The following is a 336,051-nucleotide window of genomic DNA, read 5'->3' as shown; positions in this document are numbered from 1 at the left end:
TGTCTCCGGAACCTTCCGCGATCCCGCTTCCCGTTCCGCCCCCTCCAGCGTTCCCGCCTTCGGTGAAGCGGTATTTACGAAGGAGAGAGGGGGAGGGCAAGAGGGAATTTCGACCTTGCAAGAGACTTTCTTGCAAGACCATGTTTCTGAACTAAAATCTGGGGTCTCGCCCTTCTTGCCGGAATGAGTGCCGCTGGCCCCTCACCCGGTTCCAGGGCGGATCCCCTGCTTCATCCTAACCCGATTCCGCCGTTCCGCACGCTCCTCTTGCTGTTTCGGGTCCGGGAATCGTCTCCTTGCCCATGATCCAGGCAGTTTCCCCTGTGCCGGTAACGCACGGATGAAGAATCGGTGGCATGGCGGAAAGGAAAAAGGCGCGACCCTTGCAGGTCGCGCCTTTTGGAAATGCATGTCGCCGGGATCAGCGCTTCGAGAACTGGAAGCTGCGGCGAGCCTTGGCCCTGCCGTATTTCTTCCGTTCGACGACGCGCGAGTCGCGGGTCAGGAAGCCGGCGGCCTTCAATGCGGCGCGCAGGCTGGGTTCGTGCAGTTGCAGCGCCTGGCTGATGCCATGCTTCACGGCGCCTGCCTGACCCGACAGACCGCCGCCGCTGACGGTGGCCATGACATCGTACTGGCCAGCAACACCGGCGATGTCGAAGGGCTGGCGCAGGATCATCTGCAGGACGGGGCGGGCGAAGTATTGCGTATAATCCACATACTCGCCCTTGTTGTTGCGGATGAGGAACTTGCCGGAACCGGCCTTCACCCAGACGCGGGCAACGGCATCCTTGCGCTTGCCGGTCGCATAGGAACGACCCTGGCTGTCGCGCTGCGCTTCGCGGCGGACGGGGGCTTCGGCCACGGCGGCGGCACTGCCCGACACGACGGATTTCAGATCGTCGAGGCTTTTGATGTCTTCGGCCATAATCACGCGCTCCGGGTGTTCTTGGCGTTCAGGACCTTGACGTCCAGAACTTCGGGCTGCTGCGCTTCATGCGGATGCTCGGCACCGGCATAGACGCGCAGATGGGTCATCTGCTGCTTGCCCAGCTTGTTGCGGCTGATCATGCGCTCGACGGCCTTGATCACCACGCGCTCGGGATGGGCGCCTTCCAGGACCTGGCGCGCGGTGCGGTGCTTGATGCCGCCCGGATGGCCGGTGTGCCAGTAGTATTTCTTGTCATCGCGCTTGTTGCCCGTCATCTGCACCTTGTCGGCGTTGATGATGATGACGTTGTCACCCATGTCCATGTGGGGGGTGAAGGTCGGCTTGTGCTTGCCGCGCAGGCGATTGGCGACGATCGTGGCGAGGCGGCCCAGAACGACACCCTCGGCGTCGATCAGGATCCACTTCTTCTCGATCTCCGCCGGTTTCGCGGTATAGGTTTTCATCTTTCGTCCCTTCAGGGTCGCAAAATTTCGAGATGGCGGTATATCGAAGATCGCGGCACGCGCGTCAAGCGCAACTGCGGTGTTTAAATCAAGTAACATCAAGGTGTTGAGATTTAGGTATTAAAATACCACATCATAATGCGCTGTTTTGCGGTCGTTTCGGGGGAATCGAATAGGTCATCGAACAACGCGCCGCCGGCTCGTCTTCCCCGTCGGAAAAGATCAGGGCCTCGACCACCGCCAGGCTGCGGCCCAGCTTGAGGATGCGGCACTCCGCCAGAAGGTCGCGCCCCGCAGCGGGTTTCCGCATGAAATCGACCGTGGCATTGGTGGTCACCGCAAGCGCCACCGGCCCGATCCTCGACAGGATCGCGCAATAGATGGCGACGTCGGCCAAAGCGAAGATCGACGGCCCGCCAACGGTGCCGCCCGGACGCAAATGCCGGTCATTGACCCGCAAGCGCGCGACCAGCCGGCCCGGGCCGACGGATTCGACACGGTGATCCTCGGCCACCTGCGGGAAGTCCCGTTCCAGAAAGGCGTTCAGCGCCTGCGCGTCCATGACGATATCCATGCTTTCCCCTGTGCTTGCCGCGGCATAGGGTTTCGACAAAGAGGGAGAGAGATCAAGATGGCAGAGCTGATCGAACGGCAGGACAGCGGCGCGATCGCGCGGTTGGTGTTGAACAGTCCTGGCAACTACAACGCCCTGTCTGCCGAAATGATCGCGGCGCTGACGGGGGAACTGGACCGGATCGGGGGCGATGACGAAGTCCGCGTGGTCGTTCTGGCAGCCAGCGGCAAGGCCTTTTGCGCGGGCCACGACCTGCGGCAGATGCAGGCTGCGCGCGGGGATGAGGATGGCGGGGCCGCAGCCTTCGCGGATCTGTTCGACCGCTGCGCCCGGATGATGCAGATGATCCCCGCCTTGCCCCAGCCGGTCATCGCCGAGGTCCAGGGCATCGCCACCGCCGCAGGATGCCAGCTGGTCGCGTCCTGCGACATGGCGGTCGCGGCGGAAGGGGCGCGTTTCGGGGTCAACGGCATCAATATCGGCCTGTTCTGCTCGACCCCGATGGTCGCCCTGACCCGCGCAGTCCCGCCCAAGGCCGCCTTCGAGATGCTGACGACGGGCGAATTCATCGATGCGGCCCGCGCCAGGGAGCTGGGTCTGGTCAACCGCGTCGTGGCGGCCGGTTCCTTGACCGAGACGACGATGGGCATGGCCGCGACCATCGCCGCGAAGCTTCCTGCCGCTGTCCGCCTGGGCAAGCGCGCCTTTCACGACCAGTTGCGGCTTGGCCTCGCAGAAGCCTATGCGGCGTCCGGTGCGGCGATGTGCCAGAACATCCTGCTGCCCGACACGGCCGAGGGGATGACGGCCTTCCTGGAAAAGCGGCCGCCAAGTTGGTCCTGACGACCATCTTCTGTGAGCAAATATCCTCGGGGGAGTCGCGAAGCGACGGGGGCTGAAAGCCCCCTGCCCCGCAGCCCTCAGCGCAGCGCCAAAGCCTTCACCAGGTCGGTGAAATGCTCACCGCGCTTTTCGAAGTTCGGATACTGGTCGAAGCTGGCGGCAGCGGGGGCCAGCAGCACCGTATCCCCCGGCTGGGCTTCGGAGGCCGCGTGGGCCACGGCGGCTTCCATGGTTTCAGCGATTTCGTAAGGGGTCTGGCCGATTTCCAGCGCGAAATCGCGAGCGGAATGGCCGATCAGGTAGGCCTTGGCCACGCGGCCCAGATGGGGTGCCAGGTCAGCGATCCCGCCCTCCTTGCCCAGGCCACCGGCGATCCAGCGGATCCGGTCGAAGGCCTGCAACGCCTTGGCTGCCGCATCGACATTGGTGGCCTTGGAATCGTTGACGTAACGCACGCCGTCGATTTCCGCGACGATCTGGCTGCGATGCGGCAGGCCGGCGAAGCTGTGGAAGGCCGACTCGATTTCTCGAGGCGCAAGGCCAATGGCTCGGCAGGCCGCGTATGCGGCGCAGGCATTCTGATGGTTATGTGCGCCAGGCAGGCCGCGAATCTCTCGCAGGTCGATGGACGCCGCCTGCCGCCCTTTGCGGTATTCGCACAGAAAGCCCTTGCGCGCGAAGACGGACCAGGCCCCTCCGTCCAGCTTTTGTCCCGATGAGACGCGGATCACCCTGTCATCGGCCGGACCCATCGACAGCTGGTTTGCCAGATACAGGCCCTCGATTTCGTCAATGCCGATCACCGCACGGTCGGGACCGCCTTCCGCGAACAGGCGCCGCTTGCCCGCGAAATAGCCGCCAGGGCCGCCATGGCGATCCAAGTGGTCGGGCGACAGGTTGGTGAAGACCGCGACATCGGGCGTCAGCGCGCGGGCCAGTTCGGTCTGATAGCTGGACAGTTCCAGCACCACGACCTCTCCGTCGATGGCTGGTTCCAGGGACAGCACGCCCGTGCCGATATTGCCGCCCATCTGCGTGGGACGGCCCGATTGGTCGAGGATATGGTGGATCAGCGCGGTCGTGGTCGATTTGCCGTTCGACCCGGTGACGGCGATCACGCGGGGGGCGCGGTCGAAGCCCTCCCAGTCGGCCGTGGCATAGCTGCGGAAGAACAGGCCGATGTCGTTGTCCACCGGGACGCCCAGGGCATAGGCCTTGGCGATCACCGGATGCGGTTTCGGGTAAAGATGCGGGATGCCGGGGCTGGTGATCAGCGCGGCGACCCCCGCCCAGGCATCGTCCCGCGTCAGGTCGGCGATGGTCAGGCCATCGGCTGCGGCGGCTTCCCTCGTGTCATTGCCGTCGTCCCAGGCAATCACTGTCGCGCCGCCGGCCGCCAGGGCCGCAGCCGTCGCCTTGCCGGATCGGCCCAGGCCCAGAACGGCGATGGTTTGTCCTTCGACACCTTGGACAGGAATCATCAGCACGGCCTTTCAAACCAAGCCGGGGGCTGTCTGCCCCCGGACCCCCGAGGATATTTATGCCAGAATGAAGATCAGCGAAGCTTCAGCGTCGCAAGCCCGATCAGCGCCAGCACCAGGGCGATGATCCAGAAGCGGATGACGATCTGCGCCTCGCCCCAGCCTTTCTTTTCGAAATGGTGGTGGATCGGCGCCATCAGGAAGACGCGGCGGCCTGTGCGCTTGAAATAGGCGACCTGGATGATGACCGACAGCGCCTCGACCACGAAGAGGCCACCGACGATGGCCAGCACGATCTCGTGCTTGGTCACCACCGCGATGGCGCCAAGCGCGCCACCCAGGGCCAGCGATCCCGTGTCGCCCATGAAGACGGCGGCGGGCGGCGCATTATACCACAGGAAGCCAAGCCCGCCGCCGATCAACGCCGAGACGAAGATCAGGATCTCGCCCGTGCCGGGAACGTGGTGGACGCCCAGGTATTCGGTGAAGTCCACCCGGCCCACGGTATAGGCGATGACGCCCAGCGTGCCTGCGGCGATCATCACCGGCATGATCGCTAGCCCGTCCAGGCCGTCGGTCAGGTTCACCGCATTGGCCGATCCCACGATCACCAGCATCCCGAAGGGGATGAAGGCCAGCGACAGGTTCACCAGCACATCCTTGAAGACCGGCAGCGCCAGTTGCCCCGTCAAGCCTGCCGGGTGCAGCCACATGGCCCAGGCCGCCGCGACGAAGGCCAGCGCCAGACCCAGCAACATCCGCACCCGGCCCGACACACCCTTGGTGTTCTGCTTGCTGACCTTGGCATAATCGTCGGCAAAGCCGATCGCGGCATAGCCCGCCGTGACCAGCAGCACGATCCAGACATAGCCGTTGTCCAGCCGCGCCCAGAGCAGCGTGGAAAAGAACAGCGCCGACAGGATCAGGATGCCGCCCATCGTGGGGGTGCCAGCCTTGACGAAATGGCCTTCGGGGCCGTCATCGCGGATCGGCTGGCCCTTCTTCTGCACCCGGCGCAGATAGTTGATCAGCGGACGGCCGAAGATGAAGCCGAAGATCAGCGCCGTGAAGAAGGCCGCGCCTGCCCGGAAGGTGATATAGCGAAACAGGTTGAAGAGGTCGCCCCCTTCGGAAAGGCCGCTCAGCCAATAGAGCATCGGTTATTCTTTCGTATCAAGTGCAGGCGTCTGCGCCGTTTTCCGCAGGGCGTCAACGACGGTCGAGATCTTCGAGGACTTGGACCCCTTCACCAGCACGATATCGCCGGGCGCGACCAGATCGGTCACCCGCGCCGCCAGTTCTGCGGCGTCTTGCGCCCAAAGGCCGCGCTTGGCGGGGGGCAGCGCCTCGTGCAGGTGGCGCATCCGGGGGCCCGCGCTGTGGACCAGATCCACCTTGGCCATCGCAGGATCGTCGGCCATGCCGCGATGCATGGCGATCTCGCCGCTGCCCAGTTCCAGCATGTCGCCCAGGATCGCGACTCGGCGTCCGCCTTCCAGCCCCACCAGCGTGGCAAGCCCCGCCGAAAGCGAGGTCGGGTTGGCGTTATAGGCATCGTCGATCAGTCGGATGCCCGACAGATCCTCGACCGCGCCGCGCCCTTTCGGGGGCTGCCAGTCGCCCAGACGCTTGGCGGCTTCCTTCAGGTCCGCGCCGGCGGCCCCAAGTGCTGCCAGAACGCCCACCGCGTTCAGCGCGAAATGGCTGCCAGTGGTCTGCAGGGTGAAGTCCAAGGTCTCGCCACCGATCCGGGCGCGGCATTTCAAGGCGCCGTCTTCGGTCCTGGCCTGCACCAACTTCGCCTGCCCGTCGAGGCCAAAGCCCATGACCAGGGCGCCGGCGGCATCCGCGCAGTCGCGCAGGATTTGCGTGACCGGCAGATCCTCGGGCAGGATGGCGTGGCCGATGGGTTCCAGGCCTTCGAAGATGGAGCCCTTTTCGCGCGCGATCCCCTCGATGGCGCCGAAGGCCTCCAGATGGGCGGCGGCGACGGTGGTGATCATCGCCACATGCGGACGGGCGAGGCGCGACAGGGGCGCGATCTCTCCGGGGTGGTTCATGCCGATCTCGACGATGGCGAAATCGGTGTGGCGGGGCATCCGCGCCAGGGTCAGCGGCACGCCCCAGTGGTTGTTGTAGCTGGCCTCGGCCGCGTGGATGCGTCCCTGCCCGGTCAGCGCGACCCGCGCCATGTCCTTGGTCGAGGTCTTGCCGACCGAGCCGGTGATCGCCACGACCTTGCCGGTCATGCGCCTGCGCCCGGCGCGGCCCAGCCCTTCCAACGCCGCCAGCACGTCCGGCACGACCAGAAGCGGCGCGTTCGCCGCCACGCCATCGGGGATCCGGCTGACCAGGGCCGCCGCCGCGCCCTTGTCCAGCGCCTGGGCCACGAAGTCATGGCCGTCGCGCAAGTCCTTCAGCGCCACGAACAGATCGCCCGGGCGGATGGTCCGCGTGTCGATGGAAACGCCCGTCGCCGCCCAATCGCCCTGCGCCCGCCCGCCCGTCGCGGCGGCGGCTTCCTCGGCTGTCCAAAGGCTCATATCTTGCCGTCCAGTGCTGCAACCGCGACGGATGCCTGTTCGGCATCGTCGAAGGGGTAAACGTCGTTGCCGATGATCTGGCCGGTCTCGTGGCCCTTGCCGCAGATCAACAGCGCATCGCCCGGCAGCAGCGCATCGACGCCGCGCAGGATCGCCTCGGCCCGGTCGCCGACCTCGGTGGCGTCGGGTCCGGCGCCTTCCATCACGGCGGCGCGGATCGCGGCCGGATCCTCGGTCCGGGGGTTGTCGTCGGTGACGATGACCACATCGGCGAACTGGCGCGCGGCCTCGCCCATCAGGGGGCGCTTGCCCCGGTCGCGGTCGCCGCCCGCCCCGATGATGCAGACGATGCGGCCCATGACATGGGGGCGCAGCGATTGCAGCGCGGCCACCACGGCGCCGGGCTTGTGGGCGTAATCGACAAAGACCGTGGCCCCGTTCTCGCGCTGCGCGACAAGCTGCATCCGGCCCCGCACGGTGTGCAGTTCGGGCAGCGCGCGCAAGATGGCCTCGGCCGAATCGCCTGCGGCCAGCACCAGGCCCATCGCCGCCAGCACGTTTTCCGCCTGGAAGCCGCCGATCAGCGGCAGTCGCACCAGATGCGGCTGGCCCATCAGCGAGAACCGCAGATCCTGCCCCGTCGCGTCGTAGCGCTGGCCCAGGATCCGCAGCATGGCGTTTTCACCCGTGCCGACCGTCGTCACGGCCAGTCCGCGATCGGTGGCGATGTCCAGCATCTGCCGCCCGCGTTCGCCGTCGATGTTGATGACCGCCGCCGCGCCGTCTTCCAGGATGTGGTTGAACAGCAGCGCCTTGGCCGCGAAATATTCGTCGAAGCCCGCGTGGTAATCCAGGTGGTCCTGGCTGAAGTTCGTGAAGGCCCCGGCCTCGACCCGCACGCCGTCCAGGCGGCGCTGATCCAAGCCGTGGCTGGACGCCTCCATCGCGGCATGGGTGACGCCCGCCTCGGCGGCCTCGGCCAGGATGCGGTGCAGGGTCAGAGGGTCGGGCGTGGTATGGGCCAGCTTGGCCTGATAGTCGCCCTGCACGCCCATCGTGCCCAGGCTGATCGCCTTGTGGCCCCCATGCTGCCAGATCTGGCGGGTGAAGCTTGCGACGCTGGTCTTGCCCGAGGTGCCGGTGACGGCCACCACATGGTCGGGCTGCGCTTCGAACCACAGGGCGGCGGCACCGGCCAAGGCGGCGCGCGGATCCTCGGCAACGATGATCGCGCCATTCCAGCCCGACAGCGCCTGGGCCGCCATCTCGGCGCCGGCGCGGTCGGTCAGCACGGCGCCCGCCTCCATCCGCAGGGCATAGGGGATGAATTCCGCGCCATGAAGCGCCGATCCCGGCAGGGCCGCGAACAGGTGGCCGGGCTTCACGGTGCGGCTGTCCAGCGACAGCCCGGTGATGGCCGGGTCGCGCCCGTCCCTTGCCCGCAGCCCCAGCTGCGACAGCGTCTTCGTGCCTTGCCCCACAGTCCTACCCGTCATTGATTTGCGACGACCTTTAGCTCATCGCCGGGTTGCGATTCAACACGGGGGGCGAAGCGCGGCTCGAAGACCGGCAGGTTTTCGTCGGTCGCGGGTTCCAACCCGACCAGCGGCGCCAGGCGGCGGATCATCGCGCCTGCCACCGGTGCGGCGGTGGTGCCCGCCGTGCGCGTCTCGCCGCCCGGCCCGGTGACCGAGGGTTCGTCAAGCGCCACGATCAGCACATATTTCGGATCGCTTGCCGGAAAGACCGAGGCAAAGTTCGCAACCACCTTGTTGTCGTAATAGCCGCCCGAGGGGCGCGGCTTGTCGGCCGTGCCGGTCTTGCCCGCAACCTCGTATCCCTCGACCTCTGCCTGCCTGGCGGTACCGCGCGTCACGACCTGTCGCAGCATGTCCACGGCACGGTCGGCGGCGCGTTCCGACAGGATCTGTTCGCCCTGCGGCCGGGTGCGTCCATGGATCAGGGTGGGCGTCACCTTGCGACCGCCATTGGCAACCGTGGCATAGGCCGCGGCCAGGTGCAGCGGGCTGGCGGCAAGGCCGTGGCCAAAGGATACCGTAGCGGCCGTCACGGCGGGCCAGCGGCTGGGCACAAGCGGCTTGCCGGTCGGCGCCTCGACCATTTCGATCGGCAGGGGGTCGAAGAAGCCCAGCTTCTGCAGGAAATCCTTTTGCCGGTCCACGCCGATCATCTGCGCGATGCGAACCGTGCCCACGTTCGAGGATTTGACGATCACGTCCGTGGCCGACAGTTGCGGGCCATAGTTGGAAAAGTCGCTGATCCGGTATTTCCCGATGCGCATCGGCGTGGTGGTGTTGATGCCGCTGTTGGGGTTGATGATCTGCAGATCCAGCGCCTGTGCGACAGGAAAGATCTTGAAGGTCGATCCCAGTTCGTATTGCCCCTGAACGGCGCGGTTGAACAGCGGGCTGTCGGACGGGTCGCCCTTCAGCAGCGGACGCGGCCGGTCGTTTGGGTCGAAGTCGGGCAGGCTGGCCATCGCCAGGATCTCGCCCGACTGGATCTCCATCAGGATGCCGGTGGCGCCCTTGGCGCTCATCACCTCCATGCCGGATGCCAGGACCTGTTCCATGGCCGACTGCACCGACAGGTCGATGGACAGTTGCAGCGGCGCCCCGTCGTTGGCCGGATCGCGCAGCCAGCCGTCGAAGGCCTTTTCCACGCCCGCAACGCCCAGAACCTCGGCGCTGCTGACGCCCTCGTTGCCGAAGCCGGATCCGCCCAGGATGTGGCTGGCGATGTGGCCGTTGGGATAAACGCGCATCTCGCGCGGGCCGAACAGCAGGCCGGGTTCGCCGATGTCATGGACCGCCTGCATCTGTTCGGGCGACATCTTGCGCTTGATCCACATGAACTTGCGGCTGCCCGTGAAATCCTGGGTCAGCTTCGCCGCGTCCAGGTCGGGAAAGATGCGGGCCAGTTCGTTGGCCGCGCCGACCGGATCGACCATCTGGTGCGGATGGGCATAAAGCGAATGGGTCAGCAGGTTCGTGGCCAGCACGCGGCCGTGCCGGTCGGTGATGTCGGCACGCTGCGACACGATCCGCGCGGACATGACCTCGCTTTGCGGCTCGATCGGATCGCTGGAGGCCAGGGTGCCCATGCGCACGCCCACGACCCCGAAGGCCAGGACGAAACAGCTTGCCATCAGCGCCAGCCGACCTTCGGCGCGGCGGCGAGCCTTGTCCTGGGCCGCCTCGTGCCGCAGGCGACGGTTTTCGGCCTCGATGTCGTCGGGGTTCTCGCCCCGGTCGCGCGCGCGGAGGATCTTGGCCAGAGGACGCAGGGGGATGCGGATCATGACGGTCACTCCTGGGGGGCGGCTTCTGCCGGTTCGGGGGGTTCGGGCGGCGCAGGCGGCTTGGGATAGTCGATATGGCCCAGACCCACCGTCTGCCCGGCCTCGCGCGGGATCAGTTGCAGGCGGTCGAAGTTCAGGTCCACAAGTTCGCGCAGGCGCTCGGGCCGGTTGAGATAGGCCCATTCGGCGCGCAGGACGCCCAGATCCTCCCGCAGTCCGGCGATTTCCCGCTGGATCTGGCTCATCTCTCCGATGGCGGCCTGGGTGCGATAATTCTCGCGATAGGCCCAGAAGGCCAGGCCCATCACCAGAAGCACACAGGCCAGATAGGTCAGGGGACGCATCAATGCCCCCCTTTCGGCAGGCGCGGCATGGCCAGGGCGTCCGCTTCGACGGATCCTGCGGGGGCATCGGTGCGGATCGCCACGCGCAGCAGGGCGGACCGGGCACGCGGATTCGCGGCCTCCTCCTCGGGGTCGGGGCCGATGGCGCGACGGAAGGGCATGGTGAAGGCCGGGGGCGCGGTTTCCTGCACGGGCGCATAGCGGCTGCCCCCGCCCGCGCTGTTCGACCGCGCCTGCATGAAGCGCTTGACGATCCGGTCCTCCAGCGAATGGAAGCTGACCACGGCCAGCTTGCCGCCGGGCTTCAAGGCGCGTTCGGCCGCGGACAGGCCATCGACCAGTTGCCGGAATTCGTCGTTCACCCAGATGCGGATCGCCTGGAAGCTGCGGGTGGCAGGGTGGCTTTGGCCGGGCTTGGGGCGGGGCAGGCAGGACGCCACGACCTCGGCCAGATGGGCCGTGCGGGTCAGCGGGCGTGCGGCGACGATGGCGCGGGCAATGCGGCGGGCGGCCCGTTCCTCGCCATAGTGATACAGCACGTCGGCGATCACGGCTTCCTCGGCCGTGTTCAGCAGATCGGCGGCGGATGGCCCGGCCTGTTCCATCCGCATGTCCAGCGGCCCGTCGCGCAGGAAGGAAAAACCCCGTTCCGCCAGATCAAGCTGCATCGAGCTGACGCCCAGATCCAGCACCACGCCGTCCAGCGATTCGCCTGCAAGTTGATCGAGATCGGAAAACGTTCCCTCAACCAGCCGCAGCCGGTCGCCGTATTCGCCGGCCCAGCTTGCCGCCATGTCGAAGACCAGCGGATCGCGATCCACGCCGATTACCCGGTCCGCCCCGGCTTCCAGCAGCCCGCGGGAATAGCCCCCTGCCCCGAAGGTGCCGTCCAGCCAGACCCCGGATACGGGTGCCACCGCGCGAAGCAGCGGCGCAAGAAGAACGGGCACATGCGATTCGGCCATTGCCTAACCCTCGTCTGCCTGATCGAGGAAGGACCGCGGATCGAATTCCGGGCCGTGCTGGGTGGTGAAATCCTCCAGCGCGGTGACATCCTTGGGCCGGGAATCAGGATGATAAACCTGGATATAGTCGCCGCGCGATTCGAAGATCGTCTCGGAACCCTCGGTAAAGCCAAGTTTCTCGCGCAGTTTCTGCGGCAGCACCAGACGGCCTTCCTTGTCGATTTCCAGATCGGTGGACTGGCCGTTCATCAGCATTTCCAGCCAGCGGCGCTGCGGGGAACCGCGCGTCAGCTTGTCGATCTGCTGGTCGATCTCCTCGATGGCCTCGATCGTGTAAAGCTCGATCCAGTTCCACCAGTCGGGGCCATAGACGGCCACCAATTGCGTGCGTCCGGTATTGGCGGTGGCGAAGCCGGGATCGCCGGCATCGAATACGCGGCGCAGCCGGGCGGGAACGGACATCCGTCCCTTGCCATCGACCTTGACGGATTCAGTGCCTCTGAACTTCCGCGCCACTCTGGCCCTGCCTCACTGTCCGTTCTTCCGGTTGCCCGAAAGAGAAAGGGCGGACCGGGCTGCTGCCACTGCCCGATCCGCCGCCCTCGTTCCCACGTCGCGACCCCGTTTTGGGGTCCGTCCTTGTCATGCGCCACCTGGGGGAGGTGCTGCTCGCGCATGCGGACGGCTTTGTTGGAAAACGGACGCCTGTATGAAAGCCTGCTTCGCCCTTGGGGTCTTGATCGCCCCTTTACTGCCCGTTTTCGTGATCTGGTTGTGGCATGGGAATTCATGGGAAGCAATGGAATTCTGCGCCCTGTGAGGAAGCCAAAACGCGAACGGCGGATTGTCGCAGACCTGTGGCAAAACAGAAACGAATCTGTTGCGGCCCAACACCTTGGGCGACGTTTCCCGATTCTCCTCTAGATATAGGCACCTAACATTTGTTGTCTGCGCTAATGATGGCTAGGTCCTTCTGTTTCCACACAAAAAGCTGTTGCCACTTATCCACAGAAAAGAACAAAGAGCCTGTTCGCCGTTCACAAACCATCACGCCAGCGTGAGCAGTGGGGGAAATGGCCAGTTTGCTGGCCATTCCCGTGCATTCCCAGGGTGACCCGTCAGGCGACCCCGTCCTGGATCAGCCGCTGGGCCAGACGGCCATAGGCCTGGGCGGTTGCACCTTCTCCCATTGCCACGGGGCGTCCCGAATCGCCTGCCAGACGCACCTCCAGTTCCAGGGGCAGTTCCCCCAGAAACGGCAGGCCCAGTTCCCGCGCCTCGGAGGCCACGCCGCCATGACCGAACAAGTGCGCCTCGTGACCGCAGTTCGGGCAGACATAGGTGGACATGTTCTCCACAAGGCCCAGGACCGGTGCCTTCAGCTTGTTGAACATGTCGATGGCGCGTCGCGCATCCAGCAGCGCCACGTCCTGCGGCGTGGACACGATGACGGCCCCGGTCACGGCGGCCTTCTGGCACAGGCTCAGCTGCACGTCGCCGGTGCCGGGCGGCAGGTCGATCAGCAGCACGTCCAGCTCGCCCCAGTTCACCTGCTGCAACATCTGCTGCATGGCGCCCATCAGCATGGGTCCGCGCCAGACCACGGCCTCGCCCTCCTTCAGCATCAGGCCGATGGACATCATCGTGACGCCATGCGCGTGCAGGGGTTCGATGTGCTGGCCGTCGGGACTGGCCGGCCGACCCGACACCCCCATCATGCGCGGCTGCGAGGGACCATAGATATCGGCGTCCAGCAGCCCCACCCGGCGTCCCGCGCGTGCCAATGCCACCGCCAGGTTCGAGGTGACGGTGGATTTGCCCACTCCGCCCTTGCCGGATCCGATGGCGACGATGTTCCTGACGCCGGGAATCGGCTGTGGCCCGGCCTGCCCAGTCGGATGGCGCCCGATCTGCAAGGACGGCGCCGCGCCCGACGAACGGACCGGTTGTCCCTGCGGCTTGCCCGCAGGGGCGGTCATGACGATCTGGACACGCCCGATCCCGGGCAGCGCCTCCAATCGGCGCTTCGCCTCGGCCTCCACGGGCGCAAGGCTGCGCGCGACGCCCGCATCCGCCACCTCAAGCACGAATCGGACAGTGTCGCCCTCGACCGTAAAAGCCCGCACCAGATCCGCTTTTTCCAGGGTCCGGCCATCCGGCAGAACGATATCAGAGATTTCCCTAAGGGCAGTTTCGCGGTTCACGGACATGTCAAGGACCTTTTGATTGGTTTACGGCAACATGGTTCAGTCGGCCCCTGGCATCAACCACCCGCCGCAATATGCGGCATCTTGACCGCCGCACCCCGAAAGCCGCCGGTTTTTGCAGCGCGGCGTGATCGCTAACGATCAAGAACTGTCACCTTCCTGACACAATTCTTAACAGGATCTCCAAGGGATGACCTTGCAGTCATGCGAATGCTGCATGGCAGCAATCCGAAAGGAGTCATTGTGCAAGCGCAGCATTAGCGCCATCTTGGGGACATCGAAAGGCGCCGGGCCAATCCGGGCAAGGCGCAGATGCTGAACGAAGGAATACATCATGGCTGCCGTCGCCCAAACCCACAACGCCGCTGCCGCTTCCGGCCTGATCGGCCGTTTGATGGTTGCGATCCAGCACATGCAGGAAAACCGCGCCCGCCGTGCGATCTATCGCCAGACGGTTCGCGAACTGAACGTGCTGACCAACCGTGACCTGGCCGATCTGGGCATCAACCGCGCGATGATCGGTCGCCTGGCCCATGAAGCGGCCTGGGGCACGAAATAAGATACCCTTTCCGCTTCCCCTCCTCCTCCCTGGGACGCGGGAACTGGCGGCATCCTCTCTCCTCCTCCCCTGAGGATGCCGCCCCAAAGACAGCGCTGGAACCCATCTCCTCCCTCGGGGTTCAGCGACAGGCGGCGGCCCTCTCTCCTCCCAATCGGGGCCGCCGCAAAAATCACATAGCCGCCTTGTTCTGCGGCACCGGAATACGGCCCGCCCCCTCCTCCTCCGATACGGGGCGCGTGCTGTCTGCGGCGAAGCCCCTCCTCCTCCCGGCTGAGCCGCACCCTACATAGCCGCCCTGATCGCGGCACCCGAACGCGACGGACCCCTCCTCCCATTGGTCCGGTCGTTGGCGGCAATGGCCTTCTCCTCCCTCCCGGCCTTGCCGCACCCCATGCGCGGCCCTCCCTCCTCCCTGGGCCAGCGTTACGGCGGCGCCCCTCCTCCTCCCTGGGCGCCGCCGCTTTCATAGCCGCCCTGATCGCGGCACCCGAATGCGACGGACCCCCTCCTCCCAATTGGTCCGGTCATTGGCGGCAAAGGCCCTCTCCTCCTCCCTGGCCTTGCCGCACCCCAAACGCGGCCCCTCCCTCCTCCCTGGGCCAGCGTTCCGCGGCGGCGCCCCTCCTCCTCCCTGGGCGCCGCCGCTTTTCGTTTCAGACCCAGGAACTGCGCCCCAAGGGCCGCGTTGTCGCGGCACAGCCATGGGGATCGGCATGACCAAATTCCGCGTCGGATCGAAGGTCGAATGGGACTGGGGCAAGGGCACCGCCAGCGGCAAGACCGCCCAATCCTTCACCGAACCGGTCGAGCGGACCATCAAGGGCAGCAAGATCAAGCGCAACGCCGAGCCGGACAATCCCGCCTATCTGATCGAACAGGACGACGGCGACCGGGTGCTGAAAAGCCATTCCGAACTGCGCAAGGCGACATAGCCCTTTTCCCGTCGGACGGCGCGGGCTAAGGGCCGGTCATGCTCAGCTATCAACACGCCTATCACGCGGGCAACCTGGCCGACTTGCACAAGCACGCGCTGCTGGCGACGGCATTGGATTACCTGACGCGCAAGGACAAGCCGCTGTCCTATCTGGAAACCCACGCCGGACGCGGGCTTTACCGGCTGGACGGCGCCGAGGCCACGAAGACCGGAGAGGCGCGTGCGGGTATCCAGCGGGCCGAAGCCGAAGGATGGCTGCCGCCGGGACATCCGCTGCTGGACGCCTTGGCCCAGATCCGCCGCAGTCATGGCCCGCAGGCCTATCCCGGGTCGCCGCTGATCGCCGCGCATTTCCTGCGCCGGGGCGATTCCGCGCATCTGGCGGAACTGCACCCTGCCGAACACGAGGCGCTGATGCATGTGGCGGGCTTTGCCACCTTGCACCGGCAGGACGGCTTCCAGATGGCGCAGGCTGTCTGCCCGCCGACCCCCCGGCGGGGCCTGATCCTGATCGACCCCAGTTACGAGGTGAAGGCGGATTATGCCGCCATTCCCCGCCAGATCGGTTTGATCGCGCGCAAATGGAATGTGGGCGTGATCGCCCTGTGGTATCCGATCCTGACCGATGCCCGCCATGTCCCGATGCTGACCGCGCTGATGACAGCTTACCCCGACGCGCTGCGGTCCGAGGTGTCGTTCCCGCCTGCCCGTGCCGGCCATTCGATGGTCGGATCGGGCCTGTGGGTCCTGAACCCGCCGTTCGGGCTGGACGAAGAAGCCGCCCGAATCGAAGACATCTTCCGCCGGAACGCCTGATCGGGGGATTCCCCTGCCCTGCGCCCTGTGGCATGATCCCGCAGCAAACCCAGAACGGCCCGTCCATGTCGCAGCGTCTTTCCATCAGCGCCACCGTGCTTCTGGCCTTGGCCGTCGCCCTGGGCCTCTATTTCGCCTTCGCCGCCGTGCAAGGTCCATCGGGCATCCTGCGCCGCATCCAGATCGAGGCTGAAACCGTGGAACTTCAGGCGGAACGCGACAAGCTGAAGTCCCAGGTGCAGGAAATGCAGAACCTGACGCGGCGCATGTCCGACGAATACCTGGATCTCGATCTGCTGGACGAACGCGCCCGAGAGGTGCTGGGCCTGATCCGCGCTGACGAGGTGATCCTGCGCTGACGCCGCGTCATTCTGCGGCGTCGTTCGCGGATTGCACCCGTTTTCCCGATACGCTACGGATAGTTTAACGCTGAACTATTCTGACCGCGCTTTGAGGAGGACCCCCCGCATGGCCAGGAAGCCTGCCCCCGCAACCGAGACAGCGGCCACCGATGTGCCGTCGAATGTCTCTCGCGACGAGCTGCTGCAATATTACCGCGACATGCTGCTGATCCGCCGTTTCGAGGAAAAGGCAGGCCAGTTGTATGGCATGGGCCTGATCGGCGGCTTCTGCCACCTGTATATCGGGCAGGAAGCGGTCGTCGTGGGGCTGGAAGCGGCCACCAAGGAAGGCGACAAGCGCATCACCTCCTATCGCGACCACGGCCACATGCTGGCCTGCGGCATGTCCGCGCGGGGCGTGATGGCCGAACTGACCGGGCGCGAGGGGGGCTACTCCAAGGGCAAGGGCGGCTCGATGCACATGTTCAGCCGCGAGAAGCATTTCTATGGCGGGCACGGCATTGTCGCCGCGCAGGTGCCGCTGGGCGCGGGCCTGGCTTTTGCCGACAAGTATCTGGGCAATGACAACGTGACCTTCGCCTATTTCGGCGACGGCGCCGCCAACCAGGGCCAGGTCTACGAGACCTACAACATGGCCGTGCTGTGGGACCTGCCGGTCATCTTCGTGATCGAGAACAACCAGTATGCGATGGGCACCTCGATGAAGCGGTCCACGCGTTCGACCACGCTGTTCGGGCGGGGCGAGGCTTTCGGCATCCCCGGCGAACAGGTGGACGGCATGGACGTGCTGGCCGTCAAGGCCGCGGGCGAAAAGGCCGTGGCGCACTGCCGCGCGGGCAAGGGGCCCTATATCCTGGAAGTCATGACCTACCGTTACCGCGGCCATTCCATGTCCGACCCGGCGAAATACCGCACGCGCGAGGAAGTGCAGAAGATGCGCGACGAACGCGACGCCATCGAGCATGTCCGCGAACTGCTGCTGCAGGGCAAGCACGCGTCCGAGGATGACCTGAAGGCCATCGACAAGGACATCAAGGACATCGTGAACGATTCGGCGGAATTCGCAAAGGAAAGCCCCGAGCCCGCGCTCGAGGAACTCTGGACCGACATCTATGCCGAAGACCTGCCCCAGGGCAGCGCCGAAGAACACGCCTGAGGGAGGGTTGAACGAATGGCTACTGAAATCCTGATGCCCGCCCTGTCGCCGACCATGGAGGAAGGCACGCTGGCGAAATGGCTGAAGCAGGAGGGCGACGCCGTGAAGGCGGGCGACATCATCGCCGAGATCGAGACCGACAAGGCCACGATGGAGTTCGAGGCCGTGGATGAAGGCATCTTGGGCAAGATCCTGATCGCCGAAGGCTCTCAGGGTGTGAAGGTGAACACCCCCATCGCCGTGCTGGTCGAGGAAGGCGAATCCGCCGACGACGTGAAGACCGAGGCACCCAAGACTGAGGCTGCGCCCGCCGAGGCGAAATCCGAAGCCCCTGCCGCGTCGGCTGTCGAGCAGGTCAAGACGCCCGAACCCGACCGCAGCCCCGACTGGCCTGAGGGCACCAAGATGAAGACCATGACCGTGCGGGAAGCCCTGCGCGAGGCCATGGCCGAGGAGATGGAGCGCGACGAGACCGTCTTCCTGATGGGCGAGGAAGTGGGCGAATACCAGGGCGCATACAAGATCAGCCAAGGCCTGCTGGACCGCTTCGGCCCGCGCCGCGTCGTCGATACCCCGATCAGCGAGATCGGCTTTGCAGGCATCGGCACCGGCGCGGCCCTTGCCGGCCTTCGTCCCATCGTCGAGTTCATGACCTTCAACTTCGCCATGCAGGCGATGGACCACATCATCAACTCGGCCGCCAAGACGCTGTATATGTCGGGGGGCCAGATGGGCTGTCCCATCGTCTTCCGCGGCCCCAACGGCGCCGCCGCCCGCGTAGCCGCCCAGCACAGCCAGGATTATGCCGCCTGGTATGCGGCGATCCCCGGCCTGAAGGTGGTGATGCCCTATTCGGCAGCCGACGCGAAAGGCCTGATGAAGCAGGCCATCCGCGACCCGAACCCGGTGATCTTCCTGGAAAACGAGATCCTCTATGGCCGGTCCTTCGAAGTCCCGGATCTGCCGGACTTCACCATCCCCTTCGGCAAGGCCCGCATCGCGCGCACCGGCAAGGACGTGACGATCATCAGCTTCGGCATCGGCATGGCCCATGCGCTGGAAGCCGCCGACAAGCTGGCCCAGGACGGGATCGAGGCCGAGGTGATCGACCTGCGCACCCTGCGCCCCATCGACTATGGCACCATCATCGAATCGGTGAAGAAGACCAACCGCTGCGTCACGGTCGAGGAAGGCTTCCCCGTGGGGTCCATCGGCAACCACTTGTCGGCCTATATCATGGAAAACGCCTTCGATTACCTGGACGCGCCCGTGATCAACTGCACCGGCAAGGACGTGCCCATGCCCTATGCCGCCAACCTGGAAAAGCACGCGCTGATCACGCCCGCCGAGGTTGTCGAAGCCGTGAAAAAAGTCACCTACCGCTAAGGGGAACGCGTCATGCCGACAGAAATCCTGATGCCCGCGCTCTCCCCGACGATGGAGGAAGGCACCCTGGCCAAATGGCTGGTCAAGGAAGGCGACACCGTGAAATCCGGCGACATCATCGCCGAGATCGAGACCGACAAGGCCACTATGGAATTCGAGGCCGTCGATGAAGGCACCATCGGCAAGCTGCTGGTGGCCGAAGGCAGCGCGGGGGTGAAGGTCAACACCCCCATCGCCGTACTGCTGGAGGAAGGCGAGGATGCCTCGGCCGCCGCTTCGGCGCCCGCCAAGGCTGCGCCCGCGACCGCGGTGCCCGCAGCCGAGGAAAAGGCTGCCGCCGAAAAAGGCTATGGCGGCCCCATCGGCGCGCCCGTGGCCGGTGACGCCGGTGCATCGAAAGCTGCGCCCGCCAAGGCCGATGGCGGAAACCGCATCTTCGCATCGCCCCTTGCCCGCCGTATCGCCGCCGAAAAGGGCATCGACCTTTCCGGCATCACCGGCACCGGCCCTCGTGGCCGCATCGTCAAGGCCGATGTCGAAGGCGCCAAGCCCAGCGCGGCCAAGCCCGCCGCAAGCCCCACTGGCGCACCGGCAGCCGCCGCCCCTGCCCCCGCCGCCGCGCAGGCGCCGAAAGGCCCCTCGGCCGATGCGATCCTCAAGATGTATGCGGATCGCGAGACCGAGGAGGTGCAGCTTGACGGCATGCGCCGCACCATCGCCGCGCGCTTGTCCGAGGCCAAGCAGACCATCCCGCATTTCTATCTGCGCCGGTCGGCCAAGCTGGACGCGCTGATGGAATTCCGCGCCATGCTGAACAAGCAGCTTGAATCGCGCGGCGTGAAGCTGTCGGTCAACGACTTCGTCATCAAGGCCTCCGCCCTGGCCCTGCAACAGGTGCCCGATGCCAATGCCGTCTGGGCGGGCGACCGCATCCTGAAGCTGAAGCCGTCCGACGTCGCGGTGGCCGTTGCCATCGAGGGTGGGCTGTTCACCCCGGTCCTGAAGGACGCGCATCAGAAGACGCTTTCCGCCCTGTCTGCGGAAATGAAGGACCTCGCCAGCCGCGCCAAGTCGAAGAAGCTCGCCCCCCACGAATACCAGGGCGGCAGCTTCGCGATCTCGAATCTCGGCATGTTCGGGATCGAGAACTTCGACGCGGTCATCAACCCGCCGCACGGCGCGATCCTCGCCGTCGGCGCGGGCATCCAGACCCCCGTCGTGGAAAAGGGAGAGGTCGTGGTCCGCAACGTCATGTCCATGACGCTGTCCGTCGATCACCGGGTCATCGACGGCGCCCTTGGCGCGCAGCTTCTGGAAGCCATCGTCACCCATCTGGAAAACCCGATGGGGATGCTGGCCTGAGACAGTTCAGGAAAAACGGAAGGGGCGCCTCGGAAGCGCCCCATCTTTCTTCTGTGCATAAATATCCTCGGGGGGTCCGGGGGGCGAAGCGCCCCCGGCCACCGCGGGACGCAATCAGCGCAGCGCGTCCTCGATGGCACCGACAAAGGCGTCCAGGTCGTCCGGCTTGCGGCTGGTGATGATGCCGCCGTCCACCACCACCTTCTCGTCCACCACCTCGGCGCCGGCATTCTTCATGTCGGTGCGGATCGATTCATAGCTGGTCAGGCGCTTGCCCTTGGCCAGCCCCGCCTCGGCCAGAAGCCAGGGGGCATGGCAGATCGCGGCGACCGGCTTTTCCGCATCGGCAAAGCTGCGGATCAGGGCGATGGCCGACTGGTCCGTGCGCAGGTTGTCCGGGTTGATGACGCCGCCGGGCAGGACCAGGATGTCGTATTCCCCCGCGCCGACATCCGCGATCGCCTTGTCGGCGGTCACCGGCTTGCCCCAGTCGTCCTTGTCCCAGGCCTTGATCTCGCCCGCCTTCGGGGCGGCGATATCGACCTGATGGCCCGCATCCTTCAGCTTTTCCAGCGGCACGAACAGTTCCGACTGCTCGAACCCGTCCGATGCCATGATCAGAACCTTTGCCATGAACGGCCTCCTTTCGTGTCAGCCCACCCAATGCAAGGTCCGGTGCGAAGTTCCCTTACTCCGCCGGTTGACGGGGCCGGTTGACGCCGACGCGCCGGGCGATCCAGCCGGTCAAACGCCCCTGCCCCCCATGGATCAGGGAAAACAGCGCGGGCACGAACAGCAGCGACAGGACGGTGGACAACAGCAGCCCGCCGATTACCGCAATGGCCATAGGCGCGCGGAACTCGCCCCCCTCGCCCGTCGCCAGGGCGGACGGGATCATCCCCGCGCTCATGGCGATGGTGGTCATGACGATGGGGCGGGCGCGCTTGTGGACCGCGTCCAGGATCGCGTCCTTCTTGGCCACCCCGCGCTCGATGGCCGTCAGCGCGAATTCCACCAGCATGATCGAGTTCTTGGTGACGATCCCCATCAGCATCAGGAAGCCGATCACCACCGCCATGCTGATCGAATGACCCGTCACGAACAGCGCCAGGATCGCGCCGCCAATGGCAAGCGGCAGCGACAGCAGGATCGACACCGGCGTGATGAAGTTATGGAACAACAGCACCAGCACGACATAGACCAGCAGCACCCCCGCCCCCATCGCCGTGCCGAAGGCCCCGAAGACCTCGCCCATGATCTCGGCATCGCCCGAGGGTTGGATGCGGGTGCCGGGGGGCAGTTCGATCCGGGCCTGCAACTCGGCGACCTGGGCGCTGACGGGGCCCAGCAACTGCCCGTCGGCCAGATTGGCGCTGACCGTGGTCTGGAACTGCCGGTCATAGCGCCCGATCTCGGTTGCGCCGGCCGACAGGGTGACGTCGGCCACGGCCCCCAGCGGCACCTGCCCGGCCGAGGAATTGACCCGCAGGTTCTGCACCGTCACCAGGTCGGCCCGGGCGTCGGCGTTCAGGCGCACGACGATGGGGATCTGTTCGTCGCCCGCGTTGAACTTGGCCAGGTTCGCCTCGACATCGCCCAGCGTCGCCACGCGCAGCGTCGTCGCCATGTCGCTGGCCGAGACGCCAAGCTGCGCCGCCACATCCGCGCGCGGCGTGATCTGGATCTCGGGCCGTTGCAGGCGGGCCGTGGTCGTCACGTTCTCAAGCGAGGGAAGCTCTGCCATCGCCGTTGCCAGCCGTTCGGCCGCCAGGGCCGCGCCGTCTTCGGTGGTGCCAAGGACATTGATGGTCAGGTCGTTCTGGCCGTTCTCGTTCTGGAAGTTGATGCGCATGTCGGCGGTGCCGGACAGGCGCTGCTTCAGCTCCTCCTCCAGCACGAATTGCGACCGTTCTCGCGTTTCCTTCTTGCCATAGTTGATCATCACCCGCGCCTCGGTCACGTCGGACCCGTCGCTATAGACGAAGACCGACTGCACCTCGGGCACCTCGTCGATCTGCGCCGACAGGCGGCGGGCGGCGTCCTCGGTGTCGTTGATGGTCGCGCCGGGGGGCAGTTCGACCTGGATCTGGCTGCGGCCGATGTCGGATGCCGGGATGAACTCGGTCGGCAGCAGGGTCGCGGAATAGATGGATCCCGCGAAGATCCCCACCCCGGTCAGCAGCGTCAGCCCGCGATGGCGCATGGTCCAGCCGACGACGCGCATCAGGGCGCGCATCACGAAGCCATCGCTTGCCTCGGTGCCGTGGACGGTGCCGCGCATCAGATAGGCGGCCATCATCGGCGTGATGATCCGCGCCACCAGCAGCGAAAACAGGACCGAGACCGCGACCGTCAGCCCGAACTGCTTGAAATACTGCCCCGGAATCCCGCCCATGAAGCTGACCGGCGCAAAGACCGCGACGATGGAAAAGCTGATCGCGATCACCGTCAGGCCGATCTCGTTGGCGGCTTCCTCGCTGGCCTCGTATGGGGGCACGCCCATGCCGATATGGCGGACGATGTTCTCGATCTCGACGATGGCGTCATCGACCAGGATGCCGGTGACCAGCGTGATGCCCAGCAGGCTGATGCCGTTCAGCGTGAAGCCCAGCCAGTGCATCACGAAAAAGGTCGGGATGATCGACAGAGGCAGCGCCACGGCTGCGACAAGGGTGGCGCGCCAGTTGCGCAGGAACAGGAAAACCACGATCACCGCCAAGGCCGCGCCTTCGTACAGCGTGTGCATCGCGCTTTTGTAGCTGGCCTCGGTATAGGTGGTCGCGTCGTCGATCAGGCTGATGCGGACATTGGGATAGCGGTCGGCGATCTGCGCCAGCCGTTCCTTGGCCGCGTTCCCCGCCCCCAGATCCGAGGCGCCTGTGGTGCGATAGATGCCGAAGGCCACGACCGGCTGGCCGTCCAGCAGGGCGAAGCTGCGTTCCTCGGCCGGGCCGTCGATCACCTGGCCCAACTGGTCCAGCCGGATCGTGCGCCCCTCCGCGATGCTGATCGGCGCCCCGGCAAGCTGTTCGACGCTGTCCGCCGCGCCCAGGGTGCGGATCGAGTATTCGCGCCCCGCCAGATCGCCGCGCCCGCCGCCCAGGTCGATGTTGCGGGCGCGAAGCTGGTTCGAGACATCCGCCGCCGTCAGCCCGTGGGCCAACAGCCGGTCGGGATCCAGCTCGACCTTGATCTCTCGCGCGGCGCCGCCGATGCGGCTGGTCTTGCCGACACCGTCCACGATGGACAACTCGCGCCCGATCACGTCGTCCACGAACTTCGACAAGGATTCAAGCGACTGGGCCGGGTCGCTGACCGCATAGGTCAGGATCGGCATCCCCGTGACGTCCAGCCGCTGCACCAATGGTTCGTTGATGCTTTCGGGCAATTGCTGGCGGACGTTCGACACCGCGTCCTTGATGTCGTTGACGGCCCGGTCGCTGTTCGTTTCCAGCTCGAACTCGACCACGATCACGGCGGCGCTGTCCGTCGCGGTCGAGGTGATGTGGCGCACACCGGTCACGGATGCGATGCTGTCCTCGACCGGCTGCAGAACCTGGCTGGTCAGTTCGGACGGCGCGGCGCCGGGCTGGTTGATGGTGACCTGCACCAAGGGCAGGTCGATGTTGGGCATTGCCGTGACCGGCAGGCGGTTGAAGCTGTAAAGCCCGACGATCAACAGGACCAGGAAGATCGCGACGGGCGGGACTGGATGGCGGATCGACAGGGTCGCGAAGTTCATGGCCGGTCCCCTTCGGCGGCCACCGGGCGGACCTGGTCGCCGGTGCGGAAGAAGGCGCCGGACCGGGCGATCACCTGTTCGCCTTGCGCCAGTCCCTCGATGATTTCGCGCCGCCCATCCCACAGCAGGCCCGCGCGGATGGGACGGGTTTCGACCATGCTGTCCTTGACGACCTGCACACGTTCGCCGCTGTCATCCGCCAGAACCGCCGAGGCCGGAACCGTCACCGCCTGCCGTCGGTCGGTGATGACCCAGCCGCTGGCAAACTGGCCGATGCGGATGGCCGTGCCGTCATCCAGCGCGATCCGCATGATCCCCAGCCGCGTCACCGGATCGACCGATGCCGGGACCAGCCTCACCGTCCCGGCTACCGTCCCCACGCCCGCCACGGTGATTTCGGCCGGGTCGCCTACCTTCAGGCGGCCAAGCGCGGTTTCGATCACCTCGGCCGACATCTCGACCGCGCCATCCGCCAGCAGGACGAACAGCGCATCCCCGCCCCCGCCGGCCAGGGCGCCCAGTTCCGCGTTGCGCGTCACCACCACTCCGGCCACGGGCGCGGTGATGGTGGCCCGCTCAAGGTTCAATTCGGCAATCCGCCGCGAAGCCTCGGCCTGGGCCAGGGCGGCACGGGCGACGGCCAGCCCATCGGCCGCCGATGCCGCCTGGGCGCGGGCATTCGCCTCGGCGGCGATGGCGTCATCCAGGGCGGATTGGGATGCGGTGCCCCCTTGACGCAACTGGCGCACCCGTTCCAGGATCGACTGCGCTTGCGTCAGCAGGGCATCGGCGCTGTCGATGGTGCTTTGCGCCTGCCCCACGCTGGCTTCGGCCCGCAGATATTCCGCGCGCGCCTGTTCCAGTTGCGCCGACAGCGTGTCGGTGGACAGCCGGGCCAGAACCTGGCCCTTGGTCACGCTGTCGCCCGCCTCGACCAGGATTTCGGTGATTTCCGGCCCGGATACCTGGGGAAAGACCTGCACCAGTTGCCGCGCGACGATGCTGCCCGATACCGGCACGCGGGCCTGAACCTCGGCCTGCGAGGCGGCTTCGACGGTCACGGCGGGTGCGACACGCGCCGGTGCCTCGGATGCGGTTGCGGCCTCGTTGGCCGATGCGGACAGCGGCAAGGCCATTGCAAGAAAAAAGGCGAAAGCAACGCGCATGAGACAGACTGCCATGATGATCTGCCGGCAAGATAGGTGTTCATCAGGCCGGCAACAACGCGCCTGCGCGATGCTGCCTAGAAGTTGACCGTGACGCCGGGCAGGTTCAGTTCCGCAAACAGGTCGCGCAGTTCCTGCCGCGCGGCGATGTTGGACATCGACAACTGTTCGGTGCCGATGTCCTTCAGGTCCAGCAGCGTCAGCCCGCGCGGGAAAAGTTCGCGGAAGATGACGCGTTCCGAAAACCCCGGCGCCACGCGGAACCCGATGCGCTTGGACAGCGTCTGCAACGCCCCGCCGACCTTGCGCTTGTTGTGCATCTGCTGCGTGCCAAGGCGGTTGCGCAGCACCAGCCAGTCGATCGGTCCCGCCCCCGCCTGGGCCCGCATCTGCCGCGCCGCCCAGACCATTTCCGCATAGATCGAGGGGCCGAGGATCTTGCCCTCGGGCGACAGGCGCGCCAGCAGGTCGAAATCGACGAAGCTGTCGTTCATCGGCGTGATCAGCGTGTCGGCAAGGGTATGGGCCATCTGGCTCAGCTTCGTGTGCGAACCGGGACAGTCCAGCAGGATGAAATCGCAGGACTTCTCCAATTCGGTTAGGGCGGGCGTCAGCGGGTCGCCGCCCTCGCCCATGGTGCCGATCACGGGCATGGGCAGATCCAGCCCCTCGCGCTGCAGGAAATGGGCGCGGTTTTCCAGGTAACGGGCAAAGCTGCGCTGGCGCACGTCCAGATCCAGTCCCCCGACACGGTGGCCCATTCGGACAAGCGCCGTCGCCACATGCATCGAGGTGGTGGACTTGCCCGAACCACCCTTTTCGTTGCCCACAACGATGATATGCGCCACGAAGCCGCCCCTTGTCGGTCCCTTGTCGCGCGGACCCTAGCGGGGCGGCCCTGCGAAGGAAAGGATCCTGGACAGAACGCCGCCCGGCTGATGCCACAATGCCGCGCCTGCCCTTATCGTCATGTTCCGACGGGCGAAACAATCACGACCATCATGGTAGATTTTTCTTGCAGGAAAGGGCCGCTTCTGTCCTAATGTCCTCAAGCCAAGCACGGGAAAGGGAGAACCCGCCATGACCCCGAATTTCATCACCGGCCTTGCCCTGTCCGTCCCCACCGCCGTTGTCAGCCCCGCCGCGCTTTGGCAGGACGATCTTCCGGCGCATCGCCGGGCATCGGATTACGCCACCATCGCCATCGGTGCGCGCCAGCAGGCTCAGGGACCGATCGTCCGCCGCCTGCGCGACGGCCGCGTCAGCATCGAGGCAGGGGGCCGCGTCCTGACAGGACACGCGGTCGCGCCAAGGCCCGCCCCCGGCCTTTGGGCGCGCATCAGCGCAGCGATGTCCTGACGGCAGGCTCGTCGGTCTTCAACAGCAAGGCCAGGGCACCCACCGTGGCCAGGATGCCGGGCAGCATCACGGCGCCGGGCATTCCCTGTCCCAGTGCGGCTTCCAGCCCGATTACCCACAGCGGCGTCAGATAGGTATAGGCCATGACCTTTGCGGCGGGCAGGCGCATCGCCGCGTATTGAACCAGCAGCGTGGTGAAGGCGCTGGCGAAGACAGCGACATAGAAGATCGTGATCCAGACGATCGCGGGAAGCTGTCCCCAGTCCGTCGAGACCAGCGCGTCCCAGCCCCACACCGCGGTCAGGATGCCGCCCGCCACCAATGTCCCAAGACTGGAAATCAGCGGCCCTTCGTTCCGGCTGAGCCTGCGGACCAGGGCCGCGTAAAGGGCGTGCAACGCGCAACCGATGAAATAGATCGCCTCGCCCCGGCCGATTTCCAGCCGCATCAGTGCCGCCGAGTCGCCGCGAAAGATCACCCACAGCGCCCCTGCCCCGCCCAGCGCCAGGGCAAGCGCAAGATGCCCAGTCATCCGCTGGTTCAGCAGAAGCCAGCCAAACCCCGCCGCCATGATCGGCGTCAGCGTGAAGACCGCGCTTGCCGCGACAGCGGGGGCGGTCTTCAACCCTTCGAACATCAGGACGAAATACCCGGCAAAGGCGCCGCCCAGCAGAAGGTAACGCCACGGCGCCTCGATCAGGGCGCGCGGGCGGCCCCGCCCCGGTATCGCCAGTGTGATTCCCGCCAGCACACCGGCGGCGATGACGAAGCGCGCGACCGTGATCGCCGCTGGGTCGATCAGGTTCGCAGCCCTGACGCCCAGGGAAAACGATCCCGCGACCAGCGCCGAGAACAGCAGCATGGCCGCATGGCCGCGCAGGGCCTCGGTGCGGTTCACGCGCGGCCCAGCATGTAGAATTCGTCGTTGGCGCGGAAATCGCCTGCATTGGCCATGCGGTTCGACATGCCGAAAAAGGCCGCGATGGCGCCGATGTCCCAGATTTCGTCGGCGTCGAAGCCGGCGTCGCGCAACGCCTGGTGGTCGGAATCGCCGATCTGGTGGGCCGCGACCGTCACCTTTTCGGCATAGGCCAGCATCGCCCGCTGCCGGTCGGTCAGATCCGCCTTGCGCCAGTTGATCGCCACCTGGTCGGCGATCAGCGGGTTCTTGGCGCGGATGCGCAGGATCGCGCCATGGGCCACCACGCAATACTGGCAGTTGTTGATGCCGCTGACCGCGACCACGATCATTTCCCGTTCCGCCTTGGTCAGGCCGATGTCCTTGTCCATCAGCGCCTGGTGATAGGCGAAGAAGGCGCGGAATTCGTCGGGACGGTGCGCCAGGGCCAGGAAGACATTGGGCACGAAGCCCGACTTCTCGGCCACCTTGGCGATGGCGTCCTGCATGTCCTGCGGCAGGGTTTCAAGGTCGGGCACGGCAAAGCGGCTGATGGGATGGGTCATGGGGTTCCTCCGATGCGGCCACCTTGGCCTGCGGCTTGCAGGCTGTGAAGGGGTCATGCGTCGCGCAGCGCCGCCACGGCCGCTTGCACCTTGGGCGTGCGGTGCAGATCGACATGCGTGACCAGCCACAGCCGCGATTCCCATTCGGGCAGGGCCATCACCTCGACCAGTCCCTCGGCGCGGGACGGCGACAGGGGGCCAATCGCAAGGCCCGCGCGGATCACGGCTTCGCGTGCGGATTCGTCATTGGCGGTGATGACGATCTGCCGCGGGTCCACACGGTCCTGCAACCAGCGCATCAGCGGCGCATTGCGGGCCTGCGGACCCATCAGGGCCAGGCGATGCCCGTCGATCCCCGCCACCTCTCCGTGCAAAGCGACATAGGCAGGGGCGGCATAGACCGGATGGCGCAGCGTGCCCATCGGACGGACGACATAGTCCGGTTCCGTCGGCTGGCTGCCCGCGCGGATCGCGACATGCGCTTCGCCCGCGTCCAGACGGAACAGGCGCACGTCGGTCAGATAGTTCACCCTCAATCCCGGATGCTGGCGCATCAGGCGGATCAGTCGAGGCATGACCACATCGGCCAGTTCGGGAAGCGAGGTCACGACCAGTTCCCCCTCGATCCGGTCACCTCCGCCCGCGATCTGCGCGGTCAACTGGGCAAAGCGTTCATCCGCGTCGCCCGCGACCTTCAGCATCGCCTGTCCCGCCTCGGTCAGGGCATAGCCCCGGGGATGCCGCTGGAACAGCTTGACGCCAAGCTGTGCTTCCAGCCCGTCGATGCGGCGGATGACGGTGGCGTGGTGGACACCCAGGGCCTCGGCCGCGCCGCTGACGGTGCCGCTGCGCGCCACGGCCAGCGCAATGCGAAGATCGTCCCAACTGTCAATCGTCATGTGCATCTCCGCACAGATATTGCGCGTTTATCACCATTTCCCCCGTTCGAGCCTAGCCCTAAATCAACATCAGCGCACCATTCCTGAACCTGAACGGACATTCCGATGAACATCCTGCATATCGACAGCGCCATCACGGGCGACGCCTCGGTCTCGCGCAAGCTGACGGCCGACATCGTCGCCAAGCTGACCGCATCCAACCCGGACGCGACGGTGACCCATCGCGACCTGAACGACGGCGTTCCGGCCATCGACAGCGCCTGGTTCGAAGCCGTCCGCATGGCCCCCGAAAGCCCGACGCCCGAGCAACAGCGCCTGATCGCGATCTCGGACGCCTACCTGGCCGAGGTCCAGGCCGCCGACGTTCTGGTGATCGGGCTGCCGGTCTATAACTTCAACCTGCCCGCGCAGTTGAAGAACTGGCTGGACCAGATCGCGCGCGCCGGAAAATCCTTCCGCTATACCGCCGAAGGCCCCGAAGGCCTGCTGACGGGCAAGCGCGCCATCATCGCCTATAGCGCGGCGGGCACGCCCATGGGGTCGGACCTGGACCATGCCTCGGGCTATATCCGCTTCATGCTGGGCTTCCTGGGCATCACCGACGTGGACTTCGTTGCGGCCGACCGGCTGGCGATGGACCGCGAAGCTGGCCTGGCCCGCGCGCAGGACGCACTGGAAAAGCTGGCGGCCTGAATTTTCCCTTGTAACAAGTATCACGGCCTGCGTTGACTCGCGGGCCGTTTTTTCGTATCAGCCCCCAGATTCCCGGAAGGATTGACCTTCCGGTCCCCGTCTGTCGCGGGGATCGCCCTCCGTCAGCGCGTTGCGCCCACGGGGGCAAACCTGTTTTGGACCGAAGGAGGCCCGGCGATGTTCGAGAACCTTTCCGACCGTTTGGGCGGCGTCTTCGACCGGCTGACCAAGCAGGGGGCGCTGACGGAAGACGACGTCACCGCCGCCATGCGCGAAGTCCGCGTGGCCCTGCTGGAAGCCGACGTCTCGCTGCCGGTGGCGCGCAACTTCGTCAAGGCGGTCACGCAGAAGGCCACCGGGTCCGCCGTCACCAAGTCGATCACGCCAGGCCAGCAGGTCGTCAAGATCGTCCATGACGAACTGATCAAGGTTTTGCAGGGCGAGGATGCGCCCGACGCCCTGCGTATCGACAACCCGCCCGCGCCGATCCTGATGGTCGGGTTGCAGGGTTCGGGCAAGACCACCACCACGGCCAAGCTGGCCCTGCGCCTGAAGGAACGCGAAAAGAAGCGCGTGCTGATGGCGTCGCTGGACACCAACCGTCCCGCCGCGATGGAGCAACTGGCAATCCTGGGCAGCCAGATCGGCGTCGATACCCTGCCCATCGTGCCGGGCCAGACTGCCCCGCAGATCGCCAGCCGCGCAAAACAGCAGGCCGCGCTTGGCGGCTATGACGTGGTGATGCTGGACACCGCCGGCCGCCTCCATATCGACCAGACGCTGATGGACGAGGTTCAGGCCGTCCGCGACATCGCCCAGCCGCGCGAAACGCTGCTGGTCGTCGATGGGTTGACCGGCCAGGACGCGGTGAACGTCGCGACAGAATTCGACCAGAAGGTCGGCGTATCCGGCGTCGTGCTGACCCGGATGGACGGCGACGGGCGCGGCGGTGCCGCGCTGTCGATGCGCGCCATTACCGGCAAGCCGATCCGCTTCGTGGGCCTGGGCGAAAAGATGGACGCCCTGGAAACCTTCGACGCGCAGCGCGTCGCGGGCCGGATCCTCGGCATGGGCGACATCGTGGCCCTGGTGGAAAAGGCCCAGCAGGTGCTGGAGGTCGAGCAGGCCGAGCGCATGATGAAGCGCTTCCAGAAGGGTCTGTTCAACATGAACGACCTGAAAGGCCAGCTTGAACAGATGCAGAAGATGGGCGGGATGCAGTCCATCATGGGCATGATGCCCGGCATGGCCAAGATGGCCAAGCAGGCCGAGGCCGCGGGCATGGACGACAAGGCCATCGCCCGGCAGATCGCGCTCATCAATTCGATGACGAAGAAGGAACGCGCCAATCCCGACATGCTGCAGGCCAGCCGCAAGAAGCGGATCGCGGCCGGTGCGGGGATGGAGGTGTCGGAACTCAACAAGCTTCTGAAGATGCAGAAGCAGATGGCCGACACGATGAAGAAGCTGGGCAAGATGGGCAAGGGCGGGATGCTGAAGCAGGCCATGCGTGCCATGACCGGCAAGGGCGGCGGCCTGCCCGACCTGGAAAACTTCGATCCGGCGAAAATGGCCGAGGCGCAGAAGATGCTGCAGGATCCGCGCGGCCTTGGCGGCCAACTGGGCAAGGCAGGCCTTCCCGGCGGGCTGTCCGGCATGTTCGGGAAGAAGTGATGGACGACCATACCGATCCCGCCGCCCGCGCCGCGGCCCTGTTGCGCGACCACCGCGCCAGCATCGACCGGCTGGACGCAATCCTGGTCTATACGCTGGCCGAACGCTTCAAGCACACCCAATCCGTCGGCCGCCTCAAGGCCGAACACGATCTTCCGCCGTCCGATCCAGCGCGTGAAGCGCAGCAGATCGAACGGCTGGAACGCCTCGCGCGCGAGGCCGACCTCGACCCGGAATTCGCGCGCAAATTCCTCAACTTCGTGATCGCCGAAGTGATCCGGCATCACGAAACCTTTCAATCCTGACGGCGGGATCCCCGCCAAACCCGCCATTACTTACAAGGAGAAACCCAATGGCAACGAAAATCCGTCTGGCCCGTGGCGGCAGCAAGAAGCGCCCGCATTACGCCATCGTCGTGTCCGATTCGCGCATGCCGCGCGACGGCCGCTTCCTGGAAAAGCTGGGCACCTACAACCCGCTGCTGGCCAAGGACAGCGAAGACCGCATCAAGCTGGACGTGGATCGCGCCAAGCATTGGCTGGACCACGGCGCCCAGCCGACCGACCGCGTGGCCCGCTTCCTGGAAGCCGCCGGCGTGCGTGAGAAATCGACCCGCGCCAACCTGAAAAAGGGCGAGCCCGGCAAGAAAGCCACCGCCCGCGCCGCCGAAAAGGCCGCGAAAGCCGCCGCTCCGGCCGAAGCCGAGTGATCCGATCGGGCGGGGGCAAACCCCGCCCTTTCCCGGTGAAAGGGGCCGTATGTCACAAGACCGCATCTGCGTGGGCGCGATTGCCGGGGCCTTTGGGGTCCAGGGCGAAGTGCGGCTGAAAAGCTTCTGCGCCGAACCTTCGGACATTGCGAAATACACCCCCCTGACGACCGAGGATGGCAAGCGCAGCTTCACCATCCGGCTGACGCGCCCCGTCACCGGCGGCCTTGGCGCGCGCCTGTCGGGCGTCGCCACGCGCGAGGATGCCGAGGCGCTGAAGGGCGTCACACTCTGGGCGCCGCGAGCCGCCCTGCCCTCGCTGCCCGACGACGAATTCTATCACGCCGACCTGATCGGGCTGGAGGTCGTCGATACCGGCGGCGCCGTTCTGGGCCGGGTGCGCGCGATCTTCGACCATGGCGCGGGCGACATCCTGGAAGTTGTGGGCGGCAAGGACGTGCTGCTGCTGCCCTTCACCCGCGCTGTGGTGCCGACCGTGGACCTGACGGCGCGCCGCATCGTGGCCGATCCCCCCGCCAGCGATGAGTGACGCCCCGAAATCCCACGGCCGCCTGTCCGTCACCCCCAGCCTGCGCCCGCGCGAGTTGATGGCGGAACCGCAGGTGCAGGGTGCCTGGACCGCCAGCATCGTCACCCTGTTCCCCGAGGCCTTTCCCGGCATCCTGGGCCTGTCGCTGACCGGCAAGGCGCTGGCCCAGGGATTGTGGAACCTGCGCACCATTCCCCTGCGGGACTTCGGCACCGGCCGTCACCGCAATGTCGATGACACGCCGGCGGGCGGTGGCGCGGGCATGGTGATCCGCGCCGACGTGATGGACGCCGCCCTGCGCGAGGCCCGCCAGGGCCCGCCGCGCCCGGTGATCTACATGTCGCCGCGCGGCAAGTCGCTGACCCAGGCCCGCGCCCGCGACCTGGCCCAGGGCAACGGTGTCACGCTGATCTGCGGCCGGTTCGAGGGCGTGGACCAGCGCGTTCTTGACGCCCACGGCATCGAGGAAATCAGCATCGGCGACTATGTCCTGACCGGAGGAGAGATCGCCGCTCAGGTCTTGATCGACGCGACGGTCCGGCTTATACCGCGCGTGCTGGGGAATCACGACTCTCTGGCCGAGGAATCCTTTTCCATCGGCAACAGGGGGCTGCTCGAGGCCCCCCAGTTCACGAAGCCCGCCCAATGGGAAGGCCGCGAGATACCCGAGGTTCTGCTGTCGGGCAATCACGCGGCCATTCATCGTTGGAGGGCCGGTGAAGCCGAAAGGCTGACAAAGGAACGCCGCCCCGACCTGTGGCGGGCATACGAGGAAACCCGTATGGACCCGGCAAAGGACCGACAGCTCTCGGGCGCATCAGACCAATCGCGGGGCTACCGCGAGCATGACAAGGAACCCAGGCGATGAACCTGATCGCAGAACTCGAAGCCGAGCAGATCGCACAGCTCGGCAAGACCATCCCGGATTTCAAGGCCGGCGACACCGTGCGCGTCGGCTACAAGGTGACGGAAGGCACGCGTTCGCGCGTCCAGATGTATGAAGGCGTCTGCATTTCCCGCAAGGGCGGCAGCACCATCAGCGCCAGCTTCACCGTGCGCAAGATCAGCTTCGGCGAAGGCGTGGAACGCGTGTTCCCGCTGTATTCGACCAACGTCGACTCGATCGAAGTCGTGCGCCGCGGCAAGGTCCGCCGCGCCAAGCTGTACTACCTGCGCGACCGTCGCGGCAAATCGGCCCGGATCGTCGAGAAAACCAACTATCGTCCGCTGTCCGACGCGAAAGCCTGAGGATCCTTCCGATGAAAAAAGACATCCACCCCGACTACCACACCATCGAGATCAAGATGACCGATGGCACCACCTACCAGACGCGCTCGACCTGGGGCGCGGAAGGCCAGACCATGACGCTGGACATCGACCCCACCGTGCACCCGGCCTGGACCGGCGGTTCGGCCAAGCTGATGGACACCGGCGGCCGCGTGTCGAAGTTCAAGTCGAAATACGCAGGCCTGGGCTTCTGATCGCCCTGCTCTACGAAATTGCAAAACGCCGCCCCGACCGGGCGGCGTTTTCATTTTGTGCCTCGCGGTCATCTTCTGTGTGAAAATATCCCGCAGGGGGTCCGGGGGACGCGAAGTCCCCCGGCGCTCGCGGGACGCAGTCACGCCGCCTCGACGCTGGGCTCCACCAGCGCCACGATGTCCATCATGATCGTGTTCAACTGGAAGTCCTTGGGCGTATAGACCCGCGCCACGCCCATGGCCCGCAGGCGTGCCGCATCCTCGTCGGGGATGATCCCGCCGACGATCACCGGAACATGGACCATCCCCGCCGCGCGGATGCGGGCCATCACGTCCTCGATCAGCGGCAGGTGGCTGCCGGACAGGATCGACAGGCCAATGACATGGGCGTCTTCCTCGGCCGCGCAGGCCACGATCTGCTCGGGCGTCAGGCGGATGCCTTCATAGGTGATGTCCATGCCGCAGTCGCGGGCGCGAAAGGCGATCTGCTCGGCGCCGTTGGAATGGCCGTCAAGGCCCGGCTTGCCCACCACGAATTTCAGCCGCCGCCCCAGGCGCGCGCTGACGGCATCCACGGCATCGCGGATCTCCTCCAGCCCCTCGGTGCGGTTGGACGGGCTTGATGACACGCCGGTCGGGCCGCGATATTCGCCATGGACCTGCCGCATGATGCCCGCCCATTCGCCTGTCGTGGCCCCTGCCTTGGCCGCGGCGATGGACCAGGGCATCACGTTCTCGCCCCGCCTTGCCGCGTCGCGCAACGCGCCCAGCGCAAGCTGCACCGCGCCTTCGTCCCGCGCCCGCCGCCAGGCCTGCAACCGCGCGATCTGATCCTGTTCCACCGCCGGATCGACCACCATGATCCCGCCATCGCCCGCCGTCAGGGGCGAGTCCTCTCCCCCCTGCCAGCGGTTGACCCCCACAACGACGGTTTCGTTCGTCTCGATCCGACCCAGACGTTCGGCATTCGATTCGACCAGCCGCGCCTTCATGTAGTCGATGGCCGCGATCGCCCCGCCCATGTCGTCCAGCAGGCGCAATTCGTCCCTTGCGCCCGCCTTCAACTCCTCGACCTTGGCGGCGATGACCGGGTTGCCGTCGAACAGGTCGCCATATTCCAGCAGGTCGGTTTCATAGGCCAGGATCTGCTGCATCCGCAGCGACCATTGCTGGTCCCAGGGACGGGGCAGGCCCAGCGCCTCGTTCCAGGCTGGAAGCTGGACGGCCCGCGCCCGCGCGTTCTTCGACAGCGTGACGGCCAGCATCTCCAGCAGGATGCGATACACGTTGTTTTCCGGCTGCTGTTCCGTCAGCCCAAGGCTGTTGACCTGCACGCCATAGCGGAAGCGGCGGTATTTTTCTTCGGCGATGCCATAGCGGTCGCGCGTGATCTCGTCCCACAATTCCGTAAACGCCCGCATCTTGCACATCTCGGTGACGAAGCGGATGCCCGCATTCACGAAGAAGCTGATGCGGCCCACCATCTCGGGGAAGCTCTCGGCCGGAACCTTGCCCTTCAGGTCGTCCAGCACGGCAATGGCGGTCGCCAGGGCATAGGCCAGTTCCTGCTGCGGCGTCGCGCCGGCTTCCTGCAGGTGATAGGAACAGACGTTCATCGGGTTCCACTTGGGCAGGTGTTCCCGCGTATAGGCGGCCACGTCCGTGATCATCGCCAGGGACGGCTTGGGCGGGCAGATATAGGTGCCGCGCGACAGGTATTCCTTGATCAGGTCGTTCTGGACGGTGCCCTGCAAGGCCGCGATATCCGCGCCCTGCTCCTCGGCCACCGCGATATACAGCGACAGCAGCCAGGGGGCGGTGGCGTTGATCGTCATCGAGGTGTTCATCTGCTCCAGCGGGATGCCCTCGAACAGCGCCCGCATGTCGCCCAGATGGCAGATCGGCACGCCGACCTTGCCCACCTCGCCCCGCGCCAGCACATGGTCGCTGTCATAACCGGTCTGCGTCGGCAGGTCGAAGGCCACCGATAGGCCGGTCTGCCCCTTGGCCAGGTTGGTGCGGTAAAGCGCATTCGACTTGGCGGCCGTGGAATGGCCCGCATAGGTGCGGAACAGCCAGGGTTTGTCCTTCTGGGCCATGCTTCGCCTCGCAACAATATTTCTGCTGAACAACCGTTACCGAAACAAATATGCGCCGTCAATTCGCCGCATCGCGGCAAAAAATGCAACTTTAGGACATTTTATTACGTTGTCGGCATGTCAGTTGTTGCAATCTTGCGCGACGATCCGTTAGCACTGGCGACAGAAGGCGGCGATTCTGCGCCGCAGCAGATGACAGGAGACATTGATGGCCCTCGACTCCCCCTCTTCGATCGCGCCTTACGATGCGCCCGTGAAGGATCTGTATGACATCGGCGAGATGCCGCCCCTGGGCCATGTGCCCGCCAAAATGCACGCCTGGGCGATCCGGCGCGAACGCCAGGGCGAGCCCGACCAGGCCATGCAGCTTGAGGTCGTGGACACGCCCAGCATCGACAGCAACGAGGTGCTGGTCCTGGTGATGGCGGCGGGCGTCAACTACAACGGCATCTGGGCGGGCCTGGGCGTGCCGATCAGCATGTTCGACGTCCACAAGCAGCCCTATCACATCGCGGGGTCCGATGCCTCGGGGATCGTCTGGGCGGTGGGCGACAAGGTCCGCCGCTGGAAGGTCGGCGACGAGGTCGTGATCCACTGCAACCAGGACGACGGCGACGACGAGGAATGCAACGGCGGCGACCCGATGTATTCGCCCACCCAGCGCATCTGGGGATACGAGACGCCGGACGGCAGCTTCGCCCAGTTCACCCGCGTCCAGTCCCAGCAGCTGATGCCCCGCCCCAAGCACCTGACATGGGAGGAATCGGCCTGCTATACCCTGACGCTGGCCACCGCCTACCGGATGCTGTTCGGGCACGAGCCGCATGAACTCAAGCCGGGCATGAACGTGCTGGTCTGGGGCGCGTCGGGGGGACTTGGATCCTATGCGATCCAGTTGATCAACGCGGCGGGCGGCAATGCCATCGGCGTCATCAGCGAAGAAGACAAGCGCGACTTCGTGATGGGCCTGGGTGCCAAGGGCGTCATCAACCGCAAGGAATTCAACTGCTGGGGCCAGTTGCCCACCGTGAACACGCCGGAATACAAGGAGTGGTTCAACGAGGTCCGCAAGTTCGGCAAGGCCATCTGGGACATCACCGGCAAGGGCAACAACGTCGATATCGTCTTCGAACATCCGGGCGAGGCGACCTTCCCCGTCAGCACCTTCGTCTGCAAGAAGGGCGGCATGGTGGTGATCTGCGCGGGCACCACGGGCTTCAACTGCACCTTCGACGTGCGTTACCTGTGGATGCACCAGAAGCGCATCCAGGGATCGCACTTCGCCCACCTCAAGCAGGCGTCGGCGGCCAACAAGCTGATGCTGGAACGCCGCCTGGACCCCTGCATGTCCGAGGTCTTTCCCTGGGCCGAAATCCCGCAGGCCCACATGAAGATGTACAAGAACCAGCACAAGCCGGGCAACATGTCCGTGCTGGTCCAGGCGCCCACCACCGGCCTTCGCACCTTCGAGGATGCGCTGGAAGTCCGGCGCAGCCTCTAGCCTGACCGTGAAGGACGGGACGGGGCCGCGATCCATGCGGCCCCTTTTCCATTGGCGCTTCCCTCGGCCGTCAGATTTCGGCCTTGCGCCGATCGACGGTGCGGCACTGCCATTCCTGAACGGTTTCCCTGGGATGGCTTTCGATCCATTGGGCCATGACCTGCTGACCGTGGACCATGCAGGCCATCAGGTTCGTCTCGACAAAGATCAGGCTGCGGTTCTGGCACCGCGCAGGGTCTTCCGACAGGCAGCTTACAAAGAACAACTCGATCATTACATCACCATTCCATTTCCCGATGCGCGTTTCGGGCCATAAGAATGGGACATGATTCTCATCCAGGCGTGATTGCGCCGTGAAAGAAGAACATCGTTCTGAAACTTCTTGGTATTCGCCGGGGAATGAGCCGAATCGCCGTCCGGCTTCCCGATTCCCGATCAGATCGCCGTATCCGTTTCGTCGGCCTGGCTGCATTTCCAGGATTTCACCTGATCGTTCGGATGGGCCTGAACCCAGCGCGCCAGTTCATTCTGGCTTTGCAGCATGCAGGTCTGGAGGCCGTTTCTTTCCTCGAACAGCAGGCGGTGTTCGGTGCAGCGCTGCGGTTCGTTGATCAGGCAGGTGACAAAGAACAGTTCGATCATCGCGCGTTCCCCTTGATGATCCCCTATACACGCCGCCCGAGCCGGAAAAGTTGCGCCCGGCAGGCAAGATTGCGCATCAAGCACGCAATTTGCCCAAATCTTTCGCGGAATCCCATTCAACTTGCCGAAGATGACGGCTAACAGGCTTTCGGCAAGAAAAAGGGAAGACCAATGGTCCAGATCGACGACAAGCTGACCCCCATCTATGACGAGGTCGTCCGACGCAACGCCGGCGAGGCCGAGTTTCACCAGGCCGTGCGAGAGGTGCTGGAAAGCCTGGGCCGGGTGGTGGCAAAGCATCCCCAATACCTCGACCGCGCGCTGATCGAGCGGATCTGCGAACCAGAACGGCAGATCATCTTTCGCGTGCCCTGGACCGACGACCAGAACCGCGTGCAGATCAACCGGGGCTTCCGCGTCCAGTTCAATTCGGCCATGGGGCCCTACAAGGGCGGGTTGCGCTTCCACCCGTCGGTGAATGTCGGGATCATCAAGTTCCTGGGCTTCGAGCAGACCTTCAAGAACGCCCTGACCGGCCTTCCCATCGGCGGCGGCAAGGGCGGGTCGGACTTCGACCCCAAGGGCCGGTCCGATGCCGAAGTGATGCGCTTCTGCCAGTCCTTCATGACCGAGCTTTACCGCCATCTGGGCGAATACACCGACGTCCCGGCCGGAGACATCGGCGTCGGCGCGCGCGAGATCGGCTATATGTTCGGCCAGTACAAGCGCCTGACCAACCGTTACGAGGCGGGCGTGCTGACCGGCAAGGGCCTGTTCTATGGCGGCTCGCTGGCCCGCAAGGAAGCCACCGGCTATGGCAACACCTATTTCACCCGCGCCATGCTGCAGACCAAGGGCGAGGATTTCGACGGCAAGACCGTGGTCGTGTCCGGTTCGGGCAACGTCGCCATCTACACGATCGAGAAGGTGCAGTCCTATGGCGGCAAGGTCATCGCCTGTTCGGACAGCAGCGGCTATGTCGTGGATGAAGGCGGCATCGACCTGGCGCTGTTGAAGGAAATCAAGGAGGTTCGGCGCGGCCGCATGTCCGATTACCTGCGCCTGAAGGGGGCGGGCAACGGCGTCTATTTCGTCAAGTCGGGCGATGGGGTGATCTGGGACGTGCCCTGCCAGGTCGCCATGCCTTCGGCCACGCAGAACGAACTGACCGGCAAGGATGCCAAGAAGCTGATCCGCAACGGCGTCATGGCGGTCGGCGAAGGCGCCAACATGCCTTCGACCCCCGAGGCGATCCGCGCCTTCCACGATGCAGGCGTCGCCTTCGGCCCCGGCAAGGCCGCCAATGCGGGGGGCGTCGCCACCTCGGCGCTTGAGATGCAGCAGAACGCCTCGCGCGACCGCTGGAGCTTCGAGAAGACCGAGGCCAAGCTGGCCGAGATCATGCGCGACATCCATGACGCCTGCTACAGCACGGCCGAGGAATACGGCGCGCCGGGCGACTATGTGATCGGGGCCAACATCGCGGGCTTCGTGCGCGTGGCCGAACCGATGCTGGCCTTTGGCGTGATCTGATCCTGACGCTGCGGGGCCGCCGACAAGGCGGCTTCGCTTTTCGGGCGGGGCGGGATAAGACGCCGGTCATGAACGCCCCCGCCCCCACCCTGTCCCCCGACCAGGCCGACGCCTGGGATGCCCTGACCGAGGCCTTCGGCGCATCGGGCATCGACCTGATCGCCGAGGAACTGCAGCCCCCACAGCCCGGCAAGGGTCGCGTGATGGCGGTCATCGGCAAGGCCGGGTCCGGCAAGACGCTGCTTCTGTCGCAGATCACCAAGGCCCTGCGCGACGCGGGGGTCGAGGTCGTCAGCGGCGATTACGAGGGCCGCCGCCGCAAGGACCGGCGCAGCGTGGCGATCCTGGCGCCGACGAACAAGGCGGCCTTCGTCTTGCGGATGCGCGGCGTGCCTGCGACGACGATCCACCGCATCCTTTACACCCCTGTCTATGACCCGGAGTACGAAAAGCTGGCCGAATGGCTGACCGGCACCGGCGACCGCCCCGCCGTCGAGGGGATGACCGACGCCGCGCTTGACCGGGCCAAGGCCTTCTATGACCAGCACACCTCCATTCCCGGCGCCCTTGCGGCGGCGGGCCTGCGGGGGTCGGATTTCATCCGCGGCTGGAAACGGCGCGAGGATGCCCTGGATGTCGGCCTGATCGACGAGGCGTCGATGCTGGACGAAAAGCAGTTCGAGGATCTGCGAGAGATCTTCCCCCTGCTGGTGCTGTTCGGCGATCCCGCGCAGTTGGCACCCGTGGGCCAGTCAGGCGAGATGGTGTTCGAGAAGCTGGCCCCGTCCCAGCGCCTGATCCTGAACCGCATCCATCGCCAGGCCGACGACAGCCCGATCCTGGATCTGGCCCATGCGCTTGCCGATGACGGCCTGACCTTCGAAAGCTTCGAAAGCATGATCCGCGCGGCCGCCCGCAAGGACGACCGGGTGGTCTGGGCGGAACGGGTGGAAAGCGACCTGATGGCCCGCAGCCCGGTGCTGGTCTGGCGGAACGCCACGCGGATCCGGCTGATCCATGCCTTCCGGGCGGCCTATGGCGCGCCGGGCGATGCGCTGTTGCCGGGCGAGCCGCTGATCTGCGACGGGATCGAACTGCCGGTGAAGCACCGCAAGAAGCGCATCGACCTGGAAGCGCGGGGGCTGATCAAGGGGGCGCAGGTCGTCTATCTGGGGCCGGGCCGCAAGCCCGGCTTCTCGCGCCTGCATGTGATCGGGGCCGAGGATCCGCGCCTGTCGGCCGCCAGCATCGTCAAGATCGAACTGCCGGACGAGGAAGAACCCTTCATCCCCTATGCCGCCCGCATGGGCGCGACCTTCCTGCATGGCGCGGCGGTGACGATCCACAAGTCGCAGGGCAGCCAGTGGCCCGACGTGCAGGTCTTCGGTCCCGACATCAGCGCCGCCGCCTGGTCGAACCGGACCGAGGCCGGGATCCCCCTGTGGAAGCGGCTGGCCTATGTCGCGATCACGCGGGCGCAGGAACGGCTGCTCTGGGTGACGAAGGCCCGGCTGGCCCGTCCGACCGCGCCATTGAACACCCAGGACCTGGACGCGCCGGTCGCCGATCTTGCCTTGGCGTCCGAGGAAGACTGAAGCGCCGGGGGTTTCACACCCCCGGACCCCCGTGGGATATTGAGGCCAGAATGAACCTCAGCGCGCGGCCTTGCGATGATCCAGGCGTTCGATGGCCAGGCGCAGCGCCTCGATCAGGGCCTCCTTGGGTATGCCGGTTTCCTGCGACAGCCGCATGATGCCGAAATGCACGCGGGCCAGTTCCTGGTAATACCGGGTGAAGGTATAGTTGATCGACGCGCCCACCACGGCCCCGAAGATCGGCGCGGCCTGGGCTGCCAGCTTCTGGCCCATGGACACCGACAGGCGCGGCGCGACCTTGCTGATAAGCCCCTGCACCGTCTGACCCGTGACCGACATGCGCGCGGCCAGCAAGCCCAGGTCGGTCGAATCATCCTCGGCCATCGGACCTGCGGCGGCGAAGATGCGCAGGCATTCCATCCGCACCTCGTCGCTGTCGGGATCGAGCCCGTGTTCCACCGCGATGTCCAGCATCGCCCGCAGCAGCAGCGTGATCGTGAAGGGCAGTTCGACCATGGCGCCCGCGAAGCCGCCCACGCCCCCCGCCGCGCCGCTGACGGTTGATGCCATGCGGTTGAACCAATCCCCCCGGTCGCGCACCATCCGGCGCGAGGTCGTGGCCGCCGTGAAGGCCCGGTTCAGGGCGGCGCGGGTGATCCGGTCCATGCGGCTGCGCACGAAGCCGGGCAGTTTCTCGATCAACCCCTCGGCGCTGTTGCCGACGACGGTCATCAGTTCCATTCCCAGACCGCCCGCATCCAGGTATCGCCGCGCCAGGCGGTCCACCTGGGCGTGGACGGACGGGTCATTGATCGGCGGAAGCACCAGTTGCGGATTTGTCGCCATCGCTATCCTCTCGAAGAACCTGCGGGTCCGGGGTCTGGACCGTGACGCAGGCCGAATCGTTGTCGGGGCTGCCCGTGTATTGCGCCAGCATCTCCATCACGCCCGGCGAGGTTTCACGCATGACCGGCCCCGCGACCCCAACCCAGGCGCCGGGCGAGAGTTCCAGCCCCAGCACGCGGTCGGGGTTGGTCGGCGGCGGCATTTCCACGTCATCCAGCCGCGAAAAGCCGAAGCGGCTGTAATAGGGCGCATCGCCCACCAGCAGGACCCTGCCCCACCCCAGGTGACGCGCCCGCCTCAGGCTGTCGCGCATCAGCATGCCGCCAAGCCCTTCGCCCTGGGCGGTGGGGTGAACCGCGATCGGTCCCAGCAGCAGCACCGGCTTGCGCGCGACGCGAACCGGCCAGAAGCGGATCGCAGCCTGCAGGATACCGTCGGCGCGCAGCACAAGGCACAGGTCGGCGACCTTGGGCACGCCGTCGCGCAGGCGGTATGACGACAGGGCGGTGCGGCCCGGCGCGAAGCACAGGTCGTAAAGGGCCTCGACCTCGGCTTCGTCGGCGGCGGTTTCGGGGCAGATTTCGTACATCGCGCCTCCTGTCGGGTCTGGGGGTGCCTTAGCACGGGCTTGCAGGTGATGAAACATCCGGGCCATTGCGGCGGGGCGCGGCAGATGGCAGGTTGTCGGCGCAGAAATCACAGGAGGCCCGCGATGTTCTACCGCCCCGAAAACGGCCACGGGCTGCCCCATAACCCCTTCAACGCCCTGATCGCCCCCCGTCCCATCGGCTGGATTTCCACGCGGGGATCCCAAGGCGACAACCTGGCGCCCTATTCCTTCTTCAACGCGGTGGCCTATGTCCCGCCCCAGGTGATGTTCGCGTCCACCAGCGCCAAGCCGGATCGCAAGGGCACCAAGGACAGCGTGGCGCAGATCATCGAAACCGGCGTCTTCTGCGTCAACATCGCCACCGGCGACCTGCGCGACCAGGTGAACGCGTCCTCGGCCCCACTGGCCGCAGGGATCAGCGAATTCGACGCGGCGGGGATCGCGGCCGCGGAATGCGAGACCATCGCATGCCCGCGCGTCGCGGGCGCCGCCGCCGCGCTGGAATGCCGCATGACCCGCGTGGTGCCACTGGCGGGCGAGGCGAATTACGTCGTCTTCGGCGTGGTCACGGGCGTGCATATCCGCGACGATTGCGTGGTGAACGGCCGTTTCGACCCGCGTCCTGCGGGCGGCTGGATTGCGCGGCTGGGATACAGGGATTACGCAGCCGTCACCGACCTGTTCGAAATGGAACGCCCTGCATGAGCCTGAACGTCAAGGACTATATCCGCACCATCGTGGACTTTCCCCATGAAGGGATCATGTTCCGCGACGTGACCACGCTGTTTGCCGATGCGCGCGGCTTTCGCATCGCGGTCGATCAGTTGCTGGCCCCCTATGCGGGCGCGCGGATCGACAAGGTCGTGGGACTGGAGGCGCGCGGCTTCATTCTGGGCGGCGCGGTGGCGCACCAGTTGTCCACGGGCTTCGTGCCGATCCGCAAGAAGGGCAAGCTGCCGGGCACCGTGATCTCCCAAGCCTATCAGCTGGAATATGGCGAGGCTGTGGTCGAGGTCCATGACGACGCCCTGCAACCGGGCGAACGCGTTCTGATCGTGGACGACCTTCTGGCCACCGGCGGCACGGCGGCGGCGGGGATTTCGCTGTGCGAAAGGCTGGGCGCCAAGGTCGTGGGCTGCGCCTTCGTGATCGACCTGCCGGATCTGGGCGGGCGCAAGCTGCTGGAAGGTCTGGGGCACGAGGTTCATGCCCTGACAGCCTTCGAGGGCGATTGACCCGTAGGGTGCGTGATTTCACGCACCTTGCCTGCGACGGTTCGTGCAAGCACGCACCCTACGCCAGGATCACCCCCGGATTCATGATCCCCGCAGGATCCAGCGCGTCCTTGATCGCGCGCATCGCCCCAAGGCGCGCGGGATCGCCCCATTCGGCCAGTTCCGCGGCCTTCAGCCGTCCCACCCCGTGTTCGGCGGAAAAGGATCCCCCGCGCGCCACCACCATCTGGTGAACCGCGCGCGACAGGGACCGGCGGATGTCGTCATAGGCGTCGCGGGTCTTTCCCTGAACCGGGAACAGGTTGAAATGCAGGTTGCCGTCGCCCAGGTGGCCGAAGCAGTTGATGCGCAGATCCGCCATCTCCGCCAGCATGGCGCTGGCGTCGCGAATGAAGCGGGCGATTTCCGACAAGGGCAGGCTGATGTCGTGGCTGGCGATGGCGCCGACATGGCGGTTCGCCTCGGGGATGGTTTCGCGGATCGCCCAAAGATCGGCGGTCTGCTGGCCGGACTGGGCGATCACGCCGTCGCTGACCAAGCCGGCCTCGGCCGCGTCGGTGAACAGCCCTTCAAGCGCCTCGTCGGCCGACAGGCCGGCAGGCAGGCCCACCTCGATCAGGACCAGCCAGTCGGGGCGGTCCGCGAAAGGCTGGCGCAGGTCGGGAACGGCCGCGTCCAGAAAGCGCAACCCTTGGCCCGAGATCAGCTCGAACGCGGTCACGCCCCCGGCCATGCGGGCTTGGGCCAGCGACAGCAGCGTCAAGGCGGCCTCGGGCGATTCCACGACAAGCATGGCAACGCCGACCTCGGCCGGCACGGGGGCCAGCACCAGGGATGCGGCGGTGATGATGCCCAGCGTCCCTTCCGCGCCGATCAGCAGGTCGCGGATGTCGTATCCGGTGTTGTCCTTGCGCAACCGCTTGAGGTCATGCATGACCTGGCCCTGCGGCAAGACCGCCTCGACCCCTAGGCACAGGGCGCGGGCATTGCCGTATCGCAGCACGTTCACGCCGCCCGCATTGGTGCCCAGCATCCCGCCGATCTGCGCGGTGCCTTGAGACGCCAGCGCCAGGGGGAACTGCCGCTCGACGCGGGCTGCAGCCTCGCGGACCTGTTGCAGGGTGGCGCCCGCCTCGGCCACGATGACGCCCTCCTCGGGATAGGTCGCGCGGATGACGTTCATGCGTTCCAGCGACAGCAGCAAGGGCACGGCGCCTTCGACCATCACCTGCCCGCCCACAAGGCCGGTGCCGCCGCCGCGCGGAACGATGGGCACGCGCGCATCGGCGCAGGCGCGGACGATGGCCGCGACCTCATCCACCGTGCGGGGGGCGGCGATCAGCCCGGCCCGCCCGCGATAGCGGCCGCGCGGTTCCTCCAGATAGGCGGGCGCGGTTTCCCTCAGCACGCCCTGGGGAAGCAATCGCCCAAGCGCGTCGGTGGCGTCGTTCAGCATGATCTTGTCCTATCGGGCGTCGGTCCGGCCCCGCCGGTCGCTGCGCAGGTTGGCGTAAAGCACATGATTCCGCCACCGCCCGTCGATCTGCAGATAGCTTTGCGCGACGCCTTCATACTTGAAGCCCGACTTTTCCAGAACCCCGCGCGAGGCGGCGTTCTCCGGCAGGCAGGCGGCCTCGACCCGGCTCAGGTCCATGGCGGTGAAAGCATGATGCACCAAGAGGCCGATCGCCTCGCGCATATAGCCCTGGCGGGCGAAGGGCTGACCGATCCAATAGCCGATGGTGCCCGATTGCGCCGGGCCGCGGCGGATGTTGTCCAGCGTGATCGCCCCCAGCAACACGCCGTCCCGGCGGACCAGGAACAAGGGCAGCGCCGTGCCCCCGCGCGCGGCCCGCGCCGCCCAATAGACGCGGTTCACAAAGCTTTTGCGCGACAGGTGGTCGGGCGACCAGACGGGCTCCCAAGGCGTCAGGAAATCCCGGCTGGACTGCCGCAGGGATGTCCAGGCGTGGAAATCCCCATGGGCAGGCAGGCGCAGCACGATCCGCTCGGTTTCCAACCTGACGGGCCGCGGTCGCAGGAACATCAGGCGGCAAGCCTTTCGGCCAGGGTTTCCAGGTCGGGGGCGGCCTTGACGGGGCCATAGAGCGCCAGGGCCGGACGGGCTTGGCCGATCAGGCCTTCGGCATGGGCGCGAACCTCGGCCACTGTCACTGCCGCAATGCGGTCGGCGACCTCGGCCGCGTCGGGCACCCGGCCCCAGATCGCCAGGGTCCGCGCCATGCGCTCGGCCTGGGCCGAGGGGCTTTCCAGCGACATCAGCAGGCTGGCGCGCAACTGCGCCTTGGCGCGGGCGACCTCGGCCTCGGACATGTCGGCGGCGGCGCGCTTCATCTCGTCGATGGTCAGGGTGGACAGGTCGGCCAGATCCTCGGCCCCCGTGCCGGCATAGATGGTCAGCATCCCGGTGTCGTCGTGAAAGCCCGACTGCGCGAAGATCGTATAGCACAGGCCCCGTTCCTCGCGGATCTTCTGGAACAGGCGCGAGGACATGCCGCCCCCTAGCGCCGAGGAGAAGATCTGCGCGGCATAGAAATCGGGCGCAAGATAGCCCGGCCCTTCCAGGGCCAGGGCGAAATGCGCCTGTTCCAGCTTCTTGACCTTGCGCGTTTCCAGTCCCTGCCAGCGTGCGGCCTCTCGGGGCGCCTGGGTGACCGGGGCAAGATGCCCGAAGGCGCGTTCGGCCAGCCGCACGATGCGGTCGTGATCGACCGCGCCGGCGGCCGCCACGATCATCTGGCCGGGGCCATAGTTTTCCGCGACAAAGCCCGCCAGGTCGGCGCGGCCGAAGCTGCTGACCCGTTCGGCCGGGCCAAGGATGGTGCGGCCCATCGGCTGGTTGGGATAGGCGGCCTCTTGCAGCCAGTCGAAGATGATGTCGTCGGGCGTGTCCATCGACTGCCCGATTTCCTGCAGGATCACGCCGCGCTCGACCTCGATCTCGCGCTCGTCGAAGATCGGGTTCAGCACGATGTCGGACATGACGTCGAAGGCCAGGTCCACATCGTCTTCCAGCACCCGGACGTAATAGGCCGTCGCATCGCGCGAGGTATAGGCGTTGATATAGCCGCCCACATCCTCGATCGCCTCGGCGATCTGCAGGGCGGTGCGGGTCGCCGTGCCCTTGAAGGCCATGTGTTCCAGGAAATGCGCGATCCCGTTCTGTTCGGGCCGTTCGTTGCGCCCGCCCGCATTGACCCAGACGCCAAGCGCCGTGGAATGCAGCCCCGGCATCAGGCGCGTGGCGATGCGCAAGCCGTTGGAAAGGGTCGTTACCTGCAGATGGGCGTCTTTGTTCACTGGGTTCTCCGGTCAAGGATCAGCGATTTAAGCGCCTCGACGTCGTTTTCAACCCGCGTCACACGCTCGGGCAGGTCGAACAGGGTCGCCATATGCGGCGGCAGCGGGGGGCGCAGGCCGATGGCCTGTTCCACCGCGTCGGGGAACTTGGCGGGATGGGCAGTAGCCAGCGTCACCATCGGCACGCCGGGTTCGATGTGCTGGCGCGCCACCGCCACGCCCACGGCGCTGTGGGGGCACAGGACCTCGCCCGTTTCGGCGCGGATGGTGCGGATCATGGCGATGGTCTCGTCCTCGGACACGCGGCCCGACAGGTATTGTTCGCGCAGGGCCTGCAAGGCGCCCTGGCTGATGGTGAAGCCGCCCGCCTTCAATTCGTCCATCAGTTGCGAAATCGCCGCCGCGTCGCCGCCATAGGCCAGATAAAGCGCGCGTTCGAAGTTCGAGCTGACCTGGATGTCCATCGACGGGCTGATCGAAGGCTCGACCGTGCCGACGCGGTATTCGCCCGTGGTCAGCGCGCGGTGCAGGATGTCGTTCTGGTTCGTCGCCACGATCAGGCGGCGGATCGGCAGGCCCATGGCCCGTGCGACCGACCCCGCGAAGATGTCGCCGAAATTGCCGGTGGGAACGGTAAAGTCCGTCTCGCGCATCCCCAGGCTGGCGGTTGCGGTAAAGTAATAGACGATCTGCGCCACCACGCGCGCCCAGTTGATGCTGTTGACGCCCGCCAAGCCCACGTTGTCGCGGAAGGCATGGTCGTTGAACAGATCCTTCAGCCGCGCCTGGCAGTCGTCGAAATGGCCGGTCACGGCAAGCGCATGGACATTGGCGGCGTCGGGCGTGGTCATCTGGCGGCGCTGCACCTCGCTGACGCGGCCATGGGGGAACATGATGAAGACATCGACATTGTCGATGCCCTTGAAGGCCTCGATGGCCGCCGATCCGGTATCGCCCGAGGTCGCGCCGACGATGGTGATCCGCTGGCCCGACCGCTTCAACGCAATCTCGAACAGTTGCGCGATCAACTGCATGGCGAAGTCCTTGAAGGCCAGGGTCGGGCCGTGGAACAGTTCCAGCAGGTGATGGCCGGGGGCCAACTGGCGCAGGGGGGCCTTGGCGGTGTGTTCGATGCGCCCATAGGCGCGGTCGATGGCGCCGCGCAGTTCCGCGTCGGTGAAGCTGTCGCCGGTAAAGGGACGGATGACGCGGAAGGCCACTTCCTCATAGGGCAACCCGTCCAGGTCGTTCAGGCCGCCAAAGGCCGGAATCGTCTCGGGCAGGTACAGCCCGCCGTCGCGGGCCAGTCCCGACAGCATGGCCCCTTCGAAGTTCAGCACCGGGGCCTGACCCCGCGTCGAGACGTAGCGCATCCGTATTCCCTCAGTATTTCCGCTGCCTGATACGCCAGATCAGGCCGACTGTCATCCCTGCCCAGGTCGCCGCGATCAGGAACCACTGGACGGCATAGGACAGGTGGTTGTTGGGGATCCCCTCGACCGCGACGGGGATCGGTTCGACCCCTTGGGCGTCGCCTTCGACGAAGCTTGCGACGACCAGCACGGGTTCCGTATCCAGCACCTCGGCCATGGCGGGCACGTCGCGGGCGAACCAGATGTTTTCCTCCAGGTTCGGATCAGGGGTGGCGTCGCCCTTTTCGTCCGGCCAATGCAGGTTGCCGCGCACGGAAAGTCGGGTCGGGGGGCGTTCGACATGGCGCAGTTCCTGCGGGACAAAGCCGCGGTCCAGCATGATCGCCCGCCCGTCATCGGTGATGAAGCGCGACACGACCTGGTATCCGCCGCCCTGTTCGCGGGTGTGGGACAGCACGTCGATCTCGGCCCCGGTGGTGCCGCTGACGGTGACCGGCAGGTATTTCATCGACGGGTCGATCACCTCCGGCAGGGGCACGGGATCGGCGTCGATCCCGGCCTCGATGTTGGCGATCACGCCTTCCTTCCACTCCATCCGGCGCAACTGCCACAGGCCAAGCTGGATCAGGATCGCGCAGCCGACGATGCCGAGGATCAGGGGAAACAGGATGCGGCGCATGAAGGGAAAGCCATCAAAGAAAAACGCGCGGGGTCGGCCCCGCGCGTCGCGTTTCGGAAAGGGCGGGGATCAGCTGCCCCAGATATAGATCACGGCGAACAGGAACAGCCAGACCACGTCGACGAAGTGCCAATACCAGGCAGCAGCCTCGAACCCGATGTGCTTTTCCTGGTCCATCTGGCCGTTCAGCATCCGGAACAGGCAGACCGCCAGGAAGATCGTGCCGATGATGACGTGGAAGCCGTGGAAGCCGGTCGCCAGATAGAAGGCGCTGGCATAGGACGTGTCGGCCAGGCCGAAGGCCGCATGGCTGTATTCATAGCCCTGCAGGAACGTGAAGATCACGCCCAGGACCACCGCGACGATCAAGCCGTTGATGGTCGTCTTGCGGTCGTTGTCGTGGACAAGCGCGTGGTGCGCCCAGGTCACGGCCACGCCTGACAACAGCAGGATCAGCGTGTTGATGAAGGGCAGATGCCAGGGATCGAAGGTCACGATGCCTTCGGGCGGCCAGACGCCGTCCTTGATCGGGCTTTCCGGCCCCATCGGATACATCGCGTTCTTGATGAAGTTCCAGAACCACGCGACGAAGAACATCAATTCCGAGATGATGAACAGGATGAAGCCGTATTGCAGGCCGATCCGCACCACGGGGGTATGATCCCCGGCCTGGCTTTCGCGGATCACGTCGGCCCACCAGCTGTACATCACATACAGCACGCCGACGAGGCCGATCAGGAACAGCCAGGGACCGTTGACGGGAATTCCCAGCAGGCTGACTTCGTCCGCATGCATCCAGCCCACCGCGCCATAAAGCATCAGGAAGGCCGAGATGGCAGCGACGAAGGGCCAGATCGACGGCGGAAGGATATGGTAATCGTGGTTCTTTGCGTGCGCCATGAGCTGTCCCCGTCGGCTCCTCAAGTATTCAATTGACGTTATCGGCCGGCTCGGCGTCAAGCGCCGCCTGCTTCGGCTCGGTCCGGTGGAAGGTATAGGACAGGGTGATGTCCCTGATCCAGCTTGCATCGCGGTCCTTGAGAAGGTCCGGGTCCACATAGAAGCTGACCGGCATCTCGATCCGTTCGCCCGGCTGCAAGGTCTGCTCGGTGAAGCAGAAGCACTCGATCTTGCTGAAGTAATAGCCCGACACTTCCGGCGCGACGTTGTAGCTGGCGGTGCCGGTGATCGGCACGTCGGAATTGTTGATCGCCTCGTAGAAGGCAAGGCCGTTCTCGCCCAGCTTGATCTCCATGCTGGTCTGCATGGGCCGGAAGGTCCATTCCATGTTCTTGTCGACATTGGCGTCGAAGCGGACGCGCACGACCTCGTCCAGCACCTGGTCGGGGGCCGCGACCGCGACCTGCGTGGTGCCGCCAAAGCCGGTGACGCGGCAGAACCAGTCATAGAAGGGAACGGCGGCCCAGGCCAGGGCGCCCATGGTGATGACGACGCCCACCAGCCAGGTGACGGTCTTCTTTTCAGGGGACATGCGGCTCATGGGCGGGGCTCCTCGACCGGCAGTTCTGACACGCGAGGCTGGTGATCGAAAGCCTCCATCATGTCGCCCTGCTGCACCTTGACCACGGTCAGTCCGAAGACCAGGGCGACAAAGGCCACCAGCACCAGCCCCAGTCCGACATTGCGGGACCGGCGGCGCTTGTGGATCTCATGTTCTGCGCTCAGCGGCATTACCAGCCCCCCACCCAGTTCTGCACCAGAAGGGCCGTGAAATGCAGGAACAGGTAATAAAGCGACAGCTTGAAGACCCGCTTTTCTACAGCATAGCCATCGGCGACGGCCGTTTCCTCGGATCGGCGCAGGATCTGCCAGCCGCCATGGATGAACAGCGCGTTCAGCACGACCGAGGCCGCCAGATAGACCGGCCCGCCGACCTGGGTCAGCCCCAGCCAGATCGCAAAGGGCGCCAGCACCAGCGTATAGGCGAAGATGTGGCGCCGCGTGGCCGGGCGACCATGGGTCACCGTCAGCATCGGTACCTTGGCCTCGTGATAGTCGGACTTCATGAACAGCGCGAGCGCCCAGAAATGCGGCGGCGTCCAGAAGAAGACCAGCGCGAACATCAGAAGCGATTCGATGCTGATCCCGCCCGTGGCGCAGGCCCAGCCGATCATCGGCGGGAATGCCCCCGCCGCGCCACCGATCACGATGTTCTGCGGCGTCCAGCGCTTCAGCCAGATCGTATAGACCACGGCATAGAAGAAGATCGTGAAGGCCAGAAAGCCCGCCGCGAACCAGTTCGCCGCCAGCCCCAGCATCATCACCGCAAAGCCCGCAAGGATCAGGCCCAGCGACAGCGCCGCGCCCCCGTCGATCCGGCCTGCCGGGATGGGGCGGCTCTGGGTGCGCCGCATCACCGCGTCGATGTCGGCGTCATACCACATGTTCAGCGCGCCCGATGCGCCGCCGCCAAGCGCGATGAACAGGACCGAGCAGAAGGCGATGAAGGGATGCACATCCACCGGCGCGACCCACAGGCCGACAAAGGCCGTGAAGACGACCAGCGACATCACCCGCGGCTTCAGCAGCGCGACGAAATCGCGGAACTCGGCCTCGGGGGCGCCTTCATAGGTGTTGATGTCGGTCATGTCGTCTTCGGTCTGGCTTCTGTCGCTGGTTGGGCCGACGCTCAGTCGGCCTTGGCCACCTGAACATCGGCAGCGGTGGTTTCCACGGCTGCGGTTGCAGGCGCGCCTTCCAGCGTGCCGCCTTGTTCGGCGACCCACTGGGCATAGACTTCGGGGCTGACCGCCTTCACGACGATCGGCATATAGGCATGGTTGATGCCGCACAGTTCATAGCAGTTACCGAAATAGACGCCTTCCTGTTCGACATTGAACCAAGCCTGCGCAATGCGGCCCGGAACGGCGTCCTGCTTGACGGCGAAGGCGGGGACCGACCAGGAATGGATCACGTCATTGGCCGTCACCTGCAGCAGCACGGTCTGGCCCACGGGCACGACCACGGCGGTGTCGGTGGCCAGCAGGTATTCATCCTCGGAATAGCCGTAGTCCGCCAGCTCTTCCTTGGTCAGCATGATCGAATCGAAGCTGACACCGTTTTCGGGATATTCATAGGACCAGTACCACTGGTTCCCGGTTGCCTTGATCACGACATCCGGGTCGGCCGGCATTTCCTGGCTGCGGAACAGCGCGGGCAACGAAAACGCGCCGATCATCACCAGGATCAGCACGGGAACCAGCGTCCAGGCGATTTCCAGCGGCGTGTTGTGCGTGAACTTGGCCGGGACCGGGTTCGACCGCTTGTTATAGCGCAGGATCACGACCAGCAGCAGCGTGCAGACCAGGACCGTGATCACGGTGATGATGATCAGCACGAAGTGGTCCAGCCATTGCTGATCGCGGGCCAGTTCGGTCGCCGCCGGCTGGAAGTTCACGCCGCGCGGCTCGGGCTTGCCGATCACGGGCAGTTCACCCAACACGTCCTGCGCAAAGGCCGACCCGGCTACCATTCCCGCCGTCGCAAGCCCGGAAGCTGCCGCGACTGTCCGGCGAATCATCGCTATTGCCATCATCCCATCCCGTTATCCTGGCGCGGCCGCGCGACCGCAGGTCGCCCAAAGGCGGCCCTTTTCCTTTAACAATCCCCGTTCTATGACCATATCTCGACCCCACGGGCAAGTGATACATAAGCCTGCCTGCGCAAATTACCGGCATTGGGCCGCCAGAAGGATGAACCCCGTCATGAGCCGAACCCCCTTCGACCCCTTCGCGACCCACCTGGACCGCGACCGCGCCCTGGCGATCCTGCGCGAGGCCACGGCCGGGGCCGAGGATGGCGAACTGTTCCTTGAACATACGGTGTCGGAATCGCTGGTCTTCGACGACGGGCGGCTGCGCAATTCGGGCTATACCGCCGAACAGGGCTTCGGATTGCGCGCCGTGCGCGGCGAGGTGACGGGCTATGCCCACTCGACCGAGATTTCCGAACCCGCCCTGCGCCGCGCGGCGGAAACCGCGCGCCTGGCAGTGGGCCAGGGCGGCGGCGTGATGGCGCCTGCCGCGCCCATGCAGGTCCAGCCGCTTTACATGGCCGCCGACCCGGCCGAGGGGATTCCTTTCGCCCAACGCATTGAGCTTTTGCGCCAAATTGATGATTACGCCCGTTCCCGCGATCCTCGCGTGGTGCAGGTGACCGTTTCCCTGGCCTCGTCCCTGCAGCAGGTGGCGATCCTGCGGCCCGAAGGGGGATTGGTGACCGATATCCGCCCCATGGCGCGGCTGAATGTCAGCGTGATCGTGGAAAACAACGACCGGCGCGAATCCGGCGGCCATGGCGGCGGCGGGCGGATCCCGCTGGCAGGGCTGATGGACCCCGCCCATTGGCAACCCGCCGTGGACGAGGCGCTGCGCATCGCCCTGGTCAACCTGCGTTCGGTCCCCGCGCCTGCCGGGGTGATGGATGTCGTGCTTGGCCCCGGCTGGCCCGGCATCCTTCTGCACGAGGCCGTGGGCCACGGGCTGGAAGGCGATTTCAACCGCAAGAAGGCCTCGGCCTTTGCGGGACTGATGGGACAACGTGTCGCAGCCCCCGGTGTGACGGTGGTGGACGACGGCACCATCCCCGAGCGCCGCGGCAGCATCGGCGTCGATGACGAAGGGATGCCCCCTGCCCGCAACGTGCTGATCGAGGACGGGATCCTGGTGGGCTACATGCAGGACCGCCAGAACGCCCGGCTGATGGGGGTGGAGCCCACCGGCAACGGCCGGCGGCAAAGCTTCTCGCACGCGCCGATGCCCCGGATGACCAACACCTATATGCCCGGCGGCGAGGCGGATCCGGCCGCGATCCTGGCGGAACTGCGCGACGGCATCTATGCGGTGGGCTTCGGCGGCGGCCAGGTGGACATCACCAACGGCAAGTTCGTGTTTTCCTGCACCGAGGCTTACCGCGTCAGGGACGGCGTGGTGGGCGACCCGATCCGGGGCGCCACGCTGATCGGCGATGGGGCGACCGCGCTGCAGCAGGTGCGCGGCATCGGCAACGACATGGCCTTGGATCCGGGCATCGGCAATTGCGGCAAGCAGGGCCAATGGGTGCCGGTGGGCGTGGGCCAGCCGACGCTGCTGATCGGCGGGCTGACGGTGGGCGGGTCGGCGGCCTAGGGGACGCTAACCAGTTGTTAACCGCTGCGGCGTAATGCTGATTCCCGGACAAGGGCCGGAGGCAGCATGGATACCGGACATCTTCCTTTTGATACGCGCGGCGCGCAGGACGACGACCTGTCGGTGCTGCGCCTGATCCGGTCCCGCCGGGTGGGTCCGGCGACCTATCACCGGCTGGTGGCCGAACACGGCAGCGCTCGGGCGGCGCTGGATGCCCTGCCCGAGATCGCGGCGGCGGCGGGCATCGCCGGGTACGAAATCTGCCCCGAAGGCGTTGCGGCTGCCGAACTGGCTGCGGGCCGCAAATGCGGTGCCCGGCTGGTTCGCTGCGATTCGCCCCTTTATCCTTCCGCGCTGCGCGAGATTGATGGCGCACCGCCTGTCCTGTGGCTTCGCGGCGATCCCTCCTGGCTGTCCAGAAAGCCGGTGGCCGTGATCGGGGCGCGCAACGCGTCTTCGCTGGGCCTGCGCATGGCGCGCGGCATGGCGGCGGGCTTGGGCGAAGCGGGGCATACCGTCGTCGCGGGCCTGGCGCGGGGCATCGACACCGCCGCCCACAACGCAGCCCTTCCCACAGGCACCATCGCGGTGATGGCGGGTGGCGTCGATGTGATCTATCCGGCGGAAAACGTCATCCTGGCCGCGCAGATCGCCGAAAAAGGCGCGCTTGTCTCTGAACAGCCGCCCGGCACCGAACCGCAGGCGCGCCATTTCCCGACCCGCAACCGCATCGTGTCGGGCCTGTCGCTGGCCGTGGTGGTGATCGAGGCCGCGCATCGGTCCGGCACGCTGATCACGGCCAAGAACGCGCTGGATCAGGGACGAGAGGTGATGGCGGTGCCCGGCCATCCGATGGATGCCCGCGCGGGCGGCTGCAACCAGTTGATCCGCGACGGCGCCCTGCTGGTGCGCAATTCGGCCGATGTCTGCGCGGCGCTTGGCCAGGAACCAGAGCTTGCCGGAATGGCCGAGGCACCTGCTATCCCCGCCTCGCGTCCCGAACCCGCCGATCCGGCGCAGATCGAGGCGCGGATCCTGTCCCGCCTGGGCCCCTCGCCCTCGGATGAAAACGACGTGATCCGCGACCTGGGCCTGCCGGCCGCAACGGCAAGCGCGGCGATCCTGTCGCTGGAATTGCAGGGCCGGCTGCTGCGGGTGCCGGGCGGGCGGCTGGCACTTGGCTGACGGGCGCACACGCGGCGGATGATTTCGGCAGGTTGACACTGGCAGGCCCCCGACCCATGTTCCCGGCCCATCGCAAGGTCCCCTGAGGTAAGAATGCCCGTCGTCGTCGTGGAATCCCCGGCCAAGGCCAAGACCATCGAAAAATACCTCGGCGGCGATTATCGCGTGCTGGCCTCGTTCGGCCATGTCCGCGACCTGCCGCCCAAGGACGGCAGCGTCGATCCGAACGACGATTTCGCCATGAAATGGGAGGTCGCGGCAGACAGCCGCAAGCACCTCAAGGCGATCAAGGACGCGCTGAAGGACGACCAGACCCTGATCCTGGCGACCGACCCCGACCGCGAGGGCGAGGCGATTTCCTGGCACCTGCTGGAGGCGCTGTCACCGGCGCTGAAGAAGGGTGCGGCGGTCAACCGCGTCACCTTCAACGCCATCACCAAGACCGCTGTGACCGAGGCGATGGCGAACCCGCGCCAGATCGACCAGCCGCTGGTCGATGCCTATCTGGCGCGCCGCGCCCTGGATTACCTGGTGGGCTTCAACCTGTCCCCGGTCCTGTGGCGCAAGCTGCCGGGCGCGAAGTCGGCGGGCCGGGTGCAGTCTGTCTGCCTGCGCCTGATCGTGGACCGGGAAATGGAGATCGAGGCCTTCAAGGCCCGCGAATACTGGTCGGTCCATGCCCGCCTGGCGACACCGGGCGGCGCGGAATACGACGCCACGCTGGTGTCGCTGGCGGGCGCGAAGCTGGACCGCTTCGACCTGCCGACCGCGGAAAAGGCCGCGATGGCCGTCAGCGCGGTGGCCAGCCGCGACCTGCGCGTGACCAGCGTCGCCGCCAAGCCCGCGACGCGCAATCCCTGGCCGCCCTTCATGACCTCGACCCTGCAGCAGGAAGCATCCCGCAAGCTGGGCATGGGCGCCAAGGCCTGCATGTCGGCGGCCCAGCGTCTGTATGAGGCGGGGCTGATCACCTATATGCGGACCGACGGCATCGACATGGCGCCCGAGGCGGTCCATGCCGCCCGCGACGCGATCCGCGCCAAGTTCGGCGACAAATACGTCCCCGCCAGCCCGCGGATGTACAAGAACAAGGCCAAGAACGCGCAGGAAGCGCATGAATGTATCCGCCCCACCGACATGATGCTGTCGCCCGACAGGCTGAAGGTCACGGCGGACGACCAGCGCAAGCTTTATGACCTGATCTGGAAGCGCACCATCGCCAGCCAGATGGAAGCCGCCCGCATGGAACGCACCACGGTCGAGATCGCCAGCCCGGACAACCAGGTCGGCCTGCGCGCCACAGGCCAGGTCATCCTGTTCGACGGCTTTTTGCGCGTCTATGACCAGGGCCGCGACGACGACGACGGCGAGGACAGCGCCCGCCTGCCCGCGATCCAGCAGGGCGAGACGGCCACGTTGGTCGGCAAGGCGTTTGACGCCGAATTCGCCAAGGCCCGCGAAAAGGACGACCCCGCGCCCGCCGCCCCTGCGGGTCAGCGCGCCGCGTCCGGCCTGCTGCTGAACGACACCGCCGCCGTGGCCGCACGCCAGCATTTCACCCAGCCGCCCCCCCGCTATACCGAGGCAACGCTGGTCAAGCGGATGGAGGAACTGGGCATCGGCCGGCCCTCGACCTATGCCAGCATCGTCACCACGATCCAGGACCGCGAATATGTCCGCAAGGACAAGAACCGCCTGATCCCCGAGGACAAGGGCCGCCTGGTCACGATCTTCCTGACCAAGTATTTCCCGCGTTACGTCAGCTATGACTTCACGGCGGATCTGGAAAACGAACTGGACGAAATCAGCGCGGGCGACCTGGTCTGGCGCGAGGTTCTTGGCCGGTTCTGGAAGGATTTTTCAAAGGCGCTGGAAGGCACGTCTGAACTGCGCATCACCGAGGTTCTGGACGCCATCGACGAGGCGCTGGCCCCGCATCTTTATCCGCCGCGCGCGGATGGCGGCGATCCGCGCGTCTGCCCGGTTTGCGGCGCGGGACGGCTGAACCTGAAGACGGCGCGGTCGGGCGGGGCCTTCATCGGCTGCACGAATTATCCCGAATGCCGCTATACCCGCCCGATCTCCGCCCCCGACGGAGAGGAAGCCGTGGGCGACCGCATCCTGGGCGAGGATAACGGCGATCCGATCAGCCTCAAGACCGGGCGCTTCGGCCCCTATGTCCAGCGGGGCGAGGCGACCGAGGACAATCCCAAGCCTGCCCGCGCATCCATCCCCAAGGGCTGGAATCCGGCGACGCTGGATCTGGAAAAGGCCGTGCAGCTTCTGTCGCTGCCGCGTCCGGTGGGCAACCACCCCGAGGATGGCGAACTGATCGAGGCCGGGATCGGCCGGTTTGGTCCCTATGTGAAGCATGGCTCGAAATACGCGAACCTGCTGGACGTGGACGAGGTCTTCACCATCGGCATGAACCGCGCGGTCGAGGTTCTGGCGGCCAAGCAAACGCGCGGCCGCGCCGCTGCCGCCGCGCCGCTGCGCGAGTTGGGGGATCATCCCGACGGCGGCGCGATCCAGGTGATGAACGGGCGCTATGGTCCTTATGTGAAGTGGGAAAAGGTGAACGCCACCCTGCCCCGCGATGTTGCGCCCGAGGAGCTGACGGTCGAGCAGGCGCTTGAACTGATCGCCGCCAAGGCCGGCAAGTCGCCCGCCAAGAAAAAGGCCGCGCCCAAGGCCAAGGCCGCTGCGAAAAAGCCCGCCGCCAAGAAGGCCCCCACTCAAAAGTCCTCCGCCAAAAAGGCCGCCAAGGGCTAGAGTTCGTCCGCGATCCCGGCGGCTTCCGCCAGGAAGCGCTGACGGACGCTGGCCGCATGGGGGTTCGCCTTCAGGATCGTCGCCAGCAGTTCGGGAGAGTCGTCCTGGACCATGGCGGCGGCTTCCGCCAGCATCGCGAAGCTGCGGGTCGCCATGTCCCGCGGCAGGGGACCCAGCCGCGACAGGCTGCGCGCGATCAGATGCGTGAGGCCCTGGACCACCGCCATGTCCCGGTCGTGCTGGTCGGGGGTGGTGGGGATCACCTGCAAGCCCCTGGCCTTCAGAAAGGCTGCCAGCCGGCGGTCTCCCCGGCCACGCAGCGGGCACCAGGCGATGCGATGGCCCGCGATGCCGCCCGCCGCGCTGGCCGGACCGAACAGCGGGTGACTGGCGACGATCCCCACATGATCCGGCAGCAGGTCCAGCATCAGCCGCGCGGGTTCGACCTTGATCGACGACACGTCAATCACCGTCGACCCCGGCCGCAGATGCGGGGCGATGGCGCGCAGGACGGCTTCAAGCTGCGGCAGGGGCACGGCCAGCACCACGATGTCGGCGCGGGCCGCCTGCGCGGGATCGACCTGCGGCAGGTCGTTCGGCCGGACGCAGGGATCGCAGACGGACAGCGCCAGATGCGGGCGCAGATGCCGCGCGATCAGCTGGCCGAAGGCGCCAAAGCCGATGATGGACAGGGTTTCGGGACGCATGGGACGGACCTTCCGGGCTTGCGCAAGGCCGTTGTGATCTTTCCCGTCAACCGCACCCCGCGCGGTTGACATGACGCTGCCCCCGCTATGTCAGCGGGCGGTAATAGTTGGCGAAGGCAGCGTTGCGGGCGTTCATCCCCGTTTGATGGCGGCGGGCACCGCCGATGTCAACCATGCTGCACCGCCGCATTGACTTGGCCTGACGCGCAAGCGACAAATCCGCAGCGGTTCAATTTGGGGAGGGACAATGAAAAAGGTCTATGCCACGGCAAGCGAGGCCCTGGAGGGCTTGCTGCATGACGGGATGTTCATCGCGGCGGGCGGCTTTGGCCTCTGCGGCATCCCCGAACTGCTGATCGCGGCCATCCGGGACGCGGGCACCAAGGATCTGACGGTCGCGTCCAACAACTGCGGCGTCGATGACTTCGGACTGGGGATCCTGCTGCAGACGCGCCAGATCAAGAAGATGATCAGCAGCTATGTCGGCGAAAATGCCGAATTCATGCGCCAGTATCTGTCGGGCGAGCTGGAGTTGGAGTTCAACCCGCAAGGGACGCTGGCCGAACGGATGCGCGCGGGCGGCTGCGGCATCCCCGGCTTCTATACCAAGACGGGCGTGGGCACCGTCATCGCCGAGGGCAAGGAGGTCAAGACCTTCGACGGCGAGGATTACATCCTGGAACGCGGCATCGTGGCGGATCTGTCCATCGTCAAGGCCTGGAAGGCCGACGACACCGGCAACCTGGTGTTCCGCAAGACGGCGCGCAACTTCAACCCGCCGGCGGCGATGTGCGGCAAGGTCTGCGTGGCCGAGGTGGAGGAGATCGTCCCGCGCGGCAGCCTGGATCCCGACATGATCCACCTGCCCGGCATCTATGTCCACCGCATCGTGCAGGGCCAGCACGAGAAGCGCATCGAGCAGCGCACCACCCGCAAGAAGGAGACCGCGTAATGGCTTGGGATCGCAACCAGATGGCCGCGCGGGCGGCGCAGGAACTGGAAGACGGGATGTATGTGAACCTCGGGATCGGCATCCCGACGCTGGTCGCGAACTATGTGGGCGACAAGGACATCACGCTGCAGTCCGAAAACGGGATGCTGGGCATGGGCCCCTTTCCGTTCGAGGGCGAGGAAGACCCCGACCTGATCAACGCGGGCAAGCAGACCATCACCGAACTGAACCGCACCGCCTATTTCGACAGCGCCACCAGCTTCGGCATGATCCGGGGCGGCAAGATCGCCGCCGCCATCCTGGGCGCGATGGAAGTGGCCGAGAACGGCGATCTGGCCAACTGGATGATCCCCGGCAAGCTGGTCAAGGGCATGGGCGGCGCGATGGACCTGGTCGCGGGCGTGGGCCGGGTGATCGTGGTCATGGATCACACCAACAAGGCGGGCGAGTCCAAGGTCCTGCGCGAATGCACCCTGCCCCTGACCGGCAAGGGCGTGGTGGACCGCATCATCACCAACCTGGGCGTGCTGGACGTGGTCGAGGGCGGGCTGAAGATCGTCGAGACCGCCGAGGGCGTGACCGAAGAGGAACTGCGCGCCGCGACGGAAGCCACCATCGTCGGGTGACGCCCCGCGCAGGCTGGAAAAGGTGGCGGGGGGCCTTGCCCCCCGTCGCCGTTTCGGCGACTCCCCCCAGGATATTTGGACACAGAAGATGACGGGCATGACCGCAGACCAGATTGCCGCACTATTCACCCGCGCCGACGGGACATTTCTTTGTGCCCGCTGGGGACGGCCGGTGGCGCCCGTCATCTTTGGCCTGGCGGACGATAGTCTGGACATCTTTCGCGGCGCGATCCGGGCGGGCTTTGCCCATGCGCGCCATCCGCTGGCGGATACGGACCCTGACATGGGGGCGAACCTGATGCTGTTCTTCGTCCGCGACTGGTCCGACCTGAGGGACATTCCCGATCTTGACCGACTGACCGATGCGCCGGACCTGCCTGCCCGTCTGGCGCGGGCGGATGCGGACCAGTATCGGATGTTCCGCTTTGACGCCGATGGCGGCATCCGCGCCTGCCTGGGCTTCCTGCGCATGTCGGGGCCACTGGCCGACAGCCACCCTGCGCAACTGGCCGAGGCGCTGTTCATGCGCTGCGCGCTGACATTCGCGCGCGACATCACCCCCTCGGCAGACATCGCAGGGGTGATCCGCGCGGCCTATGATCCGGTTCTGCCGGTTGCGGCCACCGATCCTGCCCATGCGTTGCGGCTTGCGGCCCGTTTGGGGGGCGCATGATGCACAGCCTTGCCGTCCGCGTCTATTACGAGGACACCGACCTTGCCGGGATCGTCTATTACGCGAACTATCTGAAGTTCATCGAGCGGGGCCGGTCGGAATGGCTGCGTGCGCTTGGCGTTGACCAGCTGCGGCTGAAGACCGACAGCGGCCATGTCTTCGCCGTCCGCCGGATCGAGGCGGATTATCTGCGGCCTGCCCATTTCGACGACCTTCTGGCGGTGGAAACCACGCTGGACCAGATGACCGCCGCGCGGATCGTCGTCAGCCAGACCGTCAGGCGCGAGGGCGACCCGCTGTTCACGGCCAGGGTCACGCTGGCCTGCCTGGACGCCCAGGGCCGCCCGGTCAGGCTGCCGAAAGGTCTGGCGGAGACCTTGGCGTCAGGGTGAGGCGATTGGGTCGCACTGTCCGAAGGTGACGCCATTGTGTTGCATCAAGGGGCTGCAACCTTTGCCGGGAAGGCGCTAGAAGGCCTGAAAACCGACCGGAACACCGGCCGGGTCCGTGATGGATCACGACGAAAAGGCAGTGACGATGGAACCGATCCAGGCCGCGCAGGCAATTGATTTCTCGCTGATGGCGCTGTTTGCGCGCGCCTCGCTGACGGTGCAGGTGGTGATGGTGATGCTGATCGTCGCCTCGGTCTGGGCCTGGGCGATCATCATCCAGAAGTTCCTGGCCTTCGCCAAGGCCCGCAAGGAGGCCGCCCGCTTCGATCGCGCCTTCTGGTCCGGGGAACCGCTGGACGACCTTTACGACCGGCTGGGCGACCGCCCCTCGGGGGCGTCGGAACGCATCTTCGCGGCAGGGATGACCGAATGGCGCCGCAGCCATCGCGACGACGGCGCGCTGATCCCCGGGGGTCCTGCGCGCATCGACCGCGCCATGAACGTCGCCATCCAGCGAGAGGAGTCGCGCCTGTTCCGCGGCCTGTCCTTCCTGGCGACCGTGGGCTCTACCGCGCCCTTCATCGGCCTGTTCGGCACCGTCTGGGGCATCAAGACCGCCTTCGAGGGCATCGCCATGTCCCAGGACACCAGCCTGGCCGTGGTGGCCCCCGGCATCGCCGAGGCGCTGCTGGCGACCGCCCTGGGGCTGCTGGCCGCGATCCCGGCCGTCGTCTTCTACAACAAGCTGTCGGGCGACGCGGAACGCGTGACCGGCAACTGGGAGGCCTTTGCCGATGAATTCTCGACCCTGCTGTCGCGCCAGATGGACGAGGCATAGATGTCGGGCGCCGTCGTCAAGCGGGTCAGCCGCAAGGGCCGGGGCAGGCGCCGCAACGCGCCGATGGCGGAAATCAACGTCACCCCCTTCGTGGACGTGATGCTGGTGCTGCTGGTGATCTTCATGGTGGCGGCACCCCTGATGACGGCGGGCGTGCCGCTGAACCTGCCCCAGACCGCCGCGACCGCCGTTCCCACCGAGCCGGAAGAACCGCTGGTCATTTCGATCCCCGCCAATGGCGACGTGGTGCTGATGGACGCGCCCGTGGCGCAGGACCAGATCGTCACCCGCCTGCGCGAGATCCTGGCCCAGCGGCAAAGCCAGCGGGTCTTCCTGCGCGCCGATGGGGCGATCCCCTATGCCCGCGTGGTGCAGGTCATGGGCGCGCTGAATGCGGCCGGCCTTTCCGATATCGTGCTGGTGACGGATACCGGCGGGCCCAGGATGGACGGCTGACGCCATGGAGGACCGCGAGGATCGCATCGGCTGGTGGGTTTCGGGATCGGCGCATACCGCGCTGATCCTCTGGGCGATCCTGGGCGGGGTGTTCTTCCGCCCGCAACCGTCCACGCCGCTGCGCACGACCGAGGTGGCGACCATGAGCGGGGCCGAGTTCGAGGCCCTGGCCGCCGCATCGCGTGGCGCGGGGCCGGTCGGGCGCGAGGCCACGGCGGTGGCGACGATGCCCGCGCCTGCGATGGATCAGGATGCCGCGCAGGCACCCGCCGAGGCCAGCATCCCCGATGCCGAGGATGCGGCGCAGGATCTGGCCCAGCCCGACGGATCCGAGGCACGTCCCGACCTGTCCGATTTCGACCGGCCGGATCCTGTGGCCGTGGCGACCGATCTGGGCGCGCCCGCCGACAACCAGACTGCCGACGATGCCGCCCCTTTGCCGCCCGCCGATGGCGGCGTGCCGGCGGCCGGTGCGCAGCCCTCCCGGCCCGAGGCGCCCCCGGCCGATGCGTCCGCTGCGCCTCGGTCGGAACTGGCGCTTGACCGATCCGCCCTGCCCCGGCTGCGACCCGAAGGTCTGGTCGAACGCCGCAATGCGCGACTGGCGCAGCAAGAGGCCGAGCGACAGGCAGCCGCCGAGGCAGCCCGCGCGGCCGAGGAAGCGGCCCAGGCTGCCGCAGCCGCAGCCGCCGCCGAAGCGGAAGAACGCCGCCTGACCGCCGAGCGCGAGGCCGCCGAGGAGGCGCGCCGGGCCGAAGCCGAGCGGGCCGAGGAGGCCGAGCAAGAACGACAGGCAGCCGAGGAGCGCCGCCAAGCCGCCGAACGCAGGGCGGCTGCGGAACGGGCAGAGCGCGAGGCACAGGAACAACGCGAAGCCGAGGCCCGCGCAGAGGAGGAACGGCGCGAGGCGGAGGCAGAACGCCGGGCCGAGGAAGAACGCCGCGCCGCTGCCGCCCGCGAAGCGGAGGAACAGGAAGCCGAGCGCCGGGCCGAAGAGGAACGCCGGGCCGAGGCAGAACGTCGGGCTGAAGAAGAACGGCAGGCAGAGCGCCAGGCCGAGGCAGAGCGAAGGGCCGAGGAAGCCCGCGAAGCAGAACGCCTTGCCGAGGAAGCCCGCCAAGCCGAAGAAGAGCGCCGCGCCGCTGCAGAGGCCGCCGAACGCGAAGCCGAGGAACGTCGTCTTGCCGCGGAACGCGAGGCGGAAGAACGCCGCGCCGCTGCAGCCCGTGCCGCCGAGGAACAGGCCGCAGCCGAGGCAGCCCGCCAGCAGGCGCTGGAAGATGCGCTGCGCGAGGCACAGGATGGCAGCGCCGGTGCGGGCGGGACGGACACCGCCTCGACCGGGGATACGGCAGGTGGCAACAGCCAGATGATCGACGGGGGATCCGGCGCATCCGCCGTGCAGGATCCGCTGGCGGCGGCCCTGGCGGGGGCGATGTCGGGTTCCCCTGCCCCGGCAGATGCCGGTGGCACGCAGGGCGGCCTTGCGGAACCCATGCAACTTGCGCCGTCGGCCATCCGGCCCACGCCGCTTGACGACATCGACATGTCCAGCCTGTCCCAGGCCCAGCCCTTGTCGCAGGCAGAACGGGATGCCTTCCGCACCGCGCTGCGCCAGTGCTGGAACGAAGGCGCGCTGTCGGTCGAGGCGTCGGGCATGTCGGTCTCGGTGGCTTTCAGCATGACCGCCGATGCCCGGCCGATCGAGGCAAGCCTGCGGATTTCCGATTATCACGGCGGGTCCGAGGCCGGTGCCCGGCACGCCTTCGAGGTGGCGCGGCGGGCGATCATGATGTGCGGCGGCGCGGGCTTTCCCCTGCCCTTCGACAAATACAGCCGTTGGCGCGATGTGGTGGTCGAGTTTCGCCCAGACGGAATCGGGTTTGACTGAGGCCGGACCGGCCCTGTCGCAAGGATGATGAGGATATGATGCTTCGATCGCTGACTTTGGCCTTCTCGATGGCCCTTGCCGCTTCGCTGCCCGCCCTGGCGCAGGATGGTCCGCTGAAGATCGAGATCACCGATGGTGTGACCGAACCCATGGCCATCGCCATTCCCGCCTTTCACGGCGACGCCGCCGTGGCGCAGCAGATCCGCGACGTGGTGGCCGCCGATCTGACCGGCACCGGCCTGTTCCGCGAAATCTCCCGCGATGCCCAGGTCGCCCGTCCCGGCAGCTTCGGCGAGGCGATCGCCTATGAGGATTGGCGCGCGGTCAACGCCCAGGCGCTGGTTTCGGCCGAGGTGACGCAGGGGGGCGACGCGATCAGCGTCAAGTTCCGGCTGTATGACGTCTATGCCGGCCAGGCGCAGGGCGACGGGATGCAGTTCGATGCCCGCGCGACCGACTGGCGCCGGGCCGCGCACAAGATCGCCGACCAGATCTATGCCCGCCTGACGGGGGAACAGCCCTATTTCGACAGCCGCGTGGCATTCGTGCAGGAAACCGGGCCGAAGGACGCGCGGATCAAGCGCATCGGCGTGATGGACTATGACGGCCAGAACATCCTGTGGATGACCGACAGCGCGTCGCTGGTGCTGGCGCCGCAGTTTTCGCGCGACGGGCGGCGGCTGGCCTATACCAGCTTCGACAGCGGCTTTCCCCAGATCCGCGTGCTGGACATCGCCACGGTGTCGTCGCGCCCCCTGACGCAGGACGCGAACAGCATGGCATTCTCGCCGCGCTTCAGCCCGGACGGGCGCTGGATCGTCTATTCGCGCGAACAGGGCGGCAATACCGACATCTGGCTGATGGATGCCGCATCGGGGGCGCAGCGGCCGCTGGTCCAGTCGCCCGCCATCGACACCGCGCCCAGCTTCAGCCCGGACGGGCAGCGGATCGTGTTCGAATCCGACCGTTCGGGCAATCCGCAGCTGTATGTGGTGGGGATAAACGGGGGCGAGCCCTCGCGGATCAGCTTTGGCGACGGGCGTTACGGATCGCCTGCCTGGTCGCCCAAGGGGGACCTGATCGCCTTTACCAAGCAGGTGGGCAACCAGTTCCACATCGCCACCATGCGCACCGACGGATCGGGCGAAAAGACCCTGACCGGATCTTTCCTTGACGAGTCCCCGACCTGGGCGCCCAATGGTCGCGTCGTCATGTTCACGCGGGTCGCGCCTGGGGGGAACGGCCAGCCCAAGCTGCATTCGGTGGACATCACCGGGCGCAATATGCGACCGCTGAGCCTTGACTTTGCTGCCTCGGATCCCTCTTGGGGTCCCTTGATGCCCTGAAGCCCCGCGCCATAAGGATGACCCGATGATCGCCTGGAAAAAGCCTGCCGCCGCCGCCCTGCTGCTGACCCTTGCCGCCTGCGCGCAGCCCGCGCCCCCGGTGACGCAGACTGTCATGGACCCTTACGCCAATGCGGCGGGCGGCGCGCTGTATCAGGGCGATCTGGCGGGCGGCACCCTTGGGGCCGAGGCCACGCCCCAGTATTTCAACAACACTGTCGGGAACACGGTGCTGTTCGCCGCGAACCAGACAGCCCTGACGTCCGAGGCGCGCACGATCCTGGCGCGGCAGGCGCAGTGGCTGAACACGCATACGGGCTTCAACGCCGTCGTCCAGGGCCATGCCGAGGAAACCGGCACGCGCGAATACAACCTTGCCCTTGGCGCGCGACGCGCCGGGGCGGTCCAGGAATACCTGATCGCCCAAGGTGTCAGCCCCGACCGGGTCCGCACGCTGAGCTTCGGCAAGGAACGCCCGCGCGAGGTCTGCTCGGACGAGGCCTGCTATGCCCAGAACCGCCGGGCGGTGACGGTGGTCAGCGCGACGGGGGCGGGATCGTGATCACCCGCGCCATCGCCGCGGCCCTTCTGGCGGCGTCGCTGGCCTGGCCTGCGATGGCCCAGGAACCGACGCTGGCCGACCTGCGGGCCGACCTGAACGATCTGCGCGCGCAGGTGCAGACGCTGCGGGGCGAGTTGGTCGCATCGGGCGCGGCCGGTTTCCAGGCGGCAGGGGGCGACGCCGCCATCGACCGCATGAATGCGATGGAACAGCGGCTGGCCCGCCTGACCGACCGGACCGAACAACTGGGGAACCGCATCGACCGGATCACCGCCGATGCCAGCCGCCGCATCGCCGACCTGGAATTCCGCCTGTGCGAGATGGACGAGGGTTGCGACCTGTCGGCCCTGACCATGCAGGATCTGGGCCGCACCGGCATTCCGGTGCCGAACCTGGGTCCGGCAGCGCCCCAGGCCCAGCAAGGCAAACCTGCCGGAGCCGGCGAGAAGGCCGATTTCGATGCCGCCCAGCAGGTCATGGCCAGCGGTGATTTCCGCAGGGCGGCCGAGATGTTCGGGGCCGTGGCGGAATCCCATGCCGGCGGGGCGCTGACGGCCGAGGCCTTGTTCCTGCGCGGCGCGGCGCTTGACAGCGCGGGCGATGCCAAGGGCGCGGCTGCCGCCTGGCTGGAAGGGTTCGCCGCCGATCCCGACGGACCGCGCGCCGCTGAAAGCCTGCTGGGCATCGCGCGGGTGATCGAGGCCGAGGGGGACGCGACGGCGGCCTGCCTTTATCTGGCCGAAATCCCGGCGCGCTTTCCCGGCAGCCCCTTTGCCGCCGAGGCCGAAACCCGGCTCAGCCGCCTGGCCTGCGGAGCCAACGACCTGGGCGTCCCGCCGCCCGCATCTGACCCCGAGGCCGAGGCCGATCTGGCCGAGCATCAATAGCCGCCCATGACCCTGCCCCCCGCCGATCCGGCCCTTCGCGTGCATGCCGCCCTGGACCGGCTGGCGGGGGACATGCCAGCCATCGGCGTCGCGGTGTCGGGCGGCGGCGATTCCGTGGCCTTGATGCACATGATCGCCGACTGGGGCCGGGGCCGCAGGATCATGGTCGCCACCGTCGATCACGGCATTCGCCCCGAAAGCGCGGCCGAGGCGCGGCAGGTCGGCCGCGCCGCCCGTGCGCTTGGCCTGTCCCATGCCACGCTGGTCTGGCAGCGCGGGACGGAAACCGGAAACCTGATGGCCAATGCCCGCGATGCCCGGCTGCGCCTGTTGTCCGGCTGGGCGCAGCGCAACGACCTGCCTGCCATCGCCCTTGGCCATACGGCGGACGATCAGGCCGAAACCCTGCTGATGCGGCTGGGCCGGGGATCGGGGATCGACGGGCTGGCCTCGATGGCGGAATGGCGCGATGCCTTCGGCAGCCGCTGGCTGCGCCCGATGCTGGGGGCGGGCCGCCAGGATTTGCGGGACTGGCTGCGGATGCGGAACATTCCCTGGCTGGACGATCCCAGCAACGACAACGAGGACTTCGACCGCATCCGCGTCCGGCGTGCCATCTCGGCCATGGGCCTGGACATCGCCGCCCTTGCCCGCGCCGCGAATCACATCCAGGAGGCGCGCGACGCCCTGTCCCATTACGCGGCCCATGCCGCGCGGGATGCCGAGGCATATAACGGCAGCCTGACCCTGCCCCGCCGCGCCTATGGCGATGCGCCTTCGGAAATTCGCCGCCGCCTGATTGTGGCCGCCTGCCGCTGGATCACCGGCGCGGATTATCCGCCGCGCCGCAACACGGTCCTGCACGCCCTGAACGCCATCGCGACCGGGCACCGCGTCACGCTTGACGGCGCGCTGATCGAACCGGCGGGCGATCGGATCCGGCTGTTCCGCGAAGCAGCCGCCGCCTTGCGCGCCCCCGATACCCAGGACGGCATCTGGGATAATCGCTGGCATGTCAGCGGCTTGAAGCCCGGCCAGCATGTCGCGGCGCTTGGCATGGGTGAAGTCGCGCGGGTCAAATGGCGCCTGTCGGGCCTTGCCCGGGACGAGGCCGCCGCCACCCCCGCCATCTGGGAAGGCGACCGCCTGATCGCCGCCCCCCTGATCCGCCCGACCGCGCCCTATGACGTGCGGCCGGTGCGTGTTGCGTCACATTTCCGCAGGCTTGTCATGGCGCATTGAACCTGCGCCGATAATCCCTATTTTCAAGCCAAACCGCTTTCTGCCGGAGGTCCGATATTGGGCAACGCACGCAACCTGGCCTTCTGGGTCGTTCTTTTCCTGATGATCCTGGCGCTGTTCAATCTGTTCAGCGACGGGGCCACGACCATGAACAGCCGGCAGATCAGCTATTCCGATTTCATCCAGCGCGTCGATAACGACCAGGTGTCCGCCGTCACCATAGACGGCGAGGAACTGGCGATCATCGGCACCGACGGCAACCAGTATTCCACCGTCCGTCCCCAGGGCGAGGATATCGCGGACCGCCTGATCGCCAAGAATGTCGATGTGAAGGTGACGCGCCAGCAGCAGTCGGGCTTCATGTCCCTGCTGGGGGTCTGGCTGCCCTTCATCCTGCTGATCGGGGTCTGGATCTTCTTCATGAACCGGATGCAGGGCGGCGGCAAAGGCGGCGCGATGGGCTTTGGCAAGTCGCGCGCCAAGCTGCTGACCGAAAAGCATGGCCGCGTGACCTTCGACGACGTGGCCGGCATCGACGAAGCCAAGGAAGAACTGGAAGAAATCGTCGAATTCCTGCGCAACCCGCAGAAGTTCAGCCGCCTGGGCGGCAAGATCCCGAAAGGCGCCCTGCTGGTCGGCCCTCCGGGAACGGGTAAAACCCTGCTGGCCCGCGCCATCGCCGGCGAGGCTGGCGTGCCCTTCTTCACCATTTCGGGTTCGGACTTCGTGGAAATGTTCGTGGGCGTCGGCGCGTCCCGCGTCCGCGACATGTTCGAGCAGGCCAAGAAATCCGCCCCCTGCATCGTCTTCATCGACGAGATCGACGCCGTCGGCCGCGCGCGCGGCGTGGGCATCGGCGGCGGCAATGACGAACGCGAACAGACGCTGAACCAGCTTCTGGTGGAAATGGACGGGTTCGAGGCCAACGAGGGCATCATCATCGTCGCCGCCACCAACCGGCGCGACGTGCTGGACCCCGCCCTGCTGCGCCCCGGCCGCTTCGACCGCCAGATCCACGTCCCCAACCCCGACATCAAGGGGCGCGAGAAGATCCTGTCCGTCCATGCCCGCAAGGTGCCGGTCGGCCCCGACGTGGACCTGCGAATCATCGCCCGCGGCACGCCCGGCTTCTCGGGCGCCGACCTGATGAACCTTGTGAACGAGGCCGCGCTGATGGCCGCCCGCATCGGCCGCCGCTTCGTCAGCATGGAAGATTTCGAGAATGCCAAGGACAAGGTCATGCTGGGCGTGGAACGCCGCAGCATGGTCCTGACGCCCGAGCAGAAGGAAAAGACCGCCTATCACGAGGCGGGCCATGCCGTCGTCGGGTTGTCGTTGCCGAAATGCGATCCGGTGTACAAGGCCACGATCATCCCGCGCGGCGGCGCCTTGGGCATGGTAGTGTCCTTGCCGGAAATGGACCGCCTGAACTTCCACAAGGACGAGGCCAAGCAGAAGCTGGCCATGACCATGGCCGGCAAGGCCGCCGAGATCATCAAATATGGCGAGGAAGGCGTGTCGAACGGCCCTGCCGGCGACATCCAGCAGGCCAGCCAGCTTGCCCGCGCGATGGTGATGCGCTGGGGCATGTCCGACAAGGTCGGCAACATCGACTATGCCGAGGCGCATGAGGGCTATAACGGCTCGACCGGGGGCTTCTCGATCTCGGCCGCGACCAAGGAGTTGATCGAGCAGGAAGTTCGCGACCTGATCGAGGAAGGCTATCAGGAAGCGCGCCGCATCCTGATCGAGAAGGAAGCCGAATTCGAGCGCATGGCCCAGGGCCTGCTGGAATACGAGACCCTGACCGGCGAGGAGATCGGCAAGGTGCTGCGCGGCGAACCCCTTGGCGGGGACGACGACACGCCGGGCAGCCTGATCCCCTCGGTCACGGCGATCCCCAAGACGGGCAAGCCTGCCACGGGCGGCGATCCTGCCCCCGCCTGAACCGACAAGCCCCGGCCATCGCGCCGGGGTTTTTCTTTGGCCTTGCACCCCGGTGCGGTCCGGTGCATCCCCCTGCCAGCGAATTGGAGGGTCCGATGCGGATCGAGGACATCCCGGACATGGCGACGCTGCGCGCCCGTATCGACGAACTGGACGAACAGCTTGTGGGTCTTCTGGCGCAGCGTCACGCCCTGATTGCCCAGGCGGCCCGGATCAAGGAACGGATCGGCCTGCCCGCCCGGATTGATGACCGGGTCGAGGAAGTGGTCGCAAATGCCGGCCGTCACGCCGCATCGCGCGGCCTGGATCCCGCGCTGATCGAGAATATCTGGCGACAACTGGTCGAAGCCGCCATCGCGCAGGAAGACCGCCATCTGAACGGAGACCGCCCGTGACAGCAACGACGCCCATCTCAGCCACCCTGATCGACGGCAAGGCCTTCGCCGCCGACCTGCGCGCCCGCATCGCCACGCAGGTCCGGTCGATGAAGGACAACGGCATCACGCCGGGACTGGCCGTGGTGCTGGTGGGCGAGGATCCGGCAAGCCAGGTTTATGTGAAGTCCAAGGGGCGGATGACGCGCGAGGTCGGCATGAACTCGTACGAACACCGCCTGCCCGCCGAGACGTCGCAGGACGACCTGCTGGCCCTGATCGGGCGGCTGAATGACGATCCGGACGTCAATGGCATCCTGGTCCAGCTTCCCCTGCCCCCGCACATGGACGAGGCGGCGGTCATCAACGCCATCGACCCTGCCAAGGACGTGGATGGCTTTCACATCCTGAATGTCGGGCGGCTGGCAACCGGGCAAAAGGCCATGGTGCCCTGCACGCCGCTGGGCTGCCTGATGCTGCTGCGCGATCGGCTGGGCAGCCTGTCAGGCAAGAATGCCCTGGTGATCGGGCGCAGCAACATCGTCGGCAAGCCGATGGCTCAGCTTCTGCTGCGCGACAGCGCGACGGTGACGGTCGCCCATTCGCGGACCGCCAACCTGCCCGATCTGTGCCGCCAGGCCGATATCGTCGTGGCAGCCGTGGGGCGGGCGAACTTTGTCCAGGGCGACTGGATCAAGCCGGGCGCGACGGTGATCGACGTGGGCATCAACCGCGGCGATGACGGGCTTGTCGGCGATGTGGATTTCGATGCGGCGGCGCGCGTGGCCGGTGCGATCACCCCGGTTCCGGGCGGCGTCGGCCCCATGACCATCGCCTGCCTTCTGGCCAATACCCTGACCGCCACGGCCCGCGCCAATGGCCTGCCCGACCCCCAGGGCCTGACACCGTGACACCAGCCGCTGCATCTTCTGTGTGAAAATATCCCGGGGGAGTCGCGCAGGGCGCGACGGGGGCAGCGCCCCCTGTGCCGCATCAGCCGTCGAACAGCGTCCCCTGCTGCGCCGGCACCGGCGCCGCAAGCCCCAGATGCCGCCAAGCGCCCGAGGTCAGCTGCCGCCCCCGCGGCGTGCGCGCGATAAGGCCCTGCTGCAGCAGATAGGGCTCGATCACCTCCTCGATCGCGTCGCGGCTTTCGGACAAGGCGGCCGACAGGGTTTCCACGCCCACCGGGCCGCCGCCGTAATGGTCGGCCATCTGCAGAAGATAGCGCCGGTCGGCGCCGTCCAGCCCCATGTCGTCCACGCCCAAGCGTGTCAGCGCGGTATCGGCGATCTCGCGGGTCAGGCGTCCATTGCCCTCGACCAGGGCAAAGTCCACCACGCGGCGCAGCAGGCGACCGGCGATCCGTGGCGTGCCGCGCGCGCGGCGGGCGATCTCGCGCGTGCCCTCGGGGTCGGCGTCGATGCCCATCAACCGCGCCCCCCGCTGAACGATCAAGTCCAGTTCGGGGATCGTATAGAATTCCAGCCGCGTCGGGATGCCGAAACGGTCGCGCAGGGGCGTGGTCAGCAGGCCTAGCCGCGTCGTCGCCCCCACCAGCGTGAAGGGCTGCAACTCGATCCGCACGGTGCGCGCGGCGGGACCCTCGCCGATCACCAGGTCCAGTTCGAAATCCTCCATCGCGGGATAAAGGATCTCCTCGACCGCCGGGTTCATGCGGTGGATCTCGTCGATGAACAGCACGTCGCGGGCTTCCAGGTTGGTCAGGATCGCGGCTAGATCCCCCGCCCGCGCCAGCACCGGACCCGAGGTCATGCGGAAGTTCACGCCCAGTTCGCGGGCCATGATCTGCGCCAGCGTGGTCTTGCCCAAGCCAGGCGGGCCGAAGAACAGCGTGTGGTCCATCGCCTTGCCGCGCATCCGGGCGCTTTCGATGAAGACGCGCAGGTTGGCGCGCGCCTCGGCCTGGCCCACGAATTCGGACAGCATCTGCGGGCGCAGGGCGCGGTCCTCGGAATCGCTGTCCATCGGTTCGGGGCGCAGGGTGGGATCGGGCTGGATCATCCGCGCCCCCAGGGGCCATCGTCGCGCCGCCCGCCGCTGCGCGGAATGGGCGAGGCACGTTCGGCCATGGCCGGGCGCCCCTCCATCGCCGCAAGGCGGGCGATCCGATCCTCGGTCGCGGGATGGGTGGCGAACAGGCGGTCCATGCGTAGCCCGCCCAGCGGGTTGACGATGAACATGGACGCAGCCGCCGGGTTCTTTTCCGCCGGGATGTTCAGCGTGCGCCCCGCCAGTTGAGAGATCTTCGCAAGGGCCGAGGCCAAGGCACGCGGCTGCCCGCAGATCTGCGCGCCGGTCGCGTCGGCCTCGAATTCCCGCGCGCGGGAAATCGCCATCTGCACCATCATGGCGGCCATGGGGGCAAAGATCATCGCCAGGATCGCCCCAAGCCCGCCGCCCCGGTCGTCGCGCCCGCCGGTGAACAGCATCATGTTGCCCATCATCGCGATGGCCCCGGCCATGGTCGCCGTCACGGTCATGGTCAGGGTGTCGCGATGCTTGATATGAGCCAGTTCATGCGCGATCACGCCGGCGATCTCGTCGCGCGACAGGGAACGGACCAGCCCCTGCGTCACGGCCACGGCGGCGTTTTCCGGGTTGCGGCCGGTGGCAAAGGCATTGGGCTGTTCGGTGGGCAGCAGATAAAGCCTGGGCATCGGCAGGTCGGCGCGCCGCGCCAACTCGGCAGTCATGGCATAAAGATCGCCGCCCTGCTGGGGCGACAGTTCCACCGCGCCCTGCTGGCGCAGGACCATCTTGTCGCTGTTCCACCAGGAAAAGACGTTCATGCCACCGGCCAGCAGCAGCGCGACCACCGCGCCGCCCTGTCCGCCCAGCATCCAGCCCAGCACCATGACCAGGGCGGTCATGGCGGCCATCAGGATGAAGACCTTGGCGTTCCCGTGCATTGGCGTCCCCTATTCCTTCGGCGCCAGCAGGCGCAGCGCCGTGCGGATCAACGCAGGGGTCTGGAGGTTCGGTTCCCGCGCTTGCGCCTCGGCCACGGCCTGCGCAGCCTCGCTGGCAGCATAGCCCAGATTGGTCAGCGCCGACAGCGCGTCCGAGGTCGCGCGCGCGGCCAGCATGGCGTCCGATGGGGCCGCAGGTGCGGCGACGGCGGCGGGTTCGGGAACAGATCCGCCTGTATCGGCTTCGACCAGCGGAACGCCCATGTCCACCGTCAGGGTCGCCCCAAGCGCCATGACCGAGGGCGCCTTGTCCTTGAGTTCAAGCACCACCCGCTGCGCCAGCTTCGGTCCGACGCCATTGGCCTTGCGGACGGACGCCCAGTCGCCCAGGGCGATCGCGCGGCCCAGCCCTTCGGCCCCCAGCGTGCCCAGGATCGCCAGCGACACCTTGGCGCCGACACCCTGCACACTGGTCAGCAGGCGGTGCCATTCCTTTTCCAGCATGGAGGGAAAGCCGAACAGTTGCAGCAGATCCTCGCGCACCATCAGGTCGGTATAAAGCGCGACCGCCTGCCCCACCGGCGGCAGGCTGGCGGCGGTGCGTTCGCTGACATGGACGATATAGCCCACGCCCCGCACGTCGATCAGGACGTGGTCGCGGGCGCGGTGCAGGATGATCCCGGCGATGCGGCCGATCATGCGGACCGTTCCACGATGCGCAGGCTGCGGCCCTGCAGGTGGCGGGCGTGGCAGATCGCGATGGCCAACGCGTCGGCCGCGTCCGCGCTGTCGAATGTGACGCCGGGAAGCTGGACCTTGACCATGTGCTGCACCTGTTCCTTGCCCGCGTGGCCCACGCCCACCACGGTCTTCTTCACGGCATTGGGGGCGTATTCGCCGATCGCCAGCCCGGCTTCCGCCGGGGCCAGCAGGGCGATGCCGCGCGCCTGGCCCAGCTTCAGCGTGCCGACCGCGTCCTTGTTGACGAAGGTCTGTTCGACCGCTGCGGCATCCGGTGCATGGGCCGCGATCACCGCCGTCAGGCCGCGATAAAGCTGCAACAGCCGCACGCCCAGGTCGCCCGCGTCGGTCTGGATCACGCCATTGGCCACATGGCGCAGGCGCGATCCGTCAACCGCGATCACGCCCCAACCCATGTTTCTCAGCCCCGGATCAATGCCCAGAACGCGCATGAACTGCCCTTTCGGTTTTCCGCAGGCCTAGCACGAAACGCGAACATTTGCCTAGGGCCAAAGCTATTCCTCGACCACGTCCAGAACGCCCGGCACCGCGCGCAGGGCCTGCCGGGCGGGGGTGGTCAGGGGCGCGTCGTTCGCCACCTCGATCTCGATCACCTCGTCGCCTTCGCGGATGCGCAGCAACACGGGGCCGCGCGACCGGGCGGGCACGGTGATCTCGGTGCGGATGCGGGCCAATGTCTCGGCCAGGCGGGCGATGGTGTCGCTGCCCTGCATTTCGACCGCCAAGCAGCCCGCGCCGGCATCGGCCACGACATCTTCCAGCGGCGCGACCGAGTTCGCCAGCATCTTGACCCCGTCGCCCGAGGGTTCGACCTTGACCTGCAAGACCACGTTCTGCCCCGGCTCCAGCCGGTCGCGGGAGGCGGTCAGCAGGTCGGAAAACACCGTCACCTCGTACAGCCCGGTCGGGTCGGACAGGCTGACAAAGGCGTATGGTGTGCCCTTGGCCGACTTGCGTTCCATCCGCGCGGCGACGGTGCCCGCGATGCTGGCGACCAGGGGCCCGCCCAAGGCCTCCTGGCTGATCTCGGCCAGGGTCATGACCTTCTTGCGCTTGAGCGCGGGCAGATAATCGTCCAGCGGGTGGCCCGACAGATAGAAGCCCACGGCCTTGTGTTCCTCGGCCAGCTTCTCGGTCGGCAGCCAGACCCCGGTGATGGGCGGGCGCGGCGGCGGCAGATCCTCGCCCCCGCCGAACAGCGATGTCTGGCTTGAGGCCGCCTGGTCCTGCACCGCCGCCGACCAGGCGCACAGCGCGTCCAGCCCCTTGACTACCCGGGCGCGGTTGTCGTCCAGCACATCGAAGGCCCCGGCGCGGGCCAGCATCTCCAACGGGCGCTTGCCCACGCGCTTCATGTCCACGCGGCGGGCGAAATCGTGGATGTCGCGAAAGGGCGTGTCGCCCCGCGCGTCCTGGATCAGCTTCATCGCCTCCACGCCCACGCCCTTCAGCGCGCCCAGGGCATAGTGGATGCGGCCTTCGCGGACGCTGAAGGTGGGGGCCGACCGGTTCACGCAGGGCGGCACGATCGTGATGCCCATGCGGTCGCATTCGCGTTTGTAGATCGCCAGCTTGTCGGTCAGGTGGATGTCGCAGTTCATCACCGCGGCCATGAATTCGACCGGGTGGTTCGCCTTGAGCCAAGCGGTCTGATAGCTGACCACGGCATAGGCCGCCGCGTGCGACTTGTTGAAGCCATAGTTTGCGAACTTCTCCAGCAGGTCGAAGACCTCGCCCGCCTTCTTGGCGTCCACGCCGTTCGCCACCGCCCCATCGACGAATTTCGGGCGTTCCTTGGCCATCTCGGAGGCGATCTTCTTGCCCATGGCGCGGCGCAACAGGTCCGCGCCGCCCAGCGAATATCCCGCCATGACCTGCGCGATCTGCATCACCTGTTCCTGATAGACGATGATGCCCTGGGTTTCCGCCAGGATCGGGTCGATGGAGGGGTGCAGCGATTCCAGTTCGCGCAGCCCGTTCTTGACCTCGCAATAGGTCGGGATGTTCTCCATCGGGCCGGGACGATACAGCGCGACAAGCGCCACGATATCCTCGATGCAGGTGGGCTTCATGCGCCGCAGCGCGTCCATCATGCCGCTGGATTCCACCTGGAACACCGCGACCGTCTTGGCGCTGGCGAACAGGTCATAGGTGGCCTTGTCGTCCAGCGGGATCAGGTTGATCTGGTTCTCCGTCCCGGGCGCCGGATCGTAAAGCTTGCGCCCGTCCGCCGCGACATGCAGCGGGCGCCCGCCGCCGTTGATCAGGTCCACCGCGTTCTGGATCACCGTCAGCGTCTTGAGGCCAAGGAAGTCGAACTTCACCAGCCCGGCCTGTTCCACCCATTTCATGTTGAACTGCGTGGCCGGCATGTCGGATGCCGGATCGCGATACAGCGGCACCAACTGGTCCAGCGGCCGGTCGCCGATCACCACGCCCGCCGCATGGGTGGACGCGTTGCGGTAAAGCCCTTCAAGCTGCTCGGCATAGTCCAGCAGGCGCTTGACGACCTCCTCCTTGGCGGCCTCGCGCAGGCGGGGCTCGTCGGCGCGGGCCTTGGCGATGCTGACGGGCTTGACGCCTTCGACCGGGATCATCTTGGACAGGCGGTCCACCTGGCCGAAGGGCATCTGCAACACGCGGCCCACGTCGCGCACGGCGGCCTTGGACAGAAGCGCGCCGAAGGTGATGATCTGGCCCACCTTCTCGGCCCCGTATTTGTTCTGGACATAGCGGATCACTTCCTCGCGCCGGTCCATGCAGAAGTCGATGTCGAAATCCGGCATCGAGACGCGTTCGGGGTTCAGGAACCGTTCGAACAGCAGGTTGTAGCGCAGCGGATCCAGGTCGGTGATGGTCAGCGCATAGGCCACAAGGCTGCCCGCGCCCGATCCCCGGCCCGGCCCCACGGGAATGTCGTGGTCCTTGGCCCAGCCGATGAAGTCGGCCACGATCAGGAAATAGCCGGGAAAGCCCATCTGCTCGATGATGCCCAGCTCGAACTCCAGCCGCTGGTGGTATTCCTCGACGCTGACGGCGTGGGGGATGACGGCCAGCCGACGCTCCAGCCCCTCGCGAGCCTGGCGGCGCAACTCGCTGACCTCGTCGTCGGCGAAGCGCGGCAGGATCGGGGCGTGCTTTTTGACCGCGAAGGCGCAGCGGCGGGCGATCTCGACGGTGTTTTCCAGCGCCTCGGGCAGGTCGGCGAACAGCACGGCCATTTCCTCGGCCGTCTTGAAGTAATGCTGTGGCGTCAGGCGGCGGCGGGGTTGCGATTGGTCCACATAGGCCTTTTCCGCGATGCAGATCAGCGCGTCATGGGCCTCGAACATCGAGGCCTTCGGGAAATACACGTCGTTCGTCGCGACCAGTGGCAGGGATTTCGCATAGGCCAGGTCGATCAGCCCAGCCTCGGACGCGGCCTCGGCGGGCATCAGCTGCCCGTTCTCGCCCGGATGGCGCTGCAATTCGACGTAAAGCCGGGTCGGAAAGGCCGCCGCCAGGCGGTCGGCCAGGGCATCGGCCTTGTCGCGCTGTCCTTGCGCGATCAGGCAGCCCAGCGGCCCGGTCGCCCCCCCGGTCAGGCAGATCAGGCCTTCGGCATGTTTGCACAGTTCATCGACCGTGACATGGGGCAGCGCGCCGCCGTCGCGCAGGTAAAGACAGGTGGACAGCGCCATCAGGTTCAGCCAGCCCGCCTGGTTCTGCGCCAGCAGCACGACCGGCCCCGTCGCCCCGTCCAGCAGGGTGATCTGGCAGCCGATGATGGGCTGCACGCCCTTGTCCATCGCCTTCACGCTGAATTCCAGCGCGGCGAACATCGCGTTGGTGTCGGTAAGCGCCACGGCGGGCATCCCCGCGTCTGCGGCCAGCCCGGGCAGCTTGCCCACGGGGATGGCGCCCTCCAGCAAGGAATGCTCGGAATGTGTGCGGAGATGGATGAATCGGGGGGTTTTTGCGGGCATGGTCAGACATCTATCGCAACCTGCCGAAACAGCGCAATTGCCCTGGGCGTCACTTGCGCGATAAGCATGGGTAAGGATTTGACCAAGGGGACAAAGTTTGACCGACGCGGCAGTTTTCCAGGCCAGGGGGATTGGCAAATCCTATCCCGGTGTCCGCGCCAATGACGATGTGTCCTTCACCGTCGCGCCGGGCGAAATCCATGCCCTGCTGGGCGAGAACGGCGCGGGCAAATCCACGCTTGTGAAGATGATCTATGGCCTTGTCCGCCCGGACGAGGGGGACATGGTCCTGAACGGCCAGCCGCACCAGCCCGCCGACCCTCGGGCCGCACGCGCGGCAGGCGTGGCAATGGTGTTCCAGCATTTTTCGCTGTTCGATGCGCTGACGGTGGCCGAAAACATCGCCCTGGGGATGGAGAACCCGCCGCCCCGGCGCGAACTCTCCGCCCGGATCGCGCAGGTCAGCCAGGATTTCGGCCTGCCCCTGAACCCCGCCCGCCGCGTCGTCACCCTGTCGGCGGGCGAACGCCAGCGGGTCGAGATCATCCGCTGCCTGTTGCAGAACCCGCGCCTGCTGATCATGGACGAACCCACCAGCGTCCTGACCCCGCAAGAGGCCGAACTGCTGTTCGCGACCCTGCGCAAGCTGGCGGGCCACGGGACCGCGATCCTCTATATCAGCCACAAGCTGGAAGAAATCCGCACCCATTGCGACCGCGCCACGATCCTGCGCCATGGCCGGGTGGTGGACAGTTGCGACCCGCGCGAACATTCCGCCCGGACCCTGGCCGCGATGATGGTGGGCGGGGAAATGCGTCCCATCGACCGCAGCGGACGCCAGGCGGGCGAGGTTCTGCTGCAAGTCAAGGGCCTGTCCCTGCCTGCCCCCACGGCGGAAGGGACGGCCCTGAAATCCGTCGCCCTGACCCTGCGCGCGGGCGAGATCCTGGGCATCGGCGGCGTCGCCGGGAACGGCCAGGACGAATTGCTGGCCGCTCTGTCGGGCGAGACGCGCAGCGCCCCCGGCTCGATCCTGTTGGAAGGGGCCGACATGTCGCGCCTTGGCCCCGAGGCACGGCGCACGGCGGGATTGCTGGCCGCGCCTGAGGATCGGCTGGGCCATGCCGCCGTTCCCGATTTCAGCCTGACCGACAATACGTTGCTGACGGCGGGCGCGCGCAAGCAGTTGGTCCGCAAGGGCCTGATCGACCGCTCCGCCGCCCGTGCCTTCGCCGAAGCAGTCATCCGCGCCTTCGACGTGCGCACCCCCGGCCCCGGCACCGCCGCCAAGGCGCTGTCGGGTGGCAACCTGCAGAAATTCGTCATCGGGCGCGAGGTGATGCAGGCCCCCCGCGTGCTGGTGGTGAACCAGCCCACCTGGGGCGTCGATGCAGGCGCTGCCGCCGCCGTACGCCAGTCGCTGCTGGATCTGGCGGGCCAGGGCGCGGGCGTGATCGTGATTTCCCAGGACCTGGACGAGATTTTGGAACTTTCCGACCGTTTCTGCGCGCTGAACGAAGGCCGCCTTTCCGCCCCCGTCCCGACCGATGGGCTGACCCTTGACCAGATCGGCCTGATGCTGGGCGGCGCGCATGGGATGGAGGTGGCCCACCTATGATCCGCCTTGTTCCCCGCACCGAAGCCTCGGCCTTCTGGCAGATCGCGACCCCGGTCATGGCGGTGGCGGCCACCATGCTGGCGGGCGGGCTGTTGTTCGCGATCATGGGCTATGACCCCGTCTCCGCGATCCGCACCATCTTCTGGGATCCGCTGTTCGGTCCCGCCGCCGGCTATTCCCGCCCGCAGCTGCTGGTCAAGGCCGCGCCGCTGATCCTGATCGCCTCGGGCCTTGCCGTGGGCTTTCGCGCGGGCATCTGGAACATCGGGGCCGAAGGGCAATACATCATCGGCGCCATCACAGGCGCCGCCGTGGCCCTTGCCGCCTATCCCGCATCCGAGATGTGGATCTTTCCCGCCATGGTGATCGCGGGCGCCCTTGGCGGTTGGGCCTGGGGCATGATCCCCGCCCTGCTGCGCAACTGGTTCGGCGCGTCCGAGATCCTGGTGTCGCTGATGCTGGTCTATGTCGCGCAGCGCATCGCCGCCTGGATGGCCTTCGGCCCGATGAAGAACCCCGAGGGCTTCGGGATGCCCGGATCGCGCAACCTGCAACAATATCCCGCCGCCTCGAACCCGGAACTGATCGCCGGAACCGGCGCGCATTGGGGCGTGGTCGCGGCGGTGATCACGGTGCTGGCGATCTGGTTCCTGATGTCGCGCCATATCCGGGGCTTCCATATCCGCGCCGCAGGCACCGCCCCCCGCGCCGCGCGCTTTGCTGGCGTGAAGCCCCAGACGCTGGTGGCCTTCTGCCTGGGCCTGTCAGGCGCGCTTGCCGGCATGGCGGGCCTGTTCGAGGTCGCGGGCCCGGCGGGCCAGATCACCGACAAGGTCGGCGTGGGCTATGGCTTCACCGCGATCATCGTGGCCTTCCTGGGCCGTTTGCATCCGGTGGGCATCCTGCTGGCGGGGCTGCTTCTGGCGCTGACCTATATCGGCGGGGAACTGGCGCAACTGACGCTGAACCTGCCCGCCGCCACCGTGCAGGTCTTCCAGGGGATGCTGCTGTTCTTCCTGCTGGGCTTCGACCTGCTGACCCGTTACCGCATCACCAGAAGGGTCACGGCATGATCGACCCCATAGCCCTGTTCCTGCTGCTTCTGTCGGCCTCGACCCCGATCCTGTTCGCGGCCTTGGGCGAACTGGTTGTCGAACGCGCGGGCGTCCTGAACCTGGGCGTCGAAGGGATGATGATCGTGGGCGCCCTGTCGGGCTTTGCCACCGCCTATTACAGTGGCAACGCCTTCCTGGGCTTTGCCGTGGCGGCCCTGGCGGGGGCATTGGTCGCCCTGCCCTTCGCGATCCTGACCCAGTTCCTGATGTCGAACCAGGTCGCCTCGGGCCTCGCGCTGACGCTGTTCGGGCTGGGCTTGGCCGCGCTGTTCGGCAAGCCGGTCGAGGGCGTGAAGGCGCCCAGCATGGCCGCCGGACCACTGGGCCTGAACTGGATCGTCTGGCTGGGCCTGGCGATGGTGCCCGCGATCTGGTGGTTCCTCAACCGCTCGCGCACGGGCCTGATCCTGCGTGGCGTGGGCGAAAACCACGACGCGGCCCATGCCCTTGGCTATGACGTGCGGCGCGTCCGCATCGCAGCCATCGCCTTTGGCGGGGCCATGGCCGGCATCGGCGGGGCCTTCATCTCGGTCGCGACCGTGTTGCAATGGACCGAAGGCATGACTGCGGGCGCAGGCTGGATCGCGCTTGCCATCGTGGTCTTTTCCAACTGGACGGCGGTCGGCGTGCTGGCGGGCGCATGGCTGTTCGGCGGCGTCACGGTGCTGCAACTGCGCCTGCAGGCGGCGGGCGTGCGGGTGCCGGTGCAACTGCTGTCCATGGCGCCCTATCTGGCGACGATCATCGTGCTGGTCGCCATCTCGGCCCGGCAAAAGTTCAGCCGCCGCGCGGGCGGCGCGGCCCCCGGATCGCTGGGGCAGGATTTCCACGCCCTGCGCTGACCGCGCCGGGCCAATCAGAGAGAGGGACACATGAACCGCAGACAGCTTATCGCCAGCGTCGCCGCCATGACGACGATCAGCCTCGCCCTGCCCGCCTGGGCCCAGGACGAGCCGCTGAAGGTCGGCTTCATCTATGTCGGCCCGGTCAGCGACGGCGGCTGGACCTATCAGCACGACCAGGGCCGCCTTGCGGTCGAGGAGGAATTCGGCGACCGGGTCGAAACCACCTATCTGGAAAGCGTCCCCGAAGGCGTCGATGCCGAACGCGCGCTGACCCAGTTGGCCTTGGCGGGCAACGACGTGATCTATGCCACCAGCTTCGGCTATATGGACGCGGTCATCAACGTCGCAGCCAAGTTCCCCGACGTGAAGTTCGAACACAACACCGGCTACAAGCGCGCCGACAACGTGGGCACCTATGACGGCCGCTTCTACGAAGGCCGCGCCGTCACCGGCACCATCGCCGGCCGCATGACCCAGTCGAACAAGATCGGCTATATCGCGACCTTCCCCATCCCCGAGGTGATCCAGGGCATCAACTCGGCCTATATCCATGCCAAGAAGGTGAACCCGGATGTCGAGATGCGGGTGGTCTGGGCCTATACCTGGTTCGACCCCGCCAAAGAGGCCGACGCCGCCAACGCCCTGATGGCCGAGGGCGTGGACGTGATCCTGCAACACACCAACTCGACCGCGCCGCTGGCGCAGTTGCAGCAGCAGGGCAAGATCGGCTTCGGCCAGGCCAGCGACATGGCCTCCTTCGCGCCCACGCCGCGCGTGTCCTCGGTCTATAACAACTGGGGGGCGCATTACGTCAAAAGCGTTGGCCGCATCCTGGACGGCACCTGGCAGCCCGAAGCCGTCTGGGGCGGCATCGGCGACGGCATCGTCGCCATCGGCGAGATCACAGAGGCCGTCCCCGCCGAGGTGAAGGCCGAGGCCGAGGCCCTGCGCGACAAGATCGCGGCGGGCGAATACCATCCCTTCACGGGCCCGCTGAACAAGGCCGACGGCTCCGCCTGGCTGGCCGAAGGCCAGACGGCCACGGACGAGGAACTGTCGGGCATGAACTTCTTCGTGGAAGGCATCAACGCCGAACTGCCGCAATAAGAAGGAACGGGGGGCCAGCCCCCCGAACCCCCCGGGATATTTCAGCCAAGGCAAACAGGATGACGCCCCGCTTCCGCAAGGAAACGGGGCGCTTTGCCTTGGACGGTCATCGGCGTCCCCGCCTGTACCGTGAGACGGTCATAGCAGGCAAAGGTTAAGAAAACCTTTCGCCTCTTTGCCTTGGCGAAAATATCCTGCGGGGGAGTTGCGCGTCAGCGCGGCGGGGGCGCAAAGCCCCCTTTCTTATCCCATGCGTTCGCTGACATAGCTGCCGGGCGAGGGCGGGAAGACCACGGTCTTTTCGCCGTTCAGGAAAACCCGCCCGTGGATATGGGCGTGGACGGCGCGGGCCAGGACCTGCGCCTCGACATCGCGGCCCAGCGATACGTAATCGCCCGGCGACTGGGCGTGTGTGACGCGGACGGTGTCCTGTTCGATGATCGGGCCTTCGTCCAGGTCGGCGGTGACGTAATGGCTGGTCGCGCCGATCAGCTTGACCCCGCGCTCATAGGCCTGCTTGTAGGGGTTGGCGCCCTTGAAGGAGGGCAGGAAGGAATGGTGGATGTTGATGATCCGGCCCGACATGGCCTGGCACATCTGATCCGACAGAACCTGCATGTAGCGTGCCAGCACGATCAGTTCCGCGCCGGTGTCGCGGACGATGCGCATCTGTTCGGCCTCGGCCTGGGCCTTGTTTTCGTGGGTCACCTTGATGCAGTAATAGGGCAGGTCGTGGTTCACCACGACCTTCTGGTAATCCATGTGGTTGGAAATCACCGCCACGATGTCGATGGGCAGCGCGCCGATCCGCCAGCGATACAGCAGGTCGTTCAGGCAATGCCCGAAGCGGCTGACCATGATGATGACCTTCTTCTTCACCGCATCATCGCTGAAATCCGCCTCCATCCCGAAGCGTTCGGCGATGGGGGTGATGCCCTGCTGCAACTGCCCCAGCGTGGCTTGGCCTTCGGACCGGAAGCTGACGCGCATGAAGAAGCGGCCGGTCTCGGTGTCGTCGAACTGCGCGCTGTCGGTGATGTTGCAGTCATGGCCCGCCAGATAGCCGGAAATCGCGGCCACGATCCCGCGGGTCGAGGCACAGGTCACGCGCAGGGTATAGCTTTTCATGGGGCTCAGCTTCCTTGACTGTCAGGCTGACAGCATTTCGGACGATTGCGGCGGAATGACAATCATGTTTCCGACACCGCCGGGGACGGGCGCGACATCCCTCGGCGGCGGTGCATTCAGGCGGCGGGCATCCGCGCTTCCACCATGCCGGCATACCAGCTGGAACCGGCCGGGATCGCGTCGTCGTTGAAGTTGTAGGCCGGGTGGTGGACCATCGCCGTGTCGCCATTGCCCACGAAGATATAGGCGCCGGGCCTTTCGTTCAGCATATAGCTGAAATCCTCGCCCCCCATCATCGGCTGCATGTCCAGGTTCACGTCGCCCGCGATGTCGCGCGCCACCTCGGCCGCCCAGACGGTCGCCTGGTCGTCGTTCATGGTGACCGGATAGCCACGCTGGTAATCGACATGCGCGGTGGCCCCCATGGCGGCGGCGACATTGGTGGCGACGCGGGTGATGCCTTCCTCCAGTTGCTCACGGACGGCCGGATCCAGGCTGCGGGCGGTCCCCTTCAGCTTCACGACCTGGGGGATCACGTTATGCGCGGTCGAATCCGTGCTGACCACGCAGACCGAGATCACGGCGTTCTTCAGCGGGTCGATGTTGCGGGCCACGACCGATTGCAGCGCCACGATGATCTGCGCGGCAGTCAGCGTGGTGTCGATGCATTCGTGGGGCTTGGCCGCATGGCCGCCCTTGCCGGTGACGGTGATGTCGAACTGGTCCGCCGCGGCCATCATGGCGCCGGGCTTGATCGAGAAGCTGCCGACCGGCATCCCCGGCATGTTGTGCATCCCGTAGAATTCCTGGATGTTCCAGCGGCTGACCAGACCGTCCTGCACCATGGCGTCGCCGCCGCCGCCGCCCTCCTCGGCGGGTTGGAAGATCACCACGGCGGTGCCGTCGAAGTTGCGCGTCTCGGCCAGGTATTTCGCGGCTCCCAGCAGCATCGCGGTATGGCCGTCATGGCCGCAGGCGTGCATCTTGCCCGGCGTCCTGGAGGCATAATCCAGGCCCGTCTGCTCGTTGATCGGCAGGGCGTCCATGTCGGCGCGCAACCCGATCACGCGGCCCTTGCTGTCGGTCCTGCCCTTGATGACACCGACCACGCCGGTCCGGCCCACCCCTTCGACCACGTCGTCGCAGCCGAAGCTGCGCAACAGTTCGGCCACCCGGCCCGCGGTGCGGTGAACGTCATACAGCAGTTCGGGATGTTCGTGGAAATCGCGGCGCCATGCGGTGATTTCGGGAAGCAGTTCGGCAAAGCGGTTCTTGACGGGCATGTTCGGTCTCCTTCACGGGCGACAGGGTGAACCCTTTATGCAGGCTGTGCAAGCCGTCTGCCGGGGTCCGACAGCGGATCCAGGGCATTGCGATAATCCTGACGGAACAAGGCACGAGACCCTATCGTGCCGTTCCTGTTCCATGGTCCTGGGCGCAGAACGGCATCAGTGATGCGTCGCAGGCTCGACCAGGACCTTGTGACCCGGCGCGACCTCTTTATAGACCGAAGGCTGGGCCCGATAGTCGACGGGATGGATCGGCGAGGGGATCGGCCTGAAGTTCAGATCCTCGCTGATCTTCTTCTGGCGCGGATCGGCGACCGGCACGGCTGCCATCAACTGCCGGGTATAATTGTGCTGCGGGTTCTCGAACACCTGCTGGCGGGTGCCGATTTCCACGATGCGGCCCAGATACATCACGCCGACATGGTGGCTTACGCGTTCGACCACGGCCATGTCATGGCTGATGAACAGCATGGAAATGCCCAGATCCCCCTGCAACTCCATCAGCAGGTTCAGGACCTGCGCCTGGACCGAGACGTCAAGGGCCGACACCGCCTCGTCCGCGATGATCAGCTTGGGGTTCAGCGCAAGCGCGCGGGCGATGGCGATGCGCTGGCGCTGGCCGCCCGACATTTCGTGGGGGTATCGGCGCATGAAGCTGCGCGGAAGTTCCACCCGGTCGAACAGCGCGGCAATGCGGTCGCGGCGTTCGGACCGGGAACCGATGCCGAAATTCTCCATCGGTTCGGCCACCTGGTCATAAAGCTTCATGTGCGGATCAAGGCTGGCGAAGGGATCCTGGAAGATCATCTGCATGTCACGGCGCGCGCGGCGCAATTCGCGGGGCGACAGGGCGAGGATGTCGGTGCCGCCCAGATCGACCCTGCCCCCCTCCGGCTCGACCAGCCGCAGGATCGACCGCCCGCAGGTGGACTTGCCGCAGCCGGATTCGCCCACCAGCGACAGCGTCTCGCCCGCGTTGATGGTGAAGCTGACATCCTCGACCGCATGGACGCGCGCGACCGTGCGGCGCAGCAGCCCGCCCTTGACGGCAAAGCGGGTGGTCAGGCCCTCGACCGTCAGCAAGGGCTTCGGATCCTTCACGATGATCGGTTCCGGCGCGCTGACGGTGCCGTCGCGCATCAGGCGCATCCGTTCTGGTGCTGCCTTGCCCGTCATCTCGCCCAGGCGCGGCACGGCGGCCAGCAGCATCTTGGTGTAATCCTGCTGCGGGTTCTCGAAGACCTGCTCGACCGGGCCTTCCTCGACCTTGTCGCCCCGATACATGACGACCACGCGATCGGCCATCTGCGCCACGACCGCCATGTCATGGGTGATGAACAGGACCGCGATCCGCTTTTCGCGCTTGAGCCGGTCGATCAGCGCCAGGATTTCCGCCTGGATGGTCACGTCCAGCGCGGTGGTGGGTTCGTCGCAGATCAGCAGGCGCGGCTCGCAGGCCATGGCGATGGCGATCACGACCCGCTGGCGCATCCCGCCCGACAGTTCGTGCGGATACTGGTCCATGCGGCGTTCGGGTTCGGGGATGCGGACCTGGCGCAGGATTTCCAGGGCGCGGGCGCGGGCCTGGGCCTTGGTCATGTTGCGGTGGACCATCAGCCCTTCGGTCAACTGGTCGCCCACGGTGAAGACCGGGTTGAGCGCGGTCATGGGTTCCTGGAAGATCATGCCGATCTGGTTGCCGCGGATGTCGCGCATCGCGGGCGAGGATTGCCGGGCCAGGTCGATGACCTTGCCGTCGCCCCCGTCGAACATCAGCCGCCCGCCCGCGATGGTGCCGCCGCCGAATTCCACCAGGCGCATCAGCGACAGCGAACTGACCGACTTGCCCGACCCGGATTCGCCCACCACGCAGACGCATTCGCCGGGATTGATGGAAAAGCTGACATCCTTGACGCCGACGACGATGCCGTCGCCCGTCTCGAACTCGACCCGAAGCTTCTCGATGGAAACAAGCGGCTTGTCGTCCAGCATCCCGTCGCCCCCGGCCTGTGCTTTTGGGAAAGGCTAGCGGGCGGGCGGGAAATGTCAAAGGCGAAAGACCCCGCTTGTGTCACGCGATAACGCTTGCTTTCCAAACGGGCTTCGATTGAAACTGATTGCATTCCGCGGATGGCAGGATCGGAACAATGTCCCGGCAACCCAAGGAAAAACAACGATATAAGCCTGCCAAAGGCACCAAGCGTTCCGACCCCGCGCCTGCGGGTCGCAACTTCCGACAGGAGAGATCGATGAAGCTGAAGACACTGCTGATGGGCGCTGCGGCCAGCCTGGCCCTTGCCCCCGCCGCCATGGCCGAACGCGGCAGCGACGGCGCCCTGAACATCATCATGTGGCAGGCCCCATCCACGATGAACCCGTATCTTTCGGGGGGCACCAAGGAACTGATCGCGTCCAGCATGGTGCTGGAGCCGCTGGCCAGCATGACCCCCGAGGGCGAGCATGTCCCGCGCCTGGCGGCCGAAATCCCGACCCTGGAAAACGGCGGCATTGCCGAGGATCTGAAATCGGTCACATGGAAGCTGCAGGAAGGGCTGAAATGGTCGGACGGCACGCCCGTCACCTCGGCCGACGTGGTGTTTTCCGGCCAGTATTGCATGGACCCCCAGGGCGGCTGTTCGCAGCTTGCCAAGTTCGAGGGGATCGAGTCGATCGAGGCGGTCGATGACCTGACGGTCAAGATCAACTTCACCGAACCGATGCCCGACCCCTATTCGGCCTTTGTGGGCGCGAACGGACCGATCATCCAGAAGGCCCAGTTCGAAAACTGCCTGGGCGCCAATGCGCCTACCTGCACCGACCAGAACTTCAACCCCATCGGTACCGGTCCCTTCCGCGTCACGCAGTTCCTGACCAACGACGTGATCACCTTCGAGGCCAATCCCGAATACCGCGACCCGGCCAAGCCCGCCTTCGCGACCGCCACCATCAAGGGCGGCGGCGATGCGGCCGCTGCGGCGCGTTCGGTCCTGGAAACGGGCGAATACGATTACGCCTGGAACACCCAGCTTTCCCCCGACGTGATCGCCGGGATGGAGCAGATGGGCCGCGGCAAGGTCAGCGCGGCCTTCGGCAGCCTGGTCGAACGGATCCACGTCAACCTGACCGATCCGTCGTCGTCCCACCCCGAGGGAGAGCGTTCGACAAACGCCCATCCCCACCCCTTCCTGACCGACCCGGCGGTCCGCAAGGCCCTGTCGATGGCCATCGACCGCCAGCTTCTGACGGAAATCGGCTATGGCGCCTCGGGCAAGCCGACCTGCAACTATGTCCCCGCGCCCGAGGCCTGGGCATCGCCCAACCAGGAATGCCTGACCCAGGACATCGAGGGCGCCAAGGCGCTTCTGGATGAGGCCGGCTGGACCGTGGGCGGCAGCGGCGTGCGCGAAAAGGACGGCGTGCAGTTGAAGATGGTCTTCCAGACCTCGGTCAACGCGGTGCGCCAGGACTTCCAGGCGCTGATCAAGCAATGGTGGTCGGAAATCGGCATCGAGACCGAGTTGAAGACCGTCGATGCCTCGGTCTTCTTCGGCACGGATCCCGGTTCGCCCGACACGCTGCAGAAATTCTATGCCGACGTGCAGATGTATGCCGACAACTTCGAGGGCGGCAATCCCGCGCCCTATCTGGCGAAATGGACCTGCGACAAGGCCCCCAGCCCCGCCAACCAGTGGCAGGGCGAAAACATCAGCCGTTACTGCGATCCCGCCTATGACGCCTTGCTGGTCGAACTGGGCAAGACCGTCGATCCCGCCGAACGCGGCAAGATCGGCCAGAAGCTGAACGAGATGCTGACCAAGGAAAGCAACGCGATCATCCCGCTGATCTATCGCGGCACGGCCTCGGCCCATTCGAACAGCCTGGGCGGCGTCCAGATCAACGCCTGGGATTCGGAACTGTGGAACGTGGCCGACTGGACCCGCGTGCAGCAGTGATCCCGCCCGGCCCCGCGATCCGTCGCGGGGCCGGTTTCACACCGGTCAATCCCCACGACATCCGCGCCGAAACGAAGCGCCCTGACCGAGGCACACGATGCTGACATTCACCATCCGCCGCCTGCTGCTGGCGATCCCGACGCTTCTGTTCATATCGCTGGTGATCTTCCTGCTGCTGGAGGCGTCGCCGGGCGATCCGCTGGGCGACGTGCCGCTGACCGTCCCGCCCGAGGTGAAGGAGCGAATGCGCGAGGCGCTTGGCCTGGGATCGCCCTGGTATGTGCGCTATGTCCTGTGGCTGAAGCAGTTCTTCTGGGTCGAGCCGCTGTACTGGTTCGACCATGTCTTCGGCACGCAGTTCAGCGCCGGGATGCAGCGCATCATCAGCTTCCAGTCGCGCAGCCCGGTCTTCGACGTGATCGCGCAACGCGTGCCGCAGACGCTGACCGTGGTGGGCTTTTCCTATCTGGTGGGCGTGCTGATCGCGCTGCCGATCGGCATCATCTCGGCCTACAAGCAGTATTCCTGGTTCGACCAGTTGGGCACCTTCGTGTCGATGATCGGCTTTTCGATGCCGACCTTCTTCACCGGCGTGGTGCTGATCATCATCTTCGGGGTGAAGCTGCAATGGTTCCCCTCGGTCTATGACACCACGCTTGTGGTGCGCGACTGGGACAGCTTCTGGGCGCAGGTCCGGCAGATGGTCATGCCGGTGACGGTGCTGGCGCTGTATAACGCGGCGCAGATCAGCCGCTTCATGCGCGCATCCATGCTGGACAACCTGGGCCAGGATTACGTCCGCACCGCCCGCGCCAAGGGCCTGTCGGAACGGACCGTGGTCCTGAAGCATGTGCTGAGGAACAGCCTGATCCCCGTCATCACCGTGATCGCGCTTGGCCTTCCCGCCGTCTTCGGCGGCGCGATCATCACGGAACAGGTCTTCAAGGTGAACGGCCTGGGCCAGTTGCTGATCACAGCGATCCACGGCAACGACATTCCCATGGTGCTGACGCTGACCTTCATCTTCGCGATCCTGATCGTGCTGTTCACCCTGATTGCCGACATCCTCTACGGCATCCTGGACCCGAGGATCCGCTATGACTGACACCGAACGCCAGCATCACCTGGACCTGCGCGAGACCGTGGACGCGACCGCCGCGGCGGCAGGCGCCACGGCCGCCCTGCCGCCGGACAATCCCCTTCACGCCGGCGGGGAAACCCGCAGCCAATGGCGCGACGTCTGGCGGCAGTTCCGCAGCCACAAGGGCGCGATGGTGGCCCTGGTACTGTTCGTCCTGACCATCCTGTTCGTGCTGGTCGGCCCATACATCTGGACCATCGACCCGACCTATGTGGACATCCGCGCCCGCAATTCGGGCTTTTCAGCCGCGCATCCGTTGGGCACCGACCAGTTGGGCCGCGACATGCTGGCCCGGCTGATGGCCGGGGGCCGGGTGTCCATCGCCGTGGGGCTGACCGCGATGATCATCGCGATCTCGCTGGGCAGCCTGATCGGCGTGACTTCGGGTTACTTCCGCAGGCTGGACGCGCCGCTGATGCGGATGACCGAACTGTTCCTGGCCCTGCCCCTGCTGCCGCTGCTGCTGCTGATGGTTACCCTGTTCCGCGAGCCGCTGTCGCAGTCCTTCGGTCCCGCCATGGGCACCTTCATCCTGATCGTCTCCGCCATCGGCGCGACAAGCTGGATGCAGGCCGCGCGCATCGTGCGTGGCGACGTGCTGGGCCTGAAGGAGCGCGAATTCATCCTGGCCGCCAAATCCATCGGCACCCCCGCGCACCGCATGATCCTGCGCCATGTGCTGCCCAACGTGCTGTCGCCGATCATGGTCGCGGCCACGCTGGGCATCGCCACGGCGATCATCACCGAAAGCGCGCTGTCCTTCCTGGGCCTGGGCTTCCCGCCCGACTTCCCGACCTGGGGGCGGCTGCTTTACGACGCGGTGGACCAGATGATCCAGTATCCGTCGCGGGTGATCCTGCCGGGGCTGTTCATCTCGCTGACGGTGCTGTGCGTCAACTATATCGGCGACGGGCTGCGCGACGCGATGGACCCGCGCATCCGGGGACGGTAATTCCACCGCGAATGCGAACGAAGGCGGAACATGGGCTTTCCATGTCCCGCCGACCCGCCTATGTTGGCGGGATGGAGCTTTTGGACGATTCCGACGACATGGGCGGCGTGCCGCTGTCGCAACGCGCGATGGCCGCGCGCCCTGCCCCCTATCTGGACGGGCTGAACGCCGCACAGCGCGCCGCCGTGGAAACGCTGGACGGGCCGGTGCTGATGCTGGCGGGCGCGGGCACCGGCAAGACCCGCGCGCTGACCACGCGGATCGCGCATCTGCTGATGCTGGGCAAGGCGCGGCCGGGCCAGATTCTGGCCGTGACCTTCACCAACAAGGCCGCGCGGGAAATGAAGAACCGCATCGCCCGCCTGCTGGGCGAGACGGTCGAGGGGATGCCTTGGCTGGGCACCTTCCATTCCATCAGCGTCAAGATCCTGCGCCGCCATGCCGAACTGATCGGCAATGGCGAACTGCACCTGAAGCCTTCCTTCACCATACTGGATACCGACGACCAGATCCGGCTGCTCAAGCAGTTGATCCAGGCCGAGAACCTGGACGAGAAACGCTGGCCTGCCCGCCAGTTGGCCCATCTGATCGACGGCTGGAAAAACCGCTGCCTGACCCCCGCCAACCTGCCCAGGGGCGAGGGCACGGGTTTCGACGGCTGGGGCGGCAAGCTGTACCAGGCCTATCAGAACCGCCTGCTGGCGCTGAACGCGGTCGATTTCGGCGACCTTCTGATGCATTGCGTGACGCTGTTCCAGGCGCATCCCGACGTGCTGCGGTCCTGGCAGGACCGCTTCCGCTATATCCTGGTGGACGAATACCAGGACACCAACGTGGCGCAGTACATGTGGCTGCGGCTGCTGGCCCAGGCGCATCGCAACATCTGCTGCGTGGGAGACGACGACCAGTCGATCTATGGCTGGCGCGGGGCCGAGGTCGGCAACATCCTCCGCTTCGAGAAGGATTTCCCCGGCGCGCAGGTGATCCGGCTGGAACAGAACTATCGCTCGACCCCGCAGATCCTGGCCGCCGCATCCGGCCTGATCGCCGCCAACCAGGGCCGCCTGGGCAAGACCCTGTGGACCGAGGCCGAGGGCGGCGAACCCGTGCGCCTGATCGGCCATTGGGACAGCGAGGCCGAGGCCCGCTGGATCGGCGAGGAGATCGAGGCCTTTCACGGCGGCCACCGCGCCAGCGTCGGCCGCACCAGCCTGAACGACATCGCCATCCTTGTCCGCGCATCCCACCAGATGCGCGCCTTCGAGGACCGCTTCATGTCCATCGGCCTGCCCTATCGCGTGATCGGCGGCCCGCGCTTCTATGAGCGCGCGGAAATCCGCGACGCGATGGCCTATTTCCGGCTGGTGGTCAGCCCCGCCGACGACCTGGCCTTCGAACGCATCGCCAACACGCCCAAGCGCGGCCTTGGCGAAAAGGGCCTGCAAGCCATCCAGCACATGGCACGGGCACGCGGGCTGTCGCTGCTGGACGGAACGGTCGCGGCGCTGACGGCGGGCGACCTGTCCGGCAAGGCTGCGGCAAGCATGCGCCAGTTCACCGAGGCCCTGGGCCGCTGGCACGCCGATGCCCTGGACGACCGGGTGAACCATGTCGAACTGGCCGAGCGGATCCTGGACGAATCCGGCTATACCGCCATGTGGCAGAACGACAAGTCGCCCGACGCGCCGGGGCGTCTGGACAACCTCAAGGAACTGATCAAGGCACTGGAGGAGTTCGACAACCTGCAAGGCTTCCTGGAACACGTGGCCCTGGTGATGGACCGGGACGAGGGCGAGGCAGCCGAACAGGTCAGCATCATGACCCTGCACGCCGCCAAGGGCCTGGAATTCCCCATCGTCTTCCTGCCGGGATGGGAGGACGGGTTGTTCCCCAGCCAGCGGGCGATGGATGAAAACGGCACCAAGGGGCTCGAGGAAGAACGGCGCCTGGCCTATGTCGGCATCACCCGCGCGGAACGGCTGGCGACGATCAGCTTCGCGGGCAACCGGCGCCTTTACGGGCAATGGCAAAGCTCCATGCCCTCGCGCTTCGTCGATGAACTGCCGCCCGAACATGTCGAGGTCCTGACGCCCCCCGGCCTTTACGGCGGCGGCTATGGCGCGGCGATGGCCTTTGCGGCCGGCGGTCCGGTCAATGCACTGCACGAACGCGCGGCCAAGGCCGATGTCTACAACTCGCCCGGATGGAAGCGGATGCAGGCCCGCGCATCCGAACGCAAGGCGCCGGTCCACCGCGCGCCCATCATCATCGACGCCGAGCCTGCGTCGAAGTTCACCGTGGGCGACCGCGTGACCCATGCCAAGTTCGGCGAGGGCACGGTGATGGGCATCGCCGAGGATACGCTGACCGTGCAATTCGCGGCGGGCTTCAAGAACATCAAGGCCGCCTATGTCCAGCCGGCGGGCGGGGATGACGTTCCGTTCTGACCGCTGGTCCCCTGCCCCCTGCGATGCTAGCCTTCGGGCGAAACCATCCCGGAACCGCCCTTGGCCGCCTTCATCCGCCTGATCCTGTTCCTGCTGATCGCCGAAACGGTGTTCTATCTGCTGCTGCGGGTCTATCTCCGGTCACTGCGGACCGAACGGCTGGAGGAGATCTGGGACGAACGCCACCCCTCCATGCCGGGGAACACCCCCGCGCGGCGCGCGTTCGTCCGCAGGTCCATGATCGGCTTCGACAGGACGCTGAAATCGCGGCTGTTGCTTCTGGTCTTCGTTCTGCCCAACCTGGCGGTCATGGGCATCATCTATTGGGTCAACTGGCAGTAAGGGCGCGCCATCCATGCATTATCTCAAGGTCGCGGTCGGCGTGCTGTTCGGCATCGCGGTGTTCCTGTTCCTGGACTATGCGCTGCCGTCCAAGAACACGGTGCGGATCACCAATACCTATAACCGCCTGACCTCGGTCACGGCCTCGAACGCGATCTTCTATGCGTCCGACAACACAGGCACGGTGGAGAACGCGCAAGGCCAGCGCGACGTGCGCTTCATCGAAACCGTGCGCCCCAATGGCAAGGTCTTCGTTTACCGCAACGAGGATACCGGCTGGATCTGGCCGCCCTATTTCAAATACGACAGCGCCAACCTGCAGGCCGAGGCGACGAACCTGCAATCCACGCGCGAAAACCCGCAATGGGTCAGCGTGACCGCCTATGGCTGGCGGATGGCGTGGCTGTCCACCTATCCCAACGCGGTCAGCATCGACACGCTGGCCGGGCCGGACGAACGCCCGCGCAACTGGGCAGCCTCCATCGTCTGCATCGTGTTGTTGCTGCTGCTGGCGCTGATCTGGCGCATGTGGGCGCAGTTCCAGGAACGCGGATTCGGCGGCTGGCGGAGAAAGCCATGACCCGCAATCCCGGCACCGATCTGCGGACCGACTGGTTCGCCGATATCCGCATCAATACCCCGGCGGTCGAACGCCGCGCGGCCAGCCTACCCGCCCGGCGCAGTCTGAAGAAGGACCATCAGGCGGCCTGGCTGCTGAACGCCGTGCGCTGCATCGACCTGACGACGCTGGCGGGCGACGACACGCCCGACCGCGTGGCGCGGCTTTGCGCAAAGGCGCGCCAGCCCATCGCGTCCGAACTGCTGGAGGCGATGGGCGCCACCGGCCTGACCACCGGCGCGGTCTGCGTCTATCCCACCATGGTCGCGCCCGCCAAGCGTGCCCTTGGCAATTCCGGCATCCCGGTCGCCAGCGTCGCCACCGGCTTTCCTGCCGGACTGATGCCCCTGAACCTGCGGCTGGCCGAGATCCTTTACGCCGTCGAACACGGCGCGGACGAGATCGACATCGTCATCACCCGCGCCCATGTGCTGCGCGGCGAATGGGCGGCGCTTTACGACGAACTCCGCGCCATGCGAGAGGCCTGCGGCGATGCCAGGATGAAGGCGATCCTGGCTACGGGCGATCTGAAATCGCTGGAGAATGTCGCCCGTGCCAGCCATGTGGCAATGCAGGCGGGGGCGGACTGGATCAAGACCTCGACCGGCAAGGAAGGCGTGAACGCCACCCTGCCCGTGTCGCTGGTGATGTGCCGGGCGATCCGCGATTATCGCGACCAGACCGGCCATGTCGTGGGCTTCAAGCCCGCGGGGGGCCTGCGGACCGCCAAGGACGCGCTGAACTGGCAGGTGCTGATGGCCGAGGAACTGGGCCGCGACTGGCTGCGCCCCGACCTGTTCCGCATCGGCGCCTCCAGCCTTCTGGGCGATATCGAACGCCAGATCAGCCACCATGTGACGGGCCGCTATGCCGCCGGTTACCGCCAAGCGATTGCCTGAGGGACGCATGACCAGCGTGAGCGAATTGATGAAAACGATGGAATACGGCCCCTCGGTCGAGGACAGCGCCGCCGTGCGCGACTGGCTGGCGCGGCGCGGCGCATTCGGCCATTTCATCGGCGGCAGCTTTACCGAACGGGGCCAGTTGTTCGACAGCCGCGATCCCGCGACGGGTGAGGTTCTGGCGCAGGTGTCGCAGGGGACCGTCGGTGACGTGGCGGCGGCGGTGGCGGCGGCGCGGCAGGCGCAGCCCGGCTGGGCGACGCTGACGGGGTCGCAGCGGGCGCGTTACCTTTATGCCCTTGCCCGCCATGTGCAGAAACGCGAACGCTTCCTGTCGGTGCTGGAGACGCTGGACAACGGCAAGCCGATCCGCGAGTCGCGCGACATCGACGTGCCGCTGGTCGCGCGGCATTTCTACCACCATGCCGGTTGGGCGGAACTGCGCGACAGCGCCTTTCCGGGGCATCAGCCGATCGGCGTCTGCGGCCAGATCATCCCCTGGAACTTTCCGCTGCTGATGCTGGCCTGGAAGATCGCCCCTGCCCTTGCGGCGGGCAATACGGTGGTGCTGAAGCCTGCCGAATACACGCCCCTGACCGCGCTTGCCTTTGCCGAGATCTGCCAGGAGATCGGCCTGCCTGCGGGCGTCGTCAACATCGTCACGGGCGACGGCGACACCGGCGCGGCCCTTGTCGCAGCCGAGGTGGACAAGATCGCCTTCACCGGCTCGACCCAGGTGGGCTGCGCGATTGCGGGCCAGCTTGCCGGGACGGGCAAGCGGCTGACGCTGGAACTGGGCGGCAAGTCGCCCTTCGTGGTCATGCCCGACGCCGACCTGGATGCGGCGGTGGAAGGCGTCGTGGATTCGATCTGGTTCAACGGCGGCCAGGTCTGCTGCGCCGGATCGCGCATCCTGGTGGCCGAGGCAGTGGCGACGCGGTTCGAGTCCCTGCTCTCTGCCCGGATGGCGCGGCTGCGGGTTGGATCGCCGCTGGACAAGTCCACCGATGTCGGCGCCATCGTCGATCCCATCCAGAAGAACCGTATCCTGTCGATCTGCAAGGCGGCCACCGATGTGGGGGCGGAACTGGTCGGCGGCGCCGCGCAGGAGGGCTGCTTCATCGCGCCGGGCTATCTGCGCAACATTACCCCTGCCAATCCGGGCTTCGAGCAGGAGATCTTCGGCCCCATCGCCACGCTTTCGACCTTCCGCACGGCGGATGAGGCGGTCGAATTGGCGAATAACACGCGCTATGGCCTTGCGGCCTCGATCTGGTCGGAAAGCGCGGCGGTGGCGGCGGATATCGCCGCCAGGGTGAAGGCGGGCGTGGTCTGGATCAACTGCGCCAACCTGTTCGACGCGGCGGCCCCCTTTGGCGGCTATCGCGAAAGCGGCTTCGGCCGCGAAGGCGGGCGCGTGGGGATGCTGGACTATCTGGCCGAACCGGCGGTCGAGGGGGCGGTTGAACCGGCCCCCGCAGCCCCGGTCGCGGCGACCACCGGGACGGGTCATGCCACAGATCTGGACCGCACGGCCAAGCTGTATATCGGCGGCGCGCAGAAGCGGCCGGACGGCGGCGCAAGCTATGCCGTGCCGGGCGGCCTTGCGCCCCTGGGCAGCCGCAAGGACATCCGCAACGCGGTCGAAGCCGCCGCCAAGGCCGGGAAATGGGCCGCCATGGGCGGCCATGCCCGCGCGCAGGTGCTGTATTACATCGCCGAGAACCTGTCGGCCCGCGCCGACGAATTCGCCGCCCGCACCGGCCGGGCCGAGGTCGATGCCGCCATCGCCCGCGCCTTCCATTATGCCGCCTGGGCAGACAAGTTCGACGGCGCCAATGTGCAAGCCAAGCCCGGCCACCTGCTGAACGTGGTCAACGAACCCTTTGGCGTGATGGGCATCGCCTGCCCCAATGCTCAGCCCTTGGCCGCGTTCATGTCGCTGGTCATGCCCGCCATCGCCATGGGCAACCGCGTCGTCGCCATCGCCGCGCAGGACGATCCGCTGGCCGTGACGGACCTGTACCAGGTCTTCGACACGTCCGACCTGCCGGGGGGCGTGGTCAATATCGTCACCGGCCCCCGCGACGACCTCGCCCGCGTGCTGGCCGCGCATGACGAGGTCGCGGCGATGTGGATGGTGGGTGGCGATCTGGCGGCGGTGGAAAAGGCCGCGGGCGGCAACCTCAAGCCCGTCTGGGCGCCCGCCCATCGCGACTGGTGCGGCCCGCAGGCCCAGGGAGAGGTTTTCCTGCGCCATGCCACGCAGGCCAAGACGATCTGGCTGCCCTATGGCGCCCTGCCCGAAGGCACCGGGTCTGCGGCCTATTAGGCGCGCAGGCCCGCGAAGGTCATCGGATCCAGGGATGCCTGGGCGAAGGTCGGCCCGTTGACCATCAGGCTGACCGCGTCATGGGAATGCAGCGATTCCTGATGGCTGGCAACCACCCGGAAATCGCCGAAGCGCGGATCGGCCAGCAGTTGCTGGGCAAAGGCGCGCACCGCATCCTCGACGAAGATCGGGTTCGAGGCATTGAGTTCGGCGAAGGCCTGCTCGTCCTCGCGCTTGACCATCACCTGTGTTTCCGTGGGCACGGCGCGGCGGCAGAGTTCCACCATGTCCTCGAACCAGATCTTCTCTGGCCCTACCATCACCGCCGAGATCCGGGCGATGGACCGCTGCGAATGGGGCGTCGCCAGCCGCGACCGGGTTTCGCGCGCATGTTCGGACAGTTCCAGCGAACAAGGGCAGGTCGAGGAATAGACATAGTCGAAATGCATGATCCGCAGCCGCTGGCCGTGGAAATCCAGGATCTCCATCGCGATGTCGTAATACTGCCAGCCGGACAGCCCCGACCGCAGCGAATCCACCCGGATCGGATAGGAAAACTTCATCTGGATGCGGGCGTCATAGGCATCCAGGTCGGCCTGATAATCGTCAAGCGCGGCTTCCAGCACCTTCAGGCTGAAGGCATGTTCGGAATGGGCGTAAAAGGACCGCATGATCCGGGACATGTTGATGCCCTTGCGGTCGGCCTCCAGGCTGACGGTGCCGGTCACGCTGGTTTCCAGCGCCAGTTCGCCCCCGTCGCGGGTCTGATAGCGGATCGGCAGGCGAAAGTTGGAAATCCCGACATGCTGGATCGGCGCGCGCGCGCCCACGATCAGGCTGGCCGGGCCGTTCTGAAGGTCCGGCAGTCCGGCCTTGTAGGTATCATCCACCCTGAAGCCCGCATCATAGCTGCGCGCCAGGGCCGGATAGGCGGGGATCATCGGGCGTGCTTCGGTCATGCGGACATCCTTCAACGAAGATCGCGGCCTAATATGGGGATTTCGGGCCGGATTCCAAAGCTTAAATCCGGCAGGACGGGCAAAGCGCGCGACCCGGCCGGTTCAGGGGGCAAGCGCCTGGTGCAGGTCGTCGATCAGGTCGGGGGCATGTTCCAGCCCGACGGACAGCCGCAGAAGTCCCGGCGTGATCCCCAGATAGGCGCGGTCATCGTCGGACAGGCGCTGATGGGTGGTCGTCGCGGGATGCGTCACGATGGATTTCGCATCGCCCAGGTTGTTGGAAATGCTGATGATCCCCAGCCGGTTCAGCGCGGCGAAGGCCGCATCCTTGCCGCCCGCCACCTCGAAGGCGATCATGGTGCCGCCCGATCCCATCTGCCGCATCGCCAAGTTGTGCTGGGGATGGTCGGCCAGCCCCGGATAGATCACGCGCGACAGCGCCGGATTGCCCTGCAGCGCCTGGGCAATTGCCAGGGCGCTGTCGGCCTGGGCGCGCACGCGCAGATCCATGGTGGTCAGCCCGTTCAGCATGATCCAGCTGTGAAAGGGGCTGATCGCGCCGCCGGTATGTTTCAGGTAGGGCTCGGCAACCTCGCGCACGAACTGGCGGGTGCCGCAGATGACGCCCGCAAGCGCCCGCCCCCCGCCGTCGATATGCTTGGTCGCGGAATAGACGACGACATCGGCGCCCAGATCGGCCGCGCGGGAAAAGACCGGGGTGGCGAAGACGTTGTCGGCCACCACAAGCGCGCCAACCGCGTGTGCCAGATCGGCGACGGCCTTGATGTCGATCACCTCGAGCGTGGGGTTCGACATGGTCTCGAAGAAGGCGGCCCTGGTGCCGGGGCGCAGCGCCGCGCGCCACTGGTCCAGGTCGGTGCCGTCCACATAGGTGACCTCGACCCCGAATTTCGCCAGCAGGTCCAGCACATAAAGGCAGGATCCGAACAGCGCGCGGGCCGCCACGATGTGATCGCCGGGCTTGCACATGGAAAACAGCGCGCCATTGACCGCCGCCATGCCGCTGGCCGTGGCAAAGGCGTCCTCGGTCCCTTCCAGGGCGGCGATGCGATCCTCGAACATCCGGCTGGTGGGGTTGCCATAGCGGGCATAGATGAATTCGTCCGGGCCGGTGCCCTTGAAGCGGGCCTCGGCCTGTTCGGCGCTGTCATAAACAAAGCCCTGGGTCAGGAAGATCGCCTCGGCCATTTCCCCATACTGGCTGCGGCGGATGCCATGATGGACGGCCTGGGTGCGCGGGTGAAGCCCCTTTGCGGAACTATCGCTCATGTCGGAATGCCTTCTGCTGACCCCGGCGGGGTTAGCGCCCCAGCGATCATGGCGCAAGGGCCAAGCCATGTCCCACACGGATCGCCGGGAATGCGCCAGCGGCAGGGACACCCGTCCCTTGTCGATGAATATCTTCAAGGATTGCAATTTCTTAACCAAAACATGCCGCTATGAACACGCGCATGTTAATTGCCCAAATGGACAGGTTGAGCCATGGGTGACGCGAAAGTAAGTTGAGCCAGCAGTCAAGAAAGTCTGCGCAAGAAAGGGACGGCCTGAACAGCCGGTTTGCGATCATGACATTGGAATATGCCAACGAATATCCTGATGTCCTGCCGCGCAAGAATGGCGGTGCAAGCCTTTCCGACCGCACCTTTTTTCAAGGTTCGGCTTTGAAGAAGAACGGCAAGTCAGAAGTGGTGTTTGACGGCGTATCCCCCGACGATCCCGCATTGGATCTTCTGGGTGAATGCGGCGGTGTATAGGTGAAGGAACTTGCCGTCTGACCGAACCCCTGCGGATCGGTCCAATTTTGGGCTAAGTTTTTGGTATCGTTTTTTGTGAAGGCCCGATACGACACAATGGGGGCGGAGAAATCCGCCCCCTGTTATATTCAAAGATAATCGCCCCGCTGCAGGCCGTATTTGGCCATCTTCTCGTTCAGGGTGCGGCGCGGCAGGCACAATTCCTCCATCACGCCCGAGATGCTGCCCTTGTGGCGGCGCATGGTGTTGTCGATCAGCATCTTCTCGAAGCTTTCGACATATTCCTTGAGCGGCTTGCCCTCGGTCGTGGTGGCCTGCTGGTTGTCTTCCCCGTCCGCCATCAGAAGCGAGGCGATGGAACCCGATCCCCGCCGGTTCTGCAGCACGGCGCGTTCGGCCACGTTGATCAACTGGCGGATATTGCCGGGCCAGGGGGCCTGCAAAAGCTGGGCGGCCTCCTGGGCGCTGACCTGCGGCGGCTCGCAGCCATATTCCTCGGAGAACTGCTCGGTCATGCGGGTGAACAGCGACAGGATATCCTCGCCCCGCGCGCGCAGCGGCGGCAGGGTGATCTTCAGCGCCGACAGGCGATAGAACAGGTCGGGCCGCAGCGAATCCTCGGCCCGGCGGCCTTCGCCCCGCGCGTTCGAGATGGCGATGATGCGCGTTTCGGCGGGCGTTCCCTGGTCGCTGATGAAGGCCAGCAGGCGGGCTTGGAGGGGTTCGGACAACGCCTCGATGTCTTCCAAGCAAAGGGTGCCGCCGCGGGCCTCCTCGACGGCGGGAATGCCGTCCTCGACCGGGCCGAACAGCCGGGCCGACAGCGCCTCGTCGTTATAGGCGGCGCAGGACACGGGCACGAATTTCCGGGACGCGCGCGGGCCGACGGCGTGCAGGGCATGGGCCACCAACGTCTTGCCGGTGCCGGTTTCGCCGTCGATCAGCACATGGCCGTCTGCCTGGCCCAGATCCAGGATATCCTCGCGCAGGCGTTCCATCACCGGGCTGGTGCCGATCAGCTTGGACATCACCTGCTGGCCTTCCGACAGGTCGCGACGGAGCGCGCGGTTGTCCAGCGTCATGCGCCGCATCTGCGTGGCCTTCTTGGCAAGCGCCGTCATCTTGTCGGGATTGAAGGGCTTTTCCATGAAGTCCATGGCACCGATCCGCATCGCCTCGACCGCCATCGGCACGTCGCCATGCCCGGTGATCAGGATCACGGGCAGCCCCGAATCCAGCCCCATCAGGCGCTTCAGGAAGGCGATCCCGTCCATGCCGGGCATCCGGATGTCCGACACCACGATGCCGGGCCAGTCGGACCCGATGACCTTCAGCGCGTCTTCGGCACTGGGATAGGTTTCCGTTTCGAACCCGGACAGCACCAGCCACTGGCTGATCGATTCCCGCATGTCCGGTTCATCATCAACGATCGCAATCTTCAATTTGCGGGACATAGGTCTTCCTCTCTCGAACATTCACTCGGCGGCCAGCGTCTGCGCGGGCTGCCCCGGCTTGTGCAAAGGCATCTCGACCGCGAAGACGGCGCCGCCCTGGTCTGCGTTATGCGCGGTCAGGCGACCGCCGAAATCGGCCATGATGGACGAGGATATGGCCAGCCCCAGCCCTGTCCCCTCGCCCGGTTTCTTCGTGGTCCAGAACGGCTCGAACAGCTTTTCCAGATCCGATATGCCCGGCCCGTTGTCGCGCACCAGCACATGGGCATTGGTGCCCGTTTCCACCGTGATCTCGATCCGGGCATCGCGCCTGTCGCGGACGGCATCGACGGCATTGCGCAGCAGGTTGATGATGACCTGTTCCAGCCGGATGCGGTCGGCCATCACCATCACGGGACCGCGCGGCAGGTTGCGGGTCACGCGGATGGCCCGCCCGCGAAGCTGCGGCTCCATCATGGTCAGGGCGCTGCTGACGGCGGCGCGCAGATCCACCGGCTCGACCGCCTCGCCGCCCTTTCGGGCATAGGATTTCAGCTGACGGGTAATGGCGCCCATGCGCTCGATCAGGTCGTCGATCCGCTGAAAGGAGGACAGCGCCTCCTCGGCCCGGCCGCGTTGCAGCAGAAGACGAGCGCCGGCCAGATAGGTCTTCATCGCGGCCAGCGGCTGGTTCAACTCGTGGCTGACGCCTGCCGACATCTCGCCCAGGGCCGCCAGCTTGGAACTTTGCTGCACGGTCTGTTCGGCGACGCGCAGTTCCTTTTGCATCCGTTCGCGCTCGGCAATCTCTCGGGTCAGGCGCAGGTTCAACGCGCGCAGGTCAGCCGATTCGCGCATATAGGCGACGGACTGGCTGCGGGCGCGGCGCGACAGGACATAGAAGGTCCCGGCCAGCAGGATCGCGAATCCCATAATTTCCAGCGCCAGGACCGCGTTCACCTGTTCGCGCACCGAGGCATAGGTGGTGAAGCTGATCATCCGCCAGCCCCGGAAGGGGATGCGCGCTTCGGACTGCATGACGGCGCGGCCCTGGACATAGGCGTCGATCGGCATGGCGGTCCAGTCGGCCGTGACCTGGAACGCCCGCTGGATGGCGGATGGCGCGTCGCGCACGGCCAGGGCCTCGGGCATGGTCAGGCCGCGCCATCGGGGTTCCGTCGCCAGGATGATGTTGCCTTCGCTGTCGGTGACGGCCACGGCGTCCGAAATCCCCGCCCAGGACCGTTCCAGCCGCGACAGGTCGGCGCCGACGACGATCACGCCCAGTGTCTTGCCATCGGACACCACCGCGCGGGAATAGGTGAATTCATACCCGCCGCTGCCCTGGTTGGCGACGGTGAAGACCGTTTCGCGCGACCGCAGCGCCTCGACATAGAACGGCGATAGGACGTTGTTCGCGCCCAACTGGAACCGGTCCGTGGCCCCCACCGTGCGCCCCGAGGCATCCAGAAGCCGGATCGAGGCCGCGCCGATTTCCTTTTGCGCCGCGATCAGCCGGGCCGAGGTGGTCGAGAAATCGTTGCTGTTCAGCGACCCGATCAGCGCCGGATCGCGCGCCAGCAGCAGCGGCACCACCGCCGTTCGCTGCAATTCGGACAGCAGGTTGCCGGTATAAAGCGCAAGCCGCAGTTCCGACCGGACACGGGTGTTTTCCGAAAAGCGCGTGGTCAGCCAGGCATTCGTCGTCCAGACGGACAGGATCGCCAGGGCAAAGATCAACGCCACCGCAGCGCGCAGCCACCACGGGTTGCCGAATTGGGACAGCCGGGGCCGGGAACGCTCTGACGCGCTGATGCTGTCCCTGTCTTCGATCACCTATGAAATCCGGCCATGTTGCAGAACTGCCGCACTCTAGGCGCAGAAGCCGCCATGCTCAAGTCAGGCGTTGACAACTCCGGCCACAAGACTGCGGAACAATGCCGCGCCATCGGTGCCGCCAAGCGCCGGATCGGCCGCGCGTTCGGGATGCGGCATCATGCCCAGGATGCGGCGGTTTGCGGACAGCACGCCCGCGATGTCGCCCACGGACCCGTTGATCGCCGGCCCATAGGTAAAGGCGATGCGATCCTGGTCCCGAAGCTGCGCCAGGTCCTCCGCCGTGGCCTGGTAATTCCCGTCATGATGGGCGACCGGAACGGTGATTTGTTGGCCCTTGGCATAGCCTGCGGTGAAATCGCTGTCGGCGGTGACGACGTTCAGGACGGCGGGCTTGCACAGGAAGGTCAACCCGGTATTGCGCATCAACGCGCCCGGCAGCAGCCCCAGTTCGGTCAGGACCTGGAAGCCGTTGCAGATCCCAAGCACATAGCCGCCCCGTTCCGCATGGCGCCGCAGGGCCCCGGCAATGGGCGAATGGGCCGCGATCGCCCCGCAGCGTAGATAATCGCCAAAGGAAAAGCCGCCGGGAACGGCCACAAGGTCGGTGCCTTCGGGCAGGGTCTGGTCCTTGTGCCAGACCCGCGCCACCTGCGCCCCGGCGTTTTGCAGGGCCACCGCAAGGTCGCGGTCGCAGTTCGATCCGGGAAAGGTGATGACGGCGGCTTTCATGGGACAGCTCCTGCTGGGATCGCCCGTGCCTTATCGCAGCTTGGCCGCCGAAGAAAGGGGGCCTTGCCCCCGCCGCGCGTGCCGCGCGGCTCCCCCAGGATATTTGGGCACAGAAGATGAGGCCCTATCTTCTGTGCCCAAATATCCCCGCCGGAGGCAAGAAGGGCCGGGCGAATGCCCGGCCCCTTTTCTGTCGCGACGCCTCAGTTCAGCGCCTTGTTCAGGTATTCGTCCACCTTTTCCAGATAGCCCATCGTGGTCAGCCATTTCTGGTCCGGCCCGACCAGCAGCGCCAGGTCCTTGGTCATGTGGCCGTCCTCGACCGCCTGCACGGTCACGCGCTCCAGCGTCTCGGCAAAGTTCAGCAGCGCCGCGTTGTCGTCCAGCTTGGCACGGTGCTTGAGCCCGCCCGTCCAGGCGAAGATCGACGCGATCGAGTTGGTCGAGGTCTGGTTGCCCTTCTGGTGTTCGCGGTAATGGCGCGTCACGGTGCCGTGCGCCGCCTCGGCCTCGACCGTCTTGCCGTCGGGCGTCATCAGCACGCTGGTCATCAGCCCCAGCGAGCCGAAGCCCTGGGCCACGGTGTCGGACTGCACGTCGCCGTCATAGTTCTTGCAGGCCCAGACATAGCCGCCTGACCATTTCAGGCTCGAGGCCACCATGTCGTCGATCAGGCGGTGCTCATAGGTGATGCCGGCCTTCTTGAACTGGTCGGCGAATTCCGTGTCGAACACTTCCTGGAACAGATCCTTGAAGCGACCGTCATAGGCTTTCAGGATCGTGTTCTTGGTGGACAGATAGACCGGATAGCCGCGCTGCAGGCCATAGTTCATCGAGGCGCGGGCAAAGTCGCGGATAGAATCGTCCAGGTTGTACATGGCCATCGCCACGCCCGACGATGGGGCCTGGAAGACCTCGTGCTCGATGGTCTCGCCATCCTCGCCGACGAAGCGGATCGTCAGCTTGCCCTTGCCGGGGAAGCGGAAGTCGGTGGCCTTGTACTGGTCGCCGAAGGCATGGCGGCCGACGATCACGGGCTTGGTCCAGTGCGGCACCAGGCGCGGGACGTTCTGGCAGATAATGGGTTCGCGGAAAATGACGCCGCCCAGGATGTTGCGGATCGTGCCGTTGGGCGATTTCCACATCTTCTTCAGGCCGAATTCCTCGACCCGCTGTTCGTCGGGGGTGATGGTCGCGCATTTCACGCCCACGCCGTATTGCTTGATGGCATTGGCGGCGTCGATGGTGATCTGGTCCTCGGTCCGGTCGCGTTCCTCGATGCCCAGGTCGAAGTATTTCAGATCCACGTCCAGATAGGGCAGGATCAGCTTCTGCTTGATGAAGTCCCAGATGATCCGGGTCATCTCGTCGCCGTCAAGCTCGACGACGGGGTTGGCTACCTTGATCTTCGACATGGGCATTCCCTTCGGCGTTGGATTCGACTGCGGCTATAGCCGGGGTGAGGGATAAAGGAAAGAATGTATGCAGCGGTATGCAAACCAGAGGCCCTTGCCGGAACACTGTTGCAGCGTCATGAGCGCGCGTCTTTGCCGCAGGATTTTCGTAAAATGCCCCGAAGAAGATAGATGATTTTTCAACCATAGGGTGATATCCGACACCCGTAGTAGTTACGAGTATCAGGTGTTTTCATGGCGACAGTCACATGGATGTGGCTCGGCAATCACGCGCAGGTGAATGCGACCGGCGGCACGCCTTCGACCAGTGCCGAAGCGAACGGAATGACGGGATATGGCGCCGTCGGCACCGCGCAAATCAAGCCCGTCACGATCCAGGGCAACACCCATTCGATCGTCGTCGATGGCAAGCCCACCCAGGCATTCTCGACCGCCTACAACCAGGACGGCTGGGGGCGGGACGTGTCGGATTCCCGCATGACCTATGATGCGCCGCTGACCGGCCGACCCGTCAGTTCGACGATCACGGGCTTTCTGTCCGTGCGCTATCAGCTGACCTTCCCGGACGGCAGCCTGGCCCAGCAGGACGGCGTGCTGATCCAGATGAAGAACGGCGACATGTTCTTCCGTCCGTCAAAGGACGCCCTGCGCCAATGGGACGGCATCGACGCCCTGCGCGGGGTCAAGATCCTGTCGGCCACGCCCCTGGACAAGAACACCTATGTGGCGACAATCTCGTTCAAGCCGACGATCTTCGATCTGCCGATCAATTGTTTCACCAGCGGGACACTGATCGCCACTCCCCTCGGTGACCGCCGGGTCGATGAGATCAGGCCGGGCGACCTGGTGACGACCCGCGACAATGGCCCCCAGCCGGTTCGCTGGACGGGCCGCCGCCATGTCGAGGCGGCAGAAATGGTCGAAAACCCTGCGCTTTGCCCGATTCGCATCGTCGCCGGCGCGCTTGGCCGCAACGTGCCTGCGCAGGATCTGCTGGTGTCCCAGCAGCATCGCATCCTGGTGCGTTCAGCCATTGCGGCGCGGATGTTCGGGGCACAGGAACTGCTGATCGCGGCCAAGCACCTGACCGGGATCGAAGGGATCGACATCGTGACGGACGCGCCTGGCGTCACCTATGTCCATCTGATGTTCGACGCCCATGAAATCCTGGTATCGAACGGCGCGGAAACCGAATCGCTTTATCCCGGACCGCAAGCCCTTCTGGCACTGGGCGATGCCGCGGCCGAGATTTTCACCCTGTTCCCGCAGCTTCGCCACGCGACCGAGCCATTCCCGGGCGCCCGGCCCTTCGTGGCGGGCAAGAAGGCCATGCAGCTTGCCTCGCGCCATGCGGCGAACCAGAAGCCCTTGGCAAGCTGAGCGTCAGGCGAAGAATGCCTCGACCTCGCCGCGCAGCCATTGCCACAGGTCCGGCGCGCCCAGGCTGATCTTGCTGCCCACCCGGGTCTCGATGTCGCGGAAGGTGACGCCATAGTCGATCCAGCCGATCCCACCCGACCGCAGGTTCTGGATCACGGGCTGGCATCGGTCCAGAGCCTTGGCGAAGATGGCATCGGGGCTGGCCGCGGCCTCGAACTCCTGCCACAGCGCCAGGAAATCACGGGCTTGCGCGTCCGGCAGCAGGCCGAAGATGCGCAGGGCCGCTGCCGCCTCGGCGGCCTGGATCTGGGCCGAGCCATGCGCCTGCCCCCCTGCGGAATGCAGCGGCACGTCGCCCACGTCGATCTCGACCAGATCGTGCAGCAGCAACATGCGGATGACCCGCCCCACATCGACACCGGGTCCGGCCAGATCGGCGAAGACCAAGGCGTAAAGCGCCAGATGCCAGCTGTGTTCGGCGCTGTTTTCACGGCGCGACCCGTCGATCAGAAGGTTGGCCCGCAGGACCGATTTCAGCCCATCGGCCTCGGCCAGGAAACGCAGGCGGCGGGACAGGTCATCATCGGCACCGGGTGAACCAGACAGGGCCGCCCTGGCCCAAGCCATCGCCTCGGGCCATTCGGCGGCCAGCCGCGCCGCGCGTCCGCCGTCCAGGTTTGCGCGGACGATCCCCAGATGGTCGGGCAAAGGCTGCGGGGCCAGCAGCACCTGGAATAGCGGCTGGCTGTGATCCATGCGCTTGGCCATAACTGCATCGGCCGAGGTGCCGGCCTCGAACTCCTGCCACAGGTCCATCAGGGCATTGCAATCCGGGGACAGGCCGAAGATGCGCCGTGCCGCCCGCACCTCGGCCAGGGCCAGCGCAGGGGCGTCGTGATCCAGGTGGATCGGCTGGTCGCCCGTGTCGATTTCCACCAGGTCATGCAGCAGCAGCATGCGGATGGCGCGGTCGGAGGCGCCGAACACCATCGCCTGCAAGGCGACGTGCCAACTGTGTTCGGCGCTGTTTTCCGGCCGGGACAGGTCCAGCAGCACATTCGCCCGATCGACGGATTTCAGCCGGTCAGCCTCGGCCAGGAAGGCGAACTGTCGGGCGATGCGGTCCGACACGGAGACCCTAGCGGCTGGTTTCGGTCAGGCGGCGGCGGACATAGGACTGCACCAGGTCGATCATCGGCTTCATGTGCTGTTCGTCGTCGCGGAAGAAGTGGTCGGCGCCCTCGATTTCTTCATGCGTGATGGTGATGCCCTTCTGTTCGCGCAGCTTGCTGACCAACGTATGCGTGTCCTTGGGCGGCGCGACGCGGTCGGCGGTGCCGTTCACGATCAGCCCCGACGACGGGCAAGGCGCCAGGAAGCTGAAATCGTACATGTTCGCGGGCGGCGCCACGCTGATGAAGCCGGTGATTTCCGGGCGGCGCATCAGAAGCTGCATCCCGATCCAGGCGCCGAAGCTGAAGCCCGCGACCCAGCAATGCTTGCTGTTGGGGTTCATCGCCTGCAGGTAATCCAGCGCGGATGCCGCGTCCGACAGTTCGCCGATGCCCTGGTCGAATTCGCCCTGGCTGCGCCCCACGCCGCGGAAGTTGAACCGCATCACGGTGAAGCCCAGCTTGTGGAAAGCATAGTGCAGGTTATAGACGACGCGGTTGTTCATCGTCCCGCCATATTGCGGGTGCGGATGCAGGACGATGGCAAGGGGGGCGTCGGGCTTGCCCGGCTGGGGGTGATAGCGGCCCTCAAGCCGCCCTTCGGGACCGGGGAAAATCAGCTCTGGCATCGTCTTCCTTCGATATGACGGTGGTTTCTTGACGCATCTGCGTGGCGCTTTTAGACCGCTATCTGGGATGTCGGTCTGGATTGCGCAAGAAACGCGCCTCGGCGGCATAGCGCGGCAGTGCGCGCGTCGTCAATCCGACCCGGTCGCAACAGAAGGGCCAGCAGATGAAACTGTCCACCAAGGGTCGCTATGCGATCATCGCGCTTGTCGATCTGGCCACCGCCCGCGGGGATGACCTGACCTCGCTGGCCGAGATTTCGGCCCGGCAGGACATCTCGCTGCCCTATCTCGAACAGTTGTTCGTGCGCCTGCGCCGCGCAGGGCTGGTGGCATCCGTCCGAGGTCCGGGCGGCGGCTATCGCCTGGCCCGCCCGCCCGAGACGATCCGCATCGCCGAGATCCTGGAAGCCGTGGACGAGACCGTCAGCGCCATGCATGTCGGCGCGGGGGCGTCGGGGGGCGTTTCCGGATCGCGGGCGCAGACGCTGTCGAACCGGCTGTGGGAAAGCCTGTCGGCGCATGTCTATGTCTTCCTGCACAATCATTCCCTGGCCGATGTGGCCAGGAACCAGTTGCTGCCCTGCCCTGCCCTGCCCCGCATTCTCAGCGTGGTGGACGACTGAGCAAACGAAAACGCGGCCCCTTTCGGGACCGCGTCGTGACACAAGGGTCGGCCGTCTCAGAAGCGATAGGACGCGCGGACCTGCACCAGGTCGGTGTCCAGGTCGATGCCATCGGCGATGACGTCCGAGAAGTCGCTGCGGCTGTATTCCGCGCCGACCGAGAAGTTCTCGGTGACCAGGTATTCAGCGCCCAGGCCATAGGTGATCCCGGTTTCCGAGATGTCGCCGGCGGCGTCGTTGGTGGATACGCGGGCAACGCCCAAGGTCGCATAGGGCTGGAAGCGGCCCATGTCATAGCCTGCGCGACCACGCAGACGCCACAGGTCGGCGTCACCGTCGTTCTCGTCCAGGTCAACCTTGTTGTAGTCGAGTTCGGCACCGGCGATCACCTGGCCGAAGTCGAACAGGTAGCCGGCGTGCAGGCCGTAGGCGTCATAGTCGCTGTCGAGATCGGTATCCGACAGTTCTGCATTACCCTGGCCATACTGCAGACCGGCATAGAAGCCGGACCAGTCCGTGCCAGCCTCGACCGGAACGACGGGCGCCACGACAGGGGCGGTGTCCACGACCGGGGCGACATAGCCGCCGGCGAATGCAGCCGAGGTGGCCAGCGATGCGGCAACCGAAAGGGCAACGAGTTTCATGGCAGTCTCCTTATTCGTTTCGAGCTTCTTGGTCTCGAGGCCCCTAGATATGGTGAAGCGCGGGGCTTTCCAGCCCAACATTGCAGTGACTGCAAGAACTGTTGCAGAAATGCGACCCTAGCGGAAAAGTGACTGATAAGAATAAGGAAACAGCCCTGGCCCATTGGCCTCCTGCTTCTTGCAAGAAAATCGAAGGCACACACAGGGATGCCGGACTTCATGGGGCGAGATGGTTGCTTGGCATCAGAAGGACAGCACCGGCCGCACGACGGCCAACCCCGCAGCCCAAGCCAGGCCTTCGTGTCAATGAACCGCAACCGGCCTTGCAAGCGCGATGGCAGACAAGCGGACAGGTTCTTTGGTCAGAACGGGGTGCAATGGCCCTGCCCCGCATCCAGCCTGGCGGATGAATGACGGCAGCCAGGTTCAGACCGGCAGCCTGCGCCTGTCCCAGGTGACGCCGGTTCTGATGACCTTGGCGGGCGATCCCACCGCGATGCAGTTGGGAGGGATCACCCCCCGAACCATCGAACTTGCGCCGATAATCGAATGGCTGACGACCACCGATCCTTTGAGGATCGTCACTTCCCGACCGACCCAGACGTGATCGCCGATCGTGATCGGCTTGCCGCAGGTCCACGACAAGATTGAAGGGGAAACGTGGTAGCGGAGGAGGGATTTGAACCCCCGACACAAGGATTATGATTCCTCTGCTCTAACCAGCTGAGCTACTCCGCCACGGGTGGGGGCGATTTACGGGGTGGCGCGGGGGGCGTCAAGCGGTATTCGTCACGAAAATGAAAACGCCGCCCAAGCCGGGCGGCGGTTGTCTTTTCGGTGAAACGCCCGATCACCCGCGCGCCTTGACCACCTGCAGCAGCGGCATGACTTGGGCCATGTCGGGACCATGGGCCTGGCCGGTGACGGCCTTGCGCAGCGGCATGAACAGGCCCTTGCCCTTGCGCCCGGTGGCGTCTTTCACGGCGGCCGTCCATTCGCCCCAGGTCGCGTCCGTATAGGGTGGCGGGGGCAGCAGCGGCATGGCCTGGGCGATGAAATCGGCGTCCTCGGGGTCGATCTGCGGATCGGCCCCCTGGCTGAAGATCGTCCACCAGTCGGCCAGATCGTCCAGTTTCGTGATGTTCTGCGAGGCCACGGCCCAGAAACGCTCGGCCAGATCGGCGGGCACGCCAAGTGCTGCAATGCGGTCACGGACCGCATCGAAAGGCAGCGCCTGGTTGCGTTCGCGCGTCAGCGGCCACAGATCCTCGGCGTCGAATTTCGTGGGCGAGGCGCCGAATTGCGACAGGTCGAACCCTTCGGCCAGGTCGTCCAGCGTCATCTTCAACTCGACCGGTTGGCTGGACCCCAGCCGCGCCATCATCGACAGCAGCGCCTCGGGGGCGACGCCCGCCTCGCGCAGGTCGCGGATCGACAGGGCGCCGATGCGCTTGGACAGCTCCTCGCCCTGCGCCCCGGTCAGCAGGCTGTGATGGGCAAAGGCCGGGGGCGTGCCGCCAAGGGCGCGGATGATCTGGATCTGGGTCGCGGTGTTCGTCACATGGTCCGCGCCGCGCACGATATGGGTGACGGCCATGTCGGTGTCATCGACGCTGCTGGCAAAGGTGTAAAGCACCTGCCCGTCCGCGCGGATCAGCACCGGGTCGCTGACCGATGCCGCGTCGATGGAGATGTCGCTCAGGATGCCGTCGGTCCATTCGATCCGTTCCTGGTCCAGCCTGAAGCGCCAGTACCCTTCGCGCCCTTCGGCCCGCAGGCGATCCTTGTCGGCGTCCGACAGGTTCAGCCCGGCACGGTCATAGACCGGCGGACGGCCCATGTTCAGCTGCTTCTTGCGCTTCAGGTCCAGTTCGGTGGGCGTCTCGAACACCTCGTACAGGCGCCCTGCCTCGCGCAACTGGTCCGCCGCCTCGGCATAGCGATCCAGCCGAGCCGACTGGCGTTCCACGCGGTCCCAGTGCAGGCCCAGCCATTCCAGGTCGCGCTTGATGCCGTCGGCATATTCTTCCTTGGACCGTTCCTGGTCGGTATCGTCCAGCCGCAGGATGAAGGTTCCCCCGGCCTTTCGCGCGATCAGGTAATTGAACAGCGCGGTCCGCAGGTTGCCGACATGGATGTGGCCCGTGGGCGACGGGGCGAAGCGGGTGGTGGTCATGGCACGTCTCCTGTTCGCCTTGCTCTTTCACAGACGGCGATTCTTGTCCATATCAGGGCCACCATGCAGGAGAAGCGGATGACCGACTGGACCACCCTGACCGCACCCGATGCGGCTCGGATCGAGGCGATGGCGCGCGATGCACTGGCCGCCCTTCCCCCCCAATTCGCCACCCATGCCGAAGGGATCACGATCCACGTGGCCGAGTTCGCGCCCGAGGAGGTTCTGGACGAACTGCAGATCGACGATCCGTTCGAACTGACCGGCATCTATGACGGCATCCCGCTGACGGAGAAGTCGGTGTCCGACCAGCCTGCGCAGCCTGACATCATCTGGCTGTATCGCCGGCCGCTGCTGGACGAATGGGCATCGCGCGGCAATGTGACATTGGCCGAACTGGTGGGCCATGTCGTCACGCACGAGATGGCCCATCACTTCGGCTGGTCCGACGACGACATCGCCAGCATCGACCGGTGGTGGGAATGACCCCGCAGGCGCCGATCCTGACGGTCACGCTGAACCCGGCGCTGGATCTGTCCACGGCGGCGGACGAGGTGCGCCCGGAACTGAAGCTGCGCTGCGACAAGCCGGTGGCCGATCCGGGCGGCGGCGGCATCAATGTCAGCCGTGCGATCGGGCATATGGGCGGGCAATCGACCGCGATGGTGGCGCTTGGCGGGGCCACGGGGACGCGCATCGCCGAGATGCTGAAGGCCGACGGGCTGTCCCTGGTGCGCCTGACCGCCCCGGGCGAAACGAGGCAGTCGCTGGCCGTGACCGACCGCGTGACCGGCAAGCAGTTCCGCTTTGTCCTGCCGGGGCCGGAATGGCACAAGGCCCATGTGGCCGACATGACCCAGGCCATCGCCGAAAACGCGCAGGCGGGGGGCTGGGTGGTCGTGTCGGGATCGAACCCGCCGGGCGTCCCAGCCGGCTTCGAACAGATGCTGACCGTCCGGCTGAAGAACAGCGGGGCAAGGCTGCTGGTCGATACCTCGGGCGAGGCATTGCGGGTGCTGGCGGGATCATCGACCCCCGTCGATGTGCTGCGCATGGACAGCCACGAGGCCGAGGAGCTGGCAGGCCGTCCCCTGCCCCTGCGCGCCGACAGCGCGGATTTCGCGGCCGGGCTGGTCAGGGACGGCGCGGCGCGTTCGGTGATCGTGGCGCGCGGCGCCGACGGGTCGGTCATCGCCGGGGCGGATGGCGCCTGGCACGCCGCATCGGCCCCCGTCAAGGTCGTCAGCGCGGTCGGGGCGGGCGACAGCTTCGTGGCAGGCTTCGTTCTGGCCATGGCGCGCGACTGGCCGGTCCAGGAGGCCCTGGCCCTTGGCGCCGCCGCCGCATCCGCCGCCGTGATGACGCCCGCCACGGACCTGTGCCGGGCCGAGGATGTGGAGCGCTTTTATGGCGAACGGATCATCACGCGGCTTTGACGGGCCCGCTTCGCTGGCAGTCTTCGCCAAGATCAGGGTGCGGAAACATGCGGATCCCTGAAAACAGTAAAGCCGCCCGGGTGGGCGGCTTTTCCATCCGATGTGGGGCCGGTCAAGCGGCCTCGGCTTCCTCGGCCTCGGCGGCCATGCGGCGTTCGCTTTCCTCGCGCGACAACGCAACGGAGGTGCGCACGCCCTTGGACACGAATTCCATCAAGCCCTTCACGACACGCTCGTTGGGGTCGATGCCCGCGCAGGACAGAACCTCCCGGCCGTCGCGCGACCGCGCCCAGCGGGCAATCTGTTCGGGGCCGTTACCATATTTCTTGTCGTCGGCGATGGCATCATCCAGCGCAGCCAGAACCACCGCGGCAAAAAGCTTGCGGGCCCGCTGGCCCTGCTCAAAGTTGAAAGCCGATCCGTCAACAAAATCGCGCATACCATTCGTCCATCTTCTGGGCTGCAAGGGCAAAGCAGCCGTGTGGGCGGCATCATGCCAACCCATCGTTATTGTTTCCGTTTCTCTGACGGTGCTGCTGCTTAGCCCAGTTGCCCGCCGATTCGATATTCCTCTGGCCGCATACCTCCCATGCAGATACTGCATGTCGTGTAAAAAACAGGTGAAATCTGTAATTACGGCCCATGGTTAAACCGGGTTCGGCCCGGTTCGTGCCTTGACAACCCGGCAAAACCGATTTGGTTGCCTCGGACACAAGGTCCCGATATAGGGGCGGCACAGCGCCGTTCAACATGGACGGCGGGAATTTCCCGAATCGCAAAGAGTTTTCCATGCCCAAGATCAACGGCAACGAAATCCGCCCCGGCAACGTGCTGGAGCATGACGGGGGCCTGTGGGCCGCCGTGAAGGTCAACCATGTCAAGCCCGGCAAGGGCGGCGCCTTCGCCCAAGTCGAACTGAAAAACCTACGCGACGGCCGCAAGCTGAACGAACGATTCCGCAGCGAAGACAAGGTCGAACAGGTCCGCCTGGAACAGAAGGACCAGCAGTTCCTGTATGAATCCGACGGCAAGCTGGTCTTCATGGACAGCGAGACCTTCGAGCAGACCGAACTGGACGCGGACCTGCTGGGCGACCGCCGTCCCTTCCTGCAGGACGGCATGACCGCCACCATCGAATACTATGGCGAGGAAGCCTTGTCGGTGTCGATCCCGCAGAAGGTGACCTGCACCGTGTCGGAAACCGAGCCGGTCGTGAAGGGCCAGACTGCGGCCAACAGCTACAAGCCCGCCATCCTGGACAACGGCGTGCGCATCATGATCCCCCCCTTCGTGGGCGAGGGCGAGAAGATCATCGTCAACACCGAGGCCTTCGAATACAGCGAACGGGCCTGATTTCCGCCCGATGCGCCCCGGCCCGAACCGGGGCGTTTTCCATCAAGGACCGGCCCGCCATGACGCCCATTCACGCCACCCTTGGCGATCTGGCCCGCGCGTTGCCCCATGTGCTGGCCGCGCCCAAGGATGATGCCCGGGCCGACTGCCTGTGCTTTCGCCCCGGCTTCAATCAGCGGGCCTTTCCCGACCAACTGACCCTTACGCGGGCCGAGGGCATCCCGGGCGAACGCTGGATGACCGCGCCCTGGCTGAAGCTGCCCGACGGATCGCCCGACCCGCGGATCCAGGTCTCGATCCTGCCGCGCCGGGTGATGGATGCCGTCTGGCTGGACCGCGAGAATACCCTTCATCCCGGCGACACGATCATCTGCGACCTGGACACCAGCGAAGCGAACCTGCCAGTCGGCACGCTGCTGCAGGTCGGCACGGCCGTGCTGCGGGTGTCGGATGTCTTCAACGACGGCTGCGTGAAATGGAAGGTCCGCTATGGCCAGGCCGCGAAGGACTGGATCACCGCCCCCGGCCATCCCGAACTGCGCCTGCGCGGCATCCTTTGTTCCATCGAGCAGGACGGAAAGGTCGCCCTGGGCGACCCGATCCGCAAGCTGGCCTAGATCGCCGCCAGACGCGCCGCGCCCGCCTGCATGTCCGGCCCAAGGCGGTCGAAACGGACATGCGCCAGGGCATGGCCGCCCGACTGGGTGAACAGGGTCCCGACCTCTTTCCCGTCCGCCGTGATCGGCGTGCCGACGGGGGCCTCGCCCTCGATCCGCAGGCGCGCCAAGCCCTTGCGCAACTCGGTCTTGTGCTTCATGCGGGCCGTCACCTCTTGGCCCACATAGCAGCCCTTGCGGAAATCGACGCCGTGCAGGCGCTCGAACCCGGCTTCGAGGATGAAGGTCTCGTTCGGGATCAACTCGACCAGGGTTTCCGGGATGATGTGTTCGACCCGGATGGCGTCGAAATCGGTCCCGTCGTCACCCGCCCCGCCATAAAGCCGCCAGCCAAGCGTGGGATGGCGCGGGTCGGCGATCGCCCCGTCCGGCGCGGGCCCGGTGCCGCGGCCGACCGTGATGTCCGTGACCTCGATCGCGACCTTGGACCGCAGCTTGTACATTCCCAGCCGCCGGACCAGATCATCGGCCAGCCGCGCATCCACGTCGATCAGCAGCGCGTCGCCATCGGGAACGATCAGGAAATCGGCCAGATACTTGCCCTGCGGCGTCAGCAGCGCGGCCCAGCAGGGGGCGCGACGCACGTCGTTGCTGACCAGGCCTTGCAGGAAATCCACGCGGTCCTCGCCGGTAATGCGGATGATCTGGCGGGTCATGGGTTCTCTCCGAATTGCAGGGCGACAAGGCGCGCATAGGCGCCCCCTTGGGCCATCAACTGTGCATGGCTGCCCTGTTCGACAACCCTGCCCTGTTCGATCACCACGATCTTGTCGGCGTTGCGGATGGTGGACAGGCGGTGCGCGATGACCAGCGTCGTGCGCCCCTGCGACAGCGTTTCCAGCGCGGCCTGGACCAGCCTTTCGCTGGCGGTGTCCAGGGCGCTTGTCGCCTCGTCCAGCAGCAGGACGGGCGAATCCCGCAGGATGGCGCGGGCGATGCCGATGCGCTGGCGCTGTCCGCCCGACAGCGCCGTTCCGCGCGGCCCCGCCGGACTGTCGAGACCCTTGGGGAGGGCGGAAACGAAGTCGCTGACATGGGCCGCCTGCATCGCGCGCAGCAGCGCCGCGTCATCCGCTTCGGGTCGGCCCATCAGGATGTTGTCGCGCAGGGATTCGTCGAACAGCGCCGATTCCTGGGATACCGTCGAAAACTGATCGCGCAGCACCGCCAGGTCGAAATCCCGGATGGGGACGCCGCCCAGGGTCACGCTGCCGCGGTCGGGATCGACCATCCGGGTCAGCAGGTTGAAGACCGTGGACTTGCCCGCACCCGACGGTCCCACAAGCGCGGTGGTCTGGCCCGCCTCGGCCACGAAGCCCAGGCCCTGCAGGACGGGCTTGTCGTCATAGGTCAGCCAGACGTCGTCCAGCCGGATCGTGGTGTCGGATGGTGGCTGGACGCGCCCGCCCGACAGGATGCGCGGCTTGGTGTCGATGACCTGATATACCCGTTCAAGGCTGGCGGCGGCGGTCTGCCACGCGCCCGCCAGCCCGCCAAGGCGACGCATCGGCTGAAAGGCCAGCGCCAGGGCGGTGAAGAAGGACATGAAGTCGCCGATGCTGCGCGTCCCCTCCATCACCTCGCGCCCGCCAAGCGCCAGAACGGCCACGAAGCCGATCCCGGTCACGATGTCGGTCAGCGCGGGGACAAGGCTGCCCATCGCGGCGACCTTGACCTGGGACGTCTGGATGCGGTCGGTGATCCGGGCAAAGCGTTCGGTCTGGTGCGCCTCGGCCCGGTTCAGCTTGATCGACACGATGCCGTGCATCACCTCGTCCAGGCGGGTGGCGCGGGCGCTAGCGTCGGTGCGGTTCTGGCGCACCTTGCGGCGGATGTATCGTTGCACCAACGCGGCGGGCGCGATCAGGATCGGCGCGCCGATCAGCGCGGCCAGCGTCCATTGCGGGTCGATGGTGACCGCCACCGCGAACAGCATGACCAGCGATATCGCGTCCCGCGTGGCACTGGTGATCAGCGTGGCCCAGACGCCCTGCACGGCGATGGTGTCGCCCTGGATCCGCTCGATCATGGCGCCGGGGGAATTCTGCTGGAAGAACCGCCCGTCCAGCGTCATGACATGGGCCAGCAGATCGCGCTGCATGGTGGTCGAGATGCCCAGCGAAATCCGCGACAACAGCGACCGGCTTGCCACCAGGGCAACTGCGCGCAGCAGGAAGATCCCCATGATCGCGCCGCCCACCCACCAGATCGCGCCCGTTTCCTTGCCCACGAAGACGCGGTCGAACAGCGGCTTCAGCATCCAGGAAATCAGGGCCAGCGTGGATCCTTCGGCCGTCATCAGCAGGAAGGCGCCCGCCATGCTGCGGCGATGGACGCGCAGATAGTCGGTCCAGAACCGGCGCAGCAGGGTCAGGGCGGCGGGATGGTGGCTGTCTGTCACGGGTGGCCGGGCCTTTCGCTTGTCCGCCCAGCCTTAGCCCGACGCGGGCCGCAACGGCAAGGCAGCGGACCGTTGACCTTGGCCCGCGCGGGCACTAGCGATCTTGCAGGATGTGAAGGACATGTAACCGCCATGAGTCTTGCCGCTGGTCGCCCCGTGATCGCCATTCCCGGTCCCTCGCCCGTGCCGGATCGCGTGCTGCGCGCGGGTCACCGCGCCTCGCCCGACATCTATGGCGAGGAACTGGCCGAACTGAACCTGTCGGTCATGGCGCAACTGAAGCGCCTGGCGGGCACCCAGGCGCATCTGGCCCCCTATATCGGCAACGGCCATGCCGCCTGGGAGGCTGCGGGCGCCAACCTGTTCAATCCGGGGGACCAGGCCCTGGCGCTGACCTCGGGCCATTTCGGCCGGTCCTGGGCGCAGCAGATGGAGCAGATGGGCGTCGCCGTCGAGCGGCTGGATTTCGGCAGCCTGCCCCCTGATCCCGACATGCTGGCGGCCCGGCTGGCCCAGGACGCGGCGGGCGCGATCAAGGCGGTGATGGTCTGCCAGATCGACACCGCAACCGGGATCATGGCCGACATCCCGGCCCTGCGCGATGCCATGGGCGATCACCCGGCCCTGCTGGTGGTGGACGCCATCGCGTCGCTGGGCTGCGCGCCGATGATGATGGACGACTGGGGCGTCGATGTGCTGATCGCGGCCAGCCAGAAGGGCATGATGTGCCCGCCCGGCACCTGCTTTGTCTGGTATTCCGACAAGGCGGCGGCGCGGGGCCGGACACGGCTGACGACGCCTTACTGGGACTGGCACGCCCGCGCGAATGCCGAGGCCTTGTGGCGGTTCTGGGGCGGCACGCCCCCCGTCCAGCAGATCTTCGGCCTGGAGGAGGCGTTGCGGATGATCCTGGACGAGGAAGGGCTGTTCGCCGTCTGGGCACGCCACGCGGCCCTGGCCCGCGCCGTCTGGGCCGCCGCCGACGAATGGGGCCAGGGTGGCACGGGCATCCGCCTGTCGGTGGACGATCCGGCCGCGCGCGCATCATCCGTCACGGCGATGGTCGTGCCGGGGGCGGACGCATTGCGGGCCTGGACGATGGCGCATTGCGGCGTGACGCTGGGCGTGGGCCTGGGGGCCGAGCAGCCGGAAAACGCGCTGCGGGTGGCGCATATGGGGCACGCCAATGCCGGGATGATCCTGGCGGCGCTTGGCGCCATGCAGGCGGGGATGACGGCGCTTGGCATCCCGCACGGGCCGGGCGGACTGGACGCCGCGGCGCGGGTGCTGGCGGAACCGGCGTAAGCTTACCAAAGGAAAGGCGAAGCCGGTCTGTAGGGGACGGTGGTCCGCAATGAATTACGGTGGAGAAGGCAGCAACCTTCACCACCGCTGATGACGGTCCTTATTCTTCGTGCCCGTGCTGCTTCAGCCAGTCGCGCATCACCTGGATCTCGGCCTCTTGCGCCGCGATGACCTCCTCGGCCAGCTTGCGGATTTCGGGATCGTCGCCATGTTCCAGCGCGACACGGGCCATGTCGATGGCCGCCTGGTGATGCGGGATCATGCCGCGCACGAAATCGACATCCGCATCGCCCGTGGATTCCATGGGCATGTCGGCGTGCATCTTTTCCATGACCGACTGATAGGCTTGGGCGGCATCGCCCTCTGCGCCATGACCGGCATGGTCGTCCTGCGCATAGGCGCCGAAGGCAAGGGCGAACAGGATCGGGGAAAGGCCGAAGCCCCGGCGGATGGATGCGCTCATCGAAACCTCCTTTGCGGTTGTCCTGCAGGCTGGCGCAAACCAGGCACCAGGGGAAGCGAGCGGGCATCACTTCCGCGACAGTGCGACCCTATGCCTCGGGTGCACGGGCCAGGGTGACCAGCGTGTCGCCATAGCGCCGCTGGTCGATGACGGCCAGGGGAACGGGAACCAGGGGCGGGCGGCTTTCCTCCCATACCACGACGGCACCGGGGGCGATCCAGCCGCCTGCCAGGGCCGAGGCGACGGCCCGTTCCCCCAGGCCCTTCGCATAAGGGGGGTCCAGAAAGATCAGATCGAAGGGCAAATCGCGATTGGCGCCCAGACGCGCCGCGTCCTGCCGCAACAACGTGGTGGCATCGCCCAGCCGTGCCTTGGCGATATTGCTGCGGATCAGGGCCTGCGCCTTGGCGCCGTCATCGACAAGGACGGCATGGGCCGCGCCCCGCGACAGCGCCTCGAGCCCCAGGGCGCCGGTGCCGGCGAACAGGTCCAGCACCCGTGCGCCGGGGATCGGGTTTCCATGCGTGCCGTTGACCAGCAGGTTGAAGATCGCTTCCCGGACCCGATCGGAGGTGGGGCGAAGATGGGCTGCGGCATCGCCCGTCCCGACCTCCGCCAGCTTCAGCCCGCGCAGGGTGCCGCCGACGATCCTCATGCCTGCGTCCCGCGGTGGCGGGGGGCTTTGCCCCCCGTGCCCCCCAGGGTATTTGGACAACGAAGAAGCATCATGCGAGCAGCGCCTTGAGGTCGGTTGTTGTTGCGATGGCGTCGGGATCGGGGCTGCGACCCGCCTCGATCAGGCGCTTGCCGATCATGTAGGCGCGGGCGTCGTTCAACGCATCGACGGCGATCAGGCGATTGTCGCGGTAATACCAGACGGACCCGCCATGCTGGCCGTCGCCTGGGCGCTTGACGATCCGGTCATGGCCGGTGCCAAGCCCTGCGATCTGCAGCTTGGCATCGAACTGGTCCGACCAGAACCACGGTTTCGGATGATAGGGTGTGTCCGCCCCCAGGATGTTGTCGGCCACGGCTTCGGCCATGTCGATGGCATTGCCGACGCTTTCCAGCCGCAGGCGTCCGCCCTGCCAGGGGAAGCTGGCGCAGTCGCCTGCCGCCCAGATGGCGGCGTCCGAGGTCCGGCCCATCACGTCGGTGGCGATCCCGTTGTCCAGTGTCAGCCCGGCGGTCTGGGCCAAGGCCGTCTCCGGCAGCACGCCGATGCCGGTGACGATCAGGTCGGCCGGCAGTTCCCGCCCGTCGTTCAGCGTAACGCCGGTGGCGTGGTCGATGCCGGTGATGCGAGAGATGCCTGTGCCTTCCAGAACCTCTACCCCATGGGAAAGATGCAATGCGCGGATCATGTCGGCGGTTTCGGCCGCCGCGACCCGGCCCAGGATGCGCGGCGCAGCCTCGATCACCGTGACGGACAGGTCCAGCTTGCGGGCGACGGCCGCGGCTTCCAGTCCGATATAGCCGCCGCCGATCACGATCAGGCGGCGACCCCCCTGCATCTGCCGGGCCATGGCGTCCACGTCGGCCAGGTTGCGGATGACATGGACGCCGGGCAGTTCGCCCCCCATCGCGGCAGGCAGGCGACGCGCCGACGCGCCCAGCGTCAGGGCAAGCGCATCGTAACCCACCTCACCCTTGTCGGTTGCGACGACCCGCCGGATTGGGTCGATGGCGATTGCGGATTCGCCCAGCCGAAGAGTGATGTCCTGGTCCACCCACCATTCGGGCGACCGCAGCGCCAGGCGATCCAGCCCCATCTGGCCCAGCAGATAGGCCTTGGACAGCGGCGGGCGTTGATAGGGGGCCACGGGTTCGGACCCGATCAGGGTGATTTCGCCGTCATGGCCCTTGGCGCGCAGCCGGGCGGCCATCGACGCCGCTGCCTGCCCTGCACCCACGATCACGATCTTCATGGCCATTCCTGCCCGTTGCGGCCCGCTGGCCTGTCATCGGCCCGCACCCTATAGTCGCGGCGAATCCGTTGCAATTCAGGAGAAACCGCATGACCATTACCGTCGGAGACAAGCTGCCCCAAGGCACGCTGCTGCGCGTCGGCGCCAATGGCCCCGAGGCCGTCGATACTGCCGACTTGGCCCAGGGCCGCGTCGCGCTGTTCGGCGTGCCTGGCGCCTTCACCGGCACCTGCACAAACGCCCACATGCCCAGCTTCGTGCGCAATGCCGACGCCTTCCGCGACAAGGGCGTCAGCCGCATCGTCTGCGTGACCGTCAACGACCCCTTCGTGGCGGATGCCTGGGCCAAGTCCACCGGCGCGCAGGACGCGGGGATCGAGGTTCTGGCCGATGCCGACGGTAGCCTGACCCGCGCGCTTGGCCTGAACTTCGACGCGCCGCCTGCGGGCCTTTACGGGCGCACCAAACGCTATGCCGCGCTTCTGAAGGACGGCACCTTCGAGGCTCTGGACGTCGAGGACAGCCCCGGCCAGTGCGGCGTCAGCGCGGGCGAAGCGCTTCTGGAAAAGGTCTGATCCAAAGGGGACCGGTGGAAGCCGGTCCCTAGCCCTTGCGGAAGGGGGTGAAGTCCGCAAGCGCCTCGATCTCCTCGCCCATCGCCTCGCGTTCGCGACCCAGGTAATCGGCCAGGGCCTGCTGAAAACTTTCGTCCGCCACCCAGTGCAGGGAATGCGTGGCAACGGGCTCATACCCCCGCGCCAGCTTGTGTTCGCCTTGGGCGCCTGCCTCGACGCGGGACAGGCCCTGCGCGATGGCGTGGTCAATGGCCTGGTGATAGCACAGTTCGAAATGCAGGAAGGGGTGATCCTCGACGCAGCCCCAATAGCGGCCATAGATCGCATCCGGCCCCAGGAAGTTCAGCGCCCCGGCGATGGGTTGGCCGTCGCGCTCGGCAAGAACCAGCAGGATGTCGTCGCGCATGGTCTGCTGCAGGCAGTCGAAGAAGGCCCGGGTCAGGTAAGGCCGCCCCCACTTGCGGCTGCCAGTGTCCTGGTAGAAGGCCCAGAAGGCGTCCCAGTGATGCGGCTTCAGGTCGTCGCCGGTCAGGTGGCGGATCGTGCCGCCAAAGCCCTGCGCGCGCGCGCGTTCCTTGCGCAGGTCCTTGCGCTTGCGCGATGACAGCGCCCCCAGGAAATCGTCGAAGCTGCCATAGCCCCGGTTCAGCCAGTGGAACTGCTGGGTGACGCGGGGCAGGAAACCGATCCCGGCCCCAGCCTGCGCTTCGGCTTCCGTGCAGAAGGTGACGTGGACGCCGGACGCCTCGCCCCGTTCGGCCACCTGCGTCATCCCGGCCAGCAACGACTGACGCATGGCCGGATCACGGGTCAGCAGCCGCGCGCCCGTGACCGGGGTGAAAGGCACCGCTGCCTGCAATTTCGGATAATAGCGCCCGCCCGCGCGCTGATACGCCTCGGCCCAGGCATGATCGAAGATGTATTCGCCCTGGCTGTGGGATTTGGCATAGATCGGCGCGGCGCCGACCACCTGGCCCTCCGCTTCCAGCGTGACATGCAAGGGCTGCCAGCCGGTCCCCCGGCCAACCGACCCGGACTCCTCCAAGGCCAGCAGGAAGCGGTGGCTGGTGAAGGGATTGCCGTCGCCAAGCCCGTCCCAGGTCTGGGCGGGGATGGAAGCGATGCCGGGATGGGTGGAAAGGGTCAGCGTGCTCATTCCAGCCAAGCTAGGTGGTCAGGGCCAGTTTGTCAGCGGCCCCGCCTCGATAATCACGCAGGCTTTTCTCCTTTGTCCAAATACCCCGCAGGGGGAGTGAGCCGAAGGCGAACGGGGGACGCGAAGTCCCCCCTGCCCGGTCTCAGCCTGCGGCACGATATCCTTCAAAGGTGATGTTGTCGGCCACCCGGCGGGCAACGGCTTCCTCCTCGGGGCTGCGGATGGTCCAGCACAGGATCGGCACGCCCATGGCCTTCAGCGCGTCCAGCCGCGCATTGCCCAGGTCGCGCTTGTCGTGGGACACGAAGCAGGAACCCGTCTGGTCGAAATCGTTGATCCCGGCCAGGTGGCTGCGGCGATCCTCGGGGATGCCGGGCCAGTCGGCTTCATCGTATCCGCAGGTGGTCAGGCCCACGGGGATCTCCGGGGCCAGGGCATGGAAGCCCGCGACCACATGGGGGTTGAAGGACATCACCGCGACCGGCCCGCCATAGCCTTGCAGGTCGTCCGCCACCGCCCGGTGCAACTGGCCGATATCGGGACCAAGCGACATGTCCTGATCCTTGATCTCGATCAGCAGGGGCACGCGGCCCGCAACCAGATCCAGGAACTGCCGCAGGGTCGGGACCGGGTGGTCGCTGCCCAGCAGGCGACGGGCCGCCAAGGCATCCGCATCGAACTCGGCGATCAGGCCCTGGGTGCCGGTCAGGCGCGCAAGGTCGTAATCGTGAAACACCATGGCCGTGCCGTCCCTGGCAGGCTGGATGTCCAGTTCGATCGCATAGCCTGCGTCGATGGCCGCCTGTGCCGCCGCCAGGCTGTTTTCCGGGACACCCGGCCCGTGCAGGCCACGATGCGCGATGGGCGTGGTCAGGAAGGCAGGATGCAGGCCCATCACGCGACCTCGAAGATGGCTTCGATTTCGACCGCGACGCCCAGCGGCAGCGCGGGGGCCGAGACTGCGGCGCGGGCATGGCGGCCGGCCTCGCCGAAAACCTCGACCATCAGGTCAGAACAGCCGTTGATGACCTTGGGCTGGTCCGTGAAATCGGGGGTCGAGTTCACGAAACCCGTCAGCTTCACCACGTGGCGAACGCGGTCCAGATCGCCCACAGCGGCCTTGAGCTGCGCGATCAGCGACAGCCCGCAGCGACGCGCGGCGGCGGCGCCGTCCTCGACCGACATGCCGTCGCCCAGCCGGCCCTTGATCAGGCCGCCTTCATCCTGGCTGATCTGGCCCGACACGAAGACCAGGTTGCCGGTCTGGACAAAGGGCACATAATTCGCTGCAGGCGCAGGGGCCGCCGGAAGGGTGATGCCTTTTTCCGCCAGGGTCGCTTCGATGCTCATGATGTCTTCCTCGGACTGGATTCGCGCGGCACCGTAGCAAGGCGGGCGTCAGGCGACCAGAGCCTCGGCGCGCTTCAGATCCACGCTGACAAGCTGGCTGACGCCCTGCTCGACCATGGTGACGCCGAACAGCCGGTCCATGCGCGACATGGTGACGGCGTGGTGGGTGATGATCAGGAAGCGCGTGTCGGTGCGGCGCGTCATCTCGTCCAGCAGGTCGCAGAAGCGGCTGACATTGGCGTCGTCCAGCGGCGCGTCCACCTCGTCCAGAACGCAGATCGGCGCGGGGTTGGCCAGGAAGACGGCAAAGATCAGCGCCATGGCGGTCAGCGTCTGTTCCCCCCCGGACAGCAGCGACAGCGTGGACAGCTTCTTGCCGGGCGGCTGGCACATGATTTCCAGCCCCGCATCCAGCGGATCGTCGGATTCGACCAGCACCAGCCGCGCCTCTCCGCCGCCGAAAAGGGTGGTGAACAGCGTCGCGAAATTGGCGTTCACCGCGTCAAAGGCCGCCAGCAGCCTTTCGCGTCCTTCCCGGTTCAGGCTGGTGATGCCCAGGCGCAGCTTGCGGATAGCTTCCTCAAGGTCCGACTTCTCGGCCGCAATGCGGTCGCGCTCGGCCTCAAGCTCGCGCTTGTCTTCCTCGGCACGCAGGTTGACGGCGCCAAGCCCGTCGCGCTGTGTCCGCAGCCGCGCGATCCGGTCCTCCAGCGCAGTGGCGGGCGTTTCGACCGCCTCATCGCCAAGCGAGGCCAGCAGCATCTGCGGCGTGGTTTCCGCCTCCTCCAGGATGCGCAGCCGGGCGGCGGCCTCTGCGTCGCGGGCGGCTTCGGACCGGGCCTCGCGCAGGGCGCGGGTTTCGCGGGCCTCGGATGCGGCGCGCTCGGCCTCGCGTTCGGCATGAGCAGCGGCGCGGGCGGCGTCTTCGGCAACCGTCAGCGCCTCGCGCGCCGCCGACAGGCGCGCCGTTGCCTGCGCCTCGCGGTCGCGCAGGCCGGCACGGCGATCGGCCAGAAGGGCGGGCTGCTCCTCGGCCTGGGCCAGGTCCGACAGGGCGTCGTCGCGCCGGGCGATCAGTTCGGCGGCCCGCGTCCCCGCCTGATGCAGGCGCTGCGCCCAGCCGGCTTCCTCCTTGGCGATCTGGTTCAGGCGCTTGGCGCGGTCGCTGCCCTCGCGGCGCAACTCGTCCAAGGCGGCGCGGCGGGACATCGTGGCGATCCGCGCGGCCTCGACCCCCGTGCGGGCATGATCCAGCGCCATCGCCGCCTGGGACGGATCGGGCAGTTCCGTCAGCACGGCTTGGGCCTTGATCAGGCGGACCCGTGCGTCGGCAACATCGGCCTGATGACGGGCCAGTTCCACGCGCGCCGCTTCCGCGCGGCTGCGCGCCAGCGACAGGTCGGATTCCGCACGCGTCAGGGCACGCGCCGCATCCGACAGATGCCGTTCCGCATCGCGCCGCGCATCGCGCGCCGATCTTTCGGCCCCCGCCGCATCGGACAAGGTGGCGCGCGCATCCTCGTGCGCCTCGATCGCGGCTTCCGTCCGGGTCGCGGCCGCTTCCGCTTGGGCGGTGATCTCGGCCAGCTTGTTGACCTGCTGCAGATGCAGGGCCGCGGCCGATGAAGCCTCACCCGCAAGAACGCGCATCCCGTCCCAGCGGAACAGATCCCCCGCCCGTGTCACCAGCCGCTGTCCCGGCCGCAGGTCGGCCTGCATGGACGCCGCCGTCCCTGCATCCGCCACAAGCCCGACTTGGGACAGCCTGCGCGCCAGAACGGCAGGACCGGCGACATGCGGGGCCAGGGGGGCCGCGCCGCCGGGCAAGGGCTGCGGATCGTCCCATCCGGCCAGCAGATGCCAGCCGCCAGCCCCATCGGCCGCCAGCCCGGCATTGAGGTCGTCCCCCAGCGCCGCGCCGAAGGCCGCTTCATATCCCTTGGCAACCGTGACCTGGTCCAGGATCGCCTGGCCGCCGGACCCGCCGCGTTCGACCAGCCGCCGCAACGCCGCCATTTCGGCGGCAAGCGCCCCGGATTCGCCTTCGGCCTCGGCGCGCGCGATGCGGGCCTGGGCCTCGGCGGCCTCGGCGGCCGTGCGCGCGGCTTCGGCCTGGGCCAAGGCGTCCTCTGCGCCCTCGACGCGTGCCAAGGCAAGGTCTTGCGCCTGCTGGGCCTCGGTCACCGCCTGCTGGGCTGTCGCGCCGGTTTCCGCCGCGCGGGCCACAGTCTCCCGCGCCTCGGCGCTGGCACGTTCGGACCGGTCCAGCATGGCGCGCAGGTCGGCCACCAGGCGTTCGGCCGATTGATGCCGCGCGGCCAGGCGGGCCGCCTCGTCGGTCAGTTCGGCCAGCCGTGCCTCGATCTCCCGAAGGGCCTCGGCGGCTTCTTCCGCTGCCTGGGCCGCCGCATCCAGCCGGGCGTCATGGCCCTCTGCCGCCCTGTCCAGATCCGCCTTTTCCGTGGCCAGTCGCTCGACCATCTCGCCGGCGTCGCGGTTCAGCGCCTCCTCGCGGTCGATATCGCGGGCAAGCTGGGCGATGCGGGCCTGCAGGTCGGCGATCGACGCAAGGGCGCGGGCATCGGCCTCGTCCAGGGCCTCTCGCTCGGCCCCCAGGCGCGACAGGATCGCGGCGGCGACCTGTTCCTCCTCGCGCAGGTCCGGCAGGGCAGCCTCGGCCGCCTCGCGCCGGGACGATGCTTCCCTGGATGCGGCCTCGGCGGTGCCCGCATCGCGGACGGCAGCGGCCAGCGCCTCGGCTGCGGCCAGGCGCGCCGCCTCGGCCTCGGACCAGCGGCGGTAAAGCAACGCGCCCTCGGCCAGGCGCAGCGCCGCGCCGATCTCGCGGTATCGCGCGGCGGTGCGCGCCTGACGGGTCAGCGACACGACTTGGGTGGACAACTGGTCCAGCGTGTCATCGACGCGTGTCAGGTTCGCCTCGGCCCCGTTCAGCTTCAGTTCGGCCTCGTGGCGGCGTTGGTAAAGCCCGCTGATCCCGGCCGCCTCCTCAAGGATCCGGCGGCGCGACCGGGGCTTGGCGCTGATCAACTCGCTGATCTGCCCCTGCCGCACCAGGGCCGGGCTGTGCGCCCCGGTCGAGGCATCCGCGAACAGCATCTGCACGTCGCGCGCCCGCACGTCCTTGCCGCCGATCTTGTAGGCCGACCCGGCGTCACGGGTGATCCGGCGCACGATGTCGAACTGGTCGTTGTCGTTGAAGCCTGCGGGCGCCAGCCGGTCGCGGTTGTCCACCGTCAGCACGACCTCGGCATGGGCGCGGGCGGAACGGCGGGCGGTGCCGGCGAAGATCACGTCCTCCATCCCCTCGCCGCGCATGGCGGTGGGGCGGTTTTCGCCCATGACCCAGCGGAGCGCCTCCAGCAGGTTCGACTTGCCGCAGCCGTTCGGGCCGACCACGCCCGTCAGCCCCTCGCGGATGACCAGGTCGGTCGGGTCCACGAAGCTTTTGAATCCGTTCAGTCGAAGCCGGTCGAAGCGCAAGCGAGGTTCCCTTTTGTTCCCCTGCGGATTGTCGCATGACGGGGGTTCGAGTCAACCTGTCCGTGCTATATCTGGCGCAGGGCAAGGCAGTTTCCACAAGATGGGCATGGTCGGCGGGCGGTTTCTTGCTAGCATCGGGTCATGATAAGCGCCCTGTCCCTGATTCTGGCCTTTCAACTGGTCGGAGAGATCCTGTCCCGCGCCCTGGACCTGCCCCTGCCTGGCCCGGTGGTGGGGCTGTGCCTGCTGGTCGCGGCCTGCATCCTGCGCCCCGCCCTTGCCGCGCGCCTTCGGCCCACTGCCCAGGGCCTGCTGTCGCATCTGTCGCTGTTCTTCGTGCCGGCGGGCGTGGGTGTCGTGGCCCATTGGCCGGTGCTGCGCGACCACGGCATCGGGCTTGCGCTTGCAATCATGGGTTCCACCGTTCTAGCGATCGCGGCAGGCGCCCTGGCCTTCCAGGCGGTGGCGCGGTGGACGGGGACGGTCGATCCCTCGGCATTGAAAGGGGGCGGCGATGACTGATCCGGCGCTGATCTGGTCCTATCTTGCGCAGGGGCCGCTGCTGTGGCTGACCGCGACGCTGGTGGCCTATGTCGTCGGAGACGCGCTGTTCCGCGCGGCGCGGCGGCAAAGCTGGGCCAATCCGGTGCTGATCGCGGTGGTCCTGCTGGCGGCGCTTCTGGGCGCGACCGGCACCGATTACGCCACCTATTTCGAAGGCGCGCAGTTCGTTCACTTCATGCTGGGCCCTGCGACCGTCTGCCTGGCCTTGCCCTTGTATGACAACCTGCCACGGGTCCGCCGCGCCGCCTGGCCGATGCTGGCGGGCTTGTTCGTCGGGTCCGGGGTGGCGATCGTCTCGGCCCTGCTGATCGCCCGCGCCTTCGGGATCGGGGAACCGGTCCTGGCGTCCCTGGCCCCCAAATCGACCACCGCCCCCGTCGCCATCGGCATCGCCGAACGGATCGGAGGCCAGCCGACCCTGACCGCCGCCCTGGTCCTGCTGACGGGCATCTTCGGGGCGATCATCGTGACGCCTCTGCTGAACGCGCTGCGGGTGAGGGATTGGCGCGCGCGCGGCTTCGCCGTGGGCGTCGCCGCGCACGGGATCGGGACGGCGAGAGCGTTTCAGGTGAACGAGACGGCGGGGGCGTTCTCGGGGATCGGGATGGGGCTGAACGCGGTGCTGACGGCGGTGATCGCGCCGATGGTGGTGGGGTGGTTGGGATAGCCCCACATCTGAGCCAATATTGCACTTTAGAGGATGAGAATGGCTGATAACGCAAGTAGTGTCCGCATTACCAAAGAGGGTCAGAATACTCCTCTGTTAAGCGATGGAAAGATCGCTCTTGGCATTGTGGTAGGCGTGGTGCTTTCGACACTTGGTTATCTATCTCTCACGACGATCACAAACATTGAGATAACGTCGCAAGCACTAGGAACGGTTACAGCTTTTTCTTCTTTAATTATTGCATGTGGCTCGATGTTAGTCGCGGCACGCGCCTTAAGCGAGCAACGCAAATCTCGTGAAGCTGCAACAGATCCAGTTTTAGTCGCTCATTTTTCCCAGCGTGAAGATGCGCGTGAACTCATCACCTTTCGAATATCAAATGTCGGAGCAGGAGCAGCCTTAAATGTTATTCTGGATGTAACTCAACCAGAGGACGATATTTCTAGAAGAAAAATCATAACTAATATTTTTCAAAGGCATCATCCATTCCGCATAATACCTCAGGGCCAGTCAATTGAGTTTTCATTTGCATTAGGGTGGGAGGTACTTGGTGACAAACCACTACCACCTTTCGTTGCAAAGCTGGCTTACGAAGATCTATCAGCGGTGCGCTACGAAGGCTATTTCATGCTGGACATAAAAGAAATGGAAAAGCTTGGTGCAAACAAGTCTCCACAAATGCGCTTAGTATCAGCAGTTGAGAAAATCGAACGTCATCTAGCAAAGTGATCTAGCTGTCGGCATATTACCTGCTTTACTTTGCAGGCGATTTTTTGCAGCATGAATGCTGACTACGTTTCTAACTCCCCGGCCGAAACGCCTTCACCTTCCCCGAATCTGTCTCCACCCTTGCCGCGCCAATCAGGTCCAGACAATAAGGCACCGCTGCGAATACCGCGTTCAAACAGGTCGCGATCGCCGCAGGCTTGCCCGGCAGCGTGATGATCAGCGTTGCGTCCCTTATCACCGCCGTCTGCCGCGACAGGATCGCCGTTGGCACCTCGGCCAGGGACGCGCGGCGCATTTCTTCGCCAAAGCCCTCCAGTTCCTTTTCGGCGACGTCCATCACGGCCTCGGGCGTCTGGTCGCGGGGGGCGGGGCCGGTGCCGCCGGTCACCAGGATCAGGTCGGCGCCGTTCTCGACCAGTTCGCGCAGGGTCGCGGCCACGCCTTCGCGTCCGTCGGGGACGATCACCCGGTCGATCTGCATGGGCGAGGTGATCACGTCGCGCAGCCAGGCCTCGGCACCGGGGCCGCCCTTGTCCTCGTATTCGCCGCGGGCGGCGCGGTCGCTGACGGTGACGATGCTGATGCGGGCGGGGCGATCTATCATGGGGCGGGCCTTCTGCTGGACCGGGCCACTGTGGGACAGGGCCGCGCAAAAGAAAAGGCCGCGGAAAATGCCGCGGCCCTGGGTTCAAGATGGGGCGGATTACGTGTTCCGCGCGTTGCGGTTCGCGACCAGTTTCAGGCGCAGCGCGTTCAGGCGGATGAAGCCTGCCGCGTCCTTCTGGTCATAGGCGCCCGCGTCATCCTCGAAGGTGACATGCGCTTCGGAATAAAGCGACTGGTCCGACCAGCGGCCCACGCAGGAGGCAAGCCCCTTGTAGAGCTTCAGCCGCACGGTGCCCGACACATGTTCCTGCGACTTGTCGATCAGCGCCTGCAGCATCTCGCGTTCGGGGCTGAACCAGAAGCCGTTGTAGATCAGTTCCGCATAGCGAGGCATCAGGCTGTCCTTGAGATGGCCCGACCCGCTGTCCAGCGTGATCTGCTCGATCCCGCGATGGGCTTCCAGCAGGATCGTGCCGCCCGGCGTTTCATAGATGCCGCGCGACTTCATGCCGACGAAGCGGTTTTCCACGAAGTCCAGCCGCCCGATGCCGTGCTTGCCGCCCAGTTCGTTCAGGCGGGTCAGGATGGTGGCAGGCGACAGGGCCTGGCCGTCGATCGCCACCGCATCGCCGCGCTCGAAGGTGATTTCCACGAATTCCGGCTGATCCGGCGCATCCTCGGGGTTCACGGTGCGCTGATAAACGTAATCCGGCGCGGCCTCGGCCGGGTTTTCCAGGGCCTTCCCTTCGGACGAGGTGTGCAGCAGGTTCGCGTCCACGCTGAAGGGCGCCTCGCCGCGCTTGTCCTTGGCGATGGGGATCTGGTTCTGTTCGGCGAACTCGATCAGCTTGGTGCGGCTGGTCAGATCCCACAGCCGCCAGGGAGCGATGACCTTGATCGACGGATCCAGCGCATAGGCCGACAGTTCGAACCGCACCTGGTCGTTGCCCTTGCCGGTCGCGCCATGGGCCACCGCATCGGCGCCGTGCTGATGGGCCAGTTCCACCAGCCGCTTGGAAATCAGCGGCCGCGCGATCGAGGTGCCCAGCAGATAGAGCCCCTCATAGACGGCATTGGCGCGGAACATCGGAAACACGAAGTCGCGCACGAATTCCTCGCGCAGATCCTCGATATGGATGTTCTGGGGCGCGATGCCCAGCAGTTCGGCCTTCTGGCGCGCCGGTTCCAGTTCCTCGCCCTGGCCCAGGTCGGCGGTGAAGGTGATCACCTCGCAGCCGTATTCGGTCTGCAGCCATTTCAGGATGATCGAGGTGTCGAGCCCGCCCGAATAGGCAAGGACGACTTTTTTCGGCGCGTCGGTCATGCGGTTAACCCTTCGGCAAAGTTTCCGGGGCAATACGGCAGAAGGCGCGGTGTCACAAGGGCCGGGCTGTGCTTCCCCTTGCCAAACGCGCGCTTTCGCGTCATGCGCAGGCGCATGGAAAATCCTGCCCTCCGCAACCCCGCCCTCAGCTTTCCCGAATGCGTCGCCCAGGCCGAGGCCGCGATCCGCGACCTGTTCGAGCCGACGCCCTTGCAGCGCAACGACCACCTGTCGGCCAAGTTCGGGGCGGACATCTGGCTCAAGCGCGAGGATCTGACCCCCGTGCGCAGCTACAAGCTGCGGGGGGCCTTCAACGCGATGCGCAAGCGGGTGACGCCGGGCGCGGCCGGGAACGCGCATTTCGTCTGCGCCAGCGCCGGCAATCACGCGCAGGGCGTGGCCTATGCCTGCCGCCATTTCGGGGCGAAGGGCACGATCTTCATGCCGGTGACGACGCCCAAGCAGAAGATCGACAAGACCAAGGTCTTCGGCGGCGACGCGATCGAGATCGTGCTGACGGGCGATTACTTCGACCAGACGCTGGCGGCTTCCCAGGTCTTCGCGGCCGAGCAGGATGCCCAGTTCCTGCCGCCCTTCGATTCGGCCGACGTGATCGAGGGCCAGGCGACGGTGGGACAGGAAATCCTGTGGCAGCTGGACGAGGCGCCGGATCTGGTGGTCCTGCCCGTGGGCGGCGGCGGCCTTGCGGCGGGCGTCACGCGTTACTTCGCGGATGTCGCGCCTGCCACGCAGTTCGCCTTTGCCGAACCCTTGGGCGGGGCCAGCCTGCAGGCGGCCTTGCAGCAGGGCGCGCCGGTCGCGCTGCCCGGCGTGGACAATTTCGTGGACGGCGCGGCCGTGGCCCGCATCGGCGCCCTGCCCTTCGAGGCGCTGCGCCGCTTTGCCCCGCAAGACGTTCATCTGGCGCCCGAGGACCGCATCTGCATCACCATGCTGGAGATGCTGAACACCGAGGGCGTGGTGCTGGAACCCGCGGGCGCGCTTGCCATCGACGTGCTGGGCGATCTGGGCGATCTGACCGGCAAGCGGGTGGTCTGCGTCTGCTCGGGCGGGAACTTCGATTTCGAGCGCCTGCCCGAGGTCAAGGAACGCGCCCAGCGGTTCGCCGGGGTGAAGAAGTATTTCGTGCTGCGCCTGCCCCAGCGTCCCGGCGCGCTGCGCGATTTCCTGGAGATGCTTGGTCCCGACGACGATGTGGCGCGGTTCGAATATCTCAAGAAATCGGCGCGCAACTTCGGCTCGATCCTGATCGGCATCGAAACCTCGGCCCCGCAGAACCTGATGGCGCTGAAGTCGCGGCTGGACCACGCCGGTTTCGTCTATCGCGACATCACCAACGACGAGATTCTGGCAGAATTGCTGGTGTGATTTAACCGCCCCTTTACTGCCAAGGGGTTATCACATTTGCATGAAACGCACGAATCGCCTGTCCCCTGTTCTTGCCAAGCCGACCACCAACCGGCTGATACGGCGCGTGCTGATCGTCAGCCCCAGCGATGCGCAGCGACGCATCCTGTCCGTCCCCCTGCGCCGCGCACGCTATGAGGTGCTGGAGGCGGGATCGGTCGCCGATGCGCTGCAACTGTGCCAGCGGATCGAACCCGATATCGTGCTGTCCGACTGGATCATTCCTGGCGCGGCGGGCATGGAATCCGGCTTGGATCTGTGCCGCGCCTTCCGCACCGGCGAACGCAGCAGATACGGCTATTTCGTGCTGCTGACCTCGGCCCAGGATCACGAGGATATCGCCCGCGGGCTGGAGGCGGGGGCCGACGACTTCCTGGCCATGCCCGTCACCAAGCAGGATCTGCTGGCCCGCCTGGCCGCAGGCGAACGCATCCTGCGGGTTGAGGAGGATCTGCGATCCAGCAATGCCCAGCTTCGCGCCGCGCTTGACCGATTGCGCGATACCCAGGCCGCGATCGACCGCGACCTGCAAGAGGCGCGGAAGTTGCAGCAAGGGTTGGTCAAGCAGCGATCGGGCCGCTTCGGTCCGATCCAGTTGTCGCTGCTGCTGCGGCCGGCGGGACATATCGGCGGCGATCTGGTGGGCTTCTTTCCCATCGGCGATGATCGGGTGGGCATCTATGCCCTGGACGTTTCCGGCCATGGCGTGACGGCCGCGCTGCTGACCGCGCAGCTTTCGGTCCATCTGTCCGGCTCGGCCGACCAGAATGTCGCGTTGCGCGCCGCCCAGACCGGAACCGATGCCGTCAGCCCGGCGGCGCTTGCGCATTTCTTCAACAACATGATGCTCGAGGAGATGGCGACCGACACCTATTACACGATGATCTATGCCGACCTGAACCATGTGACCGGCAGGTTGCGGATGGTCCAGGCGGGACACCCCCATCCCGTCCTGCAGCGCGCCGACGGATCGGTCCAGCCGCTCGGCAATGGCGGGATGCCGATCGGGGTCTTCGAACGGCCCGTCTTCGACGAGATCGACGTGATCCTGGAGCCGGGCGACAGGCTGCTGATCTGCTCGGACGGCATCACCGAAGCCACGAACCCCGCGGGCCGCCTTCTGGGGGACGACGGGGTCGAGGCGATCCTGCGCACCAACGCCTTTCTGGGCGGGCATGTCTTTCTGGAATCGATGGCCTGGTCGGTGTCGGAATATTGCCGGGGCGAACGCCAGGACGACATGTCGGCCGTGCTGATCGAATATCTTGCCCCCGCCGAAACCGTGCCCCTGCCGCGGCGCTAGACCAGGTGCCGGAACCGGGCCAGGAACGCCCGCGCGCCTGGATCGGCCAGCAGGTTCATCGCCGCAAGCGGGCTGGCCCAATGCGCGCTGTGATGCGGCTCGGACGGGGGTGACAGGCGCAGGATGGGCCTTGCAATCCAGACATGGCACAGCTTTTCCGCGTATCGTCCGTAATCGGCCATGAAGGCAAAGCGGCGATAGGTGCCCAGCCAACGGGGATTGCCGATGGTCCAGCCGGTTTCCTCGAACACCTCGCGGTGCAGCGCGCGCAGGCCGGTCTCTCCGGCGTCGATGCCCCCGCCCGGCAACTGGTATTCGGGTTCGGGCGCAGCCTGGCGCGTCAGAAGCAGCCGTCCCTCGCGCACCAGAAGGCCATAGGCCCCCGGTCGCAGGGGGTAAGGCTGCCCCCGCCGGGGGGAATGGCCGTATCGGCGGATCATGCGGACTCCGGGTTCGATGACCTTCCCTTAGCGCAGCGGGACGCCGCGCAAAAGCCACCCCCTTGGGATCGCCTGCAAAGTTCCTATATTGGGCGCGACCCGGCCCGCCACCCTGCGGGCCTGCCCCGATTTCAGGAATATCGCATGAGCAAGATCAACCAGATCGCGTGGGACGACACGGTTTTGCCGTTCCAGCTGGACCGTTCGGACATTCGCGGCCGCGTCGCACGGCTGGACGGGGTGCTGGATCACATCCTGTCGCGCCACGACTATCCCGCGCCGGTGGGTGCCCTGGTTGCCGAACTGGCGCTGCTGGCGGCCCTGATCGGCCCCACCGTCAAGCTGCGCTGGAAGCTGAGCCTGCAGGTCCGTGGCAATGGCGCGATCCGCACCCTGGCCGCCGATTATTTCGCCCCCCAGCAGGACGGCGCCCCGGCCCGCATCCGCGCCTGGGCCAGTTTCGATGCCGACCGGCTGGATGGGCGCCCGCCCTTTGAACAGGTGGGCGAGGGGTATTTCGCCATTCTGATCGACCAGGGCCAGGGCTCGTTGCCCTATCAGGGGATCACCCCGCTTTCGGGCGGATCGCTGTCGGCCTGCGCGCAGACCTATTTCGCGCAATCCGAACAGCTGCCGACCCGGTTCCAGCTTGCCAGCGGCGCATCGCGCCTGTCGGGACAGGACAGCCGGTGGCGCGCCGGCGGCGTGATGCTGCAAACCCTGCCGGCGACCCCGATGCAGGGCGAAGGGGGCAGCGGCGAAGGCGGGCTGATCCAGGCCGCCGACATCCTGCAAGGCGCGGAATCCGAGGATTGGAACCGCGCCAACATGCTTCTGGACACGGTCGAGGTGCTGGAGCTGATCGGCCCCTCGGTCGGGCCGACCGACCTGCTGCTGCGCCTGTTCCACGAGGAAGAACCCCGTGTCTTCGACGCGCAGCGGGTGGAATTCGGCTGTTCCTGCACGTCCGACCGGGTTCGGGAAACGCTGTCGATCTATTCCGCCAAGGACATCGCGCATATGACGACCGATGAAGGCATCGTGACCGCCGATTGCCAGTTCTGCGGCGCGCATTACGAATTCGACCCTCACAGCCTGGGGTTCGAGGCGACCGTGGATGCCGAGGGCCAGCCTCTGCCCGACAGGGCGGCCGAGTGATCCCGGCCTGGTCTGAAGACCTTCTGCGTCAGGCCCTGTCGGTTCCGGCAGGGCCAAGTTCGGATTACGACCTGAACCCGGACGTGGCCCCCTTGCCGGGCTCCCTGCGCCCCGCGGGGGTGCTGGCCGCGTTCCACGAGGACGACGGCCGCCTGATCCTGACCAAGCGTGCCTCGGGTCTGCGCCATCATCCCGGCCAGATCGCCCTGCCGGGTGGCAAGGTGGATCCGACCGACGCCGATGAGATCGCCGCAGCCCTGCGCGAGGCGCGCGAGGAAGTGGGGCTGGATGCCGCCCAGGTCGATCTGCTGGGCACCCTGCCGCCGCACCGCACCGTGACGGGCTTTGCCGTGACCCCGGTCATCGGGATTGTCCGGGGCGCCTTCCAGCCCCTGCCCGAGCCGGGCGAGGTCGAGGAGGCCTTTGCCCTTCCCTTCGACCATGTCGCCGATCCGTCCCGCTATCGGGTCGAACGCCGCCGCTGGCGCGAGGGCTGGCGCAGCTATCACGCGGCGCCCTTCGGTCCCTATTACCTGTGGGGCGCGACCGCGAGGATCCTGCTGGGCCTAGCCAGAAGGATCCGGGCGTGAGCCGGCTTCCCGAACAGGTCATGCAGGATCCTGCGCTGCAATCGGTCTTCGACGCCATCGAGGCGGGCGGGCATCGTGCCTGGCTGGTCGGGGGCGCGGTGCGGAACGCGCTTCTGGGCGAACCGGTGGGCGACCTGGACCTGGCGACCGATGCGCCGCCCGGCGTGGTGACGCAACTGGCCCAGGCGGCGGGTCTCAGGCCCGTGCCGACGGGGATCGACCACGGCACGGTGACGGTTGTGTCGGACGGCCGGGGGTTCGAGGTCACCACCCTGCGCCACGATGTCGAGACCGACGGGCGACGTGCCGTGGTGGCCTTTTCCGACGATCTGGACCAGGACGCGCACCGGCGCGATTTCACGATGAACGCGCTTTATGCCGACCGGCATGGCAGGGTGATCGACCCGGTGGGCGGACTGGACGACCTGCGCGCCCGGCGGCTGCGCTTTGTCGGCGATCCCGCGCAGCGCATTGCCGAGGATTATCTGCGCATCCTGCGCTTCTTCCGCTTCCTGGCCTGGTATGGCCGGGACGCCGATCCCGCTGCCGTGGCGGCCTGCCGGGACGGGCGGGACGGGCTGGACGGGATTTCGCGCGAACGGATCGGGCAGGAACTGCGCAAGCTGCTTGCGGCCCCCGACCCCGTTCCCGCCGTGCGGCTGATGCAGCAGACGGGTGTTCTGGACAAGGTCCTGCCCGATGCGACGCCGGACAGGCTTTATGCGCTGCAATCCCCCGCGCTGTGGCTTGCGCGTCTGGCGGCGCTGTCGCAGGGGCACCTTGCGGATGCCTTGCGCCTGTCCCGGAATGAGGCCCGCGATCACCGCGCGCTTGTGACTGCCCTGACGCAGGGCTGGTCCTTCAACCGCATCGCCTATCATCTGCGCGGCGATCTGGCCGATGCCGCCGCTGCCCTGGTCCAGACCGCCGGGCCCCGCGAAGGCTGGGCCGAGGCACGAGCCGCCGCGCAGCCGCTGCCGATCAGCGCCGCCGACCTGCAACCACATCTGCAAGGCCCCGCCCTGGGCCGCGCGCTGAAGGCCGCCGAGGATGCCTGGATCGACGCGGGCTTCGCTTTGCCCGCGCCCGCGTTGATCGACATCGCCCTGCTGGCCGGAGAGACCGCATGACCCTGCACCACCGCCTTGGCCGCCTGATCGACGCCTTCCGCCCCGCGGAAGGCCCGCCACCCGCCACGCTGCTGGCCTTCTTCCGCTGGTGCCTGTCCGGGGCCTGGGGCGGGCTGGGGCTGGCGGGCATCGCCTCCGCCTTGGGCGGGGTTGCCGACGTGGTGGCCGCCGTGCTGCTGGGCTGGGTGGTGGATGCCATCGCGACGGGCGATCCGGGGGCCTTCTGGGGCCAGAACGGCCTGCTGATCGCGGCCTTCGTGGGCTTCTTCCTGCTGCTGCGGCCGCTGATCTTCGGCTTTTCCACCGCCACCAGCAGCGTCATCATCGGACCGAACGTGCTGCCCCTGGTCCTGTCGCGCATCCACCGCTGGACCATGGGTCATTCGGTCGCCTTCTTCGACAACGACTTCGCGGGGCGGCTGGCGCAAAAGCAGATGCAGACCGCCCGCGCCGTCACCGACGTCGCGTCGGAAATGGTGAACGTGGTGGCCTTCGCCCTGGCATCCGTGCTGGGATCGGCGGCCTTTCTGGTGTCGGTCGATACCTGGGGCGCGGTGGCGCTGATCCTGTGGATGCTGGCCTATCTGGGCCTGATCCGGTTCTTCCTGCCGCGTATCCGGGCGAAATCCGGCGCCCGCGCCTCGGCCCGCGCGATGATCACCGGCCAGGTCGTCGATACCATCACCAACATCAAGACCGTCAAGCTGTTCGCCCATGCCGAACACGAGGATCGCGCGGCCCTTGGCGCCATGGCGGGCTTTCGTGAACGGGCGCTGGATTTCGGCGTGGTCAGCAGCACCTTCCGCATGTCGCTGATGGTGATCGCGGGCATCCTGCCGGTGATCCTGGTCGGCGGGTCGATCATGCTGTGGCGGCAGGGTCAGGCCACGCCGGGCGACGTGGCGGCGGCGGGCGCGATCGCCATGCGCCTGTCGCAGATGACCGGCTGGGTCAGCATGGCGCTGATGGGCATCTGGGGCAGCGTGGGAGAGGTCGAAGACGGCATGAAGACCCTGTCCCCCGCCCATGCCCTGACCGACGCGCCCGACGCCCTGCCCCTGGAGCGGGTCGCGGGACGCATCGACTTCGATCACGTGGGCTTTGCCTATGGCCGCGACGAAGGGGGGCTTGCCGACATCGACCTGCATATCCGCGCGGGCGAGAAGGTGGGCATCGTTGGCGCCTCGGGCGCGGGCAAGTCCACGATGGTGGCGCTGCTGTTGCGGCTCTACGACGTGGAAAAGGGGGCGATCCGCATCGACGGGCACGACCTGCGCGAGGTGACCCAGGAAAGCCTGCGCCGCCAGATCGGCATGGTCACGCAGGAAACCGCGATGTTCAACCGATCCGCCCGCGACAACATCCTGTATGGCCGCCCCGGCGCCACGCAGGCCGAGATCGAGGCAGCCGCCAAGGCGGCCGAGGCGCATGACTTCATCCTGACCCTTCAGGACCATCAGGGGCGCAAGGGCTATGACGCGCATCTGGGCGAACGCGGGGTCAAGCTGTCGGGCGGGCAGCGCCAGCGGATCGCGTTGGCCCGCGCCTTCCTGAAGGACGCCCCGATCCTGGTCCTGGACGAGGCCACCAGTGCCCTGGACAGCGAGGTCGAGGCCCAGGTCCAGGATGCCCTGTCCCGCGCGATGAAGGGCAAGACGGTGCTGGCCATCGCGCACAGGCTTTCCACCATCGCCGAACTGGACCGGATCATCGTCATGGATGCGGGCCGGATCGTCGAACAGGGCAGCCACGGGCAACTGCTGGCGCGCGACGGGCTTTACGCGCGCTACTGGAACCGGCAATCGGGCGGCTTCCTGGGGACCGAGGAAGCGGCGGAATGAGCCTTTGGCATGTCGAACGCCTGGGCCGTCGCGGCGACGGGTTGGCGGTTGGTGAGGCGGGCCGCGCCCTGGCGCCCCTGACCCTGCCGGGCGAACAGATCGAGGGCGAAGCCGAAGAGGGGCGCATCGCCGCGCCCCGCATCGTCACGCCCTCGCCAGACCGGGTGCGACCCGTCTGCGCGCATTACCGCGCCTGCGGGGGCTGTTCGCTGATGCACGCAACCGAAGGCTTCACGACCGCCTGGAAGCGGCAGGTGGTGGAAACGGCCTTGGCCGCGCGCGGCTTGCCCGCGCCGGTGAAAGGGATCCATGTCTCGCCCCCTCGGTCGCGGCGGCGGGCGGTGCTGTCGGGGCGGCGCACGAAGAAGGGCGCGTTGGTCGGTTTTCACGCCCGCGCATCCGACGTGATCGTCGATCTGGCCGAATGCCACGTCATGCGGCCCGAGATCACGGCCGCCCTGCCCCTGCTGCGGCGGATCACCGTGGCGGGCGCCTCGCGCAGCGGCGAATTGTCCATGACGGTGATCCACGGCCCCGCCGGACTGGATGTGGCCGTGACCGGCGGCAAGCCGCTGGATCCCACGCTGTTCCAGGACCTCGCCGCGCTGGCGGACGAAGGCGATCTGGCGCGGCTGACCTGGCTGGATCAGGCAGGGGACGGCCAGTCGATCACCCGTCGTCCGCCTGCCCTTCCCATGGGTCTTGCGCGGGTCGTGCTGCCTCCGGCGGGCTTCCTGCAAGCAACGCTTGAGGGAGAAGCCGCGCTGCTGGCCGGGGTTCAGGCTGTCACGGCGGGCGCCACGCGAATCGTCGATCTGTTCGCAGGATGCGGGACGTTTTCGCTGCCCTTGGCCAAGAGGGCATCGGTCCATGCGGTCGAGGGGCTGGCAGCCCCGTTGACCGCCCTGGACGCCGGGTGGCGGGGCGCCCCCGGCCTGAACCGCGTCACGACCGAGATTCGCGACCTTGCCCGCCGACCGATGCTGGCCGACGAACTGAACCGGTTTGACGCAATCGTGATCGACCCGCCCCGTGCGGGGGCCGAGGCGCAAGCCCGTGAAATCGCGGCTTCGCGCATCGACAAGATAGCCTTCGTGGCCTGCGATCCGGTGAATTTCTCAAGGGATGCGCAGCTTCTTGCCATTGGCGGTTTTACGCTGACCCGGCTGTGGGTGGTCGATCAGTTCCGATGGTCGCCCCATGTCGAAACCGTGGCGGAATTCGCCAGAACCTAGCCAGATCCCACTGGCTTGTGATATGAAACGGCCATAAAAAACCAAAAATGTCAGAGGCAGTGATGTTCAAGCCAACGCGCCGCGCCGTCGCCTTTTCCTTGCTTGCCTTCGTGGCGGCCTGCGGCAAACCGGAAAGCAAGTTCAAGGCCTATAACGGCCCCGCCGTGACCCAGGTCGTGGTCAACAAGGGCGCCCGGAAGATGTATCTTCTGCATGGGACGACCGTTCTGAAATCCTATGACGTGGGCCTGGGCAACGTGCCCGTGGGTCACAAGCAGTTCGAAGGCGACGGCAAGACGCCGGAAGGGATCTATTACATCGACCGCTTCAACCCGCGCAGCCGCTATCACCTGTCTGTCGGAGTCTCCTATCCGAATGAACGGGACACGGCGCTGGCGGCCGCATTGGGCCGGCACGCGGGCGGCGACATCTTCATCCATGGACGCGGCCCCGACGGCAACCGCTTCGCGCCCAAGAACCGCGACTGGACGGCAGGCTGCATCGCCGTCAAGGACGAGGAAATCGAGGAGGTCTATGCGATGCTCCGCCCCGGCGTGCCGATCGTCATCAATCCCTGATCCGGCTGGATTGCCCCGGAATGGACAAGGCCTCGGACGATCCGGGGCCTTTTGCATTCAACTGCCCGTCAGCAGCGTCCACCACAGTTTGCCCGAGGGTTCCTGATACCAGGCAAAGCCCAGATTCGTGGCGGCCGGGTCCATGATGACATCGCGCGTATCGCGGGTGCCCATCCAGGCGCTCAGCGTCTGCATGTCGTTTTCATAGGATTCCGAGATGTTCTCGCCGACGACATTGCCGAAATAACCCGCCCGGCGCGCCCGGTCCAAGGGCGAGGATCCGTCCGACCCCCAGTGCCAGGCCCGGTTCTGGGCCGACATGTCGCGCGAATGTGCCAGGGCCGCCGCGGACAGTTGCGGGTTCAGCGTCAGGGCCGGCGCGGCGATGTTTGCCCGCAGCGTGTTGATTTGCTGCAACACGCGGATCGGAATTTGCTGTTCCTCGGCGGCGCTGATCTGGTTGCCCGTGGGCATCGCCTGCCCGCCCGGCGCGACCGGAGGCAGGCTGCGCGGCTGGCACGCCGCCAGCGCCATCAGCGACAGGGCCGCGATAACCTTGAAATTCGGCATTTTTCCGCCATCCCTCGTTTTTCTTGTGCGCAGATCTATCGAATGGCGCCCGACCGATCAAACCCACGAATTCGTGAAAACCGCCTTTGTGGCATCTTCGCGTCCACGGCACTTTGAATTGATGGAATCGCTGGCCCGGCTTATAGAAATCTCCTGCCGCATGAGGCGGAGTGGTCAAGGCCGTCCAGCAAGAACGGTCATCCTTCGAAGGACATGGGAAGATGAGCAAGTCATCTGCAATCAATCGCCGGACCTTCCTGGGTTCGGCCGCAGCCTTGGGGGCTGCGGGTCTGGCATTGCCGTCGTTCGGCCAGCAGATCGACCCTTATACGGGCCAGCCGATCTATAGCGCGACACCCGGCGCGATGCCCGGCGCGACCCCCGACGCGGGTGCGGTCCAGTACGACCCGGCCGCCGATCAGCGCCACAACATTTCCAGCTTTTCGGCGCAAAGCTGGCAGCCGCATTTCCAGAACCTCACCAACGGTGCGATCCTGTGCGATCTGACCTCGCGTGCGGTGCATTACTGGTCTGAAGACGGCAACACCTACCGCGTCTATCCCTCGTCCATCCCGGTCAGCGAGGATCTGACCCGCACCGGCCGGACCGAGATCATCAAGAAGGTCGAAGGCCCAAGCTGGTCGCCCACCCCCGAGATGAAAGCCCGCAACCCCGAATGGCCGGATTTCGTGCCGCCGGGACCGGATAATCCGCTGGGCACCCATGCGCTGTGGCTGAGCTGGCAGTATTACCGCATCCACGGCACCCATGACACGCGCAAGATCGGCCGCAAATCGTCGAACGGCTGTATCGGCCTGTATAACGAGCATATCAAGGAACTGTATACCCTGACCAAGATCGGGACGCAGGTTCTGGTGATCTGACCCGATAAGCACAGCCCCATCGAACAGCGAAAAGGCCGCCGGTCCAGCCGGCGGCCTTTTCGCTGGGCATTCTTTGGGCTCGGAACGTCCCCTACCGGGCGTTGGACCGCTCTCGCGCGGGGCGCTCGCCGGCGTGATCGAATGCTCCGGACGGGGCAGTGTCGCGTTCGGTATGGGCCAGGGCCTGCTTGCCCTGATCAGCATCGGGATCGTTCGGATGCAGCGGCCCGCCCTCCTCCAACATCGGGGAAGGCCGGTCGGTCGCCTGCTTTGCGGCAAGCGCCTTCTGCGTCAACTCGACCTGATCAGGCTGCGCATCTTGGAGTTCATCCGCCGCGCCATCCGCACGACGCCGGTGACGCTCGGCCATTGCCCGGTTCAGGGCGTCGTTCAGATAGTCCAGCTTGCTCCGCGTGCCTTCGTTGCCGCCTGCGGCCGTCGCGCCCGAAGGGGCTGCCTTGCCTCGCGCCTCACGACCCTGACGGTCGCCGATGTCACGCGCCCGGTTGCGTCGTTCGCGCAAGCGAGACACCAGATCGGATAGATCCCGGTCGGACAATTGGCCCAGTCCGGGCTGGCGGGACTGGTTGGCCAGTTCCATTTCATCGCGGCTCAGCGCACGCTGTTCCTCGGGGGTTGCAGGGGCATCCAGTCTGGTCATCCGTTCCTCCTGTGTTGGACACCAAACCGACCCCCAGCCAAGGGGTTCCAGACAGGATAAACCCGTCAGGATCACGTTTTCTTAGGAAAAACGTCAGATCCAGCCCGCGATGTTCTCGCGCACGACCTCCAGCATCACCTCGATATGGGCGGGATCGTCGTTCAGGCAGGGGATATAGGTGAAGTCCTTGCCGCCCGCGTGTTCGAAGCTTTCGCGGATCTCACCGTTGATCTCCTCCAGCGTCTCGATGCAGTCGGCGGCGAAGGCGGGCGAGATGACCGCGATGTCGGTGATGCCGCGCTTCGCCAGTTCGGCCACATGTTCGACCGTATAGGGGCGCAGCCATTCCTCGGTCCCGAAGACGGACTGGAAGGTCGTGTCGATCACGCCGTCGGGCCAGCCCAGAGCCTCTTTCAGCAGACGAGAGGTTTTCTGGCATTGGCAGTGATAGGGATCGCCCTCCAGCAGGTAACGCTTGGGCATCCCGTGATAGCTGGCGACCAGCTTGGCCGGCACCTTGTCGCCCAGCGTCCGGCGGACCGACGCCGCAAGGGCCGCGATGTAATCGGGCCGGTCGAAGTAAGGCTCGCAGGTGCGGACCGCGGGCTGCCATTTCTGCGCCATCAGCGCCCGGAACAGCTGGTCGTTCGCCGTGGCCGAGGTCGCGCCCGCATATTGCGGATAAAGCGGCAGGAACACGATCCGCTGGCAGCCCGCCTTGACCATCCGGTCCAGCACGTCGGGGGTTGAGGGGTTGCCATAGCGCATGCAGAATTCGACCATCACGCTGTCGCCCCATTCGGCCTGGGCGCGTTCGCGCAGCGCCTCGGTCTGGGACCGGGTGATGGTCATCAGCGGACTTTCGTTCTTGTCCTCGTTCCAGATCAGCTTGTAGTTCTTGCCCGAGGTGAAGGGCCGCTTGGTCAGGATGATCCCCTGCAGCAGCGGCTGCCATTTCCAGGCCGGATAGTCGATCACCCGCTTGTCGGACAGGAATTCGTTCAAATAGCGGCGCATCGACCAATAGTCATAGCCGTCCGGCGTGCCCAGGTTGGCGATCAGGATCCCCGTCTTCTTCCGGGGGATCGAGGGGTGGTCTGCGGGCGCATGGGCTGGCTTCATGTCTTCCTGGTCCTGATTTCTTTCAGCGCGTCTTCAAGTCGTGTCGTGGCCGATCCCGGCCGCAGCGGCTTGGGCTGCGTCTCCGAGGGCGACCATCCGGTTAGAAAAACCAGATCGAATGTCGTGGCGATACGGGACGGATCGTCGCGGTCGGCATGGTGTTCCGCCATGATCGCGGCGGCGCGGGCAAAGACCGCGCGTCCTGTCGGGCGGCGCAGGCGGGCGGCCATGGCGTTCCCCTCGCCCATGGCGCGCAGGTCATGGGCCAGGTGGAACAGGTCGCGATAGCTGGCCTTTTGGGTGACCAGATCGGCCACCGGCAGGGCCAGCCCGGCGCGGCCCAGCAGCCCGCCCATGTCGCGGATTTCCCCCATCGGCAGGATCCGGGGGGACAGGCCGCCCGTCATCTCCACCTCGGCCTGGGCCAGGGCGGCGCGCAGTTCCTGCAGGGTCTGGCCGCCGAAGCAGGCGGCGATGAACAGCCCGTCCTCGCGCAGGGCGCGGGCGCATTGGACCATCTGGCCCACCGGATCGTCGGCCCAGTGCAGCGCCATGGCGTGGACGACCAGATCATGCGCGCCGGGTTGCAGATCAAGCACGGGTTCGTCGGAAACCACGCGGGCATCGGGAAGGACCTGTGCCCAGAAGTCAGGAAAACCCGTCACTACGGCGGGTGCGGTAAACCTTCTGTTAATCTCGGACAGCCTATCCTGGATCTCGTCGGCGGCAAGCCGGTGCAGGATATCGGCAAAGCCCCGACGATTCGCCCGGTCCCGCTGGCGCAGCAGCGCGGGGCGGTCGGTCAGGGTCGGACGGTCTTGTGCGGATGTGGTCATGGGGATGGAACATAGGGTGCTTCAGGGGGCGATGAAAGGCGCGTTGCGCCTGCTTTATCCGCCGCAATGCGTGGCGTGCAGCACCCCCGTGACCGGCGGGGCCGAAGGACCGGGGCAGCTTTGCCCGGCCTGCTTTCCCGAAACGCGGTTCATCACCGGGGCGGCCTGCGCCCGCTGCGGGGTGCCGCTGCCGGACGACGGGACGGGCGCGGAGGATCCGACGCTGACCTGCGACGACTGCCTGTCGATGGCGCGGCCCTGGCAACGCGGTCGGGCGGCGATGGTCTATTCCGGTGCGGGGCGCAAGCTGGTGCTGGCGCTGAAGCATGGCGACCGGCCGGACCTGGCGCCTGCGCTGGCGGCATGGCTGGCCCGCACGGCGGCGCCCCTGATTGACGCCGACACCATCGTGGCGCCGATCCCGCTGCATCTGCGGCGGTTGCTGAAGCGCCGGTACAACCAGGCGGCGTTGATATCCGCGCGGGTGGCACGGACCCACAAGGCATTGCACCTGCCCGACCTGCTGCTGCGGTGCCGCCATACGCCCGGTCAGGACCATCGCGGCGTCGGGGACCGTTTCGCCAACATCGCCGGGGCGCTTGCCGTAAACTCCCGCCGCGTGGCGGCATTGCGGGACCGGCCCGTGCTGCTGGTCGATGACGTGATGGCATCGGGCGCGACCATGGCCGCGGCGACGGATGCGCTTCTGGCGGCGGGATCGGGGCCGGTTTCGGTCGCGGTTCTGGCAAGGTCGGTCAAGGATGACTAGGTATGGGGTCACAAAGGAAAGGAACCGCACCCCATGACCCAGCCCGCGATCACCATCTATACCACGCGCACCTGTCCCTTCTGCATCCGCGCCAAGGGCCTTTTGCGCGAAAAGAACGTGCAGTTTGACGAAATCGACGTCGGCGCCGATCCTGCGGTCCGCGCGCAGATGACCCAGCGCGCGCATGGCCGCCGCACGGTCCCGCAGATCTTCATCGGCGACCGCCATGTGGGCGGCTGCGACGACCTGTTCGACCTGGAACGCCAGGGCAAGCTGGACGGCCTGCTGGCAGGCGCCGCCTGACGGCGCGGTTGACGCAAGGTCCGGCGATTGTCGGACTTGACCAAGGGCCATCGGGCGGGGCACGGTCCCGGCTTCGCCCCGCCCGCGAACCCCACATTTTCTCTTTTTGGATCCATGCCCTTATCCGCGACCGATACCGACCGTCCCAAGGCCAATGACCGGCTTGCCGCAAGCCTGTTCGCCGAGGTATTGATCGCCGAGCAGTTGTCGCGCAACCTGATCGGCAAGGCCCTGCCGCGCGGGATGCAGATTTCGCATTTCTCGGTCCTGAACCTGCTGGCCCATGTGAACGAGGAACGCACCCCCGCCCAGCTGGCCCAGGCCTTTCATGTCACGCGCGGGGCGATGACCAATACGCTGTCGCGGCTGGAATGGGCGGGCCATGTCCATATCCGCCCCGACTGGGACGATGCGCGGCGCAAGTTCGTGTCGATCAGCCCGGCGGGCCGGGCGGCGCGGGACGCGGCCATCGCCGCCTTCATGCCCCTGATCGCCGAGGTGGTGCGCGACATCGGCGCCGACAAGGTGCGCACCGCCCTGCCCGTCCTGCGCGAATTGCGCATCCGGCTGGAGGGCGAGGACGACTAGGCCTCTCGCCGCGCCGTGAGGATATAGTTCACCGACAGGTCGCGATCCGACAGCGACCAGCCGAAGCTGAGGGGGTTGAAGACCATTCCCCGGCGGTCCAGGACCGACAGGCCCGCGCCGCCGGCCATTCCCGCCAGTTCGTCCGGGGTGATGAAGCGCGACCAGTCATGGGTGCCGCGCGGCAGCCAGCGCATGATCCATTCCGCCCCGACGATCGCCGCGCCGAAGCTGCGGGCCGTGCGGTTCAGCGTGGACAGGATCACCAGCCCCCCCGGCCGGACCAGGTCGCGGCAGGTGGCGATGAAGCTGGCCGGGTCGGCCACATGCTCGACGATTTCCAGCGCCAGGACCACGTCGAAGACCTCTCCCGCCATCGCCTCGGCCGTGGTGGCGCGATAGTCGATGGCAAGCCCCTGTTGCCGGGCGTGAAGACGGGCCACCGCGATGTTGCCCTCGGCCGCATCCGCGCCCACGACATCGGCGCCCAGCCGCGCCATGGGTTCGGCCACCAGCCCGCCGCCGCAGCCGATATCCAGCACCCGCAGGCCCCCGAAGGGGCACAGATCGCGCCTGTCCCGCCCGAACTCGCCCGCGATCTGGGTCGCGATGTAATCCAGCCGCACCGGGTTCATCAGGTGCAGCGGACGGAACTTGCCCCTGGGATCCCACCATTCCGCGGCCATCGACTCGAACTTGGCGATCTCGGCGGGGTCGATGCTTGTCATGGTCCGGTCCTTCTGGCAGGCGGGTCTGTCAGGCCTTATAGTAAGGTGATGGACCGATTGGCAGGACAAAACGCCGCGACACATGGCCGCCTTCACCCGGGCGCCGAGGCCTTTGCCCGGCACATGCTGGACGTGGGCGACGGACACCAGATCTATGTCGAGGAAAGCGGCAACCCCCAAGGCCGGCCCGTGCTGGTCCTGCATGGCGGACCTGGCGGGGGATGCAGCCCGTTCATGCGGCGCTTCTTCGACCCGGCCCATTACCGCGCGATCCTGTTCGACCAGCGGGGCTGCGGCCGGTCGCGGCCCCAGGCCTCGGTCCATGCCAACACCACCCCGCACCTGATCGCGGATATCGAGGTGATCCGCCGGACCCTGGGCCTCGAATCGGTCTTGCTGTTCGGGGGAAGCTGGGGGGCCACGCTGGCCCTGGCCTATGCCCAGGCGCATCCGAAGCGCGTGACCGGCCTGATCCTGCGCGGCGTCTTCCTGGGCACGCAGGGGGAACTGGACTGGTTCTATGGCGGCGGCGCGGGGCGGTTCTTTCCCGACCTTTGGACGCAGTTCCGAGACCCGATCCCGGAAGCGGAACGGGGCGATCTGATCGCGGCCTATCACAAGCGGCTGTTCTCGGCTGACGTGGGGCGCCAGGGCCGCTATGCCCAGCCCTGGCTGATGTGGGAAAACGCCCTGGCGGGCCTGCAATCGGCCGCCATCAGCCATGCGCCGGCCGATTACGCCCGTGCCTTCGCGCGGCTTGAAAATCACTACTTCATGCACCGCTGCTTCCTGGACGAAGGCCAGCTTCTGCGGGACCGGCACCGGATCGAACACCTGCCCGCCGTGATCGTGCAGGGCCGATACGACATGGTCTGCCCACCCCTCTCGGCCTGGCGGCTGGCGGATGGATGGAAAGGTTGCGATCTGCGCATGATCCCCGCCTCGGGACATGCGCTGTCCGAGCCGCGGATCTCGGCGGAACTGGTCAGGGTGATGGACGAGATCGCGGCCCAGGACCGGGCAAAATCACTTTAAACTTGATTATCACGTTTTTTGTGCTAAATACCGCCTCAACAGCGGCGCAGGCTTCCACCCCCTGCCCACCGGCGCTTTCCGCATGGCCCGCTTGACGGGCCTTTTTCACATCCGAAGGGATCTCATGTCGAACGATCTGATTGCCAAGAACGCCATCGACCGGCGTCTGGCCGAGATCATCGCCCCCGTGATCGAGGATCTGGGATTCGAACTGGTCCGCGTGCGTCTTCAGGGCGGCAAGACCGCGACCCTGCAGATCATGGCCGACCGGCCCGAAGGCGGCATCAACGTGGACGATTGCGGCGACATTTCCGTGGCCGTCAGCGCCACCCTGGATGTCGAGGATCCGATCGAGGACAACTATCACCTGGAGGTCAGCAGCCCCGGCATCGACCGGCCGCTGACCCGGATAAAGGATTTCGAGACCTTCGAGGGCTACGAGGCGCGGCTGGAAACGAACCAGGCCATCGACGGGCGCAAGCGGTTCAAGGGCGTTCTGGCCGGCGTCGAGAAAGGCGAGGGCGGCGACGAGGTCCTGCTGAACATCGAGGAAGCGGGCGAGGTCCAGACCATCGGGCTGCAGTTCGACTGGCTGTCCGACGCCAAGCTGGTCCTGACGGACGAGCTGATCCGCGAAATGTTGCGCCAGAAGAAAGAGGCCGGCGTCCAGATCGACAACCTGGACGAAAGCGCCTTCGACGAGATCGAAACCGAAGACAACGACGGCGAGAACGCCGATGCCAAGGAGTGAGTGATGGCAATCACCTCTGCCAACCAGTTGGAACTGCTGCAGACCGCCGAAGCCGTTGCGCGCGAGAAGATGATCGAGCCCGAGCTGGTCATCGAGGCGATGGAAGACAGCCTCGCCCGTGCCGCCAAGTCGCGTTACGGCGCCGAGATGGACATCCGCGTCAAGATCGACCGCAAGACCGGCAACGCGACCTTCACCCGCGTCCGCACCGTGGTCGAGGATGACGCGGTCGAGAATTATCAGGCGCAGCTGACTGTCGAGCAGGCCCGCCCCTATCTGGACAACCCGCAGGTCGGCGACGAGATCACGGACCAGGTGCCCCCCGTCGAACTGGGCCGCATCGCCGCGCAATCGGCCAAGCAGGTCATCCTGCAGCGCGTCCGCGAGGCCGAGCGCGACCGCCAGTACGAGGAATTCAAGGACCGCGCGGGCACCATCATCAACGGCGTCGTCAAGCGCGAGGAATACGGCAACATCATCGTCGATGTGGGCCGCGGCGAGGCGATCCTGCGCCGCAACGAGAAGATCGGCCGCGAAAGCTATCGCCCGAACGACCGCATCCGCGCCTATGTCAAGGACGTGCGCCGCGAATCGCGCGGGCCGCAGATCTTCCTGTCGCGCACCGATCCGCAGTTCATGGCCGAGCTGTTCAAGATGGAGGTGCCGGAAATCTATGACGGCGTCATCGAGATCAAGGCCGTGGCCCGCGACCCCGGTTCGCGCGCCAAGATCGCCGTGATCAGCTATGACAACTCGATCGACCCGGTGGGCGCCTGCGTGGGGATGCGCGGCAGCCGCGTGCAGGCCGTCGTGGGCGAATTGCAGGGCGAAAAGATCGACATCATCCCCTGGAACGACGACCAGGCCACCTTCCTGGTCAACGCGTTGCAGCCCGCCGAGGTCAGCAAGGTCGTCTTCGACGAAGAGGCCAACAAGATCGAGGTGGTCGTTCCCGACGAGCAGTTGTCCCTGGCGATCGGCCGTCGCGGCCAGAACGTGCGCCTGGCCAGCCAGTTGACCGGCCTGGATATCGACATCCTGACCGAGGAAGAGGAATCCAAGCGCCGCCAGGCCGAATTCAACGCCCGCACCCAGCTGTTCATGGACGCCCTGGATCTGGACGAGTTCTTCGCGCAGCTTCTGGTCGCCGAAGGCTTCACCGACCTGGAGGAAGTGGCCTATGTCGATCTGGACGAGCTTCTGTCCATCGAGGGCGTGGACGAAGGCACGGCATCCGAATTGCAGGCCCGCGCCCGCGACGTCCTGGAGGCCCGGAACAAGGCCGCGCTTGAAAGCGCCCGCGCCCTGGGGGCCGAGGACAGTCTTATTGAATTCGAGGGGCTGACCCCCCAGATGGTAGAGGCACTGGCCAAGGACGGCGTCAAGACGCTGGAAGATTTCGCGACCTGCGCCGATTGGGAACTGGCCGGTGGCTGGACCACCGTGAACGGTCAGCGCGTCAAGGATGAAGGACTGCTGGAACCGTTCGAGGTGACGCTGGAAGAAGCGCAAAACATGGTGATGACCGCCCGCGTCATGCTGGGCTGGGTTGATCCCGAGGAACTGAACAGCAGTGACGACGCCGAAGCCGGCGACGACATCGACGAGGAGGCCGGGGCGTGATGCCCCGGATTTGCCCGCTTGAGTCGCGGTGGTCGCATCAAGGATAACGATCAGCCCGAAAGGCGCTGCATCGTCACCGGGGAAGTCCAGCCCAAGGCTGGACTGATCCGTTTCGTGGCCGGGCCGGATGGCCAGGTCGTGCCGGATCTGGCGGAAAAGCTGCCGGGTCGCGGCATCTGGGTCAGCGCGGATCGCGCGGCCATCGACAAGGCGGCGGCCAAGGGGTTGTTCTCCCGTGCCGCGAAGGCTCCGGTCAAGGCCCCGGAAGGTCTGGCCGATCTGGTCGAGGCGGGCGTGGCACGTCGGCTGGTCGAACTTGTGTCGCTGGCGCGCAAGTCGGGCCGCGCGGTGGCCGGGTTCGAAAAGGTCAAGGGTTGGCTGGCCGAAGGGCGCGCAAAGGTGCTTTTGCAGGCCAGCGACGGGTCGGATCGCGGCAAGGGCAAGCTGTGGACGCCTACGGGCGGACGCTGGTTCGGTTGCCTGACCGCATCAGAATTGGGTTTGTCCTTCGGGCGCGATCATGTCATACACGGCGCGCTTGCGGCGGGTGGACTGACGGACAAGGTGATCTTGGAAGCCGGCAGACTGACGGGTCTGCGCGGGCATGACGGCGGCAATACGGCGGCCGGGAAGGAATGAAGACGCAGATGAGCGACAAAGACGGAAAATCGACCCTGGGACTCGGCGGCAGCGGCCGTTCGGGCCAGGTCAAGCAAAGCTTCAGCCATGGCCGCACCAAGAGCGTTGTCGTGGAAACCAAGCGCAAGCGCGTCGTGGTGCCCAAGCCGGGCGCCACGCAGATGACGGATGCCCAGAAGGAAAAGAACCCGCTGACGGCGCGGATGGCGGGCGACCCTTCCAAGCGCCCGGCGGGCATTTCCGACGCCGAGATGGAGCGCCGGCTGAAGGCGCTTGCCGCCGCCAAGGCCCGCGAGGCCGAGGAAGCCGCCCAGCGTGCCGCCGACGAGAAGGCGCGCGAGGAAGAACGCGAACGCCGCCGGGCCGAGATCGAGGCCAAGGAGCGCGAGGACCGCGAACGCGAGGAAGCCCTGCGCCTGAAGGCCGAGGAAGACGAGCGCCGCGCCCGCGAGGCAGCCGAGGCCGCCAAGCGCAAGGAAGAACCCAAACCCGCGGAACGCCCGGCCCGTGCCGCCGCCCCTGCCGCCCGTCCGGCTGGCGCACGTCCGGCCGCGCCCGACCGCGCCGCGATCGAGGCCGCCGCGTCCCGCGCCGAGAAGCCCGGCATCGCCACCGGCCCGCGCCGCACCGACCGCGACCGCCGCGACAGCGGCGGCGACAGCGATGCCAAGGCCAAGGCCAAGGCCGAGGATAGCCGCCGCACCGGCCGCCTGTCGCTGAACCAGGCGCTTGACGGCGAAGGCGGGCGTCAGCGTTCGCTGGCCGCGATGAAGCGCAAGCAGGACCGCGCCCGGCAGAAGGCGATGGGCAACGTGCGCACCGAAAAGCAGGTGCGCGACGTGCAGTTGCCGGAAACCATCGTGGTTTCCGAATTGGCCAACCGCATGGCGGAACGCGCCGCGGACGTGGTCAAGTCGCTGATGAAGATGGGCATGATGGTCTCCATCAACCAGGCCATCGACGCCGACACTGCCGAACTGGTGATCGAGGAATTCGGCCACAAGGCCGTCCGTGTATCGGATGCAGACGTCGAACAGGTCATCGACACGGTCCAGGACCGCGACGAGGATCTGCGGCCGCGTCCGCCGATCATCACGATCATGGGCCATGTGGACCACGGCAAGACCTCGCTTCTGGATGCGATCCGCAAGGCGAATGTCGTGTCGGGCGAGGCCGGGGGAATCACCCAGCATATCGGCGCCTATCAGGTGAAGACCGAATCCGGCGCCGTGCTGACCTTCCTGGACACGCCGGGCCACGCCGCCTTTACCTCGATGCGGGCGCGCGGCGCGCAGGTCACGGATATCGTGGTGCTGGTGGTTGCCGCGGACGACGCGGTGATGCCGCAGACCGTCGAGGCCATCAACCACGCCAAGGCCGCAGGCGTGCCGATGATCGTGGCGATCAACAAGATCGACAAGCCCACGGCCGATCCCGACCGCGTGCGCACCGCGCTGCTGCATCAGGAAGTCGTGGTCGAAAAGATGTCCGGCGACGTGCAGGACGTCGAGGTATCGGCAAAGACCGGCAAGGGCCTGGACGAGCTTCTGGAAGCCATCGCGCTTCAGGCCGAGATCCTGGAATTGCAGGCCAATCCCGACCGCGCCGCGCAAGGTGCGGTGATCGAGGCGCAGCTTGACGTCGGCCGTGGCCCCGTGGCCACCGTTCTGGTGCAGAACGGCACGCTGAAGCGCGGCGACATCTTTGTCGTGGGCGAACAGTGGGGCAAGGTGCGCGCCCTGATCAACGACAAGGGCGATCGCGTGGACGAAGCCGGTCCTTCGGTCCCGGTCGAGGTTCTGGGCCTGAACGGCACGCCCGAGGCGGGCGACGTGCTGAACGTGGTCGAGACCGAGGCCCAGGCCCGCGAGATCGCGGATTACCGCAGCCAGGCCGCCAAGGACAAGCGCGCCGCAGCCGGTGCCGCGACCACGCTGGAACAGCTGATGGCCAAGGCCAAGGCGGACGAGAACGTGGCCGAACTGCCCGTGGTCGTGAAGGCCGACGTGCAGGGTTCGGCCGAGGCGATCGTCCAGGCGCTGGAAAAGATCGGCAACGAGGAAGTGCGCGTCCGCGTCCTGCATTACGGCGTCGGCGCGATCACCGAATCCGACATCGGCCTGGCCGAGGCGAGCCGCGCGCCGGTCATCGGCTTCAACGTCCGCGCCAATGCCCCGGCCCGCAATTCGGCCAACCAGAAGGGTGTCGAGATCCGCTATTACTCGATCATCTATGACCTGGTGGACGACATCAAGGCAGCGGCCAGCGGCCTGCTGTCGGCCGAGGTGCGCGAGAACTTCATCGGCTATGCCCAGATCCGCGAGGTCTTCAAGGTCACGGGCGTTGGCAAGGTCGCGGGCTGCCTGGTTACCGAAGGCGTGGCGCGCCGTTCGGCGGGTGTGCGCCTGCTGCGCGACAACGTGGTGATCCACGAAGGCACGCTGAAGACGCTGAAGCGCTTCAAGGACGAGGTGAAGGAAGTCATCTCGGGCCAGGAATGCGGCATGGCCTTCGAGAACTATGACGACATCCGCCAGGGCGACGTCATCGAGATCTTCGAACGCGAGGAGGTCGAGCGCACGCTGTAAGGCGGCGCCCGGACCCGGAACAGAAAAGGGGCGGCCTGTTGGCCGCCCCTTCCGCATTCATCGTGGTGCCTTTGAACTCAGGTCAGCGCGTGACCGGTTTCCCTTCAAAGGTGCGTGTGCCGATGCGGACCACCATGTTCCCGTTAGGGGCAAGACATTCGAAAAGCCCCTGAACGAGGATGTGGCTGCCGATCGAAATTGTCCGAATCATGTCAAGCCCTCTTGTACCCTCTGGAACTATATTGCCATAAAATGGTTACCATTGGTTTAACGAAGCAGCGAGCCGCGGCATTTTGCGGGCAAAAGGCAAAGATGACCGCCGATCTGCGACCTCAAAGCCACAGTTGCAGCATCGGGATCAGCGGAACATCGGCAGGCGGCATGGGGTAATCCCGCAAATCCCTGGCCCTGACCCAGGCCAGTTTCTGTCCTTCCCGAGGATGCGGAATTCCCTGCCAGCGGCGACAGGCAAAGACCGGCATCAACAGGTGGAAATCGGGATAGCCGTGGCTGGCAAATGTCAGCGGCGCCAGGCAAGAGGTCCAGGTGTCGATGCCCAGTTCCTCGTGCAGCTCTCGGATCAGCGCGGCCTCGGGGGTTTCTCCGGGTTCGACCTTGCCGCCCGGAAACTCCCACAGGCCCGCCATGGACTTGCCTTCCGGGCGCTGTGCCAGAAGCACGCGCCCGTCGGCATCGATCAGCGCGACGGCGGCAACAAGAACCGTCTTCACGACCGGTAATCGGCGTTGATGTCGATATAGCCGTGGGTCAGGTCGCAGGTCCAGACGGTCCGCGCCCCCTGCCCCAGTCCCAGATCGACGGCGATCACCAGATCCTGCCGCTTCATGTAGGCGCTGGCCTTGGCCTCGTCATAGGACGGCGAACGCCAGCCGTTCTCGGCCAGGACCATGTCGCCGAAGCGGATCGTCAGCCGGTCGCGGTCGGCCTGCGCACCGGACTTGCCGACGGCGGCGACGATGCGGCCCCAGTTGGCGTCCTCGCCCGCGATGGCGGTCTTGACCAGGGGCGAATTCGCGATGGCCAGGGCGACCTTGTGGGCATCGGCATCGGATGCCGCGCCCGTCACCTGCACCTCGACGAATTTCGTCGCGCCTTCGCCGTCGCGCACCACCAGTTGCGCCAGTTCGCGCATGACCCCATGCAGCGCCGTCACGAAACCCGCACCTGCCCCGCTGTCCAGCGTGGTGATCGGCGCGGCCTTGCTGCGCCCAGTCGCGGCCAGGATCAGCGCGTCCGAGGTCGATGTGTCGCTGTCCACGGTGATGGCGTTGAAGGTGCTGTCCAGGCCCGAGGACAGCGCCTGCTGCAGCAACGGGGCCGCGATGGTGGCGTCGGTGAAGACATAGACCAGCATCGTCGCCATGTCGGGCGCAATCATGCCCGATCCCTTGGCGATGCCGGCGATGCGGATTTCGCCGCCCTCGCCCGCTACCGTGGCCGAGGCGCCCTTGGGAAAGGTGTCGGTCGTCATGATCGCACGGGCCGCGTCGGCAATGCCGCCGGCCTCCAGCGAAGCTGTCAGGTCATCGACGATGGCGATGATCCGGTCATGGGGCAGCGGTTCCCCGATCACCCCGGTCGAGGACGAGAAGACCCGATCCGCCGGGACGCCCGTCGCGGCAGCCACCGCACCCGTCACCGCATCCACGGATTCCTGGCCCCGCGCGCCGGTGAAGGCATTGGCATTCCCCGAATTGACGATGATCGCCGCGCCTTGCGGCGCATCCCCACCCCCGGCCAGCTTCGCCTGGTTGTCCAGGATGCAGGCCGCGCGGGTCGAGGACCGGGTAAAGGCCCCCGCCAGCGTTGATCCGGGCGCGATGCGCATCAGCGTCACGTCGGTGCGGCCCTGATACTTCACACCTGCGGCACCGCTGGCGAATTCCACGCCCTCGATCACCGGCAGGTCGGGAAAGCGGGCTGGGGCCAGGGGTGAAACAGGAAGCCCGGCCTTGCCCATTATTGCGCCTCCAGCAGTTCGGTCTTGTTCATCAGGGCGGGGTCGATGCCCTCGACCTTCTCGACCGTCGCTTCCGAGGTCAGGCGCTCGATTTCCGCCTGGACCTTGTCGCGCAGGACCATCTGGCTGATCTGGTCGCGCACCTCGTCAAGCGCCGGGGCCTCGCGCAGGCGGGTGTCGTTCAGCTTGATGACATGCCAGCCGAATTCCGTCTGCACGGGATCCGAGATCTGGCCCTTTTCCATCGCGCTGACGGCATCGGCGAAGGGCTTGACCATCTGGTCGGCGGAAAACCAGCCCAGATCGCCCTTGTTCGGTCCGCTGGGCCCGGTCGAGCTTTGTTCGGCCAGCGTTCCGAAATCCGCGCCGCCATCAAGCTGGGCCTTGATCTCGCGGGCCTTTTCCTCGGTATCGACCAGGATATGGGCGGCGGAATATTCGGTTGCGGGTTCCTCGGCCGCGAACAGGTTGTCATAGGCCGCCTGGATTTCCTCGTCGGTCGGCTGGTTCTTGGTGACCTCGGTGATCGCGGCGGCGGCCAGGGTGTTGCGCCGCTGGATTTCCAGTTGCGCGCGTACGCCGGCGTTTTCCTGGCCGGCATCGGCCACGGCGGTCTGCTGGATCAACTGGTCCAGCATGATCTCGTACAGGGCGCCGTCGCCCATCTCGGCCATCTGGGGATCCTGGGCTGCGGCCTGCTTCATCACGATCATCTCGCCCAGGGTGATGGGCGTGCCATTGACGGTCGCGACGACCGTATCCGCGCCCTTGTCCTGCGCCAGGACGGCAAGCGGCGCAGCAGCCAGCAAGGCGGCCAGAATCGAGGTCTTCAGCATGGGGATCCCTTCGCTCGTGCGGCCCAGGGCACGGGCCAGCGTTGACAGTGGGGCGGGCGGCGCATAGATCCCGGACCAACTCCGTGGAAGGCGCTGCCGCCGCTTTCGTTCAGGCCCCTGATACGGCAATGCGGCAGGTCGCGGCAATAGCCCGGCAGACACCGCCTTTCCCAACAACGTGATTGCGAAGGTAACATGCTCGGCATCGGAAATCTGGCGAAGAAGGTCTTTGGAAGCCCCAATGACCGCAAGGTCAAGGGAACGCGCGGGCTGGTGGCCCGCATCAATGCGCTGGAGGATCAGTTCCGCCCGCTGACCGACCAGCAGCTGGTCGAGAAGACCCGCGAGTTCCAGTCACGCGTGGCCCAGGGGGAAAGCCTGGACGACATCCTGCCCGAAGCCTTCGCCAACTGCCGCGAGGGCGCGCGCCGCGCCCTGGGCCTGCGCGCCTTCGACGTGCAGCTGATGGGCGGCATCTTCCTGCACCAAGGTAATATCGCGGAAATGAAGACGGGCGAGGGCAAGACCCTTGTCGCGACCTTCCCCGCCTATCTGAACGCCCTGACCGGCAAGGGCGTCCATGTCGTCACGGTCAACGACTATCTGGCGAAACGCGATGCCGACTGGATGGGCAAGGTCTTCCGCCAGTTGGGCATGACCACGGGCGTCGTCTATTCCTTCCAGGCGGAACCCGAGAAGCGCGCGGCCTATGCCGCCGACGTGACCTATGCCACGAACAACGAACTTGGCTTCGACTATCTGCGCGACAACATGAAGGGCAGCGTCGAGGAAATGGTCCAGCGCGGCCACAACTTCGCCATCGTGGACGAGGTGGACAGCATCCTCATCGACGAGGCGCGCACGCCCCTGATCATCTCGGGTCCGTCGCAGGACCGCAGCGAACTCTATGTGACGCTGAACCAGTATATCCAGCTTCTGACCGAAGACCATTACAAGCTGGACGAAAAGGCCCGCAACGCCACCTTCACCGAGGAAGGCAACGAGTTCCTGGAAACCCGCCTGCAGGCCGACGGCATCCTGCCCGAGGGCCAGACGCTCTATGACCCGGAATCCACCACCATCGTCCACCACGCGAACCAGGCCCTGCGCGCCTGGAAGCTGTTCAACAAGGACCAGCACTACATGGTCCGCGACGGCGAGGTGATGCTGATCGACGAATTCACCGGCCGGATGATGAAGGGCCGCCGCCTGTCGGACGGCTTGCACCAGGCCATCGAGGCCAAGGAAGGCGTGACCATCCAGCCGGAAAACGTAACCCTGGCCAGCGTGACCTTCCAGAACTACTTCCGGCTCTACAACAAGCTGGCAGGCATGACCGGCACGGCCGCGACCGAGGCCGAGGAATTCGCCGAGATCTACAAGCTGGGCGTGGTCGAGGTTCCAACCAACCGCGGCATCGCGCGCCAGGACGAACACGACCGCGTCTATCGCACGGCGCAGGAAAAATACGCCGCCGTCGTCGAGGCGATCAAGGAAGCCCATGCCAAGGGCCAGCCGACCCTGGTCGGCACCACCAGCATCGAGAAGTCCGAGATGCTGTCCGAGATCCTGAAAAAGCAGGGCATTCCCCACAACGTCCTGAACGCCCGCCAGCACGAGGCCGAGGCGCAGATCGTGGCCGACGCGGGCAAGCCCGGCGCGGTCACCATCGCCACCAACATGGCCGGCCGCGGCACCGACATCCAGTTGGGCGGCAACGTGGAAATGAAGGTGCTGGCAGCACTTGCCGCCGACCCCGAGGCGAACCCCGACGAAATCCGGGCCCGGATCGAAGCCGAACACGCGGCGGACAAGGAAAAGGTGCTGGCCTCGGGCGGGCTGTTCGTGCTGGGCACGGAACGCCACGAAAGCCGCCGCATCGACAACCAGTTGCGCGGCCGCTCGGGCCGCCAGGGCGATCCCGGCCGGTCGCTGTTCTTCCTGTCGCTGGACGACGACCTGATGCGGATCTTCGGATCCGAACGGCTGGACAAGGTCCTGTCCACCCTGGGCATGAAGGAAGGCGAGGCGATCGTCCACCCCTGGGTCAACAAGTCCCTGGAACGCGCCCAGGCCAAGGTCGAGGGCCGCAACTTCGACATCCGCAAGCAGTTGCTGAAATTCGACGACGTGATGAACGACCAGCGCAAGGCGATCTTCAGCCAGCGCCGCGAGATCATGGACAGCACCGAGGTGGGCGAAATCGCGGCCGACATGCGCCACCAGGTCATCGACGATCTGGTCGATGAATTCATGCCGCCGAAATCCTATCCTGAACAGTGGGACCTGGACGGCCTGAAGACCGCGATCCGCGAACGGCTGAGCATGAACCTGCCCGTCGCCGACTGGGCGGCCGAGGAAGGCGTGGACCAGGACGCGATGCGCGAACGGATCGAGCAGGCGACCGATACCTACATGGCCGACAAGGCGCAGGCATTCGGGCCGGAAAACATGCGCAACATCGAAAAGCAGGTGCTGCTGCAGATGATCGACCAGAAATGGCGCGACCACCTGCTGACGCTGGAACACCTGCGCTCGGTCGTGGGCTTCCGCGGCTATGCGCAGCGCGATCCCCTGTCGGAATACAAGACCGAGGCCTTCCAGCTGTTCGAAACCATGCTGGACGGGCTGCGCTTCGACGTGACGCAGCGCCTTGCGCAGATCCGCCCCCTGACCGAGGCCGAGCGCGAGGAAATGCTGCGCCAGATGGCCGAGCAGCAGAAGGCCGCGCAGGAACACCTGACGATGGAGCATGGCGCCGAGCGTCAGTCCGACGACGATGCGGACAGGCCCCGGCCGCTGGTCGCGGGCTTTGACGAACAGGACCCCGCCACCTGGGGCAACCCGTCGCGCAACGATCCCTGCCCCTGCGGATCGGGCAAGAAGTTCAAGCACTGCCACGGCGCGATCTGACGCGGTGTTCCGGCCGGATGGGGTTCTACCCCGCCCGGCCTAATCCAGCCGTGCGGGAAGTTCCCATCCGCGCAGCAATTCCTGGGCCGACATCGGCCTTTTCCCCGACCGCTGCGCCTCCAGCACCTCGACTGCGCCCAGTTCATCCGTGCCGGTGCCGCAGGCGATGGTAAATCCCCCCAACACCTGCCCCGGAAACGCCTGCCCCGCAACGACCCGGCTGCGCAGCAGCTTCACCCGCTCGCCCGCGATCTCGCACCAAGCGCCGGGAAAGGGCGACAGGCCCCGGATCAGCCGGTCCACCTCGGCGGCCGGGCGGGTCCAATCCACCCGCGCCTCGGCCTTGTCGATCTTGGCGGCATAAGTCACGCCCTCGGCGGCCTGCGGCACGGCGGGCAAGGGCAGCCGATCCAGCACATCCACGACAAGGTCCGCCCCCATCGCCGCCAGCCGGTCATGCAGGTCGGCGGTGGTGTCCTCGGCCCCGATCACGGTCTTCGCCTCGGCCAGCACCGGCCCTGTATCCAGGCCCGCCTCCATCTGCATGATGGCAACGCCGGTTTCCGCATCCCCTGCCATGACCGCCCGATGGATCGGCGCCGCCCCCCGCCATCGCGGCAGAAGCGAGGCATGGATGTTCAGGCATCCCAGGCGCGGCGCATTCAGCACCGGCTGCGGCAGGATCAGCCCATAGGCCACCACCACCGCCACATCCGCCTGCAAGGCCGCGAAATCCGCCTGATCCGCCGCATCGCGCAATCGCAGCGGCGTTCGCACCTCGATCCCCAGTTCCTCGGCAGCACGATGGACGGCTGATGGCCGGGGCTTCTGCCCCCGCCCCGCGGCCCGCGGCGGCTGCGAATAGACCGCCACGACCTCATGCCGCGCGGCGATCGCCCGCAAGGCCGGCACCGAGAACTCGGGCGTTCCCATGAAGATCACGCGCATCCTGCCCTCATCTTCTGTGTCCAAATATCCTCGGGGGGTCCGGGGGGCGAAGCGCCCCCGGCGGTCACCGCCGCGCCAGCTTCGCCGATTTCGCGACCAGCATCTTGCGCCGCAAGGGCGACAGGTGATCGACATACATCCGCCCGTCCAGATGGTCGATCTGGTGCTGCACGCTGGTGGCCCACAGGCCCACGAAATCGCGCTCCTCGACTTCGCCCGCCTCGTTCAGGAAGCGCACCGTCACCGCGCGCGGTCGGCTGACGGGGGCGAAGACGCCGGGCAGGTTGGGGCTGGCCTCGTCATGGCTGCGGAACTGGACGCTGGCGTGCAGGACCTCGGGGTTGGCCATGCGCACCGCCTGCCCCCGCTTCTCGGACGCATCCACGACCGCCAGCCGCAGCATGATCCCGATCTGCGGCGCGGCAAGACCCACGCCCGGCATCGCCTCCATCGTGTCCACCATGTCGTCCCAGATCATCCGCACCGTCTCGGTCACGGCCTCGACCGGATCGGCCGGGATGTGCAGGCGGCGGTCGGAATAGGGCAGGAAGGGTCGGACGGTCACGCGCGGCCCTTTTCCCGCTTCAGCTTGACCATGCGGCGCGTGATCATCTGGCGCTTGATGGCGGACAGGTGGTCGATGAACAGCACGCCGTTCAGGTGGTCCAGCTCGTGCTGCGCGCAGGTCGCCCACAGCCCGTCGAACTCTTCCTCATGCGTCTTTCCGTCCAGGCCCAGCCAGCGCAGCCGCACCTGTTTCGGTCGGGTCACATCGGCATATTGATCCGGGATGGACAGGCAGCCTTCCTCATAGGTGTTCAGTTCCTCGGACTCCCAGGTCACCTCGGGGTTCACCAGCACCAACGGGCGGCGCTCGGCCTCGGGGTCGCGGGTCGCATCCATCACGAAGACGCGGGACAGCACGCCCACCTGCGGCGCGGCCAGGCCCACGCCCGGCGCGTCATACATGGTGGCCAGCATGTCTGCGGCCAGCGTCTCGATCTCGGGCGTGATGCGGGCCACCGGCTCGCAGACCTTCTTCAGGCGCGGGTCGGGATGGATCAGGATGGGGCGCAGGCTGCTCATGCTCCGCGATTTAGGGCAAGGCTTCACCATAAGCAACAACCGGCATATGCATGGGGAAACAGCGACAGGCAGGACCATGAACCAGCACAGCCATCCCCGTCCCGACTTTGACGAGATCATCGACCGCGTGGGCACCCGCTGTTCCAAATGGGACGACATGCAGGGGGCCTATGGCGTGTCGCCCGATGATGGGGGGCTGGCGATGTGGGTGGCCGACATGGACTTCCGCCCGCCTGCCGCCGTGCAACGGGCGGTCGAGGATGTGGCGGCCCACGGCGTCTACGGCTATCCCGGCGCGAACCGGCCCTATCTGGAGGCGATCCGCTGGTGGATGGAAAACCGCCACGGCTGGAAGATCGACACCGACTGGATCCTGACCTGCGCGGGCCTGGTGAACGGCGTGGCGATGGCGCTTGACGCCTATACCGAAGCTGGCGACGGCGTGATCGTGATGTCGCCCGTCTACCACGCCTTTGCCCGCGTCATCCGTGCCTCGGGCCGCGAACTGGTCGAACTGCCGCTGGCGCAGGAAGACGGCCTCTACCGCATGGACTGGGACGCCTGGGAAGACCGCCTGACGGGACGCGAACGTCTGCTGATCCTCTGCTCGCCCCACAATCCCGGCGGCCGCATCTGGACGCCCGAGGAACTGCGCCAGGTCGCCGACTTCTGCACCCGCCGCCACCTGATCCTGGTGTCGGACGAAATCCACTGCGACCTGGTCATGCCCGGCCACAAGCACAGCGTCACCGCCACCGTCTGCCCGGACATCGCGGACCGGCTGGTCACGCTGACCGCCGCCACCAAGACCTTCAACATCGCGGGCGCCCATATCGGCAACGCGATCATCGCGGACAAGGCGCTGCGCGACCGCTTCAAGGCGGCGCTGATGGCGCGCGGCATCTCTCCGGGCCTGTTCGGGATGGACATGGTCACCGCCGCCTATTCGCCCGAGGGCGCGGCCTGGGTCGACGCGCTTGTGGACTATCTCGACGGCAACCGGCGGATCTTCGACGCGGGCATCCACGCGATCCCCGGCCTGCGGTCCATGCCCCTGCAGGCGACCTACCTGTCCTGGGTCGATTTCTCGGGCACCGGCATGACGCCGGCGGAATTCACCGCCCGCGTCGAAAAGGCGGCCCGCATCGCGGCCAATCACGGCGCCACCTTCGGCACCGGGGGCGAGGATTTCCTGCGCTTCAACCTCGCCACCCCGCGCGTCCGGGTAACCGAGGCCGTGGAACGCCTGAAACAGGCCTTCGCCGACCTGCAATGAGGCTGCTCGGGCGCCTCTTTTCCGCGCTGACGGCGTTGTTCCTGCTGACGGCGGCCTGGATCATGCTGGCGCCGCAGCGTCCTGCGCCCGTGCCGCCGGTCACGGCGCCGCTGGTCGGGCCCGTCGATCACATCGAGATCCGAAAGTCCGCCCGCCGCATGACCGCCTTCCGCGACGGTCAGCCGCTGAAAACCTATCGCATCGCGCTTGGCTTCGAACCGGACGGCGACAAGCGCCGGCAGGGCGACGGCAGGACGCCCGAAGGCCGCTTCACCATCGACCGCGTGAACCCCGCAAGCGCCTATCACCTGTCGCTGGGGCTCGATTACCCGCGTCCGCAGGACCGCGCCCGCGCCGCGGCGTCCGGCATCGACCCGGGCGGCGACATCTTCATCCACGGCCAGCCGAACCCGCGGCCCGACGGCGAAACCCTGCCCGGCGACTGGACGGCGGGCTGCATCGCCGTCAGCGACGCGGAAATCCGCGAACTCTACGCCGCCGCCCGCCTCGGCACGACCGTCGAGATCCTGCCCTGACGCAGCGCTTTCACTATGGTTCAAATATCCCACGGGGGTCCGGGGGTGTGAAACCCCCGGTGCCGCGTTGCAATCCCGTTGCCGCGCGATCATATAGGGGCGCACACCCGAACACACCCGAAGGCACACCCCGCATGGTCTATCTGGATTTCGAAAAGCCGCTTGCCGACATCGAAGGCAAAGCCGAGGAGCTTCGCGCCCTGGCCCGCAAATCCGAAAACACCGTGGACGTCGAGAAAGAGGCCGCGGCACTGGACAAGAAGTCGGGCGAACTGCTGCGCGACCTCTACAAGACCCTGGACCCCTGGCGAAAGACCCAGGTCGCCCGCCATCCCGACCGCCCCCATTGCCGCGACTATATCGACGCGCTGTTCAGCGAATACACGCCCCTTGCGGGCGACCGGGCATTCGGCGACGACCATGCGGTCATGGGCGGCCTTGCCCGCTTCAACGACGCGCCCTGCGTGGTGATCGGGCACGAGAAGGGCAACGACACCAAGACGCGCATCCACCACAATTTCGGCATGGCCCGCCCCGAGGGATACCGCAAGGCGATCCGGCTGATGGATCTGGCGCATCGCTTCAACCTGCCGGTCATCACGCTTGTGGACACGCCCGGCGCCTATCCCGGCAAGGGCGCCGAGGAACGCGGCCAGTCCGAGGCCATCGCCCGCTGCACCCAGAAATGCCTTGAAATCGGCGTGCCGCTGGTCAGCGTCATCATCGGCGAAGGCGGATCGGGCGGCGCGGTGGCCTTCGCCACGGCCAACCGGATCGCCATGCTGGAACATTCGATCTATTCGGTGATCTCGCCCGAGGGCTGCGCCTCGATCCTGTGGAAGGACGCCGAACGGATGCGCGAGGCGGCCGAGGCGCTGCGCCTGACCGCCCAGGATCTGAAGAAGCTGGGCGTCATCGACCGCATCATCGCGGAACCCGTAGGCGGCGCGCAGCGCGACCCTGCCGTCGCGATCGAAGCCGTGGGCCAGGAAATCGCCGCGATGCTGGCGGACCTGAAGGGCAAGAAGCTGGCCGACCTGATCCGTGACCGGCGGCAGAAATTCCTGGATATGGGATCGAAAAGCCTGGTCGCCTGATCGGCAACCGGCATCCGACCTGTTCCACGCTGACCGACCGCTGAACCGATCCTGCGCGACAGCGCGGATCATGCCCCCAATGCGGCCGATCATCGCCCCGTGGGGTGAAGGCCGCCGCATGACATGGGGCATGATGTAAGGCCGGATCGTCGGGGTGGAACCAAGCTTGATCGTGCCGCTGGTCCCGCCCTGCGCGCCGCGCGCTAGGCTGCGCGACGCCTCTGCCTCCTCAAGGATCTTGCGCGCCTGTGCCAGCACGTCGTGTCCCTGCGGCCTCGGCACCGCGTCGCATTGTCCGCGTTCCACAAGTTCCGGCCAAGCCAATGCCGCAACGCCATCCGGCGCCGCAAAGAACCGGCCGCCTGCATAGAGATCGTCCGCAGGCGCCCAGATGGTGCGTGGCAATAAGGCCTGGCCGATCCTCAGATAGCCGGGGCCCGAAATCCCGCCTCGGCCATCAGCCGGTCGGAATGGGTCTCGACCTCGGCTTCCAGCCGGGGGACGAAACCCTCGGCCGGGACTTCGGGGGGGACAACGGGAAGAAACTCGACCACGGCGCGGCCGGGGCGGATGCCCCATCCCTTGCGCGGCCAGAACAGCCCCGTGTTGACCGCCACGGGAACCACTGGCAGCCCGGTCGCACCCCGGATCGTGCTGACTCCGTGCTTGTAGGGACGGCGTTCGCCGGGCCTTGTGCGCGTGCCTTCGGGATAGATGATCAACTGGCCCAGCCCGTCGCCCGCGATCCTCTGGTTGATCTCGCTGGAGATGGCGCGCATGGCATCCCGGCCCTTGGCGCGGTCGATGGGGATGCAGCCGACCTTGCGGGCATACCAGCCCATGATCGGCACATGCATCACTTCCTTCTTCATGATGAAGGCGCGGCGAGGGACGGCATGGGCGATGACCAGGATATCCAGAAAGCACTGGTGCTTGGCGGCGATGATGCAGTCTTCCGTGGGCGGCGTGCCGCGCACTTCGCAGGTCACGCCCAGATGCAGCTTGGCGGCCCAGAGCATGTAGCCGATCCAGCGCGTCGCCACCCGGTTGGCGCCCGCCCGGCCATGTCGCAGCAACAGGGGCAGGCCGAAAAGACCGATCACGACCGTCGCCAAGGCGACATGCAGGTAATAGAGGGCGTTCTGCACATGTTGCCAGGCCGACAGCAGGCCCGGCACCGGCGACGCCGCCCGGCTGTTCATCGAACGGCCCCCAGCATCTTCAGCGCCGCCCAGCGCGTCGCAAAGAAGCCGACGGCGGCGGCCACGACCGGGATCAGCAGCGGCAGCAGCCAACCCCAGCCCTGAAAGCCCAGCCCGGTCAGGAACCCGCCCGCGGCATTCATGCCCGGCAGCATGGCGATCCCCGCCATGCCGCACAGCGTGCCGACCGTCGCGCCCACGGCGGCGCGCTTGGTGAAGCGGCGCACGAAGGCCGTGGCGATGGTGATGTCGCGCGCGCCGATCAGCCGCAGCACCCGGATCACCTGCCCGTTCGCCGCCAGCGCCGCCTTGGCGGCCAGCGTGATCATGGATGCGGAAGCCGCCGCGATCAGCAGCAGCGACACGATGCCCAGCATCCGCAGACGGTTCGCTGCCGTCACCAGCGGGCGACGCCATTCGGTGTGGTCGTCCAGCGTCGCGGCCGGTGCCTCGGCCTCAAGCCGCAGGCGCAATCCTTCGGCATCGAAATCCTCGCCCGCGATGGGCAGGTCGATCAGGGACGGAACCGGCAGGGCATCGACGGGCATGTCCGGGCCGAACCAGGGGGCAAGCAGGCCGGCAACCTCGTCCGCGGGCAGCAGGCGGGGTTGGCCCGCCCCTGGCGTGGTGGACAGCACCTGCATCGCCGCCCGTGTCGCCGCGTCCTGTTCGCCGGATGGCGCGCTGACCCGGACCGTCACCGATCCCGCCAGTTCGCTGGCCCAGCGATCCGCCAGCCGCCCCGTCGCAAGCGCCAAGGCCAGGGCAAAGACCGCCAGAAAGGCCATGGCGCCCGCCGAAAACAGCGTCAGATGCGCGGTGAATCCCGTGGGCGGCACGATCCGGTCGCCCGATCCGCCATCGCGCATCAGGCCCTGCCACAGCGCCCTCAGGTTCAAGCCCCGGAAATCAGCCCGCATCACAGATCAGCCCCCGCAAGATTCAATGTCCCGTTCGCGATCCGCAGCACGCGCGCGGCGACCTGCGCCTTGGTCGCGCGGATCAGGTTCAGGTCGTGGGTCGCGACCAGCACGGTCTTGCCCGACTTGTTCAGCTCGATCAGCAGCTGCATCAGGCGGACCGACATGTCCCAGTCCAGGTTGCCCGTCGGTTCGTCCGCCAGCACCAGGTCGGGCGACAGGATCACCGCGCGCGCCAGCGCCGCGCGCTGCCTTTCGCCCCCCGACAGGGACGGGGGCATGGCGCGGGCGTGATGGGTCAGGCCCACCCAGCCCAGCAGGTCGCGCAGCGCCTCCATATCGACGGGCTGTCCCGACACGGACAGCGGCAGGGCGACGTTTTCGGCCACCGGCAGATGATCCAGGAACTGCGTGTCCTGATGGACCACGCCCACCCGGCGGCGCAGATCGGCGATGCCGTCGCGCGTCAGTTGCCGCAGATCCTCGCCGAAGGCGACCATCTGCCCCGAGGTGGGCAGCAGGTCGGCATAGCACAGCCGCAGAAGCGTCGTCTTGCCCGAACCCGACGGGCCCGTCAGGAAATGGAACATGCCCGGCTGCAAGGTCAGCGTCATGTTCGACAGCAGTTCGGCTCCCCCGTGATAGCCGAAGCCGACATCCCGCATCTCGATCACGCGCACCCCCGTTCGTTCCAGTCCGGCTTGGAAGCCGGCCCTGCGCTTGATAGAACAGCCAAAAGGCGAATGCGAGGGCCGGCATGGCGGAAATACGGTTGATCTGTCCCGGTTGTGCTGCGGAATATCGCGTCCCCGACAGTGCCGTCCCCCCCGAGGGGCGAGAGGTCGAGTGCAGCGCCTGCGGCAAGGTCTGGCACGCCACGGCGCCGCTGGCCCTGGCCGAATTCCAGCCCTCCGCGGCCGCCCTGCCGTCCGGCGACCTGCCCCGCCTGAGCCGCCGCCTGCCCGACAGCGTGCTGGATATCCTGCGCGATGAGGTCGAACACGAACGCCGCGCCCGCGCGTCCGAGGACGGCGAAACCGCCGCCCCGGAACCCAAGCCCGCGCCTCGTCCGGCCGCCGATCCCGAATGGCCCGCAACGACCATCACCCGGCATTTCGATCCAAAGCCCCCTGAGCCGCCGCAGGCCGCCCTGCCCGAACCAGAACCTGTACGCCCCGCACCCGTCCAGCGGGTCAAACTCCGCCCCGTCCCGGTGGCGGTTGAAAAACCGGCCCCGGAACCTGTCCGGCAGGCAGCCGCGCCGCAGCCACGGCCCGCGCGAAAGCGGGGTGGTTACCGTGCGGGGTTCGGTCTTGCCTTGATGCTGGCTGGGGGTGTCGTGGCGCTGTATCTGGCGGCGCCGACGCTGGCGGGCCAGGGCGACTTCGGCGAAGGGCTGATGGATCTGCGCGCCGGCATGGACCAGGCGCGCCTGTGGTTGCAGGACCGCGCGGCTGCCCTGATCCGCTGATCAGAACCGGTCCAGCAGCCGACCAAGGTAATCGCGCTCGTCCTGGGGACGTTCGGCCTGGCCGCTGCGGCGGCGGATTTCATCCAGCAGATCGCGCGCACGCTGCGCCGGATCGACGCCTTCGGCCAAGGGATCGCCCCCTGCAATGACATTGCCGTTTCCGTCGCGCTGTCGGCCCAGGGGGTCCAATGCGGGACGCTGTCCCATGTTCTGGCCCTGCCCTGCCCGGTCGCCCGCGCCGGGCTGCTGGCCGTCCTGTCCCTGCTGACCTTGTTGCCCTTGCTGGCCCTGCTGGCCTTGCTGCTGGGCCATCATGTCGCCAAGGGCGCGCATTCCTTCCCGCATCGACTGGATGGCATCGGCCTGGCGTTGCAGCGCGCCGCCGGTGTCGCCTTCCCGCAGGGCCTGTTCGGCATCCTCCATGGCCCGGCCCGCCTCGTCCAGTTGGCGCCGCGCTTCATCGCCGCCGGGCGATCCCTGCCCCGGCAACAAGCCCTGCTGTTGGCCCAATTCCTCGCGCAGTTGCCGCTGGCGGTCGGCCAGCCCCTGCGCATTGCCGGATGGCTGACCCATCTGGCCTTGGCCGAACTGTTCCTGCATGTCGCGGAACGCCTCGTCCGACAACTGCTGCTGCTCGCGCAGCGTATCGGCCAGGCGGTTCATCGGCTGGTTGCCGCTGCTGCCTTCCTGGCCCTGTCCCTGGCCCTGGGACTGGCGGACCTGAAGGTTCTCCATCATGCGGTTGAACTGTTCCAGCAGTTCCTGGGCCTCGGCCATGCGGCCCTCGTTCATCAGGCGCTGGATCTCGTCCATCATCTGCTGGATCTGGTCGCCGGTGATCTGCTGGCCCTGCTGTTCCCCGGTGAACCGTTCCGCCGGATCCTGCTGCTGCCCCTGCTGGGCCAGCATCTCGGTATAGGCGTCCGTCGCGGCCTTCAGTTCGTCCATCAGGCGCTGGATCTCGTCGGGGCTGGCGCCGTTGCGGATCGCCTCGGACAGCTTTTCCTGGGCTTGCCGCATCCGTTCCAGGGCATCCGACAGCCCGCCATCCTCCAACTGGACTGCCGCCTGCCACAGCGCCTCGGCCAGATCGTCGCGGGCCTTGTCGGTCAGCCGGTCGCCCTCCAGCAGCGTCACCGCGCCGCGCAGTTCCAGGTAAAGCGGCTGCTCGACGAAGCCCTGGGGCTGCCATGTCACCGCCCGCAGGATCTCGGCGCTGCGCCCGGCATTGTCGCGCGACCACAGCAGGTCGCGCCGCATCTCGATCAGGGCGGCGGCCAGCGGGTTGAAGAAACGCCGCCCCGGCAGGACGGTCCGCATCGGCTGGGCCTCGCCCACCTGCTCGATCCCGTCCACCGCGCGCAAGGATACGCTGACGGGCAGGTTCGCCCAAGGGTGGCGGGACAGATCCTCGGTCAACTGGCCCTGGATCTCGCGGCGGTCGCCGCGCGGCAGGGGCAGGACCAGTTCGACCGCAGGCCGGGGTTCGGGGTCGATGGCAAGGCCAAAGCGGCGATCCACGGCAGGCAGATCAAGCGCGATCACCGCCTGGCCGGACATGACGCCATGATCGTCCCGGGCGCTGAAATCCTGGACCATCTTGCCGTCGGCACGCCTGACAGGGGCCGCGCCCGCCTGGATCACGGGAACATTGTCGGGCAGCACCGTCACGTCGAAACGCCGCCCCGCAACCTCGATGGTGCCCGAGCTTTCGGCCCGGAAGCCCGGCGCCTGCGGATCCTCGCCCAGTGCGGGGCCGATGTCCTGGGTGACCGCCGCGCCCTGCCCGTACAGGCGGAAGGTGACCTCGCTGCCCTTGGGCAGTTCCAGCGGCTGGCCTTCCTCAAGCGCGTTCAGATAGATCGTCGGGCGGCGGGTATAGGCGGGGGGTTCCGCCCAGCCTTCCCAGCTTGGCCCCGCAGGCACCCCATCTGTCGCCATGGGGCGGGACACGGTCGCGGCCAGCGCCTCGATCCCTTGGCCCATCTGCGCCGCACCGCCGAAGATCAGCGCCATGACAAGGGCAACCAGCCCCGCCAGCCGCAAGGCAAAGGGATCGCGCCGCGTCAGGCCCGCATCGGGGCGCACCGCCCGCGCGCGCGATGCCCGCGCCCGCATCTGGGCCAGATGCGCCTGCCACAAGGCCCCCTCGCCCCCGATCGCCGCGCTGTCGGTCAAGGCGGCCAGCGGACGGCCCGGCAGGGTCCGGTCCAGCCGCCCCATCGCATCGGCCATGCGGACGCGGCGGAACCGCATCCCGCTCCGGATCGCAACCCAGATCAGCAGCAACAGCACGGCCCCGGCAAGCCAGGGCAGCACCGGCAGCGGCACGGCCGCCACCAGGCCCAGCGAAAAGGCGGCGAAAACCAAGGCCAGCACGGTTGCCAGCGGCCAGAAGGCCCGCGCCGCCTGTTCCCAGACCATGCCCCAGCGGGTCAGGTGCAGGGCACGGACGACGGGCCCCCTCTTCTGTGCGAAAATATCCTCGGGGATCCGGGGGCCGACAGCCCCCGGCTGCGACGTCACATCGGGGTGCCGCGTCAAAGCCATTCCGGGATGCTATCCCGAGCCAGCATTTCCTCAAACGTCGGCCTTGCCCTGATGACGGCGAAGTGATCGCCGCTGACCAGAACCTCGGGCACCAGGGGGCGCGAGTTGTATTCCGACGCCATCACCGCGCCGTAAGCCCCGGCGGACCTGAAGGCGATCAGGTCGCCCGCCGCCATCTCGGGCAGGTCCGCGCCCTTCTGGAAGGTGTCGCCCGATTCGCAGACCGGACCCACCACGTCGAAGGGCTGCACCGCTGCGCCGACCGCAGGTTCGCGCACGGGAACGATGTCGTGATGCGCGCCGTACATGGCCGGGCGCAGCAAGTCGTTCATCGCCGCGTCCACGATCAGGAAATCGCGTCCCTCGCCCTTCTTCACATAGATCACCTGCGACAGAAGGATCCCGGCATTGCCGACGATGTTGCGGCCGGGTTCGATCTCGATCTCGCAGCCCAGGTCGCCCACCGTCTCGCGGATCACCTGGCCGTATTCGATGGGCAGGGGCGGGGCGTTGTTGTCGCGGCGATAGGGGATGCCCAGGCCGCCGCCCAGATCCAGCCGGGTGATGCTGTGCCCGTCGGCGCGGAGCGCGCGGGTCAGGTCGGCCACCTTCGCATAGGCCGCGCGGTAAGGGTCCAGATCGGTCAACTGGCTGCCGATATGCACGTCCACGCCCACGACCCGCAGGCCCGGCAGCGAGGCCGCCTCGGCATAGACTTCTCGCGCCCGGGCGATGGGGATGCCGAACTTGTTTTCCGACTTGCCGGTCGCGATCTTCTCGTGCGTCTTCGCATCCACGTCGGGGTTCACGCGCACCGCCACCGGAACGGTCGCGCCCATGCTGGCGGCCAGCGCCGACAGGGCGTGCATCTCGGGTTCGGATTCCAGGTTGAACTGGCGGATGCCCCCCTCGATGGCCATGCGCATCTCGACCAGGGTCTTGCCCACGCCGGAAAAGACGATGCGGTCGCCGGGAACGCCCGCCGCCTTGGCGCGGGCGTATTCGCCGCCCGAGACGACATCCATCCCCGCGCCCAGATCCCCCAGCAGCTTCAGCACGGCCAGGTTGCTGTTGGCCTTGACGGCAAAGCAGACCAGGTGATCGGTCCAGTCCAGCGCCTGGCGGAACAGCCCGAAATGCCGCGTCAAGGTCGCTGCCGAATAGACATAGACGGGCGTCCCCACCTCGGCCGCGATGCGCGACAGGGGCACGTCCTCGGCGCAAAGCTGGCCGCCTTGGTAGTTGAAGTGATCCACCTACAGCTCCGTGATCACGCCCATTGTGGCGTGGCCGGAAATCGAGACGTTGGATTTCGGCGCGGTCTTGGGGGCCGTCGGACGTTCGGGCGGGCCGTCCACGCCGCAGGCCGCCACGGCTGCCACCGCCAGAATTGCAATCCACTTCATGCCAGTTTTCCTTTCCAGCGGGTGATCTGCGCGCGCACCTGATCGGGCGCCGTGCCGCCATAGCTTTGCCGCGAGGCGACCGAGTTGTGAACGCCCAAGACGCCGAAGACCTTGTCGGTGATCCCCGCATGGACCCCTTGCATGTCGTCCAGCGTCAGGTCGGGCAGGTCGCAGCCTTTCTTCTCGGCCAGGGCCACCAGCGATCCGGTGACGTGATGGGCATCGCGGAAGGGCAGGCCCAGCTCGCGCACAAGCCAGTCGGCCAGATCCGTCGCGGTCGAGAAGCCCGCCGATGCCGCGGCCTCCATCCTGTCGCGGTTGGCCGTCAGGTCGGACAGCATCCCCGTCATCGCGGCCAGGGCCAGCATCAGGCTGTCGGCGGCATCGAAGACTTGTTCCTTGTCCTCCTGCATGTCCTTGGAATAGGCCAAGGGCAGGCCCTTCATCACCGTGAACAGCGCGACCGTCGCCCCCAGGATCCGCCCGATCTTGGCGCGGATCAGTTCGGCCGCGTCGGGGTTGCGCTTCTGCGGCATGATCGACGACCCGGTGGACCACTTGTCCGACATCGACACGAAGCGGAACTGGGCCGATGACCAGATCACCAGTTCCTCGGCCAGACGCGACAGGTGGACGGCGCAGATGCTGGCCGCCGACAGGAATTCCAGGGCGAAATCGCGGTCGCTCACGGCATCCAGGCTGTTGGCCATGGGCGCGTCGAAGCCAAGCGCCTGCGCGGTCGCATTGCGGTCGATGGGATAGCCGGTCCCAGCCAGCGCGGCGGCGCCCAGGGGCGATTCGTTCATCCGCCGACGCGCATCCCCGAACCGCGACAGGTCGCGGCCGAACATTTCCACATAGGCCATCATGTGGTGGCCCCAGGTCACCGGCTGGGCGGTCTGCAGATGGGTGAAGCCCGGCATCACCCAATCCGCCCCTGCCTCGGCCTGCGCCAGGGCCGCGCGGATCAGCGCCTGCAGTGCCTCGATGACCGCGTCGCATTGGTCGCGCACCCACAGGCGGAAATCCGTCGCCACCTGGTCGTTGCGCGACCGGCCGGTGTGCAGGCGGCCCGCAGGTTCGCCGATGACCTCCTTCAGCCGCGCCTCGACATTCATGTGGATGTCTTCCAATTCGGTGCGGAAGGGGAAATCGCCGGCCTCGATCTCTGACAAGACGGTGAGCAGGCCTTCCCTGATCGCCTCGGCATCGGTATCGCTGATGATGCCTTGTGCAGCCAGCATGGCGGCATGGGCACGGCTGCCCCGGATATCCTGGGCGTAGAGCCGCCGGTCGAAGCCGATCGAGGCGTTGATCGCCTCCATGATCGCGTCGGGCCCGGCAGCGAAGCGCCCGCCCCACATGCTGTTGGCGGAATCCTGTTGCGGCCGGTCGGTCATAGGCGCGTCCTTCGGAGGTCTTCATGCTGCGTTCCGCCCTGCTTTATACGGCACTGCTTTTCGGTGCAAACGCCGCCTTCGCGGGCGCGGTGGACTGGCAGGCTGCCAAGGACGCGGGCCTTGTGAAACTGGTCCCGGCCGAGGAACCGGCGCCCGTGTCCGATGTCGAATTCACCGACCCCGAGGGCGGCACGCATACCCTTGCCGACTACAAGGGCAAGGTCGTGCTGCTGAACTTCTGGGCCACCTGGTGCGCCCCCTGCCGCGAGGAGATGCCCTATCTCGATGCCCTGCAATCCGAGATGGGCGGCGAGGATTTCGAGGTGGTGGCCGTGGCGACGGGCCGCAACGCCCCCGACCGCATCGACAAGTTCTATGAGGAAACCGGGTTGCAGAACCTGCCCGTCCTGCTGGACCCGCGCCAGCAGCTTGCGCGTGCCATGGGCGTGGTGGGCCTGCCGGTGACCGTCCTGATCGACCGCGAGGGCCGCGAGGTCGCCCGCCTTCTGGGCGAGGCCGACTGGAGCAGCGAGCCCGCCAAGGCCGTCATCCGGCAGCTTGTGGCGGACTAAGCTGGGCGTGGCGGTGGCAGGTGACAAGATGGTCGTTCACCATGCCCGTCGCCTGCATGAAGGCATAGGTGATGACCGGCCCGCAGAAAGTGAAGCCGCGCTTCTTCAGCGCCTTCGACATGGCCGTCGATTCGGCTGTCGCGGTCGGCACCTCGGCCGCGCTGGCAAAGCGGTTCTGGATTGGCTGGCCGCCGACAAAGTCCCACAGGAAGGGCGAAAAGCCTTGCTGCGATTCGATCTCCTGAAACAGCCGGGCGCCCTTCACCGCTGATTCGATCTTGCCGCGATGGCGGATGATGCCGGGGTTTTGCAGCGCCCGATCAATGCGGGCATCGTCCCAGCGGGCGACGCGTTCGGGGTCGAAGCCGTCGAATTCCTCGCGGAAGGCATCGCGCTTGCGCAGGATGGTGATCCAGGACAGGCCCGCCTGGAACCCGTCCAGCACCAGCTTTTCCCACAAGGCGCGCGGATCGCGTTCCGGCACGCCCCATTCGGTGTCGTGATAGTCGACATACAGCGGATCGGTCCCGCACCAGGGGCAGCGGTCGGTCATGAAGCATTAACCCTTAATCCAGAAATCCCTGCGCGTTTACCGCAAATTAGGCGATTATTGCCACAACAGAACACGGAATGATTGCGGCACAAGGGGCCAGACGTGACCGACGCAAAGCTGCCTGAAAAAGGCTCTCCGCTGGAATATGCGATGGATCAGCAAAGCAGGCTGACCCTGCCGCTGGTCAGGCTTGCCGTCGAACGGGGAAACGGCGTCCTGGCCTTTCAACCGGTCGTGCAGGCCCAGCGGACCAACCGCCCCGCCTTCTATGAAGGCCTGATCCGCATCATCGACGATTCGGGGCGGATGGTGCCCCTGCGCGACTTCATGCCGGTGGCGGAAACCACCGAACTGGGCCGCCAGATCGACTGCCTGTCGCTGTCGCTAGGACTGAAGGCCCTGTCCGAGGAACCGTCCCTGCGCCTGTCCATCAACATGTCGGCGCGGTCCATCGGCTATCCCGCCTGGATGGACAGCCTGCGCCGGGGCGTTTCCGCCGATCCGCAGGCGGCCGAACGGCTGATCCTGGAAATCACCGAAAGCTCGGCCATGGGAATGCCGGACGAGGTGAAAACCTTCATGCGCGAGGTGCAGCGATACGGGATCAGTCTGGCGCTTGACGACTTCGGGGCCGGCTATACCTCGTTCCGCTATCTGCGCGACTTCTGCTTCGACATGATCAAGATCGACGGTCAGTTCATCCGAGAGATTTCCGATCATCCCGACAACCAGGTCCTGACACGGGCGCTGATGTCGATTGCGCAGCATTTCGACATGTTCACCGTGGCCGAGATGGTCGAGACGGCGGATGATGCCAGCTTCCTGATCGACAACGGCATCGACTGCCTGCAGGGCTATTACTTCGGGGCCCCGACCATTGCGCCGCCGTGGAAGTCCCCGCCTTCCGTCGTGCTGCGCTAGGTCCTGTCTACGACTTTCGGGCGATCTGCTTGACGCCACGGCACGAACCCGCATCCTGTTCCTGATTCGCCAGTCATCTGGCTCAAGGGAAGGAGCTTATCGTGACCAAAGCCGTTATCGTTTCCGCCGCCCGGACCCCGGTCGGCAGTTTTATGGGTTCGTTCGCCAATACCCCGGCGCATGACCTTGGCGCGGCCGTCCTGGCCGAGGTCGTGGCCCGCGCGGGCATCGACGCGGCTGAGGTCGACGAGACCATCCTGGGCCAGGTGCTGACCGCGGGCCAGGGCCAGAACCCTGCCCGGCAGGCGCATATCAAGGCGGGCCTGCCGCAAGAATCGGCGGCCTGGGGGATCAACCAGGTCTGCGGGTCGGGCCTGCGTGCCGTGGCGCTTGCCGCGCAGCATGTGATCCTGGGCGATGCCAAGGTCGTTCTGGCCGGCGGGCAGGAAAGCATGTCGATGTCCACCCACGCCGCCTATCTGCGCGCGGGGCAGAAGATGGGCGACATGCAGTTCATCGACACCATGATCCGCGACGGGCTGTGGGACGCCTTCAACAATTACCACATGGGCACCACGGCGGAAAACGTCGCTCAGAAATGGCAGATCAGCCGCGACCAGCAGGACGAATTCGCCCTTGCCTCCCAGAACAAAGCCGAGGCGGCGCAGAAGGCCGGGCGCTTCGATGATGAAATCGTGGCCTATACCGTCAAGACCCGCAAGGGCGACACGGTGGTGGACAAGGACGAATACATCCGCCACGGCGCGACCATCGACGCCATGCAGAAGCTGCGCCCCGCCTTTTCCAAGGAAGGCTCGGTCACGGCGGGCAATGCCTCGGGCCTGAACGACGGCGCGGCGGCGGTCATGGTCATGACCGAGGACGAGGCGAACCGCCGCGGACTGACGCCGCTGGCGCGCATCGCCTCCTGGGCCACGGCGGGGCTTGATCCGGCGATCATGGGCACCGGCCCGATCCCCGCCAGCCGCAAGGCGCTGGAAAAGGCCGGCTGGTCCGTCCAGGACCTGGATCTGGTCGAGGCGAACGAGGCCTTTGCCGCCCAGGCCTGCGCGGTCAACAAGGACATGGGCTGGAACCCCGACATCGTGAACGTGAACGGCGGCGCCATTGCCATCGGCCACCCGATCGGTGCCTCGGGCTGCCGCGTGCTGAACACCCTTCTGTTCGAGATGAAGCGCCGCGACGCGAAGAAGGGTCTTGCCACGCTGTGCATCGGCGGCGGCATGGGCGTCGCCCTTTGCGTCGAACGGTGACGATCTTGGCGCGCAATGATGTTGCGCGCCATTTCCTTGCCTTGTAGCAATATTGCCGGAACGACCAAACTTAAGGGGGAAGATCTATGTCCAAGGTTGCACTTGTCACTGGTGGTTCGCGCGGGATCGGCGCGGCGATTTCCAAGGCGCTTCAAGAGGCTGGCTATACCGTCGCCGCCACCTATGCGGGCAATGACGAGGCCGCGAAGGCTTTCACGGAAGAAACCGGGATCAAGACCTACAAGTGGTCGGTCGCCGACTATGACGCCTGCGCCGAAGGCATCAAGCGGATCGAGGAAGAGGTCGGCCCCATCGCCGTTCTGGTCAACAACGCGGGCATCACGCGGGACGCGATGTTCCACAAGATGACTCCGCAGCAGTGGAAAGAGGTCATCGACACCAACCTGACCGGGCTGTTCAACATGACCCATCCGGTCTGGTCGGGAATGCGCGACCGCAAGTTCGGGCGGATCATCAACATCAGCTCGATCAACGGGCAGAAGGGACAGGCGGGCCAGGCCAACTATTCCGCCGCCAAGGCGGGCGACCTGGGCTTCACCAAGGCCCTGGCCCAGGAAGGCGCGCGCGCGGGCATCACCGTGAACGCGATCTGCCCCGGCTATATCGCGACCGAGATGGTCAAGGCCATCGACGAAAAGGTGCTGAACGAACGCATCATCCCGCAGATCCCGGTGGGCCGCCTGGGCGAGCCCGAGGAAATCGCCCGGACGGTGGTGTTCCTGGCATCCGACGATGCGGGCTTCATCACCGGATCGACCATCAGCGCCAATGGCGGCCAGTATTTCGTCTGATCCACCCGCCCGAAACGACCACGGCCCGCGCTGATCGCGCGGGCCGCTTCAAATCTGTCACCGTTCAACAGGTCAGTGGGTCAGTCGGGAAATCTCTTCCTTGAGACGAAGTTTCTCGCGCTTCATTGCCTTGATCTGAATATCGCTGGATCCAGGGCTTCTTTGTTCTCTTTCAACGGCCTCGGAAAGCACCTGGTGTTTCTTGCGCAGTTCCTCGACGTGGGAAGCAACCGACATCGCGTCCTCCTGTATAGGTTGAGTCGAACAGGGGGATTGCAGCACAGGCCTGTGATTCTGTCACGAGACTTTTGCAAACAAAGCCGTCAGCGGCGAACCCTCGCGCAGCACCGCCGACGCGGCCTCCGTCAGGTCCTCGCGATCGCCCCCATGGGCCGCTTCGCGGTGCATGACGAAGGGCGCCAGCAGCCGCAGCGGCCCGCGCGCGCCCTTCTGTGCCTGGACGATCACGCGCCCTGCCTCGCGCCCGGCGCGCCCCGCAACGGGCAGGATCGTCACGGCCCCGGCGCGGCCCGTCAGGGCGGCCAGGATCGCGTCCAGCCGGTCGGCCCGCTGGATCAGCGTCACAATGCCGCGGGGCACCAGGCGGCGCAGGGCCACGTCGATCCAGGCGGCCAGGGGCGTGTCCTCGCGCCGCGCGATGGCCCGGCCCCCGTCCGGGGCCGCCGTGCCCCCCAGGAAATAGGGGGGATTGGCGATCACATGGTCGAAGACCTGCGATCGCAGGTCCACGGGAAGCCGGGCAACGTCGCCCGTGACGACCGCTATCTCGATGCCATTCGCGGTCGCATTGCGCCGCGCCAGGTCGGCATAATCCCCCTGCGCCTCCAGGCCCACCAGCCGCAGGCCTGGCACGCGCCACCCCAGGCACAGGCTTGCCACCCCTGCCCCGCAGCCCAGTTCCAGCACCGCCTGCCCCGCCTGCGCGGGACAGGCCGCTGCCAGCATCACCGCATCCGCGCCCGACCGAAATCCGCGCCGGGGCTGGGCAATCCGCAACCGGCCGCCCAGGAAGCCGTCGCAGGTCAGGTCACTCATCCAGGCCGGCATCGCGCAGGATGGCGCGGGCCATGAACTCGTCGCGGTCCGCGACCATCAGCCGCTGCGGCAGGATGCCCAGCGAACCTTCCAGCACGCTCATGTGCTGGTCCATCGGAAAGGCCGGGATCCCCTCGTCCTCCAGCAGGCCGATGGCGCGGGACATGCGGACGGGATCGTTGCTGCGGAACAGTTCTTTCATGGTCGGAACGCTAGGCGGCGGTTGCGCAATTGTCGAGGGCATGGCAAGGGACGACGCGGCAAGGGGAATAAGGCGATGGGTGTGAAGGAAAACGTCCAGAAACCGCTGGATCGGCTGTCCGAGGCGCTTGGCGCCGAGATGGAGGCGGTGAACGCCCTGATCCGCGACCGCATGTCCAGTGAGAACGCCCCCCGCATCCCCGAGGTGACGGCCCATCTGATCGAGGCCGGGGGCAAGCGGCTGCGGCCGATGCTGACCCTGGCTGCTGCCCGGATCATGGGCTATGACGGCCCCTTCCACATCCATCTGGCCGCGACGGTCGAATTCATCCACACGGCGACGTTGCTGCATGACGACGTGGTGGACGAAAGCCGCCAGCGGCGCGGACGCCCGACCGCGAACCTTCTGTGGGACAACAAGTCCAGCGTCCTGGTCGGCGATTACCTGTTCGCGCGCAGCTTCCAGCTGATGGTGGAACCGGGAAACCTGCGCACCCTGGAAATCCTGTCCAACGCCGCCGCCACCATCGCCGAGGGCGAAGTGCTGCAACTGACCGCCGCCCAGGATCTGCGCACCGACGAGAACATCTATCTGAAGGTCGTGCGCGGCAAGACCGCCGCCCTGTTCTCGGCCGCGACCGAGGTCGGGGGCGTCATTGCCGGCGCCCCGGCCGACCAGGTGCGGGCGCTGTTCGACTATGGCGACGCCCTGGGCATCGCGTTCCAGATCGTCGATGACCTGCTGGATTACGGCGGCGCCACGGAAACCATCGGCAAGAACGTGGGCGACGATTTCCGGGAACGCAAGCTGACCCTGCCGGTCATCAAGGCCGTGGCCCGCGCCACGCCCGAGGAACGGGCCTTCTGGTCGCGCACCATCGAAAAGGGCGACCAGCGGGACGGCGATCTGGAACAGGTGCTGTCCCTTCTGGCCCATCACGGCGCGATGGAAGCCGCGCGCACCGACGCGCTGCTGTGGTCGGCCACCGCCAAAGCCGCCTTGGCCAAGCTGCCGCCGCATCCGATCCGCGACATGCTGTCGGATCTGGCTGATTTCGTGGTCAGCCGCGTCGCCTGAGGTCCACTACTCGGTTTGATCGCCAAATCAGGGGCTTCGCCCCCGGCTCTGCAACGCGGGCGAGTATCGAGCAACCATGGTCTGCCCGATAGGCAGGCTTGATCCCCCTGGATCGCCCATTTGCCGGGCATTCCCCGTCTGACCCCTGCGCCGCCCTGCTTGATGCCTGTGCAAGCGTGTCAAAGCCGCTCAATCAAGGGGCGTCGGCGGCGTCCGGTGCCGCATGGAAGGGGATTCGATGATGAAAAGGGCTGCTCCCTTTATTGCCACAGCCGCGCTTTTGCTTGCGGCGCCAACATTCGCGCAGGACGCTGCGGTCGCGGTCGAAGCTGCCGTGCCGGTGCCCGACAAGGGCGACACGACCTGGATGCTGGTCTCGGCCATTCTGGTGATGATGATGACGCTGCCGGGGCTGGCGCTGTTCTATGGCGGGCTTGTCAGGGCCAAGAACATGCTGTCGGTGCTGATGCAGGTGCTGACCGTGTTCAGCATGATGGCGATCCTGTGGGTGGCCTTCGGCTATTCGCTGGCCTTCACCGGCGCGGGCGCGGCCGAGGACGTGACCTTCTTCACCCCCTATATCGGCGGGCTGTCCAAGATGTTCCTGGGGGGCGTCGGCACGGACTCTGTGGTCGAGGGCTTCACGGCAGGCGTGGTGATCCCCGAACTGTCCTTCGTGATCTTCCAGATGGCCTTCGCCTGCATCGCATCCGCCCTGATCGTGGGGGCGACGGCAGAACGGCTGAAGTTCAGCGCAATCCTGATGTTCATCGTGATCTGGTTCTTCTTCTCCTACCTGCCGATGGCGCACATGGTCTGGTGGTGGGGCGGGCCGAGTGCCTATGACGCGCCCTCGGGCCTGCTGTTCGGGCATGGCGCGCTGGATTTCGCTGGCGGCACGGTCATCCACATCAACGCGGGCGTCGCGGGCCTGGTCGCCGCGATGGTCGCCGGTCCGCGCCTGGGCTACCGCAAGGAACTGCTGGCCCCCCACAACCTGACCTTCACGCTGATCGGGGGCTGCCTGCTGTGGATCGGCTGGTTCGGCTTCAACGCCGGGTCAAACCTGGAAGCCAACGGCCTGACCGCGCTGGCGATGATCAACACCGCCGTCGCCACCGCCGCGGGCGTGCTGGCCTGGTCCTTCGGCGAATGGGCCTTTCGCGGCCATCCCAGCCTTCTGGGCGGCATTTCGGGCGCCATCGCGGGCCTGGTGGGCATCACCCCCGCGGCAGGCTTCGTGGGCCCGATGGGCGCCATCGCCATCGGCCTGATCGCGGGCCTTCTGTGCATGTGGTTCGTCATCAGCATGAAGCCCCGCATGGGCATCGACGACAGCCTGGACGTGTTCGGCATTCACGGCATCGGCGGCATCGTCGGCGCGATCCTGACCGGCGTCTTCGCGGCGCCGTCGCTGGGGGGCACCGGCGTCTTCGACTATGGCGCGAACGCGGTTGCCGAATTCTCGATGGGCAGCCAGGTTTATGCGCAGACCTTGGGCGTGGTGATCGCGATCGTCTGGTCGGGACTGGTGTCCTTTGTCGCCATCCACATCGTCAAGGCGCTGATCGGGTTGCGGGTGACGGATACCGACGAACGCCAGGGCCTGGACATCACCACGCATGGCGAGAACGCCTATAACTGAGACCCGGCCGCGATCCAGGAAAGGCCCGGCAATCGCCGGGCCTTTTTCCATGCGCAGATCACCAATTGGTGCGGGCAATTCCCCTTTGGCGATTCTTCGTGTAGGGTGCCGCACAATTTGGCCGGTGAACGGCCTGGGCAGAAACGCAGGCACCTACGCATGAAACGACCGACCGGCACCCCGAAGCGCACGGGCCGCAGCCCTGTTGCCGACAAGCGCGCCTCCGCACCGGAACAGAAACCGGCGGTGCGCCGCCACAAGGCTCCGGCCCGGCGCGGCAATGTGGTCATGCGCACCATCGCGGGCACCGTCGGCCTGATCTGGCGCATCCTGTGGGGGTCGCTGTGGCGCCTGGCCATGGTCATGGTCCTGATCGTCGGCGGGGCCACCGCCTATTTCTATGCCAGCCTGCCCGAACCCGAGGCGCTGTTCGACGCCCGCGCGCGCGGCTCCGTCACCATGCTGGACAATGACGGCAAGGTCTTCGCCTGGCGCGGCGAAACCTATGGCGCCGTCACCAGCGACAAGATCGCCCCCGTCCTGAAGGAAGCCGTGATGGCGACTGAGGATCGGCGCTTCAACTGGCACCTTGGGGTCGATCCCATCGGCATCGCCAGCGCCATCAAGATCAACCTGTCCGAAGGCCGCGGCGCCCTGCAGGGCCATGGCGGTTCGACCATCACCCAGCAGGTCGCGAAACTGCTGTGCCTGGGCGATACCTTCGACCCGATCCGCTGGAAGAACGAGGCCGAGTTCGAACAGGACTGCCGCGTCACGTCGCTGTGGCGCAAGATCAAGGAAGTGCCCTATTCCTTCGCCCTGGAAGCCAAGTATTCCAAGGACGACATCCTCAACATCTACATGAACCGGTCCTACATGGGCGGCGGCGCGCGCGGCTTCGAGGCCGCGAGCCAGCGGTATTTCAACAAGCCCGCATCCGACGTGAACGCCTCCGAGGCCGCGATGCTGGCGGGCCTGCTGCAGGCGCCCAGCTATTTCGCGCCCACCGCGAACCTGCAGCGCGCCCAGAACCGCGCCAGCGTCGTTCTGGGCCTGATGACCGAGGAAGGCTACCTCACCCCGGCCGAGGCCGAGCAGGCCCGCGCCAATCCTGCCCGGCTGTCGCAGGCCGCCCAGGCCCGTGCGGGCGGGTATTTCGCCGACTGGGTGATGGAATCCGGCCCCGGCTTCCTGACCAGCGAAACGACCGAGGACGTGACCATCCGCACCACCTTCGATCCGCGCATCCAGACGGCGGCGGAACGGGCGATGAAGCGGATCTTCGACGAAAAGGTCAGCGACAACTCCAAGGCCGAGGCTGCGGTGGTCGTGATGTCCGCCGACGGCGCGGTGCGCGCGATCATCGGCGGGCGTGACAGCATCGTGAACGGCGCCTTCAACCGCGCGGTCCAGGCCAAGCGCCAGACCGGGTCGGCCTTCAAGCCCTTCGTCTTCGCCGCCGCGCTGGAAGCGGGCTACAGCCCCGGCGACCGGGTCGAGGACGGGCCCCTGACCATCCGCATCCCCGGCGGCAAGCCCTGGTCGCCCCAGAACTACAGCCGCCGCTATTCCGGCGCGGTGACGCTGACCACGGCGCTGAAACAGTCGCTGAACACCGCCACCATCCGCCTGCAGGAAGCCGCGGGCCGCAACGAGGTCCGCCGCATCGCCCATGACTTCGGCATCGTCAGCAACCTGACCACCAGCCCGTCCCTGGGCCTTGGCGCGTCCGAAGCCACGCTGATGGAGTTGACCGGCGCCTATGCGGGCATCCGCAACGGCGGCACCTCGGTCGCGCCCTACGGCCTGGTCGAACTGCGCATCGCGGGCGACGATCAGCCGCTGATGGGCCAGTCCGGCGGCATGGGCGCGCGGGTCATCAGCCAGCGTTCGGCGGGCCAGTTGATCTACATGATGCAGCAGGTGATCGAAAGCGGCACCGGCGGCCGCGCCAAGATGGGCTCGCGCCCAGTGGCGGGCAAGACCGGCACCACCAGCAGCTATCGCGACGCCTGGTTCGTGGGCTTTTCGGAACAATATGTGGTCGGCGTCTGGATGGGATACGACGACAACACGCCCCTGAAGGGCGTCACCGGCGGCGGGTTGCCCGCCGAGATCTGGCAGGCCGTCATGACCGACATCCACGAGGGCCTGCCGGAACTGCCGCTGTCCACGGTTTCGCCCGACGGCAGCGGGATCCTGTTGTCGAACGACGGCGCGCCCAAGGTCGTGACCTCGGGGTCGGCCGACGATCCGCTGGCGGCGGCATTGGCAGGTGCGGTGAACAGCGCCAATCCGGGTGCGGGGGCGCCAACGCCCGTGACGGCACCGCAGACACCGGGCGACAGCAGCACGGCAAGTTCGGACGATGCGCTGAGCCGGGCGCTGAACGGGATATTGGGGGGGAATTGATCCCTTCTGCCTTCCTGTGGCGGATGGGCTACATCCTGCAACTCTGCAACCAAGATGCGCGCCGGGACTTGCCTCAAACCGAGAAGCTCTTGCTGAATATCCTGCGACACTGTTTAATAACGATATTTTAGTAAGGATTTCTCGTGGCTTACGCTAGACTTACCGTTCCTGACACTATCACAATTCGGGAAGGTCAGACACGTTCTCTCAGCCTCGAACTCATAGGGCTGTTCAATCATCAGATCAGTTGGTCCTATTACACCACGGTTGGCGGTGGAACGGCGCAGAACTCTGATATTGGTGGAGCGTCAGGCAGCGGCTCGATGATGATCGTCAGCAGCTTCCCCCAGACGGAGAGAGAGCCTTTTTCAATTTCTGCAATGCAGGACGACATTCAGGAAGCCGTCGAAACTGCGTATCTGGTCGTTCAAGTCGCCGGCACGGGGGGCTTTTCATTCGAGGACGGAAGTAATTACAAGACGATAGAAATCCGCATCCTCGACGACAACCTGACGACCGGCGGAAGCGCGAATGACATCCTTCGCGGCACAGGCGCGGCCGAAGTCCTGACCGGCAGGGCGGGCAACGATACCTATCACCTCACCTTGGGCGACACGGTGGTCGAGCTTGCCGGCGGAGGCGTCGATACCGTCAATGCCAGCTTCACCCACGCCCTCGCCGCGAATGTCGAGAACCTCACCCTGACCGGCAGTGCCGCGATCAACGGGACCGGCAACCTGCTGGCCAATCGCCTGACCGGGAACGGGGCGGCGAACCAGTTGGTGGGCGGCATGGGGGCGGACACCCTGCTGGGGAATGGCGGCAACGACACCCTCTTGGGCGGGATCGACAATGACCTGCTGGACGGAGGGATCGGCAATGACTGGCTGGATGGCGGTGCCGGGACCGATACCCTGCGCGGCGGGGCGGGCAATGACGTCTATGTCCTGGACAGCGCGGCGGATGTGATTGCCGAAGCCATGGGCCAGGGGACCGACACGGTCCGCGCCACGTTCAGCACGACCCTGGGATACCAGCTTGAGAACCTGACCCTTCTAGGCACCGGCAATCTCAATGGTACGGGCAATGGCCTGAACAACATCCTGACCGGGACTGTCGGCGCGAACCGGCTGGAGGGCGGGGCAGGCAACGACACCCTGACGGGCGGCGACGGCGCGGACTGGCTGGACGGCGGCACGGGCATCGACCTGCTGCGCGGCGGGACGGGCAATGACATCTATATCGTGGACAATTCCGGCGACCAGGTGGCCGAGGCTGCGGGACAGGGCATCGATCTTGTGCGGGCCAGCGCCTCGTTCAAACTGTGGGGCGAGGTCGAGAACCTGATCCTGACGGGCAACGCCGCGATCAGCGGGACCGGGAACGCGCTGAACAACAGCCTGACCGGCAATGCCGCAGCCAACCAGTTGATCGGCGGGGCCGGGAACGACATCCTGAACGGCGGGGCCGGGCAGGACACGATCAACGGCGGCGCGGGCACCGACCAACTGGCCGGCGGTCTGGATGCAGCACGGGACGTGTTCATCTTCAACACCCTGTCCGACAGCGCGGTGGGCGCGGGCCGCGACCGGATCGCGGATTTCCGCACGGGCGTGGACGACATCGACCTGCGCGCCCTGGACGCCAATACCCGGGTCGCGGGCAACCAGGCGTTTGATTTCTCGGGCACGGCGGCGGCCGCCAATTCGGTCTGGTATCTCAAGGCGGGCGCGAACCTTGTGGTCCGGGCCGATGTCAACGGCGACAAGCTGGCCGATTTCGAAATCGCGGTTCTGGGGCAAAGCGCCCTGAGCGCGGGCGATTTCCTGCTGTGATGGCCCTTGCAGGCGGTGCTATCCCGCCGCCTGCAAATCCGCCGTCAGCGCCGCCAGGTCGCCGCGCCGGGCGGTCAGCATGGCGCTGATCTCGGCGCGTTCGCTGGCCAGCATGTTCACGCCCTCGATGATGATGTTGAAGAACCTGTCGCGGCCCGACTTGTCCGACACATGCCATTCGACCTCCATCGGGGCGCGGCCGTTCAGATAGGCGACCGAGGTGACGGCATAGAAGCTTTTCAGCGGACGCGCGCCCGTCACCTCGATCTTCGATCCGATGAACTCGCGGAACCGCTTGCCGTATTTGCGGCCGATATAGCCCTGGAACGCCTGGGTATAGGCAGACAGCGCGGCGGGATCAGCCTGGCGTGCGGCGGGGCCGAGGGCGGACCGGGCGATCACGTCCACATCGGCATAGCGGACGAAGATCGATTCGAAGTCGCGATACATCTGCGCCGTCGGCTTGCCGGAATTGATGACGCCGTAAACCTCGCCCAAAGCGGTGTCGATCAGGGCATGGGCATGGTTCGAATCCAGCGCCCAGGCCCCGCGCAGGGGCGCCACGCTCAGCGCGGCGGCACCGCCCAGCAGCATCAGGATACCGCGCCTGCTATTCGGCATAGGGGTCGATGGCGTCATCCGCAGTCTCGGCATATGGGTCAATCTCGGTCCCCTCCTCGTTCAGTTCATGGCGGCGGTGCATCAGATAGATCAGCCGCAATTGGGCATAGCTATCCGCACTGCCTTGCAGAACACTATCCACCGTTTCGCCAAAGCGCGCCCGATCACCGGCTTTTGAGGCCACCCGTAGGCCAAAAGCCGCCCATGCCCCATCCCGGTGCAGGACATGATTCAGGGGGTCGATAGCCAGATCGACCACCTTGCCCACCGCGTCCCGCTGGGTCGATGGACCCAGGATCGGCAGCTCAAGATAGACCCCTTCGGGGACGCCCCAGACCGCCAGGGTCTCTCCGAAATCGGTGTCCTGTTCGGGCAGGCCGAAGTCCCGGCCGGCGGGATCGAACAGCCCCCCGATTCCAAGCGTCGTATTGACGGCAAAGCGGAAAAAATTCTTGATCGCGGGTTCAGGGCGGCCTTGCATCACGCTGTTCACGACCTTGCCCGGCAGCGACAGGTTCGATCCGGCATTGATGACCAGATCCATCGCACCCGGGCTGTCCGATGCACCGTCGCCTGGCGAGGCAAGCCGCGCCACGGGGGCGACCACCCGTTCATCGAAGGCCTTGTTGAAGGCATGAACACGGCGATTCTGCCGTTCGAACGGGTCGTTGACGCGAATGCCGTCCTGCATCACAGGTTCCGACGCGCAGCCCGCCAGAATCACGCTGAGGGCCAGCGGAGCGACAAGGGACAAGGGACGCAAAGGATCTCCTAACCTTTTCGGAATACTACAAGGGGCATGACAGTAGGCCAGCAAGGATCGCATACTGGCGTGCAGGCCCTGCGGCAAGGCCGCCCCGACGGCGGAACATGAAGGATGAATGGAATGAGCAAGTCGCCCGCATTTCAGGAAGGCGCCAAGGAACTGCGCAAGGCGCGCGCCACGGGCTTGCCCCTGTTCGGCGCGGTCGGGCTGTTTTCGGCCGTCGTGAACCTGCTGATGCTGACCGGGCCGTTGTTCATGCTGCAGGTTTATGACCGGGTTCTGGCATCCCGGTCGGTCGAGACGCTGACCGCCCTGTTCGTGCTGGTGGTGTTCCTGTTCGTGCTGATGGGCTTCGTGGATTTCATCCGCGCCCGCGTCATGCAGCGCATTGCCGCGCGGTTTCAGGACCGGCTGGAAGGCCGGGTCTTCACCGCAGCCCTGCGCGAGGGGGCGATTTCGGGCGACGAATCGGCCGTGGCCGCCAGCGGGATGCGCGATCTGGACACGGTCCAGCGGCTGATCGCCTCGCCCGTGCTGCTGGCCGCCTTCGACCTGCCCTGGGCGCCCCTGTTCCTGGCGGCGGTCTATATCTTCCACCCGCTGCTGGGGATCGTGGCGACCATCGGCGGGGCGATCCTGGTGGTGTCCACCCTGGCGAACCGCACGCTGACCAAGGCGCCCTTGCAGCAGTCCACCTCGGCTTCGGCCCAGGCGCAGCGCATGGCCGACCTTTATCGCGACGAAGGCGAGGTGATCGGCGCTCTCGGGATGCGCGGGGCCACCTTTGCCCGCTGGCGCAAGGCCAGGGCCGAGGCGCAGGAGCAATCCGTCAAGGGCGCCGACCTGCAATCGGGCTTTACGGTCTTTTCCAAGACCTTCCGGCTGTTCCTGCAAAGCGCCATGCTTGCCGCCGGGGCTTGGCTGGTCCTGCAGCAGGCCGTCACCCCGGGCGCGATGATCGCCAGTTCGATCATGATGGGCCGCGCGCTTGCGCCGGTCGAACAGCTGGTCGGCGGCTGGCCCATGGTGCAGGCATCCCAGGATGCCTGGGAACGCCTGGCCCGCCTGCTGTCCCGCCAGCCCGCGCAGGTCAACCACACCCCCCTGCCCCGCCCCGAGGCCGTGGTCGAGGTGCGTCAGCTTTCCGTCGCGCCTCCGGGACAGAATGTCGCCACCGTGCGCGGCGTGTCCTTTGCCATCGCGCCGGGACAGGCATTGGGCGTCATCGGTCCGTCGGGCGCGGGGAAATCGACGCTTGCCAGGGCGCTGATCGGTTCCTGGCCGGTGGGCGCCGGGTCGATCCGGCTGGGCGGGGCGACGCTGGATCAATACGACCCCGACGTGTTGGGCAACATGATCGGCTATCTGCCGCAGCAGGTGACGCTGTTCGACGGGACGATTGCCGAAAACATCGCCCGCCTGTCGCCCGACATGGATCCGGCCCGCGTGGTGCGTGCGGCGCAAGCGGCGGCGGCGCATCAGATGATCCTGGATCTGCCGCGGGGCTATGACACGCGCATCAGCCAGGCCGCCGGCCGCCTGTCGGGCGGGCAGATCCAGCGGATCGGCCTGGCCCGTGCCCTGTATCCCGACCCGGTGATGCTGGTTCTGGATGAACCGAACTCGAACCTGGACAACGAAGGCTCTCTGGCGCTGAACGCGGCGATCCGGCGGGTCAAGGCGCAGAACGGCTGCGTCATCATCATGGCGCACCGGCCCGCCGCCATCAACGAATGCGACCTGCTTCTGGTCATGGAACAGGGTATCCGCCGCGCCTTCGGGCCACGCGACAAGGTCTTGCAGGAAATGGTACAGAATTCAGCGCAGATCCTGAAATCCCAGGAAGCCGGACGCGTAGGGGGCGTATCATGAGCAACGAGAACCAAAGGCCCGAAGGCGGGCAAAATCCCGCCCCGCGTCCGTCAGGCATCCAGACGGGCATCCTGTCCAGCCGCATCGCCCCCCCGACCGACACACCGATCCCCGGCCCCGCCGCATCCCGCCCGCCCACGCAGGCCGAGCCCGCCCCCCCGGTCGAGCCGCCGATGCCCCCGGCGCCGCCCCGGCCGATCGCGCCGCCCGATCCGTCCCGCTGGTCGGTTCGAGGCGCGCTCTGGACCGGGCTCATCGCCATCCTCGTGTTGCTGGGCGGCTTCACCGTCTGGGCGATGCAAAGCCGCATCTCGGGCGCGGTCGTGGCCAGCGGCCAGGTCGAGGTCGAACAGCAGCGCCAGATCGTGCAGCACCCGGACGGCGGCGTGGTCGAGGATATCCTGGTCAAGGACGGCGAGACGGTCGAGGCGGGCCAGCCCCTGATCCGCCTGGACGGCAGCCTGCTGCGGACCGAACATGCCATCGTCGAAGGCCAGTATTTCGAGATCCTGGCCCGCCGAGGCAGGCTCGAGGCCGAGCGCGCCGATGCGGAAACCATGGAAATCCCCGAGGAACTGCTGACCGCCGCCGAAGACGATGCCGATCTGCAAGCCCTGATCGAGGGCCAGCGAAGCCTTTTCGCCACCCGCCGCGACACCCTGCGCCAGTCGATCGAGCAGTTGGAAAAGCAATCCGAACAGGTCCGCCAGCAGGTCGAGGGCATCGACGCGCAGATCGTGGCGCTCAACCGCCAGCGCGAACTGATCGGAGAGGAACTGGAGGACCAGCAATCCCTGCTGGATCGCGGCCTGGCGCAGGCGTCGCGGGTGCTGGCCCTGGAACGTGAGGCTGCAAGCCTGGACGGCCAGGTGGGCGAACTGAAGGCCAGCCGGGCCGCTGCGGAAACCCGTCAAACCGAACTGGACATCCAGCGGCTTCGCCTGGGCGCAGAACGGCGCGAGGAAGCGGAAACCGAGTTGCGCGACCTGGGCTATCGCGAGCTGGAGCTTGCCGAACGACGCCGCAGCCTGATCGAACAGATCAACCGCCTGGACATCCGCGCGCCGGCGGCGGGCGTGATCTACAACATGCAGGTGACGACGCCCCGGTCGGTGATCCGTCCGGCCGATCCGGTCCTTTATGTGATCCCGCAGGACCGCCCCCTGGTCGTCAGCGCGCGCCTGGCCACGATCAACGTGGACGAGGTGCAGGCCGGCCAGCCGGTGGTGCTGCGTTTTTCGGCCTTTTCATCGCGCACGACGCCGGAAATCGACGGCGTGCTGGGCCGTGTGTCGGCGGATGCGTTGATGGATGAGGCGACGCGGATGCCCTATTACCGCGCCGAAGTGACGATCCCTGCGGAACAGCTTGAAAAGCTGGGCGATCTTGCGCTGATCCCGGGGATGCCGGTCGAGGTCTTCATCCAGACGGGCGAACGCAGCCCCATGGCCTATCTGGTCAAGCCGCTGGCCGATTACTTCAACCGGGCATTCCGGGAAAGCTGACGGCGTGGGGGGCCTGCCCCCCACGCCCCCAGGGATATTTCCGCCAGAATGAAAAGGCGCCTAGCGCTTGCGGCGGCGCTTGGTCGCGCGCTTGATCTCGGCCAGGCGCGACTTGGTGGACATGGGTCGGGGGCCGCGCCCGCGCTTGCCCTTTTGCGGACCGCGCGGCAGCGGCTGGCCGTCCAGTTCCAGCAGGTCCAGCGTCAGGCCACCTGTCATCGGGATCGCCTCGGCCAGGCGCACGGTGACGCGCTGGCCCAGGCCAATCTCCAGGCCCGTATCGCTGCCGATCAGCATCTGCGCGTCGGGATCAAAGTGGAAATATTCGTTCCCGATGGCCCGGATCGGCAACAGGCCGTCGGCCCCGGTCTCGTCCAGCTTGACGAAGGCGCCGAATTTCTGGACGCCGCTGATCCGTCCCGTCATCTCGGATCCGACGCGTTCGGACAGGAAGGCGGCCAGATAGCGGTCGGTCGTGTCGCGTTCGGCCGCCATGCTGCGGCGCTCGGTTTCGCTGATATGGGTGGCGGTTTCAGACAGGCGGTCCATGTCCTGCGGGCTGAGGCCGTCCTTGCCCCAGCCATGCGCGGAAATCAGCGCCCGGTGCACCACCAGGTCGGAATAGCGCCGGATGGGCGAGGTGAAATGGGCATAGCTTTTCAGCGCCAGCCCGAAGTGGCCGAAGTTTTCCGGGTGGTAATAGGCCTGCGTCATGGACCGCAGCGTGCTGATGTTGATCAGTTCGTCGAAATCGGTGCCCTCGGACTGGGCCAGCAGGCGGTTCAGGTGGCTGGTATGCAGCACCTGCCCCTTGGCCAGCGTGAAGCCCGAGGCCTGGGCCACCTCGCGCAGCGCGTCGATCTTGGCAAGGCTGGGTTCCTCATGCACCCGGAACAGCAGCGGACGCTGGCGGCGGGTCAGTTCCTCGGCCGCAGCGACATTGGCCAGGACCATGAATTCCTCGATCAGGCGATGGGCGTCGAAGCGTTCGCGGAAGTTCACGGATTTCACCCGGCCGTCCGGGGTCAGTTCGATCCGGCGTTCCGGCAGGTCCAGATCCAGCGGTTGGCGGCGGGCACGGGCTTCCCTGAGCAGGCCATAGGCGTGCCACAGCGGACGGATCACGCTGTCCAGCAGCGGTTCGGTCTGCGCGTCGGGCTTGCCGTCCGCCGCCGCCTGCGCCTGTTCATAGGCGAGGGATGCGCGGCTGTTCATCATGCCGCGATGGAAGTTGTGGCTGATCTTGTTGCCTTGCGAATCCAGCCGCATCCGCACGGCGATCACCGGGCGGTCCAGGCCTTCGTGCAGCGAACACAGGTCGGCCGACAGCGCCTCGGGCAGCATCGGCACGACGCGGTCGGGGAAATAGGTGGAATTGCCGCGCAGCCAAGCCTCTCGGTCAAGGGCGCTGCCGGGGGTGACGTAATGGGCGACATCGGCGATGGCGACCCAGATGGTGGCGCCGCCGTCATCCTCGATATGGGCGGCCACCGCGTCGTCATGGTCGCGCGCATCCGAGGGGTCGATGGTCACCAGGGGCAGGTCGCGCAGATCCTCGCGCCCCTTCATGGTGGCGGGCTTGGCGCCCTCGGCCTCGGCGATCACGGCATCGGGGAAATCGTCGGGAATACCGTGCTGGTGGATGGCGATCAGGCTGACCGCGCGGGGGGCGGAAGGATCGCCCAGCCGTTCGATGATCCGCGCACTGGGCAGGCCCAGCCGGCCCTTGGGTCCGACCTGTTCGGCCTGCACCAGTTCGCCGTTCTGCGCGCCCTGCGTGGCGTCATGGCGGACGCGCCATTCCTTGTCCTGGCCCTTGTCGATGGGGATGATGCGGCCGCCCTCGGCCTCCTTGCGGAAGATGCCGGTGATGCGGTGGGGCGCGGCGGTGATGCGGCGGATCAGGCGGGCCTGATACTGGTAATCCTCGCCCTGCACCTCGACCAGGCGGCCCAGGAAGCGGTCGCCCCGGCCAAGTGCCGGGTCGCTGTCGCGCGGGGCGTAAAGGATACGCGGCATCGGCCCGTCGCCATGCCATTCCATCGGCCGCGCGAACAGATCGCCCGACCCGTCCGGCGGCAGCAGTTCCAGCACCGTGACCGGCGGCAGGCGTTCGGCGTCAAGGTAATGGCGGCGGCGGCGTTCCAGATGGCCCTCGCCCTCCAGTTCCTTCAGCAGGCGCTTCAGTTCGATCCGTTCGGCGCCCTTGATGCCGAAGGCCTTGGCGATGTCGCGCTTGGAATTGGCGTCGGGATGTTCCGCGACCCATTCCATGATCTGTTCCTTGCTGGGAAGCTGGGCCATGTGTCGGTCCTTCAAAGGTCGCGGGTCATGTCACGATGCGGGATTCCGGCATCGTCGTAAACGGGACCGTAAGCGGTGAAGCCCAGCTTTTCATAAAAGCCGAGCGCGTGGGTCTGCGCCCCCAGCTTGGCGCGGGTGATCCCCGGCTGCACGCGCAGCACGTCAAGCGAGGCCCGGATCAGCGCCGCGCCCAGGCCCGTGCCCCGCGCCTGGGGCAGCACGCAGACGCGGCCGATCTTGCCCGTCTCGCCGTCCAGCAGGATGCGGGCGCTGCCGATGGGCTGGCCGTCATGGGTCGCCAGCAGGTGAAGGGCGCTGTCGTCCAACCCGTCGATCTCGCGATCCTCGGGAACGCCCTGTTCCTCGATGAACACGGTGCGGCGCAGGGCAAGGCAGGCGGCAAGGTCGGTCGTCTGTTCGATCTTCATTCGAAATATTTTTCCAGGATCCGCTGGTAGATGGTCTTGAGCTGCCGGACCTGCGCCACGGGCACGCGTTCGTTCACCTGGTGCATATAGGCACCGACAAGGCCGAATTCGACCACCGGGCAGTGGTTCTTGACAAAGCGCGCGTCGGACGTGCCGCCGCTGGTGGACAGGACCGGCTGGCGGTTGGTTTCCTGGGTGACGACGCTGCGGACCAGATCCACGAAGGGGCCGGGTTGGGTCAGGAAAGCCTCGCCGCTGATCTGGCTGTCGATGGTCAGGGCGACGCCGGTGGCCTGGGTCACGCGGGCGGCGCGGGCCTTCAGTTCGGCTTCCAGGCTGGCCCCGGTATGCAGGTCGTTGAAGCGGATGTTGACCACCGCCCGCGCCGTTTCCGGGATCACGTTGGACGCAGGATTGCCGCAGTCGATGCTGGTGATCTGCAACCCGGTGGGGTCGAAGTGGTCGGTGCCTGCGTCCAGCGGGACGGCGATCAGGTCGTTCAGGTATGCCGTCAGGGCGTGCAACGGGTTCCTGGCCCGGTGCGGATAGGCGGCATGGCCCTGCACCCCCTTGGCGGTGACCGTATAGGTGGCCGATCCGCGCCGGCCGATCTTCATCATCTCGCCCATGATCTCGGGGTTCGAGGGCTCGCCCACGATGCAGGCGTCCATGCGTTCGCCATGGGCCTCCATCCAGTCGAGGATGGCGATGGTGCCGTCGCGGGACGGGCCTTCCTCGTCCCCGGTGATGGTCAGGATCACCGTGCCGTCGGGGGGCGTTTCGCGCACGAAGTCAATGGCGGCGGCGACAAAGGCCGCGACGCCGGATTTCATGTCGGTGGCGCCGCGCCCCCAGATGACGCCATCCTCGACATGGCCGCTGAAGGGGGGATGGGTCCAGGAGTCCGGGTCGCCGGGCGGGACCACGTCGGTATGGCCGTTGAAGCCCAGGGCACGCGCCCCCTTCCGGCCCCAGCGGGCGAACAGGTTGGGCGTGCCGTTGCGATCGACGCGGTGGACCTCGAACCCCGCATCGGCCAGCAGGTCGCCCAGCAGGACCAGGGCGCCCCCTTCGTTTGGCGTGACGGAAGGGCAGCGGATCAGGCGGGCGGTCAGGTCGGCGGCGTCGATCATGTCAAATCCAGTCTGAAAGGGCGCGGCGGACAAGGTTCAGGCCGGTGATGACCAGCAGGATCAGCGTCCAGCGGCGAAATTGCGCGACATCCATGCGGTCCTGCAAGGCAAAGCCCGCCAGCATCCCCGCAAAGGCCGGGATGCAGAGGACGGCGGACAAGGGGATCGTCTGCGCGTTCAGGATCCCCGATGCCAGATGCGCGGCGGTCAGCCCCGCCGCCCCCAGCAGGAAGACCACGCCCTGCACGCGGACCTGTTCCTGCTTGGGCACGCCCAGCGACAGCAGCAGCACGACCAGCGGCGGCCCCCAGATGCCGGACACGCCGCCGTAAAGCCCGCCGACGATGCCGGTCGCGATCTCGGCCCGGCGGCGGTGATGGATGGGCAGGGTCATCGGCCTGCCCGCAAGCTGCCACAAGGCGAAGGCCAGGATCGGCAGGCCCAACAGCGCATACATCAGCCCCTGCGGGATCTGCCGGGCCAGGCCCGCCGACAGCATCAGGAAGACCAGCACCATGCCGATATGCCAGCGGAAATTGCGGATCGACTGGATGGCGGCGGCTGGTCCCTGGCGCAGGGACTGGTGCACGTTGGTGGTCAGCACCGGCAGGATCAAGGCCGCGAGGGCCACCTGCGGCGGCAGGATCGAGGCAAAGGCCGAAGCCATCACCAGCGGCATGGCGAAACCAATGGCCCCCTTCACGAAGCCCGCAAAGGCCGTGACGGCGAAGATCGTCCAGAATTGCCAGGGATCCAGTCCAAACATGCCCGGCAAGCTAGCGGCCCGCGCAGGGAATGGAAATGCCACATCCGACGCGATTCGATCCGACATATTCGTTCAATGCAGCGCCTCTAATCGTATTAATCTTGCGCCGCGGGTGCGAAGGCGCTACCCATGCTGCAATGCCGCAAAAGGGGCCGAATCCATGAAAGACATGCCGCACCAGTTCGACGCCGTCCTGTCCGAGCTTGCCGACCTCCAGTCCCGCGCGACCGAGGGGCTACGCGCCGCCGTCTCGCCCGCGGGCAAGGTCGATGCCGAGGCCCTGGAACGCCACCAGCACGCGGCCCATGCGCTGTCCTGGCTTGCCACTTATGTCGAATCGCTGCGCCAGCTTGCCGCCTGGTCCGCCCGCGCCAGCGGAGAGATCGAGGGCCTGATCACCCAAATCGGCTTTGGCGAATACCTGTCCCAGATCATGGGCGGCATCCCGATGAGCCAGACGGAATTCGCCCGCCTGTCCGACCTGGGCCTGGACTGGCAGCCGTCCCCGGCGGCCCGCGCCCTGATGGCCGGCAACACGCCCGAGGCTCGCGCCCGCCTTGCCGCCCTGATCGCCGAGAACAAGGGCAGCGCGACATTCGGCGCCTCGAGCCTGGACGAGGATCTGGAAATGATCCGCGACCAGTTCCGCCGCTGGGCCGACGACAAGGTGGTCCCCCACGCACACGGCTGGCACCTGAAGGACGAGCTGATCCCGATGGAGATCATCGCGGAACTGGCCGAACTGGGCGTCTTCGGCCTGACCATCCCCGAGGAGTTCGGCGGCCTGGGCCTGTCCAAGGCCGCGATGGTCGTCGTGTCCGAGGAACTGTCGCGCGGCTATATCGGCGTGGGTTCGCTGGGCACGCGGTCCGAAATCGCAGCGGAACTGATCCTGGGGGGCGGGACCGATGCGCAGAAGGCCCACTGGCTGCCGCGCCTGGCATCGGGGGAAATCCTGCCCACGGCGGTCTTCACCGAGCCAAACACTGGCAGCGACCTGGGCAGCCTGCGCACGCGGGCGGTTCTGGATGGCGATAGCTGGACCATCACCGGCAACAAGACCTGGATCACCCATGCCGCGCGCACCCATGTGATGACCTTGCTGGCCCGCACCGATCCCGACACCACCGATTATCGGGGCCTGTCGATGTTCCTGGCCGAAAAGACCCCCGGCACGGATGCGGATCCCTTCCCCACCCCCGGCATGACCGGCGGCGAGATCGAGGTGCTGGGCTATCGCGGCATGAAGGAATACGAGCTTGGCTTCGACGGCTTCACCGTCAGCGCCGAAAACCTTCTGGGCGGCGTGACCGGCCAGGGCTTCAAGCAGTTGATGCAGACCTTCGAATCCGCCCGCATCCAGACGGCGGCGCGAGCCATCGGGGTGGCGCAGAACGCCCTGGAACTGGGCCTGCAATATGCGCTGGACCGCAAGCAGTTCGGCAAGCCGCTGATCGCCTTTCCGCGCGTCGCCGACAAGCTGGCCATGATGGCGGTGGAGATCATGATCGCACGGCAACTGACCTATTTCAGCGCCTGGGAAAAGGACCACGGCCACCGCTGCGACCTGGAGGCCGGGATGGCCAAGCTGCTGGGCGCGCGTGTGGCCTGGGCATCGGCCGACAATGCCTTGCAGATCCACGGCGGCAACGGCTTTGCGCTGGAATACCCCATCAGCCGGGTGTTGTGCGATGCACGCATCCTCAATATTTTTGAAGGTGCCGCCGAAATTCAGGCGCAAGTGATCGCCCGGCGTCTGTTAGGCTGATCGCCTTTCGTCTAGGGTGCTGCAACCAAAGCGGTTTTGCCGCATTCCCTTTCGACGATCGCCCACAGGAGACCCGACATGTCCCGCCTTGCCCGATTTGGCACGTTCGGCGCGCTGACCGCCGCAGCCTTTGCCCTTGCCGCCTGCGAACCGGCCACGCCGGCCGTGGATCCCGCAAACGACCGGGGCTTCATTCCGGGCGGCGACTATGCACTGGTGGGCATGGACGGCGCGACCGTGCCGCTGCGCAACATGACCCTGACCATCGGCGAGAAAAGCGTGTCGGGCCGTGGCCCCTGCAACGGCTATGGCGCCATCAACAATGCGGAACTGCCGCTTGTCGCGCTGTCGCCGCTGCAAAAGACCAACGTGCCTTGCGGCAAGAACACCACGATCGAGAACCGCTTCTTCGAGGTTCTGCAATCGGCGACCGAGATGGAATATTATGGCGGCGTGCTGAAGGTGAAATCGCCCCTGACCTGGCTGATCTTCGAACGCGGCGTGACCGGGGCGCAGGCGCAGGTCACCGCCGTGGACCAGGCGCGGGCCGGTCAGTAATTCCCTGTCGGCTGGCCGCGCGTCAGCCGTTCCACAAGACGATGGCGGGCCGCAGGAACAGGGCGACCCACCAGTTCCCCGGCGATCCGGGTCGTCAGGAAGTGCCCGGTTATGGCCAGTCCCTCGGCCAGTCCATGCCCGCGATTGTCGCCTGCCCCGCCCAGGATTCCCGGCAAGGGCAGCAACCTGTCGGCCCATTCGCCTGCCCCTTGGCGGCTGACGGCGCGGCCCGACCTGGGGCTGACATAGGCCAATCCCTGTTGCGCGCCCGTCACGGCGCAGGATGTCAGGTCCAGGCCGAAGCCCATCTCGTCCAGCAGGCGCATTTCCCAGTGAAGATAATCGTCGCCCCAGTCCCGGCCGGTCTCCATCAGGTCCAGCAGGCGTTCGGTGTCGCGTGCAAGGGCAGGATGCGGGTCGCGTTCCGGCAGGGCAAAGACCAGCAGCGAACAGACCGCGTTCAACCCCGCCAAGGCCAGCGGATCGGCCATCAGCCCCGACCGCAGCCGCAGCGGTTCGACGGAAAAGGTGCCCAACTGGTCGTCGCGCCGCGCCCGCCATCGCAGATCCAGCCGCGAGCCGGGTTGCAGCATCGCCGCGCGCTTTTGCGACACGCCACCGGGCACCAGCCCGGAATGGCGGCCGTGCAGGTCGGTCAGCACGTCCAGGATCACCGCCGTCTCGCCGTGGGTGCGGCGGGCCAGGACGGTGCCTTCGGCCTGCCACTCCATCAGGCGCCGGGCAGGGTCAGCGACCCGTCGGCGGACAGGGGCCAGAAGGGATTGGTGGCGATCTCCCAGACATGACCGTCGGGATCGGCGAAATAGCCGGAATAACCGCCCCAGAAGACCTTTTCGGGCCGTTTCAGCACGGTCGCCCCGGCATCCACGGCGGCCTGGAAGACGGCATCGGTTTCCGCGTCATCCGCGCAGTTCTGCGCCAGCGTGACAGCCCCGGTGCCCAGGGTCGCGCCGGGCCGTCCCTGGTCGGCGGCCAGATCGGCCAGCCCGAACAGGGCCAGCACCGCGCCGTTCATCTGATAGAAGGTGACGCCCGGCTGCGAACTGGCATGGGGCGCCCAGCCCCAGGCTTCGTAAAAGCGCCGCGCGCGGTCCATGTCGGCCACGCCCAGGGTGACAAGCGTGATGCGCTGGCGGTTTGCGGACATGGCGCCTCCGGGAACGGGGGGCAGATTGGCACGGGACGGGGCGGCTGCCAAGTCAGGTCATCGCCCGCCGCCGCGCCCCTGCCCCGCGCAGCATCGACAGGGTATAGATCACAAGCGCCGCCCAGATCATCGGAAAGGCGACCATCTGCGCCGCGCCGAAGGGCTCGCCGAAGATCAGGACCGCCGTCAAAAAGATCATCGTCGGCGCGATATATTGCAGGATGCCGATGGTGGACAGCCGCAACTGCTTGGCCGCCGTGGCATAGCAGATCAGCGGCACGGCGGTCACGGGACCGCAGCCGATCAGCAGGATCGTGTCCCAGGTGCTGCCTGCGGCGAAATGCGACTGGCCGCTGGTCGCAAGCCAGACCACATAGGCAAGCGCGAAGGGCGTCAGCAGCAGCACCTCCAGCGTGAAGCCCTGGGTCGGGCCCAGCGGCAGGCTTTTCTTGCAATAGGCGTAAAAGCCCCAGGTCAGCATCAGCCCGATCGCCACCATCGGCAGCCGCCCCAACTGCACCGTCAGCACCACCACCGCCAGCGAGGCGAGCGCGACCGCCACCATCTGCGCCCGGCTCATCTTCTCGCGCAGCAGGGTCGCGCCCATCAGGATGCTGAACAGCGGGTTGATGTAGTATCCAAGCGCCGCGTCCAGCGCGTGGTTGTTGCCCACCGCCCAGACATAGATCATCCAGTTCACGGAAATCAGCGCGGCGGTGATCAGCGCCATGCCCAGAAGGCGCGGCTGGCGCAGCGCCGCCATCACCTCGGCCGACCGGCGCTGCCAGATCAGGACCGCCAGCGCGATGGGCAGCGACCACAGCACGCGATGGGCGATCACCTCGGACGGGGGGACATGGGCAAGCTGCTTCATGAACAGCGGCAGGAAGCCCCACATCACATAGGTCGCAATGGCCAGGATCAGGCCCGGCAGGGAATCACCCGATGGGGACGCGTTTTTCATGCCTGATTGCATAGGCTGCAAAGGCGGTCCGCGCCAGATGGATCACGCAAGCCCCGCTTCGTCCAGCAGCGTGCGTCCGTCGCGGCTTTCGATCTCGATGACCCACAGGTCGGGATCGAAGCCGCGCTGCCGGGCGATGGCCTGGTCCACCTCGCGTTCCGGGCCTTGGGCGATGACCTGCCACGGGCGGCTGTCGGTGTCGAAGTCCCACTCGCGGCCATAAAGCGCGGCGGTGCCGTCCATCAGTGCGCATTTGACCAGCACCGCGCCCGCCGTCTCGTCGCCCCGCGCGGTCACATAGGTGGGGATATTGGCAAGCCCCAGACGCGCCAGATAGGCCGAAACCCAGATGCCGGTCGCAAGCCGTGCTTCAGGCATCGCCGTCGCGGAAATCGAGGCCCATCTCGTTATAGCGTTCGGCCTCGTCCAGCCAATTCTCGCGCACCTTCACCTGCAGGAACAGGTGGACGCGGCGGCCCATGAATTCCTCAAGCTCGGCACGGGCGGCCTGGCCCACGGCCTTGATCGTCTCGCCGCCCTTGCCCAGCACGATGCCCTTGTGACCGGGGCGCGCGACATAGACGACCTGGTCCACCTTGGCGGATCCGTCCTTGCGTTCCTCCCATGCCTCGGTCTCGACCGTCAGCTGATAGGGGATTTCCTCGTGCAGGCGCAGGGTCAGCTTTTCGCGGGTGATTTCCGCCGCGATCATCCGCATGGGCAGGTCGGCGATCTGGTCCTCGGGGTAAAGCCAGGGGCTTTCCGGCAGCGTCGCGGCCAGCCAGTCGCGCAACTGGTCGCAGCCATAGCCCTTCTCGGCGCTGATCATGAAGGTCTGCACAAAGGGGAAGGCCGCGTTCAGTTCAGCCGACAGGGCCAGCAGGGTTTCCGCCTTCACGCGGTCGATCTTGTTGATGACAAGCCCCACGGGGGTCTGGCTGTCCAGTCCCTTCAGCGATTCGATGATCGCCTTGGCGCCTTCGGTCAATCCGCGATGCGCCTCGACCAGCAACAGGATGATGTCGGCGTCGGCCGCCCCGCCCCAAGCGGCCTTGACCATGGACCGGTCCAGCCGGCGGCGCGGGCGGAAGATGCCCGGCGTGTCCACGAAGACGATCTGCGCCGCGTCATGGATGGCGATGCCCCGGATACGGGCGCGGGTGGTCTGCACCTTGTGGGTGACGATGCTGACCTTGGCCCCGACCATCTGGTTCAGAAGCGTGGATTTCCCGGCATTCGGTTCGCCGATCAGGGCGACGAAGCCCGCGCGGGTTTGGGTGATGTCGGTCATTCGCGGCCCTCCAGCCGGTCCAGCAGCGCCTGCGCGGCGGCCTGTTCGATGCTGCGTTTCGTGCCGGCACCTCTGGCCTGGGCCTCGCGCCCATCGGCCAGCCGTGCGGTGATCAGGAAGACGGGCGCATGGTCCGGCCCGCTGCGTTCGGTTTGTTCGTAAAGGGGCGGCGGCATCCCGTTGGCCTGCGCCCATTCCTGCAACGCGGTCTTGGCGTCGCGGGGATCGTCCTCGAGCGTGTCCAGCCGGCCGGCCCACAGGCGCAGCACGATGCGCCGCGCGGCATCGAAGCCCGCGTCCAGATAGACGGCGGCCAGAACGGCCTCCATCGCGTCGGCCAGCACGGCTTCCTTGCGGCGGCCGCCCGACATCATCTCGGACCGGCCCAGCTTCAGGACCTCGCCCAACCCGATCTCTCGGGCGATGGCGGCGCAGGTCTCGCCCCGGACAAGCGCGTTGTAGCGGGGGGCAAGCTGGCCCTCGCTGGCGGACTTGTCGGCGTCGAACAGCGCCTCGGCCATGACAAGGCCCAGCACGCGGTCACCCAGGAATTCCAGCCGCTGGTTGTCGGGCCGGGTCGCGCTGGCGATGGATCCGTGGGTCAGCGCGCGCACCAGAAGTTCAGGCCGCGCGAAGTCGTGCCCCAGCCGGACCATGAAGGCGCGGATGTCGGCGCCGGGTTTCACTCCACCGCCTTGAAGAAGCGGTCGGCCCGCCAGGTCCAGAAATACAGAAGCGACCGCCCCGCGGAGGAGAACATGATCCGGTCGGCCCGCCCGATCAGGTATTCCGAGGGCACGAAGCCCAGCCCGCCGATTTCCTGCGGGAAACGCGAATCCTCGGAATTGTCGCGGTTGTCGCCCATGAAGAAATACTGGCCTTCGGGCACCGTGAAGGCCGGCGTGTCGTCGGCGAACGCGCCGTCGGCGATGTTCAGGATGTCGTGGCTGCGCCCGCCCGGCAGGGTTTCGGTGAAGCGCTGCTTGATGCAATCACCGCCTTCGGCCACCGGATCATTGACGCAGCGCGGGATCAGCCCCTGCGGCCCCTGCAATTCCTTGACCTCGACGAAATCGCCGGCGGGGGCGACGGGCACTTCCTCGCCGTTGATCCACAGGCGGCCGTCGCGCATCTGGATGGTGTCGCCCGGCAGGCCGATCAGCCGCTTGATGAAATCGACGCCGCGCGTGGGATGGCGGAACACCACCACATCGCCGCGTTCGGGTTCAGACCCCAGGATGCGGCCGCTGATGGGGCAGACCGAGAAGGGGCAGGAATAGCGGGAATAGCCGTAGGCCATCTTGTTGACGAACAGGAAGTCGCCGATCAGCAGCGTGTCCTTCATCGACCCGGAGGGGATCCAGAACGGCTGGAAGAACAGCGTGCGGAAGATGCCCGCGATGACAAGCGCCCAGAACACGGTCTTGACCGTTTCCCAGATGCCTTCCTTTTTCTTGCCCGCCGTGCTGTCGGCCATGGTCTCGTCCTTCGTCAACTTGCGCGGGCGATTGGCCGCTTCGCGCGTTCTAGGCCATTGGCGGGACGCAAAGTCAAGGTTGCGGCGTGCCGGGCCGCGCCTCGATCACCACGAAAGCCTGCGCCCAGGGGTGATCGTCGGTCAAGGTGACGTGAACGACGGCATGATGGCCCGGCGGCGTCATCGCGGCCAGCCGTTCGGCGGCCCATCCGGTCAGTTCCATCACCGGCTGCCCGGATCGCAGGTTGCTGACCGCCATGTCGCGCCAGCTGATCCCCATGGCAAGCCCGGTGCCAAGCGCCTTGGAACAGGCCTCCTTCGCCGCCCAGCGTTTGGCAAGCGTCCCGGCCTCGTCCCGGCGGCGCGCGGCCTTGGCCAGTTCCGTGGGCGTGAAGACACGATGGCGAAAGCGGTCGCCGAAGCGGTCCAGCGTGCCGGCGATGCGGTCGATATTGGCAAGGTCGGTGCCGATGCCCAGGATCATGGCGCCCATCCGATGCTGAAAGGGACCGTCATTCCTGCACCTCGGTCGCGATCTCTCCGGTCTGCTGGTTGATCGTCACGACCAGCCTGTAGGGTTCGCCTTCGGGCGCGGCATCGGCATAGCGGGTCGCGGGAAAGGTCAGCACCAGCCCCCGCTGGCGATCATAGTCCGCCCGGCGCGAGGCAAAATCCAGGCCATAGAAGCCGATCCCGTCCGCGCCGATGACGCGGCATTGCCGCAGCCCCAACTCGTCGCGCGGCGGGCTGATGACGGCCAGCTTCCAGGCGCCACCGGCGGGTTCCACCATGTCCAGCAGCGCCACTCGAACGTCGCCATTGGCATAGGTGGCGGTGTTCTGATCCCAGGGTTCGGCGATGGTATCGACGCGGTCGGCGTCGCCGCAAGGCGTCACTTCGACCTGTTGGGCCTGCGCCGCGCCCGAAAGCAGCATCAGGGCTGCGGCCAGCCGGATCATGCGCGCGCCTCGTCCATCCTGCGCCGCATCTCACGGATCGCACCGTCCAACCCGATGAAGACCGATTCCGCGATCAGAAAATGGCCGATGTTCAGTTCCTTGACCTGCGGGATGGCGGCGATGGGGCCGACGGTGTCGAAGGTCAGGCCGTGGCCTGCGTGAACCTCCAGCCCCAGGCTGTCGGCCAGACGCGCGCCCTCGATCAGGCCCGCCAGTTCGCGGTCGCGGTCGGCGTCGCGGCCCTCGGTATCGTAATCGCAATAAGCGCCGGTATGCAGTTCCACCACTGCCGCACCGATCCGGGCCGAGGCCTCGATCTGCGCGGGGTCATGGCCGATGAACAGCGACACGCGGCAGCCGGCATCCCGCAGGGGGGCGATGTAATCGGCCAGCATCGCCTGATTTCCCGCCACGTCCAGACCGCCTTCGGTGGTGCGTTCCTCTCGCTTTTCCGGGACGATGCAGACCGCATGGGGGCGGTGGCGCAGGGCGATGGCTTGCATTTCCGGGGTCGCGGCCATTTCCAGGTTCAGGGGCAGCGTCAGGTTCGCCATCAGGGCGTCGATGTCGGCGTCGCTGATGTGGCGGCGATCTTCGCGCAGATGGGCGGTGATGCCGTCGGCGCCCGCCTCCTCGGCCAGGCGGGCGGCGCGCAAGGGGTCGGGCCAGGGCGTGCCGCGGGCGTTGCGGATGGTTGCGACGTGATCGATGTTGACGCCAAGACGCAGCATGGTTCCCCCAAAGGCAGTTTCGCGCAAGTCTATCCGGGCGTCAGCGGGGGCGCCAGTTCCGTCGCGGCGGCCCACCAGCCATGCTGTTTCAAGGCGCTGGAGGCAATCCGGGCACGGTCCGCGCTGTCATAGAGGCCAAAGCAGGTGGCCCCCGACCCGGACATGCGGGCGAAAGCGGCGCCGGTGGCGCGCAGGGCGTCCAGCACCTGCCCGATCACCGGGGCAATGGCCAGGGCGGCAGGTTCCAGGTCGTTGCGCGTCTGCGCCAGCCAGCCCCCCAGATCGGCAAGCCCGGCAAAGCGCGGGATGGGGGGCAGGCCTGGATTGTCCCGCCGTTCCATCGCGGCAAAGACCTGGGGCGTCGAGACACCCACGCCCGGATTGACAAGCACCAGCGGCACCTGTGGCAAGGGGTCCAGCGGGGTGACGATTTCCCCCACGCCCTGCATCCGCGCGGGGCGGGACGCCAGGCAGACCGGCACATCCGCGCCCAGCCGTTCCGTTTCGGCGGGCAGCGCATGGCCCATGCGGGCCAACCCGCGCAGGACCGCCGCCGCATCCGCCGACCCGCCGCCGATGCCCGAGGCCACCGGCAGGTTCTTGGTCAGCCGGATCGCGGCCGCCGCCCCAGCCAGCCGCGCCGCACGCAGGCACAGGTTGTCGTCGCTGACAGGCAAGCCCGCCGCGAACGGCCCCTCGATCCGCAGGGACAAGGGTCCGGGTTCCAGCACCACCACGTCGCCCATGCCTGCAAAGGCCACCAGCGAATCCAGCAGGTGATAGCCATCGGCGCGGCGGCCGGTCACATGCAGCGCAAGGTTCAGCTTGGCCGGCGCAGCCTGAACGATAGGCATGCCCTAGTTGTTCGCGGCGGCCTGCGGGGCGGGTGCCGGGGCATCGACGGGGGCCGCCGCTTCCTCGGCCAGAACGGCGTCAAGGCCACGCTCCAGCTTGGCGCGGATGCGGTCGGGATCGACATCGTCCGTCTCGGTCGGGTCCAGGGACAGCGCACGCTGCCACTGGATCTCGGCCTCGCGCTGGCGGCCCACCTTCCAATAGATGTCGCCCAGATGGTCGTTGACCAGAGGGTCCTGGGACATGGTCAGGATCGCGCGTTCCATCGGCGCGACCGCCTCGTCATAGCGGCCCAGGCGGTAATAGGCCCAGGCCAGCGAATCGAGGATATAGCCGTCGTCGGGCGAAAGCTGCACCGCTTTCTGGATCATCTCCAGCGCCTGGTCCAGGTTCTCGTTCCGGTCGATCCAGCTATAGCCCAGGTAATTCAGCAGGCTCGCCTGGTCCGGGCGGATTTCGATGGCGGCCAGGAAATCGGCCTCGGCCCGGTCGAACTGGTCGGACCGTTCCAGGGCGATGCCGCGCGCGTAAAGGGGGAACCACCGGGCATCCGCCGGGGCGTCGTCCAGCAGCACCAGGGCCTTGTCATAGGCGGGCACGGCCTGGGCGAACTTCTCCTGCTGGCGCAGGAGGTCGCCAAGCGCGATCCAGGCCTGGGGCAGGTCGGGATAGGCGGCAGTCAGGGACAGGGCGGCCTTGCCAGCCTCGTCCGTGCGACCGGCGCGGGACAGGGTGTCGATGCGCGACAGTTCGGCGGCAGGACGCATCTGGCCCATCCGGCGCAGCGCGTCATATTCGGGTTCGGCCAGGTCGAACTGCTGGCGTTCCTGCAGGATCTGGGCCACCATCAGCCGCGCCTCGGCGGTGTCGGGCGACAGCCAGGCGGCCAGCCGGGCATGGATCAGCGACAGCGGTTCGGGATCGGGGCTGGACAGCAGGGCGGATGCGAAGGTCAGGAAGACCTGCGCGATCCCGTCCGCCGGGGTCTTGACCACGTCGAAGGCCACCGGCTGGCCCGCCTTGATGCGGTCGCGCAGGGCCAGAAGCTGCGGCTCGGCCTCGACGCCGGGGACGGCCTCGATCATGGCGACGGCCTCGTCCCGACGCTCAAGCTGGGCCAGGATCTGCGCGCGGGCGGTGAAGCCCAGGATATGCGCCCCGGTCATGTCGTCGGCCAGCAGCGCCTCGGCCCCCTCGTAATCGCCGACCAGGGCACGCGCCAGGGCGAGGTGATAGTTCACCATCGGCGCCACGCCGCCGATCTTCGAAAGGCGCTCGAACTCGGCCAGAGCCTCGGAGGCCTTGCCTGCGCCCAGAAGCCCCCAGCCGCGCAGCATCCCGGCCAGCAGGTCGGCCTGGGCTTCCGCATCGGACGGGGTGCCCACATCCGCCAGAAGCCCGGCCCAATCGCCGGAATGGACCAGGTTGGCGCGCTGAATCAGGTGCGACAACTCGGTCGGCTCGCCCTCGGACCCGATGCGGGTGGCAAGGGCCACGGCGCGGTCGATCTCTCCGGCCGACACCAATGCGACCAGGGCGCTGTCCTGCAGGAAGCGGTCGTCGGGATCATGGGCCACCGCCTGCACGAAGAAGCGGGCAGCGGCCTGGAAGTCGTTTGCCACCGTCGCCATGCGCGCGGCCAGGAACGGTCCCGCCAGGCCGAATGTCAGGGGCGCAGGCTGGGATGGCGCGGCAGCAGTGTCAGCGGCAGCAGTATCGGTGGTTTCCGCGTCTGGGCGCGGCTCGGGCCGGTCCTGGGCCCCGGCAGGCAGCGACAGGGCCGCCAGAAAGGCAGCGATCCAGGCCAGGTTCGGGCGGGTCATTGTCACGGCATCCATCCCGGAAAGTCACGAAAGCGTTTTCCCGACCCTAGCGTGCCCTCGGGCGGGGGGCAACGCCGCCCCCTGCCCTTCTCATCACATATTCGGGTAGTTCGGCCCGTCGCCGCCCTGGGGGGTGGTCCAGTTGATGTTCTGCGACGGGTCCTTGATGTCGCAGGTCTTGCAGTGGACGCAGTTCTGGAAGTTGATCACGAAGCGCGGGCCATTGGCGTCCTCCACCACCTCGTAGACGCCGGCCGGGCAGTATCGCTGCGCGGGCTCGGCATATTCGGGAAGGTTCACCCGGATCGGGATCGTGGGATCCTTCAGCTTCAGGTGGCAGGGCTGGCTTTCCTCGTGGTTGGTGAAGGAAAAGGCCACGTTGGTCAGCCGGTCGAAGGACAGCTTGCCGTCGGGTTTGGGATAGTCGATGGGCTTGAACTTGGCGGCCTTGCCGGTTGCCTCGGCATCCGTCTTGCCGTGCTTCCACCCGCCCAGGATGTTGCGGCCCNCACCGCGTTCGCGAAGCTCGGCCGGATAGGCGGGGGTGAATCTCGGCTTTGACATAGGGCTCATCCTTTGAGTGTTTTACTCTCCGGTAAACCAGGGGCGGTTCAGGGCATATTCGGGCAGGTTCACCCGGATCGGGATCGTGGGATCCTTCAGCTTGAGGTGGCAGGGCTGGCTTTCCCCGTGGTTGGTGAAGGAAAAGGCCACGTTGGTCAGCCGGTCGAAGGACAGCTTGCCGTCGGGTTTCGGATAGTCGATGGGCTTGAACTTGGCGGCCTTGCCGGTGGCCTCGGCATCCGTCTTGCCGTGCTTCCACCCGCCCAGAATGTTGCGCCCGGTCAGGCCCGCCCCCCACATGTCCATGCCCCCCAGGATCAGCGAGGGCCAGAGCCCGTAGCGCGACCAGGCGGGCTTGACGTTGCGCACCTTGCGCAGGTCCTGGCCGATGGCGCCGGTGCGCACGGCGGTGTCGTAATCGCTCAGCCGGTCGCCCTCGCGGCCCGCGGCGATGGCCGCCGCCGCCGCCTCGGCCGCCTCGATCCCCGAGATCATGGCGTTGTGGTTGCCCTTGATGCGCGGCACGTTGACCATGCCCGCCGAACAGCCCAGCAGCACGCCGCCCGCAAAGGACAGCTCCGGCAGCGACTGGTAGCCGCCTTCGGAGATCGCGCGGGCGCCATAGGAGATGCGCTTGCCGCCTTCCAGCAGCTCGGCCACCATCGGGTGGTGCTTGAAGCGCTGGAACTCCATGTAGGGATAAAGATAGGGGTTCTCGTAGTTCAGGTGGACCACGAAGCCCAGCATCACCAGGTTGTCCTCGTAGTGATAGATGAAGGAGCCGCCGCCGGCGTTCCTGCCCAGCGGCCATCCCATGGTATGCACGACCCGGCCCTTCTGGAACTTCGAAGGATCGACCTCCCAGATCTCCTTCATGCCGAGGCCGTATTTCTGCGGCTCGTGGCCCTCGGAAAGGTTCAGGCGGTTGATGATCTCCTTGGCCAGGGACCCGCGCACGCCCTCGCCGATGAAGACATACTTGCCGTGCAGCTCCATGCCGGGCTCGTAGTTGGGGCCGGGCGTGCCGTCCGACTGCAGCCCCATCTCGCCCGCGACGACACCCTTGACCCGGTCGCCATCCCAGACGACCTGCGACGCCGCCATGCCGGGGAAGATCTCGACGCCCAGTTCCTCGGCCTGTTCGGCCAGCCAGCGGCAGACGCTGCCCATCGAGACGATGTAGTTGCCGTGGTTGTTCATCAGCCGCGGCATCGGCCAGTTGGGCACCCGCACCTGACCCCCCTCGCCCAGGACATAGAAGTTGTCGTCGGTGACGGCGGTCCTGACAGGCGCGCCGCGCTCCTTCCAGTCGGGGATCAGCCGGTTCAGCCCGATCGGGTCCAGCACCGCCCCCGACAGGATATGCGCGCCAACCTCCGAGCCTTTCTCCAGCACCACCACCGACAGATCCGGGTCGATCTGCTTCAGCCGGATCGCCGCGGACAGACCCGACGGCCCCGCCCCCACGATCACGACGTCATACTCCATCGACTCGCGGGCAGGATGATTGGTGTCGGTCATGGCTGAGGTGCTCCTTGGCTTCCGTTGTCGGTGAGAGAGAGGAAGAACCGGCCGGGCAACTGCCGGTGGGGGGAGGACACCGACAGCTATAGCCCTTCCATCACACCTTTTCGGTCATTTCCGGCACCAGCTGGAACAGGTCTCCGACCAGACCATAGTCGGCGATCTGGAAGATGGGGGCTTCCTCGTCCTTGTTGATGGCGACGATGACCTTGCTGTCCTTCATGCCGGCAAGGTGCTGGATAGCGCCCGAGATGCCCACGGCCACGTAAAGCTCGGGCGCCACGNAGTTGCCGTGGTTGTTCATCAGCCGCGGCATCGGCCAGTTGGGCACCCGCACCTGACCCCCCTCGCCCAGGACATAGAAGTTGTCGTCGGTGACGGCGGTCCTGACGGGGGCGCCGCGCTCCTTCCAGTCGGGGATCAGCCGGTTCAGCCCGATCGGGTCCAGCACCGCCCCCGACAGGATATGCGCGCCGACCTCGGACCCCTTCTCCAGGACCACCACCGACAGGTCGGGGTCGATCTGCTTGAGCCGGATCGCCGCGGACAGACCCGACGGCCCCGCCCCCACGATCACGACGTCATACTCCATCGACTCGCGGGCAGGATGATTGGTGTCGGTCATGGCGCGCTCCTCCCAAGGCTGGCTTGCTGTTCATGTAGCGTTTCCGCCGCATCGCGGCAATGCTGACGCGACGGCCAAAATCTGCCACTTTCGACGCGGGCGGGCTTGCAAAGGCGCGGCGATTCAGGTCACGGTGCCGACAACTGGGACGCGCCCCTGCCATTCGAATGGCGGGGGCGTTGCCTTAGGATTTGGACGGTAACGCATCCCGCAAAGGACAGGGCAGCGATGGACAAGATTCCGATGACCCGCAGTGGCTATGCCGCGCTGGAACGCGAACTGGGCGAGTTGAAGTCGAAGGAACGCCCCGCGATCATCCGCCAGATCGCCGAGGCCCGCGAACATGGCGACCTGTCGGAAAACGCCGAATACCATGCCGCCCGCGAAAAGCAGGGCTTCATCGAAGGCCGCATCAAGGAACTGGAATCGATCCTGTCGCGGGCCGAACAGATCGACCCGGCAAAGCTGTCGGGATCCGTGAAGTTCGGTGCCATCGTCCATCTGGTCGATGAGGATACCGACGAGGAACGCACCTATCAGATCGTGGGCGAGGCGGAGGCGAATATCGAAAGCGGGCTTCTGAACATCCGGTCCCCCCTGGCCCGCGCCCTGATCGGCAAGGACGTGGGCGACAGCGTCGAGGTCGCCACGCCCGGCGGTCAGCGCAGCTATGAAATCCTGGCGATCCGGTACGAATAAGCCGATGTCGCTGGTTGCACGCATCGCCACCCTGACCCAGCGGGACGCTCTGACCGCCATCGGCATCGCGCTGAGCGCCGCCTGGCTGTTCCTGGTCGCGCTGTTCTGGCTGTTGGCCCCCGAAAGCGAGGTATCCGAGGGCGGCATCGCTCGTCTGGCCACCGTCATGGGCACGATCCTGCCCCTGGTGCTGATCTGGCTGGCGGTGGGCATGGCCCGCGCCCTGGCCGTCCTGCGGGCCGAGGCAGAGGATCTGCGCCAGCGCCTGACGCTGCTGCGCGACATGGCCGCGACCCGGGGCGCCCCGCCGCCGCGCCCCGCCCCCGAGGCGGTGATCGCCGAGGATGCGGAGCCCCTGCCCCGCGCGCCCGTTGTTTCGCGTCCTGCGCCCCGGCCCGTCGCCGAACAGCGCCCGCAGGGCCAGCGGCCGGACAACCCGCCTCCGGTTCATGTCGATGCGGAAACCCTGATCCGGGCGCTGAATTTTCCCGATGGCGCCGACGATACCCCCGCCATCACGGCGCTGCGGCTGGCACTGCAGGATCCCGAACACACCCGTGTGCTGCGGGCCGCGCAGGATGTGGTCACGCTGCTGGCGGGTCAGGATCTGTATATGGACGACCTGCCGCCCGATCCCGCCCCCGCCGCCGTCTGGCGGCGCTTCGCCCAGGGCGAACGCGGCAGCGCCATTGCCCCCTTGGGCGGCATCCATGATCCCGTCGCGCTGGACATCGCGTCGAACCTGCTGGACCGGGACGAGATCTTCCGCGACACCGCCCATCACTTCCTGCGTCATTTCGACGCCATGCTGACGCGCCACCTGCCGCAGATGGACGATGCGCAAATCGCCGTGCTGGCGGAAACCCGGTCGGCCCGCGCCTTCATGCTGCTGGGCCGCATCGCAGGCACGTTCGGCTGATCAGACGGGCCGGTGCAGGATCGCCACCGGCCCCGACCAGGGCCAACCGAAGAAGCCCCGCCCGATTTCGACGAAGCCGGTCGCCGCGTAAAAGGCCATGGCGGCGGTGTTCCGCATCTCGACCTCGGCCCGCAGGCCAGGACGGTCCGCATGGCGGGCAACCTGGGCAGCCCGGTCCAGAAGCGCGCGCCCGATGCCCTGCCGGCGGTCATCGACCACGATCCCGTCGATCACCAGATCGGCCGTAGGCGGCGCGGCGCGATACAGAGCCCGCGCCAACCAGGGCGGATCGGCCAGAATCCCGCCCCGATGATCGCGAATCCCCGCGACCCCGCCCAGGCGCCCGCTCGCCCCGATCGCCGCGATGCCATGGCAGGCGCGCAGCCTGGGCTGCCCTGCCCCCAGCGGGGGCGCGAAGGCCGCGGACCAAAGGCGGGCCGCATCGGCAAGATGCCGGTCGGGAATGGGACTTGCGATCTGCACCCGGCCTTGCCTTATCCTTGCGCGTCGTGCAACGAAGGTGCCGCGTTCCGGTCCCATGCGAAAGCCCAATGTCAGCCACCCATGATCCCCGCCCCGATGGTCGGCGCCCCCTTGCTGATGACGGCGCCACGCGCACCGTGCGGGAAAGCTTTTGGCGGGGCGCGGTCCAGTCGCTGCCCTTCCTGATCGTGATGATCCCGTTTTCGGCCCTGTTCGGCGTCGTCGCGACCGAGGCGGGGCTGGACGTGGCACAGGTGCTTGGCTTTTCGGTGCTGGTCCTGGCCGGCGCGTCGCAGTTCACGGCCGTGCAGCTTTTGTCCGACAATGCTTCCGTCGTCATCGTGATCCTGTCCTGCCTGGCGGTGAACCTGCGCATGGCGATGTATTCGGCATCGCTCGTGCCCTGGCTGCGCGGGGCGACGGGCGGGCAAAGGGCCTGGCTGGCCTATGCCCTGGTCGATCAAAGCTATGCCCTGTCGATCCAGGAATACGAAAGCCATCCCCGCCTGGGAATGCCGCAGCGGCTGGCCTTCTTCCTGGGCGTGGCGGTCGTGGTCTGCATTCCCTGGATGATCGGATCCTGGCTGGGCGCGACCCTAGGGCGTGCGATCCCGGACGACATCGCCCTGGATTTCGCCATGCCGATCACCTTTCTGGCGATGATCGCGCCGATGCTGCGCACGCCTGCGCATCTGGCGGCCTGCTTTGTCGCCGTGGCGGGGTCGCTGCTGCTGGCGGGGCTGCCGTCCGGCCTTGGCCTGCTGATCGCCGCGCCCGTGGGCATGGCCGTCGGAGCGATCGTGGAAACCAGGACAGCGCGAAAGGCGCAGGCATGAACAGCGGCATATCCGACCTGACCGTCTGGCTGGTGATCGTCGTGCTGGGCATCGGCACCTTCCTGATCCGCTGGTCCTTCCTGGGGGCGCTTGGCGACCGGGACATGCCGGCCTGGGTGCTGCGGATGCTGCGCTATACCCCGGTGGCGGTTCTGCCCGCCCTGGTCGCGCCGCTGGTGGTCTGGCCCGCCGCGACGGGGGGCCAGCTTGATCCGGCGCGCATGGCCGCCGCCGCGGTGACCGTGGCGGTCGGCCTGTGGACGAAGAACATGATCGGCGCCATCGTGGCAGGCGCCCTCACGCTGTTCGCCATGCTCTACATGTTGTAGCCGACGATCCGGCCGTCCTTCTGGCGCAGCAGCACGTCGTGGTTGTTGGCCGGATCGCCGTCCATGTGGCGCTTGGACTGGACGTTCGGCAGGGTCAGGAACCAGTTGCGCAGCTTGATCGGGCTATAGCCCGTCGGCGCGTTCTCGAAGCCCGGCACGCGACGCAGGGCCTTGCCGCTGTTCACCGCGCAATAGCTTTTGGGCGAGGCGCCCTGCATCTCCACCGAACGGATCGCGGCATCGGCCACCTCTCGGCTGACGAAGACGGTGTCCTCGGCCACCCAGTATGTGCTGCGGGCGTGATAGTCGATGTAGAAGTTCTTGAAGTTGTCGGTGATCCCGTACAGCACGTCGTTGCGTTCCGGGATGCGCGGATGTTCCCAGCTTCCCGCCGGGTCATAGATCACCCGCTGGCTGCCGTTGATCATCAGCCCGGAATGGCCCCCTTCGCCGCGCGGGATGCCGATGACCGTCAGCAGCGTGATCGAGGGCGGCTCGTCGGACACGAAGCGTGCGGCCCGCAGTTCCTCGTCAGTGGCCCAGATGCTTTGGGCGCCGCAGGCGGCAAGGGCGGCGGGCAAGGCCGCAGCCAGGAAAACGCGTCTTTTCATGGGAAATCCGATCCGGCGATCAGGCGTTGACCAGGGCCATGAAGATCAGCACCAGGATCGACAGGATCGCGGTCCAGGTGGCGAACTTGATGAAGCCCGCAAAGGTCCGCTGCTGTTCGGTGATGTCCATGGTGCCGACCTTGTGTTCGGTGACGTCGTGGTGGTGATGCTGGGCCATGCGCCGTTCCTTCTGTTCCCGTTGACAAGGCGATAGCCGAAACCGCCCGCCCTGTCACGCCCCCCACAGCAGGGCGCCGTCACTCTCGCCCGCCTGTGTGACGATGCCTTGTTTGCGCAGGTGATTCACATGGGCCACCGCCTCGACCAGGGCCAGGCCGAATTCGCCCGCGCCGATCCGGCGCTTGAACAGGATGTCGAAGCAGCCGACCGCCGTGCGCGGGCCGTCGCGCAGCGCCGCCGTCATGCGGTCAAGCGCGCCGTGGTGATTGTCGATCAACTGCCGCAGGCGCGTCGGCAGGCCCAGGAAGGGCAGCTTGTGGCCGGGAAGCACCAGATGCCGCGCCTCGGCCAGGTCCATCATGCGCTGGCAGCTTTCCAGCCATTCGCCGACCGGATCGGCCTCGGGCTCGGTCGGATAGACCCCCAGGTTGGGCGAGATCGAGGGCAGAAGCTGGTCGCCCCCGATCACCAGGTCGTCGTCCAGCGACCAGAAGGTCGCGTGGCAGGGGGCATGGCCATGGCCCATCACGACCCGCCAGCGCCGGCCCCCGAAACTGACCTGCTGGCCGTCGGACAGGCGGGTGAAGCCCAGGGGCAAGGGATGCACCACATCGGCAAAGTTGAACGGCCGTTCCGCCGCACGCTGCGACAGCATGTCGGCGGGCATCCCGGCCTGGCGCCAGAAGGCCAGCGATTCGGCCGTGGCGCGGTCCTGCCGGTCCAGAACCAGCATCCGTGCCGTCAGCCAGGCGGTGCGGCTGATCAGGAATTCCGCGCCCTGCCCGATGAACCAGCCCGCAAGCCCGATATGGTCGGGATGGTGATGGGTGCCGATCACCCGCCTGACGGGCCGTCCTTCCAGGGGTCCGGCCAGCAACGCCTTCCAGTCCTGGCGGAGGGAGGGGGTGTCGAAGCCGGTATCCACCAGGGTCCAGCCGTCCCCGTCGTCCAGGGCATAGACATTGACGTGATCCAGCGCCATCGGCAGGGCAAGGCGCATCCACAGCACGCCCGGCGCGACCGTCACGGCCTGACCCGCCTGAGGCGGGTGTTCGAACGGATAAACGATCACGCCGCGATTTCGCCCGCCAGCGCCGCGTTGCTGATGCCCGCCAGATCGTCCAGCCCCGCCAGGGCCTCGGCCAGATCGGAGGCATGGCGCGGCAGCACGCGGGCCATGAAGACGCGGGCCAGCGCCAAATGCGATTCGCCCCCGGCCTGGGCCGCGCGCAGGTGATAAAGACCGCCCAGAACGCGCGCGAATGCCGACAGATAGGGAACGGCGCCCGCAAAACGCTGCGGAAGGTCACGCTCCAGCAGGGTCTGGGTCGCCTCGCGCAGGGTTTCGGCCGCCTGCCACAACTGGTTGGCCATCTGCGGATGATCGGCCTGCGCGGCCTTTGCGCCGTCCGCGACCTCGTCCAGCAGGCGCAGGGCGGCGTCGCCCCCGTCCGACAGCTTGCGGCCCACCAGGTCCATGGCCTGGATGCCGTTCGTGCCTTCATAGATCGGGGTGATCCGCACGTCGCGCAGATACTGGGCCGCGCCGGTTTCCTCGACATAGCCCATGCCGCCATGGACCTGCACGCCGATGTCGGACACGCGGCAGCCCACATCGGTGCCATAGGCCTTGGCAATGGGCGTCAGGAAGGCCGCGCGGGCGGCGTGGACCGCATCGCCCGTGGCGCGTTCCAGGTCGATGGCGGTGGCGCAGGCAAGGCCGATGGCGCGGGCGGCGAACACCTCGGCCCGCGCGGTGGCCAGCATCCGGCGCACGTCGGGATGCCCGATGATCGGTCCCATCTGGTTGCGGTCGATGGCATAGGCCACGGCCTGCTGCAGCGCGGCCTCGGCCACGCCGACGCCCTGCATCCCCACGCCCAGGCGCGCCACGTTCATCATCGTGAACATCGCGGCCATGCCCTTGTGTTCGCCGCCCACCATCCAGCCGGTCGCGCCCTCGAAGCTCATCACGCAGGTGGGGCTGCCGTGGATGCCCAGCTTTTCCTCAAGGCTCACGACCTTGAGGCTGTTGGCAACCCCCGGACGGCCCTGGTCGTCGGGGATCAGCTTCGGCACCATGAACAGGCTGATGCCCTTGGTCCCCTTGGGCGCACCCGGCAGGCGGGCCAGGACCAGATGGCAGACGTTTTCGGTGACGTCGCTGTCGCCCCAGGTGATATAGATCTTCTGGCCCGTCACGCGATAGGTGCCGTCGCCATTCGGTTCCGCCTTGGTCACCAGCGCGCCGACGTCGCTGCCCGCGCCCGGTTCGGTCAGGTTCATCGTGCCGGACCATTCGCCGGAAATCAGCTTGGGAAGATACAGGGCTTTCAGGTCGTCACTGGCATGATGCTCAAGCGCCTCGATCTGGCCCTGGGTCAGCAGCGGGTTCAACTGCAGCGCCAGGCAGGCGCCCGACATCATTTCCGCCACGGCCATGTTCAGCGCCTGCGGCAGGCCCATGCCGCCATGCTCGGGATCGGCCGAAAGCCCGATCCAGCCACCCTCGGCAATGGCGCGGAAGCCCTCGGCATAGCCGGGCGAGGATCGGACGCGGCCGTTCTCCAGCACCGCCGGGGTTTCGTCGCCCATGCGGTTCAGGGGCGCCAGCACGTTGGTGGCAAGCTTGCCGGCCTCGGCCAGGATGGCGGATGCGGTTTCAGCCGTGGCTTCGGCAAATCGGTCGGTGCGGGACAAATCGGAAAACGGCACGACATGGTTCAGGATGAAGTCGATCTGCGCGACCGGTGCCTTGTAGCTCATCTGGATCCCTCTCCCCTGGCGCCTTGGCATTCGGTCCCGGCGCGACTATCAGACTGTCACAAGCCATCTTATGGGGCTTGGAACAAGGCTCAACCGAAACCCGGCGTCACGAATGCAGACCGAACGACTGTTGCCAGACCAGATGGGCATGGCCCGCGCGGCGATCCTGCTGGCGGGGGGCCAGGTCGTGGCGATCCCGACCGAGACGGTCTATGGCCTGGCGGGCGACGCGCGCAATGGCGAGGCGGTGGCGCGGATCTACCAGGCCAAGGGCCGGCCCAGCTTCAATCCGCTGATCGTGCATGTGCCGGATGTGGACGCGGCGCGGACCATCGCCGGGATGACGCCCGAGGCCGAAGCCCTGGCCGCAGCCTTCTGGCCCGGCGCGCTGACCCTTGTGCTGCCCTTGCGCTCTGACGCCGGCATCGCCTCGCTGGTCACGGCGGGTCTCGATACCGTCGCGATCCGCGTCCCCGCCCATCCCGTCGCGCAGGCGCTGTTGCGGTTGACGGGTCCGCTGGCCGCGCCCTCAGCCAATGCCTCGGGCCGGATCAGCCCGACAAGCGCCGCGCATGTGCTGGATCCCGACGGCGGCCTGGACGGCCGCATCGGCGCCGTCCTGGATGCCGGTCCCTGCCCAGTAGGCCTCGAATCCACCATCATCGGCTGGCCCCAAGGCCGCGCCACGCTGCTACGCCCCGGCGGCATCCCGGCCGAGGCGATAGCCAAGGTCTTGGCCCAGCCCCTTGCGGCACATCAGGCCGACCCCGCCACGCCCAATGCGCCAGGACAACTGACCAGCCATTACGCGCCGAATGCCACGCTGCGCCTTGATGCGTCGGACCCTCGCCCGGACGAAACCCATGTCGCCTTTGGCCGGCCCGGCCCCTTCACCCTGTCCGAAACGGGCAACCTGACCCAGGCCGCCGCGCGTCTGTTCGACACCCTGCGCCGCGCCGACCGCGAAGGCCGTCCTATCGCCGTAGCCCCGATCCCGGATCACGGCCTCGGCGCGGCGATCAACGACCGCCTGCGCCGCGCCGCCGCCCCACGGGACTGACGGCTCCATCTTCTGTGCCCAAATATCCCGGGGGAGTCCGAAGGACGGGGGCAGCGCCCCCAGCCCCCTTTACAGCCCCAGAGACCCATAGACATTCGCGATCCGCCGGATCGCCACGACATAGCCCGCGGTACGCATGTCATCCACCTTGGGGTTCGACATCCACACCTCCTTCATCTTCTTGAAGGCCTCGCGCATGGTGTCGTCCAGGCCTGACCGGACCAGATCCAGCTCGTCCGCACCGTGCAGGAAGGAATCCTTGAACCCGGTCGCCAGCTTGAAGTTCGTACCCGTGTCGGCCGAGATCCGCTCCAGTTCCTCGACCAGCATCCGGGCGCGGGCCTCCTCGTGGCGGCGTTCCAGGCGGCCAAGGCTGATCTGGGACAGGTTCTTGACCCATTCGAAGTATGAAACGGTCACGCCGCCCGCGTTGGCATACATGTCGGGGATGATGACAATTCCCCTGCGTTTCAGGATCTCGTCGGCGTCTGCGGTGACGGGGCCGTTCGCGGCCTCGATGATCAGCTTGCAGTTGATCCTGTCGGCGTTGCCGGCATGGATCACGCTTTCCACCGCCGCCGGGATCAGGATGTCGCACTCATCCTCCAGCGCGGCCAGGCCGTTCTCGCGATAATCGCCGCCGACGAAGCCCTTGATGCCGCCGGTCGCGCGGATATGGCCGCGCAGGGCGTCGATGTTGATCCCCTGCGGGTTGCGGATCGCGCCGTCGCGTTCGATCACGCAGGTGACCAGGGCCTTGTCCTCGGCCGACAGGAACTGCGCCGCGTGATAGCCCACGTTGCCCAGGCCCTGCACGATCACCCGCTTGCCCGCAAGCCCACCCTCCAGGCCGGCCCTTTTCATCACGTCGTCATGGCGGAAGAACTCGCGTAGCGCGTATTGCACGCCCCGGCCCGTGGCCTCGACCCGGCCGTCGATGCCGCCCGCATGGCGCGGCTTGCCGGTGACGCAGGCCTTGGCGTTGATGTCGTCGGGATGCAGCCGCTTGTAGGCGTCGGCCATCCAGGCCATCTCGCGTTCCCCGGTGCCCATGTCGGGCGCGGGCACGTTCTGGCTGGGCGAGATCAGGTTCCTGCGCGACAGCTCATAGGTGAAGCGGCGGGTGATGCGCTCCAGCTCGTCCTCGTTCCAGGCGCGCGGGTCGATGCACAGCCCGCCCTTCGATCCGCCGAAGGGCACCTCGACCAGGGCGCATTTATAGGTCATCAGCGCGGCCAGGGCCTCGACCTCGTCCTGGTTCACGTCCAGCGAATAGCGGATGCCGCCCTTCACGGGCTCCATGTGTTCCGAATGGACGGAACGATACCCGGTGAAGGTATGGATCTGTCCGCGCAGGCGCACGCCGAAGCGCACGGTATAGGTCGAGTTGCAGACCCGGATCTTTTCCTCCAGCCCCGGCTGAAGCTCCATCAGGCTTGCGGCATGGGTGAACATCCGCTCGACCGAGTCGCGGAAAGAGGTATGGGGGATCGTCATCGGCTGCTCCTGACAGTTAGGCCGGTTGGTGACGTCCGAAACGCTATGCCAGCCCGGTCACGGGTGCCAAGGCCGATTTGAACAAAAACAAGGCAAATCCGAAAAACCTGTGCTCCGATGACGTCACCCGGCCGCAGAACTGCCGGACCCCCTTGCAACCAGAAGGCATGTTCAGGGATTGAACCTGTCGGCACTGATGATAGGCAGTGCTGATTTGGGAATTGAAAGATGTCGAAGTCTCAGGCCGTTAGCCAAGGTCGCAAGTTCAGTCAGGTCATACGGGGGGCGACCGCGATCTTTCTGCGCGACGGCTATGCCGGGGCCAGCGTCGATGACATCGCCCGGGCCGCGAATGTCTCGAAGGCGACGCTCTACAGCTACTTTCCAGACAAGTCGCGCATGTTCCAGGAAGCCATGCGGGCCGAGGCCGACCGCCTCGACGGCGGCTTCACCCTGGACATTCCCGATGACCTGCACCCCCGGCAGGCCATACCGCTGATGACCGCCCGAATCGCGGAATGGCTGGCCGACCCGGACCGGGTGCGTCTTTATCGCATCCATGTGGCCGAGGCGCGGCGCTTCGCCGCCCTGTCGGCCAACTTCCACGACCGGGTCCTGCACATCGTGCATGACGCCATCCGTCCGTATCTGGTGCGCTGGGTCCAGTCCGGCCAGCTTTGCATCGAGGATACCAGGATCGCTGCCGAACAGCTGATTGCCCTGGCAAGCGCAGGGCTGATGGATGCGTTGCTGCGCGACCGGCAGAACTTTCCTTCGAACAGCGATATCCAGGCCATATCGCAATCCGCAGCCCACCTGTTCCTGAAGGCGGCCCTGCCCGCCCCGGCCGAACTTCTTCTGAGCGCCGGCAGCCGGTGATGCAATCGTGACGGCCGGGGCGCCTTCTCAAGCCCCGGCGGTGCCTGTATCATCGCGCCACAACCCCGCGACAGACGGGCACCCCGAGGGAACACAGACCATCATGAAGACCACGACCTTTCTGCTGCCGCTGATTGCCGCCGCCACGCTGGTGTCGGCCTGCATGCCTCCGGCGCCTGCGCCTGCACCCATGCCGATGCCGGCACCCGCCCCCGTGGCCTATGTCCCGCCTGCGCCCGAACCGGTCCTGGGCGTGACGGGCCTGACGGAACGCAAGCCCGACCTGTGCGGGGCCAACAAGAACTATGCCTCGACCGTGGGCCAGCCGGGCAGCGTGATCCCGACCCTGGGCATCACCAAGGACTATCGGGTCGTCGAATACCGCGGGATCGAGCCGCAGGAATACGACCCCAACCGGATCGTCTTCCGCCTGGATGCAGCGGGAACCATCACCAACGTCGATTGCGGATGACATCATGAATACCAAAGCCCTGCTTCTTGGACTGTCCGCCGCGGCCCTTCTGGCCGCCTGCGAACCGCTGCCCGTCCAGCCCCTGCCCGATGCGGCGCCGCCCGATGACTGCCGGGCCTCGGCCTATCAGGGGCTGGTGGGCCAGCCGGTGTCGGTCCTGGCGGCGATGACCTTCCCCATCGGCACCCGCCAGATCGGCCCCAACGATGCCGTGACCTCGGACTTCCGGCCCGAGCGTCTGAACATCGAATACGGCAGCACCGGCAGGATCGAGAAGGTCAGCTGCTATTGATCGCCGGATAGGGTCCTTTTCGGCATTGCCAGTCGCATGGCGGGCTGTCACCATCCTGTCATGATGGATGCAGGCCCGCCGTATCATCCCGCCCCTGATCGCGTCGTCTTCGACCGGGCGGAACTGTCGCTGATCCTGTCGGTTTATGGCCGCTTTGTCGCTGCGGGGGAATGGCGCGACTATGCCATGTCCTTCCTGCGCGACGCCGCCGTCTTCAGCGTTTTCCGCCGCGCGACCGAACATCCCTTGTATCGGATCGAAAAGCGCCCCCGCTTGCGCAACGCCCAGGGCGCCTATTCCGTGATCGCCATGGACGGGCGCATCCTGAAGCGCGGCCATGATCTGGCGCAGGTGCTGCGGGTGCTGGACAAGGCGCTGATTCGCGCCGTCGATTAGATCCTGGGGCGACTAGGTCCCGCGCGGCTTGGCCCGCGTCGTGGGATCGGCCTCGCGCGGGTCCTCGGGCCAGGGGTGGCGGGGATAGCGGCCGCGCATGTCCTTCCTGACATCGGCATAGGATGACGCCCAGAACCCCGGCAGGTCGGTCGTCACCTGCACGGGCTTGCCGCCGGGCGACAGCAGGCTGATCCGCAGGGGCCGCCCACCTACGACCGGATGCCGCGTCACGCCGAACAACTCCTGCAGGCGCAGCTCGATGGAAGGCTGCTCGTGGTCATAGTCGATGGGCACCTTGCGGCCCAGGGGCGTGACGAAATGCGCCGGAACCTCGCGGTCCAGCCGCTGCTGGCCGTCCCAGCCGATGCGCGCCTTCAACGGTTCCACCAGATCCAGCGCGCGCAGGTCGGCCAGCGTCCGGGCGCGCCCCAGCCAAGGCAGCAGCCAGCCCGCATCGGCCAGCAGGCTTGTATCGTCCACTGGCCCCAGATCGGGCAGCAGCGCAATCCGCGCCCGCAGCCGGGCCGCAGCCGGCGTCCAGGGCAGTCCGTCCAGCCGCAATCCTTCCAGCGCCGCCCGCGCCACGGCCTCGGGCGGCGCATCCGCCCAGGCGCGATCCGACAGGACCAGCGCCCCCAGCCGTTCCTGCACCCGCGCCATGAGGCGCCCTTCGCGGCGCGACCATTCACAGATCTCGGCCACCTCGATCCGATCGCCATGAAGCGCGCGCAAGTCGCCTTCATCCAGCCGCGCGGCCATGCGGACGCGTGCCTCGCGCTGATCCCCGTCCAGATCGACCGCGACGATCAGCCGCTGCCCGGCCATGGGATCGCCTGCATCCATAACGGCGCCCTTGCCGCCCGACAGCACAAATCGCGGATCATCCCCCTTGCGCCGCAGCCCGATCCGGTCGGGATAGGCCAGCGATACCGCGCCTCCCAGTTCTTCTTCGCGCAAATATCCTCGGGGGGTGCGGGGGGCAGACGACCCCCCGCCATCGCGGGACGCAACCAGCCGCCGCAACCGCGCGGCCTCGTCCCGGATTTGCTGGATCACCGCCCGGTTCGCCTCATAGGGATGCCGCGCCGCAAAGCCCCTGGGATCGCGCAGCGCCGCCAGCCGCAGCGCCAGATCCACCGGCGCGCCGCGCAGGGGATCGCGGCCCGACAGCAGCGCCGCCACATGCGCCGCCTCGGGTCTCGCGCGCAGCAGCATATGCGCCAGCCGGGGATGCAGCGGCAGGCGCGCCAGGGCACGGCCGTGATCGGTGATGCGGCCCCCCGCGTCCAGCGCCTCGAGCCCCCGCAGCAGGGCGCGAGCCTCGGCCAGGGCGCCCTCGGGCGGGGGCGTCAGGAAGGCCAGGTCGCCCGGCTCGGACCCCCAGGCCGCCAGTTCCAGCGCAAGCCCCGCCAGATCGGCGACAGCGATCTCGGGCGGGGCAAAGGCGGGCAGCGCGCCTTCCTCGGCCCGCGCCCACAGGCGATAGCAGATGCCCGGCGCCACGCGGCCCGCGCGGCCCCGGCGCTGATCGGCCTCGGCCCGGCTGACGCGTTCCGTTACCAGCCGCGACATGCCCGACCCCGGATCGAACCGCGCCCGCCGCGCCCGGCCCGCATCGACCACCACCCGCACAGCCGGGATGGTCAGCGAAGTCTCGGCTATCGCGGTGGCCAGCACGATCCGGCGCCGCCCGCCCGGCGGGGCAAGTGCCGCGCGCTGTTCCGCAGGCTTCAGGGCGCCATAAAGCGGCAGCACCTCGCACCCATCGCCAAGCTGCGCCATGACGCGGCGGATCTCACCCTCGCCCGGCAGAAAGGCCAGGATCGTGCCGCCGGTGTCGCGCGTCTCGGCCTCGGCCTGGGCGATCAGCCGCGCGGCCTCGTCCACCAGCCGCGCGCCTGCAGGCAGCGGGCGGGGCAGCCAGCGGGTCTCGACCGGAAAGGCCCGCCCCTCGGAGCGGATCACCGGCGCGTCGTCCAGAAGGGCGGCGACCGGCTCGGCCTCCAGCGTGGCGGACATCACCAGCACCGCCAGATCCTCGCGCAGCGCGCTGCGCGCCTCCCACACCAGCGCCAGGCCCAGGTCGGCGTTCAGGCTGCGTTCGTGGAATTCGTCGAAGATCACGCAGCCGATCCCTTCCAGCGAAGGATCGGACTGGATCATCCGCGTCAGGATGCCCTCGGTCACGACCTCGATCCGGCTGCCCGGCACCGATTCGCCGCGCATCCGGTAACCGACGCGCGTGCCGACGCCTTCGCCCAACTGCTCGGCCAGACGCTCGGCTGCGGCGCGCGCGGCCAGGCGGCGCGGTTCCAGCATCACGACCTTGCCCGCCACCCGGTCCAGCAACGCCAGCGGCACCCGCGTCGTCTTGCCCGCCCCCGGCGGCGCCACAAGCACCGCACGGCCATGCGCGGCCAGCGCGTCGCACAGCGGCGCAAGAACATCGTCGATGGGCAACCGATCCAGCATGGCCCGCGTTATGTCGCAACGGCGGGCCAAGCGGAACCCCGGCCCGCCGCCCTATTCAAACCCATTACCGGAGCCTATCTTCCGGCAAAGACGGCAAGAAACAGGCAGGCGGAATGGGTATCGGCAGCAGCATCATGGCAGGCATCGGTCTGGGCGATCCGGTCATCCGGCTGGGCGTCACGGGCCTGAGCCGGGCGGGAAAGACGGTCTTCATCACTTCGCTGGTCGCGAACCTGATGGACCGGGGACGGATGCACGCCCTGCGCGCCGCGGCCGATGGCAGCCTCAAGACCGCCTGGCTGCAACCCCAGCCCGACGACACCGTGCCGCGCTTCGATTTTGAACGCCACCTGGCCGCCCTGACCGGCCCGCAACCGCACTGGCCGGAAGGCACGCGCCATGTCAGCCAGTTGCGCCTGTCGCTGCGGCTGGACAGCCGGGGCCTGCTGGGCGGGCTGACCGGCCCGCGCACCCTGCACCTGGACATCGTGGATTACCCCGGCGAATGGCTGCTGGATCTGCGCCTGATGGAACGGGAATTCAGCGAATGGTCGGCCGAGGTTCTGGACCGCATGACGGGCCGCCCCGGCGCCGACGAATACCAGGCGGCGCTTGCGGGCCTTGACGGAGACCGCTTCGACGAACCCACCGCGCAGGGTCTGGCCGCGACCTATACCGCGCATCTGCACGCCGCGCGGGACGCTGGCTGGTCCGACTGCACCCCCGGCCGCTTCCTGATTCCCGGTGAAATGGAGGGATCGCCCGCGCTGACCTTCGCCCCCCTGCCCGCCACCTTTGACGGCGGGCGGCTGCACAAGGAATTCCGCCGCCGCTTCGACGCCTACAAGTCGCGCGTGGTGAAACCCTTCTTCCGCGAACACTTCGCCCGCATCGACCGGCAGGTGGTGCTGGTCGATGTGCTGGGCGCGATCCACCAGGGGCCAAGGGCGGTCGAGGATATGCGCCGCGCCATGGCCGACATCCTGACGGCCTTCCGTCCCGGCCGCGCCGGCTGGCTGGCGCAGCTTCTGGGCACACGGCGCGTCGAACGCATCCTGTTCGCCGCCACCAAGGCCGACCACCTGCATCATGTCCAGCACAACCGCCTGACCGCGATCCTGTCCGCCATGCTGCGCGAGGCCCGTGACCGCGCCGACTTCAGCGGCGCCCGGACCGAGGCCATGTCCATCGCCGCCCTGCGCGCCACGACCGAGGACAGGATCCCCCAGAATGGCGAGGATCTGCCCGCCGTGCGCGGCCGGCTGATAGACGGGCGGCAGGCGGCCTTCTATCCGGGCGAGCTTCCCGCCGATCCCGCCGCCCTGCTGCATCCGGCCCGCGACGGGGCGCAGGACTGGCTGGACGGCGATTACGCGATCATGAACTTTGCCCCGGCACCCATGACCGCCCGGCCCGGCGATGGCCCGCCCCATATCCGGCTGGACCGCGCCGCCGAATTCCTGATCGGAGACCGGCTATGAGCGACACCCCCCGCAATCGCGGTCCCGTCCTGATCGAACTGGACGCGCCGCAGGCCGAACCCCGCACCGCCCCTGCGTCCGAGGCGCGGGACGATACCCTGAACCCCGCCGATGCCCCGCCCATCGACGCGGCCGATCCCCTGCTGCCCCGCCCCCGCACGATGGAGATGGTGACCCGCCTTGTCGGGCGCCCCCCGTCGAAGCTGACCCGCTTCTTCATCAATTCGGGCGTGGCGCTGTTCACCTTTCTTCTGTCCATCGCGGCGCTGAACTTCATCAACGACCTGTTGAACCGCTATCCGGTGCTGGGATGGATCGGGGTGGCGCTGTTCGCGCTGTTCACGCTGGCGGCACTGGGCATGGCCTGGCGCGAATACCGGGCCTGGGCGCGGTTTGCCAAGATCGACGCGATCCAGCGGCGCGCGGGCATGGCCCTGGCCGACGACAGCATGGACAAGGCCCGCGCGGTCACCGACGATCTGCTGGCGCTTTATCGCGACCGGCCGGAACTGGAATGGAACCGCAAGCGGCTGGCCGACAATCGCGGCGATGCCTTCGACGCCCGCACCCTGCTGACCATGGCGGAAACGGAACTGCTGGCCAACCTGGACCAGAACGCCCGCCGGGAAATCGAGGCCGCCGCCCGCACCGTGGCCACCGCCACCGCGCTGATCCCCCTGGCCCTTGCCGATGTCGCCGCCGCCCTGGCCGCGAACCTGCGCATGATCCGCCGCATGGCCGAGATCTATGGCGGGCGCGCGGGGGCCGTGGGCGGCTGGCGGCTGGCGCGCACGGTCATCACCCATCTGGTCGCAACCGGTGCGGTGGCGGCAGGCGACGACCTGATCGAGACCGTGGCAGGCGGCGGGATCCTGTCCAAGGTCTCGCGCCGCTTCGGCGAAGGCGTGGTGAACGGCGCCCTGACCGCCCGTGTGGGCATTGCCGCGATGGAGGTCTGCCGTCCCCTGCCCTTCCTGGCCCAGCCGCGGCCCAAGGTCGGCAACCTTGTCACGCGGGGGCTTCGCGGGCTGTTCGGGTCCGACGAACGCGGCTAGAAGATCCCCAAAGGGGGACAGCGGATGACGTTCTTTCTGGGAATCGACGGCGGCGGCACGGGATGCCGCGCGGCGCTGGCGGATGCGGACGGCCGCATCATCGGCCAGGGACAGGGCGGGCCTGCCAACATCAACACCGATGTGGAAGGCGCGGCGGTCAACATCCTGGCCGCGACCGCACAGGCGCTGGAAGGCACGGGCGCCGATCCCCGCGACCTGATCGCGACGCTGGGCCTTGCGGGCGGCACGATGGCGACGGCGACGGAACGGCTGGCGGGGCTTTTGCCCTTTGCCCGGATTCAGATCGTCAACGACGGGATCACGGCGGCGCGCGGCGCCCTGGGCACACAGGACGGCATCCTGGCGGCGATCGGCACGGGATCGGTCTTCGCCGTTCAGCGGGGCGGCAATCTGCGCCAGGTCGGCGGGCGCGGCTTTCGGATGGGCGACGAAGGATCGGGCGCGGTTCTGGGCCGGTCGCTGCTGTCGCTTGCCATCCGGGCCGAGGACGGCTTCGCCGACATGACCCCCCTGCTGCAACAACTCCTTGAGGAATTCGGGGGGATCGAGGGGATCATCCGCTTTGCCAACGGGGCGGCCCCGGCGGATTTCGCCCGTCTTGCCCCGCGCATCGTCGCGGGCGACGACCCGGCCGCCCGGCAGGTCTTCGATGCGGCAGTGGCCGAGATCCGCCATATCCTGACCGTTCTTCAGGCCGAGGCGCCCGTGCCGGTCGTGTTCGTCGGCGGGCTTGGCCCCGCCTATGCGGCGCGGCTGACCGACTGGCCGCACCGCCCGGCGCTTGGAACCGGCGTGGATGGCGCATTGTTGATGGCCCGACAGATGGCGGGCGCGGCATGACGGCGTTTGCCCCCACGCGCCTTTTCGATGGCGAACGATTCCTGACCGATCATGCCCTGGTGATCGAGGGGGACCGCATCGCGGCGGTGCTTCCGGCGCCCCAGGCAGGTCCGGTCACCCGGCTGGAAGGCACGCTTGCCCCCGGTTTCCTGGACCTGCAGGTGAACGGCGGCGGCGGGCTGATGGTGAACGGGGACACAGGTCCCGACGCATTGCGCCACATCTGCGCCACGCATCAGCGGCTTGGCTGCGCGGGCGTCCTGCCGACCCTGATCACCGACAGGCCAGAGGCCACGGCTGCGGTGATCGACGCGGCGACCAGGGCGATCGGTACACCCGGTTTTCTGGGCCTGCACCTGGAAGGCCCGCATCTGGACCCCCGCCGCAAGGGCGCGCATGACCCGGCACTGATCCGGCCCATGACGACCGAGGATCTGGCCCGCCTGTGCGATGCCGCCCGCACCTTGCCGGTGCTGATGGTGACGCTGGCGCCGGAATCGGCGACCCCGGACCAGATCGCGGCCCTGTCGCAGGCGGGCGCCGTCGTCAGCCTGGGCCATACCGACTGCGACCACGATACCGCCCGCACGGCCTTCGCGGCGGGCGCGCGCTGCGCCACGCATCTGTTCAACGCCATGAGCCAGATGGGCCACCGCAGCCCCGGCCTTGTCGGCGCGGTGCTGGCGGGCGATGCCCATGCCGGGCTGATCGCGGACGGGATCCATGTCCATCCCGCCGCCATGCGCACGGCCCTTGCGGCACGGCCCGAAGGCATCTTCCTGGTGACGGATTGCATGGCCTTCGCCGGAACCGACCTGACCGAGATGCCGCTGCAGGGCCGGACCATCCTGCGCCGGAACGGCCGACTGACGCTGGCGGACGGGACGCTGGCGGGGGCGGACCTGCGCATGGATCAGGCCATCGGGGTGCTGGTGGACCAGGTCGGCATCGCGCCCCAACGCGCGCTTGCGATGGCGACGTCGGAACCGGCGCGGGCCGCCGGGTTGTCGGACGAATACGGCGCGCTGCGGGAAGGCAGGCGCGCCGATCTGGTTCTGCTGGACGATGCGTGGCGCCTGCAATCCGTGTGGATCGCAGGCAAGCCGGTCATTCCGGGATGACGCGGACCGCGCCGCGCGCGGCACTGGTGGTCAGCGCGGCATAGGCCTTCAGCGCGGTGGACACCTGCCGCTGGCGCGGCTTGGCGGGCTTCCAGCCCTCGGCCTCGCGTTTCGCGCGGCGCGCGGCCAGGGTGGCGTCGTCCACGTCCAGGTGGATCACGCGGTTCGGAATGTCGATCACGATCCGGTCGCCCTGTTCCACCAGTCCGATGGTGCCGCCTTCCGCCGCCTCGGGCGAAACGTGCCCAATGGAAAGCCCCGAAGACCCGCCCGAAAAGCGCCCGTCCGTCACCAGGGCGCAGGCCTTTCCCAGGCCCTTCGATTTCAGATAGCTGGTCGGATACAGCATCTCCTGCATCCCCGGACCGCCGCGCGGACCTTCGTAGCGGATCAGCACGACCTCTCCGGGCTTGACCTTGCCGGTCAGGATGGCGCTGACGCTGTCGTCCTGGCTTTCGAAGATATGGGCCGGGCCTTCGAACTTCAGGATGGATTCGTCCACGCCCGCCGTCTTCACGATGCAGCCGTCCTCGGCCAGGTTGCCGTAAAGCACCGCCAATCCGCCATCCTGCGAAAAGGCGTGTTCGGCCGCGCGGATCACCCCGGTCTTGCGGTCGGTATCCACCGAATCGTAACGGCGTTCCTGCGAAAAAGCGACCTGCGTCGGCACGCCACCCGGTGCGGCGCGATAGAAGTCGTGGACCGTGGCCGCGTCGGTGCGCACCACGTCCCAGCGGTCCAGCGCCTCGGCCAGCGACCCGGCATGGACGCTGCCCACGTCGGTGTGCAGCAGGCCCGCGCGGTCTAGCTCGCCCAGGATGCCCATGATGCCGCCCGCGCGGTGGACATCCTCCATATGCACGTCGTCCTTGGCGGGGGCGACCTTGCAGAGCACCGGCACGCGCCGCGACAGGCGGTCGATGTCGGACATGGTGAAGTCGATGCCGCCTTCATGCGCGGCGGCCAGCAGGTGCAGCACCGTGTTGGTGGACCCGCCCATGGCGATGTCCAGCGTCATCGCATTCTCGAACGCCTCGAAGCTGGCGATGGAGCGCGGCAGGACGGAGGCATCGTCGCCTTCGTAGTAACGCCGCGCAAGGTCCACGATCAGATGGCCCGCTTCGACGAACAGGCGCTTGCGGTCGGCATGGGTCGCCAGGGTCGATCCGTTGCCCGGCAGGGCCAGGCCAAGCGCCTCGGTCAGGCAGTTCATCGAGTTGGCGGTGAACATCCCCGAACAGGATCCGCAGGTCGGGCAGGCCGAGCGTTCGATCACCTCGACCTCGGCGTCCGTGATGCGGTCGTCGGCGGCGGCGACCATGGCATCGACCAGATCCAGCGCCTTGACCTTGCCGTCCTCCAGCACGACCTTGCCGGCCTCCATCGGGCCGCCGGACACGAAGACGACCGGGATGTTCAGCCGCAGCGCGGCCATCAGCATCCCCGGCGTGATCTTGTCGCAGTTGCTGATGCAGACCATGGCGTCGGCGCAATGGGCGTTGACCATGTATTCCACGCTGTCGGCGATGATCTCGCGCGAGGGCAGCGAATACAGCATCCCGTCATGGCCCATGGCGATGCCGTCATCGACCGCGATGGTGTTGAATTCCTTGGCGATGCCGCCCGCGGCCTCGACCTCTCGGGCGACAAGCTGGCCCAGGTCCTTCAGGTGGACATGGCCCGGCACGAACTGGGTGAAGCTGTTGACGATGGCGATGATCGGCTTGCCGAAGTCGCTGTCCTTCACCCCGGTCGCCCGCCACAGGCCGCGCGCGCCGGCCATGTTGCGGCCGTGGGTGGTGGTGCGGGAACGATAGGCGGGCATGGCTGTGACTCCTTTGGCTGGCGCGTTGGTTTAGCACCAAGCCGCGCGGAAGGAAATTGCCGAATTCGTGCGTTTTCGGATCGTTTCGGCCGTCAGGACGCCAGTTTCATCGTGATGATGCCCGCGACGATCAATCCGGCGGCCAGCAGGCGGGTCGCAGTCACAGGCTCTCCGAACAGCACGATCCCAAGAAGGAAGGCACCAACGGCGCCGATGCCCACCCAGACGGTATAGGACGTGCCCAGGGGCAGCGTCCGCATCGCGACGGCCAGCAGCCAGAAGGATGCGATCATGCTGACCAGCATGATGCCGGTGGGCAGGATGCGGGTGAAACCGGCCGATTGCTTCATCGCGGTTGCCCAGACGATTTCCAGAAGACCGGCAAGAACAAGATAGAACCAAGCCATGACGAACCTCATGCTTGCCGGGTCGTCCCGGCGCATCCACCCATGATGGGGAGGTCGTCCTCTGCCACCCTAGATACAGCCTGCGGCCGCATCATTCAAGGCGATCGACCTTGGCATTTTCGACCAGTTGGGTCTTGGCGCCGCTGACCAGAAGGTTGCTTCCGTCCCACAATTCCGCCGAATCCGGGCGCACGGTGATGACCCGCAGGTCGGGATTGTCGGGGGACTTGAAGAAGGTCTCGTCGGAAAAGCGCCAGACATCGCGCGCCTTGGCGGGATCGTGGCGGATTTCCGCGGTGCCGTCGATCACCACATAGTCATTCGCGCGTTCATCCGAAAAGGCCAGCGAAACCTTGGGATTGGCCTGGATCTGGTCCAGCTTGCAGCCCTTGGTGTCCGACAGGACATAGATCGCCCCTTCATCGCGCCTGACGCGGGCATAGACGGGGCGAACGCGCATGCCGTCGCCGTCGCGGGTGACGAACATGCAGGGGTCGAGCTTCTCGGCCATGGTCCAGATGCGGTCGGTCACGTCGGGATCGGTCATGGGCTCCTCCGGTCGGTCTGGTCACGGGGGGAACGCCCGCAACAGATCGATGTTCCGTTCCCCGGCGGCACGCCTGTGGGTCGGGGGCGCGGAACGCTTCACATTTCCCCCGCTTCCCCCTATGACGCCACCAATCCCAGTTTCCCGAGGTATCCGATGGCAAGCGCCAACCTGAACGTCATGATCAAGGCCGCCCGCAAGGCGGGGCGCAGCCTCGTTAAGGATTTCCGCGAGGTCGAGAACCTTCAGGTCAGCGTCAAGGGCGCGGGCGACTTCGTCAGCCGCGCCGACCAGGAGGCCGAGCGGATCATCAAGGAGGAACTGCGCGGCGCGCGCCCGAACTATGGCTGGCTGGGCGAGGAAACCGGCGAGGACGCGGGCGAGGATCCGACCCGCCGCTGGATCGTCGATCCGCTGGACGGCACCACCAACTTCCTGCACGGCCTGCCGCATTGGGCCGTCAGCATCGCGCTGGAACACAAGGGCGAGGTCGTCGCCGCCGTGATCTTCGACGCCGCCAAGGACGAATTGTTCGTGGCCGAAAAGGGCGGCGGGGCCTTCATGAACGACCAGCGGCTGCGGGTATCGGGGCGCCGCCGCCTGGACGAATCGTTGTTCGCCACGGGCATTCCCTTCGCGGGACAGGGTCCGCTGCCCGCCGCGCTTCAGGATCTGGCGCGGCTGATGCCGCTGACGGCTGGCGTCCGCAGGCTGGGTTCGGCGGCGCTGGATCTCGCCTATGTCGCGGCGGGGCGGTACGACGGATACTGGGAACGCGGCAACAAGCCCTGGGACGTGGCGGCGGGCATCCTGATGGTGCGCGAGGCCGGCGGCTTTGTCGAAGGCATCCGCGACGGTGACGACCCGCTTGAATCGGGCCGCATCATCGCCGCGAACACGCAGATCTTCGAGCCCCTGGCAAAGATCATCCGCACCCGCGACTGATTTGCACGTCCTGCAAGGCTGACTTGCCTTGACCCCGGGTCAGGACGGGCGCATGGCGGAACCGACCGGGGACCGCGCCATGCCAGACGACCAGAACAGACTGACTTATGCCGCAACGGCAGCCGCCGCCGCGGCACCCCCGCCGCTTGCGCCCGCAACGCTGGGGGTGAAGGACCGCACGGGCCTGGGCATCGCGCTGATGTGCGCGACCAGCCTGATCTTCGCGTTCCAGGACGCGTTCTCGCGCCTGCTGGGATCGGAATATCCGTCGGTTCTGGTGGTGATGATCCGGTACTGGGTCTTTGCGCTTTTCGTGATCGCCATGGTCTCGCGCCAGCCGGGCGGGCTGCGCCGTGCCGTCCGCACCAAGCGGCCCAAGACGCAGATCCTGCGCGGCGCGCTTCTGGTGGTCGAGACCACCCTGATGGTCGAGGCCTTCGTGCGCCTGGGCCTGGTCGGCACGCATGCGATCTTTACCGCCTATCCGCTGCTGATCGCGGCGCTGTCCGGGCCGATCCTGGGCGAAAGGGTCGGCTGGCGCCGCTGGCTGGCCATCGGCGCGGGTTTCGTCGGAATCCTGATCATTCTGAACCCCGGCGGCACGGAACTGAACCTGGGCGCGGGGATGGCCTTTCTTTGCGCGCTGCTGTTCGCGATCTATGGGCTGCTGACGCGGCATGTGTCGCGCGACGACCCGGCCCAGGTCAGCTTCTTCTGGACCGGGATCGCCGGGGCCGTCACGGTGACGGTCCTTGGCATCCGCCAGTGGGAATGGCTGGCGCCCGTGGACTGGATCTGGATGGCGATCCTCTGCGTGCTTGGGATCGCGTCCCACTGGCTGCTGATCCGTGCCTATGAACTGGCCGAGGCCTCTGCCCTGCAACCCTTCGCCTATACGCAGCTTGTCTGGGTCAGCTTCATCGGCGTCCTGGTCTTTGGCGAGGTGCTGCACATGAACGTGGTAATCGGCGCCGCGATCGTGGTCGCGGCGGGGCTGTTCACGCTGTGGCGGGCACGGGTCACGGCCAACCGGCTTCGTTCCGGCGAATAGCCGCCGAATCCGAAATCCCCGATGCTGCCTTTTTCGAAACAACGCGTTACAGCGATCAGGTCTGATAAGGGAGCGTTCATGAAAACCCTGTTCGCATCAATCCTGGTCGGTGCGCTTTGCACGGCCCCTGCCCTGGCCGATCCCGGGCGCGGCCATGGTCATGGCAAGGGGCACGGCCATCATGCGCACCACCGCGCGCATTGCCCGCCCGGCCTTGCCAAGAAGAACCCGTCCTGCACGCCGCCAGGTCATGCGCGCAAGAAGGCGCATCATCGCCACCGTGTCGGCGACACGCTGCGCGGCGGCGACTATGTCCTTGTGCGGGATCCGCGGCGCTTTGCCCTGGATACACGACCGGACTGGCGCTATTACCGCGACAACGACCGGCTTTACCGCGTGGACAGCGAAACCCGGAAAATCCTGGCGGTTCTGAACCTGATCGACGCCTTCACGAACTAGGCCTCAGTTCGTGCCGGGCACCTCCTCGCGGCGCGCCTCGACCGTTGCCGGCTGCCAGCCTTCGGGCAGGCTGGGTCCGATGAAGGGTTTCGCGACCGGCCGCGCCGACAGGGCCAGGGTCAGCCGCGCCACGGGGGGCGGCATCAGCCCGCCTCCGGTCAGGTCCCAGGTCGGCACGATGGGTGCAGGACGGCCCAGCATCCGGGCGCGATAGACGGGCATCGCCTCGGTCACCCGCATGACATAGTTGCGGGTTTCGTCGAAGGGGATCAACTCGACCCATTCGACCGGGTCCATGTCCCGGCGCAGGTCGCCGAAATCGCGCAGCCATCGCCCCGGACGCCCCGGCCCCGCATTATAGCCCGATGCCGTCAGCGCCGTCGATGCACCGAAACGGTCGCGCAGACCCGCCAGATAGGCCGCGCCCAGGCGGGCGTTATAGGCGCCATCGCGGGTCAGGCGCCCAAGGTCATAGGGTTCCCGGATTTGTCGGGCCATCTGGCGGGCGGTGTAGGGCATCACCTGCATCAACCCGCGCGCGCCGACATGGCTTTGCGCGGCCGGGTTGAATTCGGATTCCTGGCGCGCGATCGACAGGACCAGTTCGGGCGGGATGCCGAAATCCGTCTCGTGCAGCCCGGTCAGCGGGAAATGCGCGGCGGGATGGATGACGCCCTTGTCTGCGGCGCGTTTCGACAGGCGCAACCCGTGCCAGGGCATACCGGCTTCGTACATCAGCCGGGCCATGCGCAGGCTGTCCTGGGGATCGGCGGTTTCCGACAGATGCAGGAAGAACCGCTGCGCCTCGTCCGGGCGCCCTGTCGCCAGCAGCCACAGCCCGGCCCGGAAGACGCCGCTGTCGCCAAGCGGCGCGCCGCGCCAGTCGGGCAAGGGTCCGGGTGCGGCATATTCGGCAGGCATCGTCGCCCCGATCCGTTCGGCGGCAAGCTGGCCGTAATAGGTGCCGGGCATGGCCGCCGCCTGCGCATAGGCGGCATCCGCCGCCCCTTGGTCGCCAAGCGCCTCCTGCGCGCGCCCTTGCCAATAAAGGGCGCGAGACCGGCTGATCTGGCTGCCGACCACGGTTTCCAGGTGCCGGAAATGCGCCAGCGCCCGGTCCGCCGCGCCCTGCTTCAGCGCGGCAAATCCCGCCAGCCATTCCAGATCGGCGTAATGGCGGTTGTCCCGAGGCAGGAAGTGCGACCGGGCAAGCGTTTCCGCCCGCGCCCAGTCGCCGTTGCGCATGGCAAGGCGGGCGTAATCCACCCGCATCGACGCCCAGGCTGCCGGATCGCGCAAGGCTTCGGCACTGGTGGAGGCTTCCAGCATCAGCGCCTGTGCGCCTTCGTGCTGCTTGGCGCGGACCCGCCACAGATAACGGTCCATGGTCAGGCCGGGATCGGCCCGCGCAGCGTCAGGCAAGGCCAGGATCAGGTCGTCCACGCCCGCCCGGCCCGCCTGCAAGGCAATGCGCGCCGCCAGAAGGGGGCGGTCCGGTTCCGGCAGGCGGGGCAGCAGGCGTTCGGCCTGCGCCCATTCCTGCCGGTCCAGCATGGCGACCGCCCGCGCGGTCATCAGGGGCACCAGTTCAGGGCCATGCGCGGCCAGAAAGGCGGTTTCCTCGGGTCCGGTCAGGGGCACGGCGGTCCAGAACCGCGCCCGTTCCGCCTTGGCGGCGGCAGGGTCCAGCGTTGCAAGATAGGCGGTTTCGGCAGCCAGGGTCGCCGGCAGGCGATCCACGAACCAGTCCCGGATATCCTGCGCAGGCAGGTCGGGCCGCATCTTCGCGTCGCCGCGTTCGCGCAGCAGCGCCAGCCCCGGCCAGTCGCCATGGCCGCGCACGAAGTCGATGTAATCGCCGGGGGCGCCGTGGCCCGCCCGCAGCGCCTGCCAGCCCACCAGGGCCTCGGCCATCGGCCCGGACCTTCGGGCCGCATCGCGCGCGGTGACCCAGTCCCGCGCATCGGCCGCCGACAGCGCCAGCGCCATCGCGCCCGCATCCTCGGCCCCGGCGGGGGCAAGGGGGACCAGCATCAGCAGCCCGGCTGCAATCATGTCGCGCAGAAGTCGCATCACCCGCCTTGTGTCGCCGCCCCGTGCGCCCGACGCAATACACAACCTTGGCAAGTTCCACCTGCCCCGTTAATCAGGCCCGCGAACCAAACCTGCAAGGAAGCGTGTCATGTTCAAGGGATCCCTGCCCGCACTGGTCACGCCGTTCACACCGGACGGCGAGCTGGATCTGGACACGCTGAAGAAGCTGGTCGAATGGCATATCGACCAGGGCAGCCACGGCCTTGTCCCCGTGGGCACCACCGGCGAAAGCCCGACCCTGACCCATGACGAACACCGCCTGGTGATCGAGGAGGTCGTGCGCGCCGTGGACGGTCGCATCCCGGTCATCGCCGGCGCCGGGTCGAACAGCACGCGCGAAGGCATCGGCCTGATCCGACACGCGGCCGAGGTCGGCGCAGATGCCGCCCTTGTTGTCACGCCCTATTACAACAAGCCCACTCAGGCGGGGTTGATCGCCCATTACACCGCCCTGGCCGAGGCATCCGACCTGCCCATCATCATCTACAACATCCCCGGCCGGTCGGTGGTGGACATGACGCCCGAAACCATGGGCGAACTGGCCAAGCTGCCCACGATCATCGGCGTCAAGGACGCCACCGGCAAGCTGGAGCGCGTCAGCCAGCAGCGCATCACCTGCGGCCACGACTTCGTGCAATTGTCGGGCGAGGACGGCACGGCGCTTGGCTTCAACGCCCATGGCGGCGTGGGCTGCATCAGCGTCACGGCCAATGTCGCGCCGAAGCTGTGCGCCGAGTTCCAGGAAGCGACGTTGGCGGGCGACTATGCCAAGGCGCTGGAATATCAGGACCGGCTGATGCCCCTTCATGTGGCGATCTTCGTCGAACCGGGCCTTGTCGGCGCGAAATACGCGATGTCGCGGCTGGGCCTGTGCGACGAAAGGGTGCGGCTGCCGCTGGTGCCCCTGACCGACCCGACCCGCCGCCTGATCGACGCGGCGCTGGACCATGCCGGCCTGATCTGACACGGGGATGCGCGACAATTTGGCGCGCATTTTCCGCATCGTCTTTTCAAAGCGCAATCTTCATCCCATATTCAGGATGAGGAGACGACCCGCCATGCCCTTGCCGCACTTCCTGGTCCTGATCGCCGCAGTCATCCTTGTCGCCGCCTTGACCCTGTGGGCGGCCTTTTCGGCTGGTGCGCCCGTGGTGGTCCTGGCGATGGTCACGCTGTCGGCCGCGGCCGCCCTGCATCTGTCCCAGGGCGACCGGCACGACCACGACGCCTGACGGGCGGGGCCGTCAGCTTTCCAGCTCGGCGTCCCAATACAGGAAATCCATCCAGCTTTCATGCAGGTGATTCGGCGGAAAGCGCCGGCCCGCCGCGTGCATCTCCTCGGGCGAGGGTTGGCACGGCTTGCGGCGCAGGCTCATCCCCGAATGGCGCAGGCTGCGGTTGGCCTTGCGCAGGTTGCAGGGCGAACAGGCGGCGACCACGTTGTCCCAGCTGGTCACGCCCCCGCGCGACCGGGGCACGACGTGATCGAAGGTCAGGTCGCCCTTGGCCCCGCAATACTGGCAGCAGAATTCGTCCCGCAGAAAAAGATTGAAGCGCGTAAATGCTACGCGCTTCTGGGGTTTCACATAATCCTTCAGAACGACGACCGAGGGCAGCTTGAACACCTGGCGCTGACTTCGCACCACCTCCTCGTATTCGGCGATGATGTCCACGCGGTCCAGGAAGGCGGCCTTGATCGCCTCTTGCCAGGGCCACAGCGACAGGGGGTAATAGGACAGGGGCCGGTAATCCGCGTTCAGCACCAGTGCGGGGTGATGGCGCAGGCTTGCAGGTTCGCGCACGAACTGGGTTCGAAAATCCGTCTGATGTCGCTGATCCAGCATGCTGCCTTTCCGCCTGCCCCCCTGGGTGGCCGGGGGCGCCCCGTCAGATCCGTTTCCTTGACTATATATCGCGTCCGGCATCTGGCAAGTCCCCGGATCTATTTGCCCTGCGGCAGGGATAAACCGCGCCGGTGACAGGGGCATGACGGTTGCCCCCTGCCCGCCGGAATGGCAGGCTGCGTTTCATGACGCAGACGCCGCCCCCCGTGCTTGGAACCCTGGAATCCGCGCTTTATGCCGAGGATCTGGACGCGGCCACCGCATTCTGGCGCGACGTGATGGGGTTGGAACCGTTCCAGACCGTGCCGGGACGGCATGTGTTCTTTCGCGTCGCGCTTGGGCAGGTCCTGCTGGTCTTCAACCCCGCGGCCACCGCACAGCCGCCAAAGCCCGATGCCCGGCTGCCGGTGCCGCCGCATGGCGCGCGCGGGCCCGGCCATTTCTGCCTGGCCGTGGCGCCCGACCGGCTGGACGCCTGGCGCGACCACCTGGAAGTCAAGGGCATCCCCATCGAGGCCGATTTCCGCTGGCCGAACGGCGCAAGGTCGATCTATCTGCGCGACCCGGCGGGCAATTCCATCGAGCTGGCGGATCCGGCGATCTGGTCCTGATCTTTTGTGCCCAAGTATCCCACGGGGGTCCGGGGGTGTGAAACCCCCGGCTTATTTCCCCAGCCTGTCCTTCGCGAAGGACAGCGCCACCGACAGCCCGTCGGGCGAAATCCCGTGCCCGGTGCCCTTCATCACATGGCCATAGACGTCGAAGCCCGCCTTCTCCAGCGCCTCGCCGGCAAGCTGCATGTCCTGGAACGGCACCATCGCATCCTGGTCGCCATGCAGCAGCAGGACCGGCGGCTTGACCTTCGCCTCGGTCGGCAGCAGTTCGGGGACCAGCAGGCGGCCCGAAAAACCGATGATCCCGGCCACCGGCTGGTCGCGGCGCGGCAGGACATGCAGCGCCATCATCGTGCCCTGCGAAAAGCCCACCACGACCATCCGGTCCGCCGTCAGGCCTTCGTCGGCCAGAACCTTGTCCAGCCAGGCGTTCAGCAGGTCGATGGACTTGGCCATGGATGCCTTCGCCTGCGCCTCGGACGACCCGTCCAGCCAGGGGATCGGAAACCATTGGTAGCCGAAGGGATTGTTGACGCTGCGTTCCGGCGCATCGGGGGCATGGAAGGCGACGCCCGGCAGATGCGCCGACAGCGGATCGGCCAGACCCAGCAGGTCGGCGCCATCCGCGCCGTATCCATGCAGGAACACAACGACCGCATCGGCCTTGGACGGACCCTTGCGGGCGGATTTCAGAACGGTCATCGGATTCCCTCGCGGCCTTTGGCCCGCAGGTAATAGGCCCAGAGACCACGGGCCGCAACCGCGCGCCAGGGCCGCCAGGCTTCGGCCATGCGCCGCAGGCCGGCCGCCGTGGGCCGGGCATCCAGGCCATACATCATCCGCGCAGCCTCCTGCAGGGCAAGATCGCCCGCCGCGAAGACGTCGGGCCGGCCAAGCGCCATCTTCAGATAGATCTCGGCCGTCCAGGCCCCGATGCCGGGCAGCGCCGTCAGGATGGCGACGGCCTGGTTGTCAGGCATGGCGCGCAGGCCGTCCCAATCCAGGCCTGCCGCCGCGATCCCTTTCAGGTAACGGACCTTGGGACGCGACAGACCCACCGCGCGCAAGGTTTCCTCGGGCGCGGCAAGGATCGCCTCGGGGCTCATCAGCCCCGCCGCCGCCAGCCGGGCCGAGATGGCGGCCGCGGCCGAGGTCGAGATCAGTTGCCCCACCACAGCATCGGCCAGGGCTTCGAAACCATCCGCGCGGCGCAGCAGCGGCAGCGGGCCCAGATCCGGCGCGACCCGCGCCCAGACGGGACAGACCGCGACCAGATGCGCCACCCCCTCGGCCAAGTCGGCCTGGGTCTGGATCAGTCGCGGCCCACCTCGGGGCGCGTCAGTCACGATCCACCGCCGCCTCCAGCTTCAGGCGGGTTTCCCAGGCCATCGAGATATGCTGCCGCAGCGCCTTGTCCGCCGCCGCCCCGTCGCCCGCCGCGATGGCATCGACGATGCGCTTGTGTTCGGCAAGCGCGGTTTCGCCCCGCCCTTCGGCGGCCAGCGAGGTCTTGGCCATCAGCGCCATGGTCCGATGCACCAGGTCAAGCTGCTGGACCAGATAGCGGTTGTGGGACGCCAGATGGATCTGGTGGTGAAAGCGCCGGTTGGCGCGGGCCAGCGCCTCGGGGTCGCGGACGGCCCGCTGGTCCTCGGCGACCATCTGGGCCAGGACGCGCACTTCTTCCGGCGTGGCGTGGCGGGCGGCAAGGCGGGCAGCCAGCGCCTCAAGTTCCGCGCGGACGGTGTAAAGCTCGGCCAGCTGGTTGTGGTCGAGCGATGCGACGATCAGGCTGCGCCCGTCGCGCACCAGCATGGCCTGGGTTTCCAGCCGCTGCAAAGCCTCGCGCACGGGGGTGCGGCTGACGCCGAAGCGTTCGGCCAGTTCGGATTCGACCAGCCGGTCGCCGGGGCGATAGGTGCCGGATTCGATCGCGGCCAGGATCAGGGAATATGCGTCCTTCATGGGCCGCACGATTGGCCGGGCTTTGGGCGATTGCAAGGGCGCTGTTGCCGGGCTAGGCCATGGCCATGGATTTCACGCATGTCGATACTTGGATCTTCGATCTGGACAACACGCTTTATCCGCCGGACATGGCGCTGTTCCCGCAGATCGAATCGCGGATGACCGATTACGTCATGCGCACCCTGGCGGTGGAACGCGATGCCGCCGACCAGATGCGGCGCGATTGGTGGACGCGGCACGGCACCACGCTGGCGGGGCTGATGGCCGAACATGCCATCGACCCCCTGGCCTATCTTGCGGATGTCCACGACATCGACTTCGCGCCCCTGCTGCCCGCCCCGGACCTTGCCGCCGCCATCGCCGCCCTGCCGGGGCGCAAGCTGGTCCATACCAACGGCGATTCCGCCTATGCGCAGAAGGTGCTGGGCGCGCGCGGCCTGGGCCTTGTGGGCAGCGACGCGCCCGCCCCCATCTTCGAGGCGATCTATGGCATCGCCGAGACGCATTTCCATCCCAAGCCGCGCGAGGAAGCCTTTCGCATCGTGATCGACGACGCGCGCATCGACCCCACCCGCGCCGCCTTCTTCGAGGACGACCCCCGCAACCTGGCCTATCCGCACCGGGTCGGGATGCGCACGATCCTGGTCGGGCCGGGCCGCCACGGGCCGGATCTTCTGGCCGCGCCGGTGCCCGGCCATGTCGATCACCATATCCACGACCTGACTGCGTTCTTGCGTCGCATTGCGGCGCAGGGGTGATTGCGCCACAATGTCCCCCGACGCGCGCCCATCCCATAGGTTTTCCATGACCCATACCGCCGACAAAGACGGAAATCGCCTGACGCTCCGTATCATCGCCCTGCTGCTGGCCGTTCTTGCGATTGCCGTGCTGGCCGTCATCCAGTTCGGCCTTCCCGTGCTTGGCCTGCTTGGCCTGGTGCTGACCGTGGCCGTTTTCGCGGTCATGCTGATGTTCACCGCCGGGAACTGAACGGCACATGGTGGCAGGCGACATCGAGGCGGTCGATATCCTGGTGTCCGGCGGCGGCATCGCCGGGCTGATCGCCGCGGCGGCCTTCGGCGCGCGGGGATTTTCCACGATCTGCGTCGATCCCGCGCCGCCGATCACGGATGAGGCTGCCGAAGGCGCCGACCTGCGCACCACGGCTTTCCTGACCCCCTCGGTCGCGCTGTTGCGGCGGATCGGGCTGTGGGACCGCCTGGCGCCTCATGCCACGCCCTTGCAGGTCATGCGGATCGTCGATGCGGGCGGCGCCACGCCCGCCCCGCGCCTGACGCGCGAATTCAACGCGGCCGAGATCGGCAACCAGCCCTTTGGCTGGAACCTGCCCAACTGGCTGTTGCGGCGCGAGATCACCGTCCGGCTGGCGGAAATGGACAATGTCCGCTTCCAGCCCGGCACGGGCACGGCGGCGGTGCTGGCCCGCGATACGGGCGCCCTTGTCACGCTGACAGACGGGCGGCGCATCCAGGCGCGGCTGCTGGTCGGGGCGGACGGGCGCAATTCGCCGGTAAGGCAAGCCCTTGGCATCGGGGTGCGGACCTTCCGCTATGGCCAGAAGGCGCTTGCCTTTGCCGTCACGCATGAGGTGCCGCACGAAAATGTCTCGACCGAGATTCACCGGTCCGGCGGGCCGTTCACGCTGGTGCCCCTGCCCGACCGCGGCGGCAAGCCCTGTTCGGCGGTGATCTGGATGGAAAACGGGCGCGAGGTCGCGCGCCTTGCCGCCCTGCCGCCCGACGCCTTCGCGGCCGAGATGAACGCACGTTCGGCCGGGGTGCTGGGCCGGCTGACGCTGGAGACTCGGCTGACGCAATGGCCGATCATCAGCCAGATCGCCGACCGCTTCACCGGTCCCCGCACCGCCCTGATCGCCGAGGCCGCGCATGTGGTCCCGCCCATCGGCGCCCAAGGCCTGAACATGAGCCTGGCCGACCTGTCGTCGCTGCTGGATCTGTCGGGCGATGATCCGGGCAACCCGGACGGCCTGACGGCCTTCGACCGCGCCCGCCGTCCCGAAGCCTTTGCCCGGCTGCTGGGCATCGACGCGCTGAACCGTGCCAGCCAGGCATCCCTGCGCCCCCTGCGCGATCTGCGCGCGGCGGCGCTTGGCGGGCTTTACGGCATCGCCCCGGTGCGGCGCCTGATGATGCGCGCCGGATTGGGAATGCGCTAGGTCCCCGCGCCGCCTATGCCGCCGCGCCGCGCAGCATCCGCAGCGGTTCGGTCCGCGACAGGCGCAGCACATGGGCCATATAGGGCTGGGCCAGATCCTCGGCCCGCACCGCCGCGTAAAGCCGCCTGATGATCCCGCCTTGCGTCAGCGGCAGCATGGCGATTTCCGCATTGGCGGATTCGCGGCGCAAGACCCAGTCGGGCATCACCGCCACGCCGCGCCCCGATGCGACCAGCATCAGCGACACGGCGGTCAGTTCCACGGTGCGCTGCCGGGCGGGTTCCACGCCGGCAGGCGTCAGGAACTGGCTGAACACGTCCAGCCGCGCCCGGTCCATCGGATAGGTGATCAGCGTTTCCCCCGCTAGGTCCTGCGGTTCGGCATAACCCTTGGCGACCAGCGGGTGATCGGCGGGCACCACCAGCGTCGGGGAATAGTCGAACAGCGGCTGGAAGACGATGCCCGGCAGATCCTCGGGGTCGGACGAGATCACCAGATCGACCTCTTGCCGGGACAGGGCGGGCAGCGCGCCGAAGGCCAGCCGCTGGCGGATGTCCAGGTCCACCTCGGGCCAGGTGCGGCGGAAGATGTCCAGCACCGGCAGCAGCCAGTCGAAGCAGGCGTGGCATTCCATGGCAATGTGCAGCCGCCCGATGCGCCCAGCCTCGACCCCCTTGAATTCGTCCTCGGTGGCCTGGACCAGGGGCAGGACCTGTTCGGCCAGCCGCAGCAGGCGCATCCCGGATGGCGACAGGCGCATGGGCTTGGCCCGGCGGACGAACAGGTCCACCCCCGCCTGTTCTTCCAGCGCCTTGACCTGATGGGACAGGGCCGATTGCGTGATGTTCAGGACCTCGGCCGCGCGGGCCAGGCCGCCTTGTTCATGGATCGCGCGGACGGTCCGCAGATGGCGCAGTTCCAGATGCATGGTGAGGCAGACTCATGTTGATCTTGAGGATTATGAATTTGTCTCACGGCCGGGCGCGTGGCACAAGCGGCCAAAGCCAAAGGAATCGCCATGTCCCGCCCCAAGATCAGCTTCGAGTTCTTTCCGCCGAAGACGCTGGATGCGTCCTTCCGGCTGTGGGAGACCGCGCGGGGCCTGGCGCCGCTGGCCCCGGATTTCGTGTCCGTCACCTATGGCGCGGGCGGCACCACCCGCAAGCTGACGCATGAGGCGGTGACGACGATCCACCGCCATTACGGCATCCTCGTCGCCGCCCACCTGACCTGCGTCGAGGCCACGCGGGCCGAGACGATGGAGATCGTGCAGGCCTATGCCGAAGCCGGGATCCGGGAAATCGTGGCGTTGCGCGGCGATGCGCCCAAGGGGCAGGACCGGTTCACCCCGCATCCTGACGGTTTCACCAACACGGTCGAACTGATCGAGGCGATCGCCGCGCGCGGCGACATGACGATCCGCGTCGGCGCCTATCCCGAACCGCACCCGGACAGCAGCGGCACCGATGCCGACGTCTTCTGGCTGAAGCGCAAGATCGAGGCGGGCGCGACCAGCGCGATCACGCAGTTCTTCTTCGATGCCGATACCTTCTTCCGCTTTCGCGACAAATGCGCGGCGGCGGGCATCGACGCGCCGATCATCCCCGGCATCCTGCCGATCCAGGGCTGGGCCGGGGCCAAACGCTTCGCCGCGACCTGCGGCACCAGCGTGCCGGGCTGGGCCGAGGAGGCGTTCACGAAAGCCGCCGCCGAAGGTCCGGCGGCGGAACGCGCCTTGTCGGAACGGGTCTGCGCGGATCTGTGCCGCGCCCTGCTGGACGGCGGCGTGGACCGGCTGCATTTCTATACGCTGAATCGGCCCGATTTGACGCTGGCGGTCTGCGGGGCGCTTGGGGTCGAGCCGCTGAACCTGGGCGCGGTGGCCTGAACCGCATCGTGGCGACGGGGGGTTTTCCACCCCCCGACCCCCGGAGGATATTTGCACACAGAAGATGTGGCCTATTCGAAGCCCATCACCGTGGCACGGGTCATGGCGCCGAAGCCGTTGAAGCGGGTGTTGGTCACCACCGAATAGGCGCCCGCGCCGTGGAAGATGACGTAATCGTCTTCGGCGATGTCGTCGGGCAGGCCGAGTTCGCCCGGCAGACGATCCACCGAATCGCAGGTCGGCCCGAAGATCACGCGACCGTTGCGGTCGCCGGTGCGGGGCTTGCCCTGGGGGGTCAGCACCTCGATCCGGTCGATGTTGCCGATGATCGGCAGTTCCGCCAGCCCGCCATAAACGCCGTCGTTCAGGAACACATTGGCCCCGTCGCGCACGCTCTTGACGCGGGCGATCAGCGCATAGGCATCGGCGCAAAGGCCGCGCCCCGGTTCGCAGACCAGGGCCGGCGCATCATCGCCGAAGCATTCGGACACCGTGTCGCCGATCTTGGTGAAGATCGACTGCAGGTCGGGTTCAACGCCCACGACGCGATGCGACGGAAAGCCGCCGCCGACGTTCAGCCGATGCGCCCGGACGCCCGCCATGTCGCAGATCTCGCGCGCGACGCGGATATAGCTTTCCCAGGCGATGGGGTCGGTGCATTGCGTGCCCGGATGGAAGGTCAGCGAGGCGACATAGCCCCGTTCCGCCACCAGCCGCAGCAGATCCGCCGCCAAGTCCGGCGTCGCGCCGAATTTCGAACCGAAGTCATAGGCCGCGCCCAGCACCGGCAGCTTGAAGCGGGGCGAGATCTCGACCCCCTGCCCGTCCACATGGGTCGGCACCTGTTCGAACAGCTTGTCCAGCTCGCTGCGGCTGTCCACCGACCAGGCGAGGATGCCTTCGCGCACGCCATGGGCGATTTCCCGGCGCGACCGGACGGGGTTGTGGTAATGGCGCGCCGCGCGGGGGGCCAGGCGGCCGATCAGGTCGATCTCGAACGGAGATGCGACGTCAAAGCCCTGGATGCCGGCAGTCACCAGGTTCTGGATCACGGCCTCATCGGGGTTGGATTTCACGGCATAGGTCACAAGGCCCGGAAAGCCCGTCAGGAATTGCCGCGCCCGGTCCTGCAACACCGTGGGCGCGAAGGCCATCACCGGATGGTCGGGCTGAAGATGGCGGATGATCTCGGCCGGATTGTCCCAGACGGTCTTCTGTGTCCCCATTGCACGGGATCCTTTCGCGCGTTCGATGTGATCGGGTCGCGGGCATGAAGCCCCCCAACCCAAGGTGGCGCTTTTCGGTTCCAATTTCACCGATGAAAAGGGTAGATCCGCGCCCTGTACCGGTTATTATGACGAACTTCATGTCAATTTGACGAAAGCACCGGATTACAGCGATGGATGACCTGGATCGCAACATCGTGGCGCTGCTGTCGCAGGACGCCCGCACCTCGATCGCGGTGCTGGCGCGGCGGCTGAAGGTCGCGCGATCCACGCTGCAGGCGCGTCTGGAACGGCTGGAAACCTCGGGCGCGATCGCCGGCTATACGCTGAGATTGGGCGACGCGGCCAGGCTGGGGCGTATCCGCGCCACCGTGCTTCTGGCCATCGAACCGCGCAGCCAGCCCGCGGTCCTGTCGCGGCTGAAGTCGATGCCGCAGGTCGAACGGATCCATACCACCAGCGGGCGGATCGACCTGCTGGTCCAGATCGTCAGCGGATCGACCGCCGAACTGGACGAGGCGCTGGACCGCATCGGCGCCCTGGACGGGGTGCGGTCGTCGGAAAGCCTGATCCACCTGACCACCAAGATGGACCGGGCGGTATAAGCGTCTAGCGCAGCCGGAACAGGTCCACGAAATCCTGGGCGGCCTGCGCATCGCCCGCCAGTCCGATCACCCCGTCCTGGGCCAGCCGGGCCAGCGGCACCGGGCCATAGACCGCGCGCGCCAGGCTGTTGCCGTTGCCCGACAGCGTGAAATCCGAAGCCCCTGCCCCGGCCTGGGGGTGCAGGACGCCATTCGCCAGGCACAGGGTAAAGGCTTCGTGCCCCATCTCCATGCCCGCCGTCGCCTGCGCGTCATTGGGCAGCATCATCGCCGTCATCGAGATCACCAGGGCCGCCGGGCTGATGAAGCGGCGCGGATCATGGCCCGGATGCAGCGCGGCCCAGCGGCACATCGCCTGCAGCACCGGCATCAAGCCGCGCCCGGAATCGGTCAGCCCATACAGCCCGCCGTCATGCGTGACCACGCCTGCGTCGATCAGTTGCGCCAGCCGCTGCGTCAGCACCGCCGCCGTGACGCCCGGCAATCCGTGGCGGATCGCCTGGAACCGCTTGGGCGCCAGCATCAGTTCCCGCACGACCAGCAGCGCCCATCGGTCGCCGACGACGTTCAGCGCATGGGCTGCAAGGCATCCTTCGTCATAGCGGATGCGCGGGGTCTGGCCTGTCCTGTTCATGGCCTCAGAGTATCAGTTGCTTTTTCATACTGCAACTGACAGGCTGCGACTCATCTGCCCCAAGGGGCTGAACGGGAGGGAATGTCATGACCTATGTTTCGGGTTTCGTCGCAGCGGTCCCCCAGTCGAACAGGGACGCCTTCATCGCCCATGCCAAGGCCGGCTGGCCCTGGTTCCAGAAACGCGGCGCCTTGCGCATGGTCGAATGTCTGGGCACGGACGTGAAGCACGGCAAGCAGACCGATTTCTATCGCGCGACCCAGGCCAGGGACGACGAGGTGCCGCTGTTTTCCTGGGTCGAATGGCCCGACAAGGAAACCTGCGATGCCGCCTGGGCCAGCATGGAAGGCGGCGACGACCTGCACGAGATGCCAGAGATGCCCTTCGACGGCGCGCGCATGTTCTGGGGCGGATTCGCGCCCATCGTCCAGGTGGGCGAAAGCAGGCCCGGCAGCTATGTCCAGGGCTTCGTCCTGGCCGCGCCCGAGGGCCGGAAGCAGGCCTATATCGACATGGCCAACGGCGCGACCGAGATGTTCCGGCGCATGGGCGCGACCTATCAGGTCGAATGCTGGGGCGAGGACGTGCCCCATGGCAAGCAGACCGACTTCTATCGCGCCACCCAGGCCCAGGATGGCGAGGTGCCGCTGTTTTCCTGGATCGAATGGCCCGACCGCGAGACCTGCGACGAGGCCAGCCGCAAGATGGAGGCCGAGATGGCCGACATGGACATGCCGGACATGCCCTTCGACGGAATGCGGATGTTCTGGGGCGGCTTCACGCCCGTCTTCGACAGCAAGACGGGGGGCCGCTGATGCCCCGCCTGCATGGCCATCCCGTCTGGTTCGAGTTGACCACCGCCAAGGACCAGCTTGCCCAGGCGGAAGATTTCTACGCCCGCGTCCTGGGCTGGCAGATCGGCGACAGCGGGATGGAGGGTTTTGCCTATCACCTTGCGCGTGCCGAGGATCAATTGGTGGCGGGCCTGATGGAGATCCCCGACGGCATGGACGGGATGCCGCCGAACTGGACCCTGTATCTGGGGACCGAGGACGCCGATGCCACGGCCCGCGACATTCGCGCGGCAGGCGGCCGGATCCATGTCGAACCGACCGACATTCCCGGCACCGGCCGCTTCGCCGTGGCCTCGGACCCGCAGGGCGCGGCCTTCGGCATCCTGGCCCCCCTGCCGATGAAAGACGGGAACGAGACGCGCGCCTTCGACCAGCAGAAGGCAGGCCACGGCAACTGGACCGAACTGATGTCCACCGATCCTGTCGCGGGCTTCGACTTCTATGCCCGCGTCTTCGGCTGGCGGAAATCGCAGGCGATGGACATGGGGCCGATGGGCACATACCAGCTTTTCAGCCATGATGGCGCGGATATCGGCGGCATGATGGGGCTGGGCAATGCGCCGCGGCCCGTCTGGCTGGTCTATTTCGGCGTGAACGGCGTGGATGCGGCCACCCGGCGCATCCGGGACGGGGGCGGCAGCGTCCAGCATGGTCCGACCCCGGTCCCGGGCGGCGCCCATATCGCCGTCGCCACCGATCCGCAGGGCGCGTGGTTCGCCGTGGTCGGCCCGCTGGAGGAGACGCCATGACCCTGGTGCTGACCACCTATGACTGGGTGCCCGATTTCCCCCGCGGCTTCGTGCGCGACATCCGCGTGCGCTGGCTGCTGGAGGAACTGGGGCGGCCTTATGCCGTCGAAACCGTGCCGCTGAAGGATCGCACGGCCGATCACCCATCAGCCGTTCCACCAGGTGCCCTTTATCCGCGATGGCGACCTGACCTTGTTCGAATCCGGCGCGATCCTGCTGCACCTGGCGGAAGGCACGGCCTTGATGCCCGCCGCGCAGCGACCCCATGTCCAGCAATGGCTGATCGCCGCGCTGAACAGCGTCGAGCCCTTCATCATGGCCTGGATCCTGGCCAGGTTCTTCGACAAGGATGACGCCCATGCCGCCCGTCGCGAACCCCTGGTGCGGCAGCGGCTTGCCCAAGTGCAGGCCGCCCTTGGCGACCGGCCCTGGCTGACCAGCAAGGATTTCACCGTGGCCGACCTGCTGATGGCCGACATCCTGCGCCTTCCGGCGCAGAACGGGTTGCTGGACGACCTGCACCAGCTTGCGGCCTATGTCGAACGCGCCACGGACCGGCCCGCCTTCCGCAAGGCCTTGGCCTCTCAGATGGCGCATTGGCGCGCGGCGGACGGCGCAAGGGCCGCCGGATAAGGCTGCACCGCCTCTCTTGGCCTTTGTCCCCTCTTTCGCTAATCCATCCCCAAGCGAAGGGGATCTGCCGACATGAGCATGGACAAAAGCTTTGACGCCAAGGCCGCCGAGGCGCGGATCAGCGCCCAGTGGGAACGGGCGAACGCATTCGCCGCCGGGGCCAATGCCCGACGGTCCGAAACATTCACCGTGATGATCCCGCCGCCGAACGTCACCGGCAGCCTGCATATCGGCCACGCCTTCAACAACACGCTGCAGGACATCCTGGTCCGCTGGCACCGGATGCGCGGCTTCGACACGCTGTGGCAGCCCGGCCAGGACCATGCGGGCATCGCCACCCAGATGGTCGTGGAACGCCAGATGGCGCAGCGCCAGGAACCCGACCGTCGCAGCATCGGGCGCGAGGCCTTTACCGCCAAGATCTGGGACTGGAAGCGGGAATCCGGCGACACGATCATCAACCAGTTGAAGCGCCTGGGCGCATCCTGCGACTGGTCGCGCAACGCCTTCACCATGTCGGGCGCGCCCGGCGCCCCTGCGGGCGAGGAAGGCAATTTCCACGACGCTGTGATCCGGGTCTTTCTGGACCTTTACGACAAGGGCATCATCTATCGCGGCAAGCGGCTGGTGAACTGGGATCCGCATTTCGAGACCGCGATCAGCGATCTCGAGGTCGAGAACCGAGAGGTTCCGGGCCACATGTGGCATTTCAAATACCCGTTGGCGGGGGGCGAGACCTATGAATATGTCGAACGCGACGCGGACGGGAACGTCACCCTGCGCGAGACGCGCGACTATATCAGCATCGCCACGACGCGGCCCGAAACCATGCTGGGCGACGGCGCGGTGGCCGTCCACCCCGACGACGCGCGCTATGCCCCCATCGTCGGCAAGCTGTGCGAGATCCCCGTGGGGCCGCGCGAACACCGCCGCCTGATCCCGATCATCACCGACGAATACCCCGACCCGAACTTCGGATCCGGCGCGGTCAAGATCACCGGGGCGCATGACTTCAACGACTATGGCGTGGCGACGCGCAACAACATCCCGCTTTATGCGCTGATGGACACCAAGGGCGCGATGCGCGCCGATGGGCTGTCCTATGCCGACAGCGCCGCCATCGCGACCCGCGCCGCGCGGGGCGAGGATGTGGGCGACGTGTCGGACGTGAACCTGGTCCCCGAGGATCTGCGCGGCCTGGACCGGTACGAGGCGCGGCGCCAGGTTGTTGACCAGATCAACGCCGAAGGTCTTGCCGTCACCTATCTGCACAAGGAAATCGACAAGGAAACCGGGGCAGAGCATCTGGAACGCCGCCCCGTGGTCGAGGCGAAGCCCATCATGCAGCCCTTCGGCGACCGGTCCGGCGTGGTGATCGAGCCGATGCTGACCGACCAGTGGTTCGTCGATACTGCCCGGATCGTCGGCCCGGCCCTTGATGCGGTGCGCGACGGCCGGACCCGCATCCTGCCCGAGCAGCACCGGAAGGTCTATTTCAACTGGCTGGAAAACATCGAGCCCTGGACCATCAGCCGCCAGCTTTGGTGGGGCCACCAGATCCCGGTGTGGTATGGTCTCGACCTGTCGCTTGAAGGCCAGGTCGATGACGATCGCGACGGCGAACTGGACGACGTGGAAATCTTCGCGCTACTGGAAGAAGGCCTGGTCCATCGCGGCGAAATCCAGCAGGCGGCGGCGAATTTCACCGATGTCGCGGAACGGTTCCGCGACGCCATCGCCGGTCTGCCGCAACCGCTGGAAATCGCCCGCATCGTCGAATGCACGGACCGCGAGGCCGCCATCGACGCCTTCGCGCGTGGTCTGGCCGATTACAACCTGACCCAGGATCCGACCCGGCTGGTCTATCCGGTCTGGCGCGACCCGGACGTGCTGGACACCTGGTTTTCCTCGGGCCTGTGGCCGCTGGGCACGCTGGGATGGCCCGAGGACACGCCGGAACTGCGCCGGTATTTCCCGACCGATGTTCTCGTCACCGGCTTCGACATCATCTTCTTCTGGGTCGCCCGGATGATGATGATGCAGCTTGAGGTCGCGGGTGACGTGCCCTTCCGCACCGTTTATGTCCACGGACTTGTCCGGGACGAAAAGGGCGCGAAGATGTCGAAGTCGAAAGGCAACGTCATCGATCCCCTGTCGCTGATCGACGAATACGGCGCCGACGCGCTGCGCATGACACTGACCGGCATGGCCGCGATGGGTCGCGACCCCAAGCTGGGGCCGAAGCATGTCGAGGGCGCGCGCAACTTCGTCACCAAGATCTGGAACGCGACGCGCTTTGCCGAGATGAACGGCGTGCGCGGCGGCGGCGCCCTGCCCCAGCCCAGCCACACCGTGAATCGCTGGATCATCGGCGAGGTCGCGCGCATCCGCCTTGCCACCGACGAGGCGCTGACAAGCTATCGCTTCAATGACGCGGCGAACGGGCTTTACGCCTTTGTCTGGGGCAAGGTCTGCGACTGGTATGTGGAATTCGCCAAGCCCCTGTTCGACGGCGAGTATGCCGACGAAACCCGCGCCACGATGGGCTGGGTGCTGGACCAGTGCTATCTGCTCTTGCACCCGATCATGCCCTTCGTGACCGAGGAACTGTGGTCCCTAACCGGGGATCGGTCGAAGATGCTGGTCCATGGCGACTGGCCCGACTATGGCGCCGAACTGATCGACGCGGATGCCGACCGCCAGATGAACTGGGTGATTTCGCTGATCGAGGCGGTGCGCTCCGCCCGTGCCCAGATGGGCGTTCCGGCAGGCGCCAAGCTGGACCTGATCGTGACCGAGGCCGATGCCGCCGCACGCGCGGCGCTGACCGCCAATGGGCCGCTGATCGAGCGTCTGGCCCGTGTCAACGCGCCGATCGATGGCGTGGCGGGAAAGGGCATGATTGCGGTCGCAGCGCAGGGGGCCAGCTTTGCCCTGCCCATCGGCGACGTGATCGACGTTTCGGCCGAAACCGCGCGTCTGCAGAAGGCCGTCGGCAAGACCGAAAAGGACGCAGACGGTCTGCGCAAGCGGCTTGGCAATCCCAAGTTTGTTGAGAACGCCGAACCTGAAGTGATCGAGGAAACCCGCGACAAGCTTGCGGCGCTTGACGACGACATCGCGCGTCTGAAGGCGGCCTTGGTGCAGTTGGCCGCGATGTGACAATACGCCTCGGCCCCCGGTGCTGGGCCGGGGACCGAAACAAGGCTTCAGGGGGTGCCGGGATGGGCTGGCTGGACCGGATCGCCGAACGGATGATGCTGAAGGCCAGGGCCGAGGGGAAGCTTTCGGGCCTTGAAGGCGAGGGAAAGCCCCTGCCCGACCGCCCGGCGGGCGAGGACGGCACCGCGGTGGGCTTTCGCATCATGGCCCAAGCCGGTGTCCTGCCCGAGGAGATCGTGCTGAAAAAGCAGGTTATCGCCGCGCAGGAACGCCTGGCCAGCCTGCCGGAAGGTCCCGAACGCACGGCCCTTCTGGCCGAGATCGCGCGGCTTCAGATGCGCCAGGCCATCGCCGAGGAAGCCCGGCGCCGCTTCATGCGCGACTGACCGTCGCGATGGCCCGGGGCAAGGCCTCGGCCAGGCTGTCCAGTTCGGCGTCGGGCGCACAGCTGATGCGGATGCAGCGGTTCAGGGGCGCTGTGCCGGGCATCCGGATGAACACGCCCTGGGCCGCAAGCGCATCCACAAGGCCACGGGCGAAGGCGCCGTCGCGACCCGTATCGACGGCCACGAAATTGGTGGCCGAAGGCAGCGCCGTCATGCCGTTGTCCCCGGCAATGGCGCCGATCCGGGCGCGGGCGGTCGCCACCTGCGCTACGGTCCGGGCCAGCCAGTCACGGTCCTGCAAGGCGGCAAGCGCGCCTGCCTGGCCGATGCGGTTCACGCCGAAATGGTTGCGAACCCGGTCGAAGGCGGCGATCAGGTCCGGGTGGCCGATGGCATAGCCCACCCGTGCCCCCGCCATGCCATAGGCCTTGGAAAAGGTCCGCATCCGGATCACGCGCGGATCGTCGGCGGCGATGTCCGGGATGGCATCGGCCGGGGCGAATTCGGCATAGGCCTCGTCCAGGATCAGCAGCGCGCCTTCGGGCAGATCGTCCAGCATCGCCCGGATCACCGTGCCCTGGTGCCAGCTTCCCATGGGGTTGTCGGGATTGGCCAGATACACCAGACGCGCCCCCACCTGCCGGGCGCGGTCCAGGAGGGCCTGTGGATCCTCGGCGTCGTTTCGGTATGGCACCTTGTCCAGGCTGCCACCGAAGCCCGCGACGTGGAAGTTGAAGGTCGGGTATGCCCCGTCCGAGGTGACGACCACGTCGCCCGGCGCGACGGTCAGTCGCACCAGCAGGCCCAGCAACCCGTCGATCCCCTCGCCCACCACGATGTTTTCCGGCCGGACGCCGTGATGGGTGGCAAGGGCCTGGATCAGGTCGTGGCTGGTCGGGTCGCCGTATTTCCAGATCTCGCCCGCAGCCGCCTGCATCGCGGCAAGGGCGCGCGGGCTTGGGCCGAAGCCGTTTTCATTGGCGCCAAGACGGGCGGCGAAGGGGCGGCCGGACTGGCGTTCCAGGGTTTCCGGCCCGACAAAGGGAACGGTGGCGGGCAGGCCCGCCGGGATCGGGGCAAGGCGGATCATCAGAAGGCGCGAAAGGTCATGGTGGTCAGCGTGCGGCTGATATGGGGGATGTCGAACAGCCTGTCCGACAGGAAGCGGCCCACATCCTCGTCTTCCGGGATATAGACCTTGGCGATCAGGTCGTAATCGCCCGAGGTGGAATACAGTTCACTGACCACTTCGCGGTCATAGATGGCCTCGGCGACCTGATAGGTCTTGCCGGGCTCGCAGCGGAACTGGACGAAGACGGGTCGCATGGGCAGTCTCCTTTTGCAATCGGGCGCAGGTTAGACCGCGGTGGCGGGACGGGTCCAGACCCCGCGCGCGTGTCCCTGCCAGAACCGCGCCAGCAGCAGCGCGGCGGCCAGTGTCAGCCCCGCGCAAAGTCCCAGCCACAGCCCGGCGGGGCCGAAGCCCAGCGGAAAGGCCAGCCCCCAGGCGACGGGCATTCCCACCACCCAATAGCTGAAGCCCGCGATCATCATCGGCACGCGCGTGTCGTGGACGCCCCGCAGGAAGCCCAGGGCCAGCACCTGCAGCGCGTCGGCAAGCTGGAACAGGGCAGCGAAGAACAGCAGGCCCGCGCCGATGCGGATGATGGCTTCGGCCTGGGGATCGGCGGGGTCCAGATACAGCCGCACCAGCGGCACGGCGGCGGTCAGGAACAGCACGATGGTCAAGCAGGCAAAGGCCAGCGACATCCAGGTGACGGTCATGGCCGCGTCGCGCATGAAGGCGGGATCGTTGCGCCCCTTGGCCTGGCCCACGCGGATCGTCGCGGCATTGGACAGGCCTAGATGCGCCATGAAGGCGATCGAGGTGATCTGCAGCGCGATCCCGTGCGCTGCCAGCTGCTGCGTGCCGATCCAGCCCATCATGATGTTCGATCCGACGAACAACCCGCCCTCGGCCACCATGGTCAGGCCGATGGGCAGCCCGATCGAGGCCACGCGGCGCAGCGCCGACCAGTCGGGCCGCCACAGGCGCTGGAACAGGTTGTACTTGCGCGCCATCGGCAGCCAGGCCGCATAGGTCACCAGCAGGACCAATTGCAGGCACTGCACCGTCAGGCTGGCGATGGCCGCACCCGCGACGCCCAGTTCCGGCGCCCCCAGGTTGCCGAAGATCAGGACCCAGTTCAGCGCGACATTCACCGGCAGGCCCGCCAGCGTCACCCACATCACCACCTGCGTCCGCTCCATCGCCGCAAGATAGGAGTTCAGCGTCAACTGGCACAGGACGACCGCCAGGCCCCAGCCGGCGATGCGCAGATATTCCTGGGCATAGGCCGCGACGACCGGGGATTGCCCCAGCGCGGACAGGATCGGTTCGGAAAACCACATCAAGGGCATGACCGCCAGACCGAAGCCGCTGGACAGCCACAGGGCCATTCGGGTCTCGCGCCGCACCTCGGTCTCGTCGCCGCGGGCGATGGCGGTGGCGATCAGGCCCAGGACGCCGGTGCCGAACCCCATGCCCAGGAAGAACAGGATGTGGAAAAAGGACGTGGCGATGACCAGGCCCGCCAGGGCCTCGACCCCGTACCAGCCGACCATCACCGTATCGCCCACGCCGATGGCCATGCGCGCCAGATGGCTGCCGATCAGCGGCAGGCCCAGCGACAGGGTCGCGGCGATATGGGGCAGGTAGCGGGACATGGGACTGCCTTAGCGCGGCCAGATGTCATGCACAATCTGCAAGATCGACGGGCAGTTTATCGGCGGCGTTGAAACACCTCAGCCCCTGCCCGTCACCCTGATGCTGCGGACATGGGTCATGATGCGGCCGCGCACCTCGTCGGGTTCGGTCGCGACGGCCTGGATCAGCGCGCGCATGTCGCCGCGCGCGGTGTTCAACTGGTCGATCAACGACATGACCATGGCCAGCGCATCGTCGGGCAGGTCATAAACCTCGGACAGGTCGCAGAGCAGTTGCAGCCGGGCCAGATCCGCCTCGCTGAAGGCCTGGCCCTGGGGGGTCTGCAGGGGGGTCACGACGCGGGCGGCCACGAAGGATCGCAGCCGGGCGGGGTTCAGGTCGTCCAGGATCGCCACCACCTCGGTTTCCGAGAAATGACGGGTCATGTCACTTGCCCCCCATCTTCATGCCTGCGCGCGGATCATGGGGATGGTTCTTGCGCCATTCCTGGAAAAAGCGGGCCAGATCGTCGTCCACCTTGGGCGGCATCACGATCTTCAGTTCCACCTGCTGGTCGCCCCCGTTGATGCCGCGCCCGCGCAGCCGCAGCTTTTGACCGCTGGTGGCGCCCTTGGGGATGGTCAGGTTGACCGGCCCGTCGATGGTCGGGACCGCGACCTTGCCGCCCAAGACAGCCTCGTCCAAGCTGATCGGCAGGGTCAACAGGATGTCGTCGCCCTCGCGCCGGAAATCGGGATGCGGGGCCACGCTGATCGTCAGATAGGCGTCGCCCGGCCCGCCCTCGCCCAGGCCCTGCCCGCCCTTGCCCTTCAGCCGGATGGTCTGGCCGTCGCGGGTGCCCTTGGGGATCGTCACCTCCAGGTCGCCGCCTTCGGGCAGGGTGATACGGGTCTTGCCGCCCTTGGCGGCGGTCAGAAAATCCACCTGCAGCGAGAAACGGTAATCCTGCCCGCGCACATGGAAATCGCGCGGATCCTCGGGGCCACGACCGAAGCCGCCGAAGCCGCCAAAGCCGCGCCGCCCGAACAGGTCGGAAAAAACGCCCGACAGGTCGGGATCGGATTCGAAGCCATAGCTGCGGGCATAGGGGTTGCCCGCCGCCTCGGCATGGTCGCGCCACGGTCGGCGCTGCGCGCGTTCCTGGCCCTGGGCGTCGATCTCCCCGGCGTCGAAACGGCGGCGCTGTTCGGGATCCTTCAGCAGGTCATAGGCGGCGGACGCGGCCTTGAAGCGGGCAGTCGCCGCCGGATCGGGGTTCAGGTCGGGATGATCCGACTTGGCGATCCGGCGATAGGCCTTCTTGATCTCGGCATCGGTCGCCGATTTCGTCAGCCCCAAGGCTTCATACGGATTGCCCGCCATCACCTGTTCCCCCATTTCATCGCCTGTGTTCAAGAAGATAGGGGATGGCGGCGGTTCATCAATAGGGCAGCGGATACTGCTTGTGCAGCCGGTCGATGGCCTTGCGCAGATCGTCGGGCAAGGGCTTGCCCAGACCCGCAAGGAGGTGGTCCAACTGGTCCATCCGCGTGGCCCCGATAATCGGGACGACCTTGAAGGGCCGGGTCAGTTGCCAGGCGATCGCCATGTGGACCCCGTCCCAGCCGTGATCCGCCGCCAGCCTGTGATAGGCTTCGGTCGCGGCGATGGCTTGCGGCGTCTTGCGCCCGCCCAGGTTGCCCTGCCCGCCCGTGGCCTTGTCCACAGCCGCCCGGCTGCCTTCCGGCACCGCGCCGCCGGAATACTTGCCGGTCAGCAGACCCGCGGCCAGCGGGGAATAGGCCAGCAGCGTCACATCCTCGTTCACGGCCGTTTCGGCCAGGTCGGTGTCATAAAGGCGATAAAGCAGCGAATATTCGTTCTGGATCGCTGCCATGCGCGGCGCGTCCAGCCGGTCGGCCATGTCGCACCAGCGGGCCAGGCCCCAGGCGGATTCGTTCGACAGCCCCAGGGCGCGGATCTTGCCCGCCTTCCGGGCATCCGACAGCGCCCCCAGCACATCGGCCATGTGGTCCAGCGTCCGCTGCTTGGATTGCTTCGAGGGATCGTAGGTCCAGTTCTGGCGAAAGGCATAGCTGCCGCGCACCGGCCAGTGCATCTGGTAAAGGTCGATCCTATCCGTCTGCAGCCGCTTCAGCGAGGCGTCAATGGCGGCGGCCACGGTGCCGCCGTCGAAAGGCGCGCCATCGCGGACCATCTGGCTGGGACCGGTGATCTTGGTGGCGATCTCTACCCGGTCGCGATTGCGGCTGCGGGCCAGCCAGTTGCCGAGGATGGTTTCCGTCAGGCCGATGGTTTCGCGCCGGACGGGGTTCACGGGATACATCTCGGCCGTGTCCATGAAGGTGATGCCCGCATCCAGGGCGCGGTCCATCTGGGCATGGCCCTCGGATTCAGGGGTCTGGTTGCCGAAGGTCATGGTTCCAAGGCAGATCTCGCTGACCTCGACATCGCTGCCACCCAGTGTCACGCGCTTCATGGTGCATCCTTTCCTGCTGTCGCGCGCACGTTAGCGATAGCACACAGGGACGCAAGCGGGTCAGGCGCGGGCATAGCCCTGGGACGCGGCGATCAGCTGCCGGGTATAATCCTGGCGCGCGGTGCCCTGGCGCAGGGCGCCAACCTCCATCACCTCGACGATGCGGCCGCCCTGCATGACGGCCAGCCGGTCGCACATATGACCCACCACGGCCAGGTCGTGGCTGACCATCACATAGGTCAGGCCGTGTTCGGCGCGCAGGTCGGCCAGCAGGTTCAGGATTTCCGCCTGCACGCTGACATCCAGCGCGCTGGTGGGTTCGTCCAGCAGCAGCAGGCGCGGCTCGGCGGCAAGCGCGCGGGCGATGGCGACCCGCTGGCGCTGTCCGCCCGACAACTGGTGCGGATAGCGGAAGCGGAAGCCGCGACCCAGGCCCACATCGTCCAGAAGCCGCGCGATGCGGCGGTCGATGTCGTCCATCCCCTGCAGGCGCAACGTTTCCGACAGCACGGCATCGACCGAATGGCGCGGATGCAGACTGGCATAGGGATCCTGGAAAACCATCTGCACGGTCTTATAGAAGGCCCGGTCGCGTCTGCGCGCGGTCAGGGGCCTGCCCGCGACGTTGATGGTGCCGGACCAGGTGTCGATAAGCCCGGCGATGGCGCGCAGGATGGTGGACTTGCCCGACCCGGATTCGCCCACAAGGCCGAAGCTTTCGCCCTGGGCGACGCTGAAGCTGGCGTCCTGCACGGCGTCCACCCGGTCGGGATGGTGGCCGAACCAGACGTTCAGGTGATCGACCGTCAGCATGGGCGGCTCCGGCGGGATTGGGTATTTGGACAACAGAGAAGCATCAGAGGCCACCCGGAAATTCGGTTTCCAGGCTTTCGGTGATCGTGTCGCCGTTGCGCCAGCTGTCCTGGCGCTGCAGGACCGGCAGGCGGCCCACCGGCGCGTCAAGGCGGGGCAGGCTGTTCAGCAGGCCTTGGGTATAAGGGTGGCGGGCCTGGTGCAGGTCGCGTGCGGCCAGCGTCTCCACGATCCGGCCCGCATACATGATCAGCACGCGGTCGCAGAACTGCGCGACCAGGTTCAGGTCGTGGCTGATGAAGATCAGCCCCATGCCCCTGTCGCGGACCAGCCGGTCCATGATGTTCAGAACCTCGGTCCTGACCGACACGTCCAAGGCCGAGGTGGGTTCGTCGGCGATCAGGATCTCGGGGTCGGGGGCCAGCATCATCGCGATCATGATCCGCTGGCCCATGCCGCCCGACACCTCGTGCGGATAGGCGCCCATGACCCGTTCGGGATCGCGAATCTGGACGGCGGCCAGCATGTCCAGCGCCTTTTGCCGGGCGGCGGCCCGGTTGCCGCCCGCGTGCAGGCGATAGGCCTCGACGATCTGGTCGCCGATGGTCATCACCGGGTTCAGGCTGAACTTGGGATCCTGCATGACCATGCTGATCCGCCTGCCCCGGATCTTGCGCATCCGGCGTTCGGGCAGGTTCAGGATCGACTGGCCCTCAAGCGCCATTCGGTCGGCGGTCACGCGCCCGGGCGGGCGGACAAGGCCCAGGATCGCACGGCCCGTCATCGACTTGCCCGACCCGGATTCGCCGACCACGCCCAGCCGTTCGCGGCCCAGGTCGAAGCTGACGCCGCGCACGGCCTCGAATGTGCCCTGGCGAGTGGGGAAGGTCACGCGCAGGTTGCGGACGGACAGCAGCGTCATTCCTTGGCCCCTTTGGGATCCAGGACGTCGCGCAAGCCGTCGCCCAGCAGGTTGAAGGCCATCGAGACGATGAAGATCGCGATCCCCGGCATGGCGGCAACCCACCAGAAATCCAGGATATAGGTCCGCCCGTCGGAAATCATCGCCCCCCATTCCGGCATCGGCGGCTGCGCGCCAAGGCCCAGGAAGCCCAGGCCCGCCGCCGACAGGATGATCCCCGCCATGTCCAACGCGACGCGCACGATCAGCGAGGAAATGCACAGCGGCCAGACATGCCTGATCAGCAGGCGCAGGGGACCCGCCCCCTGCAGGCGCGCGGCGGCGATGAAGTCGGCATTGCGCACGGTCAGCGTCTCGGCCCGTGCAAGGCGGGCATAGGGCGGCCATGCGGTCAGGGCCAGCGCGAGGACCGCGTTGCCGATGCTGGGACCCAGGGCTGCCACGAAGGCCAGGGCCAGGATCAGCTTGGGGAAGGCCAGGAAGATGTCGGTGATCCGCATCAGCACCTGGTCCACCCAGCCGCCCGCGAAACCCGCCACCGTGCCGATGAACAGCCCGATGATCGGCGCGATCAGCGCCACGGTGCCGACGATGAACAGGGTGATCCGCGAGCCGTGGATCAGGCGGGACAGGATGTCCCGGCCAAGCGCGTCGGTGCCCAGCCAGTGTTCGCTGGATGGCGGCTGCAGCCGGTTCGCCAGGTTCTGGGCAAAGGGACTTTGCGGCGCGATCCAGGGGGCCAAGATCGCCATGCCGATCAGCCCGACCAGCACGATCAGCCCCAGCATCGCCAGCTTGTTGCCCCGGAAGGTCAGCCAGCCTTGATAAAGCGCGCCAAGCCGCGCCTGCCTGCGGGTCTGGGGCGCATCCGACAGCAGCCATTCTTTTCGGGATGGGGCGGGTCTGGCCTGGTTCATTTCGACCTCGGGTCGAGGACGCGATACAGGATGTCGCTGAACAGGTTCAGCACCACGAAGCAGGTGCCGACGACCACCGTGCCGCCCAGGACCGCGTTCATGTCGCCCGACAGCAGCGCCTTGGTGATGTATTGGCCCAGGCCCGGCCAACTGAAGATGATCTCGGTCAGGACGGATCCTTCCAGCAGCGACCCGAAGGACAGCGCGATCACGGTGATCAGCGGGATCTGGATGTTGCGGAAGGCGTGGCGCCAGATCACCGCGCGTTCGGACAGGCCCTTGACGCGGGCGGTGGTGATGTATTCGGCCGAAAGCTGTTCCAGCATGAAGCTGCGGGTCATGCGGCTGATATAGGCCAGGCTGAAATAGCCCAAGAGGCTGGCGGGCAGGATGATGTGGGAAAACGCGTCCTTGAAGGCGCCCCAGTCGCCCGCGATCAGCGAATCGACCAGGATCAGTCCGGTCACGGTCGGCACCATCCCGTCATAGATGATCCCCTGCCTCCCCGGCCCCCCGACCCAGCCGAGGATGCCATAGAAGACCAGAAGCCCCATCAGCCCCAGCCAGAAGATCGGCATGGAATAGCCCACAAGCGCCACCACCCGGGCCACCTGGTCGATGATCCCGCCGCGACGCGCGGCGGCGATCACGCCCAGCGGCACGCCGATCAGCACGCCGATCAGGGTGCCCAGGGTCGCTAGTTCGAAGGTGGCGGGAAAGACCCGCTTGATGTCGTCCACGACAAGCTGGCCGGTGGAAATGGACCGGCCGAAATCGCCTGTCAGCACATCGCCCAGATAGCGCACGAATTGCACATACAGCGGCTGGTCCAGCCCCATCGCCTGATAGGCGGCGTCGTATTGCGCCTGGGACGCGCGGTCGCCCACCACCTTCAGCACCGGGTCGATGGGCATGACCCGGCCGATGATGAAGGTGACCAGCAGCAGACCCAGCATGGTCAGGGCCAGCGACAACAGCGTGCCGCCGATGCTGCGCGCGCGGCGGCGACGGGCGGCGGCGCGGTGGTTGGGCGCATCAGAGTTCGGCGCGGGGGGCAAAGCTGTCCCCCGGCCGGCGGCATCGGTGTCGGAAACGGCCAAGCCTTATTCGCCCTTCGTAACCTGCCGATACATGACCGAGGTCACGGACCCGCCGGAATTCCAGTTCTGCACGGTGTCGCGCAGGCCGGTGTTCTCGACCCGTTGGAACAGCGGCACGATGGGGGCCTCGGCCTGATACTGCTTCTGGATGTCGATATACATCTGGGCGCGCTTGTCGGCGTCCTGTTCCAGGGTGGCCGCGACCGTGGCCTCGTTCATCTCGGCCGGGACTTCATAGGCGTTGCGCCAGGCCAGAAGGCCGGTCGCCTGCGCCTCGTCGCTGTTGTCGGGGTTATAGGCGAAGGTCGCGGCATTGGTGTTCGGGTCGGAATAATCCGGCCCCCATTCGCCCAGGAAGATCGGCACGTCGCGGGCACGATAGGCGTCCAGCACCTGCGCACCGGTCATCTGCTGGATTTCCAGCGTCAGGCCTGCCTCGGCCATCGATGCCTGCAGGGCCTGGGCCACGTCCACATATTCGCGCAGGTCGCGGACCTTGGTGGTGATGGTCTTGCCGGACATCCCCGCCTCGTCGATCAGGGCCTTGGCCTTGGCGACGTCATAGGTCCAGGGCATATCCTCCAGCGCGCCCAAGTATCCCTTGGGCAGGAAGGACTGGTGCGGCACGAAGGTGCCCTTGAGGAAGCTGTTCGCGATGCCATCGTAATCGACCAGGTGCTTCATCGCCTCGATGACCTGGGGGTTCGACAGGACCGGATCCTTCTGGTTCAGGCCCATATACAGGATCCGGCCACGCGGTTCGTCCTGGATCTTCACGCCCTCGACCGCGCCTACGGATTCCACGTCGGTCGGCGACAGGTTGCGGGCGGCGTCGATGTCGCCTTGTTCCAGCAGCAGGCGCTGCGCGCTGGATTCGGCGACGTTGCGGACCACCACGCGCTTCATCGCGGGGGCGCCCTGGAAATAATCCTCATAGGCGGTGAACTGCACGGCTTCGTTCGGGCGCCAGCCGGCCAGGACATAGGGGCCTGAACCCGCCTCGTTGGTGTTCAGCCAGGTGTTGCCAAGGTCATCGCCCTGGGCGTTCGCCATGACCGTTTCCTTGTCCACCACGCTGGCGATGTTGGCGGTCAGGCAGTTCAGCACGAAGGTCGGCGCATAGGGCTTGTCCAGGTGCAGCGTCAGGCTGGTGTCGTCGAAGGTGATCTTTTCTTCCACGTTGTCGGCGGTGAAGCCGAACTGGGTCAGGATGAAGGCCGGGGTCTTGTCCAGCTTGACCGCGCGCTGCAGCGACCAGGCGGCATCCTCGGCCCGGACCGGGTTGCCGGAATGGAAGGTCACGCCCTGGCGCATGGTGAAGGTGATGGACATTCCATCCTCGGACACTTCCCAGCTTTCGGCCAGGGACGGCTTGAAGCCCGCTTCCATGTCCAGCGGGTCGAAATCGACCAGGCGGTCATAGGTGTTCTGGTTCACGTCATTGCCCGAGAACTCGAAGCTCTGGGCCGGGTCCAGGCTGATGATGTCGTCGATGGCGGCGGCCACGACCAGCGTGTCGGCGGGCGTTTCCGCCCAGGCCGCAGGCGCGATGGCCAGGGCCGATGCCAGCAGGATCGCGCGCGGGGTCAGAAGATGTTTCATGGTGGTTCCCTGTTTCCCTGGTCCCCGCGTCGGGGCGGGGTTGCATGGCCTGCAGGGTGGCCCAAGGCGGAACGACTGGCAAGTCCCAGGTGGTCAGCCCCGTCGCAATGTCCGGCTGAACGCCGCCAGCCAGCGGCGGGCGTCAAAGCCGGGCGGGGGATCGGGCGCATAAAGCTGTCGGTCCAAGTCGGCCAGGATCGGCGGCGCGGGCTGTCCGCGCCAGCGCAGGTGCCGGTCGGCGGCGTCGCGCAGGGCGGCCAGATCCCCGGCATCGGCTGCCCGGCGCATGGCGCGGGCATGGGGTCCGGGCAGCAGGCGGCGGAGGCGCGTCCTGATCGCCGCCACGGGCAGCAATCCCTGGCCGTGCAGCATCAGGCCCAGCGACGCCGCCATGCCCCCGCCCAAGGCCAGCGCGGCCAAGGGCCAGTTGCGCCAGGCCACCTGGTCGGAGGCGCCGAAGTTCGACCCGAAGCCCGCAAAGCCGAAGGGGATGGGCTTCAGCGGCGCGACCTCGACCTGTCGGTTGTCGGTGTCGAACCAGGGGAAGGCCTGGGCATGAAGGATGGCGGGTTCGCCGGTGCGGGGCCGCAACTGCCATTCCCAGACCACGCGTGCGACCGGTCCCGCCTCGGTCAGGACGGTTTCGCGGGTTTCGGGCTGGCTGAACAGGATCAGCCAGGGTTCGGACAGGTCGGGACGCGCGGGCAGGTGATGGGCCAGGGCGCCGACCGCCTCGATGGTGACGCGGCGGGTCAGGATCTCGTCCTTCTTCAACCGGCCCGGTTCGGCAGAGAGTTCATCGGTCAGTACCAGCCGGCTGGCCGACAAGGGCGGCGTGTTGGCGGGAAAGGGCCTGACCCCCAAGGTGATGGGCGCGGCGGTGACGGTGGTTTCCGCACGCTGGCCGTTGTTCTGCACATAGGTCAGCTTGTGGCTGATCGGGCCGACCTGTATCGCCCCGTCGCGGCGGGGGAACAAGGCGATCCTGCGTTCGAAGATCTGCAACAGCCGCCCGTTCACGCGATCCTTGTGCCAATCGTCCCGCGCGATCTGGATCCAGTCGTAATCGGGTGAATTCGGGAACTGCATGTCCTCGAGCGAGACGGTCAGGTCGTATTCGCCCCGGATCGTCAGTTCGACCATTTCCGACACGACCGGGTTGCCGTGGTCGTGCAGGATCATCAGGCGCGTGTCGCCCTGGGCCAGGACCGCGCCCGCCGTTACCAGCCATGCCAGGATGATGCGGATCACCATGGATCGCCCTCCTCGGGGCGGATCAGGCCCATCTGGGCGCGCCGGTCGAATTCGGCGCGGATGCGCAGCTTCAGGAACTCGCCCGGGTCGTCGGTGATGGCGTCCAGCCATTGGTCGGTCGCGGCCAGGCCCTTGGCGTCCAGCCGCCGTTCCCATTCCGGTCCCGATGCATTGGCCAGAAGATCCGAGATCGGGATATCCCCCGCGTCCAGCCGCCCTGCCCCCTTGATGCGGCCCGGCACGGTGGAATCGCCGCGTTGCGGGGGATACATCGCGGCGACAAGGTCGCGGTTGCGCCGCGCCTGTTCGTCGGCGGGATTGGCAAACAGCATCGCGTCGAAATAGGCGACCGACAGCGGGTAATCCCCAAGGGCCGCCAGCGACAGCCCCCGGTTATAGGTCTGCGTCCGCCCCGCCCGGGCAAAGGCCGCATCCGCGCCCGCATGATCGCCCAGCCGATACAGCGCCACGCCCCGCGCCGCCGGATCGGACAACAGCCAGGCGGCAGGGCGGTCCAGCCCGGCATGCAGGGCCAGCCGCCCCAGCGCGCCGGGCCCCGCGACCGCGAGGGCGGCTAGACCGGCGATTGCGACCAGCAGGGGCCTCATTCCAGCCTCCGCAGCATCACCAGCAGGGCGGGCAGCGCCAGCATCGCCAGCCAAGGTCCAAGGTCGCGGTATTGCAGGGCTTGCAGGACCGGATCGCGGACGGACCCGCCGCTGCGCATCAGCCGCGCCGCCAGCCGGTCCGACTGATCCCAGGACGCGGCCTCACCGCCGCGAAGCAGGCGGTCCAGGGTATCGGGAGCCGGCGGGGGCGGCGCATCCGCCGCGCGCCCGTCCAGCCGCAGGGCCGAGATGCGCACCCCCTGCCCCGCCAGCCGGTCGGCCTCGGCCAGGGCCTGGCTGTCCACCCCGCCGCCGTCGGAAATCAGCACCAGATCGGCGCGGGGCAGCCCGGCCAGCATCTGCGTCGCCATGCCGATGGCCGCCGCCGGGCGGCTGCCCTTGCCGGGCATGGTGTCCGCGTCCAGGACGCCGATCTGCGTCTGCAATGTCGCGATGTCCAGCGTGGGCGCCGATGCGGTGAACGCCTCGCCGCCATAAAGGATCAGCCCGACCGGGCGGCCGGACAACCCCTGCGCCAGCCCCGCAGCGGCGATCTTGGCCTGATCCAGTCCCGCCCCCTGCGCGACCGAGGGCGACAGATCCACCGCCAGCACCACCGCATCCGCCTGCGCCAGCACCGGCGCGTCGGTGCGCGGCAGGGCCGGACCCGCAAGCCCGCAGATCAGCACCGCCAGCGCCAGGGGCACCAGCAGCCGCATCCACAACGGCTGCCGGCCGCCCAGATGCCCCAGCGCCTGCATCGCCCGCAGCATCTCGCGGGGCATCACGCCTTCCCATCCCCCGGCATCGGGTGACCGCGCCAGCCGCATCAGGACCAGCCCCGCCAGCGGCAGCAGCGCCAGCAGCCACCAGGGTCGCAGAAGGATCAGCCCGTCCATCCGCGCCGCCTCCCCGCGATCAGGAACAGGCACAGGGCGGCGACCGTCGCGGGCCAGACCCACAGGGGCTGCCACAGCCGCATCGGCGGGCGGGCCGAAGGGTTCGGCTCCAGCCGGTCCAGGCTTTCCGCCACGGCCTGCAGGTCGTCGGTGCCGCGCACCCGGAAGCTTTCGCCATCCGCCACCTGGGCCACCGCGCGCAGGGTCGCCACATCCACGGCGTCGCGTGATTGGGGCTGATTTTCCAGATCCTCGGGGCCAAGGGCGATGGAATGGACGCGGATGCCGTGGTCATGGGCAAGCCGCGCGGCCTCGATGGCGGGCACGGTCCCCGAGGTGTCCACCCCGTCCGACATCAGCACGATCACCCGCGTGGGCGCATCGCTGCGCGACAGGCGTTTCGCGGCCAGGCCCAGCCCGTCGGATATGGCGGTGCCGCGACCGGAAATGCCGATCTGCGCCTCGGTGATGGCGCGGGCCACGGCATCCACGTCGAAGGTCAGGGGCGCCGCGAAATAGGCGCGTTCGCCAAAGATCACCAAGCCGATCCGGTCGCCCCGCCGCGCGGCGACAAAGGCAGATGCGGTGCGCTTCACCGCCTCCAGCCGGGTGACGGGCTGGTCGTCCAGGAAGAAGTCTTCCTTCAGCATGCTGCCCGACAGATCCATGACCAGCACGATGTCGCGCCCCGATGCCGGGATCACGTCGCTGGCGACCTCGATCCGGGGTCCGGCCAGGGCCAGGACCAGGGCGATCCAGGCCAGCCCTGCCAGCCAGGGACCGCGCCTGCGCACCGCAGGGGCCGGCCGGGCCGCCTGAAGCAGATGCGGCGGCAGGGTCAGCGCGGGCCGGGGCACGTCCAGGGACGGCAGCAGGCGGCGGACGATCAGCGGCAGCGGCAGCAGAAGCAGCAGCCAGGGCCAGGCAAGGCTCATCCCCGGCGGGTCCGGCGCAGGGCGATGCGCTCGATGGCGGCATCGTCGGGGGCGGGGACCGCGCCATAGGCCGCGGCGCGCAGCGGTTCTGGAAGCTTGCCCAGAATGCGGGCGATGGCCAGGATGCGGGCCTCGGGCGCCATGCCGCGCGTGGCACGGATCAGGGCGCGGCGCGACGGCTTGCGGGCCGTCAGCGGCCGCAAGGCCAAGGCCACCAGCAGCCCGGCCAGCAGGCCAAGGCCCAGAAGCGCAAGCCCTTCGCGCCAGCCAAGCACCGCCATGTCCAGCGGCAGGCGCGGCGGCGAAAGCTGGGCCAGCAACTCCTCGCGCGTCATGGCATGACCTCGGTCACGGTGGCGCCCAAGGCGCGCAGGCGGGTCAGGTCGGCGGCAAGATCGGGAACCGCCAGCCGGGCCAGGCGGCTGCGATGCCCGTCGCTGACGGCCAGGGACCGGCCGGGGGGCTGCAACTCGGCCTCGTCCATGATCAGCGCCAGCGTCAGGGACCGGCGACGGGCCAGCGACGCCAGCATCGGCTCGGACCCCTGCCATCCATCGGGGCCGGTGGCGACCAGCACCTGCCCGCCCGAGGGCGACAGCCGCAGGACACGCGCCAGGCCCTCGGCCAGCGGCGGGACCGCCGGGGCCGCCAGCGCCTGGTCGTGCTGGTGGGCCAGGGCCTTGCAGATCGCGGACATGTGCCCGTCCCCGCCCGCGCCCGCGATCTCGCCCGCCCGCCCGCCCGCCAGCACCAGCGCCGCGACCGAACCTCCGCGCGCCGTCACGCGCCAGCCCGCCTGGGCCAGATGCCGCGCGGCACGGACGGACCGAAGCGCCGCGCCCGTGCCCCACAGCATCGGCGCACGGAAGTCCGCCACCAACAGGATCGTGTCGTCGCGATCCTCGTGCAGGCTGCGGATATGGGGATGGCCGGTGCGGGCGGTGGCGGCGGGGTCCAGCCGCCGGGGATCGTCGCCCGCGACATAGGCGCGGATTTCGCGCAGGTCCATCCCCGCACCGGGCGTCCGCGCCGGCACCGCGCCCGCACGGCGGGTCAGCGGGCGGTGCCGGCCCCGGTCGGGGGCCTGATCGCGCAGCGCCAGAAGCTCGGCCGCCGTCAGGCGGATGCCCGGCGCATCGGGCAGTCCGGCAGGCAAGGCTACCACGGGCGCACCTGGCGCAGGATCTCGGCCACGATGCCGCGGGCGGTGCGGCCTTCGCCGCTGGCGGACCAGGCGGGGATCAGGCGGTGCGACAGGGCGTCGGCGGCAAGCGCCTCGGCATCCTCGGGCAACCCGTGGTCGCGGCCGTGCAGCCAGGCGCGGGCGCGGACCCCCGCCGCCAGGGCCAGCGTCCCGCGCGGCGAGACGGGATGTTCCACCCATTCCGCCACCGCGCCGCCGGCCCGCGTCGCCATGACCAGCCGCACGATGAAGTCCTTGAGCGCCGGGGCCAGATGCACGCGCGCGACCTGCGTCCGCGCCTGGGCCAGGTCGGCGGCGCGGATCATGGTGCCCGCCTGCGCGGCCGGGGCGACCGCCTCGGCCTCGACCAGGTCCAGGATCGCGCGCTCGGCCTCGGCCCCCGGCAAGTCCAGCCGCAGGTGCAGAAGGAAGCGGTCCAGCTGCGCCTCGGGCAAGGGGAAGGTGCCTTCGTGCTCGATCGGGTTCTGGGTCGCCACGACCATGAAGGGATCGGGCAAGGGCCGCGTCACGCCGCCGGATGTCACCTGCCCCTCGGCCATGGCCTCCAGCAGGGCGGATTGCACCTTGGGCGGCGCGCGGTTGATTTCGTCCACCAGCACCAGGCTGTGGAAGATCGGGCCGGGGATGAAGTCGAAGCCGCCCGTTTCGGGGCGGAAGACCTGCGTGCCCGTCAGATCCGAGGGCAGAAGGTCCGGCGTGCACTGGATGCGGGCGTGGCTGCCCGGCAGATGCGCCGCAAGCGCCTTGACGGCGCGGGTCTTGGCGATGCCCGGCGGGCCTTCGATCAGGACATGGCCCCCGGCCAAGAGCGCGACCAGCAGGCGTTCCACCAGAACGGCATGCCCGATCAGCGTGGCGCCGATCTCGGACCCCAGGCGGCGGACGGCATGGGTCGGTTCGCTGTGATCGTCCATCGCTTCCTCCCCTCGCGCTGAACTTGCCTACTGTGCAACTGCGTGGGATCGCGATCCAGTGCTAATGCGGGATTTCCCCTGCCACTTTGGTCGGAAAACGCCTAGCGCCGCAGCGCATAGGCCACCAGGACCAGCAACCCGCCCGCCATCGCGAACCAGGTCAAGGCATAGGTCAGGTGGGAATTGCGGAAGGCGATCACGGTCAGTCCGCCGATGGGTTGGGCATCGCTCGCGCGGTCGGCGTCAATGAAATAGGGCGCGACATCGGGCAGGCCCAGCGTCGCTGCAATCGCCTGGGTGTCGCGGGAATACCAGCGGCCCGCATCCGGGTCGTTGGCGCGCAGGAAGGCACCGTCGGGTTGCGACAGGCGTAACAGCCCTGTTACACCTTGCGGACCCTGCGGTAGCGGGCGGTCGTCGCGGCGGTCGGCGGCGACGAAGCCGCGATTGACCAGCACCGTCCAGCCGTCTTCGGTGACAAGCGGCGTCATCACCCAGAAGCCCGGCCCCCGTTCCGTCACCGCCTGCACCAGCACGTCGCTGTCGGGCCGGTATTCGCCCCCGACGCTGACGCGGCGGTATTCGGCACCTTCGGCCGTCAGCCCCGCCCATTCGGCAGGCGGCGGCGCCGGAACCGGGGCCGCCGCCACCCGCGCGTCCACGCGGGCGATCAGGTCGGTCTTCCAGGCCAGCCGCTGCACCTGCCAGATGCCCAGGCCCATCAGGACCAGGAAGACGATCCCCGCCGCGACCAGCAGGGCGACGGGGCGGCGGCGGGCGGTCACGATCCCAGTCCCAGGGCCTCGTGGTTCATCTGGGGCATCATGTTCGTGTTCATGTTGAACATGACCCACAGCGACCCGGCCAGGACGATGACCAGGATCACGACGGTGAAGATCAGCGCCATCATGGTCCAGCCTTCGTCGCTGCGCGTGTTCATATGCAGGAAATAGACCATGTGGACCAGGATCTGCACGATCGCCATGCCCACCACCACGGCGGCGGTCAGGAAGCGGCTTTCAAAGCCGCCGGCCATGACGATGGCGAAGGGGATCGCGGTCAGGATCACCGACAGCACGAAGCCCGTCAGATAGGACCGGACGCTGCCATGATCGTGGCCGTCGTCGTGATGGTCGCCATGCCGTTCGGCGTGGCGTTCGGCGCGGTGCTTGTCGCCCTGGGCTTCAATCGAGGCCATCAGATCATCCCCAGCAGATAAACGAAGGTGAAGACGCCGATCCAGATCACGTCCAGGAAGTGCCAGAACATCGACAGGCAGGCCAGCCGGCGGCGGTTGGCCGGGATCAGCCCGCGCTGGCGGATCTGGATCATCAGCGTGACCAGCCACAGGCAGCCAAATGCCACGTGCAGCCCGTGGGTGCCCACAAGCGCGAAGAAGGCCGAAAGGAAGGCCGAGCGCTGCGGCCCCGCGCCCAGGTGGATCAGGTGCTGGAACTCATAGATCTCGACGGCCAGGAACAGCAGCCCGAAGACCAGCGTGATCCCCAGCCACATCAGCGTGCCACGGGTGTTTTCCTTGACCATCGCCAGCATGGCGAAGCCATAGGTGATCGAGGACAGCAGCAGGAAGGCCGTGTTCAGCGCCACCAGTTCCAGGTCGAACAGGTCCTTGGGCCCCGGACCGGCGGCATAGCTGCCGCCCAGGACCCCGAAGACCGCGAAGAGGACCGCGAACATCAGGCAGTCGCTCATCAGGTAGATCCAGAAGCCGATGCTTGTGGACGCGCCCTCGTGGTGGTGGTGCGGCTCGACCTCCCAGAAGTCGCCCGGGGCTTGGGTGGCTGTGTTCATGGATCAGACCCCTGCGCTTGCCAGCTGGCGGTCGCGCGCATCTTCCGTGGCGCGGACCTCCTCGGCCGGGATGTGGTAGTCGCGGGCATAGTTGAAGGTATGGATGATCGAGGCGATCACGATGCCCGCGAAGGACAGCGCCGCCAGCCACCAGATATACCAGACCAGGGCAAAGCCGCAGATCGTGGACAGGCCCGCGATGATGACGCCCGTCCCGGTGTTCCGGGGCATGTGGATGGGCACATAGGTCGCGCGCGGCCGGGTCTGGCCGTAACGCTTCATGTCCCACCAGGTGTCCAGCCCGTGGCTGACCGGCGTGAAGGCGAAGTTATAAGCGGGCGGGGGCGAGGATGTCGCCCATTCCAGCGTGCGCCCGTCCCAGGGATCGCCCGTCTCGTCGCGCAACTGGTCGCGGCGCGCGATGGAGACGCCGAACTGGATGAACATCGCGGCGATGCCGATGGCGATCAGGACGGCGCCAAAGGCCGCGATCACGAACCAGATCTGCAGGCTGGGATCGTCGAAAACCCGCACCCGCCGCGTCACGCCCATCAGCCCCAGGATGTAGAGCGGCGCGAAGGCGACCCAGAAGCCCACGACCCAGAACCAGAAGCTGACCTTGCCCCACCAAGGATCCAGCCGGAAGCCGAAGGCCTTGGGCCACCAGTAATAGACCGCCGCGAACAGCCCGAACAGCACGCCGCCGATGATGACGTTGTGGAAATGCGCCACCAGGAACAGCGAGTTGTGCAACACGAAGTCGGCGGGCGGCACGGCCAGCAGCACACCCGTCATGCCGCCGATCACGAAGGTCAGCATGAAGGCGATGGTCCACATCATCGGCAATTCGAACCGGATGCGGCTGCGATACATGGTGAACAGCCAGTTGAAGATCTTGGCGCCCGTGGGCACCGAGATGATCATGGTGGTGATCCCGAAGAACGAGTTCACGGACGCCCCAGACCCCATCGTGAAGAAGTGGTGCAGCCAGACCAGATAGGACAGGATGGTGATGCAGACCGTCGCATAGACCATCGAGGTATAGCCGAACAGCCGCTTGCCGGTGAAGGTCGCCACCACCTCGGAATAGACGCCAAACAGGGGCAGGATCAGGATATAGACCTCGGGGTGGCCCCAGATCCAGATCAGGTTCACATACATCATGGCGTTGCCGCCAAGATCGTTGGTGAAGAAGTTCGTGCCGACATAGCGGTCCAGCGTCAGAAGGACCAGCGTGGCCGTCAGCACCGGGAAGGACGCCACGATCAGGATGTTCGTGCAAAGCGAGGTCCAGGTGAAGATCGGCATCCGCATCATGGTCATGCCCGGCGCGCGCATCTTGATGATGGTCACCAGCAGGTTGATCCCCGACAGCGTGGTCCCCACCCCGGCGACCTGAAGGCCCCAGATGTAATAGTCCACGCCCACATAGGGGCTGGACCCCAGGCCCGACAGCGGCGGGAAGGCCAGCCAGCCGGTCTGCGCGAATTCCCCCACGAACAGCGACGCCATGGTCAGCACCGCACCGCCGACTGTCATCCAGAAGGACAGGTTGTTCAGGAACGGGAAGGACACGTCCCGCGCGCCGATCTGCAAGGGCACGACATAGTTCATCAGCCCCGTGACGAAGGGCATCGCCACGAAGAAGATCATGATGACCCCGTGGGCCGAGAAGATCTGGTCGTAGTGGTGCGAGTTCAGGTAGCCCTCGGACCCGCCAAAGGCGATGGCCTGCTGAAGCCGCATCATGATCGCGTCGGCGAAACCGCGCACGAACATGACCAGGGCCAGCACGACATACATGATGCCGATCTTCTTGTGATCGACCGTCGTGAACCATTCGTGCCACAGGTATGACCACAGCCGGTACTTGTGCAGCATCCACAACAGCCCGGCGCCGCCGATGACGACGACCACGCCGGTGGCCCAGACGATCGGATCCTGCGGGATCGCGTTCCAGTCCAGGCGGCCCAGCAGGAAGGTTGTCTCGATATTGGAAGGGACTGCCATCTTCGGCCTCTACAGATTCTGGTCGGCGCCGGCCGGCGGCGTCGTTTGGGTCAGGCGGTTCGGGATCAGGTTGCGGCCCAGGATGCCCTGCGGCGCCTCCAGCGCCCGGCCGCGCAGGGGCGACATGTCGCGCGGCGTGCTTTCGGCGGGGGCGGCGCTTGCCAGCATCCGGTCCAGTTCCTCGACGGTGCAGATGCCGGTGACCTGGAAGGGCGGCAGGCCCAGGACGGGGCGCGGCGTGCCGCGTCCGGCTTCGGCCAGAACGGTGACGTTGGCGATGCCCGGCAGGCCCAGCCCGCCCTGCGCGTCATAGGCCATCATCTCGGCCATGCACATGCGGCCATCTTCCACGCACATGTTCACGACACGGCTGAAAAGCTGGGGATCGACGGGGGCAAAGGCCATGGGCGCGACATTCTCGCTGGGCTTTTCCAGTTCCAGATAGCGGGCGCGGTCCAGCGTCTCGCCGCTGTCGGCCGCCTGCGCCACCCAGCTGTCGAAGCCCGCGCCGTCAAGCGCATGGGCCTTGAACCGCATCCCCGAAAAGCCGTGGCCCGAATAATGCGAGGCCAGCCCCTGGTATTCGCCCGCCTCGTTGAAGACGCCGTGCAGCGTGGTCTGCATTCCAGGCATGGCATAGATCATCCCCGCCATGGCCGGGATATAGAAGGCGTTCATCACCGAGGTCGCGGTCAGCGTGAACTGGACCGGCCGGTCCACCGGCACCGCCAGTTCGTTGACCGACGCCACCCCCTGTTCGGGATAGATGAACAGCCATTTCCAGTCCATCGCCACGACCTGCACCTGCAGGGGCTGCTGGTTGCTGACCGGGGTTTGCGCGTCGATCCGGTCCAGCGGGCGATAGGGATCCAGCAGATGCGTGCCGACCCAGGTCAGCGCGCCCAGGCAGACGATGATCAGCAGCGGGATGGCCCAGATCACCAGTTCCAGCTTGGTCGAATGGTCCCAGTCGGGATTGTAGGTCGCCTGCCGGTTCGACGCCCGGTAACGCCAGGCGAACCACACCGTCAGCGCCATCACCGGCACGATGATGATCAGCATCAGCAGCGTCGATTGCACCAGCAGTTCCGCCTGCCGCGCCGCGATGTCGCCCGATGGCCGCAGCACGACCGCCTCGCACCCCGCCAGCAGCGGCAGCGGTGCAAGCCAGGAAAGACGTTTGAAGAAATGTGTCATGTGGTGATGACCCCGTTGGACCCGCGCGAATCGCGCGCCGTTCGGACGACGACGCCCTGAAGTTGCGGCTGAGATAAGTTCATTGATCTGGATCAAACATAAGACAATTTGTCGCGTGTCCATCCCCGGCATTTTGTAGCATTGATCGTCCCGACCAAGGGCGAATCCCGCTAGGATTCCGCCTGCCTTTGCCCTTCATGCCTTCTGGCCCAATCCAAAGTGGTTCACGCAATGGCGACATCTGCCGAAACCCATGACCGTCGCAGCCCCGGCAAGGACGCCGACGACATCCATGTCTCGCCCTCGGACATCGCGGTGGGCGTGGTGATCGGGCGGACCTCGGAATTCTTCGACTTCTTCGTCTTCGCCATCGCCTCGGTCATCGTGTTCCCGGCGCGGCTGTTTCCCTTCGTCGATCCGCTGACGGGGACGCTGCTGTCCTTCATGCTGGTGCTGCTGGCCTTTGTCGCCCGTCCCATCGGCACGGCGATCTTCATGTATATCGACCGCAAGCAGGGGCGTGTCGCCAAGCTGACGCTGGCCCTGTTCCTGCTGGGCACCTCCACGGTCGCCATGGGGCTGGTGCCGTCCTATGCGGTGCTGGGCGAATGGGCGATCATCATCATGGCGGTGCTGCGCATCGGCCAGGGCCTTGCCATCGGCGGAAGCTGGGACGGGCTTTCCTCGCTGCTGGCGCTGAGCGCGCCCAGGGAAAAGCGCGGCTTCTATGCCATGGTGCCGCAACTGGGCGCGCCGATCGGGCTGATCGTGGCGGCGCTGCTGTTCTCCTATCTGGTCTCGACCCTCTCGGCCGAGGATTTCCTGGATTTCGGCTGGCGCTATCCGTTCTTCGTGGCCTTCTCGGTCAACGTGGTGGCGCTGTTCGCCCGGTTGCGGATCGTCGCCTCGCCCGAGTTCCAGGAAGCGTTCGAAACGCGCGAGTTGCAGCCGACCCGCATCCGCACGACCTTTAAATCCGACTGGCGGGCGATCTGGCTTGCGTCCTTCGTGCCGCTGGCAAGCTTTGCGATGTTCCACATGGTGACGGTGTTCCCGCTGTCCTGGGTGTTTCTGTATACCGACGAGACGCTGACCTTCTTCCTGAACCTGACGGCCCTCAGCGCGGCCTTCGGCCTGGTCTCGGTGCTGGTGTCGGGCTGGCTGTCGGACCGGTTCGGACGGCGGCGGGTGCTGCTGTGGGGATCGCTTGGCATCGGCGTCTTCAGCCTGATGGCCCCCCTGCTGCTGAGTGGCGGCAAGACCGGCGTTTCCGCCTATATGATCCTGGGCTTCCTGGTCCTGGGGATCAGCTTCGGCCTGTCGTCGGGCGCGGTGGCGTCGATGTTCAACAGCCGCAACCGTTACACGGATTCGGCCTTTGCATCCGCTCTGGGCTGGCTGTTCGGCGCCGGGCTGGCGCCCCTGACGGCGCTGTTCCTGTCCACGACGCTGGGCTTGTTCGCGGCGGGGCTTTACCTGCTGTCGGGCGCCGTCGCCACGGCAGTGGCGCTGTGGGCGGCGCGGCAACTGGAATTCCAGAAGCAGGGGTGATCCCCTGTTTCAGCCCGCCAGCATCAGCCCGCCATAGCGGCCAATCTCGCGCTCGATCTCGGCCACAAGCGTATCCAGCGCGGGGTTGCGGGTCTTGCGCGCGCGCCGGATGACATAGGCCAGATCCGGCGGATCGGGCAGACGGCCCCTGACCACCTCCATCTCGGGGCGCAGGTGCCGGTCGTTCAACAGGCCCATGCCCATGCCCGCGGTGACCGCCGCCACCACCCCCGCCGCGCTGGCACATTCGAAGACCGTCTCCAGCATGTCCTCGGACCCCTGGCCGACGCCGGACGCCCAGCGGCGATAAAAGCACTGTTCGTCGAAGGACACGAACGGGATCGGGCCCTCGGCGGGCAGCACCAGATCCGGCGCCTTGACCCAGTTCAGCCTTTCGCGAAACAGCACCACGTCGCTGGCCCGCAGATCATGCGCGAAGACCTGCACGATGGCGGCGTCCAGTTCACCGGCATCCAGCATGGCCTGCTGGACCAGGCTCATGCGGACCTTGCTGCGGACGGTCACGTCCGGGTGCAGGCGGCGGAACCGGCCCAGGATGCGCGCCAGATCGGAACAGGCCGTATCCTCGGTCATGCCCAGGGTGATGCGCCCGGAGAGGGGGGTTCTGGACAGCGAAAGCAGCGCCTCGTCATGCAGGCCAAGGATGCGGGCGGCATAGTCCAGCAGATCCTCTCCGGCAGTGGTAAAGACGGCCGCGCCCGGCTTGCGGTTCAGCAGATCGCAGCCAAGGCTTGTTTCCAGCCGCCTGATCTTGTGGCTGACGGCCGATTGCGACAGGCCAAGCGCCTCGGCCGCGCGGGTGACGCCGCCGTGATGGCGGACGGCCTGCAGGGCGCGCAGGGCATCAATTTCCAGACGGCGGCCGTTGAGATCGGTCATGACGTTTCCGCGAATATGGTTCGGCAACTCCAGCATATCATAGCTTAAAAGACTTCCGACCATGCCATGGAAAAATCTGACATCATGACATGATCGAAATTTGTCATGTGCTTTCCCGAAAGGTGCAACCTACCAAGGCAGGACGACACCCTGCCAAAGGATCGCTCCATGACCCTCACCGCGCCTTCCCTGCCCGTTTCGCGGCACCCGCTTCTCTGGCCGGTCATGGCCACGCTTCTGGTGATCAGCTGGAGTTCGGGCTTCGTCGGCATCCGCTTCGCCAGCGAGGAAGCGAGCATCGCCCTGCTGCTGTTCTGGCGCACGCTGCTGTCGGGCCTGATCCTGCTGCCCTTCGCGCTGATCGTCGGGCCCAGGCTGCGGCCGCGTCAGATCCTGGACCAGATGCTGTTCGGGGTGATGTCCGTCTTTCTCTACCTGGGCGGCTTCGCCCTGGCGATCGGGCAGCGGGTGCCGACGGGACTTGTCGCGCTGATCTCCGACCTGCTGCCGCTGGCCGTCGCCGTGCTGTCTCAGCCGGTCCTGGGCGAAAGGCTCAGCGCGCGGCAATGGCAAGGCACCGGTCTTGCGGTCCTGGGGGTGTTCATCGTGTCCTTCGACAGCCTGGGGCTGGGGACTGCCCCGCCCTGGGCCTATGCCCTGACGGTGGGATCGACGCTGGTCTTCGCCCTGGCCACGGTGCTGCACAGGAAGCGGCCGGGCCTGCGCCTGCCGGTGCATCAAAGCCTGTGCATCCATTCCCTGACCGGGGCGGCGCTGTTCGGCCTTTGCGCGGCATGGCAGGGCGACCTGGCCCCGCCGATGACGCGGGATTTCGCCATCGGCATGGCCTGGCTGGTGGTTCTGGGCACCTTCGCAGCTTACGGCGTTTATTACACCATGCTGCGCCTGTTCCCGGTGGCCAGGGTCAGCGCCGCCATCTATCTCAGCCCGCCGGTCACCATGCTTTGGTCATGGGCGCTGTTTTCAGAACCCCTGACCACTGCCATGTTCGCGGGCCTTGGCGTCACGCTGGCCGGCGTATGGATGACGACGCGGGGCTAGCCCGCAGCGCCTTGGCCTGCCGGCGCCGCGCGTGCAGCGCGGGTTCGGTATAGCCCGAGGGCTGCGTCGTCCCCGTCAGCACCAGATCCCGCGCGGCCTCGAAGGCGGGGCCGTCGAAGCTGGGGGCCATCGGGTGATAGTTCGGATCGCCCGCGTTCTGTTCGTCCACCTTCAGCGCCATGCGGCGCAACGCGTCCTCGACCTGGTCGCGGGTGATCAGCCGCTGTTCCAGCCAGTTCGCCAGCAGTTGCGCGCTGATGCGGCAGGTGGCGCGGTCCTCCATCATCGGCACGTCGTCGATGTCGGGAACCTTGGAACAGCCGACGCCCTGATCGACCCAGCGGACCACATAGCCCAGGATGCCCTGGGCGCTGTTGTCCAGTTCGCGCAGGATCGCATCCTGCGACAAGGGCGCATCGCCCATCAGCGCCGGGGTCAGCAGCACATCCAGATCCGGCACCGGCTGGCCTGCCAGTTCGTCCTGGCGCGCGGCCACATCGACCATGTGGTAATGCAGCGCGTGCAGCGTCGCCGCCGTGGGGCTGGGCACCCAGGCGGTGTTCGCACCCGCGCGGGGGTGGCCGATCTTGGCCTCCAGCATCTCGGCCAGGGCGTCGGGCTTGGCCCACATGCCCTTGCCGATCTGGGCCTTGCCGCGCAGCCCGGCGTTCAGGCCGATCAGCACGTTGCGATCCTCATAGGCCTTGAGCCAGCCCGATTTCCGCGCGGCGTCGCGGCCTGCAAAGGCGCCCGCCTGCATGGACGTGTGGATCTCGTCCCCGGTGCGGTCCAGGAACCCGGTGTTGACGAAGAACAGCCGGTTGCGCAGGGCATGGATGGTCGCGGCAAGGTTGGCGCTTGTGCGGCGTTCCTCGTCCATCAGGCCCAACTTCACGGTGTTGGCGGGCAGGCCCAGGATTTCCTCGACCCTGGCAAAGGTGCGGTCGGCGAAGGCGGCCTCGTCCGGGCCGTGCATCTTGGGCTTGACCACATAGATCGACCCCACGCGGCTGTTGCGCGGCCCGTCGGACTTCTTCAGGTCGTGGAGCGAACAGGCCACCGTGACCATCGCATCCATCAGCCCTTCCGGCGTGTCCTGCCCGTCCAGGCGAACCGCGTCGGTCGTCATCAGCAGGCCCACGTTGCGCACCAGCAGCAGCGCGCGACCCGGCAGGGTGATGGTGCTGCCGTCGGGGCGCGTGACATCGCGATCCCCGGCAAGGCGGCGGGTCATCTGCTTGCCGCCCTTTTCGAAGGTATCGGTCAGGTCGCCCTTCATCAGGCCCAGCCAGTTGGCATAAACGCCGACCTTGTCCTCGGCATCCACGGCGGCCACGCTGTCCTCACAATCCTGGATGGCGGTCAGCGCGGCTTCCATGATGACGTCGCGCAGTCCCGACGGGGACGCGGCGCCGATGGGATGATCGGGATTGATGACCAGTTCGACATGCAGCCCGTTGTGGCGCAGGACCAGGGCGGTGTCCCCGCCCTCGACCCGGCGACCGACAAAGGCAGACGGATCGCGCAGCGTCACCTCGGACCATTCGATCGTGGCCTTCAGCCCTTCGGCATCGGCGCGATAGCCCGACACCTCGGCATGGCTGCCGGTGGTCAGGGGGAAGGTCTCGTCCAGAAACTGTGCGGCACGCGCCACCACGGCGTCGCGGCGGGCCGGATCCAGCGGACCCGGCGCAGGCGGCGGTCCCATCACGTCCGACCCGTAAAGCGCGTCGTAAAGCGATCCCCAGCGGGCATTGGCGGCGTTCAGCGCGAAGCGGGCATTGCTGACCGGCACGACCAGTTGCGGCCCGGCGACCTGCGCGATTTCCGGGTCGATCCGGCCGTTGTCGATGGCGAAGGGCGCGGGTTCGGGGACGAGATAGCCGATTTCCGTCAGGAAGGCGCGATAGGCCGCCGTGTCCCAGGGCTGGTTGCCGCGCGCCTTGTGCCAGGCGTCGATCTGGGACTGCAATTCCGCGCGACGCTGCAGCAGCGCACGGTTCTCGGCCGAGAATTCCGCCAGCAACCCGGCATAGCCCGACCAGAAGCGGTCCGCATCGACGCCCGTGCCGGGCAGCACGCGGCCTTCCACGAAGGCGGCCAGTTCCTCGGCCACGTCCAGGCCATGCCTTTGGGTGTAACGGGTGTCGGTCATCGCGCTCTCCTTCCACGTCGGGCAACGGTATACCATTGCGCACTTTGCCGTCATTTACGCCATGAAGGCCCGCTTTCCAAGATGCGTGAAAAGTTTTTCTGTGTTTCGGAAAAAGTCCGGGGACGTCTTAGACGGTCTCGTTGTCCTCGACCACTTCGGCGGTCACGGCCCGTGCGGAAGCCTCGTCCTCGGCCCCGGAACCGGCCTCGACGATCTCTCGGGCTTCTTCCTCGTCCTCGTCCTCGATGGCGGGGGGATCCTCGCCCGCCAGGAAATTCCCGAACTTTTCCCAGCCCGGCACATAGTCGGCCAGCACCCGCATGACGACCAGCACGGGGACCGCGATGATCATGCCGATCACCGACCACAGCCAGGCCCACAGCGCGACGGCCAGGAACACCACCACCGTGTTCATCTGCAACCGGCGCGACACGAAATAGGGCGTGATCACCTGCCCTTCCAGCGCGGTCAGCATCATGTATGTTCCCGCCACCATCATCGGCCAGAAGACCCCGGGCATCACCACAAGGGCGACAAGCCCCGCCGTGGCGACGCCGGCGATCGCCCCCAGATAGGGGATGAAATTCAGCACAAAGGCGCCCAGGCCGAACAGCAGCGCGCCGGGCATTCCCCAGGCGAACATCGCCAGTCCGATGGCTAGGCCCAGGCCCGCGTTGATGATGGTGATCGCGCCCAGGTAGTTGCCCAGCGAATCCTCGATCTGGCGCAGGGCCAGATAGGCGCTTCGCTTTTCGGACATGGAATCGAAGCTTTGCACGATCTTGAGATACAGAAGATCGCCCGACCCCAGCATGAAGAACAGCAGGACCAGCGTGAACACCACCTGCCCGGCAATGGTCGGCGTGAACTTGATTAGCGATTTCAGGGTGCTGTCGGTTTCCTGTTCGACGGTGATGGTGGCGCCGGCATCGCTGCCGCCGCTTTGGACCTCGTCGATCTTCTCGGCTGCCTTCTGCAAATCCTCGATCGAGGCGCGCACCTCCTCGAACTTGTGTTCCAGCCGGGTGCTGATCATGGGCAGGTTATGGGTAGCCTGGCTGATCGGCCCGCTGGCGGCATAGGCGATCAGCGCGACCGCCATCACAAGCCCCAGCGTGACACCTGTCGCGGTCAGCCAGTCCGGGATGCCGCGCCGCCGGGCCAGGCGCCGCAATGGCGTGAAGACGAAGAACAGCAGGACCGCCAGCGTGACCGGCATCAGGAAGTCGCGGCCCGCCGCGATGGCGGCAAAGGCGAGGATCAGGAAGATTCCGATGACCGCCCAGTTCGCCGCGCGTTCGCTGGCGCCGCTGCCATCCGCGCCGAAACGCGGGAAGCTGTATCGCTTGTCGGCCAATGCGCCCCCCTGAATCCATGCCGGGTTCGAACGCAAGCGGCGGCCCGGACGTTCCGGGCCGCCGTGGATGCCGGTCGGGCAGTCGCGTCAGATCGGGTGGTCGCCGGTGGCGTCGATTACCCGCGTGGGCAGGCCCATCTGCCCCAGCAGTTCAAGGAAAGGCCGTGCCGGCAAATCCTCGACATTGACCATCTTCTTCACGTCCCAGATGCCGCGGGCGACCAGCACCGCCGCCGCTACCGGGGGGACGCCGGCGGTATAGCTGATGCCCTGGCTGCCGACTTCGTTGAAGGCTTCCTTGTGGTCGGCGACGTTGTAGATGAAGACCTCGCCCGGCTTGCCGTCCAGGCTGCCCTTGACCAGATCGCCGATGCAGGTCTTGCCGGTATAGTCGGGGGCAAGGCTGGCCGGGTCGGGCAGCACGGCCTTGACGACCTTCAAGGGCACGACCTCCTGCCCCTCGGCGGTTTTCACCGGCTGTTCGGACAGAAGGCCCAGGTTCTTCAGCACCGTGAAGACGTTGATATAGTGGTCGCCGAAACCCATCCAGAAGCGCACGTCCGCGTCCTTGTATCGGGCGGACAGGCTGTGAACCTCGTCATGGCCCGACAGATAGGCCTTCTGCTTGCCGACGACCGGCAGGTCCCATTCGCGGCCGACCTCGAACATCTGGTTGGTGCGCCATTCGCCGCCCTGCCAGGAATAGACCACGCCGGTGAATTCGCGGAAGTTGATCTCGGGGTCGAAGTTCGTGGCGAACCAGCGGCCATGGGAACCGGCGTTGATGTCCACGATGTCGATGCTGTCGATCTTGTCGAAATATTCATCCTCGGCCAGGCGGGCATAGGCGTTGACCACGCCCGGATCGAAGCCCGCGCCCAGGATCGCGGTGATCCCGGCCGCCGCCACATCCTCGCGCCGTTTCCATTCGTAATTGCCGTACCAGGGCGGCGTTTCGCAGATCTTGGCGGGATCCTCGTGGATGGCCGTGTCGATATAGGCCGCGCCCGCGCGGATGCAGCCTTCCAGAACGGTCATGTTGATGAAGGCCGTCCCCACATTGATGACGATCCCTGCGTCCAGCTTGCGGATCAGGGCCTCGACCGCGCCCGCATCCATCGCGTCCAGCGCATGGCTGGTGAAGGGCATCTGGTGGCCCTTGTCGCGCAGGGTCTGGATGATCGCGTCAGCGCGTGCCTGGGTGCGGTTGGCGATGTGCAACTCGCCGAATTCCGCAGCCTGTTGCGCCACCTTGTGCGCCACGACTTGCGCGACGCCACCCGCGCCGATGATGAGGACGTTCTTCTTGGCCAATTCTGGATCCTTTCCGGGGTTGCAGAGAGGGCGCCTTAGGACAGGCTGGACTTGTAGTCTTCATAGGGGAATTCGCGGACGGTGCGAATGCTGCCGTCGTCTTCCCTGATGGCGATGGCGGGCATGGCGACGCCGTTGAACCAGTTCTTCTTGACCATGGTATAGCCCGCCGCGTCCGCGATGCTGATCCGGTCGCCGACCTGCAAGGGCTGCGGAAAGCGCGCATCGCCGAAGATGTCGCCCGCAAGGCAGGTCTTGCCCGCGACTTGGTATTCGTGGTCGCCCGACTGCGGCAGCTTGGCCGTTTCGCGATAGATCAGCAGATCCAGCATATGCGCCTCGATGCTGCTGTCCACGATGGCGACCTGCTTGCCGTTGTCGATAACGTCCAGCACGCTCACCTCCAGCGAGGTTGTGCCGGTGATGCTGGCCTCGCCCGGTTCCAGATAGGCCTGGACGCCGAAGCGGTCCTGGAAGGCCTTCAGCCGGTCGGCCAGCCGGTCGATCGGATAGCCCTCGCCCGTGAAATGGATGCCGCCGCCAAGGCTGACCCAGTCCAGGCGCTTCAGGATCTCGCCGAACTCGGTCTCGATCCGGGTCAGCTGGCTGTCGAACAGGTCGAAGTCGCGGTTTTCGCAGTTGTAATGGATCATCACCCCGCTGATGCGGTCCATCGCCTGTTCCAGCCGCGACAGATCCCATTCGCCCAGGCGGCTGAAGGGCCGCGCCGGGTCGGCCAGATCGAAGCCGCTGGTCGAAAAGCGCGGGTTCAGGCGCAGCCCGCGCGCGATCCCCGCCGCCTTGTTGTCGAAGCGGTCAAGCTGGGACAGGCTGTTGAAGATGATCTTGTCGGCGTAACCCACCGCCTCGTCGATCTCGTGATCGGCCCAGGCGACGGAATAGGCGTGGGTTTCCTTGCCGAATTCCTCGCGTCCCAGGCGCAGCTCGAACAGCGACGATGATGTGGTGCCGTCCATGTAGTCGCGCATGAAGTCGAAGACCGACCATGTCGCAAAGCATTTCAGCGCCAGCAGCGCCTTGGCGCCCGACGCCTCGCGCAGGCGGGCGATCTGTTCCATGTTGCGGCGAAGCGCCGGCTTGTCGATCAGATAGAAGGGCGTCTGCATCGCGGCCATGCGAACCTTTGGCTGAAAGCGGAACGGCCGATATAGAGACGGCAGGGGCTTTTCGCAAGAAAGCGTGTCAGGCCCGTGACATCGCCTCAGCCGCCCGTTGCAAGGCGGCGGAACTCTCGTTTCAGCAGGTCCAGTTCGGCACGAAGTTGTGCCACCTCGGCCAGCAGGTCGTCGCCCGCAACCGTTCCCGCGACCAGGGTCAGGCTGGCCAGCACGCTGTCCCCGACCACCAGCAACAGGCTGTGGACGCCATTGTCGATGACCGAGGGCGGAAGGCCGGCCGAAACCGCCCAGACGCCGGGGCCTGCCTCGCGCAAGGCGGCCTGGACCACCACCGCCCCCCGATGGGTCACGGACAAGGAGGCAGGGCGTCTGTCGGATTGCAGCGTGCCGGTCCAGCATCCGGCCGATACGCCATGGCTTTCGAACGTCATGCCCATCCCTTCAAGCCTGCGCACGCGCGCGGCCCGACAGGACCGCATCGTTGACAGTGACGGCGTTCATGCGCGGGGCCTCGAAGATCAGGTCCAGCCAGGCCCGTTCAACCGGCCGGTTGGCCAAGTCGGCATAGGCCAGGTCGAATTCCGCCTGCCGCGCCGCGCCCTGCCCCGCGACCGGGTGGCCAAGCTGGCGCAGCACCGTCTGGGTGTTCGGCCCCTGAACCAGGTTGATCCGGGCATAAAGGGTGATCGGCCGTTCCGCATCCACCACCGTATCCAGCCGCAGGATCCGCTCGGCCGCCAGGCCGTCCAGCGCCTCGGCCGGCAGGTCCAGGGCCAGCGACAGGAAGCTGCCGGAAAAGCCCAGCATCTCGATCACCAGGCCATGACAAGCCGCCTGCCCCGGCCGAGGACGGGATCGTTGCCGCAGGATCAATGCCTTGTGACCACAGTCGTGCCACAGGGCCGCATCCTCGCCCAGCCGGTGGCCGTTCCCGGGGGCGGCGATGGCCTGCGGGCTGATCCGGCCCATGAACAGCCGGGGACGCCAGTGCCAGTCCGTGCCGGGCGGCAGATCCGCATCCGGCACCCCGACCGGGCGCAGCATCCAGGGGTCCGACGCTTGCAGGAACCGCCCCAACTGGCGATGCAGCGCCTGCGCGCGTTCCCGCAATTCGGGATCGACGGGGCGCGGCTTGCGGTCCTGGCGATCGGCCAGACGCGCCCAATCGACGCGGCTTCGGTCCGATTGCAGGATCTCCAACAAACGCTTCATCGCGGCCCCCTTCCTTGCGCCGCCTGAATAAACCGCAACCGGAAGGCGAACAAGCGTCACGCAACCAGTTCGTCCAGACGCGCGGCGCAGGCGAAATCGGCCTCGGTCAGGCCGCCCGCGTCATGGGTCGTGAAGGACACCTGGCAATAGCCCCAGCCAAAGGCGACATCGGGATGGTGGCCCCGCTTGTTGCCCAGCCAGGCCGCCAGGTTCGCCATCTCGACCGCCTTGGCGAAGCCCTTGAAGTCGAAGCGCCGGGTGATCGCGCGTCCGTCGGATGAAAGCGTCCATCCGTTCAGCCGGGACAGGCGCGCGGTGATGTCGTCTTGCTCCATTCTTCCTCACAACAAGGGCGATGCCAGGGCCAGCAGGTTGTTGCGCAACCGGCGCAGGACCGACCAGTTGCGAACCTCCTCCAGCGTGATCTCGCGCGAGCGTTCGACATAGCTGTCCTGCCGCGCATCCAGTTCCTCGATGAATTCGAGGTCGAAGACGGCCATGTTCACCTCGTAGTTCAACTCGAAGCTGCGGCGGTCCAGGTTGGCGCTGCCGACCATGCCCATGCGGCCATCGACGGTCATGATCTTGGAATGCAGCAACCCGTCCTGGAACAGCATGATCCGCGCCCCTGCCGACAGCAGCCCGTAATAGAACCCCTGGCTGGTCGCGCCCACCACGATGGAATCGTTGCGCGCGGGCAGGATCATCGTGACCTCGACCCCGCGCCGGGCGGCGGCGCGCACGGCGGCATCCAGGGCGGTGTCGGGGACATAGTAGGGGGTCGTGATGACCACCCGGTCGCGCGCCGCGTGTAGCATCCCCGCCAGGCAGTCGGAGATCGAGCCCTGCCGCCGGTCCGGTCCCGTGGGAATGACCTGGGCGATGTCGCCCGGATCGGCGACGGGTTCGACGGGCAGCAGCATATAGCCCAGATCCTTGCCGGTATAGCTCATCCAGTCGCCCAGGAAGACCGACTGGAACTGCCGCACGACCGGGCCTTCGACCGACATCACGATATCGACCCAGGGCGCGAAGCGCGGCTTGATGGCGAAGGCCATGTCGGCGCAGTTGCGGCTGCCGGAAAAGGCCATGCGGTTGTCCACGACAAGGATCTTGCGGTGGTTGCGCAGATCCAGCCTGCGGAACAGCACGCTGATGAAGGGCAGGCCCCAGGGAAAGGCCGTGACGCATTCGGCCCCGGCTTCCTGCATCTGGATCCACAGGGGGGACCTGACCAGCAGGCGCGAACCAAGGGCATCGACGATCACCCGGCACTCGACCCCACGGCTGGCGGCGCGGGCCACGGCCTCGGCCACCTTCTGCCCGGAATGGTCGGGCAGCCAGATATAGAACAGGATATGGACGTGATCCGTGGCGCGGTCGATGGCGTCGATCATCCGGTCGATGGCCTCATCGCCTTCCTCCAGCAGGCGGATGCGGTTTCCGGTCAGCGCCGACATGCCCCCCACGGCCGCATTCGCAGCCACCACCGGCAGCGCGTAATGCGGGGGCTCGGCGATCACGGCGGGGTTCGGGATGCGCAGGTTCGTTAGCCTGTCGCGCACGTCGGCCATGCGCTGCACCTCGGCCTGGTTCAGGCGCACCTCTCCGAACAGGACATAGGACAGGATGCCCACGACCGGCAGCGCCTCGATCACCATGATCCAGGCCAGGCGGACCGAGGGATCCAGCCGCGGGCGGATCAGGACGCGCGCGATCAGGGCCAGCGTGACCGTCGTATGCAGCATGACAAGGAACGAGGTCCACATGCCGCGCATCATTCCCGCCCGCCACGGCAATTGCAATTCCCCCCGTCGCGGCCTATCTCGGGGGCTTGAAAACAGCAGGGGCCGCCCGCGAATGAACTGGATCACCAACTACGTCCGTCCGCGCATCAATTCGCTGTTCTCGCGCCGAGAGGTGCCCGAGAACCTGTGGACCAAATGCCCCGAATGCGGGACGATGCTGTTCCATCGCGAACTGTCGGACAACCTGAACGTCTGCACCAGCTGCGACCACCACCTGGCGATCAGCCCGCGCGACCGCTTCACCGCGCTGTTCGACGGCGGCGCCTTCCTGGAAGTGAAGGTTCCCGAACCCATCGCCGACCCGCTGCAGTTCCGCGACCAGAAGAAATACCCCGACCGCATGAAGGCCGCGCAGAAATCCACCGGCGAGAAAGAGGCCATGCTGGTCGCCGAGGGGGAGATCGGCCGCACCCCCATCATCGCCGCAGCCCAGGACTTCAGCTTCATGGGCGGGTCGATGGGCATGTATGTGGGCAACGCCATCATCGCCGCCGCGGAACGGGCCGTTAAGACCAAGCGTCCCCTGGTGCTGTTTTCCGCAGCAGGCGGCGCCCGGATGCAGGAAGGCATCCTGTCCCTGATGCAGATGCCCCGCACCACCGTCGCGGTGGAAATGCTGCGCGAGGCGGGCCTGCCCTATATCGTCGTGCTGACCCACCCGACCACGGGCGGCGTCACCGCCAGCTATGCGATGCTGGGCGACATCCAGATCGCCGAACCCAACGCCCTGATCTGCTTTGCCGGTCCCCGCGTGATCGAACAAACCATCCGCGAAAAACTGCCCGAGGGTTTCCAGCGCGCCGAGTACCTTCTGGAACACGGGATGCTGGACCGGGTGACGCACCGCAAGCAGCTGCGCGACGAACTGGTCTCGATCCTGCGCATGGTGGGGGGCTTGTCCGCGCCGACCCGCGCCGACCTGCCTTCGCCTGCGGTCGAACCCGCCCAGCCGGAACCCGCGCCCGCCGACTGACCATCTTCTGTGTCCAAATATCCCGGGGGTCCGGGGGCTGGCCCCCGGCTTGATCTGCCATGAGCCATTCCGACGCCATCCTGGACCGCCTGATGTCCCTGCATCCCAAGGTCATCGACCTGTCGCTGGATCGGATGCACCGGCTGCTGGCGGCGCTCGGCAACCCAGAACGCCGCATCCCGCCGGTGATCCACATCGCGGGCACCAACGGCAAAGGCAGCACCCAGGCGATGATCCGGGCCGGGCTGCAGGCTGGGGGCGCCCGCGTCCATGCCTATACCTCGCCGCATCTAGCGCGTTTCCATGAACGCATCCGCCTGGCGGGCGATCTGATCGCGGAAGCAGACCTGGCTGCCGCGCTGGAGGAATGCGAGGCCGCCAACAACGGCCACCCCATCACCTTCTTCGAGATCACCACGGCAGCGGCCTTCCTGGCCTTTTCCCGCAGCCCCGCGGACTATACCCTGCTCGAGGTCGGCCTTGGCGGCAGGCTGGACGCGACCAACGTGATCGACACCCCCCGCCTGACGGTCATCACCCCCGTCAGCATCGACCACACGCAATATCTGGGCGACACGCTGCCGCTGATCGCGGGTGAAAAGGCGGGCATCATCAAGCGCGGCGTTCCCGTCGTCGTGGGCCCGCAGGACGACGAGGCCCTGCGCGTGATCGAGGCCAGGGCCTCCGGCCTGACCGCGCCGGTCTTCGCCCATGGCCAGCACTGGATGATCGCGCCGGACCGGGGCGGCATGGTCTATCAGGACGACCACGGGCTGTGGGATCTGCCGTTGCCGAACCTGATCGGCCCGCACCAGATCCAGAACGCCGGCACCGCCCTTGCCGCGCTGCGCCAGCTGGGCGCCACCGATGCCCAGGCCCGCGTGGCGGTCACGCAGGCCGAATGGCCCGCCCGGATGCAGCGGCTGCGCCACGGCCCGCTGGTCGATCTGGCCGGTCCGCAGGCCGAACTGTGGCTCGACGGCGGCCACAATCCGGCCGGGGGCGAGGCGCTTGCCGCCACGCTTGCCGCCCTGCCCACGCGCCCGACGCATCTTGTCTGCGGGATGCTGAACACCAAGGACATCGCGGGCTATCTGCGCCCCTTGGCAGCGCAGGCCTGTTCCCTGACCGCCATCGACATCCCCGGAGAGCCGAACACCTTGCCCGCTGCCACCACTGCGGGCGTCGCGGCAAGCGTCGGCATGATCGCGGGTATGGCCGAAGATGCGGCGGCCGCCGTTTCGGCCATCGCCGCGCAGGATCCACACGCGCGGATCCTGATCTGCGGATCGCTCTATCTCGCGGGCCGGGTGCTGCGCGAAAACGGCTGAAGGCCCTAGGCCCCCTGCCCCCAGCCCGCGTCCTGCATTTCCCGCAGGCGACTGGCGGTGCGCTCGAACTCGAAGCTGCCCTCGCCTTCGTTGTAAAGCTGTTCCGGCTGGTCCGCCGCACTGGCGACCAGCCGCACCTTGGCTTCATAGATCGCGTCGATCAGGGTGACGAAACGCTTGGCCTCGTTGTAATTGGACGCGGACAGGCGCGGGATCCCGTCGATCATCAGCACCTGCACCTCGCGCGACAGCGCCAGGTAATCCGCCGGTCCCAACGGCTTGCCGCACAGATCCCAGAAGCTGGACCGGCCCACGCCGTCAGCAAAGGCCTCCAGCGTGAAGCTGCGCCCGCCGACCTCGATCCGCCGGGCCTCGCCCTTGCCGCCGCCCGTCAGGTCGTCCCAGATCGCGTCCATCGCGGCCCTGGCCGACGCATCGGCCGGGCAGAACCACACCTGCCCGCCCGTCGCCCGGCCCTGCCGGTGGTCCACGGGGCTGTCCAGGCACACGACCTCAAGCCGCTGGCGGATCAGGTCGATGAAGGGCAGGAAAAGCTGCCGGTTCAGCCCGTGCTTGTACAGATCCTCGGGCACGCGGTTGGATGTCGTGACGATCACCACTCCCTGTTCCAGCAGGACCTGGAACAGCCGTCCGACGATCATCGCGTCGGCGATGTCGGTGATCTGCATCTCGTCGAAGCACAAAAGCCGGACCTTAGCCGCGACCTCAAGCGCGACGGGACGCACGGTGTCCTGGTCGCCCCGCTGGCGGGCGCGGTTCAGGCCCGCCTGGATCTCCTGCATGAATTCGTGGAAATGCACGCGCCGGGCGGGCACCGTCGCGGCCTCGGCCAGCAGGTCCATCAGCATCGACTTGCCGCGCCCGACACCGCCCCAAAGGTAAAGCCCCCTGGCCGCAGGGACCGGGGGCGGGGGGCTGCCGACGCCCAGGAAGACGCGCCAGGCCGACCGCTTTTCGGGCGCGGGCGTGGCCGCGATGTCGTCCAGGACGCGGTCCAGATGCGGCAGAACGGAAAGCTGCGCCGGATCCGGCTCGATCCGGCCTTCTGCCACGCGCTGCCGATAAAGTTCGCTGACCTTTCCCATGGGCCGCACCTGACACGGATGCCGAAGGCCCCGCAAGGGCCAATGCTTGACCCGCGACCCCGCCCCGTGCCACCCCTGCCAAGGCAAGCGCCACGAGGTTTCATGCCCAAGTCCCCCACCCTGATCGCGGATATCCCTGTCCTGTTCGTCATGGCGGCCGAGGCCGAATACGGCCCCGCCCTGCGCGCCCGGATCGACCCCCTGATCACCGGCATCGGCCCGGTCGAGGCTGCCGTGCAACTGACGGCCGCCCTGGCCGGGATGGCGGACCTGCCCCGGCTGATCGTGTCGCTGGGATCGGCCGGATCGGCACGGCTGGAACAGGCCGAGGTTTACCAGGCCACGGTGGTGGCCTATCGCGACATGGACGCATCGCCCCTGGGCTTCGAAAAGGGGCGCACGCCGCTGCTGGATCTGCCGGTCCGGGTCGCCCTGCCCCACCGGGTCGAGGGGATTCCGGCCGCGACCCTGTCCACCGGCGCCAACATCGTCAGCGGCGCGGCCTATGACGACATCGCCGAGGACATGGTGGACATGGAAACCTTTTCCCATCTGCGCGCGGCCCAGCATTTCGGGGTGCCGCTGATCGGATTGCGCGGCATCTCGGACGGTGCGGCCGAACTGCAGACCCTGTCGGACTGGACGCAATACCTGCACATCATCGACGAAAAGCTGGCGGGGGCGGTGGACCGGATCGCGGACCAGCTTGCGAACGGAAGTCTGATCCCCGGCGCCCCGCGCTTGTCCTGAGGGCTGCCAGCCCCTAAACCCCTGGGGGCACAGCTACCGGACAAGGCAGACATGGCACGCGGCACGACAATCATTCACGACCGGCCCACCAGCAAGCGCGTGGGTGCGCTGCGTGCCTTGGGACCGTTCCTGCGGCCCTATCGCCTGCAGGTGGTGCTGGCGCTGATCGCGCTTGCCGCGACCTCGGCCATCAGCCTGGTCCTGCCGCTGGCCGCGCGCCGGGTGGTGGACAATTTCGACGACGGGGCGGGACTGCTGGACGAATATTTCGGCGCAGCCCTGCTGATCGTGGCGGCGTTGGCGCTTGGCACGGCGGCGCGGTATTACTTTGTCACCCGGCTGGGCGAACGGGTCGTGGCCGATATCCGCAAGGCGGTCTTCGCCCGTGTCGTCACCCTGTCGCCGGGCTTCTTCGAACGGGTGATGACCGGGGAAATCCTGTCGCGCATCACCACCGACACCACACTGATCCAGTCGGTGATCGGGTCGTCCCTGTCGATCGCCCTGCGCAACATGATCATCCTGGCGGGCGGGCTTGGGATGCTGGCCTTCACCTCGTTGAAGCTGATGGGGTTGGTGCTGCTGATCATCCCGGTGATCCTGGTGCCGATCATCGTGCTGGGCCGCAGGCTGCGCGGGCTGTCGCGCGCCAACCAGGACTGGATCGCGGCATCCTCGGGCGCGGCGTCGGAAACCCTGCTGGCGGCGCAGACGGTGCAGGCCTATACGCATGAAGGGCGCAGCATCGCCCGCTTCGACGACGTGACCGAACGGTCCTTCGGCGTGGCCTTGACGCGGATCCGCACGCGGGCGGTGATGACGGCCATCGTGATCTTCCTGATCTTCGCGGGCGTGATCGGCGTTCTGTGGATCGGCGCGCGCGACGTCCAGACCGGCGTCATGACCGCCGGGCAACTGGTGCAGTTCGTGATCTATGCGATCCTTGTCGCCAGTTCGACCGGGGCGCTGTCGGAAATCTGGGGCGAATTGCAGCGCGCGGCGGGTGCGACCGAACGCCTGGGCGAACTGCTTGCGGCCGAGGATGCGTTGACCGATCCCGCCCGTCCCCTTCCCCTGCCACGCCCCGTGCGCGGCCATATCGCGCTGGAAGGCGTCAGCTTCCGCTATCCCACGCGGCCCGATGTCTCGGCCTTGGAGGGGGTTGGCCTGACCATCCGGCCGGGCGAGACGGTGGCCCTGGTCGGCCCATCGGGTGCGGGCAAGACCACGGTGATCCAGCTGATCCAGCGGTTCTGGGATCCGGCTGCGGGGCGGGTGACGCTGGACGGCATCGACCTTCGCGACATGGCGCGGGCGGATTTCCGGCAGGCCATGGCCCTGGTGCCGCAGGATCCGGTGATCTTCGCCACGACCGCGCTGGAAAACATCCGCCTCGGCCGCCCCGACGCCCCCGCGTCCGAGGTCGAGACCGCCGCCCGTGCGGCCCATGCCCATGACTTCATCACCGCCCTGCCGCAGGGTTACGACACCCCGCTGGGCGAACGCGGGGTCATGCTGTCTGGCGGCCAGCGACAGCGGATCGCCATCGCCCGCGCCATCCTGCGCGACGCGCCGGTCCTGCTGCTGGACGAGGCCACAAGCGCGCTGGATGCGGAATCGGAATCGCTGGTGCAGGCCGCCGTGAACCGCCTGTCCGAAGGCCGCACCACGGTTGTCGTGGCGCACCGGCTGGCCACGGTGAAGAAGGCCGACCGCATCGTTGTCTTCGATGGGGGCCGCATCGTCGCCCAGGGCACCCATGACGCCCTGGTGGCCGAAGGCGGGCTTTACGCCCGGCTGGCGCGGATGCAGTTCACGGACATGCCGGTCCTGCCCGAACCGGCCTGATCACTTCGGCGCGGCATAGACCGCCGCCCAGAACCGCGTCTTGCCATCCGGCCCGATCGCCTGGCCGATGCCGTAATCGCGCATCTGCGGGATCAGGATATTGGCCCGGTGCCCGCTGGACGCGTTCCATTCCGCCAGAACCCGTTCCTGAGAGAACGGCCCCGCCGCGATGTTTTCCGCCGTGATGCGGGGCGCATAGCCCGCCGCTTTGACGCGCGGCCCTGGACCGGCCGTCCTGCTGCCGATATGGGTCATGCGGCCACGCTGCGCCATGTCGCAGGCGTGCTGGGCCGCGACCCGGGCCAAGACGGGATTGGGCCTTACCGGGGGCAATCCGGCCGCGCTGCGCAGCGCGTTGGTGGCCGCCGCGCCATGGTCGTTCTGGCCGGGACTGGTCGCCAGGCAAGTCGCCTGGCCCGCGGACATCAGTTGCATGGCATGGGGATCATCGCCACTGTTCTTGGGATTTGACGGGGTCTGTGCGCAACCAGCCAGGACGGCGCAGACCAGGACGGCAGACATTTGCAAGGGATTAGGCATGGTTTCACCTTTTTAAGCGGGGTGCATCCTACGGGTGAAATTGTGAATGAATTAACAATGCACAGTTGTTGTATGCACGAAACCAGGCGGAATGGCCACATGGAACGCTTGGATCAATCCCGCGTTTTTTGTCAAACCATTCAGAAACATCCGAAAGGACGCATCATGGCCATCTGGGATTTCGTCAAGGACGCCGGGAAATCGGTCTTTGGCAAAGCCGAAGCCGCCGAGGCAAAGCCCGCCCCGGCCCCTGCGGCAGGCAAGGCCCCGCAGGATCCCGAAACGACCCGCAAGGTCGCGGCGCTCAAGGCGGAACTCAGGGCGCTGAACCTGGACAAGGACGACGTTCACCTGACCCTGCGCGGCGGCGACACCGTCAAGATCGAAAGCAAGGGCGCCGACCGCGAGACCCTTGAAAAGCTGATCCTGGCCGTGGGCAACATCGAAGGCATCGCCAAGGTCGAGGCCGACCTGCCCGAGGCCGGAGTGGAAGCAGGCAAGGCCCCCGTCTTCCACACCGTCAAGAAGGGCGAGACCCTTTCGGCCATCGCCAAGGCCTATCTGGGCAGCGCCAGCAAATACAACGCCATCTTCGAGGCGAACCGGCCGATGCTGACGGACCCCGACAAGATCTATCCGGGCCAGACCCTGCGCATCCCGCAGGAATGACGACCTGACGCCGCGTTTCGCCGCGCCCCGCGGACAAGCCTATTGCCCCCTTTCCCGCCGATAGCCCATTGTATTGAAAAGCGGGATCAGGAGGGTGATCCCGGTGGGAGGGGGAAATATGACGCGCTTTTGCAGCTATGACGACCGCAACGCCCTGGAAGCGGAAATGCCTTACGACGCGCGGGGCCTGCCGGTCACGATCCATGGCTTTCTGGCCCGCACCGCCGAACGCTTTCCCGACCGGCCCGCGATCAGCTTCCAGCTTCTGTCCGATCCGAAAAGCCACGCCACGACCCTGACCTGGCAGGACTTGCTGGAACGCGTCACCGAGACCGCCAACCTGTTCCGCAAGCTGGGCGTCGGCCCGACCGACACCGTGGCCTATCTTCTGCCCAACAGCATCGAGACGCCGGTGGTCCTGCTGGCTGGCGCGACCGCCGGCATCGTCAACCCGATCAACCCGCTGCTGGACGCCCAGCAGATCGCGGGCATCCTGCGCGAAACCCGCGCCAAGGTGCTGGTGACGCTGCGCGCATTCCCCAAGACCGACGTGGCCCAGAAGGCGGCCGAGGCGGTGGCCCTGGCCCCGAACGTCACCCATGTGATCGAGGTGGACCTGAACCGCCATCTGCGCGGGCTGAAACGCTGGATCGTGCCGCTGATCCGCCCGCGCGTGAAGCGCCGCCACAAGGCCAAGGTGCTGAACTTCGAGGCCGCCACCAGTGCCGAAAAGCACACGCGCCTGGATTTCGACGACGTGCAGCAGGACCGCGTCGCGGCCTATTTCCACACCGGCGGCACCACCGGCACGCCCAAGGTCGCGCAGCACAAGTATTCGGGCATGATCTACAACGGCTGGCTGGGCGGATCGCTGCTGTTCGACGAAAACGACGTGCTGATGTGCCCGCTGCCGATGTTCCACGTCTTCGCGGCCTATCCGGTGCTGATGTCCTGCATCGCCTCGGGGGCGCATGTGGTGATGCCCACCCCGGCCGGATACCGGGGCGACGGTGTCTTCGACAACTTCTGGAAGCTGATCGAACGCTGGCAGGCGACCTTCCTGATCACCGTGCCGACCGCGATCTCTGCGCTGATGCAGCGGCCGGTCAATGCCGACGTGTCATCGCTGAAAACCGCGATCTCGGGGTCGGCCCCCCTGCCGATCGAGCTTTACAACCGCTTCAAGTCCGCCACCGGGGTCGAGATCGCCGAAGGTTACGGCCTGACCGAGGCGACCTGCCTTGTCAGCTGCAATCCCGTGGACGGCATGAAGAAGGTCGGCTCGGTCGGCATTCCCCTGCCCTATACCCATGTCCGCATCCTCAACCACGACGACGCGGGCAAGGTGCATGAATGTCCCACCGACGTCGTGGGCGAGATCTGCGTGGCCAATCCCGGCGTCTTTCCGGGGTCCACCTATACAGAGGCCGACAAGAACCACAAACTGTTCGCCGAGGACATCTATCTGCGCACCGGCGACCTGGGGCGGCTGGATCACGACGGCTATCTGTGGATCACCGGGCGGGCCAAGGATCTGATCATCCGGGGCGGCCACAACATCGACCCCGCCGAGATCGAGGAGGCGATGCTGTCCCATCCCGCCGTGGCCTTTGCCGGCGCCATCGGGCAGCCCGACAGCTTCGCGGGCGAACTGCCCTGCGTTTATGTCGAACTGGTGGCCGGGGCCACCGCCACCGAGGCGGAACTGCTGGATCACGCCAAGACCCACATCCACGAACGCGCCGCCATCCCCAAGCATGTCGAGATCCTGCCCGAACTGCCCAAGACCGCCGTGGGCAAGATCTTCAAGCCCGATCTGCGCCGCCTTGCGATCAAGCGCATCTATGACGCCGCCCTGGAGGGCACCGGCGCCCATGTGTCCGAGGTCATTGAGGACAAGAAGCGCGGCCTGGTGGCGCGGCTGGCACGCGGCGGGGCCATGGACGAGGATGCGGTCAAGGCGAAGCTGGGGGAATTCACCCGGCCTTGGGAGTGGGTCTAGCCGCCGGTCAGGTTCCGGCTTTAATCACGGCTTCCGATTGTCTAAGACCATTGCGTACGGAACGGATCGGCCGGGGGCAAGAACAAGCGATGAGCGAACCACTTCCCGATACCGGTTGGTCGCGTGAGTTCGTGACCCTGAAGAATGCCTGGGTCTTTCCACCCGATCAGGCGGTCGGGCGTCCGTGTTGCGGTGTCGTGACCGCCGAGGGCGAGGACGTGCTTCACGCCTCGACCTGGCGCGGCGGCATCCGCATGACGCGTGCCTTGGAAAAGCCCGCAAGACCCGCGGCCGCGCTTTCGGGGCGCCATCTGTGGGGCGGTCTGTATTACGGGCATTTCGGACATTTCATGACCGAAACCATGTCTCGCTGCTGGGCCTATGACCAGCCTGGCATTGACAGCGTCCTGTTCATCCCCAAGCACGACAAGCTGCTGGCCTTCCAGGCCTATCAGACACAGTTATGGGGGCTTCTGGGCGTGACTGCGCCGGAACGCCTGGTCCGCGAACCGGTCGTGGTCGAGGAACTTGTGGTTCCGGGGCAAGGCTTCGGGCTGGGACGGATCGCCAGGGGAACCCCGGAATTCCGCGACACCATGAAGACGATGGCGCAGGCGTTGCCGCAGGACCCGCCGCGCAAGATCTATATCTCGCGCACGAAGTTCAACGGCCGCGGCGGCGTTCTGTGCGAAAGGACCATCGAACGCAACATGATCGAGAACGGCTATACGGTCATGCATCCCGAAAAGATGGATCTTCGGGACCAGTTGCGCTTCTACAAGTCGGCGACCCATATCGTCGGCGTGGACAGTTCCGCCTTTCATATCGCGGGAATGGTGGCCGATCCCTCGAAAACGATCGCCTTCATCCTGCGCCGTGACAACAAGGCCCATGAAGCCATCGCCGCCCAGATCAGCGGCATGATCGGGCGCGATCCGGTCATCATCGACGCCCTGGCGGCAAACTGGGTGGAAAACGGCGCGGCCTCCTCGAACCATCTGAGCTGGGGAGAGCTTGATCATACAGCCCTTGCAACGGGATTGCACCGGCACGGGCTGATCGACGATCCCAAGCAATGGCAGGGTCCGACGGAACAGGACATGGCCGAAAGCCTGTCGGGGATCGCGGCGAAGCATCAGGGCGATCTTGTCCGCATCGGGGTGGGGCCGCATCACATGAATCCGAAGGACAGGCCATGAACGATCGCGACATCAGGATCCTGGGCGTCTGCCGCTTTTCCATGCTGGGCCGGGGGGACTGGAAGGCTTATCGGAACCAGCCTGACGAGGCGCTCGAGGCGATCTATCTGGAACAGTCGAAAGACCTGTTTTCGCCCGAACGCCTGGAATCCCGGCTGGCGACGTTCGAACATCTGACCCTGCGGTCACTTGCCAACCAAAGCGATGCGGATTTCCGTCTGCTGGTCGTGTCCTCGGACCGGATGCCGGAACGATATCGCGCCCGGCTCGAGGCTATCTGCCGCGGGGTCGAGCAGGTGGTGCTGCGCTTCCTGCCGCCCATCCATGTGTCCGAGGCGATCCATCAGGCCGCCCCCGACATCGGACTGGATCTGGCCGATACGGTGCAGTTCCGGCTGGACGACGACGACTGCGTGTCCCGGGACTACATCCGCCGGTTGCGTCGCCACGCCGCCTGCATGTGGCGCAATGCCCATTTCGCGGTCAGCTTTCCGTCGATCTTCTATTGCATCACCGACGGGCCGACCGAGGGCATCTATAACTGGTACAGCCCCTTCTTCAGCGCGGGCGCGGCGATCCGGCATTCGTCGCGCACGATCTTCGATTACGGACATTACGCCATCCCGACCCGGCTGGTGGCCGTCACCGACCCGCATTTCCCAAATATCGTGACCCATCGCGGCGACAATGACACCCCCCGCCACGCGCCCGAGATCCTGCGCAAGCGCGGCATGTCCAAGGCGAGCCGGTCCGACGTGGAACGCGCCCTGGAACGGCATTTCGACTACCTGACGGCCGAGGGCCTGGCGCTGTGCAGTTTCGACCGGATGCTGGCCGCAGCGTGACCCCATGGCGGATGATCCCGTCTGCCCGCTGTGCCTGCGCCCGATCCCGCCGGGCGTGCCGCAAAGCCGCCATCACCTGGTCCCCAAGCTGCGCGGCGGCAAGGGCGGCGAAACGGTGCTGCTGCACCATGTCTGCCACAAGACCATCCACAAGACGCTGAGCGAGACGGAACTCGCCCGCAACTATGCCACGGTCGAGGCGCTGCGCGCCCATCCCGACTTGCGGCGCTTCTTCGACTGGGTGGGCAAGCGTCCGCCGGGATGGACGGGCAAGGTCCGGTAACGCGGCTGTGTGTTTGCGGCAGGCGCGATTCGGGTCACGCTGCGTTACCCAATGACAGGAAAGGAACGTCCATGAAGAAACTTGCCCTGACGACCCTGACCGCCTGCCTGCTGGCAGCCCCGGCCCTCGCCGCGCCGACCCTGGCGCCCGAAGCCGCCGCGCCCGGCACCACGATCCTGGCAAACTGCCCCGGCAAGCCGCCGGTCAACGCCTGAAGGCTGCGCAACGCCGGAAGGCGTTGCGTGTTCTGGCGAAGATTGGTCTAAACCGCACCGGTGGATGGGGGGTTAACCGCCGGTCATAGGTAGGATGCGTGATTTCACGCACCATCACTGCACGGGAACGGTGCGTGCGAAGCACGCACCCTACGTTTGCTTACATCTTACCGCGCAAACTTCTTGTACTTCACCCGCTTCGGCTCGATGCTGTCCGGCCCAAGCCTGCGTACCTTGTCGGCTTCATAAGCCTCGAAGTTCCCCTCGAACCACTCGACATGCGCATCCCCTTCAAAAGCCAGGATATGCGTGCAAAGACGGTCCAGGAAGAAGCGGTCGTGGCTGATGATGACGGCGCAGCCAGCGAAATCCTCCAGCGCGGCTTCCAGGGCCTGCAGGGTTTCCACGTCCAGGTCGTTGGTCGGTTCGTCCAGCAGCAACACGTTGCCGCCGGATTTCAGCAGCTTCGCCATGTGGACGCGGTTGCGTTCGCCGCCTGAGAGCTGGCCCACCTTCTTCTGCTGGTCTCCGCCCTTGAAGTTGAAGGCGCTGCAATAGGCGCGGCTGTTCATCGACGCGTCGCCCAGGACGATCTGCTCGGCCCCGCCGGAGATCTCCTCCCACACGGTTTTCTGGGCGTCCAGGGCATCGCGGGACTGGTCCACATAGGACAGTTGCACCGTGTCGCCATAGGCGATCTCCCCGGCATCGGGTTTTTCCTGGCCGGTCAGCATGCGGAACAGCGTGGACTTGCCCGCGCCGTTCGGGCCGATCACGCCCACGATGCCGCCGGGCGGCAGGGCGAAGTCCAGATCCTCGATCAGAAGCTTGTCGCCCATGGCCTTCTTCAGGCCCGACACCTCGATCACGCGGTTGCCCAGGCGTTCACCGTTCGGGATGATGATCTGGGCGCGCGACAGCTTCTCGCGCTCGGACTGGCTGGCCAGTTCGTTATAGGCGTTGATCCGGGCCTTCTGCTTGGCCTGGCGCGCCTTGGCGCCGGCGCGGATCCATTCAAGCTCGCGTTCCAGGGTCTTCTGCTTGGACTTGTCCTCGCGCGATTCCTGTTCCAGCCGCTTGGCCTTCTGTTCCAGCCAGGCGGAATAGTTGCCCTCGTAGGGGATGCCGCGGCCGCGATCCAGTTCCAGGATCCAGCTGGTGATGTCGTCCAGGAAATAGCGGTCATGGGTCACGATCAGGATCGTGCCCTTGTATTCGATCAGGTGCTTTTGCAGCCAGGCGATGGTTTCCGCGTCCAGGTGGTTGGTCGGTTCGTCCAGAAGCAGCATGTCGGGCGCTTCCAGCAGCAGCTTGCACAGCGCCACCCGGCGGCGTTCACCGCCCGACAGGCTGGTCACGTCGGCATCGTCCGGCGGGCAGCGCAGCGCCTCCATCGCGACGTCCACCTGGCTGTCCAGATCCCACAGGTTCTCGGCGTCGATCTCGTCCTGAAGGCGCGCCATCTCCTCGGCGGTCTCGTCCGAGTAGTTCATGGCCAGTTCGTTATAGCGGTCCAGCTTGGCCTGCTTGGCCTTCACGCCTTCCATCACGTTGCCGCGCACGTTCAGCGCCGGATCCAGTTCCGGTTCCTGCGGCAGGTAGCCCACGGTCGCGCCCTTGGCGGCCCAGGCCTCGCCGGTGAAATCCTTGTCCCAGCCGGCCATGACGCGCAGCAGGGTCGATTTACCCGCGCCGTTGACGCCGACGACGCCGATCTTGACGCCCGGCAGGAAGTTGAGGCGGATGTTTTCGAAGACCTTCTTGCCGCCGGGATAGGTCTTGGACACGCCGTCCATGTGGTAGACGAACTGATAGGACGCCATCGGAATCTCCTGCCAAAGCTTTGCGGCTATGTAGGCGAAAGCGGGGGCCGGGAAAAGGTCAGCGTGTCTGGGCCAGGAAATCGGCGCCCAGGTGATCTTTCAGGAAGTCCAGTTGCGGGGCCAGGCGGGTTTCCAGGGCTGCAATGGCCTGCGAGGGAAGTTGCAGCGAATCGCGGTTGGCAAAGACCCTTTCGGTCATGTTCGCATAAGGCCAGGGGTTGATGCCCAAATGGGCCTCGACCGCATCCATCACGGCTTGCGGCTCGCGGGCGATGCGGCCGAAGGGCAGGACCAGCATGCCGGGATACCGCGCCTGCCAGCGGGGCAGATAGCTGGCATAATCGCCCCGGTCATACAGCACCGGATTGTCGAGTTCCGCCATCCAGTCGGCAAGCGTCCGGGGCTGGCGCCTTTCGCGTTGCAGGTTCATGCGCAGTTGCGAAATGGCCCGGTCCACCGGATGACGGATCAGATAGATGATCTTGGCCTTGGGCAGGAAGTTCGCGACATAATCCACGCCCTCGACCGGCAGGGTCGAATATTCCGGGGTGAAGTCCATCGGCATGGCAGAGGGTGGCGCAGGCGCGAAGATGCGCTTGTACCACTGGTTGTGGAACATTTTTCCACGCGTTGCGCCGTTCAGATAGGCGTCTAGTTCCGGCGGCATGGGGATGCCGCGCCGCGCATGGCGGTCGCGGATTTCCTGCGGTTTCTGGCGGTAATGCCAGGCGATCCAGCGGCGGTGTTCAGGGATGAAAAGGTGATTGAAATACTGCACCTCCTTGAAAGGCGGGATCCAGACCTGCGGGTGCTGGCCCAGCATCTGCGCCAGCCAGCTTGTGCCCGCCTTCTGCGCGCCGATGCACAGCGCGCCCGGCTTGCGCGGCTGCCCGTCAGGCATCGGCCCCCCATCGCTCACCGCAGTTTCACCGCATTGCTTTGGGAATGGTTGGAATAGGTCGGCCAGTCGGGCTGGTAATCCTCGGCCTGGTTGCCCCAGACGGTCCATCCCTTGCGCGGGCCGCGCGCGAACATTTCCAGGCGCGGGCCCCAACTGCAGGCCTCGATCAGGGGATATTGCTCGTCCGGCTTGCGCGAGTGTTCGCGCTTCTGGGTGGCGATGACGTTTTCCTGGCTGCGGCCCGGGTCCAGCGTCCGCACGTCCTTGCCGCGCACGCCGAACAGCAGGATCTCGGTCACGTTGCGGAAGTAGAAGCCCACGCCGCGCCGGTCGGGGCCGCCGTCCTTGCGGGTCTTGTACCAGATCAGGTTCGACTTGTAGGTGAATCCCCAGCTTTCCATCACCTTCAGCCCTTCGGGCAGCAGGGCATTGGGCACCCACAGATAAAGATGCGACCGGGCATCGGCGATGCGGGCCACCGGCAGGGCGCAGATATCGTCCAGGGTCATCGTGGGGTAACGCGACAGGCGCTTGTGTTCGGGGGCTATCTTGCCGGTGCGGTTCTGGAACTGCCAGGGCGGATCGGCCAGGACCGTGCCGAACCGCACCGCGCCTGCGGTGGCCAGAAGATCGTCGGACGCGCTTGTCAAACCGGCCTCCGGTCAGGGGTTTAGCTGTTCCCGATACCCTTTATCGGACAGGCCCGCCCGCCGCCACCGCCAAGGTGGCTGCCGTTACAGCCGCCCCCACAGGTCGTATTCGCCGGCCTCGTCCACGGTCACCGTCACGATGTCGCCCGGCGACAGCGTATCGAAACCCTCGTCGATGAACAGGTTGCCGTCGATTTCCGGCGCGTCGGCCTTGGTGCGGCAGGTGGCGCCCTGATCGTCCACGCTGTCCACGATCACCTCCAGCCGGGTGCCGACCTTGGCGGCCAGCCTGGCTTCGGAAATGGCCTGCGCCTTTTCCATGAAGCGGTCGAAGCGGTCCTGCTTCACCTCCGCAGGCACATGGTCGGGCAGGTCGTTGGCCCGCGCACCCTTGACGTTTTCGTACTGGAAGGCGCCGACGCGATCCAGTTGCGCCTCGTCCAGCCAGTCCAGCAGGGTCTGGAACTCGGCCTCGGTTTCGCCGGGATAGCCGACGATGAAGGTGGACCGAAGGGTGATGTCGGGGCAGATGGCGCGCCAGGCGGCGATCTCGTCCAGCGTCCTGGCCGCGGCCGCTGGCCGGGCCATGCGGCGCAGCACATCCGGGTGGGCGTGCTGGAAGGGGATGTCCAGATAGGGCAGCACCAGCCCTTCCGCCATCAGCGGGATCAGGTCGCGCACATGCGGATAGGGATAAACGTAATGCAGCCGCACCCAGGCCCCCAGCGATCCCAGATCGCGCGCCAGGTCGGTGATATGGGCGCGGTGCCCCCGATCCGTCGCGTGCCGCAGGTCAAGGCCATAGGCACTGGTGTCCTGCGAGATGACCAGCAGTTCCCTGACGCCCGCCTGCACCAGCTTTTCCGCCTCGCGGACGATGGCATGGGCCGGGCGGCTGACAAGGCGTCCGCGCATGTCAGGGATGATGCAGAACTTGCACTTGTGATTGCAGCCTTCCGAAATCTTCAGATAGCTGTAATGGCGCGGTGTCAGGCTGACGCCCGATGCGGGCAGCAGGTCGATGAAGGGATCGGGCTGCGGCGGCACGGCGGCATGGACCGCATCCAGCACAGCCTCGTACTGATGGGGGCCGGTGACGGCCAGGACCTTCGGATGCGCGCCGGTGATGTATTCGGGTTCCGCCCCCAGGCAGCCGGTGACCAAAACCTTGCCGTTCTCGCGTAGCGCCTCGCCGATGGCGTCCAGCGACTCCGCCTTGGCACTGTCCAGGAAGCCGCAGGTGTTCACGATCACCGCATCCGCCCCCTTGTAGTCGGGGCTGATCGCATAGCCTTCGGCCCGCAGGCGGGTCAGGATGCGTTCGCTGTCCACAAGCGCCTTGGGACAACCCAGAGAGACCATGCCGATGGTCGGCTGGCCTTCGCGGCGCCCCAGAAGGCTGTCATCGGAAATGCGGGCGCGGGCCAGGTCGGGGCGCAGGTCGGGCGGGTTCATGTGCATCCGCCGCAAATAGGTGATTCGGTGCGATCAGAAAAGAGGAGAGACGGCCCTGCCCTGACATTCCCGCGAGGCGGGCTTTTCAGGATCGCCCTGCGGCCCATCATGAAGGGCATGAAGAAGATTGGTGGATGGATCGTGATCGGCCTTGTGCTGGGGTCGATGGTGCTGGCGGATATCGTGATGGCGCAACCGCCCGGGCTGGTCTGACGTTGGGTCGGCGTGCAAGGGGCAGGACCGTCGCCAGAACGTGATTTTCCCTTGCGCGATCAATCGGCAAGATGGCCCCATGACACGATTTCGCCTGATCCTGACCCTGGCTGCCGCGCTGAGCGCCGCAATCCCCGCCGCTTCCCAAGCCGACATCGTCGAGCGCGGCCGCTTCATCGACGTGGTGAACCACCGCGGCGGCAATGTGCTGCAGATGGTGCAACTGCGCGAAAGGCTGGCCCAATCGGGCAAGACGGTCCGCATCCGGGGTTATTGCCGATCGGCCTGCACGATCCTGACGACGCTGCCCAATTCCTGCCTTGGGGGAATGTCGCGGATCGGCTTTCACGCCCCGCGCATTCCGAACACCCAGATCATCCCGCCGCTGGTGGACGAGATCATGGGCAACTACTATCGCGGCGGCATCCGCGACCGCTGGTTCGGGGGCTGGAACCGGTCACTGGAGATGCAGGTGATCACCGCCCAGCAATATGTCAGGCTGGATCCGCAGGCCAAGATCTGTCGGGGCCAGCAGACCGGCTCACTCGCGCAGCCGCCAGCCGGTCGCAAAGATCCAGCGGATCGCCAGGCAGCAGACCGCGATCATCAGGCTGACCGCCACCAGGGACACGCCCACCGGCACGTCCGCAAGGCCGAAGAACGACCAGCGAAAGCCCGACACGAGGTAAAGGACCGGGTTCAGCTTGGCGACGCCTTCCCAGAATGGCGGCAGCATGTCCGCCGAATAGAACGCGCCGCCCAGAAACACCAAGGGCGTGATCACCATCATCGGCACGATCTGCAACTGCTCGAAGCTCTTCGCCCATAGGCCGATGATGAAGCCCAGCAGGCTGAAGCCCGTGGCCGTCAGGATCAGGAAGGCCAGCATCCAGAACGGGTGCAGGATGTGGACCCCCACGAAGAAGAAACTGGTCAGCAGGATCACCAGGGCGATCAGCACGGCCTTCATCGCCGCTGCACCGACAAAGCCCAGCGTCACCTCGATCCAGCCCACGGGGGACACCAGGTATTCATAGATCGTGCCGCTGAACTTGGGGAAATAGATGCCGAAGCTGGCATTGCTGACCGACTGCTGAAGGATCGTCAGCATCATCAGTCCGGGCACGATGAAGGCGCCGTATTCCACGCCCTCGACCGACTGGATGCGCCCGCCGATGGCGGCGCCGAAGACCACGAAGTAAAGCACCGTGGACACGACCGGCGACAGCAGCGACTGCATGACCGTGCGGAAGAACCGCATCATCTCGTGATGAAAGATCGCCCAGACGCCGGGCCAGTTGACACCGCTCATGCCGTCACCTCCTGACGCGGTTCGCTGACCAGCGTCATGAACACTTCTTCCAGGCTGGACTGCCGGGTGGATACGTCGCGCACCATGATCCCCTGCCCCGCCAGATCGCCCAGCAGGCGCGCAATGCCGGTCCGGTCGGCGCGGGTGTCGTATTCATAGGTCAGCGCACGGCCGTCTGGCGACAAGCGCAGGCCGCGGCCCAGCAGTTCATCGGGGATCATCGTCAAGGGCGCGGTCAGTTCGATGGTCAGGGTCTTCTTCCCGAATTCGCCCATCAGGTCCGCCGTGGGCTTGACCAGCAGAAGCCGGCCCTTGTTGATCACGCCGATGCGGTCGGCCATTTCCTCGGCTTCCTCAAGGTAATGGGTGGTCAGGATGATGGTCACGCCGTCGCGGCGAAGCTGGTCCACGACCTCCCACATCTCGCGGCGCAGGGCCACGTCCACGCCCGCGGTGGGTTCGTCCAGGAACAGGACCTTGGGCCGGTGCGACAGGGCCTTGGCGATCAGCACGCGCCGCTTCATGCCCCCCGACAATTCGCGGGTCATGGCATCGCGCTTGTCCCACAGGGCAAGGCTGCGCAGCACCTGTTCGATATAGGCGTCGTCGGGGCCTTCGCCGTAAAGGCCGCGGGTGAAGCGGACGCAGTTGATGACCTTCTCGAACGGCTCCAGCGCGATTTCCTGCGGGACCAGCCCGATCAGCTTGCGCGCGGCGCGCCAGTCCGTGCGGATATCGTGGCCGCCCACCAGCACCCGGCCTCCGGTCGGCACCACCAGCCCGCAGATGATGGAGATCAGCGTGGTCTTGCCCGCCCCGTTCGGGCCCAGCAGGGCGATGATCTCGCCCTCCTCGATCGACAGGGACACGTCGCTCAGCGCGCGGGTGCCGCTGTCATATTGCTTGGACAGGTTCTCGATCTGGATGATCGCGGTCATCGTCTTGTCCTTTCACTCGTCCTCGGGGTGATAGGGGCGCGCGTGGCGCGCATTCGCCAGGGCCTCGACCCACCAGTCCAGCCGATGCGCAAAGACCGCCATTGCCGCCTCGGCCGCGGCGGCGTCGTTGGGATCGGTCATGTGCCCCAGTTCGTCGAATTTCCGCCAGGGCGAGGCGAAGCTGACCGTGTCGCGCAGCGTGACGGTATGCAGTTCCGCCAGGATGATCCGCAAGGCCTCAAGCGCCCGCAACCCGCCCGAAAGGCCGCCATAGCCGATCAGCCCCACGGGCCGCCCCCACCATTCGGCGGTGACGCTGTCGATCAGCGTCTTCAGGTGGCCGGGTTCGGCGTGGTTGTATTCGGGCGTCACGATGACGAAGCCGTCAAGGTCGGCCATCCGGTCGCGCAGGCGCCTGATCGCCGCCCCGTCCCCCATCTGCACCGGCAGCAGGTCGGGATCGGCGGGGTCGATGGTGCGCGTGGCGAAGCCGTGGATTTCCAGTTGGCGGATCACCCAATATGCCACGCGGTCGTTGATGCGCCCTTCCCGGATCGACCCCAGGATAACCCCGATGCATTTGCGTTCCGCCATGGCCGTTCCTTGAATTCCTGATCGGGCTGCGCCCCTAAAGACAATCGTCCTTGGTCAAGAACAAGGCGAAAATCCATCGGCCCCTTGCATGTAATCGGCGACGCCGGGCCAGCAAGGGTGCCGGGGGTGTTTTGCAGGGACTGGTCTTTGGCTGGCGAAAGCAAGGGCCTGCCTGTTTCGACAGGCCCGGCGTCCATGCCCTACCCCCTTGCGGCCAGCAGGCTTTCGTCCAGAATATCCAGCGCCTCCTCGAACACCGCGTCCGGGATGGTCAGGGGCGCCAGGAAGCGCACCACGTTGCCATAGACGCCGCAGGTCAGCAGGATCAGGCCTCGCTTAAGCGCCTCCTCTCGCACCTTGTTGGTGAAGTCGGGGTTGGGACTGCCGCTGCCGGGCAGGTTGAATTCGACCGCGTTCATGAAGCCGGGGCCGCGGATGTCGGCGATCTGCGGGATCCGGTCGCGCGCGGCGGCCAGACGCTGCTTCAGGCGCTGGCCCAGGCGGGTGGCGCGGTCGCAAAGGCCTTCTTCCTCGATCACGTCCAGAACGGCATGGGCGGCGGCAACGCCAAGCGGATTGCCTGCATAGGTGCCGCCAAGGCCGCCGGGATGGGGGCTGTCCATCACCTCGGCCCGCCCCGTGACGGCGCTGATCGGCAGGCCGCCGCCCAGGCCCTTGGCCATGGTCACCAGGTCGGCCGCGACGCCGTGATGTTCCATCGCGAACAGCTTGCCGGTACGGGCGAAACCGGTCTGCACCTCGTCCGCGATCAGCAGCATCACGTGGTGGTCGCACAGCGCACGCAGTTCCGCCATGAAACCCTGCGGCACCTCGTAGAAGCCGCCCTCGCCTTGCACGGGTTCCACGATGATGGCGGCCACGCGGGCGGGTTCCAGGTCGGCCTTGAACAGTTGCTGCAGCGCCTTCAGCGCATCCTCCTTGGAAACACCGTGCAAGGGGTTCGGGAACGGAAGGTGCCAGACATCGGGCATCATCGGCCCGAAGCCCGCCTTGTAGGGCTGGACCTTGCCGGTCAGCGCCATGCCCATGAAGGTCCGCCCATGGAACCCGCCCGCAAAGCTGACGATGCCGGGGCGGCCGGTATAATGGCGGGCGATCTTGATGGCGTTTTCCACCGCCTCGGCGCCGGTGGTGGCGAAGATCGTTTTCTTGTCGAAATCGCCGGGAACCAGGCTGTTCAGCCGTTCCGCCAGCGCGACATAGTTTTCATAAGGCACGACCTGGTGGCAGGTATGGGTAAAGCGGTCCAGCTGCGCCTTCACGGCCTCGATGACCTTGGGATGGCGGTGGCCGGTGTTCACGACCGCGATCCCGGCGGCAAAGTCGATATAGCGGTTGCCGTCCTTGTCCCAGATCTCGGCATTCTCGGCCCGTTCGGCATAGATCTGGGTAGTCATGCCCACGCCGCGCGAAATGGCGGCGTTCTTGCGGTCGGTCATGGTCGTCATCGGAATCGCTCTCCCTTCGGGTTTGGCGGATGCTAGCGCAGCATTCCTGCCCCGAACAGGCCCGCCCTTGCGCCGGGCGGCGGGGCGGGCGATGCTGGCCCTGCACGCTGCCCGAGGACCGCATGACGATCACCCGCCCCCTTGCCCTGCTTGCCGCCATGGCCAGCCTTGCCGCCTGCCAGGACGCGGGCGAACGGTCGGTCGCCATGCTGCGTCCCGGCGACAGCTATGTGGTCACCCGCATCGACGGCGCCCCCGCCCCCGCCGGCGTCACGCTGGAGGTGGGCGAAGGCGGCCGCGTCACCGGGCGCGCGCCCTGCAACCGCTACAGCGGCCAGTTGACCGAAAACGGTGGCGCCATGGGCGTCAGCGGCATGGTCATGACCCGCATGGCCTGCGCCGAACAGGACCGCAACATGGCCGAGGTTCGCTTCGGCAATGCCATGGGCAGCATCACGGCCGCCCGCCGCACTGGCGACGGCCTCGCCCTGACCGACCCCGAGGGACGCGAACGCATCGCCCTGGCCCGGTCCGAGGGGCAATAGCCCGGTGTTTCCGATCCGGGACCACAACCCGTCGGAACAAAGGCCCTGGATCACCTATGGGCTGATCGCGGCCAACATCATCCTGTATCTGTCCACCCTGCCGATGGTGGCGGGGGGCGAATGGCTGTGGGTGCGGCTGGCGCTTTATCCCTTGGCGGTGGTCAATGGGGAACTGCTGTGGGGGCTGGTGACCCACATGTTCCTGCATGGCGGGATCATGCACCTGGTCGGCAACCTTCTGTTTCTGTACATCTTCGGCGACAACCTGGAAGAACAGCTTGGCCGCCTTGGCTTTCTGGTCTTCTATCTGCTGGCCGGGCTGGTGGCGGCTACGGCCCAGATTGCGGCGGACCCGTTCTCGACCATCCCCATGGTCGGGGCATCGGGCGCCATCGCGGGCGTGATGGGCGGCTATCTGCTGCTGTTTCCCCGCGCCAAGGTCGATATCCTTGCGATCTTCATCATCTTCTTCAAGGTCTTCACCCTGCCCGCCTGGATCGTCCTGGGCGTCTGGCTGGCGATCCAGGTCTTCGGCGGCTACACCACCCCCACCGCCGGGGGCGGCGTCGCCTATTGGGCCCATGCCGGGGGCTTTCTGGCGGGGGTCGTTCTGGCCCTGCCGCACTTCCTGCGCCTTGGCGGACGGGCCTTCTGGGCACGCACCCACGGCCACCCGCCGCACCCCGAGGTGGTCTATGCCCCCACCCGCATCCCGCGCGTGGGCCGCTAGGGCCTGACACCCACGCTCATGTGGCGCTTGCGGCCAAAGCCGGGGCGGCGTTCCACCCGGAAACCGGCATCGGTCAGCGCCCGCCGCACCCCACCCGCCGCCGTATAGGTCGCAAAGCTGCCCCCCGGCGCGGTGCAGCGCCCGACATGGGCCATGATCTCGTCCCCCCACATCTCGGGGTTCTTGGCGGGGGAAAAGCCGTCCAGGAACCAGGCATCCGCCCTGCCCTGCCAGCCGGGCAAGGTCTGCGCGACATCCCCGATCACCAGCCGCAACCGGACCTGGCCCACCTGGATCTCATCGGACCCCCAGCCTGCGCGAAGCCGGGCAGCAAGGTCCGCCAGTTCGGGAAAGGCGGCATGGGCCTGTTCAAGCTGCGCGATGCTCATGGGCCAGGCCTCGAAACTGGTCATCACCACGGGGACTGTCGCCACCTGCGCCAGGGCCAGGCAGTTCAACCCGGTCCCGAAGCCCAGTTCCGCGACGTGAAAGCCCGGCCGCAGCCGCCCGGGCAACTCGTTGCCGTCCAGAAAGACATGCCGCGTTTCCGCCAGCCCGCCCGCAAGGCTGAAATAGGGGTCGTCGAAACGGGTGGACACGGGGATGCCGCCCTCGCGCCAGTCAAGCTGCGGGTGGCGGGCGGGGTCGGGATCGGATAACGCGCTCATGCCCGCAGCTAGGGGAAAGGGACATGTCTTGACAAGCGTCACGATCATCGGCGGCGGCATCTTCGGCCTTTGCTGCGCCTGGGAGATGACCCGGCGCGGCGCAAGCGTCCGGCTGATCGAGGCCGCGCGGATCGGCGCCGGATCATCGGGCGGCCATGTGGGCGCGCTTGCCCCCCACGCGCCCGAGAACTGGAATCCCAAGAAGGCCTTCCAACTGGACAGCCTGCTGATGGCCCCCACCTTCTGGGCAGGGGTCGGGGAAGCCGCTGGCCTGCCCACCGGCTTTGCCCGCACCGGCCGGCTGCAACCCTTGGCCGATGCCGCCGCCGCAGACCGCCTGGCCGGCCGCATCGCCGCTGCGACGGACCGCTGGCCCGCGAACTGCGCGATGCACCTGACCAAGGCCCCGGCGGGCAACCTGGTGCCCGACAGCCCCTCGGGCCTCTGGCTGTTCGACCGGCTGACCGCGCGCCTTGCGCCCCGCGCCGCCGGAGCCGCGCTTGCCCAGGCGATCCGCAACCGGGGCGGAGAGATCGTCGAGGGCCAGGCCCCCGGTGACCCGGCCGGTCCGGTCCTCTGGGCGACCGGCACGCCGGGGCTTGCGGATCTGTCGCGCGACCTGGGCCGCCCGATCGGCAAGGGCGTCAAGGGCCAGTCGGCGCTGCTGCGATACGCTGTGCCGGATGCACCGCAGGTCTTTGCCGAAACCCTGCACATCGTGCCCCACGCGGATGGCACGGTGGCGGTCGGCTCGACATCGGAAAACGACTATGACCACCTGGACCCTGACGACCGGATCGACGCCCTGGTCGCCAAGGCCCGCGCGATCTGCCCGCAACTGCGCGACGCCCCGGTGATCGACCGCTGGGCGGGCGCCCGCCCTCGCGCGCGCAGCCGCGCTCCGATCCTTGGCCCTTGGCCGGGCCGCCCCGGCCATTTCGTCGCCAATGGCGGCTTCAAGATCGGCTTCGGCATGGCGCCCAAGATCGCGCAGGTGATGGCCGACCTGATCCTGGACGGCCATGACGCCATCCCCGACGGCTTTCGCCTGGCCTGATTTCACTTTGGATCAAATATCCTCGGGGGGTCCGGGGGGCGAAACGCCCCCGGCCTTTGCCTGCCGTCAGGCAGGCAGCGGCGACACGCCGATCACCAGCGGATGCAGGTGCAACAGCGCCGCCCAGATCACCACGGCCAGCAGCAGCCGTTGCCAGGTCACGCGGAACGCGCCTGGCAACCCCGACCGCGCCACGCCCGACAGGGCAAAGACCCCCATCCCGCCGAAGAAGACCGCATGGGCCAGATCGCCATTGGCGACCAGATGCGAACCCGCCCACAGCGCCAAGGCCGCGACCAGCCCCGACATGCCGACCGCAAGCGACCCCAGCAGGATCGCGGCGGGCATGGCGATGTTGACCAGCCAGCGGCTCCAGCCCGGCTGGTCCCACAGATGCACATAGGGCGCGCGTCCCGCAGCCAGGATCAGCCAGTACAGAAGCCCGATCGACAGCAGGCTGAAGGCCGCCAGATAGCCCCGCCGCCCCAGTCGGGCGACCAGCCAGCCGCGCGGCCCCGGCAGCGCGGGGATCATGTGGGCGCCCAGGAAACAGGCCCAAGCGGCGATATATTCGGTCCATCCGGTCATGTCCTTCCTCTAGCCGCTTGCGAAGCGCAGCGCCAGAAGGTGAAACTGCGGCAAAAAGGACGCGCCATGACCACACGCCTTGACCACGCCTTCCAGGCCATCGACGCCGCCAATGCGCAGGACCCGAACCTCGACGACGGCCAGCCCGCCAACCTGCTTTACGGCCAGCGGATGACGGAACAACAGCAGCACCTCTTTCCCCAGGCTTCGGAGGTGCTGCGCATCGCCTGCCGGGGGCAGCATATCGAACGCTGGCTTTTGCCGCGCGACGCCTATCCGATGGACCGGGCGGGCTATCTGCAATGGCGCCAGGAACAGGGCCGCCGCCATGCCGACCGCATCGCGGGGATCATGGCGGATGCGGGCTATAGCCAGGACGACATCGACCAGGCCCGCAGGATGCTGACCAAGCAGGGCCTCAAGCGCGACGATCAGGTGCAAGCGCTTGAGGACGTGATCTGCTTCACCTTCATCCGCTGGTATCTGGGCGACTTCATGGCGGCCATCCCGGACGAGAAGATGGACCGCATCATCCAGAAGACCGCCGCCAAGATGTCCCCCGAAGGCCGCGCGCGGGCATTGGAGGAGTTTCCGATGCCCGAGCCCCTGGCCCGGCATTTCCGCCAATGACGCGCGCCATGGTTTCCAAGGCCGTCATCGTCTCGCACGGCCAGCCCGGCGATCCCGGCCCCCAGCAGCAGGCCATCGAGGATCTGGCCGCCCATGTCGCCGCCTGTGATCCCGGCTGCGAAGTCGTGGGCGCGACGCTGGCGATGCCGGGCGCCCTGGCGGCGGCGGCCGACGACGACTGCCTGATCTATCCGATGTTCATGGCCGAAGGCTGGTTCACGCGCAGCGAACTGCCCCGCAGGCTGGCCCAGGCCGGCGCAGGCAAGGCGCGGGTGCTGCGCCCCTTCGGCACCGACCCGGCCCTGCCCGGCCTGATCGTGGCACAGGCCCACGCTGCGGCAACCGAACAGGGATGGACGCCGCAGGACACGACCCTGCTGCTGTCGGCGCACGGCTCGCAACGCTCTCAGGCGTCCTTCACCATCACGACCGCCCTGGCCGAAACCATCGCGCCGCATTTCGCCCGCGTCGTCACAGGCTTCGTGGAACAGGAACCATTCATCGCCGATGCCGCGCGCGGGCTGGACCGCGCGGTCAGCCTGCCCTTCTTCGCGCTGCGGGCGGAACATGTGCTGGACGACCTGCCCGAGGCACTGGATCAGGCGGGCTTCACCGGCCCGCGCCTGGACCCCATCGGCCTTGCGCCCCAGGTGCCCGCGCTGATCGCCGCCAGCATCCGCGCCGCCCTATAGGTTCTTGGCGTAATAGGCATATCCGGCGACCTCGGTGAACCCCAGCCGGTCATAAGTGGCCCTGGCGCCGCCGTTGGCCCGGCTGACGGCCAGGCCGATCCGGGTCGCCCCGTGGTTCGCTGCCCATTGGGCCACCTGCCGCATCATCCAGCCCGCAAGGCCGCGGCGGCGGAAGGCGGGCAGCACCTCGACCGCATGAACCATCGCCACCCCTGCCGCAATCGCGGCAAAGGCCGCGCCCGCCGCGCGGTCGTCGATGCGGCCCAGAATGGCGGTCCTTGGACCGGACACCCGGTCCATGACCGCCTGCCGCATCGGGTCGATGTTGCCCGCCCCCCAGATGTCCCGCTGGATCGCCAGGGGCGGCCAGATCGCGAAGGTGGTCAGGACAGGAATTGTCTGGCCTGCCAGCAAGGCGACCGGTGCCTGCATGATCGCGGTCGGCGTCTCGCGCCGGTATCCGGCTGCCGTCAGGGCGGCGATCAGGGCCGCATCCCCGTCCAGGACGCGGAACATCGGGGGCTGGTCCCAGCCGCGATGGATCGCCTCGACCCCGGCGATGTCGTCCGGCTTCCAAGGGCCCACCGCCCGGGCCGAACTGACCCGCCCGCCTGCACCCAGGCCCCGGCCCAGGCGGAAACCCCCGGCATCGGCGTATTCCGCCGCGGGCCAGGTCTCCTCGAAGGCCCGGGCCAGGGCCGCGTCCATCACAGGCCCAGCCGCTGTTTCAGCGCCGCCATCGCCTGGGCCACGCGATCCGCATCAAGGCCCCGCACCACAAGGTTGGTGCCCCAGCCGGTCGGATCCTGGAAGGGATATGAGCCCAGCGACAAGTCGGGATAATCGTCCGCCACGGCCCTCAACCCCTCGGCCACGTCGCTTTCGCCGCGCCGGACCTCGACGCTTTGCGACTGCACGGGGCGGCCGGCGGACAGGCGCGGGATCAGCCAATCGACCATGCCGCGAAACACCTCGGGGACGCCTGCCATGACATGCGTGTTGCCGATGGAAAAACCCGGCGCGGCCGATACCGCATTGTCGATCAGCGTGGCGCCCACCGGGATGCGGGCCATGCGCAGGCGGTTTTCCGTCAGTTCGGTTCCCATCCGGTCGCAGCGGGCCTGCAGCAGGGCGCGCGCTTCGGGGTGGATTTCGACCGTGGTGCCATGCGCGTCGGCCACGGCATCGGCGGTGATGTCGTCATGCGTCGGGCCGATCCCGCCGCTGGTGAACAACAGGTCGTAATCCCCGCCCAGGCTGCGGTCCAAGGCACGGATGGCCGCGACGATCCGGGGATGATCGTCGGCCACCACGCGGATCTCGCGCAGGTCGAAGCCCGTCGCGGACAGCACCTGCGCCAGATGATGGGCGTTACCTTCGCGGGTGCGGCCGGACAGGATTTCGTCCCCGATCACCAGGATCGCCGCCGTCGGATTGTCGGATTGCATCGCCCCGCCCCCTGAAACCTGTGCTGCCTGCATCTATGCGCACGCACGGGGCTGGAACAAGTGGGCTTCCGGGTCTATCTATGCGGCCAGACGAAAGGGATCTTCGATGGACCAGAGCCACATCACCAAGGAAGGCATCCGCATCCACGCGCGCGAGGATTTCGCCGGGATGCACAAGGCCGGGGCCGTGGCGTCGCAGATCCTGGACGAGGTGGGGCCCCTGGTCCAGCCGGGCGTGACGACTGGCGCGCTTGACGATTTCATCACCCGCCGCATCGCGGAACTGGATGTCACCTCGGCCACGATCGGCTATCGCGGCTATGAACATGCAAGCTGCATCAGCGTCAATCATGTGGTCTGCCACGGCATTCCCGGCGACAAGGTGCTTGCGAATGGCGACATCCTGAACATCGACGTGACGGTGATCGTGGACGGCTGGTATGGCGACACCAGCCGGATGTATGTGGCGGGCAAGGCACCGATCAAAGCCAAGCGGCTGATCCAGGTCACGCATGACGCGCTGATGAAAGGGATCGAGGCCGTGCGCCCCGGCGCCACCTTCGGCGATATCGGCGCGGCCATCCAGTCTTACGCGGAAGGACGCGGCATGTCGGTGGTGCGCGACTTCTGCGGCCACGGGCTGGGCCGGGTCTTCCACGCGCCCCCCAACGTGCTGCATTTCGGCCGCCCCGGCAAAGGCCCGGTGCTGGAGGAAGGCATGTTCTTCACCATCGAGCCGATGATCAACCTGGGCCGCCCCGAAACCAAGGTCCTGGCCGACGACTGGACCGCCGTGACCCGCGACAAGTCGCTGTCGGCGCAGTTCGAACATGCCATCGGCGTGACCGCCGACGGCTGCGAGATCTTCACGCTGTCCGACAAGTTCTTCCCGGTCCTGGACTGACCGGCGCCGGTCAGCCCTGGCCCTGGCCCTGGCCCTGCGGGTCGGGCCTGACCCGCATCACCGCGCAATAGAGCGCGGGCACGAAGACCAGCGTGATCAGCGTGCCCGCGATAATGCCGCCCATCATCGAAAACGCCATCGGCCCCCAGAACACCTGGCGCGAGATCGGGATCAGCGCCAGCGATGCCGCCGCGGCCGTCAGCAGGATGGGCCGGGCGCGGCTGTCGGATGCCTCGAACACGGCCTGCCACTGGCTGCGGCCCTTGTGCAGCAGCTCCTGGATCTCGTGGACCAGGATGATGGAATTGCGGATCAGGATGCCGATCAGCGCCAGGATTCCCAGGATAGCGACAAAGCCCATCGGCACGCCGAAGGGCACCAGCACCGCGACCACGCCGATCAGGCCCAGGGGCGCGGCGGCGAAGACGATCAGCGACAGCCGGAAGCTTTGCATCTGCGCCATCACCAGAAGCGCCATGACCAGCAGCATCACCGGCACCACGGCGGCGATGGGTTCCTGGCTGTCGGCCGAGGTTTCGACCGTTCCGCCCACCGTGATGGTCACGTCCGTGGGCAGGCTGGCCTGAAATTCGGCCACGGCCGGGACCAGGGCGTTGACCAGCGTGGCGGGCTGGTCCTTGGTGGATATGGCGGCCTTGACGGTGACGGTCGGCAGGCCGTTGCGCTGCGCGATCAGCGGCTGTTCGGTCGCATAGTCCAGCGACACGACCGAGGACAGCGGCGTTCCCCCGCCATTCGGCAGCCGCAGTTGCAGGTTGCGGATGGATTCGATCGAAGTGCGGTCTTCGGCCTGCCCCCGTCCCACGACGTCGATCAGGAAGATGTCGTCGCGCAACTGGGTGATGAGCTGGCCCGAAAACAGCGCCGACAGCGTGTCGGCCACGTCCTGGCTGGTCAGGCCCAGCCGCCGCACCTGGTCCTGGTCGATTTCCAGCCGCACCACGCGGGCAGGCTCGTTCCAGTCCATCGAGATGTCGCGCAGCCGCGGCTCTTGCGCCAGGACGGCGGCCAGTCGGCGGGCGGCATCGCGGGCCGCGTCGGCATCGGGCGCGCTGACCCGGTACTGCACCGGCTTGCCGACCGGAGGCCCAATTTCCAGGTTCTTCACATAGATATCGACACCTGGAAATTCGCGCGCGGCCTTGTCCATCAGCAGCGCCTTGACCCGGTCCCGGGCCGCCAGATCCGGGGTCTGGATCACGATCTGGCCCATATAGGGACCGGGCGTCGGCACATCCATCGCCAGCACGAAGCGCGGCGCCCCGGTGCCGACATAGGATGTCCAGAACATCACGTCCCCGTTCCCCGCAAGGACCTGTTCCAGGCGGTCCATGTCCTTGCGCGTCCTGGCGATCGAGGTATTCTGGCGCTCGACGATATCGACCAGAACCTCGGTCCGGTCCGATGTGGGGAAGAACTGCTGCTCGACAAAGCGCATTCCCCAGACGGACAGGGCGAACAACGCCAGCGTGACGACGATCACGATCCACTTGAAGCGCATCGACCACCAAAGCACCGCGTGGAACCGCCGCCGCAACCAGCCTGGCTTTTGTTCATGATGGGCGTCATAGCGGCGCAGGAAGGTCACGCCCAGGAGGGGCGCGAACAGCACGGCCACCACCCAGGACACCACCAGCGACACGGCGATCACCACGAACAGCGAAAAGGTGAACTCGCCCGCGGCCGAACTGTTCAAGCCGATCGGGATGAAGCCGGCGACGGTAACCAGCGTCCCCGTCAGCATCGGGAATGCGATCGAGGTCCAGGCATAGCTGGCGGCCTTTTCCAGCGATTCGCCGATCTCCAGCCGGGAAATCATCGTCTCGATGGCGATCATCGCGTCATCGACCAACAGCCCAAGCGCGATGATCAGCGCCCCCAGAGAGATGCGTTGCAGCGTGATGCCGTACAGATCCAGGATCACGAAGGTGATCGCCAGCACCAGCGGGATCGTCAGCGTCACGACGAAGCCCGCGCGGAAGCCCAGGCTGACGAAGCTGACGACCAGCACGATCGCCACCGCCTCGGCCAGGGCGGTGACGAAGTGGCCGACCGCGTCTTCCACCACATGCGGCTGGTCGGCAACCTTGGCCATCTCGATCCCGATGGGCAGGTCGGCCTCGACGCGGGCCATCAGCGCATCCAGTTCACGCCCGAATTCCAGGATGTTCTCGCCGTCGCGCATCCCGATCTGCAAGCCGATGGCGGGTTGGCCGTTGTATCGGAACAGCGATTGCGGCGGGTCTTCATAGCCGCGCCGGACGGTGGCCACGTCGCCCAGGTTGAAGAACCGCTCGCCCACGCGCAGGTTGACGGCGGCGATCGCCTCCGCGTCGTCGAACTGGCCGCCCACGCGGACCAGCACCTGTTCCGGTCCCGCCTGGATCACCCCGGAGGGCGCGATGGCGTTCTGCTGGGCCAGGGTTGCCACGACCTGCTGCTGGTTCAGGCCAAGCGCGGCCAGACGCGCCGCCGAGAATTCAAGATAGATCTGCTCGGCCTGTTCGCCCAGGATCTCGGTCTTGCCAACGGCGTCCAGTGCCGCGACCTGCTTGCGGATGCGTTCCACCCGGTCGCGCAATTCGCGCGGGCTGTATCCGTCGGCGGTGAAGGCATAGATGTTGCCGAACACGTCGCCGAAATCGTCGTTGAACTGGAAGCCCGCGAATTCCTGGGGGAAGTCCGGGCGGATGTCCGACATCATCTGGCGCACGCGCTTCCAGATTTCGGGCACCTGCGGACCCCGCGTCGTCGGCAGCAGTTCCAGATAGACGACCGCCTGGCCCGGCATGGTGACGGACCGGGTGAAATACAGCTCGTCCAGTTCCTCGAGCTTCGTTTCGATGCGCGTGGTGACCTGGGTCAGCGTTTCTTCCACGGTGGCGCCGGGCAGGGCCGCCCTGATCACCATGATCTTGATGGTGAAGTTCGGGTCTTCCTCGCGGCCCAGGTTGTTGTAGCTGATGGTTCCCGCGATCAGCGAGACGATCAGCAGGAACCAGACGAAGCTGCGATGGTTCAGCGCCCAGTCCGACAGGTTGAAACGCTTCACGGCTGGACCCTTTCCCCGACCGGCTGACCGTCCGTCAGGGAATTGACGCCCCGAATGACCACCTCGTCCCCCGGCTCCAACCCTTGTGCAAGCAGGATGCGGCCCTGGAAATCTCCGGCGATGGAAACGGGAACGGCCTCGACATGGGCGCCGTTCTCGCGGCGCTGCACGCGCCAGACATGGGGCCTGCCGTCCCGCTGGAAGATCGCCGCGCTGGAAAATGTCAGCACCGGTTCGCTGGCGGTGCCCAGCCGCGCCCGGATCAGGGCGCCCAGGCGAAACGGCGCATCCGCCGGAAGGGTCAGATACAGCCTGCGCGTCCGGGTCGCTGCATCCGCGATCGGATCGACCCGGTTCAGGACCGCCCGCACCTGGCGGTCGGGATCGGTCCGTTGCCAGATCGAAAAGACCGCATCCACGGGCAAGCCCGCAAGGGCCGCTTCGGGCAGGTCGATCACGGCTTCGCGCTGATCCTCGGCCGACAGTTGCAGGACAGGCGTTCCCGCACCCAGAACGCTGCCCGGAACTTCGTAGACGGCGCTGACCACGCCCGAAAAAGGCGCCGTCATGCGGGCATAGCCTTCGGCGTCGCGGGCCTGAACCAGGGCCGAGCGGGCCTGTTCGGCCCCGGCCTCGGCGGCGGCGGCGGCGCGTTGGGCCTGTTCCAGTTGCGCGGTGCTGGCGACGTTGCGGGCGACCAGGGCCTGGGCGCGCTCCAACGCCAGGCGGGCGGTGTCGCGCTGAACCTCGGCCGCGGCAAGGGCGGCTTCGGCGGCGCGGGTCGTCGCGGCCAGATCCTCGGATGCCAGATTGGCAAGCACATCCCCCTGTTCGACCCGGTCGCCCAGATCGACCGGGCGCGAGACCATCCGGCCAAGCGTCTGGAAAGCCATCGTCACCTGCGTCCGGGACGCCACCACGCCGGGAACCCAGCGTGCGTCATGGCCCCGATCCTCGACAATCTCGGACACGACGGGGCGGGGGGGAAGGGGTTCGTCGGCCCGGGATTCGAAGCCCAGCCAGGAGGGCCATCCCAGCGCATGGGCGGGCAAGGACAATGCCAGGGTCGCCGCCAGGACGATCAGCGCCTTCACGGCAGCACCTCGGCCTTCTGGACCTGGCGTCCGGGATACAGCAATTGCGAGCCGGCGCCCACCACGACATCGCCCGGCGCGATGCCGTCGGACAGATACACGACGCCATTGGTGAACTGACCGATGGTGACGGGCACAAGGCTGACGCGGTTGTCGGCATCGACGCGCCAGACGGCCGGATGGTCGCCGTCACGCATCAGCGCCGTCCAGGGCACCGCGATGCCCCGATCCACGGCAATGTCCAGGTGCCCCCGCACCGCCGCGCCCAGCAGGGCGGTATCGGCGGACACATCCTCGATGGCAACGCGGATCGTCACCGTTCCTGTCGCAGGATCCACCAGGGGCGAGATTTCCGTGACCCTGCCCTGCATTTCCGGGTGGTCGATGTCGATGGTGTCAAGCCGGACCTGTCCGCCCATGGCGTTGTCCAGCCGGGGATGGTCGGGGGCGTCGAACACCGCTTCCAGCCCGTCCAGAACCGCAAGGGTTAGGACCGGTTGCGCGGCACCGACGATCTGGCCCGGCGCCATGTCGCGGGCGGTCACGACCCCGTCCTGGGGCGCGCGCAGGATGGTGTCCTGAACCGCCCTTCGGGCCTGGTCCAGCGTGCTTTCCGCGCGTTCCAGCGTTCCCTGCGCCTCGGACAGGACGCGCAGGGCATCATCGCGCGCAGCGCGGGTGCCGACGCCACGCGCAAGCAGGCCTTCGGCGCGATCGCTGGCCTGGCGGGCCTGGGACAGCCCGGCCTGCGCGGCATCCAGCCCCGCCCTGGCCACGCGCAGGGCTTCGTCCTGCTGGACCGAATCCAGCCGCGCCAGTTCCTGACCCCGGGCCACGCGGTCGCCTTCGTCCACCAGCACGCGGGTCACGCGCCCGGCCTGACGAAAGCTCATCTGCACGCTGTCTGTCGCCGCGATGCTGCCGGACAGTTGCAGGTCAAGCCTGACCGTCTGTTCCTGGGCTGCGACCAGTTCGACGCGCAGCAGGTCGCCTTGCGCAAGCGCCGGACATCCGGGCAGGCCAAACGCGAAGACGACCCATGCAAACCGATCCGACCACATGAAACATATCCTGTCAAATGTCGCATATGTGCGGCACAAACAGGCCCGAGGGAAGCCCCCTGCCCCTACGTCACGGCAGCCCTTTGCCGAAACCTTTCATCATCCCAACTGCCGTCGCGCAGAATGCGGGCCAGGGTATCGACGGCCCGTCCGACATCGTCCAGATCGTTGTACAGCGGCGCGAAACCAAAGCGCAGCACGTCGGGCGCGCGGAAATCGCCGATGACGCCCGCCGCGATCAGCGCCTGCATGACCGCATAGCCCTGGGGGTGACGGAAGCTGACCTGCGATCCGCGCCGGGCCGGATCGCGCGGGGAATTCAGCGCGACCTCCGGGCAGGCGGCCTCGACCCCCTTGATGAAGGCCTCGGTCAGTTCGATCGACCGGGCGCGCAGGTCGGCAAGGCTGACCCCATCCCACACGTCCAGCGCCGCGTCCAAGGCCGTCAGGGCGATCACCGGGGGGGTGCCGACGCGCATCCGTTCGATCCCCGGCGCGGGCCGATAGCCCAGGTCAAAGGCGAAGGGCGCGTCATGGCCCATCCAGCCTTGCAGGATCGGCTGGGCGGCATCGGCGTGGCGGGGGTGGGTCCAGATGAAGGCCGGCGCGCCCGGTCCGCCATTGAGATACTTGTAGGTGCAGCCGACCGCGAAATCGGCATCAGCGCCGGTCAGATCCACATCCACCGCCCCTGCGGAATGGGCCAGATCCCACAGCGCCAGGGCTCCGGCCTCATGAGCGCGGGCCGTCAGCCCGGCCATGTCGTGGCGGCGGCCGGTGCGGTAATCGACCTCGGTCAGCATCAGGACGGCCAGGTCGGGGGTGATCGCGGCCTCGACCTCCTCGGGGGCGACGACGCGCAATTCGGCCCTCATCGCGCGGGCCAGGCCTTCGGCCACATAAAGGTCCGACGGGAAATTGCCGTTGTCCGACAGGATCACCCGGCGGCCGGGGCGCAGGGCCATGGCGGCGCTGAGGGCCTGGAACACCTTGATCGACAGCGTGTCGCCCATCACCACCTGTCCCGGCCCCGCGCCGATCAGCCGGGCGATGCGGTCGCCGACCTTGCGCGGCTGGACATACCAGCCCGCCTTGTTCCAGCCGGTGATCAGCATCTCGGACCATTCATCCGACATCATCCGGGCGACCCGGTCGCGGGCCGCGACAGGCATCGGACCCAGCGAGTTTCCGTCCAGATAGGTGATCCCCCGGGGCAGGTGGAAGGCGCGGCGGGTGGCGGCGAAATCGGTCATGGCTTTCTCCATCTTGACCGCAAGCTAGCAGCAGCCTTTTCTGCCGGAAAGAGAGGGCAGCATGATCTATCACGTCACAGACTGGGACGACGCCTATGCCAACGGCGCCCATATCCCGCAGGCCGAGGGCTTCGTGCCCCGCTGGCAGTCCGCCGCGGCAGCGTTCAGGAAAGCCCACCGGCCTCAGCCGTTGGGACGCGGGCATCTGTTTCATCCCGGCGGCACGCCGAACGGGCTGATGGTCTTCATCCACGGCGGATACTGGATGCGGTTCGACCCCGGCATGTGGTCGCATCTGGCGGCGGGCGCCCTGGCGCGTGGCTGGGCAGTGGCGATGCCTGCCTATACCCTGGCCCCCCAGGCGCGGATCGCGCGGATGACGCGCGAAGTGGCAGCGGCGGTGACCGAGGCTGCGGGCGCAATCGGCGGCCCCATCGCGCTGACCGGCCATTCGGCGGGCGGGCATCTGGCGGCACGGATGATCTGCGACGACGCCACGCTGCCCGATGCGGTGGCGGCGCGGGTCACGGCCTGCGTTCCCATTTCCCCCCTGACCGACCTGCGCCCGCTGATGCGGACCGCGATGAACGAGACGCTGCGGCTGGACGCGGCCGAGGCAGCAACCGAAAGCCCAGCCTTGCTGGCCCCGCGCCAGGGCATCCCGGTGACCACCTGGGTCGGCGGAATGGAGCGGCCCGAGTTCATCCGCCAGGCCCGCCTGCTGGCCGACATCTGGGCGGGCCTCGGCGCCCCCACCGATTGCGTGATCGACCCGGGCCTGCACCATTTCGACGTGATCGAAGGGTTGGAACGGGCCGACAGTCCGCTGCTGGACAGGCTTCTGGTCAGCCGGTGAAATCCGCCAGCCCTGCCCCGGTCAGATCCAGAAGCCGGGCGGGCGGGATGGCGAAGATGTGGCGCGGCGTCCCCGCCGCCGCCCAGACGACGCTGAAATCCAGAAGGCGCGGGTCGAAGAAGGCGGCCACGGGCTTCAGATGCCCGACAGGCGCCACGCCGCCGATGGCGAAGCCCGTTTCCTCGCGGATCAGGGCGGCATCGGCCTTGCCCAGGGGTTGCCCCGCCACCCCGGTCGCCTTGGCCGGATCGACGCGGTTGCCCCCGGCGGTCAGGAACAGCACGACATGGCCCGTCTCCTCGCCCCGGAAGATGATCGACTTGGCGATCTGGTCCACCGCGCAGCCCGCCGCCCGCGCGGCTTCCTCGGCGGTGCGGGTGCTGTCCTCCATTTCAAGGATCTCGACGGCCAGGCCTGCCCTGTCCAAGGCCGTGCGAACCCGTGCCAGGCTCTTGCTCATTCCTGTGCCCCCTTTTTGTTGCGCGCCACCCTAGCGGCGGCAAGGGCGCGCGAAAAGACAGGCCATCGCCTTGCGCCCGCGCGTCAGTCATGATGTTCCAAGGCAACGCAGCAAGGAGGCCCAGCCCATGAACGTCTATACCCTTCTGGTCGAGGTGGGCCGGACCAAGGACGACGGCCTGCCCGAGGGATCGACCGGGGCTGCGCTGATCTGCTATTCCGCCGGCCGGGACGAGGCCGAGGCGGTGCGCGAAACAGTGGCAATCCTGAAGCAGGCGGATCTTTCGCCCCTGGACGTGACCGGATACGGCACGCTGGAGGAACGCCTGGCCGAGGGCCACGAGATCGACGAGGAGGAATGCGCCCTGATGAAGCGTGCCCTGGACGAGAACTCGGTCATCATCGCGCAGATGCAGCCCTTCTTCAAAGGCGAGCGGGCGTCCGACGACGGCGAGACGCTGCATTGACCGGCGCAGCGGCCCTATTCAACCGAAAGTGTATTCGCTAGACTGCCCCCCAACAACAAAAGCAGCAGTCACGACAGGCGATCCCCAATGACATTTTCCCGCATCTTCCTGACCACCGCCCTGGTGGGTGTCCTGGCATCCTGCGCAGGCCCGATGAACCGCGCGCCCGGCAACATGTCCGGCAGCGCCCCGGTCACGCCCGCGCCGATCCCCGCCGCATCCCCCGGCGACGAGGCGGGCCTGCAGCGTTTCGTGCAGTCCTTCCGGTCGCGCGCCGTGGCTTCGGGCGTGTCGCCCGCGACCTATGACCGCGCCATGCGGATCGCGCGCTATAACCCCGAGGTGATCCGGCTGGACCGCAAGCAGGCCGAATTCAGCCGCCCGGTCTGGCTGTATCTGGACAGCGCCGTGTCGGACGTGCGCGTCACCACCGGCCGCCAGAAGGCCGCGCAACTGTCGGGCACCCTGTCCCAGATCGAGGCACGCTACGGCGTGCCGCGCGAAATCGTGCTGGCCGTCTGGGGGATGGAATCGAATTTCGGCGCCAACCGGGGCAAGATGCAGATCATCCCCTCGCTGGCGACCCTGGCCTATGACGGCCGCCGGGGCGAGATGTTCCAGAACCAGCTGATCGCCGCGCTGCGCATCCTGCAGGCAGGCGACACCGATCCCGAACACATGCTGGGAAGCTGGGCGGGCGCGATGGGCCATACCCAGTTCATGCCCACGTCCTATCTGGACTATGCCGTGGACTTCACCGGCGACGGCCGCCGCGACATCTGGTCCGAGGATCCAACCGACTCGCTTGCCTCGACCGCGAATTACCTGCGCCGCAACGGTTGGGTGCCGGGTCAGGCCTGGGGGGCCGAGGTGCAGCTGCCGCCGGGCTTCAACATGAGCCTGGTCGGCAAGGGCACGCGGCGGTCGGACTGGGCCGCGCAGGGCGTGCGCCGGATCGGCGGGGGGGCGCTGCCCAGCGGCAACGGGTCCATCATCATGCCGGCGGGGGCGAACGGCCCGGCCTTCCTGATCCTCGACAATTTCCGGTCGATCCTGCGCTACAACAACTCGGACAACTACGCGCTTGGCGTTGCCTTCCTGGGCGAACGCATCGCGGGCCGTCCGGGCATCCAGGGATCCTGGCCCCGCAACGACCGCCCGCTGTCCACGTCGGAACGGCAGGAAATCCAGCAGCGCCTACGCGCCAAGGGCTTCTACCAGGGCGAGATCGACGGGCTATTCGGGTCCGCCACGATGGAATCGGTCGCGGCCTATCAGCGGTCCATCGGCGTGACGCCCGACGGTTATCCGACCTCGATCCTGCTGGGCCAGTTGCGGCGATAAGCAAGAGGGGCGTCCGAAAGGGCGCTCTTTCGCTTTGATGGGCCAAACCGAAACGACTGCTTCTGCGATGTGGGCGTCGGGGTTTGGCACCGGTGTCCAAAGCCTCGTTCACATGATCGTCAGAAAATGCCGACGCGGAAAGTTGATACACTAGGGGCCGACGCGCGCATCGCCCCGATACATCCGCGAAAGCGGCGTTTCGCTCGAATCAACGTTAACGTGGAGGGAACAGTGAGAAAGCATCTTGCGGCGGGCGCGGCGTTTCTGGCGCTTTCGATGACTTCGGCATTTGCCGACGACTGGTCAGGGTTCTACGCGGGTGCCGGGATCGGCAGTCTCGAGGTGGATACCGATGTCCCCGGCATCAAGGAAAACGACACCGCCTACGGCATCCATGCCGGCTACAGGTTCGATGCCGGTCAATGGGTTCTCGGCGGCGAATTCGAGCATGATTGGACGGATATCGATCTTGTTCCCGGCGCCATCTCCGTGGACCGGGTGATGCGCTTGAAGGCGACCGCTGGTTACGATCTCGGGCGGACGTTGGTCTATCTTGCCGCAGGTACCGCAAAGGTGAATGTGGATGGTCTCGGCGATGACTGGGGCGGTTTCTACGGCCTTGGTGCGGCCTATGCCGTCACTCCTCAGGCCAATGTCAGCCTGGAACTGCTCGAGCATAACTTCTCCAATATCGGCGGCTCCGGCATTGATGCCGACGCCTGGAGCGCCAATGTCCGGGCATCCTGGAAGTTCTGAAGCCCGATCCTTCGGCCGGCCTGGCTCGTGGCCTTGAACAGGTCACGAGCAGGTCTTGCAGATTCCGAAGTCGAAGGGCTGGCGATCGGCACCGAATTGACCAGGCCGGTTTTTCCCGGCCATCTGCCGCGCCCCTACCGCAGCCAGCCTTTGAACGCCGCCAGGACCTCCTCATAGACCCCGCGCTTGAAGGGCACAATGTTTTCCAGCAGCGCCGCAGCGGGCATCCAGCGCCATTCCTGGAACTCGGGATGGTCGGTGGCGATGCGGATATCGGCATCGTCGCCCTTGAACCGCATCAGCACCCATTTCTGGCTTTGCCCGCCGTATCGGCCCTTCCAGACCTTGCCCAGAAGCTCGGGCGGCAGGTCGTAATGAACCCAGCCGGGGGTTTCGGCCAGCACCTCGACCTTGTCGGGGGACACGCCGGTTTCCTCGACCAACTCGCGCAGGGCGGCCTGCCGGGGATCCTCGCCCTCGTCGATGCCGCCCTGGGGCATCTGCCAGGCGCCGGGCATGTCGATGCGCTGGCCCGCGAAGACCAGCCCCTCGGCATTCATCAGAACGACCCCCGCGCAGGGCCGATAGGGAAGCCCCCCCGGCCCTGTCCGTTCCCCATCAGCCATTCGTCTTGGCCGCCCCGGTTCCCTCGGTCCCCGACCCCTCGCCCGTGACGGCGGGGGTGGCGGCGGTCGGCACCTGGTCGGCGCGGAAATCGACTGCCGCCAGGCCCTTGAGGATATCGACCGCATAGGCCAGTTGGTAATCTTCCTCGCGCAGCTTGGCGGTGGCCTCGACTTCGGCGGCCTCGTTCTCGATCTGCTTCTTCTCGTCGTCGCTGACCGAATCGTTGTTCAGCGCGCCGCGCAGGTCGGCCTCGGACCGGCCGAAGTTCGACTGGCTGCGGGGGCCTTCCTCCTCGTCCTCGGAGGCGGGCGGACGGGCGGGCTGTGCCACCAGGATGTCGGGCTGGATGCCCAGCGACTGGATCGACCGTCCCGACGGCGTGTAATACCGCGCGGTGGTCAGGCGGATGGCGCTGTCGGCGGTGACCGGCATCACCGTCTGGACCGATCCCTTGCCGAAGGTCTTTTCACCCACGACGATGGCGCGGCGGTGATCCTGCAACGCGCCCGCGACGATTTCCGATGCACTGGCCGAACCACCATTGGTCAGCACGACCATCGGCTTGCCTTGCGCAAGATCGCCGGCTTCCGCGTTCCAGCGTTCGCTTTCCTCGGGGTTGCGGCCCCGAGTGCTGACGATCTCGCCCGAATCCAGGAAGGCGTCGGACACGCTGATCGCCTGGTTCAGCAGGCCGCCGGGGTTGTTGCGCAGATCCAGCACAAAGCCCGTCACCTTGTCGATGCCGCCTGCCTCGGCCACGGCCTTGTCCAGTTCGGCTTTCAGCGTGTCATAGGTTTCGTCGTTGAAGGTGGACACGCGCAGCACGACCGACTTGCCCTCGATCCGGGTCTTGACCACGGTCAGCTTGATCGTGTCGCGGGTCATGGTCAGGTCGAAGGGCTCGGTCTCGCCCTCGCGCAGGATGGTCACGGTGATCTCGGACCCGATGGGGCCGCGCATCATGTCCACCGCCTGGTCCAGCGTCAGGCCCATCAGCGATTCGCCGTTCACATGGGTGATGAAATCGCCCGACTTGACCCCGGCCTGCGCGGCGGGCGTGTCGTCGATGGGGGATACGACCTTGACCAGGCCCTCCTCCTGACTGACCTCGATCCCCAGGCCGCCGAAGCTGCCGCGGGTCTGGGTCTGCATGTCCTCGTAGTCGTTGGCCGACAGGAAGGACGAATGCGGATCCAGCGAGGTCAGCATCCCGTTGATCGCGGCCTCGATCAGTTCCTTGTCGTCGGGCGCCTCGACATAGTCGGCGCGGACGCGTTCGAACACGTTGCCGAACAGTTCAAGCTGTTCATAGATCGAGGCGTTGGAACCGGTTTCCTGCGCCACCAGCGGTCCGGCGATCTGCGTAGTCAGAAGCGCACCGGCCAGAACGCCACCCACGCCTGCGATCAGATAATGTTTCATGACGGCCTTTCCTGCCTTCAATCCTGTTCAGGCTCCACGACGGGATTCAGCACGAACCATTCCGCCGGGTCCAGAGTTTCCTGTCCCTTGCGCAATTCAAGATACAGGGACTCGGTTCGCCCTGCATTGCCGCCGATGGCGGCATCGGCCACGAATTGCGCGCCGAATTCCTGCGCCGATGCCTCGGTCCCGCCCATCAGGCCGATCGGATCGCCCGCCTGCAGAACGTCGCCCACTTCCCCGAACACCTGCGACATGCCTGCGAAGACCAGAAGATAACCGCGCGCGGGCTCTATGATCATCACATTGCCGTAATCCAGAAGCGGGCCGCGATACCGGATCGTGGCGGCCCAGGGCGTCGTGACCAGGGCGGCCGGGGGCGTGGCGATCACCCATCCGGGACGTTCGACGCCCGCCGCATCAGGCTGGCCGTAAAGGCGCAGGATGGTGCCCACCACCGGCAGCGGCAGGGTGCCCTGGGCGCCCTCGAAATCCTCCATCGGCGGGCCGACATCCAGTTGCAGCCGGGAAACGCCTGCCGCGAATTCGTCCAGCGACTGCGCCGCATCGCGCAGCTTCTGCAGTTCCGCGGGCGCATCGGCATAGCGGACCGGCAGGCTGGACCGGTCGGTGACGGCGCTTGCCAGAAGCCTGCGCGCTTCCTGGACCGAAGCCAGGCCCGTGCCCAGCATCTGCGCCGCGCCGGCCTGCAGGTCGCGCACGGTGGCGATCTCGGCCAGGTCGTCCTGCAGCCGTTCGGCTTCGGTCCGCAGGCCGGGGGTGACGTCGCTCAGGACCATGCCCGAGCGCGCATTGGCAAGCGCGCCCGCCGGATGCAGCAGCATGGTGGTTTCGGGCGCCTGCTGCAGCGCCGTCATCGCCCCCAGGACCGAGGCCAGGCGCCCGCGCTGCGCCTCGAACCGGGCGCGAAGATCGGCCTCTCGGGCGCTCGCCTGCCGCAAGCCGTCGCGCAGGGCGGCAAGCCCCTGTTCATAGCCGCGGATCACCTCGGTCAGCGCCACGACCTGATCGTCGGCGGACACCGCATCGGCCAGTTTCTCAACCGCCGCGCGCAACTGGGCTGCGGCGTCCTCGGCCTCGGTCACGGCCGCCGTGACCGAAGGCTGGGTTTCCTGGGCCGACAAGGACGGCGCGGCCGCGATCAGCGCGGCAAGGATCAGGGGAAGAAACGGCTTCATGAGGTCACGATCAGGCTTTCGCCGGTCATTTCAACGGGTTTGTCCAAGCCCATCAGATGCAGGATCGTGGGCGCCAGATCGGCCAGACGGCCGTGGCGCAACCGGGCGCCTGCCGGGCCGTTGTGGACGATCACCGGCACGGGGTTGGTGGTATGGGCGGTATGCGGCCCACCGGTCGCGGGGTCGATCATCGTTTCGCAATTGCCGTGGTCGGCGCAGATCACCGCCGCCCCGCCGACCCGGTCCAGGGCATCCAGCATCCGGCCCAGGCCCCGGTCCACGGCCTCGCAGGCCCGGGTGGCGGCGGCAAGGCTGCCGGTATGGCCCACCATGTCGGGATTGGCGAAGTTCACCACGATCAGGTCGTATCCCGCGCCGATCACCTCGACCAGCTTGTCGGCCACCTGGTCCGCCGCCATCTCGGGCGCCAGGTCATAGGTCGCGACCTTGGGGCTGGCGGGCATGAAGCGGTCCTCGCCCGGTTCGGGCGTTTCCTTGCCGCCGTTCAGGAAGAAGGTGACATGGGGGTATTTCTCGGTCTCGGCCAGGCGGAACTGGCGCAGGCCCTTGGCGGCGACCCAGGCGCCCAGCGTGTTGACCACCTGCCGCTTGGGATAGGCGGTGGTCATGAATTCGTCGTGACGGGTGCTGTAATCGACCATGCCCAGAAGCGCCGCCCATTCCGGGCGGTCGCCGGTGTCGAAATGGTCGAAAGTCGGATCGGCAAGTGCCGTCAGAATTTCCCGCGCGCGGTCGGCACGGAAATTCAGGCAGAAGAACCCGTCCCCGTCCATCGCGCCGTTATAGCCGTCGATGATGAAGGGCTGGATGAATTCGTCCGTCTCGTCGCGCGCATAGGCGGCGGTCACGGCCAGGTCGGCCGACAGCGCGGGTTCGCCCCGCCCGGCCACGATGGCTCGATAGGCGCGTTCGATCCGTTCCCAGCGGTTGTCGCGGTCCATCGCGTAATAGCGGCCGATGACGGTGCCGATCCGCGCGCCTTCGGGCAGCGAGCCCTGCACCTCGGTGATGAAGCCCATGGCCGATTGCGGGGCCACGTCGCGCCCGTCGGTGATGGCGTGCAGGACGACCGGCACGCCCGCCTCGGCGATGGCGCGGACGGCGGCCTGGACATGGACCACATGGCCATGCACGCCGCCATCGGACACGACGCCCATCAGATGCGCGGTCCCGCCGGTCGCCCTCAGCCGTTCGACGAATCGCACCAGGGCGTCGTTGCCGACGAAGCTGCCATCCTCGATCGCAAGGTCGATCTGGCCCAGGTCCATGGCAACCACGCGTCCCGCGCCGATATTGGTGTGGCCCACCTCGGAATTGCCCATCTGGCCGCGCGGCAGGCCCACGTCGGGACCGAAGGTCGTCAGCGTCGCATGGGGGCAGTCGCGCATCAGCCGGTCGAAATTCGGGGTCGCGGCCTGATCCGGCGCGCTTTGGTCCGGCCGGTCAGAGATGCCCCAGCCGTCAAGGATGCACAGGACCACAGGTTTCGTCATATCGCCCCTCGGATGATTTGCGCCTTGTTACGCTGGCGCGGCGGTTGCGGCAACCGGAAGGCCGGGGGCCAGCCCCCGGACCCCCGGGATATTTGAGCCAAAGTGAAAACGCGCATTCACCTTCATCCCCCGCCGGCCTGTTCACGCACGGTGGTAGGGTGATCCCGCCAGGATGGTCGCGGCGCGGTAAAGCTGTTCGGCCAGCATCACCCGCACCAGCATATGCGGCCAGACCATGCGGCCGAGGCTGATCTGCCAGTCGGCCCGTGCCCGCAGCGCCGGGTTCAGCCCGTCCGCACCGCCGATCACGAAGCAGAGATCGCGCGCCTGGTCCCGCCAATCGGCCAGTCGTCCGGCGAACTCGGGCGAGGTCGGCTGGTCGCCACGCTCGTCCATCATCACCAGGGCCGCACCTTGGGGGATCGCCCGTGACAGCAGTTCGGCCTCGGCGGCCATGCCGCCGCCGCGCTTGTCCTCGATCTCGTGGATGGTGACGGGCGGCAGGCCCAGGCTGCGCCCGGTCTTGGCGAAACGGTCCAGATAGTCCGCCACCATCGCGGCCTCGGGGCCCTTGCGCAGCCGCCCGACCGCGACGATGTCGATGCGCATCCGGTTCGCCGGTCAGTGCGCCGGGCGGGCCTGATCGCGGACGCGGCTCAGCGCGTCGGCCGGCATCCACATCTTTTCAAGCTGATAGAACTCTCGCACCTCGGGGCGGAAGACATGGACGATCACGTCGTCGGTGTCGATCAGCACCCAGTCGCCGGTGTCCTTACCCTCGATCCGGGGGGTTCGGCCGGTCAACTGCTTCATGCGGTCGGCCAGCTTTTCGGCGATGGCACCCACCTGGCGGGAACTGCGGCCCGATGCGATCACCATGTGATCTGCCATGGCCGATCGTCCGCGCAGGTCGATCGTGACGATGTCCTCGGCCTTGTCGTCGTCAAGCGAGGACAGGATGCGAGCAAGGATCTGGTCGCTGGTCAGATCCTGCGGCGCGGGGGTCGCAGCCGGCCCCGTGGCCGGCGAGACGTCTTGTGACAGGGTTAAATCCTCCGGTCAGCGCGCCGATCGCCCCCGGCGCAGGGGATGGATCAAAGATAGCAACTTTTCAGCCCATCTCAATGTTCCCGGTCCGATTCCATTTCATCGGAATGCGGTGTGACCCTCTGGACCCGCAGGGAGGGATTGACAAGCCGAACTTCCCGCTGGGGGAAAGGAAGGGTGATCCCCTGGTCCCTGAAGGCGTCCCACAAGGCCAGATAGACCTCTCCGCGCACATTGGTCAGCCCCTTGGAGGCATCGTCGATCCAGAAGCGCAGGACATAGTCGATGGCGCTGTCGCCGAAGCCCGTCACCCAGCAGACCGCCTGCCGGTTCGACATGACGCGCGGCACCGTCTTGACGGCGGCGATGGCCGTGGCGCTGACCTTGTGGGGATCGTCGTCATAGGAGGCCCGGAACTTCAGGTCCAGCCGCACGAAGTTGTCGGTATGGGACCAGTTCACCACCTGCCCGGTGACCAGATCCTCGTTCGGGATCAGGTATTCCTTGCCGTCGCGCGTAACCACGCTGACATAGCGGGCGCCCAGTTCCTGGATCCAGCCGAAGGTGTCGCCCAGGCTGATCACGTCGCCGGGCTTGATGGACTTGTCCAGAAGGATGATCACCCCCGACACCAGGTTCGACACGACCTTCTGCAGCCCGAATCCCAGACCCACGCCCACCGCGCCCGAAAAGACCGCAAGGCCGGTCAGATCGAAGCCCACCGCCCGCAGTCCGACAACGACCGCCAGGCTGAACAGCACCACCTGCAACAGCTTGCCGGTCAGCACCCGCATGGTGGGCGAGATGTCCTCGTTGCGGGCCAGCCGGCCGGTGATCATCCGCGACAAGGCCCGCGCGGCGGCGATCAAAAGCCCCGTCACGACCAGGGCCTTCAGCACGGTCAGCGCGGACAGGCGCAGATCGCCCATGGTGATGGCGAAGCTGTCCAGGAAGCGGGCCGCCGGATCGGTCAGGTCCAGCAGGAACAGCGTGACCCAGATCCAGGCGATCCAGCTGATGATCCGACGCAGCAGGCGGTTGGCGACCAGGCGCATCGCGAAGAAGATCACCAGCCAGGCCGTCGCGATGGAAGCCGCCAGCGCGATCAGCGCACTGCGCGAGGGCCAGGTGATTTCCCGCATGACGATGACCACCGTCCAGGCCAGCAGCGCGAAGATGATCAGCCCCATCCTGCGCCCGATCAGCACCCCCAGCCGCAGCCGCCATTTGGGCCAATCGACGCGATCGTGCAGCCAGGCGCCCCACAGCCCCGACGCGACCCGGCCCACCAGCCAGGACAGCAGGATCAGCGCGGCGATGGCCGCCAGCTGATACAGCCGCATGGGCAGGATCATCATCTCGAAGAACAGGGCGATGCGCGACCAGAGGCCCTGGGCGGCATCCACGATGTCCGGACCTAACGGCTCCATCCCCCCTCCGCCGCCTGGAATATTGCGTCAACGCCGAAAGGGGCATAAAAGATCGCGCATGTCCGGGTTCATCTATTTCGACATCCATGACCGCGCCCGCCTGCCGTCGCGGTTCTTCGGGGCGACGCGGCGCGTCACCGCCCGACTGTGACGGGCTGCGGTTCCGCCGCAGCCAAGCCGTTTGCCATGACCGCATCACAGCCGAAAGCCAACACGACATGACCACCGAATCCGCACGCACATCCGCACGCACGCTTTACGACAAGATCTGGGACGCCCATGTGGTGGACCGCCAGGACGACGGCACCTGCCTTCTGTATATCGACCGCCACCTGGTCCACGAGGTGACCAGCCCGCAGGCCTTCGAAGGGCTGCGCATGACGGGCCGGACCGTGCGCGCGCCCGAACGCACCATCGCCGTTCCCGACCACAACGTGCCGACCACCTGGGACCGCGAACAGGGCATCGACAACGAGGAATCGCGCATCCAGGTCGATGCGCTTGACCGCAACGCCCGTGAATTCGGCGTGGTCTATTACCCGGTCAACGACATCCGCCAGGGCATCGTCCATATCGTCGGCCCCGAACAGGGCTGGACCCTGCCCGGCATGACCGTGGTCTGCGGCGACAGCCACACGGCCACCCACGGAGCCTTCGGCGCGCTTGCCCATGGCATCGGCACGTCCGAGGTCGAGCATGTGCTGGCGACCCAGACCCTGATTCAGAAGAAGTCGAAGAACATGAAGGTCGAGGTGACGGGCCGCCTCGCCCCCGGCGTCACCGCCAAGGACGTGGTGCTGGCGATCATCGGCAAGACCGGCACGGCGGGGGGCACCGGCCATGTCATCGAATATTGCGGCGAGGCGATCCGCGCCCTGTCGATGGAAGGCCGCATGACCATCTGCAACATGGCCATCGAAGGCGGCGCCCGCGCGGGCCTGATCGCGCCCGACCAGACGACCTTCGATTACGTCAAGGGCCGGCCCCATGCGCCGAAAGGCGCGCAATGGGAAGCGGCGGTCAACTGGTGGAAGACGCTTTACAGCGACGACGACGCGCATTGGGACAAGGTCGTCACCCTGCGCGGCGAAGATATCGCCCCCACCGTCACCTGGGGCACCAGCCCCGAAGACGCGCTGCCCATCACCGCCACGGTCCCCGCCCCCGAGGATTTCACCGGCGGCAAGGTCGAGGCGGCGCGCCGGTCCCTGGACTACATGGGTCTGACGCCGGGCACGCGCCTGACCGACATCGCCATCGACGCGGTCTTCATCGGCAGTTGCACCAACGGCCGGATCGAGGATCTGCGCGCCGCGGCCGACGTGCTGCGCGGTCGCAGGCTGGCCGCCGGCGTGCGCGGCATGGTCGTGCCGGGTTCTGGCCTTGTGCGCGCCCAGGCCGAGGAGGAGGGCCTGGACCAGATCTTCAAGGATGCCGGTTTCGAGTGGCGCCTTGCCGGCTGTTCGATGTGCCTGGGCATGAACCCCGACCAGCTTGCCCCCGGCGAACGCTGCGCGGCCACCAGC

General features: G+C 66.8%; 332 protein-coding genes, 1 tRNA gene and 5 pseudogenes (1 of these 338 running past the window's edge). 151 read left to right on the top strand and 187 right to left on the bottom strand.

Annotated features, from left to right (window positions below; translation table 11 throughout):
• The coding region (locus IEX25_RS20030) for a hypothetical protein (protein ID WP_229665000.1) at positions 1–187 on the top strand (187 nt) is incomplete at its 5' end.
• A 234-nt stretch (positions 188–421) separates the two neighbouring features.
• Here the strand turns inward: IEX25_RS20030 and rpsI are convergent.
• The 3 genes from rpsI to IEX25_RS03085 form a co-directional block, all read right to left on the bottom strand.
• Entirely contained in the window at positions 422–928 is a 507-nt protein-coding gene (gene rpsI / locus IEX25_RS03095) for a 30S ribosomal protein S9 (RefSeq protein WP_188713961.1), read from the bottom strand.
• A 2-nt stretch (positions 929–930) separates the two neighbouring features.
• Entirely contained in the window at positions 931–1,395 is a 465-nt protein-coding gene (gene rplM, locus IEX25_RS03090; RefSeq protein ID WP_103174744.1) for a 50S ribosomal protein L13, read from the bottom strand.
• Between the two features lie 133 nt (positions 1,396–1,528).
• The gene (locus IEX25_RS03085; protein ID WP_188713960.1) at positions 1,529–1,969 is read right to left on the bottom strand and encodes a PaaI family thioesterase; all 441 of its coding nucleotides are present in this window, start codon (positions 1,967–1,969) and stop codon (positions 1,529–1,531) included.
• A gap of 57 nt (positions 1,970–2,026) precedes the next feature.
• Between IEX25_RS03085 and IEX25_RS03080 the strand changes: the two genes are divergently transcribed.
• Positions 2,027–2,812, top strand: coding sequence for an enoyl-CoA hydratase (locus IEX25_RS03080; protein WP_188713959.1), 786 nt, complete (start codon positions 2,027–2,029; stop codon positions 2,810–2,812).
• A 77-nt stretch (positions 2,813–2,889) separates the two neighbouring features.
• Here IEX25_RS03080 and murD read toward each other — a convergent pair whose 3' ends face one another.
• The 9 genes from murD to IEX25_RS03035 all read right to left on the bottom strand — a co-directional run bounded on the left by murD (position 2,890) and on the right by IEX25_RS03035 (position 13,677).
• Complete coding sequence (murD, locus tag IEX25_RS03075) at positions 2,890–4,293, bottom strand: UDP-N-acetylmuramoyl-L-alanine--D-glutamate ligase (protein ID WP_188713958.1); 1,404 nt, start codon at positions 4,291–4,293, stop codon at positions 2,890–2,892.
• A 74-nt stretch (positions 4,294–4,367) separates the two neighbouring features.
• Positions 4,368–5,450 carry a phospho-N-acetylmuramoyl-pentapeptide-transferase gene (gene mraY / locus IEX25_RS03070; RefSeq protein WP_103174748.1) on the bottom strand — a complete coding sequence of 361 codons (1,083 nt, stop codon included), beginning with the start codon at positions 5,448–5,450 and terminating at the stop codon, positions 4,368–4,370.
• Positions 5,451–5,453: 3 nt separating this feature from the next.
• Positions 5,454–6,836, bottom strand: coding sequence for a UDP-N-acetylmuramoyl-tripeptide--D-alanyl-D-alanine ligase (locus tag IEX25_RS03065; RefSeq protein ID WP_188713957.1), 1,383 nt, complete (start codon positions 6,834–6,836; stop codon positions 5,454–5,456).
• Positions 6,833–8,332: a UDP-N-acetylmuramoyl-L-alanyl-D-glutamate--2,6-diaminopimelate ligase gene (locus IEX25_RS03060; RefSeq protein WP_188713956.1), complete on the bottom strand. Its 1,500-nt coding sequence runs from the start codon at positions 8,330–8,332 to the stop codon at positions 6,833–6,835. Before IEX25_RS03060 ends, IEX25_RS03065 begins: the two co-directional genes overlap by 4 nt.
• Positions 8,329–10,158, bottom strand: coding sequence for a peptidoglycan D,D-transpeptidase FtsI family protein (locus tag IEX25_RS03055; RefSeq protein ID WP_103174751.1), 1,830 nt, complete (start codon positions 10,156–10,158; stop codon positions 8,329–8,331). Before IEX25_RS03055 ends, IEX25_RS03060 begins: the two co-directional genes overlap by 4 nt.
• A gap of 5 nt (positions 10,159–10,163) precedes the next feature.
• Entirely contained in the window at positions 10,164–10,502 is a 339-nt protein-coding gene (ftsL, locus tag IEX25_RS03050; protein ID WP_188713955.1) for a cell division protein FtsL, read from the bottom strand.
• Positions 10,502–11,467 (bottom strand): 16S rRNA (cytosine(1402)-N(4))-methyltransferase RsmH, encoded by a 966-nt coding sequence (gene rsmH / locus IEX25_RS03045; protein WP_188713954.1) that lies wholly within the window; start codon positions 11,465–11,467, stop codon positions 10,502–10,504. The genes ftsL and rsmH overlap by 1 nt, the downstream gene beginning before the upstream one ends.
• 3 nt (positions 11,468–11,470) lie before the next feature.
• On the bottom strand, positions 11,471–11,983 hold the full coding sequence (locus tag IEX25_RS03040; RefSeq protein ID WP_103174753.1) for a division/cell wall cluster transcriptional repressor MraZ: 513 nt from the start codon (positions 11,981–11,983) through the stop codon (positions 11,471–11,473).
• Positions 11,984–12,585: 602 nt separating this feature from the next.
• On the bottom strand, positions 12,586–13,677 hold the full coding sequence (locus IEX25_RS03035; protein ID WP_188713953.1) for an Mrp/NBP35 family ATP-binding protein: 1,092 nt from the start codon (positions 13,675–13,677) through the stop codon (positions 12,586–12,588).
• A gap of 331 nt (positions 13,678–14,008) precedes the next feature.
• On the opposite strand from IEX25_RS03035, the gene IEX25_RS03030 reads away from it, so the two are divergent.
• The 7 genes from IEX25_RS03030 to IEX25_RS03000 all read left to right on the top strand — a co-directional run bounded on the left by IEX25_RS03030 (position 14,009) and on the right by IEX25_RS03000 (position 20,252).
• Positions 14,009–14,233: a DUF1127 domain-containing protein gene (locus IEX25_RS03030; protein ID WP_229664998.1), complete on the top strand. Its 225-nt coding sequence runs from the start codon at positions 14,009–14,011 to the stop codon at positions 14,231–14,233.
• 716 nt (positions 14,234–14,949) lie between these two features.
• On the top strand, positions 14,950–15,168 hold the full coding sequence (locus IEX25_RS03025) for a hypervirulence associated TUDOR domain-containing protein (RefSeq protein WP_188713952.1): 219 nt from the start codon (positions 14,950–14,952) through the stop codon (positions 15,166–15,168).
• Positions 15,169–15,206: 38 nt separating this feature from the next.
• Entirely contained in the window at positions 15,207–15,986 is a 780-nt protein-coding gene (locus tag IEX25_RS03020; RefSeq protein WP_188713951.1) for a 23S rRNA (adenine(2030)-N(6))-methyltransferase RlmJ, read from the top strand.
• Between the two features lie 65 nt (positions 15,987–16,051).
• Positions 16,052–16,345 (top strand): FtsB family cell division protein, encoded by a 294-nt coding sequence (locus IEX25_RS03015; RefSeq protein ID WP_103174756.1) that lies wholly within the window; start codon positions 16,052–16,054, stop codon positions 16,343–16,345.
• Between the two features lie 109 nt (positions 16,346–16,454).
• Positions 16,455–17,504 (top strand): pyruvate dehydrogenase (acetyl-transferring) E1 component subunit alpha, encoded by a 1,050-nt coding sequence (pdhA, locus tag IEX25_RS03010; protein WP_188713950.1) that lies wholly within the window; start codon positions 16,455–16,457, stop codon positions 17,502–17,504.
• A 15-nt stretch (positions 17,505–17,519) separates the two neighbouring features.
• Complete coding sequence (locus IEX25_RS03005; protein ID WP_188713949.1) at positions 17,520–18,890, top strand: pyruvate dehydrogenase complex E1 component subunit beta; 1,371 nt, start codon at positions 17,520–17,522, stop codon at positions 18,888–18,890.
• Positions 18,891–18,902: 12 nt separating this feature from the next.
• Positions 18,903–20,252 carry a pyruvate dehydrogenase complex dihydrolipoamide acetyltransferase gene (locus IEX25_RS03000; protein ID WP_188713948.1) on the top strand — a complete coding sequence of 450 codons (1,350 nt, stop codon included), beginning with the start codon at positions 18,903–18,905 and terminating at the stop codon, positions 20,250–20,252.
• A 114-nt stretch (positions 20,253–20,366) separates the two neighbouring features.
• Here the strand turns inward: IEX25_RS03000 and IEX25_RS02995 are convergent, their stop codons facing one another.
• From IEX25_RS02995 to IEX25_RS02980, 4 genes are all read right to left on the bottom strand, one after another.
• Positions 20,367–20,885, bottom strand: a complete 519-nt coding sequence (locus IEX25_RS02995) for a type 1 glutamine amidotransferase domain-containing protein (protein WP_188713947.1) — start codon at positions 20,883–20,885, stop codon at positions 20,367–20,369.
• 55 nt (positions 20,886–20,940) lie between these two features.
• Positions 20,941–23,994, bottom strand: coding sequence for an efflux RND transporter permease subunit (locus IEX25_RS02990; RefSeq protein WP_188713946.1), 3,054 nt, complete (start codon positions 23,992–23,994; stop codon positions 20,941–20,943).
• Positions 23,991–25,175 (bottom strand): efflux RND transporter periplasmic adaptor subunit, encoded by a 1,185-nt coding sequence (locus IEX25_RS02985; RefSeq protein ID WP_188713945.1) that lies wholly within the window; start codon positions 25,173–25,175, stop codon positions 23,991–23,993. The genes IEX25_RS02990 and IEX25_RS02985 overlap by 4 nt, the downstream gene beginning before the upstream one ends.
• 62 nt (positions 25,176–25,237) lie before the next feature.
• Positions 25,238–26,008: a division plane positioning ATPase MipZ gene (locus tag IEX25_RS02980; RefSeq protein WP_188713944.1), complete on the bottom strand. Its 771-nt coding sequence runs from the start codon at positions 26,006–26,008 to the stop codon at positions 25,238–25,240.
• A 232-nt stretch (positions 26,009–26,240) separates the two neighbouring features.
• Here IEX25_RS02980 and IEX25_RS02975 point away from each other — a divergent pair, with 232 nt between their 5' ends.
• Positions 26,241–26,519: a hypothetical protein gene (locus IEX25_RS02975; RefSeq protein ID WP_188713943.1), complete on the top strand. Its 279-nt coding sequence runs from the start codon at positions 26,241–26,243 to the stop codon at positions 26,517–26,519.
• On the opposite strand, the gene IEX25_RS02970 is transcribed toward IEX25_RS02975, so the two are convergent.
• Genes IEX25_RS02970 through IEX25_RS02960 form a run of 3 tightly spaced genes read right to left on the bottom strand, consistent with a single transcriptional unit; the run spans position 26,500 to position 28,882 of the window.
• Positions 26,500–27,381 (bottom strand): DMT family transporter, encoded by an 882-nt coding sequence (locus IEX25_RS02970; RefSeq protein ID WP_188714005.1) that lies wholly within the window; start codon positions 27,379–27,381, stop codon positions 26,500–26,502. The two genes, IEX25_RS02975 and IEX25_RS02970, sit on opposite strands and share 20 nt — an antisense overlap.
• 32 nt (positions 27,382–27,413) lie before the next feature.
• Positions 27,414–27,983, bottom strand: coding sequence for a peroxidase-related enzyme (locus tag IEX25_RS02965; protein WP_188713942.1), 570 nt, complete (start codon positions 27,981–27,983; stop codon positions 27,414–27,416).
• 53 nt (positions 27,984–28,036) lie between these two features.
• Positions 28,037–28,882, bottom strand: a complete 846-nt coding sequence (locus tag IEX25_RS02960; protein WP_103172320.1) for a LysR family transcriptional regulator — start codon at positions 28,880–28,882, stop codon at positions 28,037–28,039.
• A gap of 105 nt (positions 28,883–28,987) precedes the next feature.
• Between IEX25_RS02960 and IEX25_RS02955 the strand changes: the two genes are divergently transcribed.
• The 8 genes from IEX25_RS02955 (at position 28,988) to rpmE (ending at position 33,989) form a co-directional block, all read left to right on the top strand.
• Positions 28,988–29,575, top strand: coding sequence for an FMN-dependent NADH-azoreductase (locus IEX25_RS02955; protein ID WP_103172292.1), 588 nt, complete (start codon positions 28,988–28,990; stop codon positions 29,573–29,575).
• Between the two features lie 177 nt (positions 29,576–29,752).
• Positions 29,753–31,249, top strand: a complete 1,497-nt coding sequence (ffh, locus tag IEX25_RS02950) for a signal recognition particle protein (protein ID WP_188713941.1) — start codon at positions 29,753–29,755, stop codon at positions 31,247–31,249.
• The gene (locus IEX25_RS02945) at positions 31,249–31,554 is read left to right on the top strand and encodes a chorismate mutase (protein WP_103172290.1); all 306 of its coding nucleotides are present in this window, start codon (positions 31,249–31,251) and stop codon (positions 31,552–31,554) included. The genes ffh and IEX25_RS02945 overlap by 1 nt, the downstream gene beginning before the upstream one ends.
• Before the next feature lie 47 nt (positions 31,555–31,601).
• Positions 31,602–31,958: a 30S ribosomal protein S16 gene (gene rpsP / locus IEX25_RS02940; RefSeq protein ID WP_103172289.1), complete on the top strand. Its 357-nt coding sequence runs from the start codon at positions 31,602–31,604 to the stop codon at positions 31,956–31,958.
• Between the two features lie 49 nt (positions 31,959–32,007).
• Positions 32,008–32,508 (top strand): ribosome maturation factor RimM, encoded by a 501-nt coding sequence (rimM, locus tag IEX25_RS02935; RefSeq protein WP_103172288.1) that lies wholly within the window; start codon positions 32,008–32,010, stop codon positions 32,506–32,508.
• A complete protein-coding gene (trmD, locus tag IEX25_RS02930; RefSeq protein WP_188713940.1) occupies positions 32,501–33,376 on the top strand; it encodes a tRNA (guanosine(37)-N1)-methyltransferase TrmD in 876 nt (291 codons plus the stop codon). Before rimM ends, trmD begins: the two co-directional genes overlap by 8 nt.
• Complete coding sequence (gene rplS / locus IEX25_RS02925; protein ID WP_103172286.1) at positions 33,373–33,756, top strand: 50S ribosomal protein L19; 384 nt, start codon at positions 33,373–33,375, stop codon at positions 33,754–33,756. The genes trmD and rplS overlap by 4 nt, the downstream gene beginning before the upstream one ends.
• An 11-nt stretch (positions 33,757–33,767) precedes the next feature.
• On the top strand, positions 33,768–33,989 hold the full coding sequence (rpmE, locus tag IEX25_RS02920) for a 50S ribosomal protein L31 (protein ID WP_103172285.1): 222 nt from the start codon (positions 33,768–33,770) through the stop codon (positions 33,987–33,989).
• Positions 33,990–34,129: 140 nt separating this feature from the next.
• Here rpmE and IEX25_RS02915 read toward each other — a convergent pair whose 3' ends face one another.
• Complete coding sequence (locus IEX25_RS02915) at positions 34,130–36,088, bottom strand: protein meaA (RefSeq protein WP_188713939.1); 1,959 nt, start codon at positions 36,086–36,088, stop codon at positions 34,130–34,132.
• Positions 36,089–36,296: 208 nt separating this feature from the next.
• On the opposite strand from IEX25_RS02915, the gene ccrA reads away from it, so the two are divergent.
• Positions 36,297–37,589, top strand: a complete 1,293-nt coding sequence (gene ccrA / locus IEX25_RS02910) for a crotonyl-CoA carboxylase/reductase (RefSeq protein ID WP_103172283.1) — start codon at positions 36,297–36,299, stop codon at positions 37,587–37,589.
• 70 nt (positions 37,590–37,659) lie between these two features.
• Here the strand turns inward: ccrA and IEX25_RS02905 are convergent, their stop codons facing one another.
• Both IEX25_RS02905 and IEX25_RS02900 read right to left on the bottom strand, forming a co-directional pair.
• On the bottom strand, positions 37,660–37,863 hold the full coding sequence (locus IEX25_RS02905; RefSeq protein WP_188713938.1) for a hypothetical protein: 204 nt from the start codon (positions 37,861–37,863) through the stop codon (positions 37,660–37,662).
• Positions 37,864–38,024: 161 nt separating this feature from the next.
• Positions 38,025–38,231 carry a hypothetical protein gene (locus IEX25_RS02900; RefSeq protein ID WP_188713937.1) on the bottom strand — a complete coding sequence of 69 codons (207 nt, stop codon included), beginning with the start codon at positions 38,229–38,231 and terminating at the stop codon, positions 38,025–38,027.
• A 171-nt stretch (positions 38,232–38,402) separates the two neighbouring features.
• On the opposite strand from IEX25_RS02900, the gene gdhA reads away from it, so the two are divergent.
• Positions 38,403–39,764: an NADP-specific glutamate dehydrogenase gene (gene gdhA, locus IEX25_RS02895; RefSeq protein WP_103172280.1), complete on the top strand. Its 1,362-nt coding sequence runs from the start codon at positions 38,403–38,405 to the stop codon at positions 39,762–39,764.
• 68 nt (positions 39,765–39,832) lie between these two features.
• Entirely contained in the window at positions 39,833–41,359 is a 1,527-nt protein-coding gene (locus tag IEX25_RS02890) for an ATP-dependent DNA helicase (RefSeq protein ID WP_188713936.1), read from the top strand.
• 57 nt (positions 41,360–41,416) lie between these two features.
• Here the strand turns inward: IEX25_RS02890 and IEX25_RS02885 are convergent, their stop codons facing one another.
• Entirely contained in the window at positions 41,417–42,205 is a 789-nt protein-coding gene (locus IEX25_RS02885; RefSeq protein WP_103172278.1) for an EcsC family protein, read from the bottom strand.
• A gap of 112 nt (positions 42,206–42,317) precedes the next feature.
• Positions 42,318–42,794: pseudogene (locus IEX25_RS02880) on the bottom strand (GNAT family N-acetyltransferase); the annotation flags it as partial.
• Positions 42,795–42,917: 123 nt separating this feature from the next.
• On the opposite strand from IEX25_RS02880, the gene IEX25_RS02875 reads away from it, so the two are divergent.
• Together IEX25_RS02875 and IEX25_RS02870 are read left to right on the top strand one after the other, a co-directional pair.
• Positions 42,918–43,520, top strand: coding sequence for a flavin reductase family protein (locus tag IEX25_RS02875; protein ID WP_188713934.1), 603 nt, complete (start codon positions 42,918–42,920; stop codon positions 43,518–43,520).
• Complete coding sequence (locus tag IEX25_RS02870) at positions 43,517–44,050, top strand: adenine phosphoribosyltransferase (RefSeq protein WP_188713933.1); 534 nt, start codon at positions 43,517–43,519, stop codon at positions 44,048–44,050. The genes IEX25_RS02875 and IEX25_RS02870 overlap by 4 nt, the downstream gene beginning before the upstream one ends.
• Before the next feature lie 58 nt (positions 44,051–44,108).
• Here IEX25_RS02870 and IEX25_RS02865 read toward each other — a convergent pair whose 3' ends face one another.
• The 10 genes from IEX25_RS02865 to coxB all read right to left on the bottom strand — a co-directional run bounded on the left by IEX25_RS02865 (position 44,109) and on the right by coxB (position 52,964).
• Positions 44,109–45,506, bottom strand: a complete 1,398-nt coding sequence (locus IEX25_RS02865; RefSeq protein WP_188713932.1) for an FAD-binding oxidoreductase — start codon at positions 45,504–45,506, stop codon at positions 44,109–44,111.
• A 9-nt stretch (positions 45,507–45,515) separates the two neighbouring features.
• Positions 45,516–46,097, bottom strand: coding sequence for a GNAT family N-acetyltransferase (locus IEX25_RS02860; protein ID WP_188713931.1), 582 nt, complete (start codon positions 46,095–46,097; stop codon positions 45,516–45,518).
• On the bottom strand, positions 46,097–47,371 hold the full coding sequence (locus tag IEX25_RS02855; protein ID WP_440589939.1) for a M16 family metallopeptidase: 1,275 nt from the start codon (positions 47,369–47,371) through the stop codon (positions 46,097–46,099). Before IEX25_RS02855 ends, IEX25_RS02860 begins: the two co-directional genes overlap by 1 nt.
• Positions 47,368–48,744 (bottom strand): threonine synthase, encoded by a 1,377-nt coding sequence (thrC, locus tag IEX25_RS02850; RefSeq protein WP_188713930.1) that lies wholly within the window; start codon positions 48,742–48,744, stop codon positions 47,368–47,370. The genes IEX25_RS02855 and thrC overlap by 4 nt, the downstream gene beginning before the upstream one ends.
• Positions 48,745–48,754: 10 nt before the next feature.
• Positions 48,755–49,423 (bottom strand): SURF1 family protein, encoded by a 669-nt coding sequence (locus tag IEX25_RS02845; RefSeq protein WP_188713929.1) that lies wholly within the window; start codon positions 49,421–49,423, stop codon positions 48,755–48,757.
• A gap of 69 nt (positions 49,424–49,492) precedes the next feature.
• Positions 49,493–50,323 (bottom strand): cytochrome c oxidase subunit 3, encoded by an 831-nt coding sequence (locus IEX25_RS02840; protein ID WP_103172271.1) that lies wholly within the window; start codon positions 50,321–50,323, stop codon positions 49,493–49,495.
• A 28-nt stretch (positions 50,324–50,351) separates the two neighbouring features.
• On the bottom strand, positions 50,352–50,924 hold the full coding sequence (locus IEX25_RS02835; RefSeq protein WP_188713928.1) for a cytochrome c oxidase assembly protein: 573 nt from the start codon (positions 50,922–50,924) through the stop codon (positions 50,352–50,354).
• The gene (locus IEX25_RS02830; RefSeq protein ID WP_103172269.1) at positions 50,921–51,115 is read right to left on the bottom strand and encodes a cytochrome c oxidase system small membrane protein; all 195 of its coding nucleotides are present in this window, start codon (positions 51,113–51,115) and stop codon (positions 50,921–50,923) included. Before IEX25_RS02830 ends, IEX25_RS02835 begins: the two co-directional genes overlap by 4 nt.
• Positions 51,115–52,032: a heme o synthase gene (cyoE, locus tag IEX25_RS02825; RefSeq protein WP_103172268.1), complete on the bottom strand. Its 918-nt coding sequence runs from the start codon at positions 52,030–52,032 to the stop codon at positions 51,115–51,117. The genes IEX25_RS02830 and cyoE overlap by 1 nt, the downstream gene beginning before the upstream one ends.
• 41 nt (positions 52,033–52,073) lie before the next feature.
• A complete protein-coding gene (gene coxB / locus IEX25_RS02820; protein ID WP_229664997.1) occupies positions 52,074–52,964 on the bottom strand; it encodes a cytochrome c oxidase subunit II in 891 nt (296 codons plus the stop codon).
• Between the two features lie 184 nt (positions 52,965–53,148).
• Here coxB and tldD point away from each other — a divergent pair, with 184 nt between their 5' ends.
• The 3 genes from tldD to topA all read left to right on the top strand — a co-directional run bounded on the left by tldD (position 53,149) and on the right by topA (position 58,527).
• Entirely contained in the window at positions 53,149–54,570 is a 1,422-nt protein-coding gene (gene tldD / locus IEX25_RS02815) for a metalloprotease TldD (RefSeq protein WP_188713926.1), read from the top strand.
• A 66-nt stretch (positions 54,571–54,636) separates the two neighbouring features.
• Positions 54,637–55,755: a DNA-processing protein DprA gene (gene dprA, locus IEX25_RS02810; protein ID WP_188713925.1), complete on the top strand. Its 1,119-nt coding sequence runs from the start codon at positions 54,637–54,639 to the stop codon at positions 55,753–55,755.
• 93 nt (positions 55,756–55,848) lie between these two features.
• Positions 55,849–58,527, top strand: coding sequence for a type I DNA topoisomerase (gene topA / locus IEX25_RS02805; RefSeq protein WP_188713924.1), 2,679 nt, complete (start codon positions 55,849–55,851; stop codon positions 58,525–58,527).
• On the opposite strand, the gene IEX25_RS02800 is transcribed toward topA, so the two are convergent.
• Positions 58,524–59,234, bottom strand: coding sequence for a prephenate dehydrogenase (locus IEX25_RS02800; protein WP_188713923.1), 711 nt, complete (start codon positions 59,232–59,234; stop codon positions 58,524–58,526). The genes topA and IEX25_RS02800 overlap by 4 nt on opposite strands.
• Positions 59,235–59,481: 247 nt before the next feature.
• Here IEX25_RS02800 and IEX25_RS02795 point away from each other — a divergent pair, with 247 nt between their 5' ends.
• The 14 genes from IEX25_RS02795 (at position 59,482) to folD (ending at position 72,331) form a co-directional block, all read left to right on the top strand.
• Positions 59,482–60,186 (top strand): CoA transferase subunit A, encoded by a 705-nt coding sequence (locus IEX25_RS02795; protein WP_103172262.1) that lies wholly within the window; start codon positions 59,482–59,484, stop codon positions 60,184–60,186.
• On the top strand, positions 60,186–60,812 hold the full coding sequence (locus IEX25_RS02790) for a CoA transferase subunit B (RefSeq protein ID WP_103172261.1): 627 nt from the start codon (positions 60,186–60,188) through the stop codon (positions 60,810–60,812). Before IEX25_RS02795 ends, IEX25_RS02790 begins: the two co-directional genes overlap by 1 nt.
• 97 nt (positions 60,813–60,909) lie before the next feature.
• Positions 60,910–61,485, top strand: a complete 576-nt coding sequence (locus IEX25_RS02785; RefSeq protein ID WP_188714003.1) for a hypothetical protein — start codon at positions 60,910–60,912, stop codon at positions 61,483–61,485.
• The gene (gene ybgC / locus IEX25_RS02780) at positions 61,482–61,877 is read left to right on the top strand and encodes a tol-pal system-associated acyl-CoA thioesterase (protein WP_188713922.1); all 396 of its coding nucleotides are present in this window, start codon (positions 61,482–61,484) and stop codon (positions 61,875–61,877) included. Before IEX25_RS02785 ends, ybgC begins: the two co-directional genes overlap by 4 nt.
• A gap of 118 nt (positions 61,878–61,995) precedes the next feature.
• Positions 61,996–62,715, top strand: a complete 720-nt coding sequence (gene tolQ / locus IEX25_RS02775) for a protein TolQ (RefSeq protein ID WP_370463824.1) — start codon at positions 61,996–61,998, stop codon at positions 62,713–62,715.
• Positions 62,716–63,171 (top strand): ExbD/TolR family protein, encoded by a 456-nt coding sequence (locus IEX25_RS02770; RefSeq protein ID WP_188713921.1) that lies wholly within the window; start codon positions 62,716–62,718, stop codon positions 63,169–63,171.
• Positions 63,172–63,175: 4 nt separating this feature from the next.
• Complete coding sequence (tolA, locus tag IEX25_RS20290) at positions 63,176–65,062, top strand: cell envelope integrity protein TolA (protein ID WP_188713920.1); 1,887 nt, start codon at positions 63,176–63,178, stop codon at positions 65,060–65,062.
• Between the two features lie 38 nt (positions 65,063–65,100).
• On the top strand, positions 65,101–66,408 hold the full coding sequence (tolB, locus tag IEX25_RS02760; RefSeq protein ID WP_188713919.1) for a Tol-Pal system beta propeller repeat protein TolB: 1,308 nt from the start codon (positions 65,101–65,103) through the stop codon (positions 66,406–66,408).
• A gap of 25 nt (positions 66,409–66,433) precedes the next feature.
• The gene (gene pal / locus IEX25_RS02755; RefSeq protein ID WP_103172257.1) at positions 66,434–66,970 is read left to right on the top strand and encodes a peptidoglycan-associated lipoprotein Pal; all 537 of its coding nucleotides are present in this window, start codon (positions 66,434–66,436) and stop codon (positions 66,968–66,970) included.
• The gene (locus IEX25_RS02750) at positions 66,967–67,857 is read left to right on the top strand and encodes a tol-pal system YbgF family protein (protein WP_188713918.1); all 891 of its coding nucleotides are present in this window, start codon (positions 66,967–66,969) and stop codon (positions 67,855–67,857) included. The genes pal and IEX25_RS02750 overlap by 4 nt, the downstream gene beginning before the upstream one ends.
• A 6-nt stretch (positions 67,858–67,863) precedes the next feature.
• Positions 67,864–69,099: a tRNA lysidine(34) synthetase TilS gene (gene tilS, locus IEX25_RS02745; RefSeq protein ID WP_188713917.1), complete on the top strand. Its 1,236-nt coding sequence runs from the start codon at positions 67,864–67,866 to the stop codon at positions 69,097–69,099.
• 57 nt (positions 69,100–69,156) lie between these two features.
• Positions 69,157–71,046: an ATP-dependent zinc metalloprotease FtsH gene (gene ftsH / locus IEX25_RS02740; protein WP_188713916.1), complete on the top strand. Its 1,890-nt coding sequence runs from the start codon at positions 69,157–69,159 to the stop codon at positions 71,044–71,046.
• Positions 71,047–71,141: 95 nt separating this feature from the next.
• Positions 71,142–71,441, top strand: a complete 300-nt coding sequence (locus IEX25_RS02735; protein WP_103172254.1) for a chorismate mutase — start codon at positions 71,142–71,144, stop codon at positions 71,439–71,441.
• A 14-nt stretch (positions 71,442–71,455) separates the two neighbouring features.
• The gene (gene folD, locus IEX25_RS02730; RefSeq protein WP_188714002.1) at positions 71,456–72,331 is read left to right on the top strand and encodes a bifunctional methylenetetrahydrofolate dehydrogenase/methenyltetrahydrofolate cyclohydrolase FolD; all 876 of its coding nucleotides are present in this window, start codon (positions 71,456–71,458) and stop codon (positions 72,329–72,331) included.
• 82 nt (positions 72,332–72,413) lie between these two features.
• On the opposite strand, the gene ruvB is transcribed toward folD, so the two are convergent.
• The 5 genes from ruvB to dnaE form a co-directional block, all read right to left on the bottom strand.
• Complete coding sequence (gene ruvB / locus IEX25_RS02725) at positions 72,414–73,445, bottom strand: Holliday junction branch migration DNA helicase RuvB (protein WP_103172252.1); 1,032 nt, start codon at positions 73,443–73,445, stop codon at positions 72,414–72,416.
• The gene (gene htpX / locus IEX25_RS02720; RefSeq protein WP_188713915.1) at positions 73,442–74,353 is read right to left on the bottom strand and encodes a zinc metalloprotease HtpX; all 912 of its coding nucleotides are present in this window, start codon (positions 74,351–74,353) and stop codon (positions 73,442–73,444) included. The genes ruvB and htpX overlap by 4 nt, the downstream gene beginning before the upstream one ends.
• 9 nt (positions 74,354–74,362) lie before the next feature.
• Entirely contained in the window at positions 74,363–75,052 is a 690-nt protein-coding gene (gene ruvA, locus IEX25_RS02715) for a Holliday junction branch migration protein RuvA (protein ID WP_103172250.1), read from the bottom strand.
• Positions 75,049–75,546 (bottom strand): crossover junction endodeoxyribonuclease RuvC, encoded by a 498-nt coding sequence (gene ruvC / locus IEX25_RS02710; RefSeq protein WP_103172249.1) that lies wholly within the window; start codon positions 75,544–75,546, stop codon positions 75,049–75,051. The genes ruvA and ruvC overlap by 4 nt, the downstream gene beginning before the upstream one ends.
• Positions 75,547–75,609: 63 nt before the next feature.
• Positions 75,610–79,080, bottom strand: a complete 3,471-nt coding sequence (dnaE, locus tag IEX25_RS02705; RefSeq protein ID WP_188713914.1) for a DNA polymerase III subunit alpha — start codon at positions 79,078–79,080, stop codon at positions 75,610–75,612.
• Between the two features lie 97 nt (positions 79,081–79,177).
• Here dnaE and IEX25_RS02700 point away from each other — a divergent pair, with 97 nt between their 5' ends.
• Genes IEX25_RS02700 through IEX25_RS02685 form a run of 4 tightly spaced genes read left to right on the top strand, consistent with a single transcriptional unit; the run spans position 79,178 to position 83,765 of the window.
• On the top strand, positions 79,178–80,698 hold the full coding sequence (locus IEX25_RS02700) for an ABC transporter ATP-binding protein (RefSeq protein WP_188713913.1): 1,521 nt from the start codon (positions 79,178–79,180) through the stop codon (positions 80,696–80,698).
• The gene (locus IEX25_RS02695; RefSeq protein WP_188713912.1) at positions 80,695–81,771 is read left to right on the top strand and encodes an ABC transporter permease; all 1,077 of its coding nucleotides are present in this window, start codon (positions 80,695–80,697) and stop codon (positions 81,769–81,771) included. Before IEX25_RS02700 ends, IEX25_RS02695 begins: the two co-directional genes overlap by 4 nt.
• Positions 81,768–82,655: an ABC transporter permease gene (locus IEX25_RS02690; protein WP_188713911.1), complete on the top strand. Its 888-nt coding sequence runs from the start codon at positions 81,768–81,770 to the stop codon at positions 82,653–82,655. The genes IEX25_RS02695 and IEX25_RS02690 overlap by 4 nt, the downstream gene beginning before the upstream one ends.
• A 30-nt stretch (positions 82,656–82,685) precedes the next feature.
• Positions 82,686–83,765 carry a BMP family ABC transporter substrate-binding protein gene (locus IEX25_RS02685; RefSeq protein WP_188713910.1) on the top strand — a complete coding sequence of 360 codons (1,080 nt, stop codon included), beginning with the start codon at positions 82,686–82,688 and terminating at the stop codon, positions 83,763–83,765.
• Between the two features lie 243 nt (positions 83,766–84,008).
• On the opposite strand, the gene purU is transcribed toward IEX25_RS02685, so the two are convergent.
• From purU to IEX25_RS02670, 3 genes are all read right to left on the bottom strand, one after another.
• Positions 84,009–84,893, bottom strand: coding sequence for a formyltetrahydrofolate deformylase (gene purU, locus IEX25_RS02680; protein WP_188713909.1), 885 nt, complete (start codon positions 84,891–84,893; stop codon positions 84,009–84,011).
• 116 nt (positions 84,894–85,009) lie between these two features.
• On the bottom strand, positions 85,010–86,176 hold the full coding sequence (locus tag IEX25_RS02675; RefSeq protein WP_188713908.1) for a M20 aminoacylase family protein: 1,167 nt from the start codon (positions 86,174–86,176) through the stop codon (positions 85,010–85,012).
• A 165-nt stretch (positions 86,177–86,341) separates the two neighbouring features.
• A complete protein-coding gene (locus IEX25_RS02670) occupies positions 86,342–88,174 on the bottom strand; it encodes an ABC transporter ATP-binding protein (RefSeq protein ID WP_188713907.1) in 1,833 nt (610 codons plus the stop codon).
• A gap of 257 nt (positions 88,175–88,431) precedes the next feature.
• Between IEX25_RS02670 and IEX25_RS02665 the strand changes: the two genes are divergently transcribed.
• The 8 genes from IEX25_RS02665 to IEX25_RS02630 all read left to right on the top strand — a co-directional run bounded on the left by IEX25_RS02665 (position 88,432) and on the right by IEX25_RS02630 (position 98,870).
• Entirely contained in the window at positions 88,432–90,135 is a 1,704-nt protein-coding gene (locus IEX25_RS02665; protein WP_188713906.1) for a peptide ABC transporter substrate-binding protein, read from the top strand.
• 97 nt (positions 90,136–90,232) lie between these two features.
• On the top strand, positions 90,233–91,240 hold the full coding sequence (locus IEX25_RS02660) for an ABC transporter permease (protein WP_103172240.1): 1,008 nt from the start codon (positions 90,233–90,235) through the stop codon (positions 91,238–91,240).
• Entirely contained in the window at positions 91,233–92,228 is a 996-nt protein-coding gene (locus IEX25_RS02655; RefSeq protein WP_188713905.1) for an ABC transporter permease, read from the top strand. The genes IEX25_RS02660 and IEX25_RS02655 overlap by 8 nt, the downstream gene beginning before the upstream one ends.
• 71 nt (positions 92,229–92,299) lie before the next feature.
• Positions 92,300–94,675, top strand: coding sequence for an ATP-dependent helicase (locus tag IEX25_RS02650; protein ID WP_188714001.1), 2,376 nt, complete (start codon positions 92,300–92,302; stop codon positions 94,673–94,675).
• 60 nt (positions 94,676–94,735) lie between these two features.
• Positions 94,736–95,017 carry a hypothetical protein gene (locus IEX25_RS02645; RefSeq protein WP_188713904.1) on the top strand — a complete coding sequence of 94 codons (282 nt, stop codon included), beginning with the start codon at positions 94,736–94,738 and terminating at the stop codon, positions 95,015–95,017.
• 13 nt (positions 95,018–95,030) lie between these two features.
• Positions 95,031–95,597, top strand: a complete 567-nt coding sequence (locus tag IEX25_RS02640) for a DUF1523 family protein (protein WP_188713903.1) — start codon at positions 95,031–95,033, stop codon at positions 95,595–95,597.
• The gene (gene deoC / locus IEX25_RS02635) at positions 95,594–96,535 is read left to right on the top strand and encodes a deoxyribose-phosphate aldolase (RefSeq protein ID WP_188713902.1); all 942 of its coding nucleotides are present in this window, start codon (positions 95,594–95,596) and stop codon (positions 96,533–96,535) included. Before IEX25_RS02640 ends, deoC begins: the two co-directional genes overlap by 4 nt.
• Before the next feature lie 7 nt (positions 96,536–96,542).
• Complete coding sequence (locus IEX25_RS02630; RefSeq protein ID WP_188713901.1) at positions 96,543–98,870, top strand: aldehyde dehydrogenase family protein; 2,328 nt, start codon at positions 96,543–96,545, stop codon at positions 98,868–98,870.
• Here IEX25_RS02630 and folE2 read toward each other — a convergent pair.
• Positions 98,867–99,829, bottom strand: a complete 963-nt coding sequence (gene folE2 / locus IEX25_RS02625) for a GTP cyclohydrolase FolE2 (RefSeq protein WP_188713900.1) — start codon at positions 99,827–99,829, stop codon at positions 98,867–98,869. The two genes, IEX25_RS02630 and folE2, sit on opposite strands and share 4 nt — an antisense overlap.
• 102 nt (positions 99,830–99,931) lie before the next feature.
• On the bottom strand, positions 99,932–101,119 hold the full coding sequence (metZ, locus tag IEX25_RS02620) for an O-succinylhomoserine sulfhydrylase (protein ID WP_188713899.1): 1,188 nt from the start codon (positions 101,117–101,119) through the stop codon (positions 99,932–99,934).
• Between the two features lie 233 nt (positions 101,120–101,352).
• Between metZ and IEX25_RS02615 the strand changes: the two genes are divergently transcribed.
• The gene (locus tag IEX25_RS02615) at positions 101,353–101,604 is read left to right on the top strand and encodes a hypothetical protein (protein ID WP_188713898.1); all 252 of its coding nucleotides are present in this window, start codon (positions 101,353–101,355) and stop codon (positions 101,602–101,604) included.
• Between the two features lie 128 nt (positions 101,605–101,732).
• On the opposite strand, the gene IEX25_RS02610 is transcribed toward IEX25_RS02615, so the two are convergent.
• From IEX25_RS02610 to IEX25_RS02595, 4 genes are all read right to left on the bottom strand, one after another.
• Entirely contained in the window at positions 101,733–103,058 is a 1,326-nt protein-coding gene (locus tag IEX25_RS02610) for a sigma-54-dependent transcriptional regulator (protein WP_103172231.1), read from the bottom strand.
• Between the two features lie 21 nt (positions 103,059–103,079).
• Complete coding sequence (locus IEX25_RS02605; protein WP_229665010.1) at positions 103,080–104,795, bottom strand: sensor histidine kinase; 1,716 nt, start codon at positions 104,793–104,795, stop codon at positions 103,080–103,082.
• Between the two features lie 141 nt (positions 104,796–104,936).
• The gene (gene purQ / locus IEX25_RS02600) at positions 104,937–105,605 is read right to left on the bottom strand and encodes a phosphoribosylformylglycinamidine synthase subunit PurQ (protein ID WP_188713896.1); all 669 of its coding nucleotides are present in this window, start codon (positions 105,603–105,605) and stop codon (positions 104,937–104,939) included.
• 203 nt (positions 105,606–105,808) lie between these two features.
• The gene (locus IEX25_RS02595; protein WP_103172229.1) at positions 105,809–107,020 is read right to left on the bottom strand and encodes an NADP-dependent isocitrate dehydrogenase; all 1,212 of its coding nucleotides are present in this window, start codon (positions 107,018–107,020) and stop codon (positions 105,809–105,811) included.
• Between the two features lie 234 nt (positions 107,021–107,254).
• Between IEX25_RS02595 and IEX25_RS02590 the strand changes: the two genes are divergently transcribed.
• Entirely contained in the window at positions 107,255–108,400 is a 1,146-nt protein-coding gene (locus IEX25_RS02590) for a Hint domain-containing protein (RefSeq protein ID WP_188713895.1), read from the top strand.
• Between the two features lie 3 nt (positions 108,401–108,403).
• On the opposite strand, the gene IEX25_RS02585 is transcribed toward IEX25_RS02590, so the two are convergent.
• Positions 108,404–109,531, bottom strand: coding sequence for an HD domain-containing protein (locus IEX25_RS02585; protein ID WP_188713894.1), 1,128 nt, complete (start codon positions 109,529–109,531; stop codon positions 108,404–108,406).
• A gap of 7 nt (positions 109,532–109,538) precedes the next feature.
• Positions 109,539–110,201, bottom strand: coding sequence for an alpha/beta hydrolase (locus tag IEX25_RS02580; protein ID WP_103172226.1), 663 nt, complete (start codon positions 110,199–110,201; stop codon positions 109,539–109,541).
• Between the two features lie 164 nt (positions 110,202–110,365).
• Here IEX25_RS02580 and iscR point away from each other — a divergent pair, with 164 nt between their 5' ends.
• Positions 110,366–110,824, top strand: a complete 459-nt coding sequence (iscR, locus tag IEX25_RS02575) for a Fe-S cluster assembly transcriptional regulator IscR (protein WP_103172225.1) — start codon at positions 110,366–110,368, stop codon at positions 110,822–110,824.
• Between the two features lie 56 nt (positions 110,825–110,880).
• On the opposite strand, the gene IEX25_RS02570 is transcribed toward iscR, so the two are convergent.
• Positions 110,881–111,468 (bottom strand): outer membrane protein, encoded by a 588-nt coding sequence (locus tag IEX25_RS02570; RefSeq protein ID WP_188713893.1) that lies wholly within the window; start codon positions 111,466–111,468, stop codon positions 110,881–110,883.
• A gap of 406 nt (positions 111,469–111,874) precedes the next feature.
• On the opposite strand from IEX25_RS02570, the gene IEX25_RS02565 reads away from it, so the two are divergent.
• Entirely contained in the window at positions 111,875–112,075 is a 201-nt protein-coding gene (locus IEX25_RS02565; protein ID WP_188713892.1) for a hypothetical protein, read from the top strand.
• 54 nt (positions 112,076–112,129) lie between these two features.
• Here IEX25_RS02565 and IEX25_RS02560 read toward each other — a convergent pair.
• Together IEX25_RS02560 and gltX are read right to left on the bottom strand one after the other, a co-directional pair.
• Positions 112,130–112,206, bottom strand: a tRNA-Met gene (locus tag IEX25_RS02560).
• 112 nt (positions 112,207–112,318) lie between these two features.
• Positions 112,319–113,644 carry a glutamate--tRNA ligase gene (gene gltX, locus IEX25_RS02555; RefSeq protein WP_188713891.1) on the bottom strand — a complete coding sequence of 442 codons (1,326 nt, stop codon included), beginning with the start codon at positions 113,642–113,644 and terminating at the stop codon, positions 112,319–112,321.
• 78 nt (positions 113,645–113,722) lie between these two features.
• Here gltX and IEX25_RS02550 point away from each other — a divergent pair, with 78 nt between their 5' ends.
• Both IEX25_RS02550 and IEX25_RS02545 read left to right on the top strand, forming a co-directional pair.
• Positions 113,723–114,130 carry a metallopeptidase family protein gene (locus tag IEX25_RS02550; protein WP_188713890.1) on the top strand — a complete coding sequence of 136 codons (408 nt, stop codon included), beginning with the start codon at positions 113,723–113,725 and terminating at the stop codon, positions 114,128–114,130.
• A complete protein-coding gene (locus IEX25_RS02545) occupies positions 114,127–115,080 on the top strand; it encodes a 1-phosphofructokinase family hexose kinase (protein WP_188713889.1) in 954 nt (317 codons plus the stop codon). The genes IEX25_RS02550 and IEX25_RS02545 overlap by 4 nt, the downstream gene beginning before the upstream one ends.
• A gap of 112 nt (positions 115,081–115,192) precedes the next feature.
• On the opposite strand, the gene IEX25_RS02540 is transcribed toward IEX25_RS02545, so the two are convergent.
• Positions 115,193–115,519: a DUF6280 family protein gene (locus IEX25_RS02540; protein WP_042251710.1), complete on the bottom strand. Its 327-nt coding sequence runs from the start codon at positions 115,517–115,519 to the stop codon at positions 115,193–115,195.
• 350 nt (positions 115,520–115,869) lie between these two features.
• Between IEX25_RS02540 and efp the strand changes: the two genes are divergently transcribed.
• Positions 115,870–116,433: an elongation factor P gene (gene efp, locus IEX25_RS02535; RefSeq protein ID WP_188713888.1), complete on the top strand. Its 564-nt coding sequence runs from the start codon at positions 115,870–115,872 to the stop codon at positions 116,431–116,433.
• A gap of 59 nt (positions 116,434–116,492) precedes the next feature.
• Positions 116,493–117,050 (top strand): MOSC domain-containing protein, encoded by a 558-nt coding sequence (locus IEX25_RS02530; RefSeq protein ID WP_188713887.1) that lies wholly within the window; start codon positions 116,493–116,495, stop codon positions 117,048–117,050.
• Here IEX25_RS02530 and ygfZ read toward each other — a convergent pair.
• Positions 117,047–117,766 (bottom strand): CAF17-like 4Fe-4S cluster assembly/insertion protein YgfZ, encoded by a 720-nt coding sequence (gene ygfZ / locus IEX25_RS02525; protein WP_188713886.1) that lies wholly within the window; start codon positions 117,764–117,766, stop codon positions 117,047–117,049. The genes IEX25_RS02530 and ygfZ overlap by 4 nt on opposite strands.
• Positions 117,763–119,430, bottom strand: a complete 1,668-nt coding sequence (locus tag IEX25_RS02520; protein WP_188714000.1) for an ABC transporter ATP-binding protein — start codon at positions 119,428–119,430, stop codon at positions 117,763–117,765. The genes ygfZ and IEX25_RS02520 overlap by 4 nt, the downstream gene beginning before the upstream one ends.
• Positions 119,431–119,643: 213 nt before the next feature.
• On the opposite strand from IEX25_RS02520, the gene IEX25_RS02515 reads away from it, so the two are divergent.
• On the top strand, positions 119,644–120,816 hold the full coding sequence (locus IEX25_RS02515) for a pyridoxal-phosphate-dependent aminotransferase family protein (RefSeq protein ID WP_188713885.1): 1,173 nt from the start codon (positions 119,644–119,646) through the stop codon (positions 120,814–120,816).
• A 100-nt stretch (positions 120,817–120,916) separates the two neighbouring features.
• Here the strand turns inward: IEX25_RS02515 and copM are convergent, their stop codons facing one another.
• From copM to IEX25_RS02500, 3 genes are all read right to left on the bottom strand, one after another.
• On the bottom strand, positions 120,917–121,279 hold the full coding sequence (copM, locus tag IEX25_RS02510) for a CopM family metallochaperone (protein ID WP_188713884.1): 363 nt from the start codon (positions 121,277–121,279) through the stop codon (positions 120,917–120,919).
• 88 nt (positions 121,280–121,367) lie between these two features.
• Positions 121,368–121,934 (bottom strand): 16S rRNA (guanine(966)-N(2))-methyltransferase RsmD, encoded by a 567-nt coding sequence (gene rsmD, locus IEX25_RS02505; protein ID WP_188713883.1) that lies wholly within the window; start codon positions 121,932–121,934, stop codon positions 121,368–121,370.
• 70 nt (positions 121,935–122,004) lie between these two features.
• Complete coding sequence (locus tag IEX25_RS02500; protein ID WP_188713882.1) at positions 122,005–123,207, bottom strand: NAD(P)/FAD-dependent oxidoreductase; 1,203 nt, start codon at positions 123,205–123,207, stop codon at positions 122,005–122,007.
• Positions 123,208–123,296: 89 nt separating this feature from the next.
• On the opposite strand from IEX25_RS02500, the gene IEX25_RS02495 reads away from it, so the two are divergent.
• Entirely contained in the window at positions 123,297–123,782 is a 486-nt protein-coding gene (locus IEX25_RS02495; protein WP_103172213.1) for a peroxiredoxin, read from the top strand.
• A 28-nt stretch (positions 123,783–123,810) separates the two neighbouring features.
• Here the strand turns inward: IEX25_RS02495 and IEX25_RS02490 are convergent, their stop codons facing one another.
• From IEX25_RS02490 to IEX25_RS02475, 4 genes are all read right to left on the bottom strand, one after another.
• Complete coding sequence (locus IEX25_RS02490) at positions 123,811–124,938, bottom strand: GNAT family N-acetyltransferase (RefSeq protein WP_188713881.1); 1,128 nt, start codon at positions 124,936–124,938, stop codon at positions 123,811–123,813.
• 142 nt (positions 124,939–125,080) lie between these two features.
• Complete coding sequence (locus IEX25_RS02485; protein WP_188713880.1) at positions 125,081–125,833, bottom strand: glycerophosphodiester phosphodiesterase family protein; 753 nt, start codon at positions 125,831–125,833, stop codon at positions 125,081–125,083.
• Positions 125,833–126,288, bottom strand: coding sequence for a RidA family protein (locus tag IEX25_RS02480; RefSeq protein ID WP_188713879.1), 456 nt, complete (start codon positions 126,286–126,288; stop codon positions 125,833–125,835). The genes IEX25_RS02485 and IEX25_RS02480 overlap by 1 nt, the downstream gene beginning before the upstream one ends.
• A 48-nt stretch (positions 126,289–126,336) precedes the next feature.
• Positions 126,337–129,789, bottom strand: a complete 3,453-nt coding sequence (locus tag IEX25_RS02475; protein ID WP_188713878.1) for a chromosome segregation SMC family protein — start codon at positions 129,787–129,789, stop codon at positions 126,337–126,339.
• A gap of 141 nt (positions 129,790–129,930) precedes the next feature.
• On the opposite strand from IEX25_RS02475, the gene IEX25_RS02470 reads away from it, so the two are divergent.
• The 3 genes from IEX25_RS02470 to IEX25_RS02460 are packed head-to-tail and all read left to right on the top strand — an operon-like array spanning position 129,931 to position 131,749.
• A complete protein-coding gene (locus tag IEX25_RS02470; RefSeq protein ID WP_188713877.1) occupies positions 129,931–130,311 on the top strand; it encodes a CidA/LrgA family protein in 381 nt (126 codons plus the stop codon).
• Positions 130,304–131,020 carry an LrgB family protein gene (locus IEX25_RS02465; RefSeq protein WP_188713876.1) on the top strand — a complete coding sequence of 239 codons (717 nt, stop codon included), beginning with the start codon at positions 130,304–130,306 and terminating at the stop codon, positions 131,018–131,020. The genes IEX25_RS02470 and IEX25_RS02465 overlap by 8 nt, the downstream gene beginning before the upstream one ends.
• A 39-nt stretch (positions 131,021–131,059) precedes the next feature.
• Positions 131,060–131,749 carry a DUF8453 domain-containing protein gene (locus tag IEX25_RS02460; RefSeq protein ID WP_188713875.1) on the top strand — a complete coding sequence of 230 codons (690 nt, stop codon included), beginning with the start codon at positions 131,060–131,062 and terminating at the stop codon, positions 131,747–131,749.
• A gap of 70 nt (positions 131,750–131,819) precedes the next feature.
• Here IEX25_RS02460 and mog read toward each other — a convergent pair whose 3' ends face one another.
• Both mog and IEX25_RS02450 read right to left on the bottom strand, forming a co-directional pair.
• Positions 131,820–132,353 carry a molybdopterin adenylyltransferase gene (mog, locus tag IEX25_RS02455; protein WP_188713874.1) on the bottom strand — a complete coding sequence of 178 codons (534 nt, stop codon included), beginning with the start codon at positions 132,351–132,353 and terminating at the stop codon, positions 131,820–131,822.
• A gap of 99 nt (positions 132,354–132,452) precedes the next feature.
• Positions 132,453–133,679, bottom strand: coding sequence for an argininosuccinate synthase (locus tag IEX25_RS02450; protein WP_188713873.1), 1,227 nt, complete (start codon positions 133,677–133,679; stop codon positions 132,453–132,455).
• Between the two features lie 114 nt (positions 133,680–133,793).
• Here IEX25_RS02450 and ilvA point away from each other — a divergent pair, with 114 nt between their 5' ends.
• Together ilvA and IEX25_RS02440 are read left to right on the top strand one after the other, a co-directional pair.
• Positions 133,794–135,068 carry a threonine ammonia-lyase IlvA gene (gene ilvA, locus IEX25_RS02445; protein WP_188713872.1) on the top strand — a complete coding sequence of 425 codons (1,275 nt, stop codon included), beginning with the start codon at positions 133,794–133,796 and terminating at the stop codon, positions 135,066–135,068.
• A 40-nt stretch (positions 135,069–135,108) separates the two neighbouring features.
• Positions 135,109–136,410, top strand: a complete 1,302-nt coding sequence (locus IEX25_RS02440; RefSeq protein ID WP_103172203.1) for a PP2C family protein-serine/threonine phosphatase — start codon at positions 135,109–135,111, stop codon at positions 136,408–136,410.
• Here IEX25_RS02440 and IEX25_RS02435 read toward each other — a convergent pair.
• Complete coding sequence (locus IEX25_RS02435) at positions 136,407–136,850, bottom strand: NUDIX domain-containing protein (RefSeq protein WP_188713871.1); 444 nt, start codon at positions 136,848–136,850, stop codon at positions 136,407–136,409. The two genes, IEX25_RS02440 and IEX25_RS02435, sit on opposite strands and share 4 nt — an antisense overlap.
• A 144-nt stretch (positions 136,851–136,994) precedes the next feature.
• Between IEX25_RS02435 and hslO the strand changes: the two genes are divergently transcribed.
• The 6 genes from hslO to IEX25_RS02405 all read left to right on the top strand — a co-directional run bounded on the left by hslO (position 136,995) and on the right by IEX25_RS02405 (position 143,382).
• Positions 136,995–138,008 carry an Hsp33 family molecular chaperone HslO gene (hslO, locus tag IEX25_RS02430; RefSeq protein WP_103172201.1) on the top strand — a complete coding sequence of 338 codons (1,014 nt, stop codon included), beginning with the start codon at positions 136,995–136,997 and terminating at the stop codon, positions 138,006–138,008.
• On the top strand, positions 138,005–138,598 hold the full coding sequence (locus IEX25_RS02425; protein WP_370463821.1) for an NUDIX hydrolase: 594 nt from the start codon (positions 138,005–138,007) through the stop codon (positions 138,596–138,598). Before hslO ends, IEX25_RS02425 begins: the two co-directional genes overlap by 4 nt.
• Complete coding sequence (locus IEX25_RS02420) at positions 138,595–139,728, top strand: CCA tRNA nucleotidyltransferase (RefSeq protein ID WP_188713870.1); 1,134 nt, start codon at positions 138,595–138,597, stop codon at positions 139,726–139,728. The genes IEX25_RS02425 and IEX25_RS02420 overlap by 4 nt, the downstream gene beginning before the upstream one ends.
• Complete coding sequence (locus IEX25_RS02415) at positions 139,725–141,569, top strand: ABC transporter ATP-binding protein (protein ID WP_188713869.1); 1,845 nt, start codon at positions 139,725–139,727, stop codon at positions 141,567–141,569. Before IEX25_RS02420 ends, IEX25_RS02415 begins: the two co-directional genes overlap by 4 nt.
• Positions 141,566–142,804, top strand: a complete 1,239-nt coding sequence (locus tag IEX25_RS02410) for a class I SAM-dependent RNA methyltransferase (RefSeq protein WP_188713868.1) — start codon at positions 141,566–141,568, stop codon at positions 142,802–142,804. The genes IEX25_RS02415 and IEX25_RS02410 overlap by 4 nt, the downstream gene beginning before the upstream one ends.
• Positions 142,805–142,866: 62 nt before the next feature.
• Positions 142,867–143,382: a L,D-transpeptidase family protein gene (locus IEX25_RS02405; RefSeq protein WP_103172197.1), complete on the top strand. Its 516-nt coding sequence runs from the start codon at positions 142,867–142,869 to the stop codon at positions 143,380–143,382.
• A gap of 57 nt (positions 143,383–143,439) precedes the next feature.
• Here the strand turns inward: IEX25_RS02405 and dalA are convergent, their stop codons facing one another.
• The gene (gene dalA / locus IEX25_RS02400) at positions 143,440–143,952 is read right to left on the bottom strand and encodes a divisome-associated lipoprotein DalA (protein ID WP_103172196.1); all 513 of its coding nucleotides are present in this window, start codon (positions 143,950–143,952) and stop codon (positions 143,440–143,442) included.
• A 221-nt stretch (positions 143,953–144,173) separates the two neighbouring features.
• Between dalA and IEX25_RS02395 the strand changes: the two genes are divergently transcribed.
• Positions 144,174–144,836 (top strand): L,D-transpeptidase, encoded by a 663-nt coding sequence (locus IEX25_RS02395; RefSeq protein ID WP_103172195.1) that lies wholly within the window; start codon positions 144,174–144,176, stop codon positions 144,834–144,836.
• Positions 144,837–144,927: 91 nt separating this feature from the next.
• Here the strand turns inward: IEX25_RS02395 and IEX25_RS02390 are convergent, their stop codons facing one another.
• From IEX25_RS02390 to IEX25_RS02380, 3 genes are all read right to left on the bottom strand, one after another.
• Positions 144,928–145,497, bottom strand: a complete 570-nt coding sequence (locus IEX25_RS02390) for a hypothetical protein (protein ID WP_188713867.1) — start codon at positions 145,495–145,497, stop codon at positions 144,928–144,930.
• 93 nt (positions 145,498–145,590) lie between these two features.
• Positions 145,591–146,619: a ferrochelatase gene (hemH, locus tag IEX25_RS02385; RefSeq protein WP_188713866.1), complete on the bottom strand. Its 1,029-nt coding sequence runs from the start codon at positions 146,617–146,619 to the stop codon at positions 145,591–145,593.
• Complete coding sequence (locus IEX25_RS02380) at positions 146,616–147,455, bottom strand: methyltransferase domain-containing protein (RefSeq protein ID WP_188713865.1); 840 nt, start codon at positions 147,453–147,455, stop codon at positions 146,616–146,618. The genes hemH and IEX25_RS02380 overlap by 4 nt, the downstream gene beginning before the upstream one ends.
• Before the next feature lie 31 nt (positions 147,456–147,486).
• Between IEX25_RS02380 and IEX25_RS02375 the strand changes: the two genes are divergently transcribed.
• The 3 genes from IEX25_RS02375 (at position 147,487) to IEX25_RS02365 (ending at position 149,115) form a co-directional block, all read left to right on the top strand.
• The gene (locus IEX25_RS02375; RefSeq protein ID WP_188713864.1) at positions 147,487–148,224 is read left to right on the top strand and encodes a double zinc ribbon domain-containing protein; all 738 of its coding nucleotides are present in this window, start codon (positions 147,487–147,489) and stop codon (positions 148,222–148,224) included.
• Between the two features lie 33 nt (positions 148,225–148,257).
• Entirely contained in the window at positions 148,258–148,527 is a 270-nt protein-coding gene (gene grxC, locus IEX25_RS02370; protein WP_188713863.1) for a glutaredoxin 3, read from the top strand.
• A 114-nt stretch (positions 148,528–148,641) separates the two neighbouring features.
• Positions 148,642–149,115, top strand: coding sequence for a MarR family winged helix-turn-helix transcriptional regulator (locus tag IEX25_RS02365; protein ID WP_103172307.1), 474 nt, complete (start codon positions 148,642–148,644; stop codon positions 149,113–149,115).
• Here IEX25_RS02365 and ubiG read toward each other — a convergent pair.
• Entirely contained in the window at positions 149,112–149,840 is a 729-nt protein-coding gene (ubiG, locus tag IEX25_RS02360; protein ID WP_188713862.1) for a bifunctional 2-polyprenyl-6-hydroxyphenol methylase/3-demethylubiquinol 3-O-methyltransferase UbiG, read from the bottom strand. The two genes, IEX25_RS02365 and ubiG, sit on opposite strands and share 4 nt — an antisense overlap.
• A 48-nt stretch (positions 149,841–149,888) precedes the next feature.
• Here ubiG and pip point away from each other — a divergent pair, with 48 nt between their 5' ends.
• From pip to infB, 5 genes are all read left to right on the top strand, one after another.
• Positions 149,889–150,875 (top strand): prolyl aminopeptidase, encoded by a 987-nt coding sequence (pip, locus tag IEX25_RS02355; RefSeq protein ID WP_188713861.1) that lies wholly within the window; start codon positions 149,889–149,891, stop codon positions 150,873–150,875.
• 124 nt (positions 150,876–150,999) lie between these two features.
• The gene (gene rimP, locus IEX25_RS02350; RefSeq protein ID WP_188713860.1) at positions 151,000–151,626 is read left to right on the top strand and encodes a ribosome maturation factor RimP; all 627 of its coding nucleotides are present in this window, start codon (positions 151,000–151,002) and stop codon (positions 151,624–151,626) included.
• Between the two features lie 3 nt (positions 151,627–151,629).
• A complete protein-coding gene (nusA, locus tag IEX25_RS02345) occupies positions 151,630–153,249 on the top strand; it encodes a transcription termination factor NusA (protein WP_103172187.1) in 1,620 nt (539 codons plus the stop codon).
• Positions 153,250–153,267: 18 nt separating this feature from the next.
• A complete protein-coding gene (locus tag IEX25_RS02340; protein ID WP_103172186.1) occupies positions 153,268–153,888 on the top strand; it encodes an RNA-binding protein in 621 nt (206 codons plus the stop codon).
• A gap of 8 nt (positions 153,889–153,896) precedes the next feature.
• Complete coding sequence (gene infB / locus IEX25_RS02335) at positions 153,897–156,476, top strand: translation initiation factor IF-2 (protein ID WP_103172306.1); 2,580 nt, start codon at positions 153,897–153,899, stop codon at positions 156,474–156,476.
• A 332-nt stretch (positions 156,477–156,808) separates the two neighbouring features.
• Here infB and mutT read toward each other — a convergent pair whose 3' ends face one another.
• Genes mutT through IEX25_RS02320 form a run of 3 tightly spaced genes read right to left on the bottom strand, consistent with a single transcriptional unit; the run spans position 156,809 to position 159,293 of the window.
• Positions 156,809–157,207: an 8-oxo-dGTP diphosphatase MutT gene (mutT, locus tag IEX25_RS02330; RefSeq protein ID WP_188713859.1), complete on the bottom strand. Its 399-nt coding sequence runs from the start codon at positions 157,205–157,207 to the stop codon at positions 156,809–156,811.
• The gene (gene argJ / locus IEX25_RS02325; protein ID WP_188713858.1) at positions 157,204–158,457 is read right to left on the bottom strand and encodes a bifunctional glutamate N-acetyltransferase/amino-acid acetyltransferase ArgJ; all 1,254 of its coding nucleotides are present in this window, start codon (positions 158,455–158,457) and stop codon (positions 157,204–157,206) included. Before argJ ends, mutT begins: the two co-directional genes overlap by 4 nt.
• The gene (locus tag IEX25_RS02320; protein ID WP_188713857.1) at positions 158,457–159,293 is read right to left on the bottom strand and encodes a peptidylprolyl isomerase; all 837 of its coding nucleotides are present in this window, start codon (positions 159,291–159,293) and stop codon (positions 158,457–158,459) included. Before IEX25_RS02320 ends, argJ begins: the two co-directional genes overlap by 1 nt.
• Before the next feature lie 195 nt (positions 159,294–159,488).
• Here IEX25_RS02320 and secA point away from each other — a divergent pair, with 195 nt between their 5' ends.
• Positions 159,489–162,206 (top strand): preprotein translocase subunit SecA, encoded by a 2,718-nt coding sequence (gene secA, locus IEX25_RS02315; protein ID WP_188713856.1) that lies wholly within the window; start codon positions 159,489–159,491, stop codon positions 162,204–162,206.
• A 39-nt stretch (positions 162,207–162,245) separates the two neighbouring features.
• Here the strand turns inward: secA and fmt are convergent, their stop codons facing one another.
• The 3 genes from fmt to def (IEX25_RS02300) form a co-directional block, all read right to left on the bottom strand.
• On the bottom strand, positions 162,246–163,154 hold the full coding sequence (gene fmt / locus IEX25_RS02310) for a methionyl-tRNA formyltransferase (protein WP_188713855.1): 909 nt from the start codon (positions 163,152–163,154) through the stop codon (positions 162,246–162,248).
• Between the two features lie 64 nt (positions 163,155–163,218).
• Positions 163,219–163,719 carry a peptide deformylase gene (def, locus tag IEX25_RS02305; protein WP_103172180.1) on the bottom strand — a complete coding sequence of 167 codons (501 nt, stop codon included), beginning with the start codon at positions 163,717–163,719 and terminating at the stop codon, positions 163,219–163,221.
• Positions 163,716–164,240: a peptide deformylase gene (gene def, locus IEX25_RS02300; RefSeq protein WP_188713854.1), complete on the bottom strand. Its 525-nt coding sequence runs from the start codon at positions 164,238–164,240 to the stop codon at positions 163,716–163,718. The genes def (IEX25_RS02305) and def (IEX25_RS02300) overlap by 4 nt, the downstream gene beginning before the upstream one ends.
• A 76-nt stretch (positions 164,241–164,316) precedes the next feature.
• Between def (IEX25_RS02300) and IEX25_RS02295 the strand changes: the two genes are divergently transcribed.
• From IEX25_RS02295 to IEX25_RS02285, 3 genes are all read left to right on the top strand, one after another.
• Positions 164,317–165,516 carry a MalY/PatB family protein gene (locus tag IEX25_RS02295; RefSeq protein WP_188713853.1) on the top strand — a complete coding sequence of 400 codons (1,200 nt, stop codon included), beginning with the start codon at positions 164,317–164,319 and terminating at the stop codon, positions 165,514–165,516.
• Positions 165,513–166,052 (top strand): L,D-transpeptidase family protein, encoded by a 540-nt coding sequence (locus IEX25_RS02290; protein ID WP_188713852.1) that lies wholly within the window; start codon positions 165,513–165,515, stop codon positions 166,050–166,052. Before IEX25_RS02295 ends, IEX25_RS02290 begins: the two co-directional genes overlap by 4 nt.
• Positions 166,053–166,186: 134 nt before the next feature.
• A complete protein-coding gene (locus IEX25_RS02285) occupies positions 166,187–167,149 on the top strand; it encodes an acetyl-CoA carboxylase carboxyltransferase subunit alpha (protein ID WP_188713851.1) in 963 nt (320 codons plus the stop codon).
• A gap of 422 nt (positions 167,150–167,571) precedes the next feature.
• Here the strand turns inward: IEX25_RS02285 and IEX25_RS02280 are convergent, their stop codons facing one another.
• The 3 genes from IEX25_RS02280 to IEX25_RS02270 are packed head-to-tail and all read right to left on the bottom strand — an operon-like array spanning position 167,572 to position 169,945.
• A complete protein-coding gene (locus IEX25_RS02280) occupies positions 167,572–168,351 on the bottom strand; it encodes a lysophospholipid acyltransferase family protein (RefSeq protein ID WP_188713850.1) in 780 nt (259 codons plus the stop codon).
• Positions 168,348–169,274, bottom strand: a complete 927-nt coding sequence (locus IEX25_RS02275; RefSeq protein WP_103172174.1) for a cell division protein FtsX — start codon at positions 169,272–169,274, stop codon at positions 168,348–168,350. Before IEX25_RS02275 ends, IEX25_RS02280 begins: the two co-directional genes overlap by 4 nt.
• The gene (locus IEX25_RS02270) at positions 169,271–169,945 is read right to left on the bottom strand and encodes a cell division ATP-binding protein FtsE (RefSeq protein WP_103172305.1); all 675 of its coding nucleotides are present in this window, start codon (positions 169,943–169,945) and stop codon (positions 169,271–169,273) included. The genes IEX25_RS02275 and IEX25_RS02270 overlap by 4 nt, the downstream gene beginning before the upstream one ends.
• An 83-nt stretch (positions 169,946–170,028) precedes the next feature.
• Here IEX25_RS02270 and IEX25_RS02265 point away from each other — a divergent pair, with 83 nt between their 5' ends.
• A complete protein-coding gene (locus IEX25_RS02265) occupies positions 170,029–170,742 on the top strand; it encodes a zinc-ribbon domain-containing protein (RefSeq protein ID WP_188713849.1) in 714 nt (237 codons plus the stop codon).
• On the opposite strand, the gene IEX25_RS02260 is transcribed toward IEX25_RS02265, so the two are convergent.
• Genes IEX25_RS02260 through argH form a run of 4 tightly spaced genes read right to left on the bottom strand, consistent with a single transcriptional unit; the run spans position 170,743 to position 176,098 of the window.
• Positions 170,743–173,292 carry a DUF4175 domain-containing protein gene (locus IEX25_RS02260; protein ID WP_308421424.1) on the bottom strand — a complete coding sequence of 850 codons (2,550 nt, stop codon included), beginning with the start codon at positions 173,290–173,292 and terminating at the stop codon, positions 170,743–170,745. It lies immediately after the preceding gene.
• A complete protein-coding gene (lysA, locus tag IEX25_RS02255) occupies positions 173,283–174,548 on the bottom strand; it encodes a diaminopimelate decarboxylase (protein ID WP_188713848.1) in 1,266 nt (421 codons plus the stop codon). The genes IEX25_RS02260 and lysA overlap by 10 nt, the downstream gene beginning before the upstream one ends.
• Positions 174,549–174,698 carry a hypothetical protein gene (locus IEX25_RS02250; RefSeq protein WP_188713847.1) on the bottom strand — a complete coding sequence of 50 codons (150 nt, stop codon included), beginning with the start codon at positions 174,696–174,698 and terminating at the stop codon, positions 174,549–174,551.
• Positions 174,695–176,098 (bottom strand): argininosuccinate lyase, encoded by a 1,404-nt coding sequence (gene argH, locus IEX25_RS02245; RefSeq protein WP_188713846.1) that lies wholly within the window; start codon positions 176,096–176,098, stop codon positions 174,695–174,697. Before argH ends, IEX25_RS02250 begins: the two co-directional genes overlap by 4 nt.
• 23 nt (positions 176,099–176,121) lie before the next feature.
• Here argH and IEX25_RS02240 point away from each other — a divergent pair, with 23 nt between their 5' ends.
• Complete coding sequence (locus IEX25_RS02240) at positions 176,122–176,670, top strand: TlpA disulfide reductase family protein (RefSeq protein ID WP_188713845.1); 549 nt, start codon at positions 176,122–176,124, stop codon at positions 176,668–176,670.
• On the opposite strand, the gene IEX25_RS02235 is transcribed toward IEX25_RS02240, so the two are convergent.
• Positions 176,645–177,223 (bottom strand): DNA-3-methyladenine glycosylase I, encoded by a 579-nt coding sequence (locus tag IEX25_RS02235; RefSeq protein ID WP_188713844.1) that lies wholly within the window; start codon positions 177,221–177,223, stop codon positions 176,645–176,647. The two genes, IEX25_RS02240 and IEX25_RS02235, sit on opposite strands and share 26 nt — an antisense overlap.
• Positions 177,224–177,373: 150 nt before the next feature.
• Between IEX25_RS02235 and IEX25_RS02230 the strand changes: the two genes are divergently transcribed.
• The 3 genes from IEX25_RS02230 (at position 177,374) to IEX25_RS02220 (ending at position 180,230) form a co-directional block, all read left to right on the top strand.
• Positions 177,374–178,144 (top strand): EAL domain-containing protein, encoded by a 771-nt coding sequence (locus tag IEX25_RS02230; RefSeq protein WP_103172304.1) that lies wholly within the window; start codon positions 177,374–177,376, stop codon positions 178,142–178,144.
• A gap of 101 nt (positions 178,145–178,245) precedes the next feature.
• On the top strand, positions 178,246–179,418 hold the full coding sequence (locus IEX25_RS02225) for an acetyl-CoA C-acetyltransferase (protein ID WP_188713843.1): 1,173 nt from the start codon (positions 178,246–178,248) through the stop codon (positions 179,416–179,418).
• 86 nt (positions 179,419–179,504) lie between these two features.
• Positions 179,505–180,230 (top strand): beta-ketoacyl-ACP reductase, encoded by a 726-nt coding sequence (locus IEX25_RS02220; RefSeq protein ID WP_103172166.1) that lies wholly within the window; start codon positions 179,505–179,507, stop codon positions 180,228–180,230.
• 72 nt (positions 180,231–180,302) lie between these two features.
• Here the strand turns inward: IEX25_RS02220 and IEX25_RS02215 are convergent, their stop codons facing one another.
• From IEX25_RS02215 to IEX25_RS02205, 3 genes are read right to left on the bottom strand one after another with little or no spacing between them, the layout of a single operon-like run.
• Positions 180,303–180,467: a YdcH family protein gene (locus tag IEX25_RS02215; protein WP_103172165.1), complete on the bottom strand. Its 165-nt coding sequence runs from the start codon at positions 180,465–180,467 to the stop codon at positions 180,303–180,305.
• Between the two features lie 60 nt (positions 180,468–180,527).
• A complete protein-coding gene (locus IEX25_RS02210) occupies positions 180,528–181,286 on the bottom strand; it encodes a tRNA1(Val) (adenine(37)-N6)-methyltransferase (protein WP_188713842.1) in 759 nt (252 codons plus the stop codon).
• Positions 181,279–181,488: a putative signal transducing protein gene (locus IEX25_RS02205; RefSeq protein ID WP_103172163.1), complete on the bottom strand. Its 210-nt coding sequence runs from the start codon at positions 181,486–181,488 to the stop codon at positions 181,279–181,281. Before IEX25_RS02205 ends, IEX25_RS02210 begins: the two co-directional genes overlap by 8 nt.
• Before the next feature lie 75 nt (positions 181,489–181,563).
• Here IEX25_RS02205 and IEX25_RS02200 point away from each other — a divergent pair, with 75 nt between their 5' ends.
• The 4 genes from IEX25_RS02200 (at position 181,564) to IEX25_RS02185 (ending at position 188,457) form a co-directional block, all read left to right on the top strand.
• Entirely contained in the window at positions 181,564–182,565 is a 1,002-nt protein-coding gene (locus IEX25_RS02200; RefSeq protein WP_103172162.1) for a polyprenyl synthetase family protein, read from the top strand.
• A gap of 241 nt (positions 182,566–182,806) precedes the next feature.
• Positions 182,807–184,210 carry an ammonium transporter gene (locus IEX25_RS02195; RefSeq protein WP_308421423.1) on the top strand — a complete coding sequence of 468 codons (1,404 nt, stop codon included), beginning with the start codon at positions 182,807–182,809 and terminating at the stop codon, positions 184,208–184,210.
• Between the two features lie 159 nt (positions 184,211–184,369).
• Positions 184,370–186,622, top strand: coding sequence for a transglycosylase domain-containing protein (locus IEX25_RS02190; protein WP_103172160.1), 2,253 nt, complete (start codon positions 184,370–184,372; stop codon positions 186,620–186,622).
• 380 nt (positions 186,623–187,002) lie between these two features.
• Complete coding sequence (locus IEX25_RS02185; protein WP_188713840.1) at positions 187,003–188,457, top strand: calcium-binding protein; 1,455 nt, start codon at positions 187,003–187,005, stop codon at positions 188,455–188,457.
• Between the two features lie 18 nt (positions 188,458–188,475).
• On the opposite strand, the gene IEX25_RS02180 is transcribed toward IEX25_RS02185, so the two are convergent.
• Positions 188,476–189,078 carry an MlaC/ttg2D family ABC transporter substrate-binding protein gene (locus IEX25_RS02180; RefSeq protein ID WP_188713839.1) on the bottom strand — a complete coding sequence of 201 codons (603 nt, stop codon included), beginning with the start codon at positions 189,076–189,078 and terminating at the stop codon, positions 188,476–188,478.
• Positions 189,068–189,769 carry an MlaA family lipoprotein gene (locus IEX25_RS02175; RefSeq protein ID WP_229664996.1) on the bottom strand — a complete coding sequence of 234 codons (702 nt, stop codon included), beginning with the start codon at positions 189,767–189,769 and terminating at the stop codon, positions 189,068–189,070. Before IEX25_RS02175 ends, IEX25_RS02180 begins: the two co-directional genes overlap by 11 nt.
• 195 nt (positions 189,770–189,964) lie before the next feature.
• Here IEX25_RS02175 and IEX25_RS02170 point away from each other — a divergent pair, with 195 nt between their 5' ends.
• Both IEX25_RS02170 and IEX25_RS02165 read left to right on the top strand, forming a co-directional pair.
• Complete coding sequence (locus IEX25_RS02170; protein ID WP_188713837.1) at positions 189,965–191,716, top strand: type I secretion system permease/ATPase; 1,752 nt, start codon at positions 189,965–189,967, stop codon at positions 191,714–191,716.
• A gap of 173 nt (positions 191,717–191,889) precedes the next feature.
• Entirely contained in the window at positions 191,890–193,221 is a 1,332-nt protein-coding gene (locus tag IEX25_RS02165) for an HlyD family type I secretion periplasmic adaptor subunit (RefSeq protein ID WP_370463830.1), read from the top strand.
• A gap of 60 nt (positions 193,222–193,281) precedes the next feature.
• Here IEX25_RS02165 and rnr read toward each other — a convergent pair whose 3' ends face one another.
• From rnr to IEX25_RS02145, 4 genes are read right to left on the bottom strand one after another with little or no spacing between them, the layout of a single operon-like run.
• Positions 193,282–195,525 carry a ribonuclease R gene (gene rnr / locus IEX25_RS02160; protein WP_188713835.1) on the bottom strand — a complete coding sequence of 748 codons (2,244 nt, stop codon included), beginning with the start codon at positions 195,523–195,525 and terminating at the stop codon, positions 193,282–193,284.
• An 11-nt stretch (positions 195,526–195,536) separates the two neighbouring features.
• A complete protein-coding gene (locus tag IEX25_RS02155) occupies positions 195,537–195,953 on the bottom strand; it encodes a GNAT family N-acetyltransferase (RefSeq protein WP_188713834.1) in 417 nt (138 codons plus the stop codon).
• Entirely contained in the window at positions 195,950–197,086 is a 1,137-nt protein-coding gene (gene dapE, locus IEX25_RS02150) for a succinyl-diaminopimelate desuccinylase (protein WP_188713833.1), read from the bottom strand. Before dapE ends, IEX25_RS02155 begins: the two co-directional genes overlap by 4 nt.
• A 1-nt stretch (position 197,087) precedes the next feature.
• On the bottom strand, positions 197,088–197,852 hold the full coding sequence (locus IEX25_RS02145) for a sulfite exporter TauE/SafE family protein (protein ID WP_188713832.1): 765 nt from the start codon (positions 197,850–197,852) through the stop codon (positions 197,088–197,090).
• Between the two features lie 169 nt (positions 197,853–198,021).
• On the opposite strand from IEX25_RS02145, the gene IEX25_RS02140 reads away from it, so the two are divergent.
• Both IEX25_RS02140 and IEX25_RS02135 read left to right on the top strand, forming a co-directional pair.
• Positions 198,022–199,620, top strand: a complete 1,599-nt coding sequence (locus IEX25_RS02140) for an acyl-CoA dehydrogenase family protein (RefSeq protein WP_229665007.1) — start codon at positions 198,022–198,024, stop codon at positions 199,618–199,620.
• Between the two features lie 78 nt (positions 199,621–199,698).
• Positions 199,699–200,178, top strand: coding sequence for an META domain-containing protein (locus tag IEX25_RS02135; protein ID WP_103172150.1), 480 nt, complete (start codon positions 199,699–199,701; stop codon positions 200,176–200,178).
• Here IEX25_RS02135 and recO read toward each other — a convergent pair.
• The 16 genes and pseudogenes from recO to IEX25_RS02060 all read right to left on the bottom strand — a co-directional run.
• Positions 200,172–200,909: a DNA repair protein RecO gene (gene recO / locus IEX25_RS02130; RefSeq protein ID WP_188713830.1), complete on the bottom strand. Its 738-nt coding sequence runs from the start codon at positions 200,907–200,909 to the stop codon at positions 200,172–200,174. The genes IEX25_RS02135 and recO overlap by 7 nt on opposite strands.
• Entirely contained in the window at positions 200,909–201,346 is a 438-nt protein-coding gene (locus IEX25_RS02125; protein WP_188713829.1) for a VOC family protein, read from the bottom strand. The genes recO and IEX25_RS02125 overlap by 1 nt, the downstream gene beginning before the upstream one ends.
• A 52-nt stretch (positions 201,347–201,398) precedes the next feature.
• A complete protein-coding gene (gene rarD, locus IEX25_RS02120; protein ID WP_188713828.1) occupies positions 201,399–202,310 on the bottom strand; it encodes an EamA family transporter RarD in 912 nt (303 codons plus the stop codon).
• Positions 202,311–202,352: 42 nt separating this feature from the next.
• On the bottom strand, positions 202,353–202,688 hold the full coding sequence (locus IEX25_RS02115) for a DUF1491 family protein (protein ID WP_188713827.1): 336 nt from the start codon (positions 202,686–202,688) through the stop codon (positions 202,353–202,355).
• Entirely contained in the window at positions 202,681–203,601 is a 921-nt protein-coding gene (gene era / locus IEX25_RS02110) for a GTPase Era (RefSeq protein ID WP_188713826.1), read from the bottom strand. The genes IEX25_RS02115 and era overlap by 8 nt, the downstream gene beginning before the upstream one ends.
• Positions 203,598–204,287, bottom strand: coding sequence for a ribonuclease III (rnc, locus tag IEX25_RS02105; protein ID WP_103172144.1), 690 nt, complete (start codon positions 204,285–204,287; stop codon positions 203,598–203,600). The genes era and rnc overlap by 4 nt, the downstream gene beginning before the upstream one ends.
• On the bottom strand, positions 204,284–205,078 hold the full coding sequence (gene lepB / locus IEX25_RS02100) for a signal peptidase I (protein WP_188713825.1): 795 nt from the start codon (positions 205,076–205,078) through the stop codon (positions 204,284–204,286). Before lepB ends, rnc begins: the two co-directional genes overlap by 4 nt.
• 73 nt (positions 205,079–205,151) lie before the next feature.
• Positions 205,152–205,562 (bottom strand): holo-ACP synthase, encoded by a 411-nt coding sequence (acpS, locus tag IEX25_RS02095; RefSeq protein WP_103172302.1) that lies wholly within the window; start codon positions 205,560–205,562, stop codon positions 205,152–205,154.
• 28 nt (positions 205,563–205,590) lie between these two features.
• Positions 205,591–206,037: a hypothetical protein gene (locus tag IEX25_RS02090; RefSeq protein ID WP_188713824.1), complete on the bottom strand. Its 447-nt coding sequence runs from the start codon at positions 206,035–206,037 to the stop codon at positions 205,591–205,593.
• The gene (locus IEX25_RS02085; RefSeq protein ID WP_188713823.1) at positions 206,034–206,768 is read right to left on the bottom strand and encodes a pyridoxine 5'-phosphate synthase; all 735 of its coding nucleotides are present in this window, start codon (positions 206,766–206,768) and stop codon (positions 206,034–206,036) included. Before IEX25_RS02085 ends, IEX25_RS02090 begins: the two co-directional genes overlap by 4 nt.
• Positions 206,769–206,797: 29 nt before the next feature.
• Positions 206,798–207,622: a 4-(cytidine 5'-diphospho)-2-C-methyl-D-erythritol kinase gene (locus tag IEX25_RS02080; RefSeq protein ID WP_370463820.1), complete on the bottom strand. Its 825-nt coding sequence runs from the start codon at positions 207,620–207,622 to the stop codon at positions 206,798–206,800.
• 3 nt (positions 207,623–207,625) lie between these two features.
• Entirely contained in the window at positions 207,626–209,446 is a 1,821-nt protein-coding gene (locus tag IEX25_RS02075; protein ID WP_229664995.1) for a tetratricopeptide repeat protein, read from the bottom strand.
• Positions 209,447–209,539: 93 nt separating this feature from the next.
• Positions 209,540–209,938: pseudogene (locus IEX25_RS02070) on the bottom strand (4Fe-4S dicluster domain-containing protein); the annotation flags it as partial.
• A 123-nt stretch (positions 209,939–210,061) separates the two neighbouring features.
• Positions 210,062–211,531 (bottom strand): annotated as a pseudogene (locus IEX25_RS02065) (electron transfer flavoprotein-ubiquinone oxidoreductase); the annotation flags it as partial.
• 100 nt (positions 211,532–211,631) lie between these two features.
• Positions 211,632–211,826: pseudogene (locus IEX25_RS20555) on the bottom strand (electron transfer flavoprotein subunit alpha/FixB family protein); the annotation flags it as partial.
• Positions 211,815–212,159 (bottom strand): annotated as a pseudogene (locus IEX25_RS02060) (NAD(P)/FAD-dependent oxidoreductase); the annotation flags it as partial. The pseudogenes IEX25_RS20555 and IEX25_RS02060, both read right to left, overlap by 12 nt.
• A 228-nt stretch (positions 212,160–212,387) precedes the next feature.
• Between IEX25_RS02060 and greA the strand changes: the two are divergent.
• Positions 212,388–212,858, top strand: coding sequence for a transcription elongation factor GreA (greA, locus tag IEX25_RS02055; RefSeq protein WP_188713820.1), 471 nt, complete (start codon positions 212,388–212,390; stop codon positions 212,856–212,858).
• A 4-nt stretch (positions 212,859–212,862) separates the two neighbouring features.
• Positions 212,863–213,777, top strand: a complete 915-nt coding sequence (locus tag IEX25_RS02050; protein ID WP_188713819.1) for a hypothetical protein — start codon at positions 212,863–212,865, stop codon at positions 213,775–213,777.
• On the opposite strand, the gene IEX25_RS02045 is transcribed toward IEX25_RS02050, so the two are convergent.
• Positions 213,778–214,260, bottom strand: a complete 483-nt coding sequence (locus IEX25_RS02045; RefSeq protein ID WP_188713818.1) for a GNAT family N-acetyltransferase — start codon at positions 214,258–214,260, stop codon at positions 213,778–213,780.
• A gap of 68 nt (positions 214,261–214,328) precedes the next feature.
• Here IEX25_RS02045 and IEX25_RS02040 point away from each other — a divergent pair, with 68 nt between their 5' ends.
• Positions 214,329–215,096: an AzlC family ABC transporter permease gene (locus IEX25_RS02040; RefSeq protein ID WP_103171713.1), complete on the top strand. Its 768-nt coding sequence runs from the start codon at positions 214,329–214,331 to the stop codon at positions 215,094–215,096.
• On the top strand, positions 215,093–215,425 hold the full coding sequence (locus IEX25_RS02035; RefSeq protein ID WP_188713817.1) for an AzlD domain-containing protein: 333 nt from the start codon (positions 215,093–215,095) through the stop codon (positions 215,423–215,425). The genes IEX25_RS02040 and IEX25_RS02035 overlap by 4 nt, the downstream gene beginning before the upstream one ends.
• Here IEX25_RS02035 and IEX25_RS02030 read toward each other — a convergent pair.
• From IEX25_RS02030 to IEX25_RS02015, 4 genes are read right to left on the bottom strand one after another with little or no spacing between them, the layout of a single operon-like run.
• Positions 215,413–216,036, bottom strand: a complete 624-nt coding sequence (locus tag IEX25_RS02030) for a hypothetical protein (protein ID WP_188713816.1) — start codon at positions 216,034–216,036, stop codon at positions 215,413–215,415. The two genes, IEX25_RS02035 and IEX25_RS02030, sit on opposite strands and share 13 nt — an antisense overlap.
• Before the next feature lie 19 nt (positions 216,037–216,055).
• A complete protein-coding gene (locus IEX25_RS02025) occupies positions 216,056–216,214 on the bottom strand; it encodes an aa3-type cytochrome c oxidase subunit IV (RefSeq protein WP_103171716.1) in 159 nt (52 codons plus the stop codon).
• Between the two features lie 54 nt (positions 216,215–216,268).
• Positions 216,269–217,288, bottom strand: coding sequence for an MBL fold metallo-hydrolase (locus IEX25_RS02020; protein WP_229664993.1), 1,020 nt, complete (start codon positions 217,286–217,288; stop codon positions 216,269–216,271).
• A complete protein-coding gene (locus IEX25_RS02015) occupies positions 217,285–218,982 on the bottom strand; it encodes an acyl-CoA dehydrogenase family protein (RefSeq protein ID WP_188713815.1) in 1,698 nt (565 codons plus the stop codon). Before IEX25_RS02015 ends, IEX25_RS02020 begins: the two co-directional genes overlap by 4 nt.
• 112 nt (positions 218,983–219,094) lie before the next feature.
• Here IEX25_RS02015 and IEX25_RS02010 point away from each other — a divergent pair, with 112 nt between their 5' ends.
• Complete coding sequence (locus IEX25_RS02010) at positions 219,095–220,042, top strand: L-threonylcarbamoyladenylate synthase (protein ID WP_188713814.1); 948 nt, start codon at positions 219,095–219,097, stop codon at positions 220,040–220,042.
• Positions 220,043–220,111: 69 nt separating this feature from the next.
• Here IEX25_RS02010 and IEX25_RS02005 read toward each other — a convergent pair whose 3' ends face one another.
• Complete coding sequence (locus IEX25_RS02005) at positions 220,112–221,539, bottom strand: Glu/Leu/Phe/Val family dehydrogenase (protein WP_103171719.1); 1,428 nt, start codon at positions 221,537–221,539, stop codon at positions 220,112–220,114.
• 228 nt (positions 221,540–221,767) lie between these two features.
• On the opposite strand from IEX25_RS02005, the gene IEX25_RS02000 reads away from it, so the two are divergent.
• The 4 genes from IEX25_RS02000 to IEX25_RS01985 all read left to right on the top strand — a co-directional run bounded on the left by IEX25_RS02000 (position 221,768) and on the right by IEX25_RS01985 (position 223,578).
• Positions 221,768–222,418: a TetR/AcrR family transcriptional regulator gene (locus tag IEX25_RS02000; protein WP_188713813.1), complete on the top strand. Its 651-nt coding sequence runs from the start codon at positions 221,768–221,770 to the stop codon at positions 222,416–222,418.
• 103 nt (positions 222,419–222,521) lie between these two features.
• Positions 222,522–222,890 carry a hypothetical protein gene (locus IEX25_RS01995; protein WP_103171721.1) on the top strand — a complete coding sequence of 123 codons (369 nt, stop codon included), beginning with the start codon at positions 222,522–222,524 and terminating at the stop codon, positions 222,888–222,890.
• A gap of 4 nt (positions 222,891–222,894) precedes the next feature.
• On the top strand, positions 222,895–223,182 hold the full coding sequence (locus tag IEX25_RS01990) for an I78 family peptidase inhibitor (RefSeq protein WP_188713812.1): 288 nt from the start codon (positions 222,895–222,897) through the stop codon (positions 223,180–223,182).
• A gap of 60 nt (positions 223,183–223,242) precedes the next feature.
• Positions 223,243–223,578, top strand: coding sequence for a DUF2794 domain-containing protein (locus IEX25_RS01985; protein WP_370463819.1), 336 nt, complete (start codon positions 223,243–223,245; stop codon positions 223,576–223,578).
• A 12-nt stretch (positions 223,579–223,590) separates the two neighbouring features.
• Here the strand turns inward: IEX25_RS01985 and hrpB are convergent, their stop codons facing one another.
• Positions 223,591–226,050: an ATP-dependent helicase HrpB gene (gene hrpB / locus IEX25_RS01980; RefSeq protein ID WP_188713811.1), complete on the bottom strand. Its 2,460-nt coding sequence runs from the start codon at positions 226,048–226,050 to the stop codon at positions 223,591–223,593.
• 113 nt (positions 226,051–226,163) lie between these two features.
• Between hrpB and IEX25_RS01975 the strand changes: the two genes are divergently transcribed.
• The 4 genes from IEX25_RS01975 to nagA are packed head-to-tail and all read left to right on the top strand — an operon-like array spanning position 226,164 to position 230,568.
• Positions 226,164–227,531 (top strand): YcjX family GTP-binding protein, encoded by a 1,368-nt coding sequence (locus tag IEX25_RS01975; RefSeq protein WP_188713810.1) that lies wholly within the window; start codon positions 226,164–226,166, stop codon positions 227,529–227,531.
• On the top strand, positions 227,528–228,586 hold the full coding sequence (locus IEX25_RS01970; RefSeq protein ID WP_188713809.1) for a YcjF family protein: 1,059 nt from the start codon (positions 227,528–227,530) through the stop codon (positions 228,584–228,586). The genes IEX25_RS01975 and IEX25_RS01970 overlap by 4 nt, the downstream gene beginning before the upstream one ends.
• A gap of 24 nt (positions 228,587–228,610) precedes the next feature.
• The gene (locus IEX25_RS01965; RefSeq protein ID WP_188713808.1) at positions 228,611–229,447 is read left to right on the top strand and encodes a glucosamine kinase nucleotide-binding domain-containing protein; all 837 of its coding nucleotides are present in this window, start codon (positions 228,611–228,613) and stop codon (positions 229,445–229,447) included.
• Positions 229,444–230,568, top strand: a complete 1,125-nt coding sequence (nagA, locus tag IEX25_RS01960; protein WP_188713807.1) for an N-acetylglucosamine-6-phosphate deacetylase — start codon at positions 229,444–229,446, stop codon at positions 230,566–230,568. Before IEX25_RS01965 ends, nagA begins: the two co-directional genes overlap by 4 nt.
• On the opposite strand, the gene ilvD is transcribed toward nagA, so the two are convergent.
• From ilvD to IEX25_RS01945, 3 genes are all read right to left on the bottom strand, one after another.
• Positions 230,555–232,393, bottom strand: coding sequence for a dihydroxy-acid dehydratase (gene ilvD, locus IEX25_RS01955; RefSeq protein ID WP_188713806.1), 1,839 nt, complete (start codon positions 232,391–232,393; stop codon positions 230,555–230,557). The two genes, nagA and ilvD, sit on opposite strands and share 14 nt — an antisense overlap.
• Positions 232,394–232,485: 92 nt before the next feature.
• Positions 232,486–232,800 (bottom strand): DMT family transporter, encoded by a 315-nt coding sequence (locus IEX25_RS01950; protein WP_103171729.1) that lies wholly within the window; start codon positions 232,798–232,800, stop codon positions 232,486–232,488.
• A 91-nt stretch (positions 232,801–232,891) separates the two neighbouring features.
• A complete protein-coding gene (locus IEX25_RS01945) occupies positions 232,892–233,347 on the bottom strand; it encodes a pyridoxamine 5'-phosphate oxidase family protein (protein ID WP_188713805.1) in 456 nt (151 codons plus the stop codon).
• Positions 233,348–233,503: 156 nt separating this feature from the next.
• Between IEX25_RS01945 and IEX25_RS01940 the strand changes: the two genes are divergently transcribed.
• From IEX25_RS01940 to IEX25_RS01930, 3 genes are all read left to right on the top strand, one after another.
• Positions 233,504–234,292, top strand: coding sequence for an inositol monophosphatase family protein (locus IEX25_RS01940; protein WP_188713804.1), 789 nt, complete (start codon positions 233,504–233,506; stop codon positions 234,290–234,292).
• 52 nt (positions 234,293–234,344) lie between these two features.
• Positions 234,345–235,343 carry a DMT family transporter gene (locus tag IEX25_RS01935; protein WP_268236118.1) on the top strand — a complete coding sequence of 333 codons (999 nt, stop codon included), beginning with the start codon at positions 234,345–234,347 and terminating at the stop codon, positions 235,341–235,343.
• A gap of 78 nt (positions 235,344–235,421) precedes the next feature.
• The gene (locus IEX25_RS01930) at positions 235,422–235,802 is read left to right on the top strand and encodes a hypothetical protein (protein WP_188713803.1); all 381 of its coding nucleotides are present in this window, start codon (positions 235,422–235,424) and stop codon (positions 235,800–235,802) included.
• Between the two features lie 3 nt (positions 235,803–235,805).
• Here IEX25_RS01930 and IEX25_RS01925 read toward each other — a convergent pair whose 3' ends face one another.
• Positions 235,806–237,875, bottom strand: coding sequence for a lytic transglycosylase domain-containing protein (locus tag IEX25_RS01925; protein WP_188713802.1), 2,070 nt, complete (start codon positions 237,873–237,875; stop codon positions 235,806–235,808).
• A gap of 109 nt (positions 237,876–237,984) precedes the next feature.
• On the opposite strand from IEX25_RS01925, the gene dapA reads away from it, so the two are divergent.
• Entirely contained in the window at positions 237,985–238,860 is an 876-nt protein-coding gene (dapA, locus tag IEX25_RS01920) for a 4-hydroxy-tetrahydrodipicolinate synthase (RefSeq protein WP_103171734.1), read from the top strand.
• A gap of 94 nt (positions 238,861–238,954) precedes the next feature.
• A complete protein-coding gene (locus IEX25_RS01915) occupies positions 238,955–239,128 on the top strand; it encodes a hypothetical protein (RefSeq protein ID WP_188713801.1) in 174 nt (57 codons plus the stop codon).
• 12 nt (positions 239,129–239,140) lie between these two features.
• On the opposite strand, the gene IEX25_RS01910 is transcribed toward IEX25_RS01915, so the two are convergent.
• Complete coding sequence (locus IEX25_RS01910; RefSeq protein ID WP_103171735.1) at positions 239,141–239,740, bottom strand: HNH endonuclease; 600 nt, start codon at positions 239,738–239,740, stop codon at positions 239,141–239,143.
• A 185-nt stretch (positions 239,741–239,925) separates the two neighbouring features.
• Here IEX25_RS01910 and IEX25_RS01905 point away from each other — a divergent pair, with 185 nt between their 5' ends.
• A complete protein-coding gene (locus tag IEX25_RS01905) occupies positions 239,926–240,351 on the top strand; it encodes a VOC family protein (protein ID WP_188713800.1) in 426 nt (141 codons plus the stop codon).
• A gap of 51 nt (positions 240,352–240,402) precedes the next feature.
• On the opposite strand, the gene IEX25_RS01900 is transcribed toward IEX25_RS01905, so the two are convergent.
• Genes IEX25_RS01900 through IEX25_RS01890 form a run of 3 tightly spaced genes read right to left on the bottom strand, consistent with a single transcriptional unit; the run spans position 240,403 to position 242,319 of the window.
• Positions 240,403–241,056, bottom strand: a complete 654-nt coding sequence (locus tag IEX25_RS01900) for an alpha/beta hydrolase (protein WP_188713799.1) — start codon at positions 241,054–241,056, stop codon at positions 240,403–240,405.
• Positions 241,053–241,700: a DNA-3-methyladenine glycosylase family protein gene (locus IEX25_RS01895; RefSeq protein ID WP_103171738.1), complete on the bottom strand. Its 648-nt coding sequence runs from the start codon at positions 241,698–241,700 to the stop codon at positions 241,053–241,055. Before IEX25_RS01895 ends, IEX25_RS01900 begins: the two co-directional genes overlap by 4 nt.
• The gene (locus IEX25_RS01890) at positions 241,693–242,319 is read right to left on the bottom strand and encodes a GntR family transcriptional regulator (RefSeq protein ID WP_103171739.1); all 627 of its coding nucleotides are present in this window, start codon (positions 242,317–242,319) and stop codon (positions 241,693–241,695) included. The genes IEX25_RS01895 and IEX25_RS01890 overlap by 8 nt, the downstream gene beginning before the upstream one ends.
• Positions 242,320–242,384: 65 nt before the next feature.
• On the opposite strand from IEX25_RS01890, the gene IEX25_RS01885 reads away from it, so the two are divergent.
• Genes IEX25_RS01885 through IEX25_RS01875 form a run of 3 tightly spaced genes read left to right on the top strand, consistent with a single transcriptional unit; the run spans position 242,385 to position 244,516 of the window.
• Positions 242,385–243,077 (top strand): pyrimidine 5'-nucleotidase, encoded by a 693-nt coding sequence (locus IEX25_RS01885; protein ID WP_188713798.1) that lies wholly within the window; start codon positions 242,385–242,387, stop codon positions 243,075–243,077.
• A 46-nt stretch (positions 243,078–243,123) separates the two neighbouring features.
• Positions 243,124–243,309, top strand: a complete 186-nt coding sequence (locus IEX25_RS01880; RefSeq protein WP_146038600.1) for a hypothetical protein — start codon at positions 243,124–243,126, stop codon at positions 243,307–243,309.
• A 7-nt stretch (positions 243,310–243,316) separates the two neighbouring features.
• Positions 243,317–244,516 (top strand): UbiH/UbiF family hydroxylase, encoded by a 1,200-nt coding sequence (locus IEX25_RS01875; protein WP_188713797.1) that lies wholly within the window; start codon positions 243,317–243,319, stop codon positions 244,514–244,516.
• Between the two features lie 13 nt (positions 244,517–244,529).
• On the opposite strand, the gene IEX25_RS01870 is transcribed toward IEX25_RS01875, so the two are convergent.
• On the bottom strand, positions 244,530–245,444 hold the full coding sequence (locus IEX25_RS01870) for a LysR family transcriptional regulator (protein WP_103171742.1): 915 nt from the start codon (positions 245,442–245,444) through the stop codon (positions 244,530–244,532).
• Positions 245,445–245,534: 90 nt separating this feature from the next.
• On the opposite strand from IEX25_RS01870, the gene metF reads away from it, so the two are divergent.
• On the top strand, positions 245,535–246,404 hold the full coding sequence (metF, locus tag IEX25_RS01865) for a methylenetetrahydrofolate reductase [NAD(P)H] (RefSeq protein ID WP_188713796.1): 870 nt from the start codon (positions 245,535–245,537) through the stop codon (positions 246,402–246,404).
• A gap of 71 nt (positions 246,405–246,475) precedes the next feature.
• Here metF and IEX25_RS01860 read toward each other — a convergent pair whose 3' ends face one another.
• Positions 246,476–247,630 (bottom strand): type III PLP-dependent enzyme, encoded by a 1,155-nt coding sequence (locus IEX25_RS01860; protein ID WP_188713795.1) that lies wholly within the window; start codon positions 247,628–247,630, stop codon positions 246,476–246,478.
• A 173-nt stretch (positions 247,631–247,803) separates the two neighbouring features.
• Here IEX25_RS01860 and IEX25_RS01855 point away from each other — a divergent pair, with 173 nt between their 5' ends.
• Positions 247,804–248,235, top strand: coding sequence for an Lrp/AsnC family transcriptional regulator (locus IEX25_RS01855; protein WP_103171745.1), 432 nt, complete (start codon positions 247,804–247,806; stop codon positions 248,233–248,235).
• A 4-nt stretch (positions 248,236–248,239) separates the two neighbouring features.
• On the opposite strand, the gene IEX25_RS01850 is transcribed toward IEX25_RS01855, so the two are convergent.
• The gene (locus IEX25_RS01850; protein WP_188713794.1) at positions 248,240–248,869 is read right to left on the bottom strand and encodes a winged helix-turn-helix transcriptional regulator; all 630 of its coding nucleotides are present in this window, start codon (positions 248,867–248,869) and stop codon (positions 248,240–248,242) included.
• Between the two features lie 86 nt (positions 248,870–248,955).
• Here IEX25_RS01850 and IEX25_RS01845 point away from each other — a divergent pair, with 86 nt between their 5' ends.
• The 5 genes from IEX25_RS01845 (at position 248,956) to IEX25_RS01825 (ending at position 254,653) form a co-directional block, all read left to right on the top strand.
• Positions 248,956–249,684 carry a DUF1428 domain-containing protein gene (locus IEX25_RS01845; RefSeq protein WP_188713793.1) on the top strand — a complete coding sequence of 243 codons (729 nt, stop codon included), beginning with the start codon at positions 248,956–248,958 and terminating at the stop codon, positions 249,682–249,684.
• On the top strand, positions 249,684–250,472 hold the full coding sequence (locus tag IEX25_RS01840; RefSeq protein ID WP_188713792.1) for a VOC family protein: 789 nt from the start codon (positions 249,684–249,686) through the stop codon (positions 250,470–250,472). The genes IEX25_RS01845 and IEX25_RS01840 overlap by 1 nt, the downstream gene beginning before the upstream one ends.
• 162 nt (positions 250,473–250,634) lie before the next feature.
• On the top strand, positions 250,635–251,105 hold the full coding sequence (locus tag IEX25_RS01835) for a glutathione S-transferase family protein (protein WP_229664992.1): 471 nt from the start codon (positions 250,635–250,637) through the stop codon (positions 251,103–251,105).
• Positions 251,106–251,177: 72 nt separating this feature from the next.
• Positions 251,178–254,267, top strand: coding sequence for a valine--tRNA ligase (locus IEX25_RS01830; protein WP_188713791.1), 3,090 nt, complete (start codon positions 251,178–251,180; stop codon positions 254,265–254,267).
• 62 nt (positions 254,268–254,329) lie between these two features.
• On the top strand, positions 254,330–254,653 hold the full coding sequence (locus IEX25_RS01825) for a DnaJ family domain-containing protein (protein ID WP_188713790.1): 324 nt from the start codon (positions 254,330–254,332) through the stop codon (positions 254,651–254,653).
• Here IEX25_RS01825 and IEX25_RS01820 read toward each other — a convergent pair.
• From IEX25_RS01820 to cyoA, 23 genes are all read right to left on the bottom strand, one after another.
• Complete coding sequence (locus IEX25_RS01820) at positions 254,640–255,743, bottom strand: pyridoxal phosphate-dependent aminotransferase (protein WP_188713789.1); 1,104 nt, start codon at positions 255,741–255,743, stop codon at positions 254,640–254,642. The two genes, IEX25_RS01825 and IEX25_RS01820, sit on opposite strands and share 14 nt — an antisense overlap.
• Entirely contained in the window at positions 255,743–255,979 is a 237-nt protein-coding gene (locus IEX25_RS01815; RefSeq protein ID WP_103171752.1) for an Lrp/AsnC ligand binding domain-containing protein, read from the bottom strand. The genes IEX25_RS01820 and IEX25_RS01815 overlap by 1 nt, the downstream gene beginning before the upstream one ends.
• A 30-nt stretch (positions 255,980–256,009) precedes the next feature.
• Positions 256,010–257,380: an MATE family efflux transporter gene (locus IEX25_RS01810; RefSeq protein WP_188713788.1), complete on the bottom strand. Its 1,371-nt coding sequence runs from the start codon at positions 257,378–257,380 to the stop codon at positions 256,010–256,012.
• A 78-nt stretch (positions 257,381–257,458) separates the two neighbouring features.
• Entirely contained in the window at positions 257,459–257,806 is a 348-nt protein-coding gene (locus IEX25_RS01805) for a hypothetical protein (RefSeq protein ID WP_188713787.1), read from the bottom strand.
• A gap of 1 nt (position 257,807) precedes the next feature.
• On the bottom strand, positions 257,808–258,776 hold the full coding sequence (locus IEX25_RS01800; RefSeq protein WP_308421422.1) for a DnaJ C-terminal domain-containing protein: 969 nt from the start codon (positions 258,774–258,776) through the stop codon (positions 257,808–257,810).
• Between the two features lie 25 nt (positions 258,777–258,801).
• A complete protein-coding gene (locus IEX25_RS01795; RefSeq protein ID WP_188713786.1) occupies positions 258,802–259,860 on the bottom strand; it encodes an aldo/keto reductase in 1,059 nt (352 codons plus the stop codon).
• 60 nt (positions 259,861–259,920) lie between these two features.
• Positions 259,921–260,673, bottom strand: a complete 753-nt coding sequence (locus IEX25_RS01790; RefSeq protein WP_188713785.1) for an ABC transporter ATP-binding protein — start codon at positions 260,671–260,673, stop codon at positions 259,921–259,923.
• 43 nt (positions 260,674–260,716) lie between these two features.
• Positions 260,717–261,595: an ABC transporter ATP-binding protein gene (locus tag IEX25_RS01785; RefSeq protein ID WP_188713784.1), complete on the bottom strand. Its 879-nt coding sequence runs from the start codon at positions 261,593–261,595 to the stop codon at positions 260,717–260,719.
• On the bottom strand, positions 261,592–262,512 hold the full coding sequence (gene nikC, locus IEX25_RS01780; protein WP_188713783.1) for a nickel transporter permease: 921 nt from the start codon (positions 262,510–262,512) through the stop codon (positions 261,592–261,594). Before nikC ends, IEX25_RS01785 begins: the two co-directional genes overlap by 4 nt.
• Positions 262,509–263,501: an ABC transporter permease gene (locus IEX25_RS01775; protein WP_268236120.1), complete on the bottom strand. Its 993-nt coding sequence runs from the start codon at positions 263,499–263,501 to the stop codon at positions 262,509–262,511. Before IEX25_RS01775 ends, nikC begins: the two co-directional genes overlap by 4 nt.
• Before the next feature lie 114 nt (positions 263,502–263,615).
• Positions 263,616–265,214: an ABC transporter substrate-binding protein gene (locus tag IEX25_RS01770; protein WP_188713782.1), complete on the bottom strand. Its 1,599-nt coding sequence runs from the start codon at positions 265,212–265,214 to the stop codon at positions 263,616–263,618.
• Between the two features lie 93 nt (positions 265,215–265,307).
• Positions 265,308–266,468, bottom strand: coding sequence for a BatD family protein (locus IEX25_RS01765; RefSeq protein WP_188713781.1), 1,161 nt, complete (start codon positions 266,466–266,468; stop codon positions 265,308–265,310).
• Positions 266,462–267,076 (bottom strand): hypothetical protein, encoded by a 615-nt coding sequence (locus tag IEX25_RS01760; protein WP_188713780.1) that lies wholly within the window; start codon positions 267,074–267,076, stop codon positions 266,462–266,464. Before IEX25_RS01760 ends, IEX25_RS01765 begins: the two co-directional genes overlap by 7 nt.
• Positions 267,073–267,975, bottom strand: coding sequence for a vWA domain-containing protein (locus IEX25_RS01755; RefSeq protein WP_188713779.1), 903 nt, complete (start codon positions 267,973–267,975; stop codon positions 267,073–267,075). The genes IEX25_RS01760 and IEX25_RS01755 overlap by 4 nt, the downstream gene beginning before the upstream one ends.
• Entirely contained in the window at positions 267,963–268,910 is a 948-nt protein-coding gene (locus IEX25_RS01750) for a VWA domain-containing protein (RefSeq protein ID WP_188713778.1), read from the bottom strand. The genes IEX25_RS01755 and IEX25_RS01750 overlap by 13 nt, the downstream gene beginning before the upstream one ends.
• Positions 268,907–269,245 carry a hypothetical protein gene (locus IEX25_RS01745; RefSeq protein WP_188713777.1) on the bottom strand — a complete coding sequence of 113 codons (339 nt, stop codon included), beginning with the start codon at positions 269,243–269,245 and terminating at the stop codon, positions 268,907–268,909. Before IEX25_RS01745 ends, IEX25_RS01750 begins: the two co-directional genes overlap by 4 nt.
• Entirely contained in the window at positions 269,242–270,075 is an 834-nt protein-coding gene (locus IEX25_RS01740) for a DUF58 domain-containing protein (RefSeq protein WP_229664991.1), read from the bottom strand. Before IEX25_RS01740 ends, IEX25_RS01745 begins: the two co-directional genes overlap by 4 nt.
• A complete protein-coding gene (locus IEX25_RS01735; RefSeq protein ID WP_188713776.1) occupies positions 270,069–271,028 on the bottom strand; it encodes an AAA family ATPase in 960 nt (319 codons plus the stop codon). Before IEX25_RS01735 ends, IEX25_RS01740 begins: the two co-directional genes overlap by 7 nt.
• A 101-nt stretch (positions 271,029–271,129) precedes the next feature.
• The gene (locus IEX25_RS01730) at positions 271,130–271,813 is read right to left on the bottom strand and encodes an SURF1 family protein (protein WP_229664990.1); all 684 of its coding nucleotides are present in this window, start codon (positions 271,811–271,813) and stop codon (positions 271,130–271,132) included.
• Complete coding sequence (locus IEX25_RS01725) at positions 271,810–272,226, bottom strand: cytochrome o ubiquinol oxidase subunit IV (protein WP_103171767.1); 417 nt, start codon at positions 272,224–272,226, stop codon at positions 271,810–271,812. Before IEX25_RS01725 ends, IEX25_RS01730 begins: the two co-directional genes overlap by 4 nt.
• Positions 272,226–272,840 (bottom strand): cytochrome o ubiquinol oxidase subunit III, encoded by a 615-nt coding sequence (gene cyoC, locus IEX25_RS01720; protein WP_188713775.1) that lies wholly within the window; start codon positions 272,838–272,840, stop codon positions 272,226–272,228. The genes IEX25_RS01725 and cyoC overlap by 1 nt, the downstream gene beginning before the upstream one ends.
• A gap of 3 nt (positions 272,841–272,843) precedes the next feature.
• Entirely contained in the window at positions 272,844–274,850 is a 2,007-nt protein-coding gene (cyoB, locus tag IEX25_RS01715) for a cytochrome o ubiquinol oxidase subunit I (RefSeq protein WP_188713774.1), read from the bottom strand.
• A 9-nt stretch (positions 274,851–274,859) separates the two neighbouring features.
• On the bottom strand, positions 274,860–276,047 hold the full coding sequence (gene cyoA / locus IEX25_RS01710; protein WP_188713773.1) for a ubiquinol oxidase subunit II: 1,188 nt from the start codon (positions 276,045–276,047) through the stop codon (positions 274,860–274,862).
• A 231-nt stretch (positions 276,048–276,278) separates the two neighbouring features.
• Between cyoA and IEX25_RS01705 the strand changes: the two genes are divergently transcribed.
• The gene (locus IEX25_RS01705; protein WP_103171771.1) at positions 276,279–277,598 is read left to right on the top strand and encodes an MFS transporter; all 1,320 of its coding nucleotides are present in this window, start codon (positions 276,279–276,281) and stop codon (positions 277,596–277,598) included.
• A gap of 9 nt (positions 277,599–277,607) precedes the next feature.
• Here the strand turns inward: IEX25_RS01705 and IEX25_RS01700 are convergent, their stop codons facing one another.
• Complete coding sequence (locus IEX25_RS01700; protein ID WP_188713772.1) at positions 277,608–278,498, bottom strand: LysR family transcriptional regulator; 891 nt, start codon at positions 278,496–278,498, stop codon at positions 277,608–277,610.
• A 168-nt stretch (positions 278,499–278,666) separates the two neighbouring features.
• On the opposite strand from IEX25_RS01700, the gene IEX25_RS01695 reads away from it, so the two are divergent.
• Positions 278,667–279,560 (top strand): DMT family transporter, encoded by an 894-nt coding sequence (locus IEX25_RS01695; protein ID WP_188713771.1) that lies wholly within the window; start codon positions 278,667–278,669, stop codon positions 279,558–279,560.
• Here IEX25_RS01695 and IEX25_RS01690 read toward each other — a convergent pair.
• The 8 genes from IEX25_RS01690 to cls all read right to left on the bottom strand — a co-directional run bounded on the left by IEX25_RS01690 (position 279,523) and on the right by cls (position 288,506).
• Positions 279,523–281,715, bottom strand: coding sequence for a malate synthase G (locus IEX25_RS01690; RefSeq protein ID WP_188713770.1), 2,193 nt, complete (start codon positions 281,713–281,715; stop codon positions 279,523–279,525). The two genes, IEX25_RS01695 and IEX25_RS01690, sit on opposite strands and share 38 nt — an antisense overlap.
• A 127-nt stretch (positions 281,716–281,842) precedes the next feature.
• Positions 281,843–283,072 carry an AI-2E family transporter gene (locus tag IEX25_RS01685; RefSeq protein WP_188713769.1) on the bottom strand — a complete coding sequence of 410 codons (1,230 nt, stop codon included), beginning with the start codon at positions 283,070–283,072 and terminating at the stop codon, positions 281,843–281,845.
• Positions 283,073–283,159: 87 nt separating this feature from the next.
• The gene (locus IEX25_RS01680; protein WP_188713768.1) at positions 283,160–284,386 is read right to left on the bottom strand and encodes a saccharopine dehydrogenase family protein; all 1,227 of its coding nucleotides are present in this window, start codon (positions 284,384–284,386) and stop codon (positions 283,160–283,162) included.
• 35 nt (positions 284,387–284,421) lie between these two features.
• Positions 284,422–285,522: a carboxynorspermidine decarboxylase gene (gene nspC, locus IEX25_RS01675; protein WP_188713767.1), complete on the bottom strand. Its 1,101-nt coding sequence runs from the start codon at positions 285,520–285,522 to the stop codon at positions 284,422–284,424.
• A gap of 86 nt (positions 285,523–285,608) precedes the next feature.
• Entirely contained in the window at positions 285,609–285,956 is a 348-nt protein-coding gene (locus IEX25_RS01670; RefSeq protein ID WP_188713766.1) for a hypothetical protein, read from the bottom strand.
• Between the two features lie 10 nt (positions 285,957–285,966).
• Positions 285,967–286,737: a DUF6478 family protein gene (locus IEX25_RS01665; RefSeq protein WP_188713765.1), complete on the bottom strand. Its 771-nt coding sequence runs from the start codon at positions 286,735–286,737 to the stop codon at positions 285,967–285,969.
• A gap of 56 nt (positions 286,738–286,793) precedes the next feature.
• A complete protein-coding gene (locus IEX25_RS01660) occupies positions 286,794–287,072 on the bottom strand; it encodes a 4a-hydroxytetrahydrobiopterin dehydratase (RefSeq protein ID WP_188713764.1) in 279 nt (92 codons plus the stop codon).
• Positions 287,073–287,078: 6 nt separating this feature from the next.
• Positions 287,079–288,506 carry a cardiolipin synthase gene (gene cls, locus IEX25_RS01655; RefSeq protein WP_188713763.1) on the bottom strand — a complete coding sequence of 476 codons (1,428 nt, stop codon included), beginning with the start codon at positions 288,504–288,506 and terminating at the stop codon, positions 287,079–287,081.
• A 91-nt stretch (positions 288,507–288,597) separates the two neighbouring features.
• Here cls and accD point away from each other — a divergent pair, with 91 nt between their 5' ends.
• A complete protein-coding gene (gene accD / locus IEX25_RS01650; RefSeq protein ID WP_103171783.1) occupies positions 288,598–289,518 on the top strand; it encodes an acetyl-CoA carboxylase, carboxyltransferase subunit beta in 921 nt (306 codons plus the stop codon).
• A 59-nt stretch (positions 289,519–289,577) separates the two neighbouring features.
• Positions 289,578–290,849: a bifunctional folylpolyglutamate synthase/dihydrofolate synthase gene (locus tag IEX25_RS01645; RefSeq protein WP_188713762.1), complete on the top strand. Its 1,272-nt coding sequence runs from the start codon at positions 289,578–289,580 to the stop codon at positions 290,847–290,849.
• 5 nt (positions 290,850–290,854) lie between these two features.
• Here the strand turns inward: IEX25_RS01645 and zapE are convergent, their stop codons facing one another.
• The gene (gene zapE, locus IEX25_RS01640; protein WP_188713761.1) at positions 290,855–291,955 is read right to left on the bottom strand and encodes a cell division protein ZapE; all 1,101 of its coding nucleotides are present in this window, start codon (positions 291,953–291,955) and stop codon (positions 290,855–290,857) included.
• Between the two features lie 102 nt (positions 291,956–292,057).
• On the opposite strand from zapE, the gene IEX25_RS01635 reads away from it, so the two are divergent.
• Both IEX25_RS01635 and IEX25_RS01630 read left to right on the top strand, forming a co-directional pair.
• Positions 292,058–292,705 carry a 5'-methylthioadenosine/S-adenosylhomocysteine nucleosidase gene (locus tag IEX25_RS01635; protein WP_188713760.1) on the top strand — a complete coding sequence of 216 codons (648 nt, stop codon included), beginning with the start codon at positions 292,058–292,060 and terminating at the stop codon, positions 292,703–292,705.
• Positions 292,706–292,756: 51 nt separating this feature from the next.
• Positions 292,757–294,553 (top strand): ABC transporter transmembrane domain-containing protein, encoded by a 1,797-nt coding sequence (locus tag IEX25_RS01630; protein ID WP_188713759.1) that lies wholly within the window; start codon positions 292,757–292,759, stop codon positions 294,551–294,553.
• Here the strand turns inward: IEX25_RS01630 and IEX25_RS01625 are convergent, their stop codons facing one another.
• The gene (locus IEX25_RS01625) at positions 294,554–294,988 is read right to left on the bottom strand and encodes a CAP domain-containing protein (protein ID WP_188713758.1); all 435 of its coding nucleotides are present in this window, start codon (positions 294,986–294,988) and stop codon (positions 294,554–294,556) included.
• A gap of 270 nt (positions 294,989–295,258) precedes the next feature.
• On the opposite strand from IEX25_RS01625, the gene lysM reads away from it, so the two are divergent.
• From lysM to IEX25_RS01595, 6 genes are all read left to right on the top strand, one after another.
• Positions 295,259–295,762, top strand: a complete 504-nt coding sequence (gene lysM, locus IEX25_RS01620; protein WP_103171789.1) for a peptidoglycan-binding protein LysM — start codon at positions 295,259–295,261, stop codon at positions 295,760–295,762.
• Positions 295,763–295,880: 118 nt separating this feature from the next.
• Positions 295,881–297,764, top strand: a complete 1,884-nt coding sequence (locus IEX25_RS01615; protein WP_188713757.1) for an acyl-CoA synthetase — start codon at positions 295,881–295,883, stop codon at positions 297,762–297,764.
• A gap of 89 nt (positions 297,765–297,853) precedes the next feature.
• Entirely contained in the window at positions 297,854–298,963 is a 1,110-nt protein-coding gene (locus IEX25_RS01610) for a glycosyltransferase 61 family protein (protein WP_188713756.1), read from the top strand.
• A complete protein-coding gene (locus IEX25_RS01605; protein WP_188713755.1) occupies positions 298,960–299,808 on the top strand; it encodes a glycosyltransferase in 849 nt (282 codons plus the stop codon). The genes IEX25_RS01610 and IEX25_RS01605 overlap by 4 nt, the downstream gene beginning before the upstream one ends.
• A gap of 4 nt (positions 299,809–299,812) precedes the next feature.
• The gene (locus IEX25_RS01600; protein WP_188713754.1) at positions 299,813–300,091 is read left to right on the top strand and encodes an HNH endonuclease family protein; all 279 of its coding nucleotides are present in this window, start codon (positions 299,813–299,815) and stop codon (positions 300,089–300,091) included.
• Between the two features lie 71 nt (positions 300,092–300,162).
• A complete protein-coding gene (locus IEX25_RS01595) occupies positions 300,163–300,306 on the top strand; it encodes a hypothetical protein (protein WP_158247952.1) in 144 nt (47 codons plus the stop codon).
• A gap of 167 nt (positions 300,307–300,473) precedes the next feature.
• On the opposite strand, the gene ettA is transcribed toward IEX25_RS01595, so the two are convergent.
• From ettA to IEX25_RS01555, 8 genes are all read right to left on the bottom strand, one after another.
• Positions 300,474–302,129 carry an energy-dependent translational throttle protein EttA gene (gene ettA, locus IEX25_RS01590; protein WP_103171794.1) on the bottom strand — a complete coding sequence of 552 codons (1,656 nt, stop codon included), beginning with the start codon at positions 302,127–302,129 and terminating at the stop codon, positions 300,474–300,476.
• A gap of 58 nt (positions 302,130–302,187) precedes the next feature.
• On the bottom strand, positions 302,188–303,030 hold the full coding sequence (locus IEX25_RS01585) for a sulfotransferase family protein (RefSeq protein WP_188713753.1): 843 nt from the start codon (positions 303,028–303,030) through the stop codon (positions 302,188–302,190).
• Between the two features lie 14 nt (positions 303,031–303,044).
• Positions 303,045–303,680, bottom strand: a complete 636-nt coding sequence (locus tag IEX25_RS01580) for an MT-A70 family methyltransferase (RefSeq protein WP_188713752.1) — start codon at positions 303,678–303,680, stop codon at positions 303,045–303,047.
• 84 nt (positions 303,681–303,764) lie between these two features.
• The gene (gene rimO, locus IEX25_RS01575; RefSeq protein ID WP_188713751.1) at positions 303,765–305,141 is read right to left on the bottom strand and encodes a 30S ribosomal protein S12 methylthiotransferase RimO; all 1,377 of its coding nucleotides are present in this window, start codon (positions 305,139–305,141) and stop codon (positions 303,765–303,767) included.
• A 748-nt stretch (positions 305,142–305,889) separates the two neighbouring features.
• Positions 305,890–306,660, bottom strand: coding sequence for an ABC transporter permease (locus tag IEX25_RS01570; RefSeq protein ID WP_188713750.1), 771 nt, complete (start codon positions 306,658–306,660; stop codon positions 305,890–305,892).
• Positions 306,657–307,598, bottom strand: coding sequence for an ABC transporter ATP-binding protein (locus IEX25_RS01565; protein WP_103171799.1), 942 nt, complete (start codon positions 307,596–307,598; stop codon positions 306,657–306,659). Before IEX25_RS01565 ends, IEX25_RS01570 begins: the two co-directional genes overlap by 4 nt.
• A gap of 12 nt (positions 307,599–307,610) precedes the next feature.
• A complete protein-coding gene (locus IEX25_RS01560) occupies positions 307,611–308,192 on the bottom strand; it encodes an NADPH-dependent FMN reductase (RefSeq protein WP_188713749.1) in 582 nt (193 codons plus the stop codon).
• A 200-nt stretch (positions 308,193–308,392) separates the two neighbouring features.
• Positions 308,393–309,661, bottom strand: a complete 1,269-nt coding sequence (locus tag IEX25_RS01555; RefSeq protein ID WP_188713748.1) for a 4-aminobutyrate--2-oxoglutarate transaminase — start codon at positions 309,659–309,661, stop codon at positions 308,393–308,395.
• 122 nt (positions 309,662–309,783) lie between these two features.
• Here IEX25_RS01555 and IEX25_RS01550 point away from each other — a divergent pair, with 122 nt between their 5' ends.
• Together IEX25_RS01550 and IEX25_RS01545 are read left to right on the top strand one after the other, a co-directional pair.
• On the top strand, positions 309,784–310,206 hold the full coding sequence (locus tag IEX25_RS01550) for an META domain-containing protein (RefSeq protein WP_188713747.1): 423 nt from the start codon (positions 309,784–309,786) through the stop codon (positions 310,204–310,206).
• 4 nt (positions 310,207–310,210) lie between these two features.
• On the top strand, positions 310,211–310,936 hold the full coding sequence (locus IEX25_RS01545; RefSeq protein ID WP_188713746.1) for a rhomboid family intramembrane serine protease: 726 nt from the start codon (positions 310,211–310,213) through the stop codon (positions 310,934–310,936).
• Here the strand turns inward: IEX25_RS01545 and mnmC2 are convergent.
• Positions 310,933–311,604 carry a tRNA (5-methylaminomethyl-2-thiouridine)(34)-methyltransferase MnmC2 gene (gene mnmC2, locus IEX25_RS01540; RefSeq protein ID WP_188713745.1) on the bottom strand — a complete coding sequence of 224 codons (672 nt, stop codon included), beginning with the start codon at positions 311,602–311,604 and terminating at the stop codon, positions 310,933–310,935. The two genes, IEX25_RS01545 and mnmC2, sit on opposite strands and share 4 nt — an antisense overlap.
• Here mnmC2 and IEX25_RS01535 point away from each other — a divergent pair.
• On the top strand, positions 311,603–312,661 hold the full coding sequence (locus IEX25_RS01535) for an NAD(P)/FAD-dependent oxidoreductase (RefSeq protein ID WP_188713744.1): 1,059 nt from the start codon (positions 311,603–311,605) through the stop codon (positions 312,659–312,661). The genes mnmC2 and IEX25_RS01535 overlap by 2 nt on opposite strands.
• 66 nt (positions 312,662–312,727) lie before the next feature.
• On the opposite strand, the gene IEX25_RS01530 is transcribed toward IEX25_RS01535, so the two are convergent.
• A complete protein-coding gene (locus IEX25_RS01530) occupies positions 312,728–313,249 on the bottom strand; it encodes an NnrU family protein (protein ID WP_188713743.1) in 522 nt (173 codons plus the stop codon).
• 66 nt (positions 313,250–313,315) lie between these two features.
• On the opposite strand from IEX25_RS01530, the gene IEX25_RS01525 reads away from it, so the two are divergent.
• Complete coding sequence (locus tag IEX25_RS01525) at positions 313,316–313,879, top strand: DUF4202 domain-containing protein (protein WP_188713742.1); 564 nt, start codon at positions 313,316–313,318, stop codon at positions 313,877–313,879.
• Positions 313,880–313,887: 8 nt separating this feature from the next.
• Positions 313,888–314,571 carry a CbiX/SirB N-terminal domain-containing protein gene (locus IEX25_RS01520; protein ID WP_188713990.1) on the top strand — a complete coding sequence of 228 codons (684 nt, stop codon included), beginning with the start codon at positions 313,888–313,890 and terminating at the stop codon, positions 314,569–314,571.
• Here IEX25_RS01520 and IEX25_RS01515 read toward each other — a convergent pair.
• Together IEX25_RS01515 and IEX25_RS01510 are read right to left on the bottom strand one after the other, a co-directional pair.
• Positions 314,566–315,279, bottom strand: coding sequence for a GNAT family N-acetyltransferase (locus IEX25_RS01515; RefSeq protein WP_188713741.1), 714 nt, complete (start codon positions 315,277–315,279; stop codon positions 314,566–314,568). The two genes, IEX25_RS01520 and IEX25_RS01515, sit on opposite strands and share 6 nt — an antisense overlap.
• Complete coding sequence (locus tag IEX25_RS01510; RefSeq protein ID WP_103171810.1) at positions 315,279–316,019, bottom strand: competence/damage-inducible protein A; 741 nt, start codon at positions 316,017–316,019, stop codon at positions 315,279–315,281. Before IEX25_RS01510 ends, IEX25_RS01515 begins: the two co-directional genes overlap by 1 nt.
• Before the next feature lie 106 nt (positions 316,020–316,125).
• On the opposite strand from IEX25_RS01510, the gene map reads away from it, so the two are divergent.
• Positions 316,126–316,923 (top strand): type I methionyl aminopeptidase, encoded by a 798-nt coding sequence (map, locus tag IEX25_RS01505; protein ID WP_188713740.1) that lies wholly within the window; start codon positions 316,126–316,128, stop codon positions 316,921–316,923.
• 10 nt (positions 316,924–316,933) lie between these two features.
• Here the strand turns inward: map and IEX25_RS01500 are convergent, their stop codons facing one another.
• The 4 genes from IEX25_RS01500 to kynU form a co-directional block, all read right to left on the bottom strand.
• Positions 316,934–319,996, bottom strand: a complete 3,063-nt coding sequence (locus IEX25_RS01500) for an efflux RND transporter permease subunit (RefSeq protein ID WP_188713739.1) — start codon at positions 319,994–319,996, stop codon at positions 316,934–316,936.
• Positions 319,993–321,090 carry an efflux RND transporter periplasmic adaptor subunit gene (locus IEX25_RS01495; protein WP_188713738.1) on the bottom strand — a complete coding sequence of 366 codons (1,098 nt, stop codon included), beginning with the start codon at positions 321,088–321,090 and terminating at the stop codon, positions 319,993–319,995. Before IEX25_RS01495 ends, IEX25_RS01500 begins: the two co-directional genes overlap by 4 nt.
• A complete protein-coding gene (locus tag IEX25_RS01490) occupies positions 321,087–322,151 on the bottom strand; it encodes an efflux RND transporter periplasmic adaptor subunit (protein WP_188713737.1) in 1,065 nt (354 codons plus the stop codon). Before IEX25_RS01490 ends, IEX25_RS01495 begins: the two co-directional genes overlap by 4 nt.
• A gap of 65 nt (positions 322,152–322,216) precedes the next feature.
• Complete coding sequence (gene kynU, locus IEX25_RS01485; protein ID WP_188713736.1) at positions 322,217–323,404, bottom strand: kynureninase; 1,188 nt, start codon at positions 323,402–323,404, stop codon at positions 322,217–322,219.
• A gap of 61 nt (positions 323,405–323,465) precedes the next feature.
• Between kynU and IEX25_RS01480 the strand changes: the two genes are divergently transcribed.
• Positions 323,466–324,260 (top strand): hormone-sensitive lipase, encoded by a 795-nt coding sequence (locus IEX25_RS01480; protein WP_188713735.1) that lies wholly within the window; start codon positions 323,466–323,468, stop codon positions 324,258–324,260.
• Here IEX25_RS01480 and IEX25_RS01475 read toward each other — a convergent pair.
• On the bottom strand, positions 324,250–324,720 hold the full coding sequence (locus tag IEX25_RS01475; RefSeq protein WP_188713734.1) for a YbaK/EbsC family protein: 471 nt from the start codon (positions 324,718–324,720) through the stop codon (positions 324,250–324,252). The two genes, IEX25_RS01480 and IEX25_RS01475, sit on opposite strands and share 11 nt — an antisense overlap.
• Positions 324,721–324,847: 127 nt before the next feature.
• On the opposite strand from IEX25_RS01475, the gene IEX25_RS01470 reads away from it, so the two are divergent.
• From IEX25_RS01470 to IEX25_RS01460, 3 genes are all read left to right on the top strand, one after another.
• The gene (locus tag IEX25_RS01470; RefSeq protein WP_188713733.1) at positions 324,848–325,186 is read left to right on the top strand and encodes a DUF8846 family protein; all 339 of its coding nucleotides are present in this window, start codon (positions 324,848–324,850) and stop codon (positions 325,184–325,186) included.
• A gap of 87 nt (positions 325,187–325,273) precedes the next feature.
• Positions 325,274–326,530 (top strand): lytic murein transglycosylase, encoded by a 1,257-nt coding sequence (locus tag IEX25_RS01465; RefSeq protein ID WP_188713732.1) that lies wholly within the window; start codon positions 325,274–325,276, stop codon positions 326,528–326,530.
• Between the two features lie 231 nt (positions 326,531–326,761).
• Positions 326,762–327,286, top strand: coding sequence for an outer membrane protein (locus tag IEX25_RS01460; protein WP_188713731.1), 525 nt, complete (start codon positions 326,762–326,764; stop codon positions 327,284–327,286).
• Between the two features lie 134 nt (positions 327,287–327,420).
• Here IEX25_RS01460 and IEX25_RS01455 read toward each other — a convergent pair whose 3' ends face one another.
• The 7 genes from IEX25_RS01455 to IEX25_RS01425 all read right to left on the bottom strand — a co-directional run bounded on the left by IEX25_RS01455 (position 327,421) and on the right by IEX25_RS01425 (position 334,525).
• Positions 327,421–327,912, bottom strand: a complete 492-nt coding sequence (locus IEX25_RS01455) for an RNA pyrophosphohydrolase (RefSeq protein ID WP_188713730.1) — start codon at positions 327,910–327,912, stop codon at positions 327,421–327,423.
• Complete coding sequence (locus IEX25_RS01450) at positions 327,905–329,335, bottom strand: S41 family peptidase (RefSeq protein ID WP_103171821.1); 1,431 nt, start codon at positions 329,333–329,335, stop codon at positions 327,905–327,907. The genes IEX25_RS01455 and IEX25_RS01450 overlap by 8 nt, the downstream gene beginning before the upstream one ends.
• A gap of 17 nt (positions 329,336–329,352) precedes the next feature.
• Positions 329,353–330,534, bottom strand: coding sequence for a murein hydrolase activator EnvC family protein (locus IEX25_RS01445; protein WP_188713729.1), 1,182 nt, complete (start codon positions 330,532–330,534; stop codon positions 329,353–329,355).
• On the bottom strand, positions 330,531–332,048 hold the full coding sequence (gpmI, locus tag IEX25_RS01440; protein WP_188713728.1) for a 2,3-bisphosphoglycerate-independent phosphoglycerate mutase: 1,518 nt from the start codon (positions 332,046–332,048) through the stop codon (positions 330,531–330,533). Before gpmI ends, IEX25_RS01445 begins: the two co-directional genes overlap by 4 nt.
• A 141-nt stretch (positions 332,049–332,189) precedes the next feature.
• The gene (rlmH, locus tag IEX25_RS01435) at positions 332,190–332,657 is read right to left on the bottom strand and encodes a 23S rRNA (pseudouridine(1915)-N(3))-methyltransferase RlmH (protein WP_188713727.1); all 468 of its coding nucleotides are present in this window, start codon (positions 332,655–332,657) and stop codon (positions 332,190–332,192) included.
• Between the two features lie 12 nt (positions 332,658–332,669).
• Positions 332,670–333,035, bottom strand: a complete 366-nt coding sequence (gene rsfS, locus IEX25_RS01430; protein ID WP_103171825.1) for a ribosome silencing factor — start codon at positions 333,033–333,035, stop codon at positions 332,670–332,672.
• Between the two features lie 134 nt (positions 333,036–333,169).
• A complete protein-coding gene (locus tag IEX25_RS01425) occupies positions 333,170–334,525 on the bottom strand; it encodes a mechanosensitive ion channel family protein (protein ID WP_188713726.1) in 1,356 nt (451 codons plus the stop codon).
• A 218-nt stretch (positions 334,526–334,743) separates the two neighbouring features.
• Between IEX25_RS01425 and leuC the strand changes: the two genes are divergently transcribed.
• Positions 334,744–336,051, top strand: the 5' portion of a protein-coding gene (gene leuC / locus IEX25_RS01420; RefSeq protein ID WP_188713725.1) for a 3-isopropylmalate dehydratase large subunit. Its footprint extends 129 nt past the window's final position; the window shows 1,308 of its 1,437 coding nt (coding positions 1–1,308); the start codon lies at positions 334,744–334,746; the stop codon falls past the right edge of the window.

This window comes from Paracoccus acridae, from assembly GCF_014642735.1.
GTDB lineage: Bacteria > Pseudomonadota > Alphaproteobacteria > Rhodobacterales > Rhodobacteraceae > Paracoccus > Paracoccus acridae.
Note: the sequence above shows the minus strand (reverse complement) of the source record. Positions and strands in the feature narration are given on the sequence as shown.

Coding starts and splice junctions, on each gene's coding strand:
- IEX25_RS01425 (WP_188713726.1), bottom strand. CDS start 334,525: ATGGAGCCGTTAGGTCCGGACATCGTGGATGCCGCCCAGGGCCTCTGG.
- IEX25_RS02200 (WP_103172162.1), top strand. CDS start 181,564: ATGGGTGTGAAGGAAAACGTCCAGAAACCGCTGGATCGGCTGTCCGAG.
- IEX25_RS02135 (WP_103172150.1), top strand. CDS start 199,699: ATGTCCCGCCTTGCCCGATTTGGCACGTTCGGCGCGCTGACCGCCGCA.
- IEX25_RS02655 (WP_188713905.1), top strand. CDS start 91,233: ATGACTGACACCGAACGCCAGCATCACCTGGACCTGCGCGAGACCGTG.
- IEX25_RS01600 (WP_188713754.1), top strand. CDS start 299,813: ATGGCGGATGATCCCGTCTGCCCGCTGTGCCTGCGCCCGATCCCGCCG.
- IEX25_RS02075 (WP_229664995.1), bottom strand. CDS start 209,446: ATGACCCGCCCGAACCTGGCCTGGATCGCTGCCTTTCTGGCGGCCCTG.
- cls (WP_188713763.1), bottom strand. CDS start 288,506: ATGTGGACCTCGTTCCTTGTCATGCTGCATACGACGGTCACGCTGGCC.
- IEX25_RS02015 (WP_188713815.1), bottom strand. CDS start 218,982: ATGAGCTACAAGGCACCGGTCGCGCAGATCGACTTCATCCTGAACCAT.
- IEX25_RS01560 (WP_188713749.1), bottom strand. CDS start 308,192: ATGGCGGAACGCAAATGCATCGGGGTTATCCTGGGGTCGATCCGGGAA.
- IEX25_RS01925 (WP_188713802.1), bottom strand. CDS start 237,875: ATGCGACTTCTGCGCGACATGATTGCAGCCGGGCTGCTGATGCTGGTC.
- IEX25_RS02145 (WP_188713832.1), bottom strand. CDS start 197,852: ATGTTTGGACTGGATCCCTGGCAATTCTGGACGATCTTCGCCGTCACG.
- pip (WP_188713861.1), top strand. CDS start 149,889: ATGGACCGATTGGCAGGACAAAACGCCGCGACACATGGCCGCCTTCAC.
- IEX25_RS02995 (WP_188713947.1), bottom strand. CDS start 20,885: ATGGCAAAGGTTCTGATCATGGCATCGGACGGGTTCGAGCAGTCGGAA.
- IEX25_RS03005 (WP_188713949.1), top strand. CDS start 17,520: ATGGCTACTGAAATCCTGATGCCCGCCCTGTCGCCGACCATGGAGGAA.
- IEX25_RS02215 (WP_103172165.1), bottom strand. CDS start 180,467: ATGTCGGTTGCTTCCCACGTCGAGGAACTGCGCAAGAAACACCAGGTG.
- IEX25_RS02485 (WP_188713880.1), bottom strand. CDS start 125,833: ATGGGCCTGCATCCTGCCTTCCTGACCACGCCCATCGCGCATCGTGGC.
- IEX25_RS02690 (WP_188713911.1), top strand. CDS start 81,768: ATGATCGACCCCATAGCCCTGTTCCTGCTGCTTCTGTCGGCCTCGACC.
- dalA (WP_103172196.1), bottom strand. CDS start 143,952: ATGCCGAATTTCAAGGTTATCGCGGCCCTGTCGCTGATGGCGCTGGCG.
- IEX25_RS02170 (WP_188713837.1), top strand. CDS start 189,965: ATGAGCAAGTCGCCCGCATTTCAGGAAGGCGCCAAGGAACTGCGCAAG.
- mog (WP_188713874.1), bottom strand. CDS start 132,353: ATGATAGATCGCCCCGCCCGCATCAGCATCGTCACCGTCAGCGACCGC.
- argH (WP_188713846.1), bottom strand. CDS start 176,098: ATGACCGACCGGCCGCAACAGGATTCCGCCAACAGCATGTGGGGCGGG.
- IEX25_RS03030 (WP_229664998.1), top strand. CDS start 14,009: ATGGCTGCCGTCGCCCAAACCCACAACGCCGCTGCCGCTTCCGGCCTG.
- IEX25_RS02835 (WP_188713928.1), bottom strand. CDS start 50,924: ATGAGCCGCATGTCCCCTGAAAAGAAGACCGTCACCTGGCTGGTGGGC.
- IEX25_RS01935 (WP_268236118.1), top strand. CDS start 234,345: ATGGCGGAACCGACCGGGGACCGCGCCATGCCAGACGACCAGAACAGA.
- IEX25_RS01965 (WP_188713808.1), top strand. CDS start 228,611: ATGACGTTCTTTCTGGGAATCGACGGCGGCGGCACGGGATGCCGCGCG.
- efp (WP_188713888.1), top strand. CDS start 115,870: ATGCCCAAGATCAACGGCAACGAAATCCGCCCCGGCAACGTGCTGGAG.
- IEX25_RS02380 (WP_188713865.1), bottom strand. CDS start 147,455: ATGACCACATCCGCACAAGACCGTCCGACCCTGACCGACCGCCCCGCG.
- rpsP (WP_103172289.1), top strand. CDS start 31,602: ATGGCAACGAAAATCCGTCTGGCCCGTGGCGGCAGCAAGAAGCGCCCG.
- cyoC (WP_188713775.1), bottom strand. CDS start 272,840: ATGAACACAGCCACCCAAGCCCCGGGCGACTTCTGGGAGGTCGAGCCG.
- IEX25_RS02280 (WP_188713850.1), bottom strand. CDS start 168,351: ATGAACAGCCGGGCGGCGTCGCCGGTGCCGGGCCTGCTGTCGGCCTGG.
- IEX25_RS02250 (WP_188713847.1), bottom strand. CDS start 174,698: ATGAAGTGGATTGCAATTCTGGCGGTGGCAGCCGTGGCGGCCTGCGGC.
- hemH (WP_188713866.1), bottom strand. CDS start 146,619: ATGAAGCCAGCCCATGCGCCCGCAGACCACCCCTCGATCCCCCGGAAG.
- IEX25_RS03085 (WP_188713960.1), bottom strand. CDS start 1,969: ATGGATATCGTCATGGACGCGCAGGCGCTGAACGCCTTTCTGGAACGG.
- ccrA (WP_103172283.1), top strand. CDS start 36,297: ATGGCCCTCGACTCCCCCTCTTCGATCGCGCCTTACGATGCGCCCGTG.
- IEX25_RS01660 (WP_188713764.1), bottom strand. CDS start 287,072: ATGGAGCAAGACGACATCACCGCGCGCCTGTCCCGGCTGAACGGATGG.
- IEX25_RS02945 (WP_103172290.1), top strand. CDS start 31,249: ATGGACGACCATACCGATCCCGCCGCCCGCGCCGCGGCCCTGTTGCGC.
- IEX25_RS02515 (WP_188713885.1), top strand. CDS start 119,644: ATGAGTCTTGCCGCTGGTCGCCCCGTGATCGCCATTCCCGGTCCCTCG.
- IEX25_RS02220 (WP_103172166.1), top strand. CDS start 179,505: ATGTCCAAGGTTGCACTTGTCACTGGTGGTTCGCGCGGGATCGGCGCG.
- IEX25_RS01930 (WP_188713803.1), top strand. CDS start 235,422: ATGAAAACCCTGTTCGCATCAATCCTGGTCGGTGCGCTTTGCACGGCC.
- rarD (WP_188713828.1), bottom strand. CDS start 202,310: ATGAAAAACGCGTCCCCATCGGGTGATTCCCTGCCGGGCCTGATCCTG.
- IEX25_RS02960 (WP_103172320.1), bottom strand. CDS start 28,882: ATGACGATTGACAGTTGGGACGATCTTCGCATTGCGCTGGCCGTGGCG.
- IEX25_RS01870 (WP_103171742.1), bottom strand. CDS start 245,444: ATGCATCTGGAACTGCGCCATCTGCGGACCGTCCGCGCGATCCATGAA.
- coxB (WP_229664997.1), bottom strand. CDS start 52,964: ATGATTCGCCGGACAGTCGCGGCAGCTTCCGGGCTTGCGACGGCGGGA.
- IEX25_RS01940 (WP_188713804.1), top strand. CDS start 233,504: ATGGCAAGCGCCAACCTGAACGTCATGATCAAGGCCGCCCGCAAGGCG.
- IEX25_RS01905 (WP_188713800.1), top strand. CDS start 239,926: ATGACGCAGACGCCGCCCCCCGTGCTTGGAACCCTGGAATCCGCGCTT.
- IEX25_RS02205 (WP_103172163.1), bottom strand. CDS start 181,488: ATGAAAGAACTGTTCCGCAGCAACGATCCCGTCCGCATGTCCCGCGCC.
- map (WP_188713740.1), top strand. CDS start 316,126: ATGGACCAGAGCCACATCACCAAGGAAGGCATCCGCATCCACGCGCGC.
- IEX25_RS01550 (WP_188713747.1), top strand. CDS start 309,784: ATGACGATCACCCGCCCCCTTGCCCTGCTTGCCGCCATGGCCAGCCTT.
- rsmD (WP_188713883.1), bottom strand. CDS start 121,934: ATGAGGATCGTCGGCGGCACCCTGCGCGGGCTGAAGCTGGCGGAGGTC.
- IEX25_RS01755 (WP_188713779.1), bottom strand. CDS start 267,975: ATGGACGGGCTGATCCTTCTGCGACCCTGGTGGCTGCTGGCGCTGCTG.
- IEX25_RS01570 (WP_188713750.1), bottom strand. CDS start 306,660: ATGAGCGGTGTCAACTGGCCCGGCGTCTGGGCGATCTTTCATCACGAG.
- IEX25_RS02905 (WP_188713938.1), bottom strand. CDS start 37,863: ATGATCGAGTTGTTCTTTGTAAGCTGCCTGTCGGAAGACCCTGCGCGG.
- topA (WP_188713924.1), top strand. CDS start 55,849: ATGCCCGTCGTCGTCGTGGAATCCCCGGCCAAGGCCAAGACCATCGAA.
- iscR (WP_103172225.1), top strand. CDS start 110,366: ATGAAACTGTCCACCAAGGGTCGCTATGCGATCATCGCGCTTGTCGAT.
- hrpB (WP_188713811.1), bottom strand. CDS start 226,050: ATGCTGGATCGGTTGCCCATCGACGATGTTCTTGCGCCGCTGTGCGAC.
- IEX25_RS01665 (WP_188713765.1), bottom strand. CDS start 286,737: ATGAAGCGTTTGTTGGAGATCCTGCAATCGGACCGAAGCCGCGTCGAT.
- IEX25_RS02890 (WP_188713936.1), top strand. CDS start 39,833: ATGAACGCCCCCGCCCCCACCCTGTCCCCCGACCAGGCCGACGCCTGG.
- fmt (WP_188713855.1), bottom strand. CDS start 163,154: ATGCGCGTGATCTTCATGGGAACGCCCGAGTTCTCGGTGCCGGCCTTG.
- IEX25_RS01900 (WP_188713799.1), bottom strand. CDS start 241,056: ATGACCGTTCTGAAATCCGCCCGCAAGGGTCCGTCCAAGGCCGATGCG.
- nusA (WP_103172187.1), top strand. CDS start 151,630: ATGGCAATCACCTCTGCCAACCAGTTGGAACTGCTGCAGACCGCCGAA.
- ruvA (WP_103172250.1), bottom strand. CDS start 75,052: ATGATCGGCCGCATCGCCGGGATCATCCTGCACCGCGCCCGCGACCAC.
- IEX25_RS01985 (WP_370463819.1), top strand. CDS start 223,243: ATGATGGATGCAGGCCCGCCGTATCATCCCGCCCCTGATCGCGTCGTC.
- infB (WP_103172306.1), top strand. CDS start 153,897: ATGAGCGACAAAGACGGAAAATCGACCCTGGGACTCGGCGGCAGCGGC.
- gdhA (WP_103172280.1), top strand. CDS start 38,403: ATGGTCCAGATCGACGACAAGCTGACCCCCATCTATGACGAGGTCGTC.
- IEX25_RS02465 (WP_188713876.1), top strand. CDS start 130,304: ATGACTGATCCGGCGCTGATCTGGTCCTATCTTGCGCAGGGGCCGCTG.
- IEX25_RS02210 (WP_188713842.1), bottom strand. CDS start 181,286: ATGAGTGACCTGACCTGCGACGGCTTCCTGGGCGGCCGGTTGCGGATT.
- deoC (WP_188713902.1), top strand. CDS start 95,594: ATGACCCGCAATCCCGGCACCGATCTGCGGACCGACTGGTTCGCCGAT.
- IEX25_RS01625 (WP_188713758.1), bottom strand. CDS start 294,988: ATGCAACTGATGTCCGCGGGCCAGGCGACTTGCCTGGCGACCAGTCCC.
- IEX25_RS02085 (WP_188713823.1), bottom strand. CDS start 206,768: ATGCTGCGTCTTGGCGTCAACATCGATCACGTCGCAACCATCCGCAAC.
- IEX25_RS01860 (WP_188713795.1), bottom strand. CDS start 247,630: ATGGGGACACAGAAGACCGTCTGGGACAATCCGGCCGAGATCATCCGC.
- mraY (WP_103174748.1), bottom strand. CDS start 5,450: ATGCTCTATTGGCTGAGCGGCCTTTCCGAAGGGGGCGACCTCTTCAAC.
- IEX25_RS02915 (WP_188713939.1), bottom strand. CDS start 36,088: ATGGCCCAGAAGGACAAACCCTGGCTGTTCCGCACCTATGCGGGCCAT.
- IEX25_RS01830 (WP_188713791.1), top strand. CDS start 251,178: ATGAGCATGGACAAAAGCTTTGACGCCAAGGCCGCCGAGGCGCGGATC.
- IEX25_RS01845 (WP_188713793.1), top strand. CDS start 248,956: ATGACCTATGTTTCGGGTTTCGTCGCAGCGGTCCCCCAGTCGAACAGG.
- IEX25_RS02570 (WP_188713893.1), bottom strand. CDS start 111,468: ATGAAACTCGTTGCCCTTTCGGTTGCCGCATCGCTGGCCACCTCGGCT.
- rnr (WP_188713835.1), bottom strand. CDS start 195,525: ATGGCCCAGCTTCCCAGCAAGGAACAGATCATGGAATGGGTCGCGGAA.
- rplM (WP_103174744.1), bottom strand. CDS start 1,395: ATGAAAACCTATACCGCGAAACCGGCGGAGATCGAGAAGAAGTGGATC.
- IEX25_RS02520 (WP_188714000.1), bottom strand. CDS start 119,430: ATGGCGGGCGCCTTCCTGCTGATGACGGCCGAAGGATCCACGCTGGCC.
- cyoA (WP_188713773.1), bottom strand. CDS start 276,047: ATGACACATTTCTTCAAACGTCTTTCCTGGCTTGCACCGCTGCCGCTG.
- IEX25_RS02630 (WP_188713901.1), top strand. CDS start 96,543: ATGACCAGCGTGAGCGAATTGATGAAAACGATGGAATACGGCCCCTCG.
- IEX25_RS02785 (WP_188714003.1), top strand. CDS start 60,910: ATGACCGCAGACCAGATTGCCGCACTATTCACCCGCGCCGACGGGACA.
- ybgC (WP_188713922.1), top strand. CDS start 61,482: ATGATGCACAGCCTTGCCGTCCGCGTCTATTACGAGGACACCGACCTT.
- IEX25_RS02685 (WP_188713910.1), top strand. CDS start 82,686: ATGAACCGCAGACAGCTTATCGCCAGCGTCGCCGCCATGACGACGATC.
- IEX25_RS01945 (WP_188713805.1), bottom strand. CDS start 233,347: ATGACCGATCCCGACGTGACCGACCGCATCTGGACCATGGCCGAGAAG.
- IEX25_RS02285 (WP_188713851.1), top strand. CDS start 166,187: ATGGTCTATCTGGATTTCGAAAAGCCGCTTGCCGACATCGAAGGCAAA.
- IEX25_RS02040 (WP_103171713.1), top strand. CDS start 214,329: ATGTCAGCCACCCATGATCCCCGCCCCGATGGTCGGCGCCCCCTTGCT.
- IEX25_RS01525 (WP_188713742.1), top strand. CDS start 313,316: ATGACCACACGCCTTGACCACGCCTTCCAGGCCATCGACGCCGCCAAT.
- IEX25_RS02875 (WP_188713934.1), top strand. CDS start 42,918: ATGTTCTACCGCCCCGAAAACGGCCACGGGCTGCCCCATAACCCCTTC.
- IEX25_RS01475 (WP_188713734.1), bottom strand. CDS start 324,720: ATGAGCAAGAGCCTGGCACGGGTTCGCACGGCCTTGGACAGGGCAGGC.
- IEX25_RS02090 (WP_188713824.1), bottom strand. CDS start 206,037: ATGATCCGGCTGGCCGCAGCCCTGATGCTGCTTTCGGGCGCGGCGCAG.
- IEX25_RS02415 (WP_188713869.1), top strand. CDS start 139,725: ATGACCCTGCACCACCGCCTTGGCCGCCTGATCGACGCCTTCCGCCCC.
- IEX25_RS01735 (WP_188713776.1), bottom strand. CDS start 271,028: ATGGACGATCACAGCGAACCGACCCATGCCGTCCGCCGCCTGGGGTCC.
- IEX25_RS02395 (WP_103172195.1), top strand. CDS start 144,174: ATGAGCAAGTCATCTGCAATCAATCGCCGGACCTTCCTGGGTTCGGCC.
- IEX25_RS02390 (WP_188713867.1), bottom strand. CDS start 145,497: ATGACCAGACTGGATGCCCCTGCAACCCCCGAGGAACAGCGTGCGCTG.
- thrC (WP_188713930.1), bottom strand. CDS start 48,744: ATGCGCTACGTCTCGACGCGGGGTCAGGCCCCGGTGCTGAACTTCGAA.
- IEX25_RS02590 (WP_188713895.1), top strand. CDS start 107,255: ATGGCGACAGTCACATGGATGTGGCTCGGCAATCACGCGCAGGTGAAT.
- tolA (WP_188713920.1), top strand. CDS start 63,176: ATGGAGGACCGCGAGGATCGCATCGGCTGGTGGGTTTCGGGATCGGCG.
- IEX25_RS01915 (WP_188713801.1), top strand. CDS start 238,955: ATGCCCTTGCCGCACTTCCTGGTCCTGATCGCCGCAGTCATCCTTGTC.
- IEX25_RS01670 (WP_188713766.1), bottom strand. CDS start 285,956: ATGACGTTCGAAAGCCATGGCGTATCGGCCGGATGCTGGACCGGCACG.
- IEX25_RS01445 (WP_188713729.1), bottom strand. CDS start 330,534: ATGAAGCCGTTTCTTCCCCTGATCCTTGCCGCGCTGATCGCGGCCGCG.
- IEX25_RS02955 (WP_103172292.1), top strand. CDS start 28,988: ATGAACATCCTGCATATCGACAGCGCCATCACGGGCGACGCCTCGGTC.
- IEX25_RS01595 (WP_158247952.1), top strand. CDS start 300,163: ATGAAGAAACTTGCCCTGACGACCCTGACCGCCTGCCTGCTGGCAGCC.
- IEX25_RS01970 (WP_188713809.1), top strand. CDS start 227,528: ATGAGCGACACCCCCCGCAATCGCGGTCCCGTCCTGATCGAACTGGAC.
- IEX25_RS03060 (WP_188713956.1), bottom strand. CDS start 8,332: ATGACGGGTAGGACTGTGGGGCAAGGCACGAAGACGCTGTCGCAGCTG.
- ftsL (WP_188713955.1), bottom strand. CDS start 10,502: ATGCGTCCCCTGACCTATCTGGCCTGTGTGCTTCTGGTGATGGGCCTG.
- IEX25_RS01515 (WP_188713741.1), bottom strand. CDS start 315,279: ATGGACGCGGCCCTGGCCCGGGCCTTCGAGGAGACCTGGCCCGCGGCG.
- ygfZ (WP_188713886.1), bottom strand. CDS start 117,766: ATGACCCGCCAGATCATCCGCATTACCGGCGAGGACCGCGTGGATTTC.
- IEX25_RS02770 (WP_188713921.1), top strand. CDS start 62,716: ATGTCGGGCGCCGTCGTCAAGCGGGTCAGCCGCAAGGGCCGGGGCAGG.
- IEX25_RS02865 (WP_188713932.1), bottom strand. CDS start 45,506: ATGCTGAACGACGCCACCGACGCGCTTGGGCGATTGCTTCCCCAGGGC.
- IEX25_RS01815 (WP_103171752.1), bottom strand. CDS start 255,979: ATGCGACCCGTCTTCGTCCAGTTCCGCTGCGAGCCCGGCAAGACCTAT.
- IEX25_RS02695 (WP_188713912.1), top strand. CDS start 80,695: ATGATCCGCCTTGTTCCCCGCACCGAAGCCTCGGCCTTCTGGCAGATC.
- nspC (WP_188713767.1), bottom strand. CDS start 285,522: ATGGCCGCGATGCAGACGCCCTTCTATCTGATCGACAAGCCGGCGCTT.
- dprA (WP_188713925.1), top strand. CDS start 54,637: ATGGATACCGGACATCTTCCTTTTGATACGCGCGGCGCGCAGGACGAC.
- IEX25_RS01725 (WP_103171767.1), bottom strand. CDS start 272,226: ATGGCCTCGATTGAAGCCCAGGGCGACAAGCACCGCGCCGAACGCCAC.
- IEX25_RS01555 (WP_188713748.1), bottom strand. CDS start 309,661: ATGACGACCATGACCGACCGCAAGAACGCCGCCATTTCGCGCGGCGTG.
- IEX25_RS03020 (WP_188713951.1), top strand. CDS start 15,207: ATGCTCAGCTATCAACACGCCTATCACGCGGGCAACCTGGCCGACTTG.
- IEX25_RS02235 (WP_188713844.1), bottom strand. CDS start 177,223: ATGACCGACCGCTGCCCCTGGTGCGGGACCGATCCGCTGTATGTCGAC.
- IEX25_RS02885 (WP_103172278.1), bottom strand. CDS start 42,205: ATGGCGACAAATCCGCAACTGGTGCTTCCGCCGATCAATGACCCGTCC.
- secA (WP_188713856.1), top strand. CDS start 159,489: ATGCTCGGCATCGGAAATCTGGCGAAGAAGGTCTTTGGAAGCCCCAAT.
- IEX25_RS02550 (WP_188713890.1), top strand. CDS start 113,723: ATGACCGACTGGACCACCCTGACCGCACCCGATGCGGCTCGGATCGAG.
- IEX25_RS01760 (WP_188713780.1), bottom strand. CDS start 267,076: ATGAGGCCCCTGCTGGTCGCAATCGCCGGTCTAGCCGCCCTCGCGGTC.
- IEX25_RS01820 (WP_188713789.1), bottom strand. CDS start 255,743: ATGATCCGCCTTGCCCCGATCCCGGCGGGCCTGCCCGCCACCGTTCCC.
- IEX25_RS02610 (WP_103172231.1), bottom strand. CDS start 103,058: ATGTCCCGCAAATTGAAGATTGCGATCGTTGATGATGAACCGGACATG.
- IEX25_RS01585 (WP_188713753.1), bottom strand. CDS start 303,030: ATGCCTGACGGGCAGCCGCGCAAGCCGGGCGCGCTGTGCATCGGCGCG.
- ilvD (WP_188713806.1), bottom strand. CDS start 232,393: ATGCCCGCCTATCGTTCCCGCACCACCACCCACGGCCGCAACATGGCC.
- ubiG (WP_188713862.1), bottom strand. CDS start 149,840: ATGACAAGCATCGACCCCGCCGAGATCGCCAAGTTCGAGTCGATGGCC.
- era (WP_188713826.1), bottom strand. CDS start 203,601: ATGACCGACATCACCCAAACCCGCGCGGGCTTCGTCGCCCTGATCGGC.
- IEX25_RS02990 (WP_188713946.1), bottom strand. CDS start 23,994: ATGAACTTCGCGACCCTGTCGATCCGCCATCCAGTCCCGCCCGTCGCG.
- cyoE (WP_103172268.1), bottom strand. CDS start 52,032: ATGACCGACATCAACACCTATGAAGGCGCCCCCGAGGCCGAGTTCCGC.
- copM (WP_188713884.1), bottom strand. CDS start 121,279: ATGAGCGCATCCATCCGCCGGGGCTTCGGCCTTTCCCCGATCCTGTTC.
- IEX25_RS03055 (WP_103174751.1), bottom strand. CDS start 10,158: ATGATCCGCATCCCCCTGCGTCCTCTGGCCAAGATCCTCCGCGCGCGC.
- IEX25_RS02795 (WP_103172262.1), top strand. CDS start 59,482: ATGAAAAAGGTCTATGCCACGGCAAGCGAGGCCCTGGAGGGCTTGCTG.
- IEX25_RS01605 (WP_188713755.1), top strand. CDS start 298,960: ATGAACGATCGCGACATCAGGATCCTGGGCGTCTGCCGCTTTTCCATG.
- tilS (WP_188713917.1), top strand. CDS start 67,864: ATGACCCTGCCCCCCGCCGATCCGGCCCTTCGCGTGCATGCCGCCCTG.
- IEX25_RS02675 (WP_188713908.1), bottom strand. CDS start 86,176: ATGCCCGTCAAGAACCGCTTTGCCGAACTGCTTCCCGAAATCACCGCA.
- IEX25_RS01690 (WP_188713770.1), bottom strand. CDS start 281,715: ATGACCGACACCCGTTACACCCAAAGGCATGGCCTGGACGTGGCCGAG.
- nikC (WP_188713783.1), bottom strand. CDS start 262,512: ATGAACCAGGCCAGACCCGCCCCATCCCGAAAAGAATGGCTGCTGTCG.
- IEX25_RS03015 (WP_103174756.1), top strand. CDS start 16,052: ATGTCGCAGCGTCTTTCCATCAGCGCCACCGTGCTTCTGGCCTTGGCC.
- IEX25_RS02155 (WP_188713834.1), bottom strand. CDS start 195,953: ATGAAGATCGAACAGACGACCGACCTTGCCGCCTGCCTTGCCCTGCGC.
- IEX25_RS02900 (WP_188713937.1), bottom strand. CDS start 38,231: ATGATCGAACTGTTCTTTGTCACCTGCCTGATCAACGAACCGCAGCGC.
- argJ (WP_188713858.1), bottom strand. CDS start 158,457: ATGGGCAAGGCCGGGCTTCCTGTTTCACCCCTGGCCCCAGCCCGCTTT.
- IEX25_RS02460 (WP_188713875.1), top strand. CDS start 131,060: ATGGCTGATAACGCAAGTAGTGTCCGCATTACCAAAGAGGGTCAGAAT.
- IEX25_RS01855 (WP_103171745.1), top strand. CDS start 247,804: ATGGATGACCTGGATCGCAACATCGTGGCGCTGCTGTCGCAGGACGCC.
- IEX25_RS02490 (WP_188713881.1), bottom strand. CDS start 124,938: ATGAGCACGCTGACCCTTTCCACCCATCCCGGCATCGCTTCCATCCCC.
- IEX25_RS01790 (WP_188713785.1), bottom strand. CDS start 260,673: ATGCTGACGGTCGATCACCTGAACGTCTGGTTCGGCCACCATCCCGAC.
- nagA (WP_188713807.1), top strand. CDS start 229,444: ATGACGGCGTTTGCCCCCACGCGCCTTTTCGATGGCGAACGATTCCTG.
- IEX25_RS01765 (WP_188713781.1), bottom strand. CDS start 266,468: ATGGTGATCCGCATCATCCTGGCATGGCTGGTAACGGCGGGCGCGGTC.
- purQ (WP_188713896.1), bottom strand. CDS start 105,605: ATGAAAGCCGCCGTCATCACCTTTCCCGGATCGAACTGCGACCGCGAC.
- IEX25_RS01470 (WP_188713733.1), top strand. CDS start 324,848: ATGAACGTCTATACCCTTCTGGTCGAGGTGGGCCGGACCAAGGACGAC.
- grxC (WP_188713863.1), top strand. CDS start 148,258: ATGACCCAGCCCGCGATCACCATCTATACCACGCGCACCTGTCCCTTC.
- IEX25_RS02480 (WP_188713879.1), bottom strand. CDS start 126,288: ATGAGCATCGAAGCGACCCTGGCGGAAAAAGGCATCACCCTTCCGGCG.
- IEX25_RS01825 (WP_188713790.1), top strand. CDS start 254,330: ATGGGCTGGCTGGACCGGATCGCCGAACGGATGATGCTGAAGGCCAGG.
- IEX25_RS02195 (WP_308421423.1), top strand. CDS start 182,807: ATGAAAAGGGCTGCTCCCTTTATTGCCACAGCCGCGCTTTTGCTTGCG.
- IEX25_RS01990 (WP_188713812.1), top strand. CDS start 222,895: ATGAATACCAAAGCCCTGCTTCTTGGACTGTCCGCCGCGGCCCTTCTG.
- IEX25_RS01840 (WP_188713792.1), top strand. CDS start 249,684: ATGCCCCGCCTGCATGGCCATCCCGTCTGGTTCGAGTTGACCACCGCC.
- gltX (WP_188713891.1), bottom strand. CDS start 113,644: ATGACCACCACCCGCTTCGCCCCGTCGCCCACGGGCCACATCCATGTC.
- def (WP_188713854.1), bottom strand. CDS start 164,240: ATGAGCAGCCTGCGCCCCATCCTGATCCATCCCGACCCGCGCCTGAAG.
- IEX25_RS02240 (WP_188713845.1), top strand. CDS start 176,122: ATGCTGCGTTCCGCCCTGCTTTATACGGCACTGCTTTTCGGTGCAAAC.
- IEX25_RS01695 (WP_188713771.1), top strand. CDS start 278,667: ATGACCCTCACCGCGCCTTCCCTGCCCGTTTCGCGGCACCCGCTTCTC.
- IEX25_RS02640 (WP_188713903.1), top strand. CDS start 95,031: ATGCATTATCTCAAGGTCGCGGTCGGCGTGCTGTTCGGCATCGCGGTG.
- IEX25_RS01645 (WP_188713762.1), top strand. CDS start 289,578: ATGAGCCATTCCGACGCCATCCTGGACCGCCTGATGTCCCTGCATCCC.
- IEX25_RS02185 (WP_188713840.1), top strand. CDS start 187,003: ATGCAGGACGACATTCAGGAAGCCGTCGAAACTGCGTATCTGGTCGTT.
- htpX (WP_188713915.1), bottom strand. CDS start 74,353: ATGCACGGGAACGCCAAGGTCTTCATCCTGATGGCCGCCATGACCGCC.
- IEX25_RS02265 (WP_188713849.1), top strand. CDS start 170,029: ATGGCGGAAATACGGTTGATCTGTCCCGGTTGTGCTGCGGAATATCGC.
- rimO (WP_188713751.1), bottom strand. CDS start 305,141: ATGCACATGAACCCGCCCGACCTGCGCCCCGACCTGGCCCGCGCCCGC.
- ruvC (WP_103172249.1), bottom strand. CDS start 75,546: ATGCGCGTTCTGGGCATTGATCCGGGGCTGAGAAACATGGGTTGGGGC.
- IEX25_RS02595 (WP_103172229.1), bottom strand. CDS start 107,020: ATGTCGAAGATCAAGGTAGCCAACCCCGTCGTCGAGCTTGACGGCGAC.
- IEX25_RS02050 (WP_188713819.1), top strand. CDS start 212,863: ATGTCGCTGGTTGCACGCATCGCCACCCTGACCCAGCGGGACGCTCTG.
- IEX25_RS01810 (WP_188713788.1), bottom strand. CDS start 257,380: ATGTCCCGCTACCTGCCCCATATCGCCGCGACCCTGTCGCTGGGCCTG.
- IEX25_RS02410 (WP_188713868.1), top strand. CDS start 141,566: ATGAGCCTTTGGCATGTCGAACGCCTGGGCCGTCGCGGCGACGGGTTG.
- IEX25_RS02870 (WP_188713933.1), top strand. CDS start 43,517: ATGAGCCTGAACGTCAAGGACTATATCCGCACCATCGTGGACTTTCCC.
- IEX25_RS02025 (WP_103171716.1), bottom strand. CDS start 216,214: ATGGCCCAGCATCACCACCACGACGTCACCGAACACAAGGTCGGCACC.
- IEX25_RS02080 (WP_370463820.1), bottom strand. CDS start 207,622: ATGCCTATCGTTCAGGCTGCGCCGGCCAAGCTGAACCTTGCGCTGCAT.
- IEX25_RS02565 (WP_188713892.1), top strand. CDS start 111,875: ATGAATGACGGCAGCCAGGTTCAGACCGGCAGCCTGCGCCTGTCCCAG.
- IEX25_RS02295 (WP_188713853.1), top strand. CDS start 164,317: ATGAACCAGCACAGCCATCCCCGTCCCGACTTTGACGAGATCATCGAC.
- IEX25_RS02470 (WP_188713877.1), top strand. CDS start 129,931: ATGATAAGCGCCCTGTCCCTGATTCTGGCCTTTCAACTGGTCGGAGAG.
- IEX25_RS01705 (WP_103171771.1), top strand. CDS start 276,279: ATGGCGACATCTGCCGAAACCCATGACCGTCGCAGCCCCGGCAAGGAC.
- IEX25_RS01480 (WP_188713735.1), top strand. CDS start 323,466: ATGATCTATCACGTCACAGACTGGGACGACGCCTATGCCAACGGCGCC.
- metF (WP_188713796.1), top strand. CDS start 245,535: ATGTCCCGCCCCAAGATCAGCTTCGAGTTCTTTCCGCCGAAGACGCTG.
- purU (WP_188713909.1), bottom strand. CDS start 84,893: ATGAAAAGCTATACCCTGCGCGTGACCTGTGCCTCGACCCGCGGGATC.
- IEX25_RS01910 (WP_103171735.1), bottom strand. CDS start 239,740: ATGCTGGATCAGCGACATCAGACGGATTTTCGAACCCAGTTCGTGCGC.
- IEX25_RS02165 (WP_370463830.1), top strand. CDS start 191,890: ATGCCCCCGGCGCCGCCCCGGCCGATCGCGCCGCCCGATCCGTCCCGC.
- zapE (WP_188713761.1), bottom strand. CDS start 291,955: ATGGGAAAGGTCAGCGAACTTTATCGGCAGCGCGTGGCAGAAGGCCGG.
- IEX25_RS02230 (WP_103172304.1), top strand. CDS start 177,374: ATGGATCAGCAAAGCAGGCTGACCCTGCCGCTGGTCAGGCTTGCCGTC.
- IEX25_RS02260 (WP_308421424.1), bottom strand. CDS start 173,292: ATGGCTTTGACGCGGCACCCCGATGTGACGTCGCAGCCGGGGGCTGTC.
- IEX25_RS01770 (WP_188713782.1), bottom strand. CDS start 265,214: ATGAAACATCTTCTGACCCCGCGCGCGATCCTGCTGGCATCGGCCCTG.
- IEX25_RS02435 (WP_188713871.1), bottom strand. CDS start 136,850: ATGATCCGCCGATACGGCCATTCCCCCCGGCGGGGGCAGCCTTACCCC.
- lysM (WP_103171789.1), top strand. CDS start 295,259: ATGGCCATCTGGGATTTCGTCAAGGACGCCGGGAAATCGGTCTTTGGC.
- IEX25_RS01745 (WP_188713777.1), bottom strand. CDS start 269,245: ATGACGCGCGAGGAGTTGCTGGCCCAGCTTTCGCCGCCGCGCCTGCCG.
- rpmE (WP_103172285.1), top strand. CDS start 33,768: ATGAAAAAAGACATCCACCCCGACTACCACACCATCGAGATCAAGATG.
- metZ (WP_188713899.1), bottom strand. CDS start 101,119: ATGAGCGATAGTTCCGCAAAGGGGCTTCACCCGCGCACCCAGGCCGTC.
- IEX25_RS02580 (WP_103172226.1), bottom strand. CDS start 110,201: ATGCCAGAGCTGATTTTCCCCGGTCCCGAAGGGCGGCTTGAGGGCCGC.
- IEX25_RS02665 (WP_188713906.1), top strand. CDS start 88,432: ATGAAGCTGAAGACACTGCTGATGGGCGCTGCGGCCAGCCTGGCCCTT.
- rimM (WP_103172288.1), top strand. CDS start 32,008: ATGTCACAAGACCGCATCTGCGTGGGCGCGATTGCCGGGGCCTTTGGG.
- gpmI (WP_188713728.1), bottom strand. CDS start 332,048: ATGACGAAACCTGTGGTCCTGTGCATCCTTGACGGCTGGGGCATCTCT.
- IEX25_RS01795 (WP_188713786.1), bottom strand. CDS start 259,860: ATGAAGCGCGTGACACTGGGTGGCAGCGATGTCGAGGTCAGCGAGATC.
- IEX25_RS01490 (WP_188713737.1), bottom strand. CDS start 322,151: ATGTGGTCGGATCGGTTTGCATGGGTCGTCTTCGCGTTTGGCCTGCCC.
- tolB (WP_188713919.1), top strand. CDS start 65,101: ATGCTTCGATCGCTGACTTTGGCCTTCTCGATGGCCCTTGCCGCTTCG.
- tolQ (WP_370463824.1), top strand. CDS start 61,996: ATGGATCACGACGAAAAGGCAGTGACGATGGAACCGATCCAGGCCGCG.
- rimP (WP_188713860.1), top strand. CDS start 151,000: ATGTCGAACGATCTGATTGCCAAGAACGCCATCGACCGGCGTCTGGCC.
- IEX25_RS03000 (WP_188713948.1), top strand. CDS start 18,903: ATGCCGACAGAAATCCTGATGCCCGCGCTCTCCCCGACGATGGAGGAA.
- dnaE (WP_188713914.1), bottom strand. CDS start 79,080: ATGCCCGCAAAAACCCCCCGATTCATCCATCTCCGCACACATTCCGAG.
- IEX25_RS02440 (WP_103172203.1), top strand. CDS start 135,109: ATGAAACGCACGAATCGCCTGTCCCCTGTTCTTGCCAAGCCGACCACC.
- IEX25_RS01950 (WP_103171729.1), bottom strand. CDS start 232,800: ATGGCTTGGTTCTATCTTGTTCTTGCCGGTCTTCTGGAAATCGTCTGG.
- IEX25_RS02530 (WP_188713887.1), top strand. CDS start 116,493: ATGACGCCCATTCACGCCACCCTTGGCGATCTGGCCCGCGCGTTGCCC.
- IEX25_RS01975 (WP_188713810.1), top strand. CDS start 226,164: ATGGGTATCGGCAGCAGCATCATGGCAGGCATCGGTCTGGGCGATCCG.
- hslO (WP_103172201.1), top strand. CDS start 136,995: ATGAGCAAGATCAACCAGATCGCGTGGGACGACACGGTTTTGCCGTTC.
- IEX25_RS02650 (WP_188714001.1), top strand. CDS start 92,300: ATGGAGCTTTTGGACGATTCCGACGACATGGGCGGCGTGCCGCTGTCG.
- IEX25_RS03035 (WP_188713953.1), bottom strand. CDS start 13,677: ATGTCCGTGAACCGCGAAACTGCCCTTAGGGAAATCTCTGATATCGTT.
- IEX25_RS03025 (WP_188713952.1), top strand. CDS start 14,950: ATGACCAAATTCCGCGTCGGATCGAAGGTCGAATGGGACTGGGGCAAG.
- rsmH (WP_188713954.1), bottom strand. CDS start 11,467: ATGGCCGAATCGCATGTGCCCGTTCTTCTTGCGCCGCTGCTTCGCGCG.
- IEX25_RS02500 (WP_188713882.1), bottom strand. CDS start 123,207: ATGAAGATCGTGATCGTGGGTGCAGGGCAGGCAGCGGCGTCGATGGCC.
- IEX25_RS02660 (WP_103172240.1), top strand. CDS start 90,233: ATGCTGACATTCACCATCCGCCGCCTGCTGCTGGCGATCCCGACGCTT.
- IEX25_RS01450 (WP_103171821.1), bottom strand. CDS start 329,335: ATGAAACATTATCTGATCGCAGGCGTGGGTGGCGTTCTGGCCGGTGCG.
- accD (WP_103171783.1), top strand. CDS start 288,598: ATGAACTGGATCACCAACTACGTCCGTCCGCGCATCAATTCGCTGTTC.
- pal (WP_103172257.1), top strand. CDS start 66,434: ATGATCGCCTGGAAAAAGCCTGCCGCCGCCGCCCTGCTGCTGACCCTT.
- IEX25_RS02000 (WP_188713813.1), top strand. CDS start 221,768: ATGTCGAAGTCTCAGGCCGTTAGCCAAGGTCGCAAGTTCAGTCAGGTC.
- IEX25_RS02180 (WP_188713839.1), bottom strand. CDS start 189,078: ATGCCGAATAGCAGGCGCGGTATCCTGATGCTGCTGGGCGGTGCCGCC.
- rpsI (WP_188713961.1), bottom strand. CDS start 928: ATGGCCGAAGACATCAAAAGCCTCGACGATCTGAAATCCGTCGTGTCG.
- greA (WP_188713820.1), top strand. CDS start 212,388: ATGGACAAGATTCCGATGACCCGCAGTGGCTATGCCGCGCTGGAACGC.
- IEX25_RS01700 (WP_188713772.1), bottom strand. CDS start 278,498: ATGACCGATCTCAACGGCCGCCGTCTGGAAATTGATGCCCTGCGCGCC.
- IEX25_RS02735 (WP_103172254.1), top strand. CDS start 71,142: ATGCGGATCGAGGACATCCCGGACATGGCGACGCTGCGCGCCCGTATC.
- IEX25_RS01850 (WP_188713794.1), bottom strand. CDS start 248,869: ATGAACAGGACAGGCCAGACCCCGCGCATCCGCTATGACGAAGGATGC.
- acpS (WP_103172302.1), bottom strand. CDS start 205,562: ATGATCCTGGGCATCGGCACCGACCTTGCCAATATCGACCGCATCGCC.
- IEX25_RS02540 (WP_042251710.1), bottom strand. CDS start 115,519: ATGCGCGATTTTGTTGACGGATCGGCTTTCAACTTTGAGCAGGGCCAG.
- IEX25_RS02005 (WP_103171719.1), bottom strand. CDS start 221,539: ATGACGATCCCCCATACCTCTTTCCGCGACTCGGTCGAGCGGATGTTC.
- IEX25_RS03065 (WP_188713957.1), bottom strand. CDS start 6,836: ATGAGCCTTTGGACAGCCGAGGAAGCCGCCGCCGCGACGGGCGGGCGG.
- IEX25_RS01805 (WP_188713787.1), bottom strand. CDS start 257,806: ATGACCCGTCATTTCTCGGAAACCGAGGTGGTGGCGATCCTGGACGAC.
- pdhA (WP_188713950.1), top strand. CDS start 16,455: ATGGCCAGGAAGCCTGCCCCCGCAACCGAGACAGCGGCCACCGATGTG.
- IEX25_RS02860 (WP_188713931.1), bottom strand. CDS start 46,097: ATGTTCCTGCGACCGCGGCCCGTCAGGTTGGAAACCGAGCGGATCGTG.
- IEX25_RS01535 (WP_188713744.1), top strand. CDS start 311,603: ATGCCCGCAGCTAGGGGAAAGGGACATGTCTTGACAAGCGTCACGATC.
- IEX25_RS01565 (WP_103171799.1), bottom strand. CDS start 307,598: ATGACCGCGATCATCCAGATCGAGAACCTGTCCAAGCAATATGACAGC.
- folE2 (WP_188713900.1), bottom strand. CDS start 99,829: ATGACCGAAGCACGCCCGATGATCCCCGCCTATCCGGCCCTGGCGCGC.
- IEX25_RS02375 (WP_188713864.1), top strand. CDS start 147,487: ATGAAAGGCGCGTTGCGCCTGCTTTATCCGCCGCAATGCGTGGCGTGC.
- IEX25_RS02010 (WP_188713814.1), top strand. CDS start 219,095: ATGCAGACCGAACGACTGTTGCCAGACCAGATGGGCATGGCCCGCGCG.
- IEX25_RS01465 (WP_188713732.1), top strand. CDS start 325,274: ATGACATTTTCCCGCATCTTCCTGACCACCGCCCTGGTGGGTGTCCTG.
- IEX25_RS02290 (WP_188713852.1), top strand. CDS start 165,513: ATGAGGCTGCTCGGGCGCCTCTTTTCCGCGCTGACGGCGTTGTTCCTG.
- IEX25_RS02845 (WP_188713929.1), bottom strand. CDS start 49,423: ATGCGCCGCATCCTGTTTCCCCTGATCCTCGGCATCGTCGGCTGCGCG.
- IEX25_RS01875 (WP_188713797.1), top strand. CDS start 243,317: ATGGTGGCAGGCGACATCGAGGCGGTCGATATCCTGGTGTCCGGCGGC.
- IEX25_RS01890 (WP_103171739.1), bottom strand. CDS start 242,319: ATGAAGGACGCATATTCCCTGATCCTGGCCGCGATCGAATCCGGCACC.
- IEX25_RS02125 (WP_188713829.1), bottom strand. CDS start 201,346: ATGTCCGCAAACCGCCAGCGCATCACGCTTGTCACCCTGGGCGTGGCC.
- recO (WP_188713830.1), bottom strand. CDS start 200,909: ATGGAGTGGCAGGCCGAAGGCACCGTCCTGGCCCGCCGCACCCACGGC.
- lepB (WP_188713825.1), bottom strand. CDS start 205,078: ATGGCCGACAGCACGGCGGGCAAGAAAAAGGAAGGCATCTGGGAAACG.
- mnmC2 (WP_188713745.1), bottom strand. CDS start 311,604: ATGAGCGCGTTATCCGATCCCGACCCCGCCCGCCACCCGCAGCTTGAC.
- ettA (WP_103171794.1), bottom strand. CDS start 302,129: ATGGCGTCCTATCAGTTCGTCTACCACATGGACGGCGTGTCCAAGACC.
- cyoB (WP_188713774.1), bottom strand. CDS start 274,850: ATGGCAGTCCCTTCCAATATCGAGACAACCTTCCTGCTGGGCCGCCTG.
- IEX25_RS02190 (WP_103172160.1), top strand. CDS start 184,370: ATGAAACGACCGACCGGCACCCCGAAGCGCACGGGCCGCAGCCCTGTT.
- IEX25_RS01520 (WP_188713990.1), top strand. CDS start 313,888: ATGGTTTCCAAGGCCGTCATCGTCTCGCACGGCCAGCCCGGCGATCCC.
- IEX25_RS02985 (WP_188713945.1), bottom strand. CDS start 25,175: ATGGCAGTCTGTCTCATGCGCGTTGCTTTCGCCTTTTTTCTTGCAATG.
- IEX25_RS02830 (WP_103172269.1), bottom strand. CDS start 51,115: ATGCCGCTGAGCGCAGAACATGAGATCCACAAGCGCCGCCGGTCCCGC.
- ilvA (WP_188713872.1), top strand. CDS start 133,794: ATGGAAAATCCTGCCCTCCGCAACCCCGCCCTCAGCTTTCCCGAATGC.
- rplS (WP_103172286.1), top strand. CDS start 33,373: ATGAACCTGATCGCAGAACTCGAAGCCGAGCAGATCGCACAGCTCGGC.
- IEX25_RS02965 (WP_188713942.1), bottom strand. CDS start 27,983: ATGACCCATCCCATCAGCCGCTTTGCCGTGCCCGACCTTGAAACCCTG.
- IEX25_RS02175 (WP_229664996.1), bottom strand. CDS start 189,769: ATGCAGGACGGCATTCGCGTCAACGACCCGTTCGAACGGCAGAATCGC.
- IEX25_RS02790 (WP_103172261.1), top strand. CDS start 60,186: ATGGCTTGGGATCGCAACCAGATGGCCGCGCGGGCGGCGCAGGAACTG.
- IEX25_RS02030 (WP_188713816.1), bottom strand. CDS start 216,036: ATGAAAAGACGCGTTTTCCTGGCTGCGGCCTTGCCCGCCGCCCTTGCC.
- IEX25_RS02800 (WP_188713923.1), bottom strand. CDS start 59,234: ATGCGTCCCGAAACCCTGTCCATCATCGGCTTTGGCGCCTTCGGCCAG.
- ffh (WP_188713941.1), top strand. CDS start 29,753: ATGTTCGAGAACCTTTCCGACCGTTTGGGCGGCGTCTTCGACCGGCTG.
- IEX25_RS02365 (WP_103172307.1), top strand. CDS start 148,642: ATGCCCTTATCCGCGACCGATACCGACCGTCCCAAGGCCAATGACCGG.
- IEX25_RS02975 (WP_188713943.1), top strand. CDS start 26,241: ATGACCCCGAATTTCATCACCGGCCTTGCCCTGTCCGTCCCCACCGCC.
- IEX25_RS02545 (WP_188713889.1), top strand. CDS start 114,127: ATGACCCCGCAGGCGCCGATCCTGACGGTCACGCTGAACCCGGCGCTG.
- trmD (WP_188713940.1), top strand. CDS start 32,501: ATGAGTGACGCCCCGAAATCCCACGGCCGCCTGTCCGTCACCCCCAGC.
- IEX25_RS02405 (WP_103172197.1), top strand. CDS start 142,867: ATGTTCAAGCCAACGCGCCGCGCCGTCGCCTTTTCCTTGCTTGCCTTC.
- IEX25_RS02115 (WP_188713827.1), bottom strand. CDS start 202,688: ATGCCTGAAGCACGGCTTGCGACCGGCATCTGGGTTTCGGCCTATCTG.
- dapA (WP_103171734.1), top strand. CDS start 237,985: ATGTTCAAGGGATCCCTGCCCGCACTGGTCACGCCGTTCACACCGGAC.
- dapE (WP_188713833.1), bottom strand. CDS start 197,086: ATGATCGACGCCGCCGACCTGACCGCCCGCCTGATCCGCTGCCCTTCC.
- kynU (WP_188713736.1), bottom strand. CDS start 323,404: ATGACCGATTTCGCCGCCACCCGCCGCGCCTTCCACCTGCCCCGGGGG.
- IEX25_RS02450 (WP_188713873.1), bottom strand. CDS start 133,679: ATGACCGACGCGCCGAAAAAAGTCGTCCTTGCCTATTCGGGCGGGCTC.
- IEX25_RS01880 (WP_146038600.1), top strand. CDS start 243,124: ATGACCCATACCGCCGACAAAGACGGAAATCGCCTGACGCTCCGTATC.
- IEX25_RS01615 (WP_188713757.1), top strand. CDS start 295,881: ATGACGCGCTTTTGCAGCTATGACGACCGCAACGCCCTGGAAGCGGAA.
- IEX25_RS02670 (WP_188713907.1), bottom strand. CDS start 88,174: ATGCTGGACGACAAGCCGCTTGTTTCCATCGAGAAGCTTCGGGTCGAG.
- IEX25_RS01455 (WP_188713730.1), bottom strand. CDS start 327,912: ATGGCTGATGGGGAACGGACAGGGCCGGGGGGGCTTCCCTATCGGCCC.
- IEX25_RS03080 (WP_188713959.1), top strand. CDS start 2,027: ATGGCAGAGCTGATCGAACGGCAGGACAGCGGCGCGATCGCGCGGTTG.
- rlmH (WP_188713727.1), bottom strand. CDS start 332,657: ATGCGCATCGACATCGTCGCGGTCGGGCGGCTGCGCAAGGGCCCCGAG.
- IEX25_RS01785 (WP_188713784.1), bottom strand. CDS start 261,595: ATGACGCTGCTGTCCGTCCGCAACCTGCGCGTGACCTTCCCCACTCGC.
- IEX25_RS01630 (WP_188713759.1), top strand. CDS start 292,757: ATGGCACGCGGCACGACAATCATTCACGACCGGCCCACCAGCAAGCGC.
- ruvB (WP_103172252.1), bottom strand. CDS start 73,445: ATGATCCAGCCCGATCCCACCCTGCGCCCCGAACCGATGGACAGCGAT.
- IEX25_RS01635 (WP_188713760.1), top strand. CDS start 292,058: ATGCCCAAGTCCCCCACCCTGATCGCGGATATCCCTGTCCTGTTCGTC.
- IEX25_RS02840 (WP_103172271.1), bottom strand. CDS start 50,323: ATGGCGCACGCAAAGAACCACGATTACCATATCCTTCCGCCGTCGATC.
- IEX25_RS02035 (WP_188713817.1), top strand. CDS start 215,093: ATGAACAGCGGCATATCCGACCTGACCGTCTGGCTGGTGATCGTCGTG.
- murD (WP_188713958.1), bottom strand. CDS start 4,293: ATGATTCCTGTCCAAGGTGTCGAAGGACAAACCATCGCCGTTCTGGGC.
- IEX25_RS01610 (WP_188713756.1), top strand. CDS start 297,854: ATGAGCGAACCACTTCCCGATACCGGTTGGTCGCGTGAGTTCGTGACC.
- IEX25_RS02970 (WP_188714005.1), bottom strand. CDS start 27,381: ATGCTGCTGTTCTCGGCGCTGGTCGCGGGATCGTTTTCCCTGGGCGTC.
- IEX25_RS02140 (WP_229665007.1), top strand. CDS start 198,022: ATGCCGCACCAGTTCGACGCCGTCCTGTCCGAGCTTGCCGACCTCCAG.
- IEX25_RS01885 (WP_188713798.1), top strand. CDS start 242,385: ATGGATTTCACGCATGTCGATACTTGGATCTTCGATCTGGACAACACG.
- IEX25_RS02495 (WP_103172213.1), top strand. CDS start 123,297: ATGACCATTACCGTCGGAGACAAGCTGCCCCAAGGCACGCTGCTGCGC.
- IEX25_RS01510 (WP_103171810.1), bottom strand. CDS start 316,019: ATGCAATCCGACAATCCGACGGCGGCGATCCTGGTGATCGGGGACGAA.
- IEX25_RS02320 (WP_188713857.1), bottom strand. CDS start 159,293: ATGCTGAAGACCTCGATTCTGGCCGCCTTGCTGGCTGCTGCGCCGCTT.
- IEX25_RS01750 (WP_188713778.1), bottom strand. CDS start 268,910: ATGAGCCTTGCCTGGCCCTGGCTGCTGCTTCTGCTGCCGCTGCCGCTG.
- IEX25_RS01530 (WP_188713743.1), bottom strand. CDS start 313,249: ATGACCGGATGGACCGAATATATCGCCGCTTGGGCCTGTTTCCTGGGC.
- IEX25_RS01995 (WP_103171721.1), top strand. CDS start 222,522: ATGAAGACCACGACCTTTCTGCTGCCGCTGATTGCCGCCGCCACGCTG.
- tldD (WP_188713926.1), top strand. CDS start 53,149: ATGAGCCGAACCCCCTTCGACCCCTTCGCGACCCACCTGGACCGCGAC.